General features: G+C 73.5%; 364 protein-coding genes, 3 tRNA genes and 9 pseudogenes. 208 read left to right on the top strand and 168 right to left on the bottom strand.

Annotation, left to right across the window (positions count from 1 at the left end; all coding sequences use genetic code 11):
- The 4 genes and pseudogenes from ACZ501_RS14815 to ACZ501_RS14800 all read right to left on the bottom strand — a co-directional run.
- Window positions 1-242, bottom strand: a pseudogene (locus ACZ501_RS14815) (sulfate ABC transporter substrate-binding protein); the annotation flags it as partial.
- A 279-nt stretch (window positions 243-521) separates the two neighbouring features.
- Complete coding sequence (locus tag ACZ501_RS14810) at window positions 522-671, bottom strand: putative leader peptide (protein WP_362465888.1); 150 nt, start codon at window positions 669-671, stop codon at window positions 522-524.
- 99 nt (window positions 672-770) lie between these two features.
- The gene (locus ACZ501_RS14805) at window positions 771-1,229 is read right to left on the bottom strand and encodes an RrF2 family transcriptional regulator (protein WP_468795436.1); all 459 of its coding nucleotides are present in this window, start codon (window positions 1,227-1,229) and stop codon (window positions 771-773) included.
- Window positions 1,230-1,306: 77 nt separating this feature from the next.
- On the bottom strand, window positions 1,307-2,509 hold the full coding sequence (locus ACZ501_RS14800) for an acyl-CoA dehydrogenase family protein (RefSeq protein ID WP_361608721.1): 1,203 nt from the start codon (window positions 2,507-2,509) through the stop codon (window positions 1,307-1,309).
- 660 nt (window positions 2,510-3,169) lie between these two features.
- Here ACZ501_RS14800 and ACZ501_RS14795 point away from each other — a divergent pair.
- The 12 genes from ACZ501_RS14795 (at window position 3,170) to ACZ501_RS14740 (ending at window position 16,763) form a co-directional block, all read left to right on the top strand.
- Window positions 3,170-4,627: a vanadium-dependent haloperoxidase gene (locus ACZ501_RS14795; protein WP_468795433.1), complete on the top strand. Its 1,458-nt coding sequence runs from the start codon at window positions 3,170-3,172 to the stop codon at window positions 4,625-4,627.
- Window positions 4,628-4,838: 211 nt separating this feature from the next.
- Complete coding sequence (locus tag ACZ501_RS14790) at window positions 4,839-5,372, top strand: DM13 domain-containing protein (RefSeq protein WP_468795534.1); 534 nt, start codon at window positions 4,839-4,841, stop codon at window positions 5,370-5,372.
- 214 nt (window positions 5,373-5,586) lie between these two features.
- On the top strand, window positions 5,587-6,861 hold the full coding sequence (locus tag ACZ501_RS14785) for an ATP-grasp domain-containing protein (RefSeq protein WP_468795430.1): 1,275 nt from the start codon (window positions 5,587-5,589) through the stop codon (window positions 6,859-6,861).
- A gap of 35 nt (window positions 6,862-6,896) precedes the next feature.
- The gene (locus ACZ501_RS14780) at window positions 6,897-7,745 is read left to right on the top strand and encodes a Rossmann-like domain-containing protein (protein ID WP_468795531.1); all 849 of its coding nucleotides are present in this window, start codon (window positions 6,897-6,899) and stop codon (window positions 7,743-7,745) included.
- Window positions 7,742-8,884: a PLP-dependent cysteine synthase family protein gene (locus ACZ501_RS14775; protein ID WP_361608727.1), complete on the top strand. Its 1,143-nt coding sequence runs from the start codon at window positions 7,742-7,744 to the stop codon at window positions 8,882-8,884. Before ACZ501_RS14780 ends, ACZ501_RS14775 begins: the two co-directional genes overlap by 4 nt.
- The gene (locus ACZ501_RS14770) at window positions 8,881-9,945 is read left to right on the top strand and encodes a dipeptide epimerase (protein ID WP_361608729.1); all 1,065 of its coding nucleotides are present in this window, start codon (window positions 8,881-8,883) and stop codon (window positions 9,943-9,945) included. The genes ACZ501_RS14775 and ACZ501_RS14770 overlap by 4 nt, the downstream gene beginning before the upstream one ends.
- Complete coding sequence (locus ACZ501_RS14765; protein ID WP_468795427.1) at window positions 9,942-11,195, top strand: MFS transporter; 1,254 nt, start codon at window positions 9,942-9,944, stop codon at window positions 11,193-11,195. Before ACZ501_RS14770 ends, ACZ501_RS14765 begins: the two co-directional genes overlap by 4 nt.
- A complete protein-coding gene (locus ACZ501_RS14760; protein ID WP_361608733.1) occupies window positions 11,192-12,025 on the top strand; it encodes a class I SAM-dependent methyltransferase in 834 nt (277 codons plus the stop codon). Before ACZ501_RS14765 ends, ACZ501_RS14760 begins: the two co-directional genes overlap by 4 nt.
- The gene (locus tag ACZ501_RS14755) at window positions 12,022-13,605 is read left to right on the top strand and encodes an ABC transporter substrate-binding protein (protein ID WP_468795424.1); all 1,584 of its coding nucleotides are present in this window, start codon (window positions 12,022-12,024) and stop codon (window positions 13,603-13,605) included. The genes ACZ501_RS14760 and ACZ501_RS14755 overlap by 4 nt, the downstream gene beginning before the upstream one ends.
- On the top strand, window positions 13,602-14,549 hold the full coding sequence (locus ACZ501_RS14750) for an ABC transporter permease (protein ID WP_468795421.1): 948 nt from the start codon (window positions 13,602-13,604) through the stop codon (window positions 14,547-14,549). The genes ACZ501_RS14755 and ACZ501_RS14750 overlap by 4 nt, the downstream gene beginning before the upstream one ends.
- Window positions 14,546-15,373 carry an ABC transporter permease gene (locus ACZ501_RS14745; protein WP_468795418.1) on the top strand — a complete coding sequence of 276 codons (828 nt, stop codon included), beginning with the start codon at window positions 14,546-14,548 and terminating at the stop codon, window positions 15,371-15,373. The genes ACZ501_RS14750 and ACZ501_RS14745 overlap by 4 nt, the downstream gene beginning before the upstream one ends.
- Complete coding sequence (locus tag ACZ501_RS14740) at window positions 15,357-16,763, top strand: ABC transporter ATP-binding protein (RefSeq protein WP_468795414.1); 1,407 nt, start codon at window positions 15,357-15,359, stop codon at window positions 16,761-16,763. Before ACZ501_RS14745 ends, ACZ501_RS14740 begins: the two co-directional genes overlap by 17 nt.
- A 20-nt stretch (window positions 16,764-16,783) precedes the next feature.
- Here ACZ501_RS14740 and ACZ501_RS14735 read toward each other — a convergent pair whose 3' ends face one another.
- The 4 genes from ACZ501_RS14735 to ACZ501_RS14720 all read right to left on the bottom strand — a co-directional run bounded on the left by ACZ501_RS14735 (window position 16,784) and on the right by ACZ501_RS14720 (window position 22,983).
- Window positions 16,784-19,681, bottom strand: coding sequence for an NHLP bacteriocin export ABC transporter permease/ATPase subunit (locus tag ACZ501_RS14735; RefSeq protein WP_468795411.1), 2,898 nt, complete (start codon window positions 19,679-19,681; stop codon window positions 16,784-16,786).
- A 1-nt stretch (window position 19,682) separates the two neighbouring features.
- Window positions 19,683-21,800: an NHLP family bacteriocin export ABC transporter peptidase/permease/ATPase subunit gene (locus ACZ501_RS14730; RefSeq protein ID WP_468795528.1), complete on the bottom strand. Its 2,118-nt coding sequence runs from the start codon at window positions 21,798-21,800 to the stop codon at window positions 19,683-19,685.
- Between the two features lie 110 nt (window positions 21,801-21,910).
- The gene (locus ACZ501_RS14725) at window positions 21,911-22,717 is read right to left on the bottom strand and encodes an HlyD family efflux transporter periplasmic adaptor subunit (protein WP_362461144.1); all 807 of its coding nucleotides are present in this window, start codon (window positions 22,715-22,717) and stop codon (window positions 21,911-21,913) included.
- Window positions 22,718-22,764: 47 nt separating this feature from the next.
- Window positions 22,765-22,983, bottom strand: coding sequence for a hypothetical protein (locus tag ACZ501_RS14720; RefSeq protein ID WP_361605320.1), 219 nt, complete (start codon window positions 22,981-22,983; stop codon window positions 22,765-22,767).
- Between the two features lie 611 nt (window positions 22,984-23,594).
- Here ACZ501_RS14720 and ACZ501_RS14715 point away from each other — a divergent pair.
- The gene (locus ACZ501_RS14715; protein WP_468795408.1) at window positions 23,595-24,683 is read left to right on the top strand and encodes a hypothetical protein; all 1,089 of its coding nucleotides are present in this window, start codon (window positions 23,595-23,597) and stop codon (window positions 24,681-24,683) included.
- 113 nt (window positions 24,684-24,796) lie between these two features.
- Here the strand turns inward: ACZ501_RS14715 and ACZ501_RS14710 are convergent, their stop codons facing one another.
- Window positions 24,797-25,201, bottom strand: a complete 405-nt coding sequence (locus ACZ501_RS14710; protein WP_362461131.1) for a VOC family protein — start codon at window positions 25,199-25,201, stop codon at window positions 24,797-24,799.
- Window positions 25,202-25,405: 204 nt separating this feature from the next.
- On the opposite strand from ACZ501_RS14710, the gene ACZ501_RS14705 reads away from it, so the two are divergent.
- Complete coding sequence (locus ACZ501_RS14705; protein WP_468795405.1) at window positions 25,406-27,244, top strand: ABC transporter ATP-binding protein; 1,839 nt, start codon at window positions 25,406-25,408, stop codon at window positions 27,242-27,244.
- Window positions 27,245-27,529: 285 nt separating this feature from the next.
- Window positions 27,530-29,593: a SpoIIE family protein phosphatase gene (locus ACZ501_RS14700; RefSeq protein ID WP_362461128.1), complete on the top strand. Its 2,064-nt coding sequence runs from the start codon at window positions 27,530-27,532 to the stop codon at window positions 29,591-29,593.
- A 24-nt stretch (window positions 29,594-29,617) separates the two neighbouring features.
- Here ACZ501_RS14700 and ACZ501_RS14695 read toward each other — a convergent pair whose 3' ends face one another.
- The 4 genes from ACZ501_RS14695 to ACZ501_RS14680 form a co-directional block, all read right to left on the bottom strand.
- Entirely contained in the window at window positions 29,618-30,280 is a 663-nt protein-coding gene (locus tag ACZ501_RS14695; RefSeq protein WP_468795403.1) for a DUF305 domain-containing protein, read from the bottom strand.
- Between the two features lie 68 nt (window positions 30,281-30,348).
- Entirely contained in the window at window positions 30,349-30,774 is a 426-nt protein-coding gene (locus tag ACZ501_RS14690) for a DUF6153 family protein (protein WP_468795400.1), read from the bottom strand.
- A gap of 178 nt (window positions 30,775-30,952) precedes the next feature.
- Window positions 30,953-31,999, bottom strand: a complete 1,047-nt coding sequence (locus ACZ501_RS14685; RefSeq protein WP_468795397.1) for an NUDIX domain-containing protein — start codon at window positions 31,997-31,999, stop codon at window positions 30,953-30,955.
- A gap of 157 nt (window positions 32,000-32,156) precedes the next feature.
- Window positions 32,157-32,780: a LysE/ArgO family amino acid transporter gene (locus ACZ501_RS14680; RefSeq protein WP_361611031.1), complete on the bottom strand. Its 624-nt coding sequence runs from the start codon at window positions 32,778-32,780 to the stop codon at window positions 32,157-32,159.
- 69 nt (window positions 32,781-32,849) lie between these two features.
- On the opposite strand from ACZ501_RS14680, the gene ACZ501_RS14675 reads away from it, so the two are divergent.
- The 5 genes from ACZ501_RS14675 to ACZ501_RS14655 all read left to right on the top strand — a co-directional run bounded on the left by ACZ501_RS14675 (window position 32,850) and on the right by ACZ501_RS14655 (window position 38,213).
- Entirely contained in the window at window positions 32,850-33,755 is a 906-nt protein-coding gene (locus ACZ501_RS14675) for a LysR family transcriptional regulator ArgP (protein WP_361611035.1), read from the top strand.
- Window positions 33,756-33,859: 104 nt separating this feature from the next.
- Window positions 33,860-35,605, top strand: coding sequence for a serine/threonine-protein kinase (locus ACZ501_RS14670; protein WP_468795394.1), 1,746 nt, complete (start codon window positions 33,860-33,862; stop codon window positions 35,603-35,605).
- Between the two features lie 32 nt (window positions 35,606-35,637).
- On the top strand, window positions 35,638-36,033 hold the full coding sequence (locus ACZ501_RS14665; RefSeq protein ID WP_361611287.1) for a TOBE domain-containing protein: 396 nt from the start codon (window positions 35,638-35,640) through the stop codon (window positions 36,031-36,033).
- A gap of 97 nt (window positions 36,034-36,130) precedes the next feature.
- A complete protein-coding gene (gene corA / locus ACZ501_RS14660; protein ID WP_361611290.1) occupies window positions 36,131-37,213 on the top strand; it encodes a magnesium/cobalt transporter CorA in 1,083 nt (360 codons plus the stop codon).
- A gap of 172 nt (window positions 37,214-37,385) precedes the next feature.
- Entirely contained in the window at window positions 37,386-38,213 is an 828-nt protein-coding gene (locus tag ACZ501_RS14655) for a chitosanase (protein WP_361611288.1), read from the top strand.
- Here the strand turns inward: ACZ501_RS14655 and ACZ501_RS14650 are convergent.
- On the bottom strand, window positions 38,198-39,562 hold the full coding sequence (locus ACZ501_RS14650; protein WP_468795391.1) for a glycosyltransferase 87 family protein: 1,365 nt from the start codon (window positions 39,560-39,562) through the stop codon (window positions 38,198-38,200). The genes ACZ501_RS14655 and ACZ501_RS14650 overlap by 16 nt on opposite strands.
- 113 nt (window positions 39,563-39,675) lie before the next feature.
- Here ACZ501_RS14650 and ACZ501_RS14645 point away from each other — a divergent pair, with 113 nt between their 5' ends.
- The 3 genes from ACZ501_RS14645 to ACZ501_RS14635 all read left to right on the top strand — a co-directional run bounded on the left by ACZ501_RS14645 (window position 39,676) and on the right by ACZ501_RS14635 (window position 41,934).
- The gene (locus tag ACZ501_RS14645) at window positions 39,676-40,914 is read left to right on the top strand and encodes a molybdopterin-dependent oxidoreductase (protein ID WP_468795388.1); all 1,239 of its coding nucleotides are present in this window, start codon (window positions 39,676-39,678) and stop codon (window positions 40,912-40,914) included.
- Complete coding sequence (locus tag ACZ501_RS14640) at window positions 40,911-41,330, top strand: hypothetical protein (protein WP_468795385.1); 420 nt, start codon at window positions 40,911-40,913, stop codon at window positions 41,328-41,330. The genes ACZ501_RS14645 and ACZ501_RS14640 overlap by 4 nt, the downstream gene beginning before the upstream one ends.
- Before the next feature lie 94 nt (window positions 41,331-41,424).
- Entirely contained in the window at window positions 41,425-41,934 is a 510-nt protein-coding gene (locus ACZ501_RS14635; protein ID WP_361610076.1) for a RidA family protein, read from the top strand.
- A gap of 98 nt (window positions 41,935-42,032) precedes the next feature.
- Here the strand turns inward: ACZ501_RS14635 and ACZ501_RS14630 are convergent, their stop codons facing one another.
- From ACZ501_RS14630 to ACZ501_RS14620, 3 genes are read right to left on the bottom strand one after another with little or no spacing between them, the layout of a single operon-like run.
- Window positions 42,033-42,683 (bottom strand): class I SAM-dependent methyltransferase, encoded by a 651-nt coding sequence (locus ACZ501_RS14630; RefSeq protein ID WP_468795382.1) that lies wholly within the window; start codon window positions 42,681-42,683, stop codon window positions 42,033-42,035.
- Complete coding sequence (locus ACZ501_RS14625; RefSeq protein WP_362461090.1) at window positions 42,680-43,297, bottom strand: TIGR04282 family arsenosugar biosynthesis glycosyltransferase; 618 nt, start codon at window positions 43,295-43,297, stop codon at window positions 42,680-42,682. The genes ACZ501_RS14630 and ACZ501_RS14625 overlap by 4 nt, the downstream gene beginning before the upstream one ends.
- Window positions 43,294-43,989: a glycosyltransferase family 2 protein gene (locus ACZ501_RS14620; RefSeq protein ID WP_468795379.1), complete on the bottom strand. Its 696-nt coding sequence runs from the start codon at window positions 43,987-43,989 to the stop codon at window positions 43,294-43,296. The genes ACZ501_RS14625 and ACZ501_RS14620 overlap by 4 nt, the downstream gene beginning before the upstream one ends.
- A gap of 124 nt (window positions 43,990-44,113) precedes the next feature.
- On the opposite strand from ACZ501_RS14620, the gene ACZ501_RS14615 reads away from it, so the two are divergent.
- Both ACZ501_RS14615 and ACZ501_RS14610 read left to right on the top strand, forming a co-directional pair.
- Complete coding sequence (locus ACZ501_RS14615; RefSeq protein WP_468795376.1) at window positions 44,114-44,836, top strand: response regulator; 723 nt, start codon at window positions 44,114-44,116, stop codon at window positions 44,834-44,836.
- On the top strand, window positions 44,833-45,948 hold the full coding sequence (locus ACZ501_RS14610; RefSeq protein WP_468795373.1) for a sensor histidine kinase: 1,116 nt from the start codon (window positions 44,833-44,835) through the stop codon (window positions 45,946-45,948). The genes ACZ501_RS14615 and ACZ501_RS14610 overlap by 4 nt, the downstream gene beginning before the upstream one ends.
- 40 nt (window positions 45,949-45,988) lie before the next feature.
- On the opposite strand, the gene ACZ501_RS14605 is transcribed toward ACZ501_RS14610, so the two are convergent.
- Window positions 45,989-47,041 carry an NAD-dependent epimerase/dehydratase family protein gene (locus tag ACZ501_RS14605; protein WP_468795370.1) on the bottom strand — a complete coding sequence of 351 codons (1,053 nt, stop codon included), beginning with the start codon at window positions 47,039-47,041 and terminating at the stop codon, window positions 45,989-45,991.
- Between the two features lie 258 nt (window positions 47,042-47,299).
- Here ACZ501_RS14605 and ACZ501_RS14600 point away from each other — a divergent pair, with 258 nt between their 5' ends.
- Complete coding sequence (locus tag ACZ501_RS14600) at window positions 47,300-47,653, top strand: DUF805 domain-containing protein (RefSeq protein WP_361610528.1); 354 nt, start codon at window positions 47,300-47,302, stop codon at window positions 47,651-47,653.
- Window positions 47,654-47,837: 184 nt separating this feature from the next.
- On the top strand, window positions 47,838-50,057 hold the full coding sequence (locus tag ACZ501_RS14595) for an NADP-dependent isocitrate dehydrogenase (protein WP_468795368.1): 2,220 nt from the start codon (window positions 47,838-47,840) through the stop codon (window positions 50,055-50,057).
- Between the two features lie 113 nt (window positions 50,058-50,170).
- Here the strand turns inward: ACZ501_RS14595 and ACZ501_RS14590 are convergent, their stop codons facing one another.
- Window positions 50,171-50,530 carry a hypothetical protein gene (locus tag ACZ501_RS14590; protein ID WP_468795365.1) on the bottom strand — a complete coding sequence of 120 codons (360 nt, stop codon included), beginning with the start codon at window positions 50,528-50,530 and terminating at the stop codon, window positions 50,171-50,173.
- Window positions 50,531-50,680: 150 nt separating this feature from the next.
- Here ACZ501_RS14590 and ACZ501_RS14585 point away from each other — a divergent pair, with 150 nt between their 5' ends.
- Together ACZ501_RS14585 and ACZ501_RS14580 are read left to right on the top strand one after the other, a co-directional pair.
- Complete coding sequence (locus tag ACZ501_RS14585; protein WP_468795362.1) at window positions 50,681-52,366, top strand: glycoside hydrolase family 71 protein; 1,686 nt, start codon at window positions 50,681-50,683, stop codon at window positions 52,364-52,366.
- A gap of 260 nt (window positions 52,367-52,626) precedes the next feature.
- A complete protein-coding gene (locus ACZ501_RS14580; RefSeq protein WP_468795359.1) occupies window positions 52,627-53,784 on the top strand; it encodes an aminotransferase class V-fold PLP-dependent enzyme in 1,158 nt (385 codons plus the stop codon).
- Here ACZ501_RS14580 and cobF read toward each other — a convergent pair.
- A complete protein-coding gene (gene cobF / locus ACZ501_RS14575) occupies window positions 53,771-54,523 on the bottom strand; it encodes a precorrin-6A synthase (deacetylating) (RefSeq protein ID WP_361606366.1) in 753 nt (250 codons plus the stop codon). The genes ACZ501_RS14580 and cobF overlap by 14 nt on opposite strands.
- 18 nt (window positions 54,524-54,541) lie before the next feature.
- Between cobF and ACZ501_RS14570 the strand changes: the two genes are divergently transcribed.
- From ACZ501_RS14570 to ACZ501_RS14555, 4 genes are read left to right on the top strand one after another with little or no spacing between them, the layout of a single operon-like run.
- Entirely contained in the window at window positions 54,542-55,297 is a 756-nt protein-coding gene (locus ACZ501_RS14570) for a (Fe-S)-binding protein (RefSeq protein ID WP_468795356.1), read from the top strand.
- A complete protein-coding gene (locus ACZ501_RS14565; protein WP_468795353.1) occupies window positions 55,294-56,772 on the top strand; it encodes a lactate utilization protein B in 1,479 nt (492 codons plus the stop codon). The genes ACZ501_RS14570 and ACZ501_RS14565 overlap by 4 nt, the downstream gene beginning before the upstream one ends.
- Window positions 56,769-57,395 (top strand): LutC/YkgG family protein, encoded by a 627-nt coding sequence (locus ACZ501_RS14560; protein ID WP_361606357.1) that lies wholly within the window; start codon window positions 56,769-56,771, stop codon window positions 57,393-57,395. Before ACZ501_RS14565 ends, ACZ501_RS14560 begins: the two co-directional genes overlap by 4 nt.
- A gap of 4 nt (window positions 57,396-57,399) precedes the next feature.
- Complete coding sequence (locus ACZ501_RS14555) at window positions 57,400-57,789, top strand: VOC family protein (protein WP_361606354.1); 390 nt, start codon at window positions 57,400-57,402, stop codon at window positions 57,787-57,789.
- On the opposite strand, the gene ACZ501_RS14550 is transcribed toward ACZ501_RS14555, so the two are convergent.
- Window positions 57,786-58,274, bottom strand: coding sequence for a DUF309 domain-containing protein (locus ACZ501_RS14550; RefSeq protein ID WP_468795350.1), 489 nt, complete (start codon window positions 58,272-58,274; stop codon window positions 57,786-57,788). The genes ACZ501_RS14555 and ACZ501_RS14550 overlap by 4 nt on opposite strands.
- A gap of 120 nt (window positions 58,275-58,394) precedes the next feature.
- Between ACZ501_RS14550 and ACZ501_RS14545 the strand changes: the two genes are divergently transcribed.
- Window positions 58,395-58,471: transfer RNA gene (locus tag ACZ501_RS14545), tRNA-Pro, on the top strand.
- Window positions 58,472-58,783: 312 nt separating this feature from the next.
- Here ACZ501_RS14545 and ACZ501_RS14540 read toward each other — a convergent pair.
- The gene (locus ACZ501_RS14540) at window positions 58,784-60,049 is read right to left on the bottom strand and encodes a hypothetical protein (RefSeq protein ID WP_362461052.1); all 1,266 of its coding nucleotides are present in this window, start codon (window positions 60,047-60,049) and stop codon (window positions 58,784-58,786) included.
- A gap of 218 nt (window positions 60,050-60,267) precedes the next feature.
- Window positions 60,268-61,176, bottom strand: coding sequence for a LysR family transcriptional regulator (locus ACZ501_RS14535; RefSeq protein ID WP_361606345.1), 909 nt, complete (start codon window positions 61,174-61,176; stop codon window positions 60,268-60,270).
- 262 nt (window positions 61,177-61,438) lie between these two features.
- On the opposite strand from ACZ501_RS14535, the gene ACZ501_RS14530 reads away from it, so the two are divergent.
- From ACZ501_RS14530 to aspA, 5 genes are all read left to right on the top strand, one after another.
- The gene (locus ACZ501_RS14530) at window positions 61,439-62,233 is read left to right on the top strand and encodes a gamma-glutamyl-gamma-aminobutyrate hydrolase family protein (protein ID WP_361606342.1); all 795 of its coding nucleotides are present in this window, start codon (window positions 61,439-61,441) and stop codon (window positions 62,231-62,233) included.
- A gap of 31 nt (window positions 62,234-62,264) precedes the next feature.
- Entirely contained in the window at window positions 62,265-62,996 is a 732-nt protein-coding gene (locus ACZ501_RS14525; protein ID WP_468795347.1) for a FadR/GntR family transcriptional regulator, read from the top strand.
- Window positions 62,993-64,432: an amino acid permease gene (locus ACZ501_RS14520; protein WP_361606336.1), complete on the top strand. Its 1,440-nt coding sequence runs from the start codon at window positions 62,993-62,995 to the stop codon at window positions 64,430-64,432. The genes ACZ501_RS14525 and ACZ501_RS14520 overlap by 4 nt, the downstream gene beginning before the upstream one ends.
- A gap of 84 nt (window positions 64,433-64,516) precedes the next feature.
- Window positions 64,517-65,533 (top strand): asparaginase, encoded by a 1,017-nt coding sequence (locus ACZ501_RS14515; protein WP_361606333.1) that lies wholly within the window; start codon window positions 64,517-64,519, stop codon window positions 65,531-65,533.
- 56 nt (window positions 65,534-65,589) lie between these two features.
- On the top strand, window positions 65,590-66,999 hold the full coding sequence (aspA, locus tag ACZ501_RS14510; RefSeq protein WP_468795344.1) for an aspartate ammonia-lyase: 1,410 nt from the start codon (window positions 65,590-65,592) through the stop codon (window positions 66,997-66,999).
- 186 nt (window positions 67,000-67,185) lie between these two features.
- Here aspA and ACZ501_RS14505 read toward each other — a convergent pair whose 3' ends face one another.
- Window positions 67,186-67,347, bottom strand: a complete 162-nt coding sequence (locus tag ACZ501_RS14505) for a hypothetical protein (protein WP_468795341.1) — start codon at window positions 67,345-67,347, stop codon at window positions 67,186-67,188.
- Between the two features lie 132 nt (window positions 67,348-67,479).
- On the opposite strand from ACZ501_RS14505, the gene ACZ501_RS14500 reads away from it, so the two are divergent.
- Entirely contained in the window at window positions 67,480-67,635 is a 156-nt protein-coding gene (locus ACZ501_RS14500) for a hydrophobic protein (protein ID WP_362461036.1), read from the top strand.
- 91 nt (window positions 67,636-67,726) lie between these two features.
- Here ACZ501_RS14500 and ACZ501_RS14495 read toward each other — a convergent pair whose 3' ends face one another.
- Window positions 67,727-68,278: a type 1 glutamine amidotransferase domain-containing protein gene (locus tag ACZ501_RS14495; RefSeq protein WP_362461033.1), complete on the bottom strand. Its 552-nt coding sequence runs from the start codon at window positions 68,276-68,278 to the stop codon at window positions 67,727-67,729.
- 142 nt (window positions 68,279-68,420) lie between these two features.
- Here ACZ501_RS14495 and ACZ501_RS14490 point away from each other — a divergent pair, with 142 nt between their 5' ends.
- Both ACZ501_RS14490 and ACZ501_RS14485 read left to right on the top strand, forming a co-directional pair.
- Window positions 68,421-68,942: a flavin reductase family protein gene (locus ACZ501_RS14490; protein WP_468795338.1), complete on the top strand. Its 522-nt coding sequence runs from the start codon at window positions 68,421-68,423 to the stop codon at window positions 68,940-68,942.
- A 103-nt stretch (window positions 68,943-69,045) separates the two neighbouring features.
- Window positions 69,046-69,549, top strand: coding sequence for a hemerythrin domain-containing protein (locus ACZ501_RS14485; RefSeq protein WP_361611345.1), 504 nt, complete (start codon window positions 69,046-69,048; stop codon window positions 69,547-69,549).
- Window positions 69,550-69,589: 40 nt separating this feature from the next.
- Here the strand turns inward: ACZ501_RS14485 and ACZ501_RS14480 are convergent, their stop codons facing one another.
- Window positions 69,590-70,597 (bottom strand): glutathione S-transferase family protein, encoded by a 1,008-nt coding sequence (locus tag ACZ501_RS14480; RefSeq protein WP_468795336.1) that lies wholly within the window; start codon window positions 70,595-70,597, stop codon window positions 69,590-69,592.
- Window positions 70,598-70,758: 161 nt separating this feature from the next.
- Between ACZ501_RS14480 and ACZ501_RS14475 the strand changes: the two genes are divergently transcribed.
- On the top strand, window positions 70,759-71,277 hold the full coding sequence (locus ACZ501_RS14475; protein WP_468795333.1) for a SixA phosphatase family protein: 519 nt from the start codon (window positions 70,759-70,761) through the stop codon (window positions 71,275-71,277).
- Between the two features lie 48 nt (window positions 71,278-71,325).
- Here ACZ501_RS14475 and ACZ501_RS14470 read toward each other — a convergent pair whose 3' ends face one another.
- From ACZ501_RS14470 to ACZ501_RS14460, 3 genes are read right to left on the bottom strand one after another with little or no spacing between them, the layout of a single operon-like run.
- A complete protein-coding gene (locus ACZ501_RS14470; RefSeq protein ID WP_468795330.1) occupies window positions 71,326-72,120 on the bottom strand; it encodes a metallophosphoesterase family protein in 795 nt (264 codons plus the stop codon).
- Window positions 72,117-72,368: a hypothetical protein gene (locus tag ACZ501_RS14465; protein ID WP_361610048.1), complete on the bottom strand. Its 252-nt coding sequence runs from the start codon at window positions 72,366-72,368 to the stop codon at window positions 72,117-72,119. Before ACZ501_RS14465 ends, ACZ501_RS14470 begins: the two co-directional genes overlap by 4 nt.
- Complete coding sequence (locus ACZ501_RS14460) at window positions 72,368-73,030, bottom strand: nucleotidyltransferase family protein (RefSeq protein WP_361610049.1); 663 nt, start codon at window positions 73,028-73,030, stop codon at window positions 72,368-72,370. Before ACZ501_RS14460 ends, ACZ501_RS14465 begins: the two co-directional genes overlap by 1 nt.
- Before the next feature lie 128 nt (window positions 73,031-73,158).
- Here ACZ501_RS14460 and ACZ501_RS14455 point away from each other — a divergent pair, with 128 nt between their 5' ends.
- From ACZ501_RS14455 to ACZ501_RS14430, 6 genes are all read left to right on the top strand, one after another.
- A complete protein-coding gene (locus ACZ501_RS14455; RefSeq protein WP_468795327.1) occupies window positions 73,159-74,448 on the top strand; it encodes a cytochrome P450 in 1,290 nt (429 codons plus the stop codon).
- Window positions 74,420-74,743 carry a plasmid stabilization protein gene (locus ACZ501_RS14450; protein WP_361610051.1) on the top strand — a complete coding sequence of 108 codons (324 nt, stop codon included), beginning with the start codon at window positions 74,420-74,422 and terminating at the stop codon, window positions 74,741-74,743. The genes ACZ501_RS14455 and ACZ501_RS14450 overlap by 29 nt, the downstream gene beginning before the upstream one ends.
- A 46-nt stretch (window positions 74,744-74,789) precedes the next feature.
- On the top strand, window positions 74,790-75,464 hold the full coding sequence (locus ACZ501_RS14445; RefSeq protein ID WP_362461010.1) for an HAD family hydrolase: 675 nt from the start codon (window positions 74,790-74,792) through the stop codon (window positions 75,462-75,464).
- Window positions 75,461-76,495: an NAD-dependent epimerase/dehydratase family protein gene (locus tag ACZ501_RS14440; protein ID WP_468795325.1), complete on the top strand. Its 1,035-nt coding sequence runs from the start codon at window positions 75,461-75,463 to the stop codon at window positions 76,493-76,495. The genes ACZ501_RS14445 and ACZ501_RS14440 overlap by 4 nt, the downstream gene beginning before the upstream one ends.
- A 154-nt stretch (window positions 76,496-76,649) precedes the next feature.
- Entirely contained in the window at window positions 76,650-77,186 is a 537-nt protein-coding gene (locus ACZ501_RS14435) for a cysteine hydrolase family protein (protein WP_361610054.1), read from the top strand.
- 70 nt (window positions 77,187-77,256) lie between these two features.
- Window positions 77,257-78,369: a carboxylate-amine ligase gene (locus ACZ501_RS14430; RefSeq protein ID WP_361610055.1), complete on the top strand. Its 1,113-nt coding sequence runs from the start codon at window positions 77,257-77,259 to the stop codon at window positions 78,367-78,369.
- Window positions 78,370-78,451: 82 nt separating this feature from the next.
- Here the strand turns inward: ACZ501_RS14430 and ACZ501_RS14425 are convergent, their stop codons facing one another.
- The 5 genes from ACZ501_RS14425 to ACZ501_RS14405 form a co-directional block, all read right to left on the bottom strand.
- Window positions 78,452-79,921 (bottom strand): amino acid permease, encoded by a 1,470-nt coding sequence (locus ACZ501_RS14425; protein WP_361607038.1) that lies wholly within the window; start codon window positions 79,919-79,921, stop codon window positions 78,452-78,454.
- A 387-nt stretch (window positions 79,922-80,308) separates the two neighbouring features.
- Window positions 80,309-81,097 (bottom strand): ABC transporter permease, encoded by a 789-nt coding sequence (locus ACZ501_RS14420; protein ID WP_468795321.1) that lies wholly within the window; start codon window positions 81,095-81,097, stop codon window positions 80,309-80,311.
- Complete coding sequence (locus ACZ501_RS14415; protein ID WP_361607032.1) at window positions 81,094-82,074, bottom strand: ATP-binding cassette domain-containing protein; 981 nt, start codon at window positions 82,072-82,074, stop codon at window positions 81,094-81,096. The genes ACZ501_RS14420 and ACZ501_RS14415 overlap by 4 nt, the downstream gene beginning before the upstream one ends.
- Window positions 82,075-82,158: 84 nt before the next feature.
- Entirely contained in the window at window positions 82,159-83,004 is an 846-nt protein-coding gene (locus ACZ501_RS14410; RefSeq protein WP_468795318.1) for a DUF4097 family beta strand repeat-containing protein, read from the bottom strand.
- 97 nt (window positions 83,005-83,101) lie between these two features.
- Entirely contained in the window at window positions 83,102-83,620 is a 519-nt protein-coding gene (locus ACZ501_RS14405; protein ID WP_468795315.1) for a toxin-antitoxin system HicB family antitoxin, read from the bottom strand.
- Between the two features lie 311 nt (window positions 83,621-83,931).
- Here ACZ501_RS14405 and ACZ501_RS14400 point away from each other — a divergent pair, with 311 nt between their 5' ends.
- The 3 genes from ACZ501_RS14400 (at window position 83,932) to ACZ501_RS14390 (ending at window position 85,433) form a co-directional block, all read left to right on the top strand.
- Window positions 83,932-84,297 (top strand): STAS domain-containing protein, encoded by a 366-nt coding sequence (locus ACZ501_RS14400; RefSeq protein ID WP_468795312.1) that lies wholly within the window; start codon window positions 83,932-83,934, stop codon window positions 84,295-84,297.
- A 15-nt stretch (window positions 84,298-84,312) separates the two neighbouring features.
- On the top strand, window positions 84,313-84,765 hold the full coding sequence (locus ACZ501_RS14395; RefSeq protein WP_361607020.1) for an ATP-binding protein: 453 nt from the start codon (window positions 84,313-84,315) through the stop codon (window positions 84,763-84,765).
- 110 nt (window positions 84,766-84,875) lie between these two features.
- Window positions 84,876-85,433 (top strand): DUF6434 domain-containing protein, encoded by a 558-nt coding sequence (locus tag ACZ501_RS14390; RefSeq protein ID WP_468795310.1) that lies wholly within the window; start codon window positions 84,876-84,878, stop codon window positions 85,431-85,433.
- A gap of 22 nt (window positions 85,434-85,455) precedes the next feature.
- Here ACZ501_RS14390 and ACZ501_RS14385 read toward each other — a convergent pair whose 3' ends face one another.
- On the bottom strand, window positions 85,456-86,553 hold the full coding sequence (locus ACZ501_RS14385) for an MFS transporter (RefSeq protein ID WP_468795525.1): 1,098 nt from the start codon (window positions 86,551-86,553) through the stop codon (window positions 85,456-85,458).
- Between the two features lie 177 nt (window positions 86,554-86,730).
- Between ACZ501_RS14385 and ACZ501_RS14380 the strand changes: the two genes are divergently transcribed.
- Entirely contained in the window at window positions 86,731-87,531 is an 801-nt protein-coding gene (locus ACZ501_RS14380) for an AraC family transcriptional regulator (protein ID WP_468795307.1), read from the top strand.
- Window positions 87,532-87,644: 113 nt separating this feature from the next.
- Window positions 87,645-88,721: an enoyl-CoA hydratase/isomerase family protein gene (locus ACZ501_RS14375; RefSeq protein ID WP_468795522.1), complete on the top strand. Its 1,077-nt coding sequence runs from the start codon at window positions 87,645-87,647 to the stop codon at window positions 88,719-88,721.
- Between the two features lie 90 nt (window positions 88,722-88,811).
- Here the strand turns inward: ACZ501_RS14375 and ACZ501_RS14370 are convergent, their stop codons facing one another.
- The gene (locus ACZ501_RS14370; RefSeq protein ID WP_361607011.1) at window positions 88,812-89,555 is read right to left on the bottom strand and encodes a TetR/AcrR family transcriptional regulator; all 744 of its coding nucleotides are present in this window, start codon (window positions 89,553-89,555) and stop codon (window positions 88,812-88,814) included.
- A gap of 272 nt (window positions 89,556-89,827) precedes the next feature.
- On the opposite strand from ACZ501_RS14370, the gene ACZ501_RS14365 reads away from it, so the two are divergent.
- Window positions 89,828-90,574: a class I SAM-dependent methyltransferase gene (locus tag ACZ501_RS14365; protein WP_361607008.1), complete on the top strand. Its 747-nt coding sequence runs from the start codon at window positions 89,828-89,830 to the stop codon at window positions 90,572-90,574.
- On the opposite strand, the gene ACZ501_RS14360 is transcribed toward ACZ501_RS14365, so the two are convergent.
- Complete coding sequence (locus ACZ501_RS14360; protein ID WP_361607005.1) at window positions 90,565-91,488, bottom strand: SDR family oxidoreductase; 924 nt, start codon at window positions 91,486-91,488, stop codon at window positions 90,565-90,567. The genes ACZ501_RS14365 and ACZ501_RS14360 overlap by 10 nt on opposite strands.
- A gap of 172 nt (window positions 91,489-91,660) precedes the next feature.
- Here ACZ501_RS14360 and ACZ501_RS14355 point away from each other — a divergent pair, with 172 nt between their 5' ends.
- Window positions 91,661-92,911, top strand: a complete 1,251-nt coding sequence (locus ACZ501_RS14355; RefSeq protein WP_468795304.1) for a cytochrome P450 family protein — start codon at window positions 91,661-91,663, stop codon at window positions 92,909-92,911.
- A gap of 15 nt (window positions 92,912-92,926) precedes the next feature.
- On the opposite strand, the pseudogene ACZ501_RS14350 reads toward ACZ501_RS14355, so the two are convergent.
- The 3 genes and pseudogenes from ACZ501_RS14350 to ACZ501_RS14340 all read right to left on the bottom strand — a co-directional run bounded on the left by ACZ501_RS14350 (window position 92,927) and on the right by ACZ501_RS14340 (window position 96,647).
- Window positions 92,927-94,518: pseudogene (locus tag ACZ501_RS14350) on the bottom strand (molybdopterin-dependent oxidoreductase).
- Window positions 94,519-94,566: 48 nt separating this feature from the next.
- Window positions 94,567-94,767, bottom strand: coding sequence for a hypothetical protein (locus ACZ501_RS14345; protein WP_468795301.1), 201 nt, complete (start codon window positions 94,765-94,767; stop codon window positions 94,567-94,569).
- Between the two features lie 191 nt (window positions 94,768-94,958).
- A complete protein-coding gene (locus ACZ501_RS14340) occupies window positions 94,959-96,647 on the bottom strand; it encodes a ricin-type beta-trefoil lectin domain protein (protein ID WP_468795298.1) in 1,689 nt (562 codons plus the stop codon).
- A gap of 253 nt (window positions 96,648-96,900) precedes the next feature.
- Here ACZ501_RS14340 and ACZ501_RS14335 point away from each other — a divergent pair, with 253 nt between their 5' ends.
- Entirely contained in the window at window positions 96,901-97,260 is a 360-nt protein-coding gene (locus ACZ501_RS14335; protein ID WP_361604138.1) for a hypothetical protein, read from the top strand.
- 47 nt (window positions 97,261-97,307) lie between these two features.
- Here ACZ501_RS14335 and ACZ501_RS14330 read toward each other — a convergent pair whose 3' ends face one another.
- The 6 genes from ACZ501_RS14330 to mdlC form a co-directional block, all read right to left on the bottom strand.
- The gene (locus tag ACZ501_RS14330) at window positions 97,308-97,520 is read right to left on the bottom strand and encodes a hypothetical protein (RefSeq protein WP_361604135.1); all 213 of its coding nucleotides are present in this window, start codon (window positions 97,518-97,520) and stop codon (window positions 97,308-97,310) included.
- Window positions 97,517-99,433, bottom strand: coding sequence for a peroxidase family protein (locus ACZ501_RS14325; protein ID WP_468795296.1), 1,917 nt, complete (start codon window positions 99,431-99,433; stop codon window positions 97,517-97,519). The genes ACZ501_RS14330 and ACZ501_RS14325 overlap by 4 nt, the downstream gene beginning before the upstream one ends.
- 9 nt (window positions 99,434-99,442) lie before the next feature.
- Window positions 99,443-100,807 carry an alpha/beta fold hydrolase gene (locus ACZ501_RS14320; RefSeq protein WP_362461438.1) on the bottom strand — a complete coding sequence of 455 codons (1,365 nt, stop codon included), beginning with the start codon at window positions 100,805-100,807 and terminating at the stop codon, window positions 99,443-99,445.
- Window positions 100,808-100,820: 13 nt separating this feature from the next.
- The gene (locus tag ACZ501_RS14315; protein ID WP_468795293.1) at window positions 100,821-102,173 is read right to left on the bottom strand and encodes a cytochrome P450; all 1,353 of its coding nucleotides are present in this window, start codon (window positions 102,171-102,173) and stop codon (window positions 100,821-100,823) included.
- Complete coding sequence (locus ACZ501_RS14310; RefSeq protein WP_468795290.1) at window positions 102,170-103,582, bottom strand: FAD-binding oxidoreductase; 1,413 nt, start codon at window positions 103,580-103,582, stop codon at window positions 102,170-102,172. Before ACZ501_RS14310 ends, ACZ501_RS14315 begins: the two co-directional genes overlap by 4 nt.
- Before the next feature lie 63 nt (window positions 103,583-103,645).
- On the bottom strand, window positions 103,646-105,256 hold the full coding sequence (gene mdlC, locus ACZ501_RS14305) for a benzoylformate decarboxylase (RefSeq protein ID WP_361604121.1): 1,611 nt from the start codon (window positions 105,254-105,256) through the stop codon (window positions 103,646-103,648).
- Window positions 105,257-105,555: 299 nt separating this feature from the next.
- Here mdlC and ACZ501_RS14300 point away from each other — a divergent pair, with 299 nt between their 5' ends.
- The 7 genes from ACZ501_RS14300 to ACZ501_RS14270 all read left to right on the top strand — a co-directional run bounded on the left by ACZ501_RS14300 (window position 105,556) and on the right by ACZ501_RS14270 (window position 115,044).
- Complete coding sequence (locus ACZ501_RS14300) at window positions 105,556-106,890, top strand: ABC transporter substrate-binding protein (RefSeq protein ID WP_468795287.1); 1,335 nt, start codon at window positions 105,556-105,558, stop codon at window positions 106,888-106,890.
- The gene (locus ACZ501_RS14295; RefSeq protein WP_468795284.1) at window positions 106,887-107,873 is read left to right on the top strand and encodes a carbohydrate ABC transporter permease; all 987 of its coding nucleotides are present in this window, start codon (window positions 106,887-106,889) and stop codon (window positions 107,871-107,873) included. The genes ACZ501_RS14300 and ACZ501_RS14295 overlap by 4 nt, the downstream gene beginning before the upstream one ends.
- Window positions 107,870-108,712, top strand: a complete 843-nt coding sequence (locus ACZ501_RS14290) for a carbohydrate ABC transporter permease (RefSeq protein ID WP_361604115.1) — start codon at window positions 107,870-107,872, stop codon at window positions 108,710-108,712. The genes ACZ501_RS14295 and ACZ501_RS14290 overlap by 4 nt, the downstream gene beginning before the upstream one ends.
- Window positions 108,713-108,792: 80 nt before the next feature.
- Complete coding sequence (locus tag ACZ501_RS14285) at window positions 108,793-111,816, top strand: alpha-mannosidase (protein ID WP_468795281.1); 3,024 nt, start codon at window positions 108,793-108,795, stop codon at window positions 111,814-111,816.
- 150 nt (window positions 111,817-111,966) lie between these two features.
- Entirely contained in the window at window positions 111,967-112,317 is a 351-nt protein-coding gene (locus ACZ501_RS14280) for a hypothetical protein (protein WP_361604109.1), read from the top strand.
- 183 nt (window positions 112,318-112,500) lie between these two features.
- On the top strand, window positions 112,501-114,525 hold the full coding sequence (locus tag ACZ501_RS14275) for an NADPH-dependent 2,4-dienoyl-CoA reductase (RefSeq protein WP_361604106.1): 2,025 nt from the start codon (window positions 112,501-112,503) through the stop codon (window positions 114,523-114,525).
- 105 nt (window positions 114,526-114,630) lie between these two features.
- Window positions 114,631-115,044: a PaaI family thioesterase gene (locus tag ACZ501_RS14270; protein ID WP_361604103.1), complete on the top strand. Its 414-nt coding sequence runs from the start codon at window positions 114,631-114,633 to the stop codon at window positions 115,042-115,044.
- A gap of 18 nt (window positions 115,045-115,062) precedes the next feature.
- Here the strand turns inward: ACZ501_RS14270 and ACZ501_RS14265 are convergent, their stop codons facing one another.
- The 7 genes from ACZ501_RS14265 to ACZ501_RS14235 form a co-directional block, all read right to left on the bottom strand.
- On the bottom strand, window positions 115,063-115,527 hold the full coding sequence (locus ACZ501_RS14265) for a hypothetical protein (protein WP_362461461.1): 465 nt from the start codon (window positions 115,525-115,527) through the stop codon (window positions 115,063-115,065).
- 118 nt (window positions 115,528-115,645) lie between these two features.
- Window positions 115,646-116,356, bottom strand: a complete 711-nt coding sequence (locus ACZ501_RS14260; RefSeq protein WP_362461464.1) for a helix-turn-helix domain-containing protein — start codon at window positions 116,354-116,356, stop codon at window positions 115,646-115,648.
- A gap of 140 nt (window positions 116,357-116,496) precedes the next feature.
- Entirely contained in the window at window positions 116,497-118,050 is a 1,554-nt protein-coding gene (locus ACZ501_RS14255) for an alpha/beta hydrolase (RefSeq protein ID WP_468795278.1), read from the bottom strand.
- A gap of 160 nt (window positions 118,051-118,210) precedes the next feature.
- Complete coding sequence (locus ACZ501_RS14250) at window positions 118,211-118,690, bottom strand: hypothetical protein (RefSeq protein ID WP_468795275.1); 480 nt, start codon at window positions 118,688-118,690, stop codon at window positions 118,211-118,213.
- Between the two features lie 104 nt (window positions 118,691-118,794).
- Complete coding sequence (locus ACZ501_RS14245) at window positions 118,795-119,808, bottom strand: SCO0930 family lipoprotein (RefSeq protein ID WP_468795519.1); 1,014 nt, start codon at window positions 119,806-119,808, stop codon at window positions 118,795-118,797.
- Window positions 119,809-119,962: 154 nt separating this feature from the next.
- A complete protein-coding gene (locus ACZ501_RS14240; RefSeq protein ID WP_468795272.1) occupies window positions 119,963-121,414 on the bottom strand; it encodes an NADH-ubiquinone oxidoreductase-F iron-sulfur binding region domain-containing protein in 1,452 nt (483 codons plus the stop codon).
- A complete protein-coding gene (locus ACZ501_RS14235; RefSeq protein ID WP_468795269.1) occupies window positions 121,411-122,421 on the bottom strand; it encodes a hypothetical protein in 1,011 nt (336 codons plus the stop codon). Before ACZ501_RS14235 ends, ACZ501_RS14240 begins: the two co-directional genes overlap by 4 nt.
- 634 nt (window positions 122,422-123,055) lie before the next feature.
- Here ACZ501_RS14235 and ACZ501_RS14230 point away from each other — a divergent pair.
- Window positions 123,056-124,147 (top strand): PucR family transcriptional regulator, encoded by a 1,092-nt coding sequence (locus tag ACZ501_RS14230; protein WP_468795266.1) that lies wholly within the window; start codon window positions 123,056-123,058, stop codon window positions 124,145-124,147.
- A gap of 93 nt (window positions 124,148-124,240) precedes the next feature.
- Here ACZ501_RS14230 and ACZ501_RS14225 read toward each other — a convergent pair whose 3' ends face one another.
- From ACZ501_RS14225 to ACZ501_RS14205, 5 genes are all read right to left on the bottom strand, one after another.
- Window positions 124,241-125,632 (bottom strand): DUF1996 domain-containing protein, encoded by a 1,392-nt coding sequence (locus ACZ501_RS14225; protein WP_361604685.1) that lies wholly within the window; start codon window positions 125,630-125,632, stop codon window positions 124,241-124,243.
- Window positions 125,633-125,636: 4 nt separating this feature from the next.
- Complete coding sequence (locus tag ACZ501_RS14220; protein WP_468795263.1) at window positions 125,637-126,356, bottom strand: DUF4142 domain-containing protein; 720 nt, start codon at window positions 126,354-126,356, stop codon at window positions 125,637-125,639.
- Window positions 126,357-126,569: 213 nt separating this feature from the next.
- Window positions 126,570-127,199: a HalD/BesD family halogenase gene (locus ACZ501_RS14215; protein WP_361604688.1), complete on the bottom strand. Its 630-nt coding sequence runs from the start codon at window positions 127,197-127,199 to the stop codon at window positions 126,570-126,572.
- 278 nt (window positions 127,200-127,477) lie between these two features.
- Window positions 127,478-128,860, bottom strand: coding sequence for a chloride channel protein (locus tag ACZ501_RS14210; protein ID WP_468795260.1), 1,383 nt, complete (start codon window positions 128,858-128,860; stop codon window positions 127,478-127,480).
- 195 nt (window positions 128,861-129,055) lie between these two features.
- Complete coding sequence (locus ACZ501_RS14205; RefSeq protein ID WP_468795256.1) at window positions 129,056-130,189, bottom strand: DUF2254 family protein; 1,134 nt, start codon at window positions 130,187-130,189, stop codon at window positions 129,056-129,058.
- Between the two features lie 453 nt (window positions 130,190-130,642).
- Between ACZ501_RS14205 and ACZ501_RS14200 the strand changes: the two genes are divergently transcribed.
- The 10 genes and pseudogenes from ACZ501_RS14200 to ACZ501_RS14155 all read left to right on the top strand — a co-directional run.
- Window positions 130,643-131,476 (top strand): class II glutamine amidotransferase, encoded by an 834-nt coding sequence (locus ACZ501_RS14200; RefSeq protein WP_468795253.1) that lies wholly within the window; start codon window positions 130,643-130,645, stop codon window positions 131,474-131,476.
- 1,009 nt (window positions 131,477-132,485) lie between these two features.
- Window positions 132,486-133,097, top strand: a complete 612-nt coding sequence (locus ACZ501_RS14195; RefSeq protein ID WP_361604700.1) for a Crp/Fnr family transcriptional regulator — start codon at window positions 132,486-132,488, stop codon at window positions 133,095-133,097.
- 108 nt (window positions 133,098-133,205) lie between these two features.
- The gene (locus tag ACZ501_RS14190) at window positions 133,206-133,997 is read left to right on the top strand and encodes a hypothetical protein (RefSeq protein ID WP_361604703.1); all 792 of its coding nucleotides are present in this window, start codon (window positions 133,206-133,208) and stop codon (window positions 133,995-133,997) included.
- Window positions 133,998-134,274: 277 nt separating this feature from the next.
- Window positions 134,275-135,018 (top strand): hypothetical protein, encoded by a 744-nt coding sequence (locus ACZ501_RS14185; protein WP_361604707.1) that lies wholly within the window; start codon window positions 134,275-134,277, stop codon window positions 135,016-135,018.
- Window positions 135,015-135,323, top strand: coding sequence for a helix-turn-helix domain-containing protein (locus ACZ501_RS14180; RefSeq protein WP_361604710.1), 309 nt, complete (start codon window positions 135,015-135,017; stop codon window positions 135,321-135,323). Before ACZ501_RS14185 ends, ACZ501_RS14180 begins: the two co-directional genes overlap by 4 nt.
- Window positions 135,320-136,456 carry a hypothetical protein gene (locus ACZ501_RS14175; RefSeq protein ID WP_361604713.1) on the top strand — a complete coding sequence of 379 codons (1,137 nt, stop codon included), beginning with the start codon at window positions 135,320-135,322 and terminating at the stop codon, window positions 136,454-136,456. Before ACZ501_RS14180 ends, ACZ501_RS14175 begins: the two co-directional genes overlap by 4 nt.
- Window positions 136,457-137,603: 1,147 nt before the next feature.
- Window positions 137,604-137,741: a hypothetical protein gene (locus ACZ501_RS14170; protein ID WP_468795250.1), complete on the top strand. Its 138-nt coding sequence runs from the start codon at window positions 137,604-137,606 to the stop codon at window positions 137,739-137,741.
- An 84-nt stretch (window positions 137,742-137,825) separates the two neighbouring features.
- Complete coding sequence (locus tag ACZ501_RS14165) at window positions 137,826-140,396, top strand: GIY-YIG nuclease family protein (RefSeq protein WP_468795247.1); 2,571 nt, start codon at window positions 137,826-137,828, stop codon at window positions 140,394-140,396.
- Window positions 140,397-140,678: 282 nt separating this feature from the next.
- A complete protein-coding gene (locus tag ACZ501_RS14160) occupies window positions 140,679-141,992 on the top strand; it encodes a hypothetical protein (RefSeq protein ID WP_468795244.1) in 1,314 nt (437 codons plus the stop codon).
- Between the two features lie 319 nt (window positions 141,993-142,311).
- Window positions 142,312-142,776 (top strand): annotated as a pseudogene (locus tag ACZ501_RS14155) (IS5 family transposase); the annotation flags it as partial.
- Between the two features lie 286 nt (window positions 142,777-143,062).
- Here ACZ501_RS14155 and ACZ501_RS14150 read toward each other — a convergent pair.
- Window positions 143,063-143,524: a hypothetical protein gene (locus ACZ501_RS14150; RefSeq protein WP_361604725.1), complete on the bottom strand. Its 462-nt coding sequence runs from the start codon at window positions 143,522-143,524 to the stop codon at window positions 143,063-143,065.
- A gap of 4 nt (window positions 143,525-143,528) precedes the next feature.
- Between ACZ501_RS14150 and ACZ501_RS14145 the strand changes: the two genes are divergently transcribed.
- A complete protein-coding gene (locus tag ACZ501_RS14145; protein WP_361604727.1) occupies window positions 143,529-143,705 on the top strand; it encodes a hypothetical protein in 177 nt (58 codons plus the stop codon).
- A gap of 788 nt (window positions 143,706-144,493) precedes the next feature.
- Here the strand turns inward: ACZ501_RS14145 and ACZ501_RS14140 are convergent.
- From ACZ501_RS14140 to ACZ501_RS14130, 3 genes are read right to left on the bottom strand one after another with little or no spacing between them, the layout of a single operon-like run.
- Window positions 144,494-145,018, bottom strand: coding sequence for a hypothetical protein (locus tag ACZ501_RS14140; protein WP_361604730.1), 525 nt, complete (start codon window positions 145,016-145,018; stop codon window positions 144,494-144,496).
- A gap of 18 nt (window positions 145,019-145,036) precedes the next feature.
- A complete protein-coding gene (locus ACZ501_RS14135) occupies window positions 145,037-146,215 on the bottom strand; it encodes a NucA/NucB deoxyribonuclease domain-containing protein (protein WP_468795241.1) in 1,179 nt (392 codons plus the stop codon).
- 29 nt (window positions 146,216-146,244) lie between these two features.
- Window positions 146,245-147,624: a hypothetical protein gene (locus ACZ501_RS14130; protein ID WP_468795238.1), complete on the bottom strand. Its 1,380-nt coding sequence runs from the start codon at window positions 147,622-147,624 to the stop codon at window positions 146,245-146,247.
- A 399-nt stretch (window positions 147,625-148,023) separates the two neighbouring features.
- On the opposite strand from ACZ501_RS14130, the gene ACZ501_RS14125 reads away from it, so the two are divergent.
- Both ACZ501_RS14125 and ACZ501_RS14120 read left to right on the top strand, forming a co-directional pair.
- Window positions 148,024-148,221 carry a hypothetical protein gene (locus ACZ501_RS14125; RefSeq protein WP_361608897.1) on the top strand — a complete coding sequence of 66 codons (198 nt, stop codon included), beginning with the start codon at window positions 148,024-148,026 and terminating at the stop codon, window positions 148,219-148,221.
- Window positions 148,221-149,249 carry a WXG100-like domain-containing protein gene (locus ACZ501_RS14120; protein ID WP_468795235.1) on the top strand — a complete coding sequence of 343 codons (1,029 nt, stop codon included), beginning with the start codon at window positions 148,221-148,223 and terminating at the stop codon, window positions 149,247-149,249. Before ACZ501_RS14125 ends, ACZ501_RS14120 begins: the two co-directional genes overlap by 1 nt.
- A gap of 395 nt (window positions 149,250-149,644) precedes the next feature.
- Here ACZ501_RS14120 and ACZ501_RS14115 read toward each other — a convergent pair whose 3' ends face one another.
- The 3 genes and pseudogenes from ACZ501_RS14115 to ACZ501_RS14105 all read right to left on the bottom strand — a co-directional run.
- Window positions 149,645-149,923: a hypothetical protein gene (locus tag ACZ501_RS14115; protein ID WP_468795233.1), complete on the bottom strand. Its 279-nt coding sequence runs from the start codon at window positions 149,921-149,923 to the stop codon at window positions 149,645-149,647.
- A gap of 497 nt (window positions 149,924-150,420) precedes the next feature.
- Entirely contained in the window at window positions 150,421-151,425 is a 1,005-nt protein-coding gene (locus ACZ501_RS14110) for a hypothetical protein (RefSeq protein ID WP_468795230.1), read from the bottom strand.
- Between the two features lie 487 nt (window positions 151,426-151,912).
- Window positions 151,913-152,059: pseudogene (locus ACZ501_RS14105) on the bottom strand (thioredoxin-disulfide reductase); the annotation flags it as partial.
- Between the two features lie 325 nt (window positions 152,060-152,384).
- Between ACZ501_RS14105 and panD the strand changes: the two are divergent.
- The 3 genes from panD (at window position 152,385) to ACZ501_RS14090 (ending at window position 155,270) form a co-directional block, all read left to right on the top strand.
- Window positions 152,385-152,804 carry an aspartate 1-decarboxylase gene (gene panD, locus ACZ501_RS14100; protein WP_361608905.1) on the top strand — a complete coding sequence of 140 codons (420 nt, stop codon included), beginning with the start codon at window positions 152,385-152,387 and terminating at the stop codon, window positions 152,802-152,804.
- Window positions 152,805-152,909: 105 nt separating this feature from the next.
- On the top strand, window positions 152,910-153,548 hold the full coding sequence (locus ACZ501_RS14095) for an aspartate/glutamate racemase family protein (protein ID WP_361608907.1): 639 nt from the start codon (window positions 152,910-152,912) through the stop codon (window positions 153,546-153,548).
- A 333-nt stretch (window positions 153,549-153,881) separates the two neighbouring features.
- On the top strand, window positions 153,882-155,270 hold the full coding sequence (locus ACZ501_RS14090) for a transglycosylase family protein (RefSeq protein WP_468795227.1): 1,389 nt from the start codon (window positions 153,882-153,884) through the stop codon (window positions 155,268-155,270).
- Between the two features lie 24 nt (window positions 155,271-155,294).
- On the opposite strand, the pseudogene ACZ501_RS14085 reads toward ACZ501_RS14090, so the two are convergent.
- Window positions 155,295-156,110, bottom strand: a pseudogene (locus tag ACZ501_RS14085) (DMT family transporter); the annotation flags it as partial.
- A gap of 280 nt (window positions 156,111-156,390) precedes the next feature.
- Between ACZ501_RS14085 and ACZ501_RS14080 the strand changes: the two are divergent.
- The 3 genes from ACZ501_RS14080 (at window position 156,391) to ACZ501_RS14070 (ending at window position 159,776) form a co-directional block, all read left to right on the top strand.
- Window positions 156,391-157,866 (top strand): SDR family NAD(P)-dependent oxidoreductase, encoded by a 1,476-nt coding sequence (locus tag ACZ501_RS14080; RefSeq protein WP_361608911.1) that lies wholly within the window; start codon window positions 156,391-156,393, stop codon window positions 157,864-157,866.
- A 563-nt stretch (window positions 157,867-158,429) separates the two neighbouring features.
- Window positions 158,430-158,603, top strand: a complete 174-nt coding sequence (locus ACZ501_RS14075; protein ID WP_361608951.1) for a hypothetical protein — start codon at window positions 158,430-158,432, stop codon at window positions 158,601-158,603.
- Between the two features lie 189 nt (window positions 158,604-158,792).
- Window positions 158,793-159,776 (top strand): NAD-dependent epimerase/dehydratase family protein, encoded by a 984-nt coding sequence (locus ACZ501_RS14070; protein WP_468795224.1) that lies wholly within the window; start codon window positions 158,793-158,795, stop codon window positions 159,774-159,776.
- Here the strand turns inward: ACZ501_RS14070 and ACZ501_RS14065 are convergent.
- From ACZ501_RS14065 to ACZ501_RS14055, 3 genes are read right to left on the bottom strand one after another with little or no spacing between them, the layout of a single operon-like run.
- Window positions 159,762-161,201 carry a lipase maturation factor family protein gene (locus ACZ501_RS14065; protein ID WP_361608943.1) on the bottom strand — a complete coding sequence of 480 codons (1,440 nt, stop codon included), beginning with the start codon at window positions 161,199-161,201 and terminating at the stop codon, window positions 159,762-159,764. The genes ACZ501_RS14070 and ACZ501_RS14065 overlap by 15 nt on opposite strands.
- An 11-nt stretch (window positions 161,202-161,212) precedes the next feature.
- A complete protein-coding gene (locus ACZ501_RS14060) occupies window positions 161,213-161,743 on the bottom strand; it encodes a DUF1990 family protein (protein ID WP_361608941.1) in 531 nt (176 codons plus the stop codon).
- Between the two features lie 39 nt (window positions 161,744-161,782).
- On the bottom strand, window positions 161,783-162,634 hold the full coding sequence (locus tag ACZ501_RS14055; protein WP_468795221.1) for a YndJ family protein: 852 nt from the start codon (window positions 162,632-162,634) through the stop codon (window positions 161,783-161,785).
- A 150-nt stretch (window positions 162,635-162,784) separates the two neighbouring features.
- On the opposite strand from ACZ501_RS14055, the gene ACZ501_RS14050 reads away from it, so the two are divergent.
- Genes ACZ501_RS14050 through ACZ501_RS14035 form a run of 4 tightly spaced genes read left to right on the top strand, consistent with a single transcriptional unit; the run spans window position 162,785 to window position 167,851 of the window.
- The gene (locus tag ACZ501_RS14050) at window positions 162,785-164,455 is read left to right on the top strand and encodes a DUF6777 domain-containing protein (protein WP_468795218.1); all 1,671 of its coding nucleotides are present in this window, start codon (window positions 162,785-162,787) and stop codon (window positions 164,453-164,455) included.
- A 7-nt stretch (window positions 164,456-164,462) separates the two neighbouring features.
- Window positions 164,463-166,526 carry a SpoIIE family protein phosphatase gene (locus ACZ501_RS14045; RefSeq protein ID WP_361608949.1) on the top strand — a complete coding sequence of 688 codons (2,064 nt, stop codon included), beginning with the start codon at window positions 164,463-164,465 and terminating at the stop codon, window positions 166,524-166,526.
- A 60-nt stretch (window positions 166,527-166,586) separates the two neighbouring features.
- Window positions 166,587-167,447, top strand: coding sequence for an Fpg/Nei family DNA glycosylase (locus ACZ501_RS14040; protein WP_468795215.1), 861 nt, complete (start codon window positions 166,587-166,589; stop codon window positions 167,445-167,447).
- Window positions 167,448-167,473: 26 nt separating this feature from the next.
- Window positions 167,474-167,851, top strand: coding sequence for a hypothetical protein (locus ACZ501_RS14035; RefSeq protein ID WP_361608933.1), 378 nt, complete (start codon window positions 167,474-167,476; stop codon window positions 167,849-167,851).
- Between the two features lie 35 nt (window positions 167,852-167,886).
- On the opposite strand, the gene ACZ501_RS14030 is transcribed toward ACZ501_RS14035, so the two are convergent.
- Both ACZ501_RS14030 and ACZ501_RS14025 read right to left on the bottom strand, forming a co-directional pair.
- Window positions 167,887-168,351 (bottom strand): hypothetical protein, encoded by a 465-nt coding sequence (locus ACZ501_RS14030; protein ID WP_361608947.1) that lies wholly within the window; start codon window positions 168,349-168,351, stop codon window positions 167,887-167,889.
- A 256-nt stretch (window positions 168,352-168,607) separates the two neighbouring features.
- Window positions 168,608-169,141: a sigma-70 family RNA polymerase sigma factor gene (locus ACZ501_RS14025; RefSeq protein WP_362466094.1), complete on the bottom strand. Its 534-nt coding sequence runs from the start codon at window positions 169,139-169,141 to the stop codon at window positions 168,608-168,610.
- Window positions 169,142-169,496: 355 nt separating this feature from the next.
- On the opposite strand from ACZ501_RS14025, the gene ACZ501_RS14020 reads away from it, so the two are divergent.
- A complete protein-coding gene (locus ACZ501_RS14020) occupies window positions 169,497-170,687 on the top strand; it encodes a CapA family protein (protein ID WP_468795212.1) in 1,191 nt (396 codons plus the stop codon).
- A gap of 42 nt (window positions 170,688-170,729) precedes the next feature.
- Here the strand turns inward: ACZ501_RS14020 and ACZ501_RS14015 are convergent, their stop codons facing one another.
- Window positions 170,730-171,191, bottom strand: coding sequence for a universal stress protein (locus ACZ501_RS14015; protein ID WP_361610434.1), 462 nt, complete (start codon window positions 171,189-171,191; stop codon window positions 170,730-170,732).
- 60 nt (window positions 171,192-171,251) lie between these two features.
- Here ACZ501_RS14015 and lysX point away from each other — a divergent pair, with 60 nt between their 5' ends.
- Window positions 171,252-174,554: a bifunctional lysylphosphatidylglycerol synthetase/lysine--tRNA ligase LysX gene (gene lysX / locus ACZ501_RS14010; RefSeq protein ID WP_468795209.1), complete on the top strand. Its 3,303-nt coding sequence runs from the start codon at window positions 171,252-171,254 to the stop codon at window positions 174,552-174,554.
- Between the two features lie 91 nt (window positions 174,555-174,645).
- Window positions 174,646-175,545, top strand: a complete 900-nt coding sequence (locus tag ACZ501_RS14005) for a polysaccharide deacetylase family protein (RefSeq protein ID WP_468795206.1) — start codon at window positions 174,646-174,648, stop codon at window positions 175,543-175,545.
- Between the two features lie 92 nt (window positions 175,546-175,637).
- Here the strand turns inward: ACZ501_RS14005 and ACZ501_RS14000 are convergent, their stop codons facing one another.
- Window positions 175,638-176,303, bottom strand: a complete 666-nt coding sequence (locus ACZ501_RS14000) for a class F sortase (RefSeq protein WP_361611747.1) — start codon at window positions 176,301-176,303, stop codon at window positions 175,638-175,640.
- Window positions 176,304-176,655: 352 nt separating this feature from the next.
- Here ACZ501_RS14000 and ACZ501_RS13995 point away from each other — a divergent pair, with 352 nt between their 5' ends.
- Window positions 176,656-177,156: a hypothetical protein gene (locus tag ACZ501_RS13995; protein WP_362466082.1), complete on the top strand. Its 501-nt coding sequence runs from the start codon at window positions 176,656-176,658 to the stop codon at window positions 177,154-177,156.
- A gap of 136 nt (window positions 177,157-177,292) precedes the next feature.
- On the opposite strand, the gene ACZ501_RS13990 is transcribed toward ACZ501_RS13995, so the two are convergent.
- The 3 genes from ACZ501_RS13990 to ACZ501_RS13980 all read right to left on the bottom strand — a co-directional run bounded on the left by ACZ501_RS13990 (window position 177,293) and on the right by ACZ501_RS13980 (window position 179,672).
- Window positions 177,293-177,997 (bottom strand): hypothetical protein, encoded by a 705-nt coding sequence (locus ACZ501_RS13990; RefSeq protein WP_468795203.1) that lies wholly within the window; start codon window positions 177,995-177,997, stop codon window positions 177,293-177,295.
- Window positions 177,998-178,189: 192 nt separating this feature from the next.
- On the bottom strand, window positions 178,190-178,960 hold the full coding sequence (locus tag ACZ501_RS13985; protein ID WP_361611688.1) for a bestrophin-like domain: 771 nt from the start codon (window positions 178,958-178,960) through the stop codon (window positions 178,190-178,192).
- A gap of 31 nt (window positions 178,961-178,991) precedes the next feature.
- On the bottom strand, window positions 178,992-179,672 hold the full coding sequence (locus ACZ501_RS13980; protein WP_468795200.1) for a hypothetical protein: 681 nt from the start codon (window positions 179,670-179,672) through the stop codon (window positions 178,992-178,994).
- Window positions 179,673-180,017: 345 nt separating this feature from the next.
- Between ACZ501_RS13980 and ACZ501_RS13975 the strand changes: the two genes are divergently transcribed.
- Entirely contained in the window at window positions 180,018-180,848 is an 831-nt protein-coding gene (locus ACZ501_RS13975; RefSeq protein WP_361605499.1) for an SAM-dependent methyltransferase, read from the top strand.
- A 101-nt stretch (window positions 180,849-180,949) separates the two neighbouring features.
- Window positions 180,950-183,148 carry a putative bifunctional diguanylate cyclase/phosphodiesterase gene (locus tag ACZ501_RS13970; RefSeq protein ID WP_468795516.1) on the top strand — a complete coding sequence of 733 codons (2,199 nt, stop codon included), beginning with the start codon at window positions 180,950-180,952 and terminating at the stop codon, window positions 183,146-183,148.
- Window positions 183,149-183,159: 11 nt separating this feature from the next.
- On the opposite strand, the gene ACZ501_RS13965 is transcribed toward ACZ501_RS13970, so the two are convergent.
- Window positions 183,160-184,236: an FAD-dependent monooxygenase gene (locus ACZ501_RS13965; RefSeq protein WP_468795197.1), complete on the bottom strand. Its 1,077-nt coding sequence runs from the start codon at window positions 184,234-184,236 to the stop codon at window positions 183,160-183,162.
- 105 nt (window positions 184,237-184,341) lie between these two features.
- Between ACZ501_RS13965 and ACZ501_RS13960 the strand changes: the two genes are divergently transcribed.
- Entirely contained in the window at window positions 184,342-184,989 is a 648-nt protein-coding gene (locus ACZ501_RS13960; protein WP_468795194.1) for a TetR/AcrR family transcriptional regulator, read from the top strand.
- Window positions 184,990-185,037: 48 nt separating this feature from the next.
- On the top strand, window positions 185,038-186,531 hold the full coding sequence (locus ACZ501_RS13955) for an AMP-binding protein (protein WP_468795191.1): 1,494 nt from the start codon (window positions 185,038-185,040) through the stop codon (window positions 186,529-186,531).
- Between the two features lie 219 nt (window positions 186,532-186,750).
- Here ACZ501_RS13955 and ACZ501_RS13950 read toward each other — a convergent pair whose 3' ends face one another.
- The gene (locus tag ACZ501_RS13950) at window positions 186,751-187,629 is read right to left on the bottom strand and encodes a LysR family transcriptional regulator (RefSeq protein WP_468795187.1); all 879 of its coding nucleotides are present in this window, start codon (window positions 187,627-187,629) and stop codon (window positions 186,751-186,753) included.
- A gap of 94 nt (window positions 187,630-187,723) precedes the next feature.
- On the opposite strand from ACZ501_RS13950, the gene ACZ501_RS13945 reads away from it, so the two are divergent.
- From ACZ501_RS13945 to ACZ501_RS13930, 4 genes are all read left to right on the top strand, one after another.
- Window positions 187,724-188,428, top strand: a complete 705-nt coding sequence (locus ACZ501_RS13945) for a succinate dehydrogenase (protein WP_468795184.1) — start codon at window positions 187,724-187,726, stop codon at window positions 188,426-188,428.
- Window positions 188,429-188,430: 2 nt separating this feature from the next.
- Entirely contained in the window at window positions 188,431-190,383 is a 1,953-nt protein-coding gene (locus tag ACZ501_RS13940) for a fumarate reductase/succinate dehydrogenase flavoprotein subunit (protein WP_361605481.1), read from the top strand.
- Complete coding sequence (locus tag ACZ501_RS13935) at window positions 190,380-191,120, top strand: succinate dehydrogenase/fumarate reductase iron-sulfur subunit (protein ID WP_468795181.1); 741 nt, start codon at window positions 190,380-190,382, stop codon at window positions 191,118-191,120. Before ACZ501_RS13940 ends, ACZ501_RS13935 begins: the two co-directional genes overlap by 4 nt.
- A 160-nt stretch (window positions 191,121-191,280) precedes the next feature.
- Window positions 191,281-191,946 (top strand): hypothetical protein, encoded by a 666-nt coding sequence (locus ACZ501_RS13930; protein ID WP_468795178.1) that lies wholly within the window; start codon window positions 191,281-191,283, stop codon window positions 191,944-191,946.
- Window positions 191,947-191,995: 49 nt separating this feature from the next.
- Here ACZ501_RS13930 and ACZ501_RS13925 read toward each other — a convergent pair whose 3' ends face one another.
- Window positions 191,996-194,401: an excinuclease ABC subunit UvrA gene (locus tag ACZ501_RS13925; protein ID WP_468795174.1), complete on the bottom strand. Its 2,406-nt coding sequence runs from the start codon at window positions 194,399-194,401 to the stop codon at window positions 191,996-191,998.
- Between the two features lie 18 nt (window positions 194,402-194,419).
- Window positions 194,420-195,412 (bottom strand): LLM class flavin-dependent oxidoreductase, encoded by a 993-nt coding sequence (locus ACZ501_RS13920; protein WP_468795171.1) that lies wholly within the window; start codon window positions 195,410-195,412, stop codon window positions 194,420-194,422.
- A gap of 64 nt (window positions 195,413-195,476) precedes the next feature.
- Here ACZ501_RS13920 and ACZ501_RS13915 point away from each other — a divergent pair, with 64 nt between their 5' ends.
- A complete protein-coding gene (locus ACZ501_RS13915) occupies window positions 195,477-195,971 on the top strand; it encodes a phosphatase domain-containing protein (RefSeq protein ID WP_361605466.1) in 495 nt (164 codons plus the stop codon).
- Window positions 195,972-196,072: 101 nt separating this feature from the next.
- Here the strand turns inward: ACZ501_RS13915 and ACZ501_RS13910 are convergent, their stop codons facing one another.
- Window positions 196,073-196,288 carry a dodecin gene (locus ACZ501_RS13910; RefSeq protein ID WP_361605463.1) on the bottom strand — a complete coding sequence of 72 codons (216 nt, stop codon included), beginning with the start codon at window positions 196,286-196,288 and terminating at the stop codon, window positions 196,073-196,075.
- A gap of 163 nt (window positions 196,289-196,451) precedes the next feature.
- Between ACZ501_RS13910 and ACZ501_RS13905 the strand changes: the two genes are divergently transcribed.
- From ACZ501_RS13905 to ACZ501_RS13895, 3 genes are all read left to right on the top strand, one after another.
- Window positions 196,452-197,714: an extracellular solute-binding protein gene (locus tag ACZ501_RS13905; protein ID WP_468795168.1), complete on the top strand. Its 1,263-nt coding sequence runs from the start codon at window positions 196,452-196,454 to the stop codon at window positions 197,712-197,714.
- A 153-nt stretch (window positions 197,715-197,867) separates the two neighbouring features.
- Window positions 197,868-198,662, top strand: a complete 795-nt coding sequence (locus ACZ501_RS13900; RefSeq protein WP_361605460.1) for a GNAT family N-acetyltransferase — start codon at window positions 197,868-197,870, stop codon at window positions 198,660-198,662.
- On the top strand, window positions 198,659-199,618 hold the full coding sequence (locus ACZ501_RS13895; protein WP_468795165.1) for a lysophospholipid acyltransferase family protein: 960 nt from the start codon (window positions 198,659-198,661) through the stop codon (window positions 199,616-199,618). Before ACZ501_RS13900 ends, ACZ501_RS13895 begins: the two co-directional genes overlap by 4 nt.
- Here the strand turns inward: ACZ501_RS13895 and egtD are convergent.
- The 4 genes from egtD to egtA are packed head-to-tail and all read right to left on the bottom strand — an operon-like array spanning window position 199,510 to window position 203,952.
- Window positions 199,510-200,475, bottom strand: a complete 966-nt coding sequence (egtD, locus tag ACZ501_RS13890) for an L-histidine N(alpha)-methyltransferase (RefSeq protein WP_468795162.1) — start codon at window positions 200,473-200,475, stop codon at window positions 199,510-199,512. The two genes, ACZ501_RS13895 and egtD, sit on opposite strands and share 109 nt — an antisense overlap.
- Entirely contained in the window at window positions 200,472-201,230 is a 759-nt protein-coding gene (gene egtC, locus ACZ501_RS13885; RefSeq protein ID WP_468795159.1) for an ergothioneine biosynthesis protein EgtC, read from the bottom strand. The genes egtD and egtC overlap by 4 nt, the downstream gene beginning before the upstream one ends.
- Window positions 201,230-202,552, bottom strand: a complete 1,323-nt coding sequence (gene egtB, locus ACZ501_RS13880) for an ergothioneine biosynthesis protein EgtB (RefSeq protein WP_468795156.1) — start codon at window positions 202,550-202,552, stop codon at window positions 201,230-201,232. The genes egtC and egtB overlap by 1 nt, the downstream gene beginning before the upstream one ends.
- Window positions 202,549-203,952 (bottom strand): ergothioneine biosynthesis glutamate--cysteine ligase EgtA, encoded by a 1,404-nt coding sequence (egtA, locus tag ACZ501_RS13875; protein WP_468795153.1) that lies wholly within the window; start codon window positions 203,950-203,952, stop codon window positions 202,549-202,551. The genes egtB and egtA overlap by 4 nt, the downstream gene beginning before the upstream one ends.
- Window positions 203,953-204,059: 107 nt before the next feature.
- Between egtA and ACZ501_RS13870 the strand changes: the two genes are divergently transcribed.
- Window positions 204,060-204,875 (top strand): TIGR02452 family protein, encoded by an 816-nt coding sequence (locus ACZ501_RS13870; protein WP_468795150.1) that lies wholly within the window; start codon window positions 204,060-204,062, stop codon window positions 204,873-204,875.
- 111 nt (window positions 204,876-204,986) lie between these two features.
- Complete coding sequence (locus ACZ501_RS13865; RefSeq protein WP_361608242.1) at window positions 204,987-205,241, top strand: hypothetical protein; 255 nt, start codon at window positions 204,987-204,989, stop codon at window positions 205,239-205,241.
- Here ACZ501_RS13865 and ACZ501_RS13860 read toward each other — a convergent pair.
- Complete coding sequence (locus tag ACZ501_RS13860; RefSeq protein WP_361608244.1) at window positions 205,226-205,690, bottom strand: type II toxin-antitoxin system PemK/MazF family toxin; 465 nt, start codon at window positions 205,688-205,690, stop codon at window positions 205,226-205,228. The genes ACZ501_RS13865 and ACZ501_RS13860 overlap by 16 nt on opposite strands.
- Before the next feature lie 202 nt (window positions 205,691-205,892).
- Between ACZ501_RS13860 and ACZ501_RS13855 the strand changes: the two genes are divergently transcribed.
- A complete protein-coding gene (locus ACZ501_RS13855; RefSeq protein WP_468795147.1) occupies window positions 205,893-206,552 on the top strand; it encodes a GOLPH3/VPS74 family protein in 660 nt (219 codons plus the stop codon).
- 38 nt (window positions 206,553-206,590) lie between these two features.
- A complete protein-coding gene (locus ACZ501_RS13850) occupies window positions 206,591-207,946 on the top strand; it encodes a tetratricopeptide repeat protein (RefSeq protein ID WP_468795144.1) in 1,356 nt (451 codons plus the stop codon).
- 168 nt (window positions 207,947-208,114) lie between these two features.
- Here ACZ501_RS13850 and ACZ501_RS13845 read toward each other — a convergent pair whose 3' ends face one another.
- Together ACZ501_RS13845 and ACZ501_RS13840 are read right to left on the bottom strand one after the other, a co-directional pair.
- On the bottom strand, window positions 208,115-208,570 hold the full coding sequence (locus ACZ501_RS13845; RefSeq protein WP_468795141.1) for a hypothetical protein: 456 nt from the start codon (window positions 208,568-208,570) through the stop codon (window positions 208,115-208,117).
- Between the two features lie 128 nt (window positions 208,571-208,698).
- Window positions 208,699-209,133: a VOC family protein gene (locus ACZ501_RS13840; protein WP_361608252.1), complete on the bottom strand. Its 435-nt coding sequence runs from the start codon at window positions 209,131-209,133 to the stop codon at window positions 208,699-208,701.
- 108 nt (window positions 209,134-209,241) lie between these two features.
- Between ACZ501_RS13840 and ACZ501_RS13835 the strand changes: the two genes are divergently transcribed.
- Window positions 209,242-209,841 (top strand): hypothetical protein, encoded by a 600-nt coding sequence (locus ACZ501_RS13835; RefSeq protein WP_468795138.1) that lies wholly within the window; start codon window positions 209,242-209,244, stop codon window positions 209,839-209,841.
- Window positions 209,842-209,926: 85 nt separating this feature from the next.
- Here the strand turns inward: ACZ501_RS13835 and ACZ501_RS13830 are convergent, their stop codons facing one another.
- Window positions 209,927-211,171, bottom strand: a complete 1,245-nt coding sequence (locus ACZ501_RS13830) for an MFS transporter (protein ID WP_468795135.1) — start codon at window positions 211,169-211,171, stop codon at window positions 209,927-209,929.
- 174 nt (window positions 211,172-211,345) lie between these two features.
- Here ACZ501_RS13830 and ACZ501_RS13825 point away from each other — a divergent pair, with 174 nt between their 5' ends.
- The 5 genes from ACZ501_RS13825 to ACZ501_RS13805 all read left to right on the top strand — a co-directional run bounded on the left by ACZ501_RS13825 (window position 211,346) and on the right by ACZ501_RS13805 (window position 217,907).
- Entirely contained in the window at window positions 211,346-212,368 is a 1,023-nt protein-coding gene (locus ACZ501_RS13825; RefSeq protein WP_468795132.1) for a LacI family DNA-binding transcriptional regulator, read from the top strand.
- A gap of 678 nt (window positions 212,369-213,046) precedes the next feature.
- The gene (locus ACZ501_RS13820; protein ID WP_362455958.1) at window positions 213,047-214,246 is read left to right on the top strand and encodes a thiolase family protein; all 1,200 of its coding nucleotides are present in this window, start codon (window positions 213,047-213,049) and stop codon (window positions 214,244-214,246) included.
- Between the two features lie 215 nt (window positions 214,247-214,461).
- Window positions 214,462-215,901 carry an aldehyde dehydrogenase family protein gene (locus ACZ501_RS13815; protein WP_468795127.1) on the top strand — a complete coding sequence of 480 codons (1,440 nt, stop codon included), beginning with the start codon at window positions 214,462-214,464 and terminating at the stop codon, window positions 215,899-215,901.
- A 112-nt stretch (window positions 215,902-216,013) separates the two neighbouring features.
- Complete coding sequence (locus ACZ501_RS13810; RefSeq protein WP_361610857.1) at window positions 216,014-216,427, top strand: thioredoxin family protein; 414 nt, start codon at window positions 216,014-216,016, stop codon at window positions 216,425-216,427.
- Between the two features lie 43 nt (window positions 216,428-216,470).
- Window positions 216,471-217,907, top strand: coding sequence for a dihydrolipoyl dehydrogenase family protein (locus ACZ501_RS13805; protein WP_468795124.1), 1,437 nt, complete (start codon window positions 216,471-216,473; stop codon window positions 217,905-217,907).
- A gap of 631 nt (window positions 217,908-218,538) precedes the next feature.
- On the opposite strand, the gene ACZ501_RS13800 is transcribed toward ACZ501_RS13805, so the two are convergent.
- Window positions 218,539-219,291, bottom strand: a complete 753-nt coding sequence (locus tag ACZ501_RS13800; RefSeq protein ID WP_361597343.1) for an SDR family NAD(P)-dependent oxidoreductase — start codon at window positions 219,289-219,291, stop codon at window positions 218,539-218,541.
- A 146-nt stretch (window positions 219,292-219,437) separates the two neighbouring features.
- Window positions 219,438-220,076, bottom strand: a pseudogene (locus ACZ501_RS13795) (phosphoribosyltransferase); the annotation flags it as partial.
- A gap of 225 nt (window positions 220,077-220,301) precedes the next feature.
- On the opposite strand from ACZ501_RS13795, the gene ACZ501_RS13790 reads away from it, so the two are divergent.
- Window positions 220,302-221,066: a metallophosphoesterase gene (locus tag ACZ501_RS13790; protein ID WP_361597340.1), complete on the top strand. Its 765-nt coding sequence runs from the start codon at window positions 220,302-220,304 to the stop codon at window positions 221,064-221,066.
- On the opposite strand, the gene ACZ501_RS13785 is transcribed toward ACZ501_RS13790, so the two are convergent.
- The 6 genes from ACZ501_RS13785 to ACZ501_RS13760 form a co-directional block, all read right to left on the bottom strand.
- Window positions 221,039-221,359, bottom strand: coding sequence for a DUF2087 domain-containing protein (locus ACZ501_RS13785; RefSeq protein ID WP_361597338.1), 321 nt, complete (start codon window positions 221,357-221,359; stop codon window positions 221,039-221,041). The two genes, ACZ501_RS13790 and ACZ501_RS13785, sit on opposite strands and share 28 nt — an antisense overlap.
- 93 nt (window positions 221,360-221,452) lie before the next feature.
- Entirely contained in the window at window positions 221,453-222,103 is a 651-nt protein-coding gene (locus ACZ501_RS13780; protein ID WP_468795121.1) for a hypothetical protein, read from the bottom strand.
- A complete protein-coding gene (locus ACZ501_RS13775) occupies window positions 222,100-222,537 on the bottom strand; it encodes a DUF6114 domain-containing protein (RefSeq protein WP_361597332.1) in 438 nt (145 codons plus the stop codon). Before ACZ501_RS13775 ends, ACZ501_RS13780 begins: the two co-directional genes overlap by 4 nt.
- Window positions 222,528-223,181 (bottom strand): DUF6230 family protein, encoded by a 654-nt coding sequence (locus tag ACZ501_RS13770; RefSeq protein WP_361597329.1) that lies wholly within the window; start codon window positions 223,179-223,181, stop codon window positions 222,528-222,530. The genes ACZ501_RS13775 and ACZ501_RS13770 overlap by 10 nt, the downstream gene beginning before the upstream one ends.
- Before the next feature lie 107 nt (window positions 223,182-223,288).
- The gene (locus ACZ501_RS13765; RefSeq protein ID WP_361597326.1) at window positions 223,289-224,095 is read right to left on the bottom strand and encodes a MerR family transcriptional regulator; all 807 of its coding nucleotides are present in this window, start codon (window positions 224,093-224,095) and stop codon (window positions 223,289-223,291) included.
- 40 nt (window positions 224,096-224,135) lie between these two features.
- Window positions 224,136-225,323: a methyltransferase gene (locus ACZ501_RS13760; protein WP_468795513.1), complete on the bottom strand. Its 1,188-nt coding sequence runs from the start codon at window positions 225,321-225,323 to the stop codon at window positions 224,136-224,138.
- A 125-nt stretch (window positions 225,324-225,448) separates the two neighbouring features.
- Between ACZ501_RS13760 and ACZ501_RS13755 the strand changes: the two genes are divergently transcribed.
- The 4 genes from ACZ501_RS13755 to ACZ501_RS13740 all read left to right on the top strand — a co-directional run bounded on the left by ACZ501_RS13755 (window position 225,449) and on the right by ACZ501_RS13740 (window position 233,645).
- Window positions 225,449-226,414, top strand: coding sequence for a pirin family protein (locus ACZ501_RS13755; RefSeq protein WP_361597324.1), 966 nt, complete (start codon window positions 225,449-225,451; stop codon window positions 226,412-226,414).
- 182 nt (window positions 226,415-226,596) lie between these two features.
- The gene (locus ACZ501_RS13750; RefSeq protein ID WP_468795118.1) at window positions 226,597-228,174 is read left to right on the top strand and encodes a sigma-70 family RNA polymerase sigma factor; all 1,578 of its coding nucleotides are present in this window, start codon (window positions 226,597-226,599) and stop codon (window positions 228,172-228,174) included.
- 429 nt (window positions 228,175-228,603) lie between these two features.
- Window positions 228,604-230,979 carry a non-reducing end alpha-L-arabinofuranosidase family hydrolase gene (locus ACZ501_RS13745; protein WP_468795115.1) on the top strand — a complete coding sequence of 792 codons (2,376 nt, stop codon included), beginning with the start codon at window positions 228,604-228,606 and terminating at the stop codon, window positions 230,977-230,979.
- A gap of 41 nt (window positions 230,980-231,020) precedes the next feature.
- A complete protein-coding gene (locus tag ACZ501_RS13740) occupies window positions 231,021-233,645 on the top strand; it encodes an RICIN domain-containing protein (protein WP_361597316.1) in 2,625 nt (874 codons plus the stop codon).
- A 482-nt stretch (window positions 233,646-234,127) separates the two neighbouring features.
- Here the strand turns inward: ACZ501_RS13740 and ACZ501_RS13735 are convergent, their stop codons facing one another.
- The 5 genes from ACZ501_RS13735 to xylA form a co-directional block, all read right to left on the bottom strand.
- A complete protein-coding gene (locus ACZ501_RS13735) occupies window positions 234,128-234,490 on the bottom strand; it encodes a DUF1304 domain-containing protein (RefSeq protein ID WP_361597313.1) in 363 nt (120 codons plus the stop codon).
- Window positions 234,491-234,539: 49 nt separating this feature from the next.
- Window positions 234,540-235,775 carry a multiple monosaccharide ABC transporter permease gene (mmsB, locus tag ACZ501_RS13730; protein WP_468795112.1) on the bottom strand — a complete coding sequence of 412 codons (1,236 nt, stop codon included), beginning with the start codon at window positions 235,773-235,775 and terminating at the stop codon, window positions 234,540-234,542.
- Window positions 235,776-235,778: 3 nt separating this feature from the next.
- Complete coding sequence (gene mmsA, locus ACZ501_RS13725; RefSeq protein ID WP_468795109.1) at window positions 235,779-237,326, bottom strand: multiple monosaccharide ABC transporter ATP-binding protein; 1,548 nt, start codon at window positions 237,324-237,326, stop codon at window positions 235,779-235,781.
- Between the two features lie 101 nt (window positions 237,327-237,427).
- The gene (gene chvE / locus ACZ501_RS13720; RefSeq protein WP_468795106.1) at window positions 237,428-238,522 is read right to left on the bottom strand and encodes a multiple monosaccharide ABC transporter substrate-binding protein; all 1,095 of its coding nucleotides are present in this window, start codon (window positions 238,520-238,522) and stop codon (window positions 237,428-237,430) included.
- Between the two features lie 344 nt (window positions 238,523-238,866).
- Complete coding sequence (xylA, locus tag ACZ501_RS13715) at window positions 238,867-240,039, bottom strand: xylose isomerase (RefSeq protein WP_468795103.1); 1,173 nt, start codon at window positions 240,037-240,039, stop codon at window positions 238,867-238,869.
- Between the two features lie 91 nt (window positions 240,040-240,130).
- On the opposite strand from xylA, the gene xylB reads away from it, so the two are divergent.
- Together xylB and ACZ501_RS13705 are read left to right on the top strand one after the other, a co-directional pair.
- Window positions 240,131-241,561: a xylulokinase gene (gene xylB / locus ACZ501_RS13710; protein WP_468795100.1), complete on the top strand. Its 1,431-nt coding sequence runs from the start codon at window positions 240,131-240,133 to the stop codon at window positions 241,559-241,561.
- 12 nt (window positions 241,562-241,573) lie between these two features.
- On the top strand, window positions 241,574-242,794 hold the full coding sequence (locus tag ACZ501_RS13705) for an ROK family protein (protein ID WP_468795097.1): 1,221 nt from the start codon (window positions 241,574-241,576) through the stop codon (window positions 242,792-242,794).
- An 8-nt stretch (window positions 242,795-242,802) separates the two neighbouring features.
- Here the strand turns inward: ACZ501_RS13705 and ACZ501_RS13700 are convergent, their stop codons facing one another.
- The 4 genes from ACZ501_RS13700 to ACZ501_RS13685 form a co-directional block, all read right to left on the bottom strand.
- Window positions 242,803-244,254 (bottom strand): GH1 family beta-glucosidase, encoded by a 1,452-nt coding sequence (locus ACZ501_RS13700; RefSeq protein ID WP_361597291.1) that lies wholly within the window; start codon window positions 244,252-244,254, stop codon window positions 242,803-242,805.
- A gap of 52 nt (window positions 244,255-244,306) precedes the next feature.
- Window positions 244,307-245,200: a carbohydrate ABC transporter permease gene (locus ACZ501_RS13695; RefSeq protein WP_361597288.1), complete on the bottom strand. Its 894-nt coding sequence runs from the start codon at window positions 245,198-245,200 to the stop codon at window positions 244,307-244,309.
- 3 nt (window positions 245,201-245,203) lie between these two features.
- A complete protein-coding gene (locus ACZ501_RS13690) occupies window positions 245,204-246,259 on the bottom strand; it encodes a carbohydrate ABC transporter permease (protein ID WP_468795094.1) in 1,056 nt (351 codons plus the stop codon).
- A gap of 111 nt (window positions 246,260-246,370) precedes the next feature.
- The gene (locus ACZ501_RS13685) at window positions 246,371-247,723 is read right to left on the bottom strand and encodes an ABC transporter substrate-binding protein (RefSeq protein ID WP_468795091.1); all 1,353 of its coding nucleotides are present in this window, start codon (window positions 247,721-247,723) and stop codon (window positions 246,371-246,373) included.
- A gap of 368 nt (window positions 247,724-248,091) precedes the next feature.
- Between ACZ501_RS13685 and ACZ501_RS13680 the strand changes: the two genes are divergently transcribed.
- Window positions 248,092-249,156 carry a LacI family DNA-binding transcriptional regulator gene (locus tag ACZ501_RS13680; RefSeq protein ID WP_361597279.1) on the top strand — a complete coding sequence of 355 codons (1,065 nt, stop codon included), beginning with the start codon at window positions 248,092-248,094 and terminating at the stop codon, window positions 249,154-249,156.
- A gap of 115 nt (window positions 249,157-249,271) precedes the next feature.
- On the opposite strand, the gene ACZ501_RS13675 is transcribed toward ACZ501_RS13680, so the two are convergent.
- The 3 genes from ACZ501_RS13675 to araB all read right to left on the bottom strand — a co-directional run bounded on the left by ACZ501_RS13675 (window position 249,272) and on the right by araB (window position 254,836).
- Window positions 249,272-251,011 (bottom strand): glycoside hydrolase family 6 protein, encoded by a 1,740-nt coding sequence (locus ACZ501_RS13675; RefSeq protein ID WP_468795088.1) that lies wholly within the window; start codon window positions 251,009-251,011, stop codon window positions 249,272-249,274.
- A 515-nt stretch (window positions 251,012-251,526) separates the two neighbouring features.
- Entirely contained in the window at window positions 251,527-253,038 is a 1,512-nt protein-coding gene (gene araA, locus ACZ501_RS13670; protein ID WP_468795085.1) for an L-arabinose isomerase, read from the bottom strand.
- A gap of 103 nt (window positions 253,039-253,141) precedes the next feature.
- Complete coding sequence (gene araB / locus ACZ501_RS13665; protein ID WP_468795082.1) at window positions 253,142-254,836, bottom strand: ribulokinase; 1,695 nt, start codon at window positions 254,834-254,836, stop codon at window positions 253,142-253,144.
- A gap of 287 nt (window positions 254,837-255,123) precedes the next feature.
- Here araB and ACZ501_RS13660 point away from each other — a divergent pair, with 287 nt between their 5' ends.
- The 4 genes from ACZ501_RS13660 to yjfF are packed head-to-tail and all read left to right on the top strand — an operon-like array spanning window position 255,124 to window position 259,832.
- Window positions 255,124-256,134, top strand: coding sequence for an ABC transporter substrate-binding protein (locus ACZ501_RS13660; protein WP_468795079.1), 1,011 nt, complete (start codon window positions 255,124-255,126; stop codon window positions 256,132-256,134).
- Between the two features lie 28 nt (window positions 256,135-256,162).
- A complete protein-coding gene (locus ACZ501_RS13655) occupies window positions 256,163-257,722 on the top strand; it encodes a sugar ABC transporter ATP-binding protein (protein ID WP_468795076.1) in 1,560 nt (519 codons plus the stop codon).
- Entirely contained in the window at window positions 257,719-258,813 is a 1,095-nt protein-coding gene (locus ACZ501_RS13650) for an ABC transporter permease (protein ID WP_361597261.1), read from the top strand. Before ACZ501_RS13655 ends, ACZ501_RS13650 begins: the two co-directional genes overlap by 4 nt.
- A complete protein-coding gene (yjfF, locus tag ACZ501_RS13645) occupies window positions 258,810-259,832 on the top strand; it encodes a galactofuranose ABC transporter, permease protein YjfF (protein ID WP_468795073.1) in 1,023 nt (340 codons plus the stop codon). The genes ACZ501_RS13650 and yjfF overlap by 4 nt, the downstream gene beginning before the upstream one ends.
- Before the next feature lie 94 nt (window positions 259,833-259,926).
- On the opposite strand, the gene ACZ501_RS13640 is transcribed toward yjfF, so the two are convergent.
- Entirely contained in the window at window positions 259,927-260,949 is a 1,023-nt protein-coding gene (locus ACZ501_RS13640; RefSeq protein ID WP_468795070.1) for a LacI family DNA-binding transcriptional regulator, read from the bottom strand.
- Window positions 260,950-261,252: 303 nt separating this feature from the next.
- Between ACZ501_RS13640 and araD the strand changes: the two genes are divergently transcribed.
- Both araD and ACZ501_RS13630 read left to right on the top strand, forming a co-directional pair.
- Window positions 261,253-262,005 carry an L-ribulose-5-phosphate 4-epimerase AraD gene (gene araD / locus ACZ501_RS13635; RefSeq protein WP_362456030.1) on the top strand — a complete coding sequence of 251 codons (753 nt, stop codon included), beginning with the start codon at window positions 261,253-261,255 and terminating at the stop codon, window positions 262,003-262,005.
- A 162-nt stretch (window positions 262,006-262,167) separates the two neighbouring features.
- Window positions 262,168-264,585, top strand: a complete 2,418-nt coding sequence (locus tag ACZ501_RS13630) for a glycoside hydrolase family 9 protein (protein WP_468795066.1) — start codon at window positions 262,168-262,170, stop codon at window positions 264,583-264,585.
- A gap of 186 nt (window positions 264,586-264,771) precedes the next feature.
- Here the strand turns inward: ACZ501_RS13630 and ACZ501_RS13625 are convergent, their stop codons facing one another.
- Entirely contained in the window at window positions 264,772-265,704 is a 933-nt protein-coding gene (locus ACZ501_RS13625) for a LysR family transcriptional regulator (protein WP_468795063.1), read from the bottom strand.
- 155 nt (window positions 265,705-265,859) lie between these two features.
- Here ACZ501_RS13625 and ACZ501_RS13620 point away from each other — a divergent pair, with 155 nt between their 5' ends.
- A complete protein-coding gene (locus ACZ501_RS13620) occupies window positions 265,860-267,392 on the top strand; it encodes a class I adenylate-forming enzyme family protein (RefSeq protein ID WP_468795060.1) in 1,533 nt (510 codons plus the stop codon).
- Window positions 267,393-267,406: 14 nt separating this feature from the next.
- On the opposite strand, the gene ACZ501_RS13615 is transcribed toward ACZ501_RS13620, so the two are convergent.
- Window positions 267,407-267,736: a hypothetical protein gene (locus ACZ501_RS13615; protein WP_468795056.1), complete on the bottom strand. Its 330-nt coding sequence runs from the start codon at window positions 267,734-267,736 to the stop codon at window positions 267,407-267,409.
- A gap of 95 nt (window positions 267,737-267,831) precedes the next feature.
- Window positions 267,832-268,239: an FKBP-type peptidyl-prolyl cis-trans isomerase gene (locus tag ACZ501_RS13610; protein WP_468795052.1), complete on the bottom strand. Its 408-nt coding sequence runs from the start codon at window positions 268,237-268,239 to the stop codon at window positions 267,832-267,834.
- 362 nt (window positions 268,240-268,601) lie between these two features.
- Here ACZ501_RS13610 and ACZ501_RS13605 point away from each other — a divergent pair, with 362 nt between their 5' ends.
- From ACZ501_RS13605 to cpt, 6 genes are all read left to right on the top strand, one after another.
- Window positions 268,602-272,288: a nitrate reductase subunit alpha gene (locus ACZ501_RS13605; RefSeq protein ID WP_468795049.1), complete on the top strand. Its 3,687-nt coding sequence runs from the start codon at window positions 268,602-268,604 to the stop codon at window positions 272,286-272,288.
- Window positions 272,288-273,919, top strand: a complete 1,632-nt coding sequence (gene narH, locus ACZ501_RS13600; RefSeq protein WP_468795046.1) for a nitrate reductase subunit beta — start codon at window positions 272,288-272,290, stop codon at window positions 273,917-273,919. The genes ACZ501_RS13605 and narH overlap by 1 nt, the downstream gene beginning before the upstream one ends.
- A complete protein-coding gene (narJ, locus tag ACZ501_RS13595) occupies window positions 273,916-274,545 on the top strand; it encodes a nitrate reductase molybdenum cofactor assembly chaperone (RefSeq protein WP_468795043.1) in 630 nt (209 codons plus the stop codon). The genes narH and narJ overlap by 4 nt, the downstream gene beginning before the upstream one ends.
- The gene (gene narI, locus ACZ501_RS13590) at window positions 274,542-275,252 is read left to right on the top strand and encodes a respiratory nitrate reductase subunit gamma (RefSeq protein ID WP_468795040.1); all 711 of its coding nucleotides are present in this window, start codon (window positions 274,542-274,544) and stop codon (window positions 275,250-275,252) included. The genes narJ and narI overlap by 4 nt, the downstream gene beginning before the upstream one ends.
- A 74-nt stretch (window positions 275,253-275,326) precedes the next feature.
- On the top strand, window positions 275,327-276,010 hold the full coding sequence (locus ACZ501_RS13585; RefSeq protein WP_468795037.1) for an esterase/lipase family protein: 684 nt from the start codon (window positions 275,327-275,329) through the stop codon (window positions 276,008-276,010).
- A gap of 139 nt (window positions 276,011-276,149) precedes the next feature.
- Window positions 276,150-276,683: a chloramphenicol phosphotransferase CPT gene (gene cpt, locus ACZ501_RS13580; RefSeq protein ID WP_361597225.1), complete on the top strand. Its 534-nt coding sequence runs from the start codon at window positions 276,150-276,152 to the stop codon at window positions 276,681-276,683.
- Between the two features lie 61 nt (window positions 276,684-276,744).
- Here the strand turns inward: cpt and ACZ501_RS13575 are convergent, their stop codons facing one another.
- The 4 genes from ACZ501_RS13575 to ACZ501_RS13560 form a co-directional block, all read right to left on the bottom strand.
- Entirely contained in the window at window positions 276,745-277,638 is an 894-nt protein-coding gene (locus tag ACZ501_RS13575; RefSeq protein ID WP_361597222.1) for an SDR family oxidoreductase, read from the bottom strand.
- A 92-nt stretch (window positions 277,639-277,730) separates the two neighbouring features.
- On the bottom strand, window positions 277,731-278,204 hold the full coding sequence (locus tag ACZ501_RS13570) for a hemerythrin domain-containing protein (RefSeq protein WP_468795034.1): 474 nt from the start codon (window positions 278,202-278,204) through the stop codon (window positions 277,731-277,733).
- A 163-nt stretch (window positions 278,205-278,367) separates the two neighbouring features.
- The gene (locus ACZ501_RS13565) at window positions 278,368-279,381 is read right to left on the bottom strand and encodes a DNA topoisomerase IB (RefSeq protein ID WP_361597216.1); all 1,014 of its coding nucleotides are present in this window, start codon (window positions 279,379-279,381) and stop codon (window positions 278,368-278,370) included.
- Window positions 279,382-279,451: 70 nt separating this feature from the next.
- On the bottom strand, window positions 279,452-279,961 hold the full coding sequence (locus tag ACZ501_RS13560) for a hypothetical protein (protein WP_468795031.1): 510 nt from the start codon (window positions 279,959-279,961) through the stop codon (window positions 279,452-279,454).
- Window positions 279,962-280,182: 221 nt separating this feature from the next.
- Between ACZ501_RS13560 and ACZ501_RS13555 the strand changes: the two genes are divergently transcribed.
- The gene (locus ACZ501_RS13555; protein ID WP_468795028.1) at window positions 280,183-280,629 is read left to right on the top strand and encodes a DUF5709 domain-containing protein; all 447 of its coding nucleotides are present in this window, start codon (window positions 280,183-280,185) and stop codon (window positions 280,627-280,629) included.
- A 135-nt stretch (window positions 280,630-280,764) separates the two neighbouring features.
- The gene (locus tag ACZ501_RS13550) at window positions 280,765-282,087 is read left to right on the top strand and encodes a hypothetical protein (protein WP_361597207.1); all 1,323 of its coding nucleotides are present in this window, start codon (window positions 280,765-280,767) and stop codon (window positions 282,085-282,087) included.
- 32 nt (window positions 282,088-282,119) lie between these two features.
- Here the strand turns inward: ACZ501_RS13550 and ACZ501_RS13545 are convergent, their stop codons facing one another.
- Entirely contained in the window at window positions 282,120-284,261 is a 2,142-nt protein-coding gene (locus tag ACZ501_RS13545) for a transglycosylase domain-containing protein (protein ID WP_468795025.1), read from the bottom strand.
- Between the two features lie 252 nt (window positions 284,262-284,513).
- Here ACZ501_RS13545 and ACZ501_RS13540 point away from each other — a divergent pair, with 252 nt between their 5' ends.
- The 5 genes from ACZ501_RS13540 (at window position 284,514) to ACZ501_RS13520 (ending at window position 290,770) form a co-directional block, all read left to right on the top strand.
- Window positions 284,514-285,656, top strand: coding sequence for an amidase domain-containing protein (locus ACZ501_RS13540; RefSeq protein ID WP_361611279.1), 1,143 nt, complete (start codon window positions 284,514-284,516; stop codon window positions 285,654-285,656).
- Between the two features lie 305 nt (window positions 285,657-285,961).
- The gene (locus tag ACZ501_RS13535; protein WP_361611277.1) at window positions 285,962-287,374 is read left to right on the top strand and encodes a family 2B encapsulin nanocompartment shell protein; all 1,413 of its coding nucleotides are present in this window, start codon (window positions 285,962-285,964) and stop codon (window positions 287,372-287,374) included.
- 290 nt (window positions 287,375-287,664) lie between these two features.
- Window positions 287,665-289,047: a family 2 encapsulin nanocompartment cargo protein terpene cyclase gene (locus ACZ501_RS13530; protein WP_468795022.1), complete on the top strand. Its 1,383-nt coding sequence runs from the start codon at window positions 287,665-287,667 to the stop codon at window positions 289,045-289,047.
- A 2-nt stretch (window positions 289,048-289,049) separates the two neighbouring features.
- Window positions 289,050-289,955, top strand: a complete 906-nt coding sequence (locus ACZ501_RS13525) for a geranyl diphosphate 2-C-methyltransferase (protein ID WP_468795018.1) — start codon at window positions 289,050-289,052, stop codon at window positions 289,953-289,955.
- A 107-nt stretch (window positions 289,956-290,062) separates the two neighbouring features.
- Window positions 290,063-290,770 (top strand): hypothetical protein, encoded by a 708-nt coding sequence (locus ACZ501_RS13520; RefSeq protein ID WP_362456056.1) that lies wholly within the window; start codon window positions 290,063-290,065, stop codon window positions 290,768-290,770.
- A 10-nt stretch (window positions 290,771-290,780) separates the two neighbouring features.
- Here the strand turns inward: ACZ501_RS13520 and ACZ501_RS13515 are convergent, their stop codons facing one another.
- The 5 genes from ACZ501_RS13515 to ACZ501_RS13495 all read right to left on the bottom strand — a co-directional run bounded on the left by ACZ501_RS13515 (window position 290,781) and on the right by ACZ501_RS13495 (window position 296,481).
- Window positions 290,781-292,085, bottom strand: a complete 1,305-nt coding sequence (locus ACZ501_RS13515; protein WP_468795015.1) for an MDR family MFS transporter — start codon at window positions 292,083-292,085, stop codon at window positions 290,781-290,783.
- Window positions 292,085-293,179: a PLP-dependent cysteine synthase family protein gene (locus ACZ501_RS13510; protein WP_468795012.1), complete on the bottom strand. Its 1,095-nt coding sequence runs from the start codon at window positions 293,177-293,179 to the stop codon at window positions 292,085-292,087. Before ACZ501_RS13510 ends, ACZ501_RS13515 begins: the two co-directional genes overlap by 1 nt.
- A gap of 626 nt (window positions 293,180-293,805) precedes the next feature.
- Window positions 293,806-294,231 carry a hypothetical protein gene (locus tag ACZ501_RS13505; protein WP_468795009.1) on the bottom strand — a complete coding sequence of 142 codons (426 nt, stop codon included), beginning with the start codon at window positions 294,229-294,231 and terminating at the stop codon, window positions 293,806-293,808.
- Window positions 294,232-294,317: 86 nt separating this feature from the next.
- Window positions 294,318-295,811: a sensor histidine kinase gene (locus ACZ501_RS13500; protein WP_468795006.1), complete on the bottom strand. Its 1,494-nt coding sequence runs from the start codon at window positions 295,809-295,811 to the stop codon at window positions 294,318-294,320.
- Window positions 295,804-296,481 (bottom strand): response regulator transcription factor, encoded by a 678-nt coding sequence (locus ACZ501_RS13495; RefSeq protein WP_361610853.1) that lies wholly within the window; start codon window positions 296,479-296,481, stop codon window positions 295,804-295,806. The genes ACZ501_RS13500 and ACZ501_RS13495 overlap by 8 nt, the downstream gene beginning before the upstream one ends.
- Window positions 296,482-296,617: 136 nt before the next feature.
- Here ACZ501_RS13495 and ACZ501_RS13490 point away from each other — a divergent pair, with 136 nt between their 5' ends.
- Window positions 296,618-297,220 (top strand): hypothetical protein, encoded by a 603-nt coding sequence (locus ACZ501_RS13490; protein ID WP_468795003.1) that lies wholly within the window; start codon window positions 296,618-296,620, stop codon window positions 297,218-297,220.
- Between the two features lie 31 nt (window positions 297,221-297,251).
- Here ACZ501_RS13490 and ACZ501_RS13485 read toward each other — a convergent pair whose 3' ends face one another.
- Window positions 297,252-297,548, bottom strand: a complete 297-nt coding sequence (locus ACZ501_RS13485) for a hypothetical protein (protein WP_468795000.1) — start codon at window positions 297,546-297,548, stop codon at window positions 297,252-297,254.
- A gap of 176 nt (window positions 297,549-297,724) precedes the next feature.
- Between ACZ501_RS13485 and ACZ501_RS13480 the strand changes: the two genes are divergently transcribed.
- A complete protein-coding gene (locus ACZ501_RS13480; RefSeq protein WP_468794997.1) occupies window positions 297,725-299,794 on the top strand; it encodes a SpoIIE family protein phosphatase in 2,070 nt (689 codons plus the stop codon).
- A gap of 23 nt (window positions 299,795-299,817) precedes the next feature.
- Here the strand turns inward: ACZ501_RS13480 and ACZ501_RS13475 are convergent, their stop codons facing one another.
- Together ACZ501_RS13475 and ACZ501_RS13470 are read right to left on the bottom strand one after the other, a co-directional pair.
- On the bottom strand, window positions 299,818-301,455 hold the full coding sequence (locus tag ACZ501_RS13475) for a helix-turn-helix domain-containing protein (RefSeq protein ID WP_468794994.1): 1,638 nt from the start codon (window positions 301,453-301,455) through the stop codon (window positions 299,818-299,820).
- A gap of 61 nt (window positions 301,456-301,516) precedes the next feature.
- Window positions 301,517-303,154: an AMP-binding protein gene (locus tag ACZ501_RS13470; protein WP_468794991.1), complete on the bottom strand. Its 1,638-nt coding sequence runs from the start codon at window positions 303,152-303,154 to the stop codon at window positions 301,517-301,519.
- A gap of 121 nt (window positions 303,155-303,275) precedes the next feature.
- Here ACZ501_RS13470 and ACZ501_RS13465 point away from each other — a divergent pair, with 121 nt between their 5' ends.
- The 4 genes from ACZ501_RS13465 to ACZ501_RS13450 all read left to right on the top strand — a co-directional run bounded on the left by ACZ501_RS13465 (window position 303,276) and on the right by ACZ501_RS13450 (window position 307,092).
- On the top strand, window positions 303,276-303,902 hold the full coding sequence (locus ACZ501_RS13465; RefSeq protein ID WP_468794988.1) for an alpha-ketoglutarate-dependent dioxygenase AlkB: 627 nt from the start codon (window positions 303,276-303,278) through the stop codon (window positions 303,900-303,902).
- Window positions 303,903-303,906: 4 nt separating this feature from the next.
- Complete coding sequence (locus ACZ501_RS13460; RefSeq protein WP_362456072.1) at window positions 303,907-304,887, top strand: SLAC1 family transporter; 981 nt, start codon at window positions 303,907-303,909, stop codon at window positions 304,885-304,887.
- A 61-nt stretch (window positions 304,888-304,948) separates the two neighbouring features.
- Window positions 304,949-306,157 carry an RNA ligase gene (locus tag ACZ501_RS13455; RefSeq protein WP_468794985.1) on the top strand — a complete coding sequence of 403 codons (1,209 nt, stop codon included), beginning with the start codon at window positions 304,949-304,951 and terminating at the stop codon, window positions 306,155-306,157.
- 2 nt (window positions 306,158-306,159) lie between these two features.
- Entirely contained in the window at window positions 306,160-307,092 is a 933-nt protein-coding gene (locus ACZ501_RS13450) for a phosphatase domain-containing protein (protein WP_361609775.1), read from the top strand.
- A 71-nt stretch (window positions 307,093-307,163) separates the two neighbouring features.
- Here the strand turns inward: ACZ501_RS13450 and ACZ501_RS13445 are convergent, their stop codons facing one another.
- On the bottom strand, window positions 307,164-307,718 hold the full coding sequence (locus tag ACZ501_RS13445; RefSeq protein WP_468794982.1) for a hypothetical protein: 555 nt from the start codon (window positions 307,716-307,718) through the stop codon (window positions 307,164-307,166).
- A 475-nt stretch (window positions 307,719-308,193) separates the two neighbouring features.
- Between ACZ501_RS13445 and ACZ501_RS13440 the strand changes: the two genes are divergently transcribed.
- The 4 genes from ACZ501_RS13440 to ACZ501_RS13425 all read left to right on the top strand — a co-directional run bounded on the left by ACZ501_RS13440 (window position 308,194) and on the right by ACZ501_RS13425 (window position 310,967).
- Window positions 308,194-309,108, top strand: coding sequence for a nitroreductase/quinone reductase family protein (locus ACZ501_RS13440; RefSeq protein ID WP_468794979.1), 915 nt, complete (start codon window positions 308,194-308,196; stop codon window positions 309,106-309,108).
- 124 nt (window positions 309,109-309,232) lie between these two features.
- Entirely contained in the window at window positions 309,233-309,742 is a 510-nt protein-coding gene (locus ACZ501_RS13435) for an LAETG motif-containing sortase-dependent surface protein (RefSeq protein WP_468794976.1), read from the top strand.
- An 8-nt stretch (window positions 309,743-309,750) separates the two neighbouring features.
- The gene (locus ACZ501_RS13430; RefSeq protein ID WP_361611900.1) at window positions 309,751-310,419 is read left to right on the top strand and encodes an RNA polymerase sigma factor; all 669 of its coding nucleotides are present in this window, start codon (window positions 309,751-309,753) and stop codon (window positions 310,417-310,419) included.
- Window positions 310,416-310,967 carry a hypothetical protein gene (locus ACZ501_RS13425; protein ID WP_468794973.1) on the top strand — a complete coding sequence of 184 codons (552 nt, stop codon included), beginning with the start codon at window positions 310,416-310,418 and terminating at the stop codon, window positions 310,965-310,967. Before ACZ501_RS13430 ends, ACZ501_RS13425 begins: the two co-directional genes overlap by 4 nt.
- A gap of 1 nt (window position 310,968) precedes the next feature.
- On the opposite strand, the gene ACZ501_RS13420 is transcribed toward ACZ501_RS13425, so the two are convergent.
- Entirely contained in the window at window positions 310,969-311,421 is a 453-nt protein-coding gene (locus ACZ501_RS13420) for a MarR family winged helix-turn-helix transcriptional regulator (RefSeq protein WP_361610021.1), read from the bottom strand.
- 204 nt (window positions 311,422-311,625) lie between these two features.
- Between ACZ501_RS13420 and ACZ501_RS13415 the strand changes: the two genes are divergently transcribed.
- The 3 genes from ACZ501_RS13415 (at window position 311,626) to ACZ501_RS13405 (ending at window position 315,032) form a co-directional block, all read left to right on the top strand.
- Window positions 311,626-312,840 (top strand): MFS transporter, encoded by a 1,215-nt coding sequence (locus ACZ501_RS13415; RefSeq protein WP_468794970.1) that lies wholly within the window; start codon window positions 311,626-311,628, stop codon window positions 312,838-312,840.
- Between the two features lie 26 nt (window positions 312,841-312,866).
- Window positions 312,867-313,322, top strand: coding sequence for a GlcG/HbpS family heme-binding protein (locus ACZ501_RS13410; RefSeq protein WP_468794967.1), 456 nt, complete (start codon window positions 312,867-312,869; stop codon window positions 313,320-313,322).
- A gap of 75 nt (window positions 313,323-313,397) precedes the next feature.
- Complete coding sequence (locus ACZ501_RS13405; RefSeq protein ID WP_468794964.1) at window positions 313,398-315,032, top strand: beta-N-acetylhexosaminidase; 1,635 nt, start codon at window positions 313,398-313,400, stop codon at window positions 315,030-315,032.
- 102 nt (window positions 315,033-315,134) lie between these two features.
- Here the strand turns inward: ACZ501_RS13405 and ACZ501_RS13400 are convergent, their stop codons facing one another.
- Together ACZ501_RS13400 and ACZ501_RS13395 are read right to left on the bottom strand one after the other, a co-directional pair.
- The gene (locus tag ACZ501_RS13400; protein WP_362456091.1) at window positions 315,135-315,959 is read right to left on the bottom strand and encodes an endonuclease I family protein; all 825 of its coding nucleotides are present in this window, start codon (window positions 315,957-315,959) and stop codon (window positions 315,135-315,137) included.
- A gap of 213 nt (window positions 315,960-316,172) precedes the next feature.
- Entirely contained in the window at window positions 316,173-316,985 is an 813-nt protein-coding gene (locus tag ACZ501_RS13395; protein ID WP_361610017.1) for a glutamate ABC transporter substrate-binding protein, read from the bottom strand.
- A gap of 232 nt (window positions 316,986-317,217) precedes the next feature.
- Between ACZ501_RS13395 and ACZ501_RS13390 the strand changes: the two genes are divergently transcribed.
- From ACZ501_RS13390 to ACZ501_RS13360, 7 genes are all read left to right on the top strand, one after another.
- Complete coding sequence (locus tag ACZ501_RS13390; RefSeq protein WP_468795510.1) at window positions 317,218-318,330, top strand: hypothetical protein; 1,113 nt, start codon at window positions 317,218-317,220, stop codon at window positions 318,328-318,330.
- Between the two features lie 93 nt (window positions 318,331-318,423).
- Window positions 318,424-318,496: transfer RNA gene (locus ACZ501_RS13385), tRNA-Arg, on the top strand.
- Between the two features lie 117 nt (window positions 318,497-318,613).
- The gene (locus ACZ501_RS13380; RefSeq protein WP_468795507.1) at window positions 318,614-319,765 is read left to right on the top strand and encodes a leucine-rich repeat domain-containing protein; all 1,152 of its coding nucleotides are present in this window, start codon (window positions 318,614-318,616) and stop codon (window positions 319,763-319,765) included.
- Entirely contained in the window at window positions 319,762-321,567 is a 1,806-nt protein-coding gene (locus ACZ501_RS13375) for an ankyrin repeat domain-containing protein (protein WP_468794961.1), read from the top strand. The genes ACZ501_RS13380 and ACZ501_RS13375 overlap by 4 nt, the downstream gene beginning before the upstream one ends.
- Window positions 321,564-322,766 carry an AAA family ATPase gene (locus ACZ501_RS13370; RefSeq protein ID WP_468794958.1) on the top strand — a complete coding sequence of 401 codons (1,203 nt, stop codon included), beginning with the start codon at window positions 321,564-321,566 and terminating at the stop codon, window positions 322,764-322,766. Before ACZ501_RS13375 ends, ACZ501_RS13370 begins: the two co-directional genes overlap by 4 nt.
- Before the next feature lie 16 nt (window positions 322,767-322,782).
- On the top strand, window positions 322,783-323,985 hold the full coding sequence (locus ACZ501_RS13365) for a vWA domain-containing protein (RefSeq protein ID WP_468794955.1): 1,203 nt from the start codon (window positions 322,783-322,785) through the stop codon (window positions 323,983-323,985).
- 124 nt (window positions 323,986-324,109) lie between these two features.
- Window positions 324,110-324,655, top strand: coding sequence for a TerD family protein (locus tag ACZ501_RS13360; protein WP_361610343.1), 546 nt, complete (start codon window positions 324,110-324,112; stop codon window positions 324,653-324,655).
- 162 nt (window positions 324,656-324,817) lie between these two features.
- On the opposite strand, the gene ACZ501_RS13355 is transcribed toward ACZ501_RS13360, so the two are convergent.
- Window positions 324,818-325,450 carry a TetR/AcrR family transcriptional regulator gene (locus tag ACZ501_RS13355; protein WP_361610345.1) on the bottom strand — a complete coding sequence of 211 codons (633 nt, stop codon included), beginning with the start codon at window positions 325,448-325,450 and terminating at the stop codon, window positions 324,818-324,820.
- 148 nt (window positions 325,451-325,598) lie between these two features.
- Here ACZ501_RS13355 and ACZ501_RS13350 point away from each other — a divergent pair, with 148 nt between their 5' ends.
- The 6 genes from ACZ501_RS13350 (at window position 325,599) to ACZ501_RS13325 (ending at window position 332,446) form a co-directional block, all read left to right on the top strand.
- The gene (locus tag ACZ501_RS13350; protein WP_468795505.1) at window positions 325,599-326,555 is read left to right on the top strand and encodes a phosphatase PAP2 family protein; all 957 of its coding nucleotides are present in this window, start codon (window positions 325,599-325,601) and stop codon (window positions 326,553-326,555) included.
- A complete protein-coding gene (locus tag ACZ501_RS13345) occupies window positions 326,552-327,436 on the top strand; it encodes a DMT family protein (protein WP_468794952.1) in 885 nt (294 codons plus the stop codon). The genes ACZ501_RS13350 and ACZ501_RS13345 overlap by 4 nt, the downstream gene beginning before the upstream one ends.
- Window positions 327,437-327,481: 45 nt before the next feature.
- A complete protein-coding gene (rraA, locus tag ACZ501_RS13340) occupies window positions 327,482-327,967 on the top strand; it encodes a ribonuclease E activity regulator RraA (protein WP_468794949.1) in 486 nt (161 codons plus the stop codon).
- Between the two features lie 75 nt (window positions 327,968-328,042).
- Window positions 328,043-329,767, top strand: coding sequence for a peptide-N4-asparagine amidase (locus ACZ501_RS13335; protein ID WP_468794946.1), 1,725 nt, complete (start codon window positions 328,043-328,045; stop codon window positions 329,765-329,767).
- A 27-nt stretch (window positions 329,768-329,794) separates the two neighbouring features.
- The gene (locus ACZ501_RS13330) at window positions 329,795-331,456 is read left to right on the top strand and encodes a serine/threonine-protein kinase (RefSeq protein ID WP_362463312.1); all 1,662 of its coding nucleotides are present in this window, start codon (window positions 329,795-329,797) and stop codon (window positions 331,454-331,456) included.
- Between the two features lie 72 nt (window positions 331,457-331,528).
- Window positions 331,529-332,446 (top strand): squalene/phytoene synthase family protein, encoded by a 918-nt coding sequence (locus ACZ501_RS13325; protein ID WP_468794943.1) that lies wholly within the window; start codon window positions 331,529-331,531, stop codon window positions 332,444-332,446.
- Window positions 332,447-332,467: 21 nt separating this feature from the next.
- Here ACZ501_RS13325 and ACZ501_RS13320 read toward each other — a convergent pair whose 3' ends face one another.
- Both ACZ501_RS13320 and ACZ501_RS13315 read right to left on the bottom strand, forming a co-directional pair.
- Complete coding sequence (locus ACZ501_RS13320; protein ID WP_361608375.1) at window positions 332,468-333,241, bottom strand: transglycosylase SLT domain-containing protein; 774 nt, start codon at window positions 333,239-333,241, stop codon at window positions 332,468-332,470.
- A 391-nt stretch (window positions 333,242-333,632) separates the two neighbouring features.
- A complete protein-coding gene (locus ACZ501_RS13315) occupies window positions 333,633-334,562 on the bottom strand; it encodes a dihydrodipicolinate synthase family protein (protein ID WP_468794940.1) in 930 nt (309 codons plus the stop codon).
- Between the two features lie 71 nt (window positions 334,563-334,633).
- On the opposite strand from ACZ501_RS13315, the gene ACZ501_RS13310 reads away from it, so the two are divergent.
- The 5 genes from ACZ501_RS13310 (at window position 334,634) to ACZ501_RS13290 (ending at window position 339,934) form a co-directional block, all read left to right on the top strand.
- On the top strand, window positions 334,634-335,560 hold the full coding sequence (locus ACZ501_RS13310; protein WP_468794937.1) for a LysR family transcriptional regulator: 927 nt from the start codon (window positions 334,634-334,636) through the stop codon (window positions 335,558-335,560).
- An 85-nt stretch (window positions 335,561-335,645) separates the two neighbouring features.
- A complete protein-coding gene (locus ACZ501_RS13305) occupies window positions 335,646-336,731 on the top strand; it encodes an S-(hydroxymethyl)mycothiol dehydrogenase (RefSeq protein ID WP_362463404.1) in 1,086 nt (361 codons plus the stop codon).
- Window positions 336,732-336,881: 150 nt separating this feature from the next.
- Window positions 336,882-338,192, top strand: coding sequence for an alpha/beta fold hydrolase (locus tag ACZ501_RS13300; RefSeq protein ID WP_468794934.1), 1,311 nt, complete (start codon window positions 336,882-336,884; stop codon window positions 338,190-338,192).
- 89 nt (window positions 338,193-338,281) lie between these two features.
- Entirely contained in the window at window positions 338,282-339,046 is a 765-nt protein-coding gene (locus tag ACZ501_RS13295; RefSeq protein ID WP_468794931.1) for a PIG-L deacetylase family protein, read from the top strand.
- Between the two features lie 54 nt (window positions 339,047-339,100).
- Window positions 339,101-339,934 carry an enoyl-CoA hydratase/isomerase family protein gene (locus ACZ501_RS13290; RefSeq protein WP_361608385.1) on the top strand — a complete coding sequence of 278 codons (834 nt, stop codon included), beginning with the start codon at window positions 339,101-339,103 and terminating at the stop codon, window positions 339,932-339,934.
- Here ACZ501_RS13290 and ACZ501_RS13285 read toward each other — a convergent pair.
- From ACZ501_RS13285 to ACZ501_RS13275, 3 genes are all read right to left on the bottom strand, one after another.
- On the bottom strand, window positions 339,921-340,718 hold the full coding sequence (locus tag ACZ501_RS13285; RefSeq protein ID WP_361608387.1) for a hypothetical protein: 798 nt from the start codon (window positions 340,716-340,718) through the stop codon (window positions 339,921-339,923). The genes ACZ501_RS13290 and ACZ501_RS13285 overlap by 14 nt on opposite strands.
- 64 nt (window positions 340,719-340,782) lie before the next feature.
- A complete protein-coding gene (locus ACZ501_RS13280) occupies window positions 340,783-341,685 on the bottom strand; it encodes an SDR family oxidoreductase (protein ID WP_468794928.1) in 903 nt (300 codons plus the stop codon).
- Window positions 341,686-341,735: 50 nt separating this feature from the next.
- Complete coding sequence (locus tag ACZ501_RS13275) at window positions 341,736-342,854, bottom strand: hypothetical protein (RefSeq protein ID WP_468794925.1); 1,119 nt, start codon at window positions 342,852-342,854, stop codon at window positions 341,736-341,738.
- 295 nt (window positions 342,855-343,149) lie between these two features.
- On the opposite strand from ACZ501_RS13275, the gene ACZ501_RS13270 reads away from it, so the two are divergent.
- The 6 genes from ACZ501_RS13270 (at window position 343,150) to ACZ501_RS13245 (ending at window position 348,407) form a co-directional block, all read left to right on the top strand.
- On the top strand, window positions 343,150-344,124 hold the full coding sequence (locus tag ACZ501_RS13270) for an NADPH:quinone oxidoreductase family protein (protein WP_468794923.1): 975 nt from the start codon (window positions 343,150-343,152) through the stop codon (window positions 344,122-344,124).
- Window positions 344,121-345,311 carry an acyl-CoA dehydrogenase family protein gene (locus ACZ501_RS13265; protein WP_468794921.1) on the top strand — a complete coding sequence of 397 codons (1,191 nt, stop codon included), beginning with the start codon at window positions 344,121-344,123 and terminating at the stop codon, window positions 345,309-345,311. The genes ACZ501_RS13270 and ACZ501_RS13265 overlap by 4 nt, the downstream gene beginning before the upstream one ends.
- Window positions 345,308-346,465 (top strand): acyl-CoA dehydrogenase family protein, encoded by a 1,158-nt coding sequence (locus tag ACZ501_RS13260; RefSeq protein WP_468794919.1) that lies wholly within the window; start codon window positions 345,308-345,310, stop codon window positions 346,463-346,465. The genes ACZ501_RS13265 and ACZ501_RS13260 overlap by 4 nt, the downstream gene beginning before the upstream one ends.
- An 84-nt stretch (window positions 346,466-346,549) precedes the next feature.
- Window positions 346,550-347,083, top strand: coding sequence for a GNAT family N-acetyltransferase (locus ACZ501_RS13255; protein WP_468794916.1), 534 nt, complete (start codon window positions 346,550-346,552; stop codon window positions 347,081-347,083).
- A gap of 65 nt (window positions 347,084-347,148) precedes the next feature.
- Complete coding sequence (locus tag ACZ501_RS13250) at window positions 347,149-347,517, top strand: tyrosinase family oxidase copper chaperone (protein WP_468794913.1); 369 nt, start codon at window positions 347,149-347,151, stop codon at window positions 347,515-347,517.
- 26 nt (window positions 347,518-347,543) lie between these two features.
- Window positions 347,544-348,407 carry a tyrosinase family protein gene (locus ACZ501_RS13245; RefSeq protein ID WP_468794910.1) on the top strand — a complete coding sequence of 288 codons (864 nt, stop codon included), beginning with the start codon at window positions 347,544-347,546 and terminating at the stop codon, window positions 348,405-348,407.
- 72 nt (window positions 348,408-348,479) lie between these two features.
- Here the strand turns inward: ACZ501_RS13245 and ACZ501_RS13240 are convergent, their stop codons facing one another.
- Complete coding sequence (locus tag ACZ501_RS13240; protein WP_361609989.1) at window positions 348,480-348,761, bottom strand: chaplin; 282 nt, start codon at window positions 348,759-348,761, stop codon at window positions 348,480-348,482.
- Between the two features lie 302 nt (window positions 348,762-349,063).
- Between ACZ501_RS13240 and ACZ501_RS13235 the strand changes: the two genes are divergently transcribed.
- Window positions 349,064-350,518: a carboxylesterase/lipase family protein gene (locus ACZ501_RS13235; RefSeq protein ID WP_468794907.1), complete on the top strand. Its 1,455-nt coding sequence runs from the start codon at window positions 349,064-349,066 to the stop codon at window positions 350,516-350,518.
- Here ACZ501_RS13235 and ACZ501_RS13230 read toward each other — a convergent pair.
- Window positions 350,496-351,938 carry an alpha/beta hydrolase gene (locus tag ACZ501_RS13230; protein WP_361608194.1) on the bottom strand — a complete coding sequence of 481 codons (1,443 nt, stop codon included), beginning with the start codon at window positions 351,936-351,938 and terminating at the stop codon, window positions 350,496-350,498. The two genes, ACZ501_RS13235 and ACZ501_RS13230, sit on opposite strands and share 23 nt — an antisense overlap.
- A 252-nt stretch (window positions 351,939-352,190) precedes the next feature.
- On the opposite strand from ACZ501_RS13230, the gene ACZ501_RS13225 reads away from it, so the two are divergent.
- The 3 genes from ACZ501_RS13225 to ACZ501_RS13215 are packed head-to-tail and all read left to right on the top strand — an operon-like array spanning window position 352,191 to window position 355,404.
- Window positions 352,191-353,081 (top strand): alkaline phosphatase family protein, encoded by an 891-nt coding sequence (locus ACZ501_RS13225; RefSeq protein ID WP_468794904.1) that lies wholly within the window; start codon window positions 352,191-352,193, stop codon window positions 353,079-353,081.
- A 2-nt stretch (window positions 353,082-353,083) separates the two neighbouring features.
- Complete coding sequence (locus ACZ501_RS13220) at window positions 353,084-354,355, top strand: MFS transporter (RefSeq protein ID WP_362463368.1); 1,272 nt, start codon at window positions 353,084-353,086, stop codon at window positions 354,353-354,355.
- 23 nt (window positions 354,356-354,378) lie between these two features.
- The gene (locus ACZ501_RS13215) at window positions 354,379-355,404 is read left to right on the top strand and encodes a TolB family protein (protein WP_468794902.1); all 1,026 of its coding nucleotides are present in this window, start codon (window positions 354,379-354,381) and stop codon (window positions 355,402-355,404) included.
- A 52-nt stretch (window positions 355,405-355,456) separates the two neighbouring features.
- On the opposite strand, the gene ACZ501_RS13210 is transcribed toward ACZ501_RS13215, so the two are convergent.
- A complete protein-coding gene (locus tag ACZ501_RS13210; RefSeq protein WP_361608182.1) occupies window positions 355,457-356,143 on the bottom strand; it encodes a GNAT family N-acetyltransferase in 687 nt (228 codons plus the stop codon).
- 140 nt (window positions 356,144-356,283) lie between these two features.
- On the opposite strand from ACZ501_RS13210, the gene ACZ501_RS13205 reads away from it, so the two are divergent.
- Window positions 356,284-357,093 (top strand): alpha/beta fold hydrolase, encoded by an 810-nt coding sequence (locus tag ACZ501_RS13205; RefSeq protein WP_468794899.1) that lies wholly within the window; start codon window positions 356,284-356,286, stop codon window positions 357,091-357,093.
- A gap of 63 nt (window positions 357,094-357,156) precedes the next feature.
- Window positions 357,157-357,840, top strand: a complete 684-nt coding sequence (locus ACZ501_RS13200) for a (2Fe-2S)-binding protein (RefSeq protein ID WP_468794896.1) — start codon at window positions 357,157-357,159, stop codon at window positions 357,838-357,840.
- Between the two features lie 62 nt (window positions 357,841-357,902).
- Here the strand turns inward: ACZ501_RS13200 and ACZ501_RS13195 are convergent, their stop codons facing one another.
- Together ACZ501_RS13195 and ACZ501_RS13190 are read right to left on the bottom strand one after the other, a co-directional pair.
- Complete coding sequence (locus ACZ501_RS13195; protein ID WP_361608197.1) at window positions 357,903-359,675, bottom strand: S8 family serine peptidase; 1,773 nt, start codon at window positions 359,673-359,675, stop codon at window positions 357,903-357,905.
- Window positions 359,676-359,954: 279 nt separating this feature from the next.
- On the bottom strand, window positions 359,955-361,334 hold the full coding sequence (locus ACZ501_RS13190) for a cation:dicarboxylate symporter family transporter (RefSeq protein ID WP_468794893.1): 1,380 nt from the start codon (window positions 361,332-361,334) through the stop codon (window positions 359,955-359,957).
- 156 nt (window positions 361,335-361,490) lie between these two features.
- On the opposite strand from ACZ501_RS13190, the gene ACZ501_RS13185 reads away from it, so the two are divergent.
- Together ACZ501_RS13185 and ACZ501_RS13180 are read left to right on the top strand one after the other, a co-directional pair.
- Window positions 361,491-363,101, top strand: coding sequence for a sensor histidine kinase (locus ACZ501_RS13185; RefSeq protein WP_468795502.1), 1,611 nt, complete (start codon window positions 361,491-361,493; stop codon window positions 363,099-363,101).
- The gene (locus ACZ501_RS13180; protein WP_362463389.1) at window positions 363,098-363,796 is read left to right on the top strand and encodes a response regulator; all 699 of its coding nucleotides are present in this window, start codon (window positions 363,098-363,100) and stop codon (window positions 363,794-363,796) included. The genes ACZ501_RS13185 and ACZ501_RS13180 overlap by 4 nt, the downstream gene beginning before the upstream one ends.
- On the opposite strand, the gene melC2 is transcribed toward ACZ501_RS13180, so the two are convergent.
- On the bottom strand, window positions 363,754-364,599 hold the full coding sequence (gene melC2, locus ACZ501_RS13175) for a tyrosinase MelC2 (protein WP_361610323.1): 846 nt from the start codon (window positions 364,597-364,599) through the stop codon (window positions 363,754-363,756). The two genes, ACZ501_RS13180 and melC2, sit on opposite strands and share 43 nt — an antisense overlap.
- Window positions 364,596-365,006 carry an apotyrosinase chaperone MelC1 gene (gene melC1, locus ACZ501_RS13170; protein ID WP_468794890.1) on the bottom strand — a complete coding sequence of 137 codons (411 nt, stop codon included), beginning with the start codon at window positions 365,004-365,006 and terminating at the stop codon, window positions 364,596-364,598. The genes melC2 and melC1 overlap by 4 nt, the downstream gene beginning before the upstream one ends.
- A 298-nt stretch (window positions 365,007-365,304) precedes the next feature.
- On the opposite strand from melC1, the gene ACZ501_RS13165 reads away from it, so the two are divergent.
- Window positions 365,305-366,696, top strand: a complete 1,392-nt coding sequence (locus ACZ501_RS13165; protein ID WP_361610319.1) for a glutamate decarboxylase — start codon at window positions 365,305-365,307, stop codon at window positions 366,694-366,696.
- Window positions 366,697-366,706: 10 nt separating this feature from the next.
- Here the strand turns inward: ACZ501_RS13165 and ACZ501_RS13160 are convergent, their stop codons facing one another.
- The 3 genes from ACZ501_RS13160 to ACZ501_RS13150 all read right to left on the bottom strand — a co-directional run bounded on the left by ACZ501_RS13160 (window position 366,707) and on the right by ACZ501_RS13150 (window position 371,307).
- Entirely contained in the window at window positions 366,707-369,205 is a 2,499-nt protein-coding gene (locus tag ACZ501_RS13160; RefSeq protein WP_468794888.1) for a helicase associated domain-containing protein, read from the bottom strand.
- A 94-nt stretch (window positions 369,206-369,299) separates the two neighbouring features.
- On the bottom strand, window positions 369,300-370,976 hold the full coding sequence (locus tag ACZ501_RS13155) for a sigma-70 family RNA polymerase sigma factor (protein ID WP_468794885.1): 1,677 nt from the start codon (window positions 370,974-370,976) through the stop codon (window positions 369,300-369,302).
- A gap of 103 nt (window positions 370,977-371,079) precedes the next feature.
- Window positions 371,080-371,307, bottom strand: coding sequence for a hypothetical protein (locus tag ACZ501_RS13150; RefSeq protein WP_468794882.1), 228 nt, complete (start codon window positions 371,305-371,307; stop codon window positions 371,080-371,082).
- A 160-nt stretch (window positions 371,308-371,467) separates the two neighbouring features.
- Between ACZ501_RS13150 and ACZ501_RS13145 the strand changes: the two genes are divergently transcribed.
- Window positions 371,468-372,094: a bifunctional 4-hydroxy-2-oxoglutarate aldolase/2-dehydro-3-deoxy-phosphogluconate aldolase gene (locus ACZ501_RS13145; RefSeq protein ID WP_361611597.1), complete on the top strand. Its 627-nt coding sequence runs from the start codon at window positions 371,468-371,470 to the stop codon at window positions 372,092-372,094.
- Window positions 372,095-372,096: 2 nt separating this feature from the next.
- Window positions 372,097-373,125 (top strand): PfkB family carbohydrate kinase, encoded by a 1,029-nt coding sequence (locus tag ACZ501_RS13140; RefSeq protein ID WP_468794879.1) that lies wholly within the window; start codon window positions 372,097-372,099, stop codon window positions 373,123-373,125.
- Here the strand turns inward: ACZ501_RS13140 and ACZ501_RS13135 are convergent.
- Window positions 373,019-374,293 carry a serpin family protein gene (locus tag ACZ501_RS13135; protein ID WP_468794876.1) on the bottom strand — a complete coding sequence of 425 codons (1,275 nt, stop codon included), beginning with the start codon at window positions 374,291-374,293 and terminating at the stop codon, window positions 373,019-373,021. The two genes, ACZ501_RS13140 and ACZ501_RS13135, sit on opposite strands and share 107 nt — an antisense overlap.
- Window positions 374,294-374,358: 65 nt before the next feature.
- Window positions 374,359-374,900, bottom strand: a pseudogene (locus tag ACZ501_RS13130) (glycoside hydrolase family 18 protein); the annotation flags it as partial.
- A gap of 232 nt (window positions 374,901-375,132) precedes the next feature.
- Here ACZ501_RS13130 and ACZ501_RS13125 point away from each other — a divergent pair.
- Together ACZ501_RS13125 and ACZ501_RS13120 are read left to right on the top strand one after the other, a co-directional pair.
- Window positions 375,133-376,215: an NAD(P)H-dependent amine dehydrogenase family protein gene (locus ACZ501_RS13125; RefSeq protein ID WP_361605083.1), complete on the top strand. Its 1,083-nt coding sequence runs from the start codon at window positions 375,133-375,135 to the stop codon at window positions 376,213-376,215.
- Window positions 376,212-376,691, top strand: a complete 480-nt coding sequence (locus ACZ501_RS13120; protein ID WP_361605086.1) for a carboxymuconolactone decarboxylase family protein — start codon at window positions 376,212-376,214, stop codon at window positions 376,689-376,691. The genes ACZ501_RS13125 and ACZ501_RS13120 overlap by 4 nt, the downstream gene beginning before the upstream one ends.
- A 73-nt stretch (window positions 376,692-376,764) precedes the next feature.
- Here the strand turns inward: ACZ501_RS13120 and ACZ501_RS13115 are convergent, their stop codons facing one another.
- Window positions 376,765-378,423, bottom strand: a complete 1,659-nt coding sequence (locus ACZ501_RS13115; protein WP_468794873.1) for a GMC oxidoreductase — start codon at window positions 378,421-378,423, stop codon at window positions 376,765-376,767.
- A 99-nt stretch (window positions 378,424-378,522) separates the two neighbouring features.
- Window positions 378,523-378,984, bottom strand: coding sequence for a DUF4352 domain-containing protein (locus ACZ501_RS13110; protein WP_468794870.1), 462 nt, complete (start codon window positions 378,982-378,984; stop codon window positions 378,523-378,525).
- A gap of 153 nt (window positions 378,985-379,137) precedes the next feature.
- Between ACZ501_RS13110 and ACZ501_RS13105 the strand changes: the two genes are divergently transcribed.
- Both ACZ501_RS13105 and ACZ501_RS13100 read left to right on the top strand, forming a co-directional pair.
- Window positions 379,138-379,211 (top strand) — tRNA-Trp (locus ACZ501_RS13105).
- Window positions 379,212-379,308: 97 nt separating this feature from the next.
- Entirely contained in the window at window positions 379,309-379,704 is a 396-nt protein-coding gene (locus tag ACZ501_RS13100) for an Imm32 family immunity protein (RefSeq protein ID WP_468794867.1), read from the top strand.
- A gap of 117 nt (window positions 379,705-379,821) precedes the next feature.
- Here the strand turns inward: ACZ501_RS13100 and ACZ501_RS13095 are convergent, their stop codons facing one another.
- Both ACZ501_RS13095 and ACZ501_RS13090 read right to left on the bottom strand, forming a co-directional pair.
- Entirely contained in the window at window positions 379,822-382,254 is a 2,433-nt protein-coding gene (locus ACZ501_RS13095) for a tetratricopeptide repeat protein (protein ID WP_468794864.1), read from the bottom strand.
- A gap of 175 nt (window positions 382,255-382,429) precedes the next feature.
- Window positions 382,430-383,068, bottom strand: coding sequence for a PASTA domain-containing protein (locus ACZ501_RS13090; protein WP_468794861.1), 639 nt, complete (start codon window positions 383,066-383,068; stop codon window positions 382,430-382,432).
- 83 nt (window positions 383,069-383,151) lie between these two features.
- On the opposite strand from ACZ501_RS13090, the gene ACZ501_RS13085 reads away from it, so the two are divergent.
- On the top strand, window positions 383,152-383,814 hold the full coding sequence (locus ACZ501_RS13085; protein WP_468794858.1) for a class I SAM-dependent methyltransferase: 663 nt from the start codon (window positions 383,152-383,154) through the stop codon (window positions 383,812-383,814).
- Between the two features lie 349 nt (window positions 383,815-384,163).
- On the opposite strand, the gene ACZ501_RS13080 is transcribed toward ACZ501_RS13085, so the two are convergent.
- The 6 genes and pseudogenes from ACZ501_RS13080 to ACZ501_RS13055 all read right to left on the bottom strand — a co-directional run bounded on the left by ACZ501_RS13080 (window position 384,164) and on the right by ACZ501_RS13055 (window position 394,707).
- The gene (locus ACZ501_RS13080) at window positions 384,164-387,235 is read right to left on the bottom strand and encodes a lantibiotic dehydratase (RefSeq protein WP_468795499.1); all 3,072 of its coding nucleotides are present in this window, start codon (window positions 387,233-387,235) and stop codon (window positions 384,164-384,166) included.
- A 35-nt stretch (window positions 387,236-387,270) separates the two neighbouring features.
- A complete protein-coding gene (locus tag ACZ501_RS13075; RefSeq protein WP_468794855.1) occupies window positions 387,271-388,632 on the bottom strand; it encodes a lanthionine synthetase C family protein in 1,362 nt (453 codons plus the stop codon).
- Window positions 388,633-389,548: 916 nt separating this feature from the next.
- Window positions 389,549-390,393, bottom strand: a pseudogene (locus ACZ501_RS13070) (IS5 family transposase).
- 37 nt (window positions 390,394-390,430) lie between these two features.
- Window positions 390,431-390,811 (bottom strand): VOC family protein, encoded by a 381-nt coding sequence (locus tag ACZ501_RS13065; protein WP_468794852.1) that lies wholly within the window; start codon window positions 390,809-390,811, stop codon window positions 390,431-390,433.
- Between the two features lie 243 nt (window positions 390,812-391,054).
- Window positions 391,055-391,954 (bottom strand): ABC transporter permease, encoded by a 900-nt coding sequence (locus ACZ501_RS13060; protein ID WP_468794849.1) that lies wholly within the window; start codon window positions 391,952-391,954, stop codon window positions 391,055-391,057.
- Window positions 391,951-394,707, bottom strand: coding sequence for an alpha/beta fold hydrolase (locus ACZ501_RS13055; protein ID WP_468794846.1), 2,757 nt, complete (start codon window positions 394,705-394,707; stop codon window positions 391,951-391,953). Before ACZ501_RS13055 ends, ACZ501_RS13060 begins: the two co-directional genes overlap by 4 nt.
- 154 nt (window positions 394,708-394,861) lie before the next feature.
- On the opposite strand from ACZ501_RS13055, the gene ACZ501_RS13050 reads away from it, so the two are divergent.
- From ACZ501_RS13050 to ACZ501_RS13040, 3 genes are all read left to right on the top strand, one after another.
- On the top strand, window positions 394,862-396,403 hold the full coding sequence (locus ACZ501_RS13050; protein ID WP_468794843.1) for an ATP-dependent DNA ligase: 1,542 nt from the start codon (window positions 394,862-394,864) through the stop codon (window positions 396,401-396,403).
- A 63-nt stretch (window positions 396,404-396,466) separates the two neighbouring features.
- Complete coding sequence (locus tag ACZ501_RS13045; protein ID WP_468794840.1) at window positions 396,467-397,150, top strand: helix-turn-helix domain-containing protein; 684 nt, start codon at window positions 396,467-396,469, stop codon at window positions 397,148-397,150.
- 37 nt (window positions 397,151-397,187) lie between these two features.
- The gene (locus ACZ501_RS13040) at window positions 397,188-397,388 is read left to right on the top strand and encodes a DUF6126 family protein (protein ID WP_468794837.1); all 201 of its coding nucleotides are present in this window, start codon (window positions 397,188-397,190) and stop codon (window positions 397,386-397,388) included.
- Here ACZ501_RS13040 and ACZ501_RS13035 read toward each other — a convergent pair.
- Together ACZ501_RS13035 and ACZ501_RS13030 are read right to left on the bottom strand one after the other, a co-directional pair.
- Window positions 397,309-398,013 carry a DUF6629 family protein gene (locus tag ACZ501_RS13035; protein ID WP_468794835.1) on the bottom strand — a complete coding sequence of 235 codons (705 nt, stop codon included), beginning with the start codon at window positions 398,011-398,013 and terminating at the stop codon, window positions 397,309-397,311. The genes ACZ501_RS13040 and ACZ501_RS13035 overlap by 80 nt on opposite strands.
- Window positions 398,014-398,031: 18 nt before the next feature.
- Window positions 398,032-399,597 carry an MFS transporter gene (locus ACZ501_RS13030; RefSeq protein WP_468794832.1) on the bottom strand — a complete coding sequence of 522 codons (1,566 nt, stop codon included), beginning with the start codon at window positions 399,595-399,597 and terminating at the stop codon, window positions 398,032-398,034.
- 300 nt (window positions 399,598-399,897) lie between these two features.
- Between ACZ501_RS13030 and ACZ501_RS13025 the strand changes: the two genes are divergently transcribed.
- The 3 genes from ACZ501_RS13025 to ACZ501_RS13015 are packed head-to-tail and all read left to right on the top strand — an operon-like array spanning window position 399,898 to window position 401,655.
- Window positions 399,898-400,683: a serine hydrolase domain-containing protein gene (locus ACZ501_RS13025; RefSeq protein ID WP_468794829.1), complete on the top strand. Its 786-nt coding sequence runs from the start codon at window positions 399,898-399,900 to the stop codon at window positions 400,681-400,683.
- 37 nt (window positions 400,684-400,720) lie between these two features.
- Entirely contained in the window at window positions 400,721-401,416 is a 696-nt protein-coding gene (locus ACZ501_RS13020) for a hypothetical protein (protein ID WP_468794826.1), read from the top strand.
- Window positions 401,413-401,655, top strand: a complete 243-nt coding sequence (locus tag ACZ501_RS13015) for a hypothetical protein (protein WP_361606267.1) — start codon at window positions 401,413-401,415, stop codon at window positions 401,653-401,655. Before ACZ501_RS13020 ends, ACZ501_RS13015 begins: the two co-directional genes overlap by 4 nt.
- Window positions 401,656-401,730: 75 nt before the next feature.
- Here the strand turns inward: ACZ501_RS13015 and ACZ501_RS13010 are convergent, their stop codons facing one another.
- Together ACZ501_RS13010 and ACZ501_RS13005 are read right to left on the bottom strand one after the other, a co-directional pair.
- Window positions 401,731-402,261 carry a gluconokinase gene (locus ACZ501_RS13010; RefSeq protein ID WP_468794823.1) on the bottom strand — a complete coding sequence of 177 codons (531 nt, stop codon included), beginning with the start codon at window positions 402,259-402,261 and terminating at the stop codon, window positions 401,731-401,733.
- 107 nt (window positions 402,262-402,368) lie between these two features.
- Window positions 402,369-404,249, bottom strand: coding sequence for an ABC transporter ATP-binding protein (locus tag ACZ501_RS13005; protein WP_468794820.1), 1,881 nt, complete (start codon window positions 404,247-404,249; stop codon window positions 402,369-402,371).
- A 139-nt stretch (window positions 404,250-404,388) separates the two neighbouring features.
- Here ACZ501_RS13005 and ACZ501_RS13000 point away from each other — a divergent pair, with 139 nt between their 5' ends.
- Both ACZ501_RS13000 and ACZ501_RS12995 read left to right on the top strand, forming a co-directional pair.
- A complete protein-coding gene (locus tag ACZ501_RS13000; RefSeq protein WP_468794817.1) occupies window positions 404,389-406,404 on the top strand; it encodes an AMP-binding protein in 2,016 nt (671 codons plus the stop codon).
- 109 nt (window positions 406,405-406,513) lie between these two features.
- Window positions 406,514-407,056 (top strand): sugar O-acetyltransferase, encoded by a 543-nt coding sequence (locus ACZ501_RS12995; protein WP_361606255.1) that lies wholly within the window; start codon window positions 406,514-406,516, stop codon window positions 407,054-407,056.
- Window positions 407,057-407,190: 134 nt separating this feature from the next.
- On the opposite strand, the gene ACZ501_RS12990 is transcribed toward ACZ501_RS12995, so the two are convergent.
- The 3 genes from ACZ501_RS12990 to ACZ501_RS12980 all read right to left on the bottom strand — a co-directional run bounded on the left by ACZ501_RS12990 (window position 407,191) and on the right by ACZ501_RS12980 (window position 411,078).
- Window positions 407,191-407,835 carry a LysE family translocator gene (locus ACZ501_RS12990; RefSeq protein WP_468794814.1) on the bottom strand — a complete coding sequence of 215 codons (645 nt, stop codon included), beginning with the start codon at window positions 407,833-407,835 and terminating at the stop codon, window positions 407,191-407,193.
- A gap of 226 nt (window positions 407,836-408,061) precedes the next feature.
- Window positions 408,062-410,371, bottom strand: coding sequence for an ABC transporter permease (locus tag ACZ501_RS12985; protein WP_468794811.1), 2,310 nt, complete (start codon window positions 410,369-410,371; stop codon window positions 408,062-408,064).
- The gene (locus ACZ501_RS12980; RefSeq protein ID WP_361606246.1) at window positions 410,368-411,078 is read right to left on the bottom strand and encodes an ABC transporter ATP-binding protein; all 711 of its coding nucleotides are present in this window, start codon (window positions 411,076-411,078) and stop codon (window positions 410,368-410,370) included. Before ACZ501_RS12980 ends, ACZ501_RS12985 begins: the two co-directional genes overlap by 4 nt.
- A 154-nt stretch (window positions 411,079-411,232) precedes the next feature.
- Between ACZ501_RS12980 and ACZ501_RS12975 the strand changes: the two genes are divergently transcribed.
- From ACZ501_RS12975 to ACZ501_RS12965, 3 genes and pseudogenes are all read left to right on the top strand, one after another.
- Window positions 411,233-412,072, top strand: a complete 840-nt coding sequence (locus ACZ501_RS12975) for a sensor histidine kinase (RefSeq protein WP_468794808.1) — start codon at window positions 411,233-411,235, stop codon at window positions 412,070-412,072.
- Complete coding sequence (locus tag ACZ501_RS12970; RefSeq protein WP_468794805.1) at window positions 412,069-412,794, top strand: response regulator; 726 nt, start codon at window positions 412,069-412,071, stop codon at window positions 412,792-412,794. Before ACZ501_RS12975 ends, ACZ501_RS12970 begins: the two co-directional genes overlap by 4 nt.
- 148 nt (window positions 412,795-412,942) lie before the next feature.
- Window positions 412,943-413,167 (top strand): annotated as a pseudogene (locus ACZ501_RS12965) (ATP-binding cassette domain-containing protein); the annotation flags it as partial.
- Window positions 413,168-413,224: 57 nt separating this feature from the next.
- Here ACZ501_RS12965 and ACZ501_RS12960 read toward each other — a convergent pair.
- Window positions 413,225-414,136: a LysR family transcriptional regulator gene (locus ACZ501_RS12960; protein WP_468794802.1), complete on the bottom strand. Its 912-nt coding sequence runs from the start codon at window positions 414,134-414,136 to the stop codon at window positions 413,225-413,227.
- A gap of 246 nt (window positions 414,137-414,382) precedes the next feature.
- On the opposite strand from ACZ501_RS12960, the gene ACZ501_RS12955 reads away from it, so the two are divergent.
- Window positions 414,383-415,000: a Type 1 glutamine amidotransferase-like domain-containing protein gene (locus tag ACZ501_RS12955; RefSeq protein WP_361606237.1), complete on the top strand. Its 618-nt coding sequence runs from the start codon at window positions 414,383-414,385 to the stop codon at window positions 414,998-415,000.
- A 218-nt stretch (window positions 415,001-415,218) separates the two neighbouring features.
- The gene (locus ACZ501_RS12950; RefSeq protein ID WP_468794799.1) at window positions 415,219-416,442 is read left to right on the top strand and encodes an MFS transporter; all 1,224 of its coding nucleotides are present in this window, start codon (window positions 415,219-415,221) and stop codon (window positions 416,440-416,442) included.
- Between the two features lie 67 nt (window positions 416,443-416,509).
- On the opposite strand, the gene ACZ501_RS12945 is transcribed toward ACZ501_RS12950, so the two are convergent.
- Window positions 416,510-417,343, bottom strand: a complete 834-nt coding sequence (locus ACZ501_RS12945) for a hypothetical protein (protein WP_468794796.1) — start codon at window positions 417,341-417,343, stop codon at window positions 416,510-416,512.
- Window positions 417,344-417,629: 286 nt separating this feature from the next.
- Complete coding sequence (locus tag ACZ501_RS12940) at window positions 417,630-418,358, bottom strand: hypothetical protein (protein WP_468794793.1); 729 nt, start codon at window positions 418,356-418,358, stop codon at window positions 417,630-417,632.
- Window positions 418,359-418,531 lie beyond the last annotated feature (173 nt).

Genomic DNA, 418,531 nt, shown 5'->3' with positions numbered 1-418,531 from the left:
TTCAGTTCCTTCTCGATCAGGCCTTCCTGGAGGCCGACCAGGGCGGTCGCGTGGGTGAGGTTCGGGAAGTACCCGATCCGGACCTCGGAGGCCGACAGCTTCTTGTCGCCGGTGGTCGCGGCATTGGTCTTGTCGTCCTCCTTCTTCGCCTCGGAACCGTAGCCGCAGGCCGTGAGGAGGACGGGAAGCGTCGCTGTGACGGCGATGGTGCGCAGGAGGGTGAGCGGTCTTGCGGCAGACACAGAGGTGTCCTTTCACAGGTGGGGTGTTCGAGGAGGCGAGGGGAGACGACGCGACGTCGGGGCGGTAGGCGCGCAGGGCATTCGCTCCCAGCCGTCGGGGACGGGCTTGCCCTTGCAGGCCGAAGCGAAAGGGTGTCGCGATGCCGCGGGGCGGAGGGCCGGCGAAGGTCCTGCGGGGCGGCGAGGCCGGCCGAGGGGCCCGGGCCGGCGGCAGACGGAGCGCGGCGTGACACGTGCACAGCCGTGCGCTTCGCGCGGAGCCTGACTACGGAGAGGGTGTCAGGAAGCGTGACAGATGGAGCTGGACGTACGGACCAGGTCGATGTGTCGGCGGGTGGTGAGAAGGGTCGGCAGATGGCCTGCGCGGGGCGATGTGCTCACGACGGCCACCTCCTTGATTCCTAGTTTTCCCACCGGCTTGGTAGGCATCTTGGCAGACAGCGCCATCCGTCCCAAGAGGCCGCCCACATGGCGGACGGACCTGTCTTGGTTGGTGAGAAAGCGCAGCTGGGCGGGGGTGGCGGGTGGTTAGGGATTGATCCAGGCGCGGGGAGTCTCGGTCAGCGCGGACACCTCGGCGGGCAGGTGGGACGATGCGACGTCGGCGAGCGTCACACCCTCGAGGATCTCCCGCACGTTGGACCGCAGCGCGATCCACAAGGGGAGCAGCGACTCGGCAGGCCCGGTGTAGGACAGGTCCGGGGGCCGGACCCCGCGCACCGAGACGAGCGGTCCGTCCACGACGCGGATGACATCCGCGATGCTGATGGACTCGGCGGGCCTGGCCAGTCGGTAGCCGCCGTTGCCGCCGCGCTGGCTGAGTACGAGTCCGCCCCGGCGCATGTCGTTCAGGATGCCTTCGAGGAACTTGTGCGGGATGTCCTGGGCGTCGGCGATGGCTTCGGCCTTCACCGGCCCGCCCTCCTGTGCCGCCGCGAGCTGCAGCGCAGCACGTACCGCGTAGTCTGCCCTGGCTGAGATCCGCATGGGCACATTATCCCGCACGGCTCCGGCCTGCGTTTGTCAGCCGATCGGTACGGCACCGTCCCCGGCGGTGCCTCGCCTCAGTGGAAGGCCGCTGCCACTGCGCGGTGGGAGCCGTTGAGGTAGTGCTCGCCGATGGAGCGCAGACGGCGCGTGACCGGGTGGTGGGCGGTCAGTGCACGCGCGTTGCGCCAGAAGCGGTCCAGGCCCGGGGCGTCGGCCAGTTCCAGTACCCGCGTGGTGATCTCCAGGGCGGCCTTGGACGTCACGGTCTCGGCCGTGGCGACCAGTGCGGCGACGCTCGCGGGTTCTTCGGCATCGAGGTGGGAACCCGCGTCGAGGGCCCGCCCCGTCACTGCCGTCGCCCGGTGGACGACAGCGGTGGCCGTCTGTGCGGCGGAGGCGAGTTCCCCGTACGTCAGCAGGAGGTCCGGGTCCTCGCCGGGCAGGCGGTGTGCATGGCCGCCCCTGCTGAGGTCGCGGGCCTCGGTCAGGGCGCCCTCGACGATCCCCAGGGCGACGTGGCACAGGGCGAGCCGGAGCGCCGGCTCGGCGAGCGCGGTGAAGGGCGCGGCCGACTCCTCGTCATGCGGCCGGCGTCCCAGCAGCTGCCCGGGCGTGACGGTAACGCGGTCCAGGACGACCTCGCCCGCGCCGGCGACGCGCTGGCCGAGGCGGTCGCGGGCGGGTTCGACGGTCACGCCCCGCGCGCTGCGGGGGATCCTTACGACCAGGATCTCGCCGGTCACGGTGCAGACGGCGTCCAGCACGATCTGGTCGGCGACGGTCACCGCCGTGTCCACCGAGCGGCGTCCGCTCAGGAGGTAGCCGGTGTCGCGCGGCCGCAGGGTGAGGTCCGGCGCGTTCGTGTCCTCGTCAGGGGTAGGAGTGCGGACTGCGCCCGTCCACAGCCACTGCTTGCGCAGTGACTCCTCTTCGAGCGCGGTCGCCTGATGGTGACTCGAGTAGAAGCGTCCGCTCCAGGCGTGGACGTAATGACGGGCCAGCAGGGCGCCGACGGAGCTGTCCGCCGCGGCGACCGCCCGTATGACGGCGCATCCGGTGAGCCAGTCCACCCCGCGGCCAGGGCCGGGCGGGGTGAGAGCCGCCAGCAGGCCGGCCTCGTGCAGCCGCGCCTTCTCGTCGATCGGCGGCAGGCCCGCTTGGTCGCGGGCGATGGCGTCCGCGGCGAGGTCGTCCGCCACGTCGCAACCAGCACGCAGAATCGCGTGGCGCTGCTCCTCGGCTGACCGGGCGCCGACCGTGATCGGTGTCGTCGGCACGGGCGTCACCGACGGACCGGGGTGCCGGGGGGAGGGGTGGGGGCTGGGCGGACCCCGGGGCCATACGGAACGGCGGTGGTCATGTCGGGCTACTCCGGAACGTTGGTGTTGGCCTCGGCCGGTCGCCGGGAGGTAGGGGTGGCGTAGCAGGGGTCCATGGCACGTCAGGAGTCGCGAATCTCGCCTGGCGAGTCCCCCCGGGATCCCTCCCTTTCCCATCGGATTAATAGGAATACTGTCGGATGTCGTATCCCCCAGCAAGGGCTTGACCGGATAGTGGGCACGCCCGTCTCGAACTCTGAGCTGCCGGGTGCTGCGCCGAGCGCGGCGTTGGCCAACACCACGGCCGGGCGGCACGGGGCGGACCGCCGCACACCCCGTGGTATCCGGTGCGGCGCGGTGGTCGCTCTCGCCGAGGGGGTCGTTCGGGTGGACAGGGCGGTTGCGGCACAGCCCTGCATGCCGACGATCGAATTCCGGTAGCCGGCGGGTGGACGAGAGGCCGAGGCGAAGGCGGCTTCCGGCCGTGCGACGGCCCGGCACAGGCCATTCCGCCGCGCACCGCCGATTTTTACAAGAACGTCGGCCGCCCCTGGGCCACGATCACTCCCCACCATCCCGGTGATGACCAACAGGCCTCTGAGCAGGGGGAATTCCGGCATGTCCGCAAACATTCGCACCACCGCACGACGTACCGCGGCCTGGCGCCGCGCCCTGGCCGCCACCGCGGTTCTCGCATCGACCGGGTCGGTCCTCGCCCTCACTCCGGCGCCCGCGCAGGCCGCGCTGCCGGCCCAGTCGATCGCAGACCCGGTGCACTACTGGAACGACGTGCTGCAGGAGGCCTTCCGCAGGACGGGCGGCGGGCCCGTGCCGATGGCGCGGGCGGCGGCGATGATGAACGCCGCGATCTACGACGCGGAGAGCTCGTACCAGCTCAAGTGGAAGGGGCGGATGACCTCCGCCGCCTACATCACGGCCGAGAACTACGCCGGCATCGCCGAGGGGCCCGACGAGGAGGAACGGGTCATCGGCCGCACCGCCTACAACATCCTGCTCAACCTCTACGGGCTGAACCGGCCCAACAAGGAGACGACGGTCGACCTGACCGCCTTCCTCGACCAGAGATTCAGCCAGCGTTTCGGCACCTCGCCAACCGCCTTCGACCTCCTGGACGTCACCGTCGTCAACAAGATGGTCACCCAGATGATGACCAAGCGGGCGGGCGACGGCTCCGACAACCAACAGCTCTACACCCTGAACAACGGGCAGGGGGCGTGGCGGCCCACCAGCTATCCCGACATGGTGGACGGCAAGTGTGACGACGTCTCCGACGCCGTCAATCCGTTCTGGGGGCAGGTCAGGCCCTTCTCGCTGACTTCGGGCTCACAATTCCGGCCCACCCGCCTCGGCCGGTTCGCGACCTACGCGAACCTCGTCGCCAGCCCCGAGTACAAGGCGCAGGTCGAGGCCGTACGGACGGCCGGCGCGGCCGCACCCACCGCGGCGACCCCGGTGGTCAACCGGACCGCGGACCAGGTGAACGCCGCCTGGTTCTGGGCCAACGACAACGACGGCACGTACAAGCCGCCGGGCCAGATGCTCCAGGCCACACGGGAGGTGTCCAAGGCGCGAGGACTCACCGTCTACCAGAACGCCCGGCTCTTCGCGCTCGTCTCGATCGCGCTCGCCGACACCGGCATAGCCGTCCGCGACGCGAAGTTCGCCACCCCGATCGACCTGTGGCGCCCGGTCTCCGCGATCCGCGAGGGCGGCCTCGACCCGCAGTGGAAACCGCTCCTGAAGAACAACGCCGGCGTCAACGTCAGCCCCTGCTTCCCCGCCTACGTCTCCGGCCACGCCTCCTTCGGCGCCGCCTGGGCCGGAGTGATGAAGCGGTACTTCGGCAGTGACGACCTCGCCTTCGACCTCACCACCGACGAGCCGCTCGCCCCGGTCAAGACCCGGCACTTCACCAGCTTCAGTGCTGCCGCGAAGGAGGACGCCGACAGCCGGATCTGGCTCGGTGTCCACTTCCCGTGGGACGCCACCGACGGTCTCACCCTCGGCGAACAGGTCGCGAACCAGGTGTTCACCACCCAGCTCCGCACCCTGTAGCGCGCCCTGCGGGGGCGGGCCCGTACCCCGCCCCCCGCGGCCGCCGTGGGGCTTGCGGCGCGCCGGCGATGGAGGGGGCCGGACGTAAGGGAACCGTCATCCCCTCCGGCATGGTGGGCAGCTGCCTGAGCGCGTTGAATGCGCGTGCGGGGCAGGACCCGGACGGTGAGAGGGAGCGGTAGTGGACGACAGCAGGCGGCGTGGACGGTTGATGGCCGGGGCGGCGGTGACGACAGTGGCGGTGCTGGGCGCCGGGCTGTACTGGTTCCAGCCGTGGAAGCTCTGGCAGGACGACCGGGTCAGCGAGGCCCCGCCGACGGCCCGGGCCGCCGCGCCTGATGCTTCCTCACCGGCGCAGGCCCCTACGGGTCCCCCTCCGGCCCCCGCCGGACCGCAGACCCTGGCCCGGGGATCTCTGATCAGCCACGAACACGCCACCACGGGCACCGTGGAGCTCATCCGGCTGCCGGATGGCTCCCGGACCCTGAGGCTGGCGAACCTGGACACCAGCAACGGTCCCGACCTGCGGGTATGGCTCACCGACGCCCCCGTGAAGGAAGGTGCGGACGGCTGGGGTGTCTTCGACGACGGCAAGCACGTCAGCCTGGGCAAGCTCAAGGGCAACAAGGGCGACCAGAACTACGAGATCCCCGCCGGCGTGAACGTCGCGGACTACACCAGCGTCACCATCTGGTGCGACCGGTTCAACGTCTCCTTCGGCGCGGCGGAGCTGACCAGGGCTTGAACCCTCCCAGCCCGGCGCGGTGTTGATCCCGGCCGAGCGGAAAACGCAGGCGGAGGCCGTTCTCTCATCCGTGAGAGGACGGCCTCCGTCTGCGTTTTGGGGCCGTCGCCGTGGTGGCCGCGCGGGCCACCGGGAACCTCCTATTGGAAATGAAAACGATTTCAGATAACGTCGGCCTCGCACAGAGCCGACGGCAGTCTTGGGAGGAAGTCCGGTGGGACATCTGCTGGTGATCGAAAGCTGGGTGGGGTCGATGAGCGGGCTGCTGCCCAGGGCCATCCGCGAAGACGGGCACGAGTTCACCTTCGTCACCCGGGACCTGCACCACTACCTGCGCTCGGCCCCCGAGGGCGAGGGGCCGCACCCGCTGCTCACGGCCCGCAACGTCATCACGGCGGACACCAACGACACGGACGCCCTCCTCGCGCGGCTCGAGGGCCTGCACGCCGTCCTCGGCTTCGACGGGGTGGTCTCCTCGTGCGACTACTACCTCCCGGCCGTCGCCCGCGCCGCCCGCCGTCTCGGCCTGCCGGGGCCCGCGCCGGAGGCCGTCGAGGCCGCCTGCCGCAAGGATCTGACGCGCCGGATCCTGGCCGGAGCCGGCGTGCCGGGGCCCCGGTTCGCCCTCTGCGAGGGTGCCGGGGAGGCGGCGGCCGCCGCCCGCGGGATCGGCTACCCGCTCGTTGTCAAGCCGGTGGACCTGTGTGCGGGGATGCTGGTCCGCGCGGTGCGCGACGAGCACGAACTGGAGCGCGCCTGCCAGGCCCTCGCGGCGTTCCCGGTCAACGCGCGCGGGCAGGACCGCGCCCCCGTCATCCTGCTCGAGGAGCTGCTCCACGGCCCCGAAGTCAGCGTCGAGACCGTCTCGTTCGGCGGCGCCACCCACGTCGTCGGCGTCACCGACAAGAGCATCGCAGGGGCGCCCGCCTTCATCGAGACCGGTCACATGTTCCCCGCCGGCCTGGAGGAGGCCCTGGCACGGGAGGCCGCCGGGACCGCGCTGCGGGCGGTCGAGGCGCTGGGCCTGGACCAGGTGGTCTGCCACACCGAGATCAAACTGACCCCTGACGGACCCCGGGTGGTCGAGGTCAACCCCCGCCCGGCCGGCAACCGCATCACCGAACTGGTCCGCCACGTCACGGGCGTGGACCTGGCCGCCGCCTGCGTGGACGTCGCCCTCGGCCGCGTTCCCGGCCTCGCACCGCGACCGACCGGAGTGCGCAGCGCCGCCATCGCCTTCCTCCTGCCCGACAGCGCCGGCACCCTCGCCGGCATCGAGGGGGCGGAGTCCGTCCGCGCCCGCGCAGAGGTGCGCGAACTCGCCCTCGCCGGACCCGGCCGCACCGTGCGGGCTGCCACCAGCAACAACGAGTACCTCGGGCACGTCATGACCGTCGACACCGAGGGCGGCGGCGCCCGCGCCGCAGCCGAGCGGCTGCTGGCCGGGCTGCGTCCCCGCTACGAGACCTCCCCGGCGGTGCTCGCGTGACCCTGCCGGCCCTGCGCACACCCGCAACGATCGCGGTGGGCGGGCGCCCGCCTGCCGACCCCGCCGTCCGCACCGTCGACCAGCTCTTCGGAGCGGTCCTGGCCGGTGCGTACGGTCCCGATCCCGCCCGCCGGCGGATCTCGCTCGCCTTCACCACCGTCCAGGCCGTCCGCCACGAAGGGCGGAGCAGCCGGTACCGCAACGAGGTGTTGAGCCTGCGCCTCGACGCGGCCGTCGGGTCCTGCGCCGTGGAGCCCGGAGCACTGCCCGCCGACGCCCTCGACGACTGCGTGGGGGCCACCGTCGCCGACCTCCTCGGTCACCCGCTCCTGCCCGTGCGGATCGCGGCCCTCGACGCCTACCTGGGGCACGTCCGCCCGCACACGCCGGACCACGGTGCCCGCCCGTACACCCTGCCGGCCGGCGGTTCGCTGTGCCGTTCGCGGGCACGGGCCCGCGCCGTCGTCGACCTGGTGTCGGCCGAGGTCTCCCGGTCCGCCGAGCGCCGCCCGGTCCTGGTGGTCGGCGTCGTCAACTCGTTGCTGGAGCAGCTGCGTTCCCGGGGCCTGGACTACCTGGCATGCGACCTCAAGGGCGGCACCACCGAGTGGGGCGAGCCCGTCCTGACCGGCACGGCCGCCGGGCTGGAGCGCTGCGGGGCGATCCTCGCCTCCGGCATGACCCTCGGCAACGGCACCTTCCAGGGCCTGCTCGACCACGCCGCCGCCACCGGCAGACCCCTCGTGATGTTCGCCCAGACCGGCAGCGCCGTCCTGCCCCGATTCCTCGGAGCCGGGGTGAGCGCCGTGTCCGCCGAGCCGTACCCGTTCTTCTGGCTCGACGGCGGCCCCGGCGTCATCCACCGCTACGGAGGCCGTCCGTGACCCTCGCACCCTCCATACACAGGCCGGACGCCGCTGCCGCCGACCCCGGCCTCTCGTCCCTGCTGGGGCGCACGCCCGTCGCCCGCATCCACACCGACCTGCCCCACCCCCATCCCGGATTCTGGGCCAAGCTCGAAGGCCTCGGCGCCGGCGGGATGAAGGCCCGCGCGGCGATGTCCATGCTGACCGGCGCCCGCCGGCGCGGTGAGCTGCGCCCCGGCGCCCCGGTGGTGGAGTCCACCTCCGGCACCATGGGCGTCGGGCTGGCCTTCGCCGGACAGGCCCTCGGCCACCCCGTCATCCTCGTCGGCGACACCGAACTCGAACCGTCGATGCGGCAGTTGCTGCGCGCGTACGGCGCCCGCCTGGAGCTCGTCGACCGCCCGGCCGCGCACGGCGGATGGCAGGCCGCGCGCATCGCCCGGCTGCGCGAGGTCCTGGACCGGACCGAGGGGGCCTACTGGCCCGATCAGTACAACAACCCGGACAACCCTGCCGGTTACCGGTCGATGGCAGCGGAACTGATCGGTCAGCTCGACCACGTGGACGTGCTGGTGTGCAGCGTGGGCACCGGCGGGCACAGCGCCGGACTGGTCGGCCCGCTGCGCCGTCGGTGGCCCCGGCTGAAGGTGATCGGCGTCGACTCCGTCGGCTCCGCCATCTTCGGCCAGCCCGCGCGGCCGCGCCTGATGCGCGGACTGGGCAGCAGCATCCACCCCGCCAACGTCCGCCACGGTGCGTTCGACGAAGTGCACTGGGTGGGACCCGCCGAAGCCGTCGACGCCTGCCGGCGGCTCGCCCGCGGCAGCTTCGTCAGCGGCGGCTGGAGCACCGGCGCCGTCGCCCTCGTCTCCGCGTGGGCGGCCCGGGCCGAGCCGGGAGCCGTCGTCGCCACCGTCTTCCCCGACGGCCCGCACCGCTACCTCGGCACCGTCTACGACGACGACTTCTGCCTCGCCCACGGACTGACGACCACGGTCCCGGCCCGCCGCCCGCTGGAAATCCCGCACCCGGGCGCGGCAGAGGCCCTCGGCTGGGCCCGCTGCCGCACCGTCCGCGACCCCGTCGCCGCACCGCTCGCCGCGCCCCGCAGCGCGTCCCCCACCGCTCACGATCCGGCCCCCGGAGGCGCCGCATGAGACTCACCTGGCACACCGCCTCGCTGGAACTGGCGGAACCGCTGCGCATCTCCCGCTCCGTGATGGCCCGCCGCGACGCCGTCCGGGTCACCCTTGGGCACGACGGGCTGTGCGGCTGGGGGGAGGCCGTCAGCAGCACCTACCTCGGCCTGCCCACCGAGCGCGTCCTGCGCCACCTGAGCGCCGTACGCCCGGAGATCGAGCGCCTGCCGGACCCCGAGACCGCCTGGGCCGAGCTCGCCCCGGCCGGACCCGTCGGCGCCGGACTGCCCGCCGGAGTCCTCGCCGCGGTCGAGGCGGCCGTACTGGACCTCACCGGCAAGCGGGCAGGTGAACCCGCCCACCGGCTCCTCGGCAACCCCGTGCCCCCGTCGGCGGCAACGGCCCGCACCATCGGTATCGTCCCGCCCACCGCCGCCGCCGGCCAGGCCGGCCGGCTCGCCGCAGCCGGGTTCACCGTCCTGAAGGTCAAGGCGGGGTCCCCCGACCCGGCCGAGGACTTCGCACGCGTCGAGGCCGTCCGCGAAGGAGCACCCGGCGCCGAGCTGCTGCTCGACCCCAACGGAGCCTGGACCGAAGACCGCGCCCACGCCCTGCTGCCCCGCTTCGCCGCCCTCGGCGTCACCGCCGTGGAGCAGCCCGTCGCGGCCGGCCGGCCCGAGGTCCTGGCCCGGGTCGCGGCCGCCTCACCGATCCCGGTGATCGCCGATGAGGACGCCGTCTCGTACGAGGACGCCGCGGCCCTCGCCGGCCGGGTCCACGGCGTCAACGTCAAGCTCGCCAAGTGCGGCGGCGTACGCGCCGCGCTGCGCATCCACGCCGCGCTGCACGGCAGCGGCACCGACCTCATGCTGGGCTGCCTGACGGCCAGTTCGCTGGGCATCGCCCCCGCCGTCCACCTCGTCGACCGGGCCCGCTGGGTCGACCTCGACGGCCACCTGCTCCTCGCCCACGACCCGTGGGCCGGGATCGGCGGCGCCGACGGCACCGTACGCCCCGGCCCGCGCGGCGGCCTGGGAGTCGTGCCCCGCGCCGCCATACCCGGGGGAGCCGCACGGTGAGCACCCTCGCAGCGGTGCGCGGCTTCCCGCCGGCCGTACGGCTCCTCCTGGTCAACCAGCTCGGCGTCAACACCGGCTTCTACCTGCTCATCCCGTACCTGGCCACCCACCTCACCGACGACCTCGGGCTGTCGGCGGCGCTGGTCGGCCTGGTCCTGGGCCTGCGCAATCTCAGCCAGCAGGGGCTGTTCCTGATCGGAGGCTCAGCCGCCGACCGCCTCGGGGCCCGCGGCGTGATCATCGCGGGCTGCGGACTGCGCACCCTCGGCTTCGCCCTGTTCGCCCTGGGTGACGCGCTGCCCGTACTGATCGCCGCCTCGGTGCTGAGCGGGCTGGCCGGCGCCCTGTTCAACCCGGCCGTACGGACCTACGTCGCCCAGGAGGCGGGGGAGCGCAAGGCCGAGGCGTTCGCACTGTTCAACGTGTTCGCCACCGCCGGCGCGCTGCTCGGGCCGCTGCTGGGCGGCCTCCTGCTGTTCGGCGGCTTCCGGGCGGCGGCGCTCACCGCGGCGGGCGTGTTCGCCCTGCTCACCCTCGCGCAGGCCGCCGCCCTGCCCGCCCGCGCGGTGCCGCGGCCCGCCGGCTCCGTTCTCGGCGACTGGCGGGAGGTGGCGGGCAACCGCCGCTTCGCGGCCTTCGCCCTGGCCATGGTCGGCATGTACGGCATGGAGAGCCAGCTCTACCTGCTGCTCCCGCACGCCGCGCGGCACGCCACCGGCCGGGCGGGTGCCGTCGGGCTGCTGTTCGCCGCCGGGACGCTCGCCAACCTCCTGTTCCAGCTCCGCCTCACCCGCCGGCTGTGCGCACGCGGCGGCGGCCGCGGCCGCTGGATCGCCGCCGGGCTCGCCGTCAGCGCCCTCGGCTTCCTGCCGCCGATGTACGCGGCGGGCGCCGCAGGGGAGCACCCGGCGCGGCTGCTGCCGGTCCTGGCCGGGGCCCTGTTGCTGCACCTCGGCTTGATGACCGCCCAGCCGTTCGTCCTGGAGCTCGTCCCCGCATTCGGCCGCGCGGAACTCACCGGCACCTCCTACGGCCTGTTCTACGCCGTGTCCGGCGTGGCCGCCGCCGGCGCCGGCACCGGTGTCGGCTGGGCGATGGACACCGCCGCCGACGGCGGACCGGCGTGGCTCCCGTACGCCTGCTGCACGACCCTCGGCCTCGCCTCGGCGGCCGCCGTCACGATGCTGCACCGCCGCCGCTCCCTGCCCACCGCCCCGTACCCCCAGCCCTCCCCGAGCGGGGCCCGATGAGCACCGGCAACCTCCTCACCGACCACCCCGAGCTCTACGAGGAGCGCTTCCCCGACCCCGACCGCCTCGCCGCACGCTGGGCCGAGGACACCCTGCGCCGGTACGGGGCGGGGCCCCGGGTCCTGGACATCGGCTGCGGCACCGGCCGGGACGCCGCCTGGCTGCACCGGCACGCGGGGCGCCGCGTCACCGGCATCGACACCGCCGCGGCCATGCTCGACCACGCCCGCCGCCGGCACCCCGGCCCGGACTACCACCGCGCCGACCTGCGGGACTTCGCCCTCGGCCGCACCTTCGACGCCGTCCTGTGCCTGGACAGCGCCCTGCTGTACTGCCACACCAACGACGACCTCACCGCGTGCCTCACCGCCTGCCGCCGCCACCTGGCACCCGGCGGGCTGCTCGTCGCCGAGATGCGCAACGGGTCCTACTTCCTCGGCAACACCGAGTCCCTCGACGGACCGCGCACCGCCTCCTTCGACTGGCACGGCACCACGTACACCTCCCGCACCACCCTGTGGATCGACCACGGCGCACAACTGCTGCGCCGCCGGCGCACCTGGAACGCGGAAGACGGCGGCCCGTCCGAGGAGGAGCGGGAGCAGCACTCCGCCTGGCGGCTGCTGTTCCCCCAGGAACTGCGGTACTTCCTCACCGCTGCCGGCTTCGAGGTACTGGCCCTGCACGACGGTCCCGGCCCGCGCACCGACCCCCCGTGGCGCGAAGGCGACTCCCCGCACGGCACCACGAGCTCCGACCGCCTGCACCTCGTCGCCCGCCTCGCCCACCAGAAGCACCCCGAGCACAGCAACGGAGACACCACACCGTGAACAGCCCCCGCTCCGGCCTCGCCCGCCGAGGCTTCCTCCTGGCCACCGCCACCGCCACCGCTACGGCCACCGCCGCCCTCGCCGGCGGCTGCGCCGGCGACACCGGGCAGACCGCCGACGCCGAGAACCCCGGCGAAGCCGGCACCCCCCGGCGCGGCGGCACCCTGCGCGCCGTCTTCGCGGGCGGCGGTGCGGGCGAAACCCTCGACCCGCACGCCGCCAACCTGTTCGTCGACGCCGCCCGCGCCAAGGCCCTCTACGACAAGCTCGCCGACTTCGGCTCCGACCTCGCCCCCGTGCCGCGGCTCGCCGAGCGGTGGGAGCCCAACGCCGCCCTCGACACCTGGACGGTCACCCTCCGTAAGGCGTCCTTCCACGACGGCCGCCCGGTCACCGCCCGGGACGTCCTCTACAGCTACCGCCGGATCGCCGACCCCGAGGGCACCTTCCGCGCCAAGGCCTCGCTCGAGCCCATCGACCTCCACGCGAGCCGGGCCGTGGACGCCGCCACCGTCGAGTTCAGGCTGAAGCGCCCGTACGCGGAATTCCCCAACGTGCTCGCCGCGTTCGGCGCCCACATCGTTCCCGAGGGCACCACCTCCTTCGACCGGCCGGTCGGCTCCGGCCCGTTCACCTTCGGCTCCTTCACCCCCGGCACGTCGCTGCTGGTCAAGCGGAACGACGCCTACTGGGAGGGCGCACCCCCTCTCGACCGGGTCGAGTTCCTCGTCGCCTCGGAGGAGTCCGCCCGCGTCACCGCGCTGCTGGGCGGCCAGGTCCAGTACGCCCACGAGCTCAGCCCCGCCACCGCCCGCACCCACGAGGGCAAGGGGAGGATCGAGGTCATCCGGCTGCCCGGCAGCTCCATGCAGGGCTTCGTGATGAAGACCGACCGGCCGCCCTTCGACGACAAGCGGGTCCGTCAGGCGTTCTTCCTCATCGCCGACCGCCGGGAACTCGTCGACGGCGCCCTCTCCGGCGCCGGCGAGATCGGGAACGACCTCTTCGGCAAGGGCTACCGGTACTACGCCTCCGGCCTGCCGCAGCGCACCCGGGACCTCGACCGGGCCCGCGCCCTCCTGAAGGAGGCCGGCGCCGAGCACCTCAAGGTCACCCTCGACACCGCCCCCGCCGCCACCGGCTTCATCGAGGCCGCCGGGATCTTCAAGGAGCAGGCCGCCAAGGCCGGGGTCACCGTCGAGGTGAAGGTCGGCAACAAGGACACGTACTGGAAGGACATCCTGGACAACGGGACCTTCGCCTCCTACCGGTCGGGGTCCATGCCCATCGAGTCCCACGTCTCGCAGCGGCTGCTCAGCGGGTCCACCACCAACGCCACCAAGTGGCGGCACAAGGACTTCGACGACCTGTACCAGCAGGCCCAGTCCACCCGCGACGAGCAGGAGCGGGCCGCCCTCTACGAGCGGATGCAGCGCCGCCTGCACGACGAGGGCGGCTTCCTGATCTGGGGCTTCTCCGACTGGATCGTCGCCACCGCGCCCACCGTGCACGGCGTCTCCGCGCAGGCCCCCGCCAACACCCTCGACTGGGCCCGCTTCGACCGGGTCTGGCTCGCGTGACAGGGCGGCTCACCTGGGCCGGCCGCCGCCTGCTCCTCGGCGTGGGGCAGACGGCGGCCGTCGTCCTGTTCGTGTTCGTGCTCACCGAAGCCCTGCCCGGGGACGCGGCCGTCGCCCTGGCCGGCGACCAGCCCGACGCCGAACGCATCGCCCGGATCCGCGCGGCCCTGGCCCTGGACCGGCCGGCCGCCGAACGCTTCCTGGACTGGGCCGGCGGACTCCTCCACGGCGACCTCGGCACCTCCCTGGTCAGCGGGCGGCCCGTCTCCGCCCACCTGTCCGGCGGCCTCGGCCCCACCGTGCTGCTCGCCTGCGCCACCCTCCTCGTGCTGCTGCCGCTGTCGGCCGGCCTCGGCATGCTGAGCGCCCGCCGCGAGGGCGGTCCGCTGGACCGTACCCTCAGCGCCCTGACCCTGACCGTGCACTCCGTACCCGAATTCGCCCTCGGTGTGCTGCTGGCCACCCTGTTCGGGCTGTGGCTGGGCTGGCTGCCGCCCACCGCCGTCGGAGCGGACCCGCTGGCCGAGCCGGCCGTACTCGTCCTGCCCGTCCTCGTACTGGTCTCCCGGCCCGTGTGCACCCTCAGCCGCCTGGTGCGGGCCGGGATGATCGACGCGATGGCCTCGCCGTACGTCGTCCAGGCCCTGCGGTACGGCGTCGGCGGCGCGCGCGTCCGCTGGACGCACGCCCTGCCGGGCGCCGTCGCCCCGGCCGCCCAGCAACTGGCCCGGACCTGCGACTGGCTGCTGAGCGGGGTCATCGTCGTCGAGGCCCTCTTCGTCATCCCGGGCCTGGGGACCGTGCTCGTCGACGCCGTCGCCGCCCGGGACGTGCCCGTCGTCCAGGGCATGGCCGTCGTCTTCGGCGTGGTCACCGTCCTGGCCAACCTGGGCGCCGACCTCGTCGCCCGCCGGTTCGCCCCCCGGGCGGTGACGGCCGCATGAGGCGCGACGTGCCCAGGTACGCGCTCGCCGTGGCGCTCATCGCCGTCGCCCTGCTGCCGGCCGCCCTCGGACCCCTGTTCGCCGGACCCGCGGGGCCCCGGTCCGTCTCCTTCGCCTCAGGCGCCGGGCACTGGCTGGGCACCGACTTCAGCGGCCGGGACGTCTGGCGGCAGGTCCTGCTCGGCGGCCGCTCCGTGGTCCTCGTGGCGCTGGCCGCCACCGTCCTCGCCTACCTGGTGGCCGTACCGCTCGGGCTGACCGCCGCACTCACCCACCGCGCCTGGCTGGAGGACGCCCTCATGCGGCCCCTGGACGTACTGATCGCCGTGCCGTCGCTCCTGCTGGTGCTGTTGGTGGCGGCGACCCTCACCCCGGGGCCCGCCGGACTGGCGGCCCTGGTCGGGCTGGCCGCCGTACCCGACGCCGCACGGATCGTGCACGCGGCGGCGGCCGAGACCGCCTCCCGGCCCGCCGTCGAGGCGCTGCGGATGCAGGGCGAGTCCTGGTGGCGTACGGCGTTCGGCTACGTGGCCCGCTCCATGCGCCGCACCCTCGCCGCCGATGCGGGGATCCGGCTGACGGGCGCCCTCTACCTGGTGGCCACGGCCGCGTTCCTCGGGATCGGCGTCGAGCCGGACGCCGCCGACTGGGCGGTGATGGTGGACCGCAACCGCACGGGTCTGTTCCTCCAGCCGTGGGCCGTCGTGGTGCCGGCCCTCCTCATCGCGGCCCTCTCGACGGGCACCAACCTGCTCTTCGACGCCGCCCTGCACACACCGCGAAGGCCGAAGGGAAAGGAGGCCGTGGATGGATCCGGTCGCTGAAGTGGACGGACTGCGCGTCGAGGTGGCCGGCGCGACCCTCGTCGACGGGGTGAGCCTCACGGCTCGCGCCGGCCGGATCACGGCCCTCGTCGGGCCCTCGGGCAGCGGCAAGACCACCACGGGACGCGCCCTGCTCGGCGAGTTCCCGCCCGGCGCCCGGGTCGGCGGCCGGATCCGCACCCCCGGGCCCGGCGCCGTCGGCTACGTACCCCAGCACCCGGCTGCCGTCCTCAACCCCGCCCGCCGCGCCGGAGCCCTCCTGCGGGACGTCGCAGCCCTGACGGGCGGAACCCGCCGCCAGATCCGCGACCGCGTCGAGGACGCCCTGCGCCTGGCCCAGCTGCCCGACCCCGCGATGGTGCTGCGCCGCTACCCGCACCAGCTCTCCGGCGGACAGCAGCAGCGGGTCGTCCTCGCACAGGCACTCCTGCTGGGGGCCAGGCTGATCGTCGCCGACGAACCCACCACGGGCCAGGACCCGGCCACCCGACAGGGCGTCGTCCAGGCGCTGGCCGACGCCGCCGGGCAGGGCGTCGCGGTGGTCCTGCTCAGCCACGACTGGGACGCCGTACGGCAGTTGGCCGACGAAGCCGTCCTGCTGGGGGCCGGCCGGGTCGTGGAACGGGGACCGGCCGACGCGGTGCTGCCCGCCCTCCCGCGCCCCGTGCCCCCCGCACCGCGGACCGCCCCCCGGTCCGGCGGGACGCGCTTGGAGGCGCGGGGCGTGACCGCCCGGCACCGGACCGCGCGCGGAACGGTACCCGTCCTGCACGGCGTCACGGTGTCCGTGGCGCCGGGGGAGTGCCTGGCCGTGACCGGCCGCTCCGGCGGCGGCAAGACGACCCTGGGCCGCTGCCTGGCCGGACTGCACTCCGCGTACGACGGCGCGGTCCTGCTCGACGGGGCCACGCTGCCGCGCAGCCTCCGCGACCGCGACCGCGCGGAACTGGCCGCCGTGCAGTACGTGTTCCAGGACGCCAAGGCGGCCTTCGACGAGCACCGGCCGGTCCTCGGCCAGGTGGCCCGCACGGCCGTCCGGCTGCGCGGCGCCGACCCGGACGCGGCCCGCGGGGCAGCCGTACGCACGCTGGCGGAGCTCGGACTCGCCGAGGACCTCGCGCTGCGCCGCCCCGGCGCTCTGTCCGGCGGCGAACTCCAGCGCGCCGCCCTGGCCCGCGCCCTGCTCGCGGAACCCGAGGTCCTGGTCTGCGACGAGATCACCTCGGGCCTCGACCCCACGACCCGCGACGCGATCCTCGCCCACCTGGCCGGACTCCGCGACCGGACGGGACTCGGCCTGGTGTTCATCACCCACGACCGGGCGGCGGCCGACACCCTGGCCGACCGCACCGCGGTCCTGCACTCCGGCCGCCTGATCACCTGCGGGTAGACACCGCCGCCCCGGGCCGGTCAGGTGATCTGGCGGCGGACCAGTTCGTGGAAGGGGCCCGACGGATCGGCGAGGAGGGCGGACGGACGGCCCTGCTGGGTGATGCGGCCCGACGACATGACGATCACCCGGTCCGCGTCCATGACCGTCGAGAGCCGGTGGGCGATGACGACACGGGTGCAGCGCAGGGCGCGGGTGGAGTCGGTCACCACGCGCTGGGCCTCGTTGTCCAGCGCGCTGGTGGCCTCGTCCAGGAAGACGATGCGCGGCTTGCGGATGAGGGCCTGGGCGATCATCAGGCGCTGGCGCTGGCCGCCCGAGACGGTGCCGCCGCCGTCGGACAGCACGGTGTGCATCCCCATCGGCATGGCCCTGATGTCCGCCGCCAGGCCCGCCATCTCCGCGGCCTCCCACGCCTCCTCCAGCGTGTACGTCTCGGCGCCGCTGATGCACTCGAGGATCGACCCGGAGAAGGGCTGGGCGTTCTGCAGGACGACCCCGCACTGGCGGCGGACGGCCGCCTGGTCGAGGGCCGCCAGGTCCTGGCCGTCGTACAGGACGCTGCCGGAGGCCGGCTGGTCGAAGCCGATGAGCAGGCGCAGCAGGGTGGACTTGCCGCAGCCGCTGGCCCCGACGATCGCGACGAACTCGCCCGGCTCGATGCGCAGCGACACGCCGTCGAGGGCCGGCGGGCCGTCGGGGGAGTAGCGGTAGGAGAGGTTCCTCGCCTCGACGGCGCCGCTCAGCTCACCGGGCCGGGTGCTGCCCGCGCGGACCTCCAGGGGTTCCGCGAGGAGCGGCTTGACCTGCTCGTACATCGGCTGCACCGCGGCGGCGGAGAGCAGCGCCCCGGTCAGCTGGGTGACCGAGGACAGCATCATCGTCACGGCGGTGCTGAAGGTGAGGAACTCCCCGGCCGACATGCTGCCCCGGGCCGGGCCGGCCAGCAGCATGAACATCACGAGGGTGCACAGCGGCAGGCAGACCGCGTTGAGCACGGTGATGGCGTTCTTGATCCGGCCGATGCGCTGCTGCAACTCGCGCGTACGGGCGAACTCCTTCGCCCACGCGGCGTACGCGAAGCTCTCCGCCATCGCCACGCGCAGCTTGGGCAGCCCGCGCAGCGTCTGGAACGCCTGGTTGTTGAGCCTGTGCCCGAGCGTGAGCAGCTGCCGCTGGTAGCGCAGCTGCCACAGCCCGAGGCCGAGGAACACCGCGGCGATGGCGATCAGCATGGCGATCGCCACCAGCGCCAGCGGCACGCTGTACGCGAGCAGCAGGACGAGGTTCATCGCGGCGACGGCACCCGCCTGGACGGACAACGAGCCGATGCCGGACAGCGCGCTGCGGATCGCGCTGATGCCCAGGGCCGCGCCGGCCAGTTCACCGGTGGAGCGGCCGGCGAAGAAGCTCACCGGCAGCCGCAGCAGCCGGTCCCACACGGCGGGCTGGAGGGCGGCCTCGACACGGCCCTCCATGCGCAGGACGGAGACGTTCTGCAGCAGCATGAAGGCGGCCGAGACCAGGCTGGTGGCGATGAGCGCGAGAGCGGTCTGCACGATGAGGCTGTCCTCGGCGCGGGGTACGTACTCGCCGAGCACCTTGCCGGTGGCGACGGGTACGAAGGCCCCCAGGCCGACCGCCGCCAGCCCGCCCACGAGCAGGCCGCGCAGCTCCCCGCCGGTGCCGCGCAGGCTGAAGCGCAGCAGCCGAAGCAGGCTCGGCTTCCCCGCGGGCAGCGGGCGGTAGAACATGACGGCCCGCGGTTCGAAGGCGGGCCCGTTGTCCTTGCCGACGCGCTCCCGCGTGCCGCGGGCCGGGTCGACGGCCTCGTAGCCCCCGCGCCGCCACAGCAGGGCCACCGGGGACCCGTCCGCCTGGCGCCGGCCGACCAGCGGCCCGCTGTCCTCCCGCCACCACCGGCCGCCGAGCCGGACCGTACGCGTACGGACCCGCGAGGCGAGTGCGAGGCGCTCGACGGGGTCGGTCGCTCCCGAGCCGGCGCCGGCGCCCGCCGCGCCCTCCTCGCTCAGGGTGACGCCGGCCGCCGCGGCGACCAGGCGGCACACGGCGAACGTCGCGTCGTCGCTCCCGGCGCGCCGCGGGCCCCGGCCCGGGCGGCCGATGGACGCCAGCAGCGTGCGGTCGGCCTGGGTGCGGGCGGCCTCGCCCGCCCGGATCCCGGCCGCCGCCCGGTCCTCATGGGCGCGCTCCAGCTGCTCGATCCACTCGTCCAGGGCGTACAGCAGCCGGTGCTGCTGGTCGACCATGCCCTGCCACAGCGTCCCGTCGAGGAGGAGGACGCCGGCGGTGGCGTACCCCTCGTACGCGGCCCCGTACTGAACGCTGCCCGGGGTGATCGGGATCCACAGGATGTCGTCGTCGGCCCCGCCCCCGGAGGCGGCGTCCCGGCTCTCCAGCGGGGCCTGGAAGAGCACGCGCAGGCCCCGGCCGACGCCGAGCGCGAAGGCGTGCTCGAGGGGGCTCAGCGGCGCGGCGTCGTACGGTGCGCCGTACGGGCCCTGGTCGTACGCCCACGGGTCGGCGTACGGCGTGCGCTGCAGCTCGCGGAGCTCGATGCGGTGCAGCCGGCAGCCGTGCAGGGGGCGGCCCACCAGGGTGTGCCCGGGGCCTTCGGGCGGGCCCAGCAGGAGGGTGCCCGACGCCAGGCGGCCGAGGAAGTGCCAGTGCCCGGCCTGCGCGGCGTCGACGGCGAACAGGTCCAGCTCGCCCTCGACCACGAGCCACAGGACGAGCGGTCCCTCCAGGGACAGGCTGCGCACCCCCGTGCAGTCGACGGCCGCGCCGAGCCCGCCCAGGGCCGCCACCACGGGGTCCTGCGCGATGACGGGCGCCGCAGGGGCCTGCCCGGGGTGGGGGTGGCCCGGGTGGGCGTGGGCCGGGTACGGGGATGCCACGTCAGTGCTCCTTGACCAGTTCGGCGTACGGGCCCCCCGCGGCCAACAGCTGTTCGTGCCGCCCGCGTTCGACGACCGTGCCCCGGTCCAGCACGAGGATCTCGTCGCTGTCGCGCACCGTGCTCAGCCGGTGGGCGATCACCACGCACGCGCAGCCGCGCCGGCGCAGGTTGTCGATGACGGTCTGCTCGGTCGCCGCGTCCAGGGCGCTGGTCACCTCGTCCAGGACCATGACGCTGGGGCGCCGCACCAGGGCCCGGGCGATCTCCAGGCGCTGGCGCTGGCCGCCGGAGAAGTTCCGGCCGTCCTGCTCGACCCGGCTGTGGATGCCGCCGGGGCGCCGCGCGACGACCTCGTACACGGCCGCGTCCTCCAGGGCGGCGATGACGGCCTCGTCCGGGATGGAGGGGTCCCACAGGGCCACGTTGTCGCGGACGGTGCCCTCGAAGAGGAAGACGTCCTGGTCGACGAAGGAGACGGAGGCCGCCAGCGCGCCGCGCGGGATGTCCTCCAGGCGCATGCCGTCGATGCGGATCGTGCCCTCCCAGGGGGTGTACAGGCCGGATATGAGCCGGGAGACGGTGGACTTGCCGCTGCCGGAACCGCCGACGAGCGCGACCTGCCGCCCGGGGCCGACCGAGAGGGAGAAGCCCTGCAGCAGCGGGGCGTCCAGCGGGCTGTAGCCGAACGTGATGCCCTCCAGCTCCACGCGGCCGTGGAGGCGGCGGGTCGCGGACGGGGGCTCGCGGCGGGTGTAGAGCGGGTCGACGGGGAAGTTCTCGACGTCCTTGAGGCGGGCGACGTCGGCGGCGAAGTCCTGGATCCGTCCGGCCACGCCGTTCAGCCGGGTGATCGGCGCGGTGAAGCTCGTCACGAGTGCCTGGAAGGCGACGAGCAGGCCGACCGAGAGGTGTCCCTCCACCGCCCGCAGGCCGCCGATCATCAGGATCAGCGCGCTGTTCAGCGCGGCCAGGGCGGGTGCGACGACCCCCAGCCACGCGCTGGGCGTGCCGAGGCGCTGCTGCACGTCGAGGGTGACGGCGTGCCGGCCGGCCCAGCGGCGGAAGAAGCCGTCCTCGCCGCCGGTCGCCTTCATCGTCTCGATGAGCTGGAGGCCGCTGTACGAGGTGTTGGTGAGCCGGGCGTTCTCCGCGCGCAGCTTCTGGGTTCCGGTGGCCCGTACGCGGATCACGATCCGCATGGCCACGAGGTTGAGCAGCGCGACGCCGATCCCGACGACGGTGAGCTGGGGATCGTACGTCCACAGCAGCACCGCGTAGAGGACGACGACCACCGCGTCCACCCCGGCGGCGGCGAGGTCCCTGGCGAGGGTCTCGGCGACCGCGTCGTTGGACTGCAGGCGCTGGACCAGGTCGGCCGGGTTGCGCTGGGAGAAGAAGGCGACGGGGAGCCTGAGCAGGTGCCGTAGGAAGCGGGCGCTTCCCAGGGTGGAGGAGATGATCCGGCCGCGCAGCAGATTGGCCTGCTGGAGGGCGGTGAGCACGCCCGTCAGCAGCAGGGCGGCCGCCATCGACGCGAAGAGCACGCCCAGCAGGGACGTCTGTTCGCCGATCAGGAACATGTCGATGTACGTACGGCTCAGCGCGGGCACCGCCGCGCCGACGGCCACCAGCAGGAGGCTCGAGAGCACGGCCGCGAGGAGGGTGCCCGAGGTGCCCCGCAGGCGGGCCGGTACGGCGCCCAGGACGCCGGGCTTGCGGCCGGTGCGGCGGAAGCCCGGGCCGGGTTCGAAGGTGAGCACGACGCCGGTGAAGCCGGTGTCGAACTCCTCCATGGGGAGGAAGCGCCGGCCCTTGGCCGGGTCGTTGACGTACACGCCCCGGCGGCCGAAGCGGCGGCCCATGCCCTCGTAGACGACGTAGTGGTTGAACTCCCAGAAGAGGATGGCCGCGGGGCGCACCCCGGCGAGCGCGGCCAGGTCCATCTGCATGCCCTTGGCCGCCAGCCCGTAACCGCGGGCCGCCTTGAGGAGGTTGCTGGCGCGGGAGCCGTCGCGGGAGACCCCGCAGGAGACGCGCAGCTCTTCGAGGGGGACGAAGCGGCCGTGGTGGCCGAGCACCATGGCCAGCGCGGCCGCGCCGCACTCCACGGCTTCCATCTGGAGCACGGTGGGGGTGCGTACGGGCCGGGGCGTGCGGCCCCGAGGGGCGGGCGCGGGACGGCGGCGCGAGGAGCGGCGGCCGGTGTTCCCGCCCCGCTGCGGGGCGGTCACGGCAGCAGCCAGTCGACGGGGCGCTGCGCGGAGAGGTGGACGGCTCCGGTGACCGGGGTCGTGGAGTCGACCGGGTACGGGGGGCCGTCGGAGGAGGACCACCGGTAGCCGGAGGTGGTCGCGGACGAGCGTTCGAGCCGTACGAGCACGGCGACCGGGTCGCCCTGCCGGGTGAAGCGGGCCGCGAGGCGGCTGTCGCCCAGGAAGCCGCCGATCTGGGCAGCCGTCTGGGGCGTGCGGCCGACCGCCTGGACGCGGCCGCGCAGCACCCCGTACCGGGGCTGGGGGACGGACTGGACGGTGAGGTCGACGTGGGCGCCCACGGGGATGGCGGAACCGCTCGGGCCGGAGACGTAGAGCACGGCGGTCAGCGGCTCGGCGGCGTTCTTCACGCGTTCCACCGTCGCGACGTCGGCGCCGGTCGTGACGACCGAACCGGTCTTGGCGACCAGAGTGGTCACCCGTCCGCCGGCGAGCAGCCGCACGACCTGCTCGCCGCGGTCCGTGGCGACGCGGAGCAGGGGGGCGCCGGGGGACAGCAGCTGGCCCTCTTTCGCGAGGGTTTCGACGACCTGTCCCGCATACGGGCTTTGCAGCAGATAACTGCCTTCGGCGTGCGTGAGAATGCCGGGTGCGCTCAACTTGGCGGACACGGTGCCGGCGAATGCCCAGATACTCGCGGCGGCCATGGCGACCACCGTGACGGCCAGGACGAGCCGGCCCTGCGGGCGCGCGAAGCGCACGGGCAGATCGAGTTCTTCGGGCGATTGCAGCGTAGAAAGCGCCTTTTGGCGGAACTGCACGGACTATTCCTTCGGCCTGTTGCTTCGGCGGCACGCGCCGGCCGTACTCAGAGACCGGCCACGCCGACCTGCACGCCGGCGATGCCGGTGACCGCGCCGGGCAGGGCCGTGGCGGCGTGGACGGTGTCCAGGGAGGTCACGGCGCCCAGGACGGTCTGGACGTCGCCGAGGACGGCGCCGGCGAGCCCGCCGGAAATGGCCACACCGCCGGCAATGGCGTCCAGCTCGGTGTCGGCGATCTCGCGGGTCTCGATGTCGTTACGCACGTTTGCGCACCCTTCATTCATCTGAATATTCGTCAATTGACGTGGCCGGAACGCGAAAACGTCCACGACCACTTCCGCGCGGCGGCTCGACCCAAACCAAGCAGTGCTTCCGAGAACCGCGGCGGTGGGCAGATGTAAGCACGCGAACGAGTGGCCATGCCAACCGTGTTGACGCGTCGCGGCCCCCGAGGCGACGATCCGGGCGGCGGACCCCTTCGTTCATTTGCGGGATCGTCGCAACGCCTTCACAAGATCGAGTAACGGATTCAGGCCCTCCGCCATCACCACTGGACATAGCGGAGCATATGACCGCTCAACGGGCGGGATGAAACGGTCATATCGCCGAGCCGGGCGAGACGGAACGCCTCGTCGGTAACGGGTGTGAAGATTTGCCGGAGCGGCACACGGTGACGGAGCGCTCACGGCGGGTGGAGCGAGCGGCGACGGCGCGGGGCTCCCGGTTCTGCCGATTCGGCCACGTGGCGCGAAGGCGGGCGCTAGCGTGAAAGGGCCCGTCCCCCGCCGAGTCCCGTCAGGGACCGTCGGCGTACCCGTGCCCCGATCCTCCCCCCACCCGGTCCACCGTGCTGTGCCCGACCGAAGGGAAGACCATGAGCACCCACACCCCGCCCGCCCCGTACCCCCACCTGCTGCGCTGGCTGAGCGGCGAGACCCCCGACACCGCGAAGACCGTCGTCGAGCTCGCCGGACTGGCGGGCGGTCCGCACTACCAGCGGTTCCTGCTGGACCTGGAGGACGAGCGGGACGCCTTCCACACGGCGCTGCTCGTGGCCTTCCCGCACCTCGACCTGGACAAGCCGGACTTCTCCGCAGTCGCGCACCCGCTGAAGCCCGTTGCCTCCCCGACGCTGAAGACGGCCGGGCCCGTCTGCCTGGCCTCCCTCGCCCTCGGCGAGGCATGGGACGTCTTCAACCGCGCGCACCTGTGGACCGCCCCCGACGGGGTGCTGCGCTACAAGGGCGGCACGGTCTACGGGACGTCCGGGGGCCGCCGCGTGCGGTTCTCCGCCGACGCCGGCGGCCGGCTCTACGTCGCCTCCGCGACGCACCCGCTCAAGCTCTGGATCCGCAAGAACGGCCAGGACGCCACCGTCCAGCACATCTTCACCGTCGTGGCCGACCCGGGCGCAGGCGGCTACACCGCCTTCAGCGCGCAGGGCGACACCGCCTGGGAGGGCTCGCCGGGCGGCCAGTTGACCACCCCTCAGGGGCTGGTTCAGGTGATCACGAAGAGCGGCGCCTTCGGCTCCATCGCCTGGGGCACCCCGTACTGCACGGCCGGCTGGGTCGAGTCCCTGATGCCGACCCTCAGCACCCGGGGCACGATCGCCGTGCCCGGCGGGACGGCGACGATCGGTCAGAACGTCCACTCGGCACAGATCGTGGGCAGCGCCTGGCTCACGGGCGTCCCCAACCTCGACTGCAAGCCGGCCGACATGCCCGCGCAGTGGCGGGCCGACGTGGTCGCCACGCTCTGCCCGCTCGCGGCGAACCACGCCCAGCTGCGGCTGGTCAAGGAGTTCTGCGACATCCTCAAGTCGGCGACGCCGACCCCGTTCGTCGCGGGCGGCACCGACCTGGCGGCCCGCATCACGTACCTCCTGACGCGCCACCCGAACCGCCGGGCGGACCTGGAATCGCTGCCCCGCATCAAGGAGTACTACAAGCAGTGCTTCTGAGCACGCAGAGCCCCCGCGCAGCGACCACGCCGCCGCGCATGCAGTGCGCTCGCTGATTCCGGCCCCAGCCGGTCGGGCGGACGGCTTGGCAGGTCGGGCGCTGCGCGGGGGGTCTACGTCTGGCGTGCCACCGCTTCGAGGACGAACGCGTGGCCCGCCGGGTCGGCGTAGCGGCGCACGGTGGTGCGGCTGCCGGGGGCGGCGCCGTCGTCCTCCGCGGCCACCGGGCGGGCCCCGAGGGAGACCGCCTCGCGCTCGGCCGCGTCGAGGCTCTCCGGGTCGACCAGGATGCTCAGGTGGGCCTGGTGCGAGCCTTCCGGGAGCGGCCAGCTGGGGGGCGCGTGGTGCGGGTCCCGGCGGACGCCGAGCACCACGCCCGCGGAGCCGGTGACGAGGATGAGGTCCCCGTCTCCCGGCGCCGGACCTGCGGTGGCGCCCAGGAGATCGGCGTAGAAGTGTGCGAGCAGCTCGGGCTCGGCGCTGTCGAGGACGAGGACGGTCGTCTTGGGTACGGTCATGCACCCCGTGTGCCCTCTGTCGGCACCCGTACGCGGAGAGTTGCCGGTCGGTGCGAGGGGGTGCAGGCCGTCAGGAGCCTCATGCGCCGTTGCCGTCCGGCTTCCGACGATCGACGGAAATGGGCGGAAAACGCTTGGACGGAGTCAGCGGCCCTGCGGGACACTGCCGTTCCTGTCCTGCCGCTCCAACAGCACAGGGTTGGTATGGGATCTCCTGAAGCACACCGAAATCCGCCGGGCAAGGGTCCGGTACTCCTCGCACTGCGCCACTACGGACGGGAGCTGGTCCGGCTCTGCCGGCTGGCCGTGCCCGCCATGCTGCTCCCGGCGCTGGGCAACATCGGCATCAACTACGTCGCGCCGCTGGTCGTCGCCAAGCTCGTCGGCCGGATCGCCGACGGCGGGAGCGCCGCCACGGGCATCGGCCAAACGCTGCCCTACGTCATCGCGTTCGCCGGCGTCCTGCTGCTGTCCGAGGCGCTGTGGCGCCTCGGGCTGCACTGCCTCAACCGCCTCGACGCCCACGGCGTCGAGCAGCTGTACGTCATCGGCATGGACGAGCTGTTCGCCAAGGACGCGGCGTTCTTCCACGACAACTTCGCCGGATCGCTGACCAAACGCGTCCTGAGCTTCGCCTCCCGCTTCGAGGAGTTCGTGGACACCCTGACCTTCCAGGTCATGGGCAAGCTCGTCCCCCTGGTGTTCGGCTCGGTGGTGCTGTGGCACTACGAACCGCTCCTCGTCGTCGGGCTCCTGACGATGATCGTGCTGACGGGGCTGTGCGCGGCCCCGTTGATCCGCCGCCGCCAGGCGCTCGTGGACCAGCGCGAGGAGGCCCTCGCCCGGGTCTCCGGCCACGTCGCCGACAGCCTGATGAACATGGACACGGTCCGCGCGTTCGCGGCCGAGGAACGCGAGGCCGCCGAACACCGCTCGCGGGTCGCGGAATCACGGCGGCTCATGCTGCGCTCGTGGGACTACGGCAACCTGCGCATCGACACGCTCGTCGCGCCGATGTCCGTACTGACCAACGCGCTCGGCATGTTCGTCGCCGTCGGGCTCGCCGGGGGCGGGCACAGCGTGGAGACGGTCGTCGTCGCCTTCACCTACTACAGCAACGCCACCCGGATCATGTTCGAGTTCAACCAGATCTACCGCCGCCTGGAAAGCTCGATGACGGAGGCCGCGCAGTTCACCTCCCTGCTGCTGACCCCGCCGACCGTCCTCGACCCGAAGGTCCCGGAACCGCTGCGGTCCGGGGGCGCCGACGTGCGCTTCGAAGGGGTGACCTTCGCCCACGGGGGTGCCGAGCCGCTCTTCGAGGGCCTCGACCTGGCCGTGCCCGGCGGGACGAAACTCGGACTCGTCGGCCGGTCCGGCGGGGGCAAGACCACCCTCACCCGGCTGCTGCTGCGGATGACCGACGTGGACGGCGGACGGATCACGGTCGGCGGCCAGGACATCAGCCGGCTGGCCCAGTCCGACCTGCGCGGTCTGATGGCGTACGTGCCCCAGGACCCGGCGATGTTCCACCGCACGCTGCGGGAGAACATCGCCTTCGCCCGGCCCGGCGCCACCGAAGCCCAGATCCGCCGGGCGGCCGAGGCGGCGCACGTCACGGAATTCGCCGACGCGCTGCCGGACGGCTTCGACACCATGGTGGGCGAGCGCGGAGTGAAGCTGTCCGGCGGACAGCGCCAGCGCGTCGCCCTCGCCCGGGCGATCCTGCGCGACGCGCCGATCCTGCTGCTGGACGAGGCCACCAGCGCCCTCGACTCCGAGAGCGAGATCCTCGTCCAGGACGCGCTCTGGCGGCTGATGGAGGGGCGGACGGCGCTCGTGGTGGCGCACCGGCTCAGCACGGTCGCCGGCATGGACCGGCTCGTCGTCCTCGACCGCGGGCGGATCGTGGAGCAGGGCAGCCACCAGGAGCTGCTCGCCGCGGAGGGCGCCTACGCGAAGCTGTGGCAGCACCAGTCGGGCGGCTTCCTCGACGACGTCCCCACCGGGACCGGCACGCGGACGGGGGCCGACCTGCCCTAGAGGTGTCCGCACAGTCCCGCCTGCCCAGCGGGCGGGACCGTGCGGACACCCCCGCCCGAGTGGGCGGGAAGCGGGGGAGGGGGACCCAGATCCAGGGCCCTCCCGTGGTCACCGCCCCCGACGGGCGTGTCGAACGGGCGGACGGGTCGTGCGGCGGTCACGGCCCGTGCTCCGGCTTCGGGAGGCGGTGGTCCGCCGGTCGGCAGACGATGGAGGCGTGCAGGTGTCCGAGGAGTGAGCCCCGTGAACGAACCGTGATGAACGAGCCGCGATGAACGAGCCTTGATGAACGAGCACATCCCGGTCGACGAGCTGATCAGCAACGCCGCACAGGCCGCCGGCGGCTGGCTGGGCGCGCTGCCCGTCGCGCTCGTGGCCACCGGCGGCGACGGGACGATCGTGCGCTGGAACCAGGTCGCGCAGGAGCTGCTCGGCTACACCCCGCCCCAGATGCTCGGCCGCAACATCGCCGACCTGCTGCACCCGGGCTCCGACCGCAGCCTCGGCCGCTCCCTGTGGGAGGCGGCCGCCTCCGGCCGGGGCGTCATGGGCACCGTCACGGCCTGGCACCGCGACGGGCACCCCATCGAGGTGGAGATCTGGGCCTCCCCCGTGTCCGACCGGCAGCACGGCTCGACGGTGCTGGTCTTCGCGGCCGACGCCCACGCGGCCCGCCGCATCCGCGGGTCGTCGGCGGTCTGGGACGGCCTCTTCGCCCGCTCGCCCGTCGGCATCGCCATCCTCGACACGCAGCTGCGGTTCTTGCAGGTCAACGCGGCTCTCGAGGCCATGAACGGGCTCCCGGAGTCGGCGCACGTCGGGCGCCGCCTGGCCGAGCTCCTCCCCGAGGTGAACGCGCTGGAGATGGAGGAGGCCATGCGGCAGGTCCTGGAGACGGGGAAACCGCTCCTCGACCGCCGCCGCGTCGGACGGACGCCCTCGGAGCCGGACCACGACCGCGTGTGGTCGTGCTCCTACGTCCGGGTGGAGGACCCCGCCCACATGCCGATCGGGGTGATCGCCTCCCTCGTCGACATCACCGATCAGCAGCGCGACCACGTCGAAGCCGAAGCCGGCCGGCGCCGGCTGGCCCTGCTCAGCGAGGCCAGCATGCGCGTCGGCTCCAGCCTGGACCTGGAGCGCACCGCGCAGGAACTCGCGGACCTCGCCGTCCCGCGCCTCGCCGACGCCGTCACCGTCGACGTCCTCGACGCGCTGGCCCGCGGCGACGAACCCGGCATGGGGCTCACCGGCGGCGTCGACCTGCGCAGGCTCGGCCGGGCGCCGCTGTCCGGATCCCGGCTGACCGACATCCTCGCGCCCCTCGGCCGCACGCTGACCTTCCCCCCGAACGCCCCCTACACCCAGGCCCTCGCCGCCCGGCAGCCCTTCCTGATCGCCCGCCTGGACGAACAGACCGTGGCCCCCGCCGCCCGGCACACCACCAAACCCGCGCAGCTGCTCACGGTGGGAGTGCACTCCTTCGTGATGGCCCCCCTCGTGGCCCGGGAATCCGTACTCGGCCTCGCCACCTTCTACCGCACCCGCCCGGTGGGGCCCTTCACCGCCGAGGACGTCACCCTCGCCGGCGAACTCGCCGCCCGCGCCGCCCTCAGCATCGACAACGCCCGGCTGTACCACCGCGAGCACGAGACCGCCGTCATCCTCCAGCGCAGCATGCTCCCGCAGCACATCACCCCGCCGCCCGGCATCGAGGTCAGCCACCGCTACCTGCCCGCGAGCGACGTCAACGAGGTCGGCGGCGACTGGTACGACGTCCTCGCCCTGTCCGGCGGCAAGGCGGCCCTGCTGATCGGCGACGTGATGGGCCACGGGATCGCCGCCGCCGCGGTCATGGGCCGGCTCTCCGCCTCCGTACGGTCCCTCTCTCGGCTGGACCTGTCGCCCGTACAGCTGCTGCACCAGCTGGAGGCCGCGCTCGCCGACCTCGCCGAACCGATGCTCGCCACCTTCCTCTACGTCGTCTGCGACCCGGCCGCGGGACGCTGCACCGTCACCCGCGCCGGGCACCCGCCGCCCGCCCTCGCGCTCCCCGACGGCACCGTCCGGCTCCTGGACACCCCGCCCGGGGTCCCGCTGGGCGTCGGCGGCATCGCGTTCACCCCCGTCGAGGTCGAGGTGCCGCCGGGCAGCCTCCTCGTGCTGTACACCGACGGACTCATCGAGGCCCGGGGCAGCGACCTCGACGAGCGCCTGGCCGAGCTGATGCAGCTGCTCGCGGACCCGCAGCGCCAGCTCGACCACCTGTGCGACTCGCTGATCACCCACCTCGTCCCGGCGGCGGCCGACGACGACATCGCCCTGATGGTCGCGCGGGTCGGCGGCTGACTTCGGCCCGCGCGGCCGACCGGGTCAGTTCCTGCCGAGGAGCCCGTTCATCCGGGTGATCTCGGCGCTCTGCGAGCCGACGATGGCGGCGGCCATGTCCTTGGCGGGCTGGTACCTGCCGTCGGACTGCTCCGTCCTGGCCATGGCCACGGCACCCTCGTGGTGCTTGACCATCAGCTCGAGGAACGCGGTGTCGAAGGCCTTCCCGGAGGCCTTCGCCAGCTGCTCCATCTCCTCGCCGGTCATCATCCCGGACATCGGGTGGCCGCTGTGCCCGCCGTGCCCGGAGTCCGCGGCGGGAACCTGCTCGCCCCAGGAGGACAGCCACCCGGACAGGGTCGTGATCTCCGGGTCCTGGGCCTTCCTGATCTCCTCGGCCAGTGCCTTGACCTCGGACGATGCGGCGCGGGTGGCGGCGAGGGCGGCCATCTCGACCGCCTGCCGGTGGTGCGGGACCATCCCCTGGGCGAAGGCGGTGTCGGCGGCGTTGTGCGCGGCCCGGGAGGTGTCGCCGGAGGGTCCGGCCGACGCGGAGGCGGGGGCGGACGCCGTGCTGCCGGCGCCGTGGCCGTCGTGCGCCGTGTCGCCGGCGCCGTCCTTCGCACCGCAGGCGGCGAGGACGAGGGCGGCGGTGGCGGTGGCGGCCAGCGCGGTGGTGCGGCGGATCAGGGAACGGTTGACGGTCATGAGGGTGCTTCTCCTGTGCTGGGGGCGTACGGGTGGGCTCGCCGGCGGGAGCGCCGGCCGAAGCCGCCCTATACGCGCAGGAGTTGCAGTTCGCTGAGGGAGGGAGGCGCACGCCCGCACGCCGCGGCCCCGGGAACGATGCCGTGCGGGGCCCCGTCCGCGGCGGGGACCGGGCCGGGCGCGGCCGCCGGCGCGTGCAGGACCGGGGCACCGCTGGTGCCGGATGCCGCACAGGTGGGGTCGGCGTGCTGGGCGTGCCCCCCGCCGGGCGCGTCGGGTACCGGGGCGCCGGCGTGGGCGCAGTCGCAGGGGTCGGCCGCCGGGTGCCCGGCTGCGGCGGCGTGGGCCGCCGCGTGCGCGGCGGCCGGCGGGACGGCTCCCGGGCCGAGGCCGTGCATGGCCACGAGTCCCGCGAGCACGGCCAGGACGAGGAGCAGCCGTGCGGGCGGCGCGGCGGGCCTCCCCGCGCGTCCGGCCCGCGTACTCGTCCTCATGGCGGCATCGTAGGCGACCCCGGACCGGTACTCCAAAGGGGTAGGGGGTATGCGCCGGGCCGGTCCACTCGGACGGGCCCGTGGCCCACGGTCCTGAGAGCCGCCGGCGATACCCACGTGCCGGCCGTGCCGCCCCGGCGATCACGCGACCACCCCCGAGGTGCCGCGCGGGCGGCTCTCAGGACGGGCCGACCGGGCGGCCGGAGTGGAGCTCCAGCGGGCCGGTGCCCTCCGCCAGGGCGGTCAGGCAGGCCTTGATCTGCCGGCGCAGCTTCGGTTTGACCAGCCCGCGCAGCTCGTCCCGGCGTGCCGTACGCCACTCCAGCAGCTCGGCGGGCGGCAGCCGGATCGCGGCGAGTTCGGCCGGGCCGAGGACCCCGCCGTCGTACAGGAACCGGATCCGCGCCGGGTAGCCGGGCCGGTGGGTCCAGTCGACGGCGAGGAGGCGGCCCGGATCCCGGTCCAGGCCCGTCTCCTCGCGGACCTCACGCGCCGCCGCGTCCCGCGGGGTCTCGCCGAGGTCGCTGTCGACGCCGCCGCCGGGGAGCAGCCAGCGGCCCGGCTCGCCGTAGCCGGGGCGGACGAGCAGGACCCCGCCGGCCCCGTCGGTGAACAGCACGTTCGCGGCGGTGAGCGCCTTGGGCCGGGCCGCGCGGTGCCCGGCGGAGTCGTAGCGGCCCGCGTGTTCCAGGGCCGCGCGGTCCGCCGGGTCCAGTCCGGCCGGGGAGCCGGGCTGCGGCACGCCGTCGACCAGGTGTGCCACCGAGCCGGAGTACAGCGCGGCCAGCCCGGCGCGCAGCCGGGGCGCCAGCCGGTCGGACAGCTGCTCCGCGGCCTCCTCGGGGGTGAGCCAGCGGGCTTCGGTGACCTCGCCGTCGGTGAAGGCGATCCCCTCGGCCCCCGCACCGGTCAGCGGGCCCACGAGGTACACGTGGACCACGATCGAGCGGCCGAGCGCGCCCGGCGGGCAGGAGTCCACGGCCAGCAGCCGACCGACCGGAACGGACAGGTCCAGCTCCTCCTTCAGCTCCCGGGCCAGGCCTTCTTCCGGGGTCTCCGTGTCCTCCACCGTGCCGCCGGGCAGTTCGAGGCCGTCCTTGTACGAGGGGGTGAGGACGAGGACCCGGCCCTGCGCGTCCAGGACGATCCCGGTCGCGGCGACGAGCGGGGCCGCCTGGGCGGCGTAGTAGGCGCGCACGGCCTCGGGCGACGGGCGGTCGGGCACGGCGGCGGCTCCGGGAGGGGGGCTCGGGTGTCACGGGATCGGTGACCGGGCGGGGCCCCGGGGGCGGGGCGTACGGGAATCAGTACCACGTCCGGCCCGGCCGGACGCCCCGGCCGGGCCCTGCGGGACGGCCCGGTTGCGGCACCGGTCGCGCAGGTCAGGCCCGTACGAGGAGCAGCCCGCCCATCGTGACCATCGTCGCGGCGACCAGCCCGTCCAGCACCCGCCAGGCGGCGGGCCGCGAGAGCAGGCCACTGAGCAGCCGGGCCCCGTAGCCGAGGGTGCTGAACCAGATCACGCTGGCCAGCCCGGCCCCCGCCCCGAACGCCCAGCGCAGATCGCCCCGGTCGGCGGCGAGCGAGCCCACCAGCAGGACGGTGTCCAGGTAGACGTGCGGGTTGAGCCACGTCATGGCCAGGCAGGTGAACACCGCCGCGCGGACGGACCCGGCGGTGGCGCCGCCGGTGGTGAGGGCCGCGCCGGGTGCGGGACGCAGCACGCGCCGGGCGGCGAGGATCCCGTAGCAGATCAGGAAGCCGCCGCCGGCGACCGCGACGGCCGTCAGAGCGGCCGGCCAGGCGGTGACGAAGGCGCCGACGCCGGCCACGCCGAGGCCGATGAGGACCGCGTCGGACACGGCGCAGATGGCGACCACCGCGAGGACGGCGTGCCGGCGGGCGCCCTGGCGCAGCACGAAGGCGTTCTGCGCGCCGATGGCCACGATGAGGGACAGGCCGGTGCCGAAACCCGCCAGGAGTGCTGTGGTGATGCCGTTCGTCATGGCTCCGACCGTAGGGAGCGCGCGGCGCCGCGTACAGCTAAAGATTTTTACGTATCATTAGCCGTCGTGATGGACGAGCTTCCCCTGGACCAGGTCCGGACCCTGCTCGCGGTCGTGGACGGGGGCACCTTCGACGCCGCCGCCGCGGCGCTGCACGTGACGCCGTCCGCCGTCAGCCAACGGGTCAAGGCGCTGGAACAGCGCACCGGCCGGGTGCTGCTGATGCGGACCAAGCCGGTGCGGGCGACCGAGTCCGGCGAGGTGGTCATCCGCTTCGCCCGGCAGCTGTCCAGGCTGGAGCGGGACGCCCGCGCCGAGCTGGGCATGGGGATGGCCGACGGGCTGGGGCCGGTCCGGCTGCCCATCGCGGTCAACGCGGACTCGCTGGCCACCTGGTTCCTGCCCGCGCTGACCCGGGTGCCGCAGGATCCGCCGATCTGCTTCGAGCTGCACCGCGAGGACGAGTCCCACACCACCGCGCTGCTGCGGGAGGGGCAGGTCATGGCCGCCGTCACCTCCTCGCCCGACCCGGTGGCCGGGTGCACGGTGCGGGCCCTGGGGCTGGCCCGCTACCTGCCGGCGGCGAGCCCGGCCTTCGCCGCCCGGTACCTGACGGGGGATCCGCGGCGGGACCTGGCGGAGGCCCCGCTGATCGTCTTCGACCGGCGCGACGTCCTCCAGGACGACTTCGTCCGCGCCCTCACCGGCGGCGCCTCGCCGGCCTCGGCCGCGCGCCACCTCGTACCGACCTCCGAGGGGTACCGCGACGCCGTGGCCGCCGGGCTCGGTTGGGGGCTCGTACCCGAACCGCAGGCCGAGCCGCTGCTGGAGAGCGGCGCGCTGGTGCCGCTGGCGCCGGGGCGGTGGCTGGACGTACCGCTGTACTGGCAGCAGTGGAAGCTGGACTCGCCCGCGCTGGCGCTGGTCGCCCGCGTGGTCGCCGAAACGGCCATGGAACAGCTGCGCCCAACTTAGGGCCCGCGTCCGGCGGCCGCGCGGACCACCCGCCGGACGTGCATCTACGCTTGTGCCCCGTCAGATGGTCGAGACGAACGACCGGTCGTGGAACGGAGCATGTGGTGCCAGCGGGCCAAACGGGGGAAGCGAACGACGGGGACCTGATCGGCAAGGTGCTGGGGGGCCGCTACCGGGTGACCTCCGTGGTCGGCCGCGGCGGCATGGGCGTGGTCGCGCGGGCCGTCGACGAACTGCTCGCCCGCGAGGTCGCCGTCAAGGTCGTACGGGCGTACACCGACGCGGGCGACGCCGAACTGGCCGATCTGCGCACCCGGATGGAGCGCGAGGCACGGGCCGCCGCCCGCATCCGGCATCCCGGCGTGGTCACCGTGCACGACGTCACGCAGGAGCAGGGGCTCCCCGTCATCGTCATGGAACTCGTCGACGGGCCCTCCCTCGACGACTCGGTGACCCGGTACGGCGCCCTGGATGCGCACGAGGCCGCCGCGATCGGCGCCAAGCTGATGGACGCCCTCGACGCCGCGCACCGGGCGGGCGTCCTGCACCGCGACGTGAAGCCGGGCAACGTGCTGCTGGAGCGCGGAGGCCGGGTCGTGCTCACCGACTTCGGCATCGCCACCATGGACGCCTCCGGTGACGAGGCCATGGCGAAGCTGACCCGCAGCGGTGAACTGGTCGGCTCGCTCGACTACCTGCCGCCGGAGCGCGCGCAGGGCAAGGAACCCGGTCCGGCGTCGGACATCTGGTCGCTCGGGATGACCCTGTACGCGGCGGTGGAGGGCGTCTCGCCGTTCCGCCGCACCTCGGTGTGGTCCACGCTGGCCGCGATCATCGGTGATCCGCTGCCCGAGCCCCGGCGCGCGGGGCCGCTCGCCCCGGTGCTGCGGGCGCTGATGGCGAAGGAGCCGGAGCACCGGCCCACCGCCGACCAGGCCCGCGCGATGCTGCGGCGGGTGGCGGAGGGCGGCGGGGCGCACCCCGCTCCGGCTCCCGCCTGGGCTCCGGCACCCGCCTCGGCGCCCGCCCCGGGTCCCGCTCCCGCCGCGGGACCGGGCCCGGATCCGCGGGGTCCCGCGGCGGCCGCCGCCGTTCCGCCGGCCGCGGGCACGCCGTCCGGCCCGGCGACCGCCCCGGTTCCGGGCTTCGGGCCTCCGCCCCCGCTCGGTGCCGGAACGTTTCCGCCCCAGCCGTACACCCCCGGCCCGCAGCCCGGCGGATTCCCGCCGCAGGGGCCCCCGCCCGGACAGCCGCTCCCGGTCACGCGGGCCGCGGACCCGGCGCGGCGCCGCGGCCGGGCCGCGATGGCCGTCGCGGTGGTCGCCGTACTCGCCGCCGGCGGCGTCACCTACGCCCTCACCTCGGGCGGGGACGGCACGGCCCCGACGGTAGCCCCCACACCGGCGCCCGCGGGCGGCTCACCCGTGGCCGGCGGACAGCCCGGCCCGCCCACTCCGGGCCCCTCGCCCTCGGTCTCCGGGCCCTCGGCGAAGCCCTCCGCCACCGCCTCGAAGAAGACCGGCACCCCCTCGCCCTCCGGGACGGGGCCCACGCCCGCGCCGGGGAAGCCGAGCCCCGTACCGACGGGCTGCGCCGGCTGGACCCACAAGGATCCGAAGCCGGGCACCTACGGCTACATATCCGGCGACCACCACCTGCTGGCCGCCCCGTACCAGCAGTGCGCCCAGGGCGCGCTGGTCAAGAACGGCACGAAGCTCTGGTACCACTGCTACATCGTCAACTCCTACGGCAACCAGTGGACGTTCGTGCGCGTGGAGGGGACCAACACCACCGGGTGGCTGTACAACCGCGATCTCACCCGGCAGAAGGGCTCGTCCCCGCCGTGTTAGCCCCGCGCCGCCGGCCGCCCTACGCTGCGGGCATGGAGTCCTACAGCATCGGTCAGGCGGCCCGGCTGCTCGGCGTGAGCGTGGACACGGCCCGGCGGTGGGCCGACGCCGGCCGCTTCCCCACCCGCCGCGAGGGATCGCGGCGCACGGTCGACGGGCCGGACCTGGCGGCGTTCTGCGTAGAGGCCGCGCAGGAGGGTAGCGGAGAGGGGGAGGAAGCCCCGTACACCTCGGCCCGCAACGCCTTCCCCGGCATCGTCACCGGTGTGAGACTCGGCACCGTCGACGCCCAGGTCGAGATCCAGGCCGGCCCGCACCGCATCGTGTCCCTGCTCACGCGCGAGGCGGTCGAGGAGCTGGGCCTGGAGGTGGGCGCGCGGGCCACCGCGCGGGTGAAGTCCACCAGCGTCCTGGTCGACCGGGGCTGACCCCGGCCGGCGCCGGGAGCAGGAGGGCGTGGCGGAGCCGTCGGCGGGCGGTGGCAGACTGGCCGCTGATCCGCCGAAGGGGAGTACGTCCGTGTCCATGTTCAGCAACCTGCGCCGCGCCGTGCGCCGCGGCTACCGGCGGGCCGTCGACCTCAGCCACCCCGCCCGTTCCCCGCTCGGCAGCGCCGTCGTCAACTGCGTGGTCTACGTCGACGGGGTCCGCCAGGACGGTTGCGGCGAGGTGGAGGAGGCCCTGCGCCGGGTCCGCAAGACGGGCGCGGGCTTCGTCTGGATCGGCCTGCACGAACCCTCGCAGGAGGAGATCGCCGGGCTCGCCGAACTCTTCGGCCTGCACCCCCTCGCCGTCGACGACGCCGTCAACGCCCATCAGCGGCCCAAGGTCGAGCGGTACGACGAAACCCTCTTCGCCGTCTTCAAGACCGTCCGCTACGTCGAGCACGAGGAGCTGACCGCGACGAGCGAGGTGGTGGAGACCGGCGAGCTGATGGCCTTCATCGGCGAGGACTTCGTCATCACCATCCGGCACGGCGGCCAGGGCACCCTCGGTCCCGTCCGCGAGGCCCTGGAGTCCGAGCCCGAGCAGCTGGCCAAGGGCCCGGCGGCCGTCCTGCACGCCATGGCGGACCACGTCGTCGACGACTACGTGGCGGTCACGGACGCCGTGCAGAGCGACATGGACGCCGTGGAGACGGCCGTGTTCAGCGAGCACGGCAGCCGCGGCGACGCGGGCCGGATCTACCAGCTCAAGCGCGAACTCCTCGAACTGAGGCGGGCGGTGGCTCCACTCGGCCGGCCGCTCCAGCACCTCGCCACGCAGCCGATACCGGTGATCCCGCCGGAGGTCCGCGCCTACTTCCGCGACGTCGCCGACCACCTGACCCGGGCCACCGAGCAGATCGGCGCCTACGACGGCCTCCTCGACTCCATCCTCCAGGCCCACCTCGCGCAGGTGACGGTCGCCCAGAACGAGGACATGCGCAAGATCACGGCCTGGGCGGCCATAGTGGCCGTGCCGACCATGGTGTGCGGGGTCTACGGCATGAACTTCGAGCACATGCCCGAACTCCACTGGACGTACGGGTACCCGCTGGTGCTCGCGGTGATGGCGGTCGCCTGCCTCGTCCTGCACCGGGGCTTCCGGCGGGCCGGCTGGCTCTGACGGCCCGCCCGGTGGCGCGTCCCCGGGACCCGAGCGCGCGGACCGGCGGCTTCCGGTCGTGTCCGGCCGTGGGGTGTTCCCTGCCTCCGATGTCTGGTAGGAAAGTTTCCTAACGGACAGGGAAACTCAACCACCGTACGGAGGCACTGTGTTCACCCCCCACCGAAAGACGATGACGGCCGCAGCCCTGCTCGGCGCCGCCCTCCTCGCCGTCCCGGTCGCGGCGCACGCCACCGCCGCGCCGGCGGCCGCCCCCACCACTCCCGCGACGGCGGCCGCCGCGGCCGCCGCCACCGGACTCGACGACCCGGCGAAGAAGGACATCGCCATGCGGATCGTCTCCAGCGCCGAGAACTCCTCCCTCGACTGGAAGGCGCAGTACAAGTACATCGAGGACATAGGCGACGGCCGCGGCTACACCGCCGGCATCATCGGCTTCTGCTCCGGCACCGGCGACATGCTCGACCTCGTCGAGCACTACACCCGGACCGCGCCCGGCAACGTGCTCGCCCCGTACCTCCCCGCCCTGCGCAAGGTCAACGGCACCGACTCGCACGCCGGACTCGACCCGGACTTCACCCGGGACTGGGCGAAGGCGGCGCAGGACTCCGCGTTCAAGAAGGCCCAGGACCACGAGCGCGACCGCGTCTACTTCGATCCCGCCGTCAGGCAGGGCAAGGCCGACGGGACCGGCACCCTCGGCCAGTTCATCTACTACGACGCCATCGTCATGCACGGCGACGGCGGCGATCCCACCAGCTTCCGCAACATCCGCAAGCGGGCCCTGGCCAAGGCCAAGCCCCCGGCCCAGGGCGGCAACGAGACCGCCTGGCTGAACGCCTTCCTCGACGCCCGGGTCTGGGCCATGAAGCAGGAAGAGGCGCACAGCGACACGTCACGCGTCGACACCGCCCAACGGGTCTTCCTGAAGAAGGGCAACCTGAACCTGGACACCCCGCTCGACTGGAAGGTCTACGGCGACCCCTACCGCATCGGCTGAGGAACCCCCCGGGCGCGGCGGCGCACCGCCCACCCGGCGAGCACCGCCGCGCCCGCCAGCCCGTACGCGAGCTCCCCCACCGCCCCGCCCGCGAGCCCCCCGCCGACGTACACCGCGGCCCCCGCCGGCGCCACCCCCAGCCACTCGCCGCGCCCGTCCAGCGCGACCAGCGCCACCAGCAGCAGCGCGTACCAGGAATACCCCGGCGTCATCAGCAGGAAGGCCGCGCCCGTCACCAGCAGGGCGCCGCTCCACGGCCGTCCGGGATCGCCGCGCCGCCACACGTACGCCACCACCGCGAGCATCCCGAGCACCACCGCCGGCACCGCCCAGGAATCCGGCAGCACCAGCCGCAGCAGCGCGTAGCGGCCGCCCGCGCCCGGATCCCCGTACCCCTCCTCCTCGGCGTAACCCCCCAGATAGCCGAAGACCGAGGACCGCGACGCCAGTACGTACGGCAGGTACACCAGCCCCACCACCGCCGCCACCGGCACCAGCAGCGCCGCCGCGTCCCGCCCGCGCCGTACGCCGGCCAGCGCGCCCGGCAGCAGGACCGCGGGCAGCAGCTTCGCCGCGACGGCCAGCCCGAACAGCGCCCCGCCCAGCGCCCGCCGGCGCACCACCACCCCCAGCGCCGCCACCGACAGCAGCACGGCGAGCACGTCCGCGTGCGCGTTGTTCACCGCCTCCACCGCCACCGCCGGGCACCACGCCCAGTACGCCGCCGTACGCGGCAGCGCGCGCCGGCGGCGCAGCACCACCAGCAGCGCCGCGGTGACCCCGAGCGACAGCAGGGCCCCGCCGGCCTGCAGGGCCTTGTGGCGCACCCCCGCCGGCGAGAGGGCGTGCACGAGGGCGAAGTACCCCTCGGCGACGGGCGGGTAGAGGGTGTGCACGGCCGGCCGGTTGATCCGGGTGCACACCCCGGGCTCCACCGCGACACGGTCCGGGCCGGCGCAGGCCGCCGCGCCGCGCGGGAACAGCCAGTCGTCGCGCAGGTCCCGCAGCGCGGGATCCGCGGGGGCGTGGTCGTACGGCGAGACCCCGGCGGCCTGCACCCGGCCGTCCCAGGCGTAGCGGAAGGAGTCCGTACTGGTCAGCGGCGGCCCCGCCAGGCCGGCCGCGGCCACCAGCAGCGCCCCCGCCGCCACCAGCGGGACCACGTACCGGCCGGGCACCCGGCGCAGCGACCAGGCGGCCGCACCGAACAGCGCCCAGGCGGCGGCGTACCGCAGGAGCAGCCCGCCGGGGTCGGCGGCGTAGCCGTCGTAGCGGACGGCGGTGACGAGCACGGCGGCCAGCGCGGCGAGCAGCAGCAGGGTCACGGTGACCGGGATCCGGGCGTTCATGCGGGCAGCCTGGCAGCGCGGGGTGCCGCCGGGGGCGTGACCCGGCCCGGCGTCCGCGTTCCGTAAGGTGTCGGACGGCCCGCGCGACGCGGTACGGCGGTGTGATGGGGGACATGACTTCCGACCCGCCGCCGGACCCCGGGCCCCCGGCCTCCCCCCGTCCCGTGCCCCCCGCCCCGCGGCGCTCCCCGCGCTCCCGGCTCCGCGTGCCGGTCCCGGTGCTCGCGGCCGTCCGGCCGCCCGTGTTCGCCGGGCGGCTGCACGACGCCCGAACCGCCACCGCCGTCGGGCGCTGGCTGGGTGCGGCGGTCGCCGTCTGCTTCCTCACCGGGCTGATCAGCCACTACCTCCAGCACCCGCCCCCCTGGGCCGCCGACGCGCTGCCCAGCCGGCCCGTATGGGGCTACCGCCTCACTCAGGGCCTGCACGTCGCGACCGGGCTCGCCGCGATCGTGCTGCTCCTGGTCAAGCTGTGGGCGGTGTACCCCAGGCTCTTCCTCTGGCCGCCGCTGCGCGGCGTACGGCACGCGCTGGAGCGGCTGTCGGTGGCCGGGCTGGTGGCCACCGCCGTCATGGAGGTCTTCACCGGCCTCCTCAACATCGTCCAGTGGTACCCGTGGCCGTTCGGCTTCATCCAGACCCACTTCGCCCTCGCCTGGATCCTGGCCGGCTCGCTCCTGCTGCACGTCGCCGTCAAAGCCCCCGAGATCAGGGCGCACTGGAGCCGCAGCTCGCCCGGCACCCGGCAGCTCGCCCCCGAGGACGGCCCGGACCGCCGTTCGCTGCTCCTCGGAGCCGGCGCGGCCGTCGGGGCCGTCACCGCGACCACCGTCGGACAGGCCTTCACCCCGCTGGCCGCGCTGGACCTGCTCGGGCCGCGCCACCCCGGGCACGGGCCGCAGGGCCTGCCGGTGAACCGTACGGCCGCGGCCGCGGGAGTCGGCCCCGAACGGCTGCGGGACTGGCGGCTGGAGGTCCGCGGCCCGCTCCCGTACAGCCTCACCCTCCCGCAGCTGCGCGCCCTGCCGCGGGCCGGGGCGCGGCTGCCGATCGCCTGCGTGGAGGGGTGGAGCAAGGAGGCCCGCTGGAGCGGGGTGCGCGTCCGCGACCTGCTCGCGCGGGCCGGGGCCCCGCCGGGCGCCGGCCTGCGCGTCACCTCGCTGGAGACCGGCGGCGCGTACCGGGTGACGGAGATGGGCCGCGACCACGCCGAGGACCCCCTCACCCTGCTCGCTCTGGAACTCGGCGGGCAGGAGCTGTCCCTGGACCACGGCTATCCGGCGCGGATCATCGCACCGAACCGGCCCGGGGTGCTCCAGACCAAGTGGGTCACGCTGCTGGAGGTGCTGTGACGGTCTACCGGTACGCGCTGGGGGCGCTCGGCCTGCTGCTGATCGGGATCGGGGGGCGGTTGGTGGCGGGCCTGCCCGACCCCCTCGGCGTGCTCGTCTGGCTCGGCGGCGCGCTCGTCCTGCACGACGGGGTCATCGCGCCGCTCGTGCTGGGGGCCGGGCTGCTCGTCGCGGCGGGTCCCGGCCGGGGCGTCGTACGCGGGGCACTGGTCACCGGGGGCGCGCTGGTGCTGGTCACCCTGCCGGCGCTGCTGCGGCCGGGCGCGCCGGTGAACCCTTCGGCGCTGCCGCTGCCGTACGGGCGCAACCTGCTGCTGGTCCTGGCGGGGGTGGCGCTCGCCGCGGGCGCGACCCGGCTGCTGCGCCGCCGGCAGGCCCCTCCGCCGCGCGGCGCGGACGCCCCCGCCGCCCGGTGATTCCACGGCCGCTCGATGCCCGTTCGAGGAGTCCTCGCTCGTGGAGTGACAGCGTCGGGGCTGCAGGCTCCACTGGGACGAAAGGACAAAGGGAATGACCAAGTCAGGGCGCAGGTTCGGTACCGCCGGTGTGGTGGCCGCGGTCGTGGCCGCGATGATCGCCGTCGTGGGACCGCAGGGAGCCAGCGCGCAGGAGCAGGCGCGCCGCGGCTGGGACCACTTCGGGTTCGGCGTGTCCTGGGAGGAGTCCTACGGGTACTCCCAGGCCATCAGAGCCGGAGACACGGTCTACATCTCGGGGCAGCTGTCGCACGACGCGGCCGGGAACCTGGTGGGCGTCGGCGACTTCGAGAAGCAGGTGCGCACCTCGTTCGAGAACATGGACAAGGTGCTCGCGCACTACCGGATCCCGCGCAGTCAGATCGTCAGCATGAAGATCTACACCAAGGACCTGCGCAAGAACTTCGACACCGCCGCGAAGCTGCACAAGGAGTACGTCGGCAACCACCGCACGACCGACACCATCCTCGGCGTGACGGACCTGGCGTTCCCCGACCAGCTGGTGGAGATCGAGGCCGTGGCGCTGGTGAAGCCGCGCTCCTGACCGAGCGGGCCGCGCGGCACCGCCGCGCGGCCGCTCAGTGCGTCGCCCCGCGCCTGGTTCCCTCCGGGGCGCGGCCGCGGCGGGTGGTGGGACCGGTGTCACGTCCGGCGGAGTTCCGCGAAGACCCGGTCCGACGCCGACCACTGGCCGCTCGCGGCCCAGCCGGAGGCGCCCGCGTGGGCGGCCAGCGCGGCAGCGCCCACGCGGGCCCAGGGGAACGGCGCCCCCAGCCCCGCCCCGCCGTCGGACACGCGGACCTCGCACCGCTCGTCCAGCTCCGCGTCCACGGCCGCGCACTCCACGATCAGCCTCCCGGCGGCCGCCACCACCCCCGACATGCGCGCGAGCAGGGCCGCCGGGTCGCCGCCGATGCCGATGTTCCCGTCGATCAGCAGCGCGGTGTCCCAACGCCCCTCACCCGGAAGGGGCTCGAAGACCGACCGCCGCAGCGCCGTGCCGCCCCCGCGGGCCGTACGGGCCACCGCCTCCGGGCTGACGTCGATGCCGAGCGCCCGGTGCCCCCGGGCCGCCAGCGCCGACACCAGCCGGCCGGGGCCGCAGCCGATGTCGAGGACCGCGCCCCGGCAGCGGCGCAGCACCGTGAGGTCGGCGCCGTCGGGCGCCTCGCACCAGCGCTCCACTTCCAGCGGCAGCAGCCAGCCGTCCCCGCGCCGCAGGAACAGCGGCCCCCGGCCGCTGCGCAGGGCCAGGGTGTACGGGTCGGCCGTCCAGGCCGCCGCGGCGCTCATCCGCGTACCGCCGGAGCCAGCTGCGCCAGCCGCGCCGCGAAGGCGCTCCCGGGGGCGCGGGACGCCACCAGGCGGGCGTCCTCGGCGGTGTCCACGTCCCGCAGCCGCGGCAGCCGCCCGATCCGCAGCCCGGCCGCGCGCAGCCGCTCGTACTGCACGGCCCCCGTCTCGGGCACCGACATCGGGACCCCGCGCAACAGGGCCGGGTCCGGCTCCGCGAGGCCCAGCGCCCAGAAGCCGCCGTCGACGGCGGGCCCGAACCAGGCGTCGTACGCCTCCCAGCCGACGGTCAGCAGCTCCGGCGTCAGCTGCGGGGTGTCCATGCCGATCAGCAGCGCCGGCCCGGTGCACGCCCCGAAGGCTGCCGCGAGCCGTTCGTCCAGGCTCCCGGCCGCCTGCGGGAGCACCTCGAAGCCCGGCGGCAGCCACGGCCCGGGCCGCCCCTCCAGGACGAGGACCCGCCGCGCGGCGGGGGCCGCGGCGACCGCGGCGAGCGTGTCGGCGAGGGCGGCCTCGGCGAGCGCGGCCGCCGCGGCGGGGGTGAACGGCGGGGTGAGGCGGGTCTTGACCCGGCCCGGCACCGGCTCCTTGGCGATCACGAGCAGGGTGGTCATCGGTCACCCCCGGCGGGGGTGCGGGGCGCGGCCGCCGGCTCCGCGAGGACCCGGCGCATGTCGCGCACGGCCTGCCACGTGCCCCGCCAGGTGCCGGTCACCTTCGACTTCCCGGCCCGCGGCAGGTACGGCACGTCGACCTCCCGGACCCGCCATCCCGCGTCGGCGGCCCGCACCACCATCTCCAGCGGGTATCCGGAGCGGCGGTCGCTCAGGCCGAGGGCCAGCAGATCGGCGCGCCGGGCCGCCCGCAGCGGGCCCAGGTCGCGCAGCCGCAGTCCGGTGCGGCGGCGCAGCATCCGGGCCAGTGCCAGGTTCCCGGCCCGGGCGTGCGCGGGCCAGGCACCCCGGCCGCGGGGCCGGCGCCGGCCCAGGACGAGATCGGCCTCACCGGCGGCCACCGCGGCCGCGAAGCCGGTCAGCAGCCCCGGGTCGAGCGAGGCGTCACAGTCGCAGAAGCAGACGACCTCCGCGTCGGAGGCGAGCAGCCCGGCGTGGCAGGCGGCGCCGAAGCCGCGCCGGGACTCCCGTACCACGGTGGCGCCCAGCCCGCGGGCGATCGCGGCGGACCCGTCGGTGGACCCGTTGTCCACGACCAGGGCCCGCCAGCCGCTCGGGATGCGGGCGAGCACCCAGGGCAGGGCCTCGGCCTCGTTCAGACAGGGCAGGACGACATCGACGCTCACGGTCACGGGTTCACGGTAGGAACCGCGGGCCGGGAAAAGGGGCCGGCACTCCTTACGAAACGCGGACGTCGCCCCGGCCGGCCCCGGTGCGCGGTCCCGGCGGCCGCCCGCGGATGGGAGGCTGGGCGGCATGAGCAGCAGCAGGGAAGCACCGCCCGCGCGGGTCCTCGTCGTCGACGACGACCCGACCGTCTCCGAGGTCGTCGCCGGCTACCTGCGGCGCGCCGGTTTCGCCGTGGAGGAGGCGGCCGACGGGCCCGCCGCCCTCGCCGCGGCCGGGCGGGTACGGCCGGACCTGGTCGTGCTCGACCTGATGCTGCCGGGGCTGGACGGGCTGGAGGTGTGCCGGCGGCTGCGCGCGGCCGGACCCGTACCGGTGATCATGCTGACGGCGCGGGGCGACGAGGACGACCGGATCACGGGCCTGGAGGTGGGGGCGGACGACTACGTCACCAAGCCGTTCAGTCCGCGCGAGCTGGTCCTGCGGGTCACGTCCGTGCTGCGGCGCAGCCGGGCCGCGGACCGGGTCCCCGTGCCCGGGCGGCTCACCGGTGCCGGGCTCTCGCTCGATCCCGCGACCCACCGCGCCACCCGAGACGGCCGCGAACTTGCCCTGACACTGCGGGAGTTCGACCTCCTCGCGCACTTCCTGCGGCATCCGGGACGCGCCCACGGGCGGGAGGAGCTGATGCGGGAGGTGTGGGGCTGGGACTTCGGGGACCTGTCGACGGTGACGGTGCACGTACGCAGGCTGCGTGCCAAGGTCGAGGAGGACCCCGGCCGGCCGAGGCTGATCCGGACGGTGTGGGGCGTGGGCTACCGCTTCGACCCGGCGGGGGAGGGGGCGGCGTGAAGGACATCGCCCTGATCGCCCTCTTCGCGCTGGGCGGCGCCGCGTGCGCGGGGCTGCTCGGGGCCCTGGTGCTGCGGCTGGTCCGGCACCGGTCGGTGGCGGTCTCCCTCACGGTGATCGCCGCCGTCACCGTCACGGCCATGCTGGCCGGGACGCTCGCCGTCGCCCAGGCGATGTTCCTGTCCCCGCACGACCTCGGGGTGGTCACCCTGGTGGTGGCGATGGCGGCGGTGGTCGCCCTGGCCACCGCGCTGCTGCTGGGCCGGTGGGTGGTGGCGCGCAGCCGCGAACTCTCCCGCGCGGCGAGGGACTTCGGCGACGGCGGCAGCTTCGCGGCGCCGCCCGGGCAGACCACCGCCGAACTGGACGCGCTGTCCCGGGAACTGGCGGCGACCAGCGCCAAACTGGCCGCCTCCCGGGAGCGGGAGCGCGCCCTGGAGTCCTCCCGGCGGGAGCTGGTCGCCTGGATCTCCCACGACCTGCGGACCCCGCTCGCCGGGCTGCGGGCGATGTCGGAGGCCCTGGAGGACGGCGTGGCGGCCGACCCGGCCCGCTACCACCGGCAGATCCGGACCGAGGTGGAACGGCTCGACGCGATGGTCGGCGACCTGTTCGAGCTGTCGCGCATCCACGCCGGGGCGCTGGCGCTCAGCCGGAGCCGGATGTCGCTGTACGACCTGGTCGGGGACGCCCTGTCCGGGGTCGACCCGCTCGCGCGGGAGCACGGCGTGCGGCTGGTGGGGGAGGGGGTGGAACGGGTCCCGGTGGAGGTCGACGGCAAGGAGATGACCCGGGTCCTGGCGAACCTGCTCGTCAACGCGATCCGGCACACCCCGGCCGACGGGACCGTCGCCGTCGCGGCCGCCGCCGAGCAGCGGGCCGGGGTGGTGGTGCTGTCGGTGACGGACGGCTGCGGGGGCATTCCGGCGGAGGACCTGCCGAGGGTGTTCGACACCGGGTGGCGGGGCGCGGCCGCGCGGACGCCGCCGGCAGGGGCGGGGCTGGGGCTGGCGATCGTGCGGGGGATCGTGGAGGCGCATGCGGGCCGCACCGCCGTGCGGAACGTGCCGGGCGGCTGCCGCTTCGAGCTCACCCTCCCCCTCCCCACCTGACCCGCCGCCCCCCGGGACCCGCCCCCCCCGGACCCCGGTGTCAGGACGGGCGCAGGGGGGACGCGGCGAACTCCGTCATGCCCGCCGCGAAGTCCGTACGCGGCCGCCAGCCGAGTTCCTCCCGCAGCCGCCGCGAGTCCGCCGTGATGTGGCGGACGTCGCCCAGCCGGAACTCCCCCGTGACCACCGGTTCCGGGCCGCCGTGGGCCGCGGCGAGGGCCGCGGCCATCTCCCCGATCGTGTGGGGGTCGCCGCTGCCCGTGTTGTACGGCGTGAAGGCCCCGGCCGGGCGCGCGTCCAGCGCCTCCAGGGCCACCACGTTGGCCTCCGCCACGTCCCGCACGTGGACGAAGTCCCGCCGCTGGCCCCCGTCCTCGAAGACCCGCGGCGCCTCGCCCCGCGCCAGCGCCGAGCGGAAGAAGGAGGCCACCCCCGCGTACGGGGTGTCGCGCGGCATGCCCGGCCCGTACACGTTGTGGTAGCGCAGCGACACCGCCCGGCCCTCCACCGCGCGGGCCCAGGCGGCCGCCAGGTGCTCCTGGGCCAGCTTCGTCGCGGCGTACACGTTCCGGGGGTCGGCGGGGGCCTCCTCGCCGACCAGGCCCGGGGCGAGTTCCGCCCCGCAGGAGGGGCAGCGCGGTTCGAAGCGGCCCGCCGCGAGGTCGGCCGCCGGGCGGGGCCCGGGGCGGACCACGCCGTGGCGGGGGCACTCGTACCGGCCCTCCCCGTACACCACCATCGACCCGGCCATGACGAGCCCGCGCACCCCCGCCTCGGCCATCCCGGCGAGCAGCACCGCCGTCCCCAGGTCGTTCACGCCGACGTACTGCGGCGCGTCCGCGAAGTCCCTGCCGAGTCCCACCATCGCGGCCTGGTGGCAGACGGCGTCCACCCCGTGCAGGGCCGCCCGCACGGTGTCGGCGTCCCGTACGTCCCCGCGGACCGACCCGTCCCCGGCGAGCCGGGGCGGCGGGGCCGGGTGGGCGGCGGGGAGCAGGGCGTCGAGGACGACCGGGTCGTGGCCGTGCCGGCGCAGGGCGGTGACGATGTGGGAGCCGATGAACCCGGCCCCGCCGGTGACGAGTACGCGCATGCGCCGGACGCTACGCAGCCGCGCGCCGCAGCGGGGCCGGCTGCGCGCGCCCGTAAGGCTTCCGTCATGCCCCGCGGACTCCCGCCCTCTCCCGCCCCGGCCGGCGCACCCGCCCCAGGAATTCCCAAACGGCTCTGAAACCAAGGGAGTTGGCGACATCGGAGCACCCTCCAGTGGCTTGAACGCGATGGCCGGAGGGCATAACCGGTGCCCGGCCGCTTTCAGGCCGGGCCGTCGATGCCGTCCTTAGGGGGACTCGTGCACTACTACGTCGACGTCATCAAGCGCTACGCGGACTTCTCCGGCCGCGCGCGCCGCCGGGAGTACTGGATGTTCGTCCTGTGCAGCATCCCGATCATGGTCGCGCTGATCGCGCTCGACTTCGCGCTCGGCAGCTACCCGGTCGTCTTCTACATCTACAACCTCGCCGTCTTCCTCCCCACCCTGGGCCTCACCGTCCGCCGCCTGCACGACACCGGCAGGTCCGGCTGGTGGTACCTGATCGGTCTCATCCCCTTCGTCGGCTGGATCGGGATCGTCGTCCTCATGGCCATCGAGGGCGATGCCGGACCGAACGAGTACGGCGCCAGCCCCAAGCAGCTCACCGCCTGAAAGGCGCGCACCGCGGCGCCGCCGCCGACCCCAGCGGTCGGCGGCGGCGCCTTTCGCGTCACCGCGTGACGTGCGTCTCCCCCGTCTTGCGGCAGGGGGCTGTCCAGACCGGCCGGATCACGAGATATCTTGATGTCGAGCAATGTTGCAGACGAGAGACGCAGACTGTGGAGCGGAGCATCCGGTGACTGACTCGACCATCATCTACACGCACACTGACGAGGCCCCGGCCCTCGCGACGTATTCCTTCCTGCCTGTGATCCAGGCCTACGCGTCGACGGCCGGTGTGAATGTCGAGACCCGTGACATCTCCCTGGCCGGTCGGATCATCGCCCTCTTCCCCGAGTACCTCGAGGAGAGCCAGCGGATCGCCGACGCCCTCGCCGAGCTCGGCGAGCTGGCGAAGACCCCCGAAGCCAACATCATCAAGCTGCCCAACATCTCGGCTTCGATCCCGCAGCTGAAGGCCGCGATCGCCGAGCTCCAGGGCCAGGGCTACGCCCTTCCGGACTACCCGGACGACCCGAAGTCGGACGAGGAGCGCGAGATCCGCGCCCGCTACGACAAGGTCAAGGGCAGCGCCGTCAACCCGGTCCTGCGCGAGGGCAACTCCGACCGCCGCGCCCCCGCCTCGGTGAAGAACTACGCCAAGGCCCACCCGCACCGCATGGGCGCCTGGACCCCCGAGTCGAAGACGAACGTCGCCACCATGGGCGAGAACGACTTCCGCTCCACGGAGAAGTCCACCGTGATCGCCGAGGACGGCACGCTGCGCATCGAGCACGTCGCCGCCGACGGCACCACCACCGTCCTGCGCGAGTCCGTACCGGTCCTGGCCGGGGAGGTCGTGGACGCGTCCGTCATGCACGTCGACGCCCTGCGCACCTTCCTCAACGCCCAGATCGAGCGTGCCAAGTCCGAGGGCGTGCTGTTCTCCGTGCACCTCAAGGCCACGATGATGAAGGTCTCCGACCCGATCGTCTTCGGCCACGTGGTCCGCGCCTTCTTCCCGAAGACCTTCGCCCGCTACGGCGAGACCCTGGCCGCCGCCGGCCTGTCCCCGAACGACGGCCTCGGCACCATCCTGAACGGCCTGGGCGCGCTCGCCGAGGGCGAGGCCATCAAGGCCTCCTTCGATGCCGAGCTCGCCGAGGGCCCCGCCCTCGCGATGGTCGACTCCGACAAGGGCATCACCAACCTGCACGTGCCGTCCGACGTCATCGTCGACGCCTCGATGCCGGCCATGATCCGCACCTCCGGCCACATGTGGGGCCCGGACGGCGCCGAGGCCGACACCCTCGCCGTCCTCCCGGACAGCAGCTACGCGGGCGTCTACCAGGCCGTCCTCGACGACTGCCGCGCCCACGGCGCCTTCGACCCGTCCACCATGGGCTCGGTGCCGAACGTCGGCCTGATGGCCCAGAAGGCCGAGGAGTACGGCAGCCACGACAAGACCTTCGAGATCGCCGCCGCGGGCACCGTCCGCGTCGTCGACGCCGCGGGCAACACGGTCCTGGAGCAGGAGGTCGCCGCCGGCGACATCTTCCGCGCCTGCCAGACCAAGGACCTGCCGATCCAGGACTGGGTCAAGCTCGCCGTCACCCGCGCCCGCGCCACCGGCGCCCCGGCCGTCTTCTGGCTGGACGAGACCCGCGCCCACGACGCGCAGCTGATCGCCAAGGTCAAGACGTACCTCGCGGAGCACGACACCGAGGGCCTGACCATCGAGATCCTCTCCCCGGTCGAGGCGACGAAGTTCTCCCTGGAGCGCATCCGCCGCGGCGAGGACACCATCTCGGTGACCGGCAACGTGCTGCGCGACTACCTGACCGACCTCTTCCCGATCCTGGAGCTGGGCACCAGCGCCAAGATGCTGTCGGTCGTCCCGCTGATGGCGGGCGGCGGCCTCTTCGAGACGGGCGCCGGCGGCTCCGCCCCGAAGCACGTCCAGCAGCTGGTCAAGGAGAACTACCTGCGCTGGGACTCGCTGGGCGAGTTCTTCGCGCTGGCCGCCTCCTTCGAGCACCTGGCCACCACCACGGGCAACGCCCGCGCCCAGGTCCTCGCGGACACCCTGGACCGCGCCACCGGCACCTTCCTCAACGAGGACAAGTCGCCGACCCGTCGTCTCGGCGGCATCGACAACCGCGGCAGCCACTTCTACCTGGCCCTGTACTGGGCGCAGGAGCTGTCGCGTCAGATCGCCGACCCGAAGCTGGCCGCGGCCTTCGAGCCGCTCGCCAAGACGCTTGCCGAGCAGGAGCAGACCATCGTCGGCGAGCTCGTCGCCGTCCAGGGCTCTCCGGCCGAAATCGGCGGTTACTACCAGCCCGACCCGGCCAAGGCCGCCGCGGTCATGCGCCCCTCCGAGAGCCTGAACAAGGCGCTCGCGCTGCTGGGCTGACCCCCGCTGCGAGCAGTACGCGCTGACAGGCAGTAGGCAGTGCGCGTTCCGCCCCGGCCGGCTCCGTGCCCGGCCGGGGCGGAGCCGTGTCCGCGCCGGGGCGGCGGCAGCCGTCAGAGCCGGTGCACGCGGCCCTGGCCCACGGCGAGCGGGTGCCGCCCGGCCGCCAGGGCGCGCAGGCCGGGAGCCGCCGCGAGCAGCGTCCGAAGCCAGGCCAGCGCCTGCGGGCCGAGCCGGTCGCTGCCGTCCAGGACCAGGAGTATGTCCCGTTCCGCCAGCCAGGAGGCCGCGTCGGCCGCCCCGTACGGCAGGAAGCGCGCGCCCGGTACGCGGCCCAGCGCGGCCACGAGGCCGCGCACCCCGCCGTCCGGGCCGACGGTGACCACCACGGCCCCGTCGCAGAAGTGGGACGAGAGCCGCCGGGCGACCTCCCGCACCAGCAGGCTCCGCGGTGCGGGGAAGCGGCCCGTCACCGTCAGCACCCGGCCCCGCCGGACGGCGGTGAGCAGCCCGGTGTGCGCACCCGTGCCCCCCGGTCGCCGCGAACGGTTGTCCGCAGGGCGCTCATCCGCTCTACTGCTGAACGACCCCGGTCGCGGGGCACGCTCCCGGGAGGGGTCGAGATGACAGAGGACCGGCCGCACAGGCCCCCGTCGCACCGGCGCCCCGCCCGGTTACGCGGCCGCCCGTTCGCCCTGCTGCTCTGCGCCTTCCTCCTCGCCGGCGCCTGCGCCGCCGCCGGCCTCGCCTGGCACCCCTTCACGGCCGCCGCCGGCCAGGACCGGGCCGCACCCGCCCGCGGCCTGCCCCCCTCCGCCGCACCGGGCACCCCGCCCGGCGCCCCCTCCGCCGCGGGCCCGGCCGGAGACGACGGCCGGAGCCAGGGCGGGGTCCCGCCCACCGCGCGCCCCCCGGCCCAGGCCGGCCCCGAGGGGGCGCGCCCCACCGGCACCCTGCCCTTCGACCTGCCCCCGCCGGCCGCGCTGCGCTCCGGCGACGCCGGCCGCAAGCTGGTGTTCGCCCACTACTTCACCCCGTACCCGCTCTCCCTCGACAACGCCCCCGCCGACGCCGACTACTACACCCGCAACTACCTCGACCCCGGCGGCGAGAACGGCAAGCACCGGCGGTACGGAGGCCTGCTCCGCGACCGCCCGCTCCCCGTCCCGCCCCGGGGCGGCGACTGGGAGTACGCCAACCTCCAGCAAGAGGTGCGCACCGCCCGCGCCGCGGGCCTCGACGGCTTCACCCTCGACCTGCTCTCCCTCACCGGGAAGAACCGGGAGCGCGCCGACCTCCTGATGCGGGCGGCCCACGCCGTCGACCCCGGCTTCAAGATCATGCTGATGCCGGACATGACCTCCCTGGACACCGACGACCCGGCCGTGATGGCCGACGCCCTGGCCGCCCTCGGCAGCCATCCGGCCGCGCACCGGCTCGACGACGGCCGGCTCGTCGTCTCCCCGTTCAAGGCCGAGCAGAAGAGCGCCGACTGGTGGCGCCGGGTCCTGGACCTCCTGCGGTCCCGGCACGGCCTGGGCACCGCCTTCGTCCCCCTCTTCCTGGACTCCGACGCGCACAGCGAGGCCTTCGCGCCCATCAGCCACGGGTTCTCCGAGTGGGGCAGCCGCAGCTACGCCGGCCAGGAGGGCGCGGCCGCCGACGTCCGGCGGGCGCACGCCCGGGGCAAGATCTGGATGCAGCCCGTGTCCGTCCAGGACGCCCGCCCCAACCAGGGCGTCTACGACGAGGCCGGCAACACCGCCACCCTGCGCGCCACCTGGACCCACGCCATCGAGGACGGCGCCGACTGGGTGCAGCTGACCACCTGGAACGACTACTCCGAGGGCAGCCAGTTCGCCCCGTCCCTGCACAACGGGTACGCGTACCTCGACCTCAGCTCGTACTACCTGACCCGCTTCAAGACCGGCGCCTGGCCGCGCATCGTCCGCGACACGCTGTACCTCACCTCCCGCACCCAGTTCGCGTACGCCGACCCGACGGGCGACCAGTCGCTGCTGATGTCCTTGCGCGGGGGCAGCGCCGCCGCCCGGGACACCGTGGAGGTGCTCAGCTTCCTGACGGAGCCCGCCGGTGTCCGCACCCGGGTGGGCTCCGCCGCGCGGGAGTACGGGGCGCCCGCAGGAGTCCACGCAGAACTGCTGCCGCTGCGGCCCGGTACCAGCTCGGCGCAGGTGGTGCGCGACGGGAAGGCGTCGGCGCGGGTGGAGCTGCCGTACCCGGTGGTCCGCGGGGTGCCGGTGCAGGACCTCCAGTACTACGCGGCCACCAGCGGCCGCCCGGCGTGACGGCACGCGGACCTGACTGACGGCACCCCCGACGGCAGCACGCCGCACCGGCACCGGGCGCGGGGCGGGGCACGAACCGACCCGGCGGGGGACCGACGGCACCGGGCGCGGCGCGGGCCACGACCCGATCCGGCGGGGGCCAGGCAGGCCAATCTGGTCCAGGCGGCCCTTTCCGTCCCGGGAACGAGACCGCATGCTCACGGCGCGGGCCCACACGGGGCCCGCGACCGACCGACCACCCCCCCCGTCCGGAGGCAACCGTGACCGCGCCGTCCGCCCCTTCCGCCCCGCCCGCCTTCCCCGGCGGCCCCGGCCTCTTCCGGCTCGACCCCGCCGTCGCCCACCTCAACCACGGCTCCTACGGGGCCGTCCCGCTACCGGTCCTGGAAGCGCAGGAGGCGCTGCGCGCGGAGGCACACGCCGACCCCGACGCCTTCTTCCACCAGGTCCCCGCACGCCTGGCCGGAGCCCGCGCCCGGATCGCGGCCCGGCTGGGCACCGACCCGGACGGCCTCGCGTTCATCTCCAACGCCACCGAGGGCGCCAACCTCGCCTTCGCGGCCATCCCCCTGGCCGAGGGCGACGAGGTGCTGGTCACCGACCACGGCTACGGGACCGTCACCGCGGCCGCCGCCCGCCGCGCCCGCGTGACCACCGTGGCCCTGGACCCGCACCTGCCCGACGAGGACGCCGTGCGCGAGACGGTGCTGGCGGCGCTCACGCCCCGCACCAAGGTGGCCCTGCTCGACCACGTCAGCTCGCCCACCGCCCGCCTCGTCGCCGGGCCCCGGCTGCTCGCCGAACTCTCCGCCCGCGGGGTCACCACCGTCGTCGACGGCGCCCACACCCCGGGCATGCTGGCCGAGCCGGTCGCCGCCGGCGCCGACTTCTGGTTCGGGAACCTCCACAAGTGGGGGTACGCGCCCTCCGGCACCGCCCTCCTCACCGTGTCCCCCGCCCACCGGGCCGCGGTCCGCGCCCTCTCCCCGTCCTGGCAGGACCACCAAGGCTTCCCGCGCTCCGTCGAGTTCCGCGCCACCGCCGACTACACCGGCTGGCTGGCCGCCCCCGAGGGGCTCGACCTCATCGAACGGCTCGGCGCCGACGCGGTCCGGTCCCACAACGAAGCCCTCGCCGCCTACGGGGCGGAGCTGCTCGCCGAGATCCCCGGCCTGACCCCGCTCCCGTACACCCCGGGCGTCGCCATGCGCTCCCTGCTGCTGCCGCCCGGCACCGCCGAGACCCAGGAAGCCGCCGCGGCCATGCGCGAGGAACTCGCGGCGAAGCTCCGCATCCGCGTGCTGATCTGGGCCCGGCAGGGCGGCGGCGGCATCCGGGTCTGCGGGCAGATCTACAACCGGGCCGAGGAGTACGAGCGCCTCGCCGCCGCCCTGCCGGCCTACCTCAGGGACGCCTGAGCAGGTAGGTGTCCATGATCCAGCCCTTGCGGGCCCGGGCCTCGGTCCGCAGCTCCTCGATGCGGCCCGCGACGTCCGCCAGCCTGCCCTGGACCAGGATCTCGTCCGGCGTGCCGACGTAGGCACCCCAGTAGATGTAGAGGTCCCGGTCGAGGTGGGCGGTGAAGGCGTGCCGCGCGTCCAGCATCACCACCACGTCGTCCACGTCCTGCGGCCAGCCCTCGGCGAGCCGCCGGCCGGTGGTGATCTGGACCGGCCGCCCGACCCGGTTCAGATTGGTCCGGTGCCTGGCCAGCAGCGCGGACACGCTGCTGATGCCGGGCACCACCTCGTGCTCGAAGGCCACCCGCCCGCGTTCCAGCACCTCTTCGAGGATCGCGAGCGTGGAGTCGTACAGGGAGGGGTCGCCCCACACCAGGAACGCCCCCGTCTCGCCCTCCGCGAGGTCCTCGGCGATGAACCGCTCGAAGATCCCGGCCCGCGCGCTGCGCCAGCCGTCCACGGTCGGGGTGTAGTCGGCCGGGGTGCGGTCCCGGTCCGGGTCGCGGCCCTCCACCAGCCGGTGGCCGGGACGGGCGTGCGCGTCGAGCATCGCCCGGCGCAGACCGGTCAGATCCGACTTCTCCTCCCCCTTCTCCAGGATGAGGAATGCGTCCGCCGCGCCGATCGCCCTGACCGCCTGGAGGGTCAGGTGGTCAGGGTCGCCCGCGCCTATGCCGATGACTGAGAACTTCTTCACCGGGCTATTGTGCCCACCATGCGCGCCGCCCTGTTCGTCACCTGCGTCAACGACGCGCTGTACCCCCGCACGGGCATCGCCGCCGTACGGCTCCTGGAGCGGCTCGGCGTCGAGGTGGAGTTCCCCGCCGCCCAGAGCTGCTGCGGCCAGCCGCAGTACAACACCGGCTACCGCCGCGAGGCCGAACCGCTGCTGCGCCGCACCGCCGAGGCCTTCGCCGGCTTCGACCACGTGGTCACCCCCTCCGGCTCCTGCGCCGCGATGATCCGCGCGCACTACCCGCGCATCGGCCGCGAAGCCGCCCGGGAAGGCCGGGGCAGCCGACTGGCGGACCTCGCGGCGGACCTCGTACCGCGCGTGTACGAGCTGACCGAGTTCCTCGTGGACGTCCTCGGCGTCACCGACGTCGGCGCGTACTTCCCCCACACCGTCACCTACCACCCCTCCTGCCACGGCCTGCGCTCCCTCGGCCTGGGCGAGCGCCCCCGGCGCCTGCTCGACGCCGTCCGGGGGCTGCGCCTGGTCGAGCTGCCGGGCGCCGAGGAGTGCTGCGGCTTCGGCGGCACCTTCGCCGTGAAGAACCCGGACGTGTCCACCGCGATGGGCGTTGACAAGACCGCCGCCGCCCGCGCCACCGGCGCCGACGTGCTGTGCGGAGCCGACAACTCCTGCCTGGCCCACCTCGGCGGCATCCTCCACCGGGCCGGAGCCCCGATGCGCACCCTGCACCTCGCCGAGATCCTGGCCGCCACGGAGGAGGACCCCCTGCCATGAGCGGGACGCACCTGGGCATGCCCGCCTTCCCGCCGTTCCCCGACGCCGCCCGCGAGGCCGTGCGGGACGGCGTCCTGCGCGCCAACCTCCGGCACGCCACCCACACCATCCGCGACAAACGGGCCCGCGCGGTCGCCGAACTCGCCGACTGGGACCGGCTGCGCGCGGCGGGCAAGGCCGTCAAGGACCACACGCTCCGCCACCTCGACCGCTACCTGCTCCAGCTGGAGGCCGCCGTCACCGCGGCCGGCGGCACCGTGCACTGGGCGGCCGACGCCGACGAGGCCAACCGGATCGTCACGGACCTGGTCCGCGCCACCGGAGAGCGGGAGGTCGTCAAGGTCAAGTCCATGGCCACCCAGGAGACCGGCCTCAACGAGGCCCTGGAAGCCGCCGGGATCGCCGCCTACGAGACCGACCTGGCGGAACTCATCGTCCAGCTCGGCCACGACCGCCCCTCGCACATCCTCGTCCCCGCCATCCACCGCAACCGGGGCGAGATCCGCGACGTCTTCCGCTCGCAGATGGGCCGCTGGGGCAGGCCGGCTCCGGACGGCCTCGGCGACGACCCGCGCGAACTCGCCGAAGCCGCCCGCCTCCACCTGCGCGAGAAGTTCCTGCGTGCCCAAGTCGCGGTCTCCGGCGCCAACTTCATGGTCGCCGAGACCGGCACGATGGTCGTCCTGGAATCCGAGGGCAACGGGCGGATGTGCCTGACCCTGCCCGACACCCTCATCTCCGTCGTGGGCATCGAGAAGGTCGTCCCCACCTTCCGCGACCTGGAGATCTTCCTCCAGACCCTGCCGCGCTCCTCCACCGCCGAACGGATGAACCCGTACACCACCATGTGGACCGGCACCCATGAGGGAGACGGCCCCTCCGCCTTCCACCTGGTCCTCCTCGACAACGGCCGCACCGACACCCTCGCCGACGAAACCGGCCGCCAGGCCCTGCGCTGCATCCGCTGCTCCGCCTGCCTGAACGTCTGCCCCGTCTACGAACGCGCCGGAGGCCACGCCTACGGCTCCGTCTACCCGGGTCCCATCGGCGCCGTCCTCAGCCCCCAACTACGCGGCACCGCCAGCGCGATCGACGCCACCCTGCCCTACGCCTCCACCCTCTGCGGGGCCTGCTACGAGGTCTGCCCCGTCGCCATCGACATCCCCGAGGTCCTCGTCCACCTGCGCGAACGCGTGGTCCAGGGCGGCCCGGTGACCCGCGAGGGGGTACGCGTACGGATCCGTCCGGCCCGCGGACACACCGCCGAACGGGCCGCCATGCGCGCCGCCCGCCTCCTCCTCGACCACCCCGGCGCACTCCGCGCCGGGGAGCGCCTGCTGGCGCGCGCCCGCCGGCTGCGCCCGCGCCGGCTGCCGGGACCGGGCCGGGCCTGGACCGACAGCCGAGAACTGCCCGACATCCCGGCGGAATCCTTCCGCGACTGGTGGGCCCGTGAACGGGGGAGCCGACGATGAGCAGCAAGGACCGCATCCTGGCCCGCATCCGCAGGGCCGCCTCCGGCCCGGACCCCGCCGTCCCCCGGGACTACCTCCGCGTCCACGCCACCCGCACCGCGGCCGAGTCGGCCGACCTCCTCGCCGCCCACCTCACGGAGTACCGGGCGAAGGTGCACCGCACGGACGAGGACGGCATCGCGCGGCTGCTGATGCGGCTGCTGGCCGAACACGGGTCCGAGACGGTGCTCGTACCGCCGGCCCTGCCCCCGCACTGGCTGTCCGCGGCCGACGCGACCCGCGTCCACGACCGCGCGGACTCCACCCCGTACGAGCTGGACCGCGTCGACAGCGTGGTCACCGGCTGCGCCCTGGCCGTCGCCGAGACCGGCACCCTCGTCCTCGACGGCGGCCCCGACCAGGGCCGGCGCCGCATCACCCTGATCCCGGACCACCACATCTGCGTGGTCCGCGTTCCCGGCCAGGTCGTGGACTCCGTCCCGCAGGCCCTCGAACGCCTCGACCCCACCCGCCCGCTGACCTGGATCTCCGGCCCCTCGGCCACCAGCGACATCGAACTGGACCGGGTGGAAGGCGTACACGGGCCCCGCACCCTGGAGGTCGTCCTCCTCAGCGCACAATAGCGGCATGCCATCCCACATCGCCCTCACCGCCCTCCTGGTCCGCGACTACGACGAGGCCATCGACTTCTACACCCGCGCGCTCGGCTTCGACCTGGCCGAGGACACCGCCCGCCCCGACGGCTCCCGCTGGGTTGTGGTCCGTCCGCCCGGCGCCAAGGAGTCCGCCCTGCTGCTGGCCCGCGCCAAGGACGAAGCCCAGCGCGCCCGCGTCGGCGACCAGACGGGCGGCCGGGTCGGCTTCTTCCTCTACACCGCCGACTTCGCGGCCGACCACGCCCGGATGACCGCCGAGGGCGTCCGCTTCCTGGAGGAGCCGCGCCACGAGCCGTACGGCTCGGTCGCCGTCTTCGAGGACCTCTACGGCAACCGCTGGGACCTCCTCCAGCCGGCCTAAACCGGCTCCGGCGGCCCCGACAGCCGCGGAGCCTCGGCCGCCGCGTCGACCGGCTCCCCGGCCTCCACCCGGCGGGCCAGCCCGCGGGCCCACGCCGTCAGCGCGGCCAGGTCCATCCCGTACGCGTCCGCGCGCCCGGCCAGGGCGTCGGCCCCGCGCCGCAGCAGCCGCGCCCCGCCCACCGCGTTGCCCCGGGCGGCGTGCGTGAGCCCCACCGCCAGCTGCGCCAGGCCGCGCCACAGGTCGGCGTCCTGCGTGGGCCCGGACTTCCACGCGTCCTCGAACACCTCGTGCGCGTGGAAGGGCATCCCGGCGTCCAGCAGCCCCTGTGCCTGCGCGACCGTCTCGGCCGGAGTGCGCACCACCCCCTCGGGCTGCCGGGGCACGCCCTCGGCCCCGTACGGCAGCGGCCGCCCCAGCCCGTCCCGCGGACGCCCGCTGCGCGCCCGCCCCTCACCGTCCCGGTCCCGGTCCTGTTCCCTCACCCGGCCATCCTCTCTCGTACGCCTTTCGCCGGTGCACACACACCCCTCGGCGTGGGGTAATGTTCTGCATGTGCCCGCCACGAGGGGGAAACCCCAGGTGGGGGGCACGAAGCAGGAAAACGGGACGTGGCGCAGCTTGGTAGCGCACTTGACTGGGGGTCAAGGGGTCGCAGGTTCAAATCCTGTCGTCCCGACCATGCTTTTAGCAGGTCGGAGGCCGTTCTCTCATCCATGGGAGGGCGGCCTTTCGTGCGTCCGGAGCCATGGTGGTCGCCATGTGGTCGCACGTCCGGGCTGCGGCCGGGAGGCCGTGACGCTCAAGGCCGGTGAGGCGGGCGACTGGAGTCGGCGGACAGCCTCGCGGAGCTGTTGGATGTGGTCGCGGGGTGGTCGCAGCCACGGTGTACGGTCCGTTTCGTGGCCGGCCTGCTCGGCTCCGGTCAAGGTGCGGTCGATGGTGTCGACGCCGTCCCGGCGGCACCAGCTCGCCTGTCTTCGCCGCACATGCTTCAGCTTGCGGGTGTGGCCGCCGTCTGTTCGTCGGTCAGGCGGGCCCGCCAGTCGCTGACGCAGTCGTCGGGCATGGACGCCAGGCGGGCGATTTCCCCGTCGCTACGCCCATCGGACCAGGCCAGGATCCGGGTCACGGTGCGGTTCCGTGCCGCGCGGAAGTCCTTGAGCATCTTCTCGAGGCGTTCGACTTCCTCGGCCTCGCGGACGAGCTGCTGGTCGACGGCGGAGCGTTCCTCGGCGCGCAACCGGCGCAGATGGGCGTCCAGGCCCGTCAGGACCAGACCCTCCTCGTGCGCGGAGTTCTGGAACCCTTCGGCCAGGGCCGCCAGCACGCAGTCGGGGACGTCGGCGAGGGTGGCCCCGGGGGGCTTGGCCGCCTCCCAGGTGCCCCGACCCGCCTCTGTCGTCTCCAGCCAGACGCGGGCGTCTGTCGGAACACGGTCGCCGCACGCCTGCGCGCGGTAGGCGTACAGGGCGGCACGGTGGCCGTAGAAAGTGAAACCGTCCTCGATCTGTCGGTCGGCGGCGCGGCACATCCGCCCCGGTACGCCGCCGTAGCCGCTCTCGGGACTGTAGTCGGCGTAGGCATCGAGTTCCGCGTCCGTGGCCAGGCCCCAGGAGGGATCGCACAGACCGGGGTTCATGGCGAGGAACGCGCCGACCTCGACACGCCAGCCAGGGATCGGTGTCGTGCCCAGCCTGGGCCAGCGGAGATCGCCGGAAAGGTCGACGGTGTGTGTCGCGGCCTGCTCGATGTCGTCCCAGGCGGTGGCGGCCTCGGCCGACCACTCCAGTTCGTCGTCCGGTCCGATGCGGTGGATGGAGTCCACGAGCCGCTGCACGGCGGGGAGTATGCGCAGGGCGAGCGCGTGCAGCTCCTCAGCGGTGAAGAAGCGCCAGGAGCAGCCCCGCCGTTCGTCGTGGGTCAGGTGGCCGAGCAGCTGCACCATGACTCCGGGTGCCGGGATGGCCCCGTCGCCGAGCGTCCTGCGGGGGAGGCCGGGGAGCTGGCTGCCGAGGTCTTGGGACGGGGCCCGCCAGTCGATGTCGCCGAACCATACGGCGCCGTCGCGTGCGTCTACTGCCAGCCACTGGTGGTAGCCCGCACCCGGGCCGTAGCGCTGCTCCTGCTGCTCGGCGTGTTCGTCGTGCCATACGTACTCGCCCGGAGGCGGGTCCAGCTCCACGGCCAGGAAGCCGTCCTCGGGGCGGTAGCCGGTGAGGACGCGGGCCGTTCGCGGCGTACTGTCGGCGGCGGTCATGAGGGGTTTCCTCTCGCTGGAACGTCAACCGCCGCAAACGTAGGGGGCCCGTCACACAATAGTTTAACTTTCAGCCACCGCGTCCGATAGTCGGACGTCCCGAGAATCCTGGCGTCACGTGGGGTCTACGCGCGTGCGGCCGCCGCCAAGTTGGCCGTATTTCACGTGCGTTCACGATCCGTCCACCTCCGGCTGCTGACGCCGCCGCGCGGCGCACCTCACGCGAGCGCGGCCAGCGCTTGCGCGGCGAGCATCTGCTCCAGGTCCAGGACGGCGCGCGGGGCGTGCCGGGTGTCGATGCGGACGGCGTAGATGAAGCGCGTCAACTGCGGCTCGGCCAGCGGGCGTGCCACGACCCGGGTGCTGCCGCGGGGCAGCGCCAGTCGCGGCATGACGGCAACGCACAGCCCTGCGGCCACGAAGCCGAGCACGGTGTTGAAGTCGTCCCCCTCGTACTGCAGGCGGGCCTGGAAACCTGGCGTATTGGCCATTTGGGAAAGCAGTTCCAGGCGCAGTGCGGCCTCCGGAGCCGCGATCCACGTCTCGGACGCGAGGCTGGCCAGGTCGATGACCTCCCTGTCGGCCAGGCGGTGGTGTGCCGGGACCACGGCGACCACCGGATCCCGTGCGACCAGCGTCCGGCGCAGCATCCGGGGCGGCGGGACGGGGATGAAGTCGTAGTCGTAGCTGAGGGCCAGGTCCATGTCCCCCCGCTTGAGCCGGTTGTAGCAGGCCTCGGGTTCCAGTTGGCTGAGGCTGACCTGCACGTGGGGGTTGGCCGTGTGGAGTCGGGCCAGCGCTTGCGGAACGATGCTGGTGGCGGCCGAGGCGAAGGCGCCGAGGCGGATCCGTCCGGCCGTACCGGCACGCATGGCGTCGAGTTCCACCGATGCCGTCGCCAACGCGTTGCGGACGCCCTGCTCGGCGTCGAGAAGGACTTCGCCGGCCGGTGTGGCGCGCACGGGCCGGCGCTCCAGCACTCTCAGGCCCGAGCGGCGTTCGAGTTCGGCGATCTGCTGGGAGACCGCGGGCGCGCTGTAGCCGAGCTCGCGTGCGGCGGCGTTGAAGGAGCCGTGCCGCACGACGGCTTCGAGGGTGGCGAGCAGGCGGGGGTCGAGTCCGTGCACGGAGTTAAGGCTCACTTATCTGTCGCGAAGATGTGTTTTCTTGTGATTGCGGATGAACGCCAGCAGGATTCTTGCTCGCGGCAAGAAAAACGCAAGCCCGCGCTCCGGGATCGTGACCGCCCCTCCACCTTGTCGCCGGGGCGCCCTCCGCCAGTGCCCCGTCCGCCTTTTCTGCCGCAGCCCGCCGTGGCCGGGGACGTCCGGCGGGGCGGGTGTGCACCCGGCCGTCGACGACACCCCTCACGCCCTGAAAGGAAGTGGTATGCCCCAGCCACCACTCATCGGACTCACCACCTACCTGGCCGACGCCCGGTGGGGCGAGTGGGACCTGCCCGCCGCAGTGCTGCCCGCGGCCTACGCCGGCTGTCTCCAGGCCGCGGGCGGCCGGGCCGTCCTACTGCCGCCGGACGCCCCGTCGGCGGCGGCCGATGTGGTCGCACGTCTGGACGCGATCGTCCTGACGGGAGGCGAGGACCTGGATCCCGCCCTGTACGGCGCCCGGCCCCACCCGCGTACGGGGCCGCCGGTCCGCGAGCGCGATCGGTGGGAGCAGGCCGTACTGGCCGCCGGTCTCGCCCGCGACATACCCGTGCTCGGAGTGTGCCGGGGTATGCAGCTGATGAACGTACACGCCGGAGGCACCCTCATCCAGCACCTGCCCGACAGGGTGGGCCATGAGGGCCACAACCCCTACCGGGGCCACTTCTGTGCCCACACCGTCACCACCGCGCCGGGGACCCGGATCGGCGCCCTCCTGCCGGGGACCCGCGAGGTCGCCACGCACCATCATCAGGCCGTGGATCGCCTTGGCTCCGGGTTCATCGTGGCAGCCCGTGCGGCGGACGGCACCGTCGAGGCGATCGAGAGCACCCGGCACCGCTTCGCCGTGGGCGTCCAGTGGCATCCGGAGATGGGTGTCGACACGCCGGTGGTGCACGCCCTGGTGGATGCCGCCGGTTCCGCCGCGGACGCCGATCGGGCGGCTTCGGCGGCAGGACGGAAAGTGCGCACGGTGCGAAACTCGCCGGGCCGGACTTTCCCGACACAGGTGTCTTGACACCCTCCGGCGCACCCATCAGGATCACACCGTGAACCTGTCAGACAGCCAGACAGGTGGCCAGGCCCCGCGGCGCGTCAGCGCGATGGAAGCGGTCTTCGGCCACCTGCGCAGCGCCATCGAGCGCGGTGAGTACGTCGTGGGCGACAAGCTCCCCTCCGAAGCCGAGTTGTGCCGGACCCTGGAGGTCAGCCGGCCCGTGCTGCGGGAGGCGCTCCGAGCCCTCCAAGCCCTCGGCCTGACCGCCTCCAAGAGCGGCAGGGGCACGTTCGTCCTGGCGAACACGGTCGAGGACCCCACCTTCGGCGACTACGTCGCCAGCGACCTGCTGGAGGTGCGACGGCACGTCGAGATCCCGGTGGCCGGGTATGCCGCGCTGCGCCGCACCCCGGAGGACCTGGACCATCTGGGCCATCTGCTCGACCGGATGGAGCAGGAGACCGACACCACCGCGTGGGTGGCTATGGACACCGTCTTCCACCTGGCGGTGGCCGAGGCATCCCGCAACCCCGTCTTCCGCCGCGTCATCGAGGAGATCCGCGACGCACTGGCGCGTCAGTCGACCTTCCTCAACGAACTGGGCGGCCGGCGCGAGCAGTCCAACTGCGAGCACCGGGCGATCCTCGAGGCGCTGGCCGACGGTTCCGAGCACGACGCGGTGGAGGCCATGTCCCACCACCTCCTGCGGGTCGAGACGACCCTCACAGAAATCGTGCGCCCCCAGCGCGCGGCCACCTCCACGGAAGGCAGACCCGAGGCGTGAGCGAGCAGTTCCTCAAAGACGAGAAGCGCCCCACGACCCGTCACGTGGACGCCGGGGACACCGGCTACAGCAAGTCCTTGACACCCCGGCACGTCAACATGATCGCCATCGGGGGTGCGATCGGCACCGGGCTCTTCCTCGGCGCGGGCGGACGCCTCGCCGACGCCGGCCCCTCACTGTTCGTCGCCTACGCCGTCTGCGGGATCTTCGCGTTCCTCGTCGTACGCGCGCTCGGCGAGCTCGTCATGTACCGGCCGTCCTCCGGCGCCTTCGTCTCGTACGCCCGGGAGTTCCTCGGGGAGAAGGGCGCGTACACCGCGGGCTGGATGTACTTCCTCAACTGGGCGACCACCGGCATCGCCGACATCACCGCCGTGGCCACCTACACCCATTACTGGCGCATGTTCTCCGACGTCCCGCAGTGGGTGATCGCGCTCATAGCCCTGGCCGTGGTCCTCACCGTGAACCTCATCTCGGTGCGGATCTTCGGCGAACTGGAGTTCTGGTTCGCCATCGTCAAGGTCGGCGCGCTGGTCGTCTTCATGGCCATCGGGATCTTCTTCCTCGTGACCCGGCACCCCATCGACGACGCCGTGCCCGGTCCGTCCCTGATCACCGACAACGGCGGGATCTTCCCCAACGGCCTGCTGCCCATGCTGCTGATCATCCAGGGCGTCGTCTTCGCCTACGCCTCCGTCGAGCTGGTCGGAGTCGCGGCCGGTGAGACCGAGAATCCCGAGGAGATCATGCCGAAGGCGATCAACTCGATCATGTGGCGCGTCGGCCTCTTCTACGTCGGCTCGGTCGTCCTGCTGTCGATGCTGATGCCGTGGAACAGCTACAGCGCCGGCCAGAGCCCGTTCGTGACCGTGCTCTCCCACATCGGCATCCCGGCGGCCGGCGACGTGATGAACCTGGTCGTTCTCACGGCGGCCATGTCCTCGCTCAACTCCGGCCTCTACTCCACCGGCCGCATCCTGCGCTCGATGGCCGTCAACGGCTCCGCCCCGAGCTTCACCGCCCGGCTTAGCCGCACCCAGGTGCCCTACGGCGGGATCCTGCTCACCAGCGGCATGTGCGTCCTCGGCGTCGGGCTCAACTTCGTCGTTCCGGCGGACGCGTTCGAGATCGTGCTCAACCTGGCCGCCATCGGCATCCTCGCCACCTGGGGCATGATCATGCTCTGCCACCTCCTCTTCTGGCGGAAGACCCGTGACGGCGAACTCACCCGCCCCTCCTACCGCCTGCCCGGCTCCCCGTGGACCGAACTCGTGACGCTGGCCTTCCTCGCTTCCGTCCTGGTCCTCATGTTCGCCGACGGAGGGGCCGCACGCACCACCGTGCTGTGCGTGCCGCTGATCGCCGCGGCGCTGGTCGCCGGCTGGTACGCCGTCCGCGGCCGCGTGGCGCACGCCGCCGCCAAGAGCGAGGGCTGAGCCGGACGCCGGTCCGGCCCGCCCCGGGCCGGACCGGCGTCCGCCCCACCGGTCCGCAGCAACCCACCACCGAACGAGGCAGTGATGCGCAGCAGTCTCCTCGCGGACGCGCCCGTGATCCGCGAGCCCCGGCATGCACCGGTCGCCCATGTCACCCGGGGCGGCATGATCGAGGGAGTCCACTACGGCTCCGTCGTCGTCCTCGACCGTGAGGGCGGAGTCCGGTTGGGCATCGGCGACATCGAAGCCGCGTGCTACCCGCGCTCAGCCCTCAAGCCGGTCCAGGCCGTCGCCATGGTGCGGGCCGGGCTGCCGCTCGACGGCGCCCTGCTCTCCCTCTCGATGGGCAGCCACTCCGGCGAGGAGCACCACCTCGCAGGTACCCGGCTGATCCTCGAACTGGCCGGTCTCACCGAGGACGACCTGCGCAATGTCCCCGACCTGCCGTACGCCCCGGCGGTCCGGGACGTCTGGGTGCGCGAGGGCCGCGGGCCTTCCCGGATCGCCCAGAACTGCTCCGGCAAGCACGCGGCGATGCTGTACGTGTGCAAGCTGGCCGGCTGGCCCCTGGAGAGCTACCTCGACCCGGGCCACCCGCTTCAGAGGGCGATCGCCGAGGTCGTCGAGGAACTCACCGGCCGGCACATCGCGAACGTCACCGTCGACGGTTGCGGATCCCCGCTGTTCGCAGTGTCATTGCACGGCCTGGCCCGCGCCGCCGCCCACATCGCCACCGCCGCGCCGGACACCGCCGAGCGCCGGGTCGCGGACGCGCTGCGCCTCCACCCGGAGATGGCGTCCGGCACAGGGCGGGACACGGCCGAACTGATGCGCGCCGTGCCCGGGCTGCTGGCCAAGGACGGCTTCGAGGGCGTCCAGGTCGCCGCACTGCCCGACGGCCGGGCCGTCGCCGTGAAGATCGCCGACGGGGCGGACCGGGCGCGCATCCCGGTGACGGCCGCGGCCCTCGCCCGGGCTGGAGTCGAACCGCGGCTGCTCGCGGGATTCGAGGGCGAGCCGATGACCGGGGGCGGCCGGCCCGTCGGCGGCATCCAGTTGGTGGCAGCGCTGAACCCGCCCAGCGTCCCCGCCACCGCCTGACCCCGTCCCCTTTCACCACCTTGACCCACCCACCTCAGGAAGAGGGCCGCACACCCATGACCGCCGCCACCCGCAGCGAACACGACCTGCTCGGAGACCACGACGTCCCCGCCGACGCCTACTGGGGCGTCCACACCCTGCGCGCCACCGAGAACTTCCCCATCACCGGCACGCCCATCTCCGCCTACCCGCACCTGATCGACGCCCTCGCCGCCGTCAAGGAGGCCGCAGCCCTCGCCAACGAGGAACTCGGCCTGCTGGAGCCCGCGAAGGCGGCCGTGATCGTCGCCGCCTGCCAGGAGATACGCGGCGGCAAGCTCCACGACCAGTTCGTCGTCGATGTCATCCAGGGCGGCGCGGGCACGTCGACCAACATGAACGCCAACGAGGTCATCGCCAACCGGGCTCTGGAGCTGCTGGGCCACGCCAGGGGCGACTACCGGCACCTGCACCCCAACGAGGACGTCAACCTCGGCCAGTCCACCAACGACGTCTACCCGACCGCCGTGCGGATCGCGACCGACTCGGCGGTGCGCGGCCTGCTCGACGCCATGGCCGTCCTGCAGGATGCCTTCGCCCGCAAGGCCGCCGAGTTCCACGACGTGCTGAAGATGGGCCGGACCCAGCTGCAGGACGCCGTACCGATGACCCTCGGGCAGGAGTTCTCCGCCTTCGCCGTCATGCTCGACGAGGACCGCAGCCGGCTCGCGGAGGCCCTCGGACTCATCCACGAGATCAACCTCGGCGCCACCGCCATCGGCACCGGCCTCAACGCCCCGGCCGGATACGCCGAGTCTGCCCGCCGCCACCTCGCCGACATCACCGGCCTGCCCCTGGTCACCGCGGCCGACCTGGTCGAAGCCACCCAGGACTGCGGCGCCTTCGTCCAGATGTCCGGCGTCCTCAAGCGCATCGCCGTCAAGCTGTCCAAGACCTGCAACGACCTGCGCCTGCTGTCCTCCGGGCCGCGCGCCGGACTCGGCGAGATCAACCTGCCGCCGGTGCAGGCGGGCTCCAGCATCATGCCCGGCAAGGTCAACCCGGTGATCCCCGAGGTCGTCAACCAGGTCGCCTTCGAGGTGATCGGCAACGACATCACCATCACCATGGCCGCCGAAGCCGGACAGCTCCAGCTCAACGCCTTCGAGCCGGTCATCCTGCACTCGCTGTCGAAGTCCGTCACCCACCTGCGCGCGGCCTGCCTCACCCTCGCCGAGCGCTGCGTGGCCGGCATCACCGCCAACACCGAGAAGCTGCGGGCCACCGTTGAGAACTCCATCGGCCTGGTGACCGCCCTGAACCCGCACATCGGATACACCGCCGCCACCGACATCGCCAAAGAGGCCCTCGCCACCGGCCGGGGCGTGGCCGAGCTCGTCCTGGAACGAGGTCTGCTGCCGGCCGAGCGGCTCACCGCCCTGCTGCGGCCCGAGGTGATCGCGGGAGCCAGAGCGGCCGGGGCCTGACGAGGGGCTGCGCCGCGGCTCACCGGCCGCGCACCTGGACCGTCCCGCGCCGCGGACTGCCGGCCCCCGGACTGCACCCCGCGATTTCGCGGGTCGCAGCCAGCCACAGACGCTGATCAGGGGCCGCTTCGGAGCAGTCTGAAACGGCCCCTGACCGCTTACGGGGCCGGGCGATGCCGGCGCGCCTCAGTCGGGGGGTTCGGGCAGGGGCTCTTCGGGGTTGCCGTCCGGCGGCTCGGGGGGCTGCTCCGCCGGGTCCTCCGGCTGGGGGTCGCGGGGGACCGGCTCGGGTCCCGACGGGGTCGGGCCGGGGCCGTCCGGCTTCTGGGGCGGGCTGGGATGGGTCACCGCGTGCACCTCTCTTCCGTTGGAGCCGGCCCCTCCCCGCAGCAGGCATGAGGCGGGAATGCCGGGGCAGTCGCTCCTGTGCGCCCGGCTCCCGGGCGCGGCTTTCCGGCCATCCTGCTTCGGAGGTGGGTCATGGTTCCGCTTCTTCTGGTCCTGTTGCTGATTCTGCTGCTCTTCGGCGCCGGTTTCGCCGTGAAGGTGCTCTGGTGGGTCGCGATCGCCGTCCTCGTGCTGTGGCTGGTGGGGTTCGTCGCCCGCGGCAGCGGCGGGCGCTGGTACCGGTGGTAGGACGCCGGACGGCCGTGCCGGGGGCCCGCCGGATGCGGCGGGCCCCCGGGCGTGTCCCGTGCCGTCCGGGTGAACGGGGGCGGCGCGTGTGTCACCCCGCGGACTGCGCGTGCCGGTCGAACTCCCGCAGGAGGGTGGCGCAGAAGACGTCGAGGTCGTCCGGCTTGCGGCTGGTGATCAGCGTCGCCGGCTCCGCCCGGCAGACCTGGACCTGCTCGTCGACCCAGGTGCCGCCCGCGTTGCGGATGTCGGTGGCCAGGCTGGGCCACGAGGTCAGGGTCCGGCCGCGCACGACATCGGCTTCCACCAGGGTCCACGGGGCGTGGCAGATGGCGGCGACCGGCTTGCCCGCGGTGAAGAAGCTCCGGGCGAAGCCGACGGCCCGTTCGTCCATGCGCAGGGCGTCGGGGTTGGCGACGCCGCCGGGCAGCACGAGGGCGTCGAACGCCTCGGACGTGTCCCCGGCCAGCACGTGGTCGACGGTGAAGCGGCCGGCCTTGTCCAGGTGGTCGAAGGCCTGCACCTGTCCGGGTGCGGTCGAGACCAGCTGGGGATTCCAGCCGGCTCCTTCGACGGCCTTCCACGGCTCGGTGAGTTCCACCTCTTCGACGCCTTCGGGCGCGGTCAGAAAGGCGATGCGCACCGAATACACCTCCTTGGCTGGTACAGGTTGTGCGTACCTCCCCCGCCTGCCCGGAGCCCGGCCGCTCAAGCACCCGCGTTCGCGGGCCCAGGGGGAGACGACCGCCGCGCCGCCCGGCGCGGCCCGACACGCGGGAGGCGCCATGGCGGATCTCGACCCCCACCCCGATCCCGACCTCGACCTCGGAGTCCTCACGGAGGCGGTGGACAGCGCGATGTACGTCGTCACGGCCGCCTCGGGCGGCCGCCGGGCCGGCTGCCTGGTCGGCTTCGCCTCGCAGTGCTCGATCGACCCGCCGCGCTTCGTGGTGTGGCTGTCGACGGCGAACCACACGTACGAGGTCGCCCGTACGGCGAGCCACCTCACCGTGCACGTCCTGGACCGCGGGCAGCGGGCCCTGGCGGAGCTCTTCGGCGGCGAGACCGGCGACCGCGTGGACAAGTTCGCCCGTACCGGCTGGCGCCCCGGCCGGGACGGGAGCCCCGTGCTGTCGGACGTGCGGGTGTGGTTCACCGGCCGCATCGAACAGGTCGTCGCGGGCGGTGACCACGTCGGCTTCGTGCTCTGCCCGGTCGAGCTGTCCGCCCCGGGCGGCGGGGGGCGGGCGCCCGGGGCGCTGCGCTTCGGTGACGTCCGTGACGTGGAGGCCGGCCACCCGGCCTGACGCCGCCCCGTTCGCCCCGCCGAACGGTTCACCGGGGTTTCAACCGCCGACGAGTGAGCATCCGCCCGATGACGGAAACCCCCATGCCAGGAGGTAGTGGAAGATGGCCGCAGACCGGCAGGAACAGGACGTCGTCGAGGTGATCCTCGAGGACCACCGGACCATGGAAGAGCTGTTCCGGCAGATGCGCAGCGTCGAGGCCGACCGCGCGCGGGCGCTGAAGGAGTTCTCCGCCCTGCTCATCGCCCACGGCGAGGCCGAGGAGGCCGAGGTCTACGGCGCGCTCAAGCGGTACAAGAACGTGGACGACGACGAGGTCGAGCACGGAGTGGAGGAGCACGAGGAGGGCAACGAGGCCCTGCTGGCGCTCCTGGAGGTGGACGACGTCGGCTCCGAGGAGTGGGACTCCAAGCTGGAGGAACTGGTCAAGGCGGTCTCCCACCACATGGACGAGGAGGAGCGGACGATCCTCAACGGAGCCCGGGAGAGCGTCCCGGACGAGCGCCGGGCCGAGCTGGGCGCCGCGTTCCTGAAGGAGCGCGCGAGGCTGCTGGAGTCGGACTGCGGCAGCGTCGAGAACGTCCGCGCCGTCGTGAAGGGGTCCTGAAGAAGCCAAGCAACGGCCGAGGCCGGCGGGCCGGCCCTGCTCAGCCGAGCGGGTTGTGGTCCGCCGGTACGCGTTCCCCGGGGGCCGGCGGGGCCGGCGGCGTGCCGTCGCCGAAGGGCCGTCCGCCCAGGGAGGCCCGGCCGTGCGGGGCGAGCCAGCCGGCCGGGTCCGGCCCGCCCGGGACGATGCCGGTCGGGTTGATGTCGGAGTGCACCAGGTAGTAGTGCCGCTTGATGTGGTCGAAGTCGACGGTGTCGCCGAAGCCGGGCGTCTGGAACAGGTCCCGCGCGTACGCCCACAGCACCGGCATCTCCGAGAGCTTGCTCCGGTTGCACTTGAAGTGGCCGTGGTACACGGCGTCGAAGCGCACCAGCGTGGTGAACAGCCGTACGTCGGCCTCGGTGAGGGTGTCCCCGACGAGGTAGCGGGACAGCGCGAGCCGGTCGGACAGCCAGTCGAGGCGGGCGAACAGCCGCTCGTACGCCGCGTCGTACTTCTCCTGGGAGCCGGCGAACCCGGCCCGGTACACGCCGTTGTTCACGTCCCGGTAGACCACCTCGTTCACCGCGTCGATGGCCGGCCGCAGCTCCGGCGGGTAGAGCGCGGGTGCGCCGGGCCGGTGGTACCGCGTCCACTCCAGCGACATGTCGAGGGTGATCTGCGGGAAGTCGTTGGTCACCACCGCGCCGGTCGGGACGTCCACGACCGCGGGCACCGTGATGCCGCGGTCGTAGCCGGGCTCCCGGGCCAGGTAGGCCTCCTTGAGGCGCTCGATGCCGAGCACCGGATCCCGGCCGCCCGGATCCAGGTCGAAGGTCCAGCTGTCGTCGTCGTGCACCGGCCCGGCGACGGCCATCGGCAGGGCCTCCTCCAGGCCGAGCAGCCGGCGCACGACCACGGCCCGGCTCGCCCACGGGCAGGCCCGGCTGACGGCGAGCCGGTACCGCCCGGGCTCCACCGGGAAGCCGTCGCGTCCGTCGGCGGTGATCCGCGTACCGATGTACCGGCTGTCGCGGGTGTACTCCGAGCCGGGGTTCACGTACCTCACCCCGTGCGCCTACCCGGGTACCGCCGCCGCGAACGTGGTGCACTGGTGGCCGGCGCCCGGTGCCGCGCGTCCGGCCGTTTGGCCGGCGGGCGCGGGGGCAGGCGCCCCGTCCGGAGCGGCCGGCGCGCGGCCGGTCCGGCATCGACGCGGAGGAGGCAGGGGTGTCCGGGAAGCAGGAGCGGCGCCTGGTCCTGGTGCGGCACGCCAAGGCCGTGCCCAAGGGCGGCATCGAGGACTTCGACCGGGCGCTGGCCGACCGGGGCCGCGCCGACGCCGAGGCGATGGGGCACCGGGTCGGGAGGTCTCCGCTCGGGGTCGGTCTCGTCCTGTGCTCCCCGGCGAAACGCACGCGCCAGACGTGGCAGCTGATGCAGCCCTCGCTGGCGGACCAGCCCGCGGCGGTGTTCGACGACGACCTCTACAACGCCTCGGCGGACACCCTGCTGTCCGCCGTGACCGCGACGGACGACGGGATCCCCGGAGTGCTGCTCGTGGGCCACAACCCCGGCATCCACGAGCTGGCCGCGGCGCTGCCCGGCGACGGCCCGGAGAACCTCCTCCGGCAGCTCCGGGACGCCTTCCCGACCTGCGCCGTCGCCGTGTTCGACTTCTCCGGAGGCTGGCGGGACGTCGCACGCGGCGCGGGCCGGCTGACCGCCCTCTGGACCCCCCGCGACTGACGCCGCGCCGCCCCGGGCGTCCGTGCCGTACGGGTCACACCGCTGCCGTCACGTCCTCGCCCGGGCGGCGTGGGCCGCGGCGCCGCGGGACGCGGAGTGCCGGGACTCGTGCGCGGATCCGTCGGGGGAGAGGTGGTACACGGAGAAGGCCTGTCCGATGACGGGCATCGCCACGTTGCGGACCTGGACCCCGCCCGCCGTCATTCCGTGTTCGGTGCCGAGGTGGGCGTGGCCGTGGACGGCGAGGTCGGCCCCCTCGTCGTCCATCGCCTCGGCGAGGAGGTAGCTGCCGAGGAAGGGATAGATCTCCCGGGGCTCGCCCGCCAGGGTGTCCGGTACGGGCGCGTAGTGGGTGAGGGCGATCCGCAGCACGCTGCCGGCCTCGCGCAGTTCGCGCAGCGACCGCCCGAGCGCCTCCGCGCTGGCGCGGGTGTAGCGGATGAAGGACTTCATCTCCGGCTCGCCGAACTCGCTGCCGCTGCGCCCGGCGAAGCCCCCGCAGAAGCCCTTGGTCCCCGCGATCCCGACGGGTGTGCCGTCGATGTCGAGGAGGACGCCGTCGCCCTCCAGTACGTGGATGCCCGCCGAGCGGAGCTCGTCCGCGACGGCGTCCTGCCGGTCGCTCTGGTAGTCGTGGTTGCCCAGCACCGCGACGACGGGCACCGGCAGCCCGGCCGTCTCCGCCGCCACGACCCGGGCCTCCTCCGGGGTGCCGTGCCGGGTCAGGTCGCCGGCGAGCAGCAGCAGGTCCGCGCAGTCGCCCAGGGTGTCGAAGGCGGGCCGCAGCGCTCCGGCGCTGTCCGGGCCGAGGTGGATGTCCCCGACGGCGGCGATGCGGATCATGAGAGCTCCTCGGCGTGGTCGGGCGGGCACGATCGGCTCAGGGAGACGTCGGCGTACCAGTCGACTCCCGCCAGCTCCTCCCCGGCGATCCGCAGGACGGCCGCGCGGCGCTCCTCGTCGCCGACGCAGCCGCGCAGCACGGCGCGGGTGCCGTGCAGCTCGACCCGTACGCCCAGCTCGGCGAGCTCCTCGCGGGCCAGGCGGTCACGCAGGTGTTCGATGCGGTATTCGATGATGTCGGTGGACATCATGCCTCTCCTCCCCTCCCGGCCGGGCGGCCGATGACGCGGAGCCTCTCGAGCAGGTGGAAGAACGCGTCGGGCAGCGGGGCCGCCCGGTGGTCGCGTTCCAGCCGGTCCCAGTCGATTTGCTCCCGCAGCATGCGGGCCATGGGCAGCAGGTCGCCGAAGTCGCAGTAGTGCTCGCACAGCGCGGCGAGGCGGCTGTCCATGAGGTCGGTGGGAGCGAGGACCGGCATCCACACCGAGTCCACCGCCTTGACGGTCGCGCGCTCCAGCAGCTCGGTGCTGACCGGACGCCGGGCCAGTTCGAAGATCAGGTCGATCTCCTCACCGCCGGAGCGGCCCTTGACCAGCCAGTCCTCGGGGGCGCGGCGCATGGCGATGCCGCCCTCCTCCAGGGCTTTGACGGCCTGGTCCGCGTCCTCGGGCCGGACGCAGAAGTCGGTGTCGTGCTGGAAGCGGGCCGGCAGGCCGTGCGCGAAGGCGGCCACGCTGCCGGCGAGGGCGAAGGGCGGCCCGGAGCGCTTGAGCAGCGCCGCCACCCGTTTGGTGGTCTCCAGGATGGCCTGGGTGTGGTCCTTGGGCAGCGGTCCCTCGGCTGGTGGGGGCGGCCGCAGGCTCTCCGGCGGCGCGACGCCTCCGAGGGCGGAGGAGGTCCTAGCGGCCATGGGACGCCTCCCAGCTTCCACCTGCACGGTGTCACGGTCGGGCATGGACCCCGCCTAACCGGTTCGCGGCCGTCGAAACCCCCCGGGCGCCAGGAGTGCGTCCGGACCCGGCGGGTAGGCGCCCCGACATGCCCCCACTGATCGACAGCACGCTCCCCCTGCTGGCCCAGGGCTACGCATGGGCCCCCGACCTGCGGCGTCGCCACGGCAACCCGCCCGCCGTCCGCACCCGGCTGATGGGCCGGCCCGCGCTCCTGCTGCACGGCCCCGCCGCCGTGGACTTCTTCTACGACGAGCGGCACGTCCTGCGGGACGGCGCGCTGCCGGGACCCGTCCTGGACACCCTCTTCGGGCGGGGCGCGGTCCACACCCTGGACGGCGACCGGCACCGGGTCCGCAAGGCCATGTTCGTGTCCCTGCTGGTCCAGGACAGCACGGTCGACGCCCTCGCCGCCCTGGTACGCCGGCACTGGGCGGCCGCCGTCGAAGGGTGGTGCGGCCGTCAGGCCGTCCTCTTCGACGAGGCGGCCGCGGTGCTCGCCCGCGCCGTCTGCGACTGGACCGGCCTGGCGGTCCCCGAGGACGCCGCCCGCGGGGTCGCCGAGGACTGCGTGGCCATGGTCGACGGCTTCGGGACCCCCGGACCGCGCCACTGGCGGGCCCGCAAGGCCCGCGCCCGCCAGGAGGAGTCCCTCGCGCGCACCGTCGAGGAGCTGCGCGGGGGAGTGACCCACCTCCACCAGGCGCTGCCCCCGGGGAGCGGGAACACCGCCCTGGAGACCGTCGCCCGGCACCGCGACGCGGACGGCCGCCTCCTCGATCCCGGCACGGCGGCCGTGGAGCTGCTCAACATCATCCGCCCGACCGTCGCCATCGCCTGGCTGGTGGCGTTCGCGGCGCACGCGCTGCACCGCCGTCCCCGGCTCGCCGACGGACTGCGGGCGGACGACGGCGCGTACGCCAGGGCCTTCGCCCACGAGGTGCGGCGCTTCTACCCGTTCGCTCCCTTCGTCGGCGGCCTGGCCGCCCGCGACCTGCGCTTCGGCCAGGAGGCGGTGCCCGAGGGCACCCTCGTCCTCCTCGACGTGTACGGCCACCACCACGACCCGCGCCTGTGGCCCGACCCCTACCGCTTCGACCCGCAGCGCTTCCTCGGACGCGAGCCCGGGCCCGGCGAGCTCATCCCCCAGGGCGGCGGCGACGCCCGCACCGGCCACCGCTGCCCCGGAGAGGACATCACCGTCGGCCTGCTCGCGGAGTTCGCCTCCGCCCTGGCCGACCTGGACACCGACGTCCCCGAGCAGGACCTGAGGATCCCGCTCCACCGCATCCCGACACGGCCGCGCAGCGGGTTCACCGTGTCGCTCCCGTCCCGGCAGAGGAGTCACCATGCCCCGAGGGTCGAGTCCCAAGCGTGAACGCCAGTACGAGCACATCAAGGAGAGCGCGGAAGAGCGCGGCGAGAGCCCCGAGCGGGCGAAGGAGATCGCGGCGCGCACCGTGAACAAGGAACGGGCCCGCGCGGGGGAGTCGCAGACGGCGAGCAGGACCTCCCTCGAGGACATCTCCTCCTCCCGGCGCGGCGGGCTGCACTCCCACAGCGGGGCGCAGGGGCCCACGTACGACCAGCTCTACGCGGAGGCCAAGCGCCGCAACCTGCACGGCCGTTCCTCGATGGACAAGGCCGAACTGAAGCGCGAGCTGGGCTATTGAGGCCGCCGTACCCACGGAAGTCCCCGAACCGCAGGAGGAGGCGGGCATGAACCGGGCCGCGCTGTTCGACGTCGACGGCACCCTGGCCGACACCAACCACCTGCACGTCACCTGCTGGTGGGAGGCCCTGCGGCAGGCGGGCCACAGCGTCGCGATGCACGACATCCACCGCGCGATCGGCCTCCCCGGGGAGGACCTGCTCGCGCACCTGCTGGGCGAGGACCGCGACAAGGACGGGGACGAGGCGCTGTCCGCGGCGCACGAGACCCTCTACGCGACCTACTTCGACCGGCTGCCCCCGCTGGACTCGGCGGCCCGGCTGCTGCGCGAGCTGCACCGGCGGGGCTGGCGGGTGGTGCTCGTCACGTCCGCCAAGGACGCCGAGCTGGACGCGCTGCGGCGGGCCGTCGACGCCGAGGACGCGATCACCGCGACGGCCAGCTCCGACGACGTCAGCGAGGGCAAGCCCGCCCCCGACCCGGTGCGGCACGCGCTCGGCCTCGCCGACGCGCCCGCGCGCGGCTCCGTCTTCGTCGGCGACACGGTGTGGGACATGAAGGCGGCCGCCCGGGCCGGCGTCGCCTGCGTGGGCCTGCTGTGCGGGGGCATCCCGCGCGCCGACCTCGAGGAGGCCGGGGCCCGGGCCGTGTACCGGCATCCGGCCGACCTCCTGGCCCAGCTCGACCACAGTCCCTTCGCCGAACAGGAGGCGGGCCGATGACCGGTACCCGCGTGGTGGTCGTAGGGGCCACCGGAAACGTCGGCACCAGCGTGGTGCAGGCCCTCGCCGAGGACCCGGCCGTGGAGTCCGTCCTCGGCCTGGCCCGGCGGGTGCCCCACTGGCAGCCGCCGAAGACCCGCTGGGAGGCCGTGGACGTGCAGCCGGGCGGCGCCGACCTCGAACCGCTCTTCACCGGCGCGGACGCGGTCGTCCACCTCGCCTGGAAGTTCCAGCCCACCCACGACCCGGCCGAGACCTGGCGCACCAACGTCCTGGGCAGCCTGCGCGTCTTCGACGCCGTCGCGGCGGCCGGCGTGCCCGCCCTCGTGCACGCCTCGTCCGTCGGGGCCTACTCACCCGGCCCGAAGGACCGCGCCGTGGACGAGTCCTGGCCCACCCACGGCTGGCCGCAGGCCGCGTACACCCGCGAGAAGTCCTACCTGGAACGTGTCCTCGACACCTACGAACGCGCCCACCCCGGCCTGCGCGTCGTGCGGATGCGGCCCTCCTTCCTCTTCAAACGGGAGTCCGCCTCCGAACAGCGCCGCATCTTCGCGGGCCGGCTGCTGCCCGGGCGGCTCGTGCGGCCCGGCCTGATCCCCGTCGTTCCCGACCTGGCCGGCCTGCGCTTCCAGGCCCTGCACACCGACGACGCGGCCGCCGCCTACCGGGCCGCCGTCCTGCTCCCGGTGCGCGGGGCCTTCAACCTGGCGGCGGAGCCGCCCGTGGACGCCGCCGTCCTCGGCCGCCTCCTCGGGGCGAAGACCCTGCCGGTGCCCGTGGCGCCGGTCCGCGCGGCCCTCGCCGCGGCCTGGCGGCTGCGCCTCGTACCGGCCTCACCGGACCTGTTCGACGCCGTCCTGCGCCTGCCCCTGATGGACTCCGCGCGAGCCCGCCGGGAGCTGTCCTGGGAGCCGCGGTACACAGCGGTGCAGGCCGTCGAGGCCTTCCTCGACGGGCTGCGGAGCGGTGAGGGCATGGACACCGTGCCGCTCGCGCCCGACCGGCTCAGGGCTGCGGCAGCGTCCTGACCATCCCGCCCTCCCGGGCCGGGAACACCGCACGGACCCGGGGGGACCGCCGAAGCGCCGGTCATGAGTACGCGCCCACCGCAGGGGCAGGCGGCCTCGCGGATCCGGGGCGCGCAGGGGGCCGATGACGACCGGCGAAGGAGAGGTGAGCCGCATGTCCGGGAGCGCCTTGGTCGTGGTCGACATGATCAACACCTATGACCACCCCGACGCGGAACGGCTGCTGCCGTCGGCGCGCCGGGCCGTGGCCGGCATCGGGACACTCCTCGGCCAGGCCCGCAAGGCCGAGGTGCCGGTGGTCTACGTCAACGACAACTTCGGGCTGTGGCGCTCCCACCACGGCGAGCTCCTGGACACGGCGCTCGCCGGCCGCCACGCCGACCTCGTGGAGCCGCTCCGCCCCGACGAGAACTCCCTCTTCGTCCTCAAGGCGCGCCACTCGATCTTCTACGAGACCCCGCTGGCCTACCTCCTCGGCCAGCTCGGCGTCAGCCGGCTGGTGCTGTGCGGCCAGGTCACCGAGCAGTGCGTGCTCTACTCCGCCCTGGACGCGCACATCCGCCACCTCGACGTCACCGTCGTCCGGGACGCCGTGGCCCACATCCACGAGGACCTGGCCGTCGCGGCGCTGCGGATGATGGAGACGAACATGGGCGCGGACGTCCGGGACGCCGAGGACGTGTCCTTCTGACCGCCCGGCATGGCACTCCGACCGGTGGGTAGACGCCGGGGACTCTGCGGGCACGCGGCAAGGAGGACCGATGGACGTTCTGACCATGGGGGTCGAAGAGGAGTTCCACCTCGTCGACCGCGACAGCAGGGCGCCGGTGAACCGGGCTCCGCAAGTGATCCGCGAACTGACGGCGGAGCTGGGCGGTCAGGTCCAGGCCGAGTTCTACGACGCCCAGGTCGAGGTCTGCACCCTGCCCACCGCCGACCGCGAGGACCTGCGCGAGCAGCTGCTGCGGCTGCGGCGCTCGGTGGCGGACGCCGCGGACGGCGCCGGCACCCTGGCGGTGGCCTCCGGAACGCCGGTGATACCGCCGGCCGAGCCCCTGACGGTCACCGACAACGCCCGCTACCGCCTGATGGCGAGCCGGTACGCCGGGTTCGTCGGCCCGCACCACCTCGTGTGCGGCTGCCACGTGCACGTCGGCACCCTCGACCGGGGGCGGGCGCTGGCGCTGGCCAACCAGATGCGGCCCTGGCTGCCGGCCCTCCAGTCGATCACCGGCAATTCCCCGATCGTCTGCGGCCGCGACACCGGACTCGACAGCTGGCGCACGGTGGCCTACTCCTGCTGGCCGACCGTGGGCCCGTCGCCCCTGGTGGACGAGCGCCAGTACGACGAGTACGTCGACGGGCTGATCACGGCCGGGGTGCTGATGGACCGCGCCATGCTCTACTGGCACGCCCGCCCCTCCGAACACGTGCCGACGCTGGAGATCCGCATCTCCGACGTCAACGCCGACCTGGACACCGTCGTACTGACGGCCACCCTCGTACGGGGCCTCGCCTCCGTCCTGCTCGTGCAGGCGGACGCGGGAGTGCCGCCGCCCGAACCGCCCGAGCGCGTGCTGCGGGCGGCCCACCGGATGGCTGCGCGGCACGGGATCGACGGGCCGGGCTTGGACGTGGCCAGCGGCAGGCGGGTGTCCGCCCGCCTGCTCGTCGACCGGCTGATCGAGCGGGCGGCCCCCGGGCTGGAGCGGGCCGGTGACCTGGCCGCCGTGGAAGCGCTCTGGGCCGGCCTGCGCAAGCGCGGCACCGGCGCCCGCCGCCAGCGGGCGGTCCACGCGGCGACGGGCAGCCTGGCCGCGGTCGTCGACAGCCTGAACGCGGCGACGGGCAGCCTGGCCGTGGAGGCCGCCTGAGGGAACCGGACGCGGACACGCCGACGGGGGCGCACCGGCCGGGACGGGCCGGTGCGCCCCCGTCGGGGGAGTGCGGCCGGGGTCAGGACCGTCCCGCGGGCTCCGGTGCCTCGTCGGCGGTGCCCGCCGAGCGCGCCGCGATCCGCGGGTTGCGCGACTTCAGCACGGCCCAGCCGATGGCCAGGCAGACCGCCCAGCCGGCGCCCACGTACAGGGAGACGCGGCTGTCGGGGTCTATGGCGATCATGACGGTGACCAGCAGCAGGAAGGCCACGGCGATCCAGCTGCACACCGTGCCGCCCGGCGCCGGGAAGGAGGAGGCGGGCAGCTTGCCCGCGACCACCGCGCGGCGGTAGCGGATGTGGCTGACCAGGATCATCAGCCAGGTCCAGATGCCGGCCGCCGTCGCCACCGAGGTGACGTAGCCGAAGGCCTTCTCCGGGACGACGTAGTTCAGGACCACGCCGATGCCCATGAGGGCGACGGAGAGGGTGATGCCGAGGGCCGGGGTCTTGGTGGAGCTGAGCCTGCCGAGCGCCTTCGGCGCCTCGGAGTTGGCGGCCAGGTCGCGCAGCATGCGGCCGGTGGAGTACATGCCGGAGTTGCAGGACGACAGGGCCGCGGTGAGAACCACGAAGTTGACGATGGCCGCACCGGCCGGAATGCCGATCTTGGCGAAGGCCGCCACGAACGGGCTGACACCCGGCTGGAACTCGGTCCACTTCACGACCATCAGGATCACGCTGAGCGCACCGACGTAGAAGACGATGATGCGCCAGGGCAGCGTGTTGATGGCCTTGGGGAGGGTCTTCTCGGGGTTCTCGGACTCGCCTGCGGTGACGCCGACGAGCTCGACGGCCAGGTAGGCGAACATGACGCCCTGCAGGGTCATCAGGCTGGAGCCGACGCCCTTGGGGAAGATGCCGTCGAAGGCCCACAGGTTGGAGACGGCGGCGGTGTCACCGGCCTGGCTGAAGCCGAAGGTGACCACGCCGATGCCGATCACGATCATGCCGATCAGGGCGGTGACCTTGACCATCGAGAACCAGAACTCGATCTCGCCGAAGATCTTCACCGAGATGAGGTTGGCGACGTAGAGGACCACCAGGAAGACCAGGGCGGTGACCCACTGCGGGACGTCCGGGAACCAGAAGTGCACGTAGATGGCCGCGGCGGTCAGCTCGGCCATGCCGGTGACCACCCACATCAACCAGTACGTCCAGCCCGTCACGAAGCCGAAGAACGGGCTCAGGAACTCGCGGGCGTACTCCGCGAAGGAGCCCGAGACGGGGCGGTAGAGGAGCAGCTCGCCGAGCGCTCGCATGATGAAGAAGACGATGACGCCGGCGAGGGCGTACATGAGGATGAGGCTGGGTCCGGCCTTGGCGATGTTCGCCCCGGCTCCCAGGAAGAGGCCGACGCCGATGGCGCCGCCGATGGCGATCATCTGGACCTGGCGGCTGCCGAGGCCGCGCTCGTAGCCTTCCTCGGGCGTGGTGCCCGTGGTGGCGTTGTCGTCGCCGTGGTGCTGTTCGACCTGCGTCGAGGTCATGCTCTGGTGCGCCTTTCCGCTCCATGCCGACCCGCTGCCGTGCTCGGCCGCGGATCGGGTTCCGATCCCCCGGATGCTGATGGAGTTGCATGCCGGCGGTCGGCCGACTTCAGCGCCCCCGTCCGGACGTGGGTGGTCCGGCTGGCGGTCGAGAAGATGTACCACGGTGTCCGGCTGCGTACCGTGGCGAACATCACCGGCAAAACGGCCATTCGCCCGTGACCAGGCCCAAAGGCCCTTGCGCAGTGACGTCATCGTTATGCGGATCTGAGCCTCCGCTGAGCGAACGCATCATGACAGTGCGGCAACGCGTGCCACCCCGGTCCCCCTCACGAGCGCAGCGCACACGCTGCGTGAGGGGCCGGGGTGGCCGGACGGGGGTCCGCGTCACTTCGGGTCGCGGTCGTACACCGCCTTCGACCAGCGGTAGCCGAGCGCGGCCAGGCCCAGGCACCACAGCAGGGCGATCCACCAGGCGTCACCGATCGGAGTGCCCAGCAGCAGCCCGCGCAGGGTCTCGATGACCGGAGTGAAGGGCTGGTACTCGGCGACCGGCTGGAACCAGCCCGGCATCGAGCTGACGGGGACGAAGGCGCTGGAGATCAGTGGCAGGAAGATCAGCGGCAGCGCGTTGTTGCTGGCGGCCTCGGCGTTCGGGCTGACCATGCCCATCCCGACCGCGATCCAGGTGAGCGCCAGGGCGAAGAGCACGAGCAGCCCGAACGCGGCGAGCCACTCCGCGGCCGTGGCCTGGTGCGAGCGGAACCCGATGGCCACGCCCACGGCCCCGACGAGGGCGACGCTGAGGACCGCCTGCAGCACACTGCCGATGACGTGGCCGATGAGGACGGAGCCGCGGTGGATCGCCATCGTGCGGAAGCGGGCGATGATCCCCTCGGTCATGTCGTTGGAGACCGAGACCGCGGTCCCGATGGTGGTGCTCCCGATGGTCATCAGCAGGAGGCCCGGGACCAGGTACGCGATGTACGCGGAGCGGTCGGCGCCGCCGCCGATGCCCGCGCTCATCACGTCGCCGAAGACGTAGACGAACAGCAGCAGCAGGACGACCGGCGTCAGCAGCAGGTTCAGCGTCAGCGAGGGGTAGCGCCGCGCGTGCAGCAGGTTGCGCCGCAGCATCGTGGACGAGTCGCGGAACGCGGGGGAGAGGGAGCTCATCGGACGTTCTCCTCGGGCTGGTTCGGGCGGGCCGGCGTGGTGGAGCCGGTCAGGGCGAAGAACACGTCGTCCAGGTCGGGGGTGTGCACGGTCAGCTCGTCCGCCTCGACGCCGGCCGCGTCGAGCCAGTCGAGGACGGAGCGCAGCTCGCGCTGGCTGCCGTCGCTGGGGATCTGCAACGACAGCGCCTCGTCGTCGCGTACGGCCTCGGTCAGGGCGGAGGCGGCGGAGCGGTACGCGGACGGGTCGGTGAAGCGGAGCCGGACGTGGCCGCCCGGGATCAGCCGCTTCAGCTCCTCGGCGGTCCCCTCGGCCACGAGCCTGCCGCCGTCGAGCACCGCGATCCGGTCGGCGAGCTGGTCGGCTTCCTCCAGGTACTGGGTGGTGAGGAAGACGGTGACGCCGCCCGTGACCAGCTCGCGGATGATCCCCCACATGCTGTGGCGGGAACGCGGGTCCAGGCCGGTGGTCGGCTCGTCGAGGAAGATGATCCGCGGGCTGCCGACCAGGGTCATGGCGATGTCGAGGCGGCGCTTCATGCCGCCCGAGTAGGTGGAGGCGGGCTTCTTCGCGGCTTCGAGCAGGTCGAACCGCTCCAGCAGGGCGGCGGCGGTCCGGCGGCCCTCCCGCTTGGGCAGGTGGTGCAGGTCCGCCATGAGGAGCATGTTCTCCTCGCCGGTGATCAGCCCGTCCACGGCGGAGAACTGGCCGGTGACGCCGATCGCGGCGCGCACCCGGTGCGGGGCGGCGGCGAGGTCGTGGCCCGCGACCTCGGCCCGTCCGCCGTCGGCGGTGACGAGCGTGGAGAGGATCTTCACGGCGGTGGTCTTGCCGGCGCCGTTCGGCCCGAGCAGGGCGAACACGGACCCGGCCGGGATGTTCAGGTCGATCCCGTCGAGGACGGTCTTGTCCCCGTAGGACTTGCGCAGACCCGTGGCGCGGATGGCGGCCGGCGGAGCCTGGATTGATGTGGGCATGACAGAAGAAGGCATGGAGCCCTCCGTTCGAAGGCGTGAGGGGCCGCGAGGGGCAGGTGGATGTGCGGGTGAAGGGGGAGCGGGTCAGGCCTTGGCGCGAAGGACGTCGATGTTGCCGTGCCGGGTGCGGGCCCGGACCTTGACCGTGTTCTCGGCCCCTTCCGGCGTCCCGGTCGTGGTGAGCATGTTGCGCACCTGGCCGGATCCCGAGCTGACGTCGAGCCAGGCGGCCGTGCCCTCGCGGACGCCGACCTCGATGGCACCGTAGCCGGTCTCCAACTGGACGGTGCCGCAGGACACTTCGCCGACGCGCAGGGTGCCGTGGGCCGTGGTGGCGGTGACCGAGTCCTCGGCGCGCCGGATGTCGATGTCGCCGTTGGCGCCGCTGACCCGCAGCTCGCCGGTCGCGGCGCCGACGGTCGTGGAGCCGTGCGAGTTCTTCAGGACGCCGGGACCGTCCACGAGGCCGACGCGCACGCTGCCGGAGCTGGTGGTGATCTCGGCCGCACCCTCGACGCGGTCCACGGTGATCGAGCCGTGCGAAGCGGTCAGCCGCAGCGGTCCGGTCGTCTCGAGCCGGACGTCGCCGGACGAGGTCTTCACGTGGACCTCGCCGAGCCGTCCCTCGCCGAGCACCTGCGCCCAGGCGCCGGTCATGTCGACGTGCGAGCCCGTGGGGAGCTCGACCGTCACGTCGACGATGCCGGGGCGGCGCAGCGAATTGCGGGACTTGGGCGTCCTGACGGTCAGGGTGCCGCCCGCGTAGGCGACCTCGGTCTGCTCGGCGGCCCGCACGTCGCGGTCCTTCTTCGGGTCGCGGGGCCGCACCTCGACGGCGGTGTCGAGGCGTTCCGCGGCGGTGAACCGGATGGAGCCGGCGTCCACCTGCGCCGTGACCGAGATCGGTTCGGGAGTGTCGAAAGAAGGCATGGCTGTCCCGTCCTCTGGTGTCGTGGGTCCGTCCCGTCGGCGGGACGCGATGTGCGGTGCGGTGGTGTGGTGCGCTGCTGGGCCGCGGCGCGGGGCGTCAGCGCATCCAGCCCGTGACGCTCTGTCCGATGGTCTGGATCTTCTCCGCCGGCCGCGGCCGGGTGCCGCCGTCGACGGCGGCCGACACCGCCCGCACGAGCCAGGCGTTGACCGACACGCCTTCGCGGCTCGCGGCCTCCTCGGCGCGCGCCTTCAAATGGGCGGGCAGGCGCAGGTTGACGCGGGCGGTGCCGCCGTCGTCGCCCTCGGCCGGGGCCGGGGTCCTGAACGGTTCGGAGGGCGTGCCGGGCTCCGCCGCGATGCCGCTCTCGACGGGCGGCAACGTCACCACGAAGTCGGGGTCCAGGCCGCGCAGCCGTACGTCGACCGAGCCGGGGGCGAGCTCGCGGGTGATCTCGTCCATCGCGGCGGAGAGCACGTTGAGCATGGTCAGCCGGGTCGCCGACTCCAGGGGAGCGGTGAGCCGGTCGGCCAGCTCGCGCGCGGCGTCCCCGCCTGCTTCGGCGGCCACCGCGAGTTCGCGGCGGAGGGTGTCGATGTACGGCGTGAGGTCCATAACGCCATCATGGCACCATTGTGGCGCCATCCGCAAGGGTGAGTGGTGTCATCGGGGGAACGGGGTGCTGAGTGGTTGCGCTGACCTGGGGAAACGTGGAGCGGGCAGCCGGGACGGTTGGCACCCCAGAGTGCCTTCGTGGCCCGACCGTGGCGCCGAATGGCGCCATGTGGTGCCACGTGGCGTCAGGGCGGGTGTCGCCGTCGGTGGCCTTCCGGCGGGCACCGGGAGCCGCAAGGAGTGTGGAGTCGCCGCATAGAGCGGCGGCCACAGGGCAGGCGTAGGAAGCAGCTGACGGAAGGTGATGCCGGATGGCCTCCGAAACGGACGACAGGCGGTTCACCGTCGCGGTGCGGACGGTGGAGGGAGCCCGGTTGCTCACCCTCGGCGGTGAGCTGGACCACGACACGGCCGCCCCTCTGAAACAGGCCCTGGACGAGGCGGCCGACCGGGGCGGCCGGCTGGTGGTGGACATGGCGGGCCTGGACTTCTGTGACTCCACCGGGCTCAACGCCCTGCTGCACGGCCGCCTCGCCCTCCAGGAGGTCGGCGGCAGCCTGGAGCTGGCAGGGCTGAGCGGGCCGGTCGCGCGGATGTTCCGCATCACCGGCGCGGACGGCGTCTTCCCGGTCCACGCCGACGTGGCGCAGGCGCTGGGTTCGGTCCAGGGCCGATGAGAGGGGGCGAGAGCCGTGGAGCAGCGTGGGCCCGCCGGACGCAACTGGCTCCTGGTTCTCGAGGGGATGCCCGACCCGGTCCTGCGCAGCCGTGACTTCACCCGGCGGGCGCTGACCGCCTGGCACTGGCTCCCGGCGGAGGACCAGGCCGCACGCGACGCGGCCGAGGACGTGATGCTCCTCGTGTCGGAGGTCGTCGCCAACGCCTGTCTGCACGGCGGCGGCCCCGGGGCCCTGGTCCTGGACTGCACGGAGGGGCGGCTGCGCATCGAGGTGACCGACTCCAACCCGGCGGCGCCCGCCCTGCCGGCCCGCGGGAAGGATCCCGCCAAGCCCGGCGGGCACGGCCTGATGATCGTGGACCGGCTGGCCCGGGCCTGGGGTTCGCGTCCCGGGGTGATCGGCAAGTGCGTCTGGCTGGAAGTGGCCTGCCCCGTTCTGCTCAGGCGATCGTTTCCAGAGCCCTGACGACCTCGCGGGGGCGGCGGGGCGGAGGAGGGGGTGATGGGGAGACCGTAGGCAATCGCGGCCGCCGGTGTGCGCCCGCCCGCCGTGTGTCGCGCCCCTAGGATGGGAACATGCGTGCGAATGATGTGGGGGAGAACCGGCCCGAACCGGCCCCCGGGCTGTCCGGGGACGAGCTGCTGCGCTGGTACTGGACGCTGGAGGAACTGACCGCGCTCGCCCGGCGGACGGGCGTCCCCACGGGCGGCGGGAAGGCCGCGCTGACGGAGCGCCTCGCGGCCGCGCTGGACGGGCGGCCGCTCCCGCCGGCCGCGCCGGCCGCCCGGCGTGGCGGCCGGCAGCTGAAGGCGCCCGTCGACGGCGCCACCGTGATCCCCGAGGGCCAGCGGTGCAGCCAGGTGCTCCGCGCGTTCTTCCTCCGGGAGATCGGCCCGGGATTCCACTTCGACGCCTTCATGCGGGAGTACGTCGCCCGGGGCGCGGGGCGCACCCTCGCCGAAGCCGTCGCCCACTGGCACGCCACCCGCCGGGAGGCTGCCCGCCCCCAGGAGGTCGGCGCCCAGTTCGAGTTCAACCGGTTCCTGCGCGACTGGCACGCCCGGCACCCGGACGGCACCCGCGAGCAGGCACTGGCCGCCTGGCACGGACACCGGGCCCGCCCCCGCCACTGACGGCGCGCTCGGGCGGGCCGGATCAGGCGGCCGGCTCCGGCTCGGGCAGCCGCCGGGCCAGTGCCCACGCCAGCAGCGGGAGCACGGCCAGCGGCAGCAGCGCGGTACGCAGCGAGGCCGCGTCGGCGGCGGCGCCGATCAGCGGGCTCGCCAGCCCGCCGACGCTCACGGTCAGGCCCAGGGTGACCCCGCTCGCGGTGCCCATCCGGGTCGGGAGGTAGTCCTGCCCCAGGGTGACCTGGAGGGAGAAGGGCACGTACAGCGCGGCGGCCGCGAGCGCCGCGCACCCGTACGCCAGGGGCAGCGGGAGGAACAGGATCCCCGCGACGGCCGGGGCGGCCGCAGCGTAGGCCCGGCGGACGGCGGTGACCCGCCCCCAGCGCGCCGCGAGCCGGCCGCCGAGCAGGGTGCCGCCCGCGCTCCCCGCGAACAGCGCCGACAGCGCCACCGCCCCGGCCGCGGCACCCCCGCCGCGCTCCCGCACGTACAGGGCGATGAAGGTGCTCAGGCCGATGAACACCACCGACCGCACGACCACCACCAGCGACAGCCGCAGGAACGCCCGCCGGTCCTCCGCCGCCGGGGCACTCCGCACCGCCGCCGCGCCCGCCGCACCCGAGCCGGCCCTCCGCCGCGCGCCCGGCGGCCGGTTGAGGGCCACGCCCGCCACCGCGGGGAGCGCCATCAGCACCCACCCGGCCGGCCCGGACACCGAGAGCGCCCCGACGACCAGCAGGGGTGCGCAGGCGAAGCCGACGTTGCCGCCCAGGGCGAACCAGCTCATGGCGGTGTGCCCGTCGCCCAGCCCGGTGCGCACCAGCCGGGCCGCCGCCGGGTGGTAGGCGGCGACCCCCAGCCCCGAGAGCGCGACGGCGGCCAGCGTGGCCGGATACCCGGCGTCCGTCCCGACCAGGGCGATCCCGAGCCCGGCGGCGCCCGCGCCCAGCGGGATCAGCCACGGCAGGGCCCACCGGTCGGTGAGCGCCCCGAACAGCGGCTGGACCACCGAGGAGAGCAGCGAGGCGGCCAGTACGACGCCGGACGCGGCGGCGTAGCCGTACGACCGCTCGGCGACGAGGAAGGGGACGAGGGCGGCGACTGCGCCCTGGTAGACGTCCACGCAGGCGTGCCCGGCCGAGAAGGCGGCGGTGCGCCGCCGGAGCCGGGCGGGCCCGGGCGGGGTCCGCGCGGGCGGCGAAGGAACGGGAACGGGGGGCGGGTTGACGGTGTCGGCTTCTTCCACCCTCCGAGGATCGGCCGCGCGCCCCGGGCGCCGCTTCCGATAAATTGCCGGGTGATGCAGAAAAACCGCCACCCTGCCGACCCCCTCCGCGCGGCCGTCCGGTACGCCCCGCGCGCCCCGACGGACATCAACCACCTCGACACCCACGTCGGCATCGACCCCCACCGCCACGACGACCATCAGATCGTCTACGCCGGCTCCGGCGTGCTCTCCGTCACCACCGACGCCGGCACCTGGGTGGCGCCCCCCACCCGGGCCCTGTGGATCCCGGCCGGGACGGTGCACGAGCACCGCGCGTACGGGCGCACCGACCTGCACTGCGTAGGCCTGCCCACCCGCCACAACCCGCTCGCCCTCGACGCCCCCGGCGTGATCGCCGTCGGCCCGCTGCTGCGCGAGCTGATCCTGGCCTACACCCGGGGCGCCGAGGGCCCCGGCCCCGCCCGGCGCCGGATGCTCGGGGTCCTGCTCGACCAGCTGCGCGTCTCACCGCTCCAGCCGCTGCACCTGCCCGCACCCGCCGACCCCCGCCTGGCGGCGGTGTGCGCCCTGCTGCACGCCAACCCGGCGGACCCGCGGGGGCTCGCCGCGCTCGGCGCGCACGCCGGGGCGGGGGAGCGGACCCTGAGCCGGCTCTTCCGGGCCGAGCTGGGCATGACCTTCCCGCAGTGGCGCACCCAGCTGAGGCTCCATCAGGCGCTGCGGCTGCTGGCCGTGGGCACCCCCGTGACCGCCGTCGCGCACCGCTGCGGATGGTCCTCCGCGAGCGCCTTCATCGACGTGTTCCGGCGCGCTTTCGGCCACACCCCGGGCGCCCATCCCAAGCAGCCCGCTGAGCCCGGTCCACGCCCCTGACACGGGCGGATGTTCGGCGCCGGACCGCTGTCCGTACGCCCGTTCACCGCGAATCCGGGCAGAGTTGACATGATCGTCAGAAAAGATCTTCATAAGGCGACGGAAGAGACATACTGGCGCACGTGACCCAAGACGACACCGTTCTGATCGAGACCGACGGCTGTACGGGGCTGATCACCCTCAACCGTCCCCAGGCCCTCAACGCCCTCACCCACGCCATGGTGCTGCGGATCGGCGAAGCCCTGACCGCCTGGGAGCACGACCCGGCCGTCAGCCAGGTCCTCCTGCGCGGGGCCGGTGAGCGCGGCCTCTGCGCCGGCGGGGACATCCGGGCCATCCACGCCGACGCGAAGGCCGGCACCACCGGCTCCCTCGCCTTCTGGCGCGACGAGTACCGGCTCAACGCCCGTATCGCCCGCTACCCCAAGCCGTACGTCGCCCTCATGGACGGCATCGTCATGGGCGGCGGCGTCGGACTCTCGGCCCACGGCAGCGTCCGCATCGTCACCGAACGCTCCCGCGTGGCCATGCCCGAGACCGGCATCGGCTTCGTCCCCGACGTCGGGGGCACCTACCTGCTCTCCCGCGCCCCCGGTGAACTCGGCACCCACCTCGCCCTGACCGGTACCGCCGTCGGAGCCGGCGACGCCCTGCTGTGCGGACTCGCCGACCACTACCTGCCCTCCGACTGGCTGGAGGAGTTCACCCGGGAGCTCGTGGCGGCGCCCGTGGCCGAGGTGCTGGGCAAGTTCCACGGCGCCACCACCCCCGCTGCCCCGCTGGCCGCCGAGCGGGAGTGGATCGACCGCTGCTACGCCGCCGACACCGTCGAGGAGATCCACTCCCGGCTGTGCGGCTCGGGCCAGGCGGCCGCCCGGGAGGCCTCCGGGGTCCTGCACGCCAAGTCCCCCACGTCCCTCAAGGTCACCCTCGCCGCGCTGCGCCGCGCCCGCGAACTGGACTCGCTGGAACGGGTGCTGGAGCAGGAGTACCGGGTCTCCAGCGCCGCGCTGTCCGCGCCCGACCTGGTGGAGGGGATCCGCGCCCAGGTGATCGACAAGGACCGCCGCCCGCGCTGGTCCCCGGCCGCCCTGGTCCAGGTGCGGGCGGCCGCGGTGGAGCGGTTCTTCGCCCCGCTGGGCGAGGACCGCGAGCTCACCTTCCCGGAACCCGGGGCCGGCCCCGGCTGACCGGGGACGCGGGCCGGCGCTGGCCGCCGCCGGAACCGGGTCGGGCCGGTCCGGCGCCGGTCCCTGGCCGGGGTGCCCCGGCCCCTCGCCTCAGCGCCGGGTGAGGCGCGCCGCGAGGCCGTCGAGGACCCGTTGGAGGCCGTACTCGAAGTTCTCCTCGCGCATGCGCGCCGGGTCCTGGCCGCGCAGGGCCGAGGCGTGGTCCCGCACGACCGGGTGGTCCTCCAGCGCCGCCTCGGCGGCGGGCAGCAGCGACCGCAGCCACTCCGCCTCGCTCTTCCCGCTGCGGGCGAGGAGCGAGAGGTAGGAGGCCTCGCTGGTGGTGGCGCCGATGACGTAGGAGATGACGGCCTTCACCGCGAGGTCCGCCTCGCGCTGCGGGAAGCCGGCCGACAGGGTGAGCGTCAGCAGCCGGTCCGACATCCGGATCAGGTTCGGCCCCAGGTACGCCAGCCCGACCTGGCCGAGGACCGAGGCCACCCAGGGGTGGCGCAGCACCATGTCCCGCAGGCTGTGCCCGCACTGCGCCAGCGCCTCGCGCCACCCGTCCGGGCCCCCGGGCTCCGGCAGCTCCAGTTCGCCGTAGACCTCGTCCACCACCAGCTCGATCAGCTCGTCCTTGTTGGCCACGTGCCGGTAGAGCGAGGTGGCGGCGGTGCCCATCTCGGTGCCGAGCTTGCGCATGCTCAGGGCCTCGATGCCCTCGGCGTCCAGGAGCCGCACCGCGGCCGCGACGATCTGATCCTGGCTGAGCGCGGGCTGTTCCTTCCGGCGGCGGGGCCGGGTCCAGACGGAGGGCACGGGCTGTGCGGTCTGCTGCTCTGTAGAGGACATGCCCCCACAGTAACGGCTTGCGGACACTGTACGCATCATGCGTACACCCTTCTCCGAACTCCGTGCGGAAAGCGGCCCGGGCGCACCCCGAACCGCCCCCGTGACGGCCTCCCAGGGGCGCGCGTGCGGCCGCGCCCCCCGCCCGGGCCTGGGCGGCCCCGGGCCCCTCCCGGCGGCCTCCAGACGCCCGCCCACGACCTCCCGGCACCGCCTCCGACCTGCGGTTTCATGCCCTGTCGCGCTACCATTTCCCCCTCGGGAAAGGGGAGTTGATGGAACGCAACATACGCTCGGTGGAGGACGTACTGGACCTCCTGGACGGCCTGTTCGCCAAGGAGGCCGACCGCTGGACGGACGGCGGCGCCTCCTGGTGGGACGGCTTCTACGCGGACCGTTCCAAGCCCGTGCCGTTCTTCGTGGCGAAGCCGGACGAGAACCTGGCCTCCTACGCCGAACGCGGGCTGATCACCCCCGGTCGCGCCCTCGACCTGGGGTGCGGGCCCGGACGCAACGCCCTCTACCTGGCCTCCCTGGGCTTCGAGGTGGACGCCGTCGACCTCTCCTCGACCGCCGTCGCCTGGGCCGGGGAGCGAGCCCGCGAGGCCGGTGCCACCGGCATCCGCTTCCACTGCGGCGACGCCTTCCGGCCGGGCGGCGTGGAGCTGAGCGGCCCGTACGACCTCGTGTACGACTCCGGCTGCTTCCACCACCTGCCGCCCCACCGGCGCGTCAGCTACCTCGCCCTCCTGGAGCGCGTCCTCGCCCCCGGCGGCCACCTCGCCCTCACCTGCTTCGCCTCCGGCGCGATGGGCTCAGAGTCGGCGGACGCGGACCTCTACCGGCAGGGCGGCCTCGGCGGCGGCCTCGCCTACACCCCGCAGTCCCTGCGCTGGATCTTCTCCGGCCTGGAGGAGGCCGAACTGCGCCGGATGCGCGACGAGGACGCCCGGTCCCCGTACTTCGGGGAGCCCTTCCTGTGGACCGCCCTGTTCCGGCGCCCGTCGCCGGCTCAGCGGTAGCCGGTGGTGTCGGCCGGCCGGCCCGGGTCCTGGACCTCCACCAGGTACCGCCACGCGTCCGGCCGGCTCCCGTCGAGGTCCGTGAACCCGTAGACGCCCGCGAGCTGCCCGCTGGAGAGGGACTGCCCGTTCCAGCGGGACACCTCCGGGTCGGCGGCCAGTGCCGCGACCGCGCGCCCCACGTACGAGGGCGTCTCGGAGATCGCGAAGTGCGGCATCCGCTCCAGGGCGTCGCGCCAGTTCTCCTCCGCCACCCCGAACTCCTCGAGCATGATCTCCGAACGCAGCCAGCCCGGGGTCAGCGCCACCGCCGTAGCCCCGCGCGGCCCCAGCTCGTGTCCCAGGGCGAACGCCATCCGCAGCACCGAGGACTTGGCGAGGTCGTAGAAGAAGGACACCCGGTAGTGGTCCGCGTTGTACTCGGCCGTCCCGTCCGTCATCTCCACCACCAGCCCGCCCGGTTCGCGCAGCAGCAGCGGGAGGGCGAAGTGGCTGGTGACGGCGTGGGTCTCCACCGCGAGCCGCAGCAGCCGCAACCCCTTGTCCAGGTCGTGCTCCCAGACGGTGCTCTCCCACTCGAAGAGCCGCTCCCCGCCCCAGATGTCGTTCACCAGGACGTCGAGCCGGCCCTCCTCGGCGTCGATCCGCCCCACCAGCGCCTCGACCTGCGCGGGCACCAGGTGGTCGGCGACCACCGCCACGCCCCGCCCGCCCGCGGCCGTGACCAGCTCCGCCGTCTCCTCGATCGTCTCCGGCCGGTCGTACTCGGAACGCCGCCCGGTCGTGCTGCGTCCCGACACGTAGACCGTCGCTCCGCGCGCGCCCAGCTCGACCGCCACTCCCCGTCCCGCACCCCGCGTGGCCCCGGCCACCAGGGCCACCCTGCCCGTGAGATCCCGTTCGTGTTCCGGCATGCGGCGACCCTACGCCCTGCTCCCGCCCCCCTGCGGCAGCGGCGGCGCGGCGCGCGGCGGGCCGGCCCCCGGTTCCCGGCAGAGCCGGGCCGGCCGGGCTTGTGCAACCCGCCCTCCAGGTCGCACTGTTGGCCGTGATTCGCCCGTCCGGCCGCCCTCCAGGAGAGCCCGCTTGTCACCCGACCCCGCGCACGCGCACCCCCAGGCCCACGTCATCGACCCCGCCGGCGGCTGTCCCCACGCCCTCAACGCCCGGCTGCGCGCCCGCGGTGCGGTGGCGGAGGTGGTCCTCCCGGGCGGGATACCCGGTGCCGTCGTCCTCGGGCACGAGGCGCTGAAGGAGTTCCTCGCCCACCCCGACGTGGCCAAGGACGCCCGCCACTTCCCCGGTCTGCACGACGGCACCGTCCCGGCCGACTGGCCCCTGCGGGTCTTCGCCAACGCCCAGGGGATGCACACCGCCGACGGCGCCGACCACCGGCGCCTGCGCTCCCTCGTCGGCAACGCCTTCACCGCCCGCCAGGTGGAACGGCTGCGCCCCCGCGTCGAGGAACTGGCCGACGGACTCCTCGACGGCCTCGCCCGGGCCGCCGAAGGCTCCCCCGACGGGGTCGCCGACCTGCGCACGCACTTCGCGCTGCCGCTGCCCATGAGCGTCATCTGCGAACTGCTCGGCGTCGACCCCGAGCACCGGGGCCGCCTGCACCACCTCTCCAACACCGTGATCGTCTCCACCGACATCCCGCCGGCCGAGGTGATGGCGGCCGTACGGGAACTCCTGGAACTGATCACCACCATCGCCGCGGCCCGTCGCGCCCGCCCCGGCGAGGACCTCACCAGTGCCCTGATCGCGGCGCGCGACGACGACGGCGACCGGCTCAGCGAGGCCGAACTGACCGGCACCATGCGGCTGATGCTCGTCGCCGGCCACGAGACCACCCTCAACCTGATCAGCAACGCCGTCCGCGCCCTGTGCACCCACCGCGACCAGCTCGCCCTGATCATGGACGGCAAGGCGAGCTGGTCGGACGTGGTCGACGAGACCCTGCGCTGGGACGGGCCGGTCAGCTGGTTCCCCTTCCGCTACCCCACCCGCGACCTGACCCTCGACGGCACGGTGATCCCCCGCGGCACCCCCGTCCTGGCCGGCTACACGGCGGCCGGCCGCGACGAGGCCTTCCACGGCCCCGATGCCGGACGCTTCGACGTCACCCGCCCGGGCGCCTCCCGCAACCTCTCCTTCGGGCACGGCGCGCACTACTGCGTCGGCGCGCCGCTCGCCCGGCTGGAGGCCACCATCGCCCTGGAACGGCTCTTCACCCGCTTCCCCCGCCTCGACCTCGCGGTCCCCGAGGCCGGACTCCCGCACCAGCGCAGCTTCATCGGCAACAGCGTCGAGGCCCTGCCCGTGCGCCTGAACTAGGTACGGGCCGGCCCGCTACGGGCGGACGTCCACCGTGACGGAGTGCCAGCCGGTCGCTCCGTCCGGCAGCGTGCCCGTACGCCGCTGCGGCTGTACCTCGCCCCCGCCGTCCGTGGCGCGGACCTCCAGGGTGTGCCGCCCCGGCGGCGCCCGCCACGGCCACACCCACTGCCGCCAGGTGTCCACGCCGTCCGGGGCGCCGAGCCGCGCCTCCCGCCATGGGCCGCCGTCGGCCCGTACCTCCACCCGGGCGATCCCCCGGTGCTGCGCCCACGCCACCCCGGCCACGGCCACCGGTCCCGCCGGCCGCTGCGAGAAGGACCGCGGCGTGTCGATCCGCGACTGCGTCTTGACCGGGGCCCGCTGCGCCCACGACCGGCGCACCCAGTACGCGTCGTACGCGGCGAAGGTGGTCAGCCGCAGCTCGCGCAGCCACTTGCAGGCGGAGACGTACCCGTACAGCCCGGGCACGACCATCCGGACGGGGAAGCCGTGCGCGAAGGGGAGCGGCTCCCCGTTCATCCCGACGGCCAGCAGCGCGTCCCGGCCGTCCATGACCGCCTCCACGGGCGTGCCGATCGTCATCCCGTCCACCGAGCGGGCCACCAGCTGGTCGGCCGGCCCGCCCCGGGACGGCGGCCTCACCCCCGCCTCGCGCAGCAGGTCCGCGAGGGGTACGCCGAGCCAGCGGGCGTTGCCGACGTAGGGGCCGCCGACCTCGTTGAGACGCAGCACAGGGTGATGTCGTGCTCGGTGAGCGGCCGGGCGAGCAGCTCCGGCAGGGTCAGGCTCAGCGGCCTGGCGACCCCGTCCCCATGGACCTCCAGCCGCCAGGTGTCCGCGTCCACCCGGGGCACCACCAGGGCGGTGTCCACCCGGTAGAAGTCCCGGCCGGGGGTGAGGAACGGGCCGAGGCCCGGCACCCTAAGGTCCGCCCCGGCGGGTACCGGCGCCGCGGGGGCGGCGGGGGGCGGCAGGACCAGGTCCGCCCGGGAGGCGGTGGCCCCCGCCGCGCCGTGGGCGCCGAGGCGCCGCCCCGCGTACCCGGCCGCCGCCGAGCCCGCCGCGGTGGCCGCGAGGAGCCGGCCGAAGGCCCGCCGGTCCAGGGGCCAGGTACCGCCGCTCGAACCGGCCGCCGGCCGGGGCCGGCGCAGGGCGGAGACCAGCAGGTACAGCACCGCGGCCGCCGCCGCCCCGCCTGCGAGCGAGGGCAGCGCGTCCTTCCAGGCCGCCTCGGGGCGGCTGAGCGCGGCCGCCGCCCCGAGCGCGCCGGCCGCGCCGGCGAGCGCGCAGCCCGCGCGGGGACGGCGTACCGCGAGGATCCCGGCCGCCGCGGCGAGCAGGGCCAGCAGGACCACCGTCCCCAGGATCAGCACCAGCTTGTCGGCGGTGCCGAAGGACCGCACGGCCCACTCCTTGACGGCCGTCGGCGTACGGTCCACCACGGCCCCGCCGACCGCCGTGAGCGGGGCCGCCTCGGGGCGTACGAGCGCCGCGGCCAGTTCCGCCACGGCCAGCCCGGCGCACCCGGCGGCCAGCCCGCCGACGGCGCCGGCCGCCGCCCGGCGCCGCGGCCGGAGCCCGCGGCCGTCCCGCGTAGGCGTCATGCGGAGCCACCTCCGCCCGGATCAGGGGGAAACCTCCCCTTCGTCCTGTCACGGTAGCGCCGATGCGGTCTCACTCACCCCCGCTGCCGGGGGCTGCGCCCGCACCGCCTCCCCGTGGCAATGCCCCGCGGCGGTGCGCGGGTCCGCGAGGGGGCCGGCGGGCCGGCGTTTGCGCAGCTCCACGACGCCGTCGGTGATGCCGGCGGGCGGCGCGGGGGGCTGGGTGCGCTCGTGCGCGCTCTCGGACATGTCGGTGCACTCCTGTCGCCTGGTGGCCCTGGGACATCGCGAAGGGGCGGCCGCCGAATCGTTCCGGCGGCCGCCCCTCGGCTGCAGCCCAGTGAACCCAGCGCCCCGCCCCGACGGGGGCCGCCCCGCGCCGATTCCCCCGGAAGTGTGTGGGCGCGGGGCCCGTGGCGGAGCCGCGGGCCGCCGGAGCCTCAGACCGGCAGCGACCAGGCCTGGTCCACCCGGTGGTCGCCGCAGGCGGCGAGCCGCAGCCGCTCGGCCGGGGCGTCGGGGGTGGCCGGCGGGGCCGGGGCCGTCAGGCACAGCCCGCTCGCCTGCTCCACCAGGGCCCCGTCACGCCGGTGGCTCCAGCTCTGGCCGGCCCGCCGCCCGTCCGGCGCGCAGCCGGCCAGCTCGACCAGGCCGCCCGCGCCGGCCGTGAGGCACTCGCCGGCCAGGCGCAGCCGCCCGCCGCCGCCCAGGGTCCAGCGCTGGTCGGCCCCGGCCGTGCAGGTGCCGAGGACGACCGCGCCCACCCCGCTGGTGGTGGCCCCGTCGGCGCACTTCGCCCCGAGGCCGTTGATCTGCCCCGTGGGCACCGCCGCGCCGCAGCCGCGCGGGGTGAGCCGCCACACCATCGTGTCGTGCGCGCCGAGCCGGCCGGTCAGCGCGTCCGCGACCTCGCCGCGCCGCCCGCTCCACAGGTCCTCGGCGTCGACCACGCACGCCCCCGGCAGCCCCACGTCGGCCAGCGGTACGGAGACGTCCCGCGCGTTGCCGGAGCGGTTGAGCACGGCCACGGCGCGGTCCCCGCCCGCCAGCGGCCGGACCAGCACCTCGAAGGTCGCGTTGGAGGAGACCACGGCGCCCTGCCGGCCCATCGGGTCCTGGTCCAGCGCGATCAGCCGGGTGTTGCCGAGCGCCGCGAGGCCGCCCGGGGTGAGCGCGGACACCTCGGAGGACAGGATGAAGGGGGCCGCCATCATCGCCCACAGCCCGACCTGGCTGCGGCTCTCCGCGTCGGTGAGGCCGGGGGCGCCCGCGATCAGGAAGTCGGGGTCGTTCCAGTTCCCCGGGCCCGCGTACCGGCCGAGCCAGCGGTTGTAGCCGTAGTTGCCGAGCACCGAACTCCAGCGGGAGGCGGCGGGCGCGCTCGGCGCGTACACCTTGATGTCCCGGCCCTCGCGCCACAACTGCCCGCTCTCACCGACCCAGTCCAGAACCCTGTGCCAGTCGGAGCCGCCCCATTCGCCCTGCTGGAAGTAGGCCGGGGCGGAGGCGGAGAGCACCATGGGACGGCCGCTGTCGCGCAGCGCCCGGGCGACGGACCGGTAGGCGTCCCGGTAGGCCTGCTCCTTCGTCTTCCCCGGCGGCACCCACAGGTTGCAGCCGTCCATCTTGACGTAGTCCACCTTCCACGACGCGAACTGCCGCGCGTCGCGGGCGTAGTGGTCCGGGCCGCCGCCCTCGGGGGAGCCGCTGCCCGGGTAGCGCTCGCAGGTGAGGGACCCGGCGTCCTCGTAGATGCCGAACTTCAGCCCCTTGGCGTGCAGGTACTCGCCGAGCCAGGCCATGCCGTGCGGGAACCTCCCCGGGTCGGTGACCAGGTTCCCCTGCGCGTCGCGCTCCTTGAGCATCCAGCAGTCGTCCACGGTCACCGTGTCGTAGCCCTTGGCGGCCAGACCGCTGGAGACGAGGGCGTCGGCGTTCGCGACCACCTTGGCCTCGTCGATGTCGCACATGTAGTGCGCCCAGTTGTTCCATCCCATCGGCGGGGTGAGCGCGAGCGGGGTGTCCCAGGTCGCGGTCGGCTCGGCCGCCGCCGGAGCGGGCCCGAGCGCGAGGGCGAGCAGGGCGGCCGCGGTCAGGCAGGGGAGCGAAGCGCGCAGGCGAGGCGGCACGGGTCTCCTTCGTGGGGGAGTACCGACGGGCGTCGTGGCCCAGTGCAGCGGTGTGCGTACCCGCTGTCAACACATGTCGCGGGTTATGGCCCGATGACCAGCAATATGGCCGCAGCCGCCCTCCCCGCCGCCCCGCGACGATCGTCGCCGCGTCCGACGACTTTCGAGTACGGCGCGCACGCCCCGCCCTTGCGAGGCTCTGACCCACCGGTGCGCACCGCACGGGACGTCGAGGGCACGGAGGAACGGGGCCATGGCTCAGCGCAAGGGTTGTCTCATCGGGTGCGGTATCGCCCTGGTGCTGGGGGTGGGGGCCCTCGTGGCGCTGTTCTTCGGGGCGTCCAAGGTGCTCGACGTGGCCGACAGGACCCTGCTCGACCCGAAGGTCTACGAGGAGGTGCGCGTCGGCGACGCCGAGGCCGAGGTCCGCGCGAAGCTCCCCTCGGGCGACACCTTCGTCAAGGACGTCCTCAGGGAAGGCGGCCCGGCGCAGCCCGCCGGCAGCGTGTGCGCCTGGTACCTCTCCGCCGCCGAGGGGAAGACCGAGGACGTGCTCCGCTTCTGCTTCAAGGACGGCAGGCTCGCGGAGAAGGCCCAGTACCGCATGGAGTAGCTCCGCACCGCACGCGCCCGGGCCCCTCGCCGTCCGCCGCCGTGCCGTCAGTCCGCCCGGCCGTCCAGCCGGGCGGCCGAGCGCGACAGCCCGTCGGCGGCCGTGGCGCACCGCCGGGCCAGTTCGTCGACGCGGGCCCGGAAGGCGTCGGCCTGCGGGCCCTTCCACTCCAGGCCGTCACAGGCGCCGCGCAGCCGGTCCGCCCGCTCGCGCAGGGCGGCGGCGTGGCCGCGCAGGCCGTCGGCGGGGTGACCGGTCATGCCCGCTCCTTCCAGGGGGCGAAGGCGTTGGCCACTCCGGCCAGCGCGGGGGCCAGCTCGGGGTGGTGCCGCAGCAGCACCGTCACCATCGAGTTCCGGTCGATCCAGCGCAGGCCCTCGGCCGTGTAGACCTCCGGCCGGTAGTCGGTGGTGAAGAACCGGTCGCTCTTGATGCGGCGGCTGGCCATCAGCACGAAGACCCGGAAGAGGGTGTCGCTGAACCCGAAGCCCGCCGGCCGGGGCTCGGCCAGGTTCCCGACGAGGGTGTCGACCCGGTCGAGGCGGCCGTCGTACAGCTCCCGCAGCAGCGGGGTGTCGCCCGGGTGGCCCCCGGTGAGCTCCTCGAAGGAGGTGACGGGCCGCTTGCGCAGCATCCGCCGCTGGGCGTTGTAGCGGGGCACGCCCCGCTCGCGGTCGCGCAGGACGTCCACGGTGCCCAGGTCGATGTGCTCGCCGGACAGCCGCTTCAGGTTGCGCAGCGCGTCCGGGTGGTTGTGCAGGACCAGGGCCCCCGGGTGCGAGACGCCGAAGGTGTAGAACAGGTCGCTCATCCCGTAGGCGTCGATCGCGGTGCGCGTGGTCGCGCCCTGCATGTCGTCGAAGCCGATGACCTCGCGCCGGGCCCCGCGCAGGTGGTCGCGGACGGTGATCTCGTCGGGGATCAGCGGGTGCAGCCGGTACGCCGACACGAACTCCTCCGTCATGGAGAAGGGCGCGGCGTGGTGGTCGGTGGCCGAGCCCCGGGAGCCGCTGAGGGCCTCGCCGCCGATCCGGCCGACGTTCCTGGTCACCCAGCGGGGCAGCAGCCCGTACCAGTTGGCCCGCATCGCCCGGTGGACCACCGGGTGGTCGAGGACGCCCGGCGTCCACTCCACGGTGTGGATCTTCGCCATGAGGGCGGTGTTGACCAGCCGTGCCGTGTGGAAGAGCCGCTCGTCGTCCCAGGTCGGATGGTGCGAGCGGACCAGGTCGCAGATGGAGTTGTGCTCCTTGGCGAAGAGCGTATGCAGCAGTGACAGGCCGGTCCAGTAGTCGCTGTTCATGCCGGTGGCGTCGAGGCAGGCCATGCCCGGCCTCGGGTCGGTGGGCAGCCGCCCGCCGTCGAGGGCGAGGTGCCCGTGCTCGCCGGTGCGCAGCGAGCGGCAGCGGGCCTCGTCGGACCCGTAGACCTGCGAGCCGTCCCACCAGTGCGTGACGGTGTTCTCGTACGTCGGCGGGGCGTCGGGGGTGGTGTGGGCGACCGGGTCGGGGCGGGTGCGGCTGATCCGCATCGGGCAGGTGCCGCCCTGTTCGGCCCAGTCGTCGTCGGCGGCGAGCGGGACGGTGAAGGGCTCGGCCTCCTCGTTGTCGCCGTGGTTGGCCCAGCCGTGGTTCTGGAACTGGATCCAGGCGGCGGCCAGCAGGTTGAGGGTGGGGGCGGGCGTGAAGCCGCGCCGGGCCAGCAGGTGCCGGCTGACCTCGCGGGGACTGGGCGCCAGCAGCTCCTCCTCCTCGTCCGGATGGGCCAGGTGCAGCGGGGAGTTGCGGTCCAGGCGGGTGCCCGCCCGGCCCATGTCCTCGTCGTGCGGGTCGTAGCCGGAGCCGTCGTACGAGCGGTACGGCGCGAGGTGCTTCGTGGGCCGCCGGTCGCGCTCGCCGCCCGCGCCGAAGGTGTCGTGCAGGTTGTGGCGGCGCAGGTCCTCGCGGATCACTGACAGGTTCAGCAGGCCGAGGGGGCCGGGCAGTTCGTACCACTCGCGAGTGCGGTTGACGCGGGCGAAGGCCGCCGACCCCAGCCGCTCCAGCAGGCCGGGCGGGCCGTACGGCCGCGGCGGCGCGGCCGGCGGCCGGTGCGCGGGGGCGCCCTGCCCGGGCGGCTCCGGCGCGGGCGGCGCGGTGTCCGGCGGCGGGGTGTGGGACGCGGTGTCGGTCATACGGGGTCCTCAGCGGTCGTGGAGGGTGAAGAGATGCGTACCGGTGACCCGGCCGCGGAAGGCGGCGAGTTCGGAGTCGACGTGCGTGCGCGCGTGCGGGACGTCGTGTTCGAGGTTGTGCGCGTACCGTTCGGCGGCGTGGCACAGCGGGAAGGAGTGGGTGTCGTCGGTCCAGGTGAACTCGGTGAACTGCCGGGGCAGTGCGTACGGGGACACCGACGAGCGGCCCTCCAGGCTGGGCACGATGTCGTGCTCGTTGACGAGCGAGACCACCCGGGTGCGCGGATCGGCGGCCCGCTTCTGGTCGATGGGCGATCCGATCGCGACCACGTGCGTCACCGTGTAGAGGGCGTTGACGTCACGGCTCGCCGCCAGGTTCATCGCGGTGATCCCGCCCTGGCTGTGGCCGACCAGCGCGATCTGCGCGCCGGAGGGGACGAGCCGGCGCAGCGCCCGGACCACCGCACGGGTGTAGGTGGTGTCGATGGAGCCGACCGCGTCGATGCCGCCGAGCAGGTCCTGCGGGCCCTCCTGGTTGAAGCGCGGGCCCATGCCCGCCAGTTGGACGACGTAGCGGCGCTCCCCGTCCGGGCCGGTGACCTCCTGGACGAGGAGCAGCCCGCGCGTGCCGATCCGGCCGATGTTGCGGACGTAGCCGACGATGGTGCCCGAGGTGTCGATGCTGCCCAACAGCGCGGCCGAGGGGGTGTGCGGTTCGGCGCGGCCCCGGCCCCGGTTGAGCAGGGCCCAGACCGAGCTGCTGACCCCGGCGAAGTAGTCGGAGGTCAGGGGCCGGCCGGTGGCGATCTGCCAGCCGGCGGTGTCGTTGAAGGGGTTCTCGTCGGTCAGCGCGTTCCAGGCCATGATGTCGGTGAAGGACGGCGCCAGCAGGGCGAGGGCGTACTCCGCGCCCTTCTCGGTCAGCAGGCCCCGGAAGAGCCGTACCGCCTCCGTCTGGCGGTCCTCCTCGATGGCGCGCAGCACCCGCGAGGTGGTGGGGTTGTCGAGCAGTTCCGGGTGGCGTACTGCGGCCGCCCGGATCCGCGCCTTGAGGCCGGCGACGGCGAGGCTCACCGCCAGGCTCTCCCGGCTGGTGAGCACCCCGGCCAGCCAGAGGGCCGCGGCGAGCGGGCTGCCGCCCTGCGGCGCCCAGCCCAGGCCCCTGCGGTCCAGGAGGGTCCTGAGCAGGTCGCGCTGGGCGGCGCGGGCCCGGCGGGGGCCGGCCGCCGCCAGGGGCAGCCGGGCGCCGAGGGCGACCCGCGAGGCGTAGCGCGCCGCCTCGCGCACGGCGTCGGCCGCTTCGGCCAGTTCGCGGCACACGTGGTGCAGGGAGGCGACGTCCGGCTGGGTCACGGACGTGTCGGCTTCGGTCATGGCGGGGCTCCTCCTACAGCCGGCCGAGGCGCAGCCGGATACCGGCCGTGTCGATGACCCCCGGCAGCGGACGCCCCGGGTCGAGCACCGGACGGGCCCCGGTGAGCCGGTGGCCGCGCAGCACCTCGGCGCAGACCAGGGAGGTCAGCAGCAGGGCCACGTACTCGCCCGGGCAGCGGGCGCCGCCGTGGCTGAACGGGGCGATGCGGGTGTCCCGGTGGGCGTCCGGGGCCAGCCAGCGGCCCGGCGCGAAGAGGTTCCCGCCGTCGACCTGTCCGGGATCGCGCTGGTGGAACCCGATGGGCACCAGGACGTTGGTGCCGGCCGGGTACCGCACCCCGCGCCACTCGGTCTCGGTACGGGTGACCCGTACGAGGTCGGGGACGATCGGGTACAGCCGCACCGACTCCTCCAGGCAGGCCCGCAGCCTCGGCAGCCCGGGGACCCCCTCGGCCGCCTCCGCGCGGGCCGCCTCCTGCTCGGCCGGGTGGTGCGCGAGCAGCAGCAGGGTGCGGGCGACGACGGGGGCGGCGAGGTCGATGCCCAGCAGCCAGTGGTGGGTCTGGCCCAGCGGGTCGGTGCCCTCCGGGGCGGGCTCGGCCAGCGCGCGGGCGGCCAGGGTGTGCGCGGGCGCGTCGGCCGCGTACCGGGCGATCCGGGCCTCGATCCTCGAGTAGAGCGCCTTGGCGGCCTCCGGCTTGCTGCGGCCCATCCAGTTGGCCCGGCCGCGCAGGGTGGCGAGCCAGTCGGACAGTTCCTGGTCGTCGCGCGCCTGGTCGCCGAGGACCACCCGCCGCGAGATGCGGGTCAGGGTCTTCCAGAGCAGCGGGAAGTCGACGACCGGCCGCGAGGTGAGCCGCCGGCACTCCTCCTCCACGACGGTCCGGAACGGCTCGCACGAGGGGTGCACCGGCTGGTCGGCGGCGAGGGCGTGGTCGTTGACCCGGCGCCGGTCCTCGCGCACCCGCCCGTGCGAGCAGATCACCCCGGTGGGCTCGAAGACGGACAGGCTGGCGCGCTTGTCGTCCGCGTCCATGGCGAGGTCCGAGACGGGCTCCTCGAAGAACCGCCGGATGTCGGCCTGGTCGAACAGGACGAGCATCTCGCCGGAGAGGGCGCGCACCATGACGGGCGCGCCGCCGTGCCGGGCCTTCATCGCACGCAGGGTCGCGTTCGACCAGGCGGGCTGGTTCACCCGGGCGTACAGGGCCATCACCGGGAAGCGGGGGCTGGCGACGCCGCGGACGAACACGGGCAGGGTGTGGGTGGCGACGAACCGGACGGTCTCCGCCAGGCCTGCCCGGACGGGGAGCGGCGCGGGCGCCTCGCCCCGCGCGGTGTCAGCGGTGTCCGTGGACTGCGTCATACCGTGACCACCTTGCCGGGGTTGAGCAGGTTCTTCGGGTCGAAGAGTCGCTTGAGGCCGCGCTGGAGCTCCAGGGAGACGGGGCCCAGCTCGCGTTCCAGCCAGTCCCGCTTCAGCGTGCCGATGCCGTGCTCGCCGGTGGTCGTGCCGCCCAGTTCCAGGCCGGCGTCCATGATGGCGTCGTACGCCTCCTGGGCGCGGCGCAGCTCGTCCGGGTCGTTCTGGTCGAAGACGACCGTGGGGTGCAGGTTGCCGTCCCCGGCGTGCCCGAGGGTGAAGACCTTAAGGCCGTAGCAGTCGGCGATCTCCTCGATCCGGCCGATGAGCCCGGCGAGTTCGCTGCGGGGCACCGCGACGTCCTCGATGAAGGCGGTGAGCCCGCCGCCGCGGGCGGCCATGTACGCGGCGAGGGCGGGGCTGACCAGCCGGCGCGCCTCGATGATCTCGTACGCCTCCTCGCCGGTGGCGGAGGTGGTGATGTGCTCGGCGCCGGCCTCCTTGCAGAGGAGCTCCATGGCGGACAGGTCCCGGGAGGGGTCGGCGGTGTCGCTCTCCACGATCAGGGTGGCGGCGCTGCCGGGGCGCAGCAGCGGATGGGTGCCGAGGTCCACGACGGCCTGCGTCGTGGCCCGGTCGAGGAGTTCGAGCGCGGACGGGGTGTGGCCGGCGGCGGTGATCGCGGCGACGGCGTCCCCGGCGGCGGTCAGGGTGGGGAACTGGGCCAGCAGCGAGAGCGCCGGCGGACGGGCGGGCCGCAGGGCGAGGGTGGCGCCGACGACGACCGCGAGGGTGCCCTCCGAGCCGACGATCAGGCGCGTCAGGTCGTACCCGGCGACGCCCTTGACGGTGTCCCGGCCGGTACGCATCCGCCGCCCGTCGGGCAGTACGAGGTCCAGCCCGAGGACGTAGTCGGCGGTGACCCCGTACTTGACGCAGCAGATGCCGCCGGCGCCGGTGGCGATGTTCCCGCCGATGGTGCAGCGGTCCCAGGAGGCCGGGTCGGGCGGGTACGTCAGCCCGTGCGCGGCCACGGCCTGCGCCAGCCGGCGGGTGGTGACGCCGGGCTCGCAGCGCACCAGGCGGTTGGCGGGGTCGACGGACAGGATCCGGTCCATCGCGGTCATGGACAGCACCACGCAGCCGTCGACGGCGTTGGCGGCGCCGGCCAGGCCCGTGCGGGCGCCCTGCGGGACGACCGGGACGTCCAGTGCGTAGGCGGTGCGCATGACGTGCTCGACCTGCGCGGCCGTGCGGGGGACGGCGACCACGGCAGGGGTGCCGCACGCGGAGAAGGGAGCGGAGTCCCGGGAGTGCGCGGCGCGTTGTGCCGGGTCGGTGAGCAGGGCTTCTTCGGGGAGCGCGGTGCGGAGCCTGTCGAGCAGCAGGGAGGTGTCGCTGGTGGGGGGCATGCCGGCCTTCCGGGGCGGTGCGGTGCGGTGGGTCGGGGGCGGGGCGCGGGGGAGCCGGGAGGGCTACAGGGTCGGGAGCTCGGTGGTCACCGGGACGTCGATGAGCACCGGCCCGTCCTGCTGGAGGGCCGACTCCCGCACGAGCTTGGACAGTTCGCCGGCGCCGGACGCCTGGTGGGCGCGCACCCCGTAGCCGGTGGCGACGGCGGCGATGTCCAGGCCCGGGATGTCGAGCCCGGGGGCGCCCTGGGCGCGCTCCACCCGGGCGAACCACTGGAGGATCGCGTAGCGCTGGTTGCTCAGGACGACGAACGTGACCGGGATCTTGTACGCGGCCGCGGTCCACAGCGCCTGCACGGCGTAGTGGGTGGAACCGTCGCCGATGACGCAGACCACGGGCCGGTCGGGGGCGCCGAGCTGGGCGCCCACGGCCGCCGCGAGACCGAAGCCGAGACCGCCGCCCGCGGTGAAGAGGAAGGAGCCGGGGGTGTCGATGCGGGTGGCGTCGTGGAACTGGCCCAGGTTGGACGGGGATTCGTTGACCCACAGGGTGTTGGCGGGGGCGCCCTGGGCGATGGCCGTCATGGCGGCGAGCGGGGTGAGCACCCCGTCCACGTCCGCGACGGACTCGGCCCGCTCGATCCGCCCGGCCGGGGGCGCCGGCTCCCGTACGGGCAGCTCGGCCAGCAGCGCCCGTACGGTCAGGGCGAGGTCGGCGACCAGCGCGTCCCCGACGGGGGCCCGGGCGGCCTCGTCCGCGTCCCGGGTCAGCAGCACCAGCTCGGCGCCCTCGGGCAGGTAGGCGCCGGGGACGTAGGGGTAGTAGCAGAACACCGGGGCGCCGATCACCAGGACCAAGTCGTGGCCCTCCAGGCAGCGTGACAGCGGTGCGATCGCCGGCGGCAGCGTCCCGCGGTACTGGGGGTGGGACTTCGGGAAGGCGACCCGGCCCTCGGTGGGCGCCGACCAGACGGGCAGGCCGGTGCGTTCGGCCAGTTCCACGACGGCGTCCCAGGCCCCGGCGGCGTCGACGTCGTTGCCGGCGACGAGGACGGCGCTGCGGGCACCGGCCAGGCGCGCGGCCAGCCGCCGGACCACCTCGGCGGAGGGGGCGGCCGCGTGCGTCACGGTGCGGGCCGCGGTCCGCTGGGCCGCCCGGTCCTCGGCCTCGTCGAGCACCACGTCGAAGTCGTCCATCGGCAGCGAGAGGAACACCGGCCCCTGCGGCGGGGTTTCGGCGATCTGCACGGCGCGGGCCAGGGCGGGGGCGACGTCGGCCGCGCGCGGCGGCTCGTACGCCCACTTCACGGCGGGCTGTGGCAGCAGGGTGGACTGCGGGTTGGCCAGCAGGGCCTCCATGGTGAGCATGGCGCGGACCTGCTGGCCGGCGGTGACGACCATGGGGGTGCGGTTGGCGCGGGCGTTCAGGATCGCGCCCATCGCGTTGCCCGTGCCCGGGCCGGTGTGCAGGTTGACCAGGCCGGTGGTGCCGGAGGCGAGCGCGAAGCCGTCGGCCATGCCGACGACCACCGCCTCCTGGAGCCCCAGGACGTAGCGGAAGTCGTCCGGGAACTGCTTGAGCATGGGCAGTTCCGTCGACCCGGGATTGCCGAAGACCGTGGTCATCCCACGGGTTCGCAGGACGTCGAGGACCGACTCTCGGACCGTGCGCATGGCGGTTCCTTCGCGAGCGGGTGGAAACGGTGGGTGATCACTGCATCACATTGCGTTGATCAAGCAAAATCCATGATCCGTTCGGGTCGGAGGCCGGTGAAGGCCTGGCAGCCGCCCCCTCCCCGTGTTAATGGCCCGGGCAGGGCCCGCGCCGCGGTGTCCGCGCGAGCGGCGGGTGCGGGCGGCGAACCGCTTTAGGCCAACGGGGCGCAGGCCTCGTTGACGGCCCCTTCCCGGGCGGCCAGCGTGGGCACCGCCCTCCGGCAGCGGAGCCGGAACCTCTCCCGAAGGCGGCGACGATGACGCGTTCCCCCGCGACCCGCACGGCCCTCGTCACGCTGGTGGCCGCCGGCCTGCTGTCGGCGGCCGGATGCGGCCTCGGCGGTGGCGGCGCGGGCGCCGAAGAGGCCCGCAGAACCGGCGAGGTGTCCGGCGAGATCACCTTCCGGACCCTCCAGCTGAAACCGAAGTTCACCGCCTACGTCCAGGGCGTCATCGACTCCTTCGAGGCGAAGTACCCGGCCGTCAGGGTGAAGTGGGAGGACGTCCCCGGCGACGGCTACAACGAGAAGCTCGTCGCCGACGCCCAGGCCGGGGCCCTGCCGGACGTGGTCAACCTCTCCACCGACTCCTTCCAGCTCCTGGGGGACCGCGGGATGCTCGCGGACGTGGCCCGGCTCGACGGGAAGGCCGCGGGGGAGTACGTCCGCGGTGCCTGGGAGCAGTTCAGGCTGCCCGGCAAGGGCGACGGCGTGTACGCCTACCCGTGGTACGTGACCCCCGAGATCCTCACCTACAACAAGGACCTGTTCGCGAAGGCCGGCCTGGACCCCGAGAAGCCCCCGACCAGCGTCGAGCAGTTCTTCGACTACGCCGAGCAGATCGCCGCGCGCTCCGGCGGCCGGTACGCCGCGTTCATGGCCGACCCCAAGGGCCGGCTGCCGGGCGACTGGCAGAAGATGGGCGTCCCGCTGCTGAACGACGCGCGGGACCGGTTCACCTTCGACACCGACCGGGCCGTCGCCTGGGTCGAGCGGATGAAGGACCTCTACGCCAAGGGCGCCATGCCCAAGGAGTCCCTCCTGAAGGCCGACGACATCAACCAGCTGTACGGCGCGGGCAAACTCGTCTTCGGCCCCGGCTCCCCGGGCTTCGTCAGGGACATCCGCACGAACGCCCCGCAGGTCTACGCACGCACCCGGGTCGCGGGCGCCGTCACCGGCACGCTCGGCCACATCGGCATCTACGCGCAGTCCCTCGGCATCCGCAAGGACACCGAACACCCCGACGCCGCCGCGGAGTTCGCCGAGTGGGTCACCAACGGCCCCAACCAGGTGGAGTTCTCGCGGAACGCGACGATCTATCCCTCCAACGCCAAGGGCCTGGCGGACCCGCGCTTCACCGACCGCGGCGACGGCAACGACCCCGAGACGCTGGCCCGCGCCATCGGCGCCGAGCAGCTGAAGACGGCGGACCTCGACGCCAACACCCCCGTCCAGTGGACCAACCAGGTCGGCGACGCGGTGGTGCGGGAGGTGCAGAAGGCCATCCAGGGCGAGCAGGACCCCCGTGCGGCGGTGCGCAGGGCCCAGGAGGAGGCCAACCGGCTGCTCGCCGCCGGGAACCGCTCGTGACGGCCCCCGCCCCGGCGGCTCCCGCCGCCCGCGCCGCGGCGGCGGCCGCCCGGCGCGACCGCAGGCGCCTGCGCCGGTCCCGCCGGGCCATGGAGGCCGACACCGGGCTCGTGCACCGCAGGTGGTGGACCCCCTACCTGTTCCTCGCCCCCGGGCTGGTGACCGCGGCCCTGTTCGGCATCTGGCCGTTCCTCAACACGGTCGTCCTGTCCTTCACCGACGCCCGGATCCTGCGCGGCGGCTCCTTCGTCGGCTTCGACAACTACACGCGCGCGCTGGGCGACCCGGACTTCTGGACCGCCGCCGGCAACAGCGTGCTCTACCTGCTGGTCGTCGTCCCCTGCCTGGTCCTGCTGCCGCTGGCCCTCGCGGTCCTGGTCCGCGAGGAGGTCCCCGGCATCGGCTTCTTCCGCTCCGCGTTCTACACCCCGGTCATCGCCTCGGCCGTCGTCGTCGGCCTGATCTGGCAGTGGGTGCTGCGCAGCGACGGACTGGTCAACACCGTGTTCCGGGCGATCGGCGTGATCTCCGAGCCGGTCCCCTTCCTCACCGACAGCACCCTGCTGCTCGTCTCCGCCATGTTCGTGACGGTGTGGAAGGGCCTCGGCTACTACATGGTCTTCTACCTGGCGGCCCTCGGGAACGTCCCCGCCTCCCTCCACGAGGCGGCCGCGCTCGACGGGGCCGGCCCCGTCCGCCGCTTCTTCAGCATCACCGTCCCCCAGGTGAAGCCGATGATGCTGCTGGTGGGCACCCTCTCCGCGATCTCGGCACTGCGCGTCTTCACCGAGATCTACATCCTGGGCGGCGAGAGCGGCGGCCCCGGCGGCGGCGCCCGCACCCTGCCGTTCCTCATCCGGCAGGTCGGCCTCGGCTTCGCCGGGGAGACCGGCTACGCCTGCGCCCTCTCCCTCCTGCTGTTCCTCCTGACCCTGGCCTTCAGCCTGCTGGGCCACAGGCTCACGAAGGGGGGAGCTACGTGACCACCACCGGGACCGGCCGCCGGCGCCTCCGGACGGGCCTCGCCGTCCGCTACGCGGTGCTCCTGCTGACGCTCGTCCTGATGCTCGGGCCGATCGTCTGGCAGTTCCTGACGTCGGTCCGCGGCCGCACCGAGAACGTCTACGACGGGCTGCTCCCCTCGCGGCCCACCCTCGACAACTACCTGCGCGTCGCCGAGTCCTTCCCGCTCGTCCAGTACGTGGGCAACACCCTGGTGGTGGCGGTGCTGGCGGTCGCCTCCAACGCGCTCTTCGCGGCGATGGGCGGCTACGCCCTCTCCCGGGCCGCCTGGAAGGGCCGCGAGGCGGTCTTCACCGTCCTGGTGGCGACCCTGATGTTCCCCTTCGAATCCGTGATGATCTCGATGTTCCTCACGGTGCGCGGGATGGGCCTGATCGACACCCTCGTCGGGGTCTGGCTGCCCGGCGCGGTCTCCGTCCTCAACATCATGATCATGCGGGCGGCCTTCCTCGCCGTGCCCAAGGAGATCGAGGAGGCGGCGGTCCTGGACGGTGCGGGGGAGTGGACCCGCTTCACCCGGGTGTTCCTCCCGTCCGCCCGGGGCGCCCTGGCCGTCGTCTGCATCACCAGCTTCATGGGGGCCTGGGACGACTTCTTGTGGCCGCTGCTCGTCCTCACCGACAGCGACCACTACACCCTGCAGCTCGGTCTGAAGACCCTGGCCGGCGCCACCACGACCAGCGACCAGCGGATCGTCGCCGCCGGCGCCATGGCCGCGCTCGTCCCGATGATGCTGCTCTTCTTCGCCCTCCAGCGCTTCTTCTTCAAGGGAGTGGGCGAGGGGGCCGTCAAACTCTGACCGCTGCGCGCCCGCACCGTCCGCCGCCGGCCCTCCGCCGTTCTCCGTCCTCCTGCCCGCGATCTCCTGGAGCCCCCGTCATGCACGACGACCGCAGCATCACCGAACACCGCCTCCGCCGGGTCCTCGGGGAGCGCATCCGGCCCGCCGTCCGCTCCCGCCGGCGGCCCCTGGCCGTCGAGCGCTGGGACGCCCCCGGCGAACCGGTCCCCGTCTCCGAGGCGCTCGCCGCCCCGTACGCGCCCTGCGCGAGCGGCGACGAGTGGGGGCGGGCCTGGGGGACCACCTGGTTCAAGGTCACCGGCACCGTCCCCGCCGAGTGGGCGGGGCGCACCGTCGAGGCCGTCCTCGACCTCGGCTTCGACCGGATGATGCCCGGCTTCCAGTGCGAGGGACTGGTCCACCGGGCCGACGGCAGCGAGGTCAAGGCCCTCAACCCGTACAACGACTGGGTGCGCGTGGCGGACTCCGCGGCGGGCGGCGAACGGATCGAGTGGTACGTCGAGGCGGCCTCCAACCCCGTCCTGGTGGAGCACGCCCCCACCTACGAGGGCGACCGGCTCACCAGCGCCGACCGGCCGCTGTACCGGCTCGCCCGGATGGACCTCACCGTCTTCGAGACCGAGGTCTGGGAACTCGTACAGGACCTCGAGGTCCTCCACGACCTGATGACCCAGCTCGGTGAGGACGACGCACGGCGCTACCAGATCCTGCGCGCCGTCGACCGCGCGCTCGACGAGGTCGACCTCGACGACGTCGCCGGCACGGCCGCCGCCGCCCGCGCCCGCCTGGCCGGGGTGCTGGCCGCCCCGGCGCACGCCTCCGCGCACCGGATCAGCGCGGTCGGCCACTCCCACATCGACTCGGCCTGGCTGTGGCCGCTGCGCGAGACCGTCCGCAAGGTGGCCCGCACCACCTCCAACATGATCGCCCTGATGGACGAGCACCCCGGGTTCGTCTTCGCCATGTCGCAGGCGCAGCAGCTCGACTGGGTCAAGACACACCGGCCCGCACTCTTCGAGCGGGTGAAGAAGAAGGTCGCGGACGGGCAGTTCGTGCCGGTCGGCGGCATGTGGGTGGAGTCCGACACCAACATGGTCGGAGGCGAGGCCATGGCCCGACAGTTCCTCTACGGCAAGAAGTTCTTCCTGGACGAGTTCGGCATCGAGACCAGGAACGTCTGGCTGCCCGACTCCTTCGGCTACACCGCCGCGATGCCCCAGCTCGTCCGGCTCTCCGGCGCCCAGTGGTTCCTGACCCAGAAGATCTCCTGGTCCCAGGTCAACCGGTTCCCGCACCACACCTTCTGGTGGGAGGGCATCGACGGCACCCGCGTCTTCACGCACTTCCCACCGGTCGACACCTACAACAGCGACCTCGGCGGCGCCCAGCTGGCCCACGCGGCCCGCAACTACCGGGAGAAGGGGCGGGGTTCGCGCTCCCTGGTGCCCTTCGGCTGGGGCGACGGCGGGGGCGGCCCCACCCGCGAGATGCTGGCCCGGGCCCGGCGCCAGCGGGACCTGGAAGGCTCCCCGCGCGTGGAGATCGAGCGCCCCGACGCCTTCTTCGAGAAGGCCCGCGCCGAGTACGAGGACGCGCCCGTGTGGGTCGGCGAGCTGTACCTGGAGCTCCACCGCGGCACCTACACCTCCCAGGCCCGGACCAAACAGGGCAACCGGCGCAGCGAGTCGCTGCTGCGCGAGGCCGAGCTGTGGGCGGCGACGGCCGCCGTGCGCGTCCCGGACTTCCGCTACCCGTACGAGGACCTGGAGCGCATCTGGAAGACCGTCCTGCTGCACCAGTTCCACGACATCCTCCCCGGCTCCTCCATCGCCTGGGTGCACCGCGAGGCCCGCGCGACCTACGAGGAGGTGCGCCGGGAGCTGGCCGGCATCACCCTCGACGCGCAGACCGCCCTCGCGGGCCGGGGCGAGGAGGAGCTGGTCTTCAACTGCGCCCCGCACGAGCGGCGCGGGATCCCGGCCGGCGGGGCGGCCCGGCCGCGGCCGGCCGCACAGCCGGTCACGGTGGAGGAGCGGCACGGCGGCGGGCACGTCCTGGCCAACGGGCGGCTGCTCGTGGAGATCGACGGGCGCGGCCTGATCGTCTCCGCGTACGACCTGGAGGGCGGCCGCGAGGCCCTCGCCCCCGGCGGCGCCGCGAACCTGCTCCAGGTCCACCCCGACTTCCCGAACATGTGGGACGCCTGGGACGTCGACGCCTTCTACCGCAATAAGGTCACCGACCTCGTCGCCCTAGACTCCCTGGAGGTCACCGAGCGGGAGCGGGACTCCTGCACCGTCACCGTCTCCCGCACCTTCGGCTCCTCCGCCGTCACCCAGGTCCTCACCCTGCGGGCCGGGGCCAAGGCGGTGGAGATCACCACGGAGGTGGACTGGCACGAGACGGAGAAGTTCCTCAAGGCCGCCTTCCCCCTCGACGTCAAGGCCGAACACACCGCCTCCGAGACCCAGTTCGGCCACGTCCACCGCGCCACCCACACCAACACCTCGTGGGAGGCGGCCAAGTTCGAGATCTGCGCCCACCGCTGGATCCACGCCGGGGAACCCGGCTGGGGCGTGGCGCTGCTCAACGACTCCACGTACGGGCACGACGTCACGCGCGGGATGCGCGCGGACGGCGGCCAGACCACCACCGTCCGCCTCTCCCTGCTGCGCGCCCCCCGCTACCCGGACCCCGAGACCGACCAGGGCCGCCACACCCTGCGCTACGCGCTCGCACCCGGCGCGGGGATCGGGGACGCGGTGCGCGAGGGCCACGCGTTCAACCTGCCCGAACGCGTGCTGCGGGGCGCGGGGCCGGTCGCCCCGCTGCTGGCCGTCGACGACGACGCGGTGGTGGTGGAGTCGGTCAAGCTGGCGGAGGACCGCAGCGGGGACGTGGTCGTACGCCTCTACGAGTCCCGCGGCGGACGCGCCGGGGCCATTCTCTCGCCGGGTTTCCCGGTCGTGGCGGCGGTCGAGAGCGACCTGCTGGAGCGCCCCCTGGCGGGCTCGGCGGTCGGTGCCCCCGCGCCCGACGGGAGGGTCCCCCTCACCCTGCGGCCGTTCCAGATCGTCACGGTCCGCCTCCGGCGCGCGTGAGGTCCGTGGAGCCGGGTCCGCTCCGGCCCGGCTCCACCGCCTTCCCCGGCCGGTTCATCCGGTCGGCCGAGCAGCGCAAGCCACGCGCGCTCCGCCGGGCAAAGCTGTGGGCAAGGACACCGCCACCACCGCACAGACGAGGACCGCGCCATGTCCCACAGCCGACGGATCAGCACCATCGTGGGGGCCGCGGCACTGCTGCTGACCGCCACCGCCTGCTCGGGCATGGGCCGGAGCACCGTGGGCGTGCTCACCTTCCGCGGCCACGACTCGCCGGCCGAGCTGAGCTACTCCAACACCCCCGTCAAGGGCTGCCACCGGATCCGCATTCCGAAGGGGGCCACCCACGTCGAGAACAACACCCTCGTGGACATCGTCCTGTACCGGACGGAGAACTGCGGCGAGGTCGACGGGGCCGAGGGGGTCTACGTGGCCACGACCCTCTCGAACGTCACCGCCCCGCGCACCCTTCCCTGGCGCAGCTTCCGGGTCATCCACTGACCCGCCCGGGTCCCGGCCCGCGCGGGGCGGGGCGTGAACTGCGCCACAGCCTCCGGCGGGAGGGGCCCCCGTCCCCCGCAATCCCGGGCCGGAGGGACCGCACTCGGTTTTGCACCTAGTTGCAAAACCGCCCTCCCCTCGCTACAACGGGAGCATCACCCCCGCGCGAGGAGGCGCCCCCTCATGAGTTCCCAGAGCCGGTACCCGCACCTGCTGAGCCCCCTGGACCTCGGCTTCACCACCCTGCCGAACCGCGTGATCATGGGATCGATGCACACCGGCCTGGAAGAGCACGAGGGCGGCTTCGAGCGCCTGGCCGCCTTCTACGCCGAGCGCGCCCGCGGCGGCGCGGGCCTGATCGTCACCGGGGGCATCTCCCCGAACGACGCCGGGCGCCCCTTCGAGGGCGGCTCCCGCCTCACCACCGAGGAGGAGGCCGCCGAGCACCGGGTGATCACCGACGCGGTCCACGCCGAGGGCGGGAAGATCGCGATGCAGATCCTCCACTTCGGCCGCTACGCCTACCACAAGGACCTCGTCGCACCCACCGCGATCCAGGCCCCCATCAGCCCCTTCGTCCCGAACGAGCTCACCGGCGCCGAGGTCGAGGAAACCATCGAGGACTTCGTCCGCGCCGCCCGCCTGGCCAAGCTCGCCGGCTACGACGGCGTCGAGATCATGGGCTCCGAGGGCTACCTGGTCAACGAGTTCATCGCCGCCGCCACCAACAAGCGCACCGACCGCTGGGGCGGCGCGTACGAGAACCGCGTGCGCTTCCCGCTGGAGATCGTCCGGCGCACCCGGGCGGCCGTCGGCGACGACTTCATCCTGATCTACCGGCTCTCGATGCTCGACCTGATCCCGGGCGGCTCCACCCTCGAGGAGGTCGTGCGCCTCGCCAAGGAGGTCGAGGCGGCCGGCGCGACGATCATCAACACCGGCATCGGCTGGCACGAGGCCCGCATCCCCACCATCGCCACCTCCGTCCCGCGCGGCGCCTACACCTGGGTCACCAAGCGGCTGATGGGCGCGGTGAGCGTCCCGCTCGTCACCAGCAACCGCATCAACACCCCCGAGAAGGCCGAGGAGATCCTCGCCGACGGCCGCGCCGACCTGGTCTCCCTCGCCCGCCCCTTCCTGGCCGACTCCGACTTCGTCGCCAAGGCCGCCGCCGGGCGCCCCGAGACCATCAACACCTGCATCGGCTGCAACCAGGCCTGCCTCGACCACACCTTCAGCGGCAAGATCACCAGCTGCCTGGTCAACCCCCGCGCCTGCCACGAGACCGAGCTCGTGCTCTCGCCCACCCGGCGCAAGAAGCGCGTCGCGGTCGTCGGCGCCGGCCCGGCCGGCCTCGCCTGCGCGGTCACCGCCGCCGAACGCGGCCACGCCGTCACCCTCTTCGAGGCCTCCGGCCACATCGGCGGCCAGCTCGACGTGGCCCGCCGGATCCCGGGCAAGGAGGAGTTCGAGGAGACCATCCGCTACTTCGGCACCCAGCTCGCCGCCCAGGGCGTCGACGTCCGCCTCGACACCCGCGCCGACGTGGACACCCTGCGCGGCTACGACGAGGTCGTCGTCGCCACCGGCGTCACCCCCCGCACCCCCGCCCTGGAGGGCGTGGACCGGGACGACGTCGTCAGCTACCTCGACGTGCTGCGCGACGGCGTCCCCGTCGGGGAGCGCGTGGCCGTCGTCGGCGCCGGCGGTATCGGCTTCGACGTCGCCGAGTTCCTCACCGACAGCGGCGAGGGCGCCTCGCAGGACCCCGAGGTCTACTTCCGCCACTGGGGCGTCGACACCGCCTACGCCGGCCCCGGCGGCCTCACCGCCCCCGAGCGGCCCGCCTCCCCCCGCCAGGTGACCCTGCTCCAGCGCAAGTCCACCAAGGTCGGCGCCGGCCTCGGCACCACCACCGGCTGGATCCACCGCGCGGAGCTCAAGCACCGCGGGGTCGTCTCGGTCGCCGGGGCGACGTACGAACGGATCGACGACGAGGGCCTGCACATCACCGTCGGCGGCGAGCCGCACCTGGTGCCCGCCGACACGGTCGTCCTGTGCACCGGCCAGGAACCGCGCCGCGACCTGTACGAGGCGCTGCGCGCCGAAGGCGTCGAGGCGCACCTGATCGGCGGCGCCGACGTGGCCGCCGAACTCGACGCCAAGCGGGCCATCCGCCAGGGCACGGAACTCGCCGCCGGCCTCTAGGGAGTTGTCGTCGAAGCAGCTCCGGCCGCCCACCGGCCAGGAGGGACTTCGACGGCTCGACCCGGGGAGTTGTGGCGGCCCGCGCCGGGCCGCCACAATCGGCGGGTGACGTTGACACCGGCAGACGCGGACAAGATCCTCAGCGACAACTTCGCCCCCTGGGTGCTCGCCCTCGGCCTCTCCGTCGAGGAGACCGGCGAGCGGCACGCCGTCCTGCGGCTGCCCTGGTCCGACGCCCTGGCGCGCGACGGCGGCGGCCTGTCGGGCCAGGCCCTGATGGCCGCGGCCGACACCGCCACCGTCGTCGCCATCTCCGCCGCGCGCGGAGCGTACGGCCCGATGACCACCGTCCAGCAGTCGACGAGCTTCCAGCGGCCGGTGACGGGCGCGGACGTGCTGATCGACGTGCGGATCACCAAACTCGGCAAGCGCATGGCCTTCGCCGACATCACCATGACCCCGGACGGCAGCCCGGACCCGGCGGCGAAGGCCTCGACGGTGTACGCCCTGCTCGGCTGACCCGGCTCCGGCCCCGGCTCAGATGTCGATCACGCGGTAGGCGATCGTGTACACCCCGCCGGAGCCCTCCAGGGAGCGGTACTGGACCTCGCCGCCGAACTCGCTCCCGGTGGCCAGCGTCGCGCCCAGCTTGTCGTCCGGGCTGGTCGTGTCGTAGTCCCACAGGGTCAGGGTGCGGGCCTGCTGCTTGCCGAGGACGAGGGCGGCGTTGCCGTTCCCGTCCTCCATCGAGCGCACGTAGTTCGTGCCCATCGTCTGGTACTTCAGGCTCCCCGGCCAGACCTTGACCTGGTTGCCGTTCGCGTCGGTGACCTTGAGGTACGCCTCGTCGTGGTCGCCCTCGCTCTGCTGGTGGCAGGTCAGCTCCAGCAGCTCGATCCGTACGTAGTCGACGGGTTCGGCCTGGGCGGCCCCCGCGAACCCGGCGACGCCCCCGAGGGCGAGCAGGGTGGCGGCGGCGAAGCGGGCGATGCTGCGGCTCATGGTGGAATCCCCCGGAAGTGTCGTGTGAGCGCCGGTCCCCCCGGCGGCTCCACCACTGTGCGCTGCCGGGCGGCCGCGGTTCTACGCGCGTTCCGCTCAGCGGAACGCGCACGGCGGCTCAGCGCAGCAGTCCCGGCGGCAGCCCCGCGGGGCCCGGCACCCCGCGCGCCAGCCCCCGGGTGATCGCGGCACAGGCCTCCGCGACGGCCTGGGCGAGCCGGCCCAGCGGCTGCCCCGCCGGAACGAGCGCGGCCAGCGCCGCCACCGCACGGCCGTCGGGTGCGCGCACCGGCAGCGCGGCGCAGCACACCCCCTCCATGACCTCCTCCCGGTCCAGCACCGCCCCGGGCCGGGCCGGACCGCGCAGGGCGCGGCCCGCCGCCGTGTCCAGCCGGAAGCCCGCACCGTCGCGGACCGGCAGCGCGGGCTCCAGCACCCCGGGCACCGAGTTCACGGTCAGCGCCTGGTCCTCGTACAGCACGGTCAGCACCACGCTGGCCCCGGTCGCCGCGCGCAGCCGGTGCAGCGGGAGCCGGGACGCCGGCCGCAGCCCCGGGTGCGGCTGCCAGGCCTCGCCGATCCGGTACAGCTGGGCGCCGAGACGGTAGCGGGCGCCGCACCGCTCGACGGCGCCGAGCGCCACCAGCTGGTCCAGCAGCCGGTGCACGGTCGCCTTGGGCACCTGACAGGCCAGGGCCAGTTCGGTCACGCCGGCCTCCTCGCCGTGCCGGCGCAGCGCCTCCAGCAGGGCGAAGGCCCCTTCGAGGACGCCCCGGCCGCGGGGTGCGGACGACGGCGGCGCCGACTGCGGGCGTACGGATGCGGACACGTGTCCCCCCGGACATCACGGCCCGGCCGTGGTCCCCCGATGGCACGACCCGGGCACCGCCCATGATGGCGCGGCGGTGCCCGGGTGCGAAGCCCTTCGCGGGTGTTGCGTCCTGCGGAGCGCCGAAGGCCGTCCGGGCGTCAGAACCGCAGGGGGCCGGCCGGGACCGGCAGCGGCGACGTCAGGGCGCCGCGCTGCCGGTCCGCGTCCTGCGGAGTCCGGCAGGTCACGTCCCGGGCGGGCAGCCGGCCCGTCGCCAGGTAGGAGTTGACCGGGGCGTTGGCGCAGGAGCGGGGATCCGCCAGGTACACCCCGTGGCCCTCCCCGCCCGCCGCGAGGACCATCCGGGAGCCCTTCAGCGACCGGTGCAGGCCCTGCCCGCTGACGAGCGGGGTCTGGGAGTCCCATTCGTTCTGCACGGTCAGCACGTTCGCCCGGGTCTTCATGGGCGTGGCCGCCTCGGCGGGCCGCTGCCAGAAGGCGCACGGTTTGATGTTGGAGGCGAAGTCCCCGTACAGCGGGTACCGGGCCTTGTCCCGCGCCGCGTCCCGCGCGTACTGTCCGGGATCGCGCGGCCAGGAGCCGGTGTCCCCGCACACCACGGACCAGAAGACGGCCGTGCCGTTGTCGGAGGCCGGCTCGGCACCCCGCAGCGTCTTCTTCAGGTCCGGCACGGCCAGGCCGGCGGGCGGCGGGGTGCCTTCGGCAGCGGCCTTGAGCGCGCTGACGAAGGGGGCCGCCTCCCGCGGGTAGAAGAACAGGGCGCGGGCCGACCGGATGTCATCGCCCGTCACCTTCGTCCCCTGGAACTCGATCGGGTCCCGGTCGGCCCGCGCCACCAGCCCCCAGAAGACCGCCGCCACCGCCTCCGGCGTCGCCCCGAGCCGGTACTCGGCGTCGTGTTCCGCCGTCCACCGCGTCCAGCGGGCGAAGGCGGGCTCGGCCTCCGTGGCCCACACCTGGAGCATCCCCCGCCAGAGCCGCTGCGGGTCGACCCCGCTGTCCAGGACGAAGCGGTCGGTCCGGGACGGGAACATCTGCGTGTAGACCGCCCCGAGGTAGGTCCCGTACGAGTAGCCGACGTAGGAGATCTTCCGCTCGCCCAGGGCCGAGCGGATCGCGTCCATGTCGCGAGCCGTGTTGCGGGTGGTGATGTACGGGAGCACGGCACCGGCCTTCTCACGGCACTTGTCCGCGACGGTCCGCGCCCAGGCGACGTCGGACGGGAAGGTCTCCGGGCGGTACGGGCGGTCGATGCTCTGCTCCGCGTCGGTCAGTCCGCAGCTGATCGGGCTGCTGGCCCCGACGCCCCGGGGGTCGAAGCCGATCAGGTCGTACCGCTCCCTGACCTCCTTGGGCATCGCCTCATCCATCATCAGCGGCAGGTCGAGGCCGGAGCCGCCGGGTCCGCCGGGGTTCAGGAGCATGACGCCGTGCCGTCGGGCGGGGTCCGGGCTCTTGATCCGGGATATCGCGAGGTCGATGGTCCTGCCGCGGGGCCGCTGGTAGTCGAGCGGCACCTTGACGGTCGCGCACTCGTACGACGCCGGCTGCTCGGCGCTGCACCGGTGCCAGGAGGGCTGCTGCGGCCCGTAGTCGGCGGGGGCGGCGGCCGCCCGGGTGGCGGACAGGAGGGGGAGGGTCGTGAGGAGGCCGGCGGCGGCGAGCAGGGGTGCGAGCCGTTTCGTGCGCACGAAGGGCCGTTCCTTTCGGAGAGGGACGATTCCCTGCCCACCCTGGGGCACGCGGCGGCGGGGCGAATCATCCCCGAGGGCGGCTCCTGTGCTCTTCCGTCCACCTCGCGAATGACTGGATTTCCGGACAACTGGCCGACGCGCCGCGTGCGTTGCGGGGTCAGTGGCCGGCGTGCCCGGAGCCGTTCTCCAACGTGCCGCCGAGGCGTTCGCGCAACGTGGTCAGGGCGTCCCCCGACTGGGCGGTCACGACCCAGCGGTCGCCCACCAGGTAGACCCCGCCGTACACCCGGGTCTCGGCCAGCCAGGAGCGCAGGCCCTGTTCGGCGGCGAAGGTGGTCATGCGGTAGGCGCCCTGCCCGGTCGCGCAGGCCCCCTGGCGCAGCTCGTCGGCCTGCATGCTCACCTCGGCACTGCACCCCAGGGCGGCGGCGAGCTCCTCGACCGTCGCGGTCTTCGCGGGGGAGGAGCCGTCGCCCGCGGGTGCCCCGTGCGCTGCGTGCGCTCCCTGCGCTCCGTGGGCCGACGCGCCGCCGTGTGCGGGCCGCTCCGCGCCGCAGCCGCCGGCCAGCAGGGCGCCGCACAGCGCGGCGGCGGCCGCGGGGAGGAGGCGGCGGCCGGGGCGGCGGAACGGGAACATGGCGACCTCACGGGCTGATCGGGGGCGAAGGGGGAGGGGGTGTGGTGCCCGGCGGGGAGGGGAGGGGGGCCGGGCACCACGTCAATGGGGGCGTCCCGGCAGGGTCAGCCCGCCGCCTTCGCCTTCTTCCCCTTGTCGGTGACGGCCCACCACAGGCCCTGCTTGCCCTGGCCGTTGGCCTCACCGGGTGCCTTGTCACCGGTGAACGTGTAGACGGGCCAGCAGTCGATCGTCAGCTGCTCCGTCCCGTCGGGCCGTTTCACCGAACCGACCAGTTTGGCGTCGATCCCCGAGACCTGCGACGCGTCGACGGGCTCGGCGGGCTTCCACGTGTCCGTGCAGGAATCCACGCAGCCGATTTTCATCGGCCAGGCGCTGTCCTTGTCGAACCGGTAAAGGGTCCAGCCCTCCGCATTCTGGAGAATGTTGCCGAGCTGGGGATTCTGCCGGACCGAAACCGCGGATTTCGCCTCCTCCTTCGCACCTCCTTCCTTTTCCATCGCCTGTCCCTGCATCCCCGGGGCCTTTCCGGCTCCGGCCGGTTTCCCGTCGGGACCCAGGACGTGCCAGGTGCCTCCGACCCCCTCGCCGAGGGCGTCGCCCGCCTTGGTGTCCTTGGCGTAGCGGTACACCGGCCAGCCCCCGACCGTCAGCTGCTTGCTTCCGTCGGCCCGGGTCACCGAACCGAGCAGGGCCGCGTCGATGCCCGCCCCCGCGGAGGCCTCGTCCGCCGGGACGACCGGCCACGCCTTGGCGCAGTCGCCCTCGCAGTTGGACTTCGGGGGCTTGGCGGTGTCCTTGTCGAAGCGGTAGAGGGTGAACCCCTCGCCGTCGGCGACCCCGGAGCCGAGGGCCGGGATCTCCCGCACCTGGAGCTTCCCGGCCGGCCCGCTCTGTCCGGCGCCGCCGGCCGGGGCGGCCCCGGAGCCTTCGCCGTACCCCGATCCGGACGCCGAGCCGTATCCGGAACCCCCGTCGGAACCGTATGCGCCGAGCTGCTTCCCGGCTCCTGCGGGCTGTACCGCATTCGCCTTCGAAGCGGGTTTGTCGGCGATACCGCAACCAGCCGTCAGCAGCAGTACCGCGACTGCCGACCCGGCGATTATCTCCCGGCGCATTGTCTTCACGATCTCTCCTTGGGATGGGGTCCCGTGGTGCTCATTGCCTGCCGTCATTGATACGGGGCGAACGGCGGCGGAAACCGAAACCCGCGGGAATTTGTCAGATCGCGCCAAGAATGAACTCGGGCGCGTCCCGCACTCGTGCACCCGCTCATTCCTGGATGCGCAGCGCGAGGGCCGGACAGCGCCGCACCGCCCGCAGTGCCTTGGGCCGCAGCGGGCCCGGCACCGGCATGGAGGCCTCCGCCGGGTAGCCGTCCGCGTCGAGCCGTACGACGTCCGGAAGGATGTCCACGCACAGCCCGTGCCCCTTGCACAGCGTCCAGTCCACCACCAGCCGCTCCGGGGGGCTCTCGTCCAGCGGCAGCGGCAGCGCGCCCACGATCCGCCGCCCGCAGCCGCTGCCGAGGGCGTGGTCGCGGAACTCGTCGGGAAACACGGCGAGCGCGGAGGCCACGAAGTGCGAGGTGCCGTCGGGGTGGCTGCACGCCCCGCGGCCCCGGACGGCTCTCAGCCGGGCCTCCACGGCGTCGAGGGCGCCGCGCCCCCCGCCCCGTACCGCGTCCTCCAGGACGTCGGCCAGCGCGGGCAGTCCCCGTACGCACGGCCCGCACTGCCCCGCCGACTCCTTCGCCATCCAGCGCGTCACCCGCGCGACCTCGCCGGCCGGGCAGGTGTCCTCGGGCAGCGGCAGCACCGCCCCCGCGCCCAGCACCGCGCCGAAGGCGGAGAGCGAGCCGCGCGAGACGTCCGCCGAGCGGGCCGCGCCGGGGTCCAGCCACCGGCCGTGGTACCCGCCGACCAGCACGCCCTGGCCGGTACGGGTGCCGCACAGGTCGAGGACGTACGCCAGCGAGGTGCCCGTCGGCGTCTCGACGACCGTGTGCCCGGCGACGGTCAGCAGCACGGTGCCCGGCTCCGAGGGCAGGCCGGCCGCGCGGTAGTCGGGGGCGCCCATCCGGGCGGCGACGGCGAGCTGGGCGTAGGTCTCGGTGTTCGACAGCAGGGTCGGCACCCCGCCCAGCCCCCGCTCGCTGGTCCGCACCCGCCGCCCGGACGGCAGCGCCGCGCCGCCGTTCAGCCCGCCCACCAGGGCCGTCCCCTCGCCGGTCACGAAGCGCTCGGGCAGCCGCGACACCCGCACCCGGCGGCCGCCCGGGCCGCGTTCCTCGACGGCGTCCCGTACCGAGCGCTCCACGTCCGCCCGGGTGACGGCCACCACCACCTCCTGCGCGCCGACCGCGGCGGCGGCCAGCAGGGCGCCGTCGAGCACCAGGTGCGGGGCGTGCAGCAGCAGCGCGGTGTCCTTCAGGCAACTGGGCTCGCCCTCGCTGCCGTTGACCACCACGGCGGTCGACCCCTCCCGCTCCCGGGCGGATCCGGTGACGGCGCGCAGCTTCCGGGCGAAGGGGAAGCCGGCCCCGCCGCGCCCCCGCAGGTCGATGTCCTCGGCCAGGGCGACGAGTTCGTCCGGGGCGTAGCCGGGCAGCGGGCCGTGCGCCGCCAGATGCGCCTCGCGGTCGAGCCGCGGGTCCCGGTCGAGCCCGGCCAGCAGCCGCGGGGTGCCCACGCAGCCGAGCCCGGGGCGCGGCGCTCCGCTCACCACGTCCGGTCCCGGTCGGCGAGCTGCTCGGAGGTCCGGTCGGCGCCCGGGCCGGCCGCGGCGGCGGCCGCGTACGGGGCACGGCCGGTCCGCGGCGGCTGTGCCGGGGAGCCGGGCCCGCCCCTGCCCGTGCTCGGCCTCGGCCGCACCAGCAGGTCCGCGAGGGGCACGTCCTGGATGAAGAACGGGCGCACGCGCGGCGGCTGGGCGGGGGCTTCCCGCCCGGAGGCGGCCGGCTGCGGTACGGAGGGCTGCTGCCAGGCGGCGCCGAGCCCGCGGGCCCTGAGCCGGAACGCGAGCAGGGCGATGACCCCGGCCAGGCACAGCGCGTACGCCGTCGTCACCCAGGTGTCGGCGGCGCGGCCGGCCTTCAGGCCGTGCAGCAGCGACGCCCCCCACGCGGGGTAGGCGCCGATGTGCAGCGCCCGCCACCACAGGGAGCGGCTCTTGGTGGCGAACACACTACGCAGGGCGCCGGAGGCGGCCACGGCCACGAAGAGATATCCGGCCAGGGTGCCGAGGCCGATGACGACGGGCCGGTCCGGGTCCGCGAACGGCACCACGGCGGCCGCGGCGTCCGCCTGCCGCTCGGCCACCTTGACCCAGATGTGCAGGGCGAGGAAGCCCAGCCCGGACACGGCCAGGCCGCGGTGCACGCCCTGGGCCAGCAGCCGGTGGCCCGAGCCGAGCAGCACCCGGTCGGTGGCCACCAGCCCCCACAGGACGGTCGAGGTCAGGCAGACGAGCGAGAGCACGCCCGCCCCGAAGTCGAGGAACTCCCACGGGCGGGTCAGGGCGCCCGCTCGGGCCGCCACGAGGAGCGAGACGAGGGCGGCGCCGGCGGCGCACAGGGCGCTGGGGCGCAGCCTTCCGGCGGCGGGCAGCAGGGAGGGCCTTCTGACGGCCCGCCGTCCCGCGGCCGGAGCCGCGCCGGGGGCCGCCGCCGCGTGGCGACTCCTGCGTCGTGCCCTGTGGGAGCGGGGTATGTGCGGCTGGGGCAGGGGCATGCGGTTCTCCTGAGCACCCGGGCTCCGAGCGGTCCACCTGGCGCTCGGCACCCGGGGGTTGGGGTCGGTGACGGCCGGCAGCGCTGTGGAATTCCCGCGCCGGCCGAGGGGCTCGGGGGCCGGAGTGCAGCAGCATCGTGGAGCTGCGCAGCATCTCCACAGGATTTATCGAAACGTGATAATTTCTCGCACCGCGTCTCCGAGGCATCGAACAACCCCGGAAGATTCCCCTCCAGTGGAGGTCGTGACAGGCCACCGCGTCGCTGGCCAACCATGCGTCCCCGACGGCAAAATCAAGGCAAACCCGCGGGACCGAAAGTGGCCGGAACCCTCCAGAAGGGGACGTGGGGGCTGCAACTCTCTTGACAGACAGGGTTGTTGGCGAGGCAGACAACCCGGCGGGCCTGTCACCCCTGCACCGGACAGGCCTCACCCCGGCAAGAACGAGGAAACGATGTGCGAACTTCTGAACCGCATCTGGTCCCGCCCGCGCGGAGAGTGGACCCGTGTTCTGCGCAGGGAACTCCCCGCGCTGGCCGCGGAGATAGTGGAGGAGCTTCTGCATGGAATTCCGGGATTTTCCGCACTTGTCGATGACAACGATGCCATCGATGACGATTTGCTCAGGCTGAGGGTGGAAGAAGCCCTTCTTTCCGCTCTCGGCTACCGCGACGCCGCCGACCGGGACGCGCCCTGCGCGGACCCCGTCGCGGACCCGTCCGGGACCCCGCCCCGGGCCACCCCCGGGGCCCCGGCCCGGGCCGGCCACGGCTGCGAGGAGGACCGCCACGACGGCCGCCTCGAGATCGTGGGGGGAGGCGTACGGGACGACGTACGCGAACCCGCGCGCGAGCACGGCCACGACCACGGCGGCGGAGCCGGTGACGGCACCGGAGCCGGCCAGGGCGCCCGGCAGGAGCCCGCCGCCCCGCCCGAGCGGGCCCGCCAGGAACTCTTCCGGGCCCTCACCGACGACCGGACCGCGTGCGAGGGCTCCCTCGCCGAACTCGCAGAAGCCGCCCACTGGCCCCTCCCGCCCGCCGTCCGGGCCGTCGCCCTGGCCACCCCCGGCGAAACGCAGCAGCTGGCGGCCGTACTCGACGACTCCCTCGCCGGCATGTTCGCCGGCCGGCCGTGCCTGCTGCTCCCCAGCCCCGACCCCGACGCCCGCGCCGCCCTCGAACTGCCGCTCCGCGGCCGGTTCGCCGCCGTCGGCCACGCCGTCCCCCTGCGCGACACCGCCTCCTCACTGCGCTGGGCGCTGCGCCTGCTGACCCTCACGCCCACCCGCGGCGGCATGGACCGGGCGGTCTTCGTGGACGACCACCTCTCGACCCTCCTGCTGCTCCAGGACGAACCCCTCGCCCACGCCCTCGCCGCCCGCTGGCTCCGGCCGCTCGCCGACCTGACCCCGCGCCAGAGCGAGCGGCTGGAGGTCACCCTGCTCGCCTGGCTGGAGGGCGGAGGCGCCCCGGAGGCGGCGAAGGCCCTGAGCGTGCACCCGCAGACGGTGCGCTACCGGATGCGGCAGCTCGAGAAGCTCTTCGGGCCCGGACTGCGCGACCCGCGGACCCGGTTCGAGCTGGAGATGGCCCTGCGCAGCCGCCGGCTGATGGCGCAGGTCCGGCGCCAGAACTCGCGCTCCGGCCGCAGGAACGGACGGGTCGTCACCGCCGACTTCACCCCCCTGGTCGTCGGACGGATGGCCCGCGTCAACGGACTGTGAACCACGGCGGTCCTTCCCGCGCGAGCACGGCGGTGGCCCGGAGCCCTTCGGCTCCGGGCCACCGCCGCGTCCGGACCGGACGGCAGCGCCGGATCAGCGGCAGCTGCGCCCGCTGTTGACGCACCCCACGGCCCTGGCCATCAGGCCGTCCGACATGACGTTGATGAAGTCGCCGTGATCGGTCACCGGCTTGTGCAGCTGCTCGGGGAAGCTGTCGACGGCGAACCGCGCCCCCGGCGCCACTCCGTACGTGATCCGCTGCACCAGCTGCGGAATGGCGGTGAAGCCCTTCTTGCAGCGGCCCGACTTGTCCGCGAAGGCCACGTGCGTGCGGTGGTTGGCGCTGTCGGTGTTGCGGCCGTCCCAGCAGCTCTGGAAGGTGAAGGTGCGCACCACGTCGCTGCCCTTCGGGCAGACCGGGTACTTGTCCTTCAGCTGGCGGTCCTCGAAGCCGGTGCAGCTCCAGGAGGCGTTGGCGTTGGCCGTGCCGTTGCTGAAGGCCTTGGCGTCACCCGTGATGATCCGCAGGAACCGCGGCATCGCCTTGACCTGCCCCACCGGGCTCCCCTTGAAGGTGATCGAGACCTGCTTGGGCCGCAGGATCGTGCCGACGTTGGCGTCCTGCCCACCCCCGGGGGCCTTGGCGTCCCGCTCCGCCCTGCCGTCGCGTAGCCGCAGGACCGGCCAGTAGTAGGTGGACTGGTCGCCGTTGCCGCAGGTGGTCCCGGAGGCGGCGAGGCTGCCGTTGGTGGAGAAGGCGTCGGTGGTCTTGTTGCCCACGTAGTCGTGCATGTGGTGCGCGCCGTTGGACACGCCGGGGGCGACGATCACGTTGTCGGGGTTGAAGTGGCCGTTCTCGTTGCGGCCGCACTCGGAGGTGAAGGAGCCCTTGGAGGCGCCCGCCGAGGGCGCGGGGGTGCGCACGTTGGGCCGTACCTTGGTGATGGAGACGAAGTCGCTCTTGGCCGGCCCGCCCTGCTGCCCGGCGCTCCGGGCGGCGGCCGCGTCCGGACCCGCCTCCGGGGCCGCCGCGTCGTCCTGCGCCGCCGGAGCCTCCTTCATCTCGCAACCGCTGAGCTGATCAAGTCCCTCCGGACGGCCGCCCTGGCCGCCGGAGGAGCGGCCTATCGCATCGGACACCTTGCTGATCGTCGTGGAGCGCTGGTCCCGCAGCCGCCCGAGGAGCGCGTCCTTCTGCGCCTCGCCCCGGACCTCCCCGGCGGCGAGCCGGCGGTAGGCGTCGGCCACCTGCACGTCCAGCTGGGCGAGGTTCGCGTCGACCTCGCCCCTGGCCTGGTCGGGTACGGACGTGAGCCGGTCGCCCACGTCCGGGCAGTCGATGGTGGCCGTCACCTGTCCCGGGCGGCCGTCCTGCCCGGCGTTCGCGTTGCCGGCGACGACGGCGACCCCGCCACCGCCCAGCACCAGGGCGGAGACCATCGCGAGGAGTTTGAACCGGGGGCGCCTGTGGCCCTTGTGACTCATACGATCACTTCACTTCGTTTCGTCGGTCGGACATCTGAGGGGGCGCGGCCCCCTGGTGGTGGACCGGGGCGGGGGAGGCGGGTGCGGGGCTCGCGTCGGAGACGGAGTCGAAGTCGACCAGCCCGCTCTCCTCCAGGACAGTGATGTGGTCCAGCACGGTGGCGTTGGCCGAGGTGGCGAGGGCGCGGACCATGGAGTTGCGGGTCTGCGCCCGGATCTGCGCCAGCAGCGCGAACACCTTGCCGTGCGCCCGGCGCAGCAGCTGGACGAACAGCCGCTCGTACTCGCTGTCGGGGGCGTTCGTCATCTGGTTCAGCCAGTCCTGCTGCTGGGCGCTGGGCTTGTCGGGCAGGTCCACGCCGAGGGCCTGGCCCACCTGGATCACCTGGCGGTCCAGGTCGGCGTGGCCTTCCACGAGGTGCATCCCGGCCGTGCGCACCGCGGGGCGGATCCCGCGCTGCTGGGCCTGCCGCCCGGCGGGGCCCTCCCACAGCCCGGCGAGCCGCACCTTGCGTACGAAGTCCCGGTCCGCGGCGGTCAGGGGCCCGTACGCCGTGCTCATGGTCCCCGCGCCGTCGTCGTCGATACCGGGCTTGGCGGCCGATCCCGCCGCGGCGGCCGAGGTCCGGTCGCCGAACTTCGAGACGGGAATCAGCAGCGCGATGAGCGTGACGGCCAGGGCGGCGATGACGAGACCGCTCCCGATCGTGTACCTCGTGGCCACCGACAAGCCGCTGACGGATCGCCGCCGCAATGACAGCACTGTGCCTCCTCGCTCCGTGGGCCGGCAGGAGGCGCGGGGCGGCAGTGGCGGTACGCGGCCTGCGGTGCGCACCCGCACTCCTGGGGTGCCACGGGACGCTAGTGCCCCGTCCGGTGCCGCTGCGGAAGGACCATCACCATCGGATAAACATCCGGGCAAGCCCTCGCGGGACTGCTATCTTGCCGCGGTCTGCCGGTCGGGCGTGGTGTACGCGAAGTGCAGCGCGACCCGCCGCAACCCGGGCCGGCGCAGGCCGGTGACCTGGTGGGCGGTGGTGTCGCAGCGCAGCAGGTAGCCGTCGCCGGGCCGGTGGTGGGCCCGGCGGGCGGCCTCGTCCAGCACCGCCGCGGCCGCGCCCCGGGGACCGTACCGCAGCAGGCCGCCGTCCCGGGCCGAGCCCGGCGCCTCGGCGAAGACGACGAGGGCCAGCGGGTGCGGGTGGGGGTGGACGTGCGGGCCCGGCGTCTCGCCGTGCCGGTGCAGGATGTCGACCACGTGCCGCTCCAGCGGATCGGCGACGGGCACAGCCTCCATCGCGGAGATCCCGCGCACCAGCTCGATCAGGGCGGGGTCGTGGTAGACGCGCGGGATCAGCTCGGACTCCGCGGCGATGACCAGCCCGTCGAGGGCGGCCGGGGGCCGGGCCGCCGCGGGATCGCGGTGTGCCGCCAGCGCTTCGAGACGGCGGATCTCGCGCCGGAACAGCGTGAGCCGCTCCAGAGGCACGAGACCGGGGAGGGGCACGTAGCCCTCTTCGGCGAAGCGCTCACGCAGGCCGCGGTGGTCGGCAGGCAAAGACAGCACGGAACCGTACTACCCAGCGCGGCGCGTCCGCAGACGAAACGCCCGCCAAGGCCATCCGGTCGGCGGCACGACGCGCGGGCGCGGCCTGCGCGTGCCACCGGGAGGCGTGCCGGGGGGGCCTCGCGGACCCCCGGAGTCGACAGGTTTGTGCGTCGCAGCATCGGGGCGGGCAGCCGGTGCCAGGGGACGCTGTCGTGCGGAGCGCGGCAGACACGTCCCGCCGCTGCGCCGCCTTCCCCCGCCGGCCGCCACGGGGCGACCGGATCCGATCGGACGGGCTACGAGGACCCGGCCCCCCGCTTCGCGGCCGGGGCCCTCGCCGGGGTTCGCGACGTCGCGGCGGACCCGGGAGGCAGCAGCTCGGTGACGACGAAGGCGACCACGGCCGCCAGGATCACGAGGGGCATCATGGCGGAGCTGCCGAGCAGCAGGATCACCAGCACCACGCTGCTCACGGGCAGCCGCAGCGTGGCGGCCCCGGCCGCCGCCATGCCGGCCGCCATCCCGGGTACGACTCCCAGGCCCGGCAGGGGCGCGAGGAGGACGCCCGCCGCGGCTCCGAGGAAGAGCGCGGGGAACACGGGGCCGCCTCGCAGACTGCCGAGGCAGAGCGCGTAGGCGGCGCCCTTGAACAGCAGGACGGCCACCAGTGCGCCGACGCCCCAGGCGTGGGGGTCGGCGGCCAGTCCGGTGAGGCCGGCCTGACCGGACGAGACGATCTCGCCGGGCGAGCGGCCGGTGATCAGTGCGTAGAGGGCGGCGGAGACCGCTGCGCCCGCGGCGCACTCCACGGTCCGTACGAGAGGCCGTACCGTGACGTACGCGGCGATCGCCCGGGCCCCGGCCAGCAGGGGGTGCAGCACCGCGGCGAGGGTTGCGGCGAGGACCACCGCCCAGAGCACGTCCGCCACGTCCAGGCGGGGGAACGGCAGGGATAGGTGCAGGGAGAGCTCCCCGGTCGCCAGTCCGGTCCAGCGTCCGAGGCCGGTGAAGACCAGGGCCCCGACCCCGCTGGACAGCAGAGCCGGCAGCATGACCGCGAACAGCTGCGGCCCGCCCACGCCTGCCACCTCGATCAGCAGTACTGCGGCGATCAACGGGTTGCCGAAGATCGCGGAGACGGCCGCCGCGGCTCCGGCCGCGCCCAGGAGCACGGTGCTCTGCGGGGTCGCCGGTGCCCGCGCGAGGTTGCGGAGCATCAGGGCCAGGCCGCCGCCGAGGGCGATCAGCGGCGCCTCCGGCCCCAGAACCGCGCCGAACGGCAGGCTCGTCACCGCGGCGAGCAGGACTCCGGGCAGCGCGGCCGACGAGGCACCTCCCGTGTGCAGCCCGGATGCGGGGACGTGGCCGCCCGCCCCGGGCAGGTGCGTGACGACGAGGCCGACCGCGGTTCCGGCGACGAGCAGCAGGGGAAGCGGCCACCACCAGGGCGGGCTGTCCCAGCCCATCGCGTGGGGGAGGTCCGCCCACAGCGCGTGCTCCAGTTCGTGGAGCATGACGAGGAACCAGAAGGCGGCGAGGGAGACCGGGATGCCGATGAGGGCGCAGAAGGCGAGCGCCTTGAGGTAGCCGGGGCTGCGGAGCATGTCCCGCAGGACCTCGGCCTCCTGCGGCTGTGTCCCGGTGACGGGCGGGTCGGAAGCAGGGCGCGGCTCCGTCATGGGGTCACTTCCTTTCCCCTCGATGGTCCACCTGGGCGGCGGTCCGCGCGGCCGGGGATCGCGGTTCCCGCAGGGCGGCGCGTCCCGCCCCGCGGTGCCGGCTGGAAGGGGGCTTCGGACTGACCGGCGGGGCCACGGCCCGCTGACTCCACAGAACCCGCTCCTCCCGGCCCGGGCCTGTTCCGATCCGGCTGCTCAAGGGCCTGTCCCGTTCGTCCAGATGAGCGGGTAGGCCTCGCTCCCCGCCCGTTCGACCCACTGGAGCCGGTCCCGGACGACCGCGCGTCGGCTTTCGGGGATGCGCTCCACCAGTCCGCCCAGCAGGTCACGCATTCTGCGGAGTGCCATCGGGGAGCCCGTCGCGGCGAAGACGAGGTCGTCGAGGGCCGTTCGGACGTACCGCTCCCAGTCCGGAACCGGGACCGTCACCCGCAACCGGCCCCCCTCGTCGAAGAAGTGGCCGATGCTCAGCTCGCGGTCGGCGAGGCGGGTCAGCAGGTCTTCGAGGCGGTCCATGCTCTCCACCGCCGTGGCCGGGTCGTTGACCGCCGGGGAGAGGGCGCGCAGCGCGATGTCGGCGAGGAGCCTGAACGGCAGGCCGGGGTCCTGGTCGAAGGTGCGCTCGACTCCGGTCACCAGGGTGCCGCGCAGCACCGCCTCGGACAGTGCGCCGCCGGTCACCTCGGCAAGTGCCGTGCCCCGTGTCACGGTCGCTCCCGGGGCGACGAGGAGGGTGATGGTGCAGTCGTGCTCCTTCGCCACGCCGACCAGTGCGGGCACGTCGATCCGCTGGACCACGACAGCCGGCCCGGACCAGAGGACGGCGGTGGCACCGGCCGCCGGGAGCGGCGAGGCGGGGGCCCCGTCCGGGTCGTACGGCCGCACGTACAGGGCATCGAACAGGCGGTGCGCGCGCGTGGCGATCGCGGTCAGCGAGTGGGCGAGCTGGATCGAGCTGAACGCCTTCATCTGCAGCGTCCGCATGAGGCCGAGTGCGACCAGCGACAGCACCATGGCGGTGCAGGGAACGAAGGCGGAGACGGTCGCCGTGCCGGCGCCGATGGACAGTCCCGCGGTGATGCTGAAGACGAACACGCCGACGGTGAAGGCGAACGCACGCCACACGATCGGCTCGTCCCGGAAGAGGGCGAGACGCGGCGTGAAGGCGCTGGCGGAGAACTGAACGACCAGGAACAGCATCGAGTAGATGACGCTCACCAGGCCGATGACGCCGAATCCGAGGGTGAACAGCAGGGTCACCACGCGACCGGAGTCCACCTGGGGGCCCAGCGGGAACAGGGGGACCAGCAGCCCCGATGCCAGCCCCACGGCCGCACAGACGAGCTGGGACAGGTCCCTTCGTCTCGCGCGCGAGGGAAGGCGGAACGCTGCGCCCCGCTCGCGTCGCCGTTCCCGGGCCCCGAGGCGTGAGGGGTCATCAGCCGAGCCGGACATCCAGCCTCCTCCATGGTCCCGGCGAACGCGGCCCCCGAGGGGGATGCAACCACGGGAGCGACGCGACCAGGTGGTGAAATGCCGGATGTGGCCCTTTCCGTCATCTCACGGCGAAGGGCCACGGCTCCAAGGCGCGCCCTCGGCCCGCGCGTCGCCCGCCGCTACGGAAGGGGCGGAGCGATCGCGACGGGTCGCCGCCTGCGTGGCGATCATCCGCGGGGGCCGTGAGAATGAAAGGGCCGGAGCGGCAGCGCCCGGGCGGCGCCGGACCAGGTGCCCGCGGCGCCAGAAGGCCCGTTGCGCAGTGGGGAACACAGGTGATCGCACATGTGCCGATGGCTCGCCTACTCGGGGACACCCCTGCTGCTCGACACCATCCTGTACAAGCCCGCCCATTCGCTGATCGACCAGAGCCTGCATTCCAGACTGGGTGTCGAAACGACGAACGGAGACGGCTTCGGCGTCGGCTGGTACACGCCAGACAACGACTCTCCGGCGCTCCTCAGGGACGTCGGTCCCGCCTGGAACAACCGCAACCTGCGGGAGATGGCGGATCATGTCCGCTCCCCGCTGTTCTTCGCCCACATCCGGGCATCGACCGGGACGGCGGTGCAGCAGTCGAACTGCCACCCCTTCCGTCACGGCCGCTGGATGTTCATGCACAACGGGGCCATCCTCGGTTTCCACCTCATGCGCCGCGACCTCACCCTGCTCGTCGATCCTGCTCTGTACGCCGACATCGAGGGGACCACGGACTCCGAGGTGATGTTCTACCTGGCCCTCACCTTCGGCCTGGACCAGGACCCGCCGACCGCCGTCGCCAAGATGGCGGGAGTGGTGGAGGACGCCGGCCGCCGGCACGGCGTGGAGTACCCCCTGCAGATGACGCTCGCCATCACCGACGGCACGCGCGTGTGGGCCTTCCGGTACTCCAGCCGGCGCGCTTCCCGGTCGCTGTTCTACAGCAGCCGGGTGGATGCGCTGCGCAGACTCCACCCCGACGTCGCGTTCCTCCGGGACATCTCCGAGGAGACCCGCCTCATCGTGTCCGAGCCCCTCGGCGACCTGCCCGGCGCGTGGAACGAGGTACCGGAAGGCAGCTACGGCGTCGTACAGCCCGGTGCGGACGAGCTCTTCCCCTTCACCCCGGAACCGGTATGACGCGGTGACGCGCAGCCGGCCCGCCCCGTCCGGCAGGAGACCCCCCCAGCCGCCGCCGTGGAACCCCTCACATCGAGGGAGATCCCGAACGCCTGCCGACGGCCGTTGCGTAGGCTGGCGTCGTCGTCGCGGCGGGGGAACGAGCGGACCGACCCGGCCCCTCCCCACCCGCCCTGGCGACGCGTCGGAAAAGTCGGCACTCGGTCAGCCTCAGGCCTCGGGAACACGGGGAGGGCTGACCCGGACCCGCGACTCGTTGTAGGGTAGGGAACCGCCCTTGACCTGCGGAAACGCAGGCAGGGAGCCTAGATTCCACAGGTCAACGGCCTGGCGTCGGGGCTTTGGTCGGCAACCGGTCAGTATCGGGCCCCATAGTGCACGCCACTGGCGGCGTGCGAGCCGGGGTTCCGGCTTTGGGACGCTTCGGACGGTCTGCCGTCCGGACGGAATCGTCAGCCCATCCCCCTTGCCTCTGTACGATCCGCTGCAACGAAGGCCGGTCGTGTCCGCGACAGGAGAGTCGCCGACCGAGCCAATTTCCCACGGCCGCCCTCGCCGTCATCCACGCGACACGAGGCGAGATCGAGGCGGCCAGATGCTTGGCCTGTTGAGCTGCCTCACCGTGCGGACCCGCGGGTCTACGAGGCGGTCCCGGAAAGCCAGACGCCTTCACCCGCGCGCCGGTCCGAGATCCTTTGCTGGATCAGTTGTCGCTCCTCGGGTCCTACGGCGTGGCAGGGACGATCCACGACTCGGATCGGAGCTGAGGGGGACCGGCCTGCTTGGTTCCGGCCCGCAGGATGCTCCGACCGTGCGCCGCCGCGCGCCCTGGCGTGCGTCCGGCGCACCGGAGGGCCGGGCGGAAAGGTGCGCCGCCGCGGTGACCGAGTGCTGTGCTGGGTAGATGATGCACCGGTCAAACCCCAGGGGTCGCACGGCCTTTCTCGACACCCTTTCGCCCGAAGCACGCGCGGCCTTCACCAGGCTCGGCACTCCACGCCGCTACGCCGTGGGAGACGTACTCATCCACGAGGGCGATCGTGCGCAGGAGCTGGTGGTCCTTCACGAGGGCTTGGTGAAGGTGACCGCCCGCCTGAACCGTGACCGGCTGATGGACATCAGGGTTGCCGGGGACGTCATCGGCGAGATCGCGGCCACAGGTGTCGGACCACGATCGGCCACGGTCACCTCCTGCGGTGACGTGTCCGCCACCGTCGTCCCGCGGAACGAACTGGAGCCTTTCCTCCTCGCTCACCCCGAGGCGTTGATGACCCTTTACCGCATGGTCTGCGGTAGGTTGCGCCGAGCCGACCGCCTGCGGCTGGAGCTGGGCGGATATCCGGTTCGGGTCCGGCTGGCGCGCGTCCTCGTTGAACTCGCGGAGTCGTACGGGCGGCCCAAGTGCACGTTAAGGGGGCCGGACTGGAACAGGGTGCACATTGACGTGAGTCTGTCCCAGTCGGAGCTCGCCGCCCTCACCGCATCCACTACGAACACTGTTCACAAGGCTCTTGCCCAGCTGGGGAAGGACGAGATCATCACGACCGGCCTCCGGCAGACCTCCATTCTGGACATGGCCCGTCTGCGTGAGGCAGCCCTGCTGAGGATGCCAGCCGCCTAGGCCCACACCCAGAAAGCCGCATTAATGCGGCTTTCTGGGCTGCTCCTGCCTCTTCCGCCCACAGTTGGCGTGCACCGCACCCAACCCCTTTGGAAGGTGGGAGTTGTCATGAAGGAGATTTCTCCTCCCCGGCCAGCGGCCGGCCTGCCGTTCCGCCGGCTGTGCCTGGCCGCGGATGTGGAGCAGTACAGCCGTCTCGACACCCGGACGCAGTCGGCCGTCCAGTCCGAGCTGGTCCGGATGCTGGACGAGGCGGCGGCGCTGACCGGGCTGGACCGGGCGGCTTGGAAGCGTCAGCCGCAGGGCGACCTGGAGTTCGCCGTCCTCCCTGAGGCCACACCGGAGGAGGCCGTGCTGGGCCCCTTCGTCCACCATCTCGCGGTCCGCCTCGGGGATCGCAACGCCCGCCCGGCCGCCCAGCGGGTCAGGCTGCGGATGGCCGTGGACACCGGCGTGGTCGCGGACGCCGCCCTGGGCCATGCCGGCCCGGCCCCAGTCGCCGTGGCGCGCTACGTCAGCGCACCCCAGCTCAAAGCCGTACTTGCCACCCTCACCACGGCCGATCTCGCCGTCATCGTGTCGGACCGGCTGTATCAGGACGTCGTTCGGTCCGGGCGGCGGGACCTCGATCCCGCGCAGTACGTGCGGGCCCATGTGCGGGTGAAGGAGTTCGGCGGCTACGGCTGGATCCGCGTGCCGGGCTACGCGCCGGACGACGTGCGGACGGCCGTGGCGGAGGCGCCGGAGCCGAAGCCCTCGCCGGACGGCGGCGCCCCTAACCGGACGCCCCTGTCACAGTACGTCTACCAGGGCGCCGCCGTCGGCCGGGACGTCGTCGGCGGTCTCACCGTCGGCCTGCCCGTGCCCCCTCCGCCAGACAGCTCCGGGCCCACCCGGTGACGGCCCCCTACAAGGCCCCGCCCTGGCCCGAGCGGGGCGACAGCCAGTGGGCGGACTACGGGGTGAACGTCGGCCATGCCGTATACGGCGGTATTCACTTCCACCCGCCTGCCTCGTCCGCCGCACGGTTCGGGCGCCGGAACGGGACGGCGCCCCTGGCCCGCAAGACGTGGTACACGGCTGGGCCGTCTGCCCTGACTGACCTCGCGCATGCCTGCGCCCGAGCCGCTGCCGCCCTGGCGTACCTCCGGCCCCACGAGGCCGGAAAGGAGGAGGAATGACATCGACCGGACCGGGGAGCGTCTTTACCCGGATCGACCGGGGCGTCCTCGGACCGCCCGGCCCCACGCTGCCCTGCCTCAAGGTGAACGACGGCTCCCGTACGGTCCTGCTCTCCCCGGAGGAGAGCAGGAGGGCGCTCTACGGCCCCCGACGGAACGCGGCGCTGGGCGCGGCGGTCTGGCGACAGGCCATCACCGAGGCCCAGCGGGAACTGCGGTCCGGCGACGACACCGGACGGCTGCTCGTCGTCTGGCTGGTCCTCCCCGGGCTGTACCGGAACCTGCACCGGATTCTGCGCCTTTGGCGGCGGGTCGACCGGGCTGACCTGGAGGCGGAGGCCGTCCTGGCCGTGCTTGCCGCCCTAGACGCGGCGGACCCGGACGGCCCGGACCCGGGTGGCTGCCTGATCAAGGAGGCGGTAAATCGGATGTGGGTCTACGCGAAGCGCGTCACGCGGGAGATTCCCGTCGTCGACATTGGTGCCTTCGTCGAGGCCCGAAACTCCACCGTGTTGCCGGAGAAGCGGCCCCACCCGCCCGAGGGATGGGTAGTACACATCACGCCCCCGCCCCGCCGCGAGGGTGTGTGCGCCACCCTCCGCTTCGCCGAACCGCGCCCGCGGCAAGATGGCCAGCGGGCCGGTACCAGCCTGCTCGACCTGGTGTTCCGGGCCCGCCGCCACGAGGAGGCCGACCTCATCGGCACGCTGGTCCTCCGCCCCGCGGGAGCCCGGCGGTGAGCGGGCGGTCTGGCCCGCCGCTCGGCTTCGCGGAGGCTCTTGACCTGCCCCTGAGCGTCGACTTGCGCACAGCCGCCCGCGCCTTCGGTATCTGCCCCGGGACGGCGTACAAGCTGATCCGCCTCGGAGCCTTCCCGTGCCCCGTGCTGCGGGTCGGCCGACGCTACCGCATCCCCACCGCCTACCTGCTGCGCACCCTCGGGATCGAGGAGCGGCCGGTGTACGCCGTCCCCCTGGAGGACGACGCGGCGCCCACAGCCCGGCCCCATGACATCCACGCTCAAGCATCGGAGGTTCTTGCATGATCACGTCACAGACGCTCCGACAGGAGTCCGATCATCCCCGGAGGTGCTTCGTCGTCGGCCCTATCGGCGACCCGCACGCCGCGCACGGCAGCCCCGAGCGCGAGGTGTACGAGCACCACCTCGGCATCTTCGAACAGGTGATCGCCCCGGCCTGCGAGAAGTATGGCATCAGCGCCGTGCGCGCGGACGGCATCGCGCATGCCGGTGACATCAACGAGCAAATCTGCCGGCACGTCGTCGAGTCCGACCTGGTCGTCGCGGACGTCAGCGGCGGCAACCCCAACGTGATGTACGAGCTGGGGCTGCGGCACATCACCGGCAAGCCGACGATCCACATCGGGGAGGCCGGACAACTGCCCTTTGACATCGCGTCGATCAGGACTATCCGCTACCAGCGGACGCGCAGCCATCTGGCCGGAGCGCGCAAGGAGATTGAGAGCGCTCTGGAGGCCGGGCTGCGGGATGGCTTCGAACTGCTCACGCCGGCACGGGTGCTGCGCGGGCTCCAGACCGGTGACGGACCGGCCTCCGCCTCGGAGGTCGGCGACGACGGGAACGGGGAGGACGAGGACTCGCCTGGTTTGCTCGACGACTTCGCCGTGATCGAAGACGGGCTGGACGAGATGGCCGCCGACATGGAGGCGATCACGAAGACGATCGAGACGATTGGAGTGCTGACCGAGCAGTCCGGCACCGACATGCTCCATCTGACCCAGGCGAACGCGCCCATGAGCGCACGGCTCGCCGCCGTCGCCCGGTACGCGGAGACGATCAGCGCACCAGCGGGGGAGCTGAACACTGTCGCCGCCGCGTTCGCGGAGCGAATGGTGACGCTGGACAGCGGGGTGCGGGCCGCGCTGGGGCTCATCGAGATGACGCCGCCCGACGAGCGCGGCGAGGGAACGGAGGAGTTTTTGGAGCAACTGATGTCCCTGGACGAAGCCGCGCAAGACGGTCTGGCGCAGATCGGCTCCTTCGGCTCCTCGGCGGGCGCCATGGTGCGGGTGAGCCGGCACCTCCGGAAGCCGGTGAAGGAAATTTCCGCCGCGGTGAAGCAGCTGACCTCCGCCATCACGAGGATGGGGGAGTGGGCGACCAAGGCCCGTGCGCTGGCGCACAGTGCCACTGCATGACACTGGCCTCCTGACCCGGGCCTCTTCAGGGGCCCGGGTCATGTGACGTCGTTACACTCCCGAGTTCTGGCTGAGGGGCTGTAAGACGTTCGGCGTATCTCCTGGTCAAGGAAGATCACTGGTGACCAGCGAGAGCGTTACCGACGTCGATTCCGGCAGGTCCCTGAGTCGCAGCCGTCGAGACGGTGGCGAACCAGCTCATGGACGAATGGGTGGACCGAGCCCGGGCGGAGGGGCTACAGCGAGCTGGTCCCACGCCAAGGGCTTCCATCCAGGGCGTAGAGGTGTTGGGCAGTGGCCTGCTAATCCGGCAGAAAGGTCAGCACCGGATCAGCATTAGTCCTGCACGCCTGGGAGAGCTGACCGCGGATGCGAATCGTTGTAGGCTCCGCAGACCGCCCTTGACCTGCGATGAGCAGGCAGGGAGCAGACATATCCGGAGTTAGTTCATGCTTCGTACCATGTTCAAGTCCTACATCTGACATCTGGACGTTTCCGCAGGTCAGAGGCGTGACGGCGGGGCTCTGGTCAGCAAACGGTCAGCATCAGCCCCTTGGGTTGTTCACGGGGCACACCAGTCGGCAGTCGCGCATGTTGCTGGCGCAGGGCCGCGCCGGTGCGTCGTGACCACGGCCTTTGTCGTGTGGAACCGGACGTCGTTGGGCCGCGCCCGGCCGTCCTCGCGAGCGACACGGGTGCAGGCATCCACCGGACGACGCAGGCGGCAGGCGAAGCGCGTCGGCAGCAGTATTTCGCTGGGCAAGAGGACCCGAACGTGACCGACCCTGCCGTAGGTGTGCGGCCACTCGCTGTAGCCCGCCGGCTCCCCGACCGGGCAAAGAACCGGGTCCAACGGGAGCCATGGTCGCGGGCAATCACCTATTCGACCTGGGGTTTCTTGCAAGGTCGTCTACGTTGGCATGGTGTCCAACGCGTGGGCCAGTCTCTCCGCGCTTTCTCCCGTCTGCCCCCGGCGAACTTGTCCTTGGACAGTGACGCCAGTCGCCCTGTCATCCAATCCAGGCGTTTGACAGCGAACTCAGTCGTGCGGGCTTCCCACACCGCCCCGCCCGAGGAGGTCAGAGGGAATGTCGCGATGTCCTGCCGGAGCGGGGGGCTTGTCAGTGGCGCCTCATAGACTCCGCAGATGCGACAGGCCAGGATGATGAACTGCGTGGCCGTGGCCCTCAGACCACCAGGGCTCATGGGCATGACGTCTGCCGGGCGCCTGCATGTCCCGCAGGTCGCCGACACCACGCGCTGGCAGAGCTTCCACGAGGTGTGACGGTCTCCGTGCGGATGTCGGGAGAGGGTTCCATTGCCGTCCTTGTCCAACAGGGGGATTACAGCTGTGCCTTCTGCTACTGGCTTGACCGATCTGCGCGAGCAGTGGATCCAGAAGATCTGCGCGGGGATTGCCACCTCTGTCGGTCGCCACCACCCCTTGCTGGATCCGGCGCGGATCGTCGGTAACCCGAGTGATCTGGATCTATTGCGTGCCCTCCTGATCCTGCGGATCGCCGTCTTGGACGCGCGTGGCCGGCCCACCGCGCACATCACTGGACTGCTGACAAAGCACCCAGTCTTCGCCGATCCCAAACCTGAAACGGATCAACTCACCAGCCTGGTCGAGTATGTCCGCCGGCACGTAGAGCGCGACGGCCTTGTCGGTTCCGTCCTGCTCTTCGGCCTGGGACTGCGTGCTGAGGATCCAGAGAGCACATATGCCCTGCTCTTGGACCACTGGTCACGGCGGTTGGCCCGCGCCGCAACCGCCGCCCAGGTGGCCAGGGAACTGGCCCGGCACTGGGGCGTGGAGACTCGCACCGGAGAGGCTCTGGTGCCTCTCTCAGCCATATCCCTTGATGCGTACTCCGACAACATCTGGTCCAGACTGGAAGCAGAACGCGACGCTCGTGTACGGCATGCCGCCTCAGTTGCCTTGATCAGGAAGGGTAACGAAGCTCAACGTCTGTGGCTGGCGCAGTTTTCCGCCGACGAGGCCAGGCATCTATGGAAGTTGGGCGCAGATGTGGCCTACTGCACCGCGGCCAAGGGGCACCTTCGAGAGGCAAGCCGACAGCTCCGGAAAAGTCACGCTCTGCGGCCAGTGATCACCCAAGCCTTGGAGCTGGTCAACGAGCAGCTAGAAACACTCGGCGAGGCGATCGGGTGTCTGAGCGACACTGAGCGCGACATGCTGCGGGCGCGCACCCATCAGGAGCGCTTCCAGGACGCCTGCATTCTGAGCTTCCTGAACCACTCCCTCCACTTCCGGCAGTCGTACCCAGGCAGTTCCTGTGTTCCTGATGCCGAGGCGGTACACGGCACCTTCGGCCCTCTGCCCTGGTGGAACATCATCGTCCGAACTACAGCAGAGGCGGAGGCTGCCCTTGCCGCATTCACAGAGGGGGTGCTGCCCCTCGGTTTCGAGCGGGATCCGGAACATCGGAACCGCCTTCTACTCATCTGCCGTAAGCCCAGGACGGAGTCCCTGGGCATGCACGCCCACTTCGTCTTCGACCTGGACAACCCAGGCCACGCCTGCGAGCTGCTCCTCATCGCGAAGCGTGCCGGCGTCCCTATCGACCTCTACGCCCAAGCGCACAACGAGTACGACGAAATCGAGTCCACCCACCTGGGCACTGTGTACGCACACATCGGCCCGGAGCTCGCCAGTCTGATCACGGATGCCGCCACCAATGCACTGGCCCGAGCCCTGCCCGACTTCCGCAGTCGCGACCACGACGAACATGAGGGGATCGAACCGCTCGAAGACGCGTTGCGCTGTCTGTCCCGCGCTCAGGTGGAGCACTTCTCCTCGGGGCGCCGCATCACCGCCTCATCCCACCACAACCTCGAAGGTGGGATCGTAGTACTGTCGTCCGACCCGCCAGTCACCTTCTCCGGCTTCTCCAGGGGCATCAAGAGGCACCAGAACCCCGGCAGCTCCCAGAAGACAGGCATCGGGACTCCTCTGCCTCCTTCTCGGACCACTGGGTTCGTGTACGTCCAGCGGAACCCTGCCTTCCGGGACATGCTCAAGATCGGCTACACAGACCTGCTCGCGGAGGACCGAGCTAAAGACCTGTCAGGGACATCGGTCCCCTTCCCCTTCGACGTGCTCTTCAGGGCCCACACGTCCCGGCCCAGAGACGTGGAACAGGCTGTCCACCGCCTCCTCGCCGCCCAACGAGTCAACGCAAGCAAGGAGTTTTTCCGCGTCTCCCTGGACACGGCCATCGAGGCGATCCGCCGATGCCAGAGGGAGGTAACCGGTATCAACAGCTGGGAGCCGATCCCTGCAATTCATCGCCTGCCCGCGAATGACCGAGTCGTCCTGCCCCTAAGGGCAGGGCAGCTGTTCGCGCTCACCGCGTACCCACATCTGCTCAGCTCGTCCGCTGAGGTTCTCGACATTTGGATGGCCCACGGGGACGGCGACCTCATGGAGATCCACTCCACGCATGACCCTGGGCACGTGGCCGGAATTAGCGACAACGATCCTGGCGCATACGAGGACCCCGTTCCCTTCCTCGACAGAGACGGAACCGTGCGGAACGGCATGCTCCATGGCAGGGAGCGCCTGGTAGCTGGCGACCGGCTGATCTGGTTCTCGGACGAGGAGGGGCTGGCCCACGCCCGCGGCGTCGTTTTTGAAGCGAACGCCTCCTGCCAGGTCACCTACCGGACATCAGCCCCCCGACGGGACCCGTTGGGTATTCCTCTCCTGCTGAACGACCCTGACCGGGACCTTCCTGATGCTATGGGGGCACTCGTCAAGGATGTCCTCGCACTGCGCCCACCGCGCACCTGGGCTCCCCGGAACCCTCAAGAAGAGGACGGCTGGGCGGTAGCAGCCACCGATCCCCAGCCGCCCGAGCACTGGCTCCCTCAACTCGAACGACGGCGCAAGGACGTGCGCCGGGACCGACCCTGAGTACCGTGCGGTATAGGGGCCAGCTCGACGAGTCCATGTCCAGCGCCAGGACTGAACCACCAGTCAGATCGCAAGCGGGCCCCGAAAGATCCTTCGTCAACCGACCCCCCAGTCGGTGCAGGCTAACGCGACTTCAGCGACTGACTTCGCTGTCCAAGGGCAGAACCGTTGCCTTCCGCTCCCATTTCGCGTCGATCTCACGAAGTCACCTGAAGGAAAGGGGGTGGCCAACCAGGGGCCCGGGGTGCATGCTGGCCTGTTTCCCATCGTGAGGAGAAGTACATGGAGATCCGGCCGCTTGAGGAGTTGCGGGCCGCGGACGATCTGGCACTGGCGTTCAACCCTTACGGACTTGGCGGCCGTATGAGGCCCGAAGACGCCGCAGAGTTCCAGCAGCGGCAGATCGCCGACTGCGACCTGGCGGAGGGTGTCGCGGCAGGAACGCGCGACTCCTTCGAGCGGCTGCGCACCGTCTTCGCCTACGGCGTGCTGTGCTACGACGTGTACACCATGGTCGGCGACCAGGCGCTCCTCATCTACGAGCAGGCGTTGCGCGACCGCTTCATGGAGTGGTGCGCCGGCACCGTCACCTTCCGTCTCCCCCAAGCCCCGGACGTCTCCTACACCGTCACGTCGTACGACGACGTCAAGAAGCGCGCGGACAGGATGACGCGGCAACGTGCGAAGCTGGTCGTCGCCACCCACGCCATCGAGTTCAACGGGATGCTGCACGGGCTCCGCCTGTGGGCGCGTACGGCGGGTCTGCTCCGCGGGCGGCGCAGTCGCGCGGTCGAAGACGCGCTGGCCAAGCTGCGTAACCACGTTGCCCATCCCTCCGGCCATCATGTCGATACCCCCGTCGGGGCGGCCCGAACGGTGCGGGATCTGGCGGAGCTGATCAACCAGTTGTGGGGGCAGGCCACTCCCGACGGGCGCCTGTACCCGGCACCTCTCCACCGGGACATCGCCGTACTGAGCTGGAACGGATCCGGGCGGGCGCGGATGGAGCCCGCCGACGCGCTCACCGCCCCCGACCCCACGGAAGATCAGGAGAGCGACGAGTATCAGCACGTCGTGGTACGGGCCATCGCCTTCATTCCACATAGCCGCTGGAACGACGATCACTGGGCGGAGTTCGACACCCGCTACGAGACCACACGGTTCCCCACGGAATACCTGTGGGGACCGGGCACCCGAGAGGAGGCCCGGGCGTGGCTGGAGCAGGGGCGCCCCGAGGGGGACAGCGTCGACTTCACCGACCGGGTGTTCCTCGTCCAGGACCACGAACGCCTGCTGCCGCCGATGCGGCCGGCGGTGGCGGCCGGGCTGCCCGACGACGAACGCGCCGGGGTCTGGCATGCCGTGCGGGCCGACTTCCCCGACGACGCCTTCGCGCACGTCCGAGGCTCCAGGGATAGCAGCGCTGGTCACGCCCGACGGCCTGGAGACTGTCCTGCCTGTTCCGCCGAAGTCCTTGGCTCAGGCTCCTACAACGAAGCCCTTCGCGCTGCGGCAGCCGTTCTCGGACCGATCGAGGCGGTACAGCTGCCCTCCATCCGACTCCCCTTGTCGCTCTTCTGGCCCGACCGGCCGTGAGTGGTACAACACGAGGAGACGGGTGGCAAGCCAACAACAACAGTCGCCATCGGACATGGCCGCGACTGCGCCCTGACGACTGGAGCCATGCAAGATCGGCAGCCCGCCGCCCGGCCCCGGGAGAGCCCAGGCCCGTGCCAGGGTAATCCCCATGAACCCCATGATCCCCGCACACGTCCCCGACGAGCCGCCGCTCACCTACGCCGACAGCTTCGACATACCGGTCCTGTTCCGTAACGGACCCGCGGACAAGCCTAAGAGGTCCTAACAGAAGCTGTTGATCATGTGACTTTCGGTTCGGTTGGTCGTTGGTCTGATCGTGGGGAAACGTCAGTCGCGGCCGCGGATCGTGTCGGATGAACTGTGGTCGCTGATCGAGCCGTTGCTGCCCGAGCCGGTCCCCAAGCAGGTTGAGGGGCGCCCTCGGGTTCCGGACCGGCAGGCACTGTGCGGTCCTGTTCGTCCTGCACATCGGGATCCAGTGGGAGTACCTGCCCCAGGAAGTGGGCTTCGATTCCGGGATGACCTGCTGGCGGCGCCTGGCCGCGTGGAACGAGACCGGCGTCTGGGACCAGCTGCACCTGGTGCTGCTGAAGAAGCTGCGAGTCGCCAAGAAGCTGGACTGGGCGCGGGCGGTGATCGACTCCTCCCACGTCCGGGCCGCTTGGCGGGGCCCAAAAGCGGTCCCAGCCCGGTCGACCGTGCACGTCCGGGCAGCAAGCACCACCTGATCGTCGACGGGCAGGGCATCCCGCTCGCCGTCTCGCTCCACGGCTTCCACCGACTCCGCATCCGATGGGAACGACGAGACGACATCCACGAGGCCTTCCTCGGCCTCGCCAACTGCCTCATCACCCACCGCCACGTCCAACGCCTTTGTTAGGACCTCTTAGCGCCCGCACCCACGCGGAACGCTCCCGCTCCCCGTAGCTGGCGACCCGCAGCCCCGCTCCGCCTCCCTCCGCCCTGCCGGACCTTCTCTGTCCCGCGCGAACCCCGCGCACCATCACGCCCGTTGAACGACGGAGCCCCCCCGGACGCGCCGCGCTGTTCGCCGCATGCCCGGATCGCTAGGCGGTCACCGTCCACGGGAAGTTCGGCAGGTTCGCTGCGAACCACCCGTCAGCCAGCTCCAGCACCCGGTCAATTTGCGCGGCATCGAAATACTCGGAGCCCATCACCGGTCGGATGCCTTGGTCGGCCAAGCAGTCCAGGACGTGCCGCTCGATATCGCGAGCTGCGCCGACGGGCAGGTCGGTTATGAGCCTGCGGACTTGACCCAGACCGTGCTGACTGCGGTGGGTATCAAGCCGCCCTCGCCCGTCACCCGAGGAGATTCCAGGCTTCACTATGGCCCCGTCCGTCACCACGTAGTACACGGTTGGTTCGGGGCGAACGCTCGCTCCGCTGCATCGGGCGCACAGCAACTCGCGCTTCAACCCGGTGTTGATGGCCACCGAAGTCAGGTGCCCGGCAATGCAGCACAGCCGCACAGTCTGAGCGATCCGGTCCGACATGACGTCCAGGATCATCACGATGCAGTACGCGATCACCGCCATCGCCGACCGAGGATTTGTCGAACAGCGGATCATCAGCGGAGCTGCCGGACTGGAACACCTGATGTGGCAGGAACTCGTGCTCAACGGGCGGCTCACGGAAGCGGAGTTCACATCCGTGCCTGGCCAGCGAATAGAAAGCTGCGTACGCTCATGACGGAGTCGGGGGTCGATCTGAGCGTGCACGCAGACCGTCTGCCGACGGCCACCGCCTATGAGGCCAGCCAGCAAGTAGACGGCGCTCGGTCGGCGGACGGCGCCGACGTCGTCACACGAGTCCGTAACCGTCTTGTACATCCCAAGGAGACACAAGAAGCCGTCTACGGGGTCGCAGGACTTGTCACTGACACCTGGCTACTGACCCGCCACTACCTCGCGCTGCTGGTGCTCCGCTCTATCGGCTACCGAGGTTCCTACCAGGACCTCTCCAGGACCAACAGGTGGGTCGGCGAAATGGAGACCGTTCCATGGGCGTGAGGTCGAGCAAGACTTCAGGTGCCGATGGCCCTCTTTCCGGGTTTGGAGACAATGCGTTCGTACGAGGTGCTGGGTGATGTCGTTGCGGCTGATGTCCCGCGAAGTCGAGCCTCGTGCGCTACCGCGTCCTCCAGCGACGACGGCCCCCGGCACCATCGGGAGGCGGGGGCGTCGGGCGGTTGAGGCCGCTGATGACGGCCTCACGCGAGCCGATGGGGATCGGTTGCGGATAGGGTCAGCTTCAGCCCGGGCCGATACGGCGTGCGCAGGCCCGGCCAGGCGCCCAGGCGGTCTGGGAGCAGTACTGCCGGGCCGCCTCAACTTTCCGCGACGCGCAGGTGTTGGTGGGCCAACTGGCCGTGTGCCGTCCCCTATTACTGTCGGGCAGAGCGGGCTTCGGCGTCGCTGTGAGCGGCGGTGAGGCCGGCGCGGGGTGCGCCGGCCTCACCGGTCTTGCTCAGGCTCCTGTCATTCCGGGTCGTCGTCTTCGGGTTCGTGGAGGTACCACATGTCGAAGCAGTACGTTTCGGAGCCTGTGATGGTGTCCAGTGCCTGTCGTGTGGCTGCTCGGCTCCACTGTTCCTCGACGGCGCGCATGCGGATGGCGGAGGCCTGGTGGGCTGTTGACTCACGTCCCTGCCAGGAGGCGCGGACCCCGTAGACGCCGGGGCGGGGGAGTTCGACTTCTCCGGCGACTCCCGCGGTGAACTCGCCGACGATCAGGCTGCCGGTTGCGCACTCCAAGGTCAGTTCTGTGCTGCCGTCGGCGGGCGGCCACGTGGCCGGTGGGGCGCTGTGGACCCGGATGGTGACTTCGACGCCCACGCCGCTTTGCAGGCTGCCGATGTAGAGGTGGTATCCGTCGCCGGCCACCACGTGTTCATCGAGCTGGTCCAGGACGGCTGATGTGCCGACGTAGGCGTCGGCGTCGTACAGCTCGATGACCCGGCGGTCAGGGACGGCCAGCAGCCGGTGTTCGGCAAGGATGGTCACGGAAGCCCTCGGCTGGTCTCAGGGAACGATCTTGACGTAGAAGGGGTCGTTGTCGAGGATGCGGTTCTCCTCGTATACCTTCTGGATGCGTTCGCCTCCCTTGCGATTGTCGCGGCCGTCTATGAGCCGGGCGCTGTAGCGGTTGTCGTTCTTCGCGGCGCCTTCGTAGGTGCTGGAGAAGGGATACTCATCGCACTCCAGGCCACTGCCTTCGTAGTTGCCCCAGACATCGTTGCAGGTGGCGATCGCCACGTCCCGGTTCGCGTCCTGCTTGTCGCGGTTGATCAGTCGGTGCAGGGGCTCACTGGACCCTGGGACCGATTTGCCGGGCCAAGAGGGGAAGGTGCGTTCGGGCAGTTGCTGGGCATCGAGGATGTGCCGGGCGCTCTGATCGACTTCCGGGTCTTTCAGACTCATGGTCAGCTCGACGCGGGCCTCGACGAACACCGTGCCCTTGTACTTTCCGGCAGCCCGCCCGGTGTAGTCGAAGCGGACGTTGGAGTACGCCATGTTCGAGTCGACCCAGGGCACGGCTGTCGGTGAGGTGATGTTCATGGCGAGGGTGACCTGCCCGGCGACGCGCTGGGCGTTGCCCGCGTCCACGCGGCCGGTGTCGGGGGAAGTGTAGGTCAGGACCCACTGGGGCTTGGTCTTCCACTGCTCGATGGTGTCCTCGCGGCTGGTCACCGCCGGCTTGGTCATGGCCGGGTTGGGGTCACTGGCGGAGGCATTGATCGAGTCCGAGAAGGACTGTCCGAGCTTCCAGGTGGCCGGGTTCTCGCCGGCAACGGCCTTGGTCCGGATGTTCTCGATGCTGGTGACGTAATCCACGCGGCGGGATCCATCGTAGGAGAAGCCGAGCATCCACAGGTCGAACCACAGCTCGCCGCGCAGCCGCCGCCTGTCGTCAAGGAGCTTGAGGTAGACGGGCTGGTGCACGCACGTCTCGAAGCGGTTCTTGATCCAGCCCTTCTTGGTCTTGGCCTCGGGGTGGGCAGCGCACTCGGTGCGCAGGTTCCCCTCGTCGGCGGCCGGGCCGTCGGCCGAGACGGCCTGGCGAATCGTTTCCTCTGGCGCGGCGGTCGCAGCCGTCACGGTGGTGAGGAGGAAGGCGAACAGGGCCGCGAACACCGCGCTCGTCCGGTGGGCCAGACGAGAGCGGCGCTGGCCGGCCATGGGGTCACGGGGCAGGCGCATGGGGGCTCCTGAACGGGGGGCATTACGGGTCATCGGGCGCACATCTGCCCCCAGCAGGCGTCAAGAAGCTGGCCGCTTGCGGCCGAGTAGGTGGCACGGAATCCGTGGACGGCGGTGCCGCGGGCGGAAAGGCCCTTGGTCATGGCCTGGGACTCCACCGTCCAGACGGCACCGGCTTCCAGCTGCGGCCCGGCCGAAGGCACCCTCTTACCCGAGGTGTTGCCGCTGCTGCCGGTGCTGACGTGAACGTCCTGCTCCGGGACGCCGAACGCCCCCGCAGCGCGGCCCCGGATATTCACCGGCGAAGGAGGGGACGGCTCTGTGTACCGCGCCGACGGCGCATACGTGGGGCGCGATGCCGTGGGTGTCAGGGCGGCGGCGTTGCACTGCTTGGCGGTGCGTACGCACTCGGCCAGCCCCGGCACCGCCGTAAGGCAGGTGCCGGGGTCCTCGGCCATACACCGGGCGAGCGCGCCCTGGTCGGCCCCGTTGAACATGCCGACCGGGGCACGGTCCGCCCGGCCCGGCGCCGACTGCGCCGCGAACGGAGCCGTTCGCGGCGCAGCGAGGGAGGAGCCGGCCGGCCCGGGCTTGCTGACGGCCCACTGCGTGAACTTGGCGCTGTCGGTCAGCTTCGCGTTGAAGCAGTTGGGGGGAGCGTAGGTGAAGTTCGGGTCCCACGGACTCTTCTGGCCGCAGACGCCCAAGGTGACGGCCTGCGCGGTGTCCGCGGTGGCGGAGCGGGACCAGGTCTTGTTCTCGGCCATGTACTGGACCCGGTTGGCGATCTCGGGGACCGTTACGTACTGCGGACCCATGACCTCAAGGCCGATGTCGATGCGGTTGGGGTTGCCCCGCGGCACTTTCAGCTGATCGGTGGTGGAGCCGACCCAGTTGAAGTCGTACAGCACGTCCCACTGGTCGCCACTGGCCTGGCGGATCGTCATATAGGTGTGGTTGACGTTGTTCGGCTTGTCCGGGTCGATGCCCTGGGTGATGGCGTGAGTCTTGCCGCCGCTGTTGCCGACCTCGGTCCAGCGCGGACCGTACGTACTGCTCGAGGGGCCGGTCTTCTCCGCGTACAGCCCGACTTCGATGTGGTTGGCGAACATGCCGCCCTCGGTGTTGGGCACCATGGTCAGGTAGTTCGACGCCTGCACCGTCGTTCCCTGGGGTGCCGCGCTGTCGAACGTGATGGGTACGTTTCGCCAGGTGGCAAAGGCGCCGATCACCGGCTGGCCGGGCTGCGAACACGCCACCGCCCAGAAGACGATCCTGGCTTGATGCGTTTCACTGCAACTGGCGGTGGGCGGACTCGCGCTCGCCGGTGCGGCTGCTGCCAGGGACAGCACTGCGGCGGATGCCGCTGCGGATAAGGACGCGGCGAGCCTTCTCTTCGCGCGGAACACATGTCTCCGATCTCGTTGACCAATGACGTGACCGCGTGAACCTATCGAACAGATGTATGTGCCACCGGGTTATCTGCCGACTTGGCCGGATGTCTACTCTTTGGCCGGATATGGGGTTTGCCATACAGAAAGGGTCTGGCGCAGACGCTGCGGGTGGGTCGGGGGTCTGCGCGAACACGCGGAGGCAAGCCGCCGAAATGATGCGCGCGAGGACCTGGCGACAGGTCCCCACGTTCGCTCCTGGAGCAAGGCCGGGCACCTCTCCGGGGGAAGAGGAACACTTGCTCGACGGGCGGCCGCAGTCCGCTACCGTGATCTCTCACATCCGCAAGGGGGGCACGGTGAGCGGGCTTACACCTGACCTGCAGTTCATCGCGAAGGGCATGATCCGAGGGAGCGATGGGCCTGCTGGATCTGATGCGCGGAGCGCGTGACACGGCCATCGCGCTGGGGCGCGAGCTCGACAGGCAACATGGAATGGCCGGGGATGATGACGCTGGCCGGTCGTTCGCCAAGGTCTATGTGTCGGCAGCGTCTACGACGCTGGACAAGATGGGGTTCAGCTCCTACATCCTGGGTGCCACGAGCCGGGGCTGATGCGCAATGCTCGCGAGTTCATGGCCGCGGAGAGTCGGCAGGTGTCGGCGCTTCTGGGTAAGGAAGTGGACCTCACCGTCGGCATGGGCGACCCGGGCGCCGACTGCACCGAAAGCTACCTCGGCCTTGGGCAGGACCTGCCCCAGGTGGTCGGAGACGCCGTCTGGTACACGCAGTACGCGCCCGGCGGGGGGAGCGACCGCTTCCGGGGCTCTCCGGAGAAGATCCACGATGTCGCCAACTCGTGGCGACACGCCGGCTCCCTCATGCAGCGCTTCCTGGAAGACGCCCAGGCCTATGCGTCCACAGCAGGCAAGGCGCACTCAGGCGAGGCGGCCAACGCATTCCAGGCGTACTTCAAACACCACGTCGGCTTCGCGTTCCCACCCGCCAAGGCTCAGCAGGATGAGCCGCTCGTGATCAATCTCGTTGCCGCATGCACGCAACTCGCCAAGGCCTGTGACCGGTACGCCGAGCATGTTGCGGTGGCGAAGGTGAGGATCCAGGACCACAAGAACGAGCTGTTTCGGCTGGACATTCCCTGGGACCAGCCGATGGCCGGCGGCAACGGCTTTGACGGCGGCCTGCACGACGCCGTCCTCAGCGACCCCTGGATCCACGACCTGGGGGAAGTTGCCCACGCCCTGGACGCCTCGGCCGCCCGCGTCACGCTCCCCGATGGTGAAGAACCAGGAACGCCGACCCTGCCTGGCCTGCCATTTCTCCCCCCGCTTGTTCGCCTTCCCGTGCCGGTCCCAGTCAGACTCGCCTCCTACACTGCCACCCCCGCCCTGCTGCCGATGGTCAATTCCGTCGACCCCGGCATACCCTTCGCCGACCCTCTCCCGCCGGTACCCGGAACGACCCGGCCGCTCACCCCCGCCGAGGAGCAGCAGTTCCGCAGGTGGACGATCTCCCTCAACGCCGGAGGCTTCGCGGGAGGAGGCGGCCCCAGCGACCCGGGCAACGCGCACCAATTCCGCATATCCGGATATCCGGAGCGCGAGGCTCGCTGGAGGACACCCTGACCAAGCCCGCGACCGCTCGGAATCACGCGAGGCGGCAAGGGCCGAGCGCGTGACGTTCGCCGTGCACGCCTGACTGACACCGGCCGTGATGGACTGGCCGAGCGGAGCCTGGTGCCGCACTGCCGAGCAACTCGTGAGCGCCGGGGGCGTCTCCTTGGGGGTCGGGGGAGTCTCGACGTCGAACAGCAACTGCCCGCGGAGGTGGACGCCAGCTGGGTGTGAAGACGTGGCGGTTGCGGTGGTTGCCTTTGAAGGCGGTCGGGATGGCCAATGACGGCTCGCTGGGCTTCCAGAGAGCGGGTGGTGTCCCGCTACGTGACTCAGGCGGCGGTCGAAGCCGAACGCTGCTCGGTATGAGCGCTGTACCGAGCAGCGGGTCTGGCGCGGCGCTGGGCTCAGGCGGCGTCGCTTGCGACGGACGGATGCCTTCGCGGGCCGAATGCGGTGTTGAAGGCGCGGCAGTGCGTCGTAGGTACGAGTAAGTGCGGCGCGCCCGAGCCGGTTCGGACCGAGCGGGGGCCGGTCTGTCCCGCTGTGAGGGCGTCGTACGGGGTGAGGACGTCGAGGTTGTCGAACACGTAGTAGAGGGGCAGCCTGGTCCACGCGACGAGCTGGAGGTGCGCGTTGAGCGCGGTGCTCTCGATCGCGTGGCGGTGCGTTGCGCGACTGGTCATGCTGCTCTTGCAGTCGATCATTGCGACATGGCCTTCTTTAGCGGCAAGGAGGTCGGGCGTCCACCGGAGGGAGCTGTCGGTCTTTCGGAGGGCGGTTTGAACGGGCTGGGTGAGGACTCCCTGCCCCACGGGTTGACCGCCCATCCGCGCGCGGTCAGTTCCTTGGCGATGCGCTGCTCGTGGGCGTCCCCCACGGCTTTCCTCTGCTGGAAGCTCGGCATGACGTGAAGTCTTGCGCAGTACGGTCCCGTCAAAACGAGAGGCAGACGCAGACAGGCCAGGCGGAACGCCGCAGAGGCCGTCTCACTGCGTCCGGCTGTGTACGCCTGCGTCCGGCGGTGTCTCACTGCGTCCGGACAACAATGGCGGGAAGTCATCCACTTTGCCCACAGAGCTGTCGGCGCCCGGCCGGGTCCGGTGGCTTGTGTATCCACGCGTTGACCGTTCGAGGGCTTCGGGGAGCTGTCCGGCTCCCCGAAGCCTGACAGGAGTGCTGATCAGCGAAGGCGGAGACGGCGCAGGGCCATGACGGTGCCGTCGGGGTGGAGGGAGACGGGACCGCGCCACTTGGCGTCCCAGGGGTCGATGGGCCAGGAGTCGCGGAGGGAGTGGGCCTCGTGGCGGTACTGGTCGACGCGGCCGTCCCGGAGGTGGTCGAAGAGGTCCTCCGCCAGGCCGGAGAAGGCCTCCACCCGGACGCCGTTGAGGCGGAAGACGTGATCGGTGCCCACGAACTTCCTGCCGTGGATGGTGTGGGTGACGTCTTGGACGATGCCGGTGCCGGCGTGGGTGAAGGTCTCGAAGTGGCCTTTGCCCTGTCGCTTGGTGAGGTACCGGGCGGTGGGTTCGCCACCTCCGGTGAAGGCCATCAGGCCGGCGGCATCCGCCTGGGCGAGGACCCGGCCGAACCAGCCGCACTCCTCGGGACGCACGTGATAGCCGACCGGCGGTTCCTCGTTCGGTCCGGTCGGGGCGTCGATGCCGGGCCGGATGCTGCGGTCTTCGACGGGAGGGTCGAGATGGAGGTCCTTCGCACCGGCCAGGGTGCCGTCGCCTGGGGCGTGGAGTAGGTAGAGCGTGATGCTCTCGCTCTTCTTGGGGAGCGTGGTGCCGAAGACGAAGGCCGGTGTCTCGTTGTACGCGCCGATGTGGATGCCTTCCACGTCGGCGGAGGCGGTGGCGAGCTGCTTGTGGACCTGGGCCGTGTTGCCGTGCGTGCCCTTGCAGGTGACCGGGATGACCCGTGACGGCTCGCCCGGCTTCCACACCTCCAGGAAGAAGCCCGGCCGGCGCGGGGCACTGCTGCGTCCCGCCTCCCTGCCGGTCAGCTCCCAGCCGGCCCGCATGGCTATCTCGGCGTCGATGACCGAGACCGAGTGATCCGGGTACTGGGCGGCGAGGACGCGCCGGGCGAAGGCCAGGGCGAAACCGATACCGAGCTCGCCCGACTGTGTGGCCGCGTAGTGGCGCCTGGGGTTACGGCCCTCGGTGGACAGTGCCATGTAGTGACCGTCGTTGCCGGTGAGGGCCTGGCAGTACTTCAGGCTGGCCCAGTGCTCGGCAAGTCCTCGCCCCGCGCCTTGGCGGGCGAGGACGTTGGCCCGGCCCAGAGCATGGAGTACGTCCCAGGGAGTCAGTCGGAGCGACAGTCCGAATGGCGTCACGGGCAGCGGCCGAAGCTCTGGTTTGCGGCGCAGAGGAGCCTGGTTCTTCTCCCGCTTGGCCTTGTCGTCCGCGGTCGCAGCTTTGGCAACGCTGCCCGCGAGGTCCGATGTCGAGTGAACGGCTACGTTCCACGGCTGCGCGAGATCCCTCAGCACGTCTGCTCGCTTCAAGCTGCTTCCCCCTACGTTCGTACGGGTTGTACAGGCCGACGTCGCAAGCTAAGTGGGGGAGCAGGGGCGCATGAAGGGCGTAAGCGCGCACATAGTCGGCGTCGCCCCCACCCTGGGTCGGGGCCAGCCAGTCAGGCGTTGACCTCCGCCATGCCGCGTCCGTGCTGCTGTCGCACCGGACGGCGAGGCAGCGCCCGGCGTCCAGGGCGGCTGCGCAGCCCGAGCCAGCTGCGGTGATGGCTTGGCGGTGGGTGTGGTCGACTACGTCGCCGGCGGCGAAGACGCCAGGGATGTTCGAACGGTGGAGGAGGAGGCAGGCACAGGGACCGGTCCTGCGAGCCCTGACTGCCAGCCGATGGGGGACCGACACACCTGCGTGATGTGCCGTCAGATAAGTCAGCATCTGGTCAGCATCAGTCCCCCCACGCTCCGAACAGGCTGACCGATGCGAAGCCTGGCCGCAGCGTCGGAACGGCCTGGTGCCCACGGAAGCGCAGGCCAGAAGCGCTCTCCTCCGTGGCAGTGGATTTTCCCTTCGATCTCCGTTCGGATGCCTGCCGGTGTAGAGTGCAGGACGCCCTTGACCTGCAGAAAGCTGGCAGGGAGCCGTCTTCCAGGAGTCCAACATGCTTCGTACCATGTTCAAGTCCAAGATCCACCGGGCCACCGTGACGCACGCCGACCTGCATTACGTCGGGTCCGTGACGATCGACGCCGATCTGCTCGACGCCGCCGATCTGCTGCCCGGGGAGCTCGTCCACATCGTGGACATCACCAACGGGGCGCGGCTCGAGACGTACGTGATCGAGGGGGAGCGGGGGTCCGGGGTCATCGGGATCAACGGGGCCGCCGCGCATCTCGTGCACCCGGGGGACCTGGTCATCCTGATCAGCTACGCGCAGGTGGACGACGCCGAGGCGCGGGCGCTGAAGCCGCGCGTCGTGCACGTGGACGGGGACAACCGGATCGTCGAGCTCGGCGCGGACCCGTCCGCGCCCGTGCCGGGGACCGGCCAGGAGCGCAGCCCCCTTTCCGTGGCCGTCTGAGCGGAGGGGGTCCATGGCTGTCGAGCTGGTGAACGAGCGGGAGACCGGGCGGCTGCCGGCCGTCGAGACCGCCCGGGCGCGGCTGGGGCGGGACGGCGACGCGTCGTGACGGGTCTGGTCCTGCTCCACACCTCCCCGGTGCACGTCCCCGTCTTCGACGCGCTGCGCGACCGGGAGCACCCGGGGGCCGTACTGCGCCACCTCGTGGTCCCGGAGCTGCTGGAGCGGGCCCGGGTCCACGGCCCGGAGGCGGTGGAGGCGGAGGTGGCGGGGCTGCTGCGCGACTCCGGCGGGCCCGTGCTGGTCACCTGCTCGACCATCGGGGCCGTCGCCGAGGCCCTGGGCCCCGGGCTGGGGTTCCCGGTGCTGAGGGTGGACCGCCCGATGGCCGCCGAGGCCGTCCGCAGGGGCCCGCGGATCGCCGTACTGGCCGCGCTGGAGTCGACGCTCGCGCCGACCGGGGAGCTGATCGCCGAGGAGGCCGCCGGGCGGCCCGTCGACGTGCGCTGCCGGGTCGTCGCCGGGGCCTGGGCCCGCTTCGAGGCCGGTGACACCGCCGGCTACCTCGCCGCGGTGGCCGAGGCGGCCGACGCCGTCACGGACGCGGACGTCATCGTGCTGGCGCAGGCCTCCATGGCGGGCGCGGCCCGCCTCGTGCGGACCTCCTCGCCCGTCCTCTCCAGTCCGGCCCCCGGCCTGGCCGCCGCTCTGTCCGCCGCTGCGTCCGGGGGGCGTACGGGCTGAGATCGGGGGCAGGCGGGGGCCATGGTGCGAAACACAGATCAGACGCAGCCGCCGGTCCCCGGGCCGGATCCGGTCCCCGCTCCCGTTCCGCCGCTGCCGGAACCCGGGCCCGTGCCGCGCCCGGTCCCGCCGGTGCCGACGCCCGTCCCCGAGCCGGACCCCGTGCCCCCGCCGCCCGGGCCCGCGCCGATCCCGCAGCCGGGGCCGCTCAGCTGACCCGGTCCCCGTACGGAACCTACAACTCCGGCCGCGGTGCGGCCGGTTGTCGCCCTTGTCAGACCATCGGGCCGCCGCTACGTTGTGCGGTTCCTGATGTCTTCCAGGGGGGCTCCCATGGGTGTACGGGGCCGGCACCGCCGGTATCAGCCGAGCAGCATCAACCGGGCCTCGCTCGTCGTCACCGCGGGTGGCGCCGGGATCGCGCTGCCCCTCATCGGCGCCGGGGACGCCCAGGCCGCCTCGGTGGACACCTGGAACAAGGTCGCCGCCTGCGAGTCGACGAACAACTGGCGGATCAACACCGGCAACGGCTACTACGGCGGCCTCCAGTTCAGCCAGAGCACCTGGCGCGAGTTCGGGGGCACCGCCTTCGCGGCGCGCGCCGACCTCGCCACGAAGGCGCAGCAGATCGCCGTCGCGGAGAAGGTGCTCAAGGGGCAGGGGCCCCGGGCGTGGCCGGCGTGCGGCCCGCAGGCCGGGCTCAGCCGCAGCGGCCCGGCGCCCGCGGTCGACACCGGAAAGCCGGCGCACGGCACCGGGAAGCCGGCCGCGCAGCCCGCCGGGGCCACGGCGCAGGCGCCCATGGACCGGATCCAGCCGACCAAGGCCACCACCCCGACCCCCGTCAGCATGCCCCGCCCGACCGGGACGTCCGTGCTGCCGAACCCGTACACCGTCGCGCCCGGGGACTCCCTGTCGACGATCGCCGCCGACCAGCACGTCGAGGGCGGCTGGCAGGCGCTGTACGAGACCAACCGGTCCACCGTCGGAGCCAACCCCAACCTGATCTTCCCGGGCCAGCGCCTCACCCTCAGGATCACCACCGCCCCGCCGGCCCAGAACCCGGAGAAGCCGCCGCGCACCGCCGAGCCGGTCAAGCCCGTGGAACCGGCCGCCCCCAAGCCCGAGCAGGCCAAGCCCGAACAGCCGAAGCCCGAACAGCCGAAGCCCGAACAGCCGAAGCCCGAACAGCCGAAGCCCGAACAGCCGAAGGCCGAGCAGGCCAAGCCCGCCGCGAAGCCCAAGCCCGCACCCGAGCCGGCCTCCAAGCCCGCCGCCAAGCCCGCCTCAGCGGAGCAGAAGCCCGCCGCGGGCGCCGGGGCCTACACCGCCCCCGTCGACGCCGCCCTCGGCACCGCCTACCGCGTCGCGGGATCCTCCTGGTCCAGCGGCTACCACACGGGCGTCGACTTCCCGGTGCCGACCGGCACCAGCGTCAAGGCCGTGGGACCCGGCACCGTCGCGTCGGCCGGCTGGGCCGGGGCGTACGGCTACCAGGTCGTCATCAAGCACTCCGACGGCCGCTACTCCCAGTACGCCCACCTCTCCGCGCTCGGCGTCAAGGCGGGCCAGCAGGTCTCCGGCGGCCAGCGGATCGGCCGCTCCGGCTCGACGGGCAACTCGAGCGGGCCCCACCTGCACTTCGAGATGCGCACCGGCCCCGGCTACGGCTCCGACATCGACCCGCTGAAGTACCTCCGCGGCAAGGGCGTCGGGATCTGACCCCCGCACGTGCGGCGGCACGACCGTGAGCAGGACCAGGCCGGCCGCCGCCAGCGCGCCGCTCGCCAGCGCCGCCACCGCCCCGGCGGTCCCGTACCGGAAGCCCTCCTCGAACAGCGAGATCCCGACCGCGGCCGCGACCACCGGGTTGACGACCGTCACCGTGGCCAGCGGCGCGGTCAGCCCCGCGCCCCGGTAGGCGGCCTGCGACAGCAGCAGCCCGGTGGCCGCCAGTACGGCGATCGCCGCCAGGTCCGGCCACAGCGGGACCAGCGCGGCACCGGGCGAGAAGCCCTCGGCCACCGACTTGGTGAACACCGAGGCCATCCCGAAGGCCGAGCCGGCCGCCGCCGCCAGCAGCACGCTGCGCAGCACCGCCGTGCGCGCCCGCCGCGCCGCGAGGAACAGCGCCGCCGCCCCGGCCGCCGTGACCGCCAGCAGCAGGGTCCGCTCGCCTCCCGCCAGGGCGTGCTCCTCCCGTCCCTCCCCGCCCGTCAGGGCCAGCAGCCCGGCCAGGCCCGCCGTCGCCAGCACCGCCCCGCGCCAGGCCGCCGCGCCCGCCCGGCGGCGTACGGACACGGCCGCCATCGGGAGCGCGAAGACGATGGTCAGCGCCCCGAGCGGCTGCACCAGGCTCAGCGGCCCGTAGGCCAGCGCCACCACGTGCAGGAGCGCGCCCAGGCCGTTCAGCGCGACCGCCGCCCACCAGCCGGCCCGGCGCAGCGGCGCGCAGGGGCGGTCCGGCGAGGTCGCCGCGACGTGTTCCTGGACGATCGCACCGCCCGCGTAGGCGACGGCGGACACCAGGCAGAGCAGAACCGACAGGGCCAGGGCACTCATAGGTTCACCATGCCCCACCCGGACGCGCTCTTCATCCGCCCGGAGGCGGCATGATCGCCGGCCGAGTCATCCTCCTGGCATACACCATCGGGAGTACGCGCAACCCGGCCCCCGCGGGACGAAGGGCCGCCATCCGTTCCATACCGTGACAGTCGGCTCGCGGTGCGTGAGGCGGGCGGGGACGGGTTTGGTCCCGGGCGTGTCGGCTCCGTACAGTTTCCGTTTTGGGGACTTCCGCAGCAGGCGGATGCGGACCAGCGAGCAAGGAACGGCAGCGGCCATGACGGTGACCGAAGACAACCACGCATACGGGCCGGGCATCGACCCCGAGCGCCTCGCCGTCTGCCTCAGCGTGCTCGACGAGCTCGACAAGATCGACGTCGACCACCCCGACGCCATCACCGTACGCCGTGCCACCGCCGGCATCTACCGCACGGTCAAGCAGCGCCGCCGCCAGGAGCGCCGCGCCGCCAAGACCGCCAACGACAAGGCCGTCACCGAGGCGACCGCCACCGGCTCCGCCGAGCGCATCGACGACGAGACCGAGGGCATCCTGCCCTCCTCGGTCACCGAGGCGGGCCGGATCGCCGGGATACTCCAGCGCCCGCGCTCCTGCTACGTCTGCAAGACGCGCTACGTCGAGGTCGACTACTTCTACCACCAGCTCTGCCCGGAGTGCGCCAACGAGAACCGGGCCAAGCGGGAGGCCCGCGCCGACCTCACCGGCAAGCGCGCGCTGCTCACCGGCGGCCGGGCCAAGATCGGCATGTACATCGCGCTGCGGCTGCTGCGCGACGGCGCCCACACCACCATCACCACCCGCTTCCCCAAGGACGCCATCCGCCGCTTCAAGGCGATGGAGGACTCCGCGGACTGGATGCACCGCCTGGAGGTCGTCGGCATCGACCTGCGCGACCCGGCCCAGGCCGTGGCGCTCGCCGACCAGGTGGCCGAGGCCGGTCCGCTCGACATCCTCGTCAACAACGCGACGCAGACCGTGCGCCGCCTGCCCACCGCCTACGCCGCGCTGGTCGAGGGCGAGAGCGCTCCGCTGCCCGCCGGCGAGCTCCCCGCCCACCACGTCATCGGCGCCTTCAACTCCGGTGCGGTCGACGGCCTGGCGGCGCTGCCCGTCGGCGTGAGCGGGCTCGAGGCGCAGAAGGTCGCCGACCTCGCCCTGGTCGCCGGCAACGCCAGCCTGGAGCGGCACCTCGACGGCACCGCCATCGACGCGGGCGGCCTGCTGCCGGACGTCGTCGAGAGCAACACCTGGGTGCAGACCATCGACCAGATCTCCCCCGTGGAGCTGCTCGAGACCCAGCTGTGCAACTACACGTCGCCGTTCATCCTGATCAGCAAGCTGCGGCCGGCCATGGCCGAGGCCGCGCGCAAGGCGTCCAGCGGACGGGCGTACGTCGTCAACGTCTCGGCGATGGAGGGCGTCTTCAGCCGCGGCTACAAGGGCGCGGGACACCCGAACACCAATGCCGCCAAGGCCGCGATGAACATGGTGACGCGGACCAGCGGCCAGGAGATGTTCCAGAGCGACCGCATCCTGATGACCTCGATCGACACCGGCTGGATCACCGACGAGCGCCCGCACTTCGACAAGCTGCGCCTCGCCGAGGAGGGCTTCCACGCGCCCCTCGACCTGGTCGACGGCGCGGCCCGCGTCTACGACCCGATCGTGCGGGGCGAGGCCGGCGAGGACCTCTACGGGGTCTTCCTGAAGGACTACGCGCCCGCCAACTGGTAGTCACCCCCGGGGGGCCGGCCGTCTCGGAGAGACGGCCGGCCCCTCACTCGTACGGGCGAACCCCCCGTCAGGTCCGGCGGGCCCGGCGGCGACCGGTTCCCGTACCGGCCGCCGGCCCCGTACCGCCCCTGCGTCCAGGCCCGACGTCCGCTCGGCCCGCGCGGCCCGGTGCGGCGGCTCGGCCGTCCGCCGCCGTCCGGCCGCTCCGGTGCGCGTGCGGCGGCTCGGCCGGCCCGTCCACACTGTCGACCGTGGACACCTCCGAGATAGCCACAGCCGCTCCCTCCGTCGTCCGCGCGCACGTGCCACCGCCGTCGAGGCGGACCGGCCCCGACGCGGCCGCAGGTGTACGACTTCCTGCATTCGGGGCGAAAACGAGCGGTCCGGCGCGGATTTTGCCGTTCCATCGAGCGGCCCCCCGCTCATATGTGTACCCTAAGGCGCAAGGAGCCCCACCCGGGCACCGCTCCATCAAGGCGCCACCGCGTCCGGAAAACCTTTCGATTTCCCTATCCGGCGTGCGGTCCCGCCCGCCGGGTTACGCCACACCAAGGGAGTGCGCGGTGACTGAGACGAAGAAGAAGCCCGAGCCGACTCTGGAGCGCACGGGACGGGGGGCGAACACGCGGTCCGACGAACTCGGCAGCCTCGAGGTCTGGGCCCGCTCCGCACCCATCCGGCTGGCAGGCTACGAGGACGACCTGGCGGAGCCGCACATCCTGCCCGGCATCGACTGACGGCACCGGGCCGCCGGCCACCGGCCGCGGCCCGGACCGTACCCCCGCCCCCGCGCCCTCCAGGGCGACGGGGGCGCGGCATGAGCACCGGGCGCCGCCGCCGGTTCCCCGTTCCCCTACGCCGTCAGCGTCATCGCTGTGGGCGATCACGCCTTCCGCCGCCCCGCCGCGCCCGGCAGGGTCGAGCCCATGAGACTTCTGATGCTGGGTGGGACCGAATTCGTCGGGCGCGCGATCACCGAGGACGCCCTGGACCGTGGCTGGGAGGTCACCGTCTTCCACCGGGGGCACCACGCGCCCCCGCCCGGAACCTCCGCACTGCACGGGGACCGCACCGCCCCCGACGGGCTGGCCGCCCTCGCCGAGGGGGAGTGGGACCTGGTCGTCGACACCTGGAGCGGCGCCCCCACGGCGGTGCGCGACAGCGCCCGCCTGCTCGCCGGCCGGGCGGCCGGGTACGCGTACATCTCCAGCTGCTCCGTGTACACCTACCCCGCCCCCGCCGGCCACGCCGAGGACGCCCCGGTGGTGGAGGGTTCGCCGGACGCCGGCTCCACCGCCTACGCCGAGGACAAGCGGGGCGGCGAGCTCGCGGCCGTCGACGCCTTCGGCGACCGCGCCCTGCTCGTGCGCGCCGGCCTGATCACGGGCCCGTACGAGAACGTCGGCCGGCTGCCCTGGTGGCTGAACCGCGTCGCCCGGGGCGGCCCGATGCTCGCCCCCGGCCCCCGCGACCTGGCGCTCCAGTACATCGACGTACGGGACCTCGCGCGCTGGACCCTCGACGCGGCCGCCGCCGGGCTCGGCGGGGCCTACAACCTGGTCGCCCCGGCCGGACACGCCACGATGGGAAGCCTCCTGGACGCCTGCGCGGCCGCCACCGGCGTCCGGCCCGAACTGCGCTGGACCGACCCGGCCGTGATCCTCGAGGCGGGGATCGAGCCCTGGGTCCAACTGCCCATCTGGCTCCTGGAGGGCGAGACGTACGACTACATGTTCGGCAACGACGTCACCAAGGCCCTCAAGGCGGGCCTCACCTGCCGGCCGGTCGAGGAGACGGCCGCCGACACCTGGACCTGGCTGCAGTCGATCGGCGGTGTCGCCCCGCAGCGCCCCGACCGTCCGGCCAAGGGCATCTCCGCGGAGCAGGAGGCCGCGCTACTCGGGCTCTGAGGAGGCGGCCTGCGTGAGACGGGTCGGCGGCAGGTACTCGCGCAGCAGCCTGCGGTGCCACCAGGCGCCCGTCTCGCGCAACTCCCGCCAGGTGGTGAAGCGGTAGCGGTAGAGCCTGGCCCGTACGAAGCGGGGCGGGGCGTCCGGGAAGGGGTTGTGGCGGATCAGCCGCAGCGTGTCCCGGTCGCCCGCCAGCAGCCGCTCCACGAACGGCCCGAACCAGTCCCGGGCGTAGCCGGGGGAGAGCGCCGCGAACCACATCAGCCAGTCGAGCCGCAGGTGGTACGGGGCGAACTGGCGCGGGATCCGGTGCGGTTCCCCCGGCTTGCCCTTGAAGCCGTACTCGCGCCAGTCGCCGTCCTCGTGGGGGACGCGGTCCGCGGTCCCCTCGACCACCACTTCGTCCCGGATCCGGCCGACGGTGCCGAAGGCCCCGTAGGTGTTGACCAGGTGCAGCGAGTCGAAGGAGCGGTTCATCACCTGGCGGCGCGAGACGAGGTTGGCGACGGGGTTGCGGCTCAACGCCAGCACCAGCACGGTCAGGGCGCACACCAGGACCACGTACCAGACGGGCGCGCCGCGCGAGGCCGCGGCCGGCGGGGGGCCAGCGATGCCGGTGAAGTCCACCGCCGAGAGCGCGAGCGTGATCGTCAGCCAGTTCAGCCAGGCGAAGTTGCCGGACAGCACCAGCCACAGCTGCGTGGCCACGATGATCCCGGCCGCGTACGAGGCCACTGGCTGCGGGGTGAACAGCAGCACGGGCAGCACGAGTTGGGTGACGTGGTTCGCCGCGCACTCCACCCGGTGCAGCGGCTTCGGCAGGTGGTGGAAGAACCAGCTGAGCGGCCCCGGCATCGGCTGCGTCTCGTGGTGGTAGTCGAGGCAGGTCAGCCTGCGCCAGCAGGCGTCGCCGCGCATCTTGATCAACCCGGCTCCGAACTCCACCCGGAACAGCACCCACCGCAGGAGCCACAGCACCAGCACCGGCGGCCCGGCCCGGGCGTTGCCGAGGAAGATGGCGAGGAAGCCGACCTCCAGCAGCAGGGACTCCCAGCCGAAGGAGTACCAGGTCTGGCCCACGTTGACGATGGACAGGTACAGCAGCCACAGCACCGCCCACAGCCCCATGGCGGCGCCCAGCGGCACCAGGTCGCCCGCCCCGGCGGCGAGCGCGGCCGACAGGGCCGCCCCGGCCCAGGCGCAGCCGGCGAAGAGCCGGTCGGAGTAGCGCAGTTGGAACAGGCTCGGGGCGCGGCGGAAGGGCACGTACCGCACGTAGCGCGGGACGGGCAGCATGCCGTGCGCCCCGATCAGCGCCCGGAACTGCAGGGCGGCCCCGACGAAGGCGAAGACGTAGACGCCGGCCAGGGCCCGCTGGAAGACCAGCCGGCCCAGCCAGTACCCGGGCGCGGTGAACCAGTCCATCCCCTCCAGTATCAGCCGCCGGCGGCCAGCGCGCGCAGGCGCCGGCCGAGCAGCCGGGCGTAACCCCGCTGGAGCACGGGGACGAGCGGGCCCGCGAGGCGGGTGTACCAGGCGGCGGGGCGGCTGAAGGCGGTCACCTCGAACCACACCGTGCCGTCGGCGTCGAGTTCGACGAGGAAGGACTCCTCCCCGCTCTCGGGGTGGCCGGTGAGGGTGCCGTAGGCGAAACCGGCCCGGTCGGGCCCCTCCGGGACCCAGACGACCTCGCAGGGGACGCTGATGCGCAGCGGCCCGGCGCCCAGCCCGACCTCCACCCGTGCCCCGGGCGCGGCCGGGCCGTCGGCGCGGACCCTCGCCCCGGTCGCCCGGTGCATCCGGAAGTCGGTGACGGCCGCGCCGGCCGCCGCGAAGACCGCGCGGCCGTGGCCGATCCGGGTGCGGTGGTGCAGGTGGTGGTAGCCGGCGGGCAGCGGCCGCAGCCTGGTCGCACCGCGCTCGGGGTAGCTGAGGACGGGCCGGCCGGTGCCGGTGAGGCGGGTCATGGGGAGCTCCGATCGGGGCGGGGGGGGGGGGGGCTGGGGTCAGGGGGCGGCCGGCGCGAGCCGGGCGGGCGCGGTGCGGTCGGCGGTGAGTCGGCGCCAGGCCAGCAGTGAGCACAGGGCGAAGCCGAGCGCGTTGCCGAGGCCGTGGGTCGCGGCCATCCAGGTCAGGGTGGGGTGGACGACCCCGGTGGCTTCGCCTGCCGCCCACCACAGGGCCAGCACCATGGTGGCCACCAGCACCGAAGCCGAAACGGCGAGGAGCGCCCCGGTGGCCCGGTCCGGGGCGCCCGGGCGGACGTCCCGCCAGGTCACCAGGGCCACGGCCCACATCCCGGCGGTCAGCACCACCGCGCCCAGCAGCTCGGCCCAGTCGCCGGCGAAGTAGCCGAGCAGCACGAGCAGGGTCCCCGCCGGCACGCTGTACGCCGCCCCGCGCGCCCAGCGCCCGTGCGTCGCCGACCGGCTCACCAGGCCGGCGACGAGGGCGGCCGCGAAGCCGGCGAAGTGGAAGTGCGGGACGGTCAGGGCCAGGATGTCCAGGCCGAAGCCGAAGAGCCGGTGTCCGGCGCGCTCCGCGACCAGGGCGCACGCGGCAACCGAGGGGGACAGCAGCGCGGTGAGCGCGGCCACCTCCGCCGGGCCCGGCACCCGGGTGCGGGGCAGCCGGGCGGCGCCCCGGCAGGCCAGGGCCAGCGCGGCCACCGCGTAGACGCCCGCGAGGGCGGTGGCGGCGGCGCCGCGCGGCAGCCACAGGCACAGGGCGCCGGGGGCGGCCGCCAACGGCCACAGCCGCGCCGCGGTGCGCAGCCCGACCGGGTCGATCAGGCGCAGGCCCACGGGGACGACCCAGCACATCCCGAGGGTGACGATGAGGTTCACGAGTACCGTCACGACCGCTCCTTTGAACACGTTCAAGTCCCAGGTCCGACCCTACGGTGCCGATTGAACATGTTCAAGACCGTATGCGGGCGCTCCGGTTGCGGTGTCCGCGGACATGCGGCAGACAAGAGATCAGAAACCGGGGCGAAAAGGGAGAGCAGCGTGAACGACCTGAACGACGTGCCCGCACCGACATCCCGTCAGGAAGCGCGCCGTCAGGGCCTGCGCCGCCGTCACGTACCGGCCCGCACGGCCGTCTTGGCCCTCCTCGGCCTGATCGCCGCCGGATGCGGCGGCACCGGCCCCGAGCAGACCAAGGGCCCCGCCCCCGAAAGCCCGGCGCTCACGCTCCAGCCCGTCGGCGCCGCCGGCCCCGACCCCTTCACCCCCTCCTCGGCCACCGCCGAGTCGGCCCCGGTGAAGCCGCCGCTGCCCAACCCGGGCGGCCGGGGCATCCGGACCGTCGGCGCCGCCACCCCCGGCCTGTACGGCGGAACCAGCCGGCTCGGCAGCTGCGACGTGGAGCGCCAGGTGGCCTACCTCGGCACCGACGACGCCAAGGGCCGCTCCTTCGCCCAGGCCGCCGGGACCGAGCAGGAGAAGCTCCCCGACTTCCTGCGCGCCCTCACCCCGGTGGTCCTGCGCGCCGACACCCGCGTCACCGCCCACGGCTTCCGCGACGGCCGGGCCGACGGCTACCAGGCGGTGCTCCAGGCCGGGACGGCCGTCCTCGTCGACGACCACGGCATGCCCCGGGTCCGCTGCGCCTGCGGCAACCCCCTCGGTCCGCCGCGCTCCGCGAAGGGCAGCCCGGTCCTCAAGGGCGACCAGTGGAACGGGTACCAGCCCCACCAGGTCATCGTCATCGAGCCGACGATCCAGGCGATCACCAGGCTGGTCATCGTGAACGTCGCCGACAACACCTGGATCGAGCGCAGGGCCGGTGACGACGGGGCCCAGGACAAGACCCCGGCGGTACCGCCGCCCTACGACCCGGCCGACGGCATCCCCGACGGCCCCCCGACCCCGCCCGAGGACCCGCCGTCCGACCCCTGCGCCCCCACGGCCCGGGACAACCCGCCCCGAACCGCCCGGCCCGCGCCCCAGGCACCCCCGCCGGCCGGCCCGCCGGGGGTGCCCGCCGACCCGCAGGCGGGCCCGCCGGGGGTACCCGTCGACCCGTCCGGGGTACCCGTCGACCCCTCGGGGGTGCCCGTCGACCCCTCCGCGCTGCCCGTCGACCCCTCGGCGGTGCCCCTCGACCCGTCCGGGGTGCCCCTCGACCCGTCCGGGGTGCCCCTCGACCCGTCCGGGGTGCCCGTCGACCCCTCCGGGCTGCCCCTCGGCCCGCCCGTCGATCCGCAGGCCGGCCCGCCCGGGATGCCCGCCGACCCGTCCGTCGCCCCGTCCGGCGTGCCCGTCGCCCCGTCCGGGGTGCCCGTCGACCCGCCCGCCGCCGCGCCCGCCCCCGGTCCGCCGGCGGCCGTACCGTGCCGGCCCGACGCCGGCACCGTCCCCCGGGCGCCCTCCACCCCGCAGGACCGTCCCGGCGGCGGGGTGCCCCCGTCGGACGGCCCCGCCGGGACCGCGCCCGACGTCGGCGGTGACCTGCCCGGCGGCGTCCCGACCGAGCCGGGCGTGACCCTGACCCCCGACGACGGCCCCGGCACCGGCACCGACCCGGCGCTCCCGCCCGACCCGGCCCTCCCCCCGGACGCGGCGAGTCCGCCGGACCCCGCCCTGCCCCCGGACCCCGCCGGTTCCGTCGCCCCGGACGGCCTCCCCGCCCTGCCGCCGGCCCCGGACGAGCCCGGGTACCTGGAGAGCGCCTGACGCGCCGCTGTGTCATGGTGGACCGGTGCCGAGCTCCGTATCGCTGCCGGAGGACTGGCCCGCCCACGCGGACCGGTCCCTGTCACTGAACCGGATGGGCAGTTTCGACTGGGACCTGGTCACCGGGCTCATGCACATGGACGCGGCGGCCCTCGACGTCTTCGACACGATCCCGGCCGAGTACGACGGACGGCCGGGATCGCTCTCCCCGCGCGTCCCGCCCGCCGAGGCCACCCGCCTGGACGCCCTCGTCTCCAGCGCCCTCAAGAGCGGCGTCGACAGCTACGGCGCGTACTTCCGCATCCGCTGCCGGGACGGGAGCCAGCGCTGGACCCACACCCAGGGCCGCGTCATGCGCGGCCCCGACGGGCGCCCGTACCGGATCATCGGCATCGTCCGCGACGCGACCGAGGAACTGAGCCACTCCGCCGAACGCCTCGGGCTCGACGAGGAGCGACGGCGCCAGACCTCCGTGGTCGAGAGCACCACCGCCGCCCTCGCGCACGCCCGGACCGTGCGCGACGTCATCGACGTCATCGGCGACGCCCACGGCCTGGAGCGGCTCGGCTCCATGGGCATGGTGATGGGCCTCGTCGAGGCCGGCCGCATCCACCTGGTGGCCGAAGGCCCCGCCGACAGTTTCGTCCCCGGCACCCGCTACACCCGCGTGGACGAGCAGTACCCGATGAGCGAGGTCGTCCGCTCGCTCCAGCCCCGGTTCCTCGACTCCGCCGAGGAGTTCGCCGAGGAGTACCCCGACCTCTGGGCCAGGATCTCGGGGATGCGGATATCGGCCGCCGCGTACCTGCCGCTCATCGCGCAGGCCCGCCCGATCGGCGCGATCGGACTGCTCTACCAGGACAAGGACGGCTTCACCCAGGACGAGCGCAACCTGCTGGTCGCCCTGGGCAGCAGCATCGCCCAGAGCCTCCAGCGGGCGATGCTGCTGGAGCAGGAACACGACCTCGCCGAGGGCCTCCAGCAGGCCATGCTGCCCCGCCGCATCCCCTCCGTCCCCGGGGCCCAGATCGCCGTGCGCTACCGGTCCGCCCGGATGGGCCGCGACATCGGCGGGGACTGGTACGACGTCATCCCCCTGCCCGGCGGCCGGGTCGGCGCCGTCATCGGCGACGTCCAGGGCCACGACACCCACGCGGCGGCCGTGATGGGCCAGCTGCGCATCGTGCTGCGGGCGTACGCCGCCGAAGGGCACGCGCCGGGCACCGTGATGGCCCGGGCCTCCGTGTTCCTCCACGAACTGGACACCGCCCGCTTCGCGACCTGCACCTACGTGGAGGCCGACCTCTCCACCGGGGTGCTCCAGCTGGTCCGGGCCGGCCACCTCGACCCGCTCCTGCGCACCGGCGACGGTGACTGCCGCAGGCTGCCGGTGGAGGGCGGGATGCCGCTGGGCCTGTCGGCGGAGTTCGGCCGCCTCGAGTACCCGGTGACCACCGTGGAACTCGACCCCGGGGAAACGCTCCTGCTGTGCACCGACGGGCTGGTGGAACAGCCCGGCAGCGACCTGGACGACGGCTTCCGCCTGCTGGCCTCCCTCGTCCGCGACGGCCCCGCCGACCTCCAGCGGCTCGCCGACCGGCTGTGCGAGGTGGTCGACGACCGGGGCGGCGACGACGACATGGCCCTGCTCCTGCTGCGCCGCCAGGGCGAGGACACCCGGCCGGGCGGAGGCCGGCTCCAGCAGCACGTGGCCCCCGGGGACCCCGAGGCGCTCGTCGCCGCCCGGCACATGATCGGTGCGGCCGTCCGCTCGTGGGGCGCCCGCGACCGGGCCGACGAGATCGAACTCGTCGCGGACGAGCTCATCGTCAACGCCCTGATGCACACGGAGGGCCCGGCGATCGTGACCCTGCGCGTGCTGGCCGGCCCGGAGCGGCGGCTGCGGGTGGAGGTGGAGGACCGCTCCAGTGCCCTCCCGCGCCGCCGCGAGGCCGGGGAGGCGGGGGTGTCGGGCCGCGGCCTGATGCTGGTGGACCGGCTGGCGGACGCCTGGGGCGTCGAGCCGCGGGGCGGCGGCAAGTGCGTCTGGTGCGAGTTCGTGATGGCGTGAGCCCCCCTGCGGCACGGGGTTGCGGTCGCGGGGCGGCGGCCGGGGCGGCAGGCTGGGAGGATGCCCGAGCTGCCGGAGGTCGAGGCCCTGAGGGAGTTCCTCGACGAGCACCTCGCCGGGCGGGTGGTGGAACGCGTCCTCCCGCTCGCGGTCAGCGTGCTCAAGACCTACGACCCTCCCCCCACCGCCCTCGAAGGGCAGCCGGCCGGCCCCGTGGCCCGCTACGGCAAGTTCCTCGACCTGCGGATCGGCGAGCTGCACCTCGTCACCCACCTGGCCCGCGCCGGCTGGCTGCGCTGGCGGGAGACCCTCCCGGCAGCGCCGCCCCGCCCCGGCAGGGGACCGCTCGCGCTGCGCCTCGTCCTCGCGGACGGCGGCGGCTTCGACCTCACCGAGGCGGGCACGCAGAAGCGCCTGGCCGTGTACGTCGTACGCGACCCCCAGGAGGTCGAGGGCATCGCCCGGCTCGGCCCCGACCCGCTGGCCGACGGCTTCGACCGGGACGCCTTCGCCGCGCTGCTGGCGGGGGAACGGCGCCAGATCAAGGGCGTGCTGCGCGACCAGAGCGTGATCGCCGGCATCGGCAACGCGTACAGCGACGAGATCCTGCACGCCGCCAAGGTCTCGCCCTTCAAACTGGCGGCCTCCTTCGACGAGGACCAGGTCACCCACCTCCACGGGGCCGTGCGGGAGACGCTGCGGGCCGCCGTCGAGCGGGCCCACGGGCTGGCCGCCGGGGAGCTGAAAGCCGAGAAGAAGAGCGGGCTGCGGGTCCACGGCCGGGAGGGCGAGCCGTGCCCGGTGTGCGGGGACACCGTCCGCTCGGTGTCCTTCGCGGACTCCTCGCTCCAGTACTGCCCGACCTGCCAGACCGGGGGCAAGCCGCTCGCGGACCGCAGGCTCTCCCGCCTCCTGAAGTAGCCGGGGGTCTGCGTAGACTCCGGGCCATGGCCGAGCAGCAGCCGCCCCGGCGGGAGACCGTCACCGGCGTCCCGCGCGGCACCCGCCGCCGTCCGCCGCCCCACACCCCCGCCCGCTCGGAGATCTCCGAGCAGACCAGCCTCGGCGCCACCTACGTACGGGCCCTGATGCGCAGCCAGCTGCGCGCGGGGCTGGGGGCGCTGGCGGTGCTCGCGGTCGTGCTCGGGCTGCTGCCGCTGGGCTTCCTGCTGCCCAGGGCGGCCGCGGGTCCGCTGGTGTGGGTCGTCCTCGGGCTGGTGGCGTACCCGGTGATGTGGCTGATCGCCCGCTGGTACGTGGGCCGGGCCGAGCGCAACGAGGCCGACTTCACGGGTCTGGTGACGGACCCGGCCGAATCGGGTTAGGCCCCACCGGCCGGGAGGGACTTCGACGGCACGACCTAGAACAGGTGCATCGCCAGGTGTCCCAGCGGCAGGCCGAGCTGCCACGCCGGGGTCCACACGCGGGCGTTCTCGTCCAGCGCCTGCGGGGTGTCGGAGTGGCCGGGACGGCCCGGGTCGAGGTTGGTGGCGAACAGTTCCGTGCGGTCCAGCCAGCGCCACGCCGCCCGGGCGAGTTCGAGGTCCGGGTCCTCGCCGCGGCCGCGCTCGTGCGCCTCCTCGCCCAGCGCGAGGAACCGGGTGCGGACCCAGTCGCGCCAGGGGTGCCCGTACGCCGTCAGCGACAGCCACTCGTCGAGCTGCGAGACCACCCGGATCCCGGACAGTTCGCCGGCCGCGTCCGAGAGGTAGATCGTCAGCGCGAGCGTGTCGCGCCCGGCGCGGAACTCCAGCGTGCTCACCGGGATCAGCCGGCCCGTGCGCAGCAGCTCGTCGGCGATGTACTCCGCGTAGAGCCACGCCATGGGCACAGCCAGTCCGCCGTCACTGGTGCCGTTCGTACTCTCGGGCTGCACCGTTCCACCCTCTCCCGCGTGTCGAGCCTTGCGCCGTCATGTCCGAGCCTTCACCCGACGGCTCGCGGAACGGGGGATGTTTACTCAACTTGCACGGACTGGTGCCGATATCGGGCTGCTCCGTGTCCGGATCGTGTGTGTCGAGGGCGTTCCTTGAGTGTTTCTCCAGGGATGCTCGGGTCCGCCCGGCGGTGCGGGACCCCGTTCAGGCGCCCAGTCCGTACCCCTGGAGCCCTTTGCGCAGGGCGCGCAGGGCGTAGTGCGTACGGGACTTGACCGTTCCGGCGGGTATGCCGAGCTCCGCCGCGGCCTCGGCCACCGAGCGGTCCTGGAAGTAGACCTGCATCAGCACGGCGCGGTGCTCCGGGCCCAGGCTGCCCACCGCCCGCCGGACGTCGATCGCCGTGACCGAGCCGGCCACCGCGTCCTCGGGGGCGGGCGCCTGCTCCAGGCCGTCGGGGTCGACCTCCTGCGGCCGAGACAGCCGGGCCCGGCGGGCGTCGATCGCGAGCCGCCGCGCCACCGTGAACAGCCAGGGCCGCATGGACTCGTGCCCGGTCGCCAGTACCTCGGGGTGCTGCCAGACGCGTACGAGGGTCTCCTGGACGAGGTCCTCGGCGCGCTGGGCGTCCCCGGCCGTGAGGCCGAGCAGGAAACCGAACAGGGCCCGCCCGTGTTCGCGCTGGAGTTCGGCGAGCGCCTCGGGTTCCGTGCGCTGGAGGGTGGGGGAGGGCGACACGAGTGGCTCCTTCCGGGTCCGGGGTCCGCTGGGCTGCCGGGGCCGTGGGCCGGGGCTGCCGGCCGTGGCTGCGGGCCGGGGCCGCCGGGGCCGCCGGGGCCGGGCTGTGGGCTTCCCACTCACCCTCACCTGCACGGAGCCGCCCGGGAACCGTCCGGCGGGGCCGTTGCGCCCAAGGCCCCGGGTCGACCGCTGGGCGGCCGCGCCGGGCGACGAACGGTCGAACGGCACGGCGAACGGCCGTGGGCCGTCGGAGTGGGGCGCAGCCGGCGGACGGCGGCGCTCCTTGACTCGTAGCCCCATCTCCTATGGATTTCGGTTCATCCGACGGTCATATAAATGGGAGCTGGGATAGATGACCAAGCGCACCCGCAAGGCCCTCGCCCTGCTGTCGGCCCTCCTCCTGCCGGCAGCGGCCGCCGGCTGCTCCACGGCCGGGGAGCACACCCCGGCCCGGCTCGGCTCCAGCGCCGCCGGAGCGCCTGCCGGCACGGCCCCCGCCGCCAGGGGCTTCACCCTGGTCGCGAGCGGCGACGTACTGCCGCACACCTCCGTCATCCAGCGGGCGGCGGCGGACGCGGGCGGCGACGGGTACGACTTCCGGCCCATGTTCTCCCGGGTCAAACCGGTGGTCTCGGCGGCCGACCTGGCCCTGTGCCACATGGAGACCATCTACGGCGAGGACGACGGACCCTTCAGCGGCTACCCCGCCTTCGTCTCCCCGCCCACCGTCGCGGACGCACTCAAGGACGCCGGGTACGACGGCTGCTCCACCGCCTCCAACCACACCCTGGACGACGGGGCCGAGGGGCTGAAGCGCACCCTCGACCGCTTCGACAAGGTCGGCCTCGGCCACGCCGGCTCCGCGCGCACGGCGGCCGAGGCGGCCAGGACCACGCTCTACACGGCCGGTTCCGCGAAGGTCGCGCACCTCGCGTACACCTACGACACCAACGGCAACCCCCTGCCGGACGGACAGCCCTGGGCGGTCAACCCGATGCGCCAGGACAAGATCGTCGCGGACGCCCGGGCCGCCCGGAAGGCCGGAGCGGACGTGGTGCTGGTCAGCATCCACTGGGGCACCGAATGGCAGACGGAGCCGGACGGAACGCAGCTCTCGCTGGGAAAGGCGCTGACCGCCTCGCAGAGCGCCGGCCGCCCCGACATCGACATGATCCTGGGCACGCACGCCCACGTCCCGCAGGCCTACGAGAAGGTCAACGGCACCTGGATCGTCTACGGCATGGGCGACCAGGTCGCCGGGGAGATGTTCAACCACTCCGGCGCCCGCGACCTGCGCGGCAACTACGGCTCCATCGCCCGCTTCACCTTCGCCCCGCCCGCCGCTCCCGGACGGCGCTGGCAGGTGGCGAAGGCCGAGTTCGTCCCGCAGATGATGGACCTGTCCATCGGCAGGGTCGTCAACCTGCCCGCCGCCCTCGCCGAGGACCCCGGCGAGGAGGAGTACGAGAGCGCCGACGAGACCGTCACGGAGGCCGTCCTCAGCCGCGGCGCCGCCAAGGACGGCCTGAAACGGTCCCGGTAGCCGCCGGCGGCCGCGGGCCGGCCGGGCTGATCCGCACCGCCGCTACGGAACGACCGTCACCGGCCAGCGGCCCGCCTTCACCAGGCGGACCGCGACCGAGCCCACGATGCGGTGGCCGGCCTGTTCGGAGGCGCCGACCACGACCGCGTCCGCCCGCAGTTCCTCGGCGGCGCCCACCAACCCCGCGTACGGGTCACCGCGGAAGGTGTGGAACTGCCAGCGCACCTCGAAGATGCCCTTCAGACGCTCGGCCGAGGCGCGGATCTCGGCGACGATGCCCTCGGCGATCTCCCCCGTCGTGCCCGCCACCGGCGCGCCCAGGGAAGCCCCGGCCGCCATCACCGGCTGGACGTACACCAGGGCCAGCAGCGCGTTCTGCCGCCGGGCCAGCCCCGCCGCGTAGGCCGCCGCCCGGAGCGAGGACTCCGAGCCGTCCACCCCGGCGAGGATCACCTTCGGCCCGTCCGTACCGCGCTCGAATCCCGTGTTCACGTGCTCCGTCACCCTCCCGAGGCTATCGGGTTCGGCGCGCGGACCGGCGCGGCCCTCCCTACAGTGCCAAGCATGAGTGCCACGCTGGAGGAGACCCGGGGGACCCGCAACCGCTTCCTGCACCGGGTCCCGGACGGTTTCGGGGCGTTCTTCGGAACGCTCGGGCTGCTGTGCGCGGTGCTGGCGCTCTCCCCGACGCTGCGCAGGCTCCTGCGGCCCGTGGTGCGCTTCCTCGACGACTTCGTGGTACCGGTCAGCGAGAACCTCGCGTACGCCGTCTTCCTCTTCCTCCTCGCCGCCGCCCTCGGCATCCGCAAGCGGATCGCCTGGTGGATCGTCGTCACCTATCTGGCCCTGCTGATCCTGGTCGACCTGCTGATCATCGCCGACGGGTGGTTCTGGGTCGGCGGCCCCTCGATGGTCCTCGCGGTGGCGGCCCTCGGCGTCCTGGTCGCCGCCCGCCCGGAGTTCTACGCCGCCTCCCGCCCCGGCGCCGTCTGGCGCGCCCTGCTCGTACTCGGCCTCGGGCTGCTCGCCGCGGTGCTCCTCGGCTGGGGCCTGGTCGCGCTGTTCCCCGGGACGCTGCCCAAGGGGCAGTGGCTGGACTGGGCCGCCAAGCAGGTCTTCGGCGGCCTCTTCTCGGCCCGCCAGTTCGACGGCCGCCCACCCCGCGCGCTCTACTTCCTGCTCGGCCTCTTCGGCGCCCTCGCCCTGCTGAACGCGGCCGCGGCCCTGTTCCGCTCGCAACGCCTGACCGCCGCCCTGCACGGGGACGAGGAGCCCCGGATCCGGGCGCTGCTGGGCGCCTACGGGCGGTCCGACTCCCTCGGCTACTTCGCCACCCGGCGCGACAAGGCCGTCGTCTTCGCCCCGAACGGCAAGGCCGCCGTCACCTACCGCGTGGAGGCCGGAGTCTGCCTGGCCAGCGGCGACCCGGTGGGCGACCCCGGCGCCTGGACCGCCGCCATCGACGCCTGGCTGGCCGTCGCCCGCCGCTACGGCTGGCAGCCGGCCGTGATGGGCGCCTCCGAGGCCGGGGCGAACGCGTACGCCCGCTCCGGCCTCGGCGCCCTCCAGCTCGGCGACGAGGCGATCCTGCACGTCGCCCACTTCGACCTCGACGGCCGCGACATGCGGGTCACCCGGCAGGCCGTCAACCGGGTCCGGCGCACCGGTGCCACCACCGTGATCCGCCGCCACTCGGCTCTCACCGAGGAGGAGATGCGCACCATCGTCGACCGGGCCGACCACTGGCGGGACACCGAGACCGAACGCGGCTTCTCCATGGCCCTGGACCGGCTCGGCGACCCCGCCGACGGGGACTGCCTGCTGGTCGAGGCCTTCGACGCGGACGGCGACCTGATCGCCCTGCTGTCCTTCGTCCCCTGGGGCAGGGACGGCATCTCCCTCGACCTGATGCGCCGCGACCGCTCCGCGCCCAACGGGGTCATGGAGTTCATGGTGGCGCAGCTGTGCGCGGCCGCCCCCGGCCTCGGCGTGCACCGGATCTCCCTCAACTTCGCCGTCTTCCGCTCGGCCTTCGAGGAGGGCGGGCGGATCGGCGCGGGCCCGGTGCTCAAGCTCTGGCGCAGGCTGCTGCTGTTCTTCTCCCGCTGGTGGCAGCTGGAGGCCCTGTACCGCTCCAACGTCAAGTACGGGCCCGAGTGGTACCCGCGGTTCCTCTGCTACCAGGACGCCGGCTCGCTCGCCCGGGTCAGCCTCGCCTCCGGCATCGCCGAGGGCTTCGTCTCCGTACCGAGCATGCGCAAGCTCTGGGGCAACGGCCACGCCAAGGGCCTCACCGCCCCCGCGAACACCGCCGGGCTGCCCTCCATCGACTCCCTGGGCCTGGACCTCGTGGGGGAGGGCGGGGAGCGCGCCCCGGCCGAGCGGCTCCCCGAACAGGTCCGGGTGCGCCACGCCAAGCTGGAACGCATCCGCGCCGCGGGCACCGACCCCTACCCGGTCGGGATCCCCCAGCGCACGCACACCGCCGCCGCGCTGCGGGCCGCACACCCCGGCCGGGCCCCCGGCAGCCGTACCGGCGAGCAGGTCACGCTCGCCGGGCGGGTCATGGTCGTACGGGACCTCGGCGGTGTCGTCTTCGCCGTGCTGCGCGACTGGACCGGCGACGTCCAGCTGATGTTCACCCGCGACGAGTCCGGGGCCGCCGTGCTGGACGCCTTCACCTCGCAGGTGGACTTCGGCGACCACGTGGTGGCCACCGGCGAGGCCGGCGCCAGCCGCAGCGGCGAGCCGTCGGTGGTGGTCGGCTCCTGGCAGCTCACCGGCAAGTGCCTGCGCCCCCTCCCCGACAAGCGCAAGGGCCTGGCCGACCCGGAGGCACGGGTCCGGCGCCGCTACCTCGACCTGGTCGCCAGCCCCGACGCGCGGGACGTCGTACGGGCCCGCTCCCACGCGGTGCAGGCCCTGCGGCAGGGGCTGCTGGACCGCGGCTACCTGGAGGTCGAGACCCCGATGCTCCAGCAGATCCACGGCGGCGCCAACGCACGGCCCTTCCGCACCCACATCAACGCCTACGACCTCGACCTGTACCTGCGCATCGCACCCGAGCTGTACCTCAAGCGGCTGTGTGTCGGAGGCATGGAGAAGGTCTTCGAGATGGGCCGCACCTTCCGCAACGAGGGCGTCTCCTACAAGCACAACCCCGAGTTCACGATGCTGGAGGCCTACCAGGCCTTCGCCGACTACGACGTGATGCTCGACCTCACCCGCGAGCTCATCCAGGGCGCGGCGACGGCGGCCTTCGGCTCGCCGGTCGCCCACAAGGCGGGCCCGGACGGAAAACTCGTCGTCCACGACATCTCCGGGCCCTGGCCGGTCAAGACGATGTACGGGGCCATCAGCGAGGCGCTCGGCGAGGAGGTCGACGCCGACACCGGGGAGCCTCTGCTGCGGGCGCTGTGCGACCGGGCCGGCGTCCCGCACGGACCCGAGGACACCCGGGGCGACGTGGTCCTGGAGATGTACGAACGGCTGGTGGAGGAGCGTACGGAACTCCCCACCTTCTACAAGGACTTCCCGACCGACGTCTCCCCGCTCACCCGGCAGCACCGCAAGGACCCGCGACTGGCCGAGCGCTGGGACCTGGTGGCCTTCGGCACCGAACTGGGCACCGCCTACTCGGAGCTGACCGACCCCGTCGAGCAGCGCCGCAGGCTGACCGCGCAGTCGCTGCTGGCCGCGGGCGGCGACGCCGAGGCGATGGAGCTCGACAACGACTTCCTCGACGCCCTGGAGTACGCGATGCCCCCCACCGGCGGACTGGGCATCGGCGTCGACCGGCTGGTCATGTTCCTCACGGGACTGACGATCCGCGAGACGCTGCCGTTCCCCCTGGTGCGGCAGGGCTGAGCGGCGGGGCGGCTGGTCCGAGGGGGTGACGGGGGCGGGACGCGTCCGCGCCCCTCGACATCCGCGGCGATGTCGTTGATACGTAGGAAGAATGAAAAATGACGAGCCGACAGTAGGGCGGCGCGTGCTCCTGCGTACCGCCGTCTTCCTCGGGATCGCCGCCGCCTCCGCTCTGGTCACCGCGGGCGAGGGCGGTCCCGGGGGCGGACCCGTGGCCGGCGCCCCGGGCGCCGCCGGCCCCGGCCCCGCCCCCGGCCCCGGCCCCGGAGCCGCCGGGGCCGCCGGAGCGCCCGGTCTGCGTCCCCAGGGGCCACCGGAGAAGTCCTACCGGCTGCGGCCCATGACCGCCGAGGTCCCGGCCCGGCCCGCCGTCGCCAAGCCCGCCGTCCGCACCCGGCCCATCCTGGAACTGCCGGCCGGAGCGCCCACCGCCGGCGCCATGGTGCTCACCTTCGACGACGGCCCCGACCCCCGCTACACCCCGGCCGTCCTCGACACCCTCGCCCGGTACGGGGTGCGCGCGATGTTCTTCGTCTGCGGGGAGATGGCCACCGAGAACCGCGACCTGCTGCGCCGGATGGCCGCCGAGGGACACGTCATCGGCAACCACACCTGGACCCACCCGCTCATCCCCACGCTGAGCCGGTCCGCCCTCGAAGCCGAGATCGGGCGTACGAGCGAGGTCGTGCAGCGGGCCGTGGGGGAGGCGCCGCTGTGGTTCAGGGCCCCCTACGGGGCGTGGAACCGGGCGGCCTTCGAGATCGGCGCCGGCCTCGGCATGGAGCCGCTCGCCTGGACCGTGGACAGCCTCGACTGGAAGGAGCCGGGGAGCACCGCCATCGTCTCCCGGGTGCTGTCGGGTGCCGGCTCCGGGGTGATCGTGCTGAACCACGATGCCGGGGGCGACCGTTCGCAGACCGTCCGGGCGCTGGAGGCGTACCTGCCCCAGCTGCTCGGCCGCGGCTACCGGATGACCCTGCCGGCCCGCTGAGCGGCCCGTGCTCCCCCGGCGGCCCGTGCTCCCCCAGGGGGGAGCACGGGCCGCCGGGGGAGCGGGGCGCCGCAGACGAGTGAAACGTTTCCTCAGCGGGCCTCCACCATCCGGGCGAAGACGACCACGTTGCCGTCGTAGCCCTTCGCCTTGGAGTAGGCGCCACCACAGGTGATCACCCGCAGCTCCGGGTGCCCGGTGTCCCCGTACACCCGGGAACCGGGGAAGGCCTCCTTCGAGAACACCTCCACGCCGTACACCTCGAAGACGGCCGTCCGCCCGTCGTAGCGCTCCACCTCGATGTGGCTGCCCGGCTTGAGCGAGCCGAGCCCGTAGAAGACCGCCGGGCCCTGCGCGTTGTCCACGTGGCCCACGATCACCGCCGATCCCTGCTGGCCCGGCGAGATGCCGTTGAGGTACCAGCCCGCGAGATTGCGGTCCTGCGGGGGCGGGGCGTCGATCCAGCCCTGCGCGTCCAGCCCGACCGTCATCACCGGCGCGTCCACGTTGATCGTCGGGATCCGGATGCGCTGCACCGACGAGTGCTCCAGCACCTCCATCCCCGCGGGCGGCACGGGCGCCTTCGCCGGCAGTTCGTCCGTGCGCGCCGCGACCGCCGCCGCGGCGGCCGGCTGCGGCGGACCCGCCTCGGCGTTCGCCCCGTTCCTGATCATGGCGAGGCCGCTGAGCATGACCAGCGCGAGCACTCCCCAGGGGGAGCGTCTCCTCGGCGGCCGCTCGCTCTCGTCCTCGGTCATGGCTCTCCCTTCCCGACGCGGGGGTCCCGACCCGCGTTCCAGTCCCTCCCCGATACGCCCTTCTTCACGCACGTTAAGGGTGCATGCCCGGGACGGCGATCGGGGAAGGGCGAACGGGTGGTGCGTCCGGTCGGGGTGCGTCCATCCAGGTATTCGTCACATAAATGCCTGACGGCTCATGACCTGCGGATCCGTCAGATGATCAGTCGGCGCTTCGGCGTGTCGCTCAACCGGGCGGCCCAAAGGCGGACATGCGCTGGTTGCGCGCCACCCCGAGGGTTCGTGATGGGAGGCGTTCTCGTCGATCTGCCCGGGCCACCGCTCCGGGGCGCTTCCCGCTGGAGGTTCCACCATGCGTGTTCTGCGCGCTCTCACCGTGACCGCGGCCGCCTGCGCCGCGATCGGTCTCAGTGCCCCGTTCGCCGCCGCGAACTCGCCGCAGGGCGGCGGCAACGGGCCCAGCAACGTGACGGTCAACCCGTACTCCGTGCACCAGGGCGCCTCGATGCAGGTCAGCGCCGCGGGCTGCGGCCACGGCGGCACGGTCTGGTCGAACGGCAACTTTCCGCAGACGAACCTGTCGGCCGGCTCGATCGGCTTCGCGACCGTCCGGATCTTCAACCACGCCTCGCCCGGCAACCACACGCTGTCGGTCAAGTGCCACGACAACAGCCTGGTGGCCACCCACCGGTTCACGATCCTGCCGGGCAACGGCGCCCAGGGCGGCATCGGCGGGTCCTTCGGCCCGTCCACCGCCGAGACGGCCATCGGGGCGAGCCTCGTGGGCGTCGCGGCGCTCGGCGCGGGCGCGCACCTGGTCCGCCGCCGCCGTCCGGCCGGCTCCCGGGGCTGACGCCCCGCCGCGGGCGTCGACCCCTGCCGCCGGCCGCCCCGGGTCCCCGTCGGGACCCGGGGCGGCCAGTGGTGGCCGGTGGTGGCCCGGGGCCCGGTGGGGGCGCCGGGGGAGCGTCCGGACAGCGGCGGGACGGTCAGTGGCCGCGGGCCGGGCGGCGCCGGCGCAGGGCGTACGCCGTACCGCCGGAGGCGGCCAGGAAGAGCCCGGCCCCGACGCCCAGTTCCACCAGGTCCATCCCGGCCACGGAGCCGCCGAGACCGCCCCGCACACCTAGGGTGGCGGGGGCGGCGCTGCGGCCGGCGGCGGAGCCGCGGGCGGTGGGCGTGATCCGGGCGGCGGGAGCGGTGCGCACGCCGGCGGGAGTGGTGCGCGCTGCGCCGGGGGTGGTGCGCGCCGGGGTGGGGACGCGCGGCCGTACGCCGGTCGTGGTGCCCGTCGAGGGGGTGGGCCGGACGCCGGTGGTGGAACTGGTGGTGGGCATGGACGTACCGCCGGCGATGGTGAGGTCGGCCGAGCCGTTCTCCCCGTTGCAGGTGAAGGTGACCGAGTACAGGGCTCCGCGCCGGGCGTCGCGGTCCACGGTGACCCGGGCGGTCTGCCCGCGCGCGATGTTCACGGTGTCGAAGACCCCGGAGGAGGCAGTGGCGTTGGCGGCGCCGCAGCCGGTGACGGACAGCAGCACCTGGCCCCCGGGGGCGACGACGGAAGGGGCGAGGGAGAAGCCGAAAGAGGTGACGGGCGCCGCCTCGGCCGCGGCGGCGGGCGCGCCGAAGGCGCCGAGCGTGAGGAAGGCGCCGGCGCTGAGCAGGGCGGTGGCGGAGCTGCGTATCGCACCCATGGTCGGTCCTCCGGATCCCCGAGGAGCAGTCGCGCAGGGTCTGCGCACGTGGTGGGGGTCGTGCACCTCGATGTCCGCCACGCTAGGTGCCGCTGCGGTCACCCGCGATCAGGAACGGGCGAATGGGGCACGGCCGTAGGCCGAACCGGCGACCGGGGACCCGCTCCCGGTTTCCCGGGAGCGGACACGCGTTCAGTTCTCCAGCCCCAGGTGCGGGAACTGGGCGAGGAAGGGCTCGGCGGTGGCGGCGATGCCCCGCCCGAAGGGCGAGTCGAAGTCCCAGATGAGGAAGAGCAGGAAGGCGATCAGCGCGCTGAAGAGCCCGGCCAGCAGCATTTCGCGGAAGGAGCGGCGGATCTGCAGGGTGAAGATCAGCCCCACCGTCACCAGGGCCCCGGTGATCAGTCCGAACCACACCACGCCGGGCATGGTGGCCCCGGCGCTCAGGCCGCGTGAGGTGCGGGCGTCGTCCGCGAGGGCGATCTGGTCGACCAGCGGCTGGTAGGCCTGCCCCTCGTGGTCGGTCTGCGGCTCGTAGTCGGTGACGTCGCGGCGGATCTTCTCCAGCAGCTCCCCGCCGCGTTCGGTGATGCCGCCGCCCGCGGCCATCTTCTGCCACTCCGTGTCGACCACGTACGTCACGTACGCGTCGACGTCGGAGCGGATCCTCTTGCGCACCTCGGCGGGGTAGACCTCGGAGCGGACGCTGACCTCGTGCAGGGCCTGGGCCTCCTGGCGTACGTATTCCTGGGCGGCCCCGCGGCCTTCCCAGACGCCGGCGATCGCCAGGCCCAGGACGATCGCGTAGATCACCCCGATCATCATCGTCATGTACTCGATGACGTCCGGGGTCTCGTTCGGATCGTCGTCCTCGCCGATCCGGCGGTGGTTGAAGAAGGCGATGGACAGGACCACGGCGCAGGCCGCGGCCATGGCGAGGGACAGGACGAGCCATTCCGACACGGCGACTCCCAATCGGTGAGCGGTGGGCGGCCTACCTCGGGCGCAGCGCGACGATCGCGAGCACGGCCGGGGCGGCGGTCATGAGGGTGAAGGTGACCGGCGAGATGTGGTGCTCCACCGGTTTGCGGGAGGCGGTGCGGTAGGCGGGACGGGCGACGGGTTTGGGCGGCGCGGTCGTCGCCGGCGCGGGCGGCGGCTCGGGCGCGGGCTCCGGCGGTGCGGGGGCGGGGACCCGGGGCGGCGGCGGTGGCGGCTTGGGTACGGGCTTGGGCGGTGGGGGCGGTGCGGGGGCCGGAGCGGGCGGTACGGGGACCGGCTTCGGCGGCGGCGGCGGGGTGGGCTTCGGCGGTGGCGGCTTCGGCGACGGCGGTGGTGGCTTCGGCGACGGCGACGGCGACGGTGACGGCGGGGGCTTGGGCGTCGGCTTGGGCGGGCACGGCGGGGGTGGCGGCGGGCAGTGGTGCGCGCCCTCGTGCCCTTCGCCGCGGTGGCCGCAGGCGTGCCCGTGGCCGTGGCCGCCGTGATGTCCGCCACCCCGGCCGGCCCCGCTGCCACCGCTGCCGGCGAACGCGTACAGCTCGATGGGGGCTCCGCCGTCGGCGGAGCCGATCGTCGCGTAGGCGCAGCTATCGGCCACGGCCGGCGTGGCGGAGAGCGCCGCCCACAGCAGGACCGGAACCGTCAGCAGGCGCCTGGCACAGGCTCTGTTCACCCGGGGAGCATGGGCCCGCGCCCGCCCGCGCGGGCGAGCCGGGGCAGCGGTTCGCCTGAACGGATGGAGTGGTGAGCGTAGAGGTTTGAGCCAGCTTTGGACCGCTTCTGATCGTTCGTAGTCGAAATCTCAAAAGGTATGTGTCGGTTTTTTCGCCGGTGATGCCGGGAGTCGCACGTGCCTTTGGTGTGTGACCAAGAACGGACCGCCAATTTCCGCTTTTGCTCGCCCTGTTGGGAAATGATCAGTACATTCGGCTCGGACAGCAGTCCGACCCCCGTACCACCCCCGTCCCACCCCCGGACACGACCGCCCGACCACGGCACGAGAGGCTTGGAGACCCCGATGGAACGCCCCGCCTGGGCCCCGCCGGGCATCGACATATCGGTGCCCAGTGTGTCCCGCATCTACGATTACTACCTGGGCGGCTCCCACAATTTCGAGGTCGACCGCCAGGCCGCCCGCCGCGCCATGGAGTTCATGCCGGGCCTGCCCAAGATCATGCAGGCCAACCGGGCGTTCATGCGCCGCGCCGTGCGCCACGCCGTGGCCGAGGGAGTCACCCAGTTCCTCGACATCGGCTCCGGCATCCCGACCTTCGGCAACGTCCACGAGATCGCCCGCGCCGCCAGCCCCGAAGCCCGCGTCGTCTACGTCGACCACGACCCGGTGGCCGTCGCCCACAGCCGTGCCGTCCTGGCCGGGGACGACCTCAGCGCCGTCGTCTCCGCCGACCTGCGCAAGCCCAGGGACATCCTGGACTCGCCGGAAGCCGGCCGGCTGCTGGACCTGGACCGGCCGGTCGCCCTGCTGCTCGTCGCCGTCCTGCACTTCCTGGAGGACAGTGACGAGCCGTACGCCGCCGTGGCCGAGCTGCGCGACGCGCTGGCCCCGGGCAGCCTGCTGATCCTCACCCACGCCTCCTACGAGGGCATCCCGCTCACCGAGGAGGTCGCCGGCGGCGCCGTCGGCGTCTACCGGGACATCCGCAACCCCCTCGTCATGCGCACCCGCGAGCAGATCTCCGGCTTCTTCGAGGGGTTCGAGCTGGTGGAGCCGGGCCTGGTGTTCATGCCCGACTGGCACCCGGAGGGCACCGGGCCCCTCGCGGAGGGCGAGGAGCCCGAGGATCCGTACGCCTTCTCGGGCTACGGCGGCGTGGGACGCAAGGCGTGAGACTCCCCGCGCCGACGCCCCCGCCCGCCGGCCCCCGCCCGGCAGAGCCGGCGGCCGCCGGGGAGACGACGCCCCCGCTGGTCCTGCCGCACCCCGCCCAGCTGCCCGGCCCGCACCAGGGCCGGGCTCCGGTGCGCGAGCTGCGCAGCGGGCTCGATGACCGCATCGCGCGCTTCGCCACCATCTGGGGGCGCGCCATCTTCCCCGTCACGGCGACCTCCCTGACCCGCCCCGAGTTCGAGCAGCACCTCCTCCCGCTCGCCCGGACCCTGACCGAGGCCCTGCACGCCCGCCCCTTCGACGCGGGCGTCGCCCAGCGCGTGGGCGCCGAGCTCGTCGCGGTGCACTGCACCGACCCCGAGGCGCTCGCCGGCACCCTCGGCGTGGTCGAGTCGTACCTGGTGCTTTACTGCGGGCCCGACGGCGCCGGGACCGAGAGCACCGAGGAGTACCGCTCGCGCTGCGCCCGGCTCCAGCACGGCATCGCCGCCGGCTTCGCCCGCGCGCTGCGCGAACGCACCCTGCGGGAGCAGGAGGCCATCGCGCGCTCGGCGCTCACCGCCCGCAGCGACGCCCAGCAGGCCCTGCACGCCAGCGAGGAGCGCTTCCGGGCCGTCTTCGAGGGAGCGGCCGTCGGGATCGGCATCGCCGACCTGGAGGGCAACGTCCTCGAGGTCAACGACGCCCTCCTCAAGATGTTCGGCGGCCTGGAGGGCCACGTCCGCAGCCGCAACGTCAGCGAATGGGGCCACCCCGACGACACCCCGCACGTCTGGCGGATGTACGGGGAACTCGTGCGCGGGGAACGCGAGCACTACCGGGTCGAGAAGCCCTACTACCGGCACGACGGCACCGTGCTGTGGACCAACCTGACGGTGTCCCTGCTGCGCGACGCCGACGGGCAGCCCCAGTACCAGCTGGCCCTGATGGAGGACACCACCGAACGCCGGCTGCTCAACCTCCGGCTGCGCTACGAGGCCACCCACGACGCGCTGACCGGGCTGCCCAACCGGACGCTGTTCTTCGAGCGGCTGGAGAAGGCCCTGGGCGGGGCCCCCGGCAGCCGCTTCGGCCTGTGCTACCTCGACCTCGACGGGTTCAAGGCCGTCAACGACAGCCTCGGCCACTCCGCGGGGGACCGGCTCCTGGTGGAGGTCGCCGACCGGCTGCAGAGCTGCGCCACCGGACCGGGCGAGGTCGTCGCCCGCCTGGGCGGCGACGAGTTCGTCGCCCTGACCACCGGGCCCGCCGCCGGCAGCGACGAGGAGCCCGGGGAGAAGGTCACCGACCTCGCCGTGCGCATCCTGTCGGCACTCTCCACCCCCATCCGGATCGAGGGCCGGGAACTCACCGTGCGCGGCAGCATCGGCATCGTCGAGGGCCGCGCGGGCGAGCGCACCCCGGCGGAGGTGCTGCGCAGCGCCGACATCACCATGTACCGGGCCAAAGCGGCCGGCGGCAACCGCTTCGAGTTCGCCGACGCCGAGGCGGACGCCCGCGCCATCACCCGCCACGGCCTGACCAACGCCCTGCCGGCGGCGCTGGAGCGCGGCGAGTTCTTCATCGAGTACCAGCCCCTGGTGCACATGCACGACGGCAGCGTGCACGGCGCGGAGGCGCTGGTGCGCTGGTCGCACCCGCAGTACGGCGTGCTCGGCCCGGACCGCTTCATCCCGCTCGCCGAGCGGACCGGGCTGATCGTGCCGCTCGGCCGCTGGGTCCTGGAGGAGTCCGTCCGCCAGGCCCGCAACTGGCAGCGCCAGCACGGCGGAGCCGCTTTGCGCGTCAACGTCAACCTCTCGCCCACCCAGCTCCACCACCCCGGCCTGGTCGCCGACACCGTGCGCGTCCTGGAGAGCTCCGGGCTGGCCCCGGGCGCCCTGTGCCTGGAGGTCACCGAATCGGCGCTGATCGGTGCCGATGACGAACTCCTCGAACCGCTGCGCCGGCTCGCCGCACTCGGCGTGGACATCGCCCTCGACGACTTCGGCACCGGCTACTCGAACCTGGCCAACCTGCGCCGCCTGCCGGTCAGCGTCCTGAAGCTGGACCGCAGCTTCACCCAGGGGATGCAGCAGCAGCCGGCCAACCCCGTCGACGTCAAGATCGTGGAGGGGATCGTCGCCCTGGCCCACAGTCTCGAACTCGCCGTGACGGTCGAGGGAGTGGAGACCGGCGCCCAGGCGGCCCAGCTCCGCGCCCTCGGCTGCGACACCGCCCAGGGCTGGTACTACGCCCGCCCGGGCGCCCCGGACCGCATCCACGCCCTCACCCTCTCGGACGCCGTGCCCACCCCCTGAGGGCGTGTGTGTCAGCCCAGGCCGGCCTCCGTTCCCCGGCCGGGCTCGCGCACCGCCGCCAGGACCCGGTGGTGGCGTTCGGTGCTGTCGGCCAGGAGCGCCGCGGCCGTCGGCAGCCGCTCGGCCTCGTAGGCGTCGAGGGCGTCGAGGGCATCCGCCCCGCCCTCCCCGGCCAGGGCCCCGGCCAGGGCCCGGCCGAGCGCCGCCGCGTCCAAGATTCCGGTGTTCATGCCCAGCCCGCCGGCTATGGGGTGGACATGGGCGGCGTCCCCGGCGAGGAACGCCCGGCCCTCGCGCATCCGGGTGGCCATGCGCACGTTGACCCGCCATGTCGACATCCAGGTGGGATCCGCCAGCCGTATGCCCTGCACCCGGGCGTGCCGGTCGAAGAGCCGCTGGAACCCCTCCAGCGTGGGTGCCTGCGCCCGGCCGGCCTCATCGAGCTCGGGCGAGGCCTGGAGCTGGAAGACGTCCGTCTGCGGCATCGGGCAGAGCATCATGGCGCCGCCCTCCGAGGTGAACCACTGGTGCCAGAACGCGCGGCTCAGGCCCGGCGCCCGGACGTCCCCGATCACCATGGTCGGCGCTTCCTCGGTGTGCCCCTCGAAGGGGATTCCCAGCAGGCGCCGGGTCGTGCTGCGGCCGCCGTCGCACCCCGCGAGGTAGCCCGCACGGGCGCTGTGGCCGCCGGCCAGCCGCACGGTGACCCCGTCGGCGTCCTGGTCGATGCCGACGACCTGCGCGTCGTGCTCGACCTCCACCCCGAGCCCGGCGAGCCGCTCCCGCAGGACCTGCTCGATCTGCCACTGGGCGATGAGGACGCCGGCGTCGGTCGGGGTGTCGGTGATGTGGGCGCCGTCGAAGTACTTGCGCAGGACGACGCCGTGCGTGCCGATGGCGGAGATCCGCTCGGCGATGCCCAGCCGGGCGAAGACCTCCAGGCTGGTCGGTGCGAGTACCTTGCCGCGGGATTCGCGGTGCGGGCCCGGCCGCTGGTCGAGGACGCGGACGGAGACGCCGCGCAGTGCGAGCTCGCAGGCCAGGCTCAGTCCGGTGGGGCCGGATCCCGCGATCAGTACGTCGTTCATCGGATGTCCTCTCGTCGTCGGTAGCTCAAGGAAAGCGCCCCGGCGAAGAAAAAGCAACCAGGTAACGAAATTTACTTGGTTGTGTTTTGGTGTTACGGTGGACGCATGGACAACACGACGGGTCTGCGCGAGAGCAAGAAACTGCGCACGCGCCGCCAGCTGGCGGCCACGGCGCTGGAACTCTTCCTGGAACGGGGCTTCGACGCCGTGTCGGTGGCCGACGTCGCCGCCGCGGCCGAGGTCTCCAAACCCACCCTGTTCCGGTACTTCCCGAGCAAGGAGGACCTGGTGCTCGACCGGTTCGCCGACCACCAGGACGAGGCGGCGCGCATCGTGCGCGACCGCCCGGCCGGCCGCTCCCCGGTACGGGCGGTGCACGAGCACTTCCTGGCGGCCCTCGCCGAGCGGGACCCGATCACCGGGCTCTGCGACCACCCGAACGTCCTTGCCTTCCAGGAGTTGCTGTACTCCACCGCCAGCCTGGAGACCCGGCTCGCCCACTACACGGCGCGCGAGGTGGAACTGCTAGCGGCGGTGCTGGAGGCGGAGACGGTCCCCGCGTTCACCGCCCGCCTGGCGGCGCTGCACCTGGTGACGGTCCGCCAGGAGCTGGGCCGGGAGAACTGGCGCCGACTCTCGGCCGGCCAGAGCGCCGACGAGGCCTATCCCGCCGCCGTCGCCGAAGCCGACCACGCCTTCGCCATGCTCGCCGACGGAATCGACCAGGCCCTCGGCCCGCTCATACCCTCCTGACATCGGGGACAGGAGCGCTGGAAAGGGATCACCGAGGCGGGAGTGCGGATGGGTGCCAGGTATGTCACCGGGCTGATCGAGGCGTTGGAGCGGTACGCGGAGCGGCCGGCGATCGGCGCCGGGGCCGATGTCCTGCGGTTCTCCGAGGTGCTGGACGCCGTCTACCAGCTGGCCGGAGCGCTGGACGACGCGGGAGTCGGCCGGGGCAGCGGCCTGGCCTGTGTGACGGGCCGCAACCGGCCGGAGGTGCTGCTGGTGCGGCTTGCCGCGCACGTGCTGGGTGCGCGGCTGACCCAGGTGGTGACCGGTCCGGCCGTCCACGGCCTCGACTTCATCCTGCGGGACTGCCGGCCGGACCTGGTGGTGCACGACGTCCCGGTGCCGCCGGCCCGTGCCCCGCGGCTCGGCCTGGACGATCTGCTCGCAGCCGCGGCCGGCCGGGACGGCGCCCCGATGCCGGTGCGGGCCGGGGAGGACGACATCGCCCGCGTCACGTACACCGGCGGGACCACGGGGCGGCCCAAGGGCGTGGCCTCGACGTTCCGCGCGATGGCCGCGCGTGACAGCGGCCGGGGGACCGGCTGGACGGGAGCGGCGTACCTCTCGGTCACCACCCTCGCCCAGCGGTCCGGCGGGCGGAGCCTGGAGCAGCTGCTGGCCGGAGGGAGGGTGGAGATCCTCGACCCCTTCGAGCCGCGGGAGTTCGCGGCTGCCTGCCGGCGACTGGGGCGGGTGTCCACCTACCTGACGGCTTCGATGGTCTACCGGCTGCTGGACGACCCGGTCACGGCGGCCGGGATCCCGGGGCTGGAGGGGGTCTCGTACGGCGACGCGCCCGTGCTTCCGGAGCGCCTGGGCGAGGCGGTGACCCGCTGGGGCGTGCGGTGGCGCCAGGGCTACGGGACGAACGAGTCGGCGGTCATCAGCCGGCTCACCCCCGCCGACCACGACGCGGGGGTCGCCGGCCGGCCGGAGCTGCTGGCGTCCGTGGGGCGCCCCGTCCCGGGCGTGGAGGTCCAGGTACGGGACGCCCGGGGGACGGTATTGCCCGCCGGGCGCACGGGCGAGGTGTGGGTCCGCTCCAAGACGGTGATGGCCGGGTACTGGAACCAGCCCGGGCTGACGGCCGAGGTGCTGCGGGAGGGGTGGCTGCGAACCGGGGACCTCGGGCACGTCGGCGACGGCGGCTACCTCTACCTCGACGACCGGGTCAAGGACGTGGTGATGGTCAACGGCGACAACATCTACTGCCTGCCGGTCGAGGCGCTGCTCGCCCGGCACCCGGCGGTGGCGCAGGCCGTGGTGGTCGGACGCACCAGCATGGTCACCGGGGAGGAGGTCTGCGCGTTCCTGGTGCCGGCGCGCGGCTGCGCACCGAGCGGCACGGTGGCTGCCGAAGCCTGCGCCCTCGTGGAACGGGAGCTGGCCCCGGCGCACCGGCCGACGGCGGTGTTCTGGGAACGGGAGATCCCGCTGACCGCCCGCGGCAAACCCGACAAACGACGCTTGCGGCGGATCGCTGCGCAAGCGTCTGCCCAGTAGGCCCGCAGCCTGGCATGCCCGCCCGGCAGGCCGGGGGCCCGGTGGGCCGGGATCAGTAGGCCCGGCGCCGGTAGGCCCGACAGTCGAGGGCCGGTAGCAGCGGACCCGGGCGCCTGGGGCGGTGCGGCCTGCGGCGCGCCGGGGGACGGGCACCGGCCCTGCCGCCGCGGCCTGCGGCGTGGGGGACCCCGGGGCGTCGGTGTGCTGGTTCTGGGGCGCTCAGCCGACCAGCATGCGCTTCAGTTCGCGGGCCGCCCGCGGGGGTGCCACGTCCGTGCGGTGGGCCAGGGCGATGGTGCGCCGCAGCGGGGAGCCGGTGAGGGGCGTGGCCCGTAGGCCCGGGCCGGCGTGGTCGACGACCATCGCCGGGACCACCGCGATGCCGAGCCCGGCCCGTACGAAGCCCAGGACCGCGTCCATCTCCCCGCCCTCCACCGTGAACACCGGCTCGAAGCCCGCCGCCCGGCAGGCCCCCACCGTCAGGTCCCGCAGGTCGTAGCCGTGCCGGAACATCACCATCGGCTCGTCGCGCAGGTCGGCGATGGCCAGCTCTCCGCCGCCCGCCGGCGGCGGCAGCCCGGCGGACGAGACGACCACCAGGTCCTCCGTGAGCAGCTCCACCGTCGTCAGGGCGGGCGCCGACGGCGGCAGCGGCAGCGCGATGAGGGCCAGGTCCAGCACCCCCCGCGCGAGTTCGCGCACCAGGTCCAACGAACCGCTCTCCTCGATCAGCAGCTCGATGCCCGGGTGCGCCGTGTGGAAGGCGTGCAGCACGGCCGGCAGCAGGCCCGTGCACACGCTCGGGGTGGCCCCCAGTCGGACCCGCCCGCGCCGCAGCTGCGCCAGCTCCTGCACCTCCAGCCGCGCCGTGTCCGCGTCCGCCAGGATCCGCCGCGCCAGCGGCAGCAGCGCCTCACCGGCGTCGGTGAGCGCGATGTTCCCCCGCGCCCGGCTGAACAGTTCCGCGCCCAGCTCCCTTTCCAGCGCCTTGATCTGCTGCGACAGCGACGGCTGGGCCACGTGCTCCCGTTCGGCGGCGCGCGTGAAGTGCCGGGTCTCGGCGACGGCGACGAAATAGACCAGCTGCTGGAACTGCATCCCGCCAGCGTACGCCCCTCCATAGGGCCTGCCTATCGCGATCAGCTCCACCATGTCTTGGACCTCTCGGGACCTCGGTCCTTACCGTCATCGCATGGCTCTGGCAACGCGGACGGATCGACGGCCGTCCACCACGCGCACGCTCTGGGACTCCACCGTCGGGAAGAAGTCCGTGATGGCCGCCTCCGGCCTGATCATGCTCGGCTACCTCGTCGTGCACATGTTCGCCAACCTCAAGATCTTCTTCGGGGCTGACGAGTTCAACGGCTACGCCCACTGGCTGCGCACCCTCGGCTCGCCCTTCCTGCACCGCGAGTGGGCCCTGTGGATCGTGCGCGTCGTCCTGCTCGCCGCCGTCGCCGCCCACGCGGTCTGCGCCTACCAGCTCAGCCGCCGCGACATCAAGGCGCGCCCGGTGAAGTACGCCCGCAAGCGCCGCCGCGCGAGCTACGCCACCCGCACCATGCGCTGGGGCGGCGTCATCCTCGGGCTCTTCATCGTCTGGCACCTCCTCGACCTGACCACGCTCACCGTCAACGAGCGTGCCTGGGCCGGCCACCCGTACGAGAACGTCCTCTCGACCTTCTCCACCTGGTACGGCAACACCGTCTACATCGTGGCGATGGCCGCACTCGGCCTGCACGTGCGCCACGGCTTCTGGAGCGCCGCCCAGACCCTCGGCGCGGGCAGCGCCCGGCGCGACCGGACGCTGAAGTTCCTGGCCAACGCCCTGGCCCTCGTCCTCTTCGCGGGCTTCGTGTCCGTGCCCGTCGCCGTCATGACCGGAGTGGTGAGCTGACCATGAGCACCGAATACGCCGCCTACACCACCGGCGAGCCCCTCCGCGACACCAAGGCCCCCGAAGGCCCGATCGCCGAGCGCTGGGACCGCCGCCGCTTCGAGGCCAAGCTGGTCAACCCGGCCAACCGCCGCAAGCACACCGTAATCGTCGTCGGCACCGGCCTGGCGGGCGGTGCCGCCGGCGCGACCCTCGCCGAGCAGGGCTACCACGTCGTCCAGTTCTGCTTCAGCGACTCCCCGCGCCGCGCCCACTCCATCGCCGCACAGGGCGGCATCAACGCCGCCAAGAACTACCGCAACGACGGGGACTCCGTACACCGCCTCTTCTACGACACCGTCAAGGGCGGCGACTTCCGCGCCCGCGAGTCCAACGTCCACCGCCTCGCCCAGATCTCCGTCGAGATCATCGACCAGTGCGTCGCCCAGGGCGTCCCCTTCGCCCGCGAGTACGGCGGCCTCCTCGACACCCGCTCCTTCGGCGGCGTCCAGGTCTCCCGCACCTTCTACGCCCGCGGCCAGACCGGCCAGCAGCTGCTGCTCGGCGCCTACCAGGCGCTGTCCCGGCAGATCGCCGCCGGCAACGTGGAGCTGCACGCCCGCACCGAGATGCTCGACCTGATCACGGTCGACGGGGTGGCGCGCGGCATCGTCGCCCGCGACCTGGTCACCGGCAGGATCGACACCCACTACGCCGACGCCGTGGTCCTCGCGAGCGGCGGCTACGGCAACGTCTTCTACCTCTCCACCAACGCCATGAACTCCAACGCGACCGCCGTCTGGCGGGCGCACCGGCGCGGCGCCTACTTCGCCAACCCCTGCTTCACCCAGATCCACCCCACCTGCATCCCGCGCACCGGCGACCACCAGTCCAAGCTCACCCTCATGAGCGAGTCGCTGCGCAACGACGGCCGCATCTGGGTCCCCAAGGCCAAGGGTGACACCCGCCCCGCCGCCGACATCCCCGAAGACGAGCGCGACTACTACCTGGAGCGGATCTACCCCTCCTTCGGCAACCTCGTCCCGCGCGACATCGCCTCCCGCGCCGCCAAGAACGTCTGCGACGAGGGACGCGGCGTCGGCCCCGGCGGCCAGGGCGTGTACCTCGACTTCGCCGACGCCATCCGGCGCATGGGCCGGGACAAGGTCGCCGAGAAGTACGGCAACCTCTTCGAGATGTACGAGCGGATCACGGCGGAGGACCCCTACGAGGTCCCCATGCGGATCTACCCGGCCGTCCACTACACGATGGGCGGGCTGTGGGTCGACTACGACCTCCAGACCACCGTCCCCGGCCTGTTCGCGATCGGCGAGGCCAACTTCTCCGACCACGGGGCCAACCGCCTCGGCGCCTCCGCCCTCATGCAGGGCCTCGGCGACGGCTACTTCGTCCTCCCCTCCACCATCAACGACTACCTCGCCCGCCACCCGCACCGGGACGCGGTCGACGACACCCACCCCGAGGCGCGGGAAGCCGTGCGCGAGACCCGCGAACGGCTGGAGCGGCTGCTGGCCGTGGACGGCGACCGCACCCCCGACTCCTTCCACCGGGAAATCGGCGAACTCATGTGGGAGTACTGCGGGATGGCCCGCACGGAGGAGGGACTGCGCAAGGCCCTCGCCCGCCTCCCCGAGATCCGCGAGGAGTTCTGGCGCCGCATCAAGGTCCCCGGCAGCGGCGAGGAGTTCAACCAGTCGCTGGAGAAGGCCAACCGCATCGTCGACTACCTCGAACTCGCCGAGCTGATGTGCCTCGACGCCCTCCACCGCGCCGAGTCCTGCGGCGGCCACTTCCGCGAGGAATCCCAGACCCCCGACGGCGAAGCAGCCCGCCGCGACGAGGAATTCGGCTACGCCGCCGCCTGGGAGTACACCGGCACCGGCGCCGCACCCGTCCTGCACAAGGAAGACCTCGTCTTCGAGTACGTCCACCCCACCCAGCGGAGCTACGCATGAAGCTCACCCTGCGCGTCTGGCGCCAGCAGAACGCCGACGCCCCCGGCGCCATGGCCTCCTACGAGGTCGACGGCATATCGAAGGACATGTCCTTCCTGGAAATGCTCGACACCCTCAACGAGGACCTCATCCTGCGCGGCGAGGACCCGGTCGCCTTCGACCACGACTGCCGCGAGGGCATCTGCGGCGCGTGCAGCCTCGTCATCAACGGCGACGCCCACGGGCCCGAGCGGACCACCACCTGCCAGCTCCACATGCGGTCCTTCGCCGACGGCGACACCATCGACGTCGAACCGTGGCGCGCCTCCGCCTTTCCCGTGGTCAAGGACCTCGTGGTGGACCGCAGCGCCTTCGACCGCATCATCCAGGCCGGCGGCTACATCACCGCGCCGACCGGATCCGCCCCCGAGGCGCACGCCACGGCCGTGCCCAAGCCGGCCGCCGACCACGCCTTCGAGCACGCCGAGTGCATCGGCTGCGGCGCCTGTGTGGCGGCCTGCCCCAACGGCTCCGCGATGCTGTTCACCTCCGCCAAGATCAACCACCTGAACGTGCTCCCGCAGGGCTCGCCCGAACGGGAGACGCGGGTACTGGACATGGTGGCCCGGATGGACGACGAGGGCTTCGGCGGCTGCACCCTGACCGGCGAATGCGCCACGGCCTGCCCCAAGGGCATCCCGCTGCCGTCGATCGCCGCCATGAACAAGGAGTGGCTCCGGGCGCTGCGCAAAACCTGACCGTCGCGCGCCGCGCCCGCCCCGGCTCCGACCCCGTACGAGCGCCCCCGGCCACAGCCTGGGCCGATCGGCTGACCCGATCCGCCGACCGGGCGCTCGTACGGGCCGTACGCCGTGCCGTACCCCGGACCGGCCTCGCGCGTGGGGTTGAGTGGACCCCATGCCCCACGCCCCCGCCGGGTCCGGACCGCGCCGCCGCACGGCGCTGGCCGCCGCCCTCGCCTGCCTGGCGCCGGCCGGCTGCACGGCGCACGACACCGCGACCCGCAAAGGGCCCCGCAGCCCCGCCCACGGCGGGCAGCCCGCCGCCAAGGACGCCCTCGTCATGGTGATCCGGCACGGGGAGAAGCCCTACGCCGGAGCCACCGGTGAGGACGACGAGGGCAACGAGGACCCCGGCTTCCTCGCCGGCCGGGGCCGCCGCCGCGCGGACGAGCTGCCGCGGCTCTTCGGCCCGGCCCACAGTGCCCGCCTGCCCCGGCCCGCCGCGCTGTTCGCGACCGGCGGACCGCGGGCCGCCCCCGCCCGGTGCCGGCAGACCCTGGCGCCCCTGGCCGCCGCCCTGCGGGTCCCCGTACGCACGCAGTTCGCGGCCGGGGCCGAAACGGCCCTGGCGCGGGCGGTGTTGCAGGCACGGTCGCCCGTCCTCGTGTGCTGGGAGCCCGCCGGCATCCCCCGCCTGGTCCACGCCCTCGGCGCCCACCGGGTCCTCGGCGTCCCCGCCGCCTGGCCCGACCGCTACGACCTCGTCTGGACCCTCACCCGCACGCGCGGCGAGTGGGCCTTCCGCGAACTCGCCCAGGACCTCCTGCCCGGCGACGCCTGACGGCTCCGGGCCGTGCGCGCCGGACCAGACGGACCCGGCAGGGGAGGACCTAGAGACCCAGCGCCCGCGCCAGATACGGGGCCGTGCGGGCGTCCGGCGAGGCGGCCACCAGCTGCGGCGGACCGGCGGCCGTGACACGGCCGCCCTCCGTGCCGCCGCCCGGACCCAGGTCGATCACCCAGTCGGCGCCCGCCACCACCTCCATGTCGTGCTCCACGACCACCACCGAGTGTCCCGCGTCCACCAGCCCGTGCAACTGCCGCAGCAGCACCCGCACATCGGCCGGGTGCAGCCCCGTCGTCGGCTCGTCCAGCAGGTACAGGGTGTGGTCCCGGCGCAGCCGTTGGAGCTCCGTCGCCAGCTTGATGCGCTGGGCCTCACCCCCCGACAGCTCGGTCGCCGGCTGCCCCAGCCGCAGGTAGCCCAGGCCGATGTCCTCCAGAGCCCGCAGGCTGCGCGCCGCGGCCGGCACCTGCGAGAAGAAGCCGGCCGCCGCCTCCACCGTCAGCCCGAGCACCTCCGCGACGTTCAGCCCGGCGTAACGGACCTCCAGCGTCTCGGGGTTGTACCGGGCGCCCGCACAACTCGGGCACGGGGCGTACGTACTGGGCAGGAAGAGCAGCTCCACCGAGACGAAGCCCTCGCCCTGGCAGGTCTCGCAGCGCCCGCCCGGCACGTTGAAGGAGAACCGGCCCGCCTTCCAGCCGCGCGCCCGCGCCTCGGGGGCCGCCGTGAAGAGCCTCCGCACGACGTCGAACAGCCCCGTGTACGTGGCCAGGTTGGAGCGCGGCGTCCGCCCGATCGGCTTCTGGTCCACCTCCACGAGCCGCCGCACCGGGAAGTCCGGCTCCGTCAGCCGCCCGGCGACCACACCCGCCAGCGCCTGCCCCACCAGCGTCGACTTCCCCGACCCCGACACCCCCGTCACCGCCGTGAACACCCCGAGCGGGAACTCCACGTCCACGCCCCGCAGGTTGTGCCGGTCGACGCCCGTGAGCCGGATGCCGCCGGTGGCCTCCCGCACGGGCCGCCGCTCCCGGCCGGAGGCGGCCGGCGCGAACAGGTGCCGCGCCGTCGCCGACTCCGCGACGGCGGCCAGCTCCGCGGGCGGCCCGCTGTACAGCACCCGTCCGCCGTGCTCCCCCGCCAGCGGCCCCACGTCCACCACCCAGTCCGCGCGGCGCACCACGTCCAGCTGGTGCTCGACGACGAAGACCGTGTTCCCCGCCCGCTTGAGCCGCTCCAGCACGCCGAGCAGCGCCTCGGTGTCCGCCGGGTGCAGCCCCGCCGACGGCTCGTCCAGGACGTACACCACCCCGAACAGCCCCGACCGCAGCTGCGTCGCCAGCCGCAGCCGCTGGAGCTCGCCCGCCGACAGGCTCGGCGCGGTCCGGTCCAGGCTCAGGTAGCCGAGCCCGAGCTCCGCCACGGGTGCGATCCGCGCCCGCAGGTCCGCGGCCAGCACCCGCGCCGCCTCCCCGTCCAGGGCGGCGGTCGCCAGTACGTCGTCCAGGTCGCTCAGCGCCAGCGCCGCCAGCTCCGCGATCGTCCGGCCCGCGAACGTCACCGCGAGCGCCTCGGGGCGCAGCCGGCGCCCCTCGCACACAGGGCACGGGGCGTCGGTGAGGAACTTCTCGGCGCGCGCCCGCAGCGTGGCGCTCTTGGTGTCCGAGAAGGTCCGCATCACATAGCGGTGCGCACTCATGTACGTGCCCTGGTAGGGCCGTTGGATCCGGTCGGCGTCCCGCACCGGGTGCACGGTGACCACCGGCTGCTCCTCGGTGAACAGGATCCACTCCCGGTCCCGCGCGGGCAGCTCCCGCCAGGGCCGGTCCACGTCGTGGCCGAGCGCCTCCAGGACGTCCCGCAGGTTCTTGCCCTGCCAGGCCCCCGGCCAGGCCGCGATGGCCCCCTGACGGATCGACAGTTCCGGGTCGGGAACCAGCAGGTCCTCGCTGGTGTGGTGGATCCGGCCCAGCCCCTGGCAGGAGGGGCAGGCGCCGGCGGCGGTGTTGGGGGAGAAGGCGTCCGAGTCGAGCCGCTCGGCGCCCGGCGGATAGGTCCCGGCCCGCGAGTACAGCATCCGCAGGGAGTTGGAGAGCAGGGTCACCGTGCCCACCGAGGAGCGCGAGCCCGGGGCGGAGCGGCGCTGCTCCAGGGAGACGGCGGGCGGCAGCCCGGTCACCGAGTCCACCTTCGGGGCGCCGATCTGGTGGATCAGCCGCCGGGCGTAGGGGGCGACGGACTCGAAGTACCGCCGCTGGGCCTCCGCGTAGAGGGTGCCGAAGGCCAGGGAGCTTTTGCCGGAGCCGGAGACGCCGGTGAAGACGGTCAGCGTGTCGCGGGGGATGTCCACATCGACCCCGCGCAGGTTGTGCTCGCGGGCACCGCGGACCCGTACGCAGGGATCGGGGGCGTCCGGCTCGTCGGCGCGGGTGGCGGGGGAGTGGTGCATTCGCCCCAGTTTAGAGGGCTACCCTCGTCCGGCGATCCGGGCCAGCCGGGCGAGGGAGTCCAGCAGGGCCGCCCGGTCGTACGTGGAGGTGGTGACCAGCAGCTCGTCCGCCCCCGTGGACCGCGCGACCTCGGCCAGGGCGGCTGCGACCTGCTCCTCGGTGCCGGCGATGTGCCCGTCGAGGCCGCCCTCGTACAGCTCCCGCTCCTTCGGCGTCATCTCCAGCGCCTCGACCTCCTCGGCCGGGCGCAGGGGCGGGAAACTGCCCCGGGTCCGGGAGTGTGCGAGGGCCCAGGCCTCCGGCAGCAGGATCCGCCGGGCCGCCTCTTGCGTGGCGGCGACCGCGACCGTCCCCGAGACCACCACGTACGGCCGCGCGCTCCACGGCGAGGGCCGGAACTCCTCGCGGTACCGGCGGACCGCCTCCGCCGCCTTGGCGCGGCCCCGCAGGTCGCCGACCACCACCGGCAGCCCGGCCCGGGCGGCGATCCCCGCCCCCTCGCCGGTGGCCAGCACGAAGGGCGGGACCCGCAGCCCCTCGGCCGGCCGGGCGTGCACCTCGGGGTGGGCGCGCCGGTTTCCGTCGAACCAGCCCAGCAGCTCGGCCAGCTGCTCCTCGAAGCGGTCGGCGTCGGCGGTGTCCCGGCCCAGGGCCCGGCGGATGCCGCCGGTGAAGCCGACCGAGCGGCCGAGCCCCATGTCGATCCGGCCGGGGAACAGGGACTCCAGCACCCCGAACTGCTCGGCGACCACGAGCGGCTGGTGGTTGGGCAGCATCACCCCGCCGGTGCCGACCCGGATCCGCCGGGTGGCGGCGGCGACGGCGGCGGCCAGGACGGTGGGCGCGGAACCCGCGATCCCGGGCACGCCGTGGTGCTCGGACACCCAGAAACGGTGGTAGCCCAGCTCCTCCGCCGCGCGGGCCAGCTCCACGGTGTCGCGCAGGGCCTCCGCGGCGGTGTGCCCCTCGCGGGTGCGGGAACGGTCGAGTACCGAGACTTTGGGGATCACACAGGTCTCAACACCCTGCGGCGGCGGTGATTCCCCCGCCCGGTGCGCTGTCTAGGCTGCGGCCATGACCGAGACCGCATCCCGCCGCCCGCTCGCCGTGTTCGACCTCGACAACACCCTCGCCGACACCGGTCACCGCCAGCACTTCCTGGAGCGCCGCCCCCGCGACTGGGCGGGCTTCTTCGGTGCGGCACCGGCCGATCCGCCCCTCGCCCGGGGGGTGGCGATGGCGGTGGAGAGCGCGGCCGACTGCGAGGTGGTGTACCTGACCGGCCGGCCGGAGCGCTGCCGGGCCGACACCGCCGACTGGCTGACCCGGCACGGGCTGCCCGAGGGCCGGGTGTGGATGCGCGGCGACCAGGACCGGCGCCCGGCCAGGGTGACCAAGCTGGAGGTGCTCCGGCGCATCGCCCGGGGCCGCGAGGTGCGGATGCTCGTCGACGACGACGAACTCGTCTGCCAGGCCGCCCGCGCGGCCGGCTTCCGCGTGGTCCTGGCCACCTGGGCCGCGGAGGCGCCGGAGCTGAAGGCCGCGCAGGAGGGCGAGGGCCGCACCTGAGCCGCCCCTGCGCGCGCGGTGCCGCCGGGCCGTGCCCTCGCGCGGTGCCGCCGGGCGGGCGCCCGGCCCGCCCGGCTCCCGGACGCCCGCCGACCGCGTCCTCAGTCCTCGCCGTCGAGGCGGAAGCCCACCTTCAGCCCGACCTGGTAGTGCGCGATCTCGCCGTTCTCGATGTGTCCGCGCACCTGTGTGACCTCGAACCAGTCCAGATTGCGCAGGGTCTGACCCGCCCGCGTGATCCCGTTCCGGATGGCCTGATCGATGCCCTCGTGGGAGGTGCCGACGATCTCGGTCACCCGGTAGGTGTGGTTGGACATGGGGTCTCCCGCCAGTCGTCGCTGTTGCCTTGTTCCACGGTGCCCCAGTACGGCGCCGTCCGCGAACTTTGCGTGAACAATCCCGGGTGAAAGGGGGTTGACCCACCCATTGGTCTATGCCAATTTCAAGCCATCTGAGATCCGTCCCCAGAAGGTGACCCCCGTGAAGATGCGCTTCCTCGCCGTGTGCACGGCCCTCGCGGCCGCGACCGCCCTGACCGGCTGCGGCCAGTCGGCAGGATCCGGGGGAGACTCCGAGAAGGTGACCCTGTGGCTGATGAAGGGCAGCGCGTCCGACGACTTCATCGCCAGGTTCACCGCCGACTTCGAGAAGCAGCACCCCGGCATCGACCTCGAGGTGCAGATCCAGGAGTGGAAGGGGATCGGCGACAAGGTCAACGCCGTCCTCGGCGGCAAGGCCGAGCACGGCGCCGACGTCATCGAGGTCGGCAACACCCAGGTCGCCCAGTACGTCGAGACGGGCGGCGTCTCCGAGGTCACCCTCGAAGGCCTGCGCACATGGGGCAGCAAGGACTGGCTCAAGGGCCTCTCCGACCCGGGAAGCGTCAACGGGGCCCAGTACGGCGTCCCGTGGTACGCCGCCAACCGGGTGGTGATCTACCACAAGGACCTGTTCGCGAACGCCGGGATCAAGGCCCCGCCCCGCAACCGCCAGGAGTGGATCTCGGCCACCCAGAAGCTCGACAAGGGCGACCAGCAGGGCATCTACCTGCCCGGCCAGAACTGGTACGTCCTCGCCGGGTTCGTCTGGGACGAGGGCGGCGAACTCGCCGTGGAGACGAGCGGCCAATGGGTCGGCACCCTCGACGACGACAAGGCCCTCGCCGGGATGGACTTCTACAAGCAGCTCCAGGCGCTCGGCGACGGGCCCAAGGGCGCCGACGAGGAGACGCCCCCGCAGTACGAGGTCTTCGCCCGCGGCCACGTCGCCCAGATCATCGCGCCGCCCGGCCAGGCCGCGCAGATCGAGGCCGCCAATCCGGCGCTCAAGGGCAAGCTCGGCTTCTTCCCCATCCCCGGCAAGAGCTCCGAGAAGGCCGGTTCCGTCTTCACCGGCGGCTCCGACCTGATCATCCCGGACAAGACCCGCCACCGGGCCCGCGCCGTGGACGTGATCACCGCCCTGGTCAGCGAGAAGTGGCAGACCGAACTCGCCCGCACCATGAGCTACGTCCCCAACAAGACCACCCTCGCCCGCGTGGTCGAGGGCAACGACGGAGCCGCCGCCATGGCCCCCGGCGCCGCCCAGGGCCGGGCCACGCCCAAGTCCGCGCGCTGGGCCGAGGTGGAGGCCAAGAACCCGATCAAGCCGTACATGACGGCCGTCCTCACCGGCCAGGACCCCCGCCAGGCGGCGAAGGCGGCCTCCGACACCATCAGCCAGGTCCTCAGCTCCGACCGCTGAGCCGCCCCGGACGGGTGGCGCCCGCCGAGTTCAGCCCCCGCACATCCGGGGGCCGCCGAGCGGTCATGCCGAATCCAGCCGGTCACGGAACAAGTAGAGGTGCCGGGCCCGCCACCTGCGGCCCGGCACCCCGTGCCCGGATCAGGAGCAGCCATGACCATCGCCCCCCTGTCCCCGTCCCCCCTCGCACCCCCCGCCCCGGCCGCCGCCCCCTCCGCCGGTCCCCGCTACACCGTCCGCCTCGCCCGCGACGAGGACGAGGTCCGAGCCGCCCAGCGACTGCGCCACCAGGTCTTCGCCGGAGAGCTCGGCGCCCGCCTGGAGGGGCCAGAGCCCGGCCTGGACGCCGACGCCTTCGACGCGTACTGCGACCACCTCCTGGTCCTCGACGAGGAGGGCGGGCAGGTCGTCGGAACCTACCGGCTGCTGCCGCCCGAGCGCGCCGCCGTCGCCGGACGCCTCTACTCCGAGGGCGAGTTCGACCTCTCCGCCCTCGCCCCGATCCGCCCGGACCTGGTCGAGGTCGGCCGCTCCTGCGTCCATCCCGACCACCGCAACGGCGCCGTCATCGCCCTCATCTGGGCCGGCCTGGCCCGCTACATGGAGCGCACCGGCCACAACTGGCTGGCCGGCTGCTGCTCGATCCCGCTCGCCGACGGCGGGGTGCTGGCCGCCGCCACCCGCGAGACCGTCCTCGCCCGCAACCTCGCCCCGCGGGAACACCGCGTCACCCCGCACCTGCCGTGGAGCCCCGAGGGCGTCAGCGTCCCCGGCCGCATGGAGCCGCCCCCGCTGCTGCGCGGCTACCTCCGCCTCGGCGCGTGGGTCTGCGGGGAGCCCGCCCTCGACGCCGGGTTCGGCTGCGCCGACCTGTTCGTGCTGCTCTCCCTGCGCCGGACCAACCCGCGCTACCTGAACCACTTCCTCTCCCTCGCCCCGGGCGCATGAGCAGCTGGCTGCCGGCCTCGCCCTGCACCCCCGGTGCCTGCGCCGGCCACCCCGGGAGGAGCGCGAGCGCCGCCCGCGCGGTGCTCCGGCTCGCCGCCGCCCTCGCCCTGGTCCTGCTCGCCGTGGCGGCCGCCCCGCCCGTCCGGCTGCTCCCCGCCCGGCACCGGCGCGCACTGGTCCGGGCCTGGGCGGCCGCCCTCGTACGGTCCCTGGGGATACGGGTCACCGTGCACGGGGCGCCCGGCGCGGACGGGGGCCGCCTGATCGTCGCCAACCACATCTCCTGGCTGGACGTCCCGCTCGTCGCCGCCGTCCTGCCCAGCCGGATGCTGGCCAAGAGCGAGATCGGGGCCTGGCCGGTGCTCGGGCGGCTCGCAGCCCGCGCGGGCACCCTGTTCATCGAACGCGACCGGATCCGGGCCCTGCCCCGCACGGTCGACACCCTCGCCGGCGCGCTGCTGGCCGGCGACCGGGTCACCGTCTTCCCCGAGGGCTCCACCTGGTGCGGACGCGCCCAGGGCCCCTTCCGGCGGGCCGCGTTCCAGGCGGCGCTGGACGCGCGGGTACCCGTACAGCCCGTGCGGATCGCGTACCGGCTGGCGGACGGGGGCCTCGCCGGGGCGCCCGCCTTCGTCGGGGACGACCCGCTGACCGCCTCGCTGTGGCGGATCGCCCGGGCCCGCGGCGTACGGGCCGAGGTGCGGCTGCTGCCGCGTATCCCGCCCGGCCGCCACCCCGCCCGGCGGGAACTCGCCGCGGCGGCGCAGCGGTCCGTCCACGGCGACGCCGGACGGCGCCGGCCGCCGCCGGCGGGCGCACCCGCGCGGCAGCGGCCCGCCGGCCCGGATCAGTCTCCGGCCACCGACAGGGACAGGGCGAAGCGGCCCGCCGAGTCCGTCCACCAGTGGGTCAACTCCAGCCCCGCATTGGACAGTTCCTTGCGCACGCCGTCCTGACGGAACTTCGCCGAGATCTCCGTCAGGATCTCCTCACCCTCCTCGAACGGCACCACCAGGTCCAGCGCCCGGACCTTGACCGTCACCGCCGACCGGGCCCGCAGCCGCATCTCGATCCACTCGTGCTCCCGGTTCCACACCGCCACGTGGTCGAAGCCGGCGGTGTGGAAGTCCGCGCCCAGCTCCCGGTCGATGACCGTCAGCACGTTCTTGTTGAACTCCGCCGTCACCCCCCGCGCGTCGTCGTACGCCGCCACCAGCACGGCCTCCTCCTTCACCAGGTCGGTGCCCAGCAGCAGCGCGTCCCCGGGCGACAGCATCGCCCGTACGGACGCCAGGAACACCGCCCGCTCCGGCGGCAGCAGGTTGCCGATCGTGCCGCCGAGGAACACCACCAGCCGCGGCCCCGGCGACTCCGGCAGGTGCAGCTGCCCGGTGAAGTCCGCCAGCAGCGCGTGCACCTCCAGCCCCGGATGCTCCGCCAGCAGCACCTCGGCCGCCCCCGTCAGGGCGCTCTCGCTCACGTCCACCGGTACGTACGTCCGCAGCGCGGGCATCGCCGCGATCAGGTGCCGGGTCTTCTCCGAGGAGCCGGAGCCCAGCTCCACCAGCGTGCGCGCGCCGCTCACCGCCGCGATCTCCCCGGCCCGTTCCAGCAGGATCTCCCGCTCGGCGCGGGTCGGGTAGTACTCGGGCAGCCGGGTGATCTCCTCGAAGAGCTCACTGCCCCGGGCGTCGTAGAACCACTTCGGCGGCAGCTCCTTCGGGAAGCGGGTCAGGCCGTTCAGGACGTCGCTGCGCAGCGCCTTGTCGGCCGCGTGCTCGTCGAGGGTCCGGGTCATCTGGAAATCGCTCACGGGGAGGTCTCCTTGAGGGGGGTCAGGGCGACCCGCGTGCGGGTGGCGGTCAGCAGGGTCCGGTCGGGCACTTCGCACCAGCGGGCGTCGTCGTCGTGCGGCTCGGACGCCACGACCACCCGGCCCGCCGCCGGATCGGCGAGGTACCAGAGGGAGTCCCCCCAGGCGGTCGCGGCGACGGAGGCGCCATCGGTCAGCAGCAGGTTCAGCCGGGAGCCGGGGGCGGCGCAGGACAGCTCGCGGACCGGCTCGGCCAGCGCCGTGCCCATGTCGTCGCCCTGCCGCAGCCGGTGCAGCACCAGGGCCCAGATGAGGGCCGAATCGGTGCGCGCCGCCAGCTGGAGCAGGTCCCTCGGCGGCAGGCCGGCGGCGAGCGCAGCCGCCGAGTCCGGCCAGTCCCGCACGGCCCCGTTGTGGCTGAACAGCCAGGGACCCGAGGTGAAGGGAGCAGCGGCCGCCTCCCCGTCCGCGCTGGGGAGCGTGGCATCGCGCACGGCGGCCAGGAACGCCCCGCTGCGCACGACGCGGGTGAGGTCGGCGAAGGTCAGGTCACCCCATACGGGCCCGGCGCGACGGTAGCGCGCCGGAACGGGATCGCCCTCCGCGTACCAGCCCACCCCGAAGCCGTCCGCGTTGACCGTGCCGAACCGCTGGTGGCGCGGGCGCCAGGACTGGTGGACCAGGGAGTGCGCGGGTTCGCTCAGCAGCCGCTCCAGGGCCACGGGCGGCCCGAGGTAGACGAGGTGACGGCACATCAGACGTCCCTCGCGGTGCGGAAGCCGGAGAAGATCTGCCGGCGCACGGGCAGGTCCCAGTTGCGGAAGGTGCCCCGGCAGGCCACCGGGTCCACGGCGAAGGAGCCGCCGCGCAGCACCTTGTGCGCCGGGCCGAAGAACACCTCCGAGTACTCCCGGTACGGGAAGGCGCGGAAGCCCGGGTAGGGCAGGAAGTCCGAGGCCGTCCACTCCCACACGTCGCCGATCAGCTGGCGCACCCCGAGCGGGGAGGCCCCGGCGGGATAGCCGCCGGCCCGGGCGGGGCGCAGGTGGCGCTGGCCCAGGTTGGCGTGGGCGGGGGTGGGGTCGGCATCGCCCCAGGGGTAGCGGCGGGAGCGGCCGGCGGCCGGGTCGTGGCGGGCGGCCTTCTCCCATTCCGCCTCGGTGGGCAGCCGCCGGCCCGCCCAGCGGGCGTACGCGTCCGCCTCGTACCAGCTCACATGCAGAACCGGTTCTTCATCGGGCACCGGCTCGGTCACCCCGAAGCGGCGGCGCAGCCACTGGCCGCCCTCCCGGTGCCAGAACAGCGGCGCCCCGATGTCGTGCGCCCTGATCTGCTCCCACCCCTCGGCGGCCCACCAGCGGGGCTCGCCGTAGCCGCCGTCCGCGATGAAGGCCTGGTAGGCGGCATTGGTCACCGGCACCGTGTCGATCCAGAAGGGGGCCACCTCCCGTACGTGCGCGGGCCGTTCGTTGTCCAGCGCCCAGGGCTCGGTGGAGGTGCCCATGGTGAAGGGGCCGCCCGGCACGAGGACTTCGGCCGCGGGCGGGGGAGGTCCCTGGGGCGGGTCCGGGTCCGGCGCGGCCAGCACCGGCGCACCCACCCGAAGCTGGTGCGTGATCAGCATCGTTTCGTCGTGCTGCTGTTCGTGCTGGGCGATCATCCCGAAGGCGAACCCATGGTCGAGCAGGGCCGTGCCCTCCAGCGGGGTGCGCTCCAGCAGGGCGAAGACACGGCCGCGCACCTCCGCCGCGTACCGGCGGGCCTCCTCCGGGCCGAGCAGGGGCAGCTTCGGCCGTTCGGCGCGGGGATGCTCGAAGGCGTCGTACAGGGAGTTGATCTCAGGGCGCATGGACTCCCCGCCGGCCACGCGGCCCAGCAGCCACAGCTCCTCCTGGTTCCCGATGTGCGCCAGGTCCCAGACCAGCGGGGACATCAGGGGGGAGTGCTGCGCGGTCAGGTCGCGGTCGCTCACCGCGTCGGTGAGCGCGGCGGTACGGGCCCGGGCGGTGGTCAGGGCGGCGACGGCACGCTCGCGCAGCAGCTCCGGGTGGATCTCGGGGTGGGTCTCAGTGGTCACGGGCGCGGTCCCTTCGCGGCGGGCGGCCGCCGGCGGTGTTCCCCGGCGTCGGCGGTGTCGCGGACTTCTGCGGCTGCGGCTGCGGTCGGGGCTTCGGCCGTGGCCGCGGTCGTGGTCGCTGCGCCGGTTCCGATGCCGGCTTCGGCGTCGTCCGCCGGGCAGCGGCCGCGCAGCACGTAGCGGTCGGCGAAGGCCGCGACCGCGTCCTGGACGTGCCTGCCCGCCCCCAGCCGCGGCAGCGCCTCGGCCGCCGCCCGGAAGCACACGGCGGCAGCCGTGCGCAGCTCCGGGTCGTCAAGCCCGGACCGGGCGGCGGACCGCCACAGGGGGTTGCACGGCGCGCACCGCGGCCCGTACGCGTCGGCCAGCGCCTTCACCGCCCGGTAGGCGGTCTCCGAGGCCTCCGGGTCGTCGAACAGCGCGTGCACGACCGCCACCGGGACCAGCCAGCCGTCCTCGCCCGGCTGCGCGTCGATCATCCGCAGCTCCAGGTGGCCGCGCGGCCGCACCGGCGGGAACAGCGTGGTCAGGTGGTACTCCAGGTCCTCGACGGTGGGCCGCCGCTCACCGCCGGTACGCAGCCAGTCGCGGAAGCTCAGCCCGCGCGGCACGGCCCAGGGGCCGTCTCCCGGGGACCGTACGCACATCACCTCGGTGTCCAGCGCGTGCCGGACCCAGCCGGCCCGGGGCTCGGCGTGCAGCGGCGGCGCGAGCGCCCTCCGGGGGTCGATGTCGCCCCAGATCCCCTGCCGGGCGCACCGCCAGCCCCGGTACGGGCCGTCACGGCCGGGGGAGTTGGCGAAGGCGGCCACCAGGACCGCGCCCAGCAGGTGCGCGAGGTGCCAGCGCCGGCCGTACCCCAGCGGGCCGGGCTCCTCGTGGCCGGCGTCCACGCAGACCTGCACGGAGGCGGAGCTGCGCATCATGGCGCGCCCGGCCGGGCCGGTACGGTCGAAGTAGGCCTCCATCGCGTCGTAGCGCGGGCTGGCCAGCAGGCGGCGCAGCGGCCCGCGGGGGTCCTGGCCGAGGCCGTGCAGGACGAGGCCCTGGCCGCGCAGGACGCCGCGGACGGCGGTGAGGTCGGACTGCAGGCCGTCGAGGCAGGCGGTGAGCGAGTCGGCGGGGGCCGAGCTGAGCTCCAGCTGGCCGCCGGGCTCGACGGTGAGCCGGGAGTTCAGCGGCAGGGCGCCGGCGGCCGCGTGGGCCGCGGTCAGCCGCTCGGGGGACAGCGGCAGCCAGGGCCGCTCGGCGTCCAGGACGAGCCATTCGAGCTCGGCGCCGAGAAGGCGGGGCGGACCGGTCTTGAAGCAGATGCCGTGGACCAGGTCCTCGGCGGCCCCCTCGGTCAAGGGGTCGTGTTCGGCGCTGGGGGCGGATGGAGCGGGCGAGTCCTCGGGCATCACCGGAACCTCGTCTCCTGTCGTCGGCCGTGATCTCACCCGTGCCTACCCCTCCTCGGGGGGCTAATTCCTTTGCTGCGCCCCGGCTTTGGCCCCAGGATTGCGGCGTGAGCAGCAGATTGCGGGAGATCGCGCGGGACAATGCGCTGATCGCGGCGGCCGGGGGGTACCGGACGCGGTCGGGGCGGCGGGTTTCCCTCGCCGCCGGCCTGGCGGATGCCAAGGCCGGAACCAGAATATATGGACCAAACCGGGTCATCCCAGACGGAGCGTCCGTTGGGGGAACACACCGGACGGTCTTCGAGGTCACGGGGGAGAGCAGTACGGTCGCCGCGCGACGCCTCGCGGACGGGGGCCCGGTCGCCGTCCTGAACTTCGCCTCGGCCCGCAATCCCGGGGGCGGGTACGTACGCGGGGCCAAGGCGCAGGAGGAGGCCCTGTGCCGCGCCTCGGCCCTGTACGAGACCCTCCTGGAGGCCCCGGAGTACTACGCGGTCCACCGCGCGGGAAGGAGCACCTTCTACACCGACCGGGTGATCCACTCACCCGGGGTGCCGGTGTTCCGCGACGACCGGGGCGAACTGCTGGACACCCCGTTCCGGGCCGGGTTCCTCACCTCCCCGGCCCCGAACGCGGGCACGATCCGCCGCCAGGAGCCGGACCGGGCGCACGAGATCCCCGCCGCCCTGGGCCGCCGGGCCGAGCTGGTCCTGGAGGTGGCGGCCCTGCACGGGTACGGGCGGCTGGTGCTCGGCGCCTGGGGGTGCGGGGTGTTCCAGAACGACCCGGCGCAGGTGGCACAGGCCTTCCGGGCGCTGCTGACCGGCCGCTTCGCGGGGGCGTTCGAACGGGTCGTGTTCGGCATCCTGGACCGCGACCCGCGCACCCGCGAGGCCTTCGCCGCAGCCTTCGCCGACTGCTGAGGGGGCGGTGGTGCGGAAAACGTCGGCGCCCGCCGGCGCACCGCGCCTCGCCCGCGGCAGCGTCCCCGGCCCCCCGCGCGGGGGACGGGGCCGCCATGGGAGCATCGCGGCATGCGCCTGACAGCCGACGGAACCACGCCGGTACCGCGGGCGGTCCTGGCTCGGCACCTGGAGACGGACGACGGCCACGCGTTCGAGCCGGCCGGTCCGCTCTTCCTGTTCGCCGGCGACCGGATCGCCTTCGAAGGCGGCGCGCTCGTGGTCCTGCGGGCCGACGGCCGGCGCCTGACGACGGCCGGCGGCTGGGCCACCCGCTGCCGCGGGCGGGCCGCCACCGGCCGGCCGGCGGACTACTGCCAGCCGTAGCGCTCGCGCAGGCGGTCCACCACCAGGCGGAAGCGGCCCGGATCCAGCGCGCAGGCCTCCCGCCGCATCCCCGACTCGTGCACCCGCAGCACCCGGTCCAGGTCCACCCAGGACTCCCGTCCGGCGCCGTCCCAGGGGCCGGAGCCGATCGGCACCCACTCCCGGTCGTCGTCGTGCCGCTTGCTGGAGAGCTGGACGGCGAGCAGCGTCGCCCCGCCCGCCTCACGCGCGACCACCAGCACCGGGCGGTCCTTGCCGCGCCCGTCGTTCTCCTCGAAGGGGACCCAGGTCCACACGATCTCACCCGGGTCCGGGTCCCCGTCCGGGTCGGGGGCGTACTCGGTGCGGACCGGGCCGATGGCGCCGGGATCGGCCTCGGTGGTGGCGGTGAGCCCGTCCCGGCCGGGCTGCGCGACGTGGCCGCTGCCGTGATGCGAAAGTGCCGTCATGCGGGCGAGGTTAGTGCTTCGGCCGGCGCTTCCCGCGCCGCACACGGGCTCCGCACCGCGCGTTCCCCCTCGGATTCCGGTCGAGATCGACTCGCCGTGAGCAGAGGCGGGACGGGCCGCGGAGCGGGCGGCGGGAACTTCTCCCGGACGCGGAGCGTCCTCCTGCCGAGAGGCTGATCAACGAGCGCGCGGGGGTAATGGTATGGCGGTCACGCTGGCCGAGGAGATCGTGCTGCTGTCCCTGGACGACGAGTCCGGCTCGGCACAGCAGCGGCAGGCGGCCGGCTGGGCCGTGGCGGGAGGCATTCTGCTCGAACTGGTCCTGGCGGGCCGGGTCTCCGTCACCGGCGAGCGCCTCGAGGTGACGGACACGACGCCGACCGGGGAGCCGCTCCTCGACGGCCGGGCGGCACTGATGGCCACCTGGCTGCGGGGGCGCGGCCGGCGCCGGGCGACGGACTGGCTGGCCCACGACCAGCCCAAGGCCGTCGCGGCGGCCGTGGAGGTCCTCTGCCGGCGGGGCGTGGTCGCCGAGGAGAAGCGCAAGGTGCTCGGCATGTTCCCGGTACGCCGCTACCCGGAGGCCGACGGCACGGTCGAGCGCGAGCTGCGAGACCGGCTCCGCGCCGTCGTACTGGACGGCGCGGAGCCCGATACGCGGACGGCCGGCCTCATCGCGCTGATCCACGCCGCCAAGCTGCACGCGCTGGCCTTCCCCGACGGCGAACGCAAGCGGGTCACCGCGCGGATGGCGGAGGTCGCCGAAGGCCAGTGGGCGGCCACGAGCGTCCGGCAGGCCATCCGCGACACCCAGGCGGCGATGGCCGCGGTCGCGGTGCTGACGGTCACGGCCGTCAGCTGAGGCACGGTCCTCCGGGTTCCGCCGCTAGGGTGCCGATCATGGACGCTGCCCTGCTCGACCGCCGGACCCGCACGCACGACGAATGCGTCCCGCCCGCCCTGGTCGACCGCCTCCTCGCCCTCGGGCACGCGGACGTCGTACGGGCGCAGGCCCTGGCGGAAGACGGCGACTGGTTCTGCGCCCGCGCCTGGGCGCGGCACCTCGCCCGGCGGGGCGAAACGGATGAGGCCCTCGCTGTCCTGGCCCCGTACGTCGGGACGGGCTGGGTCACCGCGGCCGAGGAGACCGCCCGGGTGCTGGAAGCGGCCGGCCGGGGCGAGGAGGCCATCAGCCTGCTGCGCCCCTTCACCCGGGACGGGGAACGGTCCGCACTGCGCGAGCTGGCGCCGCTGCTGGACCGCCACGGCCGGGGCGAGGAGGCGTACGCGCTGCTGCTGCCGCACATCGAGGACGGGCAGCTCGCCGAGGCGCTGGCCGACGTGGCAGTCGGCCTGGGCCGGGGCGACGAGGTCGCGGAACTGCTGACGGCCCGGATCGCGCCGACGGACCCGTGCGCCCGGTGCGGCAGCCCGGAGTGCAAGGTGCGCCGCGCGGGACCGTTCAACGCCGTGGCCCTCCTGGCCTCCGTACGCGAGCGCCAGGGCCGCACCGACGAGGCGGTCGAGGTGCTGCGTACGTACGGCTCCGCCCCGGTCGACGGCCGCGACCCGCTGGCCGGACTGCTGGCGCGGCACGACCGCATCGACGAACTCCGCGCCCACGCGGCGGGCGGCGACCGGCTGGAGGCGGTGACCGAACTGGCGGAGCTGCTGGAGGCCCGGGGCGACGTGACCGGCGCGGTCGAGGCCTACCGCCGGCACGCGGAGCGCGAGCGGTGGCCGCAGCCGCCGGTCCTGCTCGCGCAGCTGCTCGCCCGGCACGGCCGGGGCCCCGAGGCCATCGAGGTGCTGCGGGCGCACGACAGCTCCGACGACCACGTCCTCGGCGTACTGTGCGGGCTGTTCGCCGCCGAAGGCCGGGCCGCGGAGGGCCTCGCCCACCTGGACGCCCTCAAGGCCCGCCGGGAAGGGGAGGAACGGGAGCTGTTCCGGCTCCGCGGCCCCCTCATGGCGGCGTGCGGACGGCTGGACGAGGTGGAGCAAGCGGCCCGCGCGCACGCCGAGGGGGCAACGCCGTACGCGACGGAAGGCCTGGCCCACCTGCTGGCCTGCTGCGGGCGCCTGGAGGAGGCCGCCGCCCTCCTGGAAGCGGACCGCCTGGACCACCGTCAGGACCTCGCCCCGCTGCTGCTGGAGCTGGGCCGCGCCGAGGAGGCCGTCACCCTGCTGCGCAGCCCGCGCGCCGACGCTCCGGCACCCGAGCCGCGGGGTTACAGCGACTGCCCGCCGTTCTGAAGCCTGCCCTTGGCCAGAACCCCGCCCGACGGGCCCGAGCCGGGAGCCGAGTGACGGCATGCTGTGCGCCCGCACCGCCGGCACCGGCGCAGCGACCACCTGCGAGGGTGACGACGGCGGGCCGCTGACCGCCACCAAGATCCATAGAGCAGCTGCTGGTCAACCCACTCAGCGAACGTAGTAGATTACTGTGCCGTGGTGGTGGTCGGGAGAGGTCAGGCCCCAGAAGAACAGCCCCACGACGATGGCCAGCAGGATCAGCCCCGGCACGTTCTCGGGTCCCCAATTGACGGGCTGCCGAACCGGTGGGTCGGGTGTGGCGTCGTTGCGCGCAGCCTCGAAGTCGGCGCGCTGCCAGGACGCGACATCGGCCTCACCCCGGGCGATCCGCTCGGCCACGCGGCGTACGTCGGCCGCGTGGTAGGTCGGCTCGCGGGTCAGGTCCGGCGAGGGCGCAGCCGAGGTGCGTACGCTGTTGGACCGCGCCACGGCCCTGATGCTGCCCGGCCTGATCTGCGGCCAGATCTTCCGGACTTCGTCCTTCGTCAGCCAGTCTTCCCCGTCCTCAAGGTGCTGCTCGTCGGCCGCCCCCATGCGAAGCCCGCCCCCTCGCTCGCCGGTCACCCTTGGCTTGATACCCAGACCGCGGACAGATCATCCGGCCCGAGCCGTCACACTCGAACTCACGCCCACCGTGCTCGGTAGAGCCCTTTCCGGGGCGGAACGAGCGCGCCAGGTGGTCACCGCGAGCATCAGTCGAGGCAGAACTCGTTGCCCTCGACGTCCTGCATCACGATGCAGGACTCGTTGACCCCGTCGGCGACCAGGAGCCGCACGCGTACAGCGCCGAGCGCGACCAGGCGCGTGCATTCCGCCTCGAGCGCGGCCAGGCGCTCCGCCCCCACGAGCCCGGTGCCGACCCGCACGTCGAGATGCACCCGGTTCTTGACGACCTTGCCCTCGGGAACGCGCAGGAAGAGCAGTCGCGGGCCCACACCGGAGGGATCGCCGCACGCGAACCACGAACCCCGGTCCTCGGGCGTCTGGGAGCGCTCGTATGCGTCCCACGTGGAGAACCCCTTCGGGGGCGGCGGTACGACGTACCCCAGCACCTCGCACCAGAAGCGGGCGACGCGCTCGGGTTCCGCACAGTCGAAGGTGACTTGGAACTGCCTGATCGATGACATCGGCGCACCCTAGCAAGGGGGGCGCTGTCGCTCATCTGGCTTTTCCGGGCGCGGGTTTGAGAGGTGGGTCCACTCCGGCCAACCCGTCACGACCTAGCATGACCGTTCATGGGGACGCACATCGACGGAGTGATCGAGACCTACACCGCGGGCGGGGGCTGGGAGATGGAGGTCGATCTGCTCGACTTCGACCTCTGGAAGGCCCGGTACGCCCGCGAGTGCCTGTTCGGCTATTCCGACGGCCTCTGCGTGGACCGGCCGCTGTTCGACCAGCGGGGGTGGCCGGAGGACGCCTGCGAAGAGGTTCCGAAGGTCAGTGACGAACTGAGCCACGGCCACTCGTACGCGACGTGGGCCGAGATCGCGGCGGTCGACTGGGACGCACCGCTCTGCGACGGCCCCGACGGGAGCCTGCTGGGCGAGTGGCGGCCGGGGCCGGACGGCGCACTGGCGTGGCAGGGCACGGTCTACCTGCCGGAGGAGGTGCTCGAGGCGGCGGAGGAGCTCTTCGGGGAGTACCTGTTCCCGTCCGAGTGGCCGCCCGGGGGCGAGGTCCACCTGAACGGGGCCGTGTACCGTCCGGTGGTCCTCACGGCGGGCATGTACGTTCCGCCGGACGGTCCTTGGGGCCCGGTGTGGGCGTCGATGCGCGCGCTGGCGGCCGAGTACGGCGACGAGAACGTCCGCCTGGTGGTCTGGTTCGGCTGACCCGGCCCGCCCGCAAGGGTGACGGGGCAGGGCCGGGCGCGGCAGATCGCCGGGCGCTTCTCGTCGTGGCCGCCGTCCGGAGCCCCTACCGCACGCCCCGGACGGGCCGTACCGCCAGTGCGCCCGCCACTGCCAGCAGGGCGGCGACGACGAACAGCGCGGTGTACCCGCCGCTCGCCGACACGACCACGGACGCGACGAACGGTGCGACGATCTGCGGCCCGGCGTTCGCGATGTTCAGAACACCCATGTCCCGTGCCGCGTCCTCCGCCGCGGGAAGGACCATCGTCACCAGCGCCGTGTCCACGGCCATGTAGCAGCCGAACGCGAGCCCGTTGACCACGGCGAAGACGAGCATCGCGGCCCAGCTCGCCGACACGGCCGGGATCACGAGCGCGACCGCCGACAGCAGGGCCGAGGCACCCACGAACAGCTTGCGCCGGTCGAGCCGGTCCGACAGCCAGCCGCCCACCACCGTGGAGAGCACCATCGCCACGCTCGTCAGCGGCATCAGCACGGCCACCGCCGCCTCCGCCCTCATTCCCGCGGGCAGCACGGTGTGGTCCTGGAGGATGTACAACTGGTAGCCACTCACCGCGAAATAGCCGAGGACGAGCAGCGCCCGCCCGATGAACGCCCAGCGGAAGTCGTGGTCGCGCAGGGCGCTCGCGAAGGCGGCCAGCTGTGCGCGGACGGGCAGCGGCGCACGCGCCGGGAGCCGGTCCTCTCGCGTGCAGGCGGTGAACAGGACCGCCGCGCCCGCCACGATCACGCCGAAAACGAGGTAGCCGGTGCGGAAGTCCTCGGAGAACGCAGCGCCGGCCAGGGCCCCGAGGACGGAGCCGAAGGGCAGGCCCAGGCCGACGGCGGCCGAGGCCTTGCCGCGGGCGCTCACCGGCACCCGGTCCGGGACGACGGAGGTGAGGGCGGCCTGGTAGACGTTCATCACGGCCTGCCCGAGGCACCAGGCGAGGGTGATCAGCAGGATCGTGTCGGCGAGGCCGAGCAGCAGCATCGCCGGCACCGCGGCGAGCCCGCCGCCGAGGATCCACGGATCGCGCCGGCCGGTGCGGTCGGACAGGGCGCCGGCGACGGGGTTGAAGACCGTCGCGAAGACGGCTGAAACACCCGCGATCAGGCCGAAGTTGGCGACCTTGGCGGCCGGGTCCACGCGCTCGACCTGGAGCGCGAGCAGGATGCCGGCGACGCCGATGTAGAGGGCGTACATCGCGGTGTTGCCGACGAGCAGCAACGGCAGCAGGCCGCGCCCCGGAGCGGGTCTGTCGGAGGGGGCGGCGGTGGTGCCGGCGCCGCGGGAGGAAAGAGCCATGGTGCCCTCCTGGGCAGGGTGGAGGGGTGCGTACCGCCCCGTGGCGCAGGGGCGGCGGCACGTCGGGCAAGCAGGAGTTACACGTGTTAGTGAAACGAGTAAGCACTGTGTAGCACCCGTTTCCGGCCAACCGCCAGCCCCCGTGCGGCATCGGGATGGAAAGATGCCACGGCCATGTCTGACTCAGAGAACCCGACGAGCCGGCGGACCAGGCCGACGCCCCCGACCAGCGCCGACGTCGCCCGGCTCGCGGGCGTCTCGCGCGCGACGGTCTCGTACGTCCTCAACAACGCGGAGGCCGTACGCATCAGCGAGCCGACGCGGCGCAGGGTCCGCGAGGCCGCCGAGGAGCTGGGCTACGTCCCGCACGCCGCCGCCCGGAGCCTGCGCGCCGGCCACACCCGGATCGTGCTGCTCCCCACCTCGCACGTGCCGGCCGGGCCGCTCTACAGCCATTTCCTCAACGAACTCCAATGGGCCCTGCGCCGGCTGGACTACACCGTGGTCCAGTACGGCAGCCTCGGCCTCGGCGGCGACGAAGCCACCCGGGCCTGGGCCGAGCTGCGGCCCGTGGCGGTGATCTCCCTCGGGGAGATCACCCTCTCCCCGCAGAACGTCGCCACCCTCAGACGGGCCGGTGCGCGGGCGGTGATCACGATGGGGCCGCGCGCGGTTCCGGGCGCGCACGCGCTGGTGATGGACCAGGCGGAGGTCGGTGCGCGGGCCGCCGCGCACCTCGTGGAACGCGGCCGCCACCGGATCGGCGTGGTCGTCCCCCGGGAGCCGGGCCTGGAGCTGTTCTCGGCACCCCGCCTGGCGGGCGCCGAGTCGGTGCCGGGGGCGCGGGTCCGGCCGCTGCCGATGGCCTACACCGAGGAGTCGGCCGCCGCGCTGGCGGCGCGGTGGGGGTCGCTGGGGCTGGACGCGGTGTTCGCCTACAACGACGAGTACGCCATGCTGCTGATGCGGGCCCTTCAGGACGCGGGGCTGCGGATCCCGGGGGACGTGGCCGTCATCGGCGCCGACGACCTGCTCCTCGGACGGCTGCTGCGGCCGAGGCTGAGCACGGTGCGGATCGAGCTGCCGGCGGGGGAGTGGCTGGCGGGACTGGTGGACGGGGCGGTACGGGATCCTTCGGAGATCGGGGAGCGGCGGGATCTGCTGGCGGCCGTGGCGCTGCCGCGCGACTCGACCTGACCCCGCGCCCCTGCCCGGCCCCGCGCCTCAAACGCCGGCGGGGCTGAAGAAACCTGGGGCTCCGCCCCAGACCCCGCGCCTCAAACGCCGGCGGGGCTGGGTTGTGCCGGCCAGGCGGGGGGGCGAGAGCACTCACCGCAGGGGACTCGGGCACTCAACGGAGGGGGCGGGGGCGGGGTGGGGTGTCGTCCGGGACTAAAACGAGATGAATTCGGCGCGCGGTACCGCACACCAGCCGGACCCGGAACAGGCGCCGAACATCGAAGCCCGTCCCGGACGACACCCCACCCCGCCCCCGTCCCCGGCCCACAGCACCCCGCCCACAGCCCCCGCGCAAGGGCAACGGCCCCCACCGGGGCACCGCACCCCGCCCGGCCAGGACAACGGCCTCACACCCGCGGTCCCGCCCCGCCCGGCCCGGGCAACGGCCTCACCGGGACCCGGCACCCGCACCCCGCCCTGCCAGGGCAACGGCCCTCGCTCGGTCACGGCGACACCGGCCCGCCGGGGCGCCCGCACCCCGCCCGGCCAGGGCAACGGCAAGGTCACCGTTGACACCCCCCGACCCCGCAGCGGAAACTGCGGGCGCGCCCCACCGGGCGCGCCCGGTGGTGTCCCGGTGCCCCACACCGGCACCGGCCGCCGCCGAACCGCACGGAGCCGCCCAGGAGAGCCCCCATGAGCATCCGCCCCGTCCGCGACGTCTACGTCGTCGACGCCGTCCGCACCCCCATCGGCAAGTTCGGCGGCGCCCTGGCCGGGGTCCGCCCCGACGACCTCGCCGCGCACGTCGTGCGCGCGCTCGTGGACCGTACGCCCGACCTCGACCCCGCCCGCATCGACGACGTCGTCTTCGGTGACGCCAACGGCGCGGGCGAGGACAACCGCGACGTCGCCCGCATGGCGGTGCTGCTGGCCGGCCTCCCGGTGACGGTGCCCGGCGTGACCGTCAACCGCCTCTGCGGATCCGGCCTCGAAGCCGTGATCCAGGCGGCCCGTGCGATCGCCCTCGGTGACGCCTCCGTCGCCATCGCCGGCGGCGTCGAGTCGATGACCCGCGCCCCCTGGGTGGTGCAGAAGCCCGAGCGCGCCTTCCCCGCCGGGCACCAGCAGATGTGGTCCACCACCCTCGGCTGGCGGATGACCAACCCCCGCATGCCCGCCGATTGGACCGCCTCCCTCGGCGAGGGCGCCGAACTCGTCGCCGAGAAGCACGGCATCACCCGTGAGGCGCAGGACGCCTTCGCCCTGGAGAGCCACCGCAAGGCCGCGGCCGCCTGGGCCGCCGGGCAGTACGACGACGAGGTCGTCCCCTACCCCGGCATCGAGCTCGCCCGCGACGAGTGCATCCGGGAGGGCTCCACCCCCGAGGCGCTCGCCAAGCTCAAGCCGGCCTTCCGGACGGACGGGTCGGGCACGGTGACGGCCGCCAACGCCTCCCCCCTCAACGACGGCGCCGCCGCCCTGCTCCTCACCGACGAGGAGGGTCTGGCCGCGACGGGCCGCGAGCCGCTCGCCCGGATCAGCGCCTCCGCCGTCACCGGCATCGAGCCGCAGCTCTTCGGCCTCGGCCCCGTCGACGCCGTGCAGCGGGCCCTCGCCAAGGCGGGCCGCACCCTCGCGGACCTGACCGCCTTCGAGCTCAACGAGGCCTTCGCGGCGCAGGCGTTGGGCTGTCTCGCCGCCTGGCCGGAGCTGGACCCCACCGTGGTCAACCCGCGCGGCGGCGCCATCGCCATCGGCCACCCCCTCGGGGCGTCGGGCGCGCGGCTGGCGGGGTCGGTGGCGCACCAGCTGGCGGCGGCTGGCTCGGGCACCGGCATGGCGGCGCTGTGCATCGGCGTCGGCCAGGGCATCGCGCTGGTCCTCGAGCGCTGACGGGACCGGGCGTGGCGGGCGGCGTCGGCCAGGGCATCGCGCCGGCCCTCGCGCGCTGACGAGGCAGGCCGCCATGGACCCCGTCGATCATTTCCGGTCACGGGGTCCCCTCAACTGCCCAATAACTGAACAGAGATGACGCCCCCGGTCTGGCACGATGGCGCCTGCCGCCCCCCCGCCCCGCCCGCCCTTCCCCACCCGGAGGCCCCGCCGCCATGCCGCTGCTCGATCCGACACTCTGGCAGGACGGACCCACCCTCACCGGCGGCACGGCCCCGGTCCTCGAACCCGCGACCGGCCGTACCCTCGCCACCCTCGACCTCGCCGCCCCCGCCGACGTCGCCGAGGCCGCCGTACGGGCCCAGGCGGCGCAGCGCGACTGGGCGCGGGCCACCCACCCGGATCGGGCTGCCGTCCTGCGCCGGGCCGGGGACCTGTTCGCGGCGCACGCGGACGAGCTGCGGGAGTGGCTCGTCCGGGAGTCGGGCTCGGTACCCGGCAAGGCGGACTTCGAGCTGCACGTCGCCGCCCAGGAGTGCTACGAGGCCGCCGCGCTGGCGTCGCGCCCGGCCGGGCAGGTGCTGCAGAGCGAGGCGCCGCGGCTCTCCTTCACCCGCCGCGTCCCGGCGGGGGTGGCCGGGGTGGTCGCCCCGTTCAACGCCCCGCTGATCCTCTCCATCCGCTCCGTCGCCCCCGCCCTCGCGCTCGGCAACGCGGTCCTCCTCAAGCCGGACCGCCGCACCGCCGTCAGCGGCGGCCTCGCCCTGGCCGCCGTCTTCGCCGCGGCCGGACTGCCGGCCGGGCTGCTGCACGTCCTGCCCGGCGGGGCCGGGACGGGCGCCGCGGTGGTCGCCGACCCGCGCGTGCGCGTGGTCTCCTTCACCGGGTCCACCGCCGCCGGCCGGGCCGTCGCCGAACTGGCGGGCCGTCACCTCAAGCGGGCGCACCTGGAGTTGGGCGGCAACTCGGCCCTGGTCGTGCTCCCCGACGCCGACGTCGAGGCCGCCGTCGCGCAGGCCTCCTGGGGCTCCTTCTTCCACCAGGGCCAGATCTGCATGACCGCCGGGCGCCACCTCGTCCACACCTCGCTGTACGACGAGTACGTCGAGCGGCTCGCCGCCCGCGCGGAGGCCCTCGCGGTCGGCGACCCCTTCCGCGAGCGCGTGCACCTGGGCCCGCTGCTCGACCGGACCCAGCTGGAGCGGGTCCACGGCCTGGTGGAGGCCAGCCTCGAACGGGGCGCCAAGCTCCTCGCGGGCGGCACCCACCGGGACCTCTTCTACCGGCCGACGGTGCTGGCCGGCGTGGCCGACGACACCCCCGCCTACGCCGAGGAGGTCTTCGGCCCCGTGGCCCCCGTACGCTCCTTCGCGACCGAGGACGAGGCGGTGGAGCTGGCCTCGGCGGGCCCGTACGGGCTCTCCCTCGGCATCGTCACCGCCGACGCGGCCCGCGGCCTGGAGCTGGCGCGGCGCATCCCGACGGGGATCGCGCACGTCAACGACCAGACCGTGAACGACGAGGCGGTGGCCCCCTTCGGAGGGGTGGGCGCCTCCGGTACGGGGGCCCGGTTCGGAGGCGAGGCCAACCTGGACGCCTTCACCGAGCTGCGCTGGACCACCGCCCGCACCACCCCGCCCGTCCACCCCTTCTAGGACTTTGACGGCACGACCCAGGGGCGGCCTCACCCGTCCGGCAGGGGTCCGGAATGCTCCGGGCCGCCCGTTCGTTCCAGCAGGACACCCGCAACGAGGAGGTCCGGACACCGTGGCTACCGTGGAGCTCACCAAGGAGAACTTCGACCGCACGGTCAGCGAGAACCCGTTCGTGCTGATCGACTTCTGGGCGGGCTGGTGCCGGCCCTGCCTGCAGTTCGCGCCCGTCTACGAGAAGGCCGCGCAGGCCAATCCCGATCTGGTCTTCGCCAAGGTGGACACCGAGGCAGAGCAGGAGCTGGCCGCTGCCTTCCAGATCACCTCGATCCCGACGCTGATGATCGTCCGGGACCAGGTGGCCGTCTTCGCGCAGCCCGGAGCGCTGCCGGAGGCCGCGCTGACCGACCTCATCGGGCAGGCCCGCGCGCTCGACATGGACGCGGTCCGCGCGAAGATTGCCGCCTCCCAGGAGCCGGGAGCCGCCTCCCAGGAGCCCGGAGAGGCCCCCGGCACGCCGGAGGCCTGAGATTGCCGGACACGGCCCCGGCACAGCGGTGACACTGGACCGCATGACCGAAGCCGTGGAGTACGACGTCGTGGTGCTCGGCGGGGGCCCGGCCGGCGAGAACGTCGTCGACCGGACCCGCGCCGCCGGGCTGACCACCGCCCTGGTGGAGAGCGAGCTCGTCGGCGGGGAATGCTCGTACTGGGCCTGCATCCCCAGCAAGGCCCTGCTGCGCCCGGTGCTGGCCCGCGCCGACGCCCGCCGCGTTCCCGGGCTCGCGGACTCCGTCCGGGGGCCGCTCGACGCCGAGGCGGTCTTCGCGCACCGCGACTACTGGACGGGCCACTGGAAGGACGACGGCCAGGCCGACTGGCTCGACTCCATCGGCGCCCACCTCTACCGGGGCCACGGCCGCCTCTACGGCACCCGCAAGGTCGCCGTCACCAGCCCCGAGGGCGTCCACCATGTCCTGTCGGCCCGCTACGCCGTGGTCGTCGCCACCGGCACCCGGGCCGTGGTCCCGGACCTCCCCGGGCTCGCCGGGGCGGGCCCGTGGACCAGCCGTGAGGCCACCTCCGCCCGGCAGGTGCCCGGCCGGCTGCTGATCGTCGGCGGCTCCGTGGTGGCCGCCGAGATGGCCACCGCCTGGCAGGCCCTCGGCTCCCGGGTCACCGTCCTCGTGCGGGGCGCCGGGCTGCTCCCCAGGATGGAGCCCTTCGCCGGCGAGCTCGTCGCCGAGGCGCTGACCGAGGCGGGCGCGGTGGTGCGTACCGGGGTGGCGGTCGAGGCGGTCGTACGGGACGGGCCGACCGGCCCGGTCACGGTGGTCCTGGAGGGCGGCGAGCTGCTGGAGGGCGACGAGCTGCTGATGGCGACCGGCCGCGCGCCCCGCACCGAGGACATCGGGCTGGACACGGTGGGGCTGACCCCCGGCGACTGGATCGGGGTCGACGAGAGCTGCCGGGTCCCCGGCCACGACTGGCTGTACGCCGTCGGGGACGTCAACCACCGCGCGCTCCTCACCCACCAGGGCAAGTACCAGGCCCGCATCGCGGGCGCCGCCATCGCCGCCCGGGCGGCCGGCCCGGGCGCCCCGGCCCCCGACACCGGCCGGTGGGGCGCGCACGCGGCCACCGCCGACACCGAGGCCCTGACGCAGGCCGTCTTCACCGATCCGGAGGCGGCGGCGGTCGGCCTCACCCTGGCCGAGGCGGAGCGGGCCGGCCACCGGGTCCGCGCCGTCGACTACGACCTCGGCAAGGTCTCCGGCGCCGGTCTGTACGCCGACGGCTACCGGGGCCGGGCGCGGATGGTGGTCGACCTGGACCGGCAGGTGCTGCTGGGCGCCACCTTCGTGGGGCCGGGCGCCGCCGAACTGCTGCACGCGGCGACCGTCGCCGTCGTCGGCGAGGTCCCGCTCGACCGGCTGTGGCACGCGGTGCCCGCCTTCCCGACCGTCAGCGAGGTCTGGCTGCGCCTACTGGAGGCCTACCGGGGCTGACCCCGGCGACCCGACACGGCCCCCCTGACCCGCAGGCCTTGTACGCGGCCGCCGGCCCGCAGCCCACGTACGCGGACGCCGGGCCGGCAGGCCCAGGTACGCGGTCGCCGGGCCCCCACGCCAGGCACCGGTCTCCGGGCCCGCAGGCCCACGCACCGGTCGCCGGGTGCGCTGGCCCACGTAGGCGGCCGCCGGGCCGCAGGCCCAGGCACGCGGTCGCCCGACGCGCAGGCCGTCGTACGCGGCAGCCGGGCCGCATGCCATGTACGCGGTCTCCGGGCCCGGCAGGCCCATGTACGCGGCAGTCGGGCCGCATGCCCATGTACGTCCGGCTGCCTGACCCCCATGCCCACGTATGCGGCTGCCCGACCCACAGGCCCATGTACGCGGCCGCCTGACCCCCATGCCCACGTAGGCGGCAGCTGGGCCGCATGCCCATGTACGCGGTCTCCGGGCCCGCAGGCCAGGTATGCGATCGCCCGACGCGCAGACCTTGTACGCGGCAGCCGGGCCGCAGGCCCACTTACGCGGTCGACCGACCTGAGGCCTTCGTACGCGGTCGACCGACCTGAGGACTTCGTACGCGGTAGCCGACCCGCAGGCCCACGGACCCGGGCGCCGGCCCGCAGGCCTACGTGCGCAGGTACGAGGCGCCGTTGGCGTCCAGCACCGTGCCCGAGCTCCAGACCGCCGCCGGGGACGCCAGGTACAGCACGGCCGCGGCGATCTCCTCCGGTGCCGCGACCCTGCCGAAGGGGCTCTGGGCGCGGATCCCCTCGCCCTCCGCGCCGGCGAGCCGGTCCGAGACCCGTTCGGTGGCGACGAACCCCGGTGCCACCGAGGCCACCGCTATCCCGTGCGGAGCGAGGGAGACGGCCAAGGACTGGCCGAAGGCGTGCAGGGCGGCCTTGGTGGCGCCGTACGCCGGATGGTCGGGCTCGCCCCGGAACGCTCCGCGCGAGCCGACGTTCACGATGTGCCCGCCGCGCCCCCCGTCGATCATCCGGCGGGCCACGCAGTAGCTGAGGTTGGCGGCGCCGAAGAGGTTCACCGAGGCCGTGCGCTGCCAGGCCTCCTGCCACTCGGCGTACGAGGTGGACGGCAGCGGGTGCCGGACCATGGCGGCGGCGTTGTTGACCAGCACGTCCACCGCGCCGAGCGCTTCGGCGGCCTCCGCGGCCAGGGCCTCCACGCGGGCCGGATCGGCGAGGTCGCCCTCGACCAGGACGTGGCCCTCGCCCTCCAGCGACGCCAGGGTCTGCTCGGCGTCGGCGTGCCGGGTCGAACAGTGGACGGCGACGCGGTCGCCCTGCCGGGCGAACGCCGCGGCGACGGCCCGTCCGATGCCGCGGGACGCGCCGGTGACCAGGACGCCCCGGCTCATGCCGCCGCCCCCGGGCGGAAGGCGCGGGCGGGGACGGCTGCGGGCAGGTGCATCGGAACTCCTCTGGCGGCGAAAACCGGGCCTCGACGATCTTGACGTGGCCATCCCATCACGAGACCGCGCGCCCCTCACCCGGTTTCCGGCTGCGCGCGGGCCGCCGCCTCGGCGAGTACGGCGACCACCTCCTCGTCCGGCGTCTGCGTGAAGTCCCGGTACCACTCGCCGACGGCGCGGAAGGCGGGCGGCGACGAGAGGCACACCACCTCGTCCGCCGGCCCCCGCAGCCGGGCGACCGCGTCCGGCGGCGCCACCGGCACGGCCAGCACGACCCGCACCGCGCCCGACGCGCGGGCGATCTCGCAGGCGGCCGCCGCCGTGGCACCGGTCGCGATCCCGTCGTCGACCACGACCACCGTCCGGCCGTCGAGCGGTACCCGCGGGCGCCCTTCGCGGAACCGCCGCGCCCGGCGCTCCAGTTCCGCCTCCTCGGCCCGCTCGACCGCGGCGAGCTCCTGCGCGGAGGCGCGGCTGAGGCCGACGACGTCCTCGTTGATGATCCGCACCCCGCCCTCGCCGATGGCGCCGAACCCGAGCTCCCGGTGGTGCGGGACCCCGAGCTTGCGCACCACGATGACGTCCAGGGCGGCGTCCAGCGCCCGCGCCACCTCACGCGCCACGGGCACCCCGCCGCGCGGCAGCCCGAGCACGACGGGATCCCGTCCCCGCAGGTGACGCAGCGCGTCCGCGAGACGCCGTCCCGCGTCCGTACGGTCGGTGAAGATCACGGTGGCTCACCCCGTCCCGGGCACCCCCTTCGAACGAACCCCATGGCCGGGCTCCGCGCAACCGGAGGTGTGCCGTCCGCCGGCGACCAGGGGGCTCGCCGCCGGTCCTCGCCCGCCGAAGATCACGTCGGTTAGATTGAAGGCACCGCCCCCGACGCCACGGTGACCGATCGTCGCCTGCCCGGCCGGGACCGGTCCGTACCGGCGACGAAGGAGCCACCGCCCGTGATCGTGATCGCGCAGCTCAGTGACGTCCACCTCGACGGGGGCCGCCGGGCCGCCGAACGCACCCGCGCGGTGATGGAGTACCTCGACGGCCTCCCGTACGGGCTCGCGGCGGTCCTGGTCAGCGGGGACATAGCCGATCACGGCAGGCCCGAGGAGTACGAGGAGGCCCGCGGGCTGCTCGCCTCCCGGCACCCGGTGGTGATCTGTCCCGGCAACCACGACGAGCGCCTCGCCTTCCGCCGGGTCCTGCTGGGTGAGGACGAGCCCTCCGCCGCCCCCGTCGACCAGGTGCTGCGCGGCGAGGGCTTCGTCCTGGCGGTGTGCGACTCCTCCGTCCCCGGCGAGGACCAGGGGTACCTGGCGGACTCCACCCTCGCCTGGCTCGACGGCGTCCTGGCCGGCACCCCGCGGGACGTGCCGGTGCTGGTGGCCTTCCACCACCCGCCGGTCGAGCTGCACACCCCGTACGTGGACGGCATCAGGCAGTTCGGCGAGGAGCGCCTGGAGGCGCTGGCTCTGCGCCACCCCCACCTGCGCGCCTTCCTGTGCGGGCACGCCCACACCGCGGCGGCGACCACCTTCGCGGGCCGGCCGCTGCTCGTGGCGCCCGGGGTGGTGTCCACGCTCCGGCTCCCGTGGGAGGCGCAGGCGGACCCCGCCCACCACGTCCACCTCGACGAGCCGCCGGCCGTCGCCTTCCACGTGCTGGGGGAGGACGGCCGGCTGACGACCCACTACCGGGTGGTCACGGCCCGCCGGTAGCTGCTGCCGTCCCGGGTGCGGGTGAGCCGGCCCGAGGTGATCAGGTAGCGGCGCAGGGCGGAACAGTCCTCGTGGACGGTCCGCAGCGCGTCGTTCACCTCGGGCTCGGAGTACTCCCGGTCCACCGCGAACAGGGTCTCGCTGAGGTGCTCCAGCAGCTGCTCGCGCCGGGCGGCCCTGCGCGGGATGGCGACGAGGCGCCCGCCGGAGAACAGGTCGGCGACCCCGCGCCGGTGCCGGGGGTCCGCGGATTCCCGCTGGTCGGTGGTCTCTTGCCGGTGGCTCTGTGACATGGGCCGAGCTTCACCCGCGCCCGCGGGTGCCCGCAACACGTTTTCCCCGCCCCCCGGGCCGGCCCGGGGGGGCGGGGCGTCGCGCCGGGGCCGTCAGGGGGTGACGGTGATCTGCTGGGCGGGGTCGGTGGTGTCGGTGACCTTGTAGACGGCGTTGAAGGTGGACGTGGTCGCGCTCGTCGGGCAGCCGAATCCGCCGGTGACGGTGACGGGAACGGTCGCGTTGCCGAAGGTCAGGCTCGACGGGGCCCCGTTGGTCCAGGTGCCCGGGACGCTCGCCGGGCCGGCGGGCGCGGCGGTGACGGTGCAGGTGGCCAGGCCGGTGGTGTGGACGACGAGTCCGCCCGCCGGCACCGTCATGGTCGCGGTGACGGGGGAGCCGTTCTGCATGGACACCGCCCAGGAGCCGCTGGTCGTGACCGTCGGGGTCACGCCCGGCATGCTGGACGTACAGGAGCTGTAGGTCGGGGGCGAGATGGGCGAGGAGACCGGACCGGCCGGGTTCTGGTTGCCGGGGGCGGCCGGCACGGTGCCGGTGGACACCGAGACCGTGCACGTCACCGTGACCGATCCGGCCTTGAGGGTGGCCTTCCCGCTGAGGGTGGCCTTGAAGGCGTGCCCGGCCGGGGTGACGGTCGTCGACCCGGCCAGCGGTAACGGCGCGGCGGTGGCGGAGGCCGAGGCCACCGTGAGGGCGGCCGCGGCGGCCATCCCGAGGGCGAGCGCGGTACGCGTACGGCTCATGGCTGAGCTCCTTGGGGATCGGGGTGCGGAGTGGGGGGATTGCCGGCGGGGGACGGCCGGGAGGGGGCGGCGGAGCCCCCGGTGCGCGGGGCGGCGTACGGCTGCCAGGCGAACATCAGCCCGCCGCCGAGGATGCCGAGCAGGGTGCCGATCAGGAACCCGCCGAGGTTCGACAGGACCAGCGCGGCGGTGGCGACGAGCGTGGTGAGGATCCCGGCGAGGGTGCGCTGTGCGGGGGAGAACCAGGCGGTGAGACCGAGGACGATCATGACCAGGCCCATCAGGACGGACGGGATGCCCGCCACCCCCTGCTGGAGCATGATCTTCAGCGGGGCCAGCGGCAGCACGCTGATCCAGACCCCGGCCAGGACGGCGAAGAGCCCGCCCCAGAAGGGCCGCCCGCGCCGCCACCGCCGCCAGCGGCTCAGAAGCATTCCTTCTTGCCCTTGCTTATGTCCATCTTCAGCCCGGACAGCTTGAAGGTGCCGGCGTTGGTCGCCCACGCCGTCTGCTGGAGACTGCTGATGCTGACCTTGTCCGCCTGCTGGGCGAACAGGTCCTGCATGCCCTGCGCCTCCGCCGGGCCCTTGTCGAGGGTGGACGCGTCGCGCCCGATCTCGATGTTCGTGAACTCGGCGTCACCGGCGAGCTGCGTCGCGTCCACGAACAGGTTCGAGGCCTCGACGGGCGCCTTCTGGCCGGCGGTCAGACTGAGCGAGATGTCCCCGATCACCGGGAGACTGGTGACCACGGACTGGCAGAGGCTGTGCAGCTTGGCCTCCCTGATGGCGGTGACCGCCACCGGGATCAGCTCCTGGCGGGCGTTGACGTCGACGCTGCCGTACTGGGCGAAGCCCTCGCCCTCCAGGCTCTGCGCCGACACCTTGAACTGCTGGCCCGACACCGCGAACGAGGCGGCGAGCGCGCCCTGCGCGAGGGCGATGCCGAGGCCGGCGGTCACGGCCACGGCGGGCGCCGTCAGGAGGACGAACCGGCGCCAGCGGACCCGGCCCCCGTCTCTGGCGAGGTCTTCGTCGCCGGGCGGTTCGGATCCGGATAAGTTCGGTGAGACTGCCATGAGATGGTCCCTTATCTCGGCTGTGCACCTTTGTTACCGACGAGTTGAATGTAAGAGTGCCAATGGTGGTTGGCAAGGTTGTGCGAGCGCACCCTTTAGGCCGACTCCTACTGCTCCGTACGCAGCAGTTCGGCGACCTCCGCCTCCACCCGGCGCCCCATCGCCCGCGCGAACTCCGTGGCCACCACCTCGCCGGCCACCGGCCGCAGCGCCGCCACCGCCTCCCGGACATGATCCAGCTGGCTGGCCGAAAGCAGCCCCAGCCCCTCCGGGCCGATCACGTGCCGCCGGAACAACGCCACGAACCGGTCCGCCAGCGCCGCCGCCCGGCCCTGCACGAAGTCGGCGGCGTCGAGGATCTCCCCGAGCGGCACCCCCTGGCGCACCAGCGTCACCGTCGCCTCCAGCAGCCGCCGGCTCGGGTACGTGACCCGGTCCCCGTCGAGGCGTACGTAGCCCAGCTCGGCCGCCCGCCGGGTGTGCTCGGCGGTCGCCCCCGGTCCGAACAGCTCGCGCAGCTCGGCCCGGGTCATGGTCACCGGCTCCTCCTGCACCCAGTCCCGGGTCATCTCCCGCTCCAGGCCCAGCAGTTGGGACAGCCCGCCGCCCTGTTCCCAGGCGGCGAGCAGCTCGCCGATGCCGTTGACGGTGTACCCGCGCCCCAGCAGGTCGCTGATCAGCCGCAGCCGGGTCAGGTGGTCCTCGGAGTACCAGGCGATCCGGCCCTCCCGGCGCGGCGGCGGGAGCAGCCCGCGCTCCTGGTAGTAGCGCAGGTTGCGCACCTTGACCCCCGCCGCCCGGGCCACGTCCTCCCGGCGGTAGCGCGGCCGGCCGCCACCGCCGTCCGGAGTGCCGTCCGCGGTCTCGTCCGCGGTGCCGTCCGCCCTGCCGTCCGTCTGCGCCTCGGTGCTCACGCGGCCGAGTGTAGGACCTACCGGCGGGTGTACCGGCAGGTCACATGGGGCGGGGCAGCGCCTCGCGCTTGACCGCCCGCAGCACCACGAACTTCGGCTCGCTCGCGACGACTTCACTGTTGCCGAAGAGGCGGCGCAGATGCGTGTGGTAGCCCATGTGCCGGTTGGCGACCACCCACAGCTCCCCGCCCGTGCGCAGCGCCTTGCGCGACTGCGCGAACATGCGCAGGGCCGTCGCGTCCGTCGTCGCCTGGTGGGAGTGGAACGGCGGGTTGTTCAGGATCAGGTCCACCGAGGAGGGCGGCAGCATGGCCACCCCGTCGCCGACGAGGAACTCCGCCGTCCGCCGGCCCGGGCGGACGTTGGCCTCGTACGTGGCCCGAGCCGAGGCGACGGCCTGGTACGACTCGTCGGTGAAGACGACCTCGGCGTCCGGGTCGGCGACCTGCACGGCCGTGCCGACGACGCCGTTGCCGCAGCCCAGGTCCACGACCCGGGCTCCGTCGGTGTTGGTCGGGATGCTCTGGAGGAAGAAGCGGGTGCCCACGTCCAGACGGTCGGCGCAGAAGATCCCGGCGTGGTTCACCACCGTGAGCCCGGCCCCCGAGCCGCCGTCCTCGTCAACGGTGTACGTCACCGGCCACGGGGTGGTCCCGGCGCCGGCGGCCGCCTGCGGGGTGCAGAAGATCAGCCGGGCCTTCTTCTCCGCGAGCGAGGTCCGTGTCGGCCCGAGGATCTTCTCGAAGAGGCGCAGGGTCGAGGTGTGGATCTCCTTGACCATGCCGGTGCCGACGATCACCGTGCCCGCGTGCACGTGTGGGGCCAGCCGGTACAGCTGGTCCTCCAGCAGCGCCAGGCTCTTGGGAACCCGTACGAGGAGCACGTCGATCCGCTCGGGCGGCGCGTCCTGCGTGGTCAGCAGGGTCACCGTGGACTTGGAGGTGCCGATCCCGGCCCGGTCCAGGTTCGCCTCGGTCGCGGCGCGGGCCAGCGAGGAGTCGGTGATCTGCGTGGGACGGTACGCGGCCAGGGCCGTCGTCAGCGCCCCCCAGCGGTCGCCGACGATCGTGATCTGCCCGGCGCCGGCCAGGTCCACCGGGCCGCGTTCGCCGGTACCGGCGTCGAGGTGGTGCAGCAGGTACTCGTCGGCGGCATCCCAGGCGCGGAGCCGGTCGCGGGGGTCGGCGGGGAAGCGGGTGAGTTCGTAGGAGCCGAAAGGCGTGGTCAGGCGGTTCATATGGCACCCAGGCTAGCCGAGAGGGCCGCGGACGCGTGTCCGGCCGCACTCCGCGCCCTGACATTCGCCCCGAAGGCGCGGCGCCGGCCGGACCCGTCGGGACTAAGTTGTGCGACATGAGCAATCTCGATCGCCAGCCCGCTCTCTCCGCCTGCGGCGGCCGCGGTTTCGTCGTGGCCGAGCCGGTGCGCGAACTCCTCAGCCCGCGCACGGTCAGGCTCGGGGAGTCCACCGAGGTCCGCCGCCTGCTGCCGAACCTGGGGCGCCGCATGGTGGGCGCCTGGTGCTTCGTCGACCACTACGGCCCCGACGACATCGCCGACGAACCCGGCATGCAGGTCCCGCCCCACCCCCATACCGGGCTCCAGACGGTGAGCTGGCTGCACGAGGGCGAGGTGCTGCACCGCGACAGCGTCGGCAGCCTCGCCACGATCCGCCCGCGCGAGCTGGGCCTGATGACCTCCGGCCGGGGCATCAGCCACTCCGAGGAGAGCCCCCGCCCCCATGCCCGCCTCCTGCACGGCGCGCAGCTGTGGGTGGCCCTGCCGGACGCCCACCGCGACGTCGCCCCGCACTTCCAGCACCACGCGGACCTCCCGCAGGTCACGGCCCCCGGCCTGGAGGCGACGGTCATCCTGGGCACCCTGGACACGGCGACCTCGCCGGGCACCGCGTACACCCCCATCGTCGGCGCGGACCTCGCCCTGGCCTCGGGCACCGAGACCCGCCTCCCCCTGGACCCGGACTTCGAGTACGCGGTCCTGTCCATGTCGGGCGAGGCCCACGTCGACGGCGTCCCGGTCCTGCCAGGCTCGATGCTCTACCTGGGCTGCGGCCGCACGGAGCTCCCCCTGCGCGCGGCCTCGGACGCCGGCCTGATGCTCCTGGGCGGAGAACCGTTCGAGGAGGAGATCGTCATGTTCTGGAACTGGATCGGCCGCTCCCACGAGGACATCGCCCAGGCCCGCGAGGACTGGATGAAGGGCACCCGCTTCGGCGAGGTCAAGGGCTACGACGGCCCTCCGCTTCCGGCGCCGGAACTCCCGCCGACTCATCTGAAGCCCCGGGGTCGAGTGCGCTGACCCGGGGAGTTCATGAGGTCGGAAGCCACGCGCTGCGGCCGCCGGTGCGCAGCCGAGTGCCGCCGCGCAGGTGTCCGCAGCCCGGGCGAACGGTGGTTCAGGGCACCGGCTTTGGCCGCATGCCGTTGGGGGCTAGGGTGTGACGCCGTGCTCGGCGGACGGCTGCGCGGAGGAAGGTGGGAATGGGGCTCATGGATGCGGACCACGCCGCGCTGGTCGTCGCGGCGCAGGCCGGTGACGACCGGGCGCGCGAGGAGCTGATCGCCGCCTACCTGCCGTTGGTCTACAACATCGTCCGGCGAGCCCTGAGCGCGGACGCCGACGCCGACGACGTCGTCCAGGAGACCCTGCTGCGCGTCGTGCGCGACCTGCCCGCCCTGCGTACCCCCGAGAGCTTCCGGTCCTGGCTGGTGGCGATCACGCTCCGCCAGATCACCACGCACTGGCAGCGGCAACGCGCCTTCGCCGACCGGACCGCGGTCATCGACGAGGCGCTCCGGATACCGGATGCCGGCGCCGAACCCGAGGACGCGACGATGCTGCGTCTGCACCTGTCGGAGGAGCGGCGCCGGGTCGTCGAAGCCGGCCGGTGGCTCGACCCCGACCACCGGGTGCTGCTGTCACTGTGGTGGCAGGAGTGCGCCGGCCTGCTGAGCCGTGACGACATCGCCGCCGCGACCGGGCTCACCGCGGCCCACGTCGGAGTGCGCCTGCAGCGCATGCGCGAGCAGCTCGACCTGAGCCGGACGATCGTCGCCGCGCTGGAGGCCGACCCGCGCTGTCCGGGGCTGGACGAGACCGTCGTCGGCTGGGACGGCGACCGTGTCTCGGTGTGGCGCAAGCGGATCGCCCGGCACACCCGCGACTGCCCGGTCTGCGGGGCCACGACGACGCAGCGGGTCCCTGCCGACGAGCTGCTGCTGCTCACCCTCACACCGCTGGCCGTACCGGCCGGGCTCGTCGCCGCGCTGGCCGCCAAAGGCTTGCTGTCGGGTGCGGCCGCGAGCTCCGCCGGGCTCGCCATGGCACCCGCCGCCGCCGGCACGGCGACGGGGGGAGGCGGTCTGCCCGGCGCGCTGATGGGAAAGCTGCCCGTGGTGACCGCTCATCCGCTGGTGAGCCTCGCCACCGGCGCGGTGCTCATCGCCGGGGCCGCCACCTACGCCGCCTGGCCCGAACCGGCGCACCGGGAGCCCGGCGTCACCGCCGCCCCCACGGCCGGCGGTCCCACGCCGGTCCCGTCGCGCAGCACCGCGTCAGCCGGACCGTCCCCGTCCCCGTCCCCGTCACCGTCCCAGGTGAGTCCGTCCGCCCTCGCGGGCACCGTTCCGCTGGGCGCGCAGTCGCTGGAGTCCGTGGACGAACCGGGACTGTACCTCTCGTACGCCGACGACTTCGCGACGCTCGGCCGGGTCTCCGCCTCCAGCAGCGCGCAGGCCCGGCAGCGGATCACCTTCACGGTCGTGCGGGGACTGGCCGACACACGATGCGTGACCTTCCGCGCGGCCGACGGCCGCTATCTGCGCCACCGTGAGCTGCGCCTCCGGCTGAGCACCGACGACGGCAGCGCACTCTTCCGCGAGGACGCCACCTTCTGTCCGCGCCCCGCGGCGGCCGCCGGGTCGGTGACCCTGCACGCGCACAACTATCCGGGATCGGTCATCCGCCACCGCGACGGCGGCATCTGGCTCGACGGCTCCGACGGCACCCGGGCCTTCGCCGGGCAGGCTTCCTTCATCGTGCGTAAGTCCCAGGGCTGACACGCGCTCCTCGGGTACGCCCGCACCCAGCCCGGCCCGAAGGCTGATCGCTCGGCCGGCCCTCGCCCGACAGGCCGCCGGAAAGACCTCCGAGAACCCTCACCGGCGTCAGCGCGGCCTCCCTTTCCCGGGGACGACCAGGGAGCGCGGCTCGTCATAACACTTTCCGGCTGCGAGATGCATCACCCGGAAATCCTCCGGGCGGGACGACTTTTTCGTTACGAGGCCACGCGCTCGGAAGCCTCCACTTCGTGGGGTTTCCTTTCCGCCGCTCACCACGACGTGACGGCGCGTAAGGCTCCCCGGCTTCCCGTACGCATCGCCTGAAGAAAGCCCCCCGATGAGACGACACATCCACCACCCCCCGGCGCCCGGCCCGCGGACGACGACCGCGGCACCCAAGGCGAACCGCGACCCCCGAGGTGAATCATGAAGGGCACACACCGGCTGACCCGGCCGCGCCGGACGGTGACGACAGCACTGGCGGCCGCGGCGCTGGTGGCGGGCGTCGTGACGCTCCTGCCCAGCTCCGCCGGAGCCGCGACACCCCTGGGCACCCAGGCGGCCCCCTCGGGCAGGTACTTCGGCACCGCCGTGGCCGCCGGCAGGCTGGGCGACTCGGCGTACTCCACCATCCTGGACCGGGAGTTCAACGTGATCACCCCGGAGAACGAGATGAAGTGGGACGCCACCGAACCGTCCCGCGGCACCTTCACCTTCGGCTCCGCCGACCGGATCGTCGGCCATGCCACGGCACACGGCCAGCGCATGCGCGGCCACACCGCGGTCTGGCACGCGCAACTCCCCGCCTGGGTCCGATCGATCGGCGACGCGAACACGCTGCGCAGCGTGATGAACAACCACATCACCGCCCTGATGACCCACTACAAGGGCAAGATCTACGCCTGGGACGTGGTCAACGAGGCGTTCGCCGACGGCTCCACCCAGCACCGCGACTCGGTGTTCCAGAAGGTGCTGGGCAACGGCTTCATCGAGGAGGCATTCCGCACCGCCCGGGCGGCCGACCCCGCGGCCAAGCTCTGCTACAACGACTACAACATCGAGAACTGGTCGGACGCCAAGACCCAGGGCGTCTACGCCATGGTCAAGGACTTCAAGTCCCGCGGCGTGCCGATCGACTGCGTCGGATTCCAGAGCCACTTCGGCCCCGGCGGCCCGCCGGCCAGCCTGCGGACCACCCTGTCGAGCTTCGCCGCCCTCGGCGTCGACGTGCAGATCACCGAGCTGGACATCGCCCAGGCCTCACCCGCCCACTACGCCGACACGGTCAAGGCCTGCACGTCCGTGGCCCGGTGCACCGGCATCACGGTGTGGGGCATCCGTGACAGCGATTCCTGGCGTCGCGGCGAGAGCCCCCTGCTGTTCGACGACAAGGGCAAGCCCAAGCCGGCCTACACGGCCGTCGTCAACGCACTCAAGGCCGCCCCCGGCGCCACCGGCGGGACCGGTCCCGGGGCGATCAAGGGCGTCGCCTCCGGCCGGTGCATCGACATCGACAACTCCAGCACCGCCAACGGCACGCAGGCCCAGCTGTGGGACTGCAACGGGCAGACCAACCAGCGCTGGACCTACACCGCCGGCAAGCAGCTGACGGTGTACGGCAACAAGTGCCTGAGCGCCAAGGCCAACGGCACCGCCAACGGCACCGCGGTGGTCATCGAGGACTGCACCGGCGGCGCCGGCCAGCAGTGGAACATCAACACCGACGGCACGATCGCCGGCGTCCAGTCCGGGCTGTGCCTCGACGCCGTCGGCGCGGGCACCGCCAACCGCACCAGGATCCAGCTGCACTCCTGCTGGTCCGGCGCCAACCAGAAGTGGACCGGCCCCGGAACGCCGACCCCGACGACGCCCGCGCCGACGGGCGGCACGTGCGCCCTTCCGTCGACGTACCGATGGACGTCGACCGGTGCGCTGGCGCAGCCCGCGAACGGGTGGGCCTCGCTGAAGGACTTCACCACCGTGACGTACAACGGCAAGCACCTGGTCTACGGCTCCAACTTCTCGGGATCGTCCTACAACTCGATGATGTTCGCCCCCTTCACGAACTGGTCGGACATGGCGTCGGCCGGCCAGACCGGGATGAACCAGCCTGCGGTGGCGCCCACGCTGTTCTACTTCGCACCCAAGAAGATCTGGGTGCTGGCGTACCAGTGGGGTCAGTGGCCGTTCATCTACCGCACGTCGAGCGACCCGGCCAACCCCAACGGCTGGTCGGCGCCGCAGCCGCTGTTCACCGGCAGCATCCCCCGCACCGAATCCCCGACCGGCCCGATCGACCAGACCCTGATCGCCGACGACAAGAACATGTACCTGTTCTTCGCGGGTGACAACGGCAAGATCTACCGGGCGAGCATGCCGATCGGGAACTTCCCCGGCAACTTCGGCTCCTCGTACACGACCGTCATGAGCGACACGCCGGACAACCTGTTCGAGGCGCCGCAGGTCTACAAGGTCAAGGGCCAGAACCAGTACCTCATGATCGTCGAGGCCAGGGGTGCGAACCAGGTCCGCTACTTCCGCTCCTTCACGGCCTCCAGCCTGAACGGTCCGTGGACCCCGCAGGCAGGCAGTGAGGGCACCCCCTTCGCCGGCAAGGCGAACAGCGGTGCCACCTGGACCAACGACATCAGCCACGGTGACCTGGTCCGCGACAACCCCGACCAGACCATGACCATCGACCCCTGCCACCTGCAGTTCCTCTACCAGGGCAAGTCCCCGACCGCGGGCGGCCCCTACGACCGACTGCCGTACCGGCCGGGTGTCCTCACCCTGCAGCGCTGACCTGCCCGTCCCACGGTGACATGCAAGGAGAACACCTCACCATGAACCACCCCACCAACGGCGGGCGCCGCGGGCGTCACCGCCGTCGCTGGGCCGGCACCGGACTGCTGCTCGGCGTGCCCGCCGTCCTCGTGCCGTACCTCCTGTTCGTCCAGGACGACTCGCAGGCCGCGACGGTCGACGGCGACGCCTACTACCGGCTGGTCTCCGTACGCAGCGGCAAGGTGCTGGACGTCAATGCCTTCTCCACCGCCGACGGCACCCGCGTCCAGCAGTGGACCGACCAGAACACCGCCAACCAGCAATGGAAGCTGCGCCCCACCGGGGACGGCTACTACGAGCTGGTCAACCGCAACAGCGGCAAAGTCCTCGGCATAGCGGGGGACTCGACCGGCCGGGCGGCCGCCGCCGAGCAGCAGAGCGACAGCTCCGCCACCTCCCAGCAATGGCGGATCGACGAGGTGAGCGGTTCCGACGCCGTCATCCTCACCTCCCGCAGGAGCGGCCAGGTCCTGGACGTCTCCGGAGGCTCCACGGCCGATGGCGCGGCCGTCATCCAGTATCCCGGCCACGGCAGCGCCAACCAGCAGTGGAAGCTGGTGAAGGCGGCAGGCGGCAAGGCGCCCGGATCCGGACCGTACACATGGCGCAACGCCCAGGTGGTGGGCGGCGGTTACGTCACCGGGCTGGTGTTCAACCCGCGGGAGAAGGGCCTGCTGTACGCGCGGACCGACATGGGCGGCGCCTACCGCTGGGACACCGGCGCCGAGCAGTGGATCCCGCTGACCGACTGGCTCGGCGAGAAGGACTGGAACCTGCTGGGCATCGACGCGCTGGCCACCGACCCGGTCGACCCGGGCCGGCTCTACCTCGCGGCGGGCACCTACACCAACAACTGGGCCGGCAACGGCGCGATCCTGCGCTCCACCGACCGCGGCCGCACCTTCCAGCGCACCGAGCTGCCCTTCAAGCTGGGCGGCAACGAGGACGGCCGCGGGGCCGGAGAGCGGCTGGCGGTCAACCCCTCGGACAACGGCACCCTGCTGCTGGGCACCCGTAAGAACGGCCTCTGGCGCAGCACCGACCACGGCGCGACGTGGAGCCAGGTCTCCACCTTCCCGGTGAAGGACGGGGCGGGCAGCGGCGCGGGCATCTCCTTCGTGACGTACGGCCCCGCCGGCAGCAGGACGGTCTACGTCGGCGTCGCCGACAAGTCCACCTCCCTGTACCGCTCCACCGACGGCGGCAGCACCTGGCAGGCCGTCCCCGGGCAGCCCACCGGCCAGCTGCCGCAGCACGGTGTGCTCTCCGGTGACGGCTCGCTGTACGTGTCCTACACCAACGCCCTGGGACCCAACGGCGTGACGGGGGGCTCGGTGTGGAAGCACACCCCGGCCGGCGGGGCGTGGAAGAACGTTTCCCCGTCCCAGGGCAGCTACGGGTTCTCCGGTCTGGCCGTCGACCCGCGCAAGCCCTCCACGGTGATGGTCACCACCCTCGACCGCTGGTGGCCGCAGGACGAGATCTACCGGACCACGGACGGCGGAACGACCTGGAAGGCCCTGGCCGACTCCTCGGTACGGGACGCTTCCGCCGCTCCCTACGTCGGGACCGGCACCGGGCACTGGATGACCGCCCTGGCCATCGATCCCTTCGACTCCGGGCACGCGCTGTACGGCACCGGCAGCGGCATCCTGCGCAGCAAGGACGCCAACGCCTCGGACAGCGGCGGCACCAGCCACTGGAGCGTGGGTGCCCGGGGGCTGGAGGAGACCGCACTGCTGGATGCGATCGCCCCGCCCGGCGGCGCCCAGGTCATCACGGCCATGGGCGACCAGGGCGGATTCCGCCACGGCTCCCTGACCGAGGTGCCCGCCGGCCGGCTGAAGAACCCGATGATGAGCAACAGCACCGGCATCGACTTCGCCCAGTCCAACCCCGCGGTGATGGTCCGGGTCGGCAAGGGCGGCGAGAAGGACGGCGCCTTGTCCACCGACGGCGGCGTCAGCTGGAACGGCTTCGCGTCGGAACCGGTGGGCAGCGCCGACAGCGGCCACGTGGCGCTCTCGGCGGACGGCTCGGCCATCGTCTGGACCCAGGCCGGACAGGTCCCGTACCGCTCGACCGACAGGGGGGCGAGCTGGTCGAAGGTCATCGGCCTGGGAACGGACGCCGTGGTCGTCGCCGACCGCTCCTCGGCCAGGACCTTCTACTCACTGGCCGGTGGCACGCTGTACGCCAGCACCGACGGCGGCGCGACCTTCACCGCCCGCGCCACCCACCTGCCCGACGGCCGGCTCAAGGCCGTCCCCGGCGCCGCCGGCGACCTGTGGATCGCAGGCGGCGCCAAGGGGCTGCTGCACTCCACCGACGGCGGCCGGACCTTCACCACGCTCACCACGGTGCGGTCCGCCTCCGCCCTCGGCTTCGGCAAGGCCGCACCGGGCGCCTCCTACCAGGCCCTCTACCTGATCGGTACCGTGAAGGACGTCACCGGCGTCTTCCGCTCCACCGACCAGGGCGCCACCTGGCTCCGCGTCAACGACGACGCACACCAGTGGGGCGGTATCGGAAGCGTCGGCGTCATCACCGGCGACCCCGACACCTACGGCCGCGTCTACGTCGGCACCAACGGACGCGGCCTCCAGTACGGCGACCCGTCCTGACCGTCCCCCTGAAGCGGGCGCCCGCCCACCACCCGGGCTGACGCGCGCGACAGGAACAGCACGGAAGGCCGCTCCCGAGAACCGGTACACATCCCGGTCGCGGGAGCGGCTTTCGGCCGTGGAGCCCCGCCCGGGGTCAGGGTCCCCCGAGGCGCGAGCGGACCTTGTGCCTGATGTTCGTGGTGGTCGGCTCGCCGATCGCCTCGGCCATGAACGTCCTGACCGGCTGGCTGAACGGCCTCTCCGGCTCCCACGCCGTCCTGCTCGGTGCCCCGCTCGGTGCCGTGATGGCCTTCGGCATGGGCGGCCGCCGACGGCCTGGTGGTCGTCCTGAAGGGGCTGCGCAAGCCGGCCGCCCCCGAGGCCGAGGGCATCCCCGCCGGCCGGCCGCGGACGGGCCTGCCGACGGGCTGAACCGCCCGGCGCACGCGTGAGCCCGGCCGGGGGAGCGGCCGGGCTCACGGGCGGTGCGGCGGCGTGCGTCAGCGGGCCGCCAGGACCAGGGCCAGCGCGGCCAGGGCCGGAACGGTCTGGACGAAGACGATCTTCCGGCCGGCCGTGGCGGCTCCGTACGCGCCGGCCACGGCCACACAGGCCAGGAAGAACACCTTCACCTGGAAGCCCACCGGATCGGAGGCGACGGCGCCCCACACCAGGCCCGCAGCGAGGAAGCCGTTGTAGAGCCCCTGATTGGCCGCGAGGGTCTTCGTCGCGGAGGCGAACTCAGGGGTGGTCCCGAACGCCGCCCGGGCCCTGGGGCCGGTCCACAGGAACATCTCCAGGACCATGATGAAGAGGTGCACGGCGGCGATGAGCAGCACCGCGGCGGTGGCGATGATCGACATGGTGTCCAGGCTGGCACAGCCGTGCGGTCCGGTGCACGTCGCCACGGGATCAGCCCTGGGCCTTGCGCTTGTTGTAGACGTCGAAGCCGACGGCCGCCAGCAGGACCAGACCCTTGATCACCTGCTGGTAGTCGGTCCCCACCCCGACCAGTGACATGCCGTTGTTCAGCACGCCGAGCACCAGACCGCCGGTGAGCGCGCCGAGGACGGTACCGACACCGCCGCTCGCGGAGGCGCCTCCGATGAAGGCGGCGGCGATCGCCTCGAGCTCGAAGTTGATGCCGGCCTGCGGCGTACCGGCGTTGAGCCGCGCGGCGAACACCATCCCGGCCAGGGCCGCGAGGACGCCCATGTTCACGAAGGCCAGGAAGACGACCCGCTTGCTCTTCACCCCGGACAGCCGCGCCGCCGCCTCGTTGCCGCCGATGGCGTAGGTGTGCCGGCCGAGGATCGAGTTGCGCATCACGTAGCCGAATCCGGCCAGCAGGACGCCGAGGATCACCAGGACGACCGGCACGCCGTGGTAGCTGGCCAGCAGCAGCGTGAACGCGACCACGGCCGCGGTGATCGCCCCGAGCTTCAGCAGGAACAGCCCGACCGGGAGCGGCTCCAGCCCGTACGAGGCGGCCCGCCGCCGTCCGCGCAGCTCCTGCACGACCGTCACGGCCAGCACCGCGAGGCCCAGCAGCAGCGTGAGGTTGTGGTAGTCGGTGTGGGGGCCGGCCTCGGGGAGGAATCCGCTGCTGATGTTCTGGAAGCCCTTGGGGAACGGCGCCACCGACTGGCCGTGCAGCAGGATCTGGGTCCCGCCGCGGAACAGCAGCATGCCGGCCAGGGTGACGATGAACGAGGGGATCCCCAGATAGGCGATCCAGAACCCCTGCCAGGCGCCGGCCAGAGCCCCGATCAGCAGTCCGGCCGTCAGCGCCAGGGGCCAGGGCGTCCGGTGCTCGACCATCATCACCGCCGCGGCCGCCCCGACGAAGGCGGCGAGCGAGCCGACCGACAGGTCGATGTGGCCGGCGATGATGACGATCATCATGCCGATGGCCAGGATGAGGACGTAGCCGTTCTGCTGGATCAGGTTGGTGATGTTGAGCGGCTGGAGCAGGATGCCGTCCGTCCAGAACTGGAACAGCAGCACGATCAGCGCCAGCGCGAGCAGCATTCCGTACTGCCGCAGGTTGCCGCGCAACGCCCGGGCCAGCACCGCGCCCGCCGAGGGGGAGGGGCCGGTCCGCGGTCCGCTGGGCGTGGTGTCCGGGGTGGTCTTGGTCTGGGCCATGCCTCACACCTGCTTGTCGGGGGATGCCGCACTCATGGTCATGAGGCGCATGAGGGATTCCTGGGTGGCGTCCGCGCGGTTCACCTCACCGGTGATCCGGCCCGCGGCCATGGTGTAGATCCGGTCGCACAGGCCCAGGAGTTCGGGGAGTTCGGAGGAGATGACGAGGACCGCCTTGCCCTGGGCGGCGAGTTCGGCGATGACCGTGTAGATCTCCGCCTTGGCGCCGATGTCGATGCCCCGGGTGGGCTCGTCGAGGATCAGCACCTCCGGCTCGGCGAAGATCCACTTGCTGAGGACGACCTTCTGCTGGTTGCCGCCGCTGAGCTTGCCGGTCTGCGTGACCACCGAGGGGGCTTTGATGTTCATGGTCCGCCGGAACGATTCGGCGACCCGTGCCTCCTCGTGCCGGTCGACCCAGCCCCGCCGGGCGACCTTGCCGAGGGCGCTCAGCGAGATGTTCCGGCTGATGTCGTCGTCGAGGACGAGGCCGAACCGCTTGCGGTCCTCGGTCACGTACGCGATGCCGTGCCCGATCGCCTCGGGCACCGTCCGGGTGCGGATCTCACGGCCGTCCAGCCGTACCCGGCCGCCCGTCCAGCGCCCGTAGGAGCGGCCGAAGACGCTCATGGCCAGTTCGGTGCGGCCGGCGCCCATGAGCCCCGCGATGCCGACGATCTCGCCCCGGCGGACGTTCAGCGAGACGCCGTCGACCACCGTGCGCCGGTGGTCGATCGGGTGCCGGACGCTCCAGTCCTCGATCTCGAAGGCGACGTCGCCGACCGCCGGGGTGCGCTCAGGGTAGCGGTGCTCGAGGTCGCGGCCGACCATGCCGCGGATGATCCGCTCCTCGGAGACGCCCTCGGGGCCGATGGCGAGGGTCTCGACGGTCCGCCCGTCGCGCAGGATGGTGACGGAGTCGGCGACCCGGGCGATCTCGTTCAGTTTGTGCGAGATGAGGACGCAGGAGATGCCCTGCGCCTTGAGCGCGAGGATCAGGTCGAGCAGCTTGCGGCTGTCCTCGTCGTTCAGGGCGGCCGTCGGCTCGTCCAGGATGAGCAGCTTGACCTTCTTGGCGAGCGCCTTGGCGATCTCGACCAACTGCTGTTTGCCCACGCCCAGATCGGCGATCCTGGTGTGCGGGCTCTCGTCGAGTCCGACCCGCCGGATCAGGTCGGCGGCGTGGGTCAGGGTCCGGTGCCAGCTGATCACGCCCCGCGTCGCGTGCTCGTTGCCGAGGAAGATGTTCTCGGCGACGGACAGGTAGGGCACCAGCGCGAGTTCCTGGTGGATGATCACGATGCCGCGCTCCTCGCTGGCCCGGATGGACCGGAACCGGCAGGGCTCGCCCTCGAAGCGGATCTCGCCTTCGTAGCTGCCGTGGGGGTGGACCCCGCTGAGCACTTTCATCAGGGTGGACTTGCCGGCGCCGTTCTCACCGCAGACGGCGTGCACCTCTCCGGCGGCGACGGTCAGGTTGACTTCGGAGAGCGCCTTGACACCGGGAAACGTCTTGCTGATCGACCGCATCTCGAGAACGGGTCGGGCCATGGTTGTGCATCCGTATCGTCGGGGCGGTGCGGTGCCGGGCGGTCTCCCGGGCGCCCGCACCGCCGGTTCGGCGTCGCGGACCCGTGGGTCGGGCCCGTGGGCTACTTGAGCTGGTCCGCGGTGTACTGGCCGCTGTCCACCAGGACCTTGCGGTAGTTGTCCTTGTCGACACTGACCGGCTGGAGCAGCTGCGCCGGGACGGTCTTGACGCCGTTGTCGTACTGACGGGTGTCGTTGACCTCGGGCTTGCCGCCGGACAGCAGCGCGTCGCCCATCTGGACCGCGGCCTTGGCCAGTTGGCGGGTGTCCTTGTAGACGGTCTGGGTCTGCTCGCCCGCGATGATCGACTTCACCGAGGCCAGCTCGCCGTCCTGGCCCGTGACGACGGGCAGGGGCCGGCCCGCGCCGTAGCCGGCGCCCTTGAGCGAGGAGATGATCCCGATCGAGATGCCGTCGTAGGGGGAGAGCACGGCGTCGACGCGGGCGTTGGTGTACGACTTGCTGAGCAGGTTGTCCATCCGGGACTGGGCGAGACCGCCGTCCCAGCGCAGCGTGGCGGTCTGTTCCAGGGTGGTCTGACCGCTCTGCACGACCAGCTTCCTGCTGTCGATGTACGGCTTGAGGACGCTCATCGCGCCGTTGTAGAAGAACGCGGCGTTGTTGTCGTCCGGCGAGCCGGCGAACAGCTCGACGTTGAAGGGGCCCTTGCCGTCCTTGAGGCCGAGCTTGTCGACGATGTAACTGCCTTGGAGGACACCGACCTTGAAGTTGTCGAAGGTTGCGTAGCAGTCGACGTTCCCGGTGCCGCGGATCAGCCGGTCGTAGGAGACGACGCGTACGTGGGCGTCGGCGGCTCTCTGTAGCACGTTGGTGAGCGAGGAACCGTCGATGGCGGCGATCACCAGCAGCCTGGCCCCCTTGGTGATCATGTTCTCCACCTGGGAGACCTGGTTCTCCACGACGTTGTCGCCGTACTGGAGGTCGGTCTTGTACCCCTTGGCCTGGAACTCCTCGACCATGTTGGTGCCGTCGTTGATCCAGCGCTCCGAGGACTTGGTCGGCATCGAGATGCCGACGAGACCGCCTTTGGCGTCCTTGCCGTCCCCGCCGTCACCGACTCCGTTGGCGCTCTGGCCGCAGGCCGCCAGCGACAGCGTCAGGCCCAGGGTGGCGAGACCCGCTGAAAGCTTCCGCACAGTTCCTCCAGTGATGTTCCGCGACCGGCACAGTGCGATCCGGCTGGGGGAACCGGAAGCGGTCGAGCGGGGCCGGCCGGGTGTCGCTTCCTCACACCGGACGGAGCGCCGGGGTGGGGAGCGGCCTGGCCTGGCGATCCTGAGTGTTAACGCTCACAAGAACGCCGTCAAGGGTCTGTTCGGATCAACGTCGGTCAACGGCGGTGCTGGGGGTCGCAGTCTTCCGGGAGCATCAGCGGGTCGGGTGCGTCCGGACCCGCCGATCTCGGGCGAGAGGTCCTTTCTGGGAGGTAATTGTTAGCGCTAACATGGCTCTTCGGTGGGAAAAGTCCACCCGCTTCCGGTCAGCGGGCGCCGAGGAGGTGTTCGAGGGCGAGCTGGTCCAGCTGTTCGAAGGCCATGCCGCGGCGGGAGGCGGCCTCGGCGTCGAACCCGTCGAAGGCCGACCGGTCGGCCAGGAGCCCGGCCAGGCCGTCCTCGGCCGTGGGGACGGCGAGTTCGGGCAGCCGGGAAGCGGCGAGCGCCGCCCGGACCTCCGGATCGGACCGGAAGGCGCGGGAACGCTGCGCCAGGAGCAGGTAGTTGCGCATGCAGGCCGCCGCGGACGCCCACACGCCGGCGGAGTCCTCCGTGCGCGGCGGCTTGAAGTCGAAGTGGCGCGGCCCCTCGTAGCCCGCCGACTCCAACAGGTCGACCAGCCAGAAGGCCTGACGCAGGTCGCCCGCACCGAAGCGCAGGTCCTGGTCGTACTTGACGCCGGTCTGGCCGTTGAGGTCGATGTGGAACAGCTTGCCGTGCCACAGGGCCTGGGCGATGCCGTGCGGGAAGTTCAGTCCGGCCATCTGCTCGTGGCCGGCCTCCGGGTTGACCCCCACCCGCTCGGGCCGCTCCAGTGCGTCGATGAACGCCAGGGCGTGGCCGATGGTGGGCAGGAGCATGTCGCCGCGCGGCTCGTTCGGCTTGGGTTCGATCGCGAAGCGCAGGTCGTAGCCCTGCTCGTCGACGTACTCGCCCAGCAGGTCGAAGGCCTCCTTCAACCGGTCGAGGGCGGCGCGCACGTCCTTGGCCGCGCCGGACTCCGCGCCCTCGCGCCCGCCCCAGGCGACGTAGACCGTGGCGCCGAGCTCCACCGCCAGGTCGATGTTGCGGATCGTCTTGCGCAGCGCGTACCGGCGCACGTCGCGGTCGTTGGCGGTGAAGGCGCCGTCCTTGAAGACCGGGTGGGTGAAGAGGTTCGTGGTGGCCATCGGCACCTTCAGCCCCGCCGCGTCGAGGGCGGTGCGGAAGCGTTTGACCGCCTGCTCGCGGGCGGCCTCGCCGGCGGCGAAGGGGATCAGGTCGTCGTCGTGGAACGTGACGCCGTAGGCGCCGAGGTCGGCCAGCCGGTGCACGCTCTCGACGGGGTCGAGGGCCGCCCGGGTCGGGTCGCCGAAGGGGTCCCGCCCCTGCCAGCCGACGGTCCACAGGCCGAAGGTGAACTTGTGCGCGGGGGTGGGGACGAGCGGGTCACTGGTCATGGGGGGCTCCGCATCGGGCCGGGGGCTGTTTGTAAGGGCGAAAAACAAATTAGTATGCCGGGACGCAAGGAGGAACCCCATCGGAGGGACCATGTCCGCTCAGCGTGTCGTGATCGGTGTCGACAGCTCGACCCAGTCCACCAAGGCACTCGCCGTCGACCTGGAGACCGGCGCCGTCCTGGGGGAGGGCCGCGCCGCGCACGCCGTCAGCGCGGGCCCCGGGCGCGAGAGCGACCCCGAGCACTGGTGGCGGGCGCTCGGCGAGGCGATGGCGGCCACCGGCTGGGCCGACCGCGCCGCGGCCTGCTCGATCGCCGGCCAGCAGCACGGCCTGGTCACCCTCGACCGGGCTGGCCGGCCCCTGCGCCCGGCCCTGCTGTGGAACGACGTCCGCTCCGCCCCGCAGGCCACCGCGCTCGCGGCCGCCTTCGGCCCCGCGGAACTGGCCCGCCGCACCGGCAGCGTCCCGACGGCCGCCTTCACCTCCGCCAAGTGGGCCTGGCTGCGCGCCCACGAGCCGGCCACCGCCGACCGCGTCGCCGCCGTCCGGCTCCCCCACGACTTCCTCACGGAACGGCTGACCGGTGAGGCGGTGACGGACCGCGGTGACGCCTCCGGCACCGGATGGTGGGGCCCCGACGGCTACGACCAGGAGGTCCTCGCCCGGATCGGGCTGCCCTGCGCACTGCTTCCCGAGGTCCTCCCGCCCGGCGCCCGGGCGGGCCGGGCCCGCGCCGGAACGCCCCTGCGCGAGGGCACGCCCGTGGCCACCGGGACCGGGGACAACATGGCCGCCGCACTCGGGCTCGGCCTGAGCCCCGGCCGTCCGGTGCTGAGCCTGGGCACCTCGGGCACCGTCTACGCCGTCGGCCGCAGCCGGCCCACCGGCCCCGACAGGGCCGTCGCCGGCTTCGCCGACGCCCTCGGCGGCTGGCTGCCGCTCGCCTGCACCCTCAACTGCACCCTGGCCGTCGACCGCTTCGCCACCCTCCTCGGCCGCGACCGCGAGGACGTCGAGGAAGGCGGCACGGTGGTGGTGCTCCCCTACCTGGACGGCGAGCGCACCCCCGACCTCCCGGACGCCTCCGGCCTGGTCCACGGCCTGCGCCACGACACGACCCCGGGCCGACTGCTCCAGGCCGCCTACGACGGCGCCGCCCACGCCCTGCTCGCGGCCCTGGACGCCGTCCTGCGGGCCGGCGGCGAGGACCCCGCCGCGGACGAACCCCTGCTGCTGATCGGCGGCGGAGCCAGGGGCAGGGCCTGGCAGCGTACGGTCCTGCGGCTGTCCGGCCGGGCCGTCCAGGTACCCGAGGCCCGGGAACTCGTCGCGCTCGGGGCCGCCGCCCAAGCCGCCGCCCTGCTCACCGGTGAGCCCGCCGACGCCGTCGCCCGGCGCTGGCGGACCGCGGAGGGCCGGATGCTCGAACCCGTCCCCCGCGACGACGACGCGCTCGAACGGATCACCCGTACGCTGCGGCGGGCACGGGCCCTGCAACAGGTCCCGCCGGACGGACGATAGGAGGCCGGGACCATGACGGCCAACGGCAGAGCGGGCGGGAATGTGGAGACCGCGCCCGCCTCACAGCAGGGGATGCGCCGGCAGAACCTCGCGGCGGTGATCGGCGCGGTCGCCGCGCACGGCCGGCTCTCCCGGGCCGACATCGCCGGACACACGGGCCTGACCAGGCCGGCCGTCTCCTCCCTGGCCGACGAACTCATCGGCCGCGCCGCACTGATCGAGACGCAGACCGCGCCCAGCGGACGCGTCGGCCGCCCCGGGCGGGCCCTGGCCCTGAACGACAAGGGCCCCGCGGGCCTCGGCCTGGAGATCGGCGTCACCCATCTCGCCGCCTGCGTGGTGGACCTGCGCGGCGAACCCCGGGTCTGGCGGCGGATACAGCGGGCCAACGCGGGCCGGCCGGCCGGGCAGGTGCTGGCGGAGGCCGCCGCACTGGGCGCCGACGCGGAGACCGAGGCCGCCGCCCTCGGCCTGCGCGTCCAGGGCCGCGTCCTGGCCGTGCCCGGGGTGGTGCCGAACGCCCCCGGCGGACTGGTCGCCCACGCCCCCAACCTGGGCTGGCGGGACGTCCGCCCCGCCGACCACTGGCCCGACCCCCACACCGTGCCCGAGCCGGAGAACGAGGCCAACCTCGGGGCGCTCGCCGAGCAGCGCCGGCGCGGACGGTCCGCCGAGACCTTCGTCCACGTCTCGGCCGAGGCCGGAATCGGCGCCGCACTGGTCATCGACGGCCGGCTGTTCCGCGGCGCCCGTGGCTTCGCGGGCGAACTCGGCCACCTGCCCGTCCACCCGGACGGCGCACCCTGCCCCTGCGGGGCACGCGGCTGCCTGGAGCAGTACGCGGGCGAACGGGCCGTCCTGCGCGAGGCCGGGCTGGACGACGCCGGGGACCCGGTGGCCGTACTGGCCGGACGGGCGGGCGCCGGGGACCCGGCGACCCTGCGCGCCCTGGACCGCGCCGGACGGGCCCTGGGCCTCGCCCTCACCTCGGCGGTCGACCTGATCGACCCCGACGCCCTCGTCCTGGGCGGCGCCTACGCCGAACTCGCCGACTGGCTCCTCCCGCCGCTGCGCGCCGAACTGGCCGCCCGGGTCACCGTCCGGCCCTGGGCACCGGAGGCGGTACGGCCCTCCTACCTGGGGCGCGGCGGACCGGTCCTGGGCGCGGCCTGGTCGACCGTCCAGCGGATCATCGCAGACCCCGCCCGCCTGCCGGTCCACCGGGCCGAGTAAGCCGCCGGTCACGACCTAGCGGCGTCGCCGGGAGCGTGCAGCCGTCCCGTCCGGGCCACGCCGGAGTACCAGAGCGCGCTCGACTTGGGAGTGCGCTTCAGCGTGTCGTAGTCGACGTGGACGGCGCCGAAGCGCTTGGCGTAGCCGTGGGCCCACTCGAAGTTGTCGAGCAGCGACCAGAGGAAGTAGCCGCGTACGTCCGCCCCGTCCGTGATCGCCCGGTGCACGGCGTCGAGGTGCGCGTGGACGTAGGCGGTGCGCCGCGGGTCGTGGACCGTCCCGTCGGGGCCGATCTCGTCCTCGTACGCGGCGCCGTTCTCGCTGATGACGAGCGGCAGGCCGGGATAGCGGGCGGCGGTGCGGGTGAGCAGGTCGTAGAGCGCGCCCGGGTCGACCGACCAGCCCATGGCCGTGCGTTCGCCCGGCGCCCGGTGGAAGGCGACGTCGTCCGCGCCGGGCCAGGGCGAGTGCTCGCTGTGGCCGTGGCCGTCGTCCTGCGGCCGCTCGGCGCCCTCCGCGACGTGCGAGACGACGGTCGGGGTGTAGTAGTTCACGGCGAGGAGGTCCAGCGGCTGGTGGATCGTCGCGGTGTCGCCGTCCCGGACGAAGGACCAGTCGGTCAGGTGCGCGGTGTCCGCGAGCAGGTCCCGGGGGTACGCGCCGTCCAGCATCGGGCCCAGCCAGATCCGGTTGCCGACGGCGTCGATCCGGCGGGCCGCCTCCCCGTCCTCGTCCGAGGGGGTCAGGGGGCGGACGGCGTGGAGGTTCAGGGAGACCGCGAGCTGGGCGTCCCCCGGCAGCGAGGTCCGCAGCGCCTGGACGGCGAGGCCGTGGCCGAGGTTGAGGTGGTGGGCCGCGCGCAGGGCGGCGACCGGGTCGGTCCGGCCCGGGGCGTGGACCCCGGAGCCGTAGCCGAGGAACGCGCTGCACCAGGGCTCGTTGAGCGTCGTCCAGCGCTTCACCCGGTCCCCGAGGGCATCGGCCACGAGGCCCGCGTACTCGGCGAACCGCCCGGCGGTCGCCCGCTCCGGCCAGCCGCCCGCGTCCTCCAGGTCCTGCGGCAGGTCCCAGTGGTAGAGCGTGAGCGCCGGTTCGATGCCCGCGGCGAGCAGTTCGTCGACGAGCCGGCGGTAGAAGTCCAGGCCCTTCTGGACGGCCGGGCCCCGGCCGGTCGGCTGGACGCGTGACCAGGAGACCGAGAACCGGTAGGCCCCCAGGCCGAGTTCGGCCATGAGGCGGACGTCCTCGGAGAAACGGTGGTAATGGTCCACGGCCACGTCACCGGTGTGGCCCCCGAAGACCTTGCCGGGGGTGTGCGAGAAGGTGTCCCAGATGGACGGGGTCCGGCCGTCCTCACGGGCGGCGCCCTCGATCTGGTAGGCGGCGGTGGCCGTGCCCCACAGGAAGCCGGACGGGAAGGTGCGGGGGGTGGTGGGCGGCCGGGTCTCGGACACGGTCATGGAGCGCTCCCAACGCGGATTCGGATGTTCGTCGGTTCTTCACGGCTGTTCGTCAGTTCTTCACGGCGCCGGCGGTGATGCCGCCCACGACGTGCTTGCCGAGGACGGCGAAGACCAGCAGCAGCGGCAGCGTGGAGATGAGCGCACCGGTCAGCACGACGGCCTGGTCGACGGTGTGGTTGCCCGCCCCGAGACCGGCCAGGGCGACCTGGAGGGTCGGACTGCCGTCGGGGGTGAGGGCGATGAACGGCCAGAAGAAGTCGTTCCACGCCTGGACGAAGACCAGCATCCCGAGGACCGCCATAGCCGGCCGTGCCACCGGGAACACCACGTGCCAGATGACCCGCAGGCTGTGCGCACCGTCCATCCTGGCCGCCTCCACGAGCTCCACCGGGAGGGCCTCGACGAGGTACTGGCGCATGAAGAACACCCCGAACGCGGCCACCAGCGAGGGCAGGACGACCGACTGGAGCTGATCGACCCAGCCGAGGCCGGTGATGATCTGGTAGAGCGGGATCACGCTGAGCTGCGGCGGGATCGTCATGGTGGCCACCACCAGCGCCAGCAGCGCGCCCCGGCCCCTGAAGGGCAGTTTGGCGAAGGCGAATCCGGCCAGGGTGGAGAACAGGACGGTCGACAGCGCGACCAGCCCGGCCACGACCGTCGTGTTGACCAGTGCCTCGCCCATGTCGACCTGGTTCCAGGCGAAGGAGAGGTTGTCGAACAGCCGGGGCCCGGGCAGGAGCGGCGCCGGCGCCTTGACCACGCGCTCACCCGTGTGGGAGGCGGCGACGAGGTTCCAGTAGAGGGGGAAGAGGGAGACCAGGGCGGCCAGGCCGAGAAGGACGTAGGTCAGCGGTCCCGCGTGGTGCTGACGGCCGGCCGACGGGCGAAGGCGCCCGGCGCGCGGCGCGTTGCGGGTGGACGTGGGGAGGGTGCGGGCCATGGTTCAGCTCCCCGCCTTCGTACGCGCGCGGTCGGCGCGGCTGCGGTCGCGGTCGCGGTTGCGGTGCGAGCGGGAGACCAGGGCCTGGAGGCCGCCGACGAGCAGGAGCAGCAGGAGCATGACCCAGGCGATGGCGGATGCCTGGCCCAGCGCACCGGTCACCCAGCCCTTCTCGTACATGAGCAGGCTCAGGGTCTGGAACTGGTTGCCGCTGCCGCCGCTGATCCCGACGCTGCCGCCGAAGAGCATCGGCTCGCCGAACAGCTGCGTGGCGCCGATGGTCGAGACGACGATGGTGAACAGGATCGTCGGCCGGATGGAAGGGATGGTCACGTTGAGGAACTGGCGCCAGCGCGAAGCCCCGTCCAGAGCCGCGGCCTCGTAGAGGTCCTGGGATACGGCCTGCATCGCCGCCAGGTAGATGAGCGCGTTGTAGCCCGTCCAGCGCCACGTCACGATGACCGAGATCGCGATCTGCGCGGGCCACTTGGAGGACTCCCAGTCGACCGCGCCGAAACCGGCCCAGCCCAGCACCGTGTTGATCAGGCCGTAGTCGGTGTTGAAGAGCTGGGCGAAGACGAGCGTCGCCGCCGCGATGGAGGTGGCGTACGGAGCGAGGACCGCGACCCGGAAGAACGCCCGGCCGCGGAGCTTGTAGTTGAGCAGATGGGCCAGGCCCAGAGCCATCAGCAGCTGGGGAACGGTCGAGATCACACCGATGGTGAAGGTGTTGGCCAGCGCGTTCCAGAAGAACTCGCTGGTCGCCAGGGCACTGTAGTTCTCCGTTCCCTTCCACTGGGGGACCCCGCCGAGCTCGACCCGGTGGAGCGAGAGCCAGCCCGTGTAGACCAGGGGGAAGAAACCGAAGGCGGCGAAGGTGAGGAAGAAGGGGGCGACGAGGAGATAGGGGACCGCCTTCAGGTCGAGGCGGTACAGCGTGCTGCGCCGGCGGCTCCGGCCGGAGGGCCGCTGTCTGCGGGGGCCGGGGGCGGCGTCGGCGCCCGGAGCGGGTGGGGCGGGCGGGGCGGAGCCGCCCGTCGCCCGTACGGAGGTGGCCACGGGGGCTTCCTTCCAGGTCGATGCGTGCGGTGGTGCGGCGGTGCCGTCGAGCGGCGGCCGCCTCACCCGGGGGGAGGCAGCGGGTGGCGGCGGGCCGTCGAGCTGCTCCGGTTACCGGTCGATCTTGTCCTGGACCAGCTTCCTGACGTTCTCCCACGCCTTCGCCGGGTCGGTGCCGCGCTGCTCGATGTCGAGGATGCCGTTGTCGGTGAGGAAGGTCTTCACCTGGCCGTCCCATCGGCTGATCGGGGCGGGTGTGATTCCGGCCGCGGCCTGCGAGTAGATCCTGCCGACCGGGGTGTCACCGAAGTACGGCAGCTTGGCCTCCTGGACCGTGGGGGAGGTGAGGGTGTCCTTGGAGGACGGGATGTTGCCGTTCACCCCGAAGACCTTGGCGTGCTGGGCGGGAGCGGTGAGCCAGGCGGCGAGTTCCGCCGCCTCCTTGGCGTGCTTGCCCGACTTCGGCACGGCGAGGAAGGCGCCGCCCCAGTTGCCGGCCACGGGCGGCGCGGCGATGTCCCACTTCCCCTGGTTCTCCGGCCCCGCCTGTTCTTTGATGATGCCCGTCATCCAGCTGGGACAGGCGACGGTGGCAAACCTGGAGTTCTTGAAGGCCGCGTTCCACGTGCCCTTCTCGTCGAACTGGCGCAGCTTGGCGGTCAGTTCGCCCTTCGCCGCCGCCACGGCGGTGTCCCACGCCTTCTTCACGCCCGGGCTGTTCTCGTAGTCCAGCTCGCCCTTGGCGTTGGCGTACTGCACGGGCTCGCTGGAGATCACGGCGTTGAACAGCCCGCTGGCGGAGTCGTGGAAGGCCGTCCCGGCCGGGGCGTTCTTCCTGTACGTCTCCCCGGCGGCCAGGAACTTCGCCCAGTCGCCTTCCCAGAGCTTCGCGACCTCCGAGCGCTCGGTCGGCAGCTTGGCCTGGGCGAAGAGGTCCTTGTTGTAGCAGATGGCCATCGGGCCGATGTCCGTGCCGAGCCCGATGACCTTGCCGTCGGCCGTGGTGGCCTGCTTGACCTTCCAGCCGAGGAACGCGCCGAGGTCCGCGCCGCCCGTCGTGCCCAGGTCCACCCACTTGCCCGCCATCGCGGGGCCGGTCGCCTCGGCGATGTACCCGACCTCCAGGGCCTGGATGTCCGCGAGGCCGCTGTCGCGGGAGAGGCGCAGCTTGAGCGTGTCCCAGTACTTCTGGCCGTCCGCGACGTTCGATTCCTCGATCTTGATGTGCGGGTGGGACTTCTCGTACTCGGCGTAGAGCTTCGCTCCGGTGGCGTTGTCGTAGCCGAAGGAACCGAAGGTTCCGACCCGCAGCGTGATCTGCCCGCCGCCGGCCGCGCTGTCCGCGCCGTCGTCGCCCGCGCAGCCGGCGAGCAAGGCCGTGCCCGTCACGAGGGCGACGGCCGCGACGAGCGTGTTGCTCGCGGTGCGGCGCCCGCGCCCGCGTCTGCTGCTGGAAGTGCGCATTCCACTCTCCTCGTCCAAGGTGGTGCTCGTTGTGCGCCAGGGGCCCGCCGGGCTGTTCGCGGCTCCGGGCGAGGGCCCGCGCGGACCTGAAAGGTGAAGGGCGTTGTCGCACCCCTGGATGGGAGCGCTCCCACGTCGTTGCCGGAAGGTTGCTGCCTCAGGGGTGCGGGTGTCAAGAGAGGAGGGCGGATTCCCTGGGCGGAGGCGCGGTGGGCGCCGACGTGGCGTGGAGGGGAAATCGAGGGTAGTGTGGGAGCGCTCCCACGGGGGTCACCAGCGTAAGGTTCACCGGCGTAAGGTGCCCCGCGCGGCGCGGTGGGGTCCATCATCGTGCCTGATCCACGGGATCAGGACCCACGCGGAGTGCGATGCACGAGGGGAGTGCGAGAGGCGTGAGCGGACGGCGGAACGGCAGGCCCACTCTGGAGGAGGTCGCGGCCCTGGCCGGCGTCGGCCGGGGCACGGTCTCCCGCGTGATCAACGGCTCGCCGAGGGTGAGCGAGCAGGCCCGGCAGGCCGTCGCCCGCGCGGTGGCCGAGCTCGGGTACGTACCCAACCAGGCCGCCAGGGCGCTGGCCGGCAGCCGGACCGACGCGGTCGCCCTGGTCATCCCGGAGACCGAGGCCCGGGTGTTCTCGGAGCCGTACTTCCTGGACCTGATCCGCGGGGTCAGCGCCGAACTCGCCCAGGCCGACAAGCAGTTGCTGCTGACCCTGGTCCGGACCGAGGCGGAGCGGCGACGGTTCGAGCACTACCTGGCCGCCCAGCGGGTCGACGGCGTCCTGCTGGCGTCCGTCCACGGGGACGATCCCCTGCCCGACCGGATCGCGCGGCTGGGGCTGCCGGTCGTCATGAACGGCCGGCGCTCCGAGGCCGAACCCGTCGACTATGTGGACTCCGACAACATCGGCGCCGGACGCGCCGCCGTCGCCCATCTGGTGGGCCGGGGCCGCGGCCGGATCGCGACCATCAGCGGCCCGTCCGACATGTACGTGGCCCGCGCCCGTCTCGGCGGCTACCGCGCGGGGCTGGCCGAGGCCGGGATCGCGCCCGACGAGGCGCTCGTGGCGACCGCGGACTTCACCGAGGAGGGCGGCAGACGGGCGATGCGCGCCCTGCTGGAGCGCGCCCCCGGCCTGGACGCGGTCTTCGCCGCCTCCGACGTCATGGCGGCGGGCGCGCGCGGGGTGCTGCGCGAGGCCGGGCGACGGGTCCCCGAGGACGTGGCCCTCGTCGGCGTCGACGACTCGGTGGTGGCCCGTCTGATGGATCCGCCTCTGACGAGCGTGCGCCAGCCCATCGAGGAGATGGGCCGCACGATGACCCGGCTGCTGCTGGAGAAGATCGCGGAGGGCGCCGGAGCCGGTCCCGCGGCGGGGGAGGAGCGGCGCCGGGTCCTGCCCACCGAGCTCATCGTGCGCGATTCCTCCTGAGGGCGGGAGCTCCGAGCGGGCCCCGCAGGCTGCCGGGCCCTGAGCGCGGTACGCCCCGCAGCCGTACGGAATCCGGAGGGATCCGTACGGCTGCGGGGTCTTCACCGGCGGTCCGTCACAGAGCCGGGTAGGCGTTCTTCATGAGCTGCTGGAACTGGGCGGAGAACCACTGTCCCGCGAGCGGGGCGTCCGGGAGCGCGCCCGACATGCTGTTGCCGTTGCGGACGTTGCCCGTGTAGGTGGGGTCGCACATCCGGTCGAAGCCCTTGCCCTCGTTGTTCGGGATCTCCTTGCTGGCCCCGTCCGACTCGCCCGGCGGCTTCATCCACACGTAGGCGTCGATGCCGGCCGCGGGCGCCGCCTGCGGCCGTTCGCCGAGCCCGGCTCCCGCCTGGTTGCACCAGTTGCCGAGGTGGATGCGCCGGTCGTAGCGGCCGCCGTTGACGTAGGAGTCCACGCTGGTCGTCGCGCCGGGTCCGGTCGGGCGGGCCGTGCCGCCCCAGCCGTTGCGGGAGGTGTCGATGAGCATGCCGACGCCGGCGTCGAAGCCGAGGGAGACCACCTTGGCCCGCATGGCCTGGGCGTAGGACAGCTCGTCGGTGTAGCGGTTCCAGTCGACCCACTTGGACTGGCGTACGGAGGTGCCGTTGACCGAGTCCTCGATCCTGAAGTGGTCCTCCTTCAGCGCGCTGAAGTTGGCGGTGTTCACGATGAAGCCGTGCACCTTGGAGAGCGTGGAGCCCTCGGCGGTCGCGGCCTGCTTGAACATCTCCGCGGAGGCGGTGAAGTTGTCGTCCCAGCCGAGCCAGCCGTGGTGGCCCGCGTCCACGTAGTTGTAGACGTTCGCGATCGAGCCCAGCTTGTTCAGCGCGTAGCCGACCCCCTTGATGTAGTTGCCGTTGGCCTTCATCACGTCGCAGTTGGGCGTGGCCGTCGGGCGGCCCGAGACGTTGGTGACGAGGTTCGGCAGCGAGTCGATCTCGACGGCGGTGACGATCCGCAGACCGGCGTACTTGGGATCGGCGAGGATCGTGGCGATCGGGTCGATGAACTGCGTCTTGTACCTGTCGATCTCGGTCGGGCCCAGCTCGCCGTTGGAGGCGAGCGCGGAGCAGTCCCGTCCGGGCAGGTCGTAGATCACCAGCTGGACGACGAGTTCGCCGCTGCCCTTCTGCGCCAGGGCCGCGTCGAGGTGGTCGCGCAGGCCCATCTTGCCGCTGGTGCCCGTGACGAGGGCGATGCGGTCCAGCCAGACGGCGGTGGGCTGGTTCGACACCCTCGTGCCGCCCGGCTCGGCGGCCGCCTTGGCGGACCACTCGGGATTCACGTACACCTTGGCGCCGGCGTAGGGGTTGTCGACCTTGCCGCCCGAGGGCGGAGGCGTGGTCGGCGGGGTGGTGGGCGGTGTCGTCGGCGGCGTGGTGGGGGGCTCGGTGGCACCGTTGCAGGTGACTCCGTTGAGCTTGAACGTCGCGGGCACGGCGTTCGTGCCGTTGTGGGAACCGTTTAACCCGAACGACGTCGAACCGCCGGTGGTCAGCGACCCGTTGTACGAGAGGCTCTTGGCCGTCACGGCCGCCCCCGACTGGGTGATCGCGGCGTTCCAGCCCTGGGTGACCTGCTGGCCGTTGGCGTAGGACCACTCCACGGTCCAGGAGGCGACCGGGTCGCCGGTGTTCGTGACGATCACGTTGGCGCCGAAGCCGTTGTTCCACTGGTTGGTGATCTGGTACTCGACCTTGCAGCCGGCGGCGGCGGCGCCGGCGGGGGTGCCGAACACGGTGGCGGTGGCGCCGGCGGCCGTGACGAGACCGAGGGCCGCCAGTAGCGCGGTGCGGGGGATGACGCGGCTCATGTCGTGGGGTGCCTTTCGGGTCGGGGCGCGCAGGCCGTCGTCAGGCCGGGCGCCGGTGTGGGGGGCGTTGCCTCGTACGGGAGGAGCGCGTTCGCCGGAACCAGGCCGGGGCGTGGGCCGGTGCACGCATGTCCGCGGGGGGTGGGGCCGTCCCGGTGCGCGGGCGGGAAGGGCCGGGCCGCGACCGGGAAGAGAGCGAGGCCGCGCTTGTGAAGCGCCGATCGGTGGAAGCGCTCCCACTGGTTGGGGCCAGACCGTAGCGCCAACTGACCCCGAGGAAAAGGGGGTCGGTGAAATTCTTCGGCGAAAGGCTTTCGCACCCTCACGCGTCTTGACGCCGCCATTCCGGGTCAGCACAGTGGGAGCGCTCCCACTGGCGCACGGCTCGTGTACGACCGCTCTGCCCCTGCCCGTCCCCCCCGAGCAGCGAGGAGAACCTCTGTCATGTCAGGCACATCCCCCGCCGGACGCCGTGGCCGGCGCCGGCGGCGACGCGCCCGTCTTCACGCGCCCCCTCACAGCCCCCGTGCCAGCCGGTGGTACGCCTGGTTCCAGCGGAGCTCGCGCCGGAACTGCCGGGTGGTGGTGGTCTTCTCGATGAGGAGGAGTTCCAGGCGGATCATTTCCGCGAGGTCGTCGAGGTGGTCGGAGGTCAGGGCGGTGCTGAGAACCGTGTGGTGCGGCCCGCCGGCCGTCAGCCAGGATTCGGTGGAGGTCCGCAGGTCGGGGCGGGGCCGCCAGACCGCGCGGGCGACGGGCAGGGCGGGCAGCGGGTGCGGGGCCGCCACGACGTCGACGTCGTTGGCGACCAGGCGGAAGCGGTCGCCGAGGTCGGCGAGACCGACCACGACCGCCGGGCCGGGAGCGGCGTCGAACACCAGACGGACCGGGTCCTCCCGCCCGCCGATGCCGAGGGGGTGGATCTCGCAGCTGGGCCTGGCGGTGGTGAGGGAGGGGCAGACCTCCAGCATGTGCGCGCCGAGGATCAGTTCCTCGCCGGGCGTCATGTCATAGGTGTAGTCCTCCATGAAGGAGGTGCCGCCGGGGAGCCCGGCGGCGGCCACCTTGAGGGCGCGCAGGAGGACGGCGGTCTTCCAGTCGCCCTCCCCTCCGAAGCCGTACCCCTGGGCCATGAGCCGCTGGACCGCGAGGCCGGGCAGCTGGCGCAGTCCGCCCAGGTCCTCGAAGTTGGTGGTGAAGGCCCTGAAGCCGCCTGAGGTGAGGAAGGTGCGCAGTCCGGCCTCGATGCGGGCCGCGTAGCGCAGCGAGTCGTGCCGTTCGCCCCCCGGCCGCAGCTCCGGCGCCAGGCGGTAGAGGTCCGCGTACTCCTCGACGAGGGACGTCACCTCGCTCTCGTCCGCGCTGTCGACGACCTCCACCAGGTCGTTGACGCCGTAGGTGTTGACGGAGGCGCCGAAGCGCAGCTGGGCCTCGACCTTGTCCCCTTCCGTGACGGCCACGTCGCGCATGTTGTCGCCGAAGCGGGCGAGCTTGAGGGTCGCCAGTTCGGACCGGGCCGCCGCCGCCCGCGCCCAGACCGCGACGCGCGCCCGCGTCACCGGGTCGCTGACGTGGCCGGCCACGGTCTTGCGGGGTACGCCCAGGCGGGTTTGGACGAACCCGAACTCGCGGTCGCCGTGGGCCGCCTGGTTGAGGTTCATGAAGTCCATGTCGATGGTGTCCCAGGGCAGGGCCGTGTCCGCCTGGGTGTGGAGGTGGAGCAACGGCTTGCGCAGTGCGTCCAGGCCGGCGATCCACATCTTCGCCGGGGAGAAGGTGTGCATCCAGGCGATGAGCCCGGTGCACCGGTCCTCGGCGTTCGCGTCGAGGCACACCCGGCGGATGGCGTCGGCGTCGGTGAGCACCGGCTTCCACACGACGCATGCGGGGATGCCGGAGGCGTCGGCCAGCGCGGCGGCTATCCGCCGCGACTGTTCGGCGACCTGGCGCAGCGTCTCCTCCCCGTACAGGCGCTGGCTGCCCGTGAGGAACCAGATTTCCTGGGCGGGAGACGTGGGGCTGGGCACATGGACTCCTGAAGGGCGGTGTCCCGCGACGGCGTCGGCGCGTCGGGCGGACGGGGAGGACGGACGGGGAGGACGGACGGGGGAGGACGGACGGCGCGGCGGGTCAGCCGGTGCGGTGGGTCGTGTCGCGGATGCTCCTCAGCCGGTGCAGCAGGCCGCCGGCGGCGAAGTGGTCGTGGAGGAGCCGGTATGCGTCGAAGAGGGCGTCGTAGGCGTCGGCCCGAGAGGCGTCGGGCGTGTAGACGGCGGGCAGCCGGCGGCCCATCGCGGCGGCGGCCGTCCGTACGTCGGGGTGGGCGCCGGCGGCCACGGCGGCGTGGATGGCGGACCCGAGGGCGGGCCCCTGGTCCGACGCGGCGAGGGAGACGGGGCGGCGCAGCACGTCGGAGTAGATCTGCATCAGCAGTTTGTTCTTGGCCAGTCCGCCCGCGACGATGAACTCGTGCACCGGTACGCCGCCCCTCTCCAGGGCCTCCACGATGACGCGGGTGCCGAACGCGGTGGCTTCGAGCAGCGCGCGGTAGACGTCCTCGGGGCGGGTGGCGAGGGTCAGACCCACGATGACCCCGGAGAGGCGGTGGTCGACGAGGACCGACCGGTTGCCGCCCAGCCAGTCGAGGGCGACCAGTCCGTGGGCCCCGACCGGCTGGGCGGCGGCCTTGCGGGTCAGCAGGGTGTGCAGGTCCTCGCCGCGATCGGCGGCCTCGGAGAGGTAGTCCGACGGGACGCCCTGGTCCAGGACCCAGGCGAAGATGTCGCCGACCGCGCTCTGGCCCGCCTCGTAGCCGTAGGTCCCCTCGACGATCCCGCCGTTCACGACGCCGCAGATGCCGGGGACCTCGGCGAGGACGGAGGCGCTCACGACGTGGCAGGTGGAGGTGCCCATGATGGCGAGCAGCCGGCCGTCCTCCATGGCCTGGGCGGCCGCCGCGGTGACATGGGCGTCGACGTTGCCCGCGGCCACGGCGATCCCGGCGCGAAGCCCGGTCCACGCCGCCGCCTCGGGGCGGAGGGAGCCGACGCGTGAGCCCAGCGGGGAGAGGGGGAACGCGAGGCGGGTGCGTGCGAAGTCGGCGAACCGGGGGTTCAGCTCCGCCAGGTACTCCTCGCTCGGGTAGGCGCCGTCCTGGTGGATGCCCTTGTATCCGGCGGTGCAGGCGTTGCGGGACTCGGTTCCGGTGAGCTGCCACACGATCCAGTCGGCGGCTTCGATCCACCGCTCACAGGTGTCGTAGACGAGCGGATCCTCCTCCAGGACCTGGAGGGCCTTGGCGAACTGCCACTCCGCGGAGATCCGGCCGCCGTAGCGGGCGATCCACTTCTCCCCGCGGGCGTGGGCGAGCGCGTTGATGCGGTCGGCATGCGGCTGGGCCGCGTGGTGCTTCCACAACTTGGGCCACGCGTGCGGCCGTCCGGCGAGATCCGTCTCGGCGAGGGGGGTTCCGTCGGCGAGGGTGGGCAGGACGGTGCAGGCGGTGAAGTCGGTGGCGATGCCGATCACCGAGGCGGGATCGATCCCGGCCGCCGCCACGGCCTGCGGCACGGCGTGACGCAGTACGTCCCGCCAGTCCTCGGGGTGTTGCAGGGCCCAGTCCGGAGGCAGCCGGGCGCCCCCGTGCGGCAGGCGCCGGTCGATGACGCCGTGCCGGTACGGGTGGACCGCCGCCGCCAGCTCATGCCCGTCGCGGACGCGCACCACCACCGCGCGGCCCGACAGCGTGCCGAAGTCGACGCCGACCGTGTACTGCTCCGGTTCCCCGGAGGGCGAGGCGGGCGTGGGGCGAGGGGGTGACGTCAACGGAGTGCCTTTCGCAGGAGGGGCGGGGCGGCGGGGGAGCCCGATGCCCCGTGCAGTGTGAGCGCTAACAATATGGCGAGGCAAGAGGTTCGAGAAGAACGCATGCGTGACGCTTCAGGGGAGCGCCCCAGGTCGATAACGGACAGGTAACGCGGAGAGGTAGTGCCTGCACGGGGGTTGAGAACCGTCTTTGTTAACGCTCACAATGCGACGGCTCCCCCTTCCCTGCGGCTCCCCGTTCCTCCTGGCACGCCTCCCCAGCCGCATCCGACCCGAAGGATTCCCTCATGGCCCGCAGAGCAGCTCTCCTCCTCGCCGCCACCGCGCTTCTCTCCTCCACGGCGCTGACCGCCTGCTCGACCGAGGGCCCCTCCGGCGGCCCCGCCGCGGGCCCGTCCTCCAGGGCCAAGGCGGGTGGCGGCGCGTTCACCATGGGCTTCGCCCAGGTGGGCGCCGAGAGCGGTTGGCGCACCGCCAACACCAAGTCGGTCCAGGAGGCGGCGAAGAAGGCCGGGATCCAGCTCAAGTTCTCCGACGCGCAACAGAAGCAGGAGAACCAGATCAAGGCGATCCGCACCTTCATCCAGCAGAAGGTGGATGTGATCGCCTTCTCGCCGGTCGTGGAGTCCGGCTGGGACACGGTGCTGAAGGAGGCCAAGGACGCCGGCATCCCGGTCATCCTCACCGACCGCGCCGTGGACACCAAGGACACCTCCCTCTACAAGACCTTCCTGGGCTCGGACTTCGTCAAGGAGGGCAGGTCCGCGGGGGAGTGGCTGACCGCCGCGTACGCCAACGAGCAGGGTCCGGTCAACATCGTCGAGCTCCAGGGCACCACGGGCTCCGCACCCGCCAACGACCGCAAGGCCGGCTTCGCCGAGGCCATCCGCGACGACGGCAAGTTCAAGGTCGTCGCCTCGCAGACGGGCGACTTCACGCGCGCCAAGGGCAAGGAGGTCATGCAGGCGTTCCTGAAGTCCCAGAAGGACATCGACGTCCTCTACGCCCACAACGACGACATGGCCCTCGGCGCCATCCAGGCCATCGAGGAGTCCGGCAAGAAGCCCGGGACGGACATCAAGGTGATCTCGGTGGACGGGATCAAGGACGCCTTCACCGCGATGGCCGAGGGCAAGATCAACGTCGTGGTGGAGTGCAACCCGCTCCTCGGCGACCAGTTGATGGAGCTGGCCGGGAAGGTTGTCGCGGGGGAGAGCGTGCCGGCCCGGGTCGAGACCCAGGAAGGCGTGTTCCCGCAGGACAAGGCCGCGGCCGCGCTGCCGTCCCGCACGTACTGACGCGGACCCACACACGAGAGGAGGGCGGATGGAAGCCCCATCCACCCCGCCGCCCACGGGCACCCGCGACGCGCGGCCGGTCCTGGAGGCCCACGGCATCCGCAAGCGGTTCCCGGGTGTCCTCGCCCTCGACGGAGTCGCCCTGCGGCTCTTCCCGGGCGAGGTGCACGCCCTGATGGGCGAGAACGGCGCCGGGAAGTCGACCCTGATCAAGGTCCTCACCGGCGTCCACCCCGCCGACGGCGGCACCCTCGTCGTCGACGGCCGGCCCCACGCCTTCAGGGACCCCCTCCAGGCGCAGCGGGCCGGAATCAGCACCGTCTACCAGGAGGTCAACCTCTGCCCCAACATCTCGGTCGCCGAGAACATCCTCATCGGGCGCGAACCGCGCCGGTTCGGCCTCGTCCACTGGACCGCGACGCGCCGGCGGGCGGCCGCTCTGCTGACGGAACTGGACCTCGACCTGGACGTCACCAGCCTGCTCGGCTCGCACTCCCTGGCGGTGCAGCAACTGGTCGCCATCGTCCGGGCGGTGGACGTCTCGGCGAAGGTGCTCGTCCTGGACGAACCCACCTCCAGCCTGGACCGCGAGGAGGTGGCCCAGCTCTTCGCCCTGGTACGGCGGCTGCGGGACCGCGGTGTGGCCATCCTGTTCGTCACCCACTTCCTCGACCAGGTCTTCGATCTCTGCGACCGGGTCACCATCCTGCGCAACGGCCGGCTGGAAGGCGAGTACCCCATCGGCGAGCTCACTCCGGTGACGCTCGTGCAGCGCATGATCGGCGGAGAACTGGCCACCCTCGACCAGCTGTCGGACCGCGGTCCCGCGCAAGGGGCCGAACGGGCGGCCGGCCGCCCGTTCCTCCAGGCGCGGCAACTGACCCGCACGGGCTCGATCGAACCCTACGACCTCGACATACACGCCGGCGAGGTCGTCGGACTGGCCGGCCTCCTGGGCTCGGGCCGCACCGAGGCGGCACGCCTGCTGTTCGGCGCGGACAGCGCGGACGCCGGAGAAGTGCGCGTCGAGGGCGAGAAGGTGCTCCTGCGCAGCCCCCGCCACGCCATCGCCCGGGGCATCGCCTTCTGTTCCGAGAACCGCAAGTCCGAGGGACTGGTGGGCGAGCTCACCGTCCGCGAGAACATCGTGCTCGCCCTCCAGGCCGCCCGCGGCTGGACCAGACCGCTGCCGCGCGCCCGGCAGGACGAGGTGGCGGGGCAGTGGATCCAGGCCCTCGACATCCGCCCCGCCGACCCCGAAGCGCAGGTACGCCACCTCAGCGGAGGCAACCAGCAGAAGGTGCTCCTCGCGCGCTGGCTGCTGACCGCACCGCGGCTCCTGATCCTCGACGAACCCACCCGGGGCATCGACATCGGGGCCAAGGCGGAGATCCAGAGACTTGTGGCCCGCCTGGCGGGCGACGGCACCGCCGTGGTGTTCATCTCGGCGGAACTCGAAGAGGTCCTGCGCCTGAGCCACCGCATCGCCGTGCTCCGCGACCACCGCATGGTGGCCACCCTGACGAACGACCACACCGTCACGCCCGACCGCCTCCTCACGACCATCGCCACCGGAACGGACTCATGACCATCCAGCCCGCCCAGTCCGGGACGGCCGCCGGAACCGGGAGACGCCTGGTCCGCCACCGCCTGCTGTGGCCCGCGGCCACCCTGCTCGCCCTGCTCCTCGGCAACCTCGCGTTCCACCACGACTTCTTCTCGGTCCGCGTACGCGACGGCCACCTCTACGGCAGCCTCGTCGACATCCTGCGGTTCGGCGCGCCCCTCGTGCTGGTGGCGCTCGGCATGACCCTGGTCATCGCCACCCGCGGGATCGACCTCTCGGTGGGCTCCACCGTCGCCATCGCCGGCGCGCTCGCCTGCGGGCACCTCTCCACCGCCGCGCATCCCGGCAGCGTCGCCACCATGCTCACTGCTGTGGCCCTCGCGCTCGGGGTCGCCCTCGTGCTGGGCCTGGCCAACGGCTTCCTGGTGTCGGGGCTGGGGGTGCAGCCCATCGTGGCGACGTTGATCCTCATGGTCGCGGGCCGCGGTGTCGCCCAGCTGATCACGGACGGCCAGATCATCACCGTGACCAGCGCCCCCTACAAGATGATCGGGGGCGGCTACTGGCTGGCCCTCCCGTTCGCCGTCCTGCTGGCGGCCGTCCTCGTCGCGCTCACCGCCTTCGTCACCCGTCGCAGTGCGCTCGGCATGCTGATCGAGGCAGTCGGCGGCAACCCCGCCGCCAGCCGCCTGGTCGGCATCCGGGCCGGTGGTCTGCTCGCCCTGGTCTACGTCTTCAGCGCGCTGTGCGCCGCCGTCGCCGGGCTGATGATCAGCTCGAACGTCTCCAGTGCCGACGGCAACAACGCCGGCCTGTGGATCGAGCTCGACGCGATCCTCGCCGTGGTCGTCGGGGGCACCGCTCTGACCGGCGGGCGCTTCTCCCTCGGCGGAACCGTCCTGGGCGCCCTGATCATCCAGACCCTGTCCACCACCGTCTACACCCTGGGCGTCCCGCCCGAAACCACCCTCGTGTTCAAGGCGTTCGTCGTCATCGCCGTCTGCCTCGTGCAGTCCCCCGCCTTCCGGGCCAAGGTCATGCGCCGCCGCGGGGCTCCCCGATCCCACACCCCGGCGGGCGCCACCCCGCAGCAGCAGGAGGTACGAGCATGAGCACGGGCACCGGACACGCCGCCGCGCACCTCACCCGCCCCTTCGCGACCGTGTCCCCGCGCACCCGGACCCGCATCCCGCTGATCGTCACCGCGGTGCTGCTGCTCGTCGTGTTCGGGATCGGATCGGTGCGCTACGAAGGCTTCCTCTCCGCCCAGGTCGTGCTGAACCTGCTGATCGACAACGGCTTCCTGCTGGTCGTCGCGGTCGGGGCGACCTTCGTCGTCCTCACCGGCGGCATCGACCTGTCCATCGGCTCCATGGTCGCCCTCTCGACCATGATCACAGCCTGGCTGGTCGAGTCGCACGGCTGGCCCCTGGCCGCCGTCGTCCCCCTGGTCCTGCTGGTCGGCGCCGCGAGCGGGACGCTGATGGGCTGGATCATCCACACCTTCGAGATCCAGCCGTTCATCGTCACCCTGGCCGGCATGTTCCTCGCCCGCGGGCTCTGCTACACGATCAGCACCGAATCCCTCACGATCACCGATCCCGCGACGGCGGCCATCGCGCAGACCCGGCTGTACGGCCCGGGGGGCCTGTTCGTCTCGATCCCGGTGGTCATCGCCCTGGCCGTGCTGGTGACCGCCTTCGTCGTCCTGCACCACACGCGCTTCGGCCGCACCGTGTACGCGCTGGGCGGCAACGAGACCTCCGCCCGCCTGATGGGTCTGCCGACGGGCTCCACCAAGCTCGCCGTGTACGGCATCAGCGGTCTGTGCTCCGCGCTCGGCGGCCTGTTGCTGACCTTCTACACGCTCTCCGGTTACGCCCTGCACGCCCTCGGCATGGAGCTCGACGCCATCGCCGCCACCGTGATCGGCGGCACGCTGCTGACCGGAGGTTCCGGCTTCGTGCTGGGTACCGCCCTCGGGGTGCTGGTCCTCGGCATGATCCAGACGGTGGTCAACTTCCAGGGCACGCTCAGCTCCTGGTGGACCCGGATCGTCATCGGCGCCCTGCTGCTGGTGTTCATCGTGCTGCAACGCCTGATGAGCGGCCGCCGCCCCGCCACCGGCTGACCCCGGCCGCTCCGGCTCCCGCGGCGCCTTCGCCCGGGGGCGTGCCCCGGTGCCCGGCCCTCCGGGGGGAGGGCCGGGCACCGGGCGGGGCGGGTCATGCGCCGGGGGGAGCGATCCTGCGGGCCGTGCTGGCGCGCACGATGAGCTCGGGGGCCACCACCAGGTGCGCCGACTCCTTCGCCCGGCCCTCGATGTGGTCCAGGAGCAGGCCGATGCTGTCCCGGCCGAGGGACGCGAAGTCCTGACGGATCGTCGTCAGCGGCGGCGGGAAGAACTCCGCCTCGGGGATGTCGTCGAAGCCGGCGACCGCCACGTCCTCCGGGGTGCGCAGGCCCGCTTCCCGCAAGGCCCGCAGGACACCGAGGGCCATCTGGTCGTTGGCGACGAACACCGCGGTGAGGCCCGCTCCCCGCCCGCGGGACGCCCGTACCCGGCCCGCGAGCTGCTGGCCGGCCTGGTATCCCGAAAGAGGGCTCCAGTCACCGCGCAGCAGGGGCGGCACCTCGGCGCCGGCCTCGCGCAGGGCCTCCTCCCACCCCTGCGTGCGGGCCTCGCTCTCCAGCCAGTCGGGAGGGCCGGCGACGTGCCACACGGTGGAGTGGCCCGAGGCGAGGAGATGGTCCGTGATCATGCGGGCGCCGAGGTTCTGGTCCAGCGACACCCCCGGCAGGTCCAGGGTGTGGCCGCCTTCCACGGTGACCACCGGGCACGGCGCTTCCAGTGCCGCCAGCGCCCGCACCGCGGCGCGCTGGGGGGTGACGGCGACGATCCCCTCCACGCCCCAGCCGGCGAGGTGCTGCATGGCTTCGGCGAGGGCCGTCTGCGTGGCTGTCCGGAGCGTGACGGCGGAGGTCAGGTAGCCGCGGTCGCGAGCCGCCTCCTGCACCCCCGCCACGGTGCTGGCGGGCCCGTGGAGCGTGGTGTTCACCGCGATGACGCCCAGGGTGTGGGTCCGGCGGGTGGCCAGGGCCCGGGCCGCCGAGTTGCGGCGGTACCCCAGCTGCTCGATGACCTGTGTCACCGCGGCCCGGGTCTTGGCGCTGACGTTGGGGTGGTCGCTGAGCACCCTCGAAACGGTCTGATGGGACACGCCTGCCACGCGTGCGACGTCCGTCATCGTGGGCGCTCGCGAGACGTCTGGGAGCCGGGTCACCTCTCGTCCTTTCCTCGTCGAGCGGCCATGCCGATGTGGGCGTTCACATTATGCAGTGTCCGTCGCATGCTGCGGGCAGGAATGTGCTCCAAGGTCTTGAGCTTACTGCTTGTTAGCGCTCACAATTCGACGGGGGCAGCCTCGGAGCCCGGTCATGGCTCCGACGCTGCCCCCGATCAGCCCAGCCCCCTGATGCGCGGGCGCGGAGCCTGTGGGACGCCGGTCCCGGGCGGCCGCCGCGCATACCGGAAAGACGGTGAGAGCGTAGTGAGCCAGACCAGCCTCAAGAACCTCCGCCGCGAGGTCCTCGCGGCCAACCTGCGCATCCCGGAAGCCGGGCTGGCCACCCTCACCTGGGGGAACGTCAGCGGAGTGGACCGGGATGCCGGTGTCTTCGTCATCAAGCCGTCCGGGGTCTCCTACGCCGACCTCACCGAGGAGGACCTCGTGGTGGTGGCGCTGGAGGACGGGCGGGTCGTCGACGGGCACCTCAGGCCGTCCACCGACACCGAGACCCATCGCTGCCTGTACCGGGCGTTCCCCTCGCTCGGGGGCGTCACCCACACGCACTCGGCGCACGCCGTCGCCTTCGCCCAGGCGCGCCGCCCGATCCCCGTGCTCGGCACGACCCACGCCGACACCTTCAACGGGCCCGTCCCCGTGACGGCGGACCTCACCGCGGAGCAGTGTGCGCGGGACTACGAGTACAACACCGGACAGGTGATCGTCGCCCGGCTCGACGGCGACCCCCGCCGGGCCGACGAAGTCCCCGGAGCGCTCGTCTCGCGCCACGGCCCCTTCACCTGGGGGGCCACCGCAACGGCGGCGCTGGAGAACGCCGTCGTCTGCGAGGCCGTGGCGGAGATGGCGCTGCACACCCTGGCGCTGGGAGCCCGCCTCGGGGACACCTCCCCGCCGCCGGGGCATCTGCTGGAGCGGCACTTCACCCGCAAGCACGGACCCGACGCCTACTACGGCAACACCGCCGGCCGGCTTCCGGGTGCCCGCACGACCTCCTGACGCGGCAGAGGCGTCGCGCCCGGGCCGGCACGGCACTTGACGGGGCCTTCCGGCGGCTGGCTTCATGGGAGCGCTCCCATTCCCGCTAGGAAGGCCCTGCCCGTGCCTCCTGTCACTTTCGCGCGCGGTGTGCCCCGCCGCGCGGCCGCTGTGTTAGCCGGCTTGGCCCTGGCTGTCGGCGGCCCGTCCCTGACCGCCCTGGCCGTCCCGGCCGCGGCCACTCCCACCGCTGCCGCCCCCGCGGCTGCCGACACCCCCGTCCGGGTCAACCAGCTCGGCTACCTGCCCGACGGCCCCAAACGGGCCACCGTGGTCAGCCCCGCGACCACCCCGCTCGGCTGGCAACTGCGCGACTCCACCGGCGCGGTGGCCGCCTCGGGCGCCACCACCGTGCGCGGCGCGGACCAGGCGTCCGGCCAGTCCACGCACCTGGTGGACTTCGGCGCGTACACCGGCACCGGCACCGGCTACACCCTGACCGTCGACGGCCGGACCAGCCACCCCTTCGATGTCTCCGCATCGCTGTACGACGGACTGCGCGCCGACAGCATGTCGTTCTTCCACCAGCAGCGCAGCGGCATCGCGATCGACGCGGCCCTGGCGGGCGGCAGCGCCTACGCCCGCCCCGCCGGGCACCTGGGCGTCGCCCCGAACAAGGGCGACAGCAGCACCCCCTGCCAGGCCGGGGCGTGCGACTACTCCCTGGACGTGCGCGGCGGCTGGTACGACGCCGGGGACCACGGCAAGTACGTCGTCAACGGCGGCATCTCCGTCTGGGAGATGGTCAACTCCTTCGAACGGGCCCGTCGTTCCGGGGGCGACGCGGCGCTCGGCGACGCGACGCTGCGGGTGCCGGAGCGTGGCAACGGGATGCCGGACGTGCTGGACGAGGCCCGCTGGGAGCTGGAGTTCCTGATGCGGATGCAGGTCCCGGCCGGGAAGCCGACGGCCGGGATGGCCTTCCACAAGGTGCACGACGCCCGGTGGACCGCCCTGCCGACCCGCCCCGAACTCGACGCCGAACAGCGCGAGGTGCACAAGCCCTCGACCGCCGCCACGCTGAACCTGGCGGCCTCGGCCGCACAGTGCGCCCGGGTGTACGCGCCGTACGACGACGCGTTCGCCGCGCGCTGCCTGGACGCCGGCCGCCGCGCCTGGACGGCTGCCCGGGCCCACCCGGACGTGCTCGCCCCGGCGGGCGACAACACCGGCGGCGGTGCCTACGAAGACGCCGACGTCTCCGACGAGTTCTACTGGGCGGCGGCGGAACTCCTGGCGACCACGGGGGAGTCCCAGTACCGGGACGCCGTCACCTCCTCGCCGCACCACAGCAGGCCCGTCGACGCGTTCTGGTGGGGTGGCACCGCCACCCTCGGCCGCATCACCCTCGCCACCGTCCCCGGCGCGGTCCTGCCCGCCGCCGACGTGGCCCGGCTGCGCGGCCTGCTGACCACGGCAGCCGACGGCCACCTGTCCACCATGGGCGGACAGGGCTACCCGGTGCCGCTCCCCGCCACCGGGTACGTATGGGGCTCCAACGGCTCGGTCTCCAACAACGCGATGGTGCTGGCGGTCGCGTACGAGCTCACCGGGCAGCAACGCTACCGGGCCGGAGTGCTGGAGTCCCTGGACTACCTGCTCGGCCGCAACGCGCTCGACCTCTCCTACGTCACCGGCTACGGCGAACGCCACTCCGAGAACCAGCACCACCGCTTCTGGGCGCACCAGAACGACGCCTCCCTGCCGCACCCGCCGGCCGGTTCCATGGCGGGCGGGCCGAACGCGGGACTGGAGGACCCGGTGGCCAGGGAGAAGCTCGCCGGCTGCGCTCCTGCGGCGTGCTACGTGGATGACATCGGCTCGTACTCCACCAACGAGGTGGCGGTCAACTGGAACGCCTCGCTGGCCTGGCTGGCGGCCTTCGCGGCCGAGCGGCGCGGCGCCCCTGCGGTCCCCGCGGTCCAGGTGGCACCGGCGGCCGTGACGGTCCCGGAGGGCGGTTCGGCGCCGGTGGGCGTACGGCTGACGGCCGCGCCGGCGCAGAACGTGACGGTGACCGTGGCCCGGAGCTCCGGCGACCAGGACCTGTCGGCGGCGGCGACCCTGGTGTTCACTCCGGCGAACTGGGCGAGCGCCCAGCAGGTCCCGGTCTTCGCCGCGCACGACGCCGACACGGTGTCGGGCAGCGCCACCTTCACCGCCGGTGGCCCCGGCGTGCAGCAGGCGATGTTCACGGCGACGGAGGCGGACGACGACGCGCCTGCGGCCTCCTGCGCGGTGGCGTACCGGATCGACAACGCCTGGGCCGACGGCTTCACGGCGACGGTCACCCTGAAGAACACCGGCAGCTCGCCGATCTCCGGGTGGACCCTCGGCTGGAGCTTCGCCGGCGACCAGCGGATCGGCAACGCCTGGAACGCCGCGGTGAGCCAGTCCGGCAGCGCGGTCACCGCCCGGGACGTCGGGTGGAACGCCGCGCTGGAGCCCGGCGGCAGTGTGAGCTTCGGCTTCCAGGCGAGGTATTCGGGCACCAACGCCTCCCCGACGCGCTTCACGCTGGGCGGTGCGCTCTGCTCCTGAGCGGAGCGGATGCCTGCGCGCCAGGTGGCCACGAGCGCCTGGCCCGAAGGGGCCCGTCGGCTACGCTTCCGAGGCCCGGCCGGGCCCTGTCGCGGGGGCGGCGTCAGCCGTGGGCGCGAGCAGTAGGCCGCTGAAGAGCAGGGCCGCGTCGACGGTTGCCCGGGACATTCTCGGGGTAAGCGCAGCTCAGGGGGTTCCGGGGTGGGGCGCGGTGTCATGGTCTTGGCGGGCGGGGCCTGACGGTGCGCTGAAGTGCCGTACGGCGAAGTCCGCGAAGCTGCGGGCGTCCGGGGACTCGTAGGCGCCCTCCGCCCGTACGAGGCACAGTTGACGGCGTGCCTCGGGCGAATCCAGCCGTGCCCAGCCGACGATGTCACGGGTGCCGAAGGCCCGGGCGATGGACGGAACCAGTGCCACGCCGACCCCCGCGGCCACCAGGTCCAGAACGGCGCCCGGCTCGTCCCCCTCGCACACCACCCTGGGCCGGACCCCGGCGTCCGCGAACAGGCGGTCGGCGAGGACCCGTTGCCAGTGGCCGGGGCCGGGGGTGACGAACGGCTCCCCGATCAGGTCCGTCATCGCCACCCCGTGCCGCCCGGCCAGCCGGTGCCCGGGCGGCACGGCGAGCAGCACCGGCTCCGTGAGCAGCACCGTCGAGGTCAGGGCCGGGCCGGCGAGCGGCTGGGACGCGAGGCAGAAGTCCACCTCCCTGGTACGCAGTTCCCGCGCCATCGAGTCGGCGGAGGACTGCCGTAGCCGTACGTCCACTCCGGGGTGGGCGGCGCGGAAGCCGGCCAGCAGTCGGGTCAAGGTCAGCAGGGTCTCGCTCGCCACGACCACGGTCCCGCCCCCTCCGCCACGTGCGGCATCGGCCAACTCGCGCCTTCCGTCCTCCAGTTCGGCGAGTGCGCGGTCCACGCGGCGCAGGAAGGCGGCGCCGTGCCGGTTGAGCCCGATCCGGCGGCCACGGCGGTCGAAGAGGCGCACCCCGACCTCCGCCTCCAACCGGGCGATGGTCCGGCTGACCGATGGCTGGGCGACGTGCAGTTCCTCCGCCGCCCGGCTCATGTGCTCGCAGCGCGCCACGACCTGGAAGTACCGCAACGACAGCAGGTCCACCGGTTGTCCCCCTTCATACCCCTGGGAGCACCGTCTCATGGCGGAAACGGTCTTGGACCGCATGAGTGGGCCTCTCCTAGTCTCCGAGGAGCCCCGAAGTCCTCGGGCTTCCAGGGCCCCGAAGCCCACCCGCCCCCCTGTGAAGGGACACCGTCATGCCCGGAGATCCGGACCCTCCGTACGAGAGTTACGTGGACGCCCTCCTCGCCTCACTCGCCCGCTCACCGCAGCGGACCGCACTCACCACGGCCGGCCGGACCCTCACCGCAGGCCACCTCCACGACGGCGTCCACCGCGCGGCCGCCCTGCTCGCCTCGCACGGCGTCGCCCGCGGCGCCACGGTCGCCCTGCTCACCGGCAACAGCCCCGAAGCCCTCATCGCCCGCTACGGCGCGAACCTCATCGGCGCCCGCGTCGTGCACCTCGCCCCCGGCGCGGCGCCGACGACGTGGGCGGCCGTACTGGAGGCCACCGATGCCGCGCTGCTCCTCGTGGCCCCGGACGCGGCGGACGCCGTACGGGGCCTGCCGGCCCGGGAGGGCGGGCCCGCACGGCTGACGCTGGACCCGGGGACGTTCACCGGGGAACCGCCTGCCCGGCGCCCGGCACGGGAGCCCCTGCAGACGGAGGGGACGGCCCGCCCGGAGGACGACTGGTGCCTGCGCTCCACCGGGGGCACCTCCGGTCCGCCCAAGCTGGTCCGGCTGTCCCACGGGGCGTACCGGAGGATCCTGGACGGATACGCGGCCCGCGTCGTCCCCGCCGGCACCGGTGTACGGTTCCTCGCCTGCACCTCCCTCGCCCACATGGCCGGGATCGTCGCCGATGCGGCCCTCCTCGCCTCCGGTTCCGTGGTCCTGGAGGAGGACTTCGATCCGGCGCGGGTCCTGGCGGCCGTCGAACGGCACCGCATCACCGACCTCTGGCTCCTGCCCTCCCTGCTGTACGAGCTGCTGGACCATCCGGACCTCGCCACCACCGACGTCTCCAGCCTCCGCCGCCTCTCCTACGGGGGCACCCCCGCGTCGGCCGACCGGCTCCGCAGGGCGGCCGAGGCCTTGGGGCCCGTGCTGCACGGCTCGTACGGACAGACGGAGGCGGGCCCGATCGCGGAACTCCTCCCGCACGAGCACACCGTGACGGGGCCGGGCGGCCGGATCGCCGCAGGCCGGCCGCTGCCCGGAGTCGCCATCGAGACCCGGGATCCGGCGGGCACCGTACTTGCCCCGGGGCGCACCGGCGAGATCCACGTCCGCACGCCGACGGTCATGACCGGCTACTGGCGGCGGCCCGCGGAGACCGCTGCCGTGGTCCGCGACGGCTGGGTGGCCACCGGGGACGTGGGGTTCCTCGACGACACCGGCCGCCTCCACCTCGTCGACCGGCTGGGCGAGACGGTGATCGTGGTGGGCGGCCACCTCCATCCGGCCGAGGCGGAGCAGGTACTGCTCGCCCACCCCGACGTCGCCGACTGCGCCGCGTTCGGGGCGCACGGGGCGGACGGAACGGAGGAGCTGCGCATCGCCGTCGTCGCCGCCCCGGGCCGCACCCCGGACGCCCGCCGGCTCGGTGCGTTCGTGGCCGCCCGGCTGGGAGTCCTGTACGAACCGGCCCGCGTCCACCTCGTGGACCACCTCCCTCGCACCGCCGCGGGCAAACCCGACAAGCACCGGTTGCGGGCCCTGTAGGGCGCCCGGGGCGGTCAGTGGTCATGCCGCGCACCGTGCTCCAGCGGCTGGAGGGGGGTCTCGCGGCCGGTACCGCCGAGGGGGTACAGCCGCGTCCGCCCGCCGGGTCCGGTCGCGGTGAGCGGGATGCCGAGGCTCTGGCACATCCGCTGGGCGCGGGCCAGGGCGCTGAAGGTCATGGGGGTGGGGTCGGGTGTCGGCAGCTCGATCGCGACCCGTTCGGGGAGGTGCGCGTGGACGAGCGCCTCGATCTGGAGGGCGGCCGCGGCTCGGTTGGTGACGTCCAGCTCCCGGGCGAGCTGCACATGCAGGGTGCCCTCGGTGATGTGGTGGGTGATGAGCATGGCCTGCCTCCTGCGCGCCGAGATCCGGAAGAGATGCCCGCTACCAGTCTGGGAGGGATGCCCGGCCCGGGCCAGCCCGTCCCGCCGAGCGGGCACTACCGGGCGCTGCTCCACCCGGCCGTGCCGGAGTACGAGTCGAGCAGGTCCACCACGAAGACGAGGGTCGCGCCCGCCGGGATCAGCGGTGAGGGCGACTGCGTGCCGTAACCGAGGCGCGGGGGAACGATGATCTCGCGCCGGCCGCCGACCTTCATCCCCCTCACCCCCCGGTCCCAGCCCTTGATGACCTTGCCGCTGCCCAGGGCGAACTTGAACGGCTGCCCCCGGTCCCAGGAGGCGTCGAACTCCTTCCCGGTCTCGAAGGTCACCCCGACGTAGTGGACCTTGACCACCATGCCGGGCTTCACCTCGGGCCCGTCCCCGACGACCAGGTCCCGGATGGTCAGCTCGGCAGGAGCGTCACCCTCCGGAACGCTGACCACGGGCTTCGTCGGTTCACTCATCGCAGCCTCATCACTCTCGTCGGAAGCCCCTCGCACGGACCAGCGGACGAAGGGACCCTCCGCCCGGCTCCCGGCCACGCTACCGAGCATGCCGGCCCCCGGAGCGCACCAGGCCCCCGCACAGGACGCACGGATGCGTACGCCGCCGAAAGCCGCGGGGTCGTGTGCGATGAGCGCATGACAGCGGTGCGGTGGGGGGCCGCGGATCAAGAGCCGGCCAAGATACGTTGTGGATACATTCAACCCCGGAGCGTGATCACCGGCGGTACGGGTCCCGCGCGGCAGCCTGGGCGCGACCCATCCACGGGTCAGCCGGTTCGCCCACTGGGCCGGCTCCGCTGTCTCCGGGAAGGGGCCACCAGGTGAAGCGCGGCAGGGCCAGGGACACCGCAGAACACGCGGCCGACGCGATCACGGACCGGCTGCTGCAAGCCGGGCGGCTGCTCGGCAAGGCACCCCGGACGGCGGACGGCCGGGCCGTGTTCCGCACCGACCAGGGCGTCAACGACGCCCCGTACCGCGAACGCTGGGCGCACGACAAGGTGGTGCGCTCCACCCACGGGGTCAACTGCACCGGCTCCTGCTCCTGGCAGGTGTACGTCAAGGACGGCCTGATCACCTGGGAGACCCAGGCCACCGACTACCCCTCGACCGGCCCCGACCGGCCGGAGTACGAGCCCCGCGGCTGTCCGCGCGGGGCCTCCTTCTCCTGGTACACCTACTCGCCCACCCGCATCCGCTACCCGCACGCCCGCGGGGTCCTCGTGGAGATGTACCGCGAGGCCAAGCAGCGCCTGGGCGGGGACCCGGTCGCCGCCTGGGCGGAGATCACCACCGACCCGGACAAGCGGCGCCGCTACCACCGGGCCCGCGGCAAGGGCGGCCTCGTCCGCGTCGGCTGGCAGGAGGCCCTGGAGATCGCGGCCGCCGCCCACGTCCACACCCTCCGGGAACACGGCCCCGACCGGATCGCCGGCTTCTCGCCGATCCCGGCGATGTCCATGGCCTCCCACGCCGTCGGAGCCCGCTTCCACGCCCTCATCGGCGCGCCGATGCTCACCTTCTACGACTGGTACGCGGACCTGCCCATCGCCTCCCCGCAGGTCTTCGGCGACCAGACGGACGTCCCCGAGTCCGGCGACTGGTGGGACGCCGCCTACCTGATGCTGTGGGGCTCCAACGTCCCCGTCACCCGCACGCCCGACGCCCACTGGATGACCGAGGCCAGATACCGCGGCCAGAAGGTCGTCGTCGTCTCCCCGGACTACGCGGACGCCACCAAGTTCGCCGACGAGTGGCTCCACCCCCATCCGGGGACCGACGGAGCCATGGCCATGGCCATGGGCCACGTCATCCTCAAGGAGTGCTTCGTCGACCGTCAGGTCCCGTACTTCGCCGACTACGTACGGCGCTTCACCGACCTGCCGTTCCTCGTCGAGCTGGAGGAGCGTGAGCCGGGACGGTACGTACCGGGCCGCTTCGTGACCGCCGCCGACCTGCGCCTGACCCGGGACGTGCAGGACGAGGCGACCCGGCGCTGGATGCCCGTCCTGCTGGACGACGTCACCGGCGCGCCGGTGGTGCCGAACGGAACCCTCGGCGACCGCTGGTCCAAGTTCGGCGAGGGCCGCTGGAACCTGGACCTCGGCGACGTCGAGCCGCGCCTGAGCCTGTACGCGGGCGGCGACGGGCCCAGCGCGCAGGTGCTGCTGCCCCGGTTCGACGAGGCCGGAGCCACCCTCCTGCGCGGCGTGCCCGTCCAGCGCCTCGGCGACCGCCTGGTGACGACGGTGTTCGACCTGATGCTCGCCCAGTACGGGGTGGCCCGGCCCGGCCTCGCGGGGCAGTGGCCGGCCTCGTACGAGGACGCCTCGCTCCCCTGCACCCCGGCCTGGCAGGAGGCCGTCACCTCGGTGCCCGCGAGCGCCGTGCTGCGGGCAGCCCGCGAATTCGCCCGGACCGCCGAACAGACCCGCGGCCGCTGCATGATCGTCATGGGTGCCGGCACCAACCACTGGTTCCACTCGGACACCATCTACCGCTCGTTCCTCTCCCTCCTGCTGCTCACCGGCTGCCAGGGGGTCAACGGCGGCGGCTGGGCCCACTACGTCGGCCAGGAGAAGGTCCGCCCGTACGCCGGCTGGCAGCAGCTCGCCACCGCCTCCGACTGGGTGCGCCCCTCCCGGCAGATGGCCGGCACCCCCTACTGGTACCTGCACACCGACCAGTGGCGCTACGAGGGCTCCGCCGCCGACACCCTCACCGCACCCACCGCGCGCGGCACCTTCGCGGGCGCCCACACCGCCGACCTGGTGGCCCGCTCGGCACGCCAGGGCTGGATGCCGTCCTTCCCGACCTTCTGCGCCAATCCGCTGGACCTCGGCCGGCGCGTACGGGAATCCGGCACCGAACCGGCGCAGTGGGTGGAGCAGTGGCTGGAGCGGGAGCGCGCCGCCGGCCGGCCCGGCTTCGCCTGCGAGGACCCCGACGACCCCGCGAACTGGCCGCGCGTTCTGACCGTCTGGCGGGCCAACCTCATCGGCTCCTCCGCCAAGGGCAACGAGTACTTCCTGCGGCACCTGTTGGGCGCCGACGACAACGCCGACGCGCCCGAAGCCCCCGAGGAGCGCCGCCCGCGCGAGGTGGCCTGGCGCGCGGAGGCCCCCCGCGGCAAGCTCGACCTGCTGCTCGCGCTCGACTTCCGCATGACCTCCACCACCTTGTTCGCCGACCTCGTCCTGCCGGCGGCGACCTGGTACGAGAAGCACGACCTGTCCAGTACGGACATGCACCCCTACGTCCACGCCTTCTCCCCGGCGATCGACCCGCCCTGGCAGGCGCGCACCGACTTCGAGATCTTCCACAACCTCGCCGCGAAGGTCTCCGAACTCGCGGCCGGCCGCCTGGAGCAGGCCTGGGACCTCGTCGCCACGCCCCTCCAGCACGACACCCCCGGCGAAGCACCCCCCGAGGGCCCCACCCGCCCCGAGTACACGCTCGTCAAACGGGACTACACCGCCCTCGCCGACCGGCTCGCGGCCTTCGGACCCATGGCCGACGAACACGGCATGCGGGTACGCGGCCTCACCGTGCACACCAACGACGAATCGCACTGGCTCGCCGGACGCTGCGGCACGGCCCGCAAGGGAGCCGCCCGCGGCCGCCCGCTGCTCGACACCGACGTCAAGCTGTGCGAGGCGATCCTGGCCCTGTCGGGCACCACCAACGGCCGGGTCGCCGCCGAGGGCTTCCGCCGGCTCGCCCTGCGCTGCGGACCGGCCGCCGGCCTGGAGGAACTCGCCGCCACGGTGGCCGAGCGGCGCATCGTCTTCTCCGACACCCAGGCCCGCCCGGTGCAGGTCGGCGCCAGCTTCGAATGGTCCGGCAAGGAAGGCCCCGAGCGCCGCTACGCGCCCTTCACCATCAACACCGAGCACCGCAAGCCGTGGCACACCCTCACCGGCCGCCAGCACTTCTACCTCGACCACGAGTGGATCGCCGAGTACGGCGAACAACTCCCCGTCTACAAACCGCCCCTGGACCTCGCCGCCCTCGGCGAGCGGCCCCGCCGCGAGGAGGACGACGGCCGGCGGTCGGTGACGGTCCGCTACCTCACCCCGCACTCGAAGTGGTCCATCCACTCCGAGTACCAGGAGAACCTCCTGATGCAGACCCTGGCCCGCGGCGGCCCGGTCATCTGGCTCGGCACCGAGGACGCCGCCGCCATCGGCGCCGCCGACAACGACTGGATCGAGGCGGTCAACGCCAACGGCGTGGTCGTCGCCCGCGCCGTCGTCTCCCACCGCATGCCGGCCGGCACGGTGTTCATGTACCACGTGCAGGAACGCATGGTGAACGTCCCCCTCTCGGAGACCACGGGCCGCCGCGGCGGCGTCCACAACGCCCTCACCCGCCTGCTGATCAAGCCGACCCACCTGATCGGCGGCCACGCCCAGCTCTCCTTCGCCCCCAACTACTACGGCCCCACCGGCAACCAGCGCGACGCGGTGACCGTCATCCGCCGCCGATCCCAGGAGGTCACGTACTGATGCCCCGGAGCGAAGCGACCGTCGGACGCGTCATGGCACAGATCGCGATGGTGATGAACCTGGACAAGTGCATCGGCTGCCACACCTGTTCGGTCACCTGCAAGCAGACCTGGACCAACCGCTCCGGCAGCGAGTACGCCTGGTTCAACAACGTCGAGACCCGCCCCGGCCAGGGCTACCCGCGCTCCTACGAGGACCAGGACAAGTGGCAGGGCGGCTGGCGGCTCAAGCGGGGCCGCCTCGTGCCCCGCAGCGGCGGCCGGGCCCGCCGCCTCGCCACCCTCTTCGCCAACCCCCGCCTGCCCTCCCTCGCCGACTACTACGAGCCGTGGACGTACGACTACGAGAACCTGATCAGCGCGCCGCTCGGCGACGACGTGCCCACCGCCGCCCCCCGCTCCCTCATCGACGGGCGTCCCACCCAGGTGACCTGGGGCCCCAACTGGGACGACGACCTCGGCGGCGGCCCCGAGCACCTGGCCGGCGACCCCGTGCTGAAGAAGATGAACGAGCAGGTCCGCCTCGAGTACGAGCAGGCGTTCATGTTCCACCTGCCCAGGATCTGCGAGCACTGCCTGAACCCGTCGTGCGTGGCCGTCTGCCCCTCCGGCGCGCTGTACAAGCGGATCGAGGACGGCATCGTCCTCGTCGACCAGGACCGCTGCCGCGGCTGGCGGATGTGCGTGACCGGGTGCCCGTACAAGAAGGTGTACTTCAACCACCGCACCGGCAAGGCCGAGAAGTGCACCATGTGCTACCCGCGCATCGAGGCCGGCCAGCCCACCGTCTGCTCCGAGACCTGCGTCGGGCGGCTGCGCTACCTCGGCGTGATCCTCTACGACGCCGACGCGGTCGGCGCGGCCGCCGCGACCCCGGACGAGAAGGACCTCTACGAGGCCCAGCTCGGCTGCTTCCTCGACCCCGACGACCCCGCCGTGCAGGAGGCGGCGGCCCGGGCCGGGATCCCGCACGACTGGATCACCGCCGCCCAGCGCTCACCCGTACGCGCGCTGATCAGCGAGTACAAGGTGGCGCTGCCGCTGCACCCGGAGTACCGCACCATGCCGATGGTCTGGTACATCCCCCCGCTGTCGCCCATCGTGGAGTCGCTGACCGCCACCGGACACGACGGCGAGGACCCGGCGAAGCTCTTCGCGGCGATCGACTCGATGCGGATCCCGGTCGGCTACCTCGCCGAACTGTTCACGGCGGGCGATCCCGGCCCCGTCGAAGCGGCACTGTGCCGGCTCGCGGCGATGCGCGCGCACATGCGCCGCGTCAACCTGGGCGAGGAACAGGACCCCGCCATCGCCCGCTCCGTCGGCATGGACGGCGACGCCGTCGAGGCGATGTACCGGCTGCTGGCCATCGCCAAGTACGAGGACCGCTACGTCATCCCCACCGGCTACACCGCGGGACGCTCCGACCACGCCGACCCCGGCGCCGGCTGCAGCCTCGACGGCGACGGCGGCCCCGGCATGTACACGGCCGACACCTTCCACGCCCCGCTCGCGACCTCCGGACACGCGTCCGGTGAACCCGCCGGCCCGCTCCACGGCCGCGTCAACCTCCTCAACTGGAACGGCCAGGGCACCCCCTCGGGGCTCTTCCCCCGCACGGAGGGATCATGAGCCGCACCGCCGCCCTCCACCAGGCCGCCTCCCTGCTGCTGTCCCATCCCGACGAGGACGTCCACGAGCGCCTGGACCTCGTCCGCGACGCCCTCGGGGCACTGCCCGGACAGGAGAGCGCGCTCCTGCTCCGCTTCTGCGCGGCCGTCGCCGGCGTACCGCAGCTGGAGCTGTCCGCACGCTACGTCGCCACCTTCGACCGCAGCCGCCGCCGCACCCTGCACCTCACGTACTACACCGACGGCGACACCCGCCGCCGCGGCGAGGCCCTCGTACGCTGGCGGCGGCTCTACCGCGAGCACGGCTGGCAGGCACCCGCCGACGAGCTGCCCGACCACCTGCCGCTGGCCCTCGAGTTCGCCGCCCGCAGTCCCGGGCCCGGCCGAGCCGCGCTCCAGGAGCACCGGGCCGCGCTGGAACTGCTGCGCATGGCTCTGACCGACCACCGGAGCCCGTACGCCGACGTCCTCGAAGCCGTCTGCCTGACCCTGCCGGGCCCCTCCCCGGCCGACCGCGCGGCAGCCCTGAACCTGGTGCGCAGCGGCCCGCCCACCGAGACCGTGGGCCTGCTGCCCTTCCCCGCCCTGCGCCCGCAGGCAGCCGCAGCCGAGGAGAACCGACGGTGAACCACCTGAACATCGCCCTGTGGGGCGTCCTGCCCTACATCGTCGCCGTCGTACTCGTCGCCGGCACCGCCTGGCGCTACCACTACGACCGCTTCGGCTTCACCACCCGCTCCAGCCAGCTGCACGAGCACCGGCTGCTCAGCGTCGGCGGCCCGCTCTTCCACTACGGACTGCTGTTCGTGGCCGCCGGGCACGTCGTGGGGCTGATCGTCCCGGAATCCCTCACCGAACGCGTGCACATCGAGGAACCGCTGTACCACGCCAACGCGTTGTTCGTCGGGGGAGCCGCCGGGCTCGCCACCCTGACCGGACTGGCGCTGCTGCTGTACCGGCGCCTCACGGTGCCCGCGGTGCGGGCCGCCACCAGCCGCAGCGACCGCGCCGTGCTGCCCGTTCTGACCGCCGTCGTCGTCGCCGGCCTGTCCGCCACCGCCACCACCCTCGTCCCGCACCCCTACGACTACCGCCTGGGCGTCTCGGTCTGGTTCCGCTCCCTGCTCGCCCTCGACCCCGACGTCCCCGCGATGGCGGGGGCGCCCCTCGTCTACCAGGTGCACGCGCTGCTGGCCATGACCCTGTTCGCCTTGTGGCCCTTCAGCCGCCTCGTGCACGCCTTCACCGCGCCCGTCGGCTACCTGACCCGGCCCTACGTGGTCTACCGCTCGCGCGGGAGCGGGCACGAGCGGGCCGAAACGTTCCTGGAGTGAAGGGCGGCGGCCGGACGGGTGAGCGGCCCGGCTCCGTGCGCGAAGGGGCGGTCCCGGGCCGCTACAAACGGCCCATGAACTCGAAGACCCTCCGCTCCCTGCCCGCCGTCGTGCTCGCCCTGGCCGCCTGTGCCGCGCCGGCCGCGGCCGCCCCCGCCGCCGCCCCGGCTGCGGCCCTGCCCGACCCGGTCGTCTTCGTGCACGGCTGGAACAGCGACGGATCGGCGTGGAACGTCATGGCCGGCCGGTTCCGGTCGGACGGCCATCCCTCCGAGCGCCTGTTCCAGTGGACGTACCCCGCCTACCAGTCCAACGCCACGACCGCCTCGGATCTCGCCGCCACCGTCGACCGCGTCCTGGCCGCGACCGGCGCCGCCAAGGTCGACCTCGTCACCCACTCCATGGGCAGCCTGTCCTCCCGGTACTACCTCAAGAACCTCGGCGGTGACGCGAAGGTCGACGCGTGGGTCTCCCTCGCGGGCCCCAACCACGGCACGGACACCGCCCGCTGGTGCGGAGGCGCCGCCTGCGTCGAGATGCGTCCGGGCTCCGCGTTCCTGAACGAGCTCAACACCGGCGACGAGACTCCCGGGTCGACCCGGTACGCCACGTGGTGGTCCCCCTGCGACGGGATCATCAACCCCGACAGCACCGTGGCCCTGGACGGCGCGGTGAACACGCGGACCTCCTGCCTCCAGCACACCGCCATCACCGACGACGCCGCGGTCTACGGGCAGGTGAAGGCCCACCTCGGCTGACCCCTCCCGCCGGGTGCCGTGGGTCCGGCCACGGCACCCGTGCGACGCACGCGGTCTCCTGACGGGGGCCGGTTAGACTCCGTCGGGGTGGACTGGAGTCGGCCCGCAACGTGCGGAAACGAAAGGCGAGTTCGGGTACATGGGCACCAACGTCATCGTGCTGAACGGCGGTTCCAGCTCCGGCAAGTCCGGCATCGTGCGCTGCCTCAAGGCGATCCTCCCGCAGCCGTGGATCAACCTGGGCGTCGACGACCTGATCGACCGGCTTCCGCCCTCCCTCCTCGACTCGGGCGCGGGCGTGTCGTTCGGGGAGGGCGGCGAGGTGATCCTCGGCGACGACTGGCGGGCGATGGAGACCGCCTGGACGAAGGGCGTCGCCGCCATGGCCCGGGCGGGGGCCCGGATCGTCATCGACGACGTCTTCCTCGGCGGCCGGACCGACCAGGAGCGCCTGCGCGGACACCTCGACGGGCTGGACGTGCTGTGGGTAGGGGTGCGCTGCGCCCCCGAGACCGCCGCGGCCCGCGAGATCGCGCGGGGCGACCGCGTCCCCGGAATGGCGGCCCTGCAGGCCGAGACGGTGCACAAGGGAGTGGAGTACGACGTGGAGGTCGACACCACCCGCGCCGAATCCCTCGACTGCGCGCGCACCATCGCCGGGCACGTGAGCTGACCGGCGCCGCCGGCCACGGGCCGGGCGCGCGGAGCGCCCCCGCGCCCGGCCCCCGGGGAGGTCACGGCAGGGGGGTGCCGCCGGTGGCGTTGACGATCTCCCCGGTGATGTATCCGGCCTGGGGCGAGGCCAGGAAGACGTACGCGGGCGCCATCTCGGCCGGCTGGGCGGGCCGCCCGAGTGGCGACTGCTTCCCGAACTCCGTCGGGTCCGGCATCGTCGCCGGGATCAGCGGGGTCCACACCGGCCCCGGCGCGACGGCGTTGACGCGGATGCCGCGCTCGGCCAGCATCTGCGCCAGGCCGTGCGTGAAGGAGACGATCGCCGACTTCGTCATCGCGTAGTCGAGGAGGTGGGGGCTGGGCTGGTAGCCCTGCACGGACGTGGTGTTGATGATGCAGCCGCCGCGGGGCATGTGGGCCAGGGCCTTGCGGGAGAGCCAGAACATTCCGTACAGGTTCGTCTTCATCACCCGGTCGAACTGCTCCGTGCTGATGGCCTCGATCCCGTCGGGCTGCGCCATCTGGTAGGCCGCGTTGTTGACGAGGACGTCCACGCGCCCCAGCTCGGCCACGGTCCGCTCGACGAGCGCCTCGCACTGCTCCTCGTCACGGATGTCGCACGCGACCGGAACCGCCTTGCGGCCCGCCTCCCGCACCAGGCGCGCCGTTTCCGCCGCCTCGTCCGCCTCCTCGGGCAGGTGCGTGAAGACGACGTCGGCCCCCTCCCGGGCGAAGGCCAGGCACACGGCCCTGCCGATGCCGGAATCCCCGCCGGTCACGAGCGCCGCCCGGTCCAGCAGGACGTCGTGGCCGCGGTAGGAGTCCTCCCCGTGGTCGGGACGGGGGTCCATCTCCTCGGTCGACCCGGGGTGGTCCTGCTGCTGGTCGGGGAACGGCGGCCGGGGGTGGGCGGTCACCGGATCGGACGGGCGGGTTTCTTCGTGCGGTGCCATCGGCAACTCCGTCGTTCGCTGGTGCTCGGTGCGCCGGCGCGCGTACCCGCGTCGGCCCGCTTCTCACGTGCCCGCGGGCGGGAATCCCGCGCCTACTCGCCGGCGCTGGGGACGGCCAGGGGATCGCCCGGCGCGCCCTTCCTGGCCGCGTCCATCCGCTCGCCGAGTTCGGTGAGGCGGTTGCGGCCCATGGCCTTGCGCACGTCGGGGAACCACTCCTTCTCCTCTTCCTCGACGTGGTGGCGGACGTTCTCCATGAGGACCGACATCTTCGCGTCGAACCGCTCGTCACCGGGGTCGAGGTCCTTGAGCTCGGACAGCATCCACAGCACGACGTGGTGCTCCTCGATGCTCTCCAGGACGTGGTCCTTCGTGTCGGGAGCGGCCTCGCGGGCCGCCGGGTAGAAGATCTTCTCCTCGATCCAGGTGTGCGCGGTGAGTTCCTCGATCACCTGGTCGGCGATCCTCCGCTTCTCGGCGTGCTCGTCCTCGTCGGTCTTCTCGAACTGCTTGAACAGCTTCTCGACCGTCTTGTGGTCTTCCCTGAGCAGCACGATCGCGTCCATGTCGCTCCCTTGCCTGGGGCCTCGGCGGGCGACCCTGCGCCGCCCGGCACTCCTGTACCCGACGGGCCGGCGGACCGCCCGCGAGCCGCGCGCGATTCGCCGGAACGTGGACGCCACTGGGCCGTACGGCGAGGTCCCGCCGGCCCGCGCCGGGGCGACCCGCTCAGCTCAGCAGCTGCAGCACGGCCGCTTCCACCTCGCCGTGGGTCGCCGGATGGCCCTGGTCGACGCCGATGCCGAGCCGGTCCAGGGCGGGCCTGATCGTGATCCCGTCCTCGAAGAGCTCGAAGAGGCGGGGGTTGATGTACGAGGCCCTGCACACCGCCGGCGTGTTCCCGAGGTACCCGCTGACCTCGCGCACCGCCCGGGTCTCGGCCCGGGCCCGCTGGGTGCGCGAGGCCCCGGCGACGTCGACGGACACGGCCAGGGCCACGGCCGCCAGGACCGTAGCGTGCCAGGTCCGGAAGTCCTTGGCGGTGATGTCGGCACCGGCCCGGTCGTGCAGGTAGTCGTTGACGTCGCCGGCCCGCACGTCGTGCCAGAAGCGGCCCTGCCGGTACACGAACAGCTGGCCCTCGGCGTCGGCCCGCCGCAGCAGCGCCCTGACCACGTCGTAGGCCGCCGGGTCCACCAGCGCCCGGGTCTGGCTCTGCCCGGACTTCCCCGGGTAGCTGAAGCAGACCTCGCCCCGGCGGCACGTGGCGTGCTCGCGCAGCAGGGTGGTCAGACCGTACGACTGGTGGTCCCGGCGGTAGGCCGCGCCGCCGACCCGGAAGAAGCCGAGGTCGAGCAGGCGCGCCGTGCAGGCCAGCACCCGCTCCCGGGTCAGTCCGCGCCCGTCGAGGTCCGCGGTGATGCCCTGCCGCAGCCGGGGCAGCTTCGTCGCGACGTCCAGGACGTGCTCGTGCTTGCTCTCCTCCTGCTGCGCCCGGAACCGGTCGTGGTAGAGGTACTGGCGCCGCCCGGCCGCGTCGGTGCCCATCGCCTGGATGTGACCGCCGGGCCAGGGGCAGATCCACACGTCGGTCCAGGCCGGCGGGATCGCCAGCGACCGCAGCCGCGCGATCTCCGCCGCGTCCTGGAGGGCGTTGCCCTCCAGGTCCAGGTACCGGAAGCCGCGGCCGTGCCGCACCCGGGCGTAGCCGGGCCGGTCAGGACGGCTCGTACGCAGTCGCATCGTCCACCTCCTCCGGTCTCCCTCCGGCCGGCGCCCGCCCGCCGTCGCGGCGGGCGGGCGCACCGTCCGCTCAGTAGCGCAGGGCCGTCCCGGTCCGCGCCGTGACCGTGCCGGACAGCTTGTGCGTGCTGCGGGCCGAGCCCTCGCCCGCGCCCTTGCCCGCGACGTCCCGGACCGTCACCACCACGGTGTCCAGGAGCGTGCCGCTCTCGTCGGTGAACTCGACCTGCACCGCGAAGGACTTCGTCCCCTCGTCGGTGTTCCGTACGGTCACGGGCACCGTCGCGTACCCGTCCGCGCCCGTCGCCACCGGACCCAGGGACACCTGGTCCTTGGCGTCGGCCCCGTCCTTGACCGCGGCGAGCTTGTCCCGCGCGACGGCGGCCGCGGACTCGGCGGCCCGCCCGGCCTCGGCGGCGGCGGAGGACACCGCCTCGCCCGCCGACTTCACCGCCGACGCGGCGCTCGACACCGTCCCGGACGGGGTGCCGTCCCCGCCGGAACAGCCGGCGGCGCCGAGCGCCACCACCGCCAACGCCACGCCACCCGCCGCACCACGCATCCACGCGACCGCCGCCACCACGCCTCCCAAGGTTCTCCGGGGCCTCCCAGTCAAAGCCTCCGGGGCCCGTATGCCCACCGGAGGGGGCAAGCAGGTGACGGAGACCGAGAAATCCGAAGATCCATCCGTTCGGCCGCCCATGATTGGGAGCCCCCCGCCAGGGGCAGGCGCCCCGTAGGAAGTGGTACGTCCCCGGCGCCGAGGACGCGCCCGCGGAACCGGACCGATCGGAGGACGTGATGAGCAGCGCCGACGGCTCCTACGGCGACGACGTCTACCAGCCGCAGGAGACAGACGAGGCCGCCGAGGCCCAGCCCGACCTGGAGAACACCCTCGACGCCCCGAACCTGGACGACATCCTCGACACCGCGTTCGTGCCGCCCGACCGCCCGCTGGCGGTCGACGAGACCGGCACCACGGCCGCCGAACAGCACACGGGGGAGTCCCTGGACCAGCGGCTCGCCCGGGAGGAACCCGAGGTGAGCGCGGAGGAGGAGACCCCGGACGAGACCGGCGAAGCCTCTCTGGCGGGCCCGGACCGGGCCGGGCGCCTGACCTCCGTGGAGGAAGGGGCTCCGGACCGCCACATCTCCGTACTGGCCAGGGACGTCGGCATCGACGGCGGCGCGGCGTCCGCCGAGGAGGCCGCGGTGCACGTGGTCGAGGAGCCCGAACCGGAGCCGTAGGCCGAGGGCTGTGGATTGGCTGTGAAACGCCGCACCCCGGGGGGCGTGGTACAGGAGGAGTGCCTACAAGTTCTATATTCGTACGAAGCATCCACGCGCGGCCCTGCTGCGGAGATTCAGGGGGGTACGACCGCGATGGCCGAGACCGACGCCGCCGGGGCCCGGGCGCAGTCCCGTGCCGCGAGGCAGGCACGCCGCAAGACGCGCAACCGCAAGCGCCTGGCCATAGGCGCGGCCGTGATCGCCGTGGGCGGCACGGCCACGGCCCTCGCGGTCACCTTCACCGGCTCCTCGGAGGCCCAGCGCGACGCGCGGCTGGCGGCCCCGGCCGGCGCCGGCGCGGTGAGCGGCGGGCCCGGTTTCGGCAAGGGGCCGAAGCCGGACTGGGACGGCAAGGTCGAGGTGCTGGGCGACGGCTCCACCTCCTACACCGGGCCGCAGCCGGGGCAGCTCAAGCCCGAGAAGCTGAAGCCGGGCGAGAAGCCGCCGCAGTTCGTCGTCTTCTCCTGGGACGGCGCGCTGGAGGGCGACGACCACCTCTTCTCCCATTTCCGTCAGGTGGCCAAGCAGAACAAGGCCCACATGACCTTCTTCCTCACGGGCATCTACCTGCTGCCCGACGCCAAGAAGTCGCTCTACCGCCCGCCGCAGCACGGCCAGGGCGCGGCCGCCATCTCCTACCCGACCGCGCCCCACGTGAAGTCCACGCTCCAGCAGCTGCGCGGCGCCTGGACCGACGGCAACGAGATCGGATCGCACTTCAACGGGCACTTCTGCGGGCCCAAGGGCGGCGGGGACTGGACCCCCGAGGAGTGGAAGAGCGAGATCGACCAGGCGTACGGGTTCATGAAGGGCTGGAAGACCAACACCGGCTTCACCCAGGAGGCGCCCCTGCCCTTCGACCCGGACCGGGAAGTGGTCGGCGGCCGCGCGCCCTGCCTGGAGGGCCAGAAGAACCTCGTGACCGCGATCAAGCCGTACGGCTGGCGCTACGACGCGAGCTCCTCGGGGGACTTCCAGATGTGGCCGTCCAAGATGGACGGCATATGGAACTTTCCCCTCCAGCTCGTCCCGTTGCAGGGCAAAGAGGTGCAGGTCCTCTCGATGGACTTCAACTTCCTCTACAACCAGTCCGGCGACAGCACCCAGGGCGACCCGGCCAAGTTCGCCGGCTGGCAGGCCCAGGTCCGCGGCTCCTACATGAACGGCTTCAACCGCGTCTACAACGGCAGCCGGGCGCCGATGTTCATCGGCAACCACTTCGAGGACTGGAACGGCGGCATCTACATGAAGGCCGTCGAGGACGTGATGAAGGACGTCTGCACCCGCCAGGACGTGCGCTGCGCGTCGTTCCGCGAGGTGGCGGACTGGCTGGACGCCCAGGACCCGAAGGTCCTGGCCCAGCTGCGGATGCTCGACCCCGCCCAGGCGCCGGACTGGAAGACGCTCATCAAGTAGCGGGCCGGGGCCGGGCGGCGCTCGCCGCCGGCCTACTTGACGGCCTTCGCGTAGTCGGCCCACAGGGCCACGGCCCGCGCGCTGCCGGGCGTGGTGGGGGCGTCCCCGCCAAGCCCCGTCAGCGGGAGCGGAATCAGGTCGGTCAGCGCCATCCGGTAGACCACCACGGCCGTCGACTCCTGCGCCGTGGTCCCCACGAACCAGCCCGCCGTGTTCGCCGCGGTCGTGCCGGTCTTGCCGGCCGCCCCGGGCTGCGCCTTGGCCGCCGCCTTCGCCGATCCGTCGGTGACGGCCGCCCGCAGGGCCTCCGTCACCGAGCGGGCGGTCTTCTGCGACACCGCCCGGGCCGCCTTCGGCGGGTCGAGCGGCACGGCCGCGCCGGCGCGGGTGGCCGAGCGCACCGAGTAGGGGTCGGTGTGCATGCCGTCCGCCGCGAAGGTCTGGTAGGCGCCCGCGATCCGGATCGCGCTGGGCTTGGAGTTCTCCCCGAGGGCGAAGGTGGGGATCCGGGGGCCGAGGCTCGACCGGAGCAGCCCCGCGCGCTCGGCGTACGACTCCACCCGGTCGAGCCCTACGTCGAGGCCGAGCTGCAGCATGGGCGTGTTGACGGAATTGGCCACCGCCTGCTGCAAGGTCACCTGCCCCCAGCTCCGGTCGCCGTCGTTGTGCCCCTTGACCACCTTGCCGCTGCGGTCCCAGTACGGGCCCTCGGGCGTCTGCACGGTCACCTGGTCGTTGCCGTCGTACGGGCTGGAGGGGGAGACGGGCGTACGGGCCTTGCCGCGCGTGCGCAGCACCCCGTCCTCCAGCGCGGCGGCGTAGACGATCGGCGTGAACACCGAGCCGGCCGGGATCGTCGTCGCGTTCGACTCGTTGAAGCCCTGCTTCAGGTAGTCGGGACCCCCGTACACGGCGAGCAGTCGGCCGTCGCGGGCCACGCTGGCCGCGCCGATCTTCGCGTGCTTGTCGGTGTCGGGACGCCGCTCGGGGTCGAAGTCCTTCTGGGCCTGCTGGACCGCTGCGGTCAGGGCCGTCATGCGCGCCTTGTCGAAGGTCGTGTAGATCTGGAAGCCGCCGAGGTCGAAGTCGGACTCCTTGAGGTGTCCGGCCTTGATCGCGTACGCCTTGGCCATCTCCACCAGGTAACCGGTCTGCGCGCCCGGCATGCCGACCAGGGAGGCGCTCGAAGGCTCCGGGAACTTCGTGTACGTGGCGCGCTCGGCGGGGGTGAGGTGGCCGGTCTCCACCATGCGGTCCAGGATCCAGCTCCAGCGCTCGACCGCCCGCTCGTGGTTCTCCTTGCCGAGGGAGGGGTCGAACAGCCCGGCGCCCTTGAGGAGGGACGCCAGGAAGGCGCCCTCGCTGGCGTTGAGCTGCGAGACGTCCTTGCCGTAGTACGCCTGGGACGCGCGCTGGATGCCGTAGGTGCCGCGCCCGAACCAGCTGGTGTTGAGGTAGTCCTGGAGGATCTGGTCCTTGCCCGCGCGGCTGTCGAGCTTCACGGCGAGCAGGATCTCGGTGAACTTCCGCGACAGCGTGCGGTCCTGGTTCAGATAGGCGTTCTTCACGTACTGCTGCGTGATGGTGGAGCCGCCCTGCGTCTCACCGCCCGTCACCGCGGCGCGCATGGCGCGCAGCACACCGGACGGCGAGACCCCGGGATCCGAGTAGAAGCTCGCGTTCTCGGCCGCGAGCACGGCGCCCCGGACCTCCGGGGGCACCTTGTCCAGCGGCATCTCCTGCCGGCTGACCCAGCCCGTGCGGGCCATGGTGGAGCCGTCGGACCAGTAGTAGACATTGTCCTGTTGTGTGGCGAAGGAGTTGAGATCATCGGGAATGTCCGTTGCGGCGTAGGCGATTCCCACGAAGCCCGCCAGGCCGATGAACAGGTACGCGAAAGCGCCCAGCCACTGGCGCCCCGACGGCACCCACCGGCGCCAGTCACCGCGCCCGGGCCTCGGGTAGTCCGGCCGCAGCCGCCGCAGCCAGGGGCGCGCGGCCGCCAGGGCCGGTGCGAGGGCCGCTGCGAAGCGGCCGGCCGGGCCGGGGCCCGTCCCGGCCGCCCGGCGGGCGCCGGACTTCCTGCGGCGGTCCGCAGCGGTCGCGCCGCTGCCCTTCGGGGCGGCCCGTCTGCCCCGCGATCGCCCTCTTGAGCCCGTGTCCTGCCTGCCCACTCCGCATGCCCCCTGTGCCGTGCTTCCCCCTACACCCTAGATGCACTTCCTGTGCGGCCGGCGGGGTGGTGGGGGCAAGCGGCCCGAGCCCCGCGGCGATCCCCGGGGGGAGAAGCGGAAGCAGGCCCCCCGGCGTCCGGGGCGATCACTGCCGGTCAGGAGGGGACGAAACGGAACGCGGCCCACGCGTCGCCCAGTTGTGCGAAGATTCCGTGCCCGGTTCGTGTGGACCGGGTGACAAGGGGAATCACAGTGATACCAAAGAGGTTCAGGCTGGCCGCCGTCGCGGCCCTGACCGTGGCCATCGCGTCCGGCAGCCTGTTCGCCTACTCCGCGAGTGCGGGTACGTCCGAAGAAGCCGACCGTGCCACCGCGGACACCTTCGCCCGCCTGGCCGACGACGTCCTCTCGCAGCGCACCCAGGCCCTGGTCGACGGTCGGGTACGACACCGCGAATCCGGGCCGGCCGGCAAGAAGGCCCGCGTGTCGACCGCGCTGAAGAAGGACGAGGACGCCGCGATAGCCTCGCTGCGGTCCCGCAAGACCCGGCTCGCGGAGCTCGGCGAGGCCTACACGGCCGCCGACACCCGGGTCACGGTGGACCGCGCCACCATCACCGGGGGGAAGGCGACCGTCGAGGTCACCGAGCAGACCACGCTCACCTACAAGAAGGTGCACGGGGACGAGCCGGACACCACCGACTTCAAGACGCGCTACCAGCTGACCCTCAAGGGCAAGAAGGGCGGCTCCTGGGAGCTGACCTCGATCAAGTCCCAGGACAGCGGGAACGCGCCGGTCGCGGTCAACGAGCCGGTGGCGGCCAAGGTCGCCGTCGTCAAGGACGACGGCAACCAGTACCCCGACGGCACGCCCGCGTCCACCAAGTACCCCGCCACGCCGCAGCCCAAGGTGAAGACCGGCGGCGCGTACGACTACTCCGCCATGGCGCAGTACGCGGAGAAGTACTGGAGCAACTACAACCCCGCGTACCGGAAGTTCAACGGGGCCGGGGGCGACTGCACCAACTTCATCAGCCAGGCGCTGAAGGCCGGCGGCTGGAAGCCCGTCCCGGGCACCTCCTCGGACTACCGCAACTGGTGGTACGACGGCACCCGCCAGTCCGACTCCTGGGTCGGGGCGAACGAGTGGGCCTGGTTCACGCTGTCCAACCAGCGGGCCTCGAACCTGGCGAACGTGTACCAGATGGACATCGGCGACATCCTGCAGGTGGACTTCAACAAGGACGGGTCCAAGGACCACTCCATGATCGTCACCCGTCGCAGCAGCGCCGGGATGCCGTACCTCACGTACCACTCCACCAACACCTACCGTAAGTCGCTCGCGAGCATCCTCGCGTCCTACCCGGACGCGCGTTACTTCGCGTACCGCACCTGACGGTCGGCCCCCTGGGCCCCTCCTGCCGGGAAATCCCCCCGGCAGGAGGGGCTTTTTCGTGCCTGCGCCCGACAGCGGCACGCTCCCGACCGGCCGGATACCACCGGTCGCCCCGGCAAACCCTCCACCCGCCGAGATCACTGCATCGAGGTAATGCGCTCGGCGTTTCAAGGTCATCTGGGTGTACCGGCCGTTACTGTTCCCAGAGATCTGGACGGATTACCGGACATTCGCCCGCTTTTTCCTTTTCACCGGTTCCGTGCACCCGTGCCCGTTGCCGCGCTTACGAAGGAGAGCTCCACCCCATGACCGTTGACACCAGCCCGGAAGCACAGCTGGACCCGCCGCAGCAGTCCAGCCTGAGCACGGCGGCCGCCCGCAACCTTGCCAGCACGACCAAGTCCGCCCCGCAGATGCAGGAGATCACCTCCCGGTGGCTGCTGCGGAGCCTGCCCTGGGTGGAGACCAAGGGCGGCACCTACCGCGTGAACCGGCGGCTGACCTACACCGTCGGCGACGGCCGCATCGAGTTCGTCCAGGACGGTGCCTCGGTCCGCGTGATCCCCCGGGAGCTGGGCGAACTGGCCCTGCTGCGCGGCTTCGACGACCTGGAGGTGCTGACCGCGATCGCCGGCCGGTGCGTCCAGCGCGACTTCCGGGCCGGCGAGGTGCTCGTCGAACGGGGCACCCCGGCCGACCAGATCCACATGATCGCCCACGGCCGGATCAACCAGACCTCCGTCGGCAAGTACGGCGACGAGGTGGCCATCGCCACGCTCGCCGACGGCGACCGCTTCGGCGAGAACGCCCTGCTCGACGGAGAGGCCGGCTGGGACTACACCGCCACCGCCGAGACCCCCGGCACCCTGCTCACCCTCTCCCGCTCCGACTTCGCCGCCCTGCTGTCCTCGGCGCCGAGCCTCCAGGCCCACATCCAGGAGTTCAGCTCGCTCCCGCACCAGCGGCAGAACCGTCACGGCGAGGCCGAGATCGCGATGTCGGCCGGCCACACCGGCGAGCACGAGCTGCCCGGCGCCTTCGTCGACTACGAGCTCAACCCCCGCGAGTACGAGCTCTCCGTCGCGCAGACCGTCCTGCGCGTCCACACGAGGGTCGCCGACCTCTACAACGGCCCGCACAACCAGACCGAGGAGCAGCTCAGGCTCACCATCGAGGCGCTGCGCGAGCGCCAGGAGCACGAGCTGATCAACAACCGGGAGTTCGGCCTTCTCCACAACGCCGACTTCAAGCAGCGGATCCAGACCCACTCCGGCCCGCCCACCCCGGACGACCTCGACGAGCTGCTCTGCCGGCGCCGCGGAACCAGGTTCCTCTTCGCCCACCCCAAGACGATCGCGGCGATCGGCCGCGAGTTCAACGCCCGCGGGCTCTACCCGGACCACGTCGACGTCGGCGGCCAGCAGGTCCCGGCCTGGCGCGGAGTGCCGATCCTGCCCTGCAACAAGATCCCCATCAGCAAGGAGAACACCAGCTCCATCCTCGCGATGCGCACCGGTGAGGACAACCAGGGCGTCATCGGGCTGCGCCAGACCGGTCTGCCCGAGGAGTACGAGCCGGGGCTGTCGGTGCGCTTCATGGGCATCAACGAGCAGGCGATCATCTCCTACCTGGTCACCACCTACTACTCCGCGGCCATCCTGGTGCCCGACGCCCTCGGCGTCCTCGAGAACGTACAGATCGCCCGCAGGCGCGACTAGGCCGTCTCTTCCGGATCTTGCTCCCCCAGCTACCGCTGGGAGGTGCCCCCAGACCCGCGTCGCCCGGCACCGCACCTCGCCGCGTTGTCGAGGCACCCGAGGACGTCCAGTAATCGGGAGCCTCTCCGCCTTGCGATGCACGGCACCGGACCACGCGGGCTTAACCGGCAAGATCCGAAAGAGACGACCTAGGGGTGTCCGGCGGACCGCGGCCGGGCCCGGAGCCTCCCGGGCCGGCCGAGCACGCCCGGGATCCGGGCCACCCCACCCACCTCACCAAGGAGTCACGGATGCCCGCTCCCGGGCCCTCCCCTCTGCAGTCGGGCCTGCCCGCCGCCGCGGCGCACTTCGGGGCGCACGTCCTCGCCACCACCCTGAGCCGGGGCCGGGCGCCCGCCGAGGCCCCCGTCGTGGAACCCCCCGCGGCCGCCCCGGCGGCCGTCGCGGAAACCCCCGTCACCGACGCCCCCGTCCCGTCCCGGCCCGGCCTGCCGACCGTACCCGTCCTGCCCTTCGGCACCCATACCCCCGCGGCGGCCGGCCCCGCCGCGCCGGCGGAGGCCGCCGCGGGTGCGGGGCGGACGGCCCCGGCCCCGGCCCTGGAGCGGATCATGCGCGGGCCCAGCGGCCTGGGCACGGCCGACCTGCACCCCGCCCGGTACGGGGAGCCGCCGGCGCCCGCCGCGCCGGCGGAGGCCCTCCACATCCCTGGCCTGTACCACCACCCGGTCCCGGAGCCCGACCCGGCGCGGGTCGCGGAGCTCAGCCGCAGGATCAAGGCCTGGGCGCTGGACGAGATCCAGCTCTACCCGGAGGACTGGGAGGGCGAGTTCGACGGCTTCTCCACCGGGCGCTACATGGTCGCCTGCCACCCGGACGCCCCCACCGTCGACCACCTGATGGTCGCCGCCCGGCTGATGGTCGCCGAGAACGCGGTCGACGACATGTACTGCGAGGACCACGGAGGTTCTCCCATCGGTCTCGGGGGACGGCTGCTGCTGGCGCACACCGCCCTCGACCCCCTCCACACCACGGAGGAGTACCAGCCCCAGTGGGGCCGGTCGCTGTACGCGGACGCCGCCCGCCGCTCCTACCGCTCGGCCATGGAGTACTTCGTCCGGCAGTCCACGCCCTCCCAGGCCGACCGCTACCGGCACGACATGGCCCGCCTGCACATGGGGTACCTCGCCGAGGCCGCCTGGGCGCAGACGGACCACATGCCCGAGGTGTGGGAGTACCTGGTGATGCGGCAGTTCAACAATTTCCGGCCCTGCCCCACCATCACCGACACCGTCGGCGGCTACGAGCTGCCGGCCGACCTGCACGCCCAGCCCGCGATGCAGCGGGTCATCGCGCTCGCCGGGAACGTCAGCACCATCGTCAACGACCTGTACTCGTACACCAAGGAACTCGCCAGCCCCGGGCGCCACCTGAACCTGCCCGTGGTGATCGCCGAACGCGAGGGGGTCTCCGACCGGGAGGGCTACCTCAAGGCGGTCGAGGTCCACAACGAGCTCATGCACGACTTCGAGGCCGCGACCGCCGCCCTGGCCGCCGCCTGCCCCGTCCCCAGCGTGCTCCGCTTCCTGCGCGGGGTGGCCGTATGGGTCGACGGCAACCACTACTGGCACCAGACCAACACCTATCGCTACAGCCTGCCCGATTTCTGGTAAGGATGGACTTATTCGTGACCAGCACCGATCTCACCACCACCACCACCCCGGCCGCCGGTTCCGTGCGCATCCCCGCGCCGACGACCCCGTACCAGGGGGACATCGCCCGTTACTGGAACAACGAGGCCCGCCCCGTGAACCTGAAGCTGGGCGACGTCGACGGCCTTTACCACCACCACTACGGCATCGGCGACGTCGACCACGCGGCCCTCGGCGACGCCGAGGACAGCGCGTACGAGAAGAAGCTGATCGCCGAGCTGCACCGGCTCGAGTCGGCACAGGCCGAACTGCTCCTGGACCACCTCGGCCCCATCGGGCGCGCGGACACCCTCGTCGACGCCGGCTGCGGCCGCGGCGGCTCGATGGTCATGGCCCACCAGCGCTTCGGGTGCAAGGTCGAGGGCGTCACCCTCTCCGCCAAGCAGGCGGACTTCGCCAACCAGCGCGCCCGTGAACTCGGCATCGAGGACCACGTGCGCGCCCGCGTCTGCAACATGCTGGGCACCCCCTTCGGGACCGGTACGGCCGCGGCCTCGTGGAACAACGAGTCGAGCATGTACGTCGACCTGCACGACCTCTTCGCCGAGCACTCCCGCGTCCTCGCGGTCGGCGGCCGCTACGTGACCATCACCGGCTGCTGGAACCCGCGTTACGGCCAGCCCTCCAAGTGGGTCTCCCAGATCAACGCCCACTTCGAGTGCAACATCCACTCCCGCCGCGAGTACCTGCGGGCCATGGCCGACAACCGCCTCGTACCGCAGGCCGTCATCGACCTGACCCCCGACACGCTGCCCTACTGGGAGCTGCGGGCCACCTCGTCCCTGGTCACCGGCATCGAGGAGGCCTTCATCAACTCCTACAAGGACGGCTCCTTCCAGTACGTCCTGATCGCGGCCGACCGGGTCTGACCGGATCCGCCGCCGACCGGAAGGGCCGGGACCGTCAGCCGACGGGCCCTGCCCTTCCGGGGCGTGTGACCATGGCCCCCGGTACATCCGCACCAGCTGGGGGAAGCATGCCCACCCGCACCACCGCCGCGCGCACTCTCGCCGCCGCGCTCGCCGCGCTGTTCGTCCTGGCCGGCTGCACCTCACCGGCCAAGGGCCCGCACCCGGCGGCCGGTTCCCCGGCCGCCGCTCCCGCGCCGGGCGGCGCGGGAGCCGGGTACGAGGGCCCCCGGCCGCAGGACCAGAACCTGCTGGCGTGGACCGGCGACCCCAACGACGCGGGGCACGTCACCGCCCAGTCCGCCGCCGGGGTCGGCGGGCGGGTCACCCTGGTCCGGATCGTCCTGCGCCAGGAGATCACCTGGTCGAACATCTGGCTGGGGCTGGCCGGTCTCGACACCGCAGCCCAGCTGTCCAACTGCTACCTCGGCGTGTACGACGCCACCGGCACCCTGCGCGCGGCCACCCCGGACATATCCCCCCAGCTGATGACCGACCCGGTCGCCAAACCGCTCGCCCTCGCCAAGCCGTTCACCGCGGCCCCCGGGACCTACTTCATCGCCCTGCTGCTCAACGGCAGCTGGGCCACGAACGCCCTCACCCTGAAGTCCACGGGAGCCGGGATCTCGGTCAACGCGGGGCTCGCGCCTCCCCTCCTGCGCTACAGCACCGTCCTGACCGGCCAGAACACCCTGCCGGCCACCGTGAACCTTGCCGAGCAGTCCACCAGCACCATCAACACCGGCTGGGCCAGCCAGTGGTACGGGATCTCCTGAGCGCCGGTGCTCAGGCCGCCACGGTCCCGGCCCGCACCGCCCGGACGGGCGGGGCGAGCCGGCCCGTGCGGTCGAGGCCGTACAGGGCGGCCGTGCACCCGACACCGAGGGCGAACAGCGCCAGCCAGGGCAGCGCCGACATCCCCGCGGAACGGGCCGCGTCCAGCGCCGCCCCCGTGAGGAGGTTGCCGACGGCGATGCCGACGCCGCAGACGGTGTTGTACAGCCCGTAGTGCGTGGCGACCAGGCGGTCCCCGCAGAGGCGGACGATGGTGTCCATCTCGAAGGGGTAGGCGATCATCGTGCCGGCGGCCAGCAGCAGCGCGGACAGCGCCGGCGGGACCGCCGCCAGCAGCCGCGTCCCCAGCCGCGAGTCGGGCACGGGCAGCGCGGTCGCGGCCAGCAGCGGCAGGAAGGCCGCGCCCATCGTCAGCAGCCCCCAGGCCAGCGCCCGGCCGGGCTCCAGGCGGGTCTTGCACCAGGCCGTGACCCTGGTCTGGAAGAGGATCGTGCTCAGTCCGGACACCGCGAAGAGCACCGCCACCGCCGCCGTGCCGAACGCCCCCTCGCCGCCGACGCGCCGGACCTCCAGGGGGAGCGCCATGTAGACCTGGAAGGTCATCACGTACGAGCCGATCATCGCCACGGAGAACAGCAGGAACGGGCGGTTGGCGAGGATGCGCCGCCACTGGACGAGCACCCCCTCCCGGGGTCCCTCGGTGCGCTCGGCGGCGTCGTTGCCCCGGCGGGCCGGCAGGGCCCGGACCTGCACGACGCTCAGCACCGCGAAGATCCCGGCCGCCGCCAGGCAGGTGACGCGGAAGTCGACGCCGGTCAGCACCATCCCCGCCAGCGGACCCAGCAGGATGCCGGCCTGGTAGAAGACGTTGAACAGCGCGAAGGCCTCGACGCGGCGTTCGCCCGCGTCGGCGGCCAGGTAGGCCCGGGTGGCCGGGTTGAAAAGGGCGCCGGCCAGGCCGGTGGCCGCGGAGGCGGCGATGAGCGCCGGTACGGAGTCGACCAGGCCGAGGGTCGCGAAGCCGGCGATGCGCAGCACGAGCCCCGTGACGATCATCGGTTTGTAGCCGAGCCGGTCGGCCAGGGTGCCGCCGATCAGGAACATGCCCTGCTGGCTGAAGTTGCGCACCCCGAGGATCAGTCCGACCGTCCAGCCGGCCAGCCCCAGGGGGCCGGCCAGGTGCGTGGCGAGGTAGGGCATGAGCATGTAGAAGCCGAGGTTGATGGTGAACTGGTTCACCATCAGCAGCTGGACGCTGCGCTCGTACGAACGGACCTGCGCGAGGGTGCCCTTCATCAGGCCGGCACCTCCGACGGGCGCAGGGTCAGCGGGTCGACCACGCTCGTGCAGCGGGTCCAGCGGGTGACCTCCTTCTCGTCCAGGCGGCCGATCGTCTCGGGCTCCGCGGCCGGAGGACGGTCCAGCAGCCCGTGCGCGGCGCAGTAGTCGTCGTCGTACACCGTGCCGAGGTAGCGCTGCGGGCCGTCGGGGAAGACCGCGGCGATCCGGGTGTCCTCGGGCAGGGTGCGGGCCAGCCAGCCGGCCACGAGGGCGACGGCGCCGACGCTCCAGCCGCCGGCCGCGTAGTGGGACGCGGCGAGCTGGCGGCACGTCCACACGGCCTCGCCGGGGGCGACCCAGTGCACCTCGGAGAACTGCTCGTACGCCACGTTGCGCGGGTAGATGCTCGAACCGAGGCCGCGCATCAGGCGGGTCCGGGCCGGCTGGCCGAAGATGGTGGAGCCGACGGTGTCCACGCCCACCAGCCGCAGGTCCGGGTAGAGCTGGCGCAGGACGCGGGAGACGCCCGCCGAGTGCCCTCCGGTGCCCACGCTGCACACCAGGACGTCGATGTGGTGGAGCTCGGTGGCCAGTTCGAGGGCCAGCGGGGTGTAGGCGGTGGTGTTGTCCGGGTTGTTGTACTGGTCCGGGCACCAGGAGCCGGGGTGCTGCTCCAGCAGCCGGGTGACGCGGTCGCGGCGCGCCTGCTGCCAGCCGCCGGTGGGGTGGGGTTCGGAGACGACGTTGACCTGCGCCCCGTACGCCGTCAGCAGGCGGGTCATCGAGGATTCCAGTCCGGGGTCGGTGACCAGGGTGACGGGGTGCCCGAAGACCATGCCGGCCAGGGCGAGGCCCAGGCCGAGGGTGCCGCTGGTGGACTCGATGATCCGGGCGCCCGGCTCCAGCTCGCCGCGGGTGCGGGCCCGTTCGACCATGTGCAGCCCGGGGCGGTCCTTGATGCCGCCGGGGTTGAAGCCCTCGAGTTTTGCCCAGAAGCCGCGTCCGGCCGGGGCCAGGGGCTCCGACACGCGCAGCAGGGGGGTGTTGCCGACCAGCCCCGAGAGGCCGGCGCGGGCGGGGGGAGTGTCGTCGGTGGCCGAAGAATGCATTGTTCCGCTCTCGTTCGATGGTGCGTCGGGTGGTCGCTCGTGGGAAATGCCGAGCCTGGGCAGGGCAGGGTCCGCCCATTGGGCATGCGTCAGCCGGTGCGAACGGGCTTACGGGAGCGGACTAGAGCCGCCATCGACAGACGATGGTCAGAGTGGAGCGTCCGGAGCGGGCTGCGGCCGGTCCGGACGCTCCCGGTGGTGCCGCCCGGGCTGCCGCCGGCGTCCCGTCGGCGCGCGCCGCGGGCCGCCCCCGCCCGGGGGGCAGGGGCGCGGGGCCCTGGCCGGCGGGCCCGGGGTCGGCCGCCGTACAGCCGGTGCCGTGGCCGGGATGCGGGTGCGGATGGCCCAGCGGATCTGCGGGGGGAGTCGGCCCGCTCTGCGGCGCGGCTCCAGCGGGCCACGAGCCGGGGGAGACGTCCGCGTGCGCGTGCGCGGAACAGGCGGGGGACGCGAACAGCAGCGTGGTCAGCGTGACGGCGACCAGCACGCCGTACCAGGACGGAACGGGGTGAAAGGGGCGTGCGCGGGGATGGGGCACCAGGGTTCCTCCGTGCGGCGGGCACCCCTGCGCCCGGCGGGGCGGGGGTGGCGGGGATCGCGGGACGGGCCCGGACGGATCCCGGTGCCTACACCTGGAGGACGGCGGAGGCTCTCGAGTGCGCCGCGGCGGCGGCACCGGCCGGGTCGCCGGCCGTACCGCCGTGGCCGGACGCGGCCCGGTCGGCCGCGCGGGCGGGCCGGGCGACGGTGACCGCCGGGGGAGCGGGAGGCGCTTCCGCGGCGGAACCGGCCCGCGGAGGCAGGGGGGTGCAGTCGTGGACCGGGTGGGAGGGGTCGTGGCGGTCGGCGGGGACGGCCGCGGCCGGGATCGCGGTGCCGGGGAGCGCCGCCGGGGCGGCCGACGCCCGGGCGGCCGACGCCGCGGCACCGGCGTGGGCGCCGGCGCCGTGCGCGCAGAGCAGGCCGAGCAGCAGCAGGGTCAGCCCGAGCAGGTGCAGCAGCCCCGCTGAGGCGCGGGCCCGCGGCGTACGGGAGGACCGGGCTGTGACCACGCCGTGATCGTAGCCCGTCCCCCGCGTGCTGCACGGCCTCGAACCGGACAATCGCCGAACCGCGCCGCGTCCGGGCCGCCCCGGGATCAGGCGGCCGGCCGGCGGGGATCCGTACGCGGGGAGGAGGCGGGCGCCAGGGGGAGGACGGCTCGCAGGCGGGCGCCCTCGGGGGAGGGGGCGGCCGTGAGGGTGCCGCCGTGATGGTCGATCAGGTCGCGGGCGATGGCCAGGCCCAGGCCGGCGCCGCCGTGGTCGCGGCTGCGGGAGTCGTCGAGCCGGGTGAACCGTTCGAAGATCCGCTCCCGGTCCCCGGGCGGGATGCCCGGTCCGTCGTCCAGGACCTCCAGTACGGCGGTCCGCGCCCCCGGGTCGCCGGCCGTGCGCAGGACGACCTCCACCCGTCGGCCGGCGAACCGCTGCGCGTTGTCGAGCAGGTTGGTGACCACCCGGGTCAGCCACAGCTCGTTGCCCGCCACCTCCACCCCGGCCCCGAGCTCGGTGCGCACGGGCACCCGGTCGCCCGGGCGGGACTCCACGGCGGCCCGCACCACGTCGCCCAGGTCCAGCCGGACCGCCGCCAGGGGCTGGGCCGCGTCGATCCGGGCGAGCAGGAGGAGGTCGGAGGCGAGCCGCTGGAGCCGCTCGGTGTCCTCCAGCGCCCCGGCGATCAGCTCCGGCCACAGCTCCGGGTCCCGGACGGCCAGGGCCACCTCCAGCTGGGTGCGCAGCACGGTGATCGGGCTGCGCAGTTCGTGCGAGGCGTCGGCGATGAACTGGCGCTGGCGGTGCCCGGAGGACTCCAGCCGGTCCAGCGTGGCGTTCATCGTCTGCGCCAGGCGGGCCACCTCGTCGCGGGTGGGCGGGACCGGCACCCGGCGGTGCAGGTCCCGGTCGGTGATCTCGGCGACCTCCGCGCGGATCGCCTCGACGGGCCCCAGGGCCCGGGCGGTCACCCGCCAGGTCACCAGGGCCACCGTGAGGAGGAGCAGGGGCCCGCCGACCGCGAGCGCGGCGGTGGTGGTGTCGTCGGCCGCGTCCACGTCGCGCAGCGAGGTTCCCACGTACACCGTCACCAGGCCCTGCGGGGTGTCGGTGGTGACCTGCACCACCCGCAGGCGGTGCTCGGCGCCCAGCGGGCGGACCCGCCAGGTGTGGAAGGCGGTTCCCGGGCCGGCCGGCTTCGCGGGGCCGAGCGCGGGCGCGCCGGCCAGGTTCGGGGTGGCCCGCAGGACCCGGCCGCGGGCGTTGACCACCTGGACGAAGTCGGCACCGGGCAGCGGCGCGCGCATCCGGTCGAGCCCGCCGGTGGCCGCGAGCCGCGCGATGGTCACGGCCTGGCGCTCGGCGTCGCGCTCGGCGTTGCGCAGCAGGTTCGCCTTCAGCAGGCCGAGCAGGGCGAACGAGGCCAGGGCGAGGGCCGCCGCCACCACGAGGACGGCGCCCGCGGTGGCCCGGCCGCGGACGGTGGTGGGCCCGAACCGGCGCAGCAGGAGGCGTAGGCGAGGGCGTACGGGGCCGAGGGCGCGGAGCGCGCGGGCCGGGGGAGTCGCGGCCGGCGCCCCGGGCGCCCGGTCAGCCACCGTCGGCCGCCAACCGGTAGCCGGCGCCGCGCACGGTCTCCAGCGCGGACCGGCCGAACGGTGCGTCGATCTTCCGGCGCACCGCGCTGACGTGTACCTCGACCACGTTCGGATCGCCGTCGAAGGCGCTGTCCCAGACCTGTTCCAGGATCTCCCGCTTGGGCACCACCTGCCCGGCGTGCCGGGCCAGGTACTCCAGTACCGCGAACTCGCGCGCGGTCAGCCGTATCTGCGTCCCGTCCCGGGAGCACAGGTGGCGCGCCGGGTCCACGAGCAGGTCGCCGAACTGAAGGGTGCGCGGACCCCGGCGTCCCGTGCGCCGGGCCAGCGCGCGCAGCCGGGCGACGAGGACGAGGTAGGAGAAGGGCTTCGACAGGAAGTCGTCGGCGCCGGTGTCCAGCGCCTCGGCCTCGTCGTACTCGCCGTCCTTCGCCGTGAGCATCAGGATGCCGGACTCGTTGCCGGCCGCGCGGAGCCGGGCGCAGACCCGGTAGCCGTTGAGGCCGGGCAGCATGATGTCGAGCACGATCAGGTCGTAGTCGTGCTCGCAGGCCATCCACAGGCCCTGCGGCCCGTCGTGGGCCACGTCCACCGAGAAGCCCTCCGACTGGAGCCCCCGTTGCAGGGCAAGGGCCAGCCGTCGTTCGTCCTCCACCACCAGTACGCGCATGCCGCCCAGGGTCTCAGGTGCGGTCCCGGCCTTGCTGAAGAGGTCTTCAGGCGGCTTCAGGTGGGCTTCAGCATCATTCCGGCATGCTCGGCGACGAACCGGGTGCGGTGCCCGGTTGCGCATGAGGAGTCCCGGTATGTCTGAGTCTTTCCCGCAGCACGAGCAGCACCCCCAGCCCGAACCGGCCGGCCAGACCGCTGCGTCCGCCGGGCCGGAGCAGCCGGCGAAGTCCCCGCGCAAGGGCCTGGGCGGGGTCGTCCCCCGCGGTACGGGCGCGCGCTGGGCGGTCGCCGTCGGCGCGGCCGCGGTGATCGTGGGCGGCGGGGCGGCCGCGGTGGCGGTGGCCGGCCACGGCCACCACCACGACCGGGCGGACCGGGCCCGCCACCTCGTCCGGCCGGAGCCGGGCCGGCAGGCCGTCAAGGGCGGGCCCCAGGGCGAGCACCGGCACGGCCTCCAGGGCGGCCCGAAGGCGGTGCGCGAGGGCGTCCCGGCACGCGGCGGCTCCGGCAAGCACGCGCCCGCGCCGCTGCCCGCCCTGCCCATCGGACAGGCGGCGGAGAAGGCGGCCGCCGCGGTGGAGGGCGGCAAGGTCGAGGGCCTGCGCGCGGTCGCCCAGCAGGGCGGCGGCAGCGCCTGGCAGGCCGTGGTCCTCGGACCGGACGGCGTCCGCCACGCGGTGACCGTCTCGGGCTCCGACGGCACGATCACCGCCAACACACCGCTGAACCGCCGCTAGGCCACCTCGGCCGGCTCGGGTCGGGCGGGGTTCAGGCAGGCGGAAGCGGGCCGGCGCCGGTGACGGTGCCGGTCCACCAGCCGGGCTCGTGGGCCGCGTGCCAGCGGACCTCGAGCCGTCGCCGGCCGAGTTCCTCCGCCTTGCGCACGGCGGCGGCCTGGGCGGCACCGGGCTCGCAGGACGGCGCCGGAGCGCCGAGCGCGCCGTCGGCGACGCCGCCCGGTCCGGCGAAGTAGACGGCGTACCGCCACCTGTCGGGGGTCCGGTACAGGACGATGGTCGTCGGGGTTCCGAGGGCGAGCCGGTGCGGCTTGGGCGTGCGTGCCATCCGCGAACGGTACGGGCCCCCGCTCGCGCCGCCCGCAGGGCCCCTCGCGGGCGCCCCCCGGCGGCGTCGTGATGTCGGCTCCGGCGATGGCGCGCAGAATGAAGGGAGCGGCGAGCCCTCCGCCCCGCCCGGGCGGCGGCGGGGGCTCGGCACGCCCCGGGCAGAGGAGGCATCCCGTGCCGTCGGAGCAGGCGGGGGCTGGAGGGGGAGGGGACGCCGGTCCGATCCGCTCGGAGCCGGGAGCCCTGCTCGAGCACGTGGCGGTGGCCGTCTTCGGCATGGACGAGGGCGGCCGGATCCGTTACTGGGGTCCCGGCGCGAGGGACCTCTTCGGGTACGAGGCCGCCGCCGTGCTGTCGCGGCCCGCCGCCCGGCTCTTCCCCCGGCCGCCCGAGGGCGCCCCCGGCCCGGCCGAGCGGCTGACGGAACGCGCCCGGAGCCTCGGGTACTGGCGGGTCCGGCTGCCGGCCCTGCACCGGGACGGCACGGTCTTCGACTGCGGGTTCCGGGTCTTCCCGGTGGCCGGGTACGCCGGCGAGTCCGTGGTCATGGGCCTGGCCAGCCGCGGCGGGGAGCTCGACCGGGTGAAGACGAACCTGGCCTTCCTCGACGCGCTGTTCGAGACCTGCCCCATCGGCCTGGTGATGCTCGACCAGGAGCTGCGCTACGTCCACCTCAACCAGGCCCTCGCCGACATGGACGGGCTCTCCGTCGCCGACCACCTCGGCCGCGCCGCCGACGAGATCATGCTGACCTCCGACGACGGCGAGTTCCAGCGCATGCTGCGTGCCGTCGCCGACGAGGGCCGCCCGCTGGTGGGCGCCGTCGTGGGGATGCGCACACCCGGCCGCCCCGACCGCGACCAGGTCCGCTCGGTCAGCCTGTTCCCGCTCAGCGGGGCCGGTGAGACCCGCCCCGGGGTGGGCGGCCTGCTGGTCGACGTCACCGACCGGGAGCGGGCCCTGCTGGAGGCGACCGAGGCCCGCCAGCGCCTCGCCCTGCTGGACCGGGCCGCCGCCCGCGTCGGGACCACCCTGGACGTGGACACCACCGCCCGGGAGCTGGTCGGCGTGGCCGTGCCCGACTTCTGCGACGGCAGTGTCGTGGAGCTGGTGGAGTGGATGCACCCCGCGGAGGCCTTCGACCCCGAGCTGCCCCTCTTCACCCGCCGCATCGCCTCCGGTACGGTCCTGCCGCCGCCCGCTCCCGAGCTGGTGGCGGGCGTGGAGCGGGTGACGTACCCGCCGGGCTCCGGCATCCACCGGATGCTCGCCACCGGACGCCCGCTCAGCGTCGTGGTCGACGAGGAGTTCGCGGCCCGCACCGCCTCACGCCCGGACCGCGCCCGGCTGCTCCTCGACAGCGGCCTGGCCCGCATCCTCATCGCCCCGCTCATCGCCCGGGGGACCGTGCAGGGCATCGCCATGTTCGGCCGCTCGCCCGCCCGTCCGCCCTTCACCGGACAGGACCTCCGCCTCGCCGGCGAACTCGCCTCCCGCGCCGCCCTGTGCCTGGACAACGCGCGCCTCTACAGCCGGGTCCAGGACATCGCCCTGACCCTCCAGCGGGCCCTGCTGCCCAGCGCCCTGGCGCGCAGCCCGTACGTGTCCCTCGCCCACCGCTACCTGCCGGGCAGCCGCGTCACCGAGGTCGGCGGCGACTGGTACGACGTGATCGACCTGCCCGGCGACCGGGTCGCCCTCGTCGTCGGGGACGTGATGGGGCACGGGGTGCCGGCCGCCGCCTCGATGGGCAGGCTGCGCATCACCGCCGGGGCGCTGGCCCGCCACGGCCCCGAGCCCGAGGCCCTGCTCGCCGAACTCGACCTGTGCGCCCGCGAGTCCGGCATCGAGCTGGCCACCTGCCTCTACGTGGAGTACGACCCCCGCACCGGCCGCGCCCGCATCGCGAACGCCGGCCATCCCCCTCCCCTGGTACGCCGCCCCGACGGCACCGTCGAGACCCTCGGCGGCGGCCTCGGGGTCCCGCTCGGCGTCGGCGGCGTCCCCTTCGCCGCGGCGGAGGCCGACCTCCCCGACGGAGCCGTCCTGGCCCTGTACACCGACGGCCTCGTCGAGGCGCGCGGCCAGGACATCGAGGCGGGCCTCGACGCCCTGCGGGGGCAACTCGCGGCGGTGGAGGGGCCGCTGGAGCGGGAGGTGGACCGCGTCCTGGCGGCCCTGCGGCCCGATGCGGCGACCGACGACACGGTCCTGCTGCTCGCCCGGATCCGCCGCGCCGGGTGAGGGGCACGGGGCCGGCCGGGCCGTCAGTCCATGCGCAGGGCCGCCGTGAAGTCCATCTTGTCCTCCAGCCGGGCCAGGTCGCGCCCGGTCAGGGACTCGATCCGGTTGATCCGGTACCGCAGCGAGTTCACGTGCAGGTGCAGGGCCTCCCCGCAGCGGGCCCACGAGCCGTCGTGTTCCAGGAACGACCGGAGCGTGGGCACCAGTTCGGAGTGGTAGCGCCGGTCGTACGCGTGCAGCGGTGCCAGCAGCCGGCGGCTGAAGGCCCGGCGGACCTCCGCCGGGATCAGCGGCAGCAGGGACATGACGTGCGCCGCCATGTCCTCGGGGCCGCAGACGGCGACCGCCCCGGCATCCGGCCCGGCCGCCACCTGGCGGGCGTTGCGGGCCTCCGCCAGGGTGTGCCGCAGGTCGTCCGCCTCGGCCACCGGATCGCCGACCCCGAGGCAGAGCCGCTCCCCACCGCGCAGCCCCCGTGGCAGGGCCCCGCACGCGGCCCGCCGGACGGCCTCCGCCGACAGCTCCCCGCCGGGGGGCACCCGTACGAAGGCCACGGCCTCGCGCCCGTCCAGCGCGGCGGCGACCCCGACCCGCCGGGCGGCGTCGGGGCCCAGGCACGCCGGGTGCAGCAGCACCTCCTCCAGCAGGTCCCGCACCGGCGACGGCCCGCCGGTGGCGGGTACGCCGTCCAGCCGGGCGGTGACCGCCTGCCAGCGGGCCTCCCCGGCGGGCCCCTCCGCCGCCAGCCGCCCGGCCGCGTCCTGCACCAGGGCCCGGCCGCCCGCCGCCGCGCGGGAGTCCAGCAGCCCGAGCAGCCTCCCCGCGGCCCGCCGGCGCACGGTGCGGTCGGCGTCCCGGCCGGCGCGCTCCACGGCGATCAGCCCGGCCAGCCGCTCCACCAGGCCGATGCGTTCGTCGTGCCAGTCGCCGCAGTCGGCCTCCACGGCGACGGTCCAGTCGGTCAGCGCGGGCCCGGCCCCCGGTGCGGAGCGGACCGGGAACAGCGAGTACGGGAGCCCGCCGGCCGCCGTACGGTGCGGGGCCCGCCGGCCGGAGCGCTCGCCGGCCAGGAACCGCCCGGCCAGCGCGGCCGCGGTCCGCTCCGGCAGCGGCGGCCGCGCGCCCGCGATCAGCCGGCCGGTGGGGGACAGGACGTGGGCGCGCAGGTCCAGTTCGGACAGCAGCAGTTCCAGGAGCGCCCCCGCCCCGGCTCCGCTGCCCGGCCGGGAGGCCACCAGCCGCCGGTGCCGGTCCACCAGCGCGGCCAGGTTCCCGACCCGCGCGCCGCTGCGGCCGCGCGCCACGAACTCGGCGACCGGGCCGAAGGGCACGTCCACCCCCACCGCGAACAGCGGCAGCCCGTACCGGGCGCAGGCCCGTACCAGGTCGTCCGGCACGTTCCCGAACTCCGCCTCGCCCGCCCCGAGTGCGGCGGCACCGGCCTCCGCCAGGATCCGTACGAACGTCTCGGCGCGGCCCGGGTGCTGCCGCAGCCACACCAGCCCCGACAGCACGAGGTCTCCCGGGGAGACGAACCGTCCCGGATCCGGGAGGTCGATGGTGACGGCGGCGAGCACGGGCCGCTGGAGCCCCTCCTCACCGCCGCCGAGGAACCGGAACGGGCGGGGCCCGCCGGAAAGGATCACATCACGCACCTGCATGGCCACAGCCTGCCAGGTGCGGTCGCGGCCCCAACTGCCGCCTGAAGCAACCAAATGTGCCCTACATCTGCTCCAGCAGCCGGGTGGCAGCCTCGCGCATCTCGACCTTGCGGATCTTGCCGGTGACCGTCATGGGGAACTCGTCCACCACGTGGACGTAGCGCGGGATCTTGAAGTGGGCCAGGCGCCCGGCGCAGTACGCGCGGACCGCCTCGGCCGTCAGCGGCTCGGCGCCCTCGCGCATCCGCACCCAGGCCATCAGCTCCTCCCCGTACTTGGCGTCCGGGACGCCGATGACCTGCACGTCCAGGACGTCCGGGTGACCGTGCAGGAACTCCTCGATCTCGCGCGGGTAGAGGTTCTCGCCGCCCCGGATCACCATGTCCTTGATCCGGCCCGTGATGCTCAGGTAGCCGTCCGCGTCCATGACGGCCAGATCGCCGGTGTGCATCCAGCCCTGCGGGTCCACGGCCTCGGCCGTCTTCTCCGGCTCGCCCCAGTAGCCGAGCATCACCGAGTAGCCGCGGGTGCACAGCTCGCCCGGGGTGCCGCGGGGGACGGTGCGGCCGCTCTCCGGGTCGATCACCTTGACCTCCAGGTGCGGGCCGACCCGGCCCACGGTGGAGACCCGGCGCTCCACGGAGTCGCCCTCCCGGGTCTGCGTGGACACCGGCGAGGTCTCCGTCATGCCGTAGCAGATGGAGACCCCGGCCATCCCCATCCGCTCGATCACCTCGTTCATCACCTCCACCGGGCAGGGCGAGCCCGCCATGATCCCGGTCCGCAGGCTCGACAGGTCGTACCCGTCGAAGCCGGGGTCGGCCAGCTCGGCGATGAACATGGTCGGCACCCCGTACAGGGACGTGCACGCCTCGGCCTCCACCGCCGCCAGCGTGGCCGCCGCGTCGAAGGCCGGCGCCGGGATCACCATCGCCGCCCCGTGGGTGGTGCAGGCGAGGGCGCCCATGACCATGCCGAAGCAGTGGTAGAAGGGCACCGGGACGCACACCCGGTCCCGCTCGGTGTAGCCGCACAGCTCGCCCACGAAGAAGCCGTTGTTGAGGATGTTGCGGTGCGAGAGGGTCGCCCCCTTGGGGAAGCCCGTGGTCCCCGAGGTGTACTGGATGTTGATCGGGTCGTCCGGGCCGAGGCCCGCCCGCGCCCGTGCCAGGTCCGCGGGGTCGCCCTGGGCGCCGCGCTCCAGCAGGGCGTCCCACAGCGGGCCGCCGAGCAGGACGGTGTGCTCCAGCCCGGCGCAGCGCGGCCGGACATCCTCGATCATCGCCGCGTAGTCGGAGGTCCGGAAGCTCTCCGCCGCGACCAGCAGCCGGATCCCGGACTGGTTGAGCACGTACTCCAGCTCGTGCGAGCGGTACGCCGGGTTGACGGTGACCAGGATCGCCCCGATCTTCGCGGTGGCGTACTGCACCAGGGTCCACTCGGCGCGGTTGGGGGCCCAGATGCCCACCCGGTCGCCCCGGGCGATTCCGAGGTCCAGCAGCCCCAGGGCCAGGGTGTCGACGTCGGCGGCCAGCTCCGCGTACGTCCACCGGCGCCCGGCGGCCACGTCGACGAGTGCGTCCCGGCCGGGGAAGCGGCGCACGGTGCGGTCGAGGTTGTCCCCGATCGTCTCGTCCAGCAGCGGGACCCCGGAGCTTCCTGACGCAACGCTGGGCGCGACGGACACGCGTACCTCCACGATTCGACGGCCCGGCGGGGCCGGTGTGCGGCCATGATCCTCTCCCGCAGGCCGCCGGGCCACCCCTGGGAGCCCCCCATTCGATCGAGCAGGTGTTCGAGTCGAGGAGTAGGCTGGTCCCATGCACGCACTCCAGGGCTCCCTCTTCGACCAGACGGACGAGATCCGGCTCGGCCCGCTCTCCCCGGTGCGCAGGACCGTGCTCGGAGCCGGCGCGTGGGTCGACCACCTGCCCGGCTGGCTCACCGGCGCCGACGCCCTGTTCGAGCACCTCGCCGTCGAGGTGCCCTGGCGCGCGGAGCGGCGGCAGATGTACGACCGCCAGGTGGAGGTCCCCCGGCTGCTGGCGCACTACCGCGAGGGCGAGGAGCTCCCGCACCCCGTGCTCACCGAGGCCCGCACCGCGCTCGACCGGTACTATGCCGCCGAACTCGGCGAACCCTTCGCCACCGCCGGGCTCTGCCTCTACCGCGACGGCCGCGACAGCGTCGCCTGGCACGGCGACCGCACCGGCCGCTCCGCCACCGAGGACACCATGGTCGCGATCCTGTCCGTCGGCGACCCCCGCGACCTCGTACTGCGCCCGCGCGACGGCGGCCCCACCCTGCTGCGGCTGCCGCTGGGCCACGGCGACCTGGTGGTGATGGGCGGCTCCTGCCAGCGCACCATGGAACACGCCGTCCCCAAAACGGCGCGGGCCGTCGGCCCCCGGATCAGCATCCAGTTCCGCACCCGCGGCGTAATGTGAGGCCATGCACAGCGGGAGCGGACTCCGGGCCTGGTTCCGCACGCTCCCGCCCGCCGCGGGCGGCGCGGTCATGGCCGCCGGCATCCTGTCCGTCGGCCTGGAACTGACCGGCCGCACCCGGCTCTCGCTCGCCGCACTGGCCTTCGCGGGCGCGCTGTGGCTCGTCCTGGCCGCCTGCTTCACCGCCCGGCTCATCGGCGACCGGGGCCGCTTCCGGGCCGAAGCCGACACCCCGGCCGCCCTCACCGCCGTCGCCGCCACCACCGTGCTCGGCGCCCGGCTCTCCCAACTCGGCCGCCAGCGCACGGCCGCCGCCCTGCTGGCGCTGGCCGCCCTGCTGTGGCCCGGCCTCCTTGCCGCCGTCGTACGGCACTGGCGGCGCCGCATGCCCGGCGCCGCCTTCCTCGTCTGCGTCGCCACCCAGGGCCTCGCCGTCCTCGCGGCCGCCCTCTCCGCCGCCTGGAGCCTGGCGTGGCTCGCCCAAGCCGCCCTGGCCTGCTGCTGCCTGGGCCTGCTGCTGTACGTCCTCGCCCTGGCCCGCTTCGACTTCCACGAGGTCGTCCGCGGCGCGGGCGACCACTGGATCGCGGGCGGGGCCCTGTCGATCACGGCCCTCGCCGGTGCGAAACTCACCGCCTCCCCCCTGTGGACCGGCCCCGCGCACGCGGCCCTGCGCACCGCCACCCTGGCGGCCCTCTGCATCTCCCTGGCCTGGTACGCCGTCCTCCTCGCCGCCGAACTCCGCAGCCCGCGCCCGCGCTACGACATCCGCCGCTGGTCCACCGTCTTCCCCCTCGGCATGACCGCCACCGCCTGCCTCACCGCCGCCCCCGCCACCGGCACCCCGTGGCTGCACCCCCTCGGCGAGGTCCTCCTCTGGATCGCGGCCGCCGCCTGGGTCCTCACCCTCCTCGCCTTCCTCCTCACCACCGCCCGCGGCCGCCGCCCCGCCCCCTCGGCCGCTTCGGCCGGTGACCAGTACTAATTGATTACCGGGCCGTCCCTCCCGCACGCGAGAATGAGCCATCTCGATCCGGGAGGAACCCATGAGCCAGGACCACCTGACTCTGCACGGCCTGCTGCCCGCGCAGGAGCTGGCGGACGCCATCGACGCCGGGCACGTCACCCGCAAGCGGCACCCCCGACTGCCGCTGTCCATCTACACCTACACGCGCACGGCCCAGTACGAACAGGTCTGGAACCGGGTCACCACGCGCTGCCGCGGCCTCGTCGCCGACGACGAGACCGGAGCGGTCGTCGCGCTGCCCCTGCCGAAGTTCTTCAACGTCGGCGAGCACCTGTCCGGCCGGCCGTACGCGCCCGCCCTGCCCGACGAGGCGTTCGAGGTGTACGACAAGGTCGACGGCAGCCTCGCCGTGGTCTTCCACTACGCGGACCACTGGCGGGTCGCCTCCAAGGGCTCCTTCACCAGCGCCCAGGCCACCTGGGCGCAGCGCCGGCTCGACACCCGCGACACCTCGGCCCTCGTGCCCGGCGTGACCTACCTCGCGGAGATCCTCTACCCGCAGAACCGGATCGTGGTCGACTACGGCGACCGCCGGGACCTCGTCCTGCTCGCCGCCTTCGGCCGGGACGGCACCGAGGTGCCGCTCGCCGAGGCCTCCGGCCACTGGGAGGGCATCGGCTCCGTCGTCACGGTGTGGCCCGCCATGCCGCTCGCCGAACTCCTCGAACTCGCCGCGTCCAACACCCTGCCCGGCGGCGGTTCCGCCGCCGGCACCGACGCCGAGGGCTTCGTCCTGCGCTTCGCCTCGGGCGTGCGCGCGAAGGCCAAGCTCGCGGAGTACGTCCGCCTCCACAAGCTGCTGACCGGCGTCACCGAACGGGACGTCTGGCGCGCCCACGGCATACAGCGCTTCGCGGGGCTGCCCGCCAAGCAGCTCGCCCAGGGCCTCAACTGCACGGTCGCCGACGTCGAGGAGTCCGGCGGCAAGCCGCTCGACGCGCTCCTGGAACAGGTCCCCGACGAGTTCGACGCCTGGGTGCGGGAGGTGATCGCCCGGCTGGAGGAGGCCGCCGCCCGGCGCGAACGGGCCGTCGACGAGGCCTTCGGGGCGCTCGCACACCTGGCCGGCGACCGGGGAGCCTTCGCGCGTGCCGCCCAGGAGATCCGCGACGGCCGCCTCCGCGCGGCCGTGTTCATGCGGCTCGACGGCCGCTCGACCGAGCTCGCCGGCTGGCGGGCCGTACGGCCGGAGACGGCCGACCCCTACACCACCGACGAGGAGAACTGAACGTGTCCGAAGAGCCCGAACTCCCCGTGGTCCACGTCATGACGGGGTTGCCGGCCTCGGGCAAGACGACCGCCGCGCGCGCCCTCCAGGCCGAGGCCGCAGGCCGCATGCGCCGGGTCAACCTCGACGACCTGCGGGCCATGCTGGACGTGCCCGACCCCGAGCGGGGCCGCTCGTTCCGGCACGAGCAGACCGTGCTCGCCGTCCAGGACGCGGCGGTCCGCGCGGCCGTCGAGGACGGCTTCGACGTGGTCGTCGACAACACCCACCTGACCTCCCACATCCCCAAGCGGCTCAAGGCCGCGGTCGCCGGCCGCGCCTCCTTCGTCGTGCACGACTTCACCGACGTGCCCCTGGAGGAGTGCCTGCGCCGCGACGCCGCGCGGGAGCGGCCGGTGGGCGAGGAGGTCATCCGGATCCTGGCCGACAAGCACGCCAAGGCGCGCAAGGGCGGCTGGCGGCTCACCGCCGCGTGGCTGAACGACCAGCCGCCGGTCCGCCCCTACGTCGCGGACCCGGCACTTCCGCCCGCCGTCCTGTGCGACATCGACGGCACGCTCGCCCTCACCGGGGACCGCGGCCCGTACGACTTCTCGCGCTGCGAACTCGACCTGTTGAACGAGCCGGTGCGCTACGCGCTGGACGCCTTCCGGCGCGCCGACGGGGACGCGATCGTGCTGCTGTCGGGGCGCAGCGAGGAGCACCGGCCGCAGACGGAGTCGTGGCTGCGGCGCCACCAGGTGCCCTACGACGAGCTGTGGATGCGGGCGGCCGGCGACACCCGCCGCGACGACGTGGTCAAGGCCGAGCTCTTCGACGCGCACGTGCGCGACCGCTACGCGGTCCGGATGTCGCTCGACGACCGGGACCGGGTGGTCGCGGTGTGGCGCCGCATGGGCCTGCCGACCTGGCAGGTCAACTACGGGGACTTCTGACACGGCTCCGGGCGTACGGAGGCCGGGGCGCGAGGCCCCGTCCCGTACGCCCGGGGGAGTGGCCCCGGGGGTCAGCGGCACCACTTCACCGGGGTGACGTCCTTGACGTAGCGGGCGGAGACCCAGGCGTGCCGGTGCCCGTACGCCTTGGCCGTGCGGTCGTCGTCGTCCGCGCCGTCCACGGGCTTCCTGTCGTTCTTGTGCTCCAGCAGGTACCAGAGGGCGTTGCCGTCGACCCGCTCGCCGCGCTTCTTGCACACGAGCGACAGCTTCTGGTGCGGGTGGACCCTGCCGAGGGCCTTGGCGCGCGTCGTCGGCTTGCTGCGGATCGTCAGCGGCCCCTGGGAGACGACCCTGCCGAGGGCGTACTTCGGCTTGGGGTACACCACGGGCTCGTCGCGGCCCGGGCGGCCCTGCTCGTCGTCCTCGTCGCCGCGGGAGTCGTCGTACTCGGACCCGTCGTCGTACTCGGAGTACTCGTCGTGCACGGACTCCTCGTTGCGCACGTCGTGGACCCCGGGCCCGTCCACCGGACCGTCGTCCGCGGCGGCGACGCCCGCGCCGAACAGGCCGAGCACCATACTGCCGGCGGCAAGAGCGAGGATGGTCCTGGTGGGCTTCAGCATGAGCCGCTCCTCCACGAAGGCTTCCGCCCGGCCGCAGGGCGCGGCAGGGGGCGGCAGCCCGGGGGCCGCCACCGACGACTATGGCCAGGCGGCGAGGGGAGTCCCGGCCGACGCTCCGCCCATTAGCCCGATATGCGCAATATCGGCCAGGGTTCGCGCGATCACCGGCGTTGACAGCACCGCCCCGGCCCGCGTCTAATGATCAACGGTGTCGCGTGACTCCGGCCACAGAGCAGTGGGCCGGCCGGTGATCGGGCGAACACCCTTCACCCAGGGATCCGCCATGAGTCCGTACTCCGCGACCCGCAGTTGACGTAGAGCAGCCGCACGTCCGGCTCCCGTCACTGCCCCTTGCGCTCCCCCTTCCTCCCTCCTTCCTTTCTTCCTTCGGCATGCCCCACCCGGCGACTCCCGCTGTCCAGCGGCCCGTCCGGGGCGCGGCGGCATGCCCACGCTCCCCGGAGAGACAACACCCGTGCCCACACCCGCACACGACTTCAACCAGTCCGTCATCGACGAGTTCCGCGCCCGCCAGGGCAAGGTCGGCGGCCCCTTCGAGGGCGGGGACCTGCTCCTGCTCACCACCACCGGCGCGAAGTCGGGAGCCCCGCACACCACCCCCCTCGGCTACGTCCGCCACGCCGGCGAACTGCTCGTCGTCGGCTCCAACCTCGGTGCCCCCCAGCACCCCGCCTGGTACCACAACCTGCTCGCCCGCCCCCAGGTCGAGGTGGAACTGGGCGCCGACACCTTCGAGGCCCTCGCCGTACCCGCCGAAGGGGAGCAGCGCGTCGAGCTCTTCGGGGAGATCGTGCGCGCTGTCCCCGGCTACGCCGACTACCAGTCCGGTACCGCCCGCGCCCTCCCCGTCGTCCGCCTGCTGCTCGCCGAACCGGACGGTTGGCGGCCCCCCGGCGAGGTCCGCACCCTCGCCGGGAAACTCCTCGAGGTCCACACCTGGCTGCGGGCCCAACTGCGCCACGTCAGTGCCGAGACGGAGGCCCACTTCACCGCCCGCGCCGCACACACCGGCCCGGGCGCCCCGCCCGCGCCGGGGCTCGGGCTGCAGATCCGCCAGCGCTGCCTGGCCTTCTGCCAGACCCTGGAGTTCCACCACACCAGCGAGGACGCGCACCTCTTCCCCGGGATCGCCGCCCACCACCCCCACCTGGCCGGCACCTTCGAGCGGCTGCGCGAGGAGCACCGCACCGTCGCCCGAATCCAGGGCGAACTGGTGTCCCTCCTGGGCGAGGTCGCCATCGCCGAACCCGAGCGCTTCCGCGCCGAGCTGGCGAGGATGACGGCGGAGCTCACGGCCCATCTCGAACACGAGGAGGAGACCCTGCTGCCGCTCCTGGAGGAGGTCCCCTGGCCGCCGCCGCGGCCCTGACCGTCCGGCGGACGCGGCGCGCGGAAAATTTTCCGCGATCGGCGGCAACCGATCGGGCACTCGCGCGTCGTGCGGGGGTGAAGGGCGAAGTTCCGCGCCCCCGACCCGACCGTGGAGAACCACCGTGAAGAACCTGAAGCGCGCTCCCCTGTCCGCCCGCCGGGCGGCCGTCGTCGCTGCCGCCGCCGGGGCGGTCGTCGCCCTCGGCGGGCCGGCCGTCGCGGCGCAGGGGGGCCCTGCCTCACCGACGCCCGCACCCGCCGTGCCGACCGGCAGCGCGGCACCGAGCGCCGGCCCCACCCTGCCGGCCGGCACGAAGCCGAGCGCCGTCCCGACGCAGCCGGCCGGCGCGAAGCCGACCGCCGTCCCCACGCTGCCGGCGGGCAGCAGCCGGCCGAGCTCCGCCCCCGCTCCGTCCACCAGCGGCGAGCCGAGCGTCTCCCCCGCGGTTCCGGCCGGCACCGGGCAGCCGTCCGCCGTGCCCTCCACCCCGGCGGCCGGTTCCGGCGAGGGCGCCGAGCTGGCGCATACTGGCTCCTCGGCGACCACCCTCGCCCTCGGCGGCGGAGCGGCCGGGCTCCTCGCCGCCGGCGGCGGAACCCTGTACGCCCTGCGGCGCCGCGCCGGCAACTGAGGACACCCGTGCTCCACCTCGTACCGACCGTCAGCCCCCTCACGCCCGGACCCACCCGGGCGTGGCGGGGCTTGTGGTGGTGGCTCTCGCGCCGTGAACGCTCCGCCCCGCCGGCCGGCCCGGGCGCGCCCGCGTACGCGTACGGCCCGGCGTACGGCGCGGACGGCCACGGCGCGGACGAGCCGCCGCCCCCGCCGACCGTCAGCGCGCTCTACCACGCCCACCGGCTGGGCATGGTCCGCCTCGCGGTGCTCCTCGTCGACGACCTGGGCACCGCCGAGGACGTGGTGCAGGACGCCTTCACCGCCCTCTACCGCCGCTACGGGGAGCGGATCACGGAGGTGGACAACGCGCTGGGCTACCTGCGCACCGCCGTCGTGAACACCTCGCGCTCGGTACTGCGCCGCCGGCGCACCGCCCGCGCGTGGATCCCGCCGGTCACCGCCGACGTCCCCTCCGCCGAGGCGTCGGTGGTGCTGGGCGAGGCGCACCGCGAGGTGCTGGCGGCGCTCGGCAAGCTGACCCCGCGCCGCCGCCAGGTGCTGGTGCTGCGGTACTGGGCCGACATGAGCGAGGCGGAGATCGCCGAGACCCTGGGCATCAGCCGGGGCGCGGTGAAGTCGAACGCCAGCCGCGCCCTGGACGCGCTGGAGAGGATTCTGGAGGGACGGGTATGACCGGCCACACGGGCACTACGTCCGACGGCGAACGCCCCGTCGAGCACCGGCTGCGCCAGGCCCTGGAGGCCCGGGCCGAGGAGGTCACGGTCCGCTCGCTCCGCCCCGCCGATCCGCCCGGCCCCCACCTGCGCCGCCTCCCGGCGCGCGGGCTGTGGCTGCGGCGCGGGGCGTGGACCTTCGCGGGCCTGTCCGGGCTGGCCGCGGCCGCCCTGGCCGGGTACCTCGTGCTCGGCGGGCCCGGTCAGCGGCCGTTCCGCCCGGTGCCGCCCGCCGCGCCGCCCGAGCTCAGCCCGACCGCGCCGACCGCGCCGCCGCGGCCGAGCGTCTCGCCGGCGCCGGAGCCGTCGTTCCCGCGGACGCCGGCGACCGCCCCGGCCGGCACCGGGCAGGGGACGCCCACGGCGGCACCCTCCGCGAGCCCGTCGGGACCGCCCCGGTCCGCGCCGTCGACCTCGCAGGCGCCTCCCGCCGGCTCGGCCACCCCGGTGCCGGGGGGCGCCGGGCTCCCGGAGAGCTCGCCCACCCCCTCGCGGCCGAGGGGCTGACCTACCGGCGGGTGTTCTCCACCGCCGCCACCAGCGGGGCCAGCTCCGGGTCGAGCGCGGCCTGGTCCAGGGCCTCGCGCAGGGCGGCGGCGTTCGTCGGGCGGGCCTGGGCCAAGAGGGCCAGGCCCGCCTCGCTGACGTCGGTGTAGATGCCCCGGCGGTCGGTGTCACAGATGTAGCGGTTCAGCAGCCCGCGGTCCTCCAGCCTGCTGACCAGCCGGGTGGTCGCGCTCTGGCTGAGCACCACCGAGTCCGCGACCTGGTGCATCCGCAGGTGTCCGCCGGGCCCGCCGTGCTGGCGGCTGAGCACGTCCAGCAGCGAGTACTCGCGCACGCTCAGCCCGTGCCCCGCCTGGAGGGCCCGCTCGATGTGCGCCTCGATCCGGCCGTGGAGGAGCGAGAGGGCGCACCAGCCCTGGGCGAGGCCGGTCAGTGCGCTGTCCGTGGCCGTCATGGGCTCCTCCGTCGTCGCCGCGCGCGGATGCCGGGGCCCTTCCCCGTGTTCCGCCGTCCCGCCCAGGATAGGCCACGGACGCAATAGCCCGCGCTTGCAAATATCCCGCGTCTGCAATTAATGTGGACGAGCGTAGACGGCGAACGCAATGACGCCCTCGCAACCCCCACCTTCGTTTCCCCCACCCTGAAGGGCAGCACCTCCATGCCTCTCGCGCTCCTCGCACTCGCCATCGGAGCCTTCGGGATCGGCACCACCGAGTTCGTGATCATGGGTCTCCTCCCGGAGGTCGCGGCCGGCTACGGCGTCTCGATCCCGACTGCCGGCCTCCTGGTCACCGGCTACGCCCTCGGCGTGGTCCTCGGCGCCCCGGTGATGACCGTCCTCGGCACCCGCGTCCCCCGCAAACGCATGCTGATGCTGCTCATGGGCCTCTTCGTCGCGGGCAACGTGCTCTCCGCACTCGCCCCCGCCTTCGGCGTGATGCTGGCCGGCCGCGTCGTCGCCTCCCTCGCCCACGGCGCCTTCTTCGGCATCGGCTCGGTGGTCGCGGCCGGACTCGTGGCGCCCGAGAAGAAGGCCGGCGCCATCGCCATGATGTTCACCGGCCTGACCGTGGCCAACGTGGTCGGCGTACCGCTCGGCACCCTCGTCGGCCAGCACCTCGGCTGGCGCGTCACCTTCCTGATCGTCGCCGCCCTCGGCGTGCTCGGCCTGCTCGGCATCGCCCGGCTGGTCCCCGACCTGCCCCGCCCCGAAGGCGTACGGATCCGCCACGAGCTGGCCGCGTTCCGCAACGTCCAGGTGCTGCTCGCCATGGCGATGACCGTCCTCGGCTTCGGCGGGGTCTTCGCCGCCATCACCTACATCACCCCGATGCTGACGAACGTCGCCGGCTTCGCCGCCCCCTCCGTGACCTGGCTGCTCGTCCTCTTCGGGCTCGGCATGGTCGCCGGCAACCTCGTCGGGGGCCGCTACGCGGACCGGGCGCTGATGCCGATGCTGTACGTCTCCCTGGGCGCGCTGGCCGTCGTCCTGGCCCTCTTCACCCTCACCGCCCACGACAAGGCGGGCGCCGCCGTCACCGTCTTCCTGATCGGCGCCCTCGGCTTCGCGACCGTCCCTCCGCTGCAAAAGCGCGTCCTCGACCAGGCCGCCGGAGCCCCCACGCTGGCCTCCGCCGTCAACATCGGCGCCTTCAACCTCGGCAACGCCCTCGCCGCCTGGCTCGGTGGGCTCGTCATCTCCGCAGGCCTCGGCTGGACCGCCCCGAACTGGGTCGGCGCCGCCCTCGCCGCCTCCGCCCTGCTCCTCGCCCTCGTCTCCGGAGCACTGGAGCGCCGTACGGGGACCCGCGCCGCCTCCGGCCGGGTCGTCGCGGCCGGAGCCCCCACCGCCCCCGCGCCCGTCCACCACTGACCCCGCCCACCGCACAGGAGCCCCGCATGTCCCGCACCACCACCGTCCGCCGCGCCGCCGTCGTCCCGCTGACCACCGAGGACGCCGAGCTGCTCGTCACCGCCGCCCGTGGCGCCGCTGAGGCGGCCGGCGTCGCCGTCGCCGTCACCGTCCTGGACGCGGGCGGCCACCCGCTGGCCTTCCGGCGCGACGACGGGGCCGTCCTGATCTCCGGCGAGACCAGCACCCGCAAGGCGTTCACCGCCCTCCAGCTGAACGCCCCCACCGCCGGCCTCACCGAGGCGGTCCTGCCCGGCGGGCCCTTCCACACCCTGCCGACCGCCCTCGACCGGCCGCTGCTGTTCATCGCGGGCGGGCTCCCCGTCCACCGCGACGGCCGGCTCGTCGGTGCCGTCGGCATCGGCGGCGGCGCCCCCGAGCAGGACCACCGGTTCGGGGAGGCCGCCCTGGCGGCCCTGGAGCGCGCGGACTCCCGGATCTGAGGCACCGGCCCGGGCCGCCGGCTCGCGCATCCGTGTCCCCCGTGCCAGTTTGGGTACGGGGGACACGGGTGAACGATGACGCACACGACCGGGAAGCTCCGCAGAGGTCGGGCCATCGCGACGGCAGCGGCCGCCACGCTGGTCGCCTTCGCCGTACCCGCCTGCTCCGCCGGCGCCGACGGCACGCGCACCGCCCCCAGCGCCTCCCCGGCCCCGGTCCCGCCCACCGCCGGCGCCGCCGAGACGCCGCCCGGGCCGCCCGCGTCCGCGTACGCCCCCTCCACCGCCCCGCGCACCGTGCCCTCCGTACGCGAGCACGTGCCCGCCCGGGGCCCCGGCTGGAAGCCCGCCCCCGGCGCCCGCGTCGTCGTGGCACCCGCCGACAGCGCGGCCCTCGCCGACGAGGGCAGGCTGCTCGCCGGAGAACTGCGCCTCGGGTACGCCGAGTCGCAGCAGCCCCGGGCCGGCGACGTCCAGCTGGCCCTCGGCGCGAAGGGCTCCGGCCCGGCGGAGTCGTACACCCTCACCGTCCAGGGCGGCCGCGTCAGCATCACCGGCCCCGACGAGGCGGGCGTCTTCTACGGCACGCGCACCCTCAAACAGGAGATACGCGGGGCCGGTTCGGCCCCCGAGGGCACGGTGAAGGACGCCCCGGCCAAAGCCCAGCGCGGACTGAACCTCGACATCGCCCGCAAGAACTTCACCCCGGACTGGATAGAGGGCCGCCTGCGGGAGATGGCCGACCTCAAACTCAACCAGCTCGGCCTGCACTTCTCCGACGACCAGGCCTTCCGGATCCAGTCCGACACCCACCCCGAGATCGTCTCCACCCCGCACCTGACCAAGGCCGAGGTGCGCCGGATCAACGCCCTCGCCGCCCGGCTGCACATCGCGGTCGTCCCCGAGATCGACTCGCCCGGACACCTCGGCGCCGTGCTCCGGGCCCACCCGGAGCTGCAACTGCGCGACGCGGCGGGCCGGGCCGTCAAGGGCGCCGTGGACATAGCCGACCCGGCCTCGGCCAGGCTCGTGGACGAACTGCTGCGCGAGTACCTGCCGCTGTTCCCGGCCGGGGCCTGGCACCTGGGCGCCGACGAGTACCAGGCGCTGGTGGTCAAGGACCCCCAGGCCTCCTTCCCCGGGCTCGCGAGGGCCGCCCGGGCCCGCTACGGGCCGAGCGCCCGGGTGCAGGACCTGGCGACGGGCTGGCTGAACGACCGGGCGGCCGTGGTACGGCCGTCGGGCAAGGCCCTCAAGGCGTGGAACGACGGGTTCTTCCGGGACGGCACCGCCCGGGCCGCCCAGGACATCCAGGCCGAGTACTGGATGGGCAAGGAGATCGGCGCCCGGCCGCCGCTGGAGTACCTGGCCGCCGGCCGCAAGGTGGTCAACCTCAACGACGAGTACCTGTACTACGTGCTCGGCGAGCCCAACCAGTTCACGTACCCGACCGGCAAGCGGATCTACGAGCAGTGGACCCCGCTCGTCCTGCGCGGCACCACCGCCGTCCCGGCCCGCTACGACGCGCAGGTCCTCGGGGCGCGCCTCGCCGTCTGGTGCGACCTGGCCGGCGCCCAGACCCAGGACCAGGTGGCGGCGGGCATCCGGCTGCCGCTGGCCGCCCTCTCCCAGAAGCTCTGGGACCCGCGGCCGCCCCAGGCGTCCTGGACCGACTTCCAGTCCCTGGCCGGCCGGCTCGGCACCCCCTGACCCTGCCGGAGCCGGCTCCGCGGGAGCCGGCTCCGCCGCCACCTGAACGCGGACGGGGTCGTCGACAGCCTCGAGAGGTCCGCGTCACGTGACCGAGGGCGCCTACCAGATGGCGTTGACCCACTCCGGGTGGTCGACGAACGGGTTGCGGTTGTGCTGGTAGGTGTCGTAGATGACCTGGTTGCGGCGCTGCTCGAAGGCGTCCGGCGGGTCCATCTGGTTCCACTGCTTCAGCAGGCTGATCCTGCCGAAGAGCGGGGCGGTGCCGTTGTTGACCCGGTCGTTCATCTCCAGGTCGGCGAAGCCGTCCCCGCCGTCGTAGCGCACCGCCATGTACAGCAGCATCCGCGCGACGTCGCCCTTGACGGCGTTCCGGGGCTCGAAGGAGTCGGCGTCGGTGAAGCTGCCAGGGGCCTCGGCCACCGGGCTGCCGCCCATGTCGAAGTCCTTGTTGCCGCGGGTGCTGTTGACGGTGACGTCCTCGGGCCGCAGGTGGTGCAGGTCGGTGCCCGGGCCGGTGGCGGTGCCGAAGTCGCCGTGGCTCTTGGCCCAGACGTGTTCGCGGTTCCAGTCGTCGACGTCGCCGCCGTTGGTGGACTTGGACTGGGAGCGGCCCGAGTAGACCAGGATGACGTTGTTCGGGTTCGCCGGGTCCTGGTCGGTGACCTTCAGCGCGTTCCACACGCCGTCGTAGCTGACCTTGGACTGGGTCTTGATGATCTCGTGCAGCGCGCTCTTCAGCGCGGCGCCGGTCTTGCCCGTCGCTGCCGCGTAGTAGTCGTCGACCGTGACCGGGTAGGCCTGGGGAGCGGCCTGCGCGGTGTCGGCGGTGGTGCGGTGCTGGCCGGCGGTGGCGCTGGCCGGTATGAGGAACAGGGCGGCCGCGGCGAGCCCGGCGGCCCAGGGGGCGGTACGGGAGATTCTCATGACGTGGGGGATACCTCTCCACAAACACCGTCCCCGCCATGGCAGTTGGCGGGGTGTCTGGTGGCAGAGCGAGGATCCTATTGTCATGTGCCTTACAAGTAAAAACCACATGTCGGCGGCATGGACGTCGGGTTCGTCCGCCGTCGGGCGCGGCCGCGCCGGAGGGCCGGAGGCCTGGGCGGGGGCCGGACGGGGCCCGCCGCCCAGGGGTCCTCAGTTGCCGGTCGTGACCTGGGGCGCCGGCTCGTACTTGTAGTTGGCCGGGCCGAAGTTCTTCTTCACGGCCGCTTCCCAGGAGCCGTCCGAGACCATCTTGGTCAGCGCCAGGTTGATCTTGCGCTGGAGGTCGTTGTCGCCCTTCTTCAGGCCGATGCCGTAGTTCTCGTTGCTGAGGTTCAGCCCCATCAGCTTGAACTTGCCCGTGTTGCCCTTGCGCGCCCCGTACCCGGCGAGGATGGAGTTGTCGGTGGTCATCGCGTCGGCGGTGTTGTCCTGGAGGGCGACGAGGCACTCGGAGTAGCCGCCGAGCTCCAGGACGCTCGTCTTCGGCGCGAGGTTCTTGCGGATGTTCTCGGCGGAGGTCGAGCCGCTCACCGTGCACAGCCGCTTGTTGTTCAGGTCCTCCGGCTTGTTGATCGTGTTGTCGTCGGCCCGGATCATCACGTCCTGGTGGGCGACGAAGTAGGGTCCGGCGAACTCGACCTTCTCCCGCCGCTTGTCGTTGATCGTGTAGCTGGCGGCGACGAACTTGACCTCGTTGTACTGGATCAGCAGTTCCCGGTCCGAGCTGTAGACCTGCTTGAACTCGATCTCGTCGGCCTTGTAGCCGAGTTCCTTCGCGATGTACGTGGCCACGTCGACGTCGAAACCGGTGAAGGTGCCGTCGCTCTCGCGCATACCGATGCCGGGCTGGTCGAACTTGATGCCGATGGAGATGGGCTCCTTCGGGGCGTCACCACCACAGCCGGAGGCGGTGGCGGCGAGGGCGATCACTGTGGCGACCGCACCGGCCTTGGGAACCTTCATGCTGAACTCTTTCCTCGGGAACGCGGAATCCCGGGGGACATCGCGGGAACGGGGGGACGTGCGGAACCGCGGGGGCGCGAAGGCACGTGTATGAGGAAGCTAGGAAGGTGGCGGCCGCACCGTCACTACATCTGAGGAAAACTTGAGCATAACGATCCGGTTCAGCCGCGGATATTGCGGCGGTTCCGGTCCGTGGCCGGAGAAGGGGCTGTCCGGGGTGGCGAACGAGGCGATGGGCGCGGCGAGGATCGAAGGCAATACGCTCCTGCTGGGCGAAGGGGTGCGAATCAGGTTCATCCGGACATTGCGTCTGCCTGAATCGGGTACGCACGCACTGCCGCCGGGGATGGGGGAGTTCCCGCTGCGGCGGGTGGAGGACTATCCGGACACCGTGCCGCAGGAGTGGCGCGCCAAGGGCGGCGTCATGCTGCCGGTGTACCTGCGCGAGGCGATGTGGCTCAGCTTCGGCGGGTCGCGGGAGCCCGCCGCGCTCCAGGTCGGCGTCGGCAAGGTGTGCGCCGTCTCGGGCCGCAGGTGGACCGGCCGGCTGGAGCGCAAGCCGCAGAACTACGTGGTGCTGCCCCGGCAGCCCTGGCTCGACGGCATCAACTCCGGCGACGGGACGGTGCGCCAGTTCGTCGCCGTACCGCTGGGCCTCGGGGCGACGGTCGAGGGCCAGGTCACCGGCGAGGAGGTCACGGGCGGGGTGCAGCTCCAGGCCTTCCCGCTCGGCCCGAAGGCCCTGGCCGCCTGGCGCGAGGAACAGGAGCGCGCACGCCGGGCCGCCGCCCGGCCCCTCGGCGGCGGCACCGAGCAGCCGGTACCGCCCGGGTCCTACGGGTACGGCGCGCAGCCGGCGCCGCCCGGTTCTCCCGCCTACGGAGCGGCCCCCGCGATGCCGATGGCGGCCGCTCCGGGCGCCGCGCCCGCGGCCCCGGGCGCGCTCCGGCCCGCTGCCCCGGCCATGGGGCTCGGGGTGGGCGGCGCGATGCGCCAGGAGGTCTACCGCGACGACCGCAAGCGGTCGGCCTGGGCGGACGAGCCGGCCGCGCGGGTCTTCGTCCACCTGGTGACCCCGCCCGAGTGGCGTCGCATCACGGGTGAGGACGCCCCGCCCTCTCCCGTGGACCGGGCCGCCTACACCCGCGCCGGACTGCCCTGGTACGACTACTACGACGAGACCGGCACCGACCTCCCGGCGGCCGGACCCCTCGGCCAGGTCAAGCCCGTCGGCGACTGGCTCGGCGACGACCACGAGCCCTGGACGCCCCAGGCGCCCGGTCAGGTGCTGCCGCTCGGCAACGCTCCGCGCCCGGGGGAACCGGTCCAGGACGGGGACTGGTAGCCGGGAGCCCGCGCCTCACGACCGGGCACGCACCCGGAATCGGTCAAACTGGTGATCGATTCCGGGCCGCGGGGCCGCTATGATCGCCGCGGCAAGGCCGTAGCGCAGAGGTCGTCGCGCCCAAGCATCGAGCTGGAGGACGTCGGTTCGAATCCGACCGGTCTTGCCTCCTTCCGTCATGCCGGAGGGGCGGCGCGGCGGCGCGAGCACGTGCGCCGCGATGCCGCACCTCCGCGAACTCGCAGGGTCGCCGGGCGCCGGCGAAGGAACCGGTGGAATGGTGATGACACGGCCGACGCCCGTACGGTGCCCCGCTATCGAGCACCCGGACCTGCCGCTCGCCGACCCGGCGGCCCTCGACCCGCTGCTCGTCCGCCTCGCGCAGGACCGGCCCGTCGAGGCCGACGAGACCTTCCCGCTCGGCACCCTGCGCTCGGACGGCCGCGTCGACCTGTGCAAGCAGGGCCTCGGCCCGGCCGGAGCCGCCCGGCTGCTGCCCGTGGCCCTCGCCTCCCCGCACGCCGCGCACCTGCTCCTCGGCACCAACTCCCTCACCGACGAGGGCGCCCGCACCCTGGCGTCGGCCCTCGCGGACGCGGACGGCCGGCACCCGGTGCACACCCTCTACCTCGGCTGCAACCGGATCGGCCCCGACGGCACGCTCGCCCTCGCCGGAGCCCTCGCGGGGGACACCGCCGTCCGCGCCCTCTGGCTCAAGCGCAACCCGCTCCTGGAGGACGGCGCCCGCACGGTCGCCGCACTGCTGCGCCGCAACACCGCGCTGCGCACCCTCGACCTCGTCAACACCGGCATCGGGGCCGAAGGCGTACGCCTCCTCCTGGACGCCCTGCGCACCCGCGCCACACCGCTCGAACGGATCTTCCTCGGCGGCAACGGCCTCACCGCCGAAGCCGCCCCGCTGCTCGCCGCCCTCATCCGCGAGGCCGGCGTCCGCGAACTGTACGTACCGGCCAACCACCTCGGGGACGAGGGCGCGGCCGTCATCGCCGCCGCGGCGGCGGACGCCGGCCCCGGGCGCCCCGTCCGCCTCGGCCTCGGCGGCAACGGCATCGGCGTGGCGGGAGCGCGCGCCCTCGCCGACGCCCTCGGCGGCATCGAGGCCCTGGACCTCGGGCGGACCCTGTCCGAGCGGAGCCTCGGCTCCACCGGCAACGACACCGGCGACGAAGGCGCGTACGCCCTGGCCGCGGCCCTGCCCGGCAGCCCCCTGCGCCGCCTCGAACTGCGCCACACCGGCATCACCGGGCGCGGAGCCAAGAGCCTGCTCGCCGCGCTGCCCGAGGACGGCCCGCTGGAGCACGTCGGCCTCGGACCCGGCACGCCCCGCCGCCTCAAGCGCTCCTTCGCCGAGCGGCTGCGCCCGGCCCGGGCCTCCCACCCGGACCTGCGGGCCATCGGGAGCGTGTACCGGTGAGGGCGGCCGTCACGCCGCCCGGCGGGATCGCACCCGAGGACGCGGCCGCCTGGCAGCGGGCCCGCCGCTACGCCGTGCCCGCCCGGATGATCGAGCGGGCCACCGCCCACCGCCTCGCCGGGGACTGGCGCGCCGCCTGCGCCGCGGCCGGCGTCGAGGTGGCGGTCGACCCGCCCGCGCTCGCCCCGCGGTACGGGGCCGCCACCGCCGAGGCGGTGGAAACCGACCTGCGCCACCTCGTCCCCGACCTGCTGCGCTGGCACCTGCCCCGGGTCCTGGGCGGCCGCAGCGTGCTCGCCCCCAACCGGCGCGTCCTGCTGGCCCGCTACGGCGCCGGCCCCGAGGCGCCCACCCTGTACGTCACCACCCGGGCGATGGTGGACGGCCCCCAGCGGCTGCGGCTGCACTGCGCGCCGGTCGACCCGGCGAGGCGGCGCCACGCCCACGCCTCCTGGGTCGGCGAGGACTGGACCGCCGCCCGCTGGTTCTGGGACGCCCGGCACACCGCGGAGCTGCGCGCGTACGCCGGCCCCGCCGACCGGTTGCCCTTCTTCCGGGCCGACGGCACCCCGCTCGGCGACGACGAGCTGCCCACCGCCGACCCCGGCCCCGCCGACCCCGCCGGCCGCACGGAGTGGGCCGCCGTGCTCCAGCGGCGCGGTGACACCGCCGGGGCCTTCGCCCTCGCCGGGATCGCACTGGACCCGACGCTCCCGCCGCGCGGCTACCGCAGGCAGGATGCCCTGGAGGCGCTGGGGTCGGCCGCGATCGACCCGGTCCGGCTCGCCCACCAGGTCCGCCGCCTCGCCGCGGCGGGCGCCGGTGACCGGTTCCGCCTCTCCCCGGACTGGCGCTGCCTGCTGCTGGTGGAGGCCGCCGGCGCGGACGGCGGCCCCCGCATGCGGTTCGTCGAGTACAAGGAGGTGCGCGACCTCCCCCGGCTGCCCGACCACGCCTGGCAGCCGCTGCCCGACCCGTACCTCGTACGGACCGGCCGGATCGCCCCGCACGAGCTGCACCCCCTCGTCACCGCCGCCCTCTTCCCCGCCGCCGGCCCGGCGGCCGGGCCGCCCGGCCCCGCCGCGCCCCGGCCCGCCCGGGTGCGCTGCCTCGGCGAGTGGCACGAGGTGCGGTCGCGGGCCGGTGTGCTCGAACTCCCGCACAGCGCCGAGGAGCAGCAGCGGGAGCGTGCCATGCGGGCCTTCGGCGGCGCCGTCGCCGGCTGCTTCGCCGTGGCGGAGGCCTGGACCACCGGGAAGGGCCGGCTGCCGCGCGCCCTGCGGGCCGAACGGCGCGAGCTGTTCGAACGCGTCCAGCACGGCGACACCCCCGGCGTCCTCGCGCTGCTCGACGCGGGGCAGGACCCCCGCGTGCGCAACGGCAGGGGCCAGGGACTGCTGCACCTGCTCCCGTTCGTCCGCCACGAGGAACTGCTGCCCAGGCTGCTCGCGGCCGGACTCGGCCTGGAGGACGTGGACGACGCCCGGCGCACCCCGCTCCAGTGCGCCGTCCAGAACGGCGGGACCGCCGCCCTGGTCCGCGCGCTCCTCGCGGCCGGAGCCCGTACCGACGTGGTCGACGACATGGAGCTGTCACTGGCCCAGGTGGTCCGCCGCTACAAGCGGACCGATCTCGCCTTCCTCAAGGACCTCGTGGAGGAGCGCCACCCGGGCATCAACTCCGACTCGTACGACGAGTTCATGGACGAGCGCGAGGAGTGGGGCGACGACGACGAGGACTACGACGACGACGGCTACGCGGCCACGGACGAGCCCGGCGACCCCGGGGGAGCGCGCGCGTGAGCACCGTACGGCAGCAGGGCCCGCCGGCCGCCCTGGCCGCCGCGGACGCCCTGAACACCCGGCTCGGGATCACCCGCACCGAGCCCGGCGCCAGCCACCAGCTCGAGGCGCTCGCGCTGGCGGTGACGGCCAATCAGCCGGTACTGCTGTGGGGTGAGCCCGGCATCGGGAAGTCCGCCGGCATGCAGCGGCTGGCCGCGTCGCTGGGCGTCGCGCTGGAGACCGTCGTGGCCAGCGTCCACGAGCCCTCGGACTTCGCCGGACTGCCCGTCGTCGGCGACGACCCCGCCACCACCGGGGTACCGATGGCCCCGCCGGACTGGGCGGTGCGCCTGGCCCGCACCGGACACGGCCTGCTCTTCTTCGACGAGCTGTCCTCCGCCCCTCCCGCCGTGCAGGCCGCCCTGCTGCGCGTGGTCCTCGAACGGCGCGTCGGCAGCCTGGCGCTGCCGCCCTCCGTCCGGATCGTCGCGGCGGCCAACCCGCCCGCCAGCGCGGCGGACGGCTGGCACCTCAGCGCGCCGCTCGCCAACCGGTTCGTCCACCTGGACTGGACGCACGACCCGCGCACCGTGGCCCGCGGCATGGCCGGCACCTGGCCGGAGGCGGACCTCCCCGCGGTCGACCCCGCCCGGGCCGCCGGGGCGGCGGCACGGGCCCGGGGCGCGGTGTCCGGCTTCCTGACCGCCCGGCCCGGCCTGGTCCACCACATGCCGAACGACGCCGAGGCCCGCGGCCGGGCCTGGCCCTCCCCGCGCACCTGGGAGATGGCGCTGCGGCTGCTGGCCACCGGGTACGCGGCCGGCGCCGGCCGCGAGGCGCTGTCCGCCGCGCTCACCGGGGCCGTCGGGGACGGCGCGGGACTGGAGCTGCTGACCTACCTGGAGCACCTGGACCTGCCCGACCCGGAACGGGTGCTGGCCGACCCCGGCGCTTTCGCCCTGCCCGAACGCGGCGACCGCCAACTCGCGTTCCTGATCGCCGTGGTGGCCGCCGTCCAGGCCGGACCCACCCGTCCCCGCTGGGAGGCAGGCTGGGCGGTCCTCGCCAAGGCCGTCGACGCGGGCGTGCCCGACGTGGCCGCGCGGGCCGCCGCCGACCTCGCCGCGCTGCGCGACCCCTCCTGGCCGGTGCCCGCCGGGATCGACGCCTTCGTGGAACTGCTCCAGCTCGCCGGGGCACTGCCCGGCGCCCGCTGACGGGAGCGCCGTACCGGTGGACGACGTCCCGCTCGACAGGGCCAAGCTGCTCGCCGCCCGCTACGCGGCGGCCGAGGCCCGGCCCTACCTGGCCTCCGCCCTGTACGCGCTGACCGTCGTCGCCTCGCCGGGCCCGTGCGGGGTGCGGACGATGGGCGTCGACCGGCACTGGCGCTGCTACGTGGCGCCGGAGTTCGTCGAGCGCACCCCCGTACCGGAGCTCTCCGGCGTGTGGATCCACGAGGTGGCCCACCTGCTGCGCGACCACCACGGCCGCGCCGACCGGCTCCCGCCCGCCGACCAGCGCGATCCCGTCCGCATCAACATCGCCCAGGACTGCGAGATCAACGACGACCTCCTCGCCGACGGGCTGCGGCTGCCGACGGGCCGCATGGAGCCGGGGCTCTTCGGCCTGCCCCGGGGCGGGATGTTCGAGAGCTACCTGCCCGCCGTCCCGGCCACGCCCCCGCACGGCGTGGACTGCGGCTCGGGCGCGCACGGGACCCCGGGGCCCTGGGAGCTCGGCGGCGACGGCCCCGCCCGGATCGGTCCGGTGGAGGCGGAGGCCCTGCGCCGCCAGACCGCCCAGGCCGTGCGGGCCCACCGGCGCACCCGCGGCCGGGGGAGCGTGCCCGGCGGGTGGGAGCGCTGGGCGGAGCAGGTCCTGGAGCCGGCCGTCGACTGGCGCCGCGCCCTGTCCGGGGCGGTCCGGGAGGCCGCCGCCTGGGCCGGCGGCGCGGTGGACTACACGTACCGGCGGCCCTCGCGCCGTACGCCCGCGCTGGGCGGCCGGGTGGTGCTGCCGAGCCTGCGGCGGCCCCTGCCCCGGGTCGCGATCGTCATCGACACCTCGGGGTCCATGGGCGACGCGGAGCTCGCCGCGGCCCTCGCGGAGGTCACCGGGGTGCTGCGCGAGGTGGGCGTGGGGGGCAACCGGGTCGCCGTGCTCGCCTGCGATGCCGACGTGCACGCCGTGACCCGGGTGTCGAGCGCCCGGGAGGTGACCCTGGCCGGGGGAGGCGGCACCGACCTGCGCGTGGGCATCGCGGCCGCCCTGGCCCAGCCCGACCGGCCGTCCGTCGTCATCGTGCTGACCGACGGCTTCACCCCGTGGCCGGCCCGGTCGCCGTCCTGCCGGCTGATCGCCGCGCTGATCGGGGCGGACGCGCCGCAGCCGCCGGCCTGGGTGGAGACCGTACGCGTCGACGCCGCCGGCTGAGCGACCACCGGGCGGCGTCGGGAACTGGCCGGTTGTGCACGGTCGTTCCCACGGTGATCACGGGCACGTGGCAGCATGGCGCCCGGACGACACGGCCGAAACGGCCAAGCGGAGGGGGAGTTCGGTGAGCGGAGTACGCAAGGGCCTGGCCAAGGTGGAGATCGCGCTGCGCTGGGACCCCAGCCCCGCGGGCACACCCGCGAACGACCTGGACATCGTCGCCGGCGTGTACGCGGCCGCCGACCCGTACGGAGAGCCCGTCTACCTCGTCCACTTCGGCAGCCGCGCCCCCGACGGCACCATCACCCTGGCCCGGGACAGCCGCACCGGGCAGGGCTTCGGCTTCGACGAGGTGATGACCCTCGAACTGGACCGGCTGGCGGCCGAACTGGGCCGGGTGGTGGTCGGCGTGGTGATCCAGGACGCGGGGCCCGCCGGGGCGCCCGGCCGCAAGACCTTCGCCGCCGTCGGCGGTACGGGGCTGCGCATCCGCGAGGGGTACACCGACCTCGCCACCGGCGACTTCGCGGAGCTCGCCGGGGCCACGGCGGCCACCGTCGCCGAGTTCGTCCGGGACGCCTCGGGCTGCTGGACGCTGGACGCGCGCACGCGCGGCTTCGACGCCGACCCGCAGGAGTACGCCCGGGTGATGGGCGCCGCACGCGGCTGAGGCCCGCCCGGAGGAAGGTCCGTACGGACGGGGCGGCGGTCACCCTGCTCGGGAGTGGCCGCCGCCCCGTCCGGGTGGCGCGCTGCCGCCGTCCCCACGAGGCAGCGCGGGCAGCGGGCCGCCGTCCGGTCATCGTGAACGGCGGCCCACCGGTTCAGGGGGTCAGGGGTGCTCGTCCGCGGTCCGGGGCCCGATGCCCAGCGCGGGCAGCAGCACCGCGTCCACGAACCTGACCAGGTAGTCGGCGTCCGCGTACCGCCCCTCCAGCACCGGGCGGATCCGCAGCACGCCCATCAGCTGCGCCGGCAGGAACTCCACGGCCGGATGGCCCGCGGCGATCTCGCCGCGCGCCACGGCCCGCTCCACGATCGCGGCGAAGGCCGCCAGCTCCGGCTCCACCAGGGCCTCCCTCAGGGCGCCCTGGAGCTCCTCGTCGCCGAGCACGGCGACCCCCAGCGCCTGGGTGAGGCGCGTGTCGCGCCCCGAGGTGCCGGCCGCGATCCGGGCGGCCTCGCGCAGGTCTCCGGCGAGGGTCCCGGTGTCCACGCCCGCCAGGGTCCGCTCGCCGCGGCCGGCGCGGCTGGCGCGCAGGGCGGCCGCGACGAGCTGGGGCTTGGTCTTCCACTGCCGGTAGAGCGTGGACTTCCCGCAGCAGGCCTTGGCGGCCACGCCCTCCATCGTCAGGGCCTCGTACCCGTGCTCGCGCAGCTGGTCCAGCACGACGTCGTAGAACTCCTGCTCGCGCTCCGGGCTGATCTTGGAGCGGCGCGCGGTGGTCTGCGGCGTCGACGTCATGGGGTGCGGTTCTCCTCACGGGCTCCGGGGTGGCTCCGTGCTCCGAGTGTAAGGCCATCCGAGCTTATCGGGACACCAGCGTATCGATACGCGAACGTACCGATACACTGGCGTGTCGATAGGAACCCGAATGAAGCGAGACCGGGGGATGACCTCCCACACCACTCCCGACCGGCAAGCCGCCGGAAAGAGCGGCGCGCGCCGCCGGCTCATACGCGAACTGCTGCTCGTCGCGGGACTCTTCGCCGTCTACAAGGCCGGCCGGACGCTCTCCACCGGCCGCACCGACGAGGCCTTCCGCAACGCGGCCCGGGTGTGGGACGCCGAGCGCGCCCTGCACCTGCCCGGCGAAGGCGCCGTCCAGCGGCTGCTGCTCCACTCGGACGCCCTCGTGCACACCGCGAACACCTACTACGCGGCCGTGCACTTCCCGGCGACCGCCCTGTTCCTCGTGTGGCTGTACCTGCGCCGGCCACGGCACTACCTGTGGGTCCGCCGGGTGCTCGCCGTCCTCACCGGAGCCGCCCTCGCCCTGCACCTCTCCTTCCCGCTGGCGCCGCCGCGGATGCTCGCCGACGCACACCTGGTGGACACCGGACAGGTGTACGGGCCGACCGTCTACCGGGCCGCCCCGGCCGCCGACACCATGGCCAACCAGTTCGCCGCGATGCCCTCGCTGCACTTCGGCTGGGCGCTGATGCTGGCCCTCGGGATGATCGCCGCGACCCGCTCCCGCCGGCGCGCCCTGTGGCTGCTGCACCCGCTGGTGACCCTGCTCGTGATCGTGGGCACCGCCAACCACTACTGGGCGGACGCGCTCGTGGCCGCCCTGCTGCTCGGCGCGGCCCTCCTGGTGGTCCCGCGCCCGGCCCGCGCCGGAGTTCCGCCGGTACGGAGCCTGCCGCGCCCGCGCCCGGTGCCGCGGCCCGGCTCGGGCGTGGCGGAGCCCGGTCCCGGCCTGGCGGAGCCCGGTTCGGCGCAGCCCGGCTCCGGTGCCGCCTGGCCCGTCGGCGCCGCGGCGTCCGGCCACGGCGGGGCCGGGCGGACTCCCGGCCCCGCCGTCCCCGGCCCCGCCGTCGCCGTCTCCGCGGGGGCCCGGCCGTGAACGCCACCGTCCTCGCCGTCGCCCTCTGCCTGGCCTCCGCCGTCACCTACGCCGCCGCCGCCGTCGCCCAGGAGCGCCTCGCCCGCCGGGCCGTCGCCCGCACCGCCCGGGCCCTGCTCGGCAACAGCGCCTGGTGGTGGTCGGCCGGACTGAACGCCGCCGCCGCACTGCTGCACGCCGCCGCGCTGCGCTACGGCCCGCTGACCCTCGTCCAGCCGCTGGGTGCCCTCACCCTGGTCGCCGCCGTCCCGCTGGGCGCGCGCGGCGCCGGGCGGCGGGTCGCCGCCACCGAGTGGCGGGGCACCCTGGCCACCGTCGCCGGGCTCGGCCTGCTGCTGCTCCCCGCCTCAGGGCCGGCCCCCGACGACACCCTCTCCCTGGCCGAGGCGCTCGCCGTGTCCGGCGCCACCGTCGCCGCGATCGTCCTGCTCACCGCCCGCCGCGACCCCGGCCCGGGGCTGCGCCACGCCACCGCCTCCGGGCTGGCCTCCGCCGTCGCCTCCGCCCTGACCCAGACCGTGGCCGTGGCGGGCGGCCGGGGCGGCGCCCTGCTCAGCGGCCGGGTGGTCACCGTGGCCCTGCTCGTGGTGGTCTTCGCCGTCGGCGGGATGCTGCTCTCGCAGCGCGCCTACCGGGGCGGGCTCGGCGCCCCGCTCGCCGTGGTCAACCTGGCCAACCCGCTCGCCGCGGCCGCCATCGGCATGGTCCTGCTCGGCGAACGCCTCCAGCACGGCGCGCTCGGGATCCTGCTCGCCGCCACCGGAGCCCTCGCGGCCACGCGCGGAGTGCTGCTGCTCACCCGCACCGCCCCCGCGGCCCAGGCCGCCGCCCCGCTCCCCGACAGCCGCCCGGTACAGGCCGCCGGCCACGCCACGGCCTAAGCTGGGCGGCGCGCGACGCACGACACGCGAGGAGTCCGGAACCCCATGAGCGTCACCCCCGCCCCCACCGCCGACCTGTACGACGAGCACGGCGAGGCCCTCGGCATCTGCGCCACCCCGTTCCGCGGGATCGGCGGCCGGCGGATGTACGCCGGGCCCGTGCGCACCGTGCGCTGCCATGAGGACAACGCCCTGCTGCGCGAGCTCCTGCACACCCCCGGCGGGGGCGCCGTCCTCGTCGTGGACGGCGGCGCCTCGCTGCGTACCGCGCTGGTCGGCGACCTCATCGCCGGCGCGGCCCAGGGCTCCGGCTGGGCCGGGCTCGTCGTCAACGGCGCGGTCCGCGACAGCGTCGCCCTCGGCGGCCTGGACCTCGGCGTCCAGGCGCTCGGCACGTGCCCCCGCAAGAGCGGGAAGACCGGTGAGGGCGCGGTCGACGAGCCCGTCACCATCGGCGGGGTCACCTTCCGCCCGGGCGACACCGTGTACGTGGACGACGACGGGGTCGTGGTGCTGCCCGCCGGGCGCTGACACCGTCGGTTTCCCGCCACCCGGCGTCCACGGGCCCTGGCGGCGGCGGGCCGCGAGGCGTTTCACTGCGGGCCCATGAGACGACACAGGATCATGGGCCTGCTCGGCGCGCTCACCCTCGCCGCCGGGGCCCTGGCCGGACCCGCGGCCGCCGCGGCCGGACCGGCGAGCGCCGCTGCCGGACCCGCGGCCGCGGCCGCCGCGGCCGGACCGGCGAGCGCCGCTGCCGGACCCGCGGCCGCGGCCGCCGCTGCCGGACCGGCGAGCGCCGGACCCGTCCCGCCCGCGGAGTTCGGCACCGACTGGCACGACCCCCTCACCGCCGCCCCGCCCGTCGAACGTCCCGCCACCCGGTCCTGCCGGGTCACCCTGGCCGAGGCCCGGTTCAGCGACTTCACCCCCTACCGGGGCAGCTACACCCCGCCTACCGGCTGCGGCCGCTCCGACTGGGCCAAAGCCGTCCTGCGCCTCGACGGCAAGGTCAAGGGCCGCCAGTACGACCGCCTCGGCAACCTCACCCTCGGCGGCGTCGAGATCCTGCGCACCTCCACCCCCGAGCCCTCGCCCGACGGCATCGCCTGGTCCGTCGAGAAGGACGTCACCCGCTACCGCGACGTCCTCAGCCGCCCGCAGCCCGTCGAGATGCTCATCGGCAATGTCGTCAACGACACCTACACCGGCGTCATCGACGTCAAGGTGACCCTCACCCTCTACGCCGCCGACCGGCACCACCCCGCCCCCGACACCCCGGACCGCGTCCTGCCCCTGACCACCCCCGCCGTCACCACCCCCCGCAACACCGAACGGCTCCTCGCCGAGGTGTACGCCACCGGCTCCGGCGGCGGCTGCGAGGAGTACTGGTACATGACCGTCCCGGACGCGGCGCCCTACTCGTGCAAGGCCGCCGACGGCCCCCACCGCGAGGTGCGGATCTCCGTCGACGGACGACTCGCCGGCCTCGCCGCGCCCTTCCCGACCGTGTGGACCGGCGGCTGGTCCAACCCCTTCCTCTGGTACGTCACACCCGGCCCCCGCGCCTTCGACGTCCAGCCGATCGTCTACGACCTCACCCCCTACGCGGCCCTCTTCAACGACGGCCGCCCGCACCGCGTCGAGGTGTCCGTCGCGGGCGTGCCGGCCGGCCAGGCCGGCTGGAACACCCCGGCCAGCCTGCTGCTCTGGCAGGACCACGGCCGCCAGGTCGTCACCGGCGCCCTGACCCGCCACGAGGAGGGCGCCCCCACCGGCTCCTCCCGGTGGACCCCCGCCGCCCCCGGCGGCGAACACCGCCTCGACACCGACGGCGCCCACCGCCTGACCGCCACCGGACACCTCGACACCTCCCGCGGCCGGGTCACCACCACCGTCACCCGGGCCGTCTCCCACACCTCCGCCCACCGCTGGACCGACGGCGAGGCCCGGGACGCCCTCGACGCCTCCTGGACCGACGAGGAGAGCGTCACCCGCGGCGACACCACCACCCGCACGGCCCGCACGTACACGATGGACGGCGAGACCACCCTCGGCGCCGGCGACCGGCTGCGCACCGTCCTGTCCCTCGGCGACCGGGCCGACACCCTCACCCTGCGCGGCGGCCGCCCGGCCGGCCGCTCCCACCTCGACGACCGGTACACCGGCGACGCCTCGTACACCGCCAACGTCCCGCGCGAGCAGCGCCACGCCGTCGGCACCAGCACCGAGCGCTACCGGCTGTACGGGACGGACACCGGCGGCGGCTGTTACGACCGTACGGTGTCCACCGCGCAGGGCACCGTGACGGAGGACCGCCTCCGCTGCTGACGGTGGCGGGGCCTACGATGACCGCCCATGGAGATGAGTGAGGCCGGCAGACGGCTGATCGACGGCCGTTTCGAACTGATCGGCCCCCTGGGCGCCGGAGGCATGGGGACGGTGTGGCGCGCCCGTGACATCGCGCTGCACCGCGAGGTCGCCCTGAAGGAGGTGCGCCCGCCGGACCCCGCCACCGCCGCGGCCCTGCCGGAGCTCGCCGTCCAGCTACGCGAGCGCGCCATCCGCGAGGCGCGGGCCCTGGCCCGCCTCGCCCACCCCAACGTGGTGACGATCCACCACATCGTCGAGCCCGCGCCGGGTACCGACGGGCACCCGTGGATCGTGATGGAGCTGCTCAAGGGCGGCTCGCTGCACGACCGGCTGGCCGCCGGGCCGATGCCGCTCCCGGAGGTGCTGCGGCTCGGGCTCGACGTCCTGTCGGCGCTGCGGGCCGCCCACGAGGAGGGCATCCTCCACCGGGATGTGAAACCGGCCAACGTCCTGCTGCGGCCCGACGGGTCGGCCGTGCTGACCGACTTCGGCATCGCCGCCCTGCACGGGGCGACCGCCCTCACCTCCACCGGGGTGCTGATCGGATCGCCCGAGTACATCGCGCCCGAGCGGTGCCGGGGCGAGGAGGGCCTGACGGCCTCCGACCTGTGGTCGCTCGGCATGCTGCTGTACGTGGCCGCCGAGGGGACGCACCCGCTGCGCCGGGCCACCAGCCTGGCCACCGTGGTCGCCGTGCTGGACGAGCCGATCCCGGCGCCGGTGCGCTCCGGCCCGCTGGGGCCCGTACTGGAACGGCTGCTCGTACGGGATCCCGCCGCGCGGCCCGACGGCGCGGAGCTGGAAGCGCTGCTCCGGGGCGCGAGCGCCGCTCTTGGTACGCCGGGTGCAGCGGGGGCCGCCGCCGCGCCGGCCGCGGGCGCCGGGCTGTACGGTCCGCCGCCCACGGTGTCCGACGCCCGGCCGTTCACCCCCGGGGGCGGGTCCCCGTACGCGGCCACCGCGCCCGTACCCCCGGCCTCCGCCCGGCCGCGCACCCGCACCGCGCTCATCGGGGCCCTCCTCGCGCTGGCCCTCACCGGCGGTGTGGTCGGCCTCGTCCAGGCGCTGCCCGACGGCAGGTCCTCCGGCTCCGACGCGAAGGGCGCCGCCCCGGCCACCCCCGCCGCCGCCACCCCCGCGGGGATCACCCCCTCCACCCCGAGGGCCGCCACGCCCAAGCCGCAGGGCAGCGCCGCCGCGGCCAAGGGCAGCCTGCTCGCCCCCGACAAGGTCCGCACCGTCGTCGAGGCGTTCAAGCAGAAGACCGGCACCACCGCCTTCGTGGAGATGACGGTCTACGAGGGGTACGTCCTGGCCTCCATCCCCACCGCCCCCGGCGCCGACACCTTCGACCGGTACGAGTACCGCGACGGCCAGGTGACGAACGACGGCCCCGGCGGCACCGTCAAGAAGGACGAGCCGCTCATCGACATGGCGACCGTGAAGTGGGACGCCCTCCCCGGCCTCCTCGAACGGGCCCAGCAGGAACTCGGCGTCGACAAGCCGACCTCCCGCTACGTCATCGTCGAGCCCTGGCTGTTCGACGCGACCGCCTCCATGCGGCCCTACCTCACCGACGAGTACGGGCGCGGCGGCTACGTGTACGCCGACACCCAGGGCAACGTGAAGAAGGTCTACCGCTCCTGACATCGTGTATCCGCACACCCGTACGCGCGTCCCGCGCGTACGGCGGACACGGTTCGAGGAGCACGCCCCACCATGCCCAGCTGGCGCACCACCCTCACCCGGGCCGGGATCACCGACCCCCGGCTGCGGGCCGACTTCACCCACGCCGCCCGCCGGGTCCTGCGCCGCGAACCGGCCCCCTACCTCACCCTGCGCCTGCTGGCCGAACCGCCCCTGGTGCCCTGGCTGGCGGCCGGCCTGGCCTTCATGAACCTGGTCGACGACGTGGCCGAGAGCGGCACCCCCGGCGCCCGGGCCGCCGGACTCGCCGCGCTGGCCCGGCGCACCGAGTCGGCCCTGGAGACCGGCGACAGCCCCGACCCGCTGCTGCGCGCCTACGCCCATGCCGTCCGCACCCGGGGCCTGCCCGGGCAGTGGGTCACCCGCTTCCTCGACGGGGCCGCCACCGCCGAGGCCGCCTTCGACGGGTTCGCCGACGAGGAGGACTTCCAGGCCTACCTCGACGCCTACGCCTGGCCCGGGGTCCTCGTCTTCACCGGCCTCCAGTACCGGGGCGGGCCCGACGCCGGGCAGGCCGCCGGCTGGCGCCGCTTCGTGGACGCCGCCCAGCGGGTCGACTTCCTCGCCGACCTGGCCGGCGACCTCGCTGACGGGCGGCTGTGCATCCCGCGCTCCCGCCTCGCCGAACACTCCGTCACCCGCGCCGACCTCGAACAGGCTCGGGACACCCCCGCCGTCCGCCGCCTCCTGGCCGCGGAGTGCGGGCGCGCCCGTGCCCGCCTGGCCGCCGTCGACGGCATCCTCGACCTCACCGAACCGGGACTGCGGCCGGTGGTCGGGGCCATGACGGAGCTGATGGGACACCAGCTGGCCGCCGTGGAGCGGGCCGGCGCGGGCGCCCTGCGCAAGGACACCGGGTACGGACTGGCGGCACCCGTCGCCACCCTGGCCCGCGCCCTGCGCCGGCGGGGGACCCGCCGGCCGGTGTGACGGTGGGCCGCCGCCGGGCCGTCAGTACGGGCCGTTGACGTTGTCGATCGAGCCGTAGCGGGCGGCGGCGTAGTTGCAGGCGGCCGTGATGTTCGCGACCGGGTCGTAGGAGTCCAGGGACGTGCCGGGCACGTGGTAGGCGCGGAAGGTCGGGTCGATGACCTGGAGCAGGCCCTTGGAGGGGATGCCGGCCGCGGCGTTGGAGTCCCAGTTGTTGATGGCGAGGGGGTTGCCCGAGGACTCGCGCATCACGTTGCGGTGGATTCCGTTGTAGCTGCCGGGAATTCCGTGCCTGGCCATGACGTCCAGCGACTGCCGGATCCAGCCGTCGAGATTGTTCGCGTAGGTGGTGGCCGGCTTGGCGGCGGGCTTCGCCGCGGCCGCTCTGGCCGCCGCGCCGATGCTCAGTCTGAGGCCGGGGCGGATCACGGAGGGGTTCGCGCCGATGGCGTTGCGGTTGGCCGCGTAGAGCGCCTGCCAGCCGCCGTTCACGGAATGCTCGGCCGCGATCTTCGTCAGGGTGTCGCCGTTGACCACGGAATAGGTCAGGGGGGCCGCCGCCTTTTCCGTGGAGGCCTTTTTCACCGAGGCTTTCTCCGCGGCCGGCTTCTGCGGCGCGGCCTTCTCCACCGTCGCCTTGACGAGCGGCGCCGCAGCCGGCTGCGTGCCGGCCGCACCGGCCGTGGTGGCGCTGATCAGAGGCAGGGCGAGGGCCGCCCCGCCCGTGCCGGCGACGGCCAGCTTGCGGGCGATCCGGTTCTGCTTCGGCCGACGGTGCTTTCCCTGTCCGGGCATGGCGCTGTTCCTCACGTGGGGGTACGGGAGAGCCCCGGCGGCGGCCGGATTCGGCAGTCGGCCGCCGGGAATGAGGGTGACCGTAGGCGAGTGCGCGGGGCGGGAACAAGACGCGAATTCCACCCGGAGATCGACTTCCCGTCCGTTGTCCGGTAAATGACCATGACGTACGGATCACGAAAAGGCCGATTCCCTTTCCGGGGAAAGGGAATCGGCTGTTCCGGGTGAATTGATGTTGACCGCTCCCGCGTGACTCACATCACGGGCCTCAGGGGTTTGAGGCCGCCGAGGCCAATACGGTCAATTCGCGGCGCGATGCTGCCTATTCGGGCGACCCGCTCGAGGCAGGCGAATCGCTCGCAACCGGACATTTGCGCTCCCCTGTGACCCCTCAGAGGGAGGCCAGCTCCGCCAGGGCGGCGTCCACGGCCCGCCGGGAGGCGGGCAGCAGCGGCAGGCGCACGTCCGGGGTGGGGATCCGGCCCTGCGCGTACAGGACGCCCTTGACCACCGCCGGATTCGGCTCCCCGAATGCCGCCGCCGAAACCCGCGCCAACGCATGCCCCAACACCCGAGCCCGCCCGGCGTCACCGGCCCGCCAGGCCGCCTCCAGCTCCACGAACCGCTGCGTCGCCAGATGGGCCGAGGCCAGGACCGCGCCCTTCGCGCCGAGCGCCAGCATCGGCGACGCGTACACGTCGTCCCCGGCCAGGACCGAGAACCCGTCCGGCAGCCGGCCCAGCAGCGCCACCGTCTCCGCGTCGATCCCGCCCGCCGCGTACTTCACCCCGGCCACCCGCGGGAGCGAGCCCAGCGCGCGCAGCGCGGCCGCGTCCAGCGGCTGCCCCGTCCGGTAGGGGATGTGATACACGATCAGCGGCAGCGGGCTCACCTCCGCCAGCCGCGTGAAGTGCGCCAGCACGCCCGCCGCCGACGGCCGGACGAAGGACGGCACGGTCACCAGCGCCGCCCGGGCCTGCGGCCACCGTGCCAGCCGTGCCAGTGCCGCCTCGCTCGCCCGGGTCCCGCTCGCCCCCGCCCCCACCGTGAGCGGCACGCCCCGCTCCCCGCAGACCCGGGCGCAGACCTCGGTGACGAGGTCGCACTCCTCCTCGTCGAGGGTGGCCGTCTCGCCCGTGGTGCCGAGGGCCACGATCCCGGCGGCACCGGCGTCGAGCACCTCGTGGGCGAGGGCCTCCAGCGCCCCGGCGGCGATCTCCCCGCCGGCCGTGAAGGGGGTCACGAGCGGGACGTGGATCCCGCCGAAGTCACCGGGGGCTCCATGGACGGATTGCCCGCCCTGTGTCGTTTCCTGTCGCATGCAGAAGAGCTTCGTCCGGAGCGAGCGCCGAATCCAGTTCGCGTTCCTTACCCCATCCGTAAGCTGAGCCGATGCTCGACGTCCGCCGCCTGCGCCTCCTGCGCGAGCTCGCCCGCCGCGGCACCATCGCCGCCGTGGCCGAAGCCCTCGCCTTCAGCCCGTCCGCCGTCTCCCAGCAGCTCGCCGTCCTCGAACGCGAGGCCGGCCTGCCCCTGCTGGAACGCACCGGCCGCCGAGTCCGCCTCACCCCGGCCGCCCAGAACCTCGTCCGGCATGCCGAAGCAGTCCTGGAACGGCTCGAACAGGCCGACGCCGACCTCGCGGAGGCCCGCAGCGGCCTCGCCGGGGTCCTGCGGGTCGGCTCCTTCCCCACCGCCACCCGGGCCATCGTCCCTGCCGCCCTCCTCCACCTGGCCCGGCGCCACCCGGGGCTGGAGCCCATGGTCCGCGAGACCGACCCGGCGGCGGTCGCGCACGCGCTGCGCGCCGGGGACCTGGACGTGGCCCTGGTCCACGAGTACGACTTCGTCCCCGCGCCGCCCGAGCCGGGCCTCGCCACCCGGCCGTTGTACGGGGAGGCGATGTACCTGGCCGCCCCCGCCGGCCCGCCCCCGGCCTCCGGCCCCGACCAGGGCGCCGTTCTGCGGACCCAGCAGGACGGGCCCTGGATCACCGCCACCCCCGGCACCCTCTGCCACGCCATGACCGTGCGGGCGTGCCAGGCGGCCGGGTTCACCCCGCGGATCCGGCACCAGGTGGACGAGTTCGACACCGTCCTCGCGCTGGTCGCGGCCGGGCAGGGAGTGGCGGTCGTCCCGCAGCTGGGCGTACCGGGGCCTCCGCCCCCCGACATCGCCCTCACCCGCCTGCACATGGAACGCCGCACCAAGGTCGCGTTCCGCAGCGGTGCTGGTGCGCATCCCGCCGTCGCGGCCTTCGTCGCGGCGCTGCGCGCCGCCGTGCCGCCGGATCTGGCCGGAACCGGCGGCGGAGGGTGACGCGACGGTCCGCACAACTCCCTTGGCGGGCCGCGCCCGTGTACGTTCGATGATCCAGACCGATCCGAACAGAACGGGGTACGACGTGACACATCGCGTACGAGGGGTCATCGCGCGGAGCAAGGGCGCACCGGTGGAGACGACCACGATCCTCGTGCCCGACCCGGGGCCCGGAGAAGCCCTCGTCAAGGTCCAGGCCTGCGGGGTCTGCCACACCGACCTGCACTACCGCGAGGGCGGCATCAACGACGAGTTCCCCTTCCTCCTCGGCCACGAGGCCGCCGGAATCGTCGAGTCCGTCGGCCCCGGCGTCACCTCCGTCGCCCCCGGCGACTTCGTGGTCCTCAACTGGCGCGCGGTCTGCGGCACCTGCCGGGCCTGCAAGCGCGGGCGGCCCTGGTACTGCTTCGCCACGCACAATGCCACCCAGCCCATGACGCTGGAGGACGGCACCCCGCTCTCCCCGGCCCTCGGCATCGGGGCCTTCGCCGAGAAGACCCTGGTCGCCGCCGGACAGTGCACCAAGGTCGACCCGGCCGCCTCCCCGGCCGCCGCCGGACTGCTCGGCTGCGGCGTGATGGCCGGCCTCGGCGCCGCCCTGAACACCGGCAACGTCGGGCGCGGCGACTCGGTGGCCGTCATCGGCTGCGGGGGAGTGGGCAACGCGGCGGTCGCCGGGGCCCGGCTGGCGGGGGCGTCGCGGATCATCGCCGTGGACCTGGACGACCGGAAGCTGGAGTGGGCGCGCGGGCTGGGCGCCACCCACACCGTCAACGGGCGTACCGAGGACGTGGTCAAGGCCGTCCAGGAGCTGACCGGCGGGAACGGCGCGGACGTGGTCATCGAGGCCGTCGGCCGCCCCGAGACCTACCGGCAGGCCTTCTACGCCCGCGACCTGGCCGGCACCGTGGTGCTGGTCGGCGTCCCGACGCCCGAGATGAAGCTGGAGCTCCCGCTCCTGGACGTCTTCGGGCGCGGTGGCGCGCTCAAGTCGTCCTGGTACGGGGACTGCCTGCCCGAGCGGGACTTCCCGCTCCTGATCGACCTCTACCTCCAGGGCCGGCTCGACCTCGACGCCTTCGTCTCGGAGACGATCCCCCTCGACGGGGTCGAGGACGCCTTCGCCCGCATGGAACGCGGCGAAGTGCTCCGCTCGGTCGTCGAGTTCTGAGCCCCGGCCCGGGCCCGTCCCAGCGGCCGGCCCGGGCCGTCGGCGGCACCGCATAGACTCGGCCGGGACGCCAGCCCCGGCCCCCCGCCCCGCCGCGACCCGGCGACGGCGCGGGGAAGGGGATCCGCACCCAGACCCCAGGGGCCGTCCGTGACCCTCCAGCGCAGCTACCGCCAGCCCGGTGTCGTCCTGACCGACCACCACTTCACCGTGCCGCTCGACCACGACCGCCCCGGCGGGGAGCGCATCGAGCTGTACGCCCGCGAGGTGGTGGCGCACGACAAGGACCCCGAGGGGCTGCCCTGGCTGCTGTACCTGGAGGGCGGCCCCGGCTTCGGGGCGCGGCGGTTCACCGGACGCCAGGCCTGGCTGGAGCGGGCCCTCGCCGACTACCGGGTGCTGCTCCTCGACCAGCGCGGGACCGGCCGCTCCACCCCCGTCAGCCGCCAGACCCTGCCCGCGCGCGGCACCCCCGCCGAGCAGGCCGCGTACCTCACCCGGTTCCGCGCCGACTCCATCGTCCGCGACGCCGAGGCCATCCGCCCCGCGCTGACCGGCGGCGCCCCCTGGACCGTGCTCGGCCAGAGCTTCGGCGGGTTCTGCACCACCCACTACCTCTCCACCGCGCCCGAGGGACTGGCCGCCGCCCTGATCACCGGCGGACTGCCCTCCCTCGACGCCGACGCGACCGAGGTGTACGAGGCCGCGTACCCCCGCATCGAGCGCAAGAACCTGGCCCACTACGCCCGCTACCCCATGGACGTCGAGCCTGCCCGCCGCATCGCGGCCCACCTCGCCGAGCAGCCGGCCGTGCTCCCGGGCGGCTACCGGCTCACCGTCGAGGCCTTCCAGTCCCTCGGCCTGCTCCTCGGCGCCGGCGACGGCAGCCACCAGCTGCACTACCTCCTCGAGGACGCCTTCGTCCCCACCCCGGCGGGCCCCGCCCTGTCCGACGCCTTCCTCGAACGGGTCCACGCCCAGCTGTCCTTCGCCGGGCACCCGCTGTACGCGCTGCTCCACGAGGCGATCTACGCCCAGGACCCGGCGGCCCCGACCGCCTGGGCCGCCGAACGGGTCCGCGCCGGCCACCCGCGCTTCGACGCCGCCAAGGCCCTCGCGGGCGACGACCCGCTCCTGTTCACCGGCGAGACCATCCACCCGTGGCACTTCACCGCCGACCCCTGCCTCGCCCCGCTGCGCGAGACCGCCGAACTCCTCGCCTCCCGCACCGGCTGGCAGCCGCTATACGACCCGGCCCGGCTCGCCGCCAACGAGGTGCCGGTGGCGGCCGCCGTCTACCACGACGACATGTACGTGGACACCGCCCACTCCCTGGCCACGGCCCGCGCGATCCGCGGCCTGCGCACCTGGGTGACGGACGAGTTCGAGCACGACGGCGTCCGCGCGGGCGGCCCCCGCGTCCTGGACCGCCTCCTGTCCCTGGTGCACGACGGCGCCTGAGGTCCCCTTCCGCGGTCGCGCGGGTGACGGGGCGGGGCCCGGCAGAGGCGCCGGCCCCCCGCCCTCCTCCGGTCGCCTAAGGTCGGCGTATGACCGAACACGCTGCGCAGCAGCCGACCTTGCAGCCCATGCCCACCGACTGGCAGCGCGCCCTCGCGGTGGTGGCCCACCCCGACGACCTGGAGTACGGCTGCGCCGCCGCGATCGCGGCGTGGACGGACGGCGGCCGCGAGGTCGCCTACGTGCTCGCCACCCGCGGCGAGGCGGGCATCGACGGCGTCGCCCCGGACGAGTGCGGCCCGCTGCGCGAGGCCGAGCAGCGCGCGAGCGCGGCGGTCGTCGGGGTCTCGTCGGTGGAGTTCCTGGACCACCGGGACGGCGTCGTCGAGTACGGCCCCGGCCTGCGCCGGGACATCGCGGCGGCCATCCGGCGCCACCGCCCCGAACTGGTGATCACCCTCAACCACCGGGACACGTGGGGCGGGGGCGACGGTGGGGGCTACTGGAACACCCCCGACCACAAGGCCGTCGGCCGGGCCGTGCTGGACGCCGCCGGTGACGCGGGCAACCGGTGGATCTTCCCCGAACTCATCACGGAGCAGGGCCTGGAGCCGTGGAACGGGGTGCGCTGGGTCGCGGTGGCGGGTACGTCCACGCCCACCCACGCGGTCGAGGCCGGCCCCGGCCTGGAGCGCGCCGTCCGGTCCCTGCTGGAGCACAAGGCCTACATCACCGCCCTCACGGACCAGGACCCCGAGGAGTACGTACGCGACTTCCTCACCGGCAACGTCCAGCAGGTGGCGGCCCGCTTCGACGGCCGCCCGGCGGTGGCGTTCGAGGTCTTCCCCCGCTGACCGGACCCCCTTAGGCTGACGAACCGTCAGCTCACTTGGGGGGTGCGGTACACGGTGATCGACACAGTCTCCACGGAGATCGGCGAGGGCGCGGAGCGCATCCGGCTGGACGTCGAGGACGGCATCGCGCTCCTCACCCTCTGCCGCCCGGACAAGCTCAACGGCTGGAGCTGGGAGTCCACCCGGCAGCTGGGCCTGCTGGCCGACCGGATCCGCTTCGACCCCGGCGTGCGCGCCGTCCTGCTGCGGGCGCAGGGCCGGGCCTTCTGTGCGGGCATCGACGTGACGGCCCCCGGCGGCGGCATCACGGGGGACTCCGCGGCCGAGCGGACCCGGAACTACTACGAGGGCATCCGCTGGGTCCACGAGCGCTTCGCGGTCCTCGCCCGCCTGCCGCAGCCGGTGGTCGCCGCCGTCCAGGGGTACTGCCTCGGCTTCGGCTTCGAGCTGGCCCTGATGGCCGACGTCCGGATCGCCGCCGAGGACGCCGTCTTCGCCCTCCCCGAGGCCCGGCTCGGTGTGGCGGTGGACGCCGGCGGCGACCTGCGCATCGCCCGCGAGGCCGGCGCGGGCTGGGCCAAGTACCTCGCCCTGACCGGCCGCAGGATCGACGCGGGGGTCGCCGAGCGCCTCAACCTCGTCCAGCTCGTCGTCCCCCGGGCAGAGCTGGACGCCGCCTCCCGCGCCCTGACGGCGGAGATCGCGGCGAACGCTCCGCTCGCCGTCCAGGGCATCAAACGGGCGGTCGACTCCTACGCCGACGCCGCCCTGCCCGCCGCCCTCGACCGGGTCGCCATGACCGCGGCCCTCACCCTCACCTCCGAGGACGCCGGAGAGGGCTACGGCGCCCAGGCCGCCCGCCGGCCCCCGCGGTTCAGGGGAGCGTGAGCACCGGCCGCACGGAGAAGTCGTCCCACACGTCCTCCCCCTCCGGGCCGTACACGAACTCCGCCGTGCCCGGGTTGCGCTGCGCCGTGGCCAGCGGCAGCCATCCCATCAGCCGGCCGTAGCCGCCGCAGGCCGCCGAGCCGGCGTCCCCGCCGTGCACCGCCTCTCGGTCGCCGCTGAGCTCGGCGGTGTAGCTGTCGTAGGCGATGTGCAGCCCGAAGGCGTTCGGCTCGTGGCGGATCCCGCCCCCGCCGTACGGCTCCTCGTCCAGCGGGCACGTGTCGCCCCACCGGAACAGGGTGCGGGCCCCCGCACCGCAGGCGTGCTCCCACTCGTCGGCGCTCGGCAGCCGCAGCCCCTGCCCGGCCAGCCCGGCCGGGACGTCGTCCGGCGGTCCCGTCAGCGCCTCGTCCTCCACCGCCATCAGCACGGTGGCCAGTTCCACCGTCCGCACCGGGCTCAGCTCCCCGGCGAGATGGGAGGTGAGGTCCGGGGCGAAACCGAAGCCCTCGGCCAGGCTCTCCGCGTAGTCGGCCTCCTGCTCGGGCGTCGGCCGCCACGCCTGCGGGTCGAAGCCGAGCCGCACGCGCCCGCCGGGCACGAGGGCGAAGTCACGGCCCTCCCGCTCGATCAGCACCCGGTGCAGCGGCGCACCGAGGTGGCGGACCGTCTCGATCCGGCGCACCCGCCCGCCCACACCCGAGGCGGCCTCCCCGGCGAGACGGCGGACGGCGTCGAGGTCCAGCGAGCGCCAGCGCTCGAAGGTCAGTCCGGCAAGATCCATACCCGTCATCCTGCCACCCCCCACCGACACCCCCACCGACACCCCCGCCCCGGCCCGGGGCCGGTCAGTCCGGGGTGAACGGTCCGCGGCCCAGTTGTTCGCGGACCGGGACCACCTCCGGCTGGACGAGGGACCGCCGCTGCCAGTTCGCCCCGTCCACCACCAGGGTGTGGCCGCTGACGAACCGGGCGTACGGCGAGGCCAGGAAGGTCGCGGCCCAGCCCAGTTCGCGCGGGGCGCCCACCCGCAGGGCGGGCTGCCGGGCGTCCTTGGCGTCGGGGGCGGCGCGCTCCAGCCCGCCGCGGATGTCCTCGGTCATGTCGGCGTGCGGGAACAGCCCGGGTACGAGCCCGTTGACGCGGATGCCGTACGGGCCCCACTCCACGGCGAGGGTCTCCACCAGGTTCTTCACCCCGGCCTTGGCGGCGGCGCTGTGGGCGAAGCCCGGGCCGCCGGTCCAGGCGTACGAGGCGCCGACGCTGACGATCGCCCCCGGGGTGCCCGCCGCGAGGTGGCGCCGGCCGAACTCGCGGGTCATGAACCAGGTGCCGGTCAGCGTGGTGTCCACCACCGCCCGCCAGGCGTTGGGGGATAGGTCCTCGGCGGGACTGGGGAAGTTGGCCGCCGCGTTGTTGACCAGCACGTCCGGCGGCCCCAGCGAGGCCTCGGCCGCGTCGAAGACCTCCGCGACCCGCTCAGGGTCCCGGATGTCGCAGACGGCGGCCGCCACCCGGCCCGCACCGGGCACGGCCGCCAGCTCCTCGCGCGCCGCCTCCAGCCGCCCGGCGCGGCGCCCCGCGATCAGCAGGTCCGCGCCGAGCCGCGCGAACTCGGCGGCGATGGCCTTGCCCAGCCCGGTCCCGCCGCCGGTCACGAGCACCACCTGCCCCCCGTACGTGCCGGGGGGCAGGGCTGCCGCGCCGAGCGGCGGGGGTGCGGGCAGTCCGCGCCTGATGTCGTCCGTCATGGGGCATCGATAGCGCGCCGGCGCTCAGATCACCATGCCCGCGACGGCGGCTACCGCGGCAGATACGCCTGCTTCGTGGCGCAGGTCCAGATCACCGGCTTCAGGGTGCCGCCCGCGTTCACGGCCGCGCCGCCGACCCGGCCGTCGTCGGACACCGACGAGGCGGCGCTGGCCCGGTTCGCGGCGAGCGGGGGCAGCGCGAGGAGCGGGCCCGTGCCCGTCCACAGCTGCGCCTGGTCGGGGAGGGTCTGCTGGTCCGGGTGGAACATGGCGGTGCCGACGGAGACGTTGGACGTCGGGCTGATCGCCTCGAGGGTGCCGTAGGGGTGGGTGTTCAGCACGCCCGGGACGCCGACGGGCCCGGGGTGGGGCGGCGTCCAGGTCAGGGGCGTGTACTGGTACCCCATGCCGTTCCAGTCGTAGCCGACGATCCGGCCGTTCTCGTCGAGGTCCTGGACGTAGGCGTCGTTCGCGGTGCGGGCGAGGGCCTTGGCCGGTCCGCCGTCGGCGGGCCAGAGCACCGGGTAGGTCCCCTCCAGGTGCTGGCCGGTCTCCGGGACCTCGTAGTCCTCGCGGGCCATGCCGAGGACGTCGCCCTTGTTGTTGATGCCGGTGACCAGCTCGATCCTGGTGCCGGGGGCGGCGTCCGCAGGCGGCGCCAGGTCGCGCACCTTCCGGCCGTCCTTCCACACGGTGCCCAGGCCCGGCCGGGTGCGCGAGACGACGTATCCGGCGTCGTTGACGTCGGCGTCGTCGGACAGCCAGTCGCTCCCGGGCAGCCGGGTGATCGCGGCGTCGCCCGCGCGGTAGGTGAAGAGGTAGCCGTCGCCGCCGCGGACGGCGCCGACCATCAGGCCGCCCCTGTTCACGCCGAGGACCGCGCCCGAGAGGGTGGCGTCGGGCATCGGGACCTTGTGGAGCCGGGTGCCGGTCCAGTAGACGGGCTTGCCGGCGGAGAGGCCGGCGGACAGGTTGCCCGGGCCGAGGGCGAGAACCCCCTCGGTCTGCTCGTTGCCCACGCTGTAGCCGCCCGACCCGAGGGAGCCGAGGACCTGGATGCGGGGCGTGCAGGCCGGAGCGGCGGCGGCCGGTCCGGCGGCGGTGACGAGCCCGGTCAGGACGAGGGCGGCGGCGGCCGGGCCGGCGCTCCGCATGCGGGTGCTGTTCATCGTTCGGTTCCCCCCGTGGTGTGTACGCGTGGCGCGGGCCCGGGGCGGTCGGCTCCGGGCGCGCTGGATCCCCCTGGTGCGTCATATGCCCTGTGCAAGCGGCCTGTTGATGGTATCTCCGGGCACTCCTGGAACACCCCCGGTCCGCCCGTCCGGTTCAGGGGAGAGGCGGCCGGCCCCCGGGCGGTTCGGGGCCCGCGTGGCGGGGAGGGTCCTGCCAAGGCTTCCCAAGGAGGCAAGCGACCGCTTAGTATGCCGCGGAGCGTGGTCCCTCGACGGCGGCTGGAGGCCCCGGATGCAGGCATGGCGAGTACACACGACCGGTGAACCCCGCGAGGCCATGCGCCTCGAAGAGGTCCCCGAACCGGTCCCCGGCGAGGGCGAGGTGAGACTGCGCGTGCTCGCGGCCAACGTCAACTTCCCCGACGCGCTCCTGGTCCGGGGCCAGTACCAGATCCGCCCGCCCCTGCCCTTCACCCCCGGCGTGGAGATCTGCGGCCTGACCGAGGACGGCCGGCGCGTCATCGCCAACCCGAGCCTGCCCCACGGCGGGTTCGCCGAGTACGTGACCGCCCCCGCGCGCGCCCTGCTCCCCGCCCCGGACACCCTCGACGACGCCGAGGCGGCCGCCCTGCACATCGGCTACCAGACCGGCTGGTTCGGCCTCCACCGCAGGGCCCGCCTCCAGAGCGGCGAGACCCTGCTCGTGCACGCCGCCGCCGGCGGGGTCGGCAGCGCGGCCGTCCAGCTCGGCAAGGCCGCCGGAGCCACCGTCATCGGCGTCGTCGGCGGCAAGGCCAAGGCCCGCACCGCCGAGGAACTCGGCTGCGACCTCGTCATCGACCGCACCGGCGAGGACGTCGCCGCCCTCGTCAAGGAGTTCACCGGCGGACACGGCGCCGACGTCGTCTACGACCCGGTCGGCGGCGACGCCTACACCGCCTCCGCCAAGTGCGTGGCCTTCGAGGGCCGCATCGTCGTCGTCGGCTTCGCCGGCGGCACCGTCCCCGCCCCCGCCCTGAACCACGCCCTGGTGAAGAACTACTCCGTGCTCGGCCTGCACTGGGGGCTGTACGCCGCCAAGGACCCCGCCGCCGTCCTCGCCTGCCACACCGAACTCACCCGCCTGGCCGCCGAGGGCGCGATCAAGCCCCTGGTCAGCGAACGCGTCCCGCTCGAGGCGGCCGCCGACGCCGTCCAGCGCCTCGCCGACGGCACCACCACCGGCCGGCTGGTCGTCGTACCGTCCCCGGACGGAGCCGCCCGATGACGCCCGACGCCGAGGACCTCCTCGCCCGCACCCGGGCCCTGCTGGCCGCCCACCCGCCCGCCGCCACCGCACCCGCCGACTTCCTGCGCGCCCGCTTCGACGCCGGACTCGCCTGGGTCCACTACCCCGAAGGACTCGGCGGCCTCGGCGCGCCCCGCTCCCTCCAGGCCGTCGTGGACGCCGAACTGGAGGCCGCCGGAGCCCCCGACAACGACCCCCGCCGGATCGGCATCGGCCTCGGCATGGCCGCCCCCACGATCCTCGCGTACGGCACCGAGGAGCAGAAGCGCCGCTTCCTGCGCCCCCTGTGGCTGGGGGAGGAGGTCTGGTGCCAGCTCTTCAGCGAGCCCGGCGCCGGCTCCGACCTCGCCGCCCTCGCCACCCGCGCCGTCCTCGACGAGGCGGCGGGCGAGTGGGTCGTCGACGGCCAGAAGGTGTGGACCTCCAGCGCCCACACCGCGCGCTGGGCCATCCTGATCGCCCGCACCGACCCCGCCCTGCCCAAACACCAGGGCATCACGTACTTCCTGTGCGACATGCACGCCCCCGGCGTCGAGGTCCGGCCGCTGCGCCAGATCACCGGAGAGGCCGAGTTCAATGAGGTCTTCCTCACCGGCGTCCGCATCCCCGACACCCACCGCCTCGGCGCCGTCGGCCAGGGCTGGGCCGTCGCCCGCACCACCCTCATGAACGAACGTGTCTCCATCGGCGGCATGCGGATCCCGCGCGAGGGAGGCATGATCGCCCCCGTCGCCGCCGCCTGGCGCGAACGGCCCGCGCTGCGCACCCACGCCCTGCACCAGCAGCTGCTGGGCCTGTGGGTGGAGGCCGAGGTGGCCCGCCTCACCGGCGAACGGCTGCGCCAGCAGCTCGCCGCCGGCCAGCCCGGGCCCGAGGGCAGCGGGATGAAGCTCACCTTCGCCCGCCTCAACCAGGAGATCAGCGGCCTGGAGGTGGAACTCCTCGGCGAGGAGGGCCTCCTGTACGAGGACTGGACCATGCGCCGCCCCGAGATCGTCGACTTCACCGGCCGCGACGCCGGATACCGGTACCTGCGCGCCAAGGGCAACAGCATCGAGGGCGGCACCAGCGAGGTCCTCCTCAACATCGTCGCCGAACGCGTCCTCGGACTGCCCGCCGAACCGCGCGACGACAAGGACACCGCCTGGAAGGACCTCTCCCGATGACGGCACAGTCAGCACGGGCGCCCCAGCCCGGCCCGCCGGCCCCCAGCGCCCCCTACGACCTGCTCTACTCCGAGACCGAAGAGGAACTGCGCGCGGCCGTACGGGCACTGCTCGCCGACCGCTGCACCCCCGCGAGCGTCCTCGCCCGCGCCGAGACCGGCCGTCCGCACGACCCCGCGCTCTGGCAGACCCTGGCCGCCGCCATCGGGGCCGCCGGGCTGCTCGTCCCCGAGAAGCTCGGCGGAGCGGGCGCGAGCCACCGCGAGGCCGCCGTCGTCCTGGAGGAGCTGGGGCGGGCCGTGGCGCCCGTGCCGTACCTGACGAGCTCCGTCCTCGCGGCGGAGATCCTGCTCGCGGTCGCCTGCGACAACGCCGACGCCGCGGAGCTGGTGGGCGAACTCGCGGCCGGGCGGCGGATCTGCGTCCCCGCCCTGCCCCTGACCCTCGCCCCGGGCGCGCCCCTGCCGCCGCCGGTCCACGACACCGGCGGCGGGGTGCTCAGCGGCACCGTCACCTCCGTCGCGGACGCGGTGGCCGCCGACGTCCTGCTGGTCCTGGCCGACACCGGGCTGTACGCCGTCCCGGCCGAGCGCGCCGCCCTGACGGCCCCGGTCCCGCTGGACCTGACCCGGCCGCTCGCCACCGTCACCCTCGACGGCGCCGCCGGGACCCGCCTCGCGGACCCCGCCACCGCGCGGGCCGCCATCGCCGGAGCCCTGCTGTCCGGCGCCGGACTGCTGGCCTCGGAGCAGCTCGGTCTCGCCGAATGGTGCCTGACCGAGACCGTCGCGTACGTGCGCGGGCGCCACCAGTTCAACCGCCCCGTCGGCTCCTTCCAGGCCCTCAAGCACCGCCTCGCGCGGCTGTGGTTGGACGTCGCCTCCGCCCGGGCGGCGGCCCGCGCCGCCGCCGACGCCCTGGCCACCGGCGCCCCGGACGCCCCGCTCACCGTCGCCGTCGCCCAGGCGTACTGCTCGGGCGTCGCGGTCCGCGCGGCCGAGGAGTGCGTCCAGCTCCACGGCGGCATCGGCATGACCTGGGAACACCCCGCCCACCTCTACCTCAAGCGCGCCAAGGCCGACTCCCTCGCCCTGGGCACCGCGGGGCACCACCGCGGCCTGGTGGCGGACTTCGCCGAACTCCCGGCCCCCTGACCCGCCGACGGGGGCGCCGCACCCGCGGCACGGCGCCCCCGTCCCGCTTCCGGGGCGCTGCCCGCCGGTCCCTATGCTCGCCGCATGACGGCATCCATCACCCGGCTCACCGCCGCCGCCCTCCCCGCGCACCGCGACGAACTCGCCGCCCTCCTCGTCGACGTCGTCGCCGGCGGGTCCTCCCTCGGCTTCCTCGCCGGCCTCGGCCACGAGGAAGCCGCCGCCTGGTGGGACTCCCTGCTGCCCGCCGTCGAGGAGGGCTCCCTCGCGCTCTGGGCCTCCCGCGGCCCCGACGGCCGGCTCGACGGCACCGTCAGCTGGTACCGGGAGTCCAAGCCCAACGGCCGCCACCGCGCCGAGCTGCGCAAGCTCATGGTCCATCCGGCCGCCCGCGGCCGCGGAACCGGCCGCGCCCTGCTGGCCGAGGCCGAACGGGGGGCCGCCCTCGCCGGAGTCCTGCTGCTCTTCCTCGACACCGAGACCGGCAGCGGGGCCGAGCGGGTCTACCGCTCCGCCGGCTGGACCGAGGCGGGCACCATCCCCGACTACGCCGCGGACCCGGCCGGCCGGCTGCACCCGACCACCCTCTTCTACAAGCACCCCGGGCGCCCCGCCTGACTGTGACTCCCCAGGCCGCTCCTCGTTGGACCACCGAGCGCGGACCGCCGAGCGAGGGAGACCGCATGTTCGCAGCACCAGCCGCACCACTCACCCGCCGCGCCGTCCTGCGCACGGCCTTCAGCGCAGCCGTGCTCGGCGGCGTGGCCGCCGCGCTGGCGCCCGTACTGCGCGCCCGAGGGCCCCGCCAGACGCTCACGCCGGCCCCGCTCGCCGAGGAGACGTACCGCGGCCGCCACATCAGCGTCGACCCCGTCGCGGCGGTGGTGCACATCGACGGGCGGCCCCTCCACGTCATGCGCCGCGCCGACGGGAGCTACCTCAGCGCGGTCAACCACTTCCAGTCGTACGAGACCCCGCTGGAGCTGGCCCGGGCCGCCGTCGACGAACTCGGCACCACCCGGCTGGCCTCCGCGGCCCCGCACCACGGCTGACGAACAGGAACGCGAGGAGCCCCGCGGTGTACACCCGGCAGAACCAGAAGAACCTGACCAGCGCCCAGAAGAAGCGGTTCACCGCCGCACTGCTGGAACTCAAGCGCAACGGCACCTACGACGAGTTCGTCCGCACCCACGGCACGTACTTCGTGCCCGACCGGGAACGGAAGCTGCGCGTCGGTCACATGTCCCCGTCGTTCTTCCCCTGGCACCGGCGCTACCTGCTGGAGTTCGAGAAGCGGCTCCAGGCCCTCGACCCGCGCGTCTCCATCCCGTACTGGGACTGGACCACCGACAACAGCCCCGCCTCCTCCCTCTGGGCCGAGGACTTCCTCGGCGGCACCGGCCGCGAGGGCGACCGCCAGGTGATGACCGGCCCCTTCGCCTACGAGCGCGGCAACTGGACGATCACCGTCGGGGTCAGCGAGGCCCGCTTCCTCACCCGCAACCTCGGCCGCCCGGCGAACCCCATCGCCCTGCCGACCGCCGCGGAACTCCAGTGGGCCATCGACGACCCCGTCTACGACTCCGCGCCGTGGGACTCGACCGCCAGGGGCGGGAGCTTCCGCAACAGGCTGGAGGGCTGGGCCGCGCCCAAGAGCGAGCGCTGGCGCAACCACAACAAGGTCCACCAGTGGATCGGCGGCCACATGACGGGCGGCACCGCCCCCAACGACCCGGTGTTCTGGCTGCACCACGCCTTCGTCGACCTGCTCTGGGACCGCTGGCAGCAGCGGCACCCGGGCTCCGGCTACCTGCCGGCCGCCCCGCTGGAGCTGGGCGACCTCCAGCGCGGCCGGGTGATCTCCCTCGACGAGCCGATGCCCCCGTGGGGCGTCACCCCGCGCGAGATGTCCGGGCACCGGGGCGTCTACCGCTACGAGTGAACCCGGCCGGGGCAGCGGAAAGGGCCCCCGCCTGGTGGCGGGGGCCCTCGGTTCAGCGCGTCAGGCCGACGATCACTCGCCGTAGCCCTCGGTGTGGTGCTCGCCGCCCTCGCCGGAGGCGTTGACGCAGGTGTTGCCGAAGGCCGGGTTGAGCAGGGCGATCACGTTCACGGTGTTGCCGCAGACGTTGACCGGGACGTGCACCGGGACCTGGACCAGGTTGCCCGACAGGACACCGGGGGAGCCGACCGCCGCACCGTGCGCTCCGGCATCGGCGACAGCCAGACCCGCACCGGCGGCCACGGCGGTGCCCGCCACAGCGGTGATGGCGAATGCCTTCGCGATACGCGACATCAAGATCTCCTCATGGAATGTGGGGCGCCGCATCATCTGCGGCATGTGACATGGCGTACAACGCGCCGGACGCCGCGTGGTCACGGCCGGTTCGGCTACCGGGTGACATCGAAACGGACAGAGCCGGATGACGTCCGCACCCGCGGTGACCGATCCCGGCCGTACGAGCGCCACTCCCGGGCCCGCGCGGTCCGCGCCGCACCAACCGCACCGTCCGCCCCACGCGACGCGATCGTGCCTTGTCACACCGCGGACGCCTGTGCGACGGTGCCTCGCAGGACACCCTGGTGAGGAGAGCACGGATGAGCGCAGCGGGCGGCGGCAGGCCCCGGGCCGGTACCGGACACGGCGTCGTGGAGGGCCGCTGGGAGGGCGACGGGATCGCCGTCTTCCGGGGCATCCCCTACGCCGCCGCGCCCGTGGGCCCCCGCCGCTTCGCCGCCCCGCAGCCGCCGGCCGCCTGGGACGGCGTACGCGACGCCGGTGCCTTCGGTCCCACGGCGCCCAAGGTGCCCTACCCGCCGGCGTTCGCGGCCCTGCTGCCCGATCCGCGGATCCCGGGAGCCAACTGCCTGAACCTGAACGTGTGGACCCCGGACCCGGCTCCCGGCGCCGGCCTGCCGGTGATGGTGTGGATCCACGGCGGTGCCCACACCCGCGGCTCCTCGGCCGTGCCCGTCTACGACGGCTCGGCCTTCGCCCGCGACGGGGTCGTGCTCGTCTCGGTCAACTTCCGGCTGGGCGTGCTCGGCTACGGGCTCTTCCCCGACGCCCCCGCCAACCGGGGCCTCCTCGACCAGATCGCCGCCCTCGAATGGGTGCGCGACAACATCGCGGCCTTCGGCGGCGACCCCGCCCGGGTCACCGTCTTCGGCGAATCGGCCGGCGCCATCAGCGTCGGCGCCCTGCTCGGCGCGCCGCGCGCCGCCGGCCTGTTCGCCCGGGCCGTGCTGCAGAGCGGTGCCCCGGAGGCGCTGCCGCGCGTCGCGGTACGGACCATGGTCCGGCGGATGGCCGCGCGGCTGACCGTGCCCGCCACCGCGCGGGCCTTCGCGGGGGTGGGCCTGCCCGCGCTGCTCGCCGCCCAGGCGGCGGCGCTGCGCCGCTCCTCCCCGGTGCTCGGCGGCCCCGCCTTCGGGCTGGTCACCGACCCGGGCACGCTGCCCGTCGATCCGCTGGAGGCGGCCGCCGCCTCCCCCGTGCCGATGCTGCTGGGCTGGAACGCGGAGGAGCACCGGCTGTGGCTCGGGCCGACCGGCGGGGCGCGGCTGCTGGACCGGCTCGGCCCGGCGGCCGTGGAGCTGGGCCGGCTGCGCAGCGGCAAGGACCGGGCGTCCGTACGGGCGCTGCGCGCCGCGCTGCCGCGGGCCACCCCGGCCGACCTCGCCGGGCAGCTGATCACCGACCGGCTGCTGCGCGACCCGCTGCGGCGGCTGGCCGGGGCCCGGCGCCCGGCCCCGAGCCACCTCTACGAGTTCCGCTGGCCCAGCGGCGTACCGGGCCTGGGCGCGTGCCACGCCCTGGAGCTGGGCTTCGTCTTCGACACCCTCGGCGTGCCGGAGTCCACCTGGCTGGCCGGGCCGGACGCCCCCCAGGCGCTGGCCGACGAGATGCACGGGGCCTGGGTCCGTTTCGCGACGACCGGGGATCCCGGCTGGGCGCCCTGGGACGGCGACGGCCCGCCGAAGTTCTTCGACGGGCCGGAGCCGGAGGCAGTGCGGGGCGCGGAGGCCGTTACTCCACTGGTCCTTCCATGACCTTGCTGATGAACTCCATCGGACCCATGCCCATGTTCGGCACATAGGTCTTGGCGTTGTGCTGGCCGCCGGGGATCACCCTCAGGCTGGTGTGGATCGGGCCCTTGGTGTAGGTCTGGACGAACTTCTGGACGTCCGGCAGCGTCTTCTTGTTGCTCTCGTTGTCACCGACCTGGAAGGCCAGGTAGACGTCCGGGCCCTTCTTGTCGATGAGCTGCTTGGCGAGCAGCTCCGGGTTGTTCTCGGCCTTCTCCTTGTCGTAGCCCTTCCACAGGGAGGAGTCCGGGACGATGTCCGGGCCGGAGGCGATCACGGCCTTGAACTTGTCGGGGTGCTTCAGCACGGCCTTCAGGCCGGCGAAGCCGCCGGTGGAGGAGCCCATGAAGGCCCAGCCGTCACGGGACTTGACGGTGCGGAAGTTCTCCCGCATCAGGTCCGGGACGTCCTCGGTCAGCCAGGTGCCCATCTTGGGCTGGCCGGGGATGTCGGAGCCGTCCCAGTAGACGCCCTTGTCGTCCGGTCCCGGGTTCAGCACCGGCATGGCGAGGATGAAGGGCTTGCCCTTGCCCTCGTGGTACCACTTGCTGATGCTCGTCTGGAGGCCCAGGTCGGTGCCCATCCAGTAGTTGTTCGGGTAGCCGGCGCCGCCGGGCAGGGCGATCATGACCGGGAAGCCGCTCTTGGCGAACTGCGGGTCGTTGTACTCCTTGGGCGCCCACACCCAGACCTTGCCCGTGAAGCCGGACTTCTTGCCGGTGACGGTGGCGACGCCGATCTGCGTGCCGTCGCTCAGGGTCGAGGTGTTCTTGAAGTCGGTCTTGGGACCGGTGGGCATCGACATCTTCGAGTTGGGCGCCGGCTTGGCCGCGCCGCCGTTCTTGTCACCCGCGGGCTGGCCGAAGGAGACGTCCTTGCCCTTGTCGGTGAAGGGCGGTATCTCGAAGTAGGCCATCGCGCCCGCCGCGATGCCGCCGAGGGCCAGGACCGCGACGCCCGTGATGATCCAGCGCTTGGCCTTGGACCTGCGCGGCGGCTCCTCCCCGTACGGCGGCTCGGCGTAGCCGTACTGCGGCTGCTCGTAGGGGGGCTGGTCGTGGCGCGGCTGGTACGCCTGGCCGGGGCGGGGCCGGTCGTAGTCCGGCTGCTCGTAGCGGGGCTGCGCCTGCGTGGGCTCGTCGAAGCCGCCGGGGCGGTACTGGTCCTGGCCCTGCGCGGGCCGGGGCGGCTGCGGCCGTCCCTGCGGGGGGCCGCCGTAGGGCCCGGCACCCTGCGGGGGCCGGCCGTAGGGCTGTTGCGGGCGGCCGCCCTGGGGCGCGTACTGCGGCGGGCCCTGCTGTCGGCCTTGCTGCCGGCCGGAGTGGGGCTGCTGCCCTTCCGGCCGGTACGGCGGCTGGTCCTGGCCGTCGGGTTCGTACGACATCTGCGGTGGCTCTCCGGCTGTTGCTGCCCCGTTTGGGGATGGTCTGCTTCCGTTCGAATGATGAGCGAAAGCGCTGCTGGGTTCCTCATTTTTACTTCTCTTGGGATTCCGTAGGGGAGGTCATTACCCGTCACCCACGGTGCCCCCGGCGTTCCCCTCCCGTTATCCAAGCATCCCTGGCTCATGCACATGCCCGTGGGTATGGTGCGTCCGCGCCGCCGCCCAGACCCCCACGCCCGGAGGTACGTCCCCATGTTTGGCATGAACATCTCACGCTCTCGCCGCACCGCCGCGCTCGCCACCGCGTTCGGTGCCACCGCCGCCGCAGCCGCCCTCTGGGCCGGCATCGGAGCCGCCCAGCCCGCCCACGCGGCCGGCCTGCCCGCGCCCGACCACACCGTCGTCGTGGTCTTCGAGAACCACGCCTACAACCAGGTGATCGGCAGCTCCAGCGCCCCCTACATCAACTCCCTGAAGGCCGGAGGAGCCGGCCTCTCCAACTCCTACGGCATCACGCACCCGAGCCAGCCCAACTACCTCCAGCTCTTCTCCGGTTCGAACCAGGGCGTCACCGGCGACAGCTGCTACACCCCCGGCTTCAGCTCCGCCCCCAACCTCGCCTCCGAGCTCATAGCCGCCGGCAAGAGCTGGGCCAGCTACAACGAGGGCCTCCCCGGCCAGGGCTCCACCACCTGCTCCAGCGGCCGGTACGCCCGCAAGCACAACCCCTGGTTCGCCTTCTCCAACGTGCCCGCCGCCACGGCGAAGACCATGACGCAGTTCCCCACCGACTTCACCACCCTGCCCAAGGTGTCCTTCGTCGTCCCGGACCTGTGCAACGACATGCACGACTGCTCCGTCGGCACCGGGGACACCTGGCTCAAGACCAAGCTCAAGGCCTACGCGGACTGGGCCAAGACCCACAACAGCCTGCTCGTCGTCACCTTCGACGAGGACAACCGGCTCGCCGGCAACAGGATCCCGACCGTGCTCTACGGCCAGCCCGTCACCCCCGGCTCCACCTCCGCCACCACGTACAACCACTACGACGTGCTGCGGACCCTGGAGGGCCTGGCCGGGCTGACCACCCACGCCGGGAACGCCGCCACCGCCAAGGACATCACGGGGATCTGGGCCTCCTGACCATGTACGTCGCGGACAGTCGCGGTACCCCCGCGCCCGCCGTGCCCGCCGAGCCGCAGGCCGCCGCCCCGGGCAACGCCCCGGGGCGGCGCGCCGCCCTCGCCCCCACGGTGCTCGCCCTCGGCACGGTCTCCCTGATCACCGACGTCTCCTCCGAGATGGTCACGGCCGTGCTCCCGCTCTACCTCGTCGCCGGACTCGGGCTCACCCCCCTCGGCTTCGGCCTGCTCGACGGCCTCTACAACGGCGTCAGCGCCCTGGTCCGGCTCGCCGGAGGCCACCTCGGCGACCGCCTGGGCCGCCACAAGGCCCTCGCCGGGATCGGCTACGGCCTCTCCGCCCTGGGCAAGCCGCTGCTGCTGCTCGCCCACACCCTGCCCGCCATCGCCGCCGTCCTCGCCCTCGACCGCACCGGCAAGGGGCTGCGCACCGCCCCCCGCGACGCGCTGATCTCCCTGGCCGCCGCCCCCGCGGAGCGCGGCCGGGCCTTCGGGGTGCACCGGGCCATGGACACCGCGGGCGCGCTGATCGGGCCGATCATCGCGTTCCTCATCCTGCGCGGCGCGGCCGGGGGCTACGACGCCGTCTTCACCGTCAGCGCCTGCGTGGCCGCGCTGGGCGTGCTGGTGCTCGTGCTCTTCGTACCCGGCCGCCGCACCGCCCCCGCCGCCGGCGCCGCCCCCGTCTCCCTGCGCGGCTCCCTCGGCCTGCTGCGCCGCCGGGACCTGCGCCGGATCAGCCTCGGCGCCCTGCTGCTCGGCCTGTGCACCGTCAGCGACGCCTTCGTCTTCCTGCTGCTGCAACGGGCCGCCGGCATCGCCGACCGCTGGTTCGCCCTGCTCCCGCTGGGCACGGCGGCGGCCTTCTTCCTGCTGGCCCTGCCACTGGGCAGGCTCGCCGACCGCGCCGGCCGCCGCACGGTCTTCCTCGGCGGGCACCTCGCCCTGCTCGCCGCGTACGCCCTGCTGCTCACGGGCGGGCAGCACCCGGCGCTGCCGTACGCGGTGCTCCTGCTGCACGGCGGCTTCTACGCGGCCACCGACGGCGTGCTCATGGCCGAGGCCGCCGGGGCCGTGCCCGAGGAGCACCGGGGCAGCGGACTCGCCCTCGTCCAGACCGGCCAGGCACTCGCCCGGTTCGCGGCCTCGCTCGGCTTCGGCGCCGCCTGGACCCTCTGGGGCGCCCGGCCCGCGCTCGCCACGGCCGCCGTCCTGCTCGCCGCGGCCCTCGCGGTGTGCCTGCGCCTGCGGCCCGCCGACGCCCCCCAGGCCTGACCCCCGTCCCCGAAAGGCCCCCCATGACCCTCCAGCGCCGGATCCTGATCCTCGCCACCGCCGCCCTCGTGCTCGCCGCGGTCGGGGTGTTCGCCGTCGTACGGGCCTCCTCGCGCGCCGCGGAGAAGGACCGGCCCCGCGCGGGAGGACCGCAGGTCACCCGGGGCGAGGTGTCCCTGGCGCCCGGCGGCGGCAGCCGCATCGTCTTCCGGAACATGGCCTGGGGCCCGCACCGCGACGAGCTCGCCACCACCCCCGCCGCCGCACCCGACGGCCCCCGCACCGCCTCCGGCGTCAGCTGCCTGCGCTTCCACGCGGCGGCCGGCACCGGGATCTGCCTCACGGCCGACAAGGGCGGGGTGCAGGAGAGCTACCGGGCCGTGGTCCTCGACGCCGGCCTCAAGGAGGTGTCGGCCCACCCGCTCGCCGGCATCCCCACGCGCGCCCGCGTCTCGCCCGGCGGGCACCTCGCCGCCTGGACGGTCTTCGTCGGCGGGGACTCGTACGCCGGCACGGACTTCTCCACCCGCACCTCCCTGCTCGACCTGCGCACCGGGAAGCTCGACGCCTCCCTGGAGGACTTCACCATCCACAAGGACGGCGCGGAGTACCGCAACGCCGACGTGAACTTCTGGGGGGTGACCTTCACCTCCGACGAGAAGGCCTTCTACGCGACCCTCGCGACCGGGGGCCGGACCTACCTCGTCCGCGGCGACCTGGCCGCGCGCACGGTCACCACGCTGCGGGAGAACCTCGAATGCCCCTCGCTGTCCCCCGACGGGACGCGGCTGGCGTTCAAGAAGCGGGTGCCCGGACTGCCCGCCGAAGCTCCGTGGCGGCTGTACGTGCTGGACCTGGCCTCGATGCGGGAGACCCCGCTCGCCGAGGAGCGCAGCGTGGACGACCAGGTGGTATGGAGGGACGACCGGTCCCTCGTCTACTCCCTGCCGGGCGACTTCGGAGCCGACCTGTACGCGCTGCCCGCCGACGGGGGCGGCGCCCCGGCCCGGCTGACGGCCTCGGCCCTCGCCCCGGCCTTCCTCGGCTGATCACCGGGGGAGGGGACGGGGCGGGGACCGGGGCGCGGGCGGAGCAGGACCGTTACGCCGGGATCAGCGTCCGGCGCCGGCGGCGGCGCGGGGCGGAACCGGAGAGCCGCAGTTCGATGACCGAGCGGACGGTGGGCCACTCCTCGTCGAGGACCGAGTAGAACGCCGTGCTGCGCACCGCTCCGTCCAGCCCCCGCGAATGGGCCCGGCGGACCCCCTCGCAGGTGAAGCCGAGACGTTCCATCGCGGCACGGGACCGGCCGTTGCGGGCGTCCGCGCGCAGCGAGATCCGCCGCACGCCCCAGGTCTCGAAGGCGTGGCGCAGCATGAGCAGCTTCGCCTCGGTGTTGATGCCGGTGCCCTGGGCGCCCGGGGACAGCCAGGTGTTCCCGATCTCGGCGGCGTCGGGGATCGCCGTCGCCGGATCACCGAAGGGGACGCCCGGCACGGCGGGCCACACCAGCGGACCCTGCCAGTAGTCGAGTTCCAGGAACCGGGTCGAACCGACCACCCGGCCGTCAGTGGCTCTGACGACGGCGAACGCAAGCGATCGACCCGCTGCCTGATCGGAGAGGGCACGGTCGATGTACTCGTGGGACGCCTGCAACCCGTGCGGCACGGGAGTGAAGGCGTAAGTCGTACGATCCTCGGCACCGGCCACGGCCAGGGCCTCGGTGTGGTGGGGGGCGAGGGGCTCCAGCCGCACGGAGCGGCCGGCGAGGAGTACGGGTACGGGCACGGAGCCTTCGGTCCTTCTGGGCGGTGGGGTGGTTGCACAGTCTGCGCTCCTGACGTCACCCCCCGCGCAAAACGCGGGTGAAAGGCAACGGGCTGTCAGGTGAACGCGAGTGGCTCAATGTAGCCCCTTAAAGTCCTCTCATGAACCCCCAATTTGGCAATGGCGCGGCATCGATTTCCGACGATCTCGGTCCCCGCGGCGGGGAGGCCGTCCTCCTCGTCCACGGACACCCGTTCAACCGGTCCATGTGGGCCCCGCAGGCGGCGGCCCTGACCGCCGCCGGCTACCGGGTCATAGCCCCTGACCTGCGCGGATACGGGGAGAACCCGGCCTCCGGGGAACAGACCCTGCTCGCTGACTTCGCCGACGACCTGGCCGCTCTGCTCGCGGACCTGGGTATCGAACAGGCGGTCGTCGGGGGAGTGTCCATGGGCGGGCAGATCGCACTCGAGCTCCGGTTGCGCCACCCGGGTCTGGTGAGGGCGCTCGTGCTCTGCGACACCTCCCCCGCACCCGAGTCCGAGGACGGCAGGAAGTCCCGCAGGGAGCTCGCCGGGCGGCTCCTCGCGGAAGGCATGCGTCCGTACACCGAAGAGGTCATTGACAAGATGCTGGCGCCCTACAACGTCACCGGCCAGCCGGAGACCGCCGCCCGGGTCAGGGCCATGATGTGCGCCACCGATCCCAGGGGAGCGGCGGCGGCCCTGCGCGGGCGGGCCGAGCGGCCCGACTACCGGCCCGTGCTCGCCGCCCTGCCCGAGCAGGTGCCCTGCCTGGTGCTGGTCGGCGCCGACGACGTGTACACCCCGGTCGCCGAGGCCGAGGCGATGTGCGCGCTCGCGCCGCACGCCCGGCTCGTCGTGGTCGAGGGGGCCGGGCACCTGCCCGGGGTGGAGCAGCCGGAGGCCGTCAACCGGGCCCTGCTGGAGTTCCTCGCCGTCCTGCCGTGAACCCCGGCGATGCCCGGCCGGCTCGTCGGCGACGCCGAAGACGCCACCTGAGATCATCCGGGCATGGACATGGACGACGTACTGCGCCGGCTGGCCGCCGTCGGGCCCTTCTTCGCCGTCCCGTACGGCGCGGAGCCCCCCGGCCCGGGCTTCCGGCCGCTCGCGGAGCTGTACGGGGAGCGGCTCGGCGCGTACGTCGCCGAGGTGGGCCGGCGGACCCGCAGCGGACCGGGGCGGGTCGCGGCCTCCACCGCCCAGTTCGGGATCGCCTCCCGGCTGTGGTCGCTGGGCCTGGGCTGCGCCGCCCTGTCCGGACGGCTGCCGGACCTGGCCCCGGACCGGGTGTGGTGGCGGCTGCCCGACGCGGGCTCGCTGGAGCTGTGGCTGCCCGAGCCGGCCGACCTGCCCGCCGCCGCTCTCGGCAAGACGGTCCTCGGCAGCCTCGCCCAGCTGGAGGCCCCCCTGCGGGAGCGGTACGCGGTGTCCGCGAAGGTCCTGCGCGGCAACGCCGCCTCCGGGCTGGTCGGCGCCCTGCGCGTACTGCTGGACCGGGTCCCGGCCGAGGCCGGTCAGGCGGCGGCGGAGCTCGCGGGAGCCCTCCTCGCCGACGGCGGGCCCCTGGCCGGCACCGGCTCGTTCGTCCACGAGCCGGGCCTGGGCGTGGCCTTCGTACGGCGCAGCTGCTGCCTCTACTACCGGGTGCCCGGCGGCGGGCTCTGCGGGGACTGCGTGCTGCGCACCCGGTGACGCGAAGGGCCACCGGGGAGCGGTCGCGCCGCTCCCCGATGGCCCCGTGGTGGCGGTGACTCCTAGAAGGTGAGGTTCCAGGAGTCGATCTTGCCGGTGTCGCCGCCCGCGTTGTCGTTCACGCGCAGCTTCCAGGTGCCGTTCGCGACCTCGGAGGAGGCGTTGACGGTGTACGTCTGGTTGATGTTGTCCGTGCTGCCGCCGGCCCGGTTGTGGACCGTGTAGACGGTGCCGTCGGGAGCGATCAGGTCGACCTTCAGGTCACCGATGTAGGTGTGCGCGATGTTCACGCCCACCTTGAGGGTGGCCGGCGCGTTGCCGGTCACACCGGTGACGGCGATCGGGCTCTCCACCGTGGTGTTGTCACCGATGGCGAAGTCGGCGGTGTTCTCGAAGTACTTGCCGGCCGGGGGCGTGGAGCCGCCGACCGCCTTCAGCGCGTCGACCTGGCCCTCGCCGAAGAAGGCGTTGTTGGCCGCGGTCCCGGTGCACCGGCCGTCCGCCGGGCAGGGGATGTCGTTGGCCTGGGTGGCGAGCCGGTCGCGGATCTGCGCCGGGGTCAGGCCCGGGTTGGCGCTCGCCATCAGCGCGGCGACGCCCACCACGTGCGGGGTGGCCATCGAGGTGCCGCTCTTGGAGCCGTACTTGCCGCCCGGCAGCGTGGAGTAGACGTCCTGGCCCGGGGCCGCGACGTCGATGACGCCCTGGCCGAAGTTGGAGAACGACGCCTTGGTGGTGCCGGTGCCGTTCGCCGCGACCGTGACCACGCCGGGCAGCTCGGTCGGGATGTCGAGGCACGCGTTGGTGATGGTGCGGGTGACCGGGGTCGAGTCGTTGGGGCTCGCCGTGTCGGTCGTCTTGTGCGCGAGGTCGTAGTTCTCGTTGCCCGCGGCGGCGATCTGGAGCGAGCCCTTGCCCTCGGCGTAGGCCTGGGCGCGCGTGACGCCCTCGATGATGGCGGCCTGGTCGATGTTGTCCGGGCAGTTGAACTGCCACGGGTCGGTGTAGTAGCTGTTGTTGGTGACCTTGAAGCCGTGGTCACCGGCCCACACGAACCCGCAGATGGTGTTCTCGGCGAAGAAGAACGAGTTGCCCGGCTCGGCCACGCGGACGGCGGAGATCTTCACGTTCGGGGCGACCCCGATGACGCCCTTGCCGTTCTTCGCCGCGGCGATGGTGCCCGCGACGTGGGTGCCGTGGGTGTCGACGTCCCGCCACGCGCCGGCGCGGGTGTCGGCCTTGCCGTAGGCGCACGAGACCGAGTCGGCCGCGTTGAAGTTCGGCGCGAGGTCCTGGTGCTGGTCGTCCACGCCGGTGTCGAGGACGCCGACCTTGACGGCGGTGGAACCGGTGGTGACGGCCCAGGCCTGGTCCGCCTTGATCTGGCTCATGTCGGCGCGGACCGGCTCGCCGGTCGGGGTCGTCGACTGGGCCGGGTTGGCGGGCAGCGCCGGGTTGTAGGCGTCGGCCGGGACGTCCGAGGTACGGGTGGCGCCGACCTTCTGGACCCCGCTGACCCCGCGCATCGTCTGGGCGAAGCCCGCGGAGGCCGAGTGGGCGACGATCACGCCGATGGCGTCGTAGGACGCGAAGACCGTACCGCCGTTGGCGGTCACGGCCGAGCGCACCGCCGAGCTGTCACCGGGGGCGGTGATCACGAGGTAGGCGCGGGTGCCGGCGGCCCAGGTCGCACTCTGGGAAGCCGGGGCCGCAGCCTTGGGGGCCGCCGCCGGAGCGGAGGCCGGAGAGGAGCCGGAGGGACCGACGGGAGCGGTGCCGGCCAGCGCGGCCGGGGCTCCGAAGGTGAGGGCGGCGCCGAGGGCGGCCGCCAGCACCAGCGCACGTCGAGGTCGGCTGGATATGTGGGGTATCAATGCGTCCTCCGATGGCACGGTGGTGCTGGTGGCACCTACCGGGCCGTACGAAACGAGTGGTGGACGCAAGATGTCAGACGCGCCGCCCCGGAGGGAAGTACCTTTTACCGCAGCAGAGTTGCAGATCACATGGCCGAAACTGACGGTTCGCGCCTGTTCGTCGGACTTTGGTACGGGAGCCGGCCGGGCTGGGCACCGTGGGGGCGAGCCCTGCCCGGCCGTGTCCCGCGGGTGCGCCGGTCAGGCCGGCACACCGTCCTTGGTGCCGGCGGCGGGGCCGGGCAGGGGGCCGGGCACGGTCGGCGGGACGGGTCCGGAGGGCGCCGCGTGTCCGTCGTCCACCAGGGTGGCCTCGTCGAAGGGCAGCCGTCCCGCGAGAACTTCGGCGGCCCGCTCGCGGTCGAACTCCTTGGTCCACGTCCCGATCAGGACCGTCGCGACGGCGTTGCCCGCGAAGTTGGTCAGCGCCCGGGCCTCGCTCATGAAGCGGTCGACGCCGACGATCAGGCCCACCCCGTCGACCAGTTCGGGCCGGTGTGACTGGAGACCGCCGGCCAGGGTGGCCAGGCCCGCGCCGGTGACCCCGGCCGCCCCCTTCGAGGCCACGACCATGAAGACCAGCAGCGAGACCTGTTCGCCCAGCGCCAGGGGCTTGCCCATGGCCTCGGCGACGAAGAGGGAGGACATCGTGAGGTAGATGGCGGTGCCGTCCAGGTTGAACGAGTAGCCGGTCGGCACGGTGATGCCGGTGACCGGCCGGGACACGCCCAGGTGCTCCATCTTCGCGATCAGCCGCGGCAGCGCCGACTCCGAGGAGGAGGCCGACAGGATCAGCAGGAACTCCCGGCCCAGGTAGCGCAGCAGCGCGAACACGCTGACGCCCGTACAGACCCGCAGCAGCGTGCCCAGCACCACGAAGACGAAGAGCAGGCAGGTCGTGTAGAAGCCGATCATGATGACCGCGAGGGACTTCAGCGCGTCGACGCCGGTCGCCCCGACCACCGCCGCGATCGCCCCGAAGGCGCCGACGGGCGCCACCCACATGATCATCGCCAGCACCCGGAACACCAGCTTCTGCACGTGCCCGATCCCGCGCAGCACCGGCTCTCCCGCCGGGCCCATCGCCTGGAGGGCGAACCCGCACAGGAGCGCCACCAGCAGCGTCTGCAGCACCTCGCCCCCGGTGAAGGCGGAGACCAGGGTGGTCGGGATGATGCCCAGCAGGAACTCCTGGGTGCTCTCCGCCCCGCCCGCCTTGGCCTGCGCCTCACCGGCCCGCGCCGCGGCCTCGGTCAGGTGCAGTCCGCTGCCCGGCTCCAGCAGGTTCCCCACCAGCAGCCCGATGGCCAGCGCCACCGTGGACATCACCATGAAGTACCCGAGGGCCAGCCCGCCCACCGCGCCCACCTTGGCGGCCTTGCGGACCGAGCCGATGCCGAGGACGATCGTGCAGAAGATCACGGGCGAGATCATCATCTTGATGAGGTTGACGAAGCCGGTGCCCAGCGGCTTCAGCTCCACCGCCACGCCGGGCGCGGCGAAGCCGACGGCGATGCCGAGGAGCACCGCGGCGATCACCGCGATGTAGAGGTAGTGGGTTCTGTCGCGTCTGGCGGCCATGTCGCGCCTCCTGGTGTGAAGTGGTTCCGGGAGACCATCGCCCACCCTGTGACCCCGGTCACCCTTGCGTTCATTGAGTTCACGGTCCGAGGCACACTGAGCGCCATGTTCCGCTTCCCCCGGGCGCCCCGCAGCCTCGCCGGCCAGCTCTTCGCCATGCAGGTGCTGCTGGTCGCGCTCGTCGTCGCCGGGTGCGCGTTCTTCGCGTACGCCACCGCCCGCGACCAGGCCGAGGACGCCGCCCGGCGGCAGGCCGGCGCGGTGGCCCGGGCCGTCGCGGACTCGCCCTCCGTGCGGGAGGCCGTACGGGGGCGGACCCCTCCCTCGGCCGCGCTCCAGCCCTACGCGGAGCGGGTGCGCGCGGACGCCGACGTGGACTTCGTGACGATCATGGACCCGGACGGGAGGCGCTGGACCCACCCCGACCCCCGCCGCATCGGCGAGCGCTTCCTCGGCAACACCGCCGCCGCCCTGCGCGGCGAGACGTTCAGCGAGACCTACACCGGCACCCTCGGCCCCTCCATCCGCGTGGTCACCCCGCTCCGCGACACGGACGGCGCCGTCATCGGCCTGGTCAGCGCCGGGATCACGGTCCGCGCCGTCAGCGCCCGCCTCGCGGAGCAGCTCTCCGCCCTCGCCTGGGTGGCGGCCGGGGCGCTCACCCTCGGCGCGGTGGGTACGTACGTGGTCAACGCCCGGCTGCGCCGCCACACCCACGGTATGAACGCCGCCGGGCTGAGCCGGATGTACGACTACCACCAGGCGGCCCTGCACGGGGTCCGGGAGGGGCTGCTGATGCTCGACGGCCACCGCAGGATCACCCTGATCAACGACGCGGGCCGCGAACTGCTCGGCCTGCGCGGGGAGGTCACCGGCACCGGCGTCGCCGACCTCGGCCTGCCCGCCCCGCTCACCGGCGCCCTGCTCGCCGACCGGCCCCGGGTCGACGAGGTGCACCTGACCGCCGAGCGGGTCCTCGTCGTCAACAGCTCGCCGGTGGCCGGCGGCGGCCGCCGGGGCACCGTGGTCACCCTGCGGGACCACACCGAACTCCAGGCCCTGACCGGGGAGCTGGACCACGAGCGCGGTTTCACCCAGGCGCTGCGCTCCCAGGCCCACGAGGCGGCCAACCGGCTGCACACGGTGGTCTCCCTGATCGAACTGGGCCGCAGCGAGGAGGCGGTGGAGTTCGCGACCGCCGAACTGGAGCTGGCGCAGGCCCTGACCGACGAGGTCGTCACCGCGGTGGGGGAGCCGGTGCTGGTGGCCCTCCTCCTCGGCAAGGCCGCCCAGGCGCACGAGCGGGGCATCGAACTGGTCGTCACCCCCGGCAGCGGGGCGATCGAGCCGGGGCCGGGGCTGCCGCCCGCCCGGGACCTGGTGACGGTGCTCGGCAACCTCGTCGACAACGCCCTCGACGCCCTGACGGGGGTGCCGGGCGGGCGGATCGCCGTCACCGTGCGCCGCGACGCCGACGGGCTGCTGCTGCGGGTCGCGGACAACGGGCCCGGGCTGCCCGAGGGGGTGGACGTCTTCCGGCGCGGCTGGTCCGGCAAGGGGGAGGGCAGGGGCCTGGGCCTGGCCCTGGTCCGCCAGGTGGCCCACCGGCACGGCGGGGCGGTGGAGGCCGGTGACGCCCCCGGAGGCGGGGCGGCGTTCACGGTGCGGCTTCCCCTGCCGCTGCCCCCGGCGGTACCGGGCACCGGCGGACCGCAGCCCGCCGGGCAGGGCGCGGAGGCCGGGCAGGGCGCCGGCGGTGCGGGATGAGTGCGCCCGTGCGGGTCCTCGTCGTCGAGGACGACCCCGTCGCCGCCGACGCGCACGCGCTCTACGTCGGCCGGGTGCCCGGCTTCACCGCCGTGGCGGCCGTCCACTCCCTGGCCGAGGCCACCCGGGTGCTGGAGCGCACCCCGGTCGACCTGCTGCTGCTCGACCTCACCCTGCCCGACGGCCACGGGCTGCGCTTCGCGCGCGCCCTGCGGGCGGCCGGGCATCCCGCCGACGTGATCGCGGTGACCTCGGCGCGGGACCTGGCCGTCGTCCGCGAGAGCGTGTCGCTGGGCGTGGTGCAGTACGTGCTCAAGCCCTTCGCCTTCCCCACCCTGCGCGAACGGTTGCTGCGCTACGCCGAGTTCCGGGCGGCCGCCGGCGAGGCGGCCGGCCAGGACGACGTGGACCGGGCGCTCGCGGCCCTGCGCGCGCCCGGTGCGGCCCGGCTCCCCAAAGGGCTCAGCGCCCCGACCCTGGACCGGGTCGCGGCGCTGCTGCGGGCGGCGCCCGAGGGGCTGACCGCCGCGGGGGCGGCCGGGGCGGCCGGGATCTCGCGGATCACCGCCCGCCGGTACCTGGAGCACCTGGTGGACACCGGCCGCGCGGACCGCACCCCCCGGTACGGCCAGGTCGGCCGCCCCGAGCTGCACTACCGCTGGCTGGCGGCGGCGGGCTCGGTGTCGAACGTGTAGAACTTCCGGTGGTCCAGCATGTCGGCCGGGGTCACGTCGTTCCACGGGCGCATGGTGTCGCGCAGGTCCACCACGTTCGGGGTGCCGGCGGCCGGCAGGTAGGTGGAGCCGGGGTTCCTCGCCTGCCAGTCCGCCCAGAGCTTGTCCACGAAGGCGTGGTGCATCCAGAAGACCGGGTCGTTGGGGGAGACGCCGGTGGCCATCTGGCCGCCGACCCACACGTGCACCCGGTTGTGCAGGTTCGCGCCGCGCCAGCCCTCCAGGTGGTTGCGGAAGCCGTTCGAGGAGCTGTTCCACGGCGCCATGTCGTAGACCGGCATGGCCAGTACGGCGTCCACCTCGGCCCGCGTCGGCAGCTGGGCGACGCCCTCGCCGAGCGCGCGCCGCAGGTAGGAGCGGCCGTCCACGCGTACCGACACCTCCCACTTGCCCGTCGCGTAGGCGAAGGGGCCGTCCGTCACCTGTCCGTCGCGGGCGCGTCCGGTACCGCCGAGGAAGTCGGCGGCCCAGAGGGAGGAGCGGGTGGTGCGGTCGGCGGTCCAGTCCCAGTACGGGATCGAAACGCTCTTGTCCACCGCCTGCAGAGCCGCCTCGAACTCGAGCAGAAACCGGCGGTGCCAGGGGAGGAAGGAAGGGGAGCGGTGACCCACCCGGTCGCCCGAGTCGGTGTCGCCCATGATGAAGCCGTTGTGCGTGGTGACGAACCGGTCGTAGCGGCCGGTGCGCTTCAGCTCCAGCAGCGCGTTGGTGAAGGCGCGCTTCTCCTCGGCGCTCAGCGCGGCCTGGTTCTTGCGGACGGTCACGCCGTGCCTCCCATCTGCATCGGGGCGAGCTGGGCGCCCTGGAGTTCGCGCACGGCGGCCCGGGCCAGCGAGGTGGGGTCGGGATACGTCTCGTAGTGGTTGACGACGCTGATCCAGGTGCCGTCGGCGTTGCGCATGACGTGCAGCTCGCGGCCGTCTATGCGGACGGTCGGGAGCGCGGCGCCGCCGTGGTGGCCGCCGTGGTGGCCGCCGTGGTGGCCGCCGCCCGCGGCGGCGGGGGTTATCTGGATGCGGCGGCCCTGGTACACCTCGTCGACGGTGCCGGCCGGGGTGGCGGCGGCCCGGGAGTCGGTGGCGGCGGCGTGCGCGGTGGCGCCGGCGATGCCGAGGACGGTGAGTGCGCCGGCAGTGGTGCCCAAGGCCTGCCGACGGGTGATCTTGTTCATGGCCGAAGAACTACCAGGGCCCACAGGGCAGTTGACCGCTATCCGGACATCGGCGGATAAGTTCTACATAGAACCATTTGGGTGATCTTCCCGTCCGGACCGGCTCCAGTGGTCCGGACGGGAAGATCTGTGGAAGAAATACTACTCGACAGTAATTTTTTCGGCGCCGACCGGACTCCTATGGAGGGGGTCACATCGCGGACTCGGCCGGAAGGCGCGCCGGAAACCGCCCCGCGCGACCCGTTCTTGAGGGTTCGTGAAGCCCGCCTGACGGAGGATTTGCCCCTATAGTCCGGTTATGGCTCTTCATCCGACGAAGCACGCACGCGCCCGGGACGCCGAGACGGACGTGTTCACCTCCGCCCTGAGCGGCCAGGTCCTCCCGAAGTACCGGATGCCCGAGGACGGCGCGCCCTCCGAGGTCGTCTACTCGCTCCTGCACAACGAGCTGCTCCTCGACGGCAACGCCGCCCAGAACCTGGCCACCTTCTGCACCACCTGGTCGGACGACGGCGTGCACCGCCTGATGAACGAGTGCCTCGACAAGAACATGATCGACAAGGACGAGTACCCGCAGACCGCCGAGATCGAGGCCCGCTGCGTCAACATCCTCGCCGACCTCTGGAACGCCCCGCCCGGACACGTGGGCACCGGCTGCTCCACCACCGGCTCGAGCGAGGCCGCCATGCTCGGCGGCCTCGCCCTCAAATGGCGCTGGCGCGAGCGCCGCCGCGCCGAGGGCAGACCCGCCGACCGCCCCAACCTGGTGTGCGGCCCCGTCCAGGTCTGCTGGGAGAAGTTCGCCCGCTACTTCGACGTCGAGCTGCGCCAGGTCCCCCTGGAAGCCGGCGCCACCGGACTGCGCCCCCACCAGCTCGCCGCGTACGTCGACGAGAACACCATCGGGGTCGTCGCCATCCTCGGCGTCACCTACACCTGCGACTACGAGCCCGTCGCCGAGATCGCCGCCGCCCTCGACCGGATCCAGGCCGAGCACGGCTGGGACGTGCCCGTCCACGTGGACGCCGCGAGCGGGGGCTTCGTCGCCCCCTTCCTCCACCCCGAGGAGGTGTGGGACTTCCGGCTGCCGCGCGTGGCCTCCGTCAACACCTCGGGGCACAAGTACGGGCTCGCGCCGCTGGGCGTCGGCTGGATCGTGTGGCGCAGCGCCGGCCTGCTCCCCGCCGGACTCGTCTTCGACGTGGACTACCTGGGCGGCGACATGCCCACCTTCGCCCTCAACTTCTCCCGCCCCGGCGGCGAGGTCATCGCCCAGTACTACCTCTTCCTGCGCCTGGGCCGGGGCGGCTACCGGAGCGTCCAGCGGGCCTGCGCCGACACCGCCCGCCACCTGGCCGCGCAGATCGAGGGCCTCGGGCCCTTCACCCTGCTCTACGACGGCCAGGGCGCGCTGCCCGCCGTCTGCTACACCCTCACCGACCCGGCCGGCGCCGGCTTCAGCCTCTACGACCTCTCCGACCGGCTGCGGATGCGCGGCTGGCAGGTGCCCTCGTACCCGCTGCCCGCCGACCGGCACGAGACCGTCGTCCAGCGGATCCTGATCCGGCACGGGGTGACCCGCGACCAGACCGCCCTGCTCGTGGAGGACCTGCGCCGGGCCGTGGAACACCTCACCGCCGCCCCGCAGCCCGTCCCCGCCACCCCACCTCGGCCGGCCTTCCACCACTGACCGGCCGCCCTCACGCGGACGCCGACCAGCGCATGCCCAGGGCCGTCAGGGCGGCCGCCCGCTCCGGGGACAGCTTCGCCGCCCGGGAGCGCTGGTTGGCGATCCACGCACCGAGCCGCACCTGCTGCCCGCCGACCTGCTCCACGTGCGTGCGCGGCACCCGCAGGTGCCCCTCGCGGGCGTGGAAGCGCCGGGCCGCCTCCAGGTGCCCCGCCCAGGCGGCGGCATGGCTGCGCCGCGCGGGCGGCCGCTCCGCCTCCTCGGCGGGCGTCAGCCCCAGCCCGTGCTCCAGCAGCCACCGCTGCGCCCAGGCCAGCCGCTCCCACCCCAGCCGCTGGGCGCGCACCCACGCCCCCAGGTCCTCGCCCTGGACCACCACGGCGCCCGGGCCGAGCGGCACCGCGCCGCCCGCGTCCAGATGGGCGCGGGTCAGCCGGAACGCCCGCTGCCAGCCGATGTCCCAGGCGGGGCACCAGGACGGGTCGATCTCCTCCAGGGCCTCCCGCCGCTCCTGCGGCAGCGCCCCCGGCCCCTCCCGCCGGGCGGCGGCCCGGTTGTTCTTCATCCACACCCCGACCGGCATCCCGTGCCAGGTGGCGTCCACCGGCGGCAGCAGGTGCCCGTGCTCGGCGGCCCAGGCGCGGGCCGCCGCGAGCCCCTCCTCGAAGGCCACGTCGAAATGGCTCCACACCATGCCGAGTTCCTCCAGCTCGCGGGTCCTCTCCCGGCCCAGCGCGCCCCTGCGGTAGGTGCGCCGCGCGTCCGCGATCCACTGGCCCAGCGGGAACCCCGCCAGCGCCGCCGGCCACGGCCCGGGGGCCTCGGGCACCTTGAAGGCGAACGGCACCTTGAGGTCCCCGGCCGACGCCGCGTAGACCCGCGCCGCCTCCACCCCGCGCCGCCACTGCCTGTGCTCCGGATTGAGCACGCGCAGCCGGATGAAGGCCGCAAGCAGCGCCGGATCCCGGGGCGTGGAGAAGCTCAGCAGCGCCCGGGCACCCGCGCCGGGACCCGTACCGGGCCCGGCCGTCGCCGGGGCCTTCGCCGCCGCGCTCGGCGCCTGCGGCTGCGCCAGGGCCTCCACCAGCCTCGAGTCGTGCGCCCTCAGCGCCTCCAGGAGCCGCGCGAGGTCCCCGTACGCCCGTGACGTCAGCATCGACTCCGGTGACTCGCCGGGACCCAGCAGGACCGGCACCACCAGGGAGGCCACCTTCCCCTCGCCCGGCCGCATCCGCAGCGCCCGGCCCACCGCCTGCACCAGGTCCGGCATGGAGCCGCGTACGTCCGCCCAGAAGACGGAGTCGCACTCCTTCGTGTCGACCCCCTCGCCCAGGACGCGGACGCTGCCGAGGAAGGCCTTGTCGGCGACCCGGTCGGCGGCGAACGCCTCCAGCACCCGGCGCCGGTGCGCCGCCGTGTGCTGCCCGCACAGCCAGTCCGCCCAGACGGTACGCGGATACACCGGCACCGCCGACCGGCTCGTCACCCGCAGCCGGGCCGCGACGGCCGGAAGCCCCGCCGCGAACGCCTCGGCCTCCTTGGTCAGGTGGTGGAACACCAGCGTCCGGCGGAACCCCTGATCCGCGGCCGCCTTCACCAGCGCCGCCTGGAGCGCCGCGAGCCGCATCCCGCGCACCCGGTCCGAGCGGCCGTCGGCGCCGAGCAGCACCGCCGACTGGAACCCGGGGTCGCTGACGTCCACGCACACCACCCGGTACGGGGCGCAGATGCCCCGATCGATGGCCTCCGACAGGGACAGGGTGTAGCAGCGGGCCCCGAACGGCCCCTGCGGATCGTCCTCCATGGACGCGACGAGCTCGCCCCGGCCCCGTGGCTCCGCGCCGCCGGCGGTCTCCGCCGCGTGCGCGCCGGCCCCCTCGGGCTCCTCCACGCCTTCCGGCCCCTCGGCCTCCTCCGCCTCGTCGGCCTCCTCGCCGTCGCGCCACACGCGCGGCGTCGCCGTCATGTACAGCCGCCGGACCGAGGGGATCCGGACGTTGTCGTGCACCACCGCCCAGGGTTTGCCGATCCGGCCGGAGGTGCGGTGCGCCTCGTCGACCACGACCAGGTCCCACGGCGGCAGTCCGGCCAGATGCGCCCGCTCGATGGTGCCCAGACCCAGCGAGGCGTACGTCGCGAACACCGTCAACCGCTCCACCGGCCGCGACCCCCACCGGGCCAGCTGCAGCGGAGCGGTCGTGGTGGGCACCCCCGCGTCCTCGCCGCGCAGCGAACACACCGCGAGCGCCCGGCCGGTGCGGCCCCCCTCCCGCCAGGCCGCGACCGTCTGCACGAGCAGATCGAGGGAGGGCACCAGGACGAGTACCCGGCCGGCCCGCAGCTCCTCGGCCGAGCGCACGGCGACCAGGGACTTGCCGGACCCCGTGGCCATGATCACCTGGGTCCGCAGGCCCCGCTCGGGCACCCGGCCGGTGGCGGGCAGTTGCAGGGCGCGCACGACGGCGTCGACCGCCTCGCGCTGATGAGGGCGCAGCTCCTTCCTCGCCATGCACCCCACCTCGCCTGCTTTGATCTGCCTGTTCGGCTCCAGCCTCTATCTTGCCCGCATTCTGAGTCAAAAGGAGGATGCCGCGCGGACCGGCTCAGCGGGCGCCGAAGTTCTGCGTCCACCAGGGGCCGCCCGCACCCGAGTGGATGCCCACCCCGATGTCCTTGAAGGAGCAGTTGAGGATGTTGGCGCGGTGGCCCGGGCTCTTCATCCAGGAGTCCATCACGTCCTGCGCGGTCTGCTGCCCCTTGGCGATGTTCTCCCCGTACGTCGACCAGCGGTACCCGGCGGCCGTCGTCCGCGCCCCCGGGTCGGCGCCGTCGGGGTTGGTGTGCGAGAAGAAGTCCCGCCGCGCCATGTCGTCGGAGTGCCCCTGGGCGGCGTCGCGCAGCTGCGCGTCCTCCTTGAGCGGCCCGCAGCCGGCCGCCGCCCGCTCGGAGTTGACCAGCGCGATGACCTGCCCCGCCACTCCCGCCGGAGCGGGTCCCGGGGCGGGCGGGGCCGGGGGCCGGGCGCTGCCCTTGGTGGGGGCGGGGGCCGCCGAGGTCTTCGCGGCGCTCGCCGAGGGCGGGGGAGAGGCCGAAGCGGAGGCCGACGGGGAGGGTGAGGCCGACGCGGAAGCGGACGGCGACGGCGAGGCGGAGCCGGAGCCCGAGGGCTGCGGCGCGCCGGAGTCGGGCGCCGAGAGCGCGGCCAGCGGGGAGGCGGGCGCCCCGCCCGCCTCGGCGCCGCGCGAACCGGGCAGCTGGCCCAGGTAGACCAGCCCGCCGCCCGCGACGCACGCGGCGACCACCGCGCCGCCGATCGCCCGGCGCCGGTTCCGGCGCCGCCTGCGCTGCCCGGCGCGCCCGGCCGGGCCGTCCGCGGCGCCGGCGGACTCCCCGCCCTTGCGCCGGGCGGCGCGGCCCGGGCCCGACACGACCGGCGAGAGCTGGGTGGCCGCGTCGGCGAAGGCCACGTTCGCCGGGGTGTGGCCGGCGGCCGCGGCGGCCCGTACGCCCGCCAGCAGCGCCGCCGTCACCGGGACCAGCGCGAGGCCGGCCAAGAGCCCCTCGGCCGGGACCAGTCCGTTCCACAGCCCGGAGCAGCGCAGGCACTCGCGGGCGTGCCGGGCTATTCGCTTGCGCCACAGTGCGGAGGGCCGCCCGTCCCAGGTGCCCGTCATCGCCCGCAGCCCCTCACAGACCGGCTGGGCGTCGAGCGCCCGCTCCACCACCCGGGCCGACTCCAGCTGCGCCTTCATCCGCTGCACCCGCACCGCGGTGTGCTGCGGGGTGAGCTCCAGCGCGGCGGCCACGTCGGCCCGGGTCAGCTCACCGGCGCACTCCAGCCACCACAGCGACAGCAGCGCCCGGTCGTCGGGCTCCAGCCAGCGCGTGGCCCGGGCGGTCTCGCGGCGCTGACCGGACAGGTGCAGCCGTACGACGGTCAGGTCGGCGAAGTCGGCGCCCGGGTCGGCGACGTCGTGGGCGGCCTCCAGCCCGCTGTCGCCCGGACCGCCGCTGCGCGCCTGCCAGTGCGCCCGTACGCGGTTCATCGCGATGGCCACCAGCCAGGACCGGAAGCTCTCGTCCGTCCGCAGGCCGCCCAGCCCGTCGAGCGCCCGCAGCATGGTGTCCTGCACGACGTCGTCCACGTCGACGGACCCGTTCAGGGCCCGCCCGACGATGTTGTAGACGAGCGGCAGGTGGGCGCTGACGAGCTCGTCCTGCGCGCGGGGATCACCCGCGCGGGCCGCTGCCACCAGCTCTGCCGTGTGCTGTGTACTCATGTGAAAGTCCCTGTCCGTACCGGCGGTCGATGTTGCCCGACAACTGGGAGACCGTCGAGCGGGGACCGGATAACGGTTATCCGGAAGATTTTTTTCCCGAGGCTCAGGAACCGGTCGCAGCTGCGCCCGGGGCGGCGGGAACGACCCAGTCGAACGGCTCGTCAAGGCTCTCGGGCGCGTACTGGACGCGGGGGCCGCGCTCCCTCGGCGGGTTGGGTGTGGTCGAGGGTGCGGCCGCCTCCGACGGGGCTCCGCCGCCGGTGCAGACGGTGAGCGGGGCGAGGGCGAGCAGGGTGCCGGTGGCGGCGGTGATGGCGGTGCGGTGTCGCATGGTCCCCCCGGGGTGCGCGTGGTGTCGCAGGCCAGCATGACGGATCGCCGCCGGGGCCGGTGCGGGGGTGACCCGGAGGCGGGTGCTGTGTATGGTCTAGACCATCAAGTTCCTTGGGAGTGCGTCCCGTTCAGCGGGGCGGAACAGCCGGGAGGGTGCTGTGTCCTGCCATCCGTACGCGGTACTGGCCGCACAGCGGCTGCTCCCGGTGCTGCGCAGCGCCGACGCCGGGCAGGCCGAGCGGGCCACCCGGGAGCTGCTCGGCGCCGGCTGCCGGGCCGTGGAGCTCACCACCTCCACCCCCGGCTGGGTCCGGGCGGTCGCCCGTGCCGCGGGTATGAGGGACGCGCGGGGGCGGCGCGCGGTCATCGGGGTGGGCACCGTCACCACCACCGCCCAGGCCGAGGACGCCCTCGACGCCGGGGCCGCCTTCCTCGTCTCCCCGTACCCCGCCCCCGAGGCCCGCGAAGCCGCCTCGCGGCGCGGGGTGCCGTTCGTGGAGGGCGGGTTCACCCCCGGCGAGATCGCCGCCGCCGTCCGGCGCGCCGGAGCGGCGAAGGTGTTCCCGGCCCACGTCGGCGGCCCGGACTTCATCCGCTCCCTGCGGGCCGTGCTCCCCGACGCCCTGCTGGTGCCGACCGGCGGGATCCGGCCCGGCGAGGTGCGCCGGTGGCTCGACGCGGGCGCGAGCGCCGTCGGCATCGGCAGCGGCCTGCCCGCCGACCCGGGGGAGCTGGCGGCACTGTTCGCGGAGCTGGCCGGCCCCTGCTGCGGGCAGGAGTGCTGACGATGGCCTCCCCGGGTTACGACGTCCTCGTCCTCGGCGAGGTCCTGGTCGAGATCCACGCGGGCACCGCCCTGCGCTCGGCCGCCGACGGCACCGCCGCCCGGATCTCCTACTCCGGCGACGCCCTCAACGCCGCCGCGGCGGCCGCCGCGGCCGGGGCCCGGACCGCCCTGCTCACCGTCGTCGGCGAGGACGAGCTGAGCGTCCCGCTGCTGCGCCGGGCCGCCGAGCTGGGCGTCGACGTCACCCATGTCCAGCGCTCCCCCCGGCCCAACGGGGCCTACCTGCTCTCGGCGGACCCCGACGGCGACCGGGAATTCGTGTACTGGCGCACCCACAGCGCCGGCTCCACCCTCTCCCCGGCCCGCGTCGAGGCCTGGCTGCCGCTGCTGACGGGCTGCCGGGCGCTGATCACCAGCGGCATCACCGGCGCGCTCTCCCCGGGCAGCCGCGCGGCGGTGCTGGCCGCCGCCCGGGCCGTCCGGGCGGCGGGCGGGCACGTCACGTACGACCCCAACCACCGTCCCCGGCTGACCGGGCGTGCCGAAGCCCGGTCCCTGCTCGCGGAGATCGCCCCGCTGACCGGGCTGCTGAAGACCTCCTGCCCGGCCGACGCCCTCGCCCTGGTGGACACCGCCGACCCCGAGGCCGCCGCCGCCCGCTACCGGGCCCTGGGGGCAGGTGCGGTGGCCGTCACCGCGGGAGCGGGGCGGCTGCTGCTGGACGACGGCACCCGGGCGGCGTACCACCCCGTCCCCGCCGTCGCGGCGCCCGTCGACGCCACCGGTGCCGGGGACTGCTTCACCGGCACCACCACCGCCCGCCTCGCCCTGGGCGACCCTCTCGCCCTGGCGGTGGCCTACGGCGCGGCGGCGGCGTCCCTGTCGGTGACGGCCCGCGGCGGTACGGGCCGCGTGCCCTCCTTCACCGAGACGGCCGCGCTGGCCGCGCGGCTGCCGGCGCCCACTCCTCTTCCTCCCCGTCCTCCCACTCCTCCTCCGCCGGGGGCAGGTAGGGGACCGGCTCCGTGACCCAGCCGGCCGACAGGACGAGGCGGGAGGTGCGGTGCACGGCCAGGAAGCCGAAGGGGCGGTGGAAGGCCAGTGCCGCCCGGCGGACGCGGTAGGGGAAGCGGGGCGGGCTGCCCACCGAGAGGCCGATCGCCGTCACCGCGGCGGCTTCGAATCCCGTCGCGTGGAAGCGGGCGAGCGCCGACTGGCGCGCCGAGCCGACGGCCAGGGGCTCGGGGCTGATGCCGGGGAAATGGCCGGAGCCGTTGTCGCAGGCCGCGCCGAGGCCGAACAGCCGGGCGTGGTCCAGGAGATCGTGCTCGGCCCGTATCTCGAAGGCCGGTGTCTCCACGTCGAGCCGGGGCGCCGGCGACAGGGCGGGAACCATCGTGACGGACAGGCCCGGGCCGGGGTTCCCCAGGGGCAGGAGGCTCGCGCCGGTCGACGGGCGCGCCCGCGTGGCGGCCTCGATCCCGGTGCCGAGCACCTCGCCGGGCGCGGCGTCGGGCTCGCCGAGGACGAGGTGGACGTCCACCCCGGTGTCCCCCACGACCTCGAACAGCGTGACCGGACCGCCGGAGCCGTGCGCCACCCTGACCCGGTCCGGCAGGGAGGTGCTGCGGTACAGCATCAGCAGGGACCGGCCCGCCCAGGGCCCCTCTTCCACCTCACGGGCCGTCTGCCCGAACGGCCGCAGCCACTTCAGCCGCAGCGCGAGCGCCGAAGCCAGCACCAGTCTCGCCGCGTCCGGGCCCTCCGGCAGGGCGGCCGGCATGCGCTCGACGAGGCCGCCGGTCCCCTCGGCGGCCCACGCGTCCAGCATCGTGCGATCGCGGTCCCGGTCGCCGGTCAGCGTGCCCAGGGCGTCCGGAGCGACCCCGTCCGTCCAGGCACGCTCCAGCGGCAGGTCCGCCGCGGCCCACAGACCGGTCGCCGCCCGCAGGCCCCGTACGCCGGCCAGTGCGGCGAGCAGGTCCCGCGCGGCCCGCGGTGCTTCCCCGGCGGGTACGCCGAGCGCCTCCGCCAGCTCCGCCCGGGCCGGGCCGGCCGCACCGCCCGCCAGGAAGGCGAGCAACGGCCAGACCCCGGCCGCGGTGAAGACCGTGCCCCCGCCCCCGTCCCCGTCGCAGGCCGCGGCGGCCCAGCGCGCCGTGAGCCGGTTGACCGCCCGTACCGTCGAGTTCCCCATGCCCGGCAGGGTACGTGGAGGGGCGCCGCCGGGCCGGCCGGATTCCGCGGCCCGGCGGCGCCGGATCAGCGGCCGAGCAGGCCCTGGTCGACGGCCGCGGCCGGCCCGCCGTCGGGGGTGTCGGCGTCCAGGGAGCGGAACAGGCCCCGCCCAGGGCGTGTTGGTGGACGTACCGGGCCTTCGTCCGCAGCACCTGTTGGTCGTCGTGCGTCCACAGGGTGGTGCCGTCGAAGAGCCAGGCGTGGCCCGCGCGCGGATCGCGGTGCACCTGGAAGGCGCCGGAGGCGACCAGTGGCTTCAGCTCCTCGTCGAGCTGCGTGCGGAACCCGTGCACCAGCTCCGCGAAGTTCTGCTCGTCCTGCGGCCGGAACTCCGTGTCGGTGTCACCGGCCGAGCCCAACCACTCCCGGTCCGGGTCGATGCCGTCGAACACGGAGTCCGCCGCGTCCAGCGGGCGCGCGTAGTCGGCCCAGGCGTCCGCCTCGCCGGGCGCGTTCCCCGTGAAGCGCCTGCCGTCGGCACCGATGCCGGCGAAGGCGTGGTTCACGTGGGTGAGCTTGCCGGCCGTGCCGCCCAGGGAGAGGTAGCCGGCGGCGGCCGGCCTGCCGGGCATGCTGCGGCGCATGGGCTTCCTTTGCGGATGCGGGGGAATGGTGCTCCTGAGCCGTGCGGGGACGGGCGCGGCCCTGCACCGGCGGCGCCCGCCCCCCGGAAAGTATTGGTCTGGACCACCCTGGTCAAGGGGGTGTCCGCCACGGGCGCGCCCCGCCGGCCCGCCCGTCCGAAAAACCTCCTTCACGACGCTGGGCACCTCCACGCCCCCTCGCTACCCTCCGCGCATGATTCCCACGGTGGTCTGGGGCACCGGCAACGTCGGCCGCGCGGCGATCCGCGCCGTCGACGCCCACCCGGCGCTCGAACTCACGGCAGTCATCGTCCACGACCCCGCCAAGGTCGGCCGCGACGCCGGCGAACTCGCCGGACTCGGCCACCGGTTGGGGGTGGCGGCCACCGACGACGCCGAAGCGGTGCTCGCCGCCCGCCCGGCCGGCCTCGTCTACGCCGCCTCCGGCGACGTCCGCCCCGACGACGCGCTCGCCGACATCACCCGGGCCGTCGCGGCCGGGGCGGCCGTCGTCAGCCCCGCCCTCTACCCCCTCTACGACCACCGCAGCGCCCCGCCGGAGTTCCGGGACCCGGTGCTGGCCGCCATCGCCGAGGGCGGCGGCTCGTTCTTCGGCTCCGGCGTCGATCCCGGCTGGGGCAACGACGTGCTCCCGCTGCTGCTGAGCGGGCTCGGCACCACCGTGGACGCGATCCGCTGCCAGGAGATCTTCGACTACTCCACCTACGACCAGCCGGACTCCGTACGCCACCTCGTCGGCATGGGACACCCCATGGACCACGAGCCGATGATGCTCATGCCCTCGGTCCCCACCATGGTCTGGGGCGGCCAGATCCGGATGATGGCCCGCGCCCTCGGCGTCGAGCTCGACGACATCCGCGAGACCTCGCAGCGCCGCGCCCTGGACACCACGGTGACCACCCCCTCGATGGGCGAGTTCGCGGCCGGGACCCAGGGCGCCATCCGCTTCGAGGTCCAGGGCATCGTCGCGGGCGAGCCCCGCATCGTCATCGAACACGTCACCCGCATCCACGCCTCCTGCGCCCCCGACTGGCCCTCCCCGCCCGACGGCGGGGCCGGAGCCCACCGGGTGGTCATCGAGGGCCGCCCGCGCATCGAGGTGACCGTCGAGGCCACCGACGAGGGCGGGAACCGCTCGGCCGGGGGGAACGCCACCGCCGTCGGACGGCTGGTGGGGGCCATCGACTGGCTCGTGGCCGCCGGACCCGGACTCTACGACGCCCTCGACATCCCGCTGCGGCCCGCAGTCGGCAAACTCGGAAGGAAACAGCCATGAGGATCGACGTCCCCGAGGGGCAGCACCCGATCGAGTACGTGTGGGGGGACATGGTCCCCGGCATCGGCATGGCCGCGGCCAACTTCTCCCTGTCGGTGTACGCCCACACCACCCTCGGCCTGCGCGAGTTCGAGGCCGCGCGGCTGCGCATCGCACAGATCAACGGGTGCGTCTTCTGCCTCGACTGGCGCACGGACCGGGACGGGGAGAAGGTCGAGGAGGAGTTCGCCGACGCCGTGACCGCGTGGCGCACGACCGACGCCTTCGACGACCGCACCCGGCTCGCCGCCGAATACGCCGAGCGCTACGCCCTGGACCACCACAACCTCGACGAGGAGTTCTGGGAGCGGATGACCGCGCACTACAGCCAGCTGGAGATCGTCGAGCTGAGCATGAGCATCGGCTCCTGGCTCGCCTTCGGCCGGCTCAACCACGTCCTGGGCCTCGACAGCGTCTGTGTGCTGCCGGCCGGCTGAACCACCGCGCCGGGGCCGCCGCACGGCCCCGGGGCCGCCCGGTGGAACCGGACGGCCCCGGGGACCGGCCCCCTCAGAGGTCGGTGGCGATGATCTTCTCGATGTTCCGTTCCGCGAGCGCCGTGATCGTCACGAACGGGTTGACGCTGGTGTTGCCGGGGATCAGCGCTCCGTCGATGACGTACAGGCCCGGGTGGCCGTGCAGCCGGCCGTAGTTGTCAGTGGCCTTGTCCAGCACCGCGCCGCCCAGCGGGTGGTACGTGAGGTGGTCGCCCCAGATCTTGCTGGTCCCGAAGAGGTCCGTGCGGTAGATCGTCCCCTCCTTGGCGTTGATCTTGTCGAAGATGGTCTTCGCCATGTCGATGGACGGCTGTTTCCACGCCGTCTGCCAGTTCAGCTCGACCCTGCCCGCCGCCGCGTTCCAGGAGAACTGCGCCCGGTTCGGGTTCTTGGTGATGGAGAGGTAGAAGGACGCGTACGTCTCGATCCCCGTCGGCAGCGGGGCCACCTCGGCGAAGGCGCCGCCCGCGTCCCAGTTGTCGATGCCGCCGCAGGGGATGGAGGCCTGCACCTTGCCGGTGGGGTCCCACATGTGGTTCGCGCGGCCGCACATGACGTTGCCGTTGTCGCCCCAGCCCTTGCCCACCTCGTCGTTGAGGCGCGGCAGGGCGCCCGTGGCCTTCAGCCGGACCAGCAGCTTGCTGGTCCCGACGCTGCCGGCCGCGAAGAACACCCGGTCCGCGGTGACGGTCTTGGTGGCGGTGATCGCGCCGCCGGTGTCGAGCTGCTCCATGACGACCGTGTAGCCGCCACCGTCCGAGGGGGAGACGGTGGTGACCCGGTGCAGCGGGGAGATGCTCACCTTGCCGGTCGCCCGGGCGGCGGCCAGGTAGGTCTTCTGGAGGGACTTCTTCCCGGCGTTGTTGCCGTACAGGATCTCGCCGTCGACCGCGGACTTGGGGACGGTCCCGGCCACCTCCTGCTTCATGTAGTCCCAGTCGTAGACGTCGGGCACGAAGACGAACGGGAAGCCGGAGCGCTGGGCGTGCTTGCGGCCGACGCGGGCGAACTGGTAGCAGTCCACCGTCTCGAACCAGTCCGGGTCGACGAGGCCGACCCCGAGCCCGGCGTTGGCGCGGGGGTAGTACGTGCGGTACATCTCCTCGGCGTCCACGGAGGGGAGGATGGCGGCGAAGTTCTGCCGCTTGGGGGTGACGGCCATGCCGCCGTTGACGAGCGAGCCGCCGCCGACGCCGCGGCCCTGGTAGACGATGATCCCGCCCATCTCCTCGGCATCGAGAATGCCCGTGTACCGGGGGACGTCCTTGTCGATGGGGAAGCCGAGGAAGTTGCTGAGCGGCGCCTTCGTCCTGGTGCGCAGCCAGTACGAGCGGTAGTCGGGCTTGGTGGTGTTGGCGAAGATCTTGCCGTCGCTGCCGGGGGTGTCCCAGGCCATGCCCATCTCGACCATGTGCACGGGGACACCGGCCTGGGCGAGCCGCAGCGCTGCCACGGAGCCGCCGTAGCCGGTGCCGATCACGAGTACGGGGACGCGGGCCCCGGATTCGAGGGGCGCGTTCGGGATGGCGGAGGGGGCGGTGGCGGAATCCGCGTGGGTCGGCGTGGCGTTGACCGCGAGCGCCACCGCTCCGAGAATAGAACCTGTTCCAGCGATGAATCCGCGTCGGGAAACACCCCTGGACACCTTGCTGTGCAGGTCTTTGTCACTCATGTGACGTTCCTCACTCTCGATGGAGTGGGAACAAGTTCTACTGGTGAACGTCGGCTAAGTCACTACACGCGTCAAGGGAACTTCCGGCTGATTCCGCCCTCACGGCAGACTCCACTGGCCGACGTCGTCACCGCGGCCGGTGTCGAGCGCGAACTGCACGGCGGCAAGGCTCGCGCCCGCCGGAAGCCGGAACGTGACGAACCCGGACGCCGAGTCCCCGGGGGCCAGGGTGAGCGTGCCGGGCAGGCTGGGCCCGGCGCCGGTCGCGGTGTCCAGCCCGGTGAACCGCTGCCCCGCGGTGTCCAGGAGGTGCGCGGCCGGAGCCGGGGAGTCCCGGTACGCCACCGTCCCGGTGTTCTCCAGGCGCAGCTCCACGGCCACCAGGCGGTCCGCGTCCGCGGTGCCGGCGGGGTCGACGACCCGGGTCAGGGTGACGTCGAGCCGCTCCCCGGGCCGGTCCCCGTCGAGGGAGACGGTCTCGCCGGAGCCGTCGGGGCCGGCGCCGGCCAGCAGCAGGATGACGAGGGGCCCCACCAGGCGCCCCGCACGACGGCGACGCACGGCTCCTCCTCCCGCAACGGCTACCGGCCCCCTCCCCGCCCACGATCCTCCGCACCCCCGCCGGCCGCCACCGCCGCCTGCCCGCCCACCCATCTGGAGGTGGGTTATTGATTGGATCTCCGAGCCGCTTCATGGCAAGGTGGGTCCCGCCGAAGGGGTATAGCTCAGCTGGTCAGAGCGCTGGTCTCCAAAACCAGATGTCGTAGGTTCGAATCCTGCTACCCCTGCCGAACCCGAGCAGACCGCTCGTGCGGAACGGACCCCGGGAGACCCCTCCCGGGGTCCGTTCCGTCTTCTCCCGGGGAACCGAAGGGGTCGTGGCGGATGAGGATTCTGCTCTTTCCCGATGAGGGGCTGGACGTCTCCGGCGGTGCGGCGGAACTCGTCGCCCTGGCCCGCGCCCTCGTCGCGGGGAAGGGCAGCATGGAAACCACCGCCTCGGCCGAACCGAGTTTCGGGGGCACTGAACTGGCTTCGGTCGAGGTGGCGAGCACCAGCGGCCCGGGTGTCCACATGCGAGTCGACCCGGAGCGCGGCGCCCTGCTCATCGAGGGTGACCGACCGGCCTTGACGGCCCTCGCCGGCGAACTCCAGTCGATCGCGGAGATGGACGACGGCGGGCACCAGCACATCGAGTACTTCCCGGATCACCACTACCTTGCCGCAGGCTCACTGGCCATGGTCGTGAACAGTCCTCATGGCGGCATGCCGACGCGATGAACGGATGACGGCAGCGGCCGGCCGGGGTTCGTAACAGGTGCCGTGACGGAGCACCGCGAAGGTGTGCCGCTCCGGTGCGCACTTCTCCACGGGAGCCGGGCCCGCCGGACGGCATCCCTAGGTTCGGCGGATGGTGGGAAAGCGGCGCCTTCTGGGGGGCCGCGACGTCGTGTCGGCTTGTCGGGCGGCTGTCAGGGCTGTGGCCAGGTGGGCGCGGCTCTGGAGGGTGTGGGGGTGATCGGGGCCGAGGACGCCTTCGCGAGCGGCGAGGACCTGCCGGTGGAGTTCGGCGGCCTCGTGGGGGTGCCCGAGGTGCTCCAGCGCGAGGCCGAGGTTGCTGCGGCAGGTCAGGGTGCTGGGATGCGCCGCCCCGAGGGTGCGTTCATAGGCGCCGAGTACCTGGCGGTGGAGGTCGACCGCGTCCTGGTGGCGGCCGATGTGGTCGAGCGCGAGCCCGAGGTTGTCGCGGCTGTGCAGCGTGTCGGGGTGATCGGGTCCGAGGAGCTGCTCGTACGTGCCGTGGACTTGGCGGTGGAGATCGGCCGCTTCCCGGTGCCGGCCGAGGTGGTCGAGCGTGAGCGCGAGGTTGTTGCGGCTGTTCAGGCTGTCAGGGTGATCGGCTCCGAGGGCGCGTTCGTACCCGGAGAGGGCCTCCCGGTGGAAGCCGGCTGCTTCTCGGTGCCGGCCGAGGTAGCCGAGGGCGAGGCCGAGGTTGTTGCGGCTGTGCAGGGTGTGTACGTGGTCGGGGCCGAGGACGCGTTCGCGGGTGGCGAGGACGTGCCGGTGGTGGTCTGCCGCCTCCTGGTGCCGGCCGAGGTGGTCCAGGGCGTTGGCGAGGTTGCTGCGGCTGAGCAGGGTGTCGGGGTGGTCGGCGCCGAGGATGCGTTCGCGTGCTGTGAGGACCTGCTGGTGCAGGTCGGCTGCCTCCTGGTGGCGGCCGAAGAGGTCGAGCGCGTTGGCGAGGTCGTTCCGGCTGTCCAGGGTGTCGGGATGGTCGGGGCCCGAGGAGCGGGCGGTGATCCGGTGCGCCGCCTGGCGTAGCTGTAGCGCGGTGCCGTAGGCGCCTCCCTCGGTGAGGGATCGGCCAATGTGGTCGGCGGCGTCGGCGAGGTCGCGGTGGTGCTCCTCGGCGGGGTGCGCCGTGGCGGCGAGGAGGTGAGGGGCGAGGAGGCGGGCCCTGTCCCAGTCGGCGCTCCGGGCCTCCGCCACCCCGCGGGCCGCCTCGATCAGGCGGCTGACGAGGGCGCGCTGGTAGCGGTACGGGTCGGTGGATTCGGCGGTGTGGGCGTGGGCGGTGATCTCGCGCACCACGGGGTGCAGGACGACCAGCCCGAGGGCGGGGTGCCCGTCATGGTGTGCGGGCGTGTCGAGGAGTCCGTAGGTGTGCAGGCCGTTGAGCGCGGCCTCCACCTCGGTCACGCCGGTCTGGCGCCCGGTGGCTCCGGTCACCAGTTCCGGGGTGAGGAGGGAGACAGGGACGGGCGCCGCCGCCAGCAGGGACAGCAGTCGCAGCACCGGCCGTGCCAGCGGGTGGCCGTCGGCGGCGAGTTGGTCCAGGGACAGCTCCCACGTGTGCCGTACGAGGGTCCGTCCCACGTCCGGGTCGCCCGCCCGGGGATGCGGTGCGCCGAGCAGGGTCCCCAGCTGGGTGTCGAGAGCGGCGGCGTAAGCGGTGAACGTGTGATGGCGGCTGCCGGTGGCGGCCAGGTAACGGCCCACGGCATGGAGGGCCAGTGGCAGGCCGCCCAGCCGGTCCGCGAGTGCCCGTGCCTCTTCGGGGGTCCCCGCGTGCGGCGCCGCGTCGCACAGGACCTGGCCGCCGGCCGCGGGCTCCAGCGGGGCGACGCGGTGGACGATGGCCCTCGGGCCCCACACCGCGGGGTCGGTGTTGCGGCTGGTGACCAGGAGCAGGCCCCGGCCGCCGGGCCGGATCCACCCCCGGTAGGACGCCACCGCCTCCCCGTCGGGACCGACGGCCTGCGGGGTGTCCACGTTGTCGATGACCAGGAGCCACGCGGCGGTCCGCTCCAGCTGCTCCCACACCACGTCCGGCAGCCCGGCCCGCCCCGCCCGGGCCTCCTCGAGGCGGGTCTCGGGAAGGCCGCACGCCAGCGCGGCCCGGGTCATCTGCTCGGCCAGCTCTTCCGTGCCGCGCCAGCGGATCCAGAACACGCTCCGGCCTTCCGCCCGGGCGACACCGGCCAGAGCGGAGGCCAGCGTGGTCTTGCCGATCCCGCCCACCCCGCCCACGACGGCGTACCTCCCCTCCGGCCGGGCCAGCAGCGCGCGCAGGGAGTCGAGTTCGCCGTCACGGCCGCGGACCGGGCCCGCGCTCTGAGGTGCGCGCAAGGACGCCATGCCGGCGACCGGGGCCCGCCCCGCGGGCACCGGCCTCGCCTGTCCACGGCTCATCGGGGACCCGGTGGCGTCCAGCCGGCGGCTGACCAGCCCCAACCCCATGGCGCCTACGGCCAGCACACCGAAGACCGACCACACCACCCACGGACGGGACGCCCAGTCCGGCACCGCGCTCGCGGCGTAGTTCGTCACCACCCCCAGCGCACACGTCGCCGCCGCCGCGGACCCACTGACGACCGAACCCGTCCGCGCACGCCCGCCACCACTCACGCCGACCCCCAGCCCTGACGCTGCCGTCCGCTCCAGCATGCGCCACGCCGCCGCGCACCGTCCCCGAAACGGCAACAGAGCAGGTGGTCAGGGGAGGTCAGGGGCAGGTTTCTTCGGTCTTGGCGACGGTGAATGCGACGGGCCGGCCGTTCAGCGCTGTTCCGGCCTTCGGGTCCTGCGAGCAGACCTTCCAGTTGGACTCCTGGAGGACCATACGGCTCTGCACCGCGTCCTTCACGGTGATCGACGCGTTGCCCGGGAGTGCGGCGCGGACGGCCTTCATGCCCTGGCCCACGAAGTCCGGCATGGTGGCGCCGGCGGGCCCGGGGGCGGGCGCGTCCGCGGCGGGGCAGGTCTCCTCGAGCTTGACGGCGCCGAAGTCGACGGTGGTGCCGGTGTCGGCGCTCGCGCCGCCGGGCGGGGTCTGGGAGCAGACCTTCCAGTTCCGGTCGAGTGCCTGGAGCCGGTCGCGACCGAGCGCGTCGTGGGACGTGAGTACGTGGAACCCCGCGGCCTGCGCCTCGTCCTGCGCGGTCTGGAGGCCCTTGCCGACGAGGTCCGGCAGCGTGGCCGTCTTTTTCGCCGAGGGCGGGGGAGCAGAGGGCGAAGCGGAGCTCGGGGCGGCCCCGCCGGGCGCCGCGGGCTTGTTGCCGCTGCCGCCGGTCGCGGGGTCGCACGCGGTGAGGGCGAGGCCGGTCGCGGCGGTGAGCAGGGCGATCGTGTGGTGTGTGCGCATCGCGCCATGTTCGCCGGGGCCGGGTGGCTGTGTGGCGACTGTGACCGGTTTGTGATCCTGCGGTGGGAACTACCCTCGCGGGCATGGTCGAACACGACGCCTTCAGAGCCACACGCGAGGCCTATGACGCCCTCGCCCCCACCTACGCGCAGCTGTTCCGCGGCGAGCTGCGCGACAGGCCCCTGGACCGCGCGATCCTGGCTGCCTTCGCCGAGGTGGTCGGTGAGGGTGGCGGCGGTCAGGTGGCGGACCTGGGGTGCGGGCCCGGCCATGTCACCGCCCATCTCGCCGGGTTGGGCCTGGCGGTGTTCGGCGTCGACGCCTCTCCCGCGATGGTCGGGCTGGCCCGGGAGGCCCATCCGGGTCTGCGGTTCGAGGTGGGCTCGATGGTCGCGCTGGACATCGCCGACGGCGTCCTGGGCGGAGTGCTCTCCCGTTGGTCCGTCATCCACACTCCGCCACCGGAACTCCCCGCCGTCCTGGCGGAGTTCCACCGCGTACTGGCGCCCGGCGGCCATCTCCTGATCGGCTTCTGGGCCAACGACGATCCGTCTCACCCGGCTCAGGTATTCGACCACGCGGTCGCGCCGGCCTATCGGTGGTCGCCCGACCGCCTCGCCGCGCTGCTGCGCGCGTCGGGGCTGGCCGAGGCGGCCCGGATGGTCCGCGAGCCGCGGCCCGCCGACCGGCGGCAGTTCCAGGAGGTTCACCTGCTCGCCCGCAAAGCCTGCGAGGGGGCCGTCTGACTGAGCGCGGGCCCGGCGGGAAAGGGTCCCACGGCCCGGCGGGAAAGGGGCCCCGGCCGCACAAGCGCCGGGGGCCCCTTCCGAGTCGGCTAGGTCGTTTCCTGCGGATCATCTCGCTGACCAGATGAGGATGGCGAGGTGGAGTCCGGCGAGGTAGATGGTGGCGGCCTTGTCATATCTGATGGCCAGGCCGTTGCCACGGTGTGAGAGCTTGTTGATGCAGCGTCCGACGATGTTCTGCTGCTTCTAGGCTTCGCCGGCGAAGACCGGTCCGGCCATTCCGCTACCGTCAATTCACCTCGACCTGCCACAAGATCAATTATCATACTAGGTGAGCTTCGCTGACTTTCTACCCGCCCGGCCGATCAGTCGGCCGGGATACCGGCCGGCGGAATCGTCGTGCTTCCGTAGTCAACGGGCATCGAGCGAGACTCTCGTGGGTGCGTCGAAGAAGGTCAAGTGTAATGTGTTCCTGGGTTCGATCGCCGCCGAGGAGGCGGTTAAGGTGCATATGAATATAGCTTTGGCAGAGCTCGGTCCATGTGCGGTTTAGATGATTGCGATTGGCTAGGGAATCGAGAAGAGAAACGGCTGGGGCCAGTGTTTTGCGGCGGGCATCTAGCAGCCGCGCCGCGGCTGGCTCCAGCTGTCCACGACAGCCGAGGATCTGCCGCAGATCGAATTGTCGCTCCCGGAATATGTTGCCGCCGGCCTGAGATGGCGCAGCCGCTTCGCGGAAGAACTCCCTGCGCTGGTCACCAGTCATGGATATGGACTCCAGGAGGTCATCGACACTGATAACGGCGAGGGTCAGGAGATCAGTGGAGAGCTGGCCCTCGTCAGTCGCATGCAGCATGGATGCAGTAATGGGACTCTCGGCCATGAAGACCATTTCTGCGGCCCGTATACCCTCTTCACCACCGTAGCGGTCGACCTCAGGCTCATAAGTTTCGAAAGAGAACCTGGTGCACATGCTGTCGTGCAGGAGATCGGCGGCCCACGAGCAGGCTTGCCCCAGCAGAGGGCCGAGAAGCATGGCAGGGTCGCCGTGATATCGGATGCGGAGATGGTCTTCCGGATCTGCGTAGCGGACGAAGAACCAGCCGTCGGACAGCCCAGCAGTCATGACGAATTCTCCGAAGCTGCGCAGGGGGCCGGAGATTATCTCGTTCTGCAGCCCCTGGTTGCCATAGAGCTTGAGGTAGAGCCAGTCGCTGCCGGGCGGACGCAGTTGCGCGCGTGCAGGTGTCCGTACGGTGTGGGGGGGCTGCACAGACGGCGCGGTCCGACATGCAGCCTGTCGGCGACGGACGAGAGGTACGACGATTTCACTGATATGGCCCCCGGTCTCACCAGGAAGCCAGGCATGCTCGGGTCCAGGCAGACCTTCCTGAAGGAGTGCCGATCGCCCGTCGGCGATACTGTGCAGTTCCTCTCTCAGTACGTCGAGGTGATGGCCTTGTTCCAAATCGAGTAGAAGGCGATTGTCCCCCATGGCTAGATAGACGTAGCGTGGGACGGCCCAGTCCGCGCGCCAGGCCGCAACGGCGACGGGAAAGCCGTCAGGGGACGCACGTCCGAGCGGGCCAGCTGGATCGATACGCCACTGGGCCGGAGAAAGAACGATGCGCCCCCTCTGCACTCGCGGCAGGAAGAGGAAGCTGGCCGCGGGTCCCCAAGAGAACGGGCTCACCTGGCGCTGGCCATCAGTCGCGGCAGCGAGCAAGAATCGAGCTGCAGGCGGTGCTGTCACTGGGTTAAGCATGTGTCCCTGCACCGCCACGACGTCGGTGCCTACGGCTGGCCAGCTCACGACAAAGCGACCGGAACGAACACTAACTACGAGTTCGCTCAGCGGCACGACGTGCTCCCACGGCACGCCAGGCAGAGTGCCGAAAACACACTCGTGGGTACGCAGGGTGGGCCGGATCGCAACGTTCGCGGAGCGGGCTGCCGCTGGTTGGTAGACCACTTCGACTGGCAGAGTATGGGGTGCCAGTTCGGCCTCTGCTCGCACTGTTTCCTCCAGCGCACGATGCGCGGAGGGACCGAGCAGGTCAGCGAACCGGCCGAGGTGGCGCCCGGCCTCAGCTGCGCCTACGTTAGGTCCGATAACCAGTTGGAAGTCACCGGTATCGAGCGCCGCAGGTGAGGCAGCAGCGATGAAGAGCGACAGCTCCAGCGAAAGCGGGTAGTCGTCCGAAGCAGCTGGCGAGATGGCAAGATCGTTGATGTGTTCGTCAGTCAGCTCTACGATTGCCTGGTTATCCCGGTTGGCCCGCAGAGCCAGGTCAAGTAGCAGCCGGCTTCGCCGAGGAGGAGTCTGCGTTGCCGCGCCATCCGCGTGGTATTCGGACAGTGACCCCAGGCCTGTCTCCGGATCGAGCAATTCTGGCAGTGGAACCTGGCACCCCGGCGAGTACTTTGCCTGGAAGGCACGCCGATATCCTTCCAGTAGCGGATTTCCTGCTGGGTACGGGCTGAGTCGAAGCAGGAGTTCGGCAGCCCGGGCCGCCTCGGTTCCCACTGTCGCTCGCAAACTGTTGCCCTGGAGAGTGAGTGCCGCATCGGTCTGATACGGGCCACCGCGTTCTGGGACCGCATGCAACTCATTTGCGCGCTGGAGCAGGCCAGGCCAGGGATGCACCCGATCTTCGACTGGGAGCCTGTCCCAGGAGGCCAAGTCCTCAGCAAGTGCCTTGAGCTTCTCGGCCACATCCTTGCCGCCTGCCACCCCCTCCAAACATCGCCAAACGTGGGAAGTTGGATCACAGCCGGTCAGGGGCGGTCGGAGCTCCGAGAGCAGGAAGCCCTCCGACCGCAGCCGGTCGACAAGCAGGCGAGCCTTTCCGGGTGACGCACCGGGTACCTGACAGGCCACGTCCGCCAAACGGCCGGCTGTAGCCGGGGAACGGGCCGCCTCTAGCACCAGGCAGACCGCCGCAGTGGCACGGACCGAGGCCTCAGCGGCCAAGCCGTCGGTCAGCCACATGCGCCCTGAGCGCAGGCAAGTCGCGGGGTTGGTCACGAGCCGTAGTTCGGCACGAATGGCGGGGTCCTGTTCCAAGCACATGACCAAGTTGGACAGCCACTCCATGTCCGGACGGGTGCGGGTCCGCATAGGTGTCGCCGCCAAAGCCAGGTCCGTGGCCTCTGCCCAATGCACGAGGCCGACGCCAGCGAAGAGGCCGAACGGCGTTGGCCTGGTGCTCATGCGAATGAGGTACCGCACGAGCTTGCCACGGACACGTGCCGCCGCTCGGTCATGTGGGCTCGTGCGTTCCAGCGCATCGGTCAAGTCGCGGCTGGCCACCAGTACGGCAAGGCGTGCCCGCGCATCATCAGGAAGCAGTGACCCATTGCTAAAGGGTGGTTTGGAGGCCGCTTCCACGTTTGCAGGTAGAAGTGGCGACCTGATCATGGCCCAGTCCAATGGACGGTAGGCGAGTTCCTCCTTCATGACAGCAGAAACAGACGGTCCCAGGTGGGCTCGGTGTCCGTAGCGGCCGCTAGGAGCACCATGGCGACACCTGCCGCTCCGTCGAGGAGGCCGGCGCGATCCACTGGGTTGTCACCAGGTTCCAGCGCTGCATATCCCAGCGGTCTGCGGGGGTCGAAGGCAGCCAGCAGTTGGCTCACGAGCAACTCCGCTGCCTCTGTTAGGAACCTCAGATGCGTGTCGTGCGCAAATCGAAGAACGACTTGAAGCAAGCCCGCTACGCCGTGACAGAACGTCGGGGAGTTGATGGAGCGGGCGTCGAGGGGGCGTCGCATGACCGCGGCGAGAGCTTCCACAGCGAAGCCCTTCAGACCATCGTCGTCCAGCGCGTCGCCTGCCAGCCACAGGGCGCGGGCGACGCCGGGGCTCCCATAGCACCAGGCACCCCGGGCCGGTGGTGGCCAGCCATGCGGCAGTGATCTTCGATCGTCCGGCCAAGGAATGGCGCACGGCCAGTTAATGCCCCATTCGTCGTCGCTGCGATGCTCCAGAAGCCAGCCAACCAGGGCTTGCACTGCATCGACCTGGCCCGGTTGCTCATATCCGGCCCGCAGAGCAAGGGAGAGCACGGCCAGTGGACCTGGAATCCCGTGTGCCAGTCCGCAGTTTAGGTTGCCGGTCGGAAACGTCTGCCGCATGCCTTCGTGCATAAATTCCGGCGGCGTCCTCCAACCAGGCCCTCCGTCCGTCGGCAAGGACAGTCGAACGAGACCATCCAGAAGCGCGGGCAGTTGTTGATGCCGATCGCGCACCAACAGCTGGGCCGCCACTCCGCTGGCTCCGGAGACTAGGTCGAAGGTCTCGACCGGCATGCTCCCCTGAGTCCCACGCAGGTTCTCCGCCCCTGCCAAGAGGTGGGGTGCCAACTCGGCGTCAAGGACATCAAGCAAGCGCCGATAGCGTGTGCCGTGCCGACTGAGCGACGTCGCAGCGAATTCCAGGCCGCTCAGCCCGCCGTAGAGGCCGGAGTTGCGGAGGCCGATCTCTTCAGCGGCAAGGATGCCTGCGGCGAGAAAATCGTGACCGGCCGAGTCCCAGCCATCGCCGGGCTGACACTGGTCGACATACGAACAGAGGACAGCGATACCTACATCACCCGATGCGAGAGAGTACGGTAGCCACCGCGTGACCTCGGGATACCTCGTCTGCTGGCCAGCCATGCTCAGCGCTGCGGCAATGCGCTCCCCAGCGGAGGTGCGTGCGGCGACCTCTCGGGCCACTGAAAGTGCCGCATCACGTTGCTGCCCGTTTAGGACGCTCCTCCATGGCGATTGCGAAGCGGCGACCAGGCTCGTTAGGCCGAGTTCACCTTCAGTCACTTGGGCCTCCGTAGCTAACTGCGGGAGCATTCAGTGCTGGCACTCAACCACCAAGCACGCGGTCTCGACTTCACTCGGCCCGCAGCCCGCTTGCTCGGTGTGGAACGGGCAGCATCCCGTGCACCTGGTCTCTCCGCACGAACCGACCTCAGTGCACAGCTCAAGACAGCTGTAGGACTCGCAGCTGTAGCCGCCCATGCATGTCTCGATGCAGGTCGAGACCTCCATGCAGGTCGCGGGGCACGTACCGCAGGTCTCCGGGCACGGGTAAAATGTACCCTCTTCTGATCCCTGCTCGGCCTGAGGTCGCAGGTTGGGCCGACGCCGGAAATTCAGGTCGAATTCGTCGGATGAACGCGCGACACGGTTACGGGTGTATACGACGTCCGTGCCTTCCTTGAGTGTAATTTCGGTGGCTTGCTCGCCCCGGAAAGGTAGCTGGTCCGGGGAAATCACCTCGGCATACAGCACGTCATCCACGGCGAATTCGGCGTAATAGTCGAGATTCTTAGTGAAGTACAAGCGTCTACATCTGTCCCGTTCGCTATCACCCAAGAATCCCCTGATTTTCTGACCAGAAGCAGGGGGGTCGCTGGGCTGAGGGCGACGCCTGTCGACGATAGGATCTTGCGGACCCTCGACGTGCCCAGACCTATCGCCGGGCCGACCCTCATCAGGCTGATGAGCCATCGTCGTTCTCCTTCGGAACTTCGAAAGAGGTGTATCGCAGCATGAACATCGACGATCAAAGGCCTCGTTTCGATCGTGGCACCGTTGGGCCCAGTGGGCAACTCCTCACCGTTCTCCTGGGAACGAGGCCCTACTGCTGCCGGCGGCCGCCGCAGTCGCCCGCAGCCGACGCACGCACCTGGGCGCCAGCCACGGTCTGCCAGTCGCCCGAGCCGTTCCCTTCGGATCACCTCGCTGACCAGATGAAGATGGCGGCGAGGTGCAGTCCGGCCAGGTAGATGGTGGCCGTCTTGTCGTAGCGGGTGGCGAGGCCGCGCCACTGCTTCAGCTTGTTGATGCAGCGTTCGACGGTGTTCCGCTGTTTGTAGGTCTCGCGGTCGAAGGCCGGCGGCCGACCGCCGCAGCGGCCGAGCCGCTTGCGATTGACGGCCTGGTCCGCAGGCTCTGGGATGACTGCCCGGATCCCGCGTCGCCGCAGATGACGTCGGATTGCCCGTGACGAATACGCCTTGTCCGCAAGGACAGCAGTCGGCGTGGTCCGAGGCCTGCCGATAGGGCGGGGCACTCGGATCTTGGCCATGACCTGCTCGAATGCGGGTGCGTCGCCCGCCTGCCCGGGCGTGATGACGAATGCGAGCGGCCGGCACCGGCTGTCGGCCGCGAGATGGATTTTGGTGGTCAGTCCGCCGCGGGAGCGTCCGAGGGCATGGTCGACTGGCTCGCCGACCGCGGCCCCTTTTGACGGGCCCCGGCAGCGTGCTGATGTGCTCGCACGACCGTGGAATCGACCGCGACGACCCACTCCACGTCACCCTCGGCGTCGGCCCGGGCAAGCAGGGCGGTGAACACTTTCGCTCAAGTGCCGTCGGCCGCCCAGATCCGCAGGCGGTTGTGAACGCCCTTCCACGACCCGAAGTGCTTTGGCAGGTCCATCCACGGCGTCCCGGTGCGGCACTTGAACGCGATTGCGTCGATCACCTGCCGGTGATCCCGCCACCGCCCACCCCGCTTCGGCGATCTGTCCGGCAGCAACGGCTCAATCCGCGCCCACTGTGCATCAGTCAACGACACACATCAACCAACGATCCGATGATCCTCAGGAAACGGCCTAGCCGCCGTACGGGCGGGTGATGATCTCCATCGCGTGCCCGGCGGGGTCCAGGAAGTACACCCCGCGGCCCCCGTCGTTGTGGTTGATCTCGCCCGGGTGCTTCTGGTACGGGTCGGCGAAGAACTCGACCCCCGACGCCCGGATCTTCTCGAAGGCGGAGTCGAACTCCTCCTCCGAGACCAGGAACGCGTAGTGCTGCGGCGTGATGGATTCCGCCGGGATGGTCGCGAAGTCCAGGGTCACGCCGTTACCGGTGGACACGGGAACGAACGGGCCCCATTCGGGACCGACCTCGAGACCGAGGATGTCCGCCAGGAAAGCGGCGGACTCCTTGTTGTCAAGGGAGTGGACGATGGTGTGGTTCAGCTGAACGGACATGTGTGAATGCCTCCGCAAGGCACGTCACGGGCACCTCCATGCCTCACCCGGTCGGTGACCGGCACGCGATGCCGTCACCTTGATCCTAAACAGCCCCTCCGCGCCCGGTCCACCCCTTTTGCGACGCGTCCCGGCCGAATCCGGCCCCGCGCGGCCACCGCCCGAACGCCCGTAACGGCCGTACGGGGCCGGACGGTTCCCACCGGCCGGCCCCGCGGGCGCTTCCCTACGGACCCCTCCGCCTCAGGAGGTGACGTCCTTGCGGGCGAACCCCCGGAACGCGAGCGCGACCAGCACGACGGCGTACGAGAACGACACCGCCGCGCCCTTGACCATCCCGCCCCCCTCCAGCTGCGGCTGCAGGGCGTCCACCCAGGCGAACTGCCAGTGCGCGGGCAGGAACTCGCGCCACGACCCGAGGGCCGTCACCGCGTCGAGGACGTTGCCCACGATCGTCAGCCCGACCGCCCCGCCCACCGCGCCGAGCGGCGCGTCCGTCCGCGTCGAGAGCCAGAACGCCAGCCCGGCCGTGACCAGTTGCGACACGAACACGAAGGCGACCGCCAGCGCGAGCCTCGGCACCGCGTCCCCGGCGGGCAGCGCCCCACCCGTCGGGAGCCTGAGCGGCCCCCATCCGTACGCGGCCGTCCCCGCCGCCAGCGCCACCACCGGCAGCAGCACGATCGCCGCCAGGCTGAACCCGAGGGCCACCACCAGCTTGCTCCACAGCAGCCGCGCCCGGGGCACGGGCGAGGCCAGCAGGTAGCGCAGCGAGGACCAGCTCGCCTCCGACGCCACCGTGTCCCCGCAGAACAGCGCCACCGGGACCACCAGCAGGAAGCCCGCCGACACGAACAGGCAGGTCACGGCGAAGTTCGCGCCGGACGCCGTGGCCGTGTCGATCAGGCTGACCCGGCCGTCCCCGCCGCCGCGCCCCTCCTGGGGGCCGCCGCCCACCGCGAACGCGATGATCATGACGAACGGCAGCGCGGCCAGCACCCCGCCCATCACCAGCGTCCGCCGCCTGCGCCATTGCCGCAGCGCCTCCACGCGCAACGGCAGCGTCCGGGCCGCCCGGTAGCCGGGCGCCGTCTCCCCGGTGGGCGCCGGCCGGGGCCCGCGGGTCTCCTCGACGGCACTCATGCCGCACCTCCGATCAGGGTGAGGAAGGCGTCCTCGAGCCGCCGGTGCGGCCCCACCGCCGCCACCGGCAGTTCCAGCCGTACCAGTTCGCCGATCAGCGCGGCGGGCGTCGCGCCGTCGAGCCGTACGAGCAGCCCCTCCTCGGCGCGCACCGCGGAGGCCACCCCCTCCAGCGCGGCGACCTTGCCCACGGTCGCCTCGTCCGCGGGCTGCTCCAGCGTCACCAGCAGGGTGTCCCCGCCGCCGGTGATCTCGGCGACCTCGCCCGCCCGCACGAGCCGCCCGCGGTCCATGACCACCAGGTGGGTGCAGGACTGCTCCACCTCGGACAGCAGGTGGCTGGAGACGATGACCGTCCGCCCGCCGGCGGCGTAGCGGATCATCACGTCCCGCATCTCCCGGATCTGCGGCGGGTCCAGCCCGTTGGTCGGCTCGTCAAGGATGAGCAGGTCGGGCATTCCCAGCATGGCCTGGGCGATCGCGAGCCGCTGGCGCATGCCCTGGGAGTAGGTGCGCACCGCCCGCTCCAGGGCGTCCCCGAGCCCGGCGATCTCCAGGGCCTCCGCCAGGTGCGCGTCCTCGGCGGGACGGCCCGTGGCCTGCCAGTACAGCTCCAGGTTGGCCCGGCCCGTCAGGTGCGGCAGGAAGCCGGCGCCCTCCACGAACGCCCCGACCCGCGAGAGCACCGGTGCCCCGGGCCGGATCGGGTGCCCGAACACCCGGATCTCCCCGGCGTCCGGCGTGATCAGGCCCATCAGCATCCGCAGGGTGGTGGTCTTCCCGGCACCGTTGGGTCCCAGCAGACCGAGCACCTGGCCCTTCTCCACCCGGAAGGACAGGTCCCGCACGGCGTAGCGGTCCCGGGCCCCCGCGTAGCGCTTCGTCAGCCCGGTGATGTCCAGGGGTACGCCGGCCAGTGCGGGTTCGGGCTGCGCTTCGCGCGCCCGCGTCCCGGCGCGGCCCCCGCCGGTCCTCCGGATCCCGAGCAGCCCCGCGGCCAGCGCCACCGCGCCCAGCGGCAGCCCCCAGGTCCAGGCGGGCAGGCCGGACGCGGCCGTCCGCACCCCCTCCGCGACGGGCACGCGCAGCGGCCCCTCCGCGGAGACGGTGTACGCGGCGGGCGCGGCCGGAGAGGCGTAGCCGAGGTCGGTGGCCGCGACCACCAGCCGCAGCCGGTGCCCGGCTTGGACGGCGTGGTCGACCGCCGGGAGCCGCAGCCCGACGCTGCGGCCCTGCCCGGCGTCCTCCACCCGTACGGGCGCGACCAGCTGACCGGGCAGCACCTGCTGCCGCCCGTCGGGCCCCACGTCGTACACCTTCGCGAACAGCACGGCCGCGCCGTCGGCGGCCGTCGACCTCACCTTCAGGGTGACGGTCGGCGTCCCGGTGACCCGCACCGCCTCGGCCAGCGGCTGCGACTCGAAGCGGGCGTTCTGCCCGGGGAAGTCCAGCGCGAACCCGGCCCCGAGGGAGGCGAGCTGCCCGCCGATCCCCGGCAGCGAGGACAGGGCGGGCGGCGCCCCGCCCGCCGGGTTGGCGAAGGTCTGCTCCCGCCCCGACAGGGCGACGGCGCGCGTACCCGGGGCCAGCCCCGGGTAGCGGTCGGAGGCCGCGCCGCGCAGGGTGAGCCGGCCGTCGGTGGAGTCGATGCCGCCCGAACGCGAGACGCGGAACGCGGGGCCGGTGTCCGCCGCCTCCTCTCCCTTCAGGTAGCGGTCGAACCAGGCGGCCACGCGGGCCTCGATCCGTCCGGCCTCGCGCATGCCGCCGTCGTGGCCGCCGGCCGCCCAGTCCACGGCGACGGGGGCGCCGTTCGCGGCGATGGCCCTGGCCATGGCGTCGGCCTGGTCCAGCGGGAAGAGGGAGTCGTCCTGCCCCTGCACGATCAGCGCCGGCACCTTGATCCGGTCGCCCACGGCCGAGGGGCTGCGCCGCTCCAGCAGCTCGCGCGCCTCCGCGTCGGGCTTCCCCGCCACCGCGACCCGCTCGTACATGGCGCACAGCGCCGGCTCGAACCGGCCGCAGCCGGGCGTGCCCGCCGCGCCGCCACCGGGCATGCCCGCCGCGCCGCCGCCCGGAGCCGGCCGCGCCTGCTGGAGGCCGTCCGCCGCGCCGGTGGTGAAGAAGATCCCGGCCCACAGCTTCTTGAACACGCCCTGCGGGAAGAGGGCGTCCGCCAGGTTCCAGTAGGTGATCTGCGGGGCGACCGCGTCCACGCGCCGGTCGTGGCCGGCGGCCAACAGGGCGACGGCCCCGCCGTAGGAGGCCCCGGCGACGCCCACGCGCGGATCACCGTCCGCGTCGAGCCGCACCTCGGGCCGGACGGCCAGCGCGTCGATGAGGGCGGAGACGTCCTTGACCTCGTGTTCGGGGTCGTTCAGCCCGATCTTCCCGCCGGAGCGGCCGAAGCCGCGCGCCGACCAGGTCATGACGGCGTAGCCGTCCCGGGCGAGGCGCTCGGCCTGGGCGCGGACGTCGTCCTTGCTGCCGCCGAAGCCGTGGCCGAGGAGCACGGCGGGACGTCTGCGCGCAGGGTCCCCGGCGGTGAAGAAGGAGGTGTCGATCCCGGCACCGGGCGCGCCCGGTGCCGGCGCGTCCAGGCCCGGCACGGCCACGAACCGGTCCTCGCGGCGCACGGCCGGCTCCTCCCCGGACGCGGCGGCCGTCCAGGTGCCGGCGCCCGCCAGCACCGCGAGGGCGGCGGCACCGGCCAGCAGGCGGTCGCGGGGCCGCCGGGGCAGTCGTAGCTTCATATGGGCACCCTAAAGCCCGTGATCGCCTCCTCCGAGCTCCCCCGGGGGGAGCCCCCGCCCCTTCTGGGGGACTACCCGCGCCGGCCCGCGTACCGCACCCGCAGTAGGCCGCCCCGACCTGCGCGGGGAACGCGCGGACGGCAGGATGGACGGCATGCTGCTGGCAGAAGTCGCGCGCGTGTCCCGGGAGGTCGCAGCGACCTCCGCCCGGTCCAGGAAGACGGCCCTGCTCGCGGAGCTCTTCGCGGCCGCCCCCGCCGAGGAGGCCGGCCTGGTCATCGCCTACCTCTCCGGGCGGCTCCCGCAGGGCCGCCCCGGCATCGGCTGGCGCACCCTGGCCCAGGAGGTCGCCCCCGCCGAGGAGCCGACGCTGACCGTGGCGGCCGTCGACGCCGCCGTCGGTGAGCTGGCCGCCGTCGCCGGAGCCGGGGCGCAGGCCGAGCGCCGCCGGATCGTCGCCGCTCTGCTGGGCGCCGCCACCGAGGCCGAACAGCGGTTCCTGCGCAGCCTGCTGTCCGGGGAGGTGCGCCAGGGCGCGCTGGACGCGGTCGCGCTGGAAGGGGTGGCCGCGGCCGCCGGGGTGCCGGCCGCGGAGCTGCGCCGGGCCGTGATGCTGGACGGCTCGCTGCCCCGGGTGGCGGTGGCGGTGCTGGCCGAGGGCGCCCCGGCGCTGCGCGCGGTGACCCTGCGCATCGGGCAGCCCGTACAGCCCATGCTGGCCGGGTCCGCGCGGTCCCTGGCCGACGCCCTGGCGGCGCTGGCCCCCTGCGCGGTGGAGGAGAAGCTCGACGGCATCCGCGTCCAGGTGCACCGCGACGGGGACGACGTCCGGATCCACACCCGCTCCCTCGACGAGATCACCGGCCGGCTGCCGGAGGTGGCCGAGCTGGTCCGGAGCCTGCCCGGGGAGCGGTTCGTCCTCGACGGGGAGGTCATCGGGCACGGGCCCGGCGGGCGCCCGGTGCCCTTCCAGGAGGTCGCGAGCCGGGTCGGCTCCCGCATCGACGTGGCGGCGGCCCGCGAGGCCCTCCCGGTGTCCGCGTACTTCTTCGACGTGCTGGCCCTGGGCGACGACGTCCTGCTGGACCTGCCGGTCCGGGAGCGGTACGCGGCCCTGGCCGCCCTGGTCCCCGAGGCCTGTCGGGTCCGGCGCCTGGTGGTGGAGGACGCCGCGGCGCAGGCGGACGAGGCGCAGGAGTTCTGGACCGGGACGCTGGACCGGGGCCACGAGGGGGTCATGGTCAAGGCCCTCGACTCCGGTTACGCGGCGGGCCGCCGGGGCAAACAGTGGCTCAAGGTGAAACCGGTGCACACCCTCGACCTGGTCGTGCTCGCCGCCGAACGGGGGCACGGCCGCCGTACCGGCATGCTGTCCAACCTCCACCTGGGCGCCCGGGCCGACGACGGCTCGTTCGCGATGCTGGGCAAGACCTTCAAGGGGCTCACCGACGAGATGCTGCGCTGGCAGACCGGGCGGCTGCACGAACTGGCGGTGGAGGACGACGGGTTCACCGTGCGCGTCCGGCCCGAGCTGGTGGTGGAGATCGCCTACGACGGTCTCCAGCGCTCCCCGCGCTACCCGGCCGGGGTCGCCCTGCGCTTCGCCCGGGTCCTGCGGTACCGCCCGGACAAGGAGGCGCGGGAGGCGGACACGGTGGAGACGGTCCTCGCACAGGGCCGCCGGGACGACGCCTGAGGTGTTTTTGCCTGAGAGGCAAGGGAGATTGCCAGGAAGGCAAGGTTCTGGCTCAATCGGGGCATGACGTCCCGTACCCAGCAACCCGCCGGCGAAGCCGCGGGGGCAGCCGAGGCGGCCGGGGAAGCCGCCGCCGACGGCACCGCCGGCGAGCTGCCCGCCGTCGCCCCGCAGCTGCGCGAGCTGCGCCGCCGCGCCGGGCTCACGCTGGAGGCCGCCGCCGCGCGGGCCCGGCTCTCGCCCGCGCACCTGTCCCGGCTGGAGACCGGGCGGCGTCAGCCCTCGCTGCCGCTGCTGCTCGGGCTCGCCCGCACCTACGGCACGACCGTCTCCGAGCTGCTCGGCGAGACCCCCGCCGCCGCGGATCCCATCGTACGGGCCGGCGCTCCCGGCGCCCGCGAGGCCGACGGGTGGACGTACTGGCAGGCCGGGGGCCCCGGGCGCGGGATGCAGGCGCTGCGCGTGCACGTCCCGCAGGGGCGCAGCCAGGGGGAGCTGGTCCGCGTACACCCCGGGGAGGAGTGGCTGTACGTGCTCACCGGGCGGCTGCGGCTGCACCTGGGGGAGACCGAGTACCTGCTGGAGCCGGGGGACAGCGCGCACTTCGACTCGCTCACCCCGCACCGGATCGGCGCGCCCGGGCCGGGCGGAGCCGAGCTCTTGTTCGTCCACACCCTGCTGCAGAGCAGCCTCGCCGGGCTGTGCCTCGGCGCGGGCCCCGCGCGTCAGCAGCAGCCCCGGCGCTAGACGAAGCCGTCACGTGCCCACGCCACGAGGAGAACAGATGCCCACCACCGCAGAGCCCACCGCAGAGCCCGGCGCCGAGCAGGCCGACGGGACCGCCGAGCCGCTGACCGTGCTCCAGCGCTTCGAGTCCAAGTTCCCGCGCGGGCTGGTCATCCGGCTCATCGCGTACCTGTTCGTCGGCCACCTCTTCGCCTTCTTCGTCTACCTGCTCTTCGTCCTGGGCGGCCAGAACCAGTAGCCGCGGCCCCGGCTCCGGCAGCCGGGCGCCGCACCCAGCCCAGCACCAGCACCGACGCCACCGCCGCGAAGGCGCACCAGGTGGAGGCGAACTCCAGCCGCCACAGGGCCGCGCAGCCCACCGCCCCGGCGGCCAGCACCGCCCCCAGCAGCCGCAGCCGGCCGTCCCCGGCGAGCAGCAGGGCGCCGAGGGTGGCGTACAGGTAGCCCGCCAGGACCAGCGGGGCCCAGGGGACGTCGACCCCGTAGCCGATCACCCGGCCCCGGATCTCGGCGGTCACCGGCCGCGTGGCCAGGCCGTACGCGAGGACGGCGGCCGCCGCGAGTCCCACGGCCGCCGGCCACCGCAGCCGGCCCCGGTCCCCGGGCGCGGCGGCCAGCAGCACCCCCGCCGGCACCCACAGCGCGAGCACCGGCAGCGCGATCACCGCCCAGGCGGTGGTGGCCGGGCCGCAGCCCCCGCCCGCCCCCCACACGGCGGCTTCGACCAGCTGGTGGGCGCCGAGCAGCAGCGGCAGCGCGGCGACGGGCAGGTCGCGGACGCGGCGCACGCGGGCCAGGCACACCACCCCGGCGGCGGCCACGGCGGTGCCCGCCGTCAGGTCCGCCGCCGCGCTCCAGCACACGCGGGCCCGCCCGCCCCGTCAGCGCGCGGCCGGGGGGCCCGCCCCGGCCTCCGGCTGCGAGGGGTGCTCCAGCGGCGGGGCGCCGATCGAGCAGTGCGTGCGGCACTGCGGGTGGCAGACCCCGGGCGCGGGGGAGCGTACGGTCGCCCAGGCCGTCGCGGCGCCCGCGACCAGCGCCCCGGCGCACCAGAGCACGGCCCGCCCGAAGGCCGCGTCGAAGGCCCCGGCCGACAGGTACGCGTCCGGGCCCATGCCCGCCAGCAGCGGCAGCGCCGCCACCGCGAGCAGCCCCGCGGCCCGCGCGGCGGCGTTGTTGATGCCGCTGGCCAGGCCCGCCCGGCCCGCGGGCACCGACGCCAGGACGGTGGCGGTCAGCGGCGCCACCAGCAAGGTCATGCCCGCCCCCATCACCACCATGGCCGGCAGCACGTCCCCCGGGTAGGAGGCGTGCGGGCCCACGCGCAGCATCAGCAGGGTCCCGGCCGCGCACAGCAGCGGGCCCACGGTGAGCGGGACGCGCGGCCCGATCCGCTCCCCGAGCGCCCCCGCCCGGGACGACAGCAGCAGCATCAGGGCGGTGGTGGGCAGCAGCGCGGCTCCCGCGCCCAGGGCGGAGTAGCCGGAGACCACCTGGAGCTGGAGCACGACGAGGAAGAAGAAGCCGCCGAAGGCCGCGTACACGAACAGGGTGACGAGGTTGACGGCGGTGAACTGCCGGGACGCGAAGACGTCCGGCGGGACCATCGGATCCGGCCGGTGCCGCTCGACGTACACGAAGACGGCGGCCAGCAGCACCCCGCCCGCGGCCGCGGCGATCACCGGCGCCGCCGCGGACCGCGCCTCGATCAGCGCGTACGTCATCAGGGCCAGCGCCGCCGCGCCGAGCACCGCGCCGAGCACGTCGAACCGCCCGCTCGCCTGCGGGTCCCGGGATTCCGGTACGTGTCTCAGGGCGACCGGCACGCACAGCGCGGCCACCGGCACGTTCAGCAGGAACACCCACCGCCAGCCCGGCCCGTCCACCAGCCAGCCCCCGAGGAACGGCCCGACCGCCGCCCCGACCCCGCCGAACCCCGACCACAGGCCCACCGCGCGCGCTCGGTCGCCGGCGCGGATCGAGCCCTGGATCAGCGCGAGCGAGCCGGGTGTCAGCAGCGCCCCGCCGATGCCCTGGAGGGCGCGGGCGGCGATCAGGATCCCGGCGTTCGGGGCGAGCCCGCACAGCAGCGACCCCACCGCGAACCACACCACGCCGAGCACGAAGATGCGGCGCCGCCCGAACCGGTCGCCGAGCGCTCCGCCCACCAGGATCAGCCCGGCGAGGGTCAGCAGGTAGGCGTTCACCGTCCACTGGAGCACGGCCAGGTCGGCGCCGAGGTCCCGCCCGATGCGCGGGAGGGCCACGTTGACCACGGTCGAGTCCAGCAGGGCCATCGCCGACCCGAGCACGGTGGCGACCAGGATCCACCGCCCCCGGGCCGAGCGCAGCACGACCCCCGGCTCCGCGCCGGACACGGGGCGGGGTACGGGGGCCGGCGACGGGCGGCCGGGCTCGGGCACGGATTCGCCGGACATCGCGCTCATCTCCCCAGGCTGACCCGGCCGCCCCCGGAAAGCCAGCGGGCGGCCGCTCCCCTGGGCAGCGCTCCTTCGCCAGGCCCGTGAAATGCGCATGGCAGCTTCCGCGGCATGACGCGCGCACGTCGCGCACCACGGCGCCGCCAAGCCCCTGGTCGCACCAGGGCGGGGGACCGCCCGCCCGGACGCGGAGCAGCAGCGTCCTGCCGCCCGCCCCCGGCATTCGGGTGGCGGGCGGCGACTCCACCCGCACGTCCCGGCGGACGTGCCCGCCCGCCCCGGCGGGGCGACGTAGCGTGGCCGACCATGACGCCGCAGATCGAGGCACTCATGCGCGCGGCCGACCCGGCCGCACTCTGGGCGGTGGGATCGGCGGACGCCGTCCACGCAGCCCACACCGGCCACCCCGACGGCTGGGACACCCCGCTCGACGCCACAGCCCTGACGGCGGTGCTCGCGCTCTGGCCCGTCATCGGCGGGCTCGTCGCCCAGGGCGAACTGACCCTGCACACCCCGCTCACCGCCTACGGGCCGGCGGCCTCGGCGGGGCTGCCCGGCGGTACCACCGCCCACCACCTGCTGACCCACGGCGACGGCCCGCCCGCACTCGCCGCCCTCACCCGCCTCGCCGAACACCTCGCCGGCACCCCGCTGGCCGACCACGCCCGCACCCGCGTCTGGCGGCCCCTGGCCATGCACGGCACCCGTTTCGCCGAGGGCACCCTGCACACCAGCCCCGCCGACCTCGCCCGGTTCCTGCGCCACCTGCTCTCCACCGCCGACCGGCCCGTCGCCCGCGCCTGGACCGCGGAGTCCCTGCGGATCCGCACCGGCGAACTCACCCCCTCCCGCGGCCTGCTCTGGCACCCCGCCCCCGGCGGGGTGTGGACCCACCACCCCCCGTCCGGCCCGGGGCCGAGCGTGTGGATCTCACCCCGCCTGGGCCGCTGGGCGCTCCTCGTCCCCGGCCCCGCCCACCGCCCCGCGGACGCCTCCCCGACCGGCTCCGCCGCCCCGCTGCGCACCGTGTTCCGCGAGGCCGCGTTCGGTCCCGTTCCCGCGCGCGCCGCCCGCGGGGCGGACGTACCGTGATCCCGAACTCACCGTACGCAGCCCCCGCGAGGAACCCATGTCCGACGCCGCGACCGACCTGGCCACCGACCCGGCCGCCGGCACGTTCGACGCCCTGTGCCGGGACCTGGCCGACACCGCCGACGCCGTCGGCGAAGCCGCCCGGTACGCCTCGGGGCTCGCGCTCGGCGGCCGCCTGACGGCAGGGGCGCTCGCGGGGCGGGCCGGCGGCAGCCGGCGCCGCGCCTGGCGGACGCTGCTCAGCACCCTCAACGACCCGGCCGGCTTCGGCTGGGCGCCCCGCGGACGCGGGCTGGCCCGGGCCGGCTGGGTCGCCGGGATCCTGGCCCGCCGGGAGAGCCTCGCCGTCAGCACCGCCGTCTGCGGTCTGAAGGCCCGGATTCGGGCCGCGGGCGTGAGCCGCCCCGAACTGCTCGCGGACCCCGGCTGCGCCGCCGTCCTGCGCGCCGCCGCACAGGACCGGCAGGCCGACGCGGCCCGCGCCTTCCGGGCCCTGCTGCGCGAACGGGGCGCCCGGCAGGCCTTCTCGCTGCTGACCCCGGCCTTCGCGGACATCCTGGCCTGGCACGCCCTGACCGACGAGAACCCGTTCAACGACCACGCGGGCTGGCAGGTCGCCACCGGCCGGGCCGTCCCCGCGCGACCGCTGCTCGGCCTCGGCGCGGCCCTGCGCGCCTTCTGCGCCCGAAGCCCCGGCCCGGACCGGGCCGCGACCCCCTGGAGGAGCCCGTGAGCGACTGCCCCCGGCCGGGCCGGCCCGCCCCGGCGGACGGACTGCGCACCCACTCCGCGGCCCTGCGCTCCCACGCCCGGAAGCTGCGGGCGGGGGCGGCCGCCCTGGAGTGGCACGGAGGGGAGGCCGACGCGTTCCGCGCCGAGGTCACCGCTCTCGCCGACCGCTGCGCCCGCGCCGCCGCCGGCCTCGCCCTCGCGGCGGCCCAGCTCGACGGGCCGTACCGCCGGCGCGGGTGACGCGGCGGGGGCGCGGGTCGGGGGACCAGGGACAGCAGCAGCACGAAGCCGAGGCCGCCCGGCCGAGGGTGACCGTCACAGGGGGTTCCTTCGGCTGTCGTGGGGAAGCCGGAGGGCGGCCAGCGCCCGTCCGGTGATCTCCTCGGCCGTGCCGGTCACGTCGACGGCGATCCCGCGCTCGTCCCCCTGGAGCGGTTCGAGCGCGGCGTACTGGGAGTCCAGCAGCGAAGGGGGCATGAAGTGGCCCCTGCGGGCCGCCATGCGCCCCTCGATGAGCGCCCGGTCCCCGGTGAGGTGGACGAACACGGCGTCCGGGGCGGCCACGCGCAGCCGGTCGCGGTAGGCGCGCTTGAGGCTGGAGGCGGCCACCACGCCCCCGCCGCGCCCGGCCCGGTCGCGCATCCACGCCCCGATCGCGTCCAGCCAGGGCCGGCGGTCGGCGTCGTCCAGCGGGGTGCCCGCCGACATCTTGGCCACGTTGGCCGCAGGGTGGAAGGCGTCGCCCTCCGCGTACGGAAGCCCGAGCGCCTCCGCGAGCAGCCGGCCCACGGTCGTCTTGCCCGTGCCGGCGACACCCATCACCACGATCAGGCGCTGCGCACTCATGCGGTACCTCGCTTTCCTCGTTGCCGGGAGCACCACTGGAACTCTGACCCCGACCCGGCCGCGGTCACCTTCACCGGTGTGACCGCCAAGATCCGAAAGAGACGGCCCTATCCGGCCGCGGCGGCTCCGCGGGTGGCGAACTGGGTCCGGTACAGCTCCGCGTACCGGCCGGCCGCCGCCAGCAGCTCGGGGTGGGTGCCGCGTTCCACGATCCGGCCCTGCTCCACCACCAGGATCAGGTCGGCCGCCTGCACCGTCGAGAGCCGGTGCGCGATCACCACGGCCGTCCGCCCGGCCAGGGCCTCGGCCAGCGCCTCCTGGACCGCCGCCTCCGACGTGGAGTCCAGGTGGGCGGTGGCCTCGTCGAGGATCACCACCCGCTGCCGGGCCAGCAGCAGCCGGGCGATCGTCAGCCGCTGCCGCTCCCCGCCCGACAGCCGGTAGCCGCGCTCGCCGACGACGGTGTCCAGGCCGTCGGGGAGGGAGGCGACGAGCCCGTCCAGGCGGGAGCGGCGCAGGGCCTCCCACAGCTCCTCCTCGCCCGCCTCCGGCCGGGCCAGCAGCAGGTTGGACCGTACCGACTCGTGGAAGAGGTGGCCGTCCTGGGTGACCATGCCGAGGGTGTCGCGGATGGAGTCGGCCGTGAGGTCCCGTACGTCGATGCCGGCCAGCCGGACCGCGCCCGCGTCGGCGTCGTACAGGCGGGGCAGCAGCTGGGCGATGGTGGACTTGCCGGCGCCGGAGGAGCCGACGAGGGCGATCATCTGGCCGGGCTCGGCGCGGAAGGACACCTCGTGGAGCACCCGGGTGCCGCCGCGGGCGTCGAGGGTGGCGACCTCCTCCAGCGAGGCGAGCGAGACCTTGTCGGGGGAGGGGTAGCCGAAGGAAACCTGGTCGAACTCCACGGACACCGGGCCGTCGGGCACCTCGACCGCGTCCGGCTTCTGGGCGATCAGCGGCTTCAGGTCGAGGATCTCGAAGACCCGCTCGAAGCTGACCATGGCGCTCATCACCTCGACCCGGGCCCCGGCCAGCGCGGTCAGCGGGGCGTACAGCCGGGTCAGCAGCAGCGCCAGGGCGACCACCGAGCCGGCCTCCAGGGTGCCGCGCAGGGCGAAGTACCCGCCGAGACCGTAGACCAGGGCGAGGGCCAGCGCCGAGACCAGCGTCAGGGCGGTGATGAAGGCGGACTGGGCCATCGCCGTGCGGATCCCGATGTCCCGCACCCGGGCCGCGCGGGCCGCGAACTCGGCGGACTCGTCGGCGGGCCGCCCGAACAGCTTGACGAGGGTGGCGCCGGGCGCGGAGAACCGTTCCGTCATCTGCGTGCCCATCGCCGCGTTCAGCGCCGCGGCCTCCCGCTGCATCCCGGCCATCCGGGCGCCCATCCGGCGGGCCGGCAGCACGAACACCGGTAGCAGCACCAGCGCCAGCAGGGTGATCTGCCAGGAGATGGTGAGCATCACGCCGAGCGTCAGCAGCAGCGTCACGACGTTGGAGACCACCCCCGACAGGGTGTTGCTGAAGGCCCGCTGGGCGCCGATCACGTCGTTGTTGAGGCGGCTGACCAGCGCGCCCGTCCGCGTCCGGGTGAAGAAGGCGACCGGCATCCGCTGGACGTGGTCGAAGACCGACCGGCGCAGGTCGAGGATCAGCCCCTCGCCGAGCGTGGCGGACAGCTTGCGGGTGAGCAGGCCGAGCCCCGCCTCGGCCACCGCGATCACCGCGATGAGCAGCGCCAGCCGGATGACCTCGCCCTCGTCCCCGTGCCCGACGATGGTGTCCACGATCCGGCTGGCCAGCAGCGGGGTGGCCACCGCCAGCAGCGCGCCCACCACGCTGAGCAGCAGGAAGAGGGTCAGCCCGCGCCGGTGCGGGCGGGCGAAGGCGGCGATCCGGCGCAGGCTCGCCCGGGAGAGCGGGCGGCGGTCCTGCTGGGCGTTGATCGCGCTGTGCAGCGAATGCCAGGCGGTGACTTCCATGTCCATCCCCCCACGCTAGGACCTCAACCGGACTTCAGGTCAACGGATCCGCCCGGACCTTCCCCGCCGGCCCTCCAACTCACGGTGACGTAAAGGAACTTCGCGATGCCCGTGCGCGGCCGACGCCCGGTGGCATCATCGGGGGATGACGCAGCCAGACCGCCCCGGCCGCCCGGACGCCGACACCGTCCTGCACCGCTTCGGCCGGTGGGTCCGCGACACCCCGCAGGCCCCCGCGCTCATCGCCGGGGACGAGACCGTCCCGTACGCCGAACTCGACGAGCGGTCCGACCGGCTCGCCCGGCACCTCGTCGACGACGGCCTGCCCCCGCACGGCCTGGTGGCCCTCGGCCTCGCCCGGCGGCCCGAACTCGTCGTGGCCCTGCTCGCCGTCCTCAAGGCCGGCGGGGTCTACGCCGTCGTCGACATCGCCGACCCGCGCAGCGGACGCCGGCAGCTCTCCGCCCTCTCGCCGCACCTCCTGATCACCCACCCCGCCGATGAGGCCCGCCTCGACCCCGGCCCCGGCCCGAGGATCCTGCACCTGGCCGCAGAAGCCGAACGGTTGTCCCGCCGGTCGGGCCTGCCGCCGGAACACACCCCCCGGTACCGGGACGCGGCCGTCCTGTTCACCGGTGCCGACACCCCGCGCCCCGTCGCCGTGAGCCACCCCCTGCTGCTCGCCGCCCACGACGCGTGGGCCGAGGTGGCCCGGCTGACCCCCGAGGACCGGCACCTGATCACCGCCGGGCCCGACGTCACCCCCTTCGCCGCCGGCTGGACCCGGGCCCTGTGCTCCGGCGGAGCCCTCGTCCTGCCCGACGGCCCCGCCCCCACCCCCGACGACCTGCGCCGCACCGTCCGCGACGCACGGGTCAGCGTGGTCCACACCGACCCGGCGATCGCAGCGGAGCTGCTGCTCCGGGACGCGCCGCCGGCCTCCGGCACCCTCCTGCCCGCGCCCCGGCGCGAACCGGACGCCGAGCTCCGCTCGCTGCGGCTGCTCGCCGTCAGCGGGGACCGGCTCTACCTCGACGAACAGAGCGCCCTCCAGGACCGGCTGCGCCCCGGGGCACGCGTGCTCAACGTCTACGCCCTCACCGAGGCCGCCGGCACCGGCACCTGGTTCGAACTGCCGCAGCTGCCCCGCCCGCTGGACGGACCGGAGCGGATCTCCCTGCTCGGCACCGCCTTCCCCGGCTGCCGGGCCGCGGTGCGCGACGGGGAGGTCGTCGTGGAGCCGCCCGGCGGCGGCGACGCGGTACCCACCGGGGACCTCGGGGTCCTGCGCCCCGACGGGCTCCTGGAGTTCGGCGGCCGGGTCCGCGACCGCATCGAGACGGAGGACGGCGGCCGGATCGACCCGTACCCGCTGGAGTCCGCGATCCGTACGCACGCCGCAGTGGGCACCGCGCTCGTCGCCCGCGTCCCCGTGCCCGGAGGCGGCCGCCGGCTCGTCGCGTACGTCTCCCCGCCGCCCGGTGCCCCGGCCGACGGGCTGCCGAACGCCGCCCGGCTGCGGGAGCACCTGTCGGGGGTGGCGCCCGGGAGCGAGGCCCCCCGCGCGGTGATCCGGATGCGCGCCCTGCCCCGCACCCGCGCCGGCCGAGAGGACCGGACGCAGGTGCCGCAGCCACCGCTGCTGCTGGCCCCGGTGGGCGGGGGCCGGGCCGGGACCAAGTACGGCGGGGTGCGCAGGGCGGGCGGCGCCGGGAGCGAGGAGGTCGTGCCGCTCTCCTGCGCCCTGGGTTGCGGGGCGCTCCTCCTGGGCCTGCTCAGCCGGGTCCTGACGGGCGCCCTCTGGCCCGGGTCGACCGACCTCACGGGTGTCCCGAACCCGTGGGCCCTCCTCTTCTGGCTCCTCTACCTCTGCGAGTGCCTCGCCTTCGGGGCCGGCGTGATGTTCCTCTTCACCGGACGCCGGCCGATGCTGGCCCAGCGGCGCGGACGCGGCATCACCACCGCCGCGCACCTGGCGATCGCGTACCTGCTGATCGCGTGGTGGCCGCAGGACAACTTCTACCGGCTGGCGGCGAAACAGGACTGGCCGCGCCAGGCCGCGCTCGTCTACGGCTTCAACGTGCCGCTGATGGCCGCGGCCGTCGTCGTGGCCGTCTACGCGACCCGCAAGCCGGCCGGCCCCTTCGACTTCGACGACTGACCGGTACCGTTCGGCGAGCTCGTCTTCGTTCCCTTCGGCACCCCTCGACTTCGACGGTCCGGTGAGTCCTGTCCGGTCACCGGTTCCGGTTCACGGAAAGGACCGCGGCATGTCCAGCGACCGCCTCATGCGCATCCACAGCGCCGAGTTCCAGGCCATGGCCGAGAGGGTCCTGCGGGTCACCGAGCTCACCTCCCGCCTGAACGTCCTGCCGTTCGACGACGAAGCCGGCAAGGCGGAACTGTTCGAGGAGATCCTCGGCAAGCCGCTGCCGCCGAGAGTGACGATCTACCCGCCCTTCTACACGGACCACGGCCTCAACCTCGACCTGGCCGAACGCGTCTTCATCAACCAGAACTGCACGTTCCTGGACTACGCCGGCATCCGGATCGGCGAGCGCGTGATGATCGGACCGAAGGTCACGTTCATCACCAGCGGCCACCCCGTTGATCCCGAGGAGCGGCGGCTGTACCTCACCGGCGCACCCATCGACGTGGCGGAGAACGTGTGGATCGGTGCCGGTGCCACGATCCTGCCCGGCGTCAGCATCGGCCGTGACGCCGTGATCGCCGCGGGCGCGGTCGTGGCCGACGACGTTCCGCCGGCCAGCCTGGTGACCGGCGGCAAGGCGACCGTGCGCCGGACGTGGTGACGGCCTCCCGGGACCGCGCCGATCCCGCGACTGCGTCCTCCCCGCCCCATGCCCGATACGACGAGCAGATCAGGCGACAGTCACATGATCGGCCGAACCGCTCCTGGAGGCCCCGGTAGCGGCGTGGGTCCGACTCAGGCGGATGCAGCGTTGCGGGACAGTGCCGTGTGCAGGGCGAAAGCGCCGAGCAGGCCGCCTGCCGTGAACCGTTGGGCGGTCAGGATGCGGGGCCGGGTGGCCAGGAACGTCGACATGCGTGCTGCTCCCAGCATGATCAGGGCGTTCACGGACAGTCCCACGACGATCTGCACCGTCCCGAGTTGAAGCAGCTGTCCCCAGGCCGGGCCGGCCTGCGGGTCCAGGAACTGGGGCAGCAGTGCGGCATACATCAGGGCGATCTTGGGGTTGAGCAGGTTGGTCAACAGCCCCATCGAGAACAGGCGGGCGTCGGAGACCGGGGACAGGTCCCGGGCCGGGGCGAACGGCGAGCGGCCGCCGTGCCTGAGCATGTCCCAGGCGAGGTACGCCAGGTAGGCGGCCCCGGCGAGCTTGACCATCGTGAAGGTCACCGGCACGGCGGCGAACATCGCGGACAGCCCCGCAGCTGCGGCCAGGAGGTAGCACACGAAGCCCACGGCGGTCCCACTGAGGCTGACCAGGCCCGCCCTGCGGCCTTGGGTGATCGCCCGGGAGGCGAGGTGGATCATGTTCGGTCCGGGAGTCAACGCCATGCCCAGTTCGACGAGGGCCACTCCTCCGACTGCGGTCAGAGCGATCACCGGTCAACCTCCCGTTGTTCGTCGGGAGCCCCGTACGGAGGGGGCGCCCGGTTGCAGAGGGCGGGGTGGCGCACGAGCCGCGCCTGCCTCGCCCGACTCACCCTATGGCTTCGCCGCTCGGTATGCGTATGCGCATCGTCCACGGTGCCGTGCCCGGGCCGGCGCTGAGGGCGATCCAGGACTGTGTCACGGGTGGTGCGTGGGTCCAGTCTCCGTACCGTGGTGGCTATTCGGTGTGCAGCACGGTGGCGATGGTGGTGCGGGCCGCCGCGCGGGCGGGGATCAGGGCGCCGAGGACGGCGATCATCACGCCTGCCAGGAGCATCGCGGCCAGTTGGGGTGCGTGCCATACGTCCTTCATGTACTCCGGGAAGTCGACCACGCCGACGTGGTCCACGACGAGGCGGTGGGCCGCGATCCCGAGGGGGATGCCGAGCAGTGCGCCGACGGCGCCGAGCCCGGCCACGGAAGTGACCGTCATCAGGATCACCTGACGGGGCGTCATGCCGATGGACTTGAGCATGCCCAGGTCCCGGCGCCGTTCACGGGTGTTGAGCAGGACGGTGTTGAACACGCCGAGCGAGGCCACCAGGGTGAGCAGCACGGTGAAGACGGTGGAGAAGGTGATGACGGTGGCGGTGCCGGCGTTTCCGGGGTCCAGGACGGAGGCGTGCACGGCCGGGTCGAGCTTCCCGGCCGCCTCGGCGTAGGCCCGGGCGTCGGCGCCGGGGGCGAGACGGACCGTGTACTCGGTGGCGTGGGCGTCGGGTGCGAGCCGGGTCAGGGTGTCCCAGGTGGTCTCCAGCGCACGGGCGTTGCCTTCGATGACCTGGCCCACCACGGTTGCGGTGATCTTCTTTCCGTTCAGTTCCAGAGTGGTCCGGTCGCCGATCCTCAGGCCGCGCTGGGTCAGGAAGGCCGGTCCGGCCACGATCTCGCCGGCCACTGCCGGGGCCCGGCCCTTGACGATGGTGTGCGCGTAGAGGGAGTCGTCGCCGCGGTAGAAGTCGGCGAAGACGGGCTGGTTCTGGCCGGTCATGCTCGCCTGGGACAGCGCGCGGGCCCGCACCCCCTCCGCGCCCGGCAGGGCACGCAGCCGCTCCTCGATCTGTGCGTCGCTGAGGCGGGGCACCGTCCTGTCGTCGCCGGATCCGCCGGTCGTCACCTGGATGTGGGCGGCGCCGTCCTCCTTGCCGACGTTCCCGAACGCCACCAGGGTGCTGGTCAGGCCGGTGGACAGGGTCACGGTGGTGACCCCGAGGACGATGGCGGCCAGGGTCAGCAGGGTGCGGGCGGGGCGGGCGAACGGCTGGCCGAGGCCCAGGCTGACCGGGCGCGGCAGCCGGGTGGCGCCGAGGAGACGCTGGACACGCAGTCCGCGCCCGGTGCGGGGTGCGCCGCCGGCGCTGATGGCCTGTGCGGCGGGCAGCCGGTGGGCCCGCAGGGCGGGGATCAGGGCGGTGATCAGTACGAGGGCCGGCATGCCCACCAGGCAGGCCACGGACACCCACGGGCTGATCTCGCCGACCGTTGCCCGGCCCACGTCGACGCCGGTGAAGGCGACCTTCATGATCGGTCCGGCCAGTGCGTTGCCGGCCAGTGTGCCCAGCGCGCTGCCCGCCAGGGCCGGAACGGAGAGCATCGTCAGGTAGACGGCGACGACCTGGTTGGGGGTGAACCCCAGCGCCTTGAGGACCCCGATGTGCCGGAATCCGGAGACGACCGCCCCGCTGACCACGTTGCCGACGATCAGGACGGAGACCAGCAGACCGAGGACGCCGAAGAGGGTCATGAAGGGGAGGTAGGAGTCGGCCAGCGCGGAGAAGGCCTGCTTGAGGGTGAGGTGGGTCTGCGCGCCGGTGAGCGCCTCCTTGGGCAGTCCCGCGGTGGCCCGGTCCAGCGAGGTGCTCAGCTGGGCTTCGGTGCCGGATGTCGTGAAGCGGTAGAGCATCTGGGCCGAAGTGGGGTGCAGGGCGGCCATCTGCGCGGGTGAGACCCAGGCGCTCGCCGATTTGCTCATGCTGGTGGCGAACCCGACGACGGTCAGCGTCCCTCCGCCGGGGATCTGCAGCTTCGTACCGAGGAGTTGCGTGCCGGGAGAGCCCTGGACGGACCAGTTGACGACGATCTCGCCGGTGCCGGTGGCCCAGCGGCCCTCAAGGAGGTCGATCCGGTCCACGGGACCCGCCGGATCGGCCCGCCCGACGACGGTCAGGGTGCCGCCCGCCATCCAGAGCCAGTCCTTGGGTATGTCGACGACGGACTGGCCGAACGGTCCTGCCGCGGCCTCCACTCCCGGCTGCGCGGCGGTTCGGGCCAGTTGCTCCGGGGTGACCTTGGTGGTGTCGAAGGACGCCGCCGTGTGCGCGCCGCGCTGTTCGGCGTACGCCTTGTCGAACGGGTCGGAGGCGGCGCTCAGGAGCGCGAGGGCGAGCAGGACGGTGGTGGTCGAGCAGAGCACGACGAGTCCGATGACGAAGGTCTGGAGCCGGCGGCGCTTCACGGCCGCGCGCGAGGCTCTCCACACGGCGCTCACGCGGTCGCCTCCAGCGTGCTCTCACGGGCGATCCGGCCGTCGGCCACTTCGACCAGCCGGCTGGCGCAGCGGGTGGCCAGCTGAGGGTCGTGGGTGACGATCAGCAAGGTCTGGCCGATCTGGTTGAGGTCGATCAGCAGGTCCATCACCTGCTCGCCCGACTTGCTGTCGAGTGCGCCGGTCGGCTCGTCGGCGAGGAGGAGGGCGGGCCGGTTCATCAAGGCCCTCGCCACGGCGACGCGTTGACGTTCGCCGCCGCTGAGCGTCGCCGGGTAGTTGTTGCGGCGCTTGGCGACACCGAGTTCGTCCAGGAGTTCCAGGGCCCGGCGGCGCGCCTGGCGGACCGGGGTGCCCGTCAGCTGCGCGGCCAGTGCCACGTTGTCCAGGACGGGCAGGTCGTCGATGAGGTTGAAGAACTGGAAGATCATGCCGACGTGGCGGCGCCGGAACAGCGCCAGGCCCGTCTCGTTCAGCTTGCCCAGGTCGTGTCCCTGCACCTCGACCGTGCCCGAGGTCGGCCGGTCCAGGCCGGCCACCATGTTGAGCAGGGTGGACTTGCCGCAGCCGGAAGGCCCCATCACCGCGACCGCGTCGCCTGCCTTGATCTCCAGCGAAAGCCCGTCCAGCGCCTTCGCGTCGCCGAACTCCTTGTGCACGCCGTCCAGCCGTACCACTGTCTGCCGGGCACCATCGTGATCGTTTGTCATGCCCCGAAACTTAGGCTCGGCGGCGATCACGGTGCGTCGCCCCCCGGATGTATCCGCATGCGCAGGTCATCCTGGAGATGTACGCGGGGGAGGTACGAGGCCGCGTCCCGGAGGCCGGTGCACCGCACCACCGCACCCCTGGGAGGATGACCGCATGGGGGAATCATGGACGACCTTGCTGCTCATCGCGCTGGCCGTGGCAGTCGGCGCCGCCGGATGGCTGGCCGTGGCGGCGGCGCGGGCGCGGCGCCGCCACCGCAAGGCCATCGAGGAGCGCGGCTGGCTGCTGGAGCGTGAACGCGAAAGCGCGACACGAGCCGCGGTCGATGCCGAACGGGCGCGGATCGCCTCGGAGTTGCACGACATCGTCAGCCACAACGTCAGTGTCATGGTGGTTCAGGCCGGCGCCGCCCGCGAAGTACTCACCACACTGCCCGAGCAGGCCGCAGCCGCGATGAGCGCCGTGGAATCCGCCGGCCGCACCACGATGACCGAGCTGCGGCACCTGCTCGGCCTGCTCGCCCCCGCGCAGAACGGCGAGGACGAGCCCTACGACGTGGACCTGTCACCACAGCCGAGCCTGAGCCGGCTGAGCCCGCTCATCGACAAGATCGCCTTCGCCGGCCTGCCCGTCGAGATGCGGATCTCGGGCGAACCGCGCCCGCTGCCGACCGGGATCGACGTCACCGCCTACCGGATCATCCAGGAGGGCCTGACCAATGCGCTCAAACACGGAGACGGGACGAGAGCAGAGGTGACGGTGCGGTACGCGGACAACCACCTGCGCGTCGAAGTACTCAACAGCGGGCCGAGCGTCCTGTCGGGCGACACACCCGCCTCGAGGGAACCGGGCCGGGAACAGGCGGACGGCACCGGACGCGGCCTGCTGGGCCTGCGCGAGCGGGTGTCCGTCTACGGCGGCGACCTCGACGCACGCCGCCGCCTCGGCGGCGGCTACCGCGTCCGCGCCCGCATCCCCCTGGACCGCCCGTGACCACCCCCGACGCGCCCGCACCGCGCGTGGTGATAGCCGACGACCAGGAACTGCTGCGCACCGGCTTCCGCATGATCCTCACCGCCCGCGGCATCGACGTGGTGGGCGAAGCCTGTGACGGCGTCCAGGCCGTCACCGTCGTGCGGGAACTGCGTCCCGATGTCGTGCTGATGGACATCCGCATGCCCCACATGGACGGCCTGGAAGCCACCCGTCGCATCCTCGCCCATGCCCCGGACTGCCGGGTGATCATGCTGACCACCTTCGATCTCGACAAGTACGTGTACGCCGCCCTGGCCTCCGGAGCAAGCGGGTTCCTCCTCAAGGACGTCACCCCCGCGCACCTGGCCGCCGCCGTACGCCTGGTCGACACCGGCGACGCCCTGCTCGCCCCCGCGATCACCCGCCGCCTCGTGGAACGCTTCGCCGCCGGCCCCCCGACGCCGGTCCCGGCCACCGGCCCGGGGCTCGCGACCCCGGCGGTCCACCGAAACCTGGCGGCACTGACACCACGCGAGCGGGAGGTGCTGACCTGGATGGGCCGGGGCCTGTCCAACACCGAACTCGCCGGTCGACTGACGCTCAGCGAAGCAACGGTCAAGACCCACGTCGCCCGGATCTTCTCCAAGCTGAGCCTGCGCGACCGCGCCCAGGCCGTCGTCCTCGCCTACGAGACAGGGCTCGTGGCACCCGGCGACGCCGACGCCGCCGGCCCTCAGTGACATCGGGTGTGGGGGACCCCGAGAGATGAGCCGTCCCGCGACGGACGGTCACCCTCCCCCAGGCATACATCCGGGGGAGGGGGTGGGCAACCGGACTGCCATCCCCGGCCCGATGCCCGGACACAGCTCCTGACGGAGTGTTGTCCTCGTGATCGAAGTCAACGAACTCACCAAGCGCTACGGCAGCAAGACAGCCGTCGACCACCTGACCTTCACCGTGCGGCCGGGCCGGGTCACCGGATTCCTCGGCCCCAACGGAGCGGGCAAGACCACCACCCTGCGCATGATCCTCGGCCTGGACTCGCCCACCGGCGGGACGGCCACCGTCACCGGCATCCCCTTCCGCAGCCACGCACGGGGACTGCACCACGTGGCGTGCTCGTCCGGCGCCGCGACGTCTGAGGGGGCCGGGCCGGGGCACGGGTCCGCATCAGCTCCGGACAGGAGGACACAGCCGCACAGCGACGTTCTGGGCAGCCCGGTTGAAGGCACGGATCTCAGGTGCGGTGTTGGTGACGAGCCAGGTGGGCGCCCATTCCAGGGGCGCCGCATCGCTCAGCGGCAGATAGGTGACGCCGGGGCGCGCGTAGAACCGTGACACCTGGGCGCCCATGACGAAGGCGCCTTCGTCGGCGTCGATCAGCGCCAGTGCCTCCTGAAGTGTTTCGAACCGGGGGCCCGGTGCGATGGGGCGGCCCGCGGGCGTCAGGCGGGGTGTGCGGTCCGCGCGCCAGTAGTCGGGAAAGGCGTCGGCCACCTGCAGTATTTTGACCGCGGCCAGGTCTTCCAGGGAAACGCTGTCACGGCGGGCGAGCGGGTGGCCGGACGACACCCCCAGCACCCGGGGTTCGGAGAACAGGACCGGCCCGGTGACCATGTCGGGTTCGTGGTGCGGCAGGCTCACGACCAGAAGGTCGACATCGCCTGCCCGCAACCGCCGGAGGCCGTCGACGATCTGCATCTCCCGGAGCCGGGCCCTCCAGCCGGGGTGGTTTTGGTCGAAGAGCCGAGCGGCCTGTGCCATGAGCTGTCCTGCGGCGGCGCCGAGGAACCCGACCCGCAGAAGGCGGTCGATGCCGCGCGCGGCGTTGACCGCCCTCTCCACCCCGGCCTCGATCTGGTCGTAGGCCGGGCGCACGTCCTCGTGCAGCAGCCGGCCGGCCTCGGTGAGGCGGACATGACGACTGTTGCGTTCGAACAGCGGTGTGCCGATGTGACGTTCCAGCCTCTTGATGGTCTGACTGATCCGGGCCGTGCTCACGTGCAGACGTGCGGCCGTGCGGCCGAAATGCAACTCCTCGGCCAGTATCAGGAACGCCTCCAGCTCAAGCCGCTCCAGCACGTGGACCTCCGGATGTTAAACCCACCTCAACGACCGTTGCACTATGCCAGCTTGTTGGCGCGTCGGTCCCGTAGGAGTCTGAACAAGCCGATTGCGAGGGGTACTTGCCCATGCGCCCGAGCCTCGCTCCCCGTCCCCCGACCGGGCCCGCACCGCCCCACCGGATGCGAGGCCTCCGCTCCTTCACTGCCCCGACGGAGCACACCGTCCCTCAGTCCCTTGCCCCCTTGTCACGAGAGCAGGACCATGCGTTTGTTCCTTTCCTCCTGGAAGCTGGGAGACTCCCCCGAACTGCTGGACGACCTCGTCAAAGGTGCCAGAACCGCAGCGGTTGTCGGCAACGCGCTGGACGCCCTCCCTGCCCCGCAAAGGCAGCGGGCCACCGGCCGGGAGGTCGCGATGCTGCGCGACCGCGGATACCGGGTGACCGAGGTGGACCTGCGGGACCACTTCGGTGATGCGGCCACGCTCGCCGACCGGCTGTCCGGTTTCGGCGTCGTCTGGGTCCACGGCGGCAACCCGTTCGTCCTGCGGCTGGCGATGGCCCTCAGCGGCGCGGACGAGATCCTGACCGACCTGCTGGATCGCGACGCCCTCGTCTACGCCGGCTGGAGTGCCGGCGCCTGCGTCCTGTCACCCAGCCTGCGCGGCCTCGAGCTCGTCGACGACCCCGCCGACGCCGTCACCGCCTACGGCCGGCAGGCCGTCTGGGAGGGGCTCGGTCTCCTGGACTACGCCTTCGTCCCCCACTACCGCTCGCCGATCCCCGAGAGCGAGTCGATCGAGCGCGTCGTGGAGCGCTACGACCGCGAAGGAGTGCTCTACCGCGTTTTCCGCGACGGCGAGGTCACCCTCGTCTCCTGACCGCCGGCCCTGCGATCCGCTCGCCCCACTCGATGCGCTCGACGCCGCATCCCGGAGGGTCAGCCTGGAGCCCGCGCTGCCGGAACTGGTGCGGGCCCCCGTCTCCCAGCTCGACGGCAACGGCTGCGCCTACGCCGGGACCGATGCACCTGCCCTTCTTCTGTCGAAGCGGCTCGCTCACCGCAGCACGCAGCCACCCCTCACTTACGGTCAGGGACATGATGAAGCCACTACCGCCTGCGGGGCCCCCGCGCACCCTCGCGCTCGCCCAGTTGAGCAACTCCGTCGGCGACGGAGCGTTCTACGTGACCTCCGCGCTCTACTTCACCCAGGTCGTAGGCCTCGCACCCGCCAGGATCGGTCTCGGCCTCGCGGTGGCCTGGGCCGTCGGCTCGGTCGCCGGAGTACCGCTCGGGCGCCTCGCGGACCGCAGGGGCCCGCGCGGTACGGCGGCGCTGCTCGCCCTCGCGACCAGTGCGGCCGTCGCCGCGTTCCTCGTCGTACGGGACTTCCTGCCGTTCCTCCTGGCCGCCTGCCTCTACGCCTCCGCGCAGTCGGGCCTGGCCGCCGCCAGACAGGCACTCCTCGCCGGTCTGATCGCGAGGGAAGAACGCACCACCACACTGGCCCACCTCCAGTCCACCCTCAACGCGGGCCTTGCCCTCGGCGCGGCCCTCGGCGGCCTCGCCCTGTCCGCCGGTACGCGCAACGCCTACCTGGCCGTCTTCGTAGTCGACGCGGTGAGTTTCCTGGTCTGCGCCCTCGTCCTGCTGCGTCTGCCGGCGGTGGCCCCCCTCCCCGCGCCGAAGGGTGCCAAGCTCGCGGTGTTGCGCGACCGCCCGTACGCCCTCCTCACCCTCCTCAACACGGTGCTGCTGCTGCGGATGCCCCTGCTCAGCCTCGGCCTGCCACTGTGGATCACCGAACGCACCACCGCCCCCGCATGGCTGGTCTCCGCGCTCTTCGTCCTCAACACCGTCGCGGTCATGCTCTTCCAGGTCCGCACCGCTCGCTCCGTCACGGGCACATCCACAGCGGTCAAGGCCCTGCGCCGCTCCGGCTGTCTCATGCTCCTCACGTGCGCGGTCTTCGCCCTCTCCGCGGGAACGCCGGCCTGGGCGGCCGTCACCGCCCTGCTCGCCGGCTCGGTACTGCTGGTCGCCGGGGAGATGCTCCAGTCCGCAGGCTCCTGGCAACTCGGTTTCGCTCTGGCCCCGGCCGACCGAGTCGGCGAGTACCAGGGCTTCTTCGGCACCGGCGTCACGGTCGCCCGCACCCTCGGCCCACTGGCGCTCACCACGGTGCTGATGGGGGTGGGCACCCCGGGCTGGTTCCTGCTCGGCGCTCTCTTCCTGGCCGCTTCCTGCGCCATGGGCCCGACGGCCCGATGGGCGTCGGCAACCCGCCCTTCCACGGCGCCCGCAGTGATCGAGGCGGCCTGAACCCGGAGAGGACGCGGGAGTGCCGGCCGCGCAGGGCGGCTCGTGCGGTGTTGCTTCTGGCCGCGTCTCAGGTCAGGCTGTCGAACTTGCCGAGGGAGGCACCGACCACCGCCGCGACGGCCGCGCCCACGAAGAGGAGGCCGATACCGAGGATGACAAGAACCAGGACGGCGTCCCGGATTCGCCGGCCCCGCGACCGCAGCGGAAGTACGCGGCCGGGATCGCGTGGGTCGTATGCCGCCTCGATGCTCCAGGTCGGGATGGAGTGTCGCACGGTGCGGACCAAGCCGCCCGGATCCGTGTACGCGTACCGGCCGGGCTGGTCCTGGAGCCGGATGGCGGCCGTCCGGACTCCGTGTTTCCGCAGGTACCGCTCCTCGACCGGCGCGTAGGCGAGGAACGTGCCGAACGTGAGGATCAGTATCCCGAAGAAGCTGAGCGGGATCATGAAGATCATGGCGGCCGGGCTTCCCATAAGGCCCACGAGCACGCATGAGCCGATGGCCACGAGGGTCGCCACGAGCGCGCCGCGCTTCATGCGGCGGAGCCAGTTCCGGTAGCTCGGCTGGTACAGGCGCTCGCCCCAGACGAGGGCCGCGCCGTCGATCGCCTCGGTCTTCTCGCTCTGTCCTGGCCGAGCCGCGTTCACGGCGTCGGCGAAGGCGACGGCTACGGCGGCGTCCACGACGTCCCAGACCCGGTGGACGTGCGTCCTGTCCGTGCTCGACGCGGCGGTCAGCTCGACCGTGACCGACTGCCCCTCGACGAGTACACGGCTGATGGCCTTCAGCGGGATGTGCGTCTGCTCGTGCGGACGGCGCACGATCAGCACATCGTTCTCCACGAGCGCGACGGTTTCCCTGCCGGCGTGGAGAACGGGTATGTGAGAAGTGATCGACATGTGCGTGATGGTAGGGGTGGAGGTCGGCGCCCGGGAGCCCTCGGACGCAAGGGCTTGATGCCCTGGCGTTCGGGCTCGGCCGGCTTCGTACAGCACAAGTTCCGGTGCGTGGATCCGGCCGGTACAGGCCCGGTTCGGCGAGAGCGGTGCGGTCGACCGGGTGTTCGAGGGGCTCGCCGTCGGGCTGGCGGACCGCGGTGCGGACGGCCTGGACATCGCCCTGCATCCTGAAACGATCAGTTAGGCGTACGGGGCGGACCGGGAGCCGGCCTCGGTTCCGGGGCGGTCACGGGGCGGAACGTGCTGTCAGGGACGCTCCGAAGTCCGCTCCGGCCGCGAGGGCCCGTTCCCGCACCAGGGCCTCCGCCGCGTCCAGCGCCGCGGCGCTGCGCGCGGCCACCAGCACGCCGAGCCAGGGCGCCGGGTCGAAGGCGCCGGTCACGATGGCCGGGACGAACACCGCCCCCAGCCGCGCACAGCCCCGGGCGAGCTCCCCGCACACCTCCTCCAGCTGAGCCTCCGGCAGCCGCGCGCCCAGCTCCACCCGGTCGGCGATCCGTACGAGGTGCCCCGCGCCCCGCAGTTCGTCCAGCCGGGCCGCCACCATGAAGGCCGCCGACGGGCCGGTCAGCCGCAGGTTGGCCTCGGTCGGCGCGAGCCGCCCCGCCGCGTCGGTGACGAAGTCCACGTCGAACCAGCCCCGATAGCCGCCGGCCGCCAGCTCCCGGCCCACCGCCGCCCCGAACGCGAGCAGCGGTCCCTCCAGGCGGGCGGGAACCAGCCCGGGCCCGACCGTCGCGCCGCGGTAGCCGCCGTCGGTGACGTCCATCACCGCCGCGCCGACCTCGTGCGGCCGGCCCGCACCGTCCACGAAGCCGTCGTAGGTCAGGTCCCGCGGAAGGTGCGCGGCTGTCGGGCCGGATACGTACTCCTCCAGCAGCACGGGGCCGCGCGGCAGCCGGCGCAGCACGGCGCGGGCCCCGCCGGCCTCGCGCACCCCGGCGGAGGTCACCACCGCGGTACCCGAACCCCCGACACCGTGCTCCGATTTGAGAACGGTGCTCTCGCCCGCCCGTGCCCGCGCCGCGACCCGGCGTGTTTTCGCGCACCCGGTTGCGGTCCGCCCCCGCGCGGGGAGACTGACCCCCAGATGCCCGCCGCCCGCCCAGATCCGGGCGAACAAGGGGT

Source organism: Streptomyces sp. NPDC034085, assembly GCF_055575555.1.
This window is presented reverse-complemented; position numbering and strand designations above follow the sequence as displayed.

Bases quoted from the DNA above. Each gene is read 5' to 3' on its own strand.
- ACZ501_RS14810 (WP_362465888.1), bottom strand. From the start codon at position 671: ATGCCTACCAAGCCGGTGGGAAAACTAGGAATCAAGGAGGTGGCCGTC.
- ACZ501_RS14805 (WP_468795436.1), bottom strand. From the start codon at position 1,229: ATGCGGATCTCAGCCAGGGCAGACTACGCGGTACGTGCTGCGCTGCAG.
- ACZ501_RS14795 (WP_468795433.1), top strand. From the start codon at position 3,170: ATGTCCGCAAACATTCGCACCACCGCACGACGTACCGCGGCCTGGCGC.
- ACZ501_RS14790 (WP_468795534.1), top strand. From the start codon at position 4,839: ATGGCCGGGGCGGCGGTGACGACAGTGGCGGTGCTGGGCGCCGGGCTG.
- ACZ501_RS14770 (WP_361608729.1), top strand. From the start codon at position 8,881: ATGAGACTCACCTGGCACACCGCCTCGCTGGAACTGGCGGAACCGCTG.
- ACZ501_RS14760 (WP_361608733.1), top strand. From the start codon at position 11,192: ATGAGCACCGGCAACCTCCTCACCGACCACCCCGAGCTCTACGAGGAG.
- ACZ501_RS14745 (WP_468795418.1), top strand. From the start codon at position 14,546: ATGAGGCGCGACGTGCCCAGGTACGCGCTCGCCGTGGCGCTCATCGCC.
- ACZ501_RS14740 (WP_468795414.1), top strand. From the start codon at position 15,357: ATGGATCCGGTCGCTGAAGTGGACGGACTGCGCGTCGAGGTGGCCGGC.
- ACZ501_RS14730 (WP_468795528.1), bottom strand. From the start codon at position 21,800: ATGGAAGCCGTGGAGTGCGGCGCGGCCGCGCTGGCCATGGTGCTCGGC.
- ACZ501_RS14715 (WP_468795408.1), top strand. From the start codon at position 23,595: ATGAGCACCCACACCCCGCCCGCCCCGTACCCCCACCTGCTGCGCTGG.
- ACZ501_RS14710 (WP_362461131.1), bottom strand. From the start codon at position 25,201: ATGACCGTACCCAAGACGACCGTCCTCGTCCTCGACAGCGCCGAGCCC.
- ACZ501_RS14705 (WP_468795405.1), top strand. From the start codon at position 25,406: ATGGGATCTCCTGAAGCACACCGAAATCCGCCGGGCAAGGGTCCGGTA.
- ACZ501_RS14700 (WP_362461128.1), top strand. From the start codon at position 27,530: ATGAACGAGCACATCCCGGTCGACGAGCTGATCAGCAACGCCGCACAG.
- ACZ501_RS14695 (WP_468795403.1), bottom strand. From the start codon at position 30,280: ATGACCGTCAACCGTTCCCTGATCCGCCGCACCACCGCGCTGGCCGCC.
- ACZ501_RS14690 (WP_468795400.1), bottom strand. From the start codon at position 30,774: ATGAGGACGAGTACGCGGGCCGGACGCGCGGGGAGGCCCGCCGCGCCG.
- ACZ501_RS14680 (WP_361611031.1), bottom strand. From the start codon at position 32,780: ATGACGAACGGCATCACCACAGCACTCCTGGCGGGTTTCGGCACCGGC.
- ACZ501_RS14675 (WP_361611035.1), top strand. From the start codon at position 32,850: ATGGACGAGCTTCCCCTGGACCAGGTCCGGACCCTGCTCGCGGTCGTG.
- ACZ501_RS14665 (WP_361611287.1), top strand. From the start codon at position 35,638: ATGGAGTCCTACAGCATCGGTCAGGCGGCCCGGCTGCTCGGCGTGAGC.
- corA (WP_361611290.1), top strand. From the start codon at position 36,131: ATGTTCAGCAACCTGCGCCGCGCCGTGCGCCGCGGCTACCGGCGGGCC.
- ACZ501_RS14655 (WP_361611288.1), top strand. From the start codon at position 37,386: ATGACGGCCGCAGCCCTGCTCGGCGCCGCCCTCCTCGCCGTCCCGGTC.
- ACZ501_RS14650 (WP_468795391.1), bottom strand. From the start codon at position 39,562: ATGAACGCCCGGATCCCGGTCACCGTGACCCTGCTGCTGCTCGCCGCG.
- ACZ501_RS14645 (WP_468795388.1), top strand. From the start codon at position 39,676: ATGACTTCCGACCCGCCGCCGGACCCCGGGCCCCCGGCCTCCCCCCGT.
- ACZ501_RS14635 (WP_361610076.1), top strand. From the start codon at position 41,425: ATGACCAAGTCAGGGCGCAGGTTCGGTACCGCCGGTGTGGTGGCCGCG.
- ACZ501_RS14630 (WP_468795382.1), bottom strand. From the start codon at position 42,683: ATGAGCGCCGCGGCGGCCTGGACGGCCGACCCGTACACCCTGGCCCTG.
- ACZ501_RS14625 (WP_362461090.1), bottom strand. From the start codon at position 43,297: ATGACCACCCTGCTCGTGATCGCCAAGGAGCCGGTGCCGGGCCGGGTC.
- ACZ501_RS14615 (WP_468795376.1), top strand. From the start codon at position 44,114: ATGAGCAGCAGCAGGGAAGCACCGCCCGCGCGGGTCCTCGTCGTCGAC.
- ACZ501_RS14605 (WP_468795370.1), bottom strand. From the start codon at position 47,041: ATGCGCGTACTCGTCACCGGCGGGGCCGGGTTCATCGGCTCCCACATC.
- ACZ501_RS14585 (WP_468795362.1), top strand. From the start codon at position 50,681: ATGACAGAGGACCGGCCGCACAGGCCCCCGTCGCACCGGCGCCCCGCC.
- ACZ501_RS14570 (WP_468795356.1), top strand. From the start codon at position 54,542: ATGCGCGCCGCCCTGTTCGTCACCTGCGTCAACGACGCGCTGTACCCC.
- ACZ501_RS14565 (WP_468795353.1), top strand. From the start codon at position 55,294: ATGAGCGGGACGCACCTGGGCATGCCCGCCTTCCCGCCGTTCCCCGAC.
- ACZ501_RS14560 (WP_361606357.1), top strand. From the start codon at position 56,769: ATGAGCAGCAAGGACCGCATCCTGGCCCGCATCCGCAGGGCCGCCTCC.
- ACZ501_RS14555 (WP_361606354.1), top strand. From the start codon at position 57,400: ATGCCATCCCACATCGCCCTCACCGCCCTCCTGGTCCGCGACTACGAC.
- ACZ501_RS14540 (WP_362461052.1), bottom strand. From the start codon at position 60,049: ATGACCGCCGCCGACAGTACGCCGCGAACGGCCCGCGTCCTCACCGGC.
- ACZ501_RS14530 (WP_361606342.1), top strand. From the start codon at position 61,439: ATGCCCCAGCCACCACTCATCGGACTCACCACCTACCTGGCCGACGCC.
- ACZ501_RS14515 (WP_361606333.1), top strand. From the start codon at position 64,517: ATGCGCAGCAGTCTCCTCGCGGACGCGCCCGTGATCCGCGAGCCCCGG.
- aspA (WP_468795344.1), top strand. From the start codon at position 65,590: ATGACCGCCGCCACCCGCAGCGAACACGACCTGCTCGGAGACCACGAC.
- ACZ501_RS14500 (WP_362461036.1), top strand. From the start codon at position 67,480: ATGGTTCCGCTTCTTCTGGTCCTGTTGCTGATTCTGCTGCTCTTCGGC.
- ACZ501_RS14490 (WP_468795338.1), top strand. From the start codon at position 68,421: ATGGCGGATCTCGACCCCCACCCCGATCCCGACCTCGACCTCGGAGTC.
- ACZ501_RS14485 (WP_361611345.1), top strand. From the start codon at position 69,046: ATGGCCGCAGACCGGCAGGAACAGGACGTCGTCGAGGTGATCCTCGAG.
- ACZ501_RS14470 (WP_468795330.1), bottom strand. From the start codon at position 72,120: ATGATCCGCATCGCCGCCGTCGGGGACATCCACCTCGGCCCGGACAGC.
- ACZ501_RS14465 (WP_361610048.1), bottom strand. From the start codon at position 72,368: ATGTCCACCGACATCATCGAATACCGCATCGAACACCTGCGTGACCGC.
- ACZ501_RS14460 (WP_361610049.1), bottom strand. From the start codon at position 73,030: ATGGCCGCTAGGACCTCCTCCGCCCTCGGAGGCGTCGCGCCGCCGGAG.
- ACZ501_RS14455 (WP_468795327.1), top strand. From the start codon at position 73,159: ATGCCCCCACTGATCGACAGCACGCTCCCCCTGCTGGCCCAGGGCTAC.
- ACZ501_RS14450 (WP_361610051.1), top strand. From the start codon at position 74,420: ATGCCCCGAGGGTCGAGTCCCAAGCGTGAACGCCAGTACGAGCACATC.
- ACZ501_RS14445 (WP_362461010.1), top strand. From the start codon at position 74,790: ATGAACCGGGCCGCGCTGTTCGACGTCGACGGCACCCTGGCCGACACC.
- ACZ501_RS14440 (WP_468795325.1), top strand. From the start codon at position 75,461: ATGACCGGTACCCGCGTGGTGGTCGTAGGGGCCACCGGAAACGTCGGC.
- ACZ501_RS14435 (WP_361610054.1), top strand. From the start codon at position 76,650: ATGTCCGGGAGCGCCTTGGTCGTGGTCGACATGATCAACACCTATGAC.
- ACZ501_RS14430 (WP_361610055.1), top strand. From the start codon at position 77,257: ATGGACGTTCTGACCATGGGGGTCGAAGAGGAGTTCCACCTCGTCGAC.
- ACZ501_RS14425 (WP_361607038.1), bottom strand. From the start codon at position 79,921: ATGACCTCGACGCAGGTCGAACAGCACCACGGCGACGACAACGCCACC.
- ACZ501_RS14420 (WP_468795321.1), bottom strand. From the start codon at position 81,097: ATGAGCTCCCTCTCCCCCGCGTTCCGCGACTCGTCCACGATGCTGCGG.
- ACZ501_RS14415 (WP_361607032.1), bottom strand. From the start codon at position 82,074: ATGCCCACATCAATCCAGGCTCCGCCGGCCGCCATCCGCGCCACGGGT.
- ACZ501_RS14410 (WP_468795318.1), bottom strand. From the start codon at position 83,004: ATGCCTTCTTTCGACACTCCCGAACCGATCTCGGTCACGGCGCAGGTG.
- ACZ501_RS14405 (WP_468795315.1), bottom strand. From the start codon at position 83,620: ATGGACCTCACGCCGTACATCGACACCCTCCGCCGCGAACTCGCGGTG.
- ACZ501_RS14400 (WP_468795312.1), top strand. From the start codon at position 83,932: ATGGCCTCCGAAACGGACGACAGGCGGTTCACCGTCGCGGTGCGGACG.
- ACZ501_RS14390 (WP_468795310.1), top strand. From the start codon at position 84,876: ATGCGTGCGAATGATGTGGGGGAGAACCGGCCCGAACCGGCCCCCGGG.
- ACZ501_RS14380 (WP_468795307.1), top strand. From the start codon at position 86,731: ATGCAGAAAAACCGCCACCCTGCCGACCCCCTCCGCGCGGCCGTCCGG.
- ACZ501_RS14370 (WP_361607011.1), bottom strand. From the start codon at position 89,555: ATGTCCTCTACAGAGCAGCAGACCGCACAGCCCGTGCCCTCCGTCTGG.
- ACZ501_RS14365 (WP_361607008.1), top strand. From the start codon at position 89,828: ATGGAACGCAACATACGCTCGGTGGAGGACGTACTGGACCTCCTGGAC.
- ACZ501_RS14360 (WP_361607005.1), bottom strand. From the start codon at position 91,488: ATGCCGGAACACGAACGGGATCTCACGGGCAGGGTGGCCCTGGTGGCC.
- ACZ501_RS14345 (WP_468795301.1), bottom strand. From the start codon at position 94,767: ATGTCCGAGAGCGCGCACGAGCGCACCCAGCCCCCCGCGCCGCCCGCC.
- ACZ501_RS14335 (WP_361604138.1), top strand. From the start codon at position 96,901: ATGGCTCAGCGCAAGGGTTGTCTCATCGGGTGCGGTATCGCCCTGGTG.
- ACZ501_RS14330 (WP_361604135.1), bottom strand. From the start codon at position 97,520: ATGACCGGTCACCCCGCCGACGGCCTGCGCGGCCACGCCGCCGCCCTG.
- ACZ501_RS14325 (WP_468795296.1), bottom strand. From the start codon at position 99,433: ATGACCGACACCGCGTCCCACACCCCGCCGCCGGACACCGCGCCGCCC.
- ACZ501_RS14320 (WP_362461438.1), bottom strand. From the start codon at position 100,807: ATGACCGAAGCCGACACGTCCGTGACCCAGCCGGACGTCGCCTCCCTG.
- ACZ501_RS14315 (WP_468795293.1), bottom strand. From the start codon at position 102,173: ATGACGCAGTCCACGGACACCGCTGACACCGCGCGGGGCGAGGCGCCC.
- ACZ501_RS14310 (WP_468795290.1), bottom strand. From the start codon at position 103,582: ATGCCCCCCACCAGCGACACCTCCCTGCTGCTCGACAGGCTCCGCACC.
- mdlC (WP_361604121.1), bottom strand. From the start codon at position 105,256: ATGCGCACGGTCCGAGAGTCGGTCCTCGACGTCCTGCGAACCCGTGGG.
- ACZ501_RS14300 (WP_468795287.1), top strand. From the start codon at position 105,556: ATGACGCGTTCCCCCGCGACCCGCACGGCCCTCGTCACGCTGGTGGCC.
- ACZ501_RS14285 (WP_468795281.1), top strand. From the start codon at position 108,793: ATGCACGACGACCGCAGCATCACCGAACACCGCCTCCGCCGGGTCCTC.
- ACZ501_RS14280 (WP_361604109.1), top strand. From the start codon at position 111,967: ATGTCCCACAGCCGACGGATCAGCACCATCGTGGGGGCCGCGGCACTG.
- ACZ501_RS14275 (WP_361604106.1), top strand. From the start codon at position 112,501: ATGAGTTCCCAGAGCCGGTACCCGCACCTGCTGAGCCCCCTGGACCTC.
- ACZ501_RS14265 (WP_362461461.1), bottom strand. From the start codon at position 115,527: ATGAGCCGCAGCATCGCCCGCTTCGCCGCCGCCACCCTGCTCGCCCTC.
- ACZ501_RS14250 (WP_468795275.1), bottom strand. From the start codon at position 118,690: ATGTTCCCGTTCCGCCGCCCCGGCCGCCGCCTCCTCCCCGCGGCCGCC.
- ACZ501_RS14245 (WP_468795519.1), bottom strand. From the start codon at position 119,808: ATGCGCCGGGAGATAATCGCCGGGTCGGCAGTCGCGGTACTGCTGCTG.
- ACZ501_RS14235 (WP_468795269.1), bottom strand. From the start codon at position 122,421: ATGCCCCTGCCCCAGCCGCACATACCCCGCTCCCACAGGGCACGACGC.
- ACZ501_RS14225 (WP_361604685.1), bottom strand. From the start codon at position 125,632: ATGAGTCACAAGGGCCACAGGCGCCCCCGGTTCAAACTCCTCGCGATG.
- ACZ501_RS14210 (WP_468795260.1), bottom strand. From the start codon at position 128,860: ATGACGGAGCCGCGCCCTGCTTCCGACCCGCCCGTCACCGGGACACAG.
- ACZ501_RS14200 (WP_468795253.1), top strand. From the start codon at position 130,643: ATGTGCCGATGGCTCGCCTACTCGGGGACACCCCTGCTGCTCGACACC.
- ACZ501_RS14190 (WP_361604703.1), top strand. From the start codon at position 133,206: ATGAAGGAGATTTCTCCTCCCCGGCCAGCGGCCGGCCTGCCGTTCCGC.
- ACZ501_RS14185 (WP_361604707.1), top strand. From the start codon at position 134,275: ATGACATCGACCGGACCGGGGAGCGTCTTTACCCGGATCGACCGGGGC.
- ACZ501_RS14175 (WP_361604713.1), top strand. From the start codon at position 135,320: ATGATCACGTCACAGACGCTCCGACAGGAGTCCGATCATCCCCGGAGG.
- ACZ501_RS14170 (WP_468795250.1), top strand. From the start codon at position 137,604: ATGCGACAGGCCAGGATGATGAACTGCGTGGCCGTGGCCCTCAGACCA.
- ACZ501_RS14160 (WP_468795244.1), top strand. From the start codon at position 140,679: ATGGAGATCCGGCCGCTTGAGGAGTTGCGGGCCGCGGACGATCTGGCA.
- ACZ501_RS14150 (WP_361604725.1), bottom strand. From the start codon at position 143,524: ATGATCCTGGACGTCATGTCGGACCGGATCGCTCAGACTGTGCGGCTG.
- ACZ501_RS14145 (WP_361604727.1), top strand. From the start codon at position 143,529: ATGCAGTACGCGATCACCGCCATCGCCGACCGAGGATTTGTCGAACAG.
- ACZ501_RS14135 (WP_468795241.1), bottom strand. From the start codon at position 146,215: ATGCGCCTGCCCCGTGACCCCATGGCCGGCCAGCGCCGCTCTCGTCTG.
- ACZ501_RS14125 (WP_361608897.1), top strand. From the start codon at position 148,024: ATGGGCCTGCTGGATCTGATGCGCGGAGCGCGTGACACGGCCATCGCG.
- ACZ501_RS14120 (WP_468795235.1), top strand. From the start codon at position 148,221: ATGCGCAATGCTCGCGAGTTCATGGCCGCGGAGAGTCGGCAGGTGTCG.
- ACZ501_RS14115 (WP_468795233.1), bottom strand. From the start codon at position 149,923: ATGACCAGTCGCGCAACGCACCGCCACGCGATCGAGAGCACCGCGCTC.
- ACZ501_RS14110 (WP_468795230.1), bottom strand. From the start codon at position 151,425: ATGGCACTGTCCACCGAGGGCCGTAACCCCAGGCGCCACTACGCGGCC.
- panD (WP_361608905.1), top strand. From the start codon at position 152,385: ATGCTTCGTACCATGTTCAAGTCCAAGATCCACCGGGCCACCGTGACG.
- ACZ501_RS14090 (WP_468795227.1), top strand. From the start codon at position 153,882: ATGGGTGTACGGGGCCGGCACCGCCGGTATCAGCCGAGCAGCATCAAC.
- ACZ501_RS14080 (WP_361608911.1), top strand. From the start codon at position 156,391: ATGACGGTGACCGAAGACAACCACGCATACGGGCCGGGCATCGACCCC.
- ACZ501_RS14070 (WP_468795224.1), top strand. From the start codon at position 158,793: ATGAGACTTCTGATGCTGGGTGGGACCGAATTCGTCGGGCGCGCGATC.
- ACZ501_RS14065 (WP_361608943.1), bottom strand. From the start codon at position 161,201: ATGGACTGGTTCACCGCGCCCGGGTACTGGCTGGGCCGGCTGGTCTTC.
- ACZ501_RS14060 (WP_361608941.1), bottom strand. From the start codon at position 161,743: ATGACCCGCCTCACCGGCACCGGCCGGCCCGTCCTCAGCTACCCCGAG.
- ACZ501_RS14040 (WP_468795215.1), top strand. From the start codon at position 166,587: ATGCCCGAGCTGCCGGAGGTCGAGGCCCTGAGGGAGTTCCTCGACGAG.
- ACZ501_RS14035 (WP_361608933.1), top strand. From the start codon at position 167,474: ATGGCCGAGCAGCAGCCGCCCCGGCGGGAGACCGTCACCGGCGTCCCG.
- ACZ501_RS14030 (WP_361608947.1), bottom strand. From the start codon at position 168,351: ATGGCGTGGCTCTACGCGGAGTACATCGCCGACGAGCTGCTGCGCACG.
- ACZ501_RS14020 (WP_468795212.1), top strand. From the start codon at position 169,497: ATGACCAAGCGCACCCGCAAGGCCCTCGCCCTGCTGTCGGCCCTCCTC.
- lysX (WP_468795209.1), top strand. From the start codon at position 171,252: ATGAGTGCCACGCTGGAGGAGACCCGGGGGACCCGCAACCGCTTCCTG.
- ACZ501_RS14005 (WP_468795206.1), top strand. From the start codon at position 174,646: ATGAAAAATGACGAGCCGACAGTAGGGCGGCGCGTGCTCCTGCGTACC.
- ACZ501_RS14000 (WP_361611747.1), bottom strand. From the start codon at position 176,303: ATGACCGAGGACGAGAGCGAGCGGCCGCCGAGGAGACGCTCCCCCTGG.
- ACZ501_RS13995 (WP_362466082.1), top strand. From the start codon at position 176,656: ATGCGTGTTCTGCGCGCTCTCACCGTGACCGCGGCCGCCTGCGCCGCG.
- ACZ501_RS13990 (WP_468795203.1), bottom strand. From the start codon at position 177,997: ATGGGTGCGATACGCAGCTCCGCCACCGCCCTGCTCAGCGCCGGCGCC.
- ACZ501_RS13975 (WP_361605499.1), top strand. From the start codon at position 180,018: ATGGAACGCCCCGCCTGGGCCCCGCCGGGCATCGACATATCGGTGCCC.
- ACZ501_RS13965 (WP_468795197.1), bottom strand. From the start codon at position 184,236: ATGAACGACGTACTGATCGCGGGATCCGGCCCCACCGGACTGAGCCTG.
- ACZ501_RS13960 (WP_468795194.1), top strand. From the start codon at position 184,342: ATGGACAACACGACGGGTCTGCGCGAGAGCAAGAAACTGCGCACGCGC.
- ACZ501_RS13955 (WP_468795191.1), top strand. From the start codon at position 185,038: ATGGGTGCCAGGTATGTCACCGGGCTGATCGAGGCGTTGGAGCGGTAC.
- ACZ501_RS13950 (WP_468795187.1), bottom strand. From the start codon at position 187,629: ATGCAGTTCCAGCAGCTGGTCTATTTCGTCGCCGTCGCCGAGACCCGG.
- ACZ501_RS13945 (WP_468795184.1), top strand. From the start codon at position 187,724: ATGGCTCTGGCAACGCGGACGGATCGACGGCCGTCCACCACGCGCACG.
- ACZ501_RS13940 (WP_361605481.1), top strand. From the start codon at position 188,431: ATGAGCACCGAATACGCCGCCTACACCACCGGCGAGCCCCTCCGCGAC.
- ACZ501_RS13935 (WP_468795181.1), top strand. From the start codon at position 190,380: ATGAAGCTCACCCTGCGCGTCTGGCGCCAGCAGAACGCCGACGCCCCC.
- ACZ501_RS13930 (WP_468795178.1), top strand. From the start codon at position 191,281: ATGCCCCACGCCCCCGCCGGGTCCGGACCGCGCCGCCGCACGGCGCTG.
- ACZ501_RS13925 (WP_468795174.1), bottom strand. From the start codon at position 194,401: ATGCACCACTCCCCCGCCACCCGCGCCGACGAGCCGGACGCCCCCGAT.
- ACZ501_RS13915 (WP_361605466.1), top strand. From the start codon at position 195,477: ATGACCGAGACCGCATCCCGCCGCCCGCTCGCCGTGTTCGACCTCGAC.
- ACZ501_RS13910 (WP_361605463.1), bottom strand. From the start codon at position 196,288: ATGTCCAACCACACCTACCGGGTGACCGAGATCGTCGGCACCTCCCAC.
- ACZ501_RS13900 (WP_361605460.1), top strand. From the start codon at position 197,868: ATGACCATCGCCCCCCTGTCCCCGTCCCCCCTCGCACCCCCCGCCCCG.
- ACZ501_RS13895 (WP_468795165.1), top strand. From the start codon at position 198,659: ATGAGCAGCTGGCTGCCGGCCTCGCCCTGCACCCCCGGTGCCTGCGCC.
- egtC (WP_468795159.1), bottom strand. From the start codon at position 201,230: ATGTGCCGTCACCTCGTCTACCTCGGGCCGCCCGTGGCCCTGGAGCGG.
- egtA (WP_468795153.1), bottom strand. From the start codon at position 203,952: ATGCCCGAGGACTCGCCCGCTCCATCCGCCCCCAGCGCCGAACACGAC.
- ACZ501_RS13865 (WP_361608242.1), top strand. From the start codon at position 204,987: ATGCGCCTGACAGCCGACGGAACCACGCCGGTACCGCGGGCGGTCCTG.
- ACZ501_RS13860 (WP_361608244.1), bottom strand. From the start codon at position 205,690: ATGACGGCACTTTCGCATCACGGCAGCGGCCACGTCGCGCAGCCCGGC.
- ACZ501_RS13855 (WP_468795147.1), top strand. From the start codon at position 205,893: ATGGCGGTCACGCTGGCCGAGGAGATCGTGCTGCTGTCCCTGGACGAC.
- ACZ501_RS13850 (WP_468795144.1), top strand. From the start codon at position 206,591: ATGGACGCTGCCCTGCTCGACCGCCGGACCCGCACGCACGACGAATGC.
- ACZ501_RS13840 (WP_361608252.1), bottom strand. From the start codon at position 209,133: ATGTCATCGATCAGGCAGTTCCAAGTCACCTTCGACTGTGCGGAACCC.
- ACZ501_RS13835 (WP_468795138.1), top strand. From the start codon at position 209,242: ATGGGGACGCACATCGACGGAGTGATCGAGACCTACACCGCGGGCGGG.
- ACZ501_RS13830 (WP_468795135.1), bottom strand. From the start codon at position 211,171: ATGGCTCTTTCCTCCCGCGGCGCCGGCACCACCGCCGCCCCCTCCGAC.
- ACZ501_RS13825 (WP_468795132.1), top strand. From the start codon at position 211,346: ATGTCTGACTCAGAGAACCCGACGAGCCGGCGGACCAGGCCGACGCCC.
- ACZ501_RS13820 (WP_362455958.1), top strand. From the start codon at position 213,047: ATGAGCATCCGCCCCGTCCGCGACGTCTACGTCGTCGACGCCGTCCGC.
- ACZ501_RS13815 (WP_468795127.1), top strand. From the start codon at position 214,462: ATGCCGCTGCTCGATCCGACACTCTGGCAGGACGGACCCACCCTCACC.
- ACZ501_RS13805 (WP_468795124.1), top strand. From the start codon at position 216,471: ATGACCGAAGCCGTGGAGTACGACGTCGTGGTGCTCGGCGGGGGCCCG.
- ACZ501_RS13800 (WP_361597343.1), bottom strand. From the start codon at position 219,291: ATGAGCCGGGGCGTCCTGGTCACCGGCGCGTCCCGCGGCATCGGACGG.
- ACZ501_RS13785 (WP_361597338.1), bottom strand. From the start codon at position 221,359: ATGTCACAGAGCCACCGGCAAGAGACCACCGACCAGCGGGAATCCGCG.
- ACZ501_RS13780 (WP_468795121.1), bottom strand. From the start codon at position 222,103: ATGAGCCGTACGCGTACCGCGCTCGCCCTCGGGATGGCCGCCGCGGCC.
- ACZ501_RS13775 (WP_361597332.1), bottom strand. From the start codon at position 222,537: ATGCTTCTGAGCCGCTGGCGGCGGTGGCGGCGCGGGCGGCCCTTCTGG.
- ACZ501_RS13770 (WP_361597329.1), bottom strand. From the start codon at position 223,181: ATGGCAGTCTCACCGAACTTATCCGGATCCGAACCGCCCGGCGACGAA.
- ACZ501_RS13755 (WP_361597324.1), top strand. From the start codon at position 225,449: ATGAGCAATCTCGATCGCCAGCCCGCTCTCTCCGCCTGCGGCGGCCGC.
- ACZ501_RS13750 (WP_468795118.1), top strand. From the start codon at position 226,597: ATGGGGCTCATGGATGCGGACCACGCCGCGCTGGTCGTCGCGGCGCAG.
- ACZ501_RS13745 (WP_468795115.1), top strand. From the start codon at position 228,604: ATGAAGGGCACACACCGGCTGACCCGGCCGCGCCGGACGGTGACGACA.
- ACZ501_RS13740 (WP_361597316.1), top strand. From the start codon at position 231,021: ATGAACCACCCCACCAACGGCGGGCGCCGCGGGCGTCACCGCCGTCGC.
- ACZ501_RS13735 (WP_361597313.1), bottom strand. From the start codon at position 234,490: ATGTCGATCATCGCCACCGCCGCGGTGCTGCTCATCGCCGCCGTGCAC.
- mmsB (WP_468795112.1), bottom strand. From the start codon at position 235,775: ATGGCCCAGACCAAGACCACCCCGGACACCACGCCCAGCGGACCGCGG.
- mmsA (WP_468795109.1), bottom strand. From the start codon at position 237,326: ATGGCCCGACCCGTTCTCGAGATGCGGTCGATCAGCAAGACGTTTCCC.
- xylA (WP_468795103.1), bottom strand. From the start codon at position 240,039: ATGACCAGTGACCCGCTCGTCCCCACCCCCGCGCACAAGTTCACCTTC.
- xylB (WP_468795100.1), top strand. From the start codon at position 240,131: ATGTCCGCTCAGCGTGTCGTGATCGGTGTCGACAGCTCGACCCAGTCC.
- ACZ501_RS13705 (WP_468795097.1), top strand. From the start codon at position 241,574: ATGACGGCCAACGGCAGAGCGGGCGGGAATGTGGAGACCGCGCCCGCC.
- ACZ501_RS13700 (WP_361597291.1), bottom strand. From the start codon at position 244,254: ATGACCGTGTCCGAGACCCGGCCGCCCACCACCCCCCGCACCTTCCCG.
- ACZ501_RS13695 (WP_361597288.1), bottom strand. From the start codon at position 245,200: ATGGCCCGCACCCTCCCCACGTCCACCCGCAACGCGCCGCGCGCCGGG.
- ACZ501_RS13685 (WP_468795091.1), bottom strand. From the start codon at position 247,723: ATGCGCACTTCCAGCAGCAGACGCGGGCGCGGGCGCCGCACCGCGAGC.
- ACZ501_RS13680 (WP_361597279.1), top strand. From the start codon at position 248,092: ATGCACGAGGGGAGTGCGAGAGGCGTGAGCGGACGGCGGAACGGCAGG.
- ACZ501_RS13675 (WP_468795088.1), bottom strand. From the start codon at position 251,011: ATGAGCCGCGTCATCCCCCGCACCGCGCTACTGGCGGCCCTCGGTCTC.
- ACZ501_RS13660 (WP_468795079.1), top strand. From the start codon at position 255,124: ATGGCCCGCAGAGCAGCTCTCCTCCTCGCCGCCACCGCGCTTCTCTCC.
- ACZ501_RS13655 (WP_468795076.1), top strand. From the start codon at position 256,163: ATGGAAGCCCCATCCACCCCGCCGCCCACGGGCACCCGCGACGCGCGG.
- ACZ501_RS13650 (WP_361597261.1), top strand. From the start codon at position 257,719: ATGACCATCCAGCCCGCCCAGTCCGGGACGGCCGCCGGAACCGGGAGA.
- yjfF (WP_468795073.1), top strand. From the start codon at position 258,810: ATGAGCACGGGCACCGGACACGCCGCCGCGCACCTCACCCGCCCCTTC.
- ACZ501_RS13640 (WP_468795070.1), bottom strand. From the start codon at position 260,949: ATGACGGACGTCGCACGCGTGGCAGGCGTGTCCCATCAGACCGTTTCG.
- ACZ501_RS13620 (WP_468795060.1), top strand. From the start codon at position 265,860: ATGCCCGGAGATCCGGACCCTCCGTACGAGAGTTACGTGGACGCCCTC.
- ACZ501_RS13615 (WP_468795056.1), bottom strand. From the start codon at position 267,736: ATGCTCATCACCCACCACATCACCGAGGGCACCCTGCATGTGCAGCTC.
- ACZ501_RS13610 (WP_468795052.1), bottom strand. From the start codon at position 268,239: ATGAGTGAACCGACGAAGCCCGTGGTCAGCGTTCCGGAGGGTGACGCT.
- narH (WP_468795046.1), top strand. From the start codon at position 272,288: ATGCCCCGGAGCGAAGCGACCGTCGGACGCGTCATGGCACAGATCGCG.
- narJ (WP_468795043.1), top strand. From the start codon at position 273,916: ATGAGCCGCACCGCCGCCCTCCACCAGGCCGCCTCCCTGCTGCTGTCC.
- ACZ501_RS13585 (WP_468795037.1), top strand. From the start codon at position 275,327: ATGAACTCGAAGACCCTCCGCTCCCTGCCCGCCGTCGTGCTCGCCCTG.
- cpt (WP_361597225.1), top strand. From the start codon at position 276,150: ATGGGCACCAACGTCATCGTGCTGAACGGCGGTTCCAGCTCCGGCAAG.
- ACZ501_RS13575 (WP_361597222.1), bottom strand. From the start codon at position 277,638: ATGGCACCGCACGAAGAAACCCGCCCGTCCGATCCGGTGACCGCCCAC.
- ACZ501_RS13570 (WP_468795034.1), bottom strand. From the start codon at position 278,204: ATGGACGCGATCGTGCTGCTCAGGGAAGACCACAAGACGGTCGAGAAG.
- ACZ501_RS13565 (WP_361597216.1), bottom strand. From the start codon at position 279,381: ATGCGACTGCGTACGAGCCGTCCTGACCGGCCCGGCTACGCCCGGGTG.
- ACZ501_RS13555 (WP_468795028.1), top strand. From the start codon at position 280,183: ATGAGCAGCGCCGACGGCTCCTACGGCGACGACGTCTACCAGCCGCAG.
- ACZ501_RS13550 (WP_361597207.1), top strand. From the start codon at position 280,765: ATGGCCGAGACCGACGCCGCCGGGGCCCGGGCGCAGTCCCGTGCCGCG.
- ACZ501_RS13535 (WP_361611277.1), top strand. From the start codon at position 285,962: ATGACCGTTGACACCAGCCCGGAAGCACAGCTGGACCCGCCGCAGCAG.
- ACZ501_RS13530 (WP_468795022.1), top strand. From the start codon at position 287,665: ATGCCCGCTCCCGGGCCCTCCCCTCTGCAGTCGGGCCTGCCCGCCGCC.
- ACZ501_RS13525 (WP_468795018.1), top strand. From the start codon at position 289,050: ATGGACTTATTCGTGACCAGCACCGATCTCACCACCACCACCACCCCG.
- ACZ501_RS13520 (WP_362456056.1), top strand. From the start codon at position 290,063: ATGCCCACCCGCACCACCGCCGCGCGCACTCTCGCCGCCGCGCTCGCC.
- ACZ501_RS13515 (WP_468795015.1), bottom strand. From the start codon at position 292,085: ATGAAGGGCACCCTCGCGCAGGTCCGTTCGTACGAGCGCAGCGTCCAG.
- ACZ501_RS13510 (WP_468795012.1), bottom strand. From the start codon at position 293,179: ATGCATTCTTCGGCCACCGACGACACTCCCCCCGCCCGCGCCGGCCTC.
- ACZ501_RS13495 (WP_361610853.1), bottom strand. From the start codon at position 296,481: ATGCGCGTACTGGTGGTGGAGGACGAACGACGGCTGGCCCTTGCCCTG.
- ACZ501_RS13490 (WP_468795003.1), top strand. From the start codon at position 296,618: ATGTCTGAGTCTTTCCCGCAGCACGAGCAGCACCCCCAGCCCGAACCG.
- ACZ501_RS13485 (WP_468795000.1), bottom strand. From the start codon at position 297,548: ATGGCACGCACGCCCAAGCCGCACCGGCTCGCCCTCGGAACCCCGACG.
- ACZ501_RS13475 (WP_468794994.1), bottom strand. From the start codon at position 301,455: ATGCAGGTGCGTGATGTGATCCTTTCCGGCGGGCCCCGCCCGTTCCGG.
- ACZ501_RS13465 (WP_468794988.1), top strand. From the start codon at position 303,276: ATGCACGCACTCCAGGGCTCCCTCTTCGACCAGACGGACGAGATCCGG.
- ACZ501_RS13460 (WP_362456072.1), top strand. From the start codon at position 303,907: ATGCACAGCGGGAGCGGACTCCGGGCCTGGTTCCGCACGCTCCCGCCC.
- ACZ501_RS13455 (WP_468794985.1), top strand. From the start codon at position 304,949: ATGAGCCAGGACCACCTGACTCTGCACGGCCTGCTGCCCGCGCAGGAG.
- ACZ501_RS13445 (WP_468794982.1), bottom strand. From the start codon at position 307,718: ATGCTGAAGCCCACCAGGACCATCCTCGCTCTTGCCGCCGGCAGTATG.
- ACZ501_RS13425 (WP_468794973.1), top strand. From the start codon at position 310,416: ATGACCGGCCACACGGGCACTACGTCCGACGGCGAACGCCCCGTCGAG.
- ACZ501_RS13420 (WP_361610021.1), bottom strand. From the start codon at position 311,421: ATGACGGCCACGGACAGCGCACTGACCGGCCTCGCCCAGGGCTGGTGC.
- ACZ501_RS13415 (WP_468794970.1), top strand. From the start codon at position 311,626: ATGCCTCTCGCGCTCCTCGCACTCGCCATCGGAGCCTTCGGGATCGGC.
- ACZ501_RS13410 (WP_468794967.1), top strand. From the start codon at position 312,867: ATGTCCCGCACCACCACCGTCCGCCGCGCCGCCGTCGTCCCGCTGACC.
- ACZ501_RS13405 (WP_468794964.1), top strand. From the start codon at position 313,398: ATGACGCACACGACCGGGAAGCTCCGCAGAGGTCGGGCCATCGCGACG.
- ACZ501_RS13400 (WP_362456091.1), bottom strand. From the start codon at position 315,959: ATGAGAATCTCCCGTACCGCCCCCTGGGCCGCCGGGCTCGCCGCGGCC.
- ACZ501_RS13395 (WP_361610017.1), bottom strand. From the start codon at position 316,985: ATGAAGGTTCCCAAGGCCGGTGCGGTCGCCACAGTGATCGCCCTCGCC.
- ACZ501_RS13390 (WP_468795510.1), top strand. From the start codon at position 317,218: ATGGGCGCGGCGAGGATCGAAGGCAATACGCTCCTGCTGGGCGAAGGG.
- ACZ501_RS13380 (WP_468795507.1), top strand. From the start codon at position 318,614: ATGACACGGCCGACGCCCGTACGGTGCCCCGCTATCGAGCACCCGGAC.
- ACZ501_RS13355 (WP_361610345.1), bottom strand. From the start codon at position 325,450: ATGACGTCGACGCCGCAGACCACCGCGCGCCGCTCCAAGATCAGCCCG.
- ACZ501_RS13350 (WP_468795505.1), top strand. From the start codon at position 325,599: ATGACCTCCCACACCACTCCCGACCGGCAAGCCGCCGGAAAGAGCGGC.
- rraA (WP_468794949.1), top strand. From the start codon at position 327,482: ATGAGCGTCACCCCCGCCCCCACCGCCGACCTGTACGACGAGCACGGC.
- ACZ501_RS13335 (WP_468794946.1), top strand. From the start codon at position 328,043: ATGAGACGACACAGGATCATGGGCCTGCTCGGCGCGCTCACCCTCGCC.
- ACZ501_RS13330 (WP_362463312.1), top strand. From the start codon at position 329,795: ATGGAGATGAGTGAGGCCGGCAGACGGCTGATCGACGGCCGTTTCGAA.
- ACZ501_RS13325 (WP_468794943.1), top strand. From the start codon at position 331,529: ATGCCCAGCTGGCGCACCACCCTCACCCGGGCCGGGATCACCGACCCC.
- ACZ501_RS13320 (WP_361608375.1), bottom strand. From the start codon at position 333,241: ATGCCCGGACAGGGAAAGCACCGTCGGCCGAAGCAGAACCGGATCGCC.
- ACZ501_RS13315 (WP_468794940.1), bottom strand. From the start codon at position 334,562: ATGCGACAGGAAACGACACAGGGCGGGCAATCCGTCCATGGAGCCCCC.
- ACZ501_RS13310 (WP_468794937.1), top strand. From the start codon at position 334,634: ATGCTCGACGTCCGCCGCCTGCGCCTCCTGCGCGAGCTCGCCCGCCGC.
- ACZ501_RS13295 (WP_468794931.1), top strand. From the start codon at position 338,282: ATGACCGAACACGCTGCGCAGCAGCCGACCTTGCAGCCCATGCCCACC.
- ACZ501_RS13285 (WP_361608387.1), bottom strand. From the start codon at position 340,718: ATGGATCTTGCCGGACTGACCTTCGAGCGCTGGCGCTCGCTGGACCTC.
- ACZ501_RS13280 (WP_468794928.1), bottom strand. From the start codon at position 341,685: ATGACGGACGACATCAGGCGCGGACTGCCCGCACCCCCGCCGCTCGGC.
- ACZ501_RS13275 (WP_468794925.1), bottom strand. From the start codon at position 342,854: ATGAACAGCACCCGCATGCGGAGCGCCGGCCCGGCCGCCGCCGCCCTC.
- ACZ501_RS13270 (WP_468794923.1), top strand. From the start codon at position 343,150: ATGCAGGCATGGCGAGTACACACGACCGGTGAACCCCGCGAGGCCATG.
- ACZ501_RS13265 (WP_468794921.1), top strand. From the start codon at position 344,121: ATGACGCCCGACGCCGAGGACCTCCTCGCCCGCACCCGGGCCCTGCTG.
- ACZ501_RS13260 (WP_468794919.1), top strand. From the start codon at position 345,308: ATGACGGCACAGTCAGCACGGGCGCCCCAGCCCGGCCCGCCGGCCCCC.
- ACZ501_RS13255 (WP_468794916.1), top strand. From the start codon at position 346,550: ATGACGGCATCCATCACCCGGCTCACCGCCGCCGCCCTCCCCGCGCAC.
- ACZ501_RS13250 (WP_468794913.1), top strand. From the start codon at position 347,149: ATGTTCGCAGCACCAGCCGCACCACTCACCCGCCGCGCCGTCCTGCGC.
- ACZ501_RS13240 (WP_361609989.1), bottom strand. From the start codon at position 348,761: ATGTCGCGTATCGCGAAGGCATTCGCCATCACCGCTGTGGCGGGCACC.
- ACZ501_RS13235 (WP_468794907.1), top strand. From the start codon at position 349,064: ATGAGCGCAGCGGGCGGCGGCAGGCCCCGGGCCGGTACCGGACACGGC.
- ACZ501_RS13230 (WP_361608194.1), bottom strand. From the start codon at position 351,938: ATGTCGTACGAACCCGACGGCCAGGACCAGCCGCCGTACCGGCCGGAA.
- ACZ501_RS13225 (WP_468794904.1), top strand. From the start codon at position 352,191: ATGTTTGGCATGAACATCTCACGCTCTCGCCGCACCGCCGCGCTCGCC.
- ACZ501_RS13220 (WP_362463368.1), top strand. From the start codon at position 353,084: ATGTACGTCGCGGACAGTCGCGGTACCCCCGCGCCCGCCGTGCCCGCC.
- ACZ501_RS13215 (WP_468794902.1), top strand. From the start codon at position 354,379: ATGACCCTCCAGCGCCGGATCCTGATCCTCGCCACCGCCGCCCTCGTG.
- ACZ501_RS13205 (WP_468794899.1), top strand. From the start codon at position 356,284: ATGAACCCCCAATTTGGCAATGGCGCGGCATCGATTTCCGACGATCTC.
- ACZ501_RS13200 (WP_468794896.1), top strand. From the start codon at position 357,157: ATGGACATGGACGACGTACTGCGCCGGCTGGCCGCCGTCGGGCCCTTC.
- ACZ501_RS13190 (WP_468794893.1), bottom strand. From the start codon at position 361,334: ATGGCCGCCAGACGCGACAGAACCCACTACCTCTACATCGCGGTGATC.
- ACZ501_RS13185 (WP_468795502.1), top strand. From the start codon at position 361,491: ATGCAGGTGCTGCTGGTCGCGCTCGTCGTCGCCGGGTGCGCGTTCTTC.
- ACZ501_RS13180 (WP_362463389.1), top strand. From the start codon at position 363,098: ATGAGTGCGCCCGTGCGGGTCCTCGTCGTCGAGGACGACCCCGTCGCC.
- melC1 (WP_468794890.1), bottom strand. From the start codon at position 365,006: ATGAACAAGATCACCCGTCGGCAGGCCTTGGGCACCACTGCCGGCGCA.
- ACZ501_RS13165 (WP_361610319.1), top strand. From the start codon at position 365,305: ATGGCTCTTCATCCGACGAAGCACGCACGCGCCCGGGACGCCGAGACG.
- ACZ501_RS13160 (WP_468794888.1), bottom strand. From the start codon at position 369,205: ATGGCGAGGAAGGAGCTGCGCCCTCATCAGCGCGAGGCGGTCGACGCC.
- ACZ501_RS13155 (WP_468794885.1), bottom strand. From the start codon at position 370,976: ATGAGTACACAGCACACGGCAGAGCTGGTGGCAGCGGCCCGCGCGGGT.
- ACZ501_RS13150 (WP_468794882.1), bottom strand. From the start codon at position 371,307: ATGCGACACCGCACCGCCATCACCGCCGCCACCGGCACCCTGCTCGCC.
- ACZ501_RS13140 (WP_468794879.1), top strand. From the start codon at position 372,097: ATGGCCTCCCCGGGTTACGACGTCCTCGTCCTCGGCGAGGTCCTGGTC.
- ACZ501_RS13135 (WP_468794876.1), bottom strand. From the start codon at position 374,293: ATGGGGAACTCGACGGTACGGGCGGTCAACCGGCTCACGGCGCGCTGG.
- ACZ501_RS13125 (WP_361605083.1), top strand. From the start codon at position 375,133: ATGATTCCCACGGTGGTCTGGGGCACCGGCAACGTCGGCCGCGCGGCG.
- ACZ501_RS13120 (WP_361605086.1), top strand. From the start codon at position 376,212: ATGAGGATCGACGTCCCCGAGGGGCAGCACCCGATCGAGTACGTGTGG.
- ACZ501_RS13115 (WP_468794873.1), bottom strand. From the start codon at position 378,423: ATGAGTGACAAAGACCTGCACAGCAAGGTGTCCAGGGGTGTTTCCCGA.
- ACZ501_RS13100 (WP_468794867.1), top strand. From the start codon at position 379,309: ATGAGGATTCTGCTCTTTCCCGATGAGGGGCTGGACGTCTCCGGCGGT.
- ACZ501_RS13090 (WP_468794861.1), bottom strand. From the start codon at position 383,068: ATGCGCACACACCACACGATCGCCCTGCTCACCGCCGCGACCGGCCTC.
- ACZ501_RS13085 (WP_468794858.1), top strand. From the start codon at position 383,152: ATGGTCGAACACGACGCCTTCAGAGCCACACGCGAGGCCTATGACGCC.
- ACZ501_RS13080 (WP_468795499.1), bottom strand. From the start codon at position 387,235: ATGATCAGGTCGCCACTTCTACCTGCAAACGTGGAAGCGGCCTCCAAA.
- ACZ501_RS13065 (WP_468794852.1), bottom strand. From the start codon at position 390,811: ATGTCCGTTCAGCTGAACCACACCATCGTCCACTCCCTTGACAACAAG.
- ACZ501_RS13060 (WP_468794849.1), bottom strand. From the start codon at position 391,954: ATGAGTGCCGTCGAGGAGACCCGCGGGCCCCGGCCGGCGCCCACCGGG.
- ACZ501_RS13055 (WP_468794846.1), bottom strand. From the start codon at position 394,707: ATGAAGCTACGACTGCCCCGGCGGCCCCGCGACCGCCTGCTGGCCGGT.
- ACZ501_RS13050 (WP_468794843.1), top strand. From the start codon at position 394,862: ATGCTGCTGGCAGAAGTCGCGCGCGTGTCCCGGGAGGTCGCAGCGACC.
- ACZ501_RS13045 (WP_468794840.1), top strand. From the start codon at position 396,467: ATGACGTCCCGTACCCAGCAACCCGCCGGCGAAGCCGCGGGGGCAGCC.
- ACZ501_RS13040 (WP_468794837.1), top strand. From the start codon at position 397,188: ATGCCCACCACCGCAGAGCCCACCGCAGAGCCCGGCGCCGAGCAGGCC.
- ACZ501_RS13030 (WP_468794832.1), bottom strand. From the start codon at position 399,597: ATGAGCGCGATGTCCGGCGAATCCGTGCCCGAGCCCGGCCGCCCGTCG.
- ACZ501_RS13025 (WP_468794829.1), top strand. From the start codon at position 399,898: ATGACGCCGCAGATCGAGGCACTCATGCGCGCGGCCGACCCGGCCGCA.
- ACZ501_RS13020 (WP_468794826.1), top strand. From the start codon at position 400,721: ATGTCCGACGCCGCGACCGACCTGGCCACCGACCCGGCCGCCGGCACG.
- ACZ501_RS13010 (WP_468794823.1), bottom strand. From the start codon at position 402,261: ATGAGTGCGCAGCGCCTGATCGTGGTGATGGGTGTCGCCGGCACGGGC.
- ACZ501_RS13005 (WP_468794820.1), bottom strand. From the start codon at position 404,249: ATGGACATGGAAGTCACCGCCTGGCATTCGCTGCACAGCGCGATCAAC.
- ACZ501_RS13000 (WP_468794817.1), top strand. From the start codon at position 404,389: ATGACGCAGCCAGACCGCCCCGGCCGCCCGGACGCCGACACCGTCCTG.
- ACZ501_RS12995 (WP_361606255.1), top strand. From the start codon at position 406,514: ATGTCCAGCGACCGCCTCATGCGCATCCACAGCGCCGAGTTCCAGGCC.
- ACZ501_RS12980 (WP_361606246.1), bottom strand. From the start codon at position 411,078: ATGACAAACGATCACGATGGTGCCCGGCAGACAGTGGTACGGCTGGAC.
- ACZ501_RS12975 (WP_468794808.1), top strand. From the start codon at position 411,233: ATGGGGGAATCATGGACGACCTTGCTGCTCATCGCGCTGGCCGTGGCA.
- ACZ501_RS12955 (WP_361606237.1), top strand. From the start codon at position 414,383: ATGCGTTTGTTCCTTTCCTCCTGGAAGCTGGGAGACTCCCCCGAACTG.
- ACZ501_RS12950 (WP_468794799.1), top strand. From the start codon at position 415,219: ATGATGAAGCCACTACCGCCTGCGGGGCCCCCGCGCACCCTCGCGCTC.
- ACZ501_RS12945 (WP_468794796.1), bottom strand. From the start codon at position 417,343: ATGTCGATCACTTCTCACATACCCGTTCTCCACGCCGGCAGGGAAACC.